This window comes from Betaproteobacteria bacterium (assembly GCA_016720065.1).
GTDB lineage: Bacteria > Pseudomonadota > Gammaproteobacteria > Burkholderiales > Rhodocyclaceae > SSSZ01.
Window position 1 is genome coordinate 870119 of record JADJXY010000002.1, and the last position, 461373, is coordinate 1331491.

381 protein-coding genes, 3 tRNA genes and 12 pseudogenes (1 of these 396 running past the window's edge) are annotated in these 461373 nt (G+C 65.8%); 157 read left to right on the forward strand and 239 right to left on the reverse strand.

Annotated elements, in window-relative coordinates:
- Window positions 1–429 carry the 5' portion of a ferredoxin--NADP reductase gene (locus tag IPM73_07330; GenBank protein ID MBK8917847.1) on the reverse strand. 348 nt of this gene lie to the left of the window's left edge, so the window shows 429 of its 777 coding nt (coding positions 1–429); the start codon lies at window positions 427–429; its stop codon lies off the left edge, out of view.
- Between the two features lie 99 nt (window positions 430–528).
- Here IPM73_07330 and IPM73_07335 point away from each other — a divergent pair, with 99 nt between their 5' ends.
- Entirely contained in the window at window positions 529–1455 is a 927-nt protein-coding gene (locus tag IPM73_07335) for a LysR family transcriptional regulator (GenBank protein ID MBK8917848.1), read from the forward strand.
- Between the two features lie 160 nt (window positions 1456–1615).
- Here the strand turns inward: IPM73_07335 and IPM73_07340 are convergent, their stop codons facing one another.
- The 18 genes and pseudogenes from IPM73_07340 to IPM73_07425 form a co-directional block, all read right to left on the reverse strand.
- Entirely contained in the window at window positions 1616–2026 is a 411-nt protein-coding gene (locus tag IPM73_07340; GenBank protein ID MBK8917849.1) for a DUF1311 domain-containing protein, read from the reverse strand.
- A gap of 202 nt (window positions 2027–2228) precedes the next feature.
- Window positions 2229–3752 carry an IS1182 family transposase gene (locus IPM73_07345; GenBank protein MBK8917850.1) on the reverse strand — a complete coding sequence of 508 codons (1524 nt, stop codon included), beginning with the start codon at window positions 3750–3752 and terminating at the stop codon, window positions 2229–2231.
- A 211-nt stretch (window positions 3753–3963) separates the two neighbouring features.
- Window positions 3964–4623, reverse strand: a complete 660-nt coding sequence (locus tag IPM73_07350) for a hypothetical protein (protein ID MBK8917851.1) — start codon at window positions 4621–4623, stop codon at window positions 3964–3966.
- A 202-nt stretch (window positions 4624–4825) separates the two neighbouring features.
- A pseudogene (locus tag IPM73_07355) lies at window positions 4826–6348 on the reverse strand (IS1182 family transposase).
- 175 nt (window positions 6349–6523) lie between these two features.
- Window positions 6524–6814 carry a hypothetical protein gene (locus IPM73_07360; protein MBK8917852.1) on the reverse strand — a complete coding sequence of 97 codons (291 nt, stop codon included), beginning with the start codon at window positions 6812–6814 and terminating at the stop codon, window positions 6524–6526.
- 76 nt (window positions 6815–6890) lie between these two features.
- Complete coding sequence (locus IPM73_07365; protein MBK8917853.1) at window positions 6891–7109, reverse strand: ribonuclease E inhibitor RraB; 219 nt, start codon at window positions 7107–7109, stop codon at window positions 6891–6893.
- Window positions 7096–8130 carry an IS630 family transposase gene (locus IPM73_07370; GenBank protein MBK8917854.1) on the reverse strand — a complete coding sequence of 345 codons (1035 nt, stop codon included), beginning with the start codon at window positions 8128–8130 and terminating at the stop codon, window positions 7096–7098. Before IPM73_07370 ends, IPM73_07365 begins: the two co-directional genes overlap by 14 nt.
- Entirely contained in the window at window positions 8099–8740 is a 642-nt protein-coding gene (locus tag IPM73_07375; GenBank protein ID MBK8917855.1) for a DUF695 domain-containing protein, read from the reverse strand. The genes IPM73_07370 and IPM73_07375 overlap by 32 nt, the downstream gene beginning before the upstream one ends.
- Window positions 8741–8815: 75 nt before the next feature.
- Window positions 8816–9436 (reverse strand): hypothetical protein, encoded by a 621-nt coding sequence (locus IPM73_07380; protein ID MBK8917856.1) that lies wholly within the window; start codon window positions 9434–9436, stop codon window positions 8816–8818.
- A 204-nt stretch (window positions 9437–9640) separates the two neighbouring features.
- Window positions 9641–11163, reverse strand: a pseudogene (locus IPM73_07385) (IS1182 family transposase).
- A 150-nt stretch (window positions 11164–11313) separates the two neighbouring features.
- Window positions 11314–12018 carry a hypothetical protein gene (locus IPM73_07390; protein ID MBK8917857.1) on the reverse strand — a complete coding sequence of 235 codons (705 nt, stop codon included), beginning with the start codon at window positions 12016–12018 and terminating at the stop codon, window positions 11314–11316.
- A 602-nt stretch (window positions 12019–12620) separates the two neighbouring features.
- Window positions 12621–14086: pseudogene (locus tag IPM73_07395) on the reverse strand (transposase).
- 149 nt (window positions 14087–14235) lie between these two features.
- On the reverse strand, window positions 14236–14940 hold the full coding sequence (locus tag IPM73_07400) for a hypothetical protein (GenBank protein MBK8917858.1): 705 nt from the start codon (window positions 14938–14940) through the stop codon (window positions 14236–14238).
- Window positions 14941–15485: 545 nt separating this feature from the next.
- Window positions 15486–17007, reverse strand: a pseudogene (locus tag IPM73_07405) (IS1182 family transposase).
- 149 nt (window positions 17008–17156) lie between these two features.
- Complete coding sequence (locus IPM73_07410; protein ID MBK8917859.1) at window positions 17157–17861, reverse strand: hypothetical protein; 705 nt, start codon at window positions 17859–17861, stop codon at window positions 17157–17159.
- A gap of 1500 nt (window positions 17862–19361) precedes the next feature.
- A pseudogene (locus IPM73_07415) lies at window positions 19362–19471 on the reverse strand (transposase).
- 812 nt (window positions 19472–20283) lie between these two features.
- The gene (locus tag IPM73_07420; protein ID MBK8917860.1) at window positions 20284–20553 is read right to left on the reverse strand and encodes a hypothetical protein; all 270 of its coding nucleotides are present in this window, start codon (window positions 20551–20553) and stop codon (window positions 20284–20286) included.
- 879 nt (window positions 20554–21432) lie between these two features.
- Window positions 21433–21828 (reverse strand): hypothetical protein, encoded by a 396-nt coding sequence (locus IPM73_07425; protein ID MBK8917861.1) that lies wholly within the window; start codon window positions 21826–21828, stop codon window positions 21433–21435.
- Between the two features lie 492 nt (window positions 21829–22320).
- Here IPM73_07425 and IPM73_07430 point away from each other — a divergent pair, with 492 nt between their 5' ends.
- Together IPM73_07430 and IPM73_07435 are read left to right on the forward strand one after the other, a co-directional pair.
- A complete protein-coding gene (locus tag IPM73_07430; GenBank protein ID MBK8917862.1) occupies window positions 22321–22614 on the forward strand; it encodes a hypothetical protein in 294 nt (97 codons plus the stop codon).
- A gap of 104 nt (window positions 22615–22718) precedes the next feature.
- Complete coding sequence (locus IPM73_07435; GenBank protein ID MBK8917863.1) at window positions 22719–23180, forward strand: phage integrase N-terminal SAM-like domain-containing protein; 462 nt, start codon at window positions 22719–22721, stop codon at window positions 23178–23180.
- A gap of 35 nt (window positions 23181–23215) precedes the next feature.
- On the opposite strand, the gene IPM73_07440 is transcribed toward IPM73_07435, so the two are convergent.
- From IPM73_07440 to IPM73_07480, 9 genes are all read right to left on the reverse strand, one after another.
- A complete protein-coding gene (locus IPM73_07440) occupies window positions 23216–23635 on the reverse strand; it encodes a putative toxin-antitoxin system toxin component, PIN family (GenBank protein MBK8917864.1) in 420 nt (139 codons plus the stop codon).
- Entirely contained in the window at window positions 23619–23888 is a 270-nt protein-coding gene (locus tag IPM73_07445; protein ID MBK8917865.1) for a hypothetical protein, read from the reverse strand. The genes IPM73_07440 and IPM73_07445 overlap by 17 nt, the downstream gene beginning before the upstream one ends.
- Window positions 23889–23907: 19 nt before the next feature.
- Window positions 23908–24288, reverse strand: coding sequence for a helix-turn-helix transcriptional regulator (locus IPM73_07450; protein MBK8917866.1), 381 nt, complete (start codon window positions 24286–24288; stop codon window positions 23908–23910).
- Between the two features lie 88 nt (window positions 24289–24376).
- The gene (locus tag IPM73_07455) at window positions 24377–26839 is read right to left on the reverse strand and encodes an FtsX-like permease family protein (GenBank protein MBK8917867.1); all 2463 of its coding nucleotides are present in this window, start codon (window positions 26837–26839) and stop codon (window positions 24377–24379) included.
- On the reverse strand, window positions 26836–28905 hold the full coding sequence (locus tag IPM73_07460; protein MBK8917868.1) for an EAL domain-containing protein: 2070 nt from the start codon (window positions 28903–28905) through the stop codon (window positions 26836–26838). The genes IPM73_07455 and IPM73_07460 overlap by 4 nt, the downstream gene beginning before the upstream one ends.
- A complete protein-coding gene (radA, locus tag IPM73_07465) occupies window positions 28905–30266 on the reverse strand; it encodes a DNA repair protein RadA (protein MBK8917869.1) in 1362 nt (453 codons plus the stop codon). The genes IPM73_07460 and radA overlap by 1 nt, the downstream gene beginning before the upstream one ends.
- Before the next feature lie 120 nt (window positions 30267–30386).
- A complete protein-coding gene (locus IPM73_07470) occupies window positions 30387–31097 on the reverse strand; it encodes a hypothetical protein (GenBank protein ID MBK8917870.1) in 711 nt (236 codons plus the stop codon).
- Complete coding sequence (alr, locus tag IPM73_07475) at window positions 31087–32172, reverse strand: alanine racemase (GenBank protein ID MBK8917871.1); 1086 nt, start codon at window positions 32170–32172, stop codon at window positions 31087–31089. Before alr ends, IPM73_07470 begins: the two co-directional genes overlap by 11 nt.
- Window positions 32169–33071: a LysR family transcriptional regulator gene (locus tag IPM73_07480; GenBank protein MBK8917872.1), complete on the reverse strand. Its 903-nt coding sequence runs from the start codon at window positions 33069–33071 to the stop codon at window positions 32169–32171. The genes alr and IPM73_07480 overlap by 4 nt, the downstream gene beginning before the upstream one ends.
- Window positions 33072–33216: 145 nt before the next feature.
- Here IPM73_07480 and IPM73_07485 point away from each other — a divergent pair, with 145 nt between their 5' ends.
- From IPM73_07485 to lplT, 3 genes are all read left to right on the forward strand, one after another.
- The gene (locus IPM73_07485) at window positions 33217–34320 is read left to right on the forward strand and encodes a two-component system response regulator (GenBank protein MBK8917873.1); all 1104 of its coding nucleotides are present in this window, start codon (window positions 33217–33219) and stop codon (window positions 34318–34320) included.
- Window positions 34298–39034 carry a PAS domain S-box protein gene (locus IPM73_07490; GenBank protein MBK8917874.1) on the forward strand — a complete coding sequence of 1579 codons (4737 nt, stop codon included), beginning with the start codon at window positions 34298–34300 and terminating at the stop codon, window positions 39032–39034. Before IPM73_07485 ends, IPM73_07490 begins: the two co-directional genes overlap by 23 nt.
- A gap of 69 nt (window positions 39035–39103) precedes the next feature.
- Window positions 39104–40369 carry a lysophospholipid transporter LplT gene (gene lplT / locus IPM73_07495; GenBank protein ID MBK8917875.1) on the forward strand — a complete coding sequence of 422 codons (1266 nt, stop codon included), beginning with the start codon at window positions 39104–39106 and terminating at the stop codon, window positions 40367–40369.
- Between the two features lie 9 nt (window positions 40370–40378).
- Here the strand turns inward: lplT and IPM73_07500 are convergent, their stop codons facing one another.
- From IPM73_07500 to IPM73_07520, 5 genes are all read right to left on the reverse strand, one after another.
- Complete coding sequence (locus IPM73_07500) at window positions 40379–41083, reverse strand: uracil-DNA glycosylase (GenBank protein MBK8917876.1); 705 nt, start codon at window positions 41081–41083, stop codon at window positions 40379–40381.
- Window positions 41084–41109: 26 nt separating this feature from the next.
- Window positions 41110–41547: a ribosomal protein S18-alanine N-acetyltransferase gene (rimI, locus tag IPM73_07505; protein ID MBK8917877.1), complete on the reverse strand. Its 438-nt coding sequence runs from the start codon at window positions 41545–41547 to the stop codon at window positions 41110–41112.
- Between the two features lie 26 nt (window positions 41548–41573).
- A complete protein-coding gene (gene tsaB, locus IPM73_07510; GenBank protein MBK8917878.1) occupies window positions 41574–42260 on the reverse strand; it encodes a tRNA (adenosine(37)-N6)-threonylcarbamoyltransferase complex dimerization subunit type 1 TsaB in 687 nt (228 codons plus the stop codon).
- 22 nt (window positions 42261–42282) lie between these two features.
- Window positions 42283–43134 (reverse strand): amino acid ABC transporter substrate-binding protein, encoded by an 852-nt coding sequence (locus tag IPM73_07515; protein ID MBK8917879.1) that lies wholly within the window; start codon window positions 43132–43134, stop codon window positions 42283–42285.
- A gap of 141 nt (window positions 43135–43275) precedes the next feature.
- Window positions 43276–43656, reverse strand: coding sequence for a hypothetical protein (locus tag IPM73_07520; GenBank protein ID MBK8917880.1), 381 nt, complete (start codon window positions 43654–43656; stop codon window positions 43276–43278).
- A gap of 187 nt (window positions 43657–43843) precedes the next feature.
- On the opposite strand from IPM73_07520, the gene ompR reads away from it, so the two are divergent.
- Both ompR and IPM73_07530 read left to right on the forward strand, forming a co-directional pair.
- Complete coding sequence (gene ompR, locus IPM73_07525; GenBank protein MBK8917881.1) at window positions 43844–44569, forward strand: two-component system response regulator OmpR; 726 nt, start codon at window positions 43844–43846, stop codon at window positions 44567–44569.
- Between the two features lie 19 nt (window positions 44570–44588).
- A complete protein-coding gene (locus IPM73_07530; protein MBK8917882.1) occupies window positions 44589–45911 on the forward strand; it encodes a HAMP domain-containing protein in 1323 nt (440 codons plus the stop codon).
- On the opposite strand, the gene thpR is transcribed toward IPM73_07530, so the two are convergent.
- Genes thpR through IPM73_07545 form a run of 3 tightly spaced genes read right to left on the reverse strand, consistent with a single transcriptional unit; the run spans window position 45877 to window position 47571 of the window.
- The gene (gene thpR / locus IPM73_07535; protein ID MBK8917883.1) at window positions 45877–46416 is read right to left on the reverse strand and encodes an RNA 2',3'-cyclic phosphodiesterase; all 540 of its coding nucleotides are present in this window, start codon (window positions 46414–46416) and stop codon (window positions 45877–45879) included. The two genes, IPM73_07530 and thpR, sit on opposite strands and share 35 nt — an antisense overlap.
- Window positions 46406–46888 (reverse strand): 2-C-methyl-D-erythritol 2,4-cyclodiphosphate synthase, encoded by a 483-nt coding sequence (locus IPM73_07540; GenBank protein MBK8917884.1) that lies wholly within the window; start codon window positions 46886–46888, stop codon window positions 46406–46408. The genes thpR and IPM73_07540 overlap by 11 nt, the downstream gene beginning before the upstream one ends.
- The gene (locus tag IPM73_07545; GenBank protein MBK8917885.1) at window positions 46885–47571 is read right to left on the reverse strand and encodes a 2-C-methyl-D-erythritol 4-phosphate cytidylyltransferase; all 687 of its coding nucleotides are present in this window, start codon (window positions 47569–47571) and stop codon (window positions 46885–46887) included. The genes IPM73_07540 and IPM73_07545 overlap by 4 nt, the downstream gene beginning before the upstream one ends.
- Window positions 47572–47636: 65 nt before the next feature.
- Here IPM73_07545 and amrB point away from each other — a divergent pair, with 65 nt between their 5' ends.
- The 4 genes from amrB to IPM73_07565 are packed head-to-tail and all read left to right on the forward strand — an operon-like array spanning window position 47637 to window position 50701.
- Window positions 47637–48449: an AmmeMemoRadiSam system protein B gene (gene amrB, locus IPM73_07550; GenBank protein MBK8917886.1), complete on the forward strand. Its 813-nt coding sequence runs from the start codon at window positions 47637–47639 to the stop codon at window positions 48447–48449.
- Entirely contained in the window at window positions 48430–48990 is a 561-nt protein-coding gene (gene amrA, locus IPM73_07555) for an AmmeMemoRadiSam system protein A (protein ID MBK8917887.1), read from the forward strand. Before amrB ends, amrA begins: the two co-directional genes overlap by 20 nt.
- Complete coding sequence (gene amrS / locus IPM73_07560) at window positions 48987–50084, forward strand: AmmeMemoRadiSam system radical SAM enzyme (GenBank protein MBK8917888.1); 1098 nt, start codon at window positions 48987–48989, stop codon at window positions 50082–50084. Before amrA ends, amrS begins: the two co-directional genes overlap by 4 nt.
- Window positions 50081–50701, forward strand: coding sequence for a hypothetical protein (locus IPM73_07565; GenBank protein MBK8917889.1), 621 nt, complete (start codon window positions 50081–50083; stop codon window positions 50699–50701). Before amrS ends, IPM73_07565 begins: the two co-directional genes overlap by 4 nt.
- On the opposite strand, the gene IPM73_07570 is transcribed toward IPM73_07565, so the two are convergent.
- Both IPM73_07570 and IPM73_07575 read right to left on the reverse strand, forming a co-directional pair.
- Window positions 50688–53390 carry a response regulator gene (locus IPM73_07570; GenBank protein ID MBK8917890.1) on the reverse strand — a complete coding sequence of 901 codons (2703 nt, stop codon included), beginning with the start codon at window positions 53388–53390 and terminating at the stop codon, window positions 50688–50690. The two genes, IPM73_07565 and IPM73_07570, sit on opposite strands and share 14 nt — an antisense overlap.
- Window positions 53387–54142 (reverse strand): transporter substrate-binding domain-containing protein, encoded by a 756-nt coding sequence (locus IPM73_07575; GenBank protein MBK8917891.1) that lies wholly within the window; start codon window positions 54140–54142, stop codon window positions 53387–53389. Before IPM73_07575 ends, IPM73_07570 begins: the two co-directional genes overlap by 4 nt.
- A 277-nt stretch (window positions 54143–54419) precedes the next feature.
- On the opposite strand from IPM73_07575, the gene mfd reads away from it, so the two are divergent.
- From mfd to IPM73_07600, 5 genes are all read left to right on the forward strand, one after another.
- Window positions 54420–57827 carry a transcription-repair coupling factor gene (mfd, locus tag IPM73_07580; protein ID MBK8917892.1) on the forward strand — a complete coding sequence of 1136 codons (3408 nt, stop codon included), beginning with the start codon at window positions 54420–54422 and terminating at the stop codon, window positions 57825–57827.
- Window positions 57828–57924: 97 nt separating this feature from the next.
- Window positions 57925–59037 (forward strand): glycosyltransferase family 4 protein, encoded by a 1113-nt coding sequence (locus tag IPM73_07585; GenBank protein MBK8917893.1) that lies wholly within the window; start codon window positions 57925–57927, stop codon window positions 59035–59037.
- Window positions 59034–59849 (forward strand): lipopolysaccharide core heptose(I) kinase RfaP, encoded by an 816-nt coding sequence (rfaP, locus tag IPM73_07590; GenBank protein ID MBK8917894.1) that lies wholly within the window; start codon window positions 59034–59036, stop codon window positions 59847–59849. Before IPM73_07585 ends, rfaP begins: the two co-directional genes overlap by 4 nt.
- A gap of 118 nt (window positions 59850–59967) precedes the next feature.
- Window positions 59968–60735 carry a heptose kinase gene (locus IPM73_07595; GenBank protein MBK8917895.1) on the forward strand — a complete coding sequence of 256 codons (768 nt, stop codon included), beginning with the start codon at window positions 59968–59970 and terminating at the stop codon, window positions 60733–60735.
- The gene (locus tag IPM73_07600) at window positions 60732–62099 is read left to right on the forward strand and encodes a hypothetical protein (GenBank protein MBK8917896.1); all 1368 of its coding nucleotides are present in this window, start codon (window positions 60732–60734) and stop codon (window positions 62097–62099) included. Before IPM73_07595 ends, IPM73_07600 begins: the two co-directional genes overlap by 4 nt.
- A gap of 28 nt (window positions 62100–62127) precedes the next feature.
- On the opposite strand, the gene msbA is transcribed toward IPM73_07600, so the two are convergent.
- Window positions 62128–63930 carry a lipid A export permease/ATP-binding protein MsbA gene (gene msbA, locus IPM73_07605; protein ID MBK8917897.1) on the reverse strand — a complete coding sequence of 601 codons (1803 nt, stop codon included), beginning with the start codon at window positions 63928–63930 and terminating at the stop codon, window positions 62128–62130.
- Between the two features lie 299 nt (window positions 63931–64229).
- Here msbA and IPM73_07610 point away from each other — a divergent pair.
- From IPM73_07610 to IPM73_07620, 3 genes and pseudogenes are all read left to right on the forward strand, one after another.
- Window positions 64230–64817: pseudogene (locus tag IPM73_07610) on the forward strand (toluene tolerance protein).
- Between the two features lie 92 nt (window positions 64818–64909).
- Window positions 64910–66091 carry an O-antigen ligase family protein gene (locus IPM73_07615; protein MBK8917898.1) on the forward strand — a complete coding sequence of 394 codons (1182 nt, stop codon included), beginning with the start codon at window positions 64910–64912 and terminating at the stop codon, window positions 66089–66091.
- Between the two features lie 112 nt (window positions 66092–66203).
- A complete protein-coding gene (locus tag IPM73_07620) occupies window positions 66204–66713 on the forward strand; it encodes a CatB-related O-acetyltransferase (GenBank protein MBK8917899.1) in 510 nt (169 codons plus the stop codon).
- Here the strand turns inward: IPM73_07620 and IPM73_07625 are convergent.
- The 8 genes from IPM73_07625 to IPM73_07660 all read right to left on the reverse strand — a co-directional run bounded on the left by IPM73_07625 (window position 66686) and on the right by IPM73_07660 (window position 75678).
- The gene (locus IPM73_07625) at window positions 66686–67561 is read right to left on the reverse strand and encodes a glycosyltransferase (GenBank protein MBK8917900.1); all 876 of its coding nucleotides are present in this window, start codon (window positions 67559–67561) and stop codon (window positions 66686–66688) included. The two genes, IPM73_07620 and IPM73_07625, sit on opposite strands and share 28 nt — an antisense overlap.
- A complete protein-coding gene (locus IPM73_07630; protein ID MBK8917901.1) occupies window positions 67558–68721 on the reverse strand; it encodes a glycosyltransferase in 1164 nt (387 codons plus the stop codon). The genes IPM73_07625 and IPM73_07630 overlap by 4 nt, the downstream gene beginning before the upstream one ends.
- On the reverse strand, window positions 68721–69773 hold the full coding sequence (locus IPM73_07635) for a glycosyltransferase family 1 protein (GenBank protein MBK8917902.1): 1053 nt from the start codon (window positions 69771–69773) through the stop codon (window positions 68721–68723). The genes IPM73_07630 and IPM73_07635 overlap by 1 nt, the downstream gene beginning before the upstream one ends.
- The gene (locus IPM73_07640) at window positions 69770–70837 is read right to left on the reverse strand and encodes a hypothetical protein (protein MBK8917903.1); all 1068 of its coding nucleotides are present in this window, start codon (window positions 70835–70837) and stop codon (window positions 69770–69772) included. Before IPM73_07640 ends, IPM73_07635 begins: the two co-directional genes overlap by 4 nt.
- Window positions 70831–71931, reverse strand: coding sequence for a glycosyltransferase (locus tag IPM73_07645; GenBank protein MBK8917904.1), 1101 nt, complete (start codon window positions 71929–71931; stop codon window positions 70831–70833). The genes IPM73_07640 and IPM73_07645 overlap by 7 nt, the downstream gene beginning before the upstream one ends.
- Before the next feature lie 103 nt (window positions 71932–72034).
- The gene (locus IPM73_07650; GenBank protein MBK8917905.1) at window positions 72035–73771 is read right to left on the reverse strand and encodes a carbamoyltransferase; all 1737 of its coding nucleotides are present in this window, start codon (window positions 73769–73771) and stop codon (window positions 72035–72037) included.
- Between the two features lie 326 nt (window positions 73772–74097).
- On the reverse strand, window positions 74098–74775 hold the full coding sequence (locus tag IPM73_07655) for a phosphotransferase (GenBank protein MBK8917906.1): 678 nt from the start codon (window positions 74773–74775) through the stop codon (window positions 74098–74100).
- 9 nt (window positions 74776–74784) lie between these two features.
- Complete coding sequence (locus tag IPM73_07660) at window positions 74785–75678, reverse strand: lysophospholipid acyltransferase family protein (protein ID MBK8917907.1); 894 nt, start codon at window positions 75676–75678, stop codon at window positions 74785–74787.
- Window positions 75679–75954: 276 nt separating this feature from the next.
- On the opposite strand from IPM73_07660, the gene IPM73_07665 reads away from it, so the two are divergent.
- Window positions 75955–77100, forward strand: a complete 1146-nt coding sequence (locus IPM73_07665; protein MBK8917908.1) for an aminotransferase class V-fold PLP-dependent enzyme — start codon at window positions 75955–75957, stop codon at window positions 77098–77100.
- A 19-nt stretch (window positions 77101–77119) separates the two neighbouring features.
- Here the strand turns inward: IPM73_07665 and IPM73_07670 are convergent, their stop codons facing one another.
- The gene (locus IPM73_07670) at window positions 77120–78358 is read right to left on the reverse strand and encodes an ABC transporter substrate-binding protein (protein ID MBK8917909.1); all 1239 of its coding nucleotides are present in this window, start codon (window positions 78356–78358) and stop codon (window positions 77120–77122) included.
- A 78-nt stretch (window positions 78359–78436) separates the two neighbouring features.
- Here IPM73_07670 and IPM73_07675 point away from each other — a divergent pair, with 78 nt between their 5' ends.
- From IPM73_07675 to IPM73_07685, 3 genes are read left to right on the forward strand one after another with little or no spacing between them, the layout of a single operon-like run.
- Complete coding sequence (locus IPM73_07675; GenBank protein ID MBK8917910.1) at window positions 78437–81064, forward strand: response regulator; 2628 nt, start codon at window positions 78437–78439, stop codon at window positions 81062–81064.
- Window positions 81065–81118: 54 nt separating this feature from the next.
- Window positions 81119–82195, forward strand: a complete 1077-nt coding sequence (locus tag IPM73_07680) for a 3-deoxy-7-phosphoheptulonate synthase (protein MBK8917911.1) — start codon at window positions 81119–81121, stop codon at window positions 82193–82195.
- Between the two features lie 4 nt (window positions 82196–82199).
- Window positions 82200–83429 carry a DUF1015 domain-containing protein gene (locus IPM73_07685; protein ID MBK8917912.1) on the forward strand — a complete coding sequence of 410 codons (1230 nt, stop codon included), beginning with the start codon at window positions 82200–82202 and terminating at the stop codon, window positions 83427–83429.
- A gap of 54 nt (window positions 83430–83483) precedes the next feature.
- On the opposite strand, the gene IPM73_07690 is transcribed toward IPM73_07685, so the two are convergent.
- The 11 genes from IPM73_07690 to cysE all read right to left on the reverse strand — a co-directional run bounded on the left by IPM73_07690 (window position 83484) and on the right by cysE (window position 91485).
- Complete coding sequence (locus IPM73_07690; protein ID MBK8917913.1) at window positions 83484–83879, reverse strand: DUF2237 domain-containing protein; 396 nt, start codon at window positions 83877–83879, stop codon at window positions 83484–83486.
- Complete coding sequence (iscX, locus tag IPM73_07695; GenBank protein MBK8917914.1) at window positions 83876–84070, reverse strand: Fe-S cluster assembly protein IscX; 195 nt, start codon at window positions 84068–84070, stop codon at window positions 83876–83878. The genes IPM73_07690 and iscX overlap by 4 nt, the downstream gene beginning before the upstream one ends.
- Complete coding sequence (gene fdx, locus IPM73_07700) at window positions 84067–84411, reverse strand: ISC system 2Fe-2S type ferredoxin (protein ID MBK8917915.1); 345 nt, start codon at window positions 84409–84411, stop codon at window positions 84067–84069. Before fdx ends, iscX begins: the two co-directional genes overlap by 4 nt.
- Window positions 84408–86288 carry a Fe-S protein assembly chaperone HscA gene (gene hscA, locus IPM73_07705; protein MBK8917916.1) on the reverse strand — a complete coding sequence of 627 codons (1881 nt, stop codon included), beginning with the start codon at window positions 86286–86288 and terminating at the stop codon, window positions 84408–84410. The genes fdx and hscA overlap by 4 nt, the downstream gene beginning before the upstream one ends.
- Window positions 86289–86290: 2 nt before the next feature.
- On the reverse strand, window positions 86291–86818 hold the full coding sequence (gene hscB, locus IPM73_07710) for a Fe-S protein assembly co-chaperone HscB (protein ID MBK8917917.1): 528 nt from the start codon (window positions 86816–86818) through the stop codon (window positions 86291–86293).
- Between the two features lie 98 nt (window positions 86819–86916).
- The gene (iscA, locus tag IPM73_07715; protein ID MBK8917918.1) at window positions 86917–87240 is read right to left on the reverse strand and encodes an iron-sulfur cluster assembly protein IscA; all 324 of its coding nucleotides are present in this window, start codon (window positions 87238–87240) and stop codon (window positions 86917–86919) included.
- A gap of 2 nt (window positions 87241–87242) precedes the next feature.
- A complete protein-coding gene (gene iscU, locus IPM73_07720; protein ID MBK8917919.1) occupies window positions 87243–87626 on the reverse strand; it encodes a Fe-S cluster assembly scaffold IscU in 384 nt (127 codons plus the stop codon).
- Window positions 87627–87636: 10 nt separating this feature from the next.
- Complete coding sequence (locus tag IPM73_07725; GenBank protein ID MBK8917920.1) at window positions 87637–88848, reverse strand: IscS subfamily cysteine desulfurase; 1212 nt, start codon at window positions 88846–88848, stop codon at window positions 87637–87639.
- Window positions 88849–88885: 37 nt separating this feature from the next.
- Window positions 88886–90043, reverse strand: coding sequence for a cysteine desulfurase (locus IPM73_07730; GenBank protein MBK8917921.1), 1158 nt, complete (start codon window positions 90041–90043; stop codon window positions 88886–88888).
- Between the two features lie 118 nt (window positions 90044–90161).
- Window positions 90162–90668 carry a Fe-S cluster assembly transcriptional regulator IscR gene (gene iscR, locus IPM73_07735; GenBank protein MBK8917922.1) on the reverse strand — a complete coding sequence of 169 codons (507 nt, stop codon included), beginning with the start codon at window positions 90666–90668 and terminating at the stop codon, window positions 90162–90164.
- Window positions 90669–90726: 58 nt separating this feature from the next.
- Window positions 90727–91485, reverse strand: coding sequence for a serine O-acetyltransferase (gene cysE / locus IPM73_07740; protein ID MBK8917923.1), 759 nt, complete (start codon window positions 91483–91485; stop codon window positions 90727–90729).
- Window positions 91486–91723: 238 nt separating this feature from the next.
- Between cysE and IPM73_07745 the strand changes: the two genes are divergently transcribed.
- Window positions 91724–92596, forward strand: coding sequence for an HDOD domain-containing protein (locus IPM73_07745; GenBank protein ID MBK8917924.1), 873 nt, complete (start codon window positions 91724–91726; stop codon window positions 92594–92596).
- Between the two features lie 5 nt (window positions 92597–92601).
- Here the strand turns inward: IPM73_07745 and IPM73_07750 are convergent, their stop codons facing one another.
- Window positions 92602–93354, reverse strand: a complete 753-nt coding sequence (locus tag IPM73_07750) for an RNA methyltransferase (protein MBK8917925.1) — start codon at window positions 93352–93354, stop codon at window positions 92602–92604.
- 89 nt (window positions 93355–93443) lie between these two features.
- Here IPM73_07750 and IPM73_07755 point away from each other — a divergent pair, with 89 nt between their 5' ends.
- Together IPM73_07755 and IPM73_07760 are read left to right on the forward strand one after the other, a co-directional pair.
- On the forward strand, window positions 93444–94256 hold the full coding sequence (locus IPM73_07755; GenBank protein MBK8917926.1) for an inositol monophosphatase: 813 nt from the start codon (window positions 93444–93446) through the stop codon (window positions 94254–94256).
- 4 nt (window positions 94257–94260) lie between these two features.
- The gene (locus IPM73_07760; GenBank protein MBK8917927.1) at window positions 94261–95382 is read left to right on the forward strand and encodes an acyltransferase; all 1122 of its coding nucleotides are present in this window, start codon (window positions 94261–94263) and stop codon (window positions 95380–95382) included.
- A gap of 157 nt (window positions 95383–95539) precedes the next feature.
- Here the strand turns inward: IPM73_07760 and IPM73_07765 are convergent.
- The 6 genes and pseudogenes from IPM73_07765 to guaB all read right to left on the reverse strand — a co-directional run bounded on the left by IPM73_07765 (window position 95540) and on the right by guaB (window position 102480).
- A pseudogene (locus tag IPM73_07765) lies at window positions 95540–96576 on the reverse strand (IS630 family transposase).
- A 99-nt stretch (window positions 96577–96675) separates the two neighbouring features.
- Window positions 96676–98238 (reverse strand): annotated as a pseudogene (locus IPM73_07770) (IS3 family transposase).
- A gap of 262 nt (window positions 98239–98500) precedes the next feature.
- The gene (locus tag IPM73_07775; GenBank protein MBK8917928.1) at window positions 98501–98809 is read right to left on the reverse strand and encodes a type II toxin-antitoxin system RelE/ParE family toxin; all 309 of its coding nucleotides are present in this window, start codon (window positions 98807–98809) and stop codon (window positions 98501–98503) included.
- A gap of 1 nt (window position 98810) precedes the next feature.
- A complete protein-coding gene (locus IPM73_07780) occupies window positions 98811–99095 on the reverse strand; it encodes a CopG family transcriptional regulator (GenBank protein ID MBK8917929.1) in 285 nt (94 codons plus the stop codon).
- Window positions 99096–99269: 174 nt separating this feature from the next.
- Window positions 99270–100835, reverse strand: coding sequence for a glutamine-hydrolyzing GMP synthase (guaA, locus tag IPM73_07785; protein MBK8917930.1), 1566 nt, complete (start codon window positions 100833–100835; stop codon window positions 99270–99272).
- Window positions 100836–101016: 181 nt separating this feature from the next.
- Window positions 101017–102480, reverse strand: a complete 1464-nt coding sequence (guaB, locus tag IPM73_07790) for an IMP dehydrogenase (protein MBK8917931.1) — start codon at window positions 102478–102480, stop codon at window positions 101017–101019.
- Window positions 102481–102542: 62 nt separating this feature from the next.
- On the opposite strand from guaB, the gene IPM73_07795 reads away from it, so the two are divergent.
- Window positions 102543–103007 carry a DUF4124 domain-containing protein gene (locus tag IPM73_07795; protein ID MBK8917932.1) on the forward strand — a complete coding sequence of 155 codons (465 nt, stop codon included), beginning with the start codon at window positions 102543–102545 and terminating at the stop codon, window positions 103005–103007.
- A gap of 43 nt (window positions 103008–103050) precedes the next feature.
- Here IPM73_07795 and IPM73_07800 read toward each other — a convergent pair whose 3' ends face one another.
- Both IPM73_07800 and IPM73_07805 read right to left on the reverse strand, forming a co-directional pair.
- A complete protein-coding gene (locus tag IPM73_07800) occupies window positions 103051–103377 on the reverse strand; it encodes an RnfH family protein (GenBank protein ID MBK8917933.1) in 327 nt (108 codons plus the stop codon).
- Window positions 103370–103813 carry a type II toxin-antitoxin system RatA family toxin gene (locus IPM73_07805; GenBank protein ID MBK8917934.1) on the reverse strand — a complete coding sequence of 148 codons (444 nt, stop codon included), beginning with the start codon at window positions 103811–103813 and terminating at the stop codon, window positions 103370–103372. Before IPM73_07805 ends, IPM73_07800 begins: the two co-directional genes overlap by 8 nt.
- Window positions 103814–103870: 57 nt before the next feature.
- Here IPM73_07805 and smpB point away from each other — a divergent pair, with 57 nt between their 5' ends.
- Together smpB and IPM73_07815 are read left to right on the forward strand one after the other, a co-directional pair.
- Entirely contained in the window at window positions 103871–104320 is a 450-nt protein-coding gene (smpB, locus tag IPM73_07810; GenBank protein MBK8917935.1) for an SsrA-binding protein SmpB, read from the forward strand.
- A gap of 169 nt (window positions 104321–104489) precedes the next feature.
- Window positions 104490–107396, forward strand: coding sequence for an EAL domain-containing protein (locus IPM73_07815; protein ID MBK8917936.1), 2907 nt, complete (start codon window positions 104490–104492; stop codon window positions 107394–107396).
- 44 nt (window positions 107397–107440) lie between these two features.
- Here IPM73_07815 and ppsA read toward each other — a convergent pair whose 3' ends face one another.
- Complete coding sequence (gene ppsA, locus IPM73_07820) at window positions 107441–109813, reverse strand: phosphoenolpyruvate synthase (protein ID MBK8917937.1); 2373 nt, start codon at window positions 109811–109813, stop codon at window positions 107441–107443.
- Window positions 109814–109824: 11 nt separating this feature from the next.
- On the reverse strand, window positions 109825–110643 hold the full coding sequence (locus tag IPM73_07825) for a GntR family transcriptional regulator (GenBank protein MBK8917938.1): 819 nt from the start codon (window positions 110641–110643) through the stop codon (window positions 109825–109827).
- A 187-nt stretch (window positions 110644–110830) separates the two neighbouring features.
- Here IPM73_07825 and IPM73_07830 point away from each other — a divergent pair, with 187 nt between their 5' ends.
- The 8 genes from IPM73_07830 (at window position 110831) to IPM73_07865 (ending at window position 122153) form a co-directional block, all read left to right on the forward strand.
- Window positions 110831–111619 (forward strand): (Fe-S)-binding protein, encoded by a 789-nt coding sequence (locus IPM73_07830; protein ID MBK8917939.1) that lies wholly within the window; start codon window positions 110831–110833, stop codon window positions 111617–111619.
- Entirely contained in the window at window positions 111616–112380 is a 765-nt protein-coding gene (locus IPM73_07835; GenBank protein MBK8917940.1) for a lactate utilization protein, read from the forward strand. The genes IPM73_07830 and IPM73_07835 overlap by 4 nt, the downstream gene beginning before the upstream one ends.
- Window positions 112380–113813 (forward strand): iron-sulfur cluster-binding protein, encoded by a 1434-nt coding sequence (locus IPM73_07840; protein ID MBK8917941.1) that lies wholly within the window; start codon window positions 112380–112382, stop codon window positions 113811–113813. Before IPM73_07835 ends, IPM73_07840 begins: the two co-directional genes overlap by 1 nt.
- Before the next feature lie 721 nt (window positions 113814–114534).
- Window positions 114535–117303 carry an FAD-binding oxidoreductase gene (locus tag IPM73_07845; GenBank protein ID MBK8917942.1) on the forward strand — a complete coding sequence of 923 codons (2769 nt, stop codon included), beginning with the start codon at window positions 114535–114537 and terminating at the stop codon, window positions 117301–117303.
- Between the two features lie 95 nt (window positions 117304–117398).
- The gene (locus IPM73_07850; GenBank protein MBK8917943.1) at window positions 117399–117845 is read left to right on the forward strand and encodes a universal stress protein; all 447 of its coding nucleotides are present in this window, start codon (window positions 117399–117401) and stop codon (window positions 117843–117845) included.
- Window positions 117845–120607, forward strand: a complete 2763-nt coding sequence (ppc, locus tag IPM73_07855) for a phosphoenolpyruvate carboxylase (GenBank protein ID MBK8917944.1) — start codon at window positions 117845–117847, stop codon at window positions 120605–120607. The genes IPM73_07850 and ppc overlap by 1 nt, the downstream gene beginning before the upstream one ends.
- Before the next feature lie 113 nt (window positions 120608–120720).
- Entirely contained in the window at window positions 120721–121344 is a 624-nt protein-coding gene (locus IPM73_07860) for an ankyrin repeat domain-containing protein (GenBank protein MBK8917945.1), read from the forward strand.
- Window positions 121341–122153 carry a kinase/pyrophosphorylase gene (locus IPM73_07865; GenBank protein MBK8917946.1) on the forward strand — a complete coding sequence of 271 codons (813 nt, stop codon included), beginning with the start codon at window positions 121341–121343 and terminating at the stop codon, window positions 122151–122153. Before IPM73_07860 ends, IPM73_07865 begins: the two co-directional genes overlap by 4 nt.
- Here the strand turns inward: IPM73_07865 and IPM73_07870 are convergent.
- The 18 genes from IPM73_07870 to rfbD form a co-directional block, all read right to left on the reverse strand.
- Window positions 122132–122902, reverse strand: coding sequence for an RNA methyltransferase (locus tag IPM73_07870; protein ID MBK8917947.1), 771 nt, complete (start codon window positions 122900–122902; stop codon window positions 122132–122134). The genes IPM73_07865 and IPM73_07870 overlap by 22 nt on opposite strands.
- Before the next feature lie 41 nt (window positions 122903–122943).
- Entirely contained in the window at window positions 122944–123402 is a 459-nt protein-coding gene (locus tag IPM73_07875) for a CopD family protein (protein ID MBK8917948.1), read from the reverse strand.
- Window positions 123399–123995 (reverse strand): ribonuclease HII, encoded by a 597-nt coding sequence (rnhB, locus tag IPM73_07880; protein MBK8917949.1) that lies wholly within the window; start codon window positions 123993–123995, stop codon window positions 123399–123401. Before rnhB ends, IPM73_07875 begins: the two co-directional genes overlap by 4 nt.
- Window positions 123983–125140 (reverse strand): lipid-A-disaccharide synthase, encoded by a 1158-nt coding sequence (gene lpxB / locus IPM73_07885; protein MBK8917950.1) that lies wholly within the window; start codon window positions 125138–125140, stop codon window positions 123983–123985. Before lpxB ends, rnhB begins: the two co-directional genes overlap by 13 nt.
- The gene (gene lpxA / locus IPM73_07890; protein ID MBK8917951.1) at window positions 125137–125907 is read right to left on the reverse strand and encodes an acyl-ACP--UDP-N-acetylglucosamine O-acyltransferase; all 771 of its coding nucleotides are present in this window, start codon (window positions 125905–125907) and stop codon (window positions 125137–125139) included. Before lpxA ends, lpxB begins: the two co-directional genes overlap by 4 nt.
- Entirely contained in the window at window positions 125904–126344 is a 441-nt protein-coding gene (fabZ, locus tag IPM73_07895) for a 3-hydroxyacyl-ACP dehydratase FabZ (protein ID MBK8917952.1), read from the reverse strand. The genes lpxA and fabZ overlap by 4 nt, the downstream gene beginning before the upstream one ends.
- 4 nt (window positions 126345–126348) lie before the next feature.
- Complete coding sequence (gene lpxD / locus IPM73_07900; GenBank protein MBK8917953.1) at window positions 126349–127392, reverse strand: UDP-3-O-(3-hydroxymyristoyl)glucosamine N-acyltransferase; 1044 nt, start codon at window positions 127390–127392, stop codon at window positions 126349–126351.
- Window positions 127392–127898: an OmpH family outer membrane protein gene (locus IPM73_07905; GenBank protein MBK8917954.1), complete on the reverse strand. Its 507-nt coding sequence runs from the start codon at window positions 127896–127898 to the stop codon at window positions 127392–127394. The genes lpxD and IPM73_07905 overlap by 1 nt, the downstream gene beginning before the upstream one ends.
- A 17-nt stretch (window positions 127899–127915) precedes the next feature.
- Window positions 127916–130201, reverse strand: a complete 2286-nt coding sequence (bamA, locus tag IPM73_07910) for an outer membrane protein assembly factor BamA (protein MBK8917955.1) — start codon at window positions 130199–130201, stop codon at window positions 127916–127918.
- Between the two features lie 2 nt (window positions 130202–130203).
- On the reverse strand, window positions 130204–131571 hold the full coding sequence (gene rseP / locus IPM73_07915; protein ID MBK8917956.1) for an RIP metalloprotease RseP: 1368 nt from the start codon (window positions 131569–131571) through the stop codon (window positions 130204–130206).
- Window positions 131568–132758: a 1-deoxy-D-xylulose-5-phosphate reductoisomerase gene (locus IPM73_07920; protein ID MBK8917957.1), complete on the reverse strand. Its 1191-nt coding sequence runs from the start codon at window positions 132756–132758 to the stop codon at window positions 131568–131570. Before IPM73_07920 ends, rseP begins: the two co-directional genes overlap by 4 nt.
- Window positions 132755–133573: a phosphatidate cytidylyltransferase gene (locus IPM73_07925; protein ID MBK8917958.1), complete on the reverse strand. Its 819-nt coding sequence runs from the start codon at window positions 133571–133573 to the stop codon at window positions 132755–132757. Before IPM73_07925 ends, IPM73_07920 begins: the two co-directional genes overlap by 4 nt.
- Window positions 133566–134345, reverse strand: a complete 780-nt coding sequence (uppS, locus tag IPM73_07930; GenBank protein ID MBK8917959.1) for a di-trans,poly-cis-decaprenylcistransferase — start codon at window positions 134343–134345, stop codon at window positions 133566–133568. The genes IPM73_07925 and uppS overlap by 8 nt, the downstream gene beginning before the upstream one ends.
- A gap of 15 nt (window positions 134346–134360) precedes the next feature.
- Complete coding sequence (gene frr / locus IPM73_07935; GenBank protein ID MBK8917960.1) at window positions 134361–134918, reverse strand: ribosome recycling factor; 558 nt, start codon at window positions 134916–134918, stop codon at window positions 134361–134363.
- Between the two features lie 11 nt (window positions 134919–134929).
- Complete coding sequence (locus IPM73_07940) at window positions 134930–135646, reverse strand: UMP kinase (GenBank protein MBK8917961.1); 717 nt, start codon at window positions 135644–135646, stop codon at window positions 134930–134932.
- 19 nt (window positions 135647–135665) lie between these two features.
- Complete coding sequence (locus tag IPM73_07945) at window positions 135666–136559, reverse strand: elongation factor Ts (GenBank protein ID MBK8917962.1); 894 nt, start codon at window positions 136557–136559, stop codon at window positions 135666–135668.
- An 88-nt stretch (window positions 136560–136647) separates the two neighbouring features.
- Window positions 136648–137397 carry a 30S ribosomal protein S2 gene (gene rpsB / locus IPM73_07950; GenBank protein ID MBK8917963.1) on the reverse strand — a complete coding sequence of 250 codons (750 nt, stop codon included), beginning with the start codon at window positions 137395–137397 and terminating at the stop codon, window positions 136648–136650.
- 208 nt (window positions 137398–137605) lie between these two features.
- Window positions 137606–138589 carry a dTDP-4-dehydrorhamnose reductase gene (gene rfbD / locus IPM73_07955; GenBank protein ID MBK8917964.1) on the reverse strand — a complete coding sequence of 328 codons (984 nt, stop codon included), beginning with the start codon at window positions 138587–138589 and terminating at the stop codon, window positions 137606–137608.
- Between the two features lie 47 nt (window positions 138590–138636).
- Here rfbD and map point away from each other — a divergent pair, with 47 nt between their 5' ends.
- The 3 genes from map to IPM73_07970 all read left to right on the forward strand — a co-directional run bounded on the left by map (window position 138637) and on the right by IPM73_07970 (window position 142709).
- Window positions 138637–139437, forward strand: a complete 801-nt coding sequence (gene map / locus IPM73_07960; GenBank protein MBK8917965.1) for a type I methionyl aminopeptidase — start codon at window positions 138637–138639, stop codon at window positions 139435–139437.
- Window positions 139434–141995, forward strand: a complete 2562-nt coding sequence (locus IPM73_07965) for a [protein-PII] uridylyltransferase (protein MBK8917966.1) — start codon at window positions 139434–139436, stop codon at window positions 141993–141995. The genes map and IPM73_07965 overlap by 4 nt, the downstream gene beginning before the upstream one ends.
- A gap of 99 nt (window positions 141996–142094) precedes the next feature.
- Complete coding sequence (locus IPM73_07970) at window positions 142095–142709, forward strand: DUF4124 domain-containing protein (protein MBK8917967.1); 615 nt, start codon at window positions 142095–142097, stop codon at window positions 142707–142709.
- 45 nt (window positions 142710–142754) lie between these two features.
- Here IPM73_07970 and IPM73_07975 read toward each other — a convergent pair whose 3' ends face one another.
- The 10 genes from IPM73_07975 to smc all read right to left on the reverse strand — a co-directional run bounded on the left by IPM73_07975 (window position 142755) and on the right by smc (window position 156271).
- Window positions 142755–143552, reverse strand: coding sequence for a type 1 glutamine amidotransferase (locus IPM73_07975; protein MBK8917968.1), 798 nt, complete (start codon window positions 143550–143552; stop codon window positions 142755–142757).
- Between the two features lie 37 nt (window positions 143553–143589).
- The gene (locus IPM73_07980; GenBank protein ID MBK8917969.1) at window positions 143590–144708 is read right to left on the reverse strand and encodes a glutamate--cysteine ligase; all 1119 of its coding nucleotides are present in this window, start codon (window positions 144706–144708) and stop codon (window positions 143590–143592) included.
- Window positions 144701–145939 carry a cation:proton antiporter gene (locus IPM73_07985; GenBank protein ID MBK8917970.1) on the reverse strand — a complete coding sequence of 413 codons (1239 nt, stop codon included), beginning with the start codon at window positions 145937–145939 and terminating at the stop codon, window positions 144701–144703. Before IPM73_07985 ends, IPM73_07980 begins: the two co-directional genes overlap by 8 nt.
- Window positions 145940–146218: 279 nt before the next feature.
- On the reverse strand, window positions 146219–146989 hold the full coding sequence (locus tag IPM73_07990) for an S-methyl-5'-thioinosine phosphorylase (protein MBK8917971.1): 771 nt from the start codon (window positions 146987–146989) through the stop codon (window positions 146219–146221).
- A gap of 36 nt (window positions 146990–147025) precedes the next feature.
- Window positions 147026–147730, reverse strand: coding sequence for a class I SAM-dependent methyltransferase (locus IPM73_07995; protein MBK8917972.1), 705 nt, complete (start codon window positions 147728–147730; stop codon window positions 147026–147028).
- Between the two features lie 3 nt (window positions 147731–147733).
- Window positions 147734–148279, reverse strand: a complete 546-nt coding sequence (locus IPM73_08000; GenBank protein ID MBK8917973.1) for a hypoxanthine-guanine phosphoribosyltransferase — start codon at window positions 148277–148279, stop codon at window positions 147734–147736.
- Complete coding sequence (gene galU, locus IPM73_08005) at window positions 148279–149151, reverse strand: UTP--glucose-1-phosphate uridylyltransferase GalU (protein ID MBK8917974.1); 873 nt, start codon at window positions 149149–149151, stop codon at window positions 148279–148281. Before galU ends, IPM73_08000 begins: the two co-directional genes overlap by 1 nt.
- Window positions 149152–149208: 57 nt before the next feature.
- Window positions 149209–151581, reverse strand: a complete 2373-nt coding sequence (ligA, locus tag IPM73_08010; GenBank protein MBK8917975.1) for an NAD-dependent DNA ligase LigA — start codon at window positions 151579–151581, stop codon at window positions 149209–149211.
- An 8-nt stretch (window positions 151582–151589) separates the two neighbouring features.
- Entirely contained in the window at window positions 151590–152759 is a 1170-nt protein-coding gene (locus IPM73_08015) for a cell division protein ZipA C-terminal FtsZ-binding domain-containing protein (GenBank protein MBK8917976.1), read from the reverse strand.
- Window positions 152759–156271, reverse strand: coding sequence for a chromosome segregation protein SMC (gene smc / locus IPM73_08020; protein MBK8917977.1), 3513 nt, complete (start codon window positions 156269–156271; stop codon window positions 152759–152761). The genes IPM73_08015 and smc overlap by 1 nt, the downstream gene beginning before the upstream one ends.
- A gap of 233 nt (window positions 156272–156504) precedes the next feature.
- Here smc and IPM73_08025 point away from each other — a divergent pair, with 233 nt between their 5' ends.
- The 3 genes from IPM73_08025 to IPM73_08035 are packed head-to-tail and all read left to right on the forward strand — an operon-like array spanning window position 156505 to window position 158425.
- The gene (locus tag IPM73_08025; protein MBK8917978.1) at window positions 156505–156972 is read left to right on the forward strand and encodes a nucleoside deaminase; all 468 of its coding nucleotides are present in this window, start codon (window positions 156505–156507) and stop codon (window positions 156970–156972) included.
- A 38-nt stretch (window positions 156973–157010) separates the two neighbouring features.
- Window positions 157011–157406 (forward strand): hypothetical protein, encoded by a 396-nt coding sequence (locus IPM73_08030; GenBank protein MBK8917979.1) that lies wholly within the window; start codon window positions 157011–157013, stop codon window positions 157404–157406.
- A gap of 23 nt (window positions 157407–157429) precedes the next feature.
- A complete protein-coding gene (locus IPM73_08035; GenBank protein MBK8917980.1) occupies window positions 157430–158425 on the forward strand; it encodes a CapA family protein in 996 nt (331 codons plus the stop codon).
- Here the strand turns inward: IPM73_08035 and IPM73_08040 are convergent.
- The 5 genes from IPM73_08040 to IPM73_08060 all read right to left on the reverse strand — a co-directional run bounded on the left by IPM73_08040 (window position 158419) and on the right by IPM73_08060 (window position 163697).
- On the reverse strand, window positions 158419–158832 hold the full coding sequence (locus IPM73_08040) for a hemerythrin domain-containing protein (protein MBK8917981.1): 414 nt from the start codon (window positions 158830–158832) through the stop codon (window positions 158419–158421). The two genes, IPM73_08035 and IPM73_08040, sit on opposite strands and share 7 nt — an antisense overlap.
- Before the next feature lie 86 nt (window positions 158833–158918).
- Window positions 158919–160139: an ABC transporter permease gene (locus tag IPM73_08045; protein MBK8917982.1), complete on the reverse strand. Its 1221-nt coding sequence runs from the start codon at window positions 160137–160139 to the stop codon at window positions 158919–158921.
- Window positions 160133–161044: an ABC transporter ATP-binding protein gene (locus tag IPM73_08050; protein MBK8917983.1), complete on the reverse strand. Its 912-nt coding sequence runs from the start codon at window positions 161042–161044 to the stop codon at window positions 160133–160135. The genes IPM73_08045 and IPM73_08050 overlap by 7 nt, the downstream gene beginning before the upstream one ends.
- Before the next feature lie 17 nt (window positions 161045–161061).
- A complete protein-coding gene (locus tag IPM73_08055; GenBank protein ID MBK8917984.1) occupies window positions 161062–162297 on the reverse strand; it encodes an efflux RND transporter periplasmic adaptor subunit in 1236 nt (411 codons plus the stop codon).
- Entirely contained in the window at window positions 162294–163697 is a 1404-nt protein-coding gene (locus IPM73_08060) for a TolC family protein (protein MBK8917985.1), read from the reverse strand. The genes IPM73_08055 and IPM73_08060 overlap by 4 nt, the downstream gene beginning before the upstream one ends.
- A gap of 1366 nt (window positions 163698–165063) precedes the next feature.
- Here IPM73_08060 and IPM73_08065 point away from each other — a divergent pair.
- The 7 genes from IPM73_08065 to IPM73_08095 all read left to right on the forward strand — a co-directional run bounded on the left by IPM73_08065 (window position 165064) and on the right by IPM73_08095 (window position 171441).
- Window positions 165064–166107, forward strand: a complete 1044-nt coding sequence (locus tag IPM73_08065) for a quinone-dependent dihydroorotate dehydrogenase (protein MBK8917986.1) — start codon at window positions 165064–165066, stop codon at window positions 166105–166107.
- A 74-nt stretch (window positions 166108–166181) separates the two neighbouring features.
- Window positions 166182–166766, forward strand: coding sequence for an electron transport complex subunit RsxA (gene rsxA / locus IPM73_08070; GenBank protein ID MBK8917987.1), 585 nt, complete (start codon window positions 166182–166184; stop codon window positions 166764–166766).
- A complete protein-coding gene (rsxB, locus tag IPM73_08075) occupies window positions 166763–167329 on the forward strand; it encodes an electron transport complex subunit RsxB (protein MBK8917988.1) in 567 nt (188 codons plus the stop codon). Before rsxA ends, rsxB begins: the two co-directional genes overlap by 4 nt.
- Window positions 167326–169077 carry an electron transport complex subunit RsxC gene (gene rsxC, locus IPM73_08080; protein MBK8917989.1) on the forward strand — a complete coding sequence of 584 codons (1752 nt, stop codon included), beginning with the start codon at window positions 167326–167328 and terminating at the stop codon, window positions 169075–169077. Before rsxB ends, rsxC begins: the two co-directional genes overlap by 4 nt.
- A complete protein-coding gene (locus IPM73_08085; protein MBK8917990.1) occupies window positions 169077–170096 on the forward strand; it encodes an RnfABCDGE type electron transport complex subunit D in 1020 nt (339 codons plus the stop codon). The genes rsxC and IPM73_08085 overlap by 1 nt, the downstream gene beginning before the upstream one ends.
- Before the next feature lie 29 nt (window positions 170097–170125).
- Window positions 170126–170761, forward strand: coding sequence for an electron transport complex subunit RsxG (rsxG, locus tag IPM73_08090; protein MBK8917991.1), 636 nt, complete (start codon window positions 170126–170128; stop codon window positions 170759–170761).
- A complete protein-coding gene (locus tag IPM73_08095; GenBank protein MBK8917992.1) occupies window positions 170758–171441 on the forward strand; it encodes an electron transport complex subunit E in 684 nt (227 codons plus the stop codon). Before rsxG ends, IPM73_08095 begins: the two co-directional genes overlap by 4 nt.
- A gap of 21 nt (window positions 171442–171462) precedes the next feature.
- Here IPM73_08095 and IPM73_08100 read toward each other — a convergent pair whose 3' ends face one another.
- On the reverse strand, window positions 171463–172551 hold the full coding sequence (locus tag IPM73_08100; protein ID MBK8917993.1) for a diguanylate cyclase: 1089 nt from the start codon (window positions 172549–172551) through the stop codon (window positions 171463–171465).
- Window positions 172502–172885 (reverse strand): PAS domain-containing protein, encoded by a 384-nt coding sequence (locus tag IPM73_08105; protein ID MBK8917994.1) that lies wholly within the window; start codon window positions 172883–172885, stop codon window positions 172502–172504. The genes IPM73_08100 and IPM73_08105 overlap by 50 nt, the downstream gene beginning before the upstream one ends.
- Window positions 172886–172966: 81 nt before the next feature.
- Between IPM73_08105 and nth the strand changes: the two genes are divergently transcribed.
- From nth to IPM73_08125, 4 genes are read left to right on the forward strand one after another with little or no spacing between them, the layout of a single operon-like run.
- Window positions 172967–173614 (forward strand): endonuclease III, encoded by a 648-nt coding sequence (gene nth, locus IPM73_08110; GenBank protein MBK8917995.1) that lies wholly within the window; start codon window positions 172967–172969, stop codon window positions 173612–173614.
- A complete protein-coding gene (locus IPM73_08115; protein ID MBK8917996.1) occupies window positions 173611–174636 on the forward strand; it encodes an FIST C-terminal domain-containing protein in 1026 nt (341 codons plus the stop codon). Before nth ends, IPM73_08115 begins: the two co-directional genes overlap by 4 nt.
- A complete protein-coding gene (locus tag IPM73_08120) occupies window positions 174629–175057 on the forward strand; it encodes a DUF1841 family protein (protein MBK8917997.1) in 429 nt (142 codons plus the stop codon). Before IPM73_08115 ends, IPM73_08120 begins: the two co-directional genes overlap by 8 nt.
- Before the next feature lie 34 nt (window positions 175058–175091).
- Window positions 175092–175730: a hypothetical protein gene (locus IPM73_08125; protein ID MBK8917998.1), complete on the forward strand. Its 639-nt coding sequence runs from the start codon at window positions 175092–175094 to the stop codon at window positions 175728–175730.
- Window positions 175731–175792: 62 nt separating this feature from the next.
- On the opposite strand, the pseudogene IPM73_08130 reads toward IPM73_08125, so the two are convergent.
- Window positions 175793–176565, reverse strand: a pseudogene (locus IPM73_08130) (FprA family A-type flavoprotein).
- 55 nt (window positions 176566–176620) lie between these two features.
- Window positions 176621–178441, reverse strand: coding sequence for a type II/IV secretion system protein (locus tag IPM73_08135; GenBank protein MBK8917999.1), 1821 nt, complete (start codon window positions 178439–178441; stop codon window positions 176621–176623).
- Between the two features lie 89 nt (window positions 178442–178530).
- Between IPM73_08135 and IPM73_08140 the strand changes: the two genes are divergently transcribed.
- Window positions 178531–178737: a hypothetical protein gene (locus tag IPM73_08140; GenBank protein MBK8918000.1), complete on the forward strand. Its 207-nt coding sequence runs from the start codon at window positions 178531–178533 to the stop codon at window positions 178735–178737.
- A gap of 97 nt (window positions 178738–178834) precedes the next feature.
- Complete coding sequence (locus IPM73_08145) at window positions 178835–179236, forward strand: hypothetical protein (protein MBK8918001.1); 402 nt, start codon at window positions 178835–178837, stop codon at window positions 179234–179236.
- Window positions 179237–179387: 151 nt separating this feature from the next.
- On the opposite strand, the gene htpG is transcribed toward IPM73_08145, so the two are convergent.
- The 3 genes from htpG to IPM73_08160 all read right to left on the reverse strand — a co-directional run bounded on the left by htpG (window position 179388) and on the right by IPM73_08160 (window position 182268).
- A complete protein-coding gene (htpG, locus tag IPM73_08150) occupies window positions 179388–181304 on the reverse strand; it encodes a molecular chaperone HtpG (GenBank protein MBK8918002.1) in 1917 nt (638 codons plus the stop codon).
- 81 nt (window positions 181305–181385) lie between these two features.
- Window positions 181386–181943, reverse strand: a complete 558-nt coding sequence (greB, locus tag IPM73_08155; protein ID MBK8918003.1) for a transcription elongation factor GreB — start codon at window positions 181941–181943, stop codon at window positions 181386–181388.
- A gap of 4 nt (window positions 181944–181947) precedes the next feature.
- Window positions 181948–182268, reverse strand: a complete 321-nt coding sequence (locus tag IPM73_08160) for a hypothetical protein (GenBank protein MBK8918004.1) — start codon at window positions 182266–182268, stop codon at window positions 181948–181950.
- A gap of 92 nt (window positions 182269–182360) precedes the next feature.
- Between IPM73_08160 and IPM73_08165 the strand changes: the two genes are divergently transcribed.
- Window positions 182361–182582, forward strand: a complete 222-nt coding sequence (locus tag IPM73_08165) for a YdcH family protein (protein ID MBK8918005.1) — start codon at window positions 182361–182363, stop codon at window positions 182580–182582.
- 181 nt (window positions 182583–182763) lie between these two features.
- On the opposite strand, the gene IPM73_08170 is transcribed toward IPM73_08165, so the two are convergent.
- Complete coding sequence (locus tag IPM73_08170; GenBank protein MBK8918006.1) at window positions 182764–183771, reverse strand: inorganic phosphate transporter; 1008 nt, start codon at window positions 183769–183771, stop codon at window positions 182764–182766.
- A 16-nt stretch (window positions 183772–183787) separates the two neighbouring features.
- A complete protein-coding gene (locus IPM73_08175) occupies window positions 183788–184426 on the reverse strand; it encodes a DUF47 domain-containing protein (protein MBK8918007.1) in 639 nt (212 codons plus the stop codon).
- 75 nt (window positions 184427–184501) lie between these two features.
- Between IPM73_08175 and IPM73_08180 the strand changes: the two genes are divergently transcribed.
- Window positions 184502–185014, forward strand: coding sequence for a hypothetical protein (locus tag IPM73_08180; protein MBK8918008.1), 513 nt, complete (start codon window positions 184502–184504; stop codon window positions 185012–185014).
- On the opposite strand, the gene IPM73_08185 is transcribed toward IPM73_08180, so the two are convergent.
- Together IPM73_08185 and IPM73_08190 are read right to left on the reverse strand one after the other, a co-directional pair.
- Window positions 184984–186765, reverse strand: coding sequence for a DUF3365 domain-containing protein (locus tag IPM73_08185; protein MBK8918009.1), 1782 nt, complete (start codon window positions 186763–186765; stop codon window positions 184984–184986). The genes IPM73_08180 and IPM73_08185 overlap by 31 nt on opposite strands.
- Before the next feature lie 190 nt (window positions 186766–186955).
- Window positions 186956–190039, reverse strand: coding sequence for an error-prone DNA polymerase (locus IPM73_08190; GenBank protein MBK8918010.1), 3084 nt, complete (start codon window positions 190037–190039; stop codon window positions 186956–186958).
- Window positions 190040–190179: 140 nt separating this feature from the next.
- On the opposite strand from IPM73_08190, the pseudogene IPM73_08195 reads away from it, so the two are divergent.
- Window positions 190180–193594, forward strand: a pseudogene (locus IPM73_08195) (class I SAM-dependent DNA methyltransferase).
- 61 nt (window positions 193595–193655) lie between these two features.
- A complete protein-coding gene (locus tag IPM73_08200) occupies window positions 193656–194480 on the forward strand; it encodes a hypothetical protein (protein ID MBK8918011.1) in 825 nt (274 codons plus the stop codon).
- Here the strand turns inward: IPM73_08200 and IPM73_08205 are convergent.
- From IPM73_08205 to lexA, 5 genes are all read right to left on the reverse strand, one after another.
- Window positions 194437–194916: a DUF488 domain-containing protein gene (locus tag IPM73_08205; GenBank protein MBK8918012.1), complete on the reverse strand. Its 480-nt coding sequence runs from the start codon at window positions 194914–194916 to the stop codon at window positions 194437–194439. The genes IPM73_08200 and IPM73_08205 overlap by 44 nt on opposite strands.
- A 181-nt stretch (window positions 194917–195097) precedes the next feature.
- A complete protein-coding gene (locus tag IPM73_08210; protein MBK8918013.1) occupies window positions 195098–195388 on the reverse strand; it encodes a helix-turn-helix domain-containing protein in 291 nt (96 codons plus the stop codon).
- A gap of 234 nt (window positions 195389–195622) precedes the next feature.
- Window positions 195623–197005 (reverse strand): DNA polymerase Y family protein, encoded by a 1383-nt coding sequence (locus IPM73_08215; GenBank protein MBK8918014.1) that lies wholly within the window; start codon window positions 197003–197005, stop codon window positions 195623–195625.
- Window positions 197006–197304: 299 nt separating this feature from the next.
- Window positions 197305–198093, reverse strand: a complete 789-nt coding sequence (gene imuA / locus IPM73_08220) for a translesion DNA synthesis-associated protein ImuA (protein MBK8918015.1) — start codon at window positions 198091–198093, stop codon at window positions 197305–197307.
- Window positions 198090–198698 (reverse strand): transcriptional repressor LexA, encoded by a 609-nt coding sequence (lexA, locus tag IPM73_08225; protein MBK8918016.1) that lies wholly within the window; start codon window positions 198696–198698, stop codon window positions 198090–198092. Before lexA ends, imuA begins: the two co-directional genes overlap by 4 nt.
- 179 nt (window positions 198699–198877) lie before the next feature.
- On the opposite strand from lexA, the gene IPM73_08230 reads away from it, so the two are divergent.
- From IPM73_08230 to IPM73_08255, 6 genes are all read left to right on the forward strand, one after another.
- Window positions 198878–200047: an HD domain-containing protein gene (locus tag IPM73_08230; GenBank protein MBK8918017.1), complete on the forward strand. Its 1170-nt coding sequence runs from the start codon at window positions 198878–198880 to the stop codon at window positions 200045–200047.
- A gap of 173 nt (window positions 200048–200220) precedes the next feature.
- On the forward strand, window positions 200221–201759 hold the full coding sequence (locus IPM73_08235) for a DUF4118 domain-containing protein (protein ID MBK8918018.1): 1539 nt from the start codon (window positions 200221–200223) through the stop codon (window positions 201757–201759).
- Window positions 201760–201782: 23 nt separating this feature from the next.
- Complete coding sequence (gene kdpE / locus IPM73_08240; GenBank protein MBK8918019.1) at window positions 201783–202448, forward strand: two-component system response regulator KdpE; 666 nt, start codon at window positions 201783–201785, stop codon at window positions 202446–202448.
- 13 nt (window positions 202449–202461) lie between these two features.
- Window positions 202462–204351, forward strand: coding sequence for a potassium transporter Kup (locus IPM73_08245; protein ID MBK8918020.1), 1890 nt, complete (start codon window positions 202462–202464; stop codon window positions 204349–204351).
- A 165-nt stretch (window positions 204352–204516) separates the two neighbouring features.
- Window positions 204517–207240, forward strand: coding sequence for a patatin-like phospholipase family protein (locus IPM73_08250; protein MBK8918021.1), 2724 nt, complete (start codon window positions 204517–204519; stop codon window positions 207238–207240).
- Between the two features lie 48 nt (window positions 207241–207288).
- Window positions 207289–208956, forward strand: coding sequence for an alpha/beta hydrolase (locus tag IPM73_08255; GenBank protein MBK8918022.1), 1668 nt, complete (start codon window positions 207289–207291; stop codon window positions 208954–208956).
- 20 nt (window positions 208957–208976) lie between these two features.
- On the opposite strand, the gene IPM73_08260 is transcribed toward IPM73_08255, so the two are convergent.
- The 5 genes from IPM73_08260 to IPM73_08280 all read right to left on the reverse strand — a co-directional run bounded on the left by IPM73_08260 (window position 208977) and on the right by IPM73_08280 (window position 212249).
- Window positions 208977–209480: a GNAT family N-acetyltransferase gene (locus tag IPM73_08260; GenBank protein ID MBK8918023.1), complete on the reverse strand. Its 504-nt coding sequence runs from the start codon at window positions 209478–209480 to the stop codon at window positions 208977–208979.
- Window positions 209477–209770 carry a DUF1778 domain-containing protein gene (locus IPM73_08265; GenBank protein ID MBK8918024.1) on the reverse strand — a complete coding sequence of 98 codons (294 nt, stop codon included), beginning with the start codon at window positions 209768–209770 and terminating at the stop codon, window positions 209477–209479. The genes IPM73_08260 and IPM73_08265 overlap by 4 nt, the downstream gene beginning before the upstream one ends.
- Window positions 209771–209849: 79 nt before the next feature.
- Window positions 209850–211196, reverse strand: a complete 1347-nt coding sequence (gene dgt, locus IPM73_08270) for a dNTP triphosphohydrolase (GenBank protein MBK8918025.1) — start codon at window positions 211194–211196, stop codon at window positions 209850–209852.
- 73 nt (window positions 211197–211269) lie between these two features.
- On the reverse strand, window positions 211270–211806 hold the full coding sequence (locus tag IPM73_08275; GenBank protein MBK8918026.1) for a hypothetical protein: 537 nt from the start codon (window positions 211804–211806) through the stop codon (window positions 211270–211272).
- 32 nt (window positions 211807–211838) lie between these two features.
- Complete coding sequence (locus tag IPM73_08280; protein MBK8918027.1) at window positions 211839–212249, reverse strand: acyl-CoA thioesterase; 411 nt, start codon at window positions 212247–212249, stop codon at window positions 211839–211841.
- Window positions 212250–212335: 86 nt separating this feature from the next.
- On the opposite strand from IPM73_08280, the gene IPM73_08285 reads away from it, so the two are divergent.
- Entirely contained in the window at window positions 212336–213976 is a 1641-nt protein-coding gene (locus IPM73_08285; GenBank protein ID MBK8918028.1) for an electron transfer flavoprotein-ubiquinone oxidoreductase, read from the forward strand.
- 117 nt (window positions 213977–214093) lie between these two features.
- Window positions 214094–214891, forward strand: coding sequence for an enoyl-ACP reductase FabI (gene fabI, locus IPM73_08290; GenBank protein ID MBK8918029.1), 798 nt, complete (start codon window positions 214094–214096; stop codon window positions 214889–214891).
- 111 nt (window positions 214892–215002) lie between these two features.
- Here fabI and IPM73_08295 read toward each other — a convergent pair whose 3' ends face one another.
- Window positions 215003–216886: a SurA N-terminal domain-containing protein gene (locus IPM73_08295; protein MBK8918030.1), complete on the reverse strand. Its 1884-nt coding sequence runs from the start codon at window positions 216884–216886 to the stop codon at window positions 215003–215005.
- A 123-nt stretch (window positions 216887–217009) separates the two neighbouring features.
- Window positions 217010–218131, reverse strand: coding sequence for an NAD(P)/FAD-dependent oxidoreductase (locus tag IPM73_08300; GenBank protein ID MBK8918031.1), 1122 nt, complete (start codon window positions 218129–218131; stop codon window positions 217010–217012).
- Window positions 218132–218219: 88 nt separating this feature from the next.
- Between IPM73_08300 and IPM73_08305 the strand changes: the two genes are divergently transcribed.
- Window positions 218220–219755 (forward strand): mechanosensitive ion channel, encoded by a 1536-nt coding sequence (locus IPM73_08305; protein MBK8918032.1) that lies wholly within the window; start codon window positions 218220–218222, stop codon window positions 219753–219755.
- Window positions 219756–219789: 34 nt separating this feature from the next.
- Here IPM73_08305 and IPM73_08310 read toward each other — a convergent pair whose 3' ends face one another.
- The 3 genes from IPM73_08310 to IPM73_08320 form a co-directional block, all read right to left on the reverse strand.
- The gene (locus IPM73_08310) at window positions 219790–220059 is read right to left on the reverse strand and encodes a hypothetical protein (GenBank protein MBK8918033.1); all 270 of its coding nucleotides are present in this window, start codon (window positions 220057–220059) and stop codon (window positions 219790–219792) included.
- A gap of 99 nt (window positions 220060–220158) precedes the next feature.
- Entirely contained in the window at window positions 220159–223233 is a 3075-nt protein-coding gene (locus IPM73_08315) for a CHAT domain-containing protein (GenBank protein ID MBK8918034.1), read from the reverse strand.
- A gap of 21 nt (window positions 223234–223254) precedes the next feature.
- Window positions 223255–223339 (reverse strand) — tRNA-Leu (locus tag IPM73_08320).
- Window positions 223340–223378: 39 nt separating this feature from the next.
- On the opposite strand from IPM73_08320, the gene hpnC reads away from it, so the two are divergent.
- The 6 genes from hpnC (at window position 223379) to IPM73_08350 (ending at window position 229743) form a co-directional block, all read left to right on the forward strand.
- Complete coding sequence (gene hpnC / locus IPM73_08325; protein MBK8918035.1) at window positions 223379–224188, forward strand: squalene synthase HpnC; 810 nt, start codon at window positions 223379–223381, stop codon at window positions 224186–224188.
- A gap of 2 nt (window positions 224189–224190) precedes the next feature.
- Complete coding sequence (gene hpnD / locus IPM73_08330) at window positions 224191–225024, forward strand: presqualene diphosphate synthase HpnD (protein ID MBK8918036.1); 834 nt, start codon at window positions 224191–224193, stop codon at window positions 225022–225024.
- A gap of 315 nt (window positions 225025–225339) precedes the next feature.
- On the forward strand, window positions 225340–226599 hold the full coding sequence (locus IPM73_08335; protein MBK8918037.1) for an FAD-dependent oxidoreductase: 1260 nt from the start codon (window positions 225340–225342) through the stop codon (window positions 226597–226599).
- A 150-nt stretch (window positions 226600–226749) separates the two neighbouring features.
- Window positions 226750–227541 carry a FecR domain-containing protein gene (locus IPM73_08340; protein ID MBK8918038.1) on the forward strand — a complete coding sequence of 264 codons (792 nt, stop codon included), beginning with the start codon at window positions 226750–226752 and terminating at the stop codon, window positions 227539–227541.
- A gap of 5 nt (window positions 227542–227546) precedes the next feature.
- Window positions 227547–228443, forward strand: a complete 897-nt coding sequence (locus IPM73_08345; protein ID MBK8918039.1) for a hypothetical protein — start codon at window positions 227547–227549, stop codon at window positions 228441–228443.
- 94 nt (window positions 228444–228537) lie between these two features.
- The gene (locus tag IPM73_08350; GenBank protein ID MBK8918040.1) at window positions 228538–229743 is read left to right on the forward strand and encodes an ABC transporter substrate-binding protein; all 1206 of its coding nucleotides are present in this window, start codon (window positions 228538–228540) and stop codon (window positions 229741–229743) included.
- 81 nt (window positions 229744–229824) lie between these two features.
- Here IPM73_08350 and IPM73_08355 read toward each other — a convergent pair whose 3' ends face one another.
- Window positions 229825–230481, reverse strand: coding sequence for an ATP-binding cassette domain-containing protein (locus IPM73_08355; GenBank protein MBK8918041.1), 657 nt, complete (start codon window positions 230479–230481; stop codon window positions 229825–229827).
- 13 nt (window positions 230482–230494) lie between these two features.
- Between IPM73_08355 and IPM73_08360 the strand changes: the two genes are divergently transcribed.
- Both IPM73_08360 and mnmH read left to right on the forward strand, forming a co-directional pair.
- A complete protein-coding gene (locus tag IPM73_08360) occupies window positions 230495–231094 on the forward strand; it encodes an arylesterase (GenBank protein MBK8918042.1) in 600 nt (199 codons plus the stop codon).
- Window positions 231091–232188: a tRNA 2-selenouridine(34) synthase MnmH gene (gene mnmH, locus IPM73_08365; protein ID MBK8918043.1), complete on the forward strand. Its 1098-nt coding sequence runs from the start codon at window positions 231091–231093 to the stop codon at window positions 232186–232188. Before IPM73_08360 ends, mnmH begins: the two co-directional genes overlap by 4 nt.
- Before the next feature lie 181 nt (window positions 232189–232369).
- On the opposite strand, the gene IPM73_08370 is transcribed toward mnmH, so the two are convergent.
- On the reverse strand, window positions 232370–232909 hold the full coding sequence (locus IPM73_08370) for a methyltransferase domain-containing protein (protein ID MBK8918044.1): 540 nt from the start codon (window positions 232907–232909) through the stop codon (window positions 232370–232372).
- Between the two features lie 150 nt (window positions 232910–233059).
- Here IPM73_08370 and IPM73_08375 point away from each other — a divergent pair, with 150 nt between their 5' ends.
- Both IPM73_08375 and IPM73_08380 read left to right on the forward strand, forming a co-directional pair.
- Entirely contained in the window at window positions 233060–235753 is a 2694-nt protein-coding gene (locus IPM73_08375) for a bifunctional acetate--CoA ligase family protein/GNAT family N-acetyltransferase (GenBank protein ID MBK8918045.1), read from the forward strand.
- Between the two features lie 29 nt (window positions 235754–235782).
- Entirely contained in the window at window positions 235783–235929 is a 147-nt protein-coding gene (locus IPM73_08380; GenBank protein MBK8918046.1) for a hypothetical protein, read from the forward strand.
- 105 nt (window positions 235930–236034) lie between these two features.
- Here IPM73_08380 and IPM73_08385 read toward each other — a convergent pair whose 3' ends face one another.
- The 3 genes from IPM73_08385 to IPM73_08395 form a co-directional block, all read right to left on the reverse strand.
- On the reverse strand, window positions 236035–238077 hold the full coding sequence (locus IPM73_08385; protein ID MBK8918047.1) for a hypothetical protein: 2043 nt from the start codon (window positions 238075–238077) through the stop codon (window positions 236035–236037).
- Window positions 238078–238599: 522 nt separating this feature from the next.
- The gene (locus IPM73_08390) at window positions 238600–240414 is read right to left on the reverse strand and encodes a hypothetical protein (protein MBK8918048.1); all 1815 of its coding nucleotides are present in this window, start codon (window positions 240412–240414) and stop codon (window positions 238600–238602) included.
- 22 nt (window positions 240415–240436) lie between these two features.
- Window positions 240437–241960 carry a DUF2235 domain-containing protein gene (locus tag IPM73_08395; protein ID MBK8918049.1) on the reverse strand — a complete coding sequence of 508 codons (1524 nt, stop codon included), beginning with the start codon at window positions 241958–241960 and terminating at the stop codon, window positions 240437–240439.
- Between the two features lie 612 nt (window positions 241961–242572).
- Here IPM73_08395 and IPM73_08400 point away from each other — a divergent pair.
- A pseudogene (locus IPM73_08400) lies at window positions 242573–243885 on the forward strand (IS1380 family transposase).
- Between the two features lie 470 nt (window positions 243886–244355).
- Here IPM73_08400 and IPM73_08405 read toward each other — a convergent pair.
- The 4 genes from IPM73_08405 to IPM73_08420 all read right to left on the reverse strand — a co-directional run bounded on the left by IPM73_08405 (window position 244356) and on the right by IPM73_08420 (window position 249401).
- Complete coding sequence (locus IPM73_08405; GenBank protein ID MBK8918050.1) at window positions 244356–245135, reverse strand: YdcF family protein; 780 nt, start codon at window positions 245133–245135, stop codon at window positions 244356–244358.
- 210 nt (window positions 245136–245345) lie between these two features.
- Window positions 245346–247238: a propionate--CoA ligase gene (locus IPM73_08410; protein ID MBK8918051.1), complete on the reverse strand. Its 1893-nt coding sequence runs from the start codon at window positions 247236–247238 to the stop codon at window positions 245346–245348.
- Entirely contained in the window at window positions 247235–248404 is a 1170-nt protein-coding gene (locus IPM73_08415) for a response regulator (protein MBK8918052.1), read from the reverse strand. Before IPM73_08415 ends, IPM73_08410 begins: the two co-directional genes overlap by 4 nt.
- Complete coding sequence (locus IPM73_08420; protein MBK8918053.1) at window positions 248397–249401, reverse strand: oxidoreductase; 1005 nt, start codon at window positions 249399–249401, stop codon at window positions 248397–248399. Before IPM73_08420 ends, IPM73_08415 begins: the two co-directional genes overlap by 8 nt.
- A gap of 114 nt (window positions 249402–249515) precedes the next feature.
- Here IPM73_08420 and IPM73_08425 point away from each other — a divergent pair, with 114 nt between their 5' ends.
- The 3 genes from IPM73_08425 (at window position 249516) to IPM73_08435 (ending at window position 252349) form a co-directional block, all read left to right on the forward strand.
- Window positions 249516–250031 (forward strand): C40 family peptidase, encoded by a 516-nt coding sequence (locus IPM73_08425; protein MBK8918054.1) that lies wholly within the window; start codon window positions 249516–249518, stop codon window positions 250029–250031.
- A gap of 290 nt (window positions 250032–250321) precedes the next feature.
- Complete coding sequence (locus tag IPM73_08430; GenBank protein ID MBK8918055.1) at window positions 250322–251227, forward strand: polysaccharide pyruvyl transferase family protein; 906 nt, start codon at window positions 250322–250324, stop codon at window positions 251225–251227.
- Between the two features lie 108 nt (window positions 251228–251335).
- Window positions 251336–252349 (forward strand): Fe(3+) ABC transporter substrate-binding protein, encoded by a 1014-nt coding sequence (locus IPM73_08435; protein MBK8918056.1) that lies wholly within the window; start codon window positions 251336–251338, stop codon window positions 252347–252349.
- A 43-nt stretch (window positions 252350–252392) separates the two neighbouring features.
- On the opposite strand, the gene IPM73_08440 is transcribed toward IPM73_08435, so the two are convergent.
- Window positions 252393–254030, reverse strand: coding sequence for an iron ABC transporter permease (locus IPM73_08440; protein MBK8918057.1), 1638 nt, complete (start codon window positions 254028–254030; stop codon window positions 252393–252395).
- Window positions 254031–254059: 29 nt separating this feature from the next.
- Between IPM73_08440 and IPM73_08445 the strand changes: the two genes are divergently transcribed.
- The 9 genes from IPM73_08445 (at window position 254060) to mnmC (ending at window position 265193) form a co-directional block, all read left to right on the forward strand.
- A complete protein-coding gene (locus IPM73_08445; protein MBK8918058.1) occupies window positions 254060–255133 on the forward strand; it encodes an ABC transporter ATP-binding protein in 1074 nt (357 codons plus the stop codon).
- Window positions 255130–255858 carry a leucyl/phenylalanyl-tRNA--protein transferase gene (locus tag IPM73_08450; GenBank protein ID MBK8918059.1) on the forward strand — a complete coding sequence of 243 codons (729 nt, stop codon included), beginning with the start codon at window positions 255130–255132 and terminating at the stop codon, window positions 255856–255858. The genes IPM73_08445 and IPM73_08450 overlap by 4 nt, the downstream gene beginning before the upstream one ends.
- A gap of 1 nt (window position 255859) precedes the next feature.
- The gene (locus IPM73_08455; protein MBK8918060.1) at window positions 255860–256606 is read left to right on the forward strand and encodes an arginyltransferase; all 747 of its coding nucleotides are present in this window, start codon (window positions 255860–255862) and stop codon (window positions 256604–256606) included.
- 94 nt (window positions 256607–256700) lie between these two features.
- Window positions 256701–257243 carry a hypothetical protein gene (locus IPM73_08460; protein ID MBK8918061.1) on the forward strand — a complete coding sequence of 181 codons (543 nt, stop codon included), beginning with the start codon at window positions 256701–256703 and terminating at the stop codon, window positions 257241–257243.
- Window positions 257244–257665: 422 nt separating this feature from the next.
- On the forward strand, window positions 257666–260125 hold the full coding sequence (locus IPM73_08465; protein MBK8918062.1) for an EAL domain-containing protein: 2460 nt from the start codon (window positions 257666–257668) through the stop codon (window positions 260123–260125).
- A 68-nt stretch (window positions 260126–260193) separates the two neighbouring features.
- A complete protein-coding gene (locus tag IPM73_08470) occupies window positions 260194–260682 on the forward strand; it encodes a hypothetical protein (GenBank protein ID MBK8918063.1) in 489 nt (162 codons plus the stop codon).
- A 297-nt stretch (window positions 260683–260979) separates the two neighbouring features.
- On the forward strand, window positions 260980–262482 hold the full coding sequence (gene lysS / locus IPM73_08475; protein ID MBK8918064.1) for a lysine--tRNA ligase: 1503 nt from the start codon (window positions 260980–260982) through the stop codon (window positions 262480–262482).
- A gap of 112 nt (window positions 262483–262594) precedes the next feature.
- A complete protein-coding gene (locus IPM73_08480) occupies window positions 262595–263086 on the forward strand; it encodes a hypothetical protein (GenBank protein MBK8918065.1) in 492 nt (163 codons plus the stop codon).
- A gap of 172 nt (window positions 263087–263258) precedes the next feature.
- On the forward strand, window positions 263259–265193 hold the full coding sequence (gene mnmC / locus IPM73_08485; GenBank protein MBK8918066.1) for a bifunctional tRNA (5-methylaminomethyl-2-thiouridine)(34)-methyltransferase MnmD/FAD-dependent 5-carboxymethylaminomethyl-2-thiouridine(34) oxidoreductase MnmC: 1935 nt from the start codon (window positions 263259–263261) through the stop codon (window positions 265191–265193).
- Here the strand turns inward: mnmC and IPM73_08490 are convergent.
- From IPM73_08490 to IPM73_08510, 5 genes are read right to left on the reverse strand one after another with little or no spacing between them, the layout of a single operon-like run.
- The gene (locus tag IPM73_08490) at window positions 265074–265619 is read right to left on the reverse strand and encodes a DoxX family protein (GenBank protein ID MBK8918067.1); all 546 of its coding nucleotides are present in this window, start codon (window positions 265617–265619) and stop codon (window positions 265074–265076) included. The genes mnmC and IPM73_08490 overlap by 120 nt on opposite strands.
- Window positions 265616–266362 (reverse strand): putative DNA-binding domain-containing protein, encoded by a 747-nt coding sequence (locus IPM73_08495; protein MBK8918068.1) that lies wholly within the window; start codon window positions 266360–266362, stop codon window positions 265616–265618. The genes IPM73_08490 and IPM73_08495 overlap by 4 nt, the downstream gene beginning before the upstream one ends.
- Window positions 266359–267204 carry a DUF692 domain-containing protein gene (locus IPM73_08500; GenBank protein MBK8918069.1) on the reverse strand — a complete coding sequence of 282 codons (846 nt, stop codon included), beginning with the start codon at window positions 267202–267204 and terminating at the stop codon, window positions 266359–266361. Before IPM73_08500 ends, IPM73_08495 begins: the two co-directional genes overlap by 4 nt.
- 55 nt (window positions 267205–267259) lie before the next feature.
- Window positions 267260–267565: a hypothetical protein gene (locus IPM73_08505; protein MBK8918070.1), complete on the reverse strand. Its 306-nt coding sequence runs from the start codon at window positions 267563–267565 to the stop codon at window positions 267260–267262.
- Window positions 267566–267597: 32 nt separating this feature from the next.
- Window positions 267598–267777, reverse strand: a complete 180-nt coding sequence (locus tag IPM73_08510; GenBank protein MBK8918071.1) for a zf-HC2 domain-containing protein — start codon at window positions 267775–267777, stop codon at window positions 267598–267600.
- Between the two features lie 119 nt (window positions 267778–267896).
- Here IPM73_08510 and IPM73_08515 point away from each other — a divergent pair, with 119 nt between their 5' ends.
- The 3 genes from IPM73_08515 to IPM73_08525 all read left to right on the forward strand — a co-directional run bounded on the left by IPM73_08515 (window position 267897) and on the right by IPM73_08525 (window position 270917).
- On the forward strand, window positions 267897–268469 hold the full coding sequence (locus tag IPM73_08515; GenBank protein MBK8918072.1) for a sigma-70 family RNA polymerase sigma factor: 573 nt from the start codon (window positions 267897–267899) through the stop codon (window positions 268467–268469).
- A gap of 249 nt (window positions 268470–268718) precedes the next feature.
- Window positions 268719–269498 carry a glycine zipper 2TM domain-containing protein gene (locus IPM73_08520; GenBank protein ID MBK8918073.1) on the forward strand — a complete coding sequence of 260 codons (780 nt, stop codon included), beginning with the start codon at window positions 268719–268721 and terminating at the stop codon, window positions 269496–269498.
- A 147-nt stretch (window positions 269499–269645) separates the two neighbouring features.
- Window positions 269646–270917, forward strand: a complete 1272-nt coding sequence (locus IPM73_08525; GenBank protein ID MBK8918074.1) for an aminotransferase class I/II-fold pyridoxal phosphate-dependent enzyme — start codon at window positions 269646–269648, stop codon at window positions 270915–270917.
- Window positions 270918–270932: 15 nt separating this feature from the next.
- On the opposite strand, the gene IPM73_08530 is transcribed toward IPM73_08525, so the two are convergent.
- Both IPM73_08530 and IPM73_08535 read right to left on the reverse strand, forming a co-directional pair.
- Window positions 270933–271265, reverse strand: a complete 333-nt coding sequence (locus IPM73_08530) for a 4a-hydroxytetrahydrobiopterin dehydratase (protein MBK8918075.1) — start codon at window positions 271263–271265, stop codon at window positions 270933–270935.
- 188 nt (window positions 271266–271453) lie between these two features.
- A tRNA-His gene (locus IPM73_08535) sits at window positions 271454–271529 on the reverse strand.
- Window positions 271530–271707: 178 nt separating this feature from the next.
- Here IPM73_08535 and IPM73_08540 point away from each other — a divergent pair.
- The 7 genes from IPM73_08540 to IPM73_08570 all read left to right on the forward strand — a co-directional run bounded on the left by IPM73_08540 (window position 271708) and on the right by IPM73_08570 (window position 278931).
- Complete coding sequence (locus tag IPM73_08540) at window positions 271708–273012, forward strand: trigger factor (protein MBK8918076.1); 1305 nt, start codon at window positions 271708–271710, stop codon at window positions 273010–273012.
- A 100-nt stretch (window positions 273013–273112) separates the two neighbouring features.
- The gene (clpP, locus tag IPM73_08545; GenBank protein ID MBK8918077.1) at window positions 273113–273688 is read left to right on the forward strand and encodes an ATP-dependent Clp endopeptidase proteolytic subunit ClpP; all 576 of its coding nucleotides are present in this window, start codon (window positions 273113–273115) and stop codon (window positions 273686–273688) included.
- 23 nt (window positions 273689–273711) lie between these two features.
- A complete protein-coding gene (gene clpX / locus IPM73_08550) occupies window positions 273712–274974 on the forward strand; it encodes an ATP-dependent Clp protease ATP-binding subunit ClpX (GenBank protein ID MBK8918078.1) in 1263 nt (420 codons plus the stop codon).
- Between the two features lie 87 nt (window positions 274975–275061).
- On the forward strand, window positions 275062–277470 hold the full coding sequence (lon, locus tag IPM73_08555; GenBank protein ID MBK8918079.1) for an endopeptidase La: 2409 nt from the start codon (window positions 275062–275064) through the stop codon (window positions 277468–277470).
- A gap of 166 nt (window positions 277471–277636) precedes the next feature.
- Window positions 277637–277909 carry an HU family DNA-binding protein gene (locus IPM73_08560; protein MBK8918080.1) on the forward strand — a complete coding sequence of 91 codons (273 nt, stop codon included), beginning with the start codon at window positions 277637–277639 and terminating at the stop codon, window positions 277907–277909.
- Between the two features lie 35 nt (window positions 277910–277944).
- Window positions 277945–278020: transfer RNA gene (locus tag IPM73_08565), tRNA-Val, on the forward strand.
- 59 nt (window positions 278021–278079) lie between these two features.
- Window positions 278080–278931, forward strand: a complete 852-nt coding sequence (locus IPM73_08570) for a tetratricopeptide repeat protein (protein MBK8918081.1) — start codon at window positions 278080–278082, stop codon at window positions 278929–278931.
- A 66-nt stretch (window positions 278932–278997) separates the two neighbouring features.
- Here the strand turns inward: IPM73_08570 and IPM73_08575 are convergent, their stop codons facing one another.
- From IPM73_08575 to IPM73_08615, 9 genes are all read right to left on the reverse strand, one after another.
- A complete protein-coding gene (locus tag IPM73_08575) occupies window positions 278998–280344 on the reverse strand; it encodes an HlyD family type I secretion periplasmic adaptor subunit (protein ID MBK8918082.1) in 1347 nt (448 codons plus the stop codon).
- Window positions 280337–282064 (reverse strand): type I secretion system permease/ATPase, encoded by a 1728-nt coding sequence (locus IPM73_08580; protein ID MBK8918083.1) that lies wholly within the window; start codon window positions 282062–282064, stop codon window positions 280337–280339. The genes IPM73_08575 and IPM73_08580 overlap by 8 nt, the downstream gene beginning before the upstream one ends.
- A gap of 61 nt (window positions 282065–282125) precedes the next feature.
- Window positions 282126–282677, reverse strand: coding sequence for a PEP-CTERM sorting domain-containing protein (locus tag IPM73_08585; protein MBK8918084.1), 552 nt, complete (start codon window positions 282675–282677; stop codon window positions 282126–282128).
- Between the two features lie 152 nt (window positions 282678–282829).
- Window positions 282830–283765 carry a PKD domain-containing protein gene (locus tag IPM73_08590; protein MBK8918085.1) on the reverse strand — a complete coding sequence of 312 codons (936 nt, stop codon included), beginning with the start codon at window positions 283763–283765 and terminating at the stop codon, window positions 282830–282832.
- 203 nt (window positions 283766–283968) lie between these two features.
- On the reverse strand, window positions 283969–284136 hold the full coding sequence (locus IPM73_08595) for a hypothetical protein (GenBank protein ID MBK8918086.1): 168 nt from the start codon (window positions 284134–284136) through the stop codon (window positions 283969–283971).
- On the reverse strand, window positions 284085–284927 hold the full coding sequence (locus tag IPM73_08600; GenBank protein ID MBK8918087.1) for a PKD domain-containing protein: 843 nt from the start codon (window positions 284925–284927) through the stop codon (window positions 284085–284087). The genes IPM73_08595 and IPM73_08600 overlap by 52 nt, the downstream gene beginning before the upstream one ends.
- 203 nt (window positions 284928–285130) lie before the next feature.
- A complete protein-coding gene (locus IPM73_08605; GenBank protein MBK8918088.1) occupies window positions 285131–287236 on the reverse strand; it encodes a PKD domain-containing protein in 2106 nt (701 codons plus the stop codon).
- A gap of 132 nt (window positions 287237–287368) precedes the next feature.
- On the reverse strand, window positions 287369–287860 hold the full coding sequence (locus IPM73_08610; GenBank protein MBK8918089.1) for a PKD domain-containing protein: 492 nt from the start codon (window positions 287858–287860) through the stop codon (window positions 287369–287371).
- Window positions 287861–288063: 203 nt separating this feature from the next.
- Entirely contained in the window at window positions 288064–304083 is a 16020-nt protein-coding gene (locus IPM73_08615; protein MBK8918090.1) for a hypothetical protein, read from the reverse strand.
- 246 nt (window positions 304084–304329) lie between these two features.
- Between IPM73_08615 and IPM73_08620 the strand changes: the two genes are divergently transcribed.
- Together IPM73_08620 and IPM73_08625 are read left to right on the forward strand one after the other, a co-directional pair.
- A complete protein-coding gene (locus IPM73_08620; protein ID MBK8918091.1) occupies window positions 304330–305811 on the forward strand; it encodes an NAD(P)H-hydrate dehydratase in 1482 nt (493 codons plus the stop codon).
- 25 nt (window positions 305812–305836) lie between these two features.
- On the forward strand, window positions 305837–306685 hold the full coding sequence (locus IPM73_08625; protein ID MBK8918092.1) for a DMT family transporter: 849 nt from the start codon (window positions 305837–305839) through the stop codon (window positions 306683–306685).
- Window positions 306686–306754: 69 nt separating this feature from the next.
- Here the strand turns inward: IPM73_08625 and IPM73_08630 are convergent, their stop codons facing one another.
- The gene (locus tag IPM73_08630) at window positions 306755–308227 is read right to left on the reverse strand and encodes an FMN-binding glutamate synthase family protein (protein MBK8918093.1); all 1473 of its coding nucleotides are present in this window, start codon (window positions 308225–308227) and stop codon (window positions 306755–306757) included.
- A gap of 228 nt (window positions 308228–308455) precedes the next feature.
- Here IPM73_08630 and IPM73_08635 point away from each other — a divergent pair, with 228 nt between their 5' ends.
- Window positions 308456–309319, forward strand: coding sequence for a carboxylating nicotinate-nucleotide diphosphorylase (locus IPM73_08635; protein ID MBK8918094.1), 864 nt, complete (start codon window positions 308456–308458; stop codon window positions 309317–309319).
- A gap of 133 nt (window positions 309320–309452) precedes the next feature.
- A complete protein-coding gene (locus IPM73_08640) occupies window positions 309453–309590 on the forward strand; it encodes a hypothetical protein (protein MBK8918095.1) in 138 nt (45 codons plus the stop codon).
- A 67-nt stretch (window positions 309591–309657) separates the two neighbouring features.
- On the opposite strand, the gene IPM73_08645 is transcribed toward IPM73_08640, so the two are convergent.
- The 4 genes from IPM73_08645 to IPM73_08660 all read right to left on the reverse strand — a co-directional run bounded on the left by IPM73_08645 (window position 309658) and on the right by IPM73_08660 (window position 313919).
- The gene (locus IPM73_08645) at window positions 309658–311085 is read right to left on the reverse strand and encodes a threonine synthase (protein ID MBK8918096.1); all 1428 of its coding nucleotides are present in this window, start codon (window positions 311083–311085) and stop codon (window positions 309658–309660) included.
- Window positions 311086–311120: 35 nt separating this feature from the next.
- Window positions 311121–312236: a hypothetical protein gene (locus tag IPM73_08650; protein ID MBK8918097.1), complete on the reverse strand. Its 1116-nt coding sequence runs from the start codon at window positions 312234–312236 to the stop codon at window positions 311121–311123.
- Window positions 312237–312421: 185 nt separating this feature from the next.
- The gene (locus IPM73_08655; GenBank protein MBK8918098.1) at window positions 312422–312691 is read right to left on the reverse strand and encodes a DUF2249 domain-containing protein; all 270 of its coding nucleotides are present in this window, start codon (window positions 312689–312691) and stop codon (window positions 312422–312424) included.
- A gap of 157 nt (window positions 312692–312848) precedes the next feature.
- Window positions 312849–313919, reverse strand: a complete 1071-nt coding sequence (locus IPM73_08660; GenBank protein MBK8918099.1) for a WG repeat-containing protein — start codon at window positions 313917–313919, stop codon at window positions 312849–312851.
- 111 nt (window positions 313920–314030) lie between these two features.
- Between IPM73_08660 and IPM73_08665 the strand changes: the two genes are divergently transcribed.
- Window positions 314031–314801, forward strand: coding sequence for an N-acetylmuramoyl-L-alanine amidase (locus IPM73_08665; protein MBK8918100.1), 771 nt, complete (start codon window positions 314031–314033; stop codon window positions 314799–314801).
- Window positions 314802–315534: 733 nt separating this feature from the next.
- Here the strand turns inward: IPM73_08665 and IPM73_08670 are convergent.
- The 11 genes from IPM73_08670 to IPM73_08720 form a co-directional block, all read right to left on the reverse strand.
- Window positions 315535–316401 carry a hypothetical protein gene (locus tag IPM73_08670; protein ID MBK8918101.1) on the reverse strand — a complete coding sequence of 289 codons (867 nt, stop codon included), beginning with the start codon at window positions 316399–316401 and terminating at the stop codon, window positions 315535–315537.
- A gap of 115 nt (window positions 316402–316516) precedes the next feature.
- Window positions 316517–316723, reverse strand: coding sequence for a hypothetical protein (locus IPM73_08675; protein ID MBK8918102.1), 207 nt, complete (start codon window positions 316721–316723; stop codon window positions 316517–316519).
- 390 nt (window positions 316724–317113) lie between these two features.
- Complete coding sequence (locus IPM73_08680) at window positions 317114–318487, reverse strand: NAD(P)(+) transhydrogenase (Re/Si-specific) subunit beta (GenBank protein ID MBK8918103.1); 1374 nt, start codon at window positions 318485–318487, stop codon at window positions 317114–317116.
- 104 nt (window positions 318488–318591) lie between these two features.
- On the reverse strand, window positions 318592–318873 hold the full coding sequence (locus tag IPM73_08685; protein ID MBK8918104.1) for an NAD(P) transhydrogenase subunit alpha: 282 nt from the start codon (window positions 318871–318873) through the stop codon (window positions 318592–318594).
- The gene (locus IPM73_08690) at window positions 318873–320000 is read right to left on the reverse strand and encodes an NAD(P) transhydrogenase subunit alpha (protein ID MBK8918105.1); all 1128 of its coding nucleotides are present in this window, start codon (window positions 319998–320000) and stop codon (window positions 318873–318875) included. Before IPM73_08690 ends, IPM73_08685 begins: the two co-directional genes overlap by 1 nt.
- 118 nt (window positions 320001–320118) lie before the next feature.
- Window positions 320119–321042, reverse strand: coding sequence for a cation transporter (locus tag IPM73_08695; GenBank protein MBK8918106.1), 924 nt, complete (start codon window positions 321040–321042; stop codon window positions 320119–320121).
- Between the two features lies 1 nt (window position 321043).
- Window positions 321044–322429, reverse strand: a complete 1386-nt coding sequence (locus IPM73_08700) for a sensor histidine kinase N-terminal domain-containing protein (protein ID MBK8918107.1) — start codon at window positions 322427–322429, stop codon at window positions 321044–321046.
- Between the two features lie 3 nt (window positions 322430–322432).
- Window positions 322433–323101 (reverse strand): winged helix-turn-helix domain-containing protein, encoded by a 669-nt coding sequence (locus IPM73_08705; GenBank protein MBK8918108.1) that lies wholly within the window; start codon window positions 323099–323101, stop codon window positions 322433–322435.
- Between the two features lie 14 nt (window positions 323102–323115).
- A complete protein-coding gene (locus IPM73_08710; GenBank protein MBK8918109.1) occupies window positions 323116–323859 on the reverse strand; it encodes a cytochrome b/b6 domain-containing protein in 744 nt (247 codons plus the stop codon).
- A gap of 9 nt (window positions 323860–323868) precedes the next feature.
- Window positions 323869–324348, reverse strand: coding sequence for a diheme cytochrome c (locus IPM73_08715; GenBank protein MBK8918110.1), 480 nt, complete (start codon window positions 324346–324348; stop codon window positions 323869–323871).
- Window positions 324349–324360: 12 nt separating this feature from the next.
- Window positions 324361–324768, reverse strand: coding sequence for a DUF1924 domain-containing protein (locus IPM73_08720; GenBank protein ID MBK8918111.1), 408 nt, complete (start codon window positions 324766–324768; stop codon window positions 324361–324363).
- Window positions 324769–325054: 286 nt separating this feature from the next.
- Between IPM73_08720 and IPM73_08725 the strand changes: the two genes are divergently transcribed.
- From IPM73_08725 to IPM73_08735, 3 genes are all read left to right on the forward strand, one after another.
- On the forward strand, window positions 325055–326479 hold the full coding sequence (locus IPM73_08725; protein MBK8918112.1) for a PAS domain S-box protein: 1425 nt from the start codon (window positions 325055–325057) through the stop codon (window positions 326477–326479).
- Window positions 326480–326657: 178 nt separating this feature from the next.
- A complete protein-coding gene (locus IPM73_08730) occupies window positions 326658–326978 on the forward strand; it encodes a hypothetical protein (protein MBK8918113.1) in 321 nt (106 codons plus the stop codon).
- Window positions 326979–327413: 435 nt separating this feature from the next.
- The gene (locus IPM73_08735) at window positions 327414–327860 is read left to right on the forward strand and encodes a YaiI/YqxD family protein (protein ID MBK8918114.1); all 447 of its coding nucleotides are present in this window, start codon (window positions 327414–327416) and stop codon (window positions 327858–327860) included.
- A 4-nt stretch (window positions 327861–327864) separates the two neighbouring features.
- Here IPM73_08735 and IPM73_08740 read toward each other — a convergent pair whose 3' ends face one another.
- Genes IPM73_08740 through IPM73_08755 form a run of 4 tightly spaced genes read right to left on the reverse strand, consistent with a single transcriptional unit; the run spans window position 327865 to window position 332916 of the window.
- Window positions 327865–328485 carry a hypothetical protein gene (locus IPM73_08740; GenBank protein MBK8918115.1) on the reverse strand — a complete coding sequence of 207 codons (621 nt, stop codon included), beginning with the start codon at window positions 328483–328485 and terminating at the stop codon, window positions 327865–327867.
- Window positions 328486–328522: 37 nt separating this feature from the next.
- Entirely contained in the window at window positions 328523–330304 is a 1782-nt protein-coding gene (locus tag IPM73_08745) for an acyl-CoA dehydrogenase (protein ID MBK8918116.1), read from the reverse strand.
- Window positions 330301–331248, reverse strand: a complete 948-nt coding sequence (locus tag IPM73_08750) for a nitronate monooxygenase (protein MBK8918117.1) — start codon at window positions 331246–331248, stop codon at window positions 330301–330303. The genes IPM73_08745 and IPM73_08750 overlap by 4 nt, the downstream gene beginning before the upstream one ends.
- A gap of 6 nt (window positions 331249–331254) precedes the next feature.
- A complete protein-coding gene (locus IPM73_08755; protein MBK8918118.1) occupies window positions 331255–332916 on the reverse strand; it encodes a long-chain-fatty-acid--CoA ligase in 1662 nt (553 codons plus the stop codon).
- 116 nt (window positions 332917–333032) lie between these two features.
- Between IPM73_08755 and IPM73_08760 the strand changes: the two genes are divergently transcribed.
- Both IPM73_08760 and IPM73_08765 read left to right on the forward strand, forming a co-directional pair.
- Window positions 333033–333323 (forward strand): nucleotidyltransferase family protein, encoded by a 291-nt coding sequence (locus tag IPM73_08760; protein MBK8918119.1) that lies wholly within the window; start codon window positions 333033–333035, stop codon window positions 333321–333323.
- A complete protein-coding gene (locus tag IPM73_08765) occupies window positions 333316–333669 on the forward strand; it encodes a DUF86 domain-containing protein (GenBank protein MBK8918120.1) in 354 nt (117 codons plus the stop codon). The genes IPM73_08760 and IPM73_08765 overlap by 8 nt, the downstream gene beginning before the upstream one ends.
- 51 nt (window positions 333670–333720) lie before the next feature.
- On the opposite strand, the gene IPM73_08770 is transcribed toward IPM73_08765, so the two are convergent.
- The 8 genes from IPM73_08770 to IPM73_08805 all read right to left on the reverse strand — a co-directional run bounded on the left by IPM73_08770 (window position 333721) and on the right by IPM73_08805 (window position 348129).
- Entirely contained in the window at window positions 333721–334920 is a 1200-nt protein-coding gene (locus IPM73_08770; protein MBK8918121.1) for an acetyl-CoA C-acyltransferase, read from the reverse strand.
- A gap of 63 nt (window positions 334921–334983) precedes the next feature.
- Window positions 334984–337377 carry a 3-hydroxyacyl-CoA dehydrogenase/enoyl-CoA hydratase family protein gene (locus IPM73_08775; GenBank protein MBK8918122.1) on the reverse strand — a complete coding sequence of 798 codons (2394 nt, stop codon included), beginning with the start codon at window positions 337375–337377 and terminating at the stop codon, window positions 334984–334986.
- Entirely contained in the window at window positions 337374–339302 is a 1929-nt protein-coding gene (locus IPM73_08780) for an enoyl-CoA hydratase/isomerase family protein (GenBank protein MBK8918123.1), read from the reverse strand. The genes IPM73_08775 and IPM73_08780 overlap by 4 nt, the downstream gene beginning before the upstream one ends.
- A complete protein-coding gene (locus IPM73_08785) occupies window positions 339302–340591 on the reverse strand; it encodes an acetyl-CoA C-acetyltransferase (protein MBK8918124.1) in 1290 nt (429 codons plus the stop codon). Before IPM73_08785 ends, IPM73_08780 begins: the two co-directional genes overlap by 1 nt.
- Before the next feature lie 3 nt (window positions 340592–340594).
- Entirely contained in the window at window positions 340595–342940 is a 2346-nt protein-coding gene (locus IPM73_08790) for an acyl-CoA dehydrogenase (GenBank protein MBK8918125.1), read from the reverse strand.
- Window positions 342937–343635 (reverse strand): TetR family transcriptional regulator, encoded by a 699-nt coding sequence (locus tag IPM73_08795; GenBank protein MBK8918126.1) that lies wholly within the window; start codon window positions 343633–343635, stop codon window positions 342937–342939. Before IPM73_08795 ends, IPM73_08790 begins: the two co-directional genes overlap by 4 nt.
- Before the next feature lie 124 nt (window positions 343636–343759).
- Entirely contained in the window at window positions 343760–345895 is a 2136-nt protein-coding gene (locus tag IPM73_08800) for an EAL domain-containing protein (protein ID MBK8918127.1), read from the reverse strand.
- A gap of 92 nt (window positions 345896–345987) precedes the next feature.
- Window positions 345988–348129, reverse strand: coding sequence for an HDOD domain-containing protein (locus tag IPM73_08805; protein ID MBK8918128.1), 2142 nt, complete (start codon window positions 348127–348129; stop codon window positions 345988–345990).
- 233 nt (window positions 348130–348362) lie between these two features.
- Between IPM73_08805 and IPM73_08810 the strand changes: the two genes are divergently transcribed.
- Window positions 348363–349385 carry an erythrose-4-phosphate dehydrogenase gene (locus IPM73_08810; GenBank protein MBK8918129.1) on the forward strand — a complete coding sequence of 341 codons (1023 nt, stop codon included), beginning with the start codon at window positions 348363–348365 and terminating at the stop codon, window positions 349383–349385.
- 23 nt (window positions 349386–349408) lie between these two features.
- On the opposite strand, the gene IPM73_08815 is transcribed toward IPM73_08810, so the two are convergent.
- Together IPM73_08815 and IPM73_08820 are read right to left on the reverse strand one after the other, a co-directional pair.
- The gene (locus tag IPM73_08815) at window positions 349409–350197 is read right to left on the reverse strand and encodes an alpha/beta hydrolase (protein ID MBK8918130.1); all 789 of its coding nucleotides are present in this window, start codon (window positions 350195–350197) and stop codon (window positions 349409–349411) included.
- A 121-nt stretch (window positions 350198–350318) separates the two neighbouring features.
- The gene (locus tag IPM73_08820) at window positions 350319–350717 is read right to left on the reverse strand and encodes a ProQ/FinO family protein (protein MBK8918131.1); all 399 of its coding nucleotides are present in this window, start codon (window positions 350715–350717) and stop codon (window positions 350319–350321) included.
- Window positions 350718–350860: 143 nt separating this feature from the next.
- On the opposite strand from IPM73_08820, the gene IPM73_08825 reads away from it, so the two are divergent.
- The 3 genes from IPM73_08825 to IPM73_08835 all read left to right on the forward strand — a co-directional run bounded on the left by IPM73_08825 (window position 350861) and on the right by IPM73_08835 (window position 354074).
- The gene (locus tag IPM73_08825; protein MBK8918132.1) at window positions 350861–351316 is read left to right on the forward strand and encodes a peroxiredoxin; all 456 of its coding nucleotides are present in this window, start codon (window positions 350861–350863) and stop codon (window positions 351314–351316) included.
- A 24-nt stretch (window positions 351317–351340) separates the two neighbouring features.
- The gene (locus tag IPM73_08830) at window positions 351341–352762 is read left to right on the forward strand and encodes a PhoH family protein (protein MBK8918133.1); all 1422 of its coding nucleotides are present in this window, start codon (window positions 351341–351343) and stop codon (window positions 352760–352762) included.
- A gap of 79 nt (window positions 352763–352841) precedes the next feature.
- Complete coding sequence (locus IPM73_08835; protein ID MBK8918134.1) at window positions 352842–354074, forward strand: transglutaminase domain-containing protein; 1233 nt, start codon at window positions 352842–352844, stop codon at window positions 354072–354074.
- A 14-nt stretch (window positions 354075–354088) separates the two neighbouring features.
- Here IPM73_08835 and dnaB read toward each other — a convergent pair whose 3' ends face one another.
- From dnaB to IPM73_08850, 3 genes are all read right to left on the reverse strand, one after another.
- Entirely contained in the window at window positions 354089–355519 is a 1431-nt protein-coding gene (dnaB, locus tag IPM73_08840) for a replicative DNA helicase (GenBank protein ID MBK8918135.1), read from the reverse strand.
- Window positions 355520–355640: 121 nt separating this feature from the next.
- Complete coding sequence (locus IPM73_08845; protein ID MBK8918136.1) at window positions 355641–355940, reverse strand: hypothetical protein; 300 nt, start codon at window positions 355938–355940, stop codon at window positions 355641–355643.
- Window positions 355941–355980: 40 nt separating this feature from the next.
- Window positions 355981–356499, reverse strand: a complete 519-nt coding sequence (locus IPM73_08850) for a YXWGXW repeat-containing protein (protein ID MBK8918137.1) — start codon at window positions 356497–356499, stop codon at window positions 355981–355983.
- 210 nt (window positions 356500–356709) lie between these two features.
- Between IPM73_08850 and IPM73_08855 the strand changes: the two genes are divergently transcribed.
- The 3 genes from IPM73_08855 to IPM73_08865 all read left to right on the forward strand — a co-directional run bounded on the left by IPM73_08855 (window position 356710) and on the right by IPM73_08865 (window position 361111).
- Window positions 356710–357390 (forward strand): carboxylesterase, encoded by a 681-nt coding sequence (locus IPM73_08855; GenBank protein MBK8918138.1) that lies wholly within the window; start codon window positions 356710–356712, stop codon window positions 357388–357390.
- Window positions 357391–357530: 140 nt separating this feature from the next.
- Window positions 357531–359183: a 2,3-bisphosphoglycerate-independent phosphoglycerate mutase gene (locus IPM73_08860; protein ID MBK8918139.1), complete on the forward strand. Its 1653-nt coding sequence runs from the start codon at window positions 357531–357533 to the stop codon at window positions 359181–359183.
- Between the two features lie 320 nt (window positions 359184–359503).
- On the forward strand, window positions 359504–361111 hold the full coding sequence (locus IPM73_08865) for a calcium-binding protein (GenBank protein ID MBK8918140.1): 1608 nt from the start codon (window positions 359504–359506) through the stop codon (window positions 361109–361111).
- A 79-nt stretch (window positions 361112–361190) separates the two neighbouring features.
- Here IPM73_08865 and IPM73_08870 read toward each other — a convergent pair whose 3' ends face one another.
- The 4 genes from IPM73_08870 to rpsF are packed head-to-tail and all read right to left on the reverse strand — an operon-like array spanning window position 361191 to window position 362632.
- Window positions 361191–361637, reverse strand: a complete 447-nt coding sequence (locus tag IPM73_08870; GenBank protein ID MBK8918141.1) for a 50S ribosomal protein L9 — start codon at window positions 361635–361637, stop codon at window positions 361191–361193.
- 18 nt (window positions 361638–361655) lie between these two features.
- Window positions 361656–361931: a 30S ribosomal protein S18 gene (gene rpsR / locus IPM73_08875; GenBank protein MBK8918142.1), complete on the reverse strand. Its 276-nt coding sequence runs from the start codon at window positions 361929–361931 to the stop codon at window positions 361656–361658.
- Window positions 361903–362232, reverse strand: coding sequence for a primosomal replication protein N (priB, locus tag IPM73_08880; protein ID MBK8918143.1), 330 nt, complete (start codon window positions 362230–362232; stop codon window positions 361903–361905). Before priB ends, rpsR begins: the two co-directional genes overlap by 29 nt.
- Before the next feature lie 22 nt (window positions 362233–362254).
- Entirely contained in the window at window positions 362255–362632 is a 378-nt protein-coding gene (rpsF, locus tag IPM73_08885) for a 30S ribosomal protein S6 (GenBank protein MBK8918144.1), read from the reverse strand.
- A 259-nt stretch (window positions 362633–362891) separates the two neighbouring features.
- Between rpsF and IPM73_08890 the strand changes: the two genes are divergently transcribed.
- Window positions 362892–364370, forward strand: coding sequence for a GGDEF domain-containing protein (locus tag IPM73_08890; protein MBK8918145.1), 1479 nt, complete (start codon window positions 362892–362894; stop codon window positions 364368–364370).
- Here the strand turns inward: IPM73_08890 and IPM73_08895 are convergent.
- The 11 genes from IPM73_08895 to ppx all read right to left on the reverse strand — a co-directional run bounded on the left by IPM73_08895 (window position 364348) and on the right by ppx (window position 377736).
- Window positions 364348–366123 (reverse strand): acyl-CoA dehydrogenase, encoded by a 1776-nt coding sequence (locus IPM73_08895; protein MBK8918146.1) that lies wholly within the window; start codon window positions 366121–366123, stop codon window positions 364348–364350. The two genes, IPM73_08890 and IPM73_08895, sit on opposite strands and share 23 nt — an antisense overlap.
- A 98-nt stretch (window positions 366124–366221) precedes the next feature.
- Window positions 366222–367943, reverse strand: coding sequence for a hypothetical protein (locus tag IPM73_08900; GenBank protein MBK8918147.1), 1722 nt, complete (start codon window positions 367941–367943; stop codon window positions 366222–366224).
- A 106-nt stretch (window positions 367944–368049) separates the two neighbouring features.
- Window positions 368050–368715 (reverse strand): energy-coupling factor ABC transporter permease, encoded by a 666-nt coding sequence (locus IPM73_08905; GenBank protein ID MBK8918148.1) that lies wholly within the window; start codon window positions 368713–368715, stop codon window positions 368050–368052.
- A gap of 6 nt (window positions 368716–368721) precedes the next feature.
- Window positions 368722–369657 carry an electron transfer flavoprotein subunit alpha/FixB family protein gene (locus IPM73_08910; protein MBK8918149.1) on the reverse strand — a complete coding sequence of 312 codons (936 nt, stop codon included), beginning with the start codon at window positions 369655–369657 and terminating at the stop codon, window positions 368722–368724.
- Window positions 369654–370418 (reverse strand): electron transfer flavoprotein subunit beta/FixA family protein, encoded by a 765-nt coding sequence (locus tag IPM73_08915; protein MBK8918150.1) that lies wholly within the window; start codon window positions 370416–370418, stop codon window positions 369654–369656. Before IPM73_08915 ends, IPM73_08910 begins: the two co-directional genes overlap by 4 nt.
- Before the next feature lie 141 nt (window positions 370419–370559).
- A complete protein-coding gene (locus IPM73_08920) occupies window positions 370560–372830 on the reverse strand; it encodes an FdhF/YdeP family oxidoreductase (GenBank protein ID MBK8918151.1) in 2271 nt (756 codons plus the stop codon).
- Window positions 372831–372835: 5 nt separating this feature from the next.
- Window positions 372836–373435: a membrane integrity-associated transporter subunit PqiC gene (locus IPM73_08925; GenBank protein ID MBK8918152.1), complete on the reverse strand. Its 600-nt coding sequence runs from the start codon at window positions 373433–373435 to the stop codon at window positions 372836–372838.
- On the reverse strand, window positions 373432–374361 hold the full coding sequence (locus tag IPM73_08930; protein ID MBK8918153.1) for an MCE family protein: 930 nt from the start codon (window positions 374359–374361) through the stop codon (window positions 373432–373434). The genes IPM73_08925 and IPM73_08930 overlap by 4 nt, the downstream gene beginning before the upstream one ends.
- Window positions 374361–375134: an ATP-binding cassette domain-containing protein gene (locus tag IPM73_08935; GenBank protein MBK8918154.1), complete on the reverse strand. Its 774-nt coding sequence runs from the start codon at window positions 375132–375134 to the stop codon at window positions 374361–374363. Before IPM73_08935 ends, IPM73_08930 begins: the two co-directional genes overlap by 1 nt.
- Complete coding sequence (locus IPM73_08940; GenBank protein MBK8918155.1) at window positions 375131–376237, reverse strand: ABC transporter permease; 1107 nt, start codon at window positions 376235–376237, stop codon at window positions 375131–375133. Before IPM73_08940 ends, IPM73_08935 begins: the two co-directional genes overlap by 4 nt.
- On the reverse strand, window positions 376234–377736 hold the full coding sequence (gene ppx, locus IPM73_08945) for an exopolyphosphatase (protein ID MBK8918156.1): 1503 nt from the start codon (window positions 377734–377736) through the stop codon (window positions 376234–376236). Before ppx ends, IPM73_08940 begins: the two co-directional genes overlap by 4 nt.
- A gap of 207 nt (window positions 377737–377943) precedes the next feature.
- Between ppx and ppk1 the strand changes: the two genes are divergently transcribed.
- Window positions 377944–380022, forward strand: coding sequence for a polyphosphate kinase 1 (ppk1, locus tag IPM73_08950; GenBank protein MBK8918157.1), 2079 nt, complete (start codon window positions 377944–377946; stop codon window positions 380020–380022).
- Window positions 380023–380025: 3 nt separating this feature from the next.
- Here the strand turns inward: ppk1 and IPM73_08955 are convergent, their stop codons facing one another.
- Window positions 380026–380817, reverse strand: coding sequence for a porin family protein (locus tag IPM73_08955; GenBank protein MBK8918158.1), 792 nt, complete (start codon window positions 380815–380817; stop codon window positions 380026–380028).
- 266 nt (window positions 380818–381083) lie between these two features.
- Entirely contained in the window at window positions 381084–383306 is a 2223-nt protein-coding gene (locus IPM73_08960; GenBank protein MBK8918159.1) for a bifunctional (p)ppGpp synthetase/guanosine-3',5'-bis(diphosphate) 3'-pyrophosphohydrolase, read from the reverse strand.
- A gap of 43 nt (window positions 383307–383349) precedes the next feature.
- Between IPM73_08960 and IPM73_08965 the strand changes: the two genes are divergently transcribed.
- Window positions 383350–384255 (forward strand): DMT family transporter, encoded by a 906-nt coding sequence (locus IPM73_08965; protein ID MBK8918160.1) that lies wholly within the window; start codon window positions 383350–383352, stop codon window positions 384253–384255.
- 3 nt (window positions 384256–384258) lie between these two features.
- A complete protein-coding gene (locus IPM73_08970) occupies window positions 384259–385032 on the forward strand; it encodes a zinc-dependent peptidase (GenBank protein MBK8918161.1) in 774 nt (257 codons plus the stop codon).
- A gap of 6 nt (window positions 385033–385038) precedes the next feature.
- Here IPM73_08970 and IPM73_08975 read toward each other — a convergent pair whose 3' ends face one another.
- The 8 genes and pseudogenes from IPM73_08975 to IPM73_09010 all read right to left on the reverse strand — a co-directional run bounded on the left by IPM73_08975 (window position 385039) and on the right by IPM73_09010 (window position 394027).
- The gene (locus tag IPM73_08975; GenBank protein ID MBK8918162.1) at window positions 385039–385260 is read right to left on the reverse strand and encodes a hypothetical protein; all 222 of its coding nucleotides are present in this window, start codon (window positions 385258–385260) and stop codon (window positions 385039–385041) included.
- Between the two features lie 12 nt (window positions 385261–385272).
- A complete protein-coding gene (locus tag IPM73_08980; protein ID MBK8918163.1) occupies window positions 385273–385923 on the reverse strand; it encodes a PEP-CTERM sorting domain-containing protein in 651 nt (216 codons plus the stop codon).
- 385 nt (window positions 385924–386308) lie between these two features.
- Window positions 386309–386497: pseudogene (locus IPM73_08985) on the reverse strand (hypothetical protein).
- 214 nt (window positions 386498–386711) lie between these two features.
- Complete coding sequence (locus tag IPM73_08990; protein MBK8918164.1) at window positions 386712–387605, reverse strand: alpha/beta hydrolase; 894 nt, start codon at window positions 387603–387605, stop codon at window positions 386712–386714.
- Window positions 387606–387633: 28 nt separating this feature from the next.
- On the reverse strand, window positions 387634–389982 hold the full coding sequence (locus IPM73_08995) for a DNA internalization-related competence protein ComEC/Rec2 (GenBank protein ID MBK8918165.1): 2349 nt from the start codon (window positions 389980–389982) through the stop codon (window positions 387634–387636).
- 52 nt (window positions 389983–390034) lie between these two features.
- Window positions 390035–392050, reverse strand: coding sequence for a methyl-accepting chemotaxis protein (locus IPM73_09000; GenBank protein ID MBK8918166.1), 2016 nt, complete (start codon window positions 392048–392050; stop codon window positions 390035–390037).
- 59 nt (window positions 392051–392109) lie between these two features.
- Complete coding sequence (locus tag IPM73_09005) at window positions 392110–392787, reverse strand: ATP-binding cassette domain-containing protein (GenBank protein MBK8918167.1); 678 nt, start codon at window positions 392785–392787, stop codon at window positions 392110–392112.
- Window positions 392780–394027, reverse strand: a complete 1248-nt coding sequence (locus tag IPM73_09010; protein ID MBK8918168.1) for a lipoprotein-releasing ABC transporter permease subunit — start codon at window positions 394025–394027, stop codon at window positions 392780–392782. The genes IPM73_09005 and IPM73_09010 overlap by 8 nt, the downstream gene beginning before the upstream one ends.
- Before the next feature lie 189 nt (window positions 394028–394216).
- On the opposite strand from IPM73_09010, the gene IPM73_09015 reads away from it, so the two are divergent.
- The 4 genes from IPM73_09015 (at window position 394217) to IPM73_09030 (ending at window position 398201) form a co-directional block, all read left to right on the forward strand.
- Window positions 394217–395239, forward strand: coding sequence for a hypothetical protein (locus IPM73_09015; GenBank protein MBK8918169.1), 1023 nt, complete (start codon window positions 394217–394219; stop codon window positions 395237–395239).
- Complete coding sequence (gene recJ / locus IPM73_09020; GenBank protein MBK8918170.1) at window positions 395236–396924, forward strand: single-stranded-DNA-specific exonuclease RecJ; 1689 nt, start codon at window positions 395236–395238, stop codon at window positions 396922–396924. Before IPM73_09015 ends, recJ begins: the two co-directional genes overlap by 4 nt.
- Window positions 396925–396996: 72 nt before the next feature.
- Window positions 396997–397758, forward strand: coding sequence for an ankyrin repeat domain-containing protein (locus IPM73_09025; GenBank protein ID MBK8918171.1), 762 nt, complete (start codon window positions 396997–396999; stop codon window positions 397756–397758).
- 89 nt (window positions 397759–397847) lie between these two features.
- Entirely contained in the window at window positions 397848–398201 is a 354-nt protein-coding gene (locus tag IPM73_09030; GenBank protein ID MBK8918172.1) for an EthD family reductase, read from the forward strand.
- A 51-nt stretch (window positions 398202–398252) separates the two neighbouring features.
- Here IPM73_09030 and IPM73_09035 read toward each other — a convergent pair whose 3' ends face one another.
- On the reverse strand, window positions 398253–399713 hold the full coding sequence (locus IPM73_09035) for an NAD-dependent succinate-semialdehyde dehydrogenase (protein MBK8918173.1): 1461 nt from the start codon (window positions 399711–399713) through the stop codon (window positions 398253–398255).
- A 121-nt stretch (window positions 399714–399834) separates the two neighbouring features.
- On the opposite strand from IPM73_09035, the gene prfB reads away from it, so the two are divergent.
- The 3 genes from prfB (at window position 399835) to IPM73_09050 (ending at window position 402601) form a co-directional block, all read left to right on the forward strand.
- A protein-coding gene (gene prfB / locus IPM73_09040) for a peptide chain release factor 2 (protein ID MBK8918174.1) occupies window positions 399835–400939 on the forward strand; the annotation gives its coding sequence in 2 pieces (ribosomal slippage) (window positions 399835–399915 and window positions 399917–400939; 1104 coding nt in all).
- Window positions 400940–400955: 16 nt separating this feature from the next.
- A complete protein-coding gene (locus IPM73_09045) occupies window positions 400956–402173 on the forward strand; it encodes a hypothetical protein (protein ID MBK8918175.1) in 1218 nt (405 codons plus the stop codon).
- Between the two features lie 77 nt (window positions 402174–402250).
- Window positions 402251–402601, forward strand: coding sequence for a cupin (locus IPM73_09050; protein ID MBK8918176.1), 351 nt, complete (start codon window positions 402251–402253; stop codon window positions 402599–402601).
- A gap of 34 nt (window positions 402602–402635) precedes the next feature.
- Here the strand turns inward: IPM73_09050 and IPM73_09055 are convergent, their stop codons facing one another.
- From IPM73_09055 to pqqA, 7 genes are all read right to left on the reverse strand, one after another.
- Window positions 402636–403439: a peptidylprolyl isomerase gene (locus tag IPM73_09055; GenBank protein ID MBK8918177.1), complete on the reverse strand. Its 804-nt coding sequence runs from the start codon at window positions 403437–403439 to the stop codon at window positions 402636–402638.
- Window positions 403394–404281 carry a dihydroorotate dehydrogenase gene (locus IPM73_09060; GenBank protein ID MBK8918178.1) on the reverse strand — a complete coding sequence of 296 codons (888 nt, stop codon included), beginning with the start codon at window positions 404279–404281 and terminating at the stop codon, window positions 403394–403396. The genes IPM73_09055 and IPM73_09060 overlap by 46 nt, the downstream gene beginning before the upstream one ends.
- The gene (gene serC, locus IPM73_09065) at window positions 404278–405342 is read right to left on the reverse strand and encodes a 3-phosphoserine/phosphohydroxythreonine transaminase (protein ID MBK8918179.1); all 1065 of its coding nucleotides are present in this window, start codon (window positions 405340–405342) and stop codon (window positions 404278–404280) included. The genes IPM73_09060 and serC overlap by 4 nt, the downstream gene beginning before the upstream one ends.
- On the reverse strand, window positions 405342–405848 hold the full coding sequence (locus IPM73_09070) for a urate hydroxylase PuuD (GenBank protein ID MBK8918180.1): 507 nt from the start codon (window positions 405846–405848) through the stop codon (window positions 405342–405344). Before IPM73_09070 ends, serC begins: the two co-directional genes overlap by 1 nt.
- A gap of 90 nt (window positions 405849–405938) precedes the next feature.
- Window positions 405939–407072, reverse strand: a complete 1134-nt coding sequence (gene pqqE / locus IPM73_09075) for a pyrroloquinoline quinone biosynthesis protein PqqE (GenBank protein MBK8918181.1) — start codon at window positions 407070–407072, stop codon at window positions 405939–405941.
- A complete protein-coding gene (gene pqqD / locus IPM73_09080; protein ID MBK8918182.1) occupies window positions 407041–407334 on the reverse strand; it encodes a pyrroloquinoline quinone biosynthesis peptide chaperone PqqD in 294 nt (97 codons plus the stop codon). Before pqqD ends, pqqE begins: the two co-directional genes overlap by 32 nt.
- A gap of 102 nt (window positions 407335–407436) precedes the next feature.
- Window positions 407437–407511, reverse strand: a complete 75-nt coding sequence (gene pqqA / locus IPM73_09085) for a pyrroloquinoline quinone precursor peptide PqqA (protein MBK8918183.1) — start codon at window positions 407509–407511, stop codon at window positions 407437–407439.
- Window positions 407512–407816: 305 nt separating this feature from the next.
- On the opposite strand from pqqA, the gene IPM73_09090 reads away from it, so the two are divergent.
- From IPM73_09090 to IPM73_09100, 3 genes are all read left to right on the forward strand, one after another.
- The gene (locus IPM73_09090) at window positions 407817–408305 is read left to right on the forward strand and encodes a hypothetical protein (GenBank protein MBK8918184.1); all 489 of its coding nucleotides are present in this window, start codon (window positions 407817–407819) and stop codon (window positions 408303–408305) included.
- Between the two features lie 99 nt (window positions 408306–408404).
- The gene (locus IPM73_09095) at window positions 408405–410891 is read left to right on the forward strand and encodes a hypothetical protein (protein MBK8918185.1); all 2487 of its coding nucleotides are present in this window, start codon (window positions 408405–408407) and stop codon (window positions 410889–410891) included.
- 474 nt (window positions 410892–411365) lie between these two features.
- On the forward strand, window positions 411366–413237 hold the full coding sequence (locus IPM73_09100; protein ID MBK8918186.1) for a hypothetical protein: 1872 nt from the start codon (window positions 411366–411368) through the stop codon (window positions 413235–413237).
- A 968-nt stretch (window positions 413238–414205) separates the two neighbouring features.
- Here the strand turns inward: IPM73_09100 and IPM73_09105 are convergent.
- Genes IPM73_09105 through IPM73_09120 form a run of 4 tightly spaced genes read right to left on the reverse strand, consistent with a single transcriptional unit; the run spans window position 414206 to window position 425204 of the window.
- Window positions 414206–415708, reverse strand: a complete 1503-nt coding sequence (locus IPM73_09105; GenBank protein MBK8918187.1) for an HlyD family type I secretion periplasmic adaptor subunit — start codon at window positions 415706–415708, stop codon at window positions 414206–414208.
- Window positions 415644–417824: a type I secretion system permease/ATPase gene (locus IPM73_09110; GenBank protein ID MBK8918188.1), complete on the reverse strand. Its 2181-nt coding sequence runs from the start codon at window positions 417822–417824 to the stop codon at window positions 415644–415646. The genes IPM73_09105 and IPM73_09110 overlap by 65 nt, the downstream gene beginning before the upstream one ends.
- A gap of 53 nt (window positions 417825–417877) precedes the next feature.
- Entirely contained in the window at window positions 417878–419758 is a 1881-nt protein-coding gene (locus IPM73_09115; protein ID MBK8918189.1) for a hypothetical protein, read from the reverse strand.
- A gap of 22 nt (window positions 419759–419780) precedes the next feature.
- The gene (locus IPM73_09120; protein ID MBK8918190.1) at window positions 419781–425204 is read right to left on the reverse strand and encodes a hypothetical protein; all 5424 of its coding nucleotides are present in this window, start codon (window positions 425202–425204) and stop codon (window positions 419781–419783) included.
- 167 nt (window positions 425205–425371) lie between these two features.
- Between IPM73_09120 and IPM73_09125 the strand changes: the two genes are divergently transcribed.
- Genes IPM73_09125 through IPM73_09135 form a run of 3 tightly spaced genes read left to right on the forward strand, consistent with a single transcriptional unit; the run spans window position 425372 to window position 427679 of the window.
- A complete protein-coding gene (locus IPM73_09125) occupies window positions 425372–425722 on the forward strand; it encodes an IS66 family insertion sequence element accessory protein TnpB (GenBank protein ID MBK8918191.1) in 351 nt (116 codons plus the stop codon).
- Window positions 425722–426093, forward strand: a complete 372-nt coding sequence (gene tnpB, locus IPM73_09130; protein MBK8918192.1) for an IS66 family insertion sequence element accessory protein TnpB — start codon at window positions 425722–425724, stop codon at window positions 426091–426093. Before IPM73_09125 ends, tnpB begins: the two co-directional genes overlap by 1 nt.
- Window positions 426090–427679 carry an IS66 family transposase gene (locus IPM73_09135; GenBank protein MBK8918193.1) on the forward strand — a complete coding sequence of 530 codons (1590 nt, stop codon included), beginning with the start codon at window positions 426090–426092 and terminating at the stop codon, window positions 427677–427679. The genes tnpB and IPM73_09135 overlap by 4 nt, the downstream gene beginning before the upstream one ends.
- A 24-nt stretch (window positions 427680–427703) precedes the next feature.
- Here the strand turns inward: IPM73_09135 and IPM73_09140 are convergent, their stop codons facing one another.
- Both IPM73_09140 and IPM73_09145 read right to left on the reverse strand, forming a co-directional pair.
- Complete coding sequence (locus tag IPM73_09140; protein MBK8918194.1) at window positions 427704–428468, reverse strand: hypothetical protein; 765 nt, start codon at window positions 428466–428468, stop codon at window positions 427704–427706.
- A gap of 36 nt (window positions 428469–428504) precedes the next feature.
- Window positions 428505–429398, reverse strand: a complete 894-nt coding sequence (locus tag IPM73_09145; GenBank protein MBK8918195.1) for a hypothetical protein — start codon at window positions 429396–429398, stop codon at window positions 428505–428507.
- Between the two features lie 735 nt (window positions 429399–430133).
- Between IPM73_09145 and IPM73_09150 the strand changes: the two genes are divergently transcribed.
- The 4 genes from IPM73_09150 (at window position 430134) to IPM73_09165 (ending at window position 434635) form a co-directional block, all read left to right on the forward strand.
- Window positions 430134–433448 carry a hypothetical protein gene (locus IPM73_09150; protein MBK8918196.1) on the forward strand — a complete coding sequence of 1105 codons (3315 nt, stop codon included), beginning with the start codon at window positions 430134–430136 and terminating at the stop codon, window positions 433446–433448.
- On the forward strand, window positions 433445–433849 hold the full coding sequence (locus tag IPM73_09155) for a hypothetical protein (protein ID MBK8918197.1): 405 nt from the start codon (window positions 433445–433447) through the stop codon (window positions 433847–433849). The genes IPM73_09150 and IPM73_09155 overlap by 4 nt, the downstream gene beginning before the upstream one ends.
- 176 nt (window positions 433850–434025) lie before the next feature.
- A complete protein-coding gene (locus IPM73_09160; protein MBK8918198.1) occupies window positions 434026–434337 on the forward strand; it encodes a type II toxin-antitoxin system RelE/ParE family toxin in 312 nt (103 codons plus the stop codon).
- The gene (locus tag IPM73_09165; GenBank protein ID MBK8918199.1) at window positions 434321–434635 is read left to right on the forward strand and encodes a helix-turn-helix domain-containing protein; all 315 of its coding nucleotides are present in this window, start codon (window positions 434321–434323) and stop codon (window positions 434633–434635) included. Before IPM73_09160 ends, IPM73_09165 begins: the two co-directional genes overlap by 17 nt.
- A gap of 335 nt (window positions 434636–434970) precedes the next feature.
- Here the strand turns inward: IPM73_09165 and IPM73_09170 are convergent, their stop codons facing one another.
- Complete coding sequence (locus tag IPM73_09170) at window positions 434971–435552, reverse strand: hydrolase (protein ID MBK8918200.1); 582 nt, start codon at window positions 435550–435552, stop codon at window positions 434971–434973.
- Window positions 435553–435612: 60 nt separating this feature from the next.
- Between IPM73_09170 and IPM73_09175 the strand changes: the two genes are divergently transcribed.
- Complete coding sequence (locus IPM73_09175) at window positions 435613–436617, forward strand: AAA family ATPase (GenBank protein ID MBK8918201.1); 1005 nt, start codon at window positions 435613–435615, stop codon at window positions 436615–436617.
- Between the two features lie 258 nt (window positions 436618–436875).
- On the opposite strand, the gene IPM73_09180 is transcribed toward IPM73_09175, so the two are convergent.
- From IPM73_09180 to IPM73_09190, 3 genes are read right to left on the reverse strand one after another with little or no spacing between them, the layout of a single operon-like run.
- The gene (locus IPM73_09180) at window positions 436876–437430 is read right to left on the reverse strand and encodes a DUF1318 domain-containing protein (GenBank protein ID MBK8918202.1); all 555 of its coding nucleotides are present in this window, start codon (window positions 437428–437430) and stop codon (window positions 436876–436878) included.
- Window positions 437431–437450: 20 nt separating this feature from the next.
- Window positions 437451–438761: a homoserine dehydrogenase gene (locus IPM73_09185; protein ID MBK8918203.1), complete on the reverse strand. Its 1311-nt coding sequence runs from the start codon at window positions 438759–438761 to the stop codon at window positions 437451–437453.
- Between the two features lie 51 nt (window positions 438762–438812).
- Window positions 438813–440063 carry a pyridoxal phosphate-dependent aminotransferase gene (locus IPM73_09190; protein MBK8918204.1) on the reverse strand — a complete coding sequence of 417 codons (1251 nt, stop codon included), beginning with the start codon at window positions 440061–440063 and terminating at the stop codon, window positions 438813–438815.
- A 242-nt stretch (window positions 440064–440305) separates the two neighbouring features.
- Here IPM73_09190 and IPM73_09195 point away from each other — a divergent pair, with 242 nt between their 5' ends.
- Window positions 440306–440677, forward strand: coding sequence for an Mth938-like domain-containing protein (locus IPM73_09195; GenBank protein MBK8918205.1), 372 nt, complete (start codon window positions 440306–440308; stop codon window positions 440675–440677).
- Between the two features lie 39 nt (window positions 440678–440716).
- On the opposite strand, the gene rfbC is transcribed toward IPM73_09195, so the two are convergent.
- The 5 genes from rfbC to IPM73_09220 form a co-directional block, all read right to left on the reverse strand.
- Window positions 440717–441274 carry a dTDP-4-dehydrorhamnose 3,5-epimerase gene (gene rfbC, locus IPM73_09200; GenBank protein ID MBK8918206.1) on the reverse strand — a complete coding sequence of 186 codons (558 nt, stop codon included), beginning with the start codon at window positions 441272–441274 and terminating at the stop codon, window positions 440717–440719.
- A 99-nt stretch (window positions 441275–441373) separates the two neighbouring features.
- Window positions 441374–442291: a glucose-1-phosphate thymidylyltransferase RfbA gene (gene rfbA / locus IPM73_09205; GenBank protein MBK8918207.1), complete on the reverse strand. Its 918-nt coding sequence runs from the start codon at window positions 442289–442291 to the stop codon at window positions 441374–441376.
- On the reverse strand, window positions 442255–443322 hold the full coding sequence (gene rfbB / locus IPM73_09210) for a dTDP-glucose 4,6-dehydratase (GenBank protein MBK8918208.1): 1068 nt from the start codon (window positions 443320–443322) through the stop codon (window positions 442255–442257). Before rfbB ends, rfbA begins: the two co-directional genes overlap by 37 nt.
- 183 nt (window positions 443323–443505) lie before the next feature.
- Window positions 443506–443841, reverse strand: a complete 336-nt coding sequence (locus IPM73_09215) for a hypothetical protein (GenBank protein MBK8918209.1) — start codon at window positions 443839–443841, stop codon at window positions 443506–443508.
- Entirely contained in the window at window positions 443838–444494 is a 657-nt protein-coding gene (locus IPM73_09220; protein ID MBK8918210.1) for a c-type cytochrome, read from the reverse strand. Before IPM73_09220 ends, IPM73_09215 begins: the two co-directional genes overlap by 4 nt.
- Window positions 444495–444553: 59 nt before the next feature.
- Here IPM73_09220 and IPM73_09225 point away from each other — a divergent pair, with 59 nt between their 5' ends.
- Together IPM73_09225 and IPM73_09230 are read left to right on the forward strand one after the other, a co-directional pair.
- Window positions 444554–445837 carry a HAMP domain-containing histidine kinase gene (locus IPM73_09225; GenBank protein MBK8918211.1) on the forward strand — a complete coding sequence of 428 codons (1284 nt, stop codon included), beginning with the start codon at window positions 444554–444556 and terminating at the stop codon, window positions 445835–445837.
- The gene (locus IPM73_09230) at window positions 445834–446367 is read left to right on the forward strand and encodes a response regulator transcription factor (protein MBK8918212.1); all 534 of its coding nucleotides are present in this window, start codon (window positions 445834–445836) and stop codon (window positions 446365–446367) included. The genes IPM73_09225 and IPM73_09230 overlap by 4 nt, the downstream gene beginning before the upstream one ends.
- A gap of 47 nt (window positions 446368–446414) precedes the next feature.
- Here the strand turns inward: IPM73_09230 and IPM73_09235 are convergent, their stop codons facing one another.
- From IPM73_09235 to IPM73_09245, 3 genes are read right to left on the reverse strand one after another with little or no spacing between them, the layout of a single operon-like run.
- Entirely contained in the window at window positions 446415–446882 is a 468-nt protein-coding gene (locus IPM73_09235) for a copper chaperone PCu(A)C (protein ID MBK8918213.1), read from the reverse strand.
- 31 nt (window positions 446883–446913) lie between these two features.
- Window positions 446914–447510, reverse strand: a complete 597-nt coding sequence (locus IPM73_09240; protein ID MBK8918214.1) for an SCO family protein — start codon at window positions 447508–447510, stop codon at window positions 446914–446916.
- Window positions 447511–447513: 3 nt separating this feature from the next.
- Window positions 447514–447969 (reverse strand): hypothetical protein, encoded by a 456-nt coding sequence (locus IPM73_09245; GenBank protein ID MBK8918215.1) that lies wholly within the window; start codon window positions 447967–447969, stop codon window positions 447514–447516.
- Between the two features lie 205 nt (window positions 447970–448174).
- On the opposite strand from IPM73_09245, the gene nosZ reads away from it, so the two are divergent.
- The 12 genes from nosZ to IPM73_09305 all read left to right on the forward strand — a co-directional run bounded on the left by nosZ (window position 448175) and on the right by IPM73_09305 (window position 461088).
- Complete coding sequence (gene nosZ / locus IPM73_09250) at window positions 448175–450466, forward strand: Sec-dependent nitrous-oxide reductase (protein MBK8918216.1); 2292 nt, start codon at window positions 448175–448177, stop codon at window positions 450464–450466.
- 84 nt (window positions 450467–450550) lie between these two features.
- On the forward strand, window positions 450551–450856 hold the full coding sequence (locus IPM73_09255; GenBank protein ID MBK8918217.1) for a c-type cytochrome: 306 nt from the start codon (window positions 450551–450553) through the stop codon (window positions 450854–450856).
- 108 nt (window positions 450857–450964) lie between these two features.
- A complete protein-coding gene (locus IPM73_09260) occupies window positions 450965–451699 on the forward strand; it encodes a c-type cytochrome (protein MBK8918218.1) in 735 nt (244 codons plus the stop codon).
- 99 nt (window positions 451700–451798) lie between these two features.
- Window positions 451799–452782, forward strand: a complete 984-nt coding sequence (locus IPM73_09265; protein ID MBK8918219.1) for a hypothetical protein — start codon at window positions 451799–451801, stop codon at window positions 452780–452782.
- 5 nt (window positions 452783–452787) lie between these two features.
- On the forward strand, window positions 452788–454128 hold the full coding sequence (gene nosD / locus IPM73_09270; GenBank protein ID MBK8918220.1) for a nitrous oxide reductase family maturation protein NosD: 1341 nt from the start codon (window positions 452788–452790) through the stop codon (window positions 454126–454128).
- Window positions 454125–454976, forward strand: coding sequence for a 4Fe-4S dicluster domain-containing protein (locus IPM73_09275; GenBank protein ID MBK8918221.1), 852 nt, complete (start codon window positions 454125–454127; stop codon window positions 454974–454976). Before nosD ends, IPM73_09275 begins: the two co-directional genes overlap by 4 nt.
- A 44-nt stretch (window positions 454977–455020) precedes the next feature.
- On the forward strand, window positions 455021–455959 hold the full coding sequence (locus IPM73_09280; protein ID MBK8918222.1) for a NapH/MauN family ferredoxin-type protein: 939 nt from the start codon (window positions 455021–455023) through the stop codon (window positions 455957–455959).
- A gap of 445 nt (window positions 455960–456404) precedes the next feature.
- On the forward strand, window positions 456405–458282 hold the full coding sequence (locus tag IPM73_09285; protein ID MBK8918223.1) for a sulfatase-like hydrolase/transferase: 1878 nt from the start codon (window positions 456405–456407) through the stop codon (window positions 458280–458282).
- A gap of 128 nt (window positions 458283–458410) precedes the next feature.
- Complete coding sequence (locus tag IPM73_09290) at window positions 458411–459265, forward strand: ABC transporter ATP-binding protein (GenBank protein ID MBK8918224.1); 855 nt, start codon at window positions 458411–458413, stop codon at window positions 459263–459265.
- Between the two features lie 11 nt (window positions 459266–459276).
- Window positions 459277–459765, forward strand: a complete 489-nt coding sequence (locus IPM73_09295; GenBank protein MBK8918225.1) for a nitrous oxide reductase accessory protein NosL — start codon at window positions 459277–459279, stop codon at window positions 459763–459765.
- 1 nt (window position 459766) lies between these two features.
- A complete protein-coding gene (locus tag IPM73_09300) occupies window positions 459767–460594 on the forward strand; it encodes an ABC transporter permease subunit (GenBank protein ID MBK8918226.1) in 828 nt (275 codons plus the stop codon).
- Window positions 460594–461088, forward strand: a complete 495-nt coding sequence (locus tag IPM73_09305; GenBank protein MBK8918227.1) for a TlpA family protein disulfide reductase — start codon at window positions 460594–460596, stop codon at window positions 461086–461088. The genes IPM73_09300 and IPM73_09305 overlap by 1 nt, the downstream gene beginning before the upstream one ends.
- Window positions 461089–461373: the final 285 nt, after the last annotated feature.

Sequence of the window (461373 nt, forward strand, 5' to 3'; positions counted from 1 at the left end):
GCCATGGACCAGGACGACGGTTTCGAAACGCTCGTAGATTTCCGGATCGCGGATCACGCTCAGGAAGGGCGCCAGACCGGTTCCCGTGGCAAAGAGAAAGAGACGGCGGCCGGGCAGGATATCCCGCAGCACCAGGGTTCCCGTCGGCCGCCGCCCCACCAGGATGGGGTCCCCCGGCTGCACGTTCTGCAGGTGGGTGGTGAAAGTGCCGTCGGGTACCTTGATACTGAAGAACTCCAGGTAGTCCGCGTAATTGGGGCTGGCCACGCTGTAGGCCCGCGTCACCGGCCGGCCGCCGACATCCAGCCCCAGCATGAGGAACTGGCCGTTCTCGAAGCGCAACCCGGGGGAACGGGTGGTGCGGAAACTGAACAGGCCGTCGTTCCAGTGATGGACGCCGAGGACTTCTTCGATGCCGTAGGGGGCCATGGCAGGCTCCAGGAGAGGATGGAAAACGCCCCCACTCTAGGACTTCGCAATCGATCGGACAATCGGATAATATCGATACAAATAATCCACAAAATCGATATGCACCATAGCTACCGTCAACTCGAAGTCTTCGTCGCCACCGCCCGGGAAGGCAGTCTCTCCCGCGCCGCCCAGGCCATCGCCCTCTCCCAGTCCGCCGCCAGCACCGCCCTGGGCGAACTGGAGCGGCAATTCGGCGCCCTGCTCTTCGACCGCATCGGCAAATCCCTGCGCCTCAATGCCCTGGGCACCCAACTTCTGCCCCGGGCGGTGGCCATCCTGGATCAGGCCGGGGAACTGGAAGACCTCCTGGCCGGCGGCGCCGGTTTCGGTCGCCTTCGGGTCGGCGCCACCCTGACCATCGGCAATTACCTCGCCGTGCTCGTGGTGGCGGAATTCCTGGCCCGCCACCCGGACAGCCGGGTCCATCTGGAAGTACGCAACACAGCCACCATCGTGCACGACGTCGCCAACCTGGACCTCGATCTGGGCCTCATCGAAGGCCAGTGCAATGATGGAGCGGTCCTCACCGAACCCTGGGTGGACGACGAACTGGTCGTCTTCGCCCGCCCCGACCATCCCCTCGCGGGCCAGGGCGCCATCCCCCTGGACGCGCTCCTGCGCCAACCCTGGATCCTGCGCGAAGCCGGCTCCGGCACCCGCCAGGCGGTGGAACAGGCCCTGCGGGAACGCTTTTCCGCCCTGACCGTGCGCATGGAACTGGAACACACAGAAGCCATCAAGCGCGCCGTGGAAGCCGGCCTGGGCGTCGGCTGCATCTCCCGCCTCGCCCTGCGCGACGCCTTCCGGCGCGGCAGCCTGGTCCCTCTGGAATGCCCGCAACTCGACCTCCGCAGAGGCTTCCACTTCGTGTGGCACCGCCAGAAACGGCAAAGCGCCGCGGCGAAGGAATTCGTCGCCCTGTGCCGCTCCCTCACCGCCGGCGCGGAGCGCAGCGATCAGATCGTGCTGCCGGCGGCGCCTTGATTGACACGTAAGCCTCCGGAAAGCCCAGCCCCCAGGGCAGGCCACCCCACCCATCTCCGGCCAGGGGAACAACAAGGTATTTCCAGGGAAACGATCCGGGCTTGTTCAACAACCGGTTCAGATCGTGGCTCGCTTCGCGATCACGATCTAACCTAATTCGTTAGGGGCAGTCATCCGTTGTGCACTTGAGATATACCTTAAAGTCATCAATGCGTCTCTTTGTATAGAACTCCATGCAACCAAATTGATGAAATGGCCATATAGAGCCGGATTCATTATCTAGGCCGGCTTCATATAGACAAACCTTATCTCTGAACGTGAGCCATGCGCGTTGAGCGTCGCGGAAGCGCTTCTTACTAGCGGGTGATTTGGCGCTTGCCAATTTTTCTTTGTATAGCTCGTTCATTTCAGCGTCCGCTTCGGCAAACTTGAAGCTGGCACAATGATTGACTTCAAGCATAGGGGCGCCGTTATCACAATCTCTGTTGATGTGGGTGTCATCGGCCCAAACCGTCGTGGTGCCGAACAGCGTCAAAGAAATTGCAACTAGCGTGGCATGGTGAGTACGCATGGTTTGCCCCTAACGAGGCTGTAGAAAAACCCATTTTTCCAACCCCTGCCCCGCATTGGCAGGATTTTTTGCAGGCGGGTGGCGGCCGGTTGGAATCCGGGGTGAAGCGGTGGAAATGCTGATCGCGAGCCAGCGGCGGGGGCCGGAAGGCGGTGCTTGGGAGATTGGGGAGAAGTCACGCGGGCCGTTCATCGGCTGATCCTCATCCGGCGTACCCATGGTGGGCCAGCTTTTCGATGTTGTGGACCACGCAGTAGAGCTTCCACTGTCCATCCACCTTGGCGCGCCCCCGCAGGGTAAAACGATCCATCCGCTTGTTGCCCCGCACGTTGCCGAACACCGGCTCCACGGTGGCGAAACGCCGGCCATAGCGGCGTCGGCCTTCCTCGCTGTCGATGGCCTGCTTCATCCGGTCGGTATGGCTCTCCGTGGCGCCGGGCGCCTTGCCCCGGAAGAAACAGACCTGTCGGACCAGGGTCTTCTCCGGGGTTCTCAGGCATCGCGCCCGCAGTTCGCAGGGCACACAGTCCCGCTGGGCGCCGGTGAACTTGGTGGCCAGGTGGCCGTTGTGGATGCAGTTCGACCCGTTCTGGTAAAGGGCCTTGCCCGCCGGGCAGAGGCAGGTGCCCGCCTCGGGGTCGTAGTCGAAATCGGCCGGCCGGAAGCGCTTGGCTGCTTTCGGCGGCTTGCCCTTGTCGTAGAGCGGATCAGGCTTGGCCCGGTGGCGGCCCTGGTCCTGAAAGCGCTCGTCCCGCTGGCGCATGCCGGCATCGGCGATGAGGGCCGGGACGGCGGCCTCGGCCAAGGCCTTCAGATTGGCCTCGCTGTGATAGCCGGCATCGGCGGTGATGAGCGTCTCCGGCGTACGCAGTGATCGGGTCGCCTCCACCACCGGCAGCAGCAATTCCTGCTCGGAACCGGTGCCGTGGGCCTGAGCATCGACGATGACCTGGGCCTGCGCATCCACCGCCGCCACCCCGGTATAACCCTGGATGACCCCCTTGCTGGTGGCCATCTTGGCGGACTCGTTGTCGGTTTGGTTGGAGAGCCGCACGGCGCCCTTGGCGCCGGTGCGATCCTTGGGGTGGGCAGTGAGCCATTCCCGGTTCTTCTTGGCCTCCGCCTGCAGCCGGGCCAGTTGCCGAGCCTCCCGGTCGGAAGGTCCGCCGTTGCCGCCGGCATCGGCCTCGCGGTGGCGATCCAGCATCTTCTTCGCCGCGGCCTCCATCTTCTCGGCCCGGCGCAGGAAATCCGCCCGGGTGCCGCTCCTCGTCTTGCTCGCGTTGCTGGGGAGCTTCACCCCATCGATGGCGAACATCTCCCGACCGATGAGTCCCTGGCGATCGCAGATGGTCAGCACCTGGGCGAAGAGTTGGCCGGCCAGGTCGCCCAGATTGGCGACGAAGGCGGCCAGGGTGGTGAAATGGGGTTGGGAATCACCGGATAGCGCCATGAACACGACGTTCTCCCGGCAGGCCGCTTCGATCCGACGGGAGCCGACGATGCCCCGGCTGTAGGCGAGCAGCACGACCTTGAGGAGTACCGCTGGCGCATAGGCGCTGGCGCCGACTTCGTCGTTGCAATAGCGGGCTTCCAGGGCCGAGAGGTCAAGCTCGTGATCCACCAGGTAGTTCAGGGCATGCTCGAAGGTGCCGGGAACGAGTTGCTGGTCGAAATCGACCGGCAACAGTTTCAGCCCCTTATGCACCGGCTTGAATCGCGCCATTCCCGCCTCCACGAAATGCATTCGACATTGTGTGATTTTGCCAGGACTGGCAGCGGTTTGGGGGTTTTTCTACAGCCTCAACGTTCGAGTTAACCGGCCCGCGGAGGCAAGCGCCGTAAGCCTGGTACGCGATGATGCACCATGTGCCGCGGACCAGGCTTACGGCGCTTGCCGTAGCGGGTCCGGTTGAACGAGGGGTTAGGCGTCGCTCTCACGCAAGCACGATGGACTGGCGGACCGAGTCGAACTCCGCCTGCGAGTCAATCCGATCAGCGGGGATGTCCAGCATATTGAACGAGTACAGCAGCGACTGTCCAAGTATCGAGAGCGTGCGGTGCCGGACAGGCCCGCTGTTTCCAAGGCGATCTTGGTACTGGAAGGTGAAGTAGTACTCCAACGCCTCACGGCCAGACACTCGTCCAATAGCAGGTTTGCCAAGCAGCCGGAAGTCTTTGACAAAGCCACTAACGCCCCGAATGAGTTCATGCGAAATTGACGCCAGAGTCTCGCTCGGCTCAAGCGGGTTCTCCTCCATGTATACCGTGATTGAACTGCCCAGCGACCGAAGAACAGAGGTCTGTGACACCACGACAGCAGGCAGTGGCCCCTGCTTCAGCAGTGTCAGAAGTTCTGGGTCTGCCGTGGCGTACTCGTACTCGTTGCGGATGTCGGCGAAGGTCTGGAGGTGTTCATACTTCCAACCGGCGGGTCTACGGAAGGCCAAGCCAACGCGGTGATTGACGTACAGGTCCCCGACAACAGCTACTGCAGCGAGCGGGGTCGTCGCGGCTAGTGTGACCGACCCGGCGAACGTCTGTAGAAAGCTACGTCGGCTTGGCGGATCTGCTTGATGGGAAGCGGAAGAGGGCATGTGCGACGCCTAACGAGGCTGTAGAAAAACCCATTTTTCCAACCCCTGCCCCGCATTGGCAGGATTTTTTGCAGGCGGGTGGCGGCCGGTTGGAATCCGGGGTGAAGCGGTGGAAATGCTGATCGCGAGCCAGCGGCGGGGGCCGGAAGGCGGTGCTTGGGAGATTGGGGAGAAGTCACGCGGGCCGTTCATCGGCTGATCCTCATCCGGCGTACCCATGGTGGGCCAGCTTTTCGATGTTGTGGACCACGCAGTAGAGCTTCCACTGTCCATCCACCTTGGCGCGCCCCCGCAGGGCAAAACGATCCATCCGCTTGTTGCCCCGCACGTTGCCGAACACCGGCTCCACGGTGGCGAAACGCCGGCCATAGCGGCGTCGGCCTTCCTCGCTGTCGATGGCCTGCTTCATCCGGTCGGTATGGCTCTCCGTGGCGCCGGGCGCCTTGCCCCGGAAGAAACAGACCTGTCGGACCAGGGTCTTCTCCGGGGTTCTCAGGCATCGCGCCCGCAGTTCGCAGGGCACACAGTCCCGCTGGGCGCCGAGAACTTGGTGGGCCAGGTGGCCGTTGTGGATGCAGTTCGACCCGTTCTGGTAAAGGGCCTTGCCCGCCGGGCAGAGGCAGGTGCCCGCCTCGGGGTCGTAGTCGAAATCGGCCGGCCGGAAGCGCTTGGCTGCTTTCGGCGGCTTGCCCTTGTCGTAGAGCGGATCAGGCTTGGCCCGGTGGCGGCCCTGGTCCTGAAAGCGCTCGTCCCGCTGGCGCATGCCGGCATCGGCGATGAGGGCCGGGACGGCGGCCTCGGCCAAGGCCTTCAGATTGGCCTCGCTGTGATAGCCGGCATCGGCGGTGATGAGCGTCTCCGGCGTACGCAGTGATCGGGTCGCCTCCACCACCGGCAGCAGCAATTCCTGCTCGGAACCGGTGCCGTGGGCCTGAGCATCGACGATGACCTGGGCCTGCGCATCCACCGCCGCCACCCCGGTATAACCCTGGATGACCCCTTGCTGGTGGCCATCTTGGCGGACTCGTTGTCGGTTTGGTTGGAGAGCCGCACGGCGCCCTTGGCGCCGGTGCGATCCTTGGGGTGGGCAGTGAGCCATTCCCGGTTCTTCTTGGCCTCCGCCTGCAGCCGGGCCAGTTGCCGAGCCTCCCGGTCGGAAGGTCCGCCGTTGCCGCCGGCATCGGCCTCGCGGTGGCGATCCAGCATCTTCTTCGCCGCGGCCTCCATCTTCTCGGCCCGGCGCAGGAAATCCGCCCGGGTGCCGCTCCTCGTCTTGCTCGCGTTGCTGGGGAGCTTCACCCCATCGATGGCGAACATCTCCCGACCGATGAGTCCCTGGCGATCGCAGATGGTCAGCACCTGGGCGAAGAGTTGGGCGGCCAGGTCGCCCAGATTGGCGACGAAGGCGGCCAGGGTGGTGAAATGGGGTTGGGAATCACCGGATAGCGCCATGAACACGACGTTCTCCCGGCAGGCCGCTTCGATCCGACGGGAGCCGACGATGCCCCGGCTGTAGGCGAGCAGCACGACCTTGAGGAGTACCGCTGGGGCATAGGCGCTGGCGCCCTGCTGGTCATTGCGGTAGCGGGCTTCCAGGGCCGAGAGGTCAAGCTCGTGATCCACCAGGTAGTTCAGGGCATGCTCGAAGGTGCCGGGAACGAGTTGCTGGTCGAAATCGACCGGCAACAGTTTCAGCCCCTTATGCACCGGCTTGAATCGCGCCATTCCCGCCTCCACGAAATGCATTCGACATTGTGTGATTTTGCCAGGACTGGCAGCGGTTTGGGGGTTTTTCTACAGCCTCAACGTCTGACGTGAGGGGCCGCCGGAGCGGCGAAGCCGCGGAGGGTACCGGCAAGCGCAGCTTGCCGGCGGTCCCTCTCGACGGATGGGTTGGGCCTCAATCGGCGCTCCAATTGCAGACTTGGACGTTGTCACTGTGGATTGACAAGGCGCGAACGACGCCGCCAAGAACGGCGTTGAACAGTCGACCTTCACCTTCGCCTGCGACAACCACATGTTGACAGTCGTCGTCTTCAGCGGGACGAAGACGGACAGTAACGGTTTCATGTTCCGACTGTAGGTCGACGCTGTAGCCGACACCACCACGAAACTCAGGATAACTTCCAAATTCCGCTGCCAAGTCGGTTGGCAGAGAGAAGTAAGAGTCGATGCGGATAGCGTGTTTCATGAGGCCCAACGTTGAAAATCACCGGACGCAGGCAAGCGCAGCTTGCCGGAGGTCCGGTGGATTGGAATGTTCGGCGTCATTGCTTGCACACTTGAGTTTCCCAACCGTCGTACTCTCCGCCATTCTCACGAGCGGCGCGGCTAAGCTGAAGCGTAGTTCTATTCATTGAGCGGTAGTCTGGCAGGCCAACGTGACTAAGTTTGGCGGTGAATGGGCCACCCTTCGCATCGGGTGTTTCATAGAGCTCAATGCTTTCGATACTAACCTTTGCATAAACAATGTCATTCAGCGGCATATTGGCACTCGGGCTGGCGAAAGAAGGATTTCACCAACCCGGGCAACTTCTGGATTCGGCGCAGGGCCCCGAGGGCCAACCGCTTCATCTCGTCTTTGGACTGCACCAGTTGCCGGGCGACCTGGCGTTTCACGTGTGCCCAGACCTGCTCGTCAGGATTGATCTGGGGCGAGTACGGCGGCAGGTAGAACAGCTTGAGCCTGCCGTTCTGGGCCTCGACGAAGGTCTTGATCAGTTTCGCCTTGTGGATCGGATGACCATCTACGATCAGGAACACCGGCTTTTCAGCCCCGATCAGCAGGCGCTTGAGGAATTCCCGGAAGACTTCGGCATTGACCGTGCCGTCGTGCAGCATGAAGCGGAATTCGCCTTGCGGACTGACGGCCGAGATCATGTTCAGGGAGAAGCGGCGCCCGGTCACTTCCACCACCGGGGTCTCGCCTACCGGCGCCCAGGTCGTCCCCGTGTGGTAGTCGGAACGGATGCCCGATTCATCGGCAAAGTAGATCGTCGCTCCGGCGGCCTTGGCTTCGGCACGGATCGCCGGGTAGATTTCCGCTTCCCAGGCCCGCACCAGGGTCGCATCCTGCTGCCATGCTTGGTAGAGCGGCTTCTGGGCCGAGAAGCCCAACAGCTTCATGATGCGGCTGACCGAGGCCAGCGAGAGCTTCTTGCCGAATTCGCGTTCGATCAGCGCGGCGATCAGCGACAGCGTCCACAGACCAAAGGCAAACTTGAATTGCAGCGGGGTATGGTCTTTCACCGCCTGGGCCAGCCAGCGCATTTCATCCGCGCTTACCTTCGGCGGGCGCCCCGGAATCGGCTTGGACAACAGCGCGTTCTGCCCACCGTTGGCAAAATCGGCCAGCCAGCGAAAGACACTGCGCACATTGACGCCGTAGGCGGCGGCAACGCTGTTCACGTCCTGCCCCTCACGGATGGCCTTGATCGCCTGTTGCCGCATCACCGGCAGGGCGGCTCGGCCGTGCTTACGACCGTCGGTAGTTCTTTTGCATTTCATTAGCATATTTTATCATGTTTGTGACAATGCTTTCTGAAAAGTTAGTAACATCCTTGACGCTAGCGATGAATGCAGCGCGTTGGGGTTCAGTTTTGAAGTAAGCCCAGTGCTCGATAGGACGTGGTGTTTGAAGAGAATCACCTTCCTTCACCAGTGCGTTCTGAACGCGTAAGTCCAGAACAACTTGCCAGTCGTCATCTGTCGGGAACAGGTCGTTCCAGTAATGCGACCGCTGGGGGTCTAGCTCGTGAAATAGCTCAATCCGATGACCATGAAGAGAACCAGCAGTCTTCGCCAGAGCCATGCAAGCTGGCGCGCTTAGCGACGTGTAGAAGCAAAAATACCTATAGCCATTCGTTGTGACGCGGCCAACCTGAAGTCCGTCGCTCGGCTGGAATTGGTCGGAAAGAAAGTCCTCGACTGCGTTCAAGTGTAAAAACTCATCTCCGTGCGGCAGGCCGCGATCATCTGGGGCGAGCAAGGCCACGTTGAAACGCGCAAAGAATTCGAATGACAACGATTCGAGATCAGCCCTCACGCCGTGGTCATAGGCAATGAAGGCCGAATGGTCTCCAATCGTGCAGGGGAACTGCTCCCAATGGTCGCTCATGATTTTGACGCCGAACGTGCTAGCTCAGCGGACGGCGGGCAGCGAAGCTGGCCGACGGTCCGCTGGAGCGGGATGTTATGCGGCACATAGCGCCTCCAGTTTTTTGATGATTTCGTCGTACTGGGACGTAACAAGTCCGATGGATGGGTGGTAGCGGAAACCGGAATGCTCGTGACTTGCGGCCCCAAGCGCACTTTTAGCATGGCTGCTGGCAGTTTCAGATTCTCCAGCAGCACCTGCGATCAGTGCTTGTGCGGCATGCCAACGGAAGTGATCTACGGGAAACATTAAGCGAGGCTCGTGGAGGTCAAGCAGTTCTTTCGCGCGCTCGTAGTGCTCCCGAATACAGCGAGTGGCTACAAGGTACGGAAGCTCGATGTACGCTTGTGTTAGGAGATTTGGGAACACAGATTCCCTTGCCAGGGATTCTTCGTAGGCAGCTATTGCTTCCTCAATACGCCCAAGCGTCAGGAATGCCGTGGCTCGATCAACATAAGCCTGAGCATGATCGAAATCGTCTTGCAACTCGAAATAGCGATCAAGTAGCTTCAGGGCGGCTTCTGGATGGGAGCGTGCAAGTGTGCAACTTTGGATACGGAGATACTGCTCCTTTCTTCGGGCGCGGCGGAGCCTATGATCGAAGGCTCGTTCGATGTCCTCGTTCCATGTCGTATTGCGAAACCAATCAGTGCTCATTGTCTTGTCGCATAACGAGGCTGTAGAAAAACCCATTTTTCCAACCCCTGCCCCGCATTGGCAGGATTTTTTGCAGGCGGGTGGCGGCCGGTTGGAATCCGGGGTGAAGCGGTGGAAATGCTGATCGCGAGCCAGCGGCGGGGGCCGGAAGGCGGTGCTTGGGAGATTGGGGAGAAGTCACGCGGGCCGTTCATCGGCTGATCCTCATCCGGCGTACCCATGGTGGGCCAGCTTTTCGATGTTGTGGACCACGCAGTAGAGCTTCCACTGTCCATCCACCTTGGCGCGCCCCCGCAGGGTAAAACGATCCATCCGCTTGTTGCCCCGCACGTTGCCGAACACCGGCTCCACGGTGGCGAAACGCCGGCCATAGCGGCGTCGGCCTTCCTCGCTGTCGATGGCCTGCTTCATCCGGTCGGTATGGCTCTCCGTGGCGCCGGGCGCCTTGCCCCGGAAGAAACAGACCTGTCGGACCAGGGTCTTCTCCGGGGTTCTCAGGCATCGCGCCCGCAGTTCGCAGGGCACACAGTCCCGCTGGGCGCCGAGAACTTGGTGGCCAGGTGGCCGTTGTGGATGCAGTTCGACCCGTTCTGGTAAAGGGCCTTGCCCGCCGGGCAGAGGCAGGTGCCCGCCTCGGGGTCGTAGTCGAAATCGGCCGGCCGGAAGCGCTTGGCTGCTTTCGGCGGCTTGCCCTTGTCGTAGAGCGGATCAGGCTTGGCCCGGTGGCGGCCCTGGTCCTGAAAGCGCTCGTCCCGCTGGCGCATGCCGGCATCGGCGATGAGGGCCGGGACGGCGGCCTCGGCCAAGGCCTTCAGATTGGCCTCGCTGTGATAGCCGGCATCGGCGGTGATGAGCGTCTCCGGCGTACGCAGTGATCGGGTCGCCTCCACCACCGGCAGCAGCAATTCCTGCTCGGAACCGGTGCCGTGGGCCTGAGCATCGACGATGACCTGGGCCTGCGCATCCACCGCCGCCACCCCGGTATAACCCTGGATGACCCCTTGCTGGTGGCCATCTTGGCGGACTCGTTGTCGGTTTGGTTGGAGAGCCGCACGGCGCCCTTGGCGCCGGTGCGATCCTTGGGGTGGGCAGTGAGCCATTCCCGGTTCTTCTTGGCCTCCGCCTGCAGCCGGGCCAGTTGCCGAGCCTCCCGGTCGGAAGGTCCGCCGTTGCCGCCGGCATCGGCCTCGCGGTGGCGATCCAGCATCTTCTTCGCCGCGGCCTCCATCTTCTCGGCCCGGCGCAGGAAATCCGCCCGGGTGCCGCTCCTCGTCTTGCTCGCGTTGCTGGGGAGCTTCACCCCATCGATGGCGAACATCTCCCGACCGATGAGTCCCTGGCGATCGCAGATGGTCAGCACCTGGGCGAAGAGTTGGGCGGCCAGGTCGCCCAGATTGGCGACGAAGGCGGCCAGGGTGGTGAAATGGGGTTGGGAATCACCGGATAGCGCCATGAACACGACGTTCTCCCCGGCAGGCCGCTTCGATCCGACGGGAGCCGACGATGCCCCGGCTGTAGGCGAGCAGCACGACCTTGAGGAGTACCGCTGGGGCATAGGCGCTGGCGCCCTGCTGGTCATTGCGGTAGCGGGCTTCCAGGGCCGAGAGGTCAAGCTCGTGATCCACCAGGTAGTTCAGGGCATGCTCGAAGGTGCCGGGAACGAGTTGCTGGTCGAAATCGACCGGCAACAGTTTCAGCCCCTTATGCACCGGCTTGAATCGCGCCATTCCCGCCTCCACGAAATGCATTCGACATTGTGTGATTTTGCCAGGACTGGCAGCGGTTTGGGGGTTTTTCTACAGCCTCAACGTTCAAGGTAACGGGCTGGCTGGAAGCGGGCGAAGCCCGCTGTAAGCCAGTCCCTGTTGACCGCAGTGTTAGGCCGTTTTTGGGACAATTGGGCCACCATAGCGATCTGCGAGCTGCTGACTGAACCGACCTACAAGCGCAAAAACAAGTTTTGCTGCCTCACTGATGTAGTCCGGTGAAACAACGATTGTGCTGTCTTCGATCTCCACTCCCGGTATCTTTGCGACGAGTGTTTTGATTTCCTTTTCTTTCCCGGCGGGAAGATCCATTAGGCGACCATTTCGGTGCGCAATGAAATTACGCAGTTCTTGGAGTTGACCGAGGCGTTCGCGCTCTTGTTCAGACCATGGCAATTGAATCCGAAGCACCCCTTCAAAATACTTCTCTATTTGGTTTCGGAAATTATTGGCTCGAACATCTCGGAATGCGAGGCCAATATTTTCACGCTTGCCGACGTAGATGGCGAAATCTGTGAGAAAGGACTCAAATAACCCCCAGATTGGCACAAGCGCACCAATACGAAAGAAGCGTGGAATTTGACGATCTACAGCTTCGTCAATCTCGGAAAGCCTTGCCCCATATTCATGATATTCGAGGCTGCATTTCTCGTTCTCAAGCCCGCGCTCGGCGCGTAGTCGGTATTGTGCTTGTGCATGCGATATCTGTTCTTCAAGGACATTTAAGTAACTTTCCAATGCCCACGATTCATACCCGAAGGATATGCCCGGAAAGCCGAGATCAAGGTTCAGAAGTTGCTCAATATCCAATGCCATAGTGGTTTTCTCAGAAACTCTTGCAAATGCGGTTACCCCAATTATCAACCCACGGATGTGTTCCTGCGGGGCAACCTTTTGACGTGTCGTAGTACTGCTTGTCTCCGTCAAAACTTTTGCAGATTCGATTGCCCCAACCGTCAACCCATGGATGGGTGCCAGCTGGACAGTTTTCCGTGCTGCCTTGAATGGTTGTGGTTTGCTCCGAATCAAATCGCTTGCATATCTGATTGCCCCATTGATCTACCCAGGGATGTGAGCCAGCAGGGCAGCCTGCTTCTGCTGCAAGTGATACAGCGAAAACAAAAAATCCAATGAAAATACGTGCTCGCATAACTGTGCTCCTTTCGGCCTAACGAGGCTGTAGAAAAACCCATTTTTCCAACCCCTGCCCCGCATTGGCAGGATTTTTTGCAGGCGGGTGGCGGCCGGTTGGAATCCGGGGTGAAGCGGTGGAAATGCTGATCGCGAGCCAGCGGCGGGGGCCGGAAGGCGGTGCTTGGGAGATTGGGGAGAAGTCACGCGGGCCGTTCATCGGCTGATCCTCATCCGGCGTACCCATGGTGGGCCAGCTTTTCGATGTTTAGGACCACGCACTAGAGCTACCACCGTCCCTCCACCCTGTCCCGCCCCCGCACTGTACAACGCTCCATCCGCTCGTTGCCCCGCACGTTGCCGAACACCGGCTCCACGGTGGCGAAACGCCGGCCATAGCGGCGCCGGCCTTCCTCGCTGTCGATGGCCTGCTTCATCCGGTCGGTATGGCTCTCCGTGGCGCCGGGCGCCTTGCCCCGGAAGAAACAGACCTGTCGGACCAGGGTCTTCTCCGGGGTTCTCAGGCATCGCGCCCGCAGTTCGCAGGGCACACAGTCCCGCTGGGCGCCGGTGAACTTGGTGGCCAGGTGGCCGTTGTGGATGCAGTTCGACCCGTTCTGGTAAAGGGCCTTGCCCGCCGGGCAGAGGCAGGTGCCCGCCTCGGGGTCGTAGTCGAAATCGGCCGGCCGGAAGCGCTTGGCTGCTTTCGGCGGCTTGCCCTTGTCGTAGAGCGGATCAGGCTTGGCCCGGTGGCGGCCCTGGTCCTGAAAGCGCTCGTCCCGCTGGCGCATGCCGGCATCGGCGATGAGGGCCGGGACGGCGGCCTCGGCCAAGGCCTTCAGATTGGCCTCGCTGTGATAGCCGGCATCGGCGGTGATGAGCGTCTCCGGCGTACGCAGTGATCGGGTCGCCTCCACCACCGGCAGCAGCAATTCCTGCTCGGAACCGGTGCCGTGGGCCTGAGCATCGACGATGACCTGGGCCTGCGCATCCACCGCCGCCACCCCGGTATAACCCTGGATGACCCCTTGCTGGTGGCCATCTTGGCGGACTCGTTGTCGGTTTGGTTGAGAGCCGCACGGCGCCCTTGGCGCCGGTGCGATCCTTGGGGTGGGCAGTGAGCCATTCCCGGTTCTTCTTGGCCTCCGCCTGCAGCCGGGCCAGTTGCCGAGCCTCCCGGTCGGAAGGTCCGCCGTTGCCGCCGGCATCGGCCTCGCGGTGGCGATCCAGCATCTTCTTCGCCGCGGCCTCCATCTTCTCGGCCCGGCGCAGGAAATCCGCCCGGGTGCCGCTCCTCGTCTTGCTCGCGTTGCTGGGGAGCTTCACCCCATCGATGGCGAACATCTCCCGACCGATGAGTCCCTGGCGATCGCAGATGGTCAGCACCTGGGCGAAGAGTTGGGCGGCCAGGTCGCCCAGATTGGCGACGAAGGCGGCCAGGGTGGTGAAATGGGGTTGGGAATCACCGGATAGCGCCATGAACACGACGTTCTCCCCGGCAGGCCGCTTCGATCCGACGGGAGCCGACGATGCCCCGGCTGTAGGCGAGCAGCACGACCTTGAGGAGTACCGCTGGGGCATAGGCGCTGGCGCCCTGCTGGTCATTGCGGTAGCGGGCTTCCAGGGCCGAGAGGTCAAGCTCGTGATCCACCAGGTAGTTCAGGGCATGCTCGAAGGTGCCGGGAACGAGTTGCTGGTCGAAATCGACCGGCAACAGTTTCAGCCCCTTATGCACCGGCTTGAATCGCGCCATTCCCGCCTCCACGAAATGCATTCGACATTGTGTGATTTTGCCAGGACTGGCAGCGGTTTGGGGTTTTTCTACAGCCTCAACGTTCAAGGTAACGGGCTGGCTGGAAGCGGGCGAAGCCCGCTGTAAGCCAGTCCCTGTTGACCGCAGTGTTAGGCCGTTTTTGGGACAATTGGGCCACCATAGCGATCTGCGAGCTGCTGACTGAACCGACCTACAAGCGCAAAAACAAGTTTTGCTGCCTCACTGATGTAGTCCGGTGAAACAACGATTGTGCTGTCTTCGATCTCCACTCCCGGTATCTTTGCGACGAGTGTTTTGATTTCCTTTTCTTTCCCGGCGGGAAGATCCATTAGGCGACCATTTCGGTGCGCAATGAAATTACGCAGTTCTTGGAGTTGACCGAGGCGTTCGCGCTCTTGTTCAGACCATGGCAATTGAATCCGAAGCACCCCTTCAAAATACTTCTCTATTTGGTTTCGGAAATTATTGGCTCGAACATCTCGGAATGCGAGGCCAATATTTTCACGCTTGCCGACGTAGATGGCGAAATCTGTGAGAAAGGACTCAAATAACCCCCAGATTGGCACAAGCGCACCAATACGAAAGAAGCGTGGAATTTGACGATCTACAGCTTCGTCAATCTCGGAAAGCCTTGCCCCATATTCATGATATTCGAGGCTGCATTTCTCGTTCTCAAGCCCGCGCTCGGCGCGTAGTCGGTATTGTGCTTGTGCATGCGATATCTGTTCTTCAAGGACATTTAAGTAACTTTCCAATGCCCACGATTCATACCCGAAGGATATGCCCGGAAAGCCGAGATCAAGGTTCAGAAGTTGCTCAATATCCAATGCCATAGTGGTTTTCTCAGAAACTCTTGCAAATGCGGTTACCCCAATTATCAACCCACGGATGTGTTCCTGCGGGGCAACCTTTTGACGTGTCGTAGTACTGCTTGTCTCCGTCAAAACTTTTGCAGATTCGATTGCCCCAACCGTCAACCCATGGATGGGTGCCAGCTGGACAGTTTTCCGTGCTGCCTTGAATGGTTGTGGTTTGCTCCGAATCAAATCGCTTGCATATCTGATTGCCCCATTGATCTACCCAGGGATGTGAGCCAGCAGGGCAGCCTGCTTCTGCTGCAAGTGATACAGCGAAAACAAAAAATCCAATGAAAATACGTGCTCGCATAACTGTGCTCCTTTCGGCCTAACGAGGCTGTAGAAAAACCCATTTTTCCAACCCCTGCCCCGCATTGGCAGGATTTTTTGCAGGCGGGTGGCGGCCGGTTGGAATCCGGGGTGAAGCGGTGGAAATGCTGATCGCGAGCCAGCGGCGGGGGCCGGAAGGCGGTGCTTGGGAGATTGGGGAGAAGTCACGCGGGCCGTTCATCGGCTGATCCTCATCCGGCGTACCCATGGTGGGCCAGCTTTTCGATGTTGTGGACCACGCAGTAGAGCTTCCACTGTCCATCCACCTTGGCGCGCCCCCGCAGGGTAAAACGATCCATCCGCTTGTTGCCCCGCACGTTGCCGAACACCGGCTCCACGGTGGCGAAACGCCGGCCATAGCGGCGCCGGCCTTCCTCGCTGTCGATGGCCTGCTTCATCCGGTCGGTATGGCTCTCCGTGGCGCCGGGCGCCTTGCCCCGGAAGAAACAGACCTGTCGGACCAGGGTCTTCTCCGGGGTTCTCAGGCATCGCGCCCGCAGTTCGCAGGGCACACAGTCCCGCTGGGCGCCGAGAACTTGGTGGCCAGGTGGCCGTTGTGGATGCAGTTCGACCCGTTCTGGTAAAGGGCCTTGCCCGCCGGGCAGAGGCAGGTGCCCGCCTCGGGGTCGTAGTCGAAATCGGCCGGCCGGAAGCGCTTGGCTGCTTTCGGCGGCTTGCCCTTGTCGTAGAGCGGATCAGGCTTGGCCCGGTGGCGGCCCTGGTCCTGAAAGCGCTCGTCCCGCTGGCGCATGCCGGCATCGGCGATGAGGGCCGGGACGGCGGCCTCGGCCAAGGCCTTCAGATTGGCCTCGCTGTGATAGCCGGCATCGGCGGTGATGAGCGTCTCCGGCGTACGCAGTGATCGGGTCGCCTCCACCACCGGCAGCAGCAATTCCTGCTCGGAACCGGTGCCGTGGGCCTGAGCATCGACGATGACCTGGGCCTGCGCATCCACCGCCGCCACCCCGGTATAACCCTGGATGACCCCTTGCTGGTGGCCATCTTGGCGGACTCGTTGTCGGTTTGGTTGGAGAGCCGCACGGCGCCCTTGGCGCCGGTGCGATCCTTGGGGTGGGCAGTGAGCCATTCCCGGTTCTTCTTGGCCTCCGCCTGCAGCCGGGCCAGTTGCCGAGCCTCCCGGTCGGAAGGTCCGCCGTTGCCGCCGGCATCGGCCTCGCGGTGGCGATCCAGCATCTTCTTCGCCGCGGCCTCCATCTTCTCGGCCCGGCGCAGGAAATCCGCCCGGGTGCCGCTCCTCGTCTTGCTCGCGTTGCTGGGGAGCTTCACCCCATCGATGGCGAACATCTCCCGACCGATGAGTCCCTGGCGATCGCAGATGGTCAGCACCTGGGCGAAGAGTTGGGCGGCCAGGTCGCCCAGATTGGCGACGAAGGCGGCCAGGGTGGTGAAATGGGGTTGGGAATCACCGGATAGCGCCATGAACACGACGTTCTCCCGGCAGGCCGCTTCGATCCGACGGGAGCCGACGATGCCCCGGCTGTAGGCGAGCAGCACGACCTTGAGGAGTACCGCTGGGGCATAGGCGCTGGCGCCCTGCTGGTCATTGCGGTAGCGGGCTTCCAGGGCCGAGAGGTCAAGCTCGTGATCCACCAGGTAGTTCAGGGCATGCTCGAAGGTGCCGGGAACGAGTTGCTGGTCGAAATCGACCGGCAACAGTTTCAGCCCCTTATGCACCGGCTTGAATCGCGCCATTCCCGCCTCCACGAAATGCATTCGACATTGTGTGATTTTGCCAGGACTGGCAGCGGTTTGGGGTTTTTCTACAGCCTCAACGTTCAAGGTAACGGGCTGGCTGGAAGCGGGCGAAGCCCGCTGTAAGCCAGTCCCTGTTGACCGCAGTGTTAGGCCGTTTTTGGGACAATTGGGCCACCATAGCGATCTGCGAGCTGCTGACTGAACCGACCTACAAGCGCAAAAACAAGTTTTGCTGCCTCACTGATGTAGTCCGGTGAAACAACGATTGTGCTGTCTTCGATCTCCACTCCCGGTATCTTTGCGACGAGTGTTTTGATTTCCTTTTCTTTCCCGGCGGGAAGATCCATTAGGCGACCATTTCGGTGCGCAATGAAATTACGCAGTTCTTGGAGTTGACCGAGGCGTTCGCGCTCTTGTTCAGACCATGGCAATTGAATCCGAAGCACCCCTTCAAAATACTTCTCTATTTGGTTTCGGAAATTATTGGCTCGAACATCTCGGAATGCGAGGCCAATATTTTCACGCTTGCCGACGTAGATGGCGAAATCTGTGAGAAAGGACTCAAATAACCCCCAGATTGGCACAAGCGCACCAATACGAAAGAAGCGTGGAATTTGACGATCTACAGCTTCGTCAATCTCGGAAAGCCTTGCCCCATATTCATGATATTCGAGGCTGCATTTCTCGTTCTCAAGCCCGCGCTCGGCGCGTAGTCGGTATTGTGCTTGTGCATGCGATATCTGTTCTTCAAGGACATTTAAGTAACTTTCCAATGCCCACGATTCATACCCGAAGGATATGCCCGGAAAGCCGAGATCAAGGTTCAGAAGTTGCTCAATATCCAATGCCATAGTGGTTTTCTCAGAAACTCTTGCAAATGCGGTTACCCCAATTATCAACCCACGGATGTGTTCCTGCGGGGCAACCTTTTGACGTGTCGTAGTACTGCTTGTCTCCGTCAAAACTTTTGCAGATTCGATTGCCCCAACCGTCAACCCATGGATGGGTGCCAGCTGGACAGTTTTCCGTGCTGCCTTGAATGGTTGTGGTTTGCTCCGAATCAAATCGCTTGCATATCTGATTGCCCCATTGATCTACCCAGGGATGTGAGCCAGCAGGGCAGCCTGCTTCTGCTGCAAGTGATACAGCGAAAACAAAAAATCCAATGAAAATACGTGCTCGCATAACTGTGCTCCTTTCGGCCTAACGTGGAGGTCACCGGCGCTGCGCGGCTTTATCGCGCAGCGTCCGGTGGACCGCAGGGTTGGGCGTCATTGGCACCGCTTTAGCGCGAGCACCGGAGGTTGCTAAGGTTGGGCAACACACAGGCAACTGGTGTTGATCTGAGCTCCGGTAGATTTTGCGTGGATATAGCTACAGCTTCTTTCGACATAATTGGGTGCGCTACCAATAAGGGCTGCGACGCAACGTGCAGAATAGCCACCCCATTGTGTTCCTCCACAGAACTCGTCGCATGATGCTGTGCCATTGTTACCAGTTTTCCAGCGAACCATAGCCATGTTACCGATCGCGCTCGAAGTAGTGGACGAAGTAGCGGCTAGTGCATCAATTTGACGACGCTGATCTTCAACTGTTTTAGAGAGGCTTGCCAGCGCACCCTTTGTTGCTTCAACGTCTCGGCCTACAGTCACAGCCATATTCTCAGGTAGCCGTTCGTCGCGCGGCCACACTAAGCTGTAATTGCCCTTTTGGGTGGCAACTGTAACTACTGCTTCGTCGTAAACGGCTGGGTTATTGGCTACTGCGCGAGGGGTGCGGGTGCACGTGAAACTTTGTGAGTTTTGAATTACGAGAGCGGTGTTTTCGTTGAATTGGCGCTTAGCTCCGGCCACGTTACCTGAACACGTTACTGGGCCGTCCAGCGAAACCCCGTTAATCTGAAGTTTGATATCAACACTCGATTTCAGAAAAAAATCGGCCTGCTTTCTATTGTTGATGCGATGGGTGATTGTGACTCCTTGAGCTTGAAGGCTCAGGCACGTAGTTACCGCGTCAAGAGACTTGCCTGCAATTCTTTCCTCATACAGATTCGAACGCTCTTGCAGAGATGCCGATGATGCGTAGGTACGGCAGAAATTGCTAATTTTTTCCTCGTTTGTCGTTGCGCCCGCCGTGAATTTGAAAGGAATCGACTTTACAACAGCCTCAAGCCCAACCGAACCAGAGGACTGTTTGACTGAGCCATTTGCTTCACAGTAACTGTCAAAGACTGAGTTCGTGTAGCTGACCGAACTGGAATGGATTGAGAATTCTTTCAGAGCTGATGCAATGTCCAGGCAGCGTAATTCCTGAGCGTTTCCGCACGTTGGAAGAAACACCGCAATAGCTGTCGTCTTGCTCTTCGCGTTGCTGGGGAGCTTCACCCCATCGATGGCGAACATCTCCCGACCGATGAGTCCCTGGCGATCGGGCAGACGGTCAGCACCCGGGCGAAGAGTGACGGCCATGTCGCCCAGATTGGCGGACGAAGGCGGGCCAGGGTGGCGAAATGGGGGTGGGAATCACCGATAGCGCCATGAACACGACGTCTCCCGGCAGGCGCTTGGGGGCGTCGACTCTGGCCGGCCGGGAGGCGACGATGCACGACCCGGTTGTAGGGAGAGTACGACCTTGGGGTCGCATAGGCGCTGGCGCCCTGCTGGTCCATTGCGGTAGCCGGGCTGCGAGCGAGAGACAGGTAACTCGTGTCCACCAGTAGTTCAGGGATGCTCGAAGGTGCCGAACGAGTTGCTGGTCGAAATGACCGGCAAGCCAGTCCCAGCCCTATGTACCGGCTTGAATCGCGCCATTCGCCTCACGAATGCGTTGACATTGTGGATTTGCAGGACTGGGCGGGCGGTTTGGGGTTACAGCCCAATTGTCTACGCCCGGGATAGGTTCATACGGGAAGCGGGCGAAGCCCGCGTTGTGTTTTGTGGTACTGAATTGTCCGCGTTGGGCCTTTTGGGACAAATTGGTTTGCCACCATAGCGATCAGTGCGAGTGGACTGAGTCGAACGATCCAGCGCAAAAACAAGTTTTGCTGCTCACTGATGTAGTCCGGTGAAACAACGATTGTGCTGTCTTCGACTCCACTCCCCGGCATGTCTGCGACGAGTGTTTTGATTTTCCCCCGGGAAGATCCATTAGGCGACCATTTTCGGTGCGGCAATTGAAATTACGCAGTTCTGAGTTGACCGAGGCGTGCGCGCCGGCCTTGCCCCTTCAGACCAGGCTGAATCGAACCACCCACTTCAAAATACTTCTCCGAAATTATTGGCTCGAAATATTGGAATGCGAGGCCAATATTTTCACGCTTGCCGACGTAGATGGCGAAATCTGTGAGAAAGGACTCAAATAACCCCAGATTGGCACAAGCGCACCAATACGAAAGAAGCGTGGAATTTGACGATCTACAGCTTCGTCAATCTCGGAAAGCCCTTGCCCATATTCATGATATTCGAGGCTGCATTGGTTCCAGCCCGCGCTCGGCGCGTAGTCGGTATTGTGCTTGTGCATGCGATATCTGTTCTTCAAGGACATTTAAGTAACTTTCCAATGCCCACGATTCATACCGAAGGATATGCCCGAAAGCCGAGATCAAGGTTCAGAAGTTGCTCAATATCCAATGCCATAGTGGTTTTCTCAGAAACTCTGCAAATGCGGTTACCCCAATTATCAACCCACGGATGGTTCCCGGGGCAACCTTTTTGTCGGTAGTACTGCTTGTCTCCGTCAAAACTTTTGCAGATTCGATTGCCCCCAGTTCACACCATGGATGGGTGCCAGCTGGACAGTTTTCCTGGTGCGCCTTGAATGGTTGTGGTTTGCTCCGAATCAAATCGCTTGCCCCATATCTGAATTGCCCCATTGATCTACCCAAGGGTGTGAGCCAGCAGGGCAGCCTGCTTCGGCTGCAAGTGAAACACCAGACAAAAACAAAGAAAATACGTGCTCGCATAACTGTGCTCCTTTCGGCTAACGTGGAGGTCACCGGAGCTGCGCGGCTTTATCGCGCAGCGTCCGGGGGGACCGCAGGGTTGGGCGTCATTGGCACCGCCTTAGCGCGAGCACCGGAGGTTGACGGCGGTGCGACACACAGGCAACTGGTGTTGATCTGAGCTCCGGTAGATTTTGCGTGGATATAGCTACAGCTTCTTTCGACATAATTGGGTGCGCTACCAATAAGGGCTGCGACGCAACGTGCAGAATAGCCACCCCATTGTGTTCCTCCACAGAACTCGTCGCATGATGCTGTGCCATTGTTACCAGTTTTCCAGCGAACCATAGCCATGTTACCGATCGCGCTGGAAGTAGTGGACGAAGTAGCGGCTAGTGCATCAATTTGACGACGCTGATCTTCAACTGTTTTAGAGAGGCTTGCCAGCGCACCCTTTGTTGCTTCAACGTCTCGGCCTACAGTCACAGCCATATTCTCAGGTAGCCGTTCGTCGGCGGCCACACTAAGCTGTAATTGCCCTTTTGGGTGGCAACTGTAACTACTGCTTCGTCGTAAACGGCTGGGTTATTGGCTACTGCGCGAGGGGGCGGGGAATGGAAACTTTGTGAGTTGACTTGAATTACGAGAGCGGTGTTTTCGTTGAATTGGCGCTTAGCTCCGGCCACGTTACCTGAACACGTTACTGGGCCGTCCAGCGAAACCCCGTTAATCTGAAGTTTGATATCAACACTCGATTTCAGAAAAAAATCGGCCTGCTTTCTATTGTTGATGCGATGGGTGATTGTGACTCCTTGAGCTTGAAGGCTCAGGCACGTAGTTACCGCGGCAAGAGACTTGCCCTGCAATTCTTTCCTCATACAGATTCGAACGCTCTTGCAGAGATGCCGATGATGCGTAGGTACGGCAGAAATTGCTAATTTTTTCCTCGTTTGTCGTTGCGCCCGCCGTGAATTTGAAAGGAATCGACTTTACAACAGCCTCAAGCCCAACCGAACCAGAGGACTGTTTGACTGAGCCATTTGCTCCAAAGTACCTGTCAAGACTGAGTTCGTGTAGCTGACCGAACTGGAATGGATTGAGAATTCTTTCAGAGCTGATGCAATGTCCAGGCAGCGTAATTCCTGAGCGTTTCCGCACGTTGGAAGAAACACCGCAATAGCTGTTGCTAGCATCATTGTTCCGTTCTTCATTTTCTTCTCCTTTAGATCTGAATGTGAATCAACGCGGCATGTGATTGTGACGCCCAACGCTTAGGTAACAAGCCGCCGCGACTGGTGGCTATTTGACGAACAACGCTCATTGCGGCGGTCTTGTTGACCGTTGAGTTGGGCTGGTTTTTGGAGACCGATATGGACGAAGGCGTTGCCTACAATAACTGGATGGAATGCGAGGCAGAGATAAAGCGCCTTACGATTGCGCTACGCATCAAAACCGAAGAGCACCAGTGCTGCGCAGAGGACTTAATTTCGTTGCGCAAGAGCGAACAAGATGGGTGGAAGGAGGCCGCGATTGCATGGGAGGTATGCGTCTCGATCCACGAAAAGTGGGCAAAGGGCAAAGATGCGCTGTACTCGACCCGACACGCTGACTTTGAAAAGCATGCTGACGATGCACGGCGGAAACTGCCGCCCAACGTGAAGTGAATAGCATATTTGCAGGGTTGTCCTTCCCCCGCGCTGCGTAACCTGGTCGAGACGTCACCGTCGAACCCCCTTGCATTCTGCCCCATGGGCACTATACTGGTGTTATGTACAGCATTAAATCGGCCCCCAAACCCGGCGATGCCTCTGCGCGCCAGCCTTTGCGCTCCGTGAAGCTTCTGGATCAGCTTCGCGAGCGCATCCGCTACAGGCACTACAGCATACGTACCGAAGATGCATATGTCTATTGGGTGCGTGCCTTCATCCGTTTTCATGGGCTTCGCCATCCACGGGATCTGGGCGGTGCGGAAGTCGGAGCGTTTCTTTCCTGGCTTGCCGCAGAGCGCAACGTGGCACCTTCGACTCACAAGCAGGCCCTGTCGGCGATTCTCTTCCTTTACCGTGAAGTTCTGGAAACCGATCTGCCCTGGCTGACGGACTTGGTCCGGCCCAAGGAACGGGTCAAGGTTCCCACTGTCCTGTCGCGTGTCGAACGGCATTGGGAACGGCATTGGGGACAGACCACGATAACCCGTAAAGCCCCGCCTGACCCGCCTTTCGGCGGATAGCGGCTAAGAGTAAATGGCTGCTTGCGGCCCTTCGTCTATCCGGCGATCTGCTGTGCCGCCTGAGCGGCGGTGATGATCGGGATGCCTTCGTGGCTTTCCATTGACAGCAGATCGGCGTCGCCCGACACGATCCAGTCGGCGCCGGCCGCGATTGCGGCGGCGATCACCTGATCGTCGTCGACATCTGTGGGCACCACGCGCGGCACCTGTTCCGGCTCGACGACTTCCACCGCCTCGACATAATCTGCCAGCACCTCGCGCACCGTCCTGCCGATGAGGGCCAGCCGCTTGGTCGCCGAAGGCCGCGTCAGCACGTCGGCCAGTTCATCGAGCAGCGCCGGGCTGGTGAAGAGCCTGGCATCGCCGCGGCTGCGGATTACATCGAGCAAGCGATGCGGCGTGCCGCGCCACAGCAGCGCCGACAACACCACATTGGTATCAAGAACGATCCGCACCCGACGCCTTCGCCTGTTCCCGTGCCCGCCGTTCCGCCCGCGCCGCCTTCACCTCGGCCTCGATTTCCTCTTCCGTCATCGGTGCCACGCCGGCCGCCTCCAGCGCCGGCGCGATGGCTAGAAGCCGATCCCATGCCGCGCGCTTCCTCGCCTTGCCGGCGAGGAATTCCACAAAGTCCTCCACCTCCGCCACCTGCTGCGGGGAGAGCATCCTCAGCTTCGAGATCAAAGCCTCTTCCACGGTCGCATTCATCGTTACACCTCCGTTGCCGTCAGCGCGCCAGCGCCTGCAAGTGCTTCTTGGTCAGGAAGGCATCGAGCAGCTTCTTGACCACGTTCTTGTCGTCGTCAGGCGGTTGCTCCACCTCCTGGAACTGCTTGAGCAACTTCCGATCCTCGAAGCGGGCCTTGGCCGCCTCATCGGCGGCGCCATCAAGCAGATAGTCGCTGGTCACGCCCAGGGCGTCGGCCAGGCGTTTCAAGGTATCGCCCGAGGGGTGCGAGGTGCCGCGCTCGAAGGGGCCGACGTGGGTGTAATGCAGCCCGGCCAACTGCCCCAGGTCGGTCTGCGACAGGTTCTTCTGCTTGCGCAGTTCCTTGAGCCGCTGCGCGAAGCCGTCCAGTATCTCGGTCATATCCCGCATCTCCGTCATGGAAAGGGGTTCGAATGTGACCATGTTGCCGAATTCGGCAGGGGAAGTCGACGCTTCAGCGCCCGCATCGACCGTTGCCATCCGGCTGTCACCCCCGCAGCGTCTCCAGGGGCGGGACGGCCAGCAGGCGGCCCAGGGCGGCCCAGCCGACGGCGGCGGCCAGCAGGCCGGTGGCCAGGGCGGTCAGGGGGAAGGTGAGGAGGGGGAAGTCCAGGCTCATGTCGAACACCCGGCGGGCGACGACCTGGCCCAGCAAGGCCGCGCCCGCGGCGGCGCAGAGGCCGGCCAGGGCTCCGGTGGCGGCGAGTTCGGCCAGCAGGGCTGCGGCGAGCTGGCGGCGCCGGGCACCCAGGGCGCGCAGCACGGCAAATTCCTGTCGCCGTTCGGCGAAGCCCGCCACCAGGGCGGCGTAGAGGACGGCCAGCCCGGCCCCGAGGGTCAGGGAGAAAATCAGTTCAACCGCGCTGGCCACCTGGCCGATGACGTCCCGGAACTGGCCGATCAGAACCCCCAGGTCGATGAGGGTCAGGTTGGGGAAGCGCGCCACCAGATCCCGGCCCAGGGCCAATTGCGGCGAAGGCAGGTGGAAACTGGTGATGTAGCTGGCGGGTTGATCTTCCAGGACTCCGGGGGGGGTGAGGACGAAGAAATTGACCCGCATCGAGTTCCAGTCGAGGCGGCGCAGCCCTACCACCTCCAGGTCGATGCTCTGCCCGGCGATGCGAAATTCAAGCCTGTCGCCCACCTTGATGCCCAGGGTGCGCGCCAGGTCCTCCTCCACCGAGGCGACGCGCTTTCCCGTGTCTTCCGGGGCGAACCAGCGGCCGGTGGTGACTTCGTTGCCCGGAGGCAGGGCCCCGCGCCAGGAAAGGTTGAACTCCCGCTCCACCAGGCGTTGCGCCCGGTCGTCGTCAGGGTAGTCGGTGGCAGCCACCGGCCGGCCGCCGAGGGTGGCGAGGCGCCCCCGCACCATGGGCGCCAGTTCGGCGTCGATGCCACCTTCCCGCAGGCGGGCGGCAAGGGCCTCGCGCTGCTCCGGCTGGATGTTGACGATAAAGCGGTTGGGCGCATCGGCGGGAGTCGCCCGCTGCCAGGCATCCAGAAGCTGGCCCCGGGTGGCCGACACCACCAGGAGAGCCATGGCTCCCAGGGCCAGGGCGACCACTTGCAGGGTGACCGGGCCGGGGCGGCGGCGGAGGCCTGTGGCCCCCTGGCGCCAGCCGTAGCGGCTTCCCGCTGGCCAGCGCCCGAGCAGGGCGATGGCGAGCCGGGCGGCCCCGGCGAAGACCGCTGCCGCGGCGGCGAAGCCCCCTGCCGCAAGAAGTCCCAGGCGCAGATCCCCGGCGATCCAGACGATGAGGACGGCCAGCGCGGCAAGCCCCAGGCCCCAGGCGGCCAGCCAGGAGGCCTCGGGGGGATCCAGGTCGCGGCGCAGAACCCGCAGAGTGGGCACCTTGCGCAGGCGGAGCAGCGGGGGGAGACCGAAGCCCAGCAGCAGTACCGCTGCCACGGCGGCGCCCTGGAAGGCAGGCAGCAGCGAGGGCAAGGGCAGACCGTCCCCCAGAAGGCTCGCCACCAGGGCGTGCAGGGCAAACTGGATGCCGTAGCCCAGGGCGCTGCCGAAGGCCGTGGCCAGGAGCGTGAGCAGCGCGAACTGGCCCAGGGTCAGGCGCAGCAGGGTGGCCTGGGTGGCCCCCAGGCATCGCAGGACGGCGCTGCCATCCACATGGCGCTCGCCGTAGCGGCGGGCGGCCAGCGCCACGGCAGCGGCGGCGAGGATGACCGTCGCCATGGCCGCGAGGCCGAGGAAGCGCCGCGCCCGGTCCAGGGTATTGCGGATTTCCGGGCGCGCGTTTTCGCTATCCTCGATTCTTTCTCCCCGCTCCAGGCGCGGCGTTGCCCAGGTTCTGAAGGCTGCCACGGCAGCGTCTTCGCCGGCCAGCAGCAGGCGGTAGGTGATGCGGGCGCCCGGTTGCTCCAGGCCGCTGGCGGGGAGATCGGCCAGGGACATGAGCAGGCGGGGGGCGAAGGCGAAGAAATTGGCGCCCCGGTCCGGCTCCTGGGCCAGGATTGCCGCTACCCGGAGGCGGATTTCCCCCACCTCGACCGTGTCGCCGGGGCCAACCCCCAGGGCGCCGGCCAGACGCTCATCGACCCAGACGCTGCCGGGAGCCGGGGGCGGAACGCCGCTCTGGCCGTCGCTGAGGCCGAGGCGCCCGCGCAGCGGGTAGGTCGCGCTCACGGCCTTGATTTCCGCCAGTTGCGGTCCCCCGGCCGCCCGCACCATGCTGGGGAAGACGCGGGTTTCGGCCAGAGCCAGGCCGCGCCGGGCCGCTTCCGCCGCCGGGGCCGGGGACCAGGGGTGGTCGGCCACCAGAAGCAGGTCGGCCCCCAGGAGACGGCGCGCTTCCCGCTCCAGGGCGAGGCGCACCCGGTCGCTGAGGAAGCCCACGGCGGTCACCGCAGCGACCGCCAGAACCGTCACGGCCAGAAGAAGGCGCAATTCCCCCGTGCGTAGTTCGCGCCGGAAAAGGCGCGCCGCCAGGCTCACGCCGCGCCCCAGCGGGCCTCGAATTCCCGGGCGTCGGCGGGTTTGCCGTGCAGGAAGCCCTGCAATTGGCGGCAACCATGATCGCGCAGGAAGGCGGCCTGCTCGGCCGTTTCGACCCCTTCGGCCACCACTTCCAGGCCCAGGTTGCGGGCGAGCGTCATGACCGTGGTGACGATGGCCTCGTCGCCGGTATTGCGGCCGATGCCGGCGATGAAGGAGCGGTCGATCTTGAGCTGCTGGATGGGCAGGCGCCGCAGGTAGCTGAGGGAGGAGTAGCCGGTGCCGAAGTCGTCGATGGCAAGGCAGATTCCCAGCTTGCGCAGACGCTCCAGGAGGCCGATGGCGTCGTCGACCTGCATGACCACGGATTCGGTGATTTCCAGCTTGAGGCGGTCGGGTTCCAGCCCGGTTTCCTCCAGGATGGCCATCAGGCTGGCGATGAATTCGGGTCTTTCCAGTTGTTTGACCGAGAGGTTCACCGAAACCTGGGGCAGGTCGAAGCCCTCCTCCCGCCAGGCCATGACCAGACGGCAGGTCTCCCGCAGCACCCAGTTACCCAGGCCCACGATGAGGCCGGTTTCTTCGGCCACGGCGATGAAGCGGGCAGGCGGCACTTCGCCCAGTTCCGGGCTGTGCCAGCGCACCAGGGCCTCGGCGCCGGTGAGGCTCCCGCTCTCGGAGTCGACCTGCTGCTGCAGGAAGACTTCGAGTTCTCCATTCTCCTGGGCCCGGCGCAGGAGGTTTTCGATGCGCACGCGCTCCTTGACGCGATCCGTCATGTCGGGCGAATAGAAGTGGAAATGCCCCCGACCGACGGATTTGGCCCGATACATGGCGGAATCGGCGTTGCGCATGAGGGCGCCGGGGTCGTCGCCGTCGTCGGGGAAAACGCTGATGCCCACCGAGGCGGAGAGGTAGAGCTCGTGGCCGGCCACCGCAAAAGGCTGCTCGAAGGCGGCGATGATCTCGGCGGCCAGCGCCGCGGCCGGGGCGTGGCCCGGGATGGCTTCCATGAGGCAGATGAATTCGTCGCCGCCCAGGCGGGCCAGCATGTCGATGAGGCGCACCCGGTCGGCCAGGCGGGTGGCCACGGCGACCAGCAGATCGTCACCTACCGTATGCCCGAGTGAGTCATTCACCTGCTTGAATTGATCGAGATCGATGAACAGGACCGCCAGGCGCTCGTTGCGCTCGAGGGCCTCCGCTGCGCTCTCGTGCAGACGCTCGATGAAGCGGCGACGATTGGGAAGCCCGGTGAGGGGATCGTGGTAGGCCAAGTAGTTGAGCTTGCTCTCGGCCTGGCGTCTTTCGGACACCTCGCCCTCCAGCATTTGATTGGCCCGCCGCAAGTCGGCCGTCCGTTGCTCCACCTGGATTTCCAGAGTTGCGCGGGCGGTCTCCAGCTTGGTGTCCTGGATGCGCAGAATCTGCTGCGCCCGACGTACCACCAGGAACTGGAGCAGATAAAGGAGGGCAAAGACCGCCACCACCCCCGCCGTCACCCACCACAGCGTTCGTCCGACCTCGGCGGTGAAGGGGCTGACGTCCTGGGCGATTTCCACCACGGCCTCCACGGCGCCTTCGGCATCCCGGAAGGGGACGTAGGTGGTGAGGATGTCCCTCCCCTGCCCGCCCGGCGCGGTGCCGGCCATCAGGGCGCTGTTTTCCTTGCCCCCCAGGGCTGCCTGAAAGCCTGATGCCAGAGCGGCGGCCGTCCCCACCTGCTCGGCGTCACTGGCGAAAACCGCGACCCCGAGGCGGTTGTGAACGCGCAGACTGACGACGCCGGTATCCTTGAGCAGCGCCTCCAGGCGGGGGCGCAGGGCTTCCCCGGCCGGTGCAGCCCGCAGGGCGGCGGAATCGCGACCGTAGGAATGGCGCACTTCTTCGGCGTAAGCGTCCCACAGGGCGTTGCGGAAGACCCGGGCGAAGGCCCCGTTGCGGTCCGCCGCCAGGGTCGTCATCTGGCGCTCCGACAGGTCGCGGTAGAGCGGGCCCAGGGCCCCCGCCGCCAGGACGATCAGGATGAAGCTGAGGGTGGAGAAGTAGCGGGAAAGGTTGAACATCACTCCACCAGTTCGGCAAGACGCGATACAGCGTCCTCGACCCGGGACACCGCCACCACCTCCAGCCCGGCGATGGCCTGCCGGGGCCGATTGGCTTCCGGCACCAGGGCCCGGGTGAACCCCAGCTTGGCCGCCTCCTTGAGGCGCTCCTGGCCCCGCGGCGCAGGTCGGATTTCCCCGGCCAGGCCAACTTCACCAAATACGACAAGTTTAGACGGCAAAGGCTTGTTTCTAAGAGAAGAAACGATCGCGAGAACCACGGCAAGATCGGCCGCTGGCTCGCTGATGCGCACCCCGCCGACGGCATTCACGAAGACATCCTGATCGTAGCAGGCCACCCCGGCGTGGCGGTGCAGGACAGCCAGCAGCATGGCCAGGCGCTGAGGCTCCAGGCCCACCGTGAGGCGACGGGGGTTGCCGTGGGCGCTATCCACCAGGGCCTGGATTTCCACCAGCAAGGGACGGGTGCCCTCCTGGGTCACCATGACGCAGGAGCCCGCCACGTCGTGGCCGTGGCGGGAGAGGAACAGGGCCGAGGGGTTGCTCACCCCCTTGAGGCCCCGGTCGGTCATGGCGAAGACGCCCAGTTCATTGACCGCCCCGAAGCGGTTCTTGCAGGAGCGCACCAGGCGGAAGCTCGAATGGGTGTCGCCCTCGAAGTACAGCACCGTATCGACGATGTGCTCCAGTACCCGGGGCCCCGCCAGGGAGCCCTCCTTGGTGACGTGACCCACCAGGATGACCGTGACGCCAAGTTGCTTGGCCACCCGGGTGAGTTGGGCCGCGCACTCGCGCACCTGGGCCACCGATCCGGGGGCGCTCGACAGGGCATCCGACCACAGGGTCTGGATCGAGTCGATGACCGCCACGCGGGGCTTTTCCGCCTTCAGGACGGCGAGGATGGCTTCCAGATTGATTTCGGCCAGCAGCGGCAAATTACCGGTCTCCAGGCCCAGGCGGCGGGCCCGCAGGGCCACTTGCTCACCGGATTCCTCGCCACTGACGTAGAGCACCGCTTCGCTGGCCGCCAGGGCCGCCAGGGCCTGCAGCAGGAGGGTGCTCTTGCCGATGCCCGGGTCGCCGCCGATGAGCACCACGCCCCCCGCCACCAAACCCCCGCCCAGAGCGCGGTCGAACTCGCCCACGCCCGTCGACAGGCGCTCGGTCTCCCGCGCCTCGATGGAGGACAGCACGCGCAGACGAGCCCCCGGCGCGATGGGCTGAAACCGCCCGGCGGCAGTTTCCTGGACCACCGACTCCACCAGGGTGTTCCACTCCCCGCAGCCGGGGCACTGGCCCTGCCACTTGGGGCTGCTGGCGCCACACTCGTTGCACAGGTAGAGGGATTTTGCCTTGGCCATGGGGTCAGCGCGTCGAAGGTGCCGCGTCAGCGTGAGCGTCTCGGTGATCTCCCGCGGGTGAGGGAGCGAAAGCCGGGAGGGGCGCGGGACCGTTCATCATGGGGGGCAATTTTATCCAGATCAACTAAGAAACGCTGCGAGCGCCTGAAATACGGTCACCGCCGTGGGATCGACAGCGCGCAGCAGGACAGCCAGCCCGAAAGCCGCGCCCACCAGCAGAAGCCAGAACAGCCAACTGGCCCGCAGGGCGCCCTCGACCCAGGAGGCCGCCCCGCCCCCTGCCGCCCGGGCCATGCCTACGGCAAGCACCGCTTCCACGCCGGCTTCGAGGAGCGCCGCCGAGGCGGCCCCCAGAAAACCGCCAATGATCCACCACAGCACCAGGGCGACCAGGCCGATGACCGCGGCGGCTACGGCAATGCCTACCGCCGGCAGGCAGCCCTCGGCGTCCACCGAGGCCAGTTCGGCGATGCCGGAAACGCCATCGCCCACCGTCTCCACCCGGTCGGCGAGGCGGGACGCGGCACCGGAATCCTTGCCGTCGGCGGGGGGTTCGACGTGCTGCGGGTCCAGCCGCACTTTCAGGGCATCGAGGCCGGTGGCCCGCAACCAGACCCCGACCAGACCCAGAAAGGCCCCGTAGGCCACGATGACCACCAGGGGCAGCCGCAGGCGCAGATCGCTCAGCCCAAGGCGCAGGAGCAGGTGACTCGCCAGTCCGCCCACCAGAAAGCATGCTGCCAGGACCAGGAAGGTCTGGGTGCGCAGCCAGCCGGCACCGCCCAGGCGTCGTTCGAGGTAGCGGCGCAGGGGCTGGCGACTATCGGCCACGCAGCATCTCCACCGGCACCCGGGCCGCCAGGGCGCAGTACAACTCGTAGGCAATGGTTCCGGCCGCGGCAGCCACGTCGTCGGCAGGGACTTCTCCGCCGGGGCCACGCCCCCAAAGGGTGACCGGGGAGCCCGGACCGGCCTGGGGCAGGTCCGAAAGATCGCAGGCCAGCATGTCCATGGATACCCGTCCCAGGGTTCGGGTCAGTCCGCCATGCACCGCAAGGGGCGTCCCCGTGCCGGCGTGGCGGGGATAGCCGTCGGCGTAGCCGCAGGCCACGACCCCCACCCGCAGGCGCCGGGGGGCGACGAAGCTGCCGCCGTAACCTACCGCCTCGCCCGCGGCGACGTCCTGCACCGCGATGATCTGCGAGCAGAGGCTCATCACCGGCCGCAGGCCGAGGCTCGCGGCGCTGACCTCGGCGAAGGGACTGGAGCCGTAAAGCATGATTCCCGGCCGCACCCAGCCCACGCGCGTTTCCGGGTAGCGCAGGAGTGCGGCGGAATTGGCCAGGCTGACGGGCCCCCGCCATTCGGGCAGCAGGGCCTTGAGGCGTGCCATCTGGGGGGCGACGCCCTCGGGGCCGTCGGCCGAGGCAAAGTGGGTCATCAGGGTGGTTCGGCCGGGGTCGAGTTCGTTCAGACGCTCCCGCAGCCAGGGGATTTCCGCGGCCGAGAAGCCCAGGCGGTTCATGCCTGTATTGATCTTCACGTAGAGCGGTGGCAAGGCTCCCCCGCCGTGCAGCAGCGCAAACTGGTCGCGGCAATGCACCACGCAAGCGAGGTCGAGTTCCTTGGCCAGGCGGGCATCCCGGGCGGAAAAAACGCCTTCCAGCAGAAGGATGGGCTGCCGCACACCGGCCTCGCGCAGCGCTGCGCCGGTCTCGGCCTCCAGGACGGCGTAGCCATCCGCGTCGCCCAGGGCATCCAATGCCCGCCACAGGCCGTGGCCGTAGGCGTCGGCCTTGAGCACGGCCCATGCCCCGGTTCCGGCGGCCAGCCGCCTTGCCAAGCGGTAATTGGCGGCCAGGGCCTCCCCATCGATGCTGGCGCGGATCGGGCGGGCCAGGTTCATAGCAGGGTTTCCTGCAGTCGCCGGCGCAGGAATTCCCCGCAGGTGGCGACCACGCGGGAACGATACTGCCCTTGCCGGTAAACCAGGCAGATGCCCTGCTCCAGTCGGGGTTTGAGGGGAAGGGACACCAGGCTCCCCGCGCCCACCTCCCGCTCGACCGCCTGGGCGAAGACGATGGCGTAGCCCAGGCCCGTTGCCGCGGCAGCCTTGAGGGCCTCGGTACTGCCCGCCTGCAGGACGACCTTCAGGGCGTCGGGCGCAGTGCCGGCTGCCGCCAGAAAGCCTTCCGCCGCCTGGCGACATCCGGAACCCGGCTCCCGCACGATGGCTTCGAAATCCTTGAGGGCCCGGCCGCTGACGCTCCGGCTGCGGGCCAAAGGGTGATCAGGGGTGCATACGAAGCGCAATTCGGCCTGGCCGCAGGATTCGCAATCCAGCCCCGGCAACGGCCCCGGCAGGGCGACGAGGCCCATGTCCCACTTTCCTGCGGCAACCCCTTCGGCCACGGCGGCCGAATTGACGATGTCCAGGTGCACCGTCACCTGCGGGTAGAGCGCGCTGAATTCGGCCAGCAGGGCTGGCAGAAGCTGGTCGCCGATGCCCGAAGGCGTCCCCAGGCGCAGCGCGCCGCGCATGTCGTCGGTCACTTCCGCCAGGCGGGTCTCCATCTCGCGGCTCAGGGCCAGGATGCGCTCGGCGTAATCGAAGGCGATGCGACCGGAGGGCGTCAGGTCGAGGACCCCCTTGCCCCGCTCCAGAAGGCGCGTGTTCAATTCCGCTTCCAGTTGCCGGATCTGGAAATGAACCGCCGACTGGCTCATGAACAGGGCTTGCGCTGCACGCAAGAAGCTGCGGTGCTGCGCCAGGGCGTAAAACACCTGCAAGCGCCGGTCGCCCATCCTGCCCCCCGAAAACCCAAAGGCGCTATTCAAACACGTTTGCCTCGGCCGCGAAACCGCCGTGGCAAGGGTGACAAAGGCCGTCGCGGGGCGCCATAATGCCGGCCAAGATCAATCCCCTGCACCCCGGGCAACCGAGGCTCCCATGGAAACGCGCCAGGCCACCATCCTGATCGTTGACGACACGCCGGAAAACCTGACGGTCCTTGGGGAGCTCCTGCAGCCAACCTATCGGGTACGCGCCGCCAACTCCGGGCGGCGGGCGCTGCAGATCGCCGCCGGCGACCCCACCCCGGACCTCATCCTGCTGGATGTGATGATGCCGGAAATGGACGGCTACGAAGTCCTGGCCCAATTACGCGCCAAACCGCGTACGCGCGACATCCCGGTGGTTTTCGTGACCGCCATGGACAGCACCGAAGCGGAAGAGCGCGGTCTCGACGGCGGCGCGGTGGACTACATCACCAAGCCCCTGCGTCCCGCCATCGTCCTCGCCCGGGTGCGCACCCAGCTCGAACTCAAGCTGGCCCGCGACTGGTTGCGGGACCAGAACACCTACCTGGAAGCGGAAGTCAGCCGCCGCATGAGCGAAAACCAGCTCATCCAGGAGGTCAGCATCCACGCCCTCGCCCGTTTGGCGGAAACCCGGGATCCCGAAACCGGCAATCACCTGCGCCGCACCCAGGAATACGTGCGCTGCCTGGCCCGGGAACTGCGCGCCGGCGGGCGCCACGCCGAGGCTCTGGGCGACCGGGCCATCGAAACCCTGGCGCGTTCGGCGCCCCTGCACGATATCGGCAAGGTGGGCATCCCCGATCACATCCTGTTGAAGCCGGGCAAGCTGACGCCCCAGGAGTGGGAGATCATGAAAACCCACGCCGCCCTGGGCTCCGAGGCCATTGCCCAGGCCGAGCGGGACGCCGCCGAGTCGGTCGAGTTCCTGGCCGTGGCCAAGGAAATTGCCCACTACCATCACGAAAAGTGGGACGGCAGCGGTTATCCCGAGGGCCTGCGCGGGGAAGCGATTCCCCTCTCCGCCCGCCTGATGGCCCTGGCGGACGTGTTCGACGCCCTCATCAGCCGGCGGGTCTACAAACCACCCATGCCCTACCAGGAGGCGCGCGAGATCATCGTGAGCGGCAGCGGAAGTCATTTCGACCCCGCCGTAGCGACTGCCTTCGAAGCGGCTTTCGAGCAATTCTGCGGCATTGCGGAGCGTTATCAGGATGACGGTCCGCCACCTGGCTGATCTGACCCTCGCCGACATCATGACCCCGGGCGCCATCGGGGTCGCGGCCGACTGCACCCTGGGCGAAGCGGCCCGCGCCATGAGCCGGGCGCGTATTTCCAGCCTGGTGATCCAGACCAACCGCCGCCCGGTGGGCATCCTGACTGAGCGCGATGTGCTGCGTCTCCTGGCCGACCACACCCAGGCCGATCTCACCGTTGCCAGCGTGATGAGCACCCCGGTGGTCGCGGTGGCCGCTTCCCTGGATTTTCGCAGGGCCTACGAGACCATGCGTCGCGATGGCGTCCGCCATCTGGTCGCGACCGACGTCCTGGGTGAAACCATCGGCATCGCCACCGAAACTGACTTCCGCACCCACCTGGGCCACGAGGTTTTCCGCCACAGTGCCGACCTGGGCGCCCTGATGGACCGCAACATGCCGGTGCTCCTCCCCCAGGCGCCGGTTTCCGAAGCGCTCACCCTGATGTTGCGGGAAGAGTGGGATTACGTCCTGGTCAGCGAGAACGGCGCCCCCATGGGCATCCTGACCGAACGCGACATGCCGCGCCTCCTGACGGTCGGCCGCGACCTGGACCACATGCCGGTGGCCGAGGCCATGACGGCCCCGGTCCATGCCGTCGGGCCCGGCGCCACGGTGATCAACGCCCTGGAAGCCATGGACGCCGGCAAGTTCCGCCACATGGCGGTGGTGGACGGGGCGGGCCGCGTGGTGGGCATGGTCAGCCAGCACCGGCTGCTCGAACGCCTGGGCATGGAAATCATCGAGGAGGCCTGGGAACAGCACGAGGTGCTGGAATCGGTCAAACACGACTTCGAGGACCGTCTCGCCCTGGTGCTCGAAAGCACGGGCATTGCCGTCTGGGAATACGACTTCGCCGCCGATCGCTTCACCTGGAGCCCGACCATGGCGGTGCTGCTGGGTTGCGACCATGCGCAATTGCCCGTATCCGCCCGGGATTTGCACGCCATCATCCACGGGGCCGACCGGGTGGCCTTCCTGGATACGGCGCGGCGCTGCTACCGCGAGGACCGTATTTTCGATGCCGAATGCCGCCTGTGCCGGCCCGACGGCAGCCACTTCTGGATCCGCTACCGCGCCCGGGTCGCCGCCCGCGACAAGGACGGCCGCCTGGCCCGTACCGTGGGCACCCTGGCCGACATCAGCGAGCGCAAGGCCGCCGAGGCGGCTCTTGTCGCCCGGGAACAGGTGTTTCGCGCCATCGTCAGTCAGGCCCGCGACGGCATCGTGCTCATCGACACGGGCAGCCTCGGATTCGTCGAATTCAACGATGCGGCCTGCCGCAGCCTGGGCTACAGCCGCGAGGAGTTTTCCCGCCTGCACCTGTGGAACGTGACCGCCGGGCTCTCCAGGGGCGAGGTTCAGGCCCGGGTGAAGGACATTCTCGCCGCCGGCGGCATGGATTTCGACCTGGATCACGTGCATTGGGACGGATCGATCCGCCATGTGCGCAGCAGCTACCGGGTGGTCGGCGTGGGCGGGCAGACCTTTCTCTCCGCCCTGTGGACCGACGTCACCGACCGCCGCGATGCCGAGGCTGCCCTGCGCGCCAGCGAGAAGCGTTTCCGCGCCCTGTTCGAAGGAATCGCCGGCATTGCGGTGCGGGGCTACGATGCGCTGGGGCGCGTGGTGCTCTGGAATCAGGCCTGCGAACGCCTCTACGGCTATTCGGTCACCGCGGCGGGAGCCCTGGGTTTCGGTGAATTCCTCTGGCCGCCCGAGCGTCGCGATGCCCTGGAGGCGGCCTTCCGCGCCTGGGTCGCCGGCGGCCCACCCCTGGAAGCGGGGGAGTATCCCCTGGTCCGCAGGGACGGCGCGCCGGTCACCGTTTTTTCCAGCCCGGTCCTGCAAAGGGGGGGCGAAGGGGCCCCGGAGGTCTACTTCATCGAGGTGGATCTGACGCCTCTGGAGGAAATCCAGTTCCAGTACCGTCTCCTCGCCGATTCGGGATCAGCGCTCATCTGGACCTCGGACGGCGCGGGCCGGGGCAATTATTTCAATCGACCCTGGCTGGAATTCCGGGGACGAAGCCTGGAGGAAGAGGTCGGCGATGGCTGGGTCGAGGGCCTCCACCCCGAAGACCGGACCGCCTGTGAGGAAGCCTACCGCCAGGCCATCGCGTCCCGGGAGGCCTTCGGCCTGGTCTTTCGCCTGCGCCGCCACGATGGCGAGTACCGCTGGATCATGGACGAGGGCAGGCCACGCTACGACCGGCGGGGGGAGTTTCTGGGTTTTATCGGGCACTGCATCGACATCACCGAAAGCAAGGAAACCAGCCTGGAACTCGAGCAGCACCGGCAGCACCTGGAAGACCTGGTGCGCCAACGCACCGGCGAGCTGGAGGCGGCGAACCTGCGGCTGCAGGCCAGCGACCATCGGCATCAGGCGCTCTACGGCATTTCGCGGCAGGCCGAGGGACTCGACGAACAGACCCTGGTGGGGCTCTGCCTGGCCGAGGCGGCCCGCCTCTTCGGCAGCCGCCTGGCCTGGCTGGTGACCTACGACGAGGATGGCACGATTCTCGCCGTCGAAGGGTATGACCGCGACCGGCGTTTCCATTGCGCCGACTGGATGAGTTGTCCCGACTGCGGTGCGCTGCAGGCCCTGGCCCGGTGTTGTTGCGAGGTGCGCAAGCCGCTGGCCTGCGATGTCCCGGGCATCGGGGATGCTTCCGCCGCCGTACCCCGCGGCAGCCAGATCGCGGCCCCTGTGGTGGAGTCCGACCGCGTGCGCGCGGTGTTCGGGGTTTCAGGCCGCGACCCCGCCTACAGCGATGCCGAATGCAGCGAACTGGGTGCAGTGGCCAACGACCTGTGGCGCATCGTGATGCGCCGCCGGGCCGAGATCGCCCTGGCCCGGACGAGCGACGCCGCCAAGGCCGCCAGCCGGGCCAAGACCGCCTTCCTGGCCAACATGAGCCACGAGATTCGCACCCCGATGAACGCCATCATCGGCCTTACGCATCTCCTCCTGCGTCAGATCGAGAGCCCCAAGCAGGCCGACCAGTTGAAGAAGATCGGCGATTCGGCCCAGCATCTGCTTTCCATCATCAACGACGTCCTCGACATCTCCAAGATCGAAGCCGGCAAGGTGGACCTCGACGTCGGTGACTTCTCCGCCGTCGGCATTTTCGACAACGCCATCTCCATGCTGACCGAGCGCAGCGCCCAGAAGGGTCTCGTTCTGACCAAGGACGTGGATTCCGCCGCCGCCGTGCTCCTGCGGGGTGACCCGACCCGCATCGGACAGATCGTCATCAATTACGCCGCCAATGCGATCAAATTCACCGAGAGCGGCACCATCACCCTGAGGGCGCGGGCGGTGGATGCCGATTCCGCCGTTGTCCGCCTGCGCCTGGAGGTCGAGGATACCGGCGTCGGCATCGATCCCGAGGCGCGGGAGCGCCTGTTCAACGAGTTCGAGCAGGCCGATTCATCCACCACCCGCCGCTACGGGGGAACGGGCCTGGGCCTCGCCATCTGCCGCCTGTTGGCCCAGTTGATGGGGGGCACTGTGGGCTGCGACAGCGTGCCCGGAGAGGGAAGCCTTTTCTGGTTCGAAGCGGCCTTTCCCCGAGCCCCCCTCGGGCATGGCGAGGAGCCTCCCCCGCCTCTGGCGAACACCGACCAGATCGAACGGGAACTGGCGGCCCGCGCAGCGGGATGCCCGCTCCTGCTGGCCGAGGATACCCCGGTCAGCCGCGAGGTCATGTTCGAACTCCTCGCCGGTCTGGGATTCCAGACCGATCTGGCCGAAGACGGCGAAGCCGCGCTGAGCCTGGCCGGCAAGAAGGACTATCGCATCATCCTGATGGACGTCCAGATGCCGAAATTGTCCGGTCTGGAAGCGACCCGAGCCATTCGCAACCTGCCGGGGTACGGCCAGGTTCCCATCGTCGCCCTCACCGCCAACGCCTTCGAGGCCGATCGCCAACTCTGCATCGCGGCCGGCATGAACGACCATATCCCCAAACCGGTGGACCCGGCCCTGCTCTACGCCACTTTGTCCCGCTGGTTGCCCGCCACACACCCTGTTTCCCCGCTCCCTGCGTCTCCGGTGAGTGCTGCGGAGCCCGATCCAGGCGGGATTCTGGAGAAATTGCGGGCCATTCCCGGCCTGGGCGCCGACATCGGGCTGCGCCGCCTGAGGGGCAAGGTGCGTACCTATGTGCGGGTGGTGGAGATGTTTGCCTCCGAGCACGCGGGCGACGCCGAGTCGATCCGCCAGTTGCTCGTCGAGGGTCGCGGTGCCGATGCCCGGAGACAGGCCCACTCCCTCAAAGGGGCCGCCGGAGCCGTCGGGGCGCCCCGCCTGATGGAACTGGCCGCCGCCCTCGAAAAAGCGTTGGCCGACGGACACGACGCCGCGGAACCTGCCCGGCTGGCGATGGGGATGGAACTGGGCCGGCTGGTCAGCGCGATTACGGCCCTGCCCTTCGATCAGACCCCGGTGGATCAACCTACGGACTGGGCGGGCGCACGCGGCACCCTGGATGCCCTGGAAACCCTGCTGGCCCAGGATGATATCCGTTCGGCCACGCTCTTCCGCGAGAGCGCGGCCAATCTGCGCGCCGCCCTGGGAAGCGACAGCGAAGTGCTGGACCGGCAGATCGCCGGTTATGACTTTCAGGCGGCCCTGCAAACGCTGCGCCGCCTGAGAGGCCATGACGAGCGCCTGAGGCCGGAAAAGGGCTGAAATCAAGCCTGCGGCGAAACCGTGTTATAACCCTCGCCGACAACGAAAACCAAGACCGAGACCGCTTCCGTGCCCTTCGGCTTCTACATCATCATGGCCGCGCAGTTTTTTTCTGCCCTGGCCGACAACGCCCTGCTCATCGTCGCCATCGCGGCCCTGCGGGACATGCACGCCCCGGCCGAATACGAACCACTCCTCAAGACCTTCTTCACCCTTTCCTACGTAGTGCTCGCCGCGTTTGTCGGCGCCTTTGCCGACTCGATGCCCAAGTGGCGGGTCATGTTCGTCAGCAACACGGTGAAGATCGTCGGCTGCGGCATGATGTTCTTCGCGGTTCATCCCCTCGCCGCCTACGCGGTGGTCGGCCTGGGGGCGGCGGCCTACTCGCCGGCCAAGTACGGCATCCTGACCGAATATCTGCCCGCGCGCCAACTGGTGGTCGCCAACGGCTGGATCGAAGGACTCACCGTCGGCGCCATCATTCTCGGCGTGGTCATCGGCGGAACCCTCATCAAGCCCGAGATCGCCAGCACCCTGCTTGCCCTCGACGTTCCCATCGTCAGTACCGGCATCGATACGGCGGGAGAGATGGCCATCACCATCATCGGCATACTCTACGTCCTCGCCGCCGTCTTCAATCTCTATGTGCCCGAGACTTCGGTGGACCACAAGCCCCTGAAGCGCAATCCCTGGTACCTGATCCACGAATTCAACCATTGCTTCTTGCTGCTCTGGCGGGACAAGCTGGGCCAGGTCTCCCTGGCGGTGACGACCCTGTTCTGGGGCGCCGGAGCGACACTTCAGTTCATCGTCATCAAATGGGCCGAGGTCTCCCTGCAGCTCGATCTGTCCAAATCCTCGATGCTCCAGGGGGTCGTGGCCGTGGGCGTCGCCGTGGGCGCGGCCTGTGCGGCGCGCTTCATCACCCTGCGCCGCTCCGTGAAGGTGATCCCCCTCGGCATCGCCATGGGCCTCATCGTCCTGGTCATGAATTTCGTCCGCGACATCGAACTGGCCATTCCGCTGCTCATCCTCATCGGGGGCCTGTCCGGCTTCTTCGTCGTGCCGATGAATGCGCTCTTGCAGCACCGGGGCCACATTCTGATGGGGGCGGGCCACTCCATCGCCGTGCAGAACTTCAACGAGAACCTCTCGATCCTGATGATGACCGGCCTGTATTACGCCATGATCCGGGCGAATCTCTCCATTTACGTGGTTCTGACGCTTTTCGGCATTTTCGTGTCGGCGGCCATGTATCTCGTGAAACGGTTGCACGAGGCGAACCAGCGGCGCTACGACGACGTCGCGCATCTGGACGATACCCGCGACCACTGAAGGCGCGGTTCAGAGAGGGAGCTGGCCCTCGGCGGCAGCTTCCCGCGCCACGCGGCGGGCAAGAAGCAAATCTTCCCAGGCCTTGGCCTTTTCCGGCAGGTTGCGGAGCAGATAGGCCGGGTGATAGGTGACGATCACGGGAATCCCCCGGTAATCGTGACTGCGCCCGCGCAGGGACGCCAGGGCGCGGTCGGCGCCCAGGAGGGTGCATGCCGCGGATCGGCCCAGGAGGACGATGATGCGGGGACGCAGGAGTTCGATCTGCCGTTCCAGGAAGGGCCGGCAGGCGTTCATTTCCTCGGCTTCCGGCGTGCGGTTGCCCGGGGGCCGGCATTTGACCGCGTTGGCAATATAGACCCCCTCGCCTCGCCGCAGGTCGATTCCGGCCAGCATGGCGTCGAGCAGTTTGCCCGCCTGCCCGACAAAGGGCTCGCCCTGGGCGTCTTCCTCGGCTCCGGGGCCTTCACCGATGAACAGCCAGTCCGCTTCCCGGTCCCCGACGCCGAGGACGGCCTGTTTGCGCTGGCGACATAGGACGCAGGCCTGGCAGGCGGCGACCTGGCGGTCCAGTTCGTCCCAATCCCCCGCTGCGGTCCCGGGCACCGGCGCTTGCCCGACCGTTCCGCTGGCCAGGCCGCTATCCAGGCGGCTGGGCGAAGGCCCGCCCTCCGCGGCTCCGGTGCTGCGCAAGCGCCAAAGCGGGGCGATGCCCATCTCGGCGAGGAGTGTGCGGCGATCGGTCACAATTCCCTTGCCATGACGATGGCGTCTTCCCGCCCTCCGGGTGCCGGGTAGTACGCCCGGCGCAGGCCCACGCGGGAAAAGCCGAAATGGCGATATAAATCGAGTGCCCTCCCATTCGATGGACGAACCTCGAGCAGAAAGCGCCGAGCGCCGGCGCTGCGGGCCGTCTCCATGGCACAACGCAACAGGCGGGAGCCTATGCCCTGACGCTGCTGACCGGCCGCGACGCCCAGATTGAGCAGATGCGCTTCGTCGATGACACTCATCACCACCGAGAATCCGACCAGGACGCCGCCCAGGCGCGCGACCCAGACGCTATGGCCGGCCTGGTGGGAATCGAGAAAATTGCCCCGGCTCCAGGGAAAGGCCTGCAGCCCCCCCTCCAGGGCCGTGATCGCGTCGATCTGGTCTTCCCGGAGCGGTTCCAGTTCCAGCGTGGGGGTCCAGGCGGCCGGAACGCTCACGCCCGCCCTCCTTCGGCCAACCGCTCCGCGGTGGTCCGGGCGACCTTGTCCCGCACGTAGAAGGGCGTGGCGTCGGCCGCGTCCAGGCCCCCTTCCCGCAGCCAACGCCCGGAGGCAAGCTGCGCCACCGCGGCGGCCGTAGGCATGGCCTCCGGCTGGCAGGAAATACCAGCCGCCCGCACCCTCGCCGCAAGTTCCGGGTAGGCGGAAAGCGCATTTCCGGCTGCCAGCCAGGGGCCTTCAGGCAGGTTCAGATCGGCGGGGGCCAGGACCCGGACCGCGTCGGCGGCGCATACGTCGCGCTCCCGGCGGAGAAAAGCGGCGCAATAGATCTCGCCCATGCGCGCGTCGAGCAAGGCCAGCACAGACCCACCGCCCGCGTTCCAGGCCAGGGCGTCCAGACTGCCGATGCCAATGAGCCGAAGCCCGGCGCCCGCTGCCAGCCCCTGGGCCACGCCACAGGCCACGCGCAGTCCGGTAAAGGCTCCGGGCCCCTGGCCAAAGGCGATGGCATCCAGATTGCCCAGAGCAAGCCCGCCCTCCGCCAGCAATGTGCCTACCAGGGGCAGCAGGGTTTCACTGTGGGGACGACCGTCGGGACAGCGCCGTTCCAGGACGGTGCCATCCAGGTAAAGGGCGCAGGAACCCGCTTCAGTCGAGGTTTCCAGGGCGAGGAATTTCATCGCCCGCCATTGTACAGGAGCCCTATTCCGGGAGCCCGAGCAGGAAGACCATCGAGTCGAGCAGGGGACCGGGTTTGGAAATGGCACCGAACCAGCGGTCGTAGGTGGCGAACAGTTCGCCGGTACGATAGATGCGTGCCAGTTCGGTATCCACCGCCAGGCGGAAATCGGCATCGTTGCGCCGCATCATGAGGGCGTAGGGCTCGTAGGAATACAACTCGCTGCCCAGTTCCCAGGCCTCCTGCTTGCCGGCCGCCAGGATGAGACCGGCGAGCAGGCCGCGGTCCGAGGCGTAGGCGTCGATCTTGCCTTCGTTGAGGAGACGCAGGCCGTCACCGTGATCCTTGACCGAAACCAATTCGGTGGCGAAGCGACCCTTCGCGATGGCTTTTTGCAGCGTCGCCTCCGTGGTGGTTCCCGTGGCGACGCCGGTGCGCCGGCCCTTGAGGTCGGCCAGGGCGAAGACTCCCGACCCCTTGGCCGTGATGTAGCTGCCGCCGTCGGCAAAGGTGAGCAGGCTGAAATCCACGTCCCGCCTCCGACTGAGATTGGCGGTGGTCGAACCGCACTCGAGGTCGATTTCCCCTTTACGCAGCCGAGCTACCCGGTTGGCGGGCTCCACGGCCACCCACTTGATATCCAGGCGGGGCAGGTTCAACTGGGCCTGGATGGCTTGGACCACCTTGGTGCACAGCTCGATCGAGTATCCGGTGGGCTTGCCATCGTCACCCACGTAGGAGAACGGCACCGACGCGGTGCGATAGCCCAGGGAAATGCTCTTCTTGGCCTTGATTCGACCCAGGGTATCGGCCGAAACGGCAGGTGCGGCAAGAGCGACAGCGGCGGCGACCGCCAGGAAACGCAGCGTGGACATGGTTTTCCCCCGTGGAGTCAGAAAGGCGCTACGGTGCCACAAGGAAGAAGAGGCGGCAATCCCGTTGTCGTGCGTTCGATTCGCTGCGACAAGGCCGGGGTGGTGAACGGCATGCCTTGAAGGCGGCTGCGCGGTAGTCGTTCAGTGCCAGCCCCCGCGCCGGCCGCGTCCTTCGCCGCGCGGCTCTTGCTGGCCGCGCATTTCTTCCCGCAGGCGATGGCGTTCCTCCTGGGAAATTGGGGTCGCGGGCATGGGCTGGCGGCGGCCATCCCAGTTGTCCGGGGGATTCTGCTGCCATTGCTCGCGCATCTGCTGGCGCATTTGCTGTCGCTGTTCCTGGGGCAGGCGGGCGAGTTCGAGGATCTGCGCCGGCGTCTCGGAAGCGCTCCGCTCCCGCAGCGCGAGGACGTGCATTTCCAGGCGAAGTCCGCGCGTGTCGTCCGGAACGTCGGCGCAAGCCTGGCCGGCAGCCGTAAGGCTTGCCACCAGTGTGGTACAGGCGAACGCGAACTTGTATTTCATCCTCGACTCCGAAACGGGCCGGATCGGACCGCTGAAGCATTTTCGCCCCGAAACGCCAATCAGGGGTTCTGCGGCGGTGCGCAAGGTGTAAGCACCTGTTGCCGCCGCGGAAGGGGTAAAAAGCTTGTTACCATTCAAGCCCATCGCCGCCGCTGCCTTTTTCAATGCCGCCATTATCCTTGCTGCCATGACCGAACGCCAACACCGCATTCTCGTCGTCGACGACGACATCCGCCTCCGGGATCTCCTGTCGCGCTACCTGGGAGAACAGGGCTTCGAAGTTCGCGCCGTCGCCGACGCACCCCAGATGGACCGCGCTCGCACCCGCGAACACTTCGATCTCATCGTGCTGGACCTCATGCTCCCCGGCGAAGATGGCCTGACCATCTGCCGCCGTCTGCGGGGAACGGGGGACACGACGGCCATCATCATGCTCACCGCCAAGGGCGAGGACATCGACCGTATCGTCGGCCTGGAAATGGGGGCCGACGACTATCTGCCCAAGCCTTTCAACCCGCGGGAATTGCTGGCCCGCATCCACGCCGTCCTGCGCCGGCGCGGCAGCACGCCCCCCGGGGCGCCAGAAGCCGAGGTGGAGTCGATTTCCTTCGGCCAGGTCGAGGTCGATATGGCGGCGCGGACCCTGAAGCGGGGGGGAGAGATCATCGCCCTTACCACCGGGGAATTTGCGGTACTCAAGGTGCTGTTGCAGCACCCGCGGGAGCCGTTGTCCCGGGACAAACTGATGACCCTGGCGCGGGGCCGCGAACAGGGGCCCTTCGACCGGGCCATCGACGTGCAGATTTCCCGCCTGCGCAAACTGGTCGAGGTGGATCCGGCGCAACCGCGCTATCTCCAGACGGTCTGGGGCTTTGGTTACGTCTTTGTGCCGGACGGCAAGAACCGCGAATGAATCGGGCCCAGCCGTGGCGATGAAACTCCCCCGTTCGCTGCTGGCGCGCACCTTCTTTCTCATTGCCACCCTGGTCCTTCTGACCACCGCCGCCTGGCTGACGCTTTTCGAAAGGGCGGAAGCGGAACCCCGGGCACGGGAGGCCGCCCAGCTCGCCGCCAGCACGGTCAATCTCATCCGGGCCGCCCTGCTCGCCTCGGCCCCCGAGCGACGCCCCGATCTCTTCGTCGAACTCATGACCCGTGAGGGCATCCGCCTGCTTCCCGTCGAACCAGGCGACGTCCTCGAACCCCTGCCCGACGACCGTTACATCGACCTGGTGCGGACCCGCACCCGCGCCCTGCTGGGGGATCACACCCGCATGTCCTTGGCGGTCAATGATGTCGCCGGATTTTGGGTCAGTTTCCGCCTGGATGATCAGGACGAAGACGAATACTGGCTCATCCTGCCCCAGGAACGCGCCCTGCGCACCTTCGGATGGCACTGGCTGGCCTGGGGCCTCCTCGCCCTGGGGCTCGCGCTCGCCGTCGCCTGGTTCATCGCTTCGCGCATCACCCGTCCCCTCAAGGCGCTGGGGGCGGCCGCGGCATCGGTCGGGCGCGGCCAGACGCCCGCGACGCTGCCGGAGACGGGAGCGGACGAACTGCGCCGTCTGGCGGCTGCCTTCAACCTCATGGCCGCCGACCTCGCGCGGCACGATCGCGACCGGGCCGAGGTTCTGGCCGGGATTTCCCACGACCTGCGCACCCCCCTCACCCGCCTGCGCCTGGAGGCGGAGCTGAGCATTGCCTCGGAAAGTGCCCGGGACGCGGTCGCGGCCGATATCGATCAGATGGAGGCAGTCATTGCCCAGTTCATGGACTACGCCCGCGGCGACGGGGGCGAGATCCCCGCCCCGGTCCGGGTCGACGCCCTGCTCGAAGACGTGGTCGGGCGGCAGCGGGCCCTGGGGCGCGATGTCGGCTGCCGCATCATCGACCCCCTGCCGCCCTGCCTGGGACGTCAGCGGGCCTTGGGCCGGGCAGTCACCAATCTCATCGACAACGCCTTCAAGTATGGCGCCATGCCGGTGGAGGTGAGCGCGGGAAGCGAAGGGGGCACGCTTTTCATCGACGTCTGCGACCGGGGTGTCGGCATTCCGCCGCAAGAAGCCGAGGGGCTCAAGCGCCCCTTCGCCCGCCGTGATACCGCCCGCAGCAACGTCACCGGCACCGGTCTGGGGCTGGCCATCGTGGACCGCACCGCCCGCCTGCATGGCGGACGGCTCGATCTGCTGCCCCGGGAAGGCGGAGGCCTGCGGGCAAGACTCAGTCTGGCCTGCGCAGAGGCCAGCGGCCGATGAGGTCGTAGGACGGGCCGCCGGGAAGCAGCCGGGAGCGCGCCAGAACGAAGTCCCCGCAGAACCAGGGTAGCCGCTCCAGGACAGGGAGCGCCGCGGGAGGGGGAAACTTGCGGGCCAGCGTCACATGGGGAAAGAAGCGGCGGTCGGCATCGGCGCTGCGGATGCCCGCCGAGCCCAGTTCGTGCCGCAGCCCCCTCACCAGTTGATCGAGTTCGGGCGGTGAGGTGCCGCCAGCCCACAAAATGCGGTTGTGCCGCCAGTAGCCAAAGTGGTCGAGGGTCCAGGAGAAGGCCTGCGCGTGCACCGTCGCCGCGGCCCGGCCTGCCGCTTCGATTGCGGCAGGGGAAAGCTCGCCCAGGAATTCCAAGGTGAGATGCAGGGTCTCCGGTCGGCTCGGTCGCCCCCCGGGAAGCGCCTTCAGGGCGGCGGCAAGCTCACCCCGGAGACCGGCATCGGGCCACAGCGCGAAAAAGCAGCGCTGCCCGCGAGGGCCTTCACCCGACATGCTCCACCAGGACCACGGCCTGAGCCTCGATGGCCTCGCCGCGGCCCAGGTAACCCAGGGTCTCGTTGGTCTTGCCCTTGACGTTGACGGCCTGCGCCGGCAGTTCCAGGTCGGCGGCGATGAGAGCGACCATGGCCGGGATGTGGCCGGCCAGGCGGGGCGCCTGGGCGATGACCGTGGCGTCGGCGTTGACCGGCCGCCATCCGGCAGCCAGAACACGGCGCCGCGCCTCGCGCAGCAAGTCCCGGCTGTCGGCCCCGTGAAAGCGGGGATCGGTATCCGGAAAATGGCGGCCGATGTCCCCCAGGCCGGCAGCACCCAGGAGCGCGTCGGTCAGCGCGTGGAGCAGCGCATCGGCGTCGGAATGGCCGAGCAGCCCCTTGTCGTGAGGAATCTCTACCCCGCCCAGAATGAGCTTGCGCCCCGGTACCAGGCGATGCACGTCATAACCCTGTCCGATACGGAAATTCATCGTCTTCCCCTGAGAATGGCCTCGGCGATGGCAAGATCGGCCGGGTAGGTCACCTTGAGATTGCTGCCCTCGCCGGGCACCAGACGGGGCCGCTCCCCCAGGGCTTCGATGGCCCCTGCTTCGTCGGTCACCGAAGCGGTCGCTGCCAGGGCTCGCCGCAGCAGCCCGTAACGGAACATCTGCGGCGTCTGTGCCTGCCACAGGCCCTCCCGGGGCTCGGTCGCCGCCACCCTCCCCTGGCCGTCGGCCCGCTTGAGGGTATCGGCGACGGGCACCGCGAGCAGGCCGCCGACGGGATCGTCGGCCAGGGTGGATACCAGCTGCGCCACGTCCGCGGGTCGCAGGCAGGGGCGCGCGGCGTCGTGGACCAGGATCCAGTCGTCGTCGTCGGCCACCGTGGCGGCGGCCCGGAGCCCATTGGCGACGCTTTCCGCCCGCGTCGCGCCCCCGGCGCGCAGGGTTTCCAGCTTGGGCCCCAGGGCGGACCAGTCCCGGTGGCCCCATCCCTCGTCGTCGGGAGCCAGGACCACCCAGACACGGTCTATGGCAGGGCTGGCGCACAGCGCCGCCAGACTGTGATGAATGAGGGGAAGGCCCAGTAGAGGCAGGTATTGCTTGGGCGTTTGGGCGCCGAAGCGGGAACCGCTTCCGGCGGCGGGGACGATTGCGAAATGACGAGCCATGGCTTAATTTTACTGGGAGAGGCCGCTTTCTGCGGCAAATCCGCATCCCATCACCGGAGTGGGCCATGGTCCCAGGCACGATTCGCCCCCCCGCCGTTGCCGGCGCTTTCTACCCTGCCGAGCCGAGCCGTCTGCGGGCCGAGGTGGAAGGCTTTCTCGCCTCGCCCCCGGTAAGCGGCCCTTGGCCCAAGGCGCTCATCGTCCCCCACGCGGGCTACGTCTATTCCGGCGCCGTGGCGGCGTCGGCCTACCGCCTTCTCCGCTCCGGGGGGCGGCGCATTCGGCGGGTCGTCCTCCTGGGACCGTGCCATCGCGTCGCGCTAGCCGGATTGGCGGTGCCTTCCACCACCTCCTTCGCCACGCCCCTGGGCGCGGTTTGCGTCGATCACGAAGCCCTGGCCGCGGTGGCCGACCTGCCCCAGGTCGTCGTCAGCGACGCCGCCCACCGGGCGGAGCACTCCCTGGAAGTCCAGTTGCCCTTCCTGCAGGCGGTCCTGGGCGACTTCAGTCTGGCCCCCTTCGCCGTGGGGTCCGCGTCGCCGCAGGCGGTGGCCGAAGTGCTGCAACGGCTCTGGGGTGGGCCGGAGACCCTCATCGTGGTGAGTTCCGACCTGTCCCACTATCACCCCTACCGGGAAGCCCGGGAGATCGACGGCGCGAGTTGCCGGCGCATCCTCGCCGGCGGCACCGATCTCGGACCTCAGGAAGCCTGCGGCGCCCATGCCCTGAACGGCTTGCTGCTCGCGGCCGGGTGCCACGGCCTCGGCATCTCGCTCCTGGACTGCCGCAATTCCGGGGATACCGCCGGCGACCGTGACCGCGTCGTGGGATACGCCGCCTTTGCCCTCCAGGCCGACCATGAAGCCCTGCCCGCCTGATTGCGGACCCCTGCTCCTGGCGCTCGCCCGGGGGGCCATCGCCACCCGTTTCGGGGAGCCGATGGCCCCCGTGGCGGACAGCCCTTTCCTGCGCGAGCCCGGGGCGAGCTTCGTCACCCTGACCCGCGAGGGCGCCCTGCGGGGGTGCATCGGCAGTCTCGAAGCCCACCGTCCCCTGGCGGAGGATGTGCGGGAAAATGCCCTGGCGGCGGCCTTTCGCGACCCGCGCTTCTCACCGCTGTCGTCCCGGGAATGGCCCTCCGTACGTATCGAGGTCTCGCTCCTGGGGCCGCGGGAGCCGCTGGCGGTGAGCAGTGAGCGCGAGGCCATCGCCGCGCTTGCACCCGGGGTCGATGGGGTCGTGCTCATGGCCGGACCCCAGCGGGCGACCTTTCTTCCCCAGGTGTGGGAGCAACTCCCCGACCCCGCCGAATTCCTGGCCCGCCTGCGCAGCAAGGCCGGGCTGGGCGCGGCAGCGTGGAACGCCGACTGGCGGCTGGAACGCTATCGCGTGCAGAAGTGGAAGGAGAGCGCAGGATGAGCGTCCCGGAAAGCACCCATCCGGCCCGCTGGTGGCACGTCCTGGACGATGGCCGCGTGCAGTGCGACCTGTGCCCGCGGGACTGCCGCCTGCACGAGGGGCAGCGCGGCGCGTGCTTCGTGCGGCGCATGGAGGGGGGCGCCATGGTCCTGACCACCTGGGGCCGCTCGTCCGGCTTTTGCATCGACCCGGTGGAGAAGAAGCCCCTCAATCACTTCCACCCGGGATCGGCCATCCTGTCCTTCGGGACCGCGGGCTGCAATCTGGCCTGTCGCTTCTGCCAGAACTGGGATATCTCCAAGACCCGCCAGACGGACCGCCTGGGCGAAACCGCCCTGCCCCAGGCCATTGCGGCGGCAGCCTGCCGCCATGGGGCAGCGAGCGTCGCCTACACCTACAACGACCCGGTGATCTTTGCCGAATATGCCCTGGACGTCGCCGCCGCGTGCAGGGAAGCCGGGATTCTCAACGTGGCCGTCACCGCCGGCTACGTCCATGCCGAACCGCGGCGGGAATTTTTTGCCGCCATGGATGCCGCCAATGTGGATCTCAAGGCCTTCGACGACGGCTTCTACCATCGCCTGTGCAGCGCCCATCTGGCGCCGGTTCTCGACACCCTCGTGCATATCCGTCACGGCACGCACTGCTGGTTGGAAATCACCACCCTGCTCATCCCCGGCCATAACGATTCGGATGGCGAAATCGCCGCCCTGGCGGCCTGGATTCAGCGCGAACTGGGCAGCGAGGTTCCCCTCCACTTCACCGCCTTTCACCCGGATTGGAAAATGAGCGATACCCCCGCCACGCCTCCCGCCACCCTCGCCCGGGCGCGCCGCATCGCCCTCGACCAGGGTCTGGCCTACGTCTACACCGGCAATGTCCATGACGAGGAAGGGGGCACGACCTCTTGTCCCTCCTGCCGCGCGCCCCTCATCGTGCGGGACTGGTACGCCATCCGACTGGACCGGGTGGGCATCGACGGCGCCTGCCCGGTCTGCGGCCACCTCATCCCGGGCCGCTTCGGGCGCGGTCTGGAAGCGGGTCACGGGGCCTTCGGTCCGCGCCGCATCCCGGTCAGGCTGTCGCCCTCATGAAGCGAGAATTCCGCCTTTCCCTCCCCCATGGCCATCTGGATGCGGCCCTGGAAATTCCCGAAGCGCCCCGGGGCGTGATCCTGTGGGCCTCCCTGCACGCTGCCTTCGGTCCCGGGTCGGTCGTCGCCGCTGCGACTGCCCTGGGCTTCGCTGGCGTTGCCCTGCGCCTTCTGACCACCCAGGAGGCCGGTTTCGCCGACAGCGCCCACAACACGCCGCTTCTCGCCGACCGCCTGTTGGCCGCCCTGGACTGGCTGGCCCGGGACGCCGATACCGCCGGGCTTCCCCTCGCGCTGCTGGCCGAAGCCGCCGTCACACCGGCGGCCATCCGCGTCGCCGCCAGCCGGGACCGTCAGGTGCAGTGCCTGGTCTGTCACGGCGGCCTGCCCGACGGCGCCGGTCGGCAGTATCTCGAATGGCTGCGCGCACCCCTGCTCATGCTGACGGATGCGTCGGATGAAGTGTCGGTATCGCGCTTCTCCAGGGTGCAAGCCTTGTTGGGAGGTCCGTCGGAACTGCGTGTGCTTCCGGCCGGACATGGGCCCGACGGGCAGGTTCTGGAATGGATGGCGCGCCACCTCGCCGTCTCGGCCGGGACGCCGGCTACAGGCCCTTGAGGCCGGCCAGAACCCGCTCCAGTTCCTCGGTGAGGGCCGTCAGTTCGGGCTCGCTCCCGGCCTTCAACTGGCTTTCCACCGTGGCGGCGCGGCGGCTCAGTTCCTCGGCCGCCACGTTGGCCGCGCTGCCCTTGAGGGTATGGGCGATGCGCACCGCCTCGTCGCGCCTGCCCGCTTCCAGCGCCGCCTTCAGTTGCCCCACCAGGGGCGCGGACTGATCGCGGAACAGGCCCAGCAGGCGCATCACCACTGCGGTCCTGCCCTGCAGGCGAGCCGAGAGTTGTGCGAGGTCGATGCCGGGAAAGCCCGTGGCATCCGGGACTGCCGTGGACGTCGCCTCCGGTGCCGCAGCCGCAGCCTCGGGCGAGGCCTCTTCAGGCTTGGTCCGACCCGGCACGAAGGATTGCAGGACCCGCAGGATATCGGCGGCTTCGAAGGGTTTGGTGACGACCTCGTCCATGCCGGCATCGAGACAGGCGCGCCGATCCCCGCTCGTCGCGTTGGCGGTCAGGGCGACGATGCGCACATCCTGCCAGGCCGGGTTCAGACGAATGCGGCGGGTGGCCTCCAGCCCATCCATCTCGGGCATCATCACGTCCATGAGAATCAGGCTGTAGCGCCGGGCGGTCAGACACTCCAGGGCCTCGCTGCCGTTTTCGGCCACATCGGCTGCGATGCCGACATCGGCCAGGATTTCCAGGGCGATCTGCTGATTGAAGCGATTGTCCTCGGCCAGGAGCACCCGAAAACCCGCCGGCAGGGCAAGATCGCCTTGCGCGGCCGCCGCGGCGGGTTCTTCCGACGCTGCAAGCCGGGCGCGATCTTCGGCGTCTGCCAGCCGGAAGGAAAGGCGGAACCAGAATACACTGCCCTCCCCGGGGACGCTGTCCACGCCGATCTGCCCCCCCATGAGGCTGACCAACTGGCGACAAATGGCCAAGCCCAGGCCCGTGCCGCCGTACTTGCGGCTGGTCGCTGCGTCGGCCTGACTGAAGGCTTGGAACAGGCGCGTCTGCTGCTCGGCATCGAGGCCGATGCCCGTATCCCGCACCCGGAACGTCAGCGTGGCGGCGTGCTCGTCGCGGTATTCGCAGCGACAGCCCAGGGTGACGCTGCCCCGCTCGGTGAATTTGAGGGCATTGCCCACCAGGTTGGTCAGGACCTGGGTGAGCCGCAGGGCATCCCCCACCAGGAAGCGCGGCGCCGCCGAGTCCAGCTCGACGCCGTAGTCGAGTGCCTTTTCCGCCGCCAGGGAGTGGGCGAATACGCCCACCTGGGCGACGACCCGGTCGAGACTGAAGGCCGTGTCCTCGAGTTGCAGACGGCCCGCTTCGATCTTGGAGAAGTCCAGAATGTCGTTGATGAGCCCGAGCAGAATGCGCGCCGAGTCGCGGATCTTCTGCACGTAGTCGGCCTGGCGCGCATCGAGCTGGGTTCTGAGCGCCCGGCTGGCCATGCCGATGATGGCGTTCATCGGCGTACGGATTTCGTGGCTCATGGTCGCCAGGAAACGTCCTTTGGCGGCGTTGGCCGCATCGGCTTCGGAACGTGCCTCCTCGAGTTCCCGGGTCCGCTCGGCAACCAGAGCCTCCAGGCGGTTCTTGTAGCTGTTCAGTTCGCTTTCCGCCCGCCGTCGTTCGGTGATGTCGGCCACGATCCAGGTCCGGACACCCATGGGCCGCGCGGGATCGTTGGCCCGCCCGGTGAGCGCCCCCCAGAAGGCCTCGCCATTGTGACGCCGCAGGTGGACCTCGCGGGAGAGACTGTGTCCGTCCTGCAGCGTGGTCGCCGCCTCGCTCCACACCCGCTGGAATTCTCCCGGGCCGGCGAACAGAGTTTCCACCGCCCGGCCGTGCATATCCCCCGCGGCGTAGCCAAAAATCTCTTCCAGCCGGCGATTGCACGATACCAGCACGCCTTCATGGGTGACCGCGATCCCCACCAGGGCGTTGTCCAGCACGGCGTTCATTTCCGCCACCAGATGGCGGGATGCGGCTTCCGCCTCCCGCCGCCGCTGCAGGGCGTCGCGGAAACGCAGCACCGCCCGGGCCATGCGGCCGAGTTCATCTTCGCGCTCTACACCGCGCACCTCGATGCGCAAATCGTCGCCCGCCAGCTTTTCCAGGGCCGCCAGCACGCTGTCGAAAGGGGTATTGGCCCCCCGGAAGGCGGCGAACACGCCAAAGACCAGGGCCCCGGTCAGCACCCCGTTGAGGACCAGGGCCTCGAGAATGAACTTGGTCAACGCGCTTTTCAGCCGGGCCCTGGACAGGACGATTTCCACCCGTCCGACGGTGAGGGTACGTTGCGGATCGGAAAAGATCACCAAGCGACTTGCCGCCACCGCATCCCCCGCGAGGGAAGCGCCGTCACCCACTCGGGTGACGACGGCCCCTTCGGCGTCGAGTACCCGCACCGCGGCCACGTCCGGAAGCCCTCCCAGGGCCCGTGCAGCGCTGCCGACGGCCACCGCATTGAGATCGAAGAGCGGTCGTGCCAGGGATTCCGCCACCACGACGGCAAGACGTTCCGCCTGCTCGCTCAGGCCGTCCTTTAGGCCCTCGTAGCGGAGGAATATGGCCAGGGTGGAAAAGGCACTGAAGACGAGCCAGACCGAGCCGACGGCCAGAACGGAAAAGCGGAAGCGCAAACTGCTGCGCCACAGCCGGGACAGACTCCCCAGCGTCATCGCCGGCCGCCGGGAGCGGATTTCATGGCGCCGTCTAGGCGTTCGGCAAGCTGGCGGCCCCCTCGATTACCCAGGGCCGCCCGGCTCAGTACCAGATACCCCGCCCGGTCGCTGACCACGGTATCCGGCAATACGGCGAGGGAACCCTCCGGATCGACGCGCGGCAGCAGGAGCGCGGCGGTACGCACTTCGAGCAGAGCCGTGCCGATGCGCCCAGCCTTGAGCTTGCGCAGGTTCTGTTCCATGGTTTCCGAATTCTGGTCCAGCGTAAGGCCGGCGGTTCCGGCCAGATCCTGAGCCAGAGCCCATCCCCGGGGAACCCCGACCGGCTGCGGCAGCGCTGCGACACCGTGGGCGGCCCGCCAGCCGGGCGCGTCACCCTGACGCACCACGGCCACGTAGGCCAGCGTTTCCAGGCGTGACTTGGGGTAGAGGGCGAAGGCCTCCCGCTCCCGGCGGTACGCCGCCGGGTAGGCCGCCGCGTAGTAGCCCTCGGAGAGATCCTTGAGGCAGCGCTCCCAGGCGACGACGTGGATCACCACGTCGTAACCCGCGGCGGAAAACAGCGCGCGGACCTTGTCCGCCAGGGTCCCCGCAACAGGGCCGCCCGGCTCCCCCGCAACCGTGAAGGGCGGCCAATCCGCCGCGCATACCCGCAAGCTGGCCTCACGCGCCGAAACCGGCCCACCGGCCAGCAGCGCCGCCCAGGCCACGGCCAGGAAACCGCGCGTAGCGAAAAAACTGCAAGTCATTTTTCTCCCCGATGGCGGCACGATACGGCCATTGCCGCCCCCTGTCGAGACTGACAAAAGGCGTAGCGCGCCTTTGTCGCGGGAAGGTTTTTCATCATCAAAATGCCAGTTCCGGGCAGGGCGACGGAGAAAACTCCCCGGCAGCACGCAGGACTGGTCGCATCCGCTCATGGTTCGACAAGCTCACCACGAACGAAGAACAGCCGCCAGCGGCTCGTCTGGTGCCCTCCTCCCATCCCCTGTAGGGCAAGCCGCCCGGCGGTATAATCCCCGCCCCATGCCTCACACCCCCCTGCTTCCCACCCTCCCGTCGCTCCCCAAACCCGGCCAGCGGCTCGATCTCCCTGCCCTCCCCGGCTCTGCCGATGCCCTGGCTCTGGCCCGTCTGGCCGGCAAGCAGCCCCTGGTGGTGGTTACCGCGAGCGCTGGCGATGCCCAGCGGCTGCTGGAGGAAATCCCCTGGTTCGCACCGGACCTGCGGGTGCGTCTGCTGCCGGACTGGGAGACCCTGCCCTACGACCATTTCTCTCCCCACCACGACCTGGTTTCCGAGCGCCTGGCCACCCTGTGGGCGACCCTGGGCGGCGCCATCGACGTGCTGCTGGTGCCGGCGACGACGGCGGTGGTGCGGCTGGCCCCGACGTCCTTCCTCGCCGCCTATACCTTTGCCTTCAAGAAGGGCGAGACGCTGGATGCCGAAAAATTCCGCGGCCAGGTGACTCTGGCCGGCTACACCCACGTCACCCAGGTGGTGTCGCCGGGGGAATACTCCATCCGTGGCGGGCTGATCGACCTCTTCCCCATGGGCTCGGCCTTGCCCTTCCGTCTCGACCTCTTCGACGACGAGATCGAGACCATCCGCACCTTCGACATCGACACCCAGCGCACCCTCTACCCGGTGCCGGAAATCTGCCTGCTGCCGGCCCGGGAATTCCCCCTGGACGACAAGGCGCGCACCGGCTTTCGCCAGCGCTTCCGCGAGGTGTTCGAGGGCGACCCCGCCAAGTCGGGCGTTTACAAGGACGTTTCCAGCGGTATTGCTTCTGCCGGCATCGAGTATTACCTGCCCCTCTTCTTCGAGGAGACGGCGACGCTGTTCGATTACCTGCCCAAGGACAGCGTGCTGGTTACCCACGGCGACGCTGCCGGGGCCATCACCGGCTTCTGGGCCGATACGCAGTCTCGCTACACCCTGCTCCAGGGCGACAAGTCGCGGCCGCTGCTGCCGCCGGCCGATCTCTTCCTCAGCGACGAAGCCTTTTTCACCCTGGCCAAACCTCTGCCCCGCCTGCACCTCGGCGGCGGTGGGGCGGGCGAAGCCAGCGCCGTCCCCAAGGTGGCGGTGGAGCGCCGGGCGGAAGACCCGCTCTCCGCACTGAGAGCCTTTGCCGGCGCCTTCGCCGGCCGCGTGCTGCTGCTGGCCGAATCCGCCGGGCGGCGGGAAACCCTGGGGGCCATGCTGGACGAGCACGGCGTGGTGCCGGCGGCCTGTGCGTCGCTCACCGACTTTCTCGATGGCGCCCAGCCTCTGGCCCTCACCGTCGGCCCGCTCCAGGCCGGCTTCGCCCTCCCTGGCCTCGCTTTCGTCACCGAAACCGAGCTCTTCGCCGGCGCCCCCCGCCGCACCCGCCGCGAGGCCCAGAAGAAGGCCAGTTTCGACAACTGGCTGAAGGATCTCACCGAACTCAAGGTGGGCGACCCGGTGGTGCACGAGAACCACGGCATCGGCCGTTACCAGGGCCTGGTGAGCCTGGACCTGGGCGAAGGGGCGACGGAATTCCTGGAGCTGCACTACGCCAACGCCGCCAAGCTCTTCGTGCCGGTGTCGCAGCTGCACGTGATTTCCCGCTATTCCGGCGCCGATCCGGAAGCGGCGCCGGTCCACACCCTGGGCTCCGGCCAGTGGGAAAAGGCCAAGAAGAAGGCCGCCCTCCAGGCCCGCGACACCGCCGCCGAGCTGCTCGCCCTCTACGCCGCCCGCGCCGCCCGCCAGGGTCACGCCTTCGCCTTCAAGGAACACGACTACGAGGCCTTCGCCGACGGTTTCGGCTTCGAAGAGACCGCCGATCAGGCCAGCGCCATCGCCGCCGTCATCGAGGATATGCGTGCCGGGAAGCCCATGGACCGCCTGGTGTGCGGCGACGTGGGCTTCGGCAAGACCGAGGTGGCCCTGCGCGCTGCCTTCTGTGCCGTGGCCGGGGGCAAGCAGGTGGCCGTGCTGTGCCCCACTACCCTCCTCTGCGAGCAGCATTACCAGACCTTCGTTGACCGCTTTGCCGATTGGCCGGTGAAGATCGCCGAGCTCTCGCGTTTCAAGACGGCCAAGGAATCGGCCCAGGCCCTGAAGGAACTGGCCGAGGGCAAAATCGACGTCATCATCGGCACCCACAAGCTGATCGGCAAGGATGTGGAATTCGCCCGTCTCGGTCTCGTCATCATCGACGAGGAGCACCGTTTCGGCGTGCGGCAGAAGGAGGCGCTGAAGTCGCTCCGCGCCGAGGTGGATGTGCTGACGCTGACCGCCACGCCCATCCCGCGCACCCTCGCCATGAGCATGGAAGGCCTGCGCGACTTCTCGGTCATCGCCACGGCGCCCCAGAAGCGGCTGGCCATCAAGACCTTCGTCAGCAACTTCTCCGACGGCATCATCCGCGAAGCCGTGCTGCGGGAGCTCAAGCGCGGCGGCCAGGTGTATTTCCTGCACAACGAGGTCGATACCATCGACAACATGCGGGAAAAGCTGGAAAAGCTGGTGCCCGAGGCGCGCATCGTCGTCGGCCACGGCCAGATGAACGAGCGCGAGCTGGAACGGGTGATGCGCGACTTCACCCAGCAGCGGGCCAATCTGCTGCTCTGCACCACCATCATCGAAACCGGCATCGACAATCCCCACGCCAATACCATCCTCATCAACCGCTCCGAGAAGTTCGGCCTCGCCCAGCTCCACCAGTTGCGCGGCCGTGTCGGCCGCTCCCACCACCAGGCCTACGCCTATCTGCTGGTGCAGGACGCCAAGGCCATGACCAAGCAGGCCCGCCAGCGCCTGGAAGCGATCCAGATGATGGAGGAGCTGGGCTCCGGCTTCTTCCTTGCCATGCACGACCTGGAAATCCGCGGTGCCGGCGAGGTGCTGGGGGAAAACCAGTCCGGCGAGATGCAGGAAGTGGGCTTCAACCTCTTCACCGACATGCTCAACCGGGCCGTGGCGGCGCTGAAGCAGGGCAAGGAGCCTGATCTGACCCAGCCCCTGGGCATCGCCACCGAGATCAACCTGCACGTCCCCGCCCTGCTGCCCAACGCTTACTGCCCGGACGTGCATGAACGCCTGACCCTCTACAAGCGCCTGGCCAACTGCGAAAGTGCCGAGGACATCGACGCTCTGCAGGAAGAACTCATCGACCGCTTCGGCGAACTGCCTGCCCAGGGGCAATCCCTGCTCGCCAGCCACCGGGTGCGCCTGATGGCGCGGCCCCTGGGCGTGCAGAAGCTGGACGCCACGGCGGACCAGATGGTCGTGCAGTTCGGCCCCAACCCGCCCATCGAGCCCATCACCATCATCAAGCTCATCCAGAAGAACCGGAACTTCCGGCTGGCGGGGCAGGATCGGCTGGTTTATGTGCGGCATTGCCCGACACTAGGGGATAAGGTGGGGGCGGCGAAGGAGATGTTCAGGCTGCTGGCCTGATCGCCACGGCCGAGGCTCGCCGAGGCCCCGCCGGCCCGCCAGCAACAAGGCTGCGGGATTGTCGTATCATCGGCCACCCCTTCCCCTTTGCCCGACGATGCAGCTTGCCTTCTGCCTGTTCAAGTACTTCCCGTTCGGGGGCCTGCAACGGGATTTCCTGCGCATTGCCCTGGCCTGTCAGGCCCGGGGAAACGCCATCCGGGTCTATACCCTGGAGTGGCGCGGTGAGCAGCCTCCGGGCTTCGAGGTGGTCGTGGTGCCGGTACGGGCCTTCAGCAACATCGCCCGCTACGAGAAATTCGTCGCCTGGGTGGGAGCCGATCTGCGGCGGCGGCCGGCGGACCGGGTGGTGGGCTTCAACAAGATGCCCGGCCTGGACGTCTATTACGCCGCCGATGCCTGCTACGCCGAAAAGGCCCGCACCCTGCGCAACCCGCTCTACCGCCTGGGGGCGCGCTATCGCCACTTCCACGCCTACGAGGAAGCCGTGTTCGCAGTCGCGGCGCGGACGCGCATCCTCATGATCGCCGCACCCCAGACCGCCATTTTTCAGCGTCACTACGGCACGCCGACCGAGCGCTTCCACCTGCTTCCCCCCGGCATCGCGCGGGACCGCCGCGCCCCGCCGGATGCCGCGCAGCGCCGGGCGGAATGCCGGGCGGAACTGGGTGTTGCGGACGAAGAACGGCTCGTGCTCCAGATCGGCTCCGGCTTCAAGACCAAGGGCCTCGACCGCAGCCTTCTCGCCCTGGCTCATTTGCCTCCGGCGCTGCGCGGACGGACCCGCCTCTTCGCCATCGGCGACGACGCGCCAGCGCCTTTCCTGCGCCAGGCCAAGGCCCTGGGCATCGCCGACCGTGTCTCCATCCTGAAGGGCCGGGGTGACATTCCTCGGGTGCTGCTGGCCGGGGATCTCCTCATTCACCCCGCCTACCAGGAAAACACCGGCACCGTGCTCCTGGAGGCGGTCGTCGCCGGACTGCCGGTCTTGACCACCGGGGTGTGCGGCTACGCCCCCTACATCGTCGAGGCCGGCGCGGGCTGTGTCCTCCCGGAACCTTACGCCCAGGCCGATGCCGACGCCGCCCTCCTCAGCATGCTGGAAGACGGCGAGGCCCGCCGTGCCTGGGCCCGCAACGGCCTTCGCTTCGCCGAGACGGCGGACATCTATGGCAATGCCGAGCACGCCGCGGACCTGATCCTCGCATGAACACCCTCAGCCTGCTGCCCCCCTTCGATGCCCTGTGGGCCGGCAAGGATCCCTTCGTCGAGGTCGAAGGCCTGCGGGGACAGGTGTTTCGGGAGCTGGCCGGCCGCCGGACCTTGCAGACCACCTGCGCCGGCGTTTCGGTCTTCGTCAAGATTCACCGGGGCGTAGGCTGGGGAGAAATCCTCAAGAACTGGCTCTACGGCCGCCGCCCCATCCTGGGCGCCGGCGACGAGTGGCAGGCCTTGCAGCGTCTGCGCGCTCGGGGGTTTCCCACCATGGAACCCCTGGCCTACGGCGAGCGGGGCTGCAACCCGGCCCGGCGCCACTCCTTCATCGTCACCCGGGAACTCGCGCCGACCGAAAGTCTGGAAGACCATACCCGCCCCTGGCGCGAGACGCCACCTCCCCTGCGCTGGAAGCGGTCCCTGATTCGCCGCGTGGCGGAAATGGCGGCGGCCCTGCACGGCGCCGGCGTCAATCACCGCGATTTCTACCTCTGCCACTTCCTCCTCCATCTGGACCCGGCCCCCAGTCCGGACAGTCTGCGCCTCTCGCTCATCGACCTGCACCGCGCCCAGTGCCGCGACCAGGTGCCCCGCCGCTGGCGCGACAAGGATCTGGCCAGCCTTTATTTTTCCGCCCTCGACATCGGCCTCACCCGCGGCGACCGCTGCCGCTTCCTGCGCAGCTACTTCGGGCGTCCCCTGCGCGACATCCTCGCGGCGGAGGCCCCCTTGCTCAGGCACCTGGAGCGGGAGGGGGAGCGCCTGCGGGTGCGCTATCAGCGCAAGTTTGCCCCGGAGAACCGATGATCCTGGAAGCCTCTGTCTATCCCTCGTCAGTGTCCGCAATGCCCTGTGCCCCGGACCTCCGTGCCCCCCGGAGTACTTCATCCCGCGGGTGGCATCGCGACGCATCGAGATTGCCAGGATGATCCGCTGGTGGTCCGATCCCTCCCTGGCCGGAACTCCGGCAGGGGATGCGCTGCACTCTCTGGACACCGTATTCGCGCTCCACGGCGAGCAACTGACCTGGTCCCCCCTGAGCTACGTCCATCGCCTCAGCCTGGACGGACGGGTGTGCTACGTGAAGCGCTACGTCGGCGACCGCGCCGATCCGCGTCGCAGTTGGTTCGGCCTGCGCACCCTGATCGCTCCCCTGCGGGTCGAGCAGGAGTGGAAGAATCTGCAGGCCTTCGCCAGTTGGGGCCTGCCCACGCCCCGCCTGCTGGCCTATGGCCTCGAGCGCCGCAATGGCCGCTTCGTGCGCGGCGCCCTGGTGACGGAGGAAATCCCCCATACCCAGGATCTGGGCTCCCTGGCGCTCACGGGGGATGCAAGGCTGAAGGACCGGGCCTGGGTGGCCGAGGTTTCGCGCCAGTTGGCCGCCGCCACGCGCACCCTGCATCGGGCCGGGTTCGCCCACAACGACCTCAAGTGGCGCAATGTCCTGGTCGATCGCCAGGAGCCGCCCCGGCTCCATTTCATCGACTGTCCCAACGGCGCTTTCTGGCGCGGCCCCTTCCTGCGTCACCGCATCATCAAGGACCTCGCCTGCCTGGACAAGGTGGCCAGAGAGCATCTGAGCCGCGCCCAGCGCCTCCGCTTTTACCTGGATTACCGCCAGCATGAATGCCTGACGCCGGCGGACAAGGAACAGGTGCGCAAGGTGCTCGCCTACTTCGAGGGCCGCGAGTGAGCGCCGCCGCGCCTTTGACCCCGGCCGAACTGAGCGCCGCGGGGCGCGACCTTCCGGCGCAATTGGCCGTCGAGCTAGGCGACGGCGCATCCCTGACTGTGGGGCCGGTCCTGCGCCTTTTGCCAGGCAAGCGTCTGGCAGGTCCCGCGCTGCTGGGCGACGGGCAAGTGTTTGCCAAACTCTATTTCTCGTCCGGCGCGGCCCGCCACGGTGTACGGGAGAAGCGCGGCATCCAGGCCCTGCTGGCGGCCGGCCTTCCCAGCCCGGCCTTGATCCATGCCGAACCCTGGTCTTGCGGGGGCTACGCCGTCGTCACCGCCCACCTGCCCGACGCGCTTCCCCTGGACGAGGGCGCTTGCGATGCGGACCTGCTGGCTACCTTCGCCCTCTTCGGTCGCCTGCATCGGGCGGGACTCATCCACCGGGACGCCCACCTGGGCAATGTGCTGAAATCGGGCGGCCAGTTCTGGCTCATCGACGGTGACGGCATCGTGCCCGCCGGGGAGAACGAGCGCCTGGACAATCTGGCCCTGCTGGCGGCCCAGATGCCGGCCCGCTGGCCGGACCTCGCCGAGAGGGCCCTGGCCGCCTACGGAAGCCCCGTTGCAACGGACGATCTGGCGCGGCGTATCGCCCGGGCCGAGGCGCGGCGCCTGTCCGCCTTTCTCGCCAAGACGGTGAGGGAATGCAGCGAATTTTGCGTCAGCCGAAATTGGGAAGGCGTCACCGTGGTCCGTCGCGACAGGGCGGCGCGGTTGGCCGGATTGCTCGCTGATCCCGACGCCGCCCTGGCCGGCGGCATCATGCTCAAGGACGGCGGCACCTGTACCGTGGTGCGCATCGACCTCGAGGGCCTGCCGGTGGCGGTGAAGCGTTACAACCTGAAGAATACGCGCCACGCCCTGTCCCGCGCCTGGCGTCCCAGCCGCGCCTGGCAGAGCTGGATCGAGGCCCAGCGCCTGTCCTACTACGGCATCCCGACGCCCCGGCCCCTGGCGGTGGTGGAAAGGCGCTTCGGGCCGCTGCGGGGCCGCGCCTACCTGGTCACGGTGGCATCGGAAGGCAGGAGCCTCCTGGATGCCTGGTCGGCAGACGTTCTTCCCCCGGAGGATGAAAGGACCGCCCTCCTCGCCCTGCTCGCCGCGCTGCGTCGCTTCCGTATCGGCCACGGCGATCTGAAGGCCAGCAATTTTCTCATCGCCGACGGTCGCGTCGAACTCATCGACCTCGACGCCACCTGCCAGCACCGGTCGGAGTGGCGCTACCGCCGCGCCTGGCAGCGGGACCGGGCCCGCCTCCTGGCCAACTGGCCGGCCGGCTCGCCGCTCCATACCTGGCTGGACGACGCGCTGCCGCGGGAGTAGCCGGGATTGCCCCTGCGGGGAGTACTGGCTAGAGGGCAGCCGGCGCCGGCTCCGATTCGCTGAACTGCAGGGCGTGCAGCCGGGCGTATTGCCCCCCCAGGGCCAGCAGTTCGGCGTGGGTGCCACGCTCGACGATCTCCCCCTGCTCGAGTACCAGGATGAGATCGGCTCGCTCGATGGTCGACAGGCGATGGGCGATGACCAGCGTGGTCCGGTTGCGGGAAGCGCTTTCCAGGGCGGCCTGGATGTGGCGCTCGGATTCCGTATCGAGGGCCGAGGTCGCCTCGTCCAGGATCAGGATGGGGGCGTCCTTCAGAATCGCACGGGCGATGGCCAGTCGCTGGCGTTGGCCGCCCGAGAGCAGCACCCCGTTCTCGCCCACCAGGGTGTCGTAGCCTTGCGGGAGCCGCGCGACGAACTCGTCCGCGTAGGCAGCCCGCGCTGCTGCGACGATGCGCTCCCGTGGTGTGCCTGCGAGGTCCCCATAGGCGATGTTGGCCGCCACCGTATCGTTGAACAAGGTCACCTGCTGGGTCACCAGGGCGATATGCCGGCGCAGATTGCGCAAGCGGTACTCCTCGACGTCGACACCGTCGATCAGGATCTGGCCTGCGCCGTGGTGATAAAAACGGGGAACCAGGTTGGCAAGGGTTGATTTGCCGCTTCCGGAACGGCCGACCAGGGCGACCATCTGACCCGGCTCGACCACCACATCGATGCCGCGCAGGACTTCGACCTCGGTGCCGGGATAGCGGAAGCTGAGGCCGCGCACCTCCAGGCGTCCCGCCACCCGATCGCGTTCCACGGTCCCTTGATCGACCTCGGGCGTCTGGTCGAGCTGCTCGAAAATGCTTTCGGCCCCGGCCAGGCCTTTCTGGATGGTGCCGCTGACTTCGGAAAGCTGGCGAATAGGCTTGGGGAGCATGCCCGCGGCGGTCAGATAGGCGACCAGATCACCGGCTGTCGAGTCGCCGCGCAGATAGAGCACCAGGAATAGAACCACCGCCATGGTGGAAAAAGTGACCAGTTGCAGGCTGGGGGTAAAAGTCGCCGAGGTCTTGACCATGCGCAACTGACGCGCGGTATTGTGGGCGCTGGCCACGCGGAATCGCTCCGATTCATAGGGTTCGCCGCCAAAACTGCGCACTACCCGGTAGCCCTGGATCATTTCCGATGCCACATGGGTCACATCGCCCATGGCCGCCTGAATTTTCTTGCTCTGCTTGCGGAACTTGCGGCTGGCATTGCTCACCATGAGGCCGATGATGGGCAGGGTCAGGACCATGACCAGGGTGAGCTTCCAGTTCAGCCAGATGAGGTACGAAAAGAGGAAAACGATGGTCAGCCCCTCCCGGATGATGACCTTGATGGCGTCCGTAGCCGCACCGGTGACCATGGTCACGTTGTAGGTAATGCGGGAGATGAGGTGTCCGGAATTGTGGTTGTCGAAATAGGCGTTGGGCAGGCACAGCAGGCTGTCGAACAGCGCCCTGCGCAGATCGTCGATCAGGCCGAGGGAAACCTTGGCGAGATAGTAGTTGCCCAGGAAGGAGCCCAGGCCCTGCCAGGCGCTGATGACGACCACCAGGAGCGGCACGGCGACCATCAACTCGGCCGAGCCAATGAGAGGGATGTTGCGTATCGTGGTCGCAGCGGGCAGCGTCAGTCCATCGACGAAGTACTTCATGATCCACGCCAACATCGGCTGCGACGAGGCGAAAATGAGATACCCGATGATGCTGACCCCAAAAGGGGCAAGAAACGGCTTGAGATAGGCGACGAGCCGCAGGTAAATTTTCAGGGAACTGGATTCAGTCGTGCTGGATGTCATGCCGGTATGAACTGGACAAAGAAGGCCTGTGTCGCTGCCCGCGCATTCTACGCCTTCCCCCGTCCATAGGCCGCGACAGGCGTACGGGACAACAAGGGAAAATCGCGTGCCTTGTGAGAGAATCCGGCGGTTTGAAACACAGCCCGCCGATTGGATTCCCTGCTTGCCCCGCTCGACCCGGTGATTGCCCTTACCTTCCCCTTCCTGCCCGTCGATGCCACCTGCTACGGTCGGCCGGGGGAGCAAAGCCATCCGGCGCCCCCGCCGAAACACTCCCCGTCTGGCGTTCCGGAGGTCGGTTGATTTCCCTTTCCGCCCCTCAGTACGGAGATCTCGCCCGGGGATGCGAGATCATCGAGGCCGACGGGTTCGGCCCCAAGGTGCTCCTGCGCCCGGACGGGACCATGCTCAAGCTTTTTCGCCGCAAGCGCATGCTGTCTTCGGCCCTGTTGTTCCCCTACGCCCGCCGCTTTGCGGACAACTGCCGCCGCCTCGCCGAGCTGGGTATCCCCAGTCCTACCGTCCTGGCCCTGTATCGGGTTGGCCCCATCGAACGTGACGTCGTCCATTACAGCCCTCTCCCGGGGAACACGGTGAGGCAGTTGATCCGTGAAGGCCTCGCCCCGGGACAGGAGGACGCGTTGCGGAGCGACCTGGGGCAGTTCGTTGCCCGTTTGCACGGCAGCGGTATTCTGTTCCGCTCGCTGCACCTGGGAAACGTGGTCCTCACGCCCACGGCTTGCCTGGGACTGATCGACGTCGGTGACATGGGCATCCGGCGCGGCCCCCTCCCTGAGCGCGCCATCCTGCGCAATTTCGACCACCTGGGCCGCTACCCGGACGAGTGGGCCTGGCTGCTGAGCAATTCGCTCTTCGCGCAGCGATACCTGGAATGCTCCCGACTCACCCTGCGCGCGCGCGAGGCGGCCAGCGCGTATTTGACTGCCGTTTCCCCGAGCAAAGCGCGACGAGAACCCTGATGAAAGCCTTCGCAGCCGCCATCCTGCCCCGAACCGAGCGTTTGATCTCAGACTGGATCGGACCCTTGAGTGTTTTTCTCGTCTGTACCGCGCTGCTGTGGCTTCCGGAGCGGGGCCTGTTTCCGAAACTAGTCTACCCGGCGGTCCTGAGTGCAATCATCCTCGTGGCCTGCCACCCCAAGGCGATGCTCGACTGGGCTCGCCAGCCGGTCGGTACGGTCCTCGCCGTGTTCGCCGGCTATTTCGCCCTCACCCTGGCGTGGACGGACAGCGACGAGGCACCTCAGGCACTCATCATGCGTCAGACACAGATCGTGCTCTGGTGCGCACTCGTTTTCCTGCTCGCCCGCGCCAACTTCGAGCGCTTGCGCGGGGCGTTGACGCTGGCGGCAGGACTGGCCTCCCTTGCGGCTGTCTATGAGGTCGGCCGCTTCCTGCTGGTGGGTGCCAGTGCACGGCTGGCGAGCGAGGGAGCCCTGGGCAACCCCCTGCTCATTTCGCATATCTACGGCTTTTTCGGGGCGCTGTGGCTGGGCTGGCTTCTGACCGACTCTGCGGGAAGCTCCCGTCTGTCCAGGATCACCGCACTCGTCCCCATCCTGCTGTTGCTCGTCTTCACGGGCTCCCGCACGCCCCTGCTGGCGACCCTGGTCACGGGTCTCTGGCTGGCAGTGGCCATCGGCGGGCGGCGCGCGGCCCTGCTTCTGATCGGGTTCATTGTCGGCGGTGGAGCGATCGTCGTCCTTTTCCAGGATCTGGTGCTCGCCCGGGGCCTGTCCTACCGTCCGGAAATCTGGGCCAACGCCCTGGCCCAGGGCCTGGAGAAACCGTGGTTCGGGCACGGGCTGGGGGCACCATTGACCATCCAGTTGCCAGATATCTCCTACGCTTTCCGTGACCCCCACAATATGACCCTTTCGGTGTTCTACCGCGGTGGTGTTGCGGGGGTCGGGCTGTGGGTCGCGCTCTACACCGTGGCTCTCGTCGGTGCCTTGCGGCACCGTCAGGACCGCTTCGTGGTCGTGGCTTCGGCTGCGGTGGTTTACGGACTGGTCGCTGGGATGACCGAAGGCGGCGCCCTGTTTCCCCGCCCCAAGGAGCACTGGTTCCTCATCTGGATTCCCCTGGCCATCCTGATCGCTGCCATTGACCGGAGCACGCGCCTTGTTCGGCTTCCTTGACTCCCTGCGGCGCCGTTTTGCACGGCACAAGAAGCCCCCCAAACTTTTGCGTGCCCAGGCGAAGTTCCGGGAACGCCATCCGCAATACGAATTCGGCCTCGGCAGCTACGGTATGCCGATCATTCACGATTGGGCCGAAGGCACGACTCTGCGCATCGGCGCCTTCACGTCCATTGCCGATCAGGTGCATATCTTTCTCGGCGGCCATCACCGTACCGACTGGGTATCCAGCTTTCCCTTTCCAGCATTCGTCGAAGAAGCGCGCTCGATCTCCGGCTACGGAGGCAGCCGCGGTGATGTCACCATCGGCAATGATGTCTGGCTGGCCACGGGCTGCGCGATTCTTTCCGGAGTCACCGTGGGCGACGGCGCAGTCGTGGCAGCCTATAGCGTGGTATCGCGCGATGTCGCCCCTTACGAGATCGTGGCCGGGAATCCGGCCCGCAACATCGGCTGGCGCTTCGACGCAGGCACCAGGGAGCGGTTGCTCCAGACACGCTGGTGGTCCTGGCCCGAGGCCGAACTGCGCCAGATCACCCCCTTGTTGTGCAGCGACCGAATCGGGGACTTTCTTGCCTATGCGGCCCAGCGCGATCAGCGGCGCTCCGGAGAAAACCAGTAACGCAGGAGACCCTTGAGGGTCCGCCGGTTCCAACGCCTCATGGGCAGGCGGGCCAGGAGGTCGGCAGCGAAAGCCTTATCGCGATTCGCAGCCTTGACGAACATGGAATTGACGAGCCTGTCGCATACCTTCCGGTACTCGGGGTGTTCGCGGTAATCCGCGTAAATGCGCAGGATCGCTTCGGTCATGAAACGGATGTTCCTGTAGCTGTTGGACGGGTGCTTGCGATAGCGGGCGAGTACCGCATTCAAGGCGTCCACGGCATATCCCGACCGCGCGATCTTGAGCTGGATATAGAGATCCTCCAGGCGAATACCTGGATCGAAACCGCCAACCGCCTCGAAGGCCTGGCGCCGGATGAGCAGAGTCGGCGCGGGAACGCAGGGTTTGCGCTCGAGAAAGATGTCGTCGAAGTTCAGCCTGCGGAAGGGAATATCCCGGCTCTGCTCGCGGTCGGGAAACAAAGTCCCGTCGCTGCGCATGAGTTCCATATTGCCGCCACAGATTCCGACTTCCGGGTGGACGGCCATGTAATCCATCTGAATGCGGAGGCGCTCGGGAAGCATGACATCGTCAGAACCGAAGGGCACGAGGAATTCCCCGCGCGCACGAGCGAAGGCTGCATTGAGGGTTGCGGTCAGCCCCCGGTTGTCCTGAACGAGAAAATCAAAGCCGTGTGCCGCCTGCAGGCGGCGGATACGTTCCGCACTGTCATCCGAGGAACCGTCGTCGATGACCAGGAGTTCGACCCGGGGGTAAGTCTGAGCAAGGATGCTGGTCAGACACTCCTCGATGTAGGGGCCGTGGTTGTAGCACGCGACCACTACCGTCACCAGGGGGAAGCTCATTCCTCTCTCCCCTGCACGGCCGAAGGCAGGTTTTCCTCCACCAGACGGCGGTAGCCTTGCTGGTAGGCCTCCAGGTCGAAGTGCCCGCGCAGGTAGGAATAGGCCTTGCGGCCCGCAGCCTGCCTGCCCGCAGCCGGCATTTCAAGATAGTGGCGCAGGCCCTCGCTCAACGCATCCACATTCCCCGCAGGCACCGCGATACCGCCAGCGCCCTCGACGATGGGCTTGAGCGCAGGAATGGCGGTGGCGACCACCGGTAATCCGGCGCACATGCCTTCGAGGAGTGCCCTGGGCAGTCCTTCGCTCAGAGATGGCATCACCCAGAGGTCGAAGGCTCTGGCATAACGAGCTGCCTGGCTTCGAAATCCGGGCAGGATCAATTTGTCCGCGATGCCGAGTTGTTCGGCCTCCTGCCTGAGTCCGTCCTCCTCCTTGCCGTCGCCGATGATCAACAGCCGCGCTGCGGGAAAGTCCCGATGGAGGCGCGCGAAGGCACGCAGCAGGAAGACATGGCCCTTGACGCGCACCAGGCGCCCAATCGAACCAATGACGAAATCGGCCCGGGCCAGCCCCAATTCGTCGCGCGCCACGTCGGGTGACAGAAAGGCCGCCTGCGTGGCGTCGATGTCCAGGGCGTTGTTGATGGGGCGGGTGTTCGCCGCCGTAAAGCCGCAATCGAGCCCGAGCAGATAGTCACTGACGGCCGAGGAGACGCCGACGAAGCGCCAACGGGGATCGATGAACCAGCGGGCCAGCCGCCGACGCCAGAATCCCTTGTACTCACCGATGCCGTGCGAAATGCCGATGCAAAGGGGAATACCCAGCCAGCGATTGCTTTGCATCACGAGACTGACCGGCTTGTAGCGATTGCAGATCACCGCATGAAACGCCCTTGACCGGCAATAATCCAGCAACTGGCGCCTGAGCCGAAGGCGCATTCCCTTGAGCGCGCTGTCGGGCAACTCGAAATAAACAACCTTGTCGGCAGCGCTTGGTGGATGGCGTGAATCCGGCGCCCCCTGAAAAAACAAGGAGGTCACCTCATAGCGATCCTTGGGGAAGCCTCGAATGATCTGCTCCACGAGATCGTTGGAATCGTGCGAACGATCATGGCACTCCGGCTGAATGATGAGGATGCGGATCCTGGGTGCGTCTGCCATCACTGCTCCATCAGGGGCAGCATCTGCCGGGCAAGACGGACCTTCCACGTATGATCGGCGAGAAAGCGCTGGTGTCCGCGTCTGGCAATGGCCTGCCGCTCTTCCTCGTGGCCGAGAAAGTATTCGACCTTCTCGGCCAGCTCCCTGCTCGAACGGTAGGTTGCGATTTCCTCCCCGGGACGGAACAGTGCGCAGATTTCGTCCGTATGTTCCGTCAGGAGGAAACATCCTGCCGCCACCGCTTCGAAGATACGCAGGTTGATGCCGGTCTCGGCACCGTAGAAGTCACTGCGGGTGATATTGAGAACGATTCTGGACTGGGTAAGCAGGCGGTGTAATTCCTCTCCCCAGACCGGACGGTCTTCGATACGTGCGCGCAGGGCCTCCGAAATGAGCGCATGGTTCCTCCGCCAGCGGTTGCCCCGCACGGTCAGCCGGTCACGAATGCCCTCAAGGAGCAATATCCGCCGCAAGTCGGCGGAGCCGACGAACAGGACGTCGATGGACACCCCCTGCCGGGCCACGCCGAGGGGCTGTGCGCCGAAGGGCACGATGTGGGCGTCGAGGCCACGGGTCTCCCGGAAAAGGCGCACCGCCACGGCGGAACAGGAAAGGATGCGGTGGTAGGCCGGCAATTCCTTCTCGATGAAATAAATGAACTCGCGCTTGCGCGCATAAAGGTTGCAGGAATCGGTATCGTAGAGAACGAGGTGGGCACCGGCCTGATCCGCCAGGACCCTCAGACGTGCGGGATCGAAAAATTTGTAGATGAATCCAACGACCAGAATGTGGGTTGGCCGCTCCTCGCGGATCAAGCTCTGCAAGTCTTCCTCGACCAGGCGAGGCGAACAATGGAACGCCTGCCCGCCCCTCGACCCCTTGATGAGCTTTGACCACGCCGAGCGAAGTCCGTGGAAAGCCCTGTGACGCCCTCGAAGACAGTCGAAGTGGATGCATGGCACGCCGAGGTCAACCAGGGTTTCGCACACTTCGCGGCCGAGGGGTATCCCGGCAATGCCGTCGAGGAGAAGGAGTTTTTCGACGGCACTCATGGCGGCGGCAGAGCAGAAACGATGTCGTTTTCGGAAATGAAAGGCCGCCAGATCGCCCCCCGCGGGCCGGGAAGCGTAAAGCGCGGGCAAACGACCTTCGCCGGCAGCCAGTCGGGACGCCAGTGAAAGCGCGCATTCCTCTTGCGGTAGATGGTGACTACCGGAACGCCCAGAAATGAGGCCAAATGCCCGTTCCCCGAGTCGTTTGCGATCACTGCTCCGGATTCGTAGAGGTAGGCGCCAAGTTCACCGATATCCTTGAAGCGAGGCATTTCAAACCGATTCCCGACGCGTGCACGCCACTCGTCGTACCTGGACGGTGCGACGACGATTTTCGGATCGTACCCAAGGCCGCACAGTCTCTGACACAGGCGAAGAAACGATTCAGGAGCCCATTCCTTCTTCTCCGGGCCGGCCGAATCAGGACTCACGACAATACGCCTGGGATACGCTCTCAGGACCAGCCCCGATGGCGGAGACAGAGGCACCGAGCGGCTCAGGTGCTCCAGACCCATCCGCCTCCGCATGTAGTCCAAGGTTATATCGACCACACTCTCGTCCCCCAGGGGGCGGTCCCGAATCGACCCTCCGCAATCGAGGAGTCCGCGCAGGGCAGCGAATCTGTCTTCGGGAAGTACCTGGCGCTTGGTCTCGGTGAGGTCGTAGCGCCAGTCGATGGGGGCCTTCTGGCACACCAGAAGCCATTGGCGCCGCATTTTATCGGTCACTTCGGGATTCATTGCGGTACGGACCTGGGGAGGCGGGCTCATGATGACCAGATCGAAGCCTTCCAACGCGTGGGGCAAGGAATCTGAATGCAGAGAGGGCCGCGTTTCGAGTTGTGGAACCCAGTGCCGCAACTGATGCCCGACATCGCCAAAATAGGTGACAGCAAAGCCGTTGCGGAGCAGATTCTCCGCCATCATGAGGTAGATCAGCCCGTCACCGAGAGAGTTGTAGGCAAGCAGCGCGATGCTTGCCTTTCCGCATCCGGCGCCCGGCAGACCCGCTCCGCCTCCCTCCAGGTAGGCGTATTCACCCGCAGCCGATGGGAGACTCAACACGACAATACCTCCCGTACCAGGGGCAAAGCGAAGAAACGCGTTCGCGCGGCGTGGTCTGAAAACTTTTCCTCCAGCGTGGGGCCATGGGTTCCCGCCACGGGCGCCGCGAAAAAACGAATCAACATTCCCGCAAGCGCGCGACTGTCCCCCAGGGGGAAAAGGCATGCGGGGTCGTCGACCACCTCGGGCGCGCCGCCGCAGGCCGTGGCCATTACCGGGACATCGGCGGCCATGGCCTCCAGCAGCACCATCCCGAAGGGCTCATGGTCGGAACTCAGCACAAACAGATCGAACGCCTTGAAGCAACGGCGGGCCTCCGGAATCTGGCCGAGAAAGCGGACCGACGGCGCGATGCCAAGGGCTTCTGCCTGCGCTTTGAGTTTCCCCTCCAATGGACCGCTGCCGGCAATGGCCAGCAGGGTTCCGGCGGGAAGTGCCGGCAGGGCGGCTGCGAAACCTGCAACGAGGGTCGCCTGATCCTTGTCCGGGTGCAGGCGCCCCACAGTGCCGATAACCGGGACCCCCTCGGGCAGGCCCAGTCGCAGCCGGGCCTCAGCCCTGGGAAGCAGCGCCCGGCGCGCTGCCTCGACATCCAGTCGATTGTGCAGGGTCTCGATGCGATCCTGCGGCCAGGCAGGCAGGCAGCGTCGAATGTCGTCGCGGACCGCATCCGACACGGCAAGCAACGCGAGACGCCGACGAAAGACATTGGCAAAACACCGCCGGGAGGCCCGCTTGTAGTCTCCAAATGCGTGGTGCACACCGATCACCGGGAGTCGCGTAGCCAGGCAGGCGACGTAGATCGGCTTGGCGCGGTGGGCAATGACCAAGGCAATGTCGCGACCGACGAGCAAACGGCGCAATGCACGGATCGCACCCAGCTTCAACCCGGCGACCTCCCTGGCCGAATACCCCAGGAACGCAACTTCGTCCGATTCCGCTCTGAGTACGACATCCTTGGACGGCGCACCGGTGAGGTATACCGTCAGAACCTTGTAGGGCGAACCGCGAAAGAGTGCGGCGTATTGCCGCGTCACGTCGGCAAAGGGGCCCGAATAGCCGTGGCAGAACTGGAGAATCCAGCGTCCGCTCATGACCACCGGTGGCCGGAAGTGCCTCCGGCATAAATACAGTGACCGCATGCTCCGTACGAAACCCTGATAACGCTCCACCGGCAGGGTCCGCGGCTCGGCAGCATCACGACTTCATCACCAGAACGTCCTCCATGATCAACACCCGCAGATCCGAGCCGAAGAACATGTTCAGCGCATCGGTGGGCGAGCAGATCATGGGTTCGCCGCGGCGGTTGAGGGAGGTGTTGAGGACCACGCCGTTGCCGGTGAGGCGTTCCAGTTCGACCATCAGGTCGTAGTAGCGCGGGTTGTATTCGCGCTTGAGCACCTGGGCGCGGGACGTGCCATCCTCGTGCACCACTTCCGGCACGCGGTTTTTCCATTCCTCGGCCACTTCGAAGGTGAAGGTCATGAAGGGCGCGGGATGGTCGCTGCCCAGCATTTGCGGTCCCACCCGATCGAGCATGCTGGGACAGAACGGACGCCAGCGCTCGCGGAACTTGATCTGCTCGTTGATGCGGTCAGCCACACCGGGAACGCTGGGACAGCCCACGATCGAACGCCCCCCCAGGGCCCGGGGACCGAATTCCATGCGGCCCTGGAACCAGGCTACCGGATCGCCGTCAGCCAGGAGTCGGGCGATGCGCCTGGGGACTTCCCGGTCGCCGTCGGCGATGCGCTCCCAACGGGGGGCCGACGGGTGGCGGACGCAGGCGGCAATGACATCCTCGTTGCTGAAGGCGGGTCCCAGGTAGACGTGCTCCATCGTCTCCACCGGAACGCCCCGCTGCACCGACACGTAGGCGGCGGCGCCGATGGCGGTCCCGGCATCACCGGAAGCCGGCTGGACGAAGAGTTCCTTCAACTCCGGCCGGGCAATGATTTTCTGGTTGAGCTTCACGTTGAGCGCGCCGCCCCCGGCGAAGGCCAGACGGCCCGTCTCGCGCAGAATGTCCCCCAGGTAGTGGTCCATCATCTTGAGCGACAGATCCTCGAAGAGCTTCTGCATGCTGGCCGCGTAATGGATGTAGGGATCGTCGGCGATGTCGCCATGCCGCATGGGGCCCAGCCAATCGATCAACTTGGGGGAAAAGTAATAGCCCTTGCCCTTTTCCTTGTAGCGCCGGAAGCCGATCACGTTGGCGTAATCGGTATTGACCACCAGTTCGCCGTTCTCGAAACTGGCCAGGCGTGAGAAGTCGTACTTGTCCGGATTGCCATAGGGCGCCATGCCCATGACCTTGTACTCACCGTCGAGCATCTCGAAACCAAGGTACTCGGTCAGGGCGCCGTAGAGCCCTCCCAGGGAGTCCGGATCGTAAAATTCCTTGATCTTGTGGATGCGGCCGTGCTCGCCGTAGCCAAAAAAGGTCGTCGCATACTCACCCTTGCCGTCTATACCCAGGATGGCGGTCTTTTCCCGGAAGCCGGAGCAGTGGTAAGCGCTGGCCGCGTGACTGAGGTGGTGTTCCACCGGGATGATTTCGGTCTGCTTGAGATCGAAACCCAGTTGTGTCAGGCACCACTCGATGCGCTTGCGATAGCGGGCATAGCGGCGGTTGCCGGCGAAGATCGCGTCCAGTGCGCGATCCGGCGCGTACCAGTAGCGGCGGGCATAGTGCCAGCGGGCCTTGTCCGAGAGCGGAATGGGCGCGTAAGGAATGGCCACCACGCCGACGTCCTTCGGCTTAAGGCCGGCGAATTCGAGGCAGAACTTGGCCGCTTCGTAGGGCATGCGGTTCTTGGCATGCTTGTCGCGGACGAAGCGCTCCTCTTCTGCCGCCGCGACCAGGCGACCATCGATGTAGAGGGCGGCTGACGGGTCGTGGGTCAGCGCACCGGAGAGTCCAAGAACCTTCAAGCTGGGAACCTCGGTTGGACGATCCCGATGGGGCGTCTGGGCAGCGGCCTGGCGCGAAGCGACGGCGCGACGGGCCGATGCCTGCAAGGAGGCGCAACAGAACAAACGGCCCCTCCGGATGCGCCAGCGGGCTGGGAGCAATGCCTTCCGACGGGCAAGCGATCCGGAGTGGCGCCGAGGTCGAAGGCACAGGATATTCCGGGGATCGACGAGTGGTCAGGCGAGGTTTCCAGGATCAATGCCAAAGTGGTTTCCTAACGAGGGGTTCGGGGAGCGCCGCCGGATTCCTGGCGGCGGCAGAGGCCGCAAGTATACTGTTTTCCCGCTCAGGCCGGCTGGCCGGACCCGCGCAGGGCAACGGCGTGGGCGGCCAGCAGGGCGCGCCAGTCCCCGTCGTCCCACAGGGCCTGATGCCGGGAGAGCTGGTCCAGGTCATGGGCAGCCGCCCGCCAGGGGAGCAAGGGACGGCGCAATTTCTCCAGATCGATGAGGGCGACTTCCGCCGCAGCACCCTGCCCCCGCACCATGATGTGTTTGTCGTAAAGGCAACTGTGCTGCAAACGGGCGCGATGCAGGGTGCCGATGACCGTCCCGACCTTCTGCGCTAGTGCGCGGCGATCTGTCGCGGCGTCGGTCTGAAGGGCATCGAGGGACACAAAGCCCTCCAGGGCCTCGGTCACCAGAATTCCCGCGTAACCCTCCGCAGTACGCCCGCTTCCCCGGAAAACAGGCTGAGGCACCCTTATGCCCAGGCCCGCCAGACGGACGATGTTGCGATACTCCCTCTCCGTTGTCGGCTCACCCCGGGGACTCGCCAGGGAGCGATGCAGGTGGTTGCATTGCTTTTTCACATAGTAGAGCCGCCCCGCCAGCGTCGCCCGCAGCATGCCGCTCCAGCCCCCGCGACGCCGATTGGGTTCCTCGACCCAGGCCCCCGGAACGGCCCACCACGCCTCGAAGGACTGCGGCAGGTCGGCGACCGGAGCGTCGATCGTGCTGGGCATGGCCTTTTCCTAGTAAATGCGGGGTTCGCCTTGCGGGCGGGTCTTGAAACGGCGGTGCACCCAGTAGTACTGGGCCGGCATGGTACGCACAGCGGCTTCGATCCAGGCGTTCATGCGCGCCGTGTCGGCGTCGGGATCCTCGCTGGGATAGTCGGCCCAGGCCTCCTCGAAACTGACTTCGTAGCCCTGACCTCCCGGGAGCAGACGGGTCAGACAGGGAACAATGGTAGCCCCGGCCAGACGTGCCAGGCGGGGCAACCCGCTCACCGTCGCCGCGGGAATGCCGAAGAACGGTGCGAACACGGCATCCCGGCGCCGCGCGTTCAGGTCGGGAAGATAGTAGAAAGGCCGGCCGGCTCGCATGGCCTTCACCGTGGCCCGCGTGCCGTCCTGCCGCGAAAGGAGCAACTGGTCCCCGAAGCGCCGGCGACCCCGGTAGAGAAGGCGGTCGAAGACGGGATTGCTCTGCGTCGCATACAGGCTGATGACGTCGAAACGTCGGCTCACCGCAATCCCGCCGGCGTCGAGTCCGAGAAAATGCGGCGCCAGGAGAATCACCGGCTTGCCGGCGTCGAGCAGTTCCCGCACCCGGTGCGCGTTGCTGGCGCGTACCAGGCGATCCAGACGTTCCGGACTGCCCCACCAGAAGAGACCCCGCTCGATCAAGCTGCGACCCAGGAGCTTGAAATGCTCGAGCACCAGAGCTTCGCGTGCCTCGGCACTCAATTCAGGGAAGCACAGCTCGATATTGGTTCTGGCCACGCGGCGGCGCTGCTTGCCAAAGCGATAGAGAATGCCACCCAGGGTCCTTCCCACCTGGGCAAGCACCCCCATAGGCAAGAAATGCAGCAGCCACAGGCATCCTGCCACGAGCCAGCTCAAGCCATTGCGCACCCTGCTCATTTCCTGTGGCCCGCTCCTGCCGCTCTGGTCGCTATGCTGCCCAGCGGAGCGCGGGTGGCTCCCTTGTCGAAAAGAAGCGGAGTTTACTACCGAAATCGAGCCGCGGCCCGACAGCAAGGCATGGGGGCAAGGCCTGCCGTGACATGCGCCCCTGGCGGCTTGGCCGGCTTCGGCGATCGCGGTGGTCCCGGCTGCGGTATCCTGCCCCCGAGGCCTGACCAAGCCCCGGACGTTTCCGGTAGGCACGCTGCGGCAGGCCCTTGTCGTGGAGCCGCGATGCCGGACCCGAAGCTCAAAACGCTCTTCCTTCTGGACCAGAAGATCCATTTCCTCAATCACGGATCCTTCGGGGCCGTCCCACGACCCGTCTTCGCCGCCTGGCGCCGCTGGCAACGCCGCCTGGAGCAGCAACCGGTGCGCTTCCTGAGCCGCGATCTGGAGGGGCTGTTGGCCGGGGTGCGCCAGGACCTCGCCCTGGAGTTCGGGGCCGAGCCCGAGGATATCCTCCTGGTTCCCAACGTCACCTATGGCGTCAATCTCGTCGCCCGCTCCCTGGCACTCGAACCCGGCGATGAAGTGCTGGCCAGCGACCAGGAGTACGGCGCCTGCGACCTCATCTGGGCCCGGGTATGCGCGGCTCGCGGCGCCCACTACTGCAGGCAGCCCCTGCCCTTCCCCGCCACCGCGGAGGGTGTCTTGGCGGATGCCCTGTGGTCCGGGGTGACGCCCAGGACGCGCCTCATTTTTCTCAGCCTCGTCACTTCGCCGACCGCCATTCGGCTACCGGTCGAGGAAATCTGCCGTCGCGCCCGAACCCGCGGCATCGCTGTCCTGGTCGACGGCGCTCATGGCCCGGGACAGATCCCCCTGAACCTGGATGGGCTGGGCGCCGACTACTTCACCGGCAATCTGCACAAGTGGGCCATGGCGCCTCGGGGCGCCGCCTTCCTGCACGTCCGGCGCGACAGACAGGAAGCGCTGCACCCTTTGATCGTCAGCTGGGGAGACGCAAACGGAAGTTCCGCCGGCCTTGCGGCCCGCCTGCAATGGGCCGGAACCGACGACCCGACCGCCCTGCTGGCGGTCCCGGCGGCCCTGGAATTCGCCTCCAGGAACGACTGGGCGACGGTGCGCAGGCAGTGCAGCCGCCTCCTGGCCGAGGTGCTGGATGAGGTTGCCCATTTCACCGGCCTGCCGGCCCTCCACCGCCCCGGCGCCGCATTCCCGCTTCAGATGGGAGCGGCCCTGCTGCCGCCGGACACCGACGCTGCGCTGCTCAAGAGGCGTCTCTACGACGAGTATCGGGTCGAGGTTCCCATCATCGAATGGTCGGGCCGGATCCTGCTGCGGGTTTCCATCCAGGGCTACAACGACAGCAAGGACGGGCAAGCCCTCGTCGCGGGGCTCAAAGCCTTGCTCTGACGCAATTTGCCCAGCCCGATCAGGGCCGCCGGCCGGCAACCAAAGGACACTCCCCGGCTTCTAGGGGCCGGAACGCGGCTTCGCCCGGGATGGTCTTGAGGATGCGCAGATAGTCCCAAGGCTCGGAAATGTCCGCCGGTTTTTTCACTTGCAGCAGATGAACGTCGTGCACCATGCGGCCGTCGGGACGCAGGACACCCTTGCGCACCACCGCATCCCGGATTGGGATTTCCCGCAGGCGGGCGACCACCGCACGACTTTCCGTCGTTCCCGCCGCCGCCACAGCCTTGAAATAGTGGGTCAAGGCCGAATAGACGCCAGCCTGCAGATCGGTGGGCATGGCACCGGTGCGTTCGTAGAAGCGGCGCGACCAGGCGCGGGATTCCTCATCCCGGTTCCAGTAAAAAGCGTGGGTGAGCCGCAGACCCTGGGCCAGGGGCGGCTGCATCACATGAACGTCGGTGAGGGTCGTGGCGACCGCCGCCAAGGTGATCTTGCCCCGGCTGACCCCGAGAAGATCGTAGGCCTGCCTCACCGAAGCGATGAGATCGTTGCCGGCATTCACCAGGCCGATGACGTCGGCGCCGGATTGGGCCGCCTGGCGCAGTTTGCCGAACAGGTTGGGCTCGCCGAAGGCATGGGTGACGCTCCCCAGAACCGTCCCGCCATTGCTCTGGATGATCGCCGTCAGGGACTGCTGCACATCGCGGCCGAACTGATTGTCGACCACGACCAGATACCAGCGCCGCGCTCCCAGGCGGGTCAGTTCCCCGCCAATGACCTGATTGAACGCGTAGCCGTCGTACATCCAGTGGATGGCGTTGGCCGCACAGGCCTTGCCGGTGATGGCAGGCGTCATGACCCCGTTGTAGAAGGTCAACAAATCGCGATCCCGAAGGGCATCCTGCACCGCCAGGGCGGTGGGCGAACCCACGACGTCGGCAATGACCTGTACCGTTCCCGCATCGGCCCATTCCCGGGCGATGCGGGCCGCTGTGGCGGGGTCATTGCCGTGGTCGGCAAAGACCACCCGGATCGGCCGCCCGAGGACCATACCCCCCGCATCCTCGATGGCCAGACGGGCTGCGGTCACGGACCCGGGCCCTGCCAGATGGAGATAGCTCCCCTTCAGGTCGAGCAAAAGGCCCACCGCGATGGACTCGTCCGCCGCCCGCGCCGAGCTTGCGCTCCCTTGCACGAGGGCCATCACCGCAAGGGCGAGAAGACAAAGACAACTGCGCAGAGATTTTCCGTTCATTGATCCGGTCGGTGGTGACGGGCCGTTTTTTATCTATTATGTGCGAACTTTGACATTGGGGTGTTTACAGCAGGGGCCATGGCTTCCGGCAGACCTTTTCCCATCTTCTTCCTGTGTGGCATCGCCGCCATCGGCTTGGCGCTCCTGGGGGCGTTCGTCCATTACAACGGAATCCACAACCAGTTCCTCGCGGCCAATTTCGACAGCGTGCATGGAGCCCGCACACTGCTCAAGGCCCAATCCTTCCTGAAGCAGGCTCAGGGCAAGCTGGAACGGGCCAATCAGCCGGGAAGCGACACCGAAGCCCTGCTGCACCAAGCCACCGATGCGCTCTTCCAGGCGGCCAGCTACGGCGCGGAAGGCAGCGACGATGCGCAACACCGCCGCTCGGAATTGACCAGTCGTACCCGCATCGTCCATAAGCAGGTCGAACAATTGCTCGTCTCCGGGTCAAGCCCTGCCGTCGCCGCAAGCCTGCCCGTCCTCATCGCCCAGGTGCGCAGTCTGGGCGAAGAGTTCGGCACGGCAGAACTCGAGCACTGGAGCACGCTGTCCTCCCTGAATGCCGAACTGGCCGTGCGCATGGAGCAGTTGCGCCTCTTCATCGCCGCAACCATCATCGCCTTCATGGCCATCATGTTTTTCCTGGCCCGTTCGCTCCAGCGCACCCGTCGCGCGGAGGCGGCCCTGCTGACGGCCAAGTCGGATACCGAAGCGATTCAGCAGACCACCCTGGACGCGGCCACAGTGGGCATCATCTACGTGGATATGGCCGATGCCGCGCAACCGCGGGTCGTGGCTGCCAATCGCCAGATGTCGGCCATGGCGCGTCTGTCCCAGGAACAGTTGATGGGCATGTCGCTTTCCCGGCTCTACGCGGACGTGGGAAGCTTTCAGACCGCAGCCTCGGAACTGCGGCGCATCCTGTCCACCGAAGACGTCGTGCGCGGCGAGCACCTGATGCGCCGGGCCGACGGCAGCGTCTTCTGGTGTGCCCTGTCGGCCAAGGCCATCGATCCGGCCAACCCTGCCCGGGGCATCGTCTGCCTGCTGGAAGACGTCAGCGAGAAGAAGCGCGCCGAGGAGGAGCTGGAAAACGCCAGGCTGGAAGCAGAAGGCGCCAACCGGGCCAAGAGTGAATTCCTGGCCAACATGAGCCACGAAATCCGCACGCCCTTCACCGGCGTTCTGGGCATGCTGGAACTCCTGCTGCAATCCCGCCTCCTGCCGGAACAGCGCCGCCATGCGGAACTCGCCCACCGCAGTACCAAAAACCTTCTGTCCATCGTGGACGACATCCTCGACCTGTCGCGCATCGAAAACGGCAAGCTAGAACTGCGTCCGGTCACGACGGAACTGCACGCCCTGGCCAAGAGCATCATCCAGTTCCACGAAATTCAGGGCCAGGCCAAGGGGCTGCGGGTCGAACTCGACATCGACCCGGCTCTGCCCGATTTCGTGGTTGTCGACGGCCTGCGCCTGCGGCAAGTTCTCGACAACCTGATGGGCAACGCCCTGAAGTTCACTTCCCAGGGGGGGGTCCGGCTGGCTGTGGTGGCGACGGAATCGGAACCCGACCGCTGCCGCGTTCGATTCACTATCTCCGATACCGGCATTGGCATCCCGGTGGCCCAACAGGCGCGCATTTTCGAAAAGTTCACCCAGGCCGACGGATCGACCGGCCGGGTCTATGGTGGCAGCGGCCTGGGCCTCGCCATCTCCCGTCAGTTGGTCGAACGCATGGGCGGCGAAATCGGTGTCAGCAGCGTCGAAGGCCAGGGCAGCCGCTTCTGGGTCGAACTCGACGTCCAGGTCGTTCCGCCTCCCCGCTACCGCGAGCCGGAACTCGGCACAACCCCCCCAGTACGTCTCCCCGAGGGCGTTACCGTACTTCTGGCAGACGACAGCGAGACCAACCGTGAGGTGCTCTCCGGGTTGCTCGAAGGATTCGGGGCACGGACGCTTCTCGCCGAAAACGGCGAAGAAGCTGTGCGCCTCGCCTCCCAGGCCAAACCTGACGTGATCCTCATGGACATCCAGATGCCGGGGCTGGATGGCTACGAAGCGACCCGCCTCATCCGTACGGGGGAAACTCCGGGACAGCGGGTACCGATCATCGCACTGACCGCCCACGCCATGGCCGGGGACCGGGAGAAATGCATTGCCGCGGGCATGGATGACTACCTCTCCAAACCCGTGGCCCACGAAGCCCTGGCCGCCTCCATAGCGCTGCAGTTGGCCTACGTTTCCCCCGCGGCGATTCTGGGCGACCCCCCCTCGGCGCGGTTCGCGCCAAGAGGCTACCGCGGAAACGTTCTTCTGGCCGAAGACGACGTATCTATCCGCACCGCCTGTCGGGGTCTGCTGGAACACCTTGGCTGTCGCGTCCTGGCGGTGGGCGATGGCGCCGAGGCCCTGGCCCTGTTCGGTTCCGAAGATCTCGATCTCATCCTCCTCGACTGCCGCATGCCCGGTCTGAGCGGCCAGGAAACCGCCCGCCTGTGGCGCCAGAGGGAACTGGAAGAGAAACGCATGCCGACGGCTATCATCGCCCTCACCGCCCTGGCCTCGGAGGAAGACAGAGCGCAGTGCCTTGCGGCGGGCATGAACGACACCCTGGCCAAACCCTTCAGTCAGGCGGCTCTCGAGCGCCTGCTCGACGCCTGGCTGGGCGCCGACGTCCCAACAGAAGGCAAGACAGGGTAAACTCGCGAGTTTCCGCGACTGGCCCGCCAGCGCCCCTCCGAACGAGAACACGCCATGACCACTCCCAATCTCGAAAACGTCAACGTCAGTGCCTTCGATGCCATGCCCAGCCCGGAGGAGTTGCACGCCCGCCTACCCTTGTCATCCGCGGCGGGAAAAACCGTCAATCACGGCCGCGACGTCCTGCGTCGCATCCTCGAGCGCAAGGATCACCGTCTTTTCGTCGTCGTCGGCCCCTGCTCGATCCACGATCCCAAGGCGGGCCTCGACTATGCACGCCGCCTGCGCGACCTGACCGCCGAGATCGGCGATACCCTCTACCCGGTGATGCGGGTCTATTTCGAGAAACCCCGCACCACGGTGGGGTGGAAGGGCTACATCAACGACCCTTACATGGATGATTCCTTCCGCGTCGACGTGGGCATGGAACGGGCCCGCGAATTTCTCCTGGCCGTCAATGAACTGGGCCTGCCCACCGGTACCGAGGCCCTGGACCCCATTTCGCCCCAGTACTACGGCGACCTGATTGCGTGGACCGCCATCGGCGCCCGCACCACCGAATCCCAGACCCACCGCGAAATGTCCTCCGGCCTGTCCACCCCTGTGGGCTTCAAGAACGGTACCAGTGGCGATCTCGCCGTGGCGGTCAATGCCATACTGTCCGCCTCCAAGCCCCATTCCTTCCTGGGCATCAACGGCCAGGGCCGCGTGGCCATCGTCCGCACCAGCGGCAATCGCCACGGCCACGTCGTGCTGCGCGGTGGTGACGCTCGCCCCAACTACGACACCGTATCCGTCTCCATGGCCGAGCAGGCCCTGGCCAAGGCCAAGCTGCCCGCCAACATCGTGGTGGATTGCTCCCACGCCAACAGCAGCAAAAAGCCGGAACTGCAACCCCTGGTCATGGCCGACGTGGTCAATCAGATTCGCCTGGGCAACAAGTCCCTGGTCGGCGTCATGATCGAATCCAACATCGAAGCAGGCAATCAGTCCATTCCCGCCGACCTGAGTCAGCTTCGCTACGGCTGTTCGGTGACCGACGCCTGTGTCGACTGGGTCACCACCGAGAAGATGTTGCGCGACGCGGCGATCATGCTGCGCGACGTACTACCCGAGCGTCTGCCCTCCTGACCCCATGGCGCTGATTCGCCCCTTTGCCGCCCTGCGGCCGGCCCCCGGTCGCGCAGCCGACGTGGCCGCCCCTCCCTACGACGTACTCTCCAGCGACGAGGCCCGCGAACGGGCCGCCGGCAAGCCCTACAGCTTCCTGCACATCTCCAAGGCAGAAATCGATCTGCCGCAGGAGACCGACCCCTACGCGCCGGCGGTCTATGCCCGATCCGCAGCCAACCTGGCAAGCCTCGTAGGCAAGGGCATCCTTCTGCGCGACTCGACACCCCGCTACTACGCCTACCGGCTCACCATGGGCAGCCATGTCCAGACCGGACTGGTCGCCGCCGCCTCGGTGGCCGACTACGACAGCAATCGCATTCGCCGCCACGAGTTCACCCGGCCTGACAAGGAAGACGACCGGGTGCGCCAGATCGAGGCCCTGAACGCCCAGACCGGGCCGGTGTTGCTCGCCTACCCGGAGTGCCCGGCGGCTGACGCCGTCATCGCCGCTGCCACGGTGGGCGAGCCTCTCGCCGACGTGACGGCGGATGGCGTGCGCCACACCACCTGGGCCATCGACGATGCGGCCGCCATTGCCACCCTCAGCGCCGCCATGGATGCCCTGCCCGGCCTCTACATCGCCGACGGACACCACCGCTCGGCGGCAGCGTCCCGCGTCGCCGCCGCCCGCCGCGAAGGTGGCGCATCGGCAGGTGCGGCCGAGGCTTTCCTGGCCGTCATGTTCCCCGCCCACGAAATGCGCATCATGGATTACAACCGGGTCGTGCGGGATCTCAACGGCCTCACGCCGGAAGCCTTCCTGGCCCGCGTGGGCAAGACCTTCGCCATCGAACCGGCCCCGGGCGCCTTCTCTCCCGAAGCACCGGGAATCTTCGCCCTCTATCTCGCCGGACGCTGGGTCCGCCTGCGCCTCGATCCGGCCCTCATCCCCGCCGGGGACCCGGTGGCGCGGCTCGACGTCAGCCTGCTGTCGGACCACCTGCTGGGCCCCATCCTGGGCATCGCGGACCTGCGCCGCGACAAGCGCATCGATTTCGTTGGCGGCATCCGGGGCTTGGGTGAGTTGGAACGCCGGGTCGACAGCGGCGAAATGGCCGTTGCCTTCGCCCTCCACCCGACGCGCATGGCCGACCTCATGGCCGTGGCCGACGCCGGCGAAGTGATGCCCCCTAAATCCACCTGGTTCGAGCCCAAGCTCGCGGACGGACTGCTGTCCCACGTCCTGGATTGACGGAAGGCTCGGTGGGGACACCCTCGGGCCCGTCCCCACCGGCGCCACGGCCCCCTACTGAAGGTCGTTGGCGTAGCGCCGCAGGTCATCCAGCGTGACGATCTCCAGGGCCGCCTGATTGGTGGCGGTCAGCACCACCCGGGGCGCCTTGCCGGCCCGCAAAGCCTCCTGCCAGCGGGCAGCGCACAGACACCAGCGATCCCCCGGATGCAGCCCGGGAAAACCGAATTCCGGGCGCGGCGTAGACAGATCGTTGCCCCGTTGCCGCGAAAATTCGAGGAAATCGGCGCTGGCGACAATGCATACCGTGTGGCTGCCCAGATCGTCCGGTCCCGTATTGCAACACCCGTCCCGGTAGAATCCGGTGCGAGGCCGCTCGCTGCAGGGCAGCAATGGGCCGCCCAGAACGTTGAGCTGGCTGCCGCTGCCGGGCCAATCACGGGGTTTCACGCGACCTCGTCGATCCAGGCCTGCTGGATTGCCTCGAGAATCTTCTCGCCACAATGCTTGGGGTCGTCGTCGAAGCCCGGCAGGGCCATGACCCAGTCCCGCAGATCGACGAAATTGACTTTCAGCGGGTCTCTATCCGGGTAGGCGTCCGCCAGCTCGATGGCGACGTCGTCGATATCGGTCCACTTCATTTGCGATGCCCCTCCTTTGCCATGTTGATGCTGTATTTGGGGATTTCCACCACCAGCGGTGTGTCGCCGACCAAAGCTTGGCAGCCCAGGCGGGAGTTGGGTTCCAGACCCCAGGCCTTGTCCAGGAGGTCTTCCTCGTCGTCCTCGGCCGGATCCAGGGAGTTGAACCCCTCGCGCACGATGACGTGGCAGGTGGTGCAGGCGCAGGACATTTCGCAGGCGTGCTCCAACTCGATGTCGTTCTCCAGCAAGTTCTGGCAAATGGATTTTCCGGCTTCGGCCTCGATCACGGCTCCGTCCGGACACAGTTCCAAGTGGGGTAGTACGACGATCTGGGTCATGCTTCCTCTCCGGTCTTGATGTCATCCACCTTGCGCCCGGCCAGCGCCCGCTTGATGCTTTGATCCATACGGCGGTGGGCAAATTCCTGGGTTTCGTAGCCCAGGTCGTCCATGGCCAGGTTGATGACGCGGCGGTTGTCGCCGGCCATGGTGGCGCGCAGCTTTTCCATCACTGCCGTAATCTTGCCGATCTCAGCCTCGGACAGGAGATGAGGATCCTCGGCCAGGGCAGCCTCGGTGGCTTCGATCAGGCGGCGAGCCTCGACCCGGGCCTCGGCGAGGGCGCGGTTGATGGCGTCGTCCTTGGCGTGGGCCATGGAGTCTTGCAGCATGGTGGCGATCTCGTCGTCGGACAGGCCGTAGGAGGGCTTGACCGTGACACTGGCTTCGACGCCGGTGGTCTGCTCCCGGGCGGAAACGGAAAGGAGCCCGTCGGCATCGACCTGGAAGGTGACGCGGATGCGCGCCGCCCCCGCCACCATGGGCGGGATGTCGCGCAGCTCGAAGCGGGCCAGCGAGCGGCAATCGGCCACCAGTTCCCGCTCGCCCTGCACCACGTGGATGGCCATGGCCGTCTGGCCATCTTTGAAGGTGGTGAATTCCTGGGCGCGGGCGGTGGGGATGGTGGAATTGCGGGGGATGACCTTCTCGGTCAGGCCGCCCATGGTCTCCAGGCCCAGAGAGAGCGGGATGACGTCGAGCAGCAGCCAGTCGTCCTGACCGGTCTTGTTGCCCACCAGCAGATTGGCCTGGGTGGCGGCGCCGATGGCCACCACCTTGTCCGGGTCCAGGTTGGTGAGCGGTTCCTGACGGAAGAAGTCGCCCACCGCCTTCTGCACCTGGGGCATGCGGGTGGCCCCGCCAACCATGACCACGCCCTTGATGTCCTCGGGCCTGAGCCCCGCGTCGCGCAGGGCCTTCTTGACAGCCTGCAGGGTCTTGGAAACGAGGGTCTGGGTGATTCCGGCGAAGGTGCCGACCTCGATGCGCAGGTCAACGATCTCGCCGGAGTTGAGCCGCACCGTGACGGGCGCCTCCGGTTGATTGGTGAGGAACTCCTTGGCCTCCCGACAGCGCATCATGAGGAGGCGGGAATCCTCGGCGGACAGCGGTTGCAGCTTGGCCTGCTCGATGGCCCAGCAGAAGAGGCGATGGTCAAAATCGTCGCCCCCCAGGGCCGAATCGCCGCCGGTGGCCATGACCTCGAAGACGCCCTTGGTGAGCTTCAAGATGGAAATATCGAAGGTCCCGCCACCCAGGTCGTAGACGGCGTAGACCCCCTCGGCGGCGTTGTCCAGGCCGTAGGCGATGGCGGCGGCCGTCGGCTCGTTGAGCAGGCGCAGGACATTGAGGCCGGCGAGCCGCGCCGCGTCCTTGGTGGCCTGGCGCTGGGCGTCGTCGAAATAGGCGGGTACGGTGATGACGGCGCCCACCAGCTCGCCGTCCAGGGCCGCCTCGGCCCGTGCCCGCAGGGTCTTGAGGATATCGGCGGAAACCTCCACCGGGCTCTTCACCCCGGCGACGGTCCTGACCTTGACCATGCCCGGCGCCTCGACGAAGTCGTAGGGCATGGATTCGACGTGGGCGATGTCCTTCAGGCCCCGGCCCATGAAGCGCTTCACCGAGACGATGGTGTTCTTGGGGTCTTTCGCCTGCTGCTTCTGGGCGTCGTAGCCGACTTCGGTGCTGCCGTCGGCGTGATAGCGGACGATGGACGGCAGCAGCGGACGCCCCTGCTCGTCGTTGAGCACCTTGGCAAGACCGCTCCGCACCGTGGCGACGAGGGAATTGGTGGTACCGAGGTCGATACCGATGGCGAGCTTGTGCTCGTGGGGCGCCGCCGACTCTCCGGGCTCGGCGATTTGAAACAGGGCCATGGCTATTCTTCCAGCGACGCCAGGGCGTCGTCGATTTCGTGCAACAGTTTTTCCAGGAACATCAGTCGGCGCACGGCTTCCGCCGCGCCGGCCAAGTCCGCTGCCTCGTCCAGGAGGCGGCCGAGTTCATCGTAGCGGCTGGCGATGTCCGCCCGCAGCCTGTGGTGCAGGCGTTCCAGTTCGTGGTGCTCCCGGGCGCCCCGCGCCTCGGCAACGGCCTCCCTCCACTCCATCTGCTCCATGAGGAACTCCGGGGCCATGGCGGTATTGCTCTCGGCCTGGACGTCGTGCCCAGCCAGATGCAGCAGGTACTTGGCGCGCTCCAGGGGCTTCTTCAGGGTCTGGTAGGCCTCGTTGGCCCGCGTCGCCCACTGCATGGAGAGGCGCCGCTCCGCATCGCCAGCGTGAGTGAAACGATCCGGATGCACCTGCCCTTGTACCGCACGATAGCGCAGGTCCAGGTCGGGCACGTCGATCCGGAAGAGCCTGGGGAGTTGGAACAACGAGAAAAAATCGGCGGTGAGATCCACCAGAAACCTCAAAATGTGATCGGTATTCCCGGCCGACCCGATTACGAACACCTCAAAGCAAAGGCGGGGCAATGAAGCAGCGGCGCGCCATCAACTCATCAAACGTTAAAGGACTCGCCACAGCCGCATTGATCCTTGACATTCGGGTTATTGAATTTGAATCCTTCATTCAGCCCTTCGCGGGCGTAGTCCAGCTCCATTCCGTCGAGATAGGGCAGGCTCTTGGGATCGACAAATACCTTGACTCCCTTGCTCTCGAAAACGAGATCGTCACCGGCACTCTCATCCACGAATTCAAGCTTGTATGCCATCCCGGAACAACCGCTGGTGCGCACCCCCAAGCGCAGGCCTATGCCCTTGCCCCGCTTGCTCAGGTAGTTGGCGACGTGCTTTGCCGCCTTGTCGCTCAAGGTGATGGCCATGCTCATTCTCCGTGCTTTTTCTTGTAATCGGCCACGGCCGCCTTGATGGCATCCTCGGCCAGGATGGAGCAGTGGATTTTTACCGGCGGCAGGGCCAGTTCCTCGGCAATTTCGGTGTTCTTGATCGTCAGGGCCTGATCGACGGTCTTGCCCTTCACCCACTCGGTGACCAGGGACGAGGAAGCAATGGCGGAACCGCAGCCATAGGTCTTGAACTTGGCGTCTTCGATGACGCCCTGCTTGTTGACCTTGATCTGCAGCTTCATGACGTCGCCGCAGGCGGGTGCCCCCACCATGCCGGTGCCGACGCCCTCGTCTTCCTTGGTGAAGGAACCGACGTTGCGGGGATTTTCGTAGTGATCGATGACTTTGACGCTGTAGCTCATGATGGTCTCCTTAATGCGCAGCCCACTGGACGGTCCTCAGGTCGATGCCTTCCTGGACCATTTCCCAGAGGGGAGAAAGTTCACGTAGTTTCCCAATTTTCGTATGTAACAATCTGATTGCATAGTCAATTTCCTCTTCAACCGTAAAGCGACCCAAGGTAAACCGGATCGAACTGTGGGCGAGTTCGTCATCGCGGCCAAGAGCCCGCAGAACGTAGGAGGGTTCCAGGCTGGCCGAGGTACAGGCGGACCCTGAAGACACCGCCAGGTCCTTGATGGCCATGATCATGGATTCACCTTCCACGTAGGCGAAGCTCATGTTGAGGTTGTGGGGCACGCGGTGCTCGGCGTCTCCGTTCAGATACACGGCGTCGATGTCGGAGAGCCCGGCAAGGAGCCTATCCCGCAGGGCACCAATACGCAGGTTCTCCGCGGCCATCTCTTCCCTGGCGATACGGAAGGCCTCGCCCATGCCGACGATCTGGTGGGTGGCCAGGGTACCGGAACGGAAGCCACGCTCGTGGCCTCCGCCGTGCATCTGCGGTTCCACGCGGATGCGGGGCTTTCTGCGCACGTACAGGGCGCCGATGCCCTTGGGACCGTAGGTCTTGTGGGCGGAGAAGCTCATCAAATCCACCTTCAGCCTAGCCAGGTCGATATCGACCTTGCCGGTGGCCTGGGCGGCATCCACGTGGAAAATGACGCCTTTCTCGCGGCAGATTTCGCCCAGCTGCTCGATGGGCTGGACGACACCGATTTCATTATTGACGAACATCACCGAGGCCAGCACGGTATCGGGGCGGATGGCAGCCTTGAAGGCTTCCAGATCCACCAGGCCATTTTCCTGGACGTCCAGGTAGGTGGCCGTGAAACCCTGGCGCTCCATCTCGCGCACCGTATCCAGCACCGCCTTGTGTTCGGTCTTCACCGTGATGATGTGCTTGCCCTTGGTTCCGGCGTAGAAATTGGCGGCGCCCTTGATGGCCAGGTTATTGGATTCCGTGGCACCCGAGGTCCACACGATCTCCTTGGGGTCGGCATTCACCAGGGCGGCGACCTGCTCGCGGGCGGTCTCTACCGCGGCCTCCACTTCCCAGCCATAGCTGTGGGAACGGGAAGCCGGATTGCCGAATTTCTCCACCAGGAAAGGAATCATCTTTTCCGCCACGCGCGGGTCCACCGGAGTGGTGGCTGAGTAATCCAGATAAATGGGCAGTTTCATCGTTTCTCTCGTCTCGTCGGAAATGTTTCTGGCGACCTCAGGCCGCCATGGCAGCAAGTCCCCGCAGGCTTCCGACCGTAGTCCCCAGGGTTGTCAGCAAGGCGTCAACTTCGGCTTCAGTATTGCGCGCCCCGAAACTCACCCTGACCGCCCCGCGGGCGAGATCGTCAGGCACCCCCATGGCGGCCAGCACAGGGGAAGGCTCTGGATTTGCGCTGGAGCACGCCGAACCGCTCGCCACCGCGAATCCGGCCCGGTCGAGTTTGCCGACCAGGGTCTCGCCGTCGACCCGGGCAAAGGCGAAAAAACAGGTATTGGGTAGACGCTCCGCCGTAGGCGCGAAAATCGTCGCACCCAAGGCCGTCAGCCCACGCTCCAGCCGATCACGCAGCCCACGCAAACGCGCCGATTCCGCCGCCAGGCGCGACACGACGCGCTCGCAGGCCAAACCAAAACCGACGATGGCAGCCACGTTCTCAGTTCCCGAGCGCAAATTCCCTTCCTGGCCGCCACCGGCAATCAGGGGCCGCAGTTCTGCGCGCTTGTCCATGACCAGGGCCGCGGCGCCCTTGGGGCCGCCGATCTTGTGCCCGGAAATGGTCAGGGCATGGACGCCGGTGCCATTGAGTGCGCGGAAATCGAGCGCCACCTTGCCAAACGCCTGGACCGCATCGCTGTGAAACCAGGCACCGCAAGATTGGGCCTCTCGGGCCAGGGTCGGGATGTCCTGGATGACGCCGGTCTCGTTATTGGCCAGCATCACGGAAATGAGGCGCGGCCGCAGTGCGAGGGCCTCGGCCCAGGCCGGCGGACTGAGATGGCCGTCGGCATTCACTGCGAGTTTCCGGATCGTCCACCCCTGGGGCGCCAACTGGGCCACCGGCCTGGCGACCGACGGATGCTCGGTTGCACCCACGGCAAGGAACCCCGGGCGCAGACTGGAGGCGGCCCCCTTCAGGAAAAGATTGTTGGCCTCGCTGCCCCCGCTGGTGAAGATGACTTCCGTCGGATGAGCCCCGACTGCCGCCGCCACGCGCTGACGCGCGTCATCCAGGGCTCGCCGGGCCTCCCGGCCATACTCGTGGCGACTGGAGGGGTTTCCCCAGGAATCCCGCAACCAGGGCAGCATGGCGGCCAGCACGCTCTCGTCGAGCGGAGTGGTCGCGTTGTGATCGAGGTAGGCAGGTCGAAACATGATCTTAACGTGGAAGACGCGCTGCGCTTCTGTCACCGCTCCTCACCCGCCGGGCGGGAAAGGAGGCGGCGGAGAGGGGGGCTGAATGGGCAGCGTCTCGCATGGATCTGGAGGACATTCAGGCCACGACCGCGAGTTTTTGGCGGGATGCGCGACTCCGGCCCTGGGTCGGTTCCCGGCGCTGGTCGGCCAGGACGGTCACCGCCGCCGGATTCTGCTTGTCTTTTTGGCGACTGACCAGGTCTTGCAGGGAAACGGAGGCCAGATAGTCGTACATTTTGGCATTCAGGGTGGCCCAGAGTTCGTGGGTCATGCAGCGGTGCTCGTCCTGGCAGTTCTCGCGCCCCCCGCACTGGGTCGCGTCCAGGGGCTCATCCACTGCGCGGATGATGTCCGCCACAGACACGTCAGCCAGGGAACGGGCGATGCAATAGCCGCCACCGGGGCCCCGTACGCTCTCGACGAGCCGGTGGCGGCGCAACTTGCCGAACAACTGCTCCAAGTACGACAAGGAAATCCCCTGACGCTCGCTCACGCCGGCAAGGGCCACAGGCCCGCCTTCCCCGCGCAGGGCCAGATCGATCATCGCGGTGACGGCGAAACGCCCTTTAGTCGTCAAGCGCATGCTTGCTCTCCTGAAAATAACCTAGTGTTCTTGTCAAGAATATCTGCCGGCTGCAGTATTAGTCAACCATTTTACTCAAGTATTTTGGGTCGAAGCTGTCGGCGGCCTGGACCTGCTCATCGCATTTGATTCCCGCTGCGTCCAGTTCCTTGAGCAGCATGGCGAGGCGACGGTCGGTCTCCGCAGCGTGATCCAGCAGACCATGGATCGCCTGCGCCAACGGGTCATCCTGATCCCGGGCCACGGCGTAGGCGGAAAAGCCCATTTTCTCGGCCTGGGCCGCTCGCTGCTGCGCGGCTTCAGAAGTATCGACGAGGCGCGCGGGATTACCGACGGCGGTGGCCCCCGGCGGAACAGCCTTGGTCACCACGGCATTGGAACCCACTTTGGCTCCGGCCCCGATCACGATGGGTCCGAGCACCTTGGCCCCCGCTCCCACCACCACGCCATCCTCCAGGGTGGGATGCCGCTTGCCCTTGTTCCAGGACGTACCCCCCAGGGTCACGCCGTGATAAAGGGTTACACCATCGCCGATGACTGCGGTTTCGCCGATGACGACCCCCATGCCGTGATCGATAAAGAAACGACGGCCAATGGTCGCCCCGGGATGGATTTCGATGCCGGTGAAAAAGCGTGAAAAATGGGCCACGAAGCGCCCGAGCCAGCGCAGGCGCCTCCGCCAGAGTCCATGGGCGATACGATGGAGAATCAGAGCATGGATACCGGGATAACAGGTGAGCACCTCCCAGGAGGACCGAGCCGCCGGGTCACGGTCGAAAACCGACCGGATGTCTTCACGCAATTGCCCAAGAAACATGACGCAAGAATCCCCCCAGCGTTGTCGTGGGCGAATTGTAAAATACTCGACTGAATTTGTCAGTTATTTTGCCGCAACCCACCGCACGGACTCTGCCGCAGCGCTTCCCCGATGACATTCGCGCCGCGATGGCTCAGAATCCGCACTGATCCTGCCAAAGTCCTTTTCCCGGGCTGCCCCCTGCGATTCGAACGTGCTGGGCATCCCGCGAATCCTTGCTCGCACTACAGGAAATGTCATGACGAATCTCTCCGCCGATAACGACAAGGTCGGCGACGCCCTCAACGCCCAGCGCTTCCAGATGCTCGAGGACATCGCCAAGGAATTGGCGGGCGACGTTGTCTTTCCCACCTATTTCGATGCCGCTTTCCGCTTGCGCAAAGCCTTGCAGGACACGGACCAGCCCCTGGCCAGGATCGTCGGGGTCATCGCCCTGGAACCGCTCATCGCCGCCCGGGTGATGAAGCTCGCCAACTCGGCCATGTACGGGGGCGGGTCGACGGTGCGTGACCTCGGGGCGGCCATTCAGCGCCTCGGACTCGAAACCGTGCGCACCACGGCCCTGGCCATCGCCATGGGGCAGATGCTGCGTTCCAAGGAGATGGCCCCCTTCGCCGAACTGACCCGCCTGCTGTGGGACCACACGCTGAAATCGGCCGCCGCCGCCCGTCTCCTCGCCAGGACCCAGACTCGCATCAATCCGGACGAGGCCCATCTCGCCGGACTGGTTCACGACCTGGGGGCTTTCTACATGCTCTATCGCGCCGCCCAGTATCCGGAATTGCGCGCACGTCCGGATACCGTCAAGTACCTGATCGTGCAGTGGCATGAAAGTATTGGGGTCAGCCTCTTGAATGCCCTCGGGATGCCCGAAGACATCGTCGAGGCCACCATCGACCACGACCAGCCACGCCAGGCCCTCAATGCGGTGCGCACGCTCCCGGAGATCGTCTACGTCGCCAATGTGCTCGCTGGCGCCCATTTCGAATGGTTGTACCAGGACATCGACCCGGAGGCCGGCGAGCCCGGCATCATCCGGCGCAATTTCGCCGCCCTGTTGCCCCAGATCGACGCCGATGCGGAGTCGATGCGCGCGGCACTGAACGCCTGAGCGCCCTACCTCCCGTGCCCGGTCCTCTGCTGGGTGGCCGCCAGGATGCCGCGCAAGATGTTGATTTCGTCCCTTTCCAGCCCGACTCTGCCGAACAGGCGCCGCAACTTGGGCAGCAGCCTGCCCGGGTGATCTGGATTGTAAAACCCGGTATCGGTCATCACCTGCTCCAGGTGGGCATATAAGCCTTCGATCTCGGCCAGGGTGGCCGGGGGCGAGACGAAGGGCGTTGCCTCGCGCGACTCTGGCGGACAACCCGCCCAGGCGGCCATGCGCAACTCGTAGGTCAGGATTTGCACCGCCGCTCCCAGGTTGAGCGAAGAAAACTCGGGATTGGCCGGAATGGTGACGGCTTCCTGGCAGCACAGCGCTTCCGCATTGTTCAGGCCATTGGTCTCGTTGCCGAAGACCAGGGCCACCTCCCCCTCCTCGGCCACGGCGAGGAGCCGGCTGGCGGCGTCCCGTACCCCCTGCGGGGCGGGCCCCAGATCCCGCGCCCGGGCCGTTAGCGCCACCGCATGGACCGTTCCGGCCAGGGCTTCAGGAAGGGAGGCATAGACCCGCGCCTCCCGCAGGAGGTCGACGGCCCCCGTGGCCCGGACATCGGCTTCCGGGTCTGGAAAAGAGCGGGGCGCAACGAGGTTCAGGCGCCGGAGCCCCATGGTTTTCATGGCGCGCGCGACGGCGCCGATGTTGCCCGGATGGCTGGGACGGCAGAGCACGACAGCAATGCGGGCCAGCAGATCGTCCGCTTTCATAGTACAATTAACGGGTTATAACAATCGGCGACACCCGTTACACCCGTTTCGACTCTGGTCCGCGGCGGGGTCGCCAGCTCTTTTCCAATATGCATCCCGCCCTCAACATCGCCATCAAGGCTGCGCGCCGCGCAGGTCAGATCATCAACCGCGCCTCCAATGACCTCGATCTGCTGAAGGTCTCCGCAAAACAGCCCAATGACTTCGTCACCGAGGTCGATCGAGCGGCCGAAGCGGCCATCATCGAAATCCTGTGCGAGGCTTATCCCAACTATGGGATTCTAGCAGAGGAGTCCGGCGAAACCGCCGGCAAAGGCGCCCGGGATGCGGAGTTCCAGTGGATCATCGATCCCCTGGACGGCACGACGAATTTCATCCACGGCCTGCCCCAGTATGCCATTTCCATTGCCCTTGCCCGGGCAGGAACGGTCGAGCAGGCTGTCGTCTTCGATCCCAATCGCAATGAACTCTTCACCGCCGGCAAGGGCGCCGGTGCTTTCCTGAACGACCGGCGCATCCGCGTTTCCCGGCGGGCCAAGCTCCAGGAAGCGCTGATCGGCACGGGATTCCCCTATCGCATGTTCGACCATGTCGATACGTACCTGGCCATCTTCAAGGAACTGACCCAGAAGACCGCCGGTTTGCGCCGACCCGGTGCCGCGTCGCTGGATCTTTGTTACGTCGCCTGCGGGCGCTATGACGGGTTCTGGGAGTTTGGTCTGTCGCCCTGGGACATGGCAGCAGGGGCGCTGGTCATTTCCGAAGCGGGCGGCTTGGTCAGCGACTTGAACGGCGATCCCGGGTTCCTGGAGAGCGGCAATATCGTCGCCGGAACCCCCAAGGTCTTCGCCCCCCTGCTGCAACTCATCGCCAGTCACAAGACCTCGCGTCTCAAAGCTTAAGCCTATGGCGACATCACCCGAATCCGCGCCAGCCTTCTCGACCCTGCCCACGGCTCGCCTCCCCCTGATCGACGCCCTCAAGGCGCTGGCCTCCCAGTTGGTCCTGCTGCACCATTTTTCGGCCTACGGCCCTTTGTCCCAAGCTTTCGAAGGCTTCGCACCGCAGTTGCAGGCCTGGCTTTACGACTATGGACGCATCGCCGTCCAGGTCTTCCTGGTGGTGGCAGGATTTCTCGCGGCGCGCAGTCTGGCGCCCGGATCCCGGCCAGTAGCGTTCAACCCGCTACAGGTCATCACCAAGCGCTATCTTCGTCTGGCGCCCCCCTTTGCGGCGGCCTTGGTCCTCGCAGTCGCCTGTTCCGCCCTGGCCCGCCTCTGGTTGGACGACGATGCCATCCCCGCCAGCCCCACGCTCTTGCAATTCCTGGCCCATTCCTTTCTGGTGCAAGGGATACTGGAATTCGACGCCCTGTCCGCCGGCGTCTGGTACGTGGCTATCGATTTCCAGTTGTTCGTCCTGTTCGCGCTCGTGCTCTGGAGCGGACGCAAGTTCGGCAGCGCGAAGCTGAACCTCGCGCCCTTCCTTGTCGCCCTCCTGGCCCTCGCCTCACTCCTCTACTTCAATCGGCTCGCTTCATGGGATGACTGGGGTATTTATTTCTTCGGTTCCTACGCCCTGGGGGCCGTTTCGTACTGGGCTTCGGACCGCTGCCGCCCGGCATTTCTGCTTGGAGTACTCTGGGCGGTCGGCATTTTTGCCCTCGCCCTGGATTTCCGCTTGCGCATCGCCGTGGCGCTGACTGTGGCCCTAGTTCTCGGTGCCAGCCGCAGACTCGGCCTTTTTCATCGCTGGCCGGATTTTCGCCTCATGGAATACCTCGGACGCATCTCGTTCTCGGTCTTCCTGGTCCACTTCCCCATCTACCTCCTGATGAACGCCTTCTACGAGCGCTTTGGCAATGACAGTCAGACCCTGGCCCTTTCGGCTATGGTCGCAGCCTGGTCATGCAGCATCTTTGCCGGGCAAATATTTCATCACTGTGTCGAGAGCCGACCGACGAGTTTCTGGGCCGCGCTCGTTTTCCAGGCCAGGGCAACGCTGGCAGTGCGCCTGGGATTTCGCTGAGCCGGCTTGCGGAATCACGCTTACTCCCACTCAATTATCAACGAGCCATTGAACCCCGCGTGAATACTGGGTTCCGCCCATATCACCCCCGCTGATACCGTCACTGATACCGTCAACAAAGGATGCTTATTGATCCGGCCAGCTTAAGTTTGAATTTTCAAGCGGCATATTTGACACGCGGATCTTGGAAGAAGCTTTTGACCCGCTCGGGTGATTGTTCGAGTTTGACCATGTGTTCGGTAGCGGCGAGTTTCAATTTGGCCTTGGTGCGCACCGGCACTTTCGTCCCGATGGCATGCTTGAGGTCGGCATTGAGACGCTCCTCAGGGTTCAGCTCCGGGCTATAGCTGGGCAGGTAGAACAGTTCGATCTTGTCCTGACGTTCAGCGGCCCATGCCTTGACCGGTTTGCTGTGATGGACCCGCAAATTGTCGAGAATCAAGAACACCTTCTTGCCGGCATCCTTGATCAGCGCGTCAAGGAATTCGATCAGCTTGTCGGAGTTGAACGCCTCGTCAATGATCATCCAACGTGTTTTGCCCTGATTGGTCACCGTCGCAATCATCGACAGCTTCTGCCGCGTACCGCCTACCGTGTAGGTGACCGGCGTCTTGCCTGCCGGTGCGTAGCAGCGACCGCGTACATCGGTATTGACCAAGGCAGTTTCATCGCCCCAGTGAATCTCGCCGCCTTCCGCCTTGGCACGCTTCTCTATTTCCGGGTATTGCTCATTGAGCCAGGCTTGCACGGCTTCCGGTCGTTGCTCGTAGGCCTTCTTGATCGGCTTCTGGGGGTGAAGCCCCAGCGCGACAGATAGTTGCCGACACCGCGTACCGATAGTTTGATGCCATATTCCCGTTCGATCAGTTGCATGACCGCAGCACGATTCCAAAGCGCAAATTCCATCTTCAGTTGCTCGGGGCGCTTGTCACAAATGATCTTTCGGATCGCCTCCTCTTGCTCCTCTGTCAGCGTCCGCCCTTGACCTGCGCGTTTGCCTCGCGTGGTCGGCTTGAGGGCAGCAAGGCCACCTTCTTCATACCGATCAATCGCAGACCGAACTGTCGGATACGAAAGCCCACTGAGCTCGACGATTTGCATTACGCCGTAGCCCTTGCGGTGCAGCCGCACCACTTGCTTACGCCGTTCGTGCAGTTGCTCAAGTGTCGAATATCTTGCGTCGTCTTTTTCCATTCGTCCAACATGGGGGCTGACCCATAAATTTCAAGCATTATTGTGCCGAGTCAATAGTATTCATACGGGCGGCGCGCGTCAAGATAGTTGTCGCCTGATTCATGCCGCCAAAGGCTGCTTATCTGTCGCTGGCGATGTTGTGTTGACCACCGAGTCGCGTTCCGGATTGAGCGTCACGGCGCCGATGGGGGCCCAGTCGCGCGTATGGCCCGACCAGCGGGCAGGGTTGCGTTCTCTCGCCTTGGTATACAACGCATGACGCGCCGCGAGAATCGCATGGTCTTCGCCGGCATGGCGCTGTGCCGGGCTGACGTAGCGGATGCCGCTGTGGCGATGATCGAAGTTGTACCAATGCACGAAGCCGGCGGCCCAGCGACGGGCGGCATCGAGATCGTCGAACCCCTTGGCCGGGAACTCGGGGCGGTACTTGGCGGTGCGGAACAGCGCCTCGGCATAGGCGTTGTCATCGGACACGCGCGGACGCGAGTACGAAGGCTTGATACCCAGCCAGTGCAGCATCGCCAACACGGTCGTGGCCTTGAGTGTGGCGCCGTTGTCGCCGTGCAGCACCGGCTTGGTATCGAGGGCCGCGATGCCCTCGGCCAGCGCCGTGCGCCGCACCAGATGCGCAGCATGGTCGGCGGCATCGGTCTCATGCACTTCCCAGCCGACGATCTTGCGGCTGTACAGATCGAGGATCAGGTACAGGTGAAACCAGCGGCCGACCACGGCAGCCGGCAGGTAGGTCATGTCCCAGCACCAGACCTGGCGCGGTGTCGTGGCGATGTGCGTAGTCGGCGGGCGCGTGGCCGCAGGCGCTCTGGCGCGACCACGGTGGGCGCTCTGCCCGTGCGCGCGCAAGACGCGGGCGAAGGTCGATTCGCTGGCGAGATAGACGCCTTCGTCGGCCAGCATGGGCACGATGCGCGCCGGCGGCACGTCGGCAAAGCGCGGCTCGTTGGCCACACGCAGCACCTCGGCGCGCTCGGCCGGGCTCAGGGCGTGCGCCGGTGCCGGACGCAGCGCTGCGGGCCTGCCGTCGCCCGCAGTGAGTCCGTCGTGGGCCTGCCAGCGCTGCAGGGTGCGCACGTCGATGCCGGCAATCTCGCAGGCGTGGCGCAAGCGGGCGCCGGCCTGGTGCGCCGTGTGGATGTCTCGGGCAAGTCGCTGGCGATCTTCGAGGCCGATCATTCGTCCTCTCCCTTGTTGAAGATCGCCGCGACTTTTTTTGACAGCACCAGCAGGGCTGCCGTCTCCGCCAAGGCTTTGTCCTTGCGCCGCAGCTCGCGCTCCAGCTCCTTGATGCGGCGCCGGTCCTGTTTGGTCTGCTGCGGGCTGGCACGGGCCTCTTCGGGCTCGGCCAGTGCCTGCGTGGCGCTTTGCCGCCAGGCTGCCAGCTCCTGCGGGTATAACACCATTGGCGCGGCACCAGGCGTTCTTGCCTGCTTCGTCCATCGCTGCCGTGGTCAGCACGGCATCGAAGCGGGCGGCCGCTGTCCAGGCCCGCTCGCGAGCGGGCCTGGACAGCGCCTCGCTGCGCCAGCGTTCCAGCGTCGAGACACCAACGCCGATCTCATGCGCCACGTCGTCCAATGTCGCGCTTTCCGGCGGCAACAACTTCGCCACCGCTCTGTCCTTGAATGCTTGTCCGTATCGAGCCAATTCGTTCTTCCATCATCGCCCCCAGTTTGTCGATTCTATCGGGGCGACAACTATTCTGACGCGGGGGGCGGGTTTCCAGGCGATTGCGGAAAAGCAAGCTTTCGCGGACGTTCACCGACGTTCGGAAAATCGACGAATTATCCATGCAACGAATGTTGCAGACATCCACCTCGTTTGTGACGGTATCGGCGGCAAATTGGTCAGTTTCTGATACCGTCAAATCACCCGAAAACTCTTGCGTTGACTGGTTCTCGGCAATTCCCTACCCCTCCTCCAATCGCTCGGCGTATCCCGCTTCGCGCTGGCTGCGAATCGCCAGCACAAAGACGATGTCCATTTCCGGCACATAACGATAGAGTGCGAGATAACCTCTGGTACGGCGACCAATGACAAGTTCCCGCTTGCCGTTCGCCACCGGACGACCGATCAGCGGGTTCTGCTCCAGGACATCCAAAGCAGCGATGATTTCTCCAATGCGCTGACCAGGATTCTCGATCTGATAGGTTGCCAGGTGGTCAAGGATGCGGTCGAAGTCCTCCGCAACCTCTGGGGCCAACTCGATCCTGGCCATTTCAGCGTGCCAGTTTTCGGGCTGCGGGACGCTTGGCAGATTTTCCGGCGACACGAGCTTCGAGATACTTGCGCATCTCGGTCCAGGGAATGGTTTTGCCAGAAGACACGATGTCGGCATAACGCTGTTCAGCCACCGCATCAAAGTCTGCTCTGAGTTCAGCCTGCTGCGTCTTTTCGGCAATGGCCTCCAGAATAAAGCCATGGGCTGTCGTCCCGGAGCGTTTCGCTGCGGTTGCTACCCGTGCTTTCAGATCTTCGGACAGGCGAATGGTCGTGGTGGTCATAACAGACACTCCGATTCAGAGATTGGAGCCTTATGGTAGCACTTATGTGCTACAACGGGCGATCAGCTTTTCTCCGCATTATTTGCGGAGATTGACAGCACTTATCTCCGCACGGTCACTAAACCTACGCTTACTCTGGCTTTGCGGGCAGGTGAAATACCACCTCGATCCCGGTCACTCCCACTCGATGGTCGCCGGCGGCTTGCCGGAAATGTCGTACACCACCCGGTTGATGCCCCGCACCTCGTTGATGATGCGGTTGGACACCTTCCCCAGCAGGCTGTGGGGCAATTCGGCCCAATGGGCGGTCATGAAGTCCTGGGTCTGCACGGCGCGCAGGGCCACGACGTACTCGTACGTGCGGCCGTCACCCATGACGCCGACGCTCTTCACCGGCAGGAAGACGGCGAAGGCCTGGCTGGTCTTGTCGTACCAGTCTGCCGCGCGCAGTTCGTCGATGAAGATGGCGTCGGCCCGACGCAGCAGGTCGGCGAAGTCCTTCCTGACCTCGCCCAGGATGCGCACGCCGAGGCCGGGACCAGGGAAGGGGTGGCGATAGACCATTTCGTGGGGCAGGCCGAGAGCGATGCCCAATTCACGGACTTCGTCCTTGAACAACTCGCGCAGGGGCTCCAGGAGCTTGAGATTTAAGGTTTCCGGCAGACCGCCGACGTTGTGGTGGCTCTTGATGGTGTGGGCCTTGCCGGTCTTGCTGCCGGCGGATTCGATCACGTCCGGGTAGATGGTGCCCTGGGCCAGCCATTTGGCATTGGGCAGCTTCTTCGCCTCGGCCTGGAAGACCTCGACGAACTCGCGGCCGATGATCTTGCGCTTCTGTTCCGGGTCTGAAACGCCTTTCAGGTGGCCCATGAACTGCTCGCTGGCGTCGACATGGATGACTTTGACACCGAGGTTGCGGGCGAAAGTCTGCATCACCTGCTCCGCTTCGTTCAGGCGCAGAAGGCCGTTATCGACGAAGACGCAGGTGAGTTGCTCGCCGATGGCCCGATGCAGGAGCGCCGCCACCACCGAGGAATCGACGCCCCCGGAGAGGCCGAGGATGACTTCCTCCTGGCCCACCTGGGTGCGTACCTTGGCTATGGCCTCGTTCACGTAGTCCGGCATGTTCCAGTCATGCCCACAGCCGCAGATCTCATGCACGAAGCGGGCGATCATATCCTTGCCCTTGAGGGTGTGAGTGACCTCGGGGTGGAACTGGACGGCGTAGAAACCGCGTGCCTCGTCGGCCATGGCCGCCACCGGGCATGACGCGTTGCCGGCGATGACTTTGAAGCCCGGCGGCAGTTCGGTGACCTTGTCGCCGTGGCTCATCCACACGTCGAGGAGGCCGTGCCCCTGGTCGTTGCTGCGGTCCTGGATGCCGTTGAAAAGGCGGGAATGACCCCGGGCCCGCACCTCGGCGTAGCCGAATTCCCGTTTGCCGGAGCTCTCCACCTTGCCACCCAACTGCTGGGCCATGGTCTGCATGCCGTAGCAGATGCCCAAAACCGGCACCCCCAACTCGAACACCACCTGGGGCGCCTTCCAGTCCAAGGCTTCGTAGACCGAATTCGGGCCGCCGGAAAGAATGATGCCTTGGGGTTTGAACTGGCGCACAAAGTCGCTTGACACATCGAAGGGATGCAACTCGCAATAAACTTGCTGCTCCCGAACCCGGCGGGCAATCAGTTGCGTCACCTGGGAACCAAAGTCGAGGATGAGAATTTTCTGATGGGACATGGTGCCGGACCCGCTACAGTGGCCAAAAGGAAAGGTGCCGGCGTGCCGGCACCTGTCAAAGATCAAATTTGCTCACGCCCAGTTTGTCGAAGTAGAGCATGAGTTGGGAAACCCCCAATGCGGCGCCCAAGGCCAAAACGATGAGCAGCGCCTTGAGCCATCCAGGCCATTTGGACATGTCTCAGTCCACGTGGTAGTTCGGGGCTTCCTTGGTGATCTGCACGTCGTGAACGTGAGATTCACGCACTCCGGCGGAAGTGATTTCTACGAAGCTCGCTTGCTCGTGCATCTGGGCGATGGAGGCGCAGCCCAGGTAGCCCATGGAAGAACGCAAGCCGCCCATGAGCTGGTGAATCACGGCAAGCACCGGACCCTTATAGGGAACACGGCCCTCGATCCCTTCAGGCACGAACTTGTCCACGTTGGAAGTGTTGTCCTGGAAGTAGCGGTCAGAGGAGCCAGCCTGCATGGCGCCCAGGGAGCCCATGCCGCGATAAGACTTGTAGGAACGGCCCTGGAAGAGCTCGACTTCGCCCGGCGCTTCTTCGGTCCCGGCGAAGAGGCCACCCAGCATGACCGTGTCGGCCCCCGCCGCGATGGCCTTGGCGATATCTCCGGAGTAGCGGATGCCCCCGTCGGCAATCATGGGCACGCCCGTGCCCTTCAGCGCATCCGAAACGTTCTGGATGGCCGTGATCTGCGGTACGCCCACGCCGGCAACGATGCGCGTAGTGCAGATGGAACCGGGGCCGATACCAACCTTGACGGCGTCGGCACCATGATCGACCAGCGCCCGGGCCGCCTCGGCCGTCGCGATGTTGCCGCCGATGACCTCGATATGGGGGAAATTCTTCTTGACCCATCTGACGCGATCGAGCACGCCCTGGGAATGGCCGTGGGCGGTATCCACCACGACCACGTCAATACCTGCTTCCGCCAGGGCCTCGACCCGCTCTTCGGTACCGGCACCGACGCCGACGGCAGCGCCGGCACGCAGGCGGCCGGCAGCGTCCTTGTTGGCCAGCGGGTGCTCGTGGGACTTGAGGATGTCCTTCACCGTAATCAGGCCGCGCAGACGGAAATCGTCGTCCACCACCAACACGCGCTCCAGCCGGTGATGGCGGATCAATTCCTTGGCGTCCTCGACGCTGGCGCCCTCCTTCACCGTCACCAGGCGCTTCCTGGGCGTCATGATGGCCTTCACCGGCTGATCCAGGTTGGTTTCGAAACGCAGGTCACGGTTGGTGACGATACCCACCACCTTGCCCGACTTGTCGATCACCGGCAGGCCGGAGAACTTGTGCTGCCGGGTGATTTCCATCACCTCGCGGACGGTGATGGTCGGAGGAATGGTGATGGGATCCTTGAGAATGCCGGATTCGAAGCGCTTGACCTTGGCCACTTCGGCCGCCTGGGCCTTGGCCGAGAGGTTCTTGTGGATGATGCCGATGCCGCCTTCCTGGGCCAGCGCGATGGCCAGACGGCCTTCGGTCACCGTATCCATGGCGGCAGAAAGCAGCGGGAGATTGATCTTGATATTGCGGGTCAGGCGCGTGGACAGGCTGACGTCGCGGGGGAGAATCTGGGAATGGGCGGGGACGAGCAGAACGTCGTCGAAAGTGAGCGCTTTTTGCAGAAGTCGCATGGCCTTTGTTCCAAGGTCACAAATGGATATTATACAGCATCGTCCTCCTGCCCAAACCGCCCATGAAAGCCCTTTCCTGCGTCATTCTCGGACTTACCGCCACCCTCGCCAACCCCGTCCAGGCGGAAACATGCCAATGGAAAGACAGCGCCGGCCGCACGGTCGTCTCCGACCAGCCTCCGCCCGGCAATGCACGTGACATCCGCTGCTCTTCGGGGGGCACGCCTTCGGTCAGCGCGGCACCCGCTTCGGCGCCAGCGCCCAGAAGCACGGCGGAAAAGGACATGGACTTCAAGAAGCGCCAGCAGGACGGCAAGGAAAAATCCGAGAAATCCGCACAAGAGGAGGCTGCCGCAGCGAACCGCAAGGAAAATTGCGAAAAGGCACAGCGCCAACTTGCAGTCATCGAATCCGGGCTGCGCATGTCCAGCGTGAATGCAGACGGAGAACGCAAGATTCTTGACGACGCCGAACGCCAGGCCGAACTCGAACGCACCCGCCGCGTCGTCTCCGAGAACTGCAAATAAGCTTCAGGACGCACCCCAGGGGTCCTGCGCCTCCCAGGCTGATTCAGCCCTCGGCCCCCTCGCTGTCCCCGGCCCCCTTCTTCATCACCTTGCCTTCGGCGGCGCGTTGTTTGCGGACCTCCTTGGGGTCAGCGATCAGCGGACGATAGATTTCGACCCGATCCCGATCGCGCAGGGGGGTGTCCGCCTTGCTCAGTTTGGCGAAGATGCCCAGCTTGTTCTTCTTCAAGTCGATTTCCGGGTACTTCGTCAGCAGTCCCGACTGCTCGATGGCGCCCTGGACCGTCGTGCCTTCGGGCACGCGAAGCTGCACCAGTTCCTGCTTGCCGGCCAGGGCGTAACACACCTGGACGGTCAGGGTTTCAGCCATGGGGCCTCCCATAAACCTGGTCTGCGCGACGCACGAAGGCATCGACGAAGGTGTTGGCGATGTGGCTGAACACCGGCCCGATGATTTTTTCGAACATCTTGCTGGAAAACTCGTAGTGAAGCCGGAACTCGATCTTGCACGCAGTTTCAGCCAGGGCCTTGAAGCGCCAACTCCCCTCCAGACGACGAAAGGGTCCGTCCACCAGACGGATTTCCATCGTGGACCCGGATTCCTTGGTGTTCTCGGTGGTAAATGAGGACCTCACGCTGTGGTAGTTGATATGCAGCGTCGCCACGGTGCGCAGTTCGTCACGAAACTTGAGCTCGGTACGCCCACACCAGGGCAGGAAGGCAGGGTAATCCTCGCAGCGGTCGACGAGATCGAACATTTCCCGGGCGGAATGCTCGATCAGCACCGTTTTCTCCACCACTGCCATGGAAGGCGGCCTCTCCGATTCCTGTAAAATGCTCGATTTTAATGGATCACCGTCGGCATGAGCATCACGGTCAACAAAAAAGCCTTTCACGACTATTTCGTCGAGGAGAAATACGAGGCCGGCCTTGCCCTGGAAGGTTGGGAGGTGAAATCCATACGCGATGGCCGGGTCAATATCAAGGAAGCCTACGTCGTCATCAAGAGCGGTGAAATCTTCATCGTCGGCATGCACCTGACGCCGCTCTCCACGGCTTCGACCCACATCCACCCCGACGCGACGCGGACGCGCAAGCTGCTCCTGCACAACCGCGAAATCATGAAACTCATCGGCAAGGTAGAACGGGCTGGCTACACCTTGATCCCCCTCGATCTGCACTTCACCCGGGGCCGCATCAAGGCTGAAATCGGTCTGGCCAAGGGCAAGAAGCAGTATGACAAGCGCGCCGACGCGCAAGAAAAGGACGCCAAACGGGAAGCGGCCCGCGCCATGAAGGAGCGGGCGCGATAACCCGCGCCAATACGCCTCCCGACCCGCCAAAGCGGCGGCGGTCGGCCTCTTCCGCCGTCCCAAGCCCGTAGCACCGCGTTCCGGCACCAAGATCAGGATTTCCCTGTACGTCCCCCACGGACTTCCGGTTTATGATGCCCGGCAACCATCCCGCCCCAGACACCACCCCATGTTCAGCCGATTGCGTCTTTCGACACGCATCCATCTGGCCGTCGCATTGCCGGCCATCGCGCTGTTCGTCGTGACGGCCGGCCACCTCGACGGCAAACGCCGCCAGGTCGAGGAACTGGGCAGAGTCAGAGCCATGGCGGACCTCGCCCAGGTCGGCGGGGCCTTGATCCATCGCCTCGCCGTGGAGCGTGGCACCACGGCGACTTTCCTGGGCAGCCGCGGGCGCCAGTTCCGCACCGAAATGGAAACGGCCCGCCGCAATACCGATCTGGCCCTGAACACCTGGAGCCACTTTGTCCGGGGCTCCCAGGACCGTGGAATCGACGATGGTCTGCGCCAGGACATCGAAAAGGCGATGGGTGCCCTGGGCCGGATCGACGAGCAGCGGCACCGCGCCTCGACCCAGGTCGTTGACCTTCAGGCCCCCTCCGCCTACTACACGGATACCAACGCCCTGCTCCTGCGCGCCCTGATGCGCTTTGGCCGCGTATCCACCGACGTGGACCTGGCCACCCTGGTTTCAGCCTACGTCGGCCTCATCCAGGCCAAGGAAAGTCTCGGTCAGCACCGGGCCGCCGGCGCTCTCGGCTTTTCCGCGGGCACCTTCGATTCCGCCCTCCTGCAACGTTTTCTCACGACTGTTGGCGCCCAGAACGCTTACCTCGCACAGTTCTCCGAGTATGCACCGCCGGACATGGCGGAGCACCTGCGCTCGCTCCGTGCCAGTCCGGCCATGCTGGAAGTCGAGCGCCTGCGTGCCGAAGTGGCGCGTACCGGGCCCGGACGCCCGGTGGCAGGCCCCGGCGGGGCCGACTGGTTCAATACGGTCACTCAATTGATCGACAATCTGGACGCCATCGCCCACACCGTCGAAGAAAGAATCGTCACGACCAGCGAACAGGCTTACCGTGACGCCCTCGCCGAGTTGCGCCTGACCGCCGCCCTCACCGTCCTCTTTCTCGCCTCCATCCTGGGAATCGGCTACGGCATCGCCCGCGGAATTCGCGACACGCTGACTGCTTCATCCCAGGCTCTGCAGTCCCTCGCCCAGGGCAATACCCGCGTCGAGTTTCGCGCCGTCGACTTTCCCGGCGAAACTCAGCCCATCTACCACGCCCTCGTCACCTTTCGCGAGAGCCTCATCGGCACGCAGCGGCTCACCGACGAACTGACCCAGGCGCGCGACGAACTCTCCCTCATCAATTCCCGCCTCGAGCAAAGGGTATCCGAGCGCACCGCCGAACTGCGGCTGGCCGCCAGCGTCTTCGAGAACACCGCGGAAGGCATCATGGTCACCGATACGCAGGGCACCATCATTTCGGTCAACCCTGCGTTTTCGAGCATCACCGGATACAGGGCGGACGAAGTCATGGGCCGCACACCGCGGCTGCTCAAGTCCGACCACCATCCGGCGGAGTTCTACGCCACCATGTGGGACGATTTGCATGCCAAGGGATACTGGGAGGGTCAAGTCTGGAATCGCCGCAAGGATGGCGAAGCCTTCCTGGAGTGGCAAACCATCAGTGTCGTTCCCGATCAAGCGGGCAAACCCTTGCGTTACGTCGCCGTCTTCAACGACGTGACCGAATTGCACCACAAGGACGAGCGCCTGCGCCACCAGGCCTATCACGACGCCCTGACCGGCCTGCCCAATCGCTCGCTTCTGCAGGACCGCCTGGGGCACGCCATGGATCTTGCTGCCCGTGACGGTGGTGCCGTGGCCGCCATGGTGCTCGACCTGGACAATTTCAAGCTCGTCAATGACAGCCTGGGCCACGACGTCGGCGACCAGCTCTTGCAGGAAATAGCCCGTCGGCTGGTGGCTTGTCTGCGCCAGAGCGACACTGTGGCGCGGACCGGCGGTGACGAATTCGTCGTCATCCTGGCCGACTTCACCGATGCTGCCGAGATTGCCCACACTGCGGAACGCATCAACCTGGCCCTCGCCCAGCCCCTTCGTCTTGCCGGGCAGGAAATCCATACCGGAGGCAGCGTCGGAATCGCCCTCTATCCGCAGGACGCGCAGGACCCTTCCACCCTCGTCAAGCATGCCGACATGGCCATGTACCAGGCCAAGGCCGACGGCCGCGGCACCTATCGCTTCTTCGACCCCGAGATGAATCGGCGCAGCGCAACACGCATGGCCATGGAAACCGCGCTACGCCGCTCCCTGCAGGCCGGGGATGGCTTCCACCTGGCGTTTCAACCGAAGATCGACCTGCAATCCGGACGCACCCTCGGCCTCGAAGCCCTCGTGCGCTGGACCCACCCCGAACTGGGCCCGCTTTCCCCCGCCGAATTCATTCCCATCGCCGAAGACTCAGGGCTCATTGTGGCCCTCGGCAACTGGGTCATCTCCGCAAGCTGCCGGCAGATGCGCCTGTGGCGCGAAGCCGGGTATGCGGTACCGGACGTGGCCATCAACCTCTCGCCCCGCCAGTTCGGCGACGCGCAACTGGTGGACACCATCCACCGCCATTTGGACGAAGCCGGAATTCCCGCCAGCAGCCTGGAACTTGAGGTGACGGAATCGACCGTGATGTCGGATCCGGAGAAGGCCATCGCCACGCTGGAGCGTATTCACGCCCTGGGGGCACACATTGCCGTGGACGACTTCGGCACTGGTTATTCGTCTCTCAGCTACCTGAAGCGGCTGCCCCTCGATACCCTGAAGATCGATCGCAGCTTCGTGCGCGACCTGTGCACCGATGCCGAAGACGCCGCCATCGCCCGGACCATCGTCGCCCTGGGCCAGACACTGGGCCTGGAAATCGTCGCCGAGGGTATCGAAACCGACGCCCAGCGCGACATGCTCCTGGCCATGGGCTGCACCGTCGGCCAGGGCTACCTCTTCGCCCGCCCGCAGTCCCCCGAGGAAGCGGCCCGCTTTCTGGCCGCCGCCTGAGCTTGGGCTCTCGCCCGCCCCCGCAAGGCGGGAGCGAGGAGATATCAACCCTTGTGCGTCGCCAGCCGCGTCCAGGTATCGACGACGGTGTCCGGGTTCAGCGAAATGCTGCTGATGCCCTGGTCCATCAACCACTCGGCCAGATCCGGGTGGTCGGATGGCCCCTGACCGCAGATGCCGATGTACTTGCCGGCCTTGTTGGCGGCGGAAATGGCCATGGCGAGCAGCATCTTGACGGCCGGATCACGCTCGTCGAAAAGGTTGGCGACGAGGCCGGAATCCCGATCCAGGCCCAGGGCGAGCTGGGTCAGGTCGTTGGAGCCGATGGAAAAGCCGTCGAAGATCTTGAGGAAATCCTCGGCCAGCAGGGCGTTGGAAGGGATTTCGCACATCATGATGAGCTTCAGGTCGTTCTCGCCCTGCTTCAAACCGTGCTCGGCCAGCAGGTCGACGACCGCCTGGCCCTCGCCCACGGTACGCACGAAGGGCACCATGAGCTGGACGTTGGTGAGGCCCATCTCTTCCCGCACGCGCTTCATGGCACGGCATTCCATCTCGAAGCAGTCGCGGAAGCTCTGGGCGATGTAGCGGGAGGCGCCACGGAAGCCGAGCATGGGGTTTTCTTCCTCGGGCTCGTAGAGGTCGCCGCCCAGGAGCTTGCGGTATTCGTTGGACTTGAAGTCGGAGAGGCGCACGATCACCGGGTTGGGCCAGAAAGCCGCGGCGATGGTGGAGACGCCTTCCACCAGCTTCTCGACGAAGAATTCCTTGGGTGAGGCGTAGCCACGGGCGCGACGCTTGATCTCCTCGCGCTTGGAGGCCGGCAGGCGCTCCACGTCGAGGATGGCCTTGGGGTGGATGCCGATGACGTTGTTGATGATGAACTCGACCCGCGCCAGGCCGACGCCGGCGTTGGGCAGCTGGGCAAATTCGAAGGCCAGTTCGGGGTTGCCAACGTTCATCATGACCTTGACCGGCACGTCGGGCATGGCGGAGATGTCGCGGCTGACCACTTCGAAGTCGAGCCGGCCGCGGTAGACGTGGCCGGTGTCGCCTTCGGTACAGGAAACGGTGACCAGGTCGCCGTCGTTCAGGGTTTCGGTGGCGTCGCCGCAGCCGACGATGGCCGGAATACCCAGCTCCCGGGCGATGATGGCGGCGTGGCAGGTGCGCCCGCCGCGATTGGTGACGATGGCGGAAGCGCGCTTCATCACCGGCTCCCAGTTGGGGTCGGTCATGTCGGCCACCAGCACGTCGCCGGGCTGCACTTTGTCCATTTCCTTGGGGTCATGGACGATGCGCACCGGGCCGATGCCAATCTTCTGGCCAATGGCGCGGCCGGAGGCGAGCACCTTGGAAAACTGTTTGAGCTTGAACTTCTCGATCTTGCCGGCGCCGGACTGGGACTGCACGGTTTCCGGGCGGGCCTGCAGGATGTAGAGCTTGCCGTCGAGGCCGTCCTTGCCCCATTCGATATCCATCGGGCGCTCGTAGTGCTTCTCGATGATCACCGCGTAGCGGGCCAGTTCCAGCACTTCGGCTTCGTTGATGGAGAACTGGTGGCGCAGGTTCTCGGCCACATCCTCGGTGATGGTGGATTTGCCGGCAACCTTTTCGGCGGCAAAGACCATCTTGATCATTTTGGAGCCCAGGTTGCGGCGCACCACGGCGGCCTTGCCGGCGGCCAGCATGGGCTTGTGCACGTAGAACTCGTCCGGATTCACGGCGCCCTGGACGACGGTTTCGCCCAGGCCGTAGCTGGAGGTGACGAAAACGGCGTCGCGGAAGCCGGATTCGGTGTCCAGGGTGAACATGACGCCGGCGGCGCCCGTGTCGGAACGCACCATGCGCTGGATGCCCGCGGAGAGGGCCACGTCGGCATGGACGAAACCCTTGTGAACGCGGTAGGAAATGGCACGGTCGTTGTACAGGGAGGCGAAGACCTCCTTGATGGCGTGCATGATGTTTTCCAGGCCGACGATGTTGAGGAAGGTCTCCTGCTGGCCGGCGAAGGAAGCGTCGGGCAAATCCTCGGCGGTGGCGGAGGAACGCACGGCGAAGGACATGTCGGCGTTGGATTCTGCCACCAGGCGCTGGTACTGCTCGGTGATGGCGATGGTCAGCTCCATGGGGAACGGGGTGTCGAGAATCCACTGGCGAATCTCGGCGCCGGTCCTGACCAGGGCGTTCACGTCTTCCACATCCAGGGCATCCAGGGTGGCGTTGATTTTCTTGTCGAGGCCGGACTGGGCGAGGAAGAGGCGATAGGCATGGGCCGTCGTCGCGAAGCCGCCGGGCACGCGCACGCCGGAATCGGCGAGCTGGCTGATCATTTCGCCCAGGGAGGCATTCTTGCCGCCGACCTTATCCACGTCGGTCATGCGCAGCTTTTCAAAGGGGATGACAAGGGCTTCCATGCGTGGTCCTTTCAGGATTGTTCAAGAGTGGGGTTGGGGTAATTGGGGTTGGCGTGCAGGTCATCGCCCAGGCCGACATTCCCCAGGCGCCGCTCGGCCGATTCGCGGCGGGCGGCGGTGCGCAGGGATTGGGCCAGGGTTTCCTGGACGAAGGAAATATGGGTTTCCGCCGCCGCCCGGGCCGCCGCCGGCCGCTGCTCGCGGATGGCCTTGTACAGGGCAGTGTGCTGGGAGTGCAGCAGATCGTTGGCCCCCGGCACCTTGCGCAGCTCGCCGAGGTTGAGATGGATGTTGTCGTGCAGCAGCCGGAACAGGGCCGAGGAAAGATGGCCCACCATGGCGTTGTGGCTGGCCTCGCAAATGGCCTGGTGGAAGCCGATGTCGGAGACCGAACGGCGGGCCAGATCGTCGCCGGCAAAGGCTTCCGTCAAATCTGCGAAGGCCTGGTCGAGGCGTAGCTGATCGGCTTCCGTCGCCCGCTCGGCGGCCCATTCGGCGGCCTGCCCTTCCAGCATGCGGCGGAAGTCCAGCAGGTCTTCCCGCAGGTTGGGGTGAGCCCCCAGCATTTCCCGCCAGGGGTCGATGAAGGTGGCTTCCAGGCGGTCGGTCACGTAGGTGCCGCCGCCCTGGCGACTATGCACCATGCCCTTGGACGCAAGCTTCTGGAACGCCTCGCGCAGGGAGGGGCGGGAGACCCCCAGTTCCACCGCCAGCTCCCGTTCCGGCGGGAGACGGTCCCCCGGCTTCAGGGATCCTTCGAGGATGCGGCGCTCCAGGGACGCGGCGATGGCGTCGGAGATACGGGGAACCTGCAGCTTGCTCTGGGGCATGGAAGATAGACGACGATTGGTAAGACCACGCAATTCTAAGCAATCGAGTCCTGAATCGCAAGGGCTGGGAAATCCCCTATTTATTTGACTAAGGTACGGATATATCGTACATTTTGCGTAAAGCGAACATTTGGTCGGACCATTTTACCATGCAATATTTCACGACCCGATTCAGACAGGAGACTCCATGAGCGGTTCCGCCTCCCCCCTGCCTCGTCCCAAGGACGTGTACTTCTTCGCCACCTGCGTGGTCGACCAGTTCTTTCCCGGCGCCGGGCTGGACGCCATCCGCCTCCTGGAACGGGAGGGCATTCGGGTCCATTTCCCCGCTGATCAGACTTGCTGCGGCCAACCCGCCTACACCAGCGGCTTCCATGACCAGGCGCGAGAAGTGGCCCGGGCTCAGCTCGATCTCTTTCCCGAGGCCTGGCCGGTGGTGGTGCCCTCCGGTTCCTGCGCCGGCATGATGAAGCACGCCTACCCCGGCCTCTTCGCCGCCGACCCGGCCTTGCGGGCCAAGGCGGACGATCTCTCCGGCCGCATCTTTGAATTGACCGAATTTCTGGTCAAGGTACTGGGGGTGCGCCTGGAGGACCGCGGCGCCCCGGCCACGGTGGTGCTGCATACGTCCTGCTCCGCCCGCCGCGAGATGGGCGTCCATCTCACCGGCCGCGCCCTCCTCGACCAGCTCGGCCAGGTCACCGTCGCCCAGCAGGCCCATGAGGCGGAGTGTTGCGGCTTCGGCGGCACTTTCTCGATCAAGCACCCGGAAATTTCCGGCGCCATGGTCAAGGACAAGGTGGACGCCCTCAAGGCCACCGGCGCCGAGCGCGTGGTCAGTGCCGATTGCGGCTGCCTGATGAACATCCTCGGCCATGCCGGCTGGCGGGATCAGCAGGAAGGCCGATCGCAGCCCACGCTGCCCGGCGAGCATATCGCCACCTTCCTCCTGCAACGCACGGAGAAAGCCCAATGAACGCCCGCGACCGCATCTTCGCCCGCCTCCAGGCCGCCAGTTCCTCCCTCCCCCTTCAAGGGGGAGGTCAGGAGGGGGATGGGGTTGTCACCGTTGCCTACCTCCATCCCCACCCCAACCCGTCCGGGGCTGCCTTTGCACAGGCAGCCCGTTCAGGCGGCGCAGAGCAATGCTCCGCGAAACCCCGCCCTCACCCCCTTGAAGGGGAGGGAGCGCGGGTCGAGCGCCTGGTGGCCAACCTCACCGCCGCCCGCGCGGAGGTCCATCGCGTGACCCCCGGCAACTGGGTGCAGAAGCTGTACGAAATCCTCTCCGCCAAAAAGCTCACCAACCTGCTGCTGGCCCCCGGCACCGCTCACGGGGCCCGGGCTGCCCAGAGCCTAGGCGAAGCGGGTATCGCCTGTCTGGCCTACGACCGCCCCATCGAGGCCTGGAAGTCCGAACTCTTCAACGACGTCCAGGCCAGCCTGACAGGCGCCCGCGGCGCCATTGCCGCAACCGGCTCCCTCATCCTGTGGCCGGACGCCCAGGAGCCGCGGCTGATGTCCCTGGTGCCGCCGGTGCATATCGTGCTGCTGGACGCCGCCACCATCCACGCCACCCTGATCGACGCCATGCGCACCGAGAACTGGGCCGCCGGCCTGCCCAGCAACGCGCTCCTCATCTCCAGCCCGTCCAAGACCGCCGACATCCAGCAAACCCTGGCCTACGGCGCCCACGGGCCCAAGGAACTGGTCGTGCTGCTCGAGGAGAACATCTGATGGGCGCCCAGGAAAAACCCCTGCATTTCATGCCCACCGAAGGCTTTCGGGAGCGCTCCAAGGCCGTCGTCGAGAACGAGTTCCTGCAGAAGAGCTTCCGCGCCGCCATGGATTTCCTCATGGCCAAGCGGGCCGCCCAGTTTCCCGACGACGACGAGCTGCAAAGCCTGCGCCGGCTGGGCGAGCGCATCCGCCAGAACAGCCTGGACAAGCTTCCCGCGCTGCTCGCCCAGCTCGAAACCCGGCTGACCGGGAACGGCATCCACGTCCATTGGGCCGAATCGGCAGATGAAGCCAACGCCATCATCCTGGGCATCTGCCAGAAGCACGGCGCCAAGCGCATGGTCAAGGGCAAATCCATGGTCAGCGAGGAGATCGAGTTCAACCACGCGGCCGAGGCCGTGGGCATCGAGGCCATCGAGACCGACATGGGCGAGTACATCCTCCAGCTCGCCGGGGAAAAGCCGTCCCACATCATCATGCCGGCCATCCACAAGACCAAGCAGCAGATCGCCAAACTGTTCGAGGAGCAGATCCCCGGCGTCGCCTACACGGAAGACGTGGATGCCCTCATCCAGATCGGCCGCAAGGTGCTGCGCCAGAAGTTCCTGGAAGCCGACATCGGTCTTTCCGGCGTCAACATGGCCGTCGCCGAGACCGGCACGCTGGTATTGGTGGAAAACGAGGGCAACGGCCGGCTATCCACCACCACGCCGCGGGTGCATGTGGCCATCACCGGCATCGAGAAGGTGGTGGAAAAGCTCGAGCACGTGCCGCCGCTCCTCTCGCTGCTCACCCGCTCCGCCACCGGCCAGAACATCACCACCTACGTGAACATGATTTCCCGGCCCCGCCAGCCGGGCGAACTGGACGGCCCCGAAGAAGTCCATCTGGTGCTGCTCGACAACGGCCGCACCCAGCCCTACGCCGATCCGGAACTGAGGAAGACCCTGCAATGCATCCGCTGCGGCGCCTGCATGAACCACTGCCCGGTCTATACCCACATCGGCGGCCACGCCTACGGCACCACCTATCCCGGCCCCATCGGCGAAATCATCTCGCCCCACCTGATGGGCCTGGAAGCCACCGCCGCCCTGCCCTCCGCCTCCAGCCTGTGCGGGGCCTGCGGGGAGGTCTGCCCCGTGCGGATTCCCATTCCCGACCTGCTCATCCGCCTGCGCACCGAGGTCAATTCGCAGCCTCGACCGGATGCGCTGCTGCGCGGGCAGGGGGCAGGCTATAGCCGGCTGCTGACGGCCATTTGGCGGGGATGGGCCTGGGTGTATGCGCGGCCGGGGATGTATCGGATGTATTCCTGGCTGGCCAGCCGGTTCAATGGGCTGACGCCGTCGCGGCAGGGGGCGTGGACCTCGGTGCGGGTGCCGCTGAAGCCGGCTTCGAGGCGGTTGAGGGATATGGTGGATCGGAAGTGAGGCCTTGTGCTTCGTCACAACCGCTGGGTTGCGCGCCTGACGCGTGTTGGCGTGCTGAAGCGCTGCTTTCCGCCTTGAGGGCGTGTAACTTTCTCTTGCTTCGCCAAGAGAAAGTCACCAAAGAGAAGGCGACCCCAAGGTCGACGCCGGGCGGAGCCCGGTCCCTTGCGCTACTCGGGCTCCCGGGCGGGTCGCTAAACTCGCCTGCGGCTCGGACAACGCGACCCGAAGGCCCCCGGAAGCCCTGCGTTGCTCAGCGTCTTCCATGGGGGGAGAGGCGTCCGGGCTCAAGGGCCGGGAAGCGTCCTTTGGCCGACTCCGCGTCGACGATGCGCTTGAAGCGGTACGGCCCTCCAGCCCGACCGCTTCTGGGCCCCTTGAGAGGAGCCGAGCAACGCAGGGGGCTTGGGGGATGTCGGCTCGCGTTGTCTGAGCCCCCAAAGGGGGCGAGTTTAGCGAGCCGCCCAAGCCCCCGAGTAGCGCAGGGTACCCCGCGCAGCGGGGCTCCGACCCAGGGGTGGCTTCTTCTTTGCCTACTTTCTTCTTGCCACTCAAGAAGAAAGTACGGCCGCGCCTCCAGCGCGGAAACCATGGGCTCAGAAACGCGGACAGACGCGGGCGTTGCGATGACCCCAACGCGTCCAGAAGAGCGGACAGACCAAGCAGCCGCGATGAACTTCATCGGTTCAGAAAAAAACACTGCAACTTGAAACCCCACCCCATGCCCTCCATCACCGACTCCCTCCGCCCCCTCCTCCCCCCCAAGCAACTCATCACCGACGAGCTCCGCCTCCTCGCCTACGGCACCGACGCCAGCTTCTACCGCCTCATCCCCGAGGTCATCGCCGTCGTCGAGAACGAGCAGGAAGTCCAGGCCGTCCTCCAAGCGGCCAAGGCCTGCAAGCGCCCCGTCACCTTCCGGGCCGCCGGCACCAGCCTTTCCGGCCAGGCCATCACCGACGGGGTGCTGGTGCTCATCGGCGAGGGGTTCGCCACCTGTGACATCGCCCCTGATGCTTGCACGGTAAACCTCGGTCCGGGCATCGTCGGCGGCGAGGTGAATCGGCGCCTGGCGCCCTTCGGCCGCAAGATCGGGCCTGACCCCGCCTCCATCAACGCCTGCAAGATCGGCGGCATCGCCGCCAACAACGCTTCCGGCATGTGCTGCGGCACGGCCCAGAACAGCTATCGCACCCTGGCCGGCCTGCGGGTGATCCTGGCCGACGGGGCCGTGCTGGATACGGAAGATGCCCTGAGCGTGGATGCCTTCAAGAAGAGCCACGCCGCGTTGCTGGGCGAACTGGAGCGCCTGGGCGCAGAAACCCGCAGCAATCCGCGGCTGGCGGCCCGCATCCGGCAGAAGTTCAAGATCAAGAACACCACCGGCTACAGCCTCAACGCCCTGGTGGATTTCGAGGATCCCATCACCATCCTGGCCCACCTGATGATCGGCTCGGAAGGCACCCTGGGCTTCATTTCCCGCATCAGCTACCGCACCGTCGTCGAGGAGGCCTGCAAGGCCAGTGCCCTGGTCTTCTTTCCCGACATCGAGGCGGCCTGCCAGGCGGTGATCCGGCTGAAGCCGCAGCCGGTGGCCGCTGTCGAGCTGCTCGACCGGCCGGCGCTGCACTCCGTGGAAAACAAGCCCGGCCTTCCCCCGGTGATCCGCGCCCTGGGCGAGGAGGCCGCCGCCCTGCTCATCGAGGTGCGCGCCGACGACGCCGCCACCCTGCACACGCGCATGGACAAGGCCCTCGGCGCCCTGGCCGGCATCCCCACCGTCGAGCCGCCGCAGTTCTCCACCGACCCGGCCACCTGCGACATGTACTGGAAGGTGAGGAAGGGCACCTTTCCCTCGGTCGGTGCCCTGCGCCGCACCGGCACGACGGTCATCATCGAGGACGTGGCCTTTCCCATCGAATCCCTGGCCTCCGCCACCCTCGACCTCCAGGCCCTGCTCAGGCACCACGGCTACCACGAGGCCATCATCTTCGGCCACGCCCTGGAGGGCAACCTGCACTTCGTCTTCACCCAGGATTTCGGCGACGCCGCCGAGGTGGAGCGCTACGCCCGCTTCATGGACGACGTCTGCCATCTGGTGGTGGATAAATACGACGGCTCGCTCAAGGCCGAGCATGGCACCGGCCGCAACATGGCGCCCTTCGTCGAACTGGAATGGGGCCGCGAGGCTACCGACCTGATGCGCCGCATCAAGGGCCTCTTCGACCCGGAGAACCGCCTCAACCCGGGCGTCATCCTCAACGACGACCCCGCCGCCCACCTCAAGCACTTGAAGCCCCTGCCCGCCGCCGAGGACATCGTGGACCGCTGCATCGAATGCGGCTTCTGCGAGCCCCTGTGCCCCTCCCACCGCCTCACCCTCAGCCCCCGCCAGCGCATCGTCAGCTGGCGCGAGCTGGCGCGCCGGGCCGCTGCCGGCGAAGCGGCAGGGGAAGCGGGCAAGGCCTTCGCCTACCAGGGCCTGGACACCTGCGCCGGCTGCGGCCTGTGCTCGACGGCCTGCCCGGTGGGTATCGACACCGGTGAACTCACCCGCCGCCTGCGGGGCCGCCGCTTGGGCAACGGCGCCCGCCGCCTGGGGGCCTGGGCCGGCGACCACTTCGGGGCGGTCGCCACGGTCTCCCGCGCCGGTCTGGCCCTCGGCCATGTCGCTGCCAACCTGGTCGGCGACGGGCCTCTGGCGGCGCTCTCCGGCGGTGCCTGGAAGCGGTCCATGCCCCGCCCCGGCCGGGCACCGGGCAAACCTGCCGGCAAGGGCGATCCGGTGGTGTATTTCCCCGCCTGCGGCGGCCGCATCTTCGGTCCCTCGGCAAAAGGCGAGGCCGGTTTGGCCGATACGATCATCCGCCTCCTGGAGCGTGCGGGCTACGCGCCGCGCCTGCCGCAAGACTACGACCGGCTCTGCTGCGGCCAGATGCTGGCCAGCAAGGGGCTGGCGGCAGAGGCCCAGGCCATGTCCGAGCGCCTGGAAGCCGCCCTCCTGGCCGCCAGCGACGGCGGGCGCCTGCCGGTGATCATGGACGCCAGCACCTGCAGTGCCCGCATGCAGCAGCATCTGGCCGGGCGGCTCAAGCTATATGACTTCCACGAATTTGCCCACGACGCGCTGCTGCCCCAGCTGATGCTGCAGAAACAGCCCGGGCCGGTGGCCCTGCACGTCAATTGCAGCGTCAAGAAGAACGGCGCCGACGGGAAACTCCGCAAGCTGCTGACCGCCTGCGTGGACGAGGTGGTGGAACCCGCCGGCGTCACCTGCTGCGGCTTCGGCGGCGACCGGGGCTTCACCGTGCCGGAACTCAATGCCCACGCCCTGCGCAAGATCCACGACGAGTTGCCTCCCGCCTGCGCCTGCGGCGTTTCCACCAACCGCACCTGCGAGATCGGCCTCACCGCCGAAACCGGCCGGACCTATCGCTCCATCGCCTACCTGCTGGAGGAATGCAGCCGCCCACCGGAAGGAGCCTGCTGAGCCCTTCGACTTCGCTCGGGACAGGTGTTTTCCCCAACAGGCGAGCGACCGAAGATTTGCTAACTTTCACCCCTCTAGACCATCAAGGAGAAGCCGTGTACAAGAAAGTCCTCATCGCCATCGACGACAGCGAAACCTCCCGCTGCGCCCTGGCCGAAGCCACCCACATCGCCAAGACCTACGGCGCTGCCCTGTGCATCGTCCACGTGGCCGACGAAACCCTGATGGGCATGCATCATCGCACCCTCAGCACCACCCTCAACCTGGAGCATGCCCGCCAGGCCATCGTGGACGCCGGCAAGAAGCTCCTCGACGAGGCCAGCGCCAAGCTTGCCGACATGCCCGCCGAGACGCGCCTGCTCGAAGCCAGCAACAAGCGCGTTTCGGAAATCATCGTCGATGCCGCCAAGGAATGGCAGGCCGATCTCATCGTCATCGGCACCCATGGCCGCCGTGGGCTGGAACGCTTTATCATCGGGTCGGTAGCCGAGCAACTGGTCCGCCTCTCCCCCGTGTCCACCCTCCTGGTCAGAAAGCACTGATGACGAACGCCCTCCACGAAGAAAACAAGGACGAACCCCTCCGCGCCGACATCCGCCTCCTCGGTCGCCTGCTGGGCGATACCGTGCGCGAGCAGGAGGGCGAGGCCGTGTTTGCCATCGTGGAGCAGGTCCGCCAGACGGCGGTGCGCTTCGCCCGGGATGGAGATCCCGCTGCCCGGGCCGAACTCGCCGCCCTCCTCGACCCCCTGCCCCGGGACACCACCCAGGCCGTGGTGCGGGCCTTCAGCTATTTCCTGCAACTGGCCAACATCGCCGAGGACCAGCACCACATCCGCCGCCGCCGGGCCCACGACCTGGCCGGATCGAAACCCCGGGAGGGCAGCCTGCCCTACGCCCTCGACCGTCTGGCCGAGGCCGGCGTCAGCCGTGAGACGGTGGCCGATTTCTGCGCCCATGCCCTTATTTCCCCGGTACTCACCGCCCATCCCACCGAGGTCCAGCGCCAGAGCACCCTGCAAAGCCAGCGGGAGATCGAGCACCTTCTCGACCAGCGGGACCGCCAGCGCCTGACGCCGGAAGAGCAGGCCGACAACGACGCCGGCCTGGCCGCCGCCGTGCTCACCCTGTGGCAGACCCGCATGCTGCGTTCGGTGCGCCTCAAGGTGATCGACGAGGTGAAGAACGGCATCGGTTATTTCACCAGCACCTTTTTCACCGAATTGCCCAATCTCTACATCCAGGTGGCCGACCAACTCGGCGCCCGCTACCCCGGCGAACGCTGGGCCCTGCCGCCCTTCTTCCGGGTCGGTAGCTGGATCGGTGGCGACCGGGACGGCAACCCCTTCGTCACCGCCGATATCCTGCGCGAGGCCCTGCGCCTGCAATCGGCCGCGACCCTCGACTTCTACCTGGGCGAAATCCACGAACTGGGCGGCGAACTGCCCATGTCCAGCCTGCTGGTCACGGTGACACCGGAACTCGCAGCCCTGGCCGAGGCCTCGCCGGACAAATCCCCCCAGCGGGCCGACGAGCCCTACCGCCGGGCCCTCACCGGCGTCTATGCCCGCCTGGCGGCCACCGCCCGCCAACTGGACCGTCTGGAGCCCCTGCGCCACGCCGTGGCCGAGGCGGCACCCTACCCGTCGGCAAGCGAACTGCGCACCGACTTGAAGCTCATCGCCGCCTCCCTCAACGCCAACGGCAGTGCGCGCCTCGCCGGGGGTCGGCTGCGGCGCCTGATCCGGGCCGTCCAGATTTTCGGCTTCCACCTGGCCCCCATCGATCTGCGCCAGAATTCCGACGTCCATGCCCGCAGCGTCGCCGAACTGCTGGCCGCCGCCGGCCGCTGCCCCGACTACGAGGCCCTGGACGAAGCCGCCCGCATCGCCCTGCTGACCCAGGAACTGGTCACGCCCCGCCCGCTCCATTCCCCCTACCTCGCCTATTCCGAAGAGACCCGGGGCGAACTGGCCATCTTCTTCGCCGCCCGAGAGCTGCGGGGACGCTACGGCGCCACCGCCCTGCCCAATTGCATCATCTCCAAGACCGACGGCGTCTCCGACCTGCTGGAAGTCGCCCTGCTGCTCAAGGAGTCCGGCCTCCTGCGGCCCGGCGCCGAGCCGCGCCTGGACATGAACATCATTCCCCTGTTCGAGACCATCGGCGACCTGCAGAAGGCCGCCGCCACCATGGACGGACTCTTCCGCCTGCCGGCCTACCGGGAACTGCTCGCCGCCCGCGGCTTCGAGCAGGAGGTCATGCTGGGCTACTCGGACAGCAACAAGGACGGTGGCTTTCTCACTTCCGGCTGGGAGCTGTACAAGGCCGAAATCGAGCTGACCCGGGTGTGCCGCGAGCACGGCGTGCGCCTGCGCCTCTTCCATGGCCGCGGCGGCTCCGTCGGCCGCGGCGGCGGCCCCAGCTACCAGGCCATCCTGGCCCAGCCCGCCGGCGCCGTTTCGGGCCAGATTCGCCTGACCGAACAGGGCGAGGTCATTTCCACCAAGTACGGCAACCCGGGCACCGGCCGCCGCAACCTGGAAGTGCTGCTGGCGGCCACCCTGGAAGCAAGCCTCACCGACCACGAAAACCGTGTCGAGCCGGCGGAAGCCTTTCATCCGGTCATGGACCGCCTGTCGGCCCTCGCCTTCGGCGCCTACCGCGGTCTGGTCTATGAAACCGAGGGCTTCACCCAGTACTTCCGCCAATCAACGGTGGTATCGGAAATCGCCCACCTGAACATCGGCAGCCGGCCTGCCTCCCGCAAGGCTTCCGACCGCATCGAAGACCTGCGGGCCATTCCCTGGGTCTTCAGCTGGGCCCAATGCCGCCTCATGCTCCCTGGCTGGTACGGCTTCGGCACGGCGGTGGACACCTGGCTGCAGGAGAACCCCGAGGGCCTCGCCACCCTGCGCCGCATGGCCCGCGCCTGGCCCTTCTTCAAAACGCTGCTCTCCAACATGGACATGGTACTGGCCAAGACCGACCTCGCCATCGCCTCCCGCTACGCGGAACTGGTGAGCGATAGCGACCTGAGGGCGCGGGTATTCGGCGCCATCCGGAACGAATGGGCCCTCACCCGCCGGCACCTGCTGGCCATCGCCGAGCAGGACGACTTCCTGGCCGACAATCCGCTCCTGAAGCGCTCCATCCAGCAGCGCTTCCCCTACATGGACCCCTTGAACCACCTGCAGGTCGAGCTCCTCAAGCGGCACCGGGCCGGCGACACCGACGAGCGGGTGGCGCGCGGCATCCACCTCACCATCAATGGCGTCGCCGCGGGCTTGCGCAACAGCGGCTGAGAGCGCTTCCCCGAGCTGCTCCGGCGCGGCGCCTGCCCAGGGGCGGTGAAGTCCCGTAAAATTCTGCTTCCTTTGAACCGCCCTCCCGGGCGGATACTCCCTCCGGAGGCAGCATGCGTATCAGATTTCGATTGCCAGTCGTCCTGGCCCCGCTGCTGGCAGCGGTGCTCACCGTCTCGGCCTGCAACAGTGGCTCGGACAGCGGCAAGGCAGGCAAACCCGCCGGCGAGCTTGCTGCCGCTCCGGCAACGCCCCAGTCCCCTTTGGCGGCAGCCGCCATTGAGGGAGAACTCGCCGCAGTGAAGAAACTGCTGGATGAAGGGGCCGATGCCAATGTCCAGGATGCCCTGGGCCGCACCCCCCTGCACATGGCGGCCTTTTATGGCCGGCAGCGGACCTCGCTCCTGCTCATCGCCCGCGGCGCCCAACTCGAGGCCCGCGACCGGGCAGGCATGACCCCGCTGCACGCCGCCATCCTGGCGGGTTATGCCCAGGAGGCCGAAATCCTCATCACCATGGGGGCCGACGTGAAGGCCAGCGCGGCGGGACGCACCAGCGCCCTCCACCTCGCGGCCGCCACCGGACAACCGGAAATGGCCCGCCTGCTCATAGAACATGGCGCTGATCCCCGCGCCCAGGATGGGACAGGGAGCACCCCCTTCGACCTCGCCACCCGCAATCAGCATCCGCTCACCGCCACCCAGCTCAAGGACGCCAAGCCGAGGAGCACGCCGTGACCGTGCGCCGGACCATCTTCTACGTCTCCGACGGCACCGGCCTCACGGCCGAGGCCTTGGGGCACAGCCTGCTCACCCAATTCGAGGATGTGGATTTCCGTCAGGTGCGCATTCCCTTCCTGGACGACAAGGCCAAGGCCCACGACGCCGTTCTGCGCATCAACGCCACCGGCGAGGAAGACGGCATGCGGCCCATCGTGTTCACCACCCTGGTGGACCAGGAGCTCGCGGCCATCGTCCATGAGGCCGATGCCTTCAGCCTCTCGTTCTTCGAGACCTTCCTCGCCCCGCTGGAGGCCGAACTGGGCGTCAAGTCGAGCCATACCGTCGGGCGCTCCCACGGTTCCGCCGACAGCTCGGATTACAAGAAACGCATCGAGGCGATCAATTACACCCTGGCCCACGACGACGGCATTACCGACCGCGATCTGGAGCAGGCCGACGTGGTCCTGGTGGCCGTATCCCGTTGCGGCAAGACGCCGACCTCCCTCTATCTCGCCATGCAGTTCGGCCTCAAGGCGGCCAATTTCCCTCTCATTCCGGAGGATTTCGATCGGGGCCGCCTGCCGGGCACCCTGGAGAAACACCGCCCCAAGCTTTTCGGCCTGACCATACAGCCCGAGCGTCTGGCCAGCATCCGCGAGGAACGGCGCCCCAACAGCCGCTATGCCTCACTGGCCAATTGCCGTCACGAAGTGAGCGAGGCGGAAAAGATGATGCGCCGGGAAGGCATCCGCTGGCTGGATTCGTCGAGCAAATCGATCGAGGAAATCGCCACCACGGTGCTTCAGGAACTGCGCCTGCGCTGAGTCTCGAAAAGGCAGATCGCCGCTGCCGCGCCAACATTGAGCGATTCGACCCCGGCGGCCATGGGAATGCGCACCCGGATGCCCGCCCGCTCCAGGAGCGCAGCGCGAACGCCCCGCCCCTCGGCCCCGAAGATCCAGGCCAGAGGAGCCTCCAGCGCTGCATCCCAGAGGGGAACGCTCTCGCCCAGGGAGGTCGCCGCGACGCCGCCGTGGTACCTCGCCAGAAAGGCCCCCAGGTCGGCATCCTCATGCACGGTGGCAGAAAAATGCGCCCCCTGGCCTGCCCGCAGTACCTTGGGCATCCAGGCGCCCGCGCACTCGGAGGACAGCAGCAGGTGGCGGAAGCCGGCCGCCACTGCGGTGCGGATCAAGGTGCCGACATTGCCGGGATCCTGCACCCCGTCCAGCAGGACACAGTCCTCATCCAGGGGTAGCGGGCCCGGCGCGCGCGGGATGGGGGCCAGTGCCAGCAGGCCGCTGGGGTTCTCCAGCGTACTCAGGCTGCGGAAAAGGCCGTCGGGCATCGAAGTTGCCCGCCGGCCGACCAGGTAGGCCGCGATTTCCGGAGCCTTCGCTCCCGTATCGCTCACCACCAGGGTTTCAACCGGGCCCAGGGCCTCCTCGTAGGCCGCGACCAGGTGAAAACCTTCCAGGAGCGTTCGCTCCTCCTTGCGGCATTCCCGCGCCGACTCCCCCAGGCGCCGCAGACGCCGAACCAGCGGATTGTCGCGGGATTCGATCCGGCTCAAGCCAAAACCCCCGGTTCAAGCGGTCATTGGGATGCTGGGATTCACAGCCAGCGACCCAGGGTCGCTGTCGCCACGGTGACGATACCCAGAATGAGATTGAAGCCCACCAGCTTGCGGATACGCCCCAGAGCCGCCCCTCCGGCCGGCCAGTCACTGCGCTCGACCGCTTCGTTCAGGGCCCCATAGGGGACGGTGACGACGCCGACGAAGACCGCCACCATGACCAGGCCCAGGGCGAACATGAGGTGCAGATGAAGGGGGGCGACGGCAAAACCCAGCCCCGCCAGCATGATGAAGCCGCTTCCCAGGATGAGGGCCACAGCCCCCCAGACGAAGCGGAAAAAACGCCCCAGAACCTTGCGCCACAGGGCAAGACGCAGCGGGGGCTCCAGGACCTCAACCGCCGCCGGCCGCAGGCAGACGTAGGCGAAAAACATGCCGCCCACCCAGACGACCACGCTGGCGAGATGCAGGAAAAGCCACAGGGGTTGCAGGTTCATGACCAGTTCTCCGAAAGGACCGCACGCACAGGAGCATAGCTCCGACGATGGATGGGACTCGCCCCATGGGCGCGCAGCGCGGCGAGGTGGGCGGCGGTGGGATAGCCCATGTGCCCGGCAAAGCCGTACTGAGGAAAGCGCTCGTGCAGGCGACGCATCTCGGCGTCGCGGCTGGTTTTGGCCAGGATGGACGCCGCCGCGATGGGCGCAATGCTGCCGTCCCCTTTGACGACGGCTTGGGCCGGACAGTTCAGTCTGGGAAGCACATTGCCGTCCACCAGGGCGGCCTGGGGCGTAATGTCCAGGCGCGCAACCGCCCGGGCCATGGCCACAAGCGTGGCTTGGAGAATATTGAGGGCGTCGATCTCTTCCACCGTGGCCCAGGCCACCGCCCAGGCCAGGGCCTCCCCCTTGATACGCTGGGCGAGCGCGTCCCGCCGTTTTTCGGAGAGCTTCTTGGAGTCGTCGAGTCCGGCAATGGGACGCGTCGGATCGAGAATCACCGCCGCCGCCACCACAGGCCCGGCCAGGGGCCCTCGCCCGGCCTCGTCGATGCCGCAGACGAGGCCGTCGGGATAGCTCAGCTCAGGCATTCCAGGATCGCATCGGCCGCCCGCGAGGCGGTGTCCTGCCGCAATTGCAGGTGGATTTCGGTAAAGACCGCCGCGAGTTCCTCGGCCCCCGCCTTGTCCTCGTAGAGTTTGACCAGAGCGGCGGCCAGATTTTCCGGCGTGGCGTCGTCCTGCAGGAGTTCCGGCACCACGAAACGTCCGGCCAGAATATTGGGCAATCCCACGTAGGGAAGATAGGCCATGCGGCGCATGAACCAGGCGGAAGCCCGGGACGCCTTGTAGGTGATGACCATGGGCCGCTTGACCAGAGCAGCTTCCAGAGTCGCCGTTCCGCTGGCCACCAGGGCCACATCGGCAGCGCCCAGGGCATCCTGGGCATGGCCGAAGAGGAGGCGGAAGGGGAGATCGGTCGCTTGCCCGGCGTAGAGCGCTTCTTCGAACAGCAAGCGGGTTTCCCGGGTGGCCAGGGGCACCAGGAAACGGGCCTGTGGGTAATGCCGCTCGTGCAACACTTTGGCCGTGGCGACGAAGGTGGCGGCCATGTACTGGAGTTCCGACTGCCGGGAGCCCGGCAGCAGGGCAAAGATGGGGGCTGCCAGCGGCAGGCCCAGGCGTTCGCGCACCAGGGCCTTGTCCGTGGTCAGGGGAATGGTGTCGGCCATGGGGTGGCCGACGTAGGCAACGGGAATGCCGGCCTTCTGGTAGAGGGGAGGCTCCATGGGGAACAGGGCCAGAACCTTATCCACTGCCCGGCCGATGGACTTGATGCGACCACCGCGCCACGCCCAGATCGACGGGCTGATGAAATGGATGGTGCGGATCCCGCGGCGCTTCAGACCCGCTTCGAGATCCAGGTTGAAGTCCGGCGCGTCGACCCCGATGAACAGGTCCGGCGGATCGGCAAGGAGACGCTTCTTGAGGGCCCGCCGGATACCGGCGATCTCCCGGTAATGTTTGAGCACTTCGAAATAGCCCCGCACGGCGAGCTTCTCCGCCGGCCACCAGGCCTCGAAGCCCTGCCCCTCCATGCGCGGCCCCCCGATGCCGAAGAACTTCGCCGCCGGCAGCCGCTGCCGCAAGGCGGCCAGCAGATGGCTGGCGAGCAGATCGCCGGAGGCCTCGCCCGCCACCAGGGCGATGCGGACCCCCCTTCCCCCTTCCCTCATCGGATGATGCCGCGCTTCGACAGTTCGAGAAATTCGACGAACAGCGCCACGTCGGGTTGCTGGGCCGCCTCCTGGGCGAGTTTGACCTTGGCCTCTTCGAGCATCAGGCCCGATTTGTAGAGGGTGCGATAGGCGCGCTTGAGCGCCGTGATGGCGTCGGCCGTGAATCCCCGCCGCTTGAGGCCCTCGGTATTGATGCCGTAGGGCTGGGCGGTGTTGCCGGCCGCCATCAGGTAGGGCGGGACGTCCTGCAGGATCACGGTGCCCACCGCGGTCATGACATGAGCCCCAACCCGGCAAAACTGGTGCACCCCGGTGTAGCCCCCCAGGATCGCCCAGTCGCCGATATGGACGTGGCCGGCCAGTTGGGCATTGTTGGCGAAGGTGGTGTGATGGCCGATCTGGCAGTCATGGGCGATGTGCACGTAGGCCATGATCCAGTTGTCGTTGCCGATGCGGGTGACCCCGGCGTCCTGGACCGTCCCCAGGTTGAAAGTGCAGAACTCGCGAATGGTATTGCGGTCGCCGATCTCCAGCCGGGTGTCCTCACCGGCGTATTTCTTGTCCTGGGGCACTTCGCCGAGCGAACAGAACTGGTAAATGCGGTTTCCGCGCCCGATGCGGGTGTGCCCCTTGATGACCACATGGGGGCCGATCTCGGTGTCGTCGCCGATTTCGACGTGGGGACCGATCAGACTGTAGGCGCCAATGCTCACATGGGCGCCGATGCGGGCCGCAGGGTCGACGATGGCGGTGGGGTGGATCATTGCTGGATATCCCGCTTGGCGCACATGAGTTTCGCTTCGGCGACGATTTGCCCGTCGACGCGGGCCTCGGCCTTGTACTTCCAGATCCCGCGCATCTGCCGCTCGATTTCGACATGCAGGTGCAACTGGTCCCCGGGCATGACCGGCTTCTTGAAGCGCGCCTCGTCGATGCCCACGAAATAGAAAACCGAATTGGGGTCCGGCTTCTCGCCCATGGTCTTGAAGGAAAGGATGCCGGCAGCCTGGGCCAGGGCTTCCATGATGAGCACCCCGGGCATCACCGGATGATGGGGAAAGTGCCCCTGAAAGAAGGGTTCATTGATGGTGACGTTCTTGTAGGCATGGATGGACTTGCCCACTTCCAGGTCGACAACCCGGTCGACGAGCAGGAAGGGATAGCGATGAGGCAGGTGCTCCAAAATTGCATGAATGTCCATTTAATCATCCCTCTGTGTTGGTTTTTGAAAGTGCTTTCTCAAGTTCTGAAACCCGGTCTGCCAAGGCGTCGAGGTGGCGGATCTGGGCGGCGTTGTGCAACCAGCGGTCGTGCTCTTCCAAGGGGTAAAGGGCAGTATATTTGCCCGGCCGGGTAATGCTCTTCATGACCATGGATCCCGGAGAAATCACGGTCCCTCCGACGATGTCCAGGTGACCGAGGATCATGGCCGCGCCCCCGACCATGCAGCCCTCACCCAGGCGCGTGCTGCCGGCAATCCCCACACAGCCGGCAATGACGGAGCGGGCACCGATCACGCAGTTGTGCCCGATCTGAATCTGATTGTCCAGCTTCACCCCGTCACCGATGACGGTATCGTCCAGGGCGCCCCGGTCGATGCTGGTATTGGCGCCGATTTCCACATCGTCACCGACGAGCACGCCGCCGATCTGGGGAATCTTGACCCACGCCCCGCCCTCCGGAGCAAACCCAAAGCCGTCGGCCCCCACGACCACCCCGGAATGGACGATTGCCCGCTGGCCGATGCGGCAGCCTGGATAGACGGTCACCCTGGGGTAAAAGACGCTGTCGTCCCCGATACGAACACCATCACCAATGGTGCAGCCCGGATGCAGGGTCACGCGCTCACCCAGAACGACATCGGCCCCTATGCTGACCTGGGCGCCGATGGAAGCACTGGCCGGAACGGGCGAGGCCGTTACGGCGCTGGGGTGCACGCCGGGGGGCGTCTTCACGGGCGGATGCAGCAGCGCCGCCACCCGTGCGTAATAGGCGTAGGGATTGGGCACAACGATGCGGGGGCCGGTGAAATCCGCAGCAGCGCCGCGCCCCAGGATGACCACGCCAGCCCGGGTGGTGCTCAACTGGCTGCGGTATTTGGGATTGGACAGGAAAGCGATGTCCTCCGGCCCGGCCGACGCCAGGGTAGCCACCCGCACAACGACGGTTTCGGCGTCCCCAAGCACATCGCCGCCCAGACGGGCGGCGATGTCGGCGAGTCGAAAACCCCGGGCGCCAGGGGTGGGCATCACTTGGCCTCGGACAGCGCCTTGATGACCTTCTCCGTAATATCCAGCCGGGGACTCACCCAGACCACATCCTGAAGAATGAGATCGTACTTCTCGGCCTCGGCGATCTGCTTGATGGCCTTGTTGGCCTTCTCGATGACCGCGGCGTTCTCCTCGTTCTGGCGCAGATTGAGATCCTCACGGAACTCGCGCTGCTTGCGCTGGAACTCCCGGGAGAGTTCGCCGAATTCCTTTTCCTTGGCACGCCGGTCAGCCTCGGTCATGGTGACGGAATTCTTTTCCAGGTTCTCCTGCATGCCCTGCAATTGCTTGGCCATACGCTGAAGATCCTGATCCCGCTTGGAGAATTCACCTTCCAGTTTCTTGGCCGCCTTGACCGCCGCCGGAGCATCGCGAAAGATGCGCTGGGTATTGACATAGCCGACCTTGAGCAATTCCGCCGCCTGAACCCCCCCGGCCGTCAGGGTGGCTACAAGGGTCGCAAGGACAAGGGCTTTGGCTTTCATCAGCAGGGTGCTCCTAGTTAAAAAGTGGTTCCCATCTGGAACTGGAATTTCTCGGTCTTGTCGCCGTCTTTCTCGTTCAGGGGACTGGCGATACTGAACTTCAGGGGCCCCAGCGGGGATACCCAGGCCGCCGAGATGCCGGTCGAGGTCCGAAGTTCGCCCATGTCGAATTTCTCCCCTTTGGCGAAGACATTGCCAGCGTCGAAGAATAGCCCAAGGCGCAGGGTCTTTTCCATACCCGGTACACCCCACAGCAGTTCTGCGCCGCCTGTCATCACGCGATTGCCCCCCAGGCGTTCGTTGGTGAATACGCCGTTGACCTTATCGCGCGGCCCCAGGCTGGAGGAGGCGTAACCCCGCACCGACCCGATACCGCCGGCGTAGAAATTCTTGTAGAACGGCACGTTCTGGCCGCCCAGGCCACCGGCGTAGCCGGCCTGCCCGTTGAGCATGAGGACGAAATCCTTGTTCAGGGGGAAGAAGTGCTGCAGGTTGTAGCTGGCGCGGTAGTAGGTCAGATCGCCGCCGGGAACCGCCACTTCAAGCGAAAGTCGCTGGGTCGTCCCCGTGGTGGGGTAGATATGGCTGTCCTTGCCGTCGCTGACCCAGCCGACACTGAGCGGAACGGAGACATTGGTGCCACCGAACTCCGCGACGAAGCGCTTGTAGCGCTCCGGACTATTGCTGAACACGTCGACCGAAGTGGAATCGATCCCCGCACCAAAGGTCAGCGATTCCTTTTCGGCGATCGGGAATCCGAAACGGATACCGCCGCCGAGAGACGAGGTCTTGTAGCGCCCCACGGTCAGGGAGGTGGGATTGACGTTGCGGTGGTAGATGTCCCAGCCCTGGCTGACCCCGTCCACCGTAAAGTACGGGTCGGTGTAGGACAGGGCAATGACCCGGTTGATCTTGCCGGTGTTCATTTGGGCGGTGACGTTCTTGCCACTGCCAAAAATGTTGTTCTGGCTGACGGAGGCGGAGAAAACCAATTTTTCCGTACTGGAAAATCCCGCACCCAGCATGAGGGTTCCGGTCGCCTTTTCCGTCACATTGAGATTGACGTCGAGCTGGTCTGCCGTACCGGGCACGGGCGGCGTCTCCACGGTGACCTCCTGGAAGACGCCCAGCTTGTCGACCCGCTGCTTGGACAGCGTCACCTTGGACGAATCGTACCAGCCGCCTTCCATCTGCCGCATCTCGCGGCGAATGACCTCGTCGCGGGTCTTGGTATTGCCGGTGATATTGATGCGCCGGACATAGACCCGCTTGCCCGGATCGATGAAAATGGTGAAGGCGACCTGATGCTTTTCCTTGTCCAGTTCCGGCGAGGCGTTGACGTTGGAGAAAGCGTAGCCCTCCCGCGCCAGGCGATCGCCGATGGCCTTGGTCGAGTCGTTGAGTTTTTCGCGCGAGAAGACGTCGCCGGGCCGCAGCGTCACCAGGGGCCGCAATTCGGACTCGCCCAGGGAAAAATCCCCTGCCAGCTTGACTGCGGAAACCTGATAGCGGTCCCCTTCCGAAATGTTGATGGTGATGTATACGTCCTGCTTGTCGGGCGAAATGGATACCTGGGTCGATTCGACACTGAATTCGAGATAGCCCCGGTTCATGTAGTAGGACTTGAGCTTTTCCAGGTCAGCCGCGAGTTTCTGGCGGGAGTATTGATCGTTCTTGCTGTACCAGGTCAGCCAGCCCGGCGTCGTCAGCTCAAACAGGCCTACCAGATCCTTCTCCTTGAAATCCTTGTTGCCGACGATGCTGATCTGCTTGATCTTGGCCGCCTGGCCTTCCTCGATATTGAAGTTGATGCCAACCCGGTTGCGCTCCAGCGGCGTGATGGTGGTCGTAATGACCGCCGCATACTTGCCGCGAGCCAGGTACTGGCGCTTGAGTTCCTGCTCGGACTTTTCGAGGAGCGAGCGATCGAAAATGCGCCCTTCCCCGATGCCGGTTTCCTTGAGCGCCTTGAGGATCTGGTCCTTCTCGAATTCCTTCATGCCCACGAAAGCGATCTGGGCGATGGCGGGCCGCTCCTGCAGGACGATGACCATGACGTCCTTTTCGACCTCGACGCGGACATCCTTGAAAAAACCGGTTGCGAAGAGCGCCTTGATGGCCTGGGCAGCCTTGTCGTCGGTCAAGGTATCGCCGACCTTGACCGGGAGATAACTGAAGACCGTCCCCGCTTCCGTACGCTGGATGCCCTCGATGCGAATATCCTTGACGACGAAGGGTTCGAACGCCCACGCAGGCAGAGCGAACAGGCTTGCCGTCAGGGTAGCCAGAAGGGATTTTTTCATCTTCAGCCAGAAAGCAGGCGGTTTATGTCGTTAAAAAAGGCGAAAGCCATCAAGGCCAACAACAGGGAAAGGCCGATCTGCTGGCCGATTTCCATGGCCCTCTCGGACAGGGGGCCGCGCCTGACGACTTCGATCATATGATACATCAAATGCCCCCCGTCCAGCACCGGAATGGGCAGTAGATTGAGGACTCCGAGGCTGATACTGACCAGAGCCATGAATTTGAGGTAATAGTCGAGTCCGAGGCGAGCCGATTGCCCCGCGTAGTCAGCAATCGTGACCGGACCGGAGAGGTTGCGCCAGGAAACTTCGCCGGTCAGCATCTTGCCCAGCATCACCAGACTGAACACCGATTTGTCCCAGGTTTCCTCCACCGCCTTTGCGCCGGCCTCGAGGAAGCCATAGCGGACCCGGGTCCGCAGTTCGCGGCGGGGTTCTCCGTCATCGGCCACCGCGACGCCCATGCGCCCGATGGTACGGCCCCGGTCTTCCACGCTGGCGGGCACGACCGATAGCTCGATTTCCTCGTCGTCCCGCAGTACGCGAAGACGCAAGGTCTTGCCCGCCGATTCACGCACCACGAGCACCACATCGGGCCAGGTGGCGATGGCCTCGCCGTCTATGGCGACGATGCGGTCGCCGACCCTCAATCCCCCCAGGGCGCCGGCGCTTCCCTCCAGCACCTTTCCCACCAGGGGGGGAATGCGCGGACGGTAGAAGCCAAGCCCCAGGCGTTCCACGGCGTCTCCCTGCCAACCCTGTTCCCGGGCTGCAGGCAGGGAAAGGCGTCGCACGCTGATGAAGCCGCCCTCGTCCATCACTTCGATGTCGACGGAATCGTGCTCGACCGCAGTTTGCAGCAGGAGCCAGCGGAAATCGGTCCAGGTGGCGACCGGCTCGCCACCGACCCGCCGAACCTGTTCACCGTTGATGAATCCGGCCATGGCCGCAGGGCTCCCTTTGGCCGGAGGACCAACGATGGGGAGCAGTTCGTTGCTGCCGGAGACGAAAACGACCCAGTACAGGACGATGGCGAGCAGAAAATTGGCCAGGGGTCCGGCAACGACGATGGCGCTGCGCCGGCCGACGCTCTGTCGATTGAAAGCTCTTCCAAGCTCTGCGGGGGCAACCTCGCCCTCCCGCTCATCGAGCATCTTGACGTAACCCCCCAGGGGGAAGGCACCCACGGTCCATTCGGTTGCGTCGGGCCCATAGCGCCGCGACCACAGCGGGCGCCCGAAGCCGACGGCGAAGCGCAGCACCTTGACCCCGCACAAGCGGGCGACCGCATAGTGGCCCAGTTCGTGGACCACGATGAGCACCCCCAGCACCACCACGAAGGCAGCAGCGTAAAACGGAAGCTCGCTCACGGAGCGGCGTGCCCTCGAACCGCCTGCTCGGCGAAGCGACGCGCCTGGGCATCGGCGTCCAGAACGTCGTCCAGACTGCCCTCTTTCCCGGCGGGAACGCCCTCCAGGGTGGCAGCAATGAGCTTGCCGATGCCCAGGAAGGGCAGGCGGCGTTCCAGAAACGCGGCGACCGCGACTTCGTTGGCGGCGTTCAGGATGGCCGGTGCCGTCCCGCCCCGCCGCAGCGCCTCGTAGGCCAGGGCAAGGCAGGGAAAGCGGGCGAAATCGGGGCGCTCGAAATCGAGCCGCGCGATGCGGAACAAATCCAGGGGCTCGACCCCGGAATCGACGCGCTCGGGATAGGCCAGGGCATGGGCGATGGGCGTGCGCATGTCCGGGTTGCCCAACTGGGCCAGGGTCGAACCATCCACGTAATCCACCAGGGAATGGATGACGCTCTGGGGATGGACGACGACCTCGATGCGTTGCGGCTGGCAATCGAAAAGCCAGCGGGCCTCGATGACTTCGAGACCCTTGTTCATCATGGTGGCCGAATCGACCGATATCTTGCGCCCCATGACCCAATTGGGATGGGCACAGGCGGCCTCCGGTGTGACTTCGGCCAGCGCTTCGACGGGGCTGGTACGAAACGGTCCGCCGGAAGCGGTCAAGAGGATGCGGCGCACGCCGCAGGGCGCGAGCCCCCGCGAAAAATCCACCGGCAGAGACTGGAAAATGGCGTTGTGTTCGCTATCGACGGGCAGAAGGACCGCTCCCCCGCGGCGCGCCTCGGCCATGAACAATTCGCCGGCCATGACCAGGGCTTCCTTGTTGGCCAGCAGTATCCTCTTGCCGGCCCGGGCCGCAGCCAGGGTGGGCGTCAGACCAGCCGCGCCGACGATGGCGGCCATGACCGTGGTGACCTCCGCATGGGTCGCCATGGCGACCAGGGCATCGACACCGTGCAGGACCTCGGTCTGCACCTTTGCCCCGGCCAGGCGCTGCTCCAGGTCGGCCGCCAGTGCGGCGTCGCGCAGGACGGCGTAGACAGGGCGAAATTCCAGGCATTGCTCGAAGAGCCGATCGACCTGACTGTGGGCGCAGAGGGCGAAGACCTCGTAGCGCTCGCGGTGCCGCCGCACGACATCGAGGGTGCTGACTCCGATGGACCCGGTGCAGCCCAGGAGGGTCAGCCGCTGCCTGCTCAACCCTTGACTCCGCCGTAAAGGAGCCAGAGACAGGCCACGGTGGGCAGCGTGGAGGTCAGGCTGTCGATGCGGTCCAGTACGCCGCCGTGTCCTGGCAGGATGGCGCTGCTGTCCTTGAGGCCGGCCTGGCGTTTCAAGAGGGATTCGTAGAGATCGCCCAGAATGCTTACTGCAGTGACCAGAAGGAGAACGCCCCCCCAGGCCAGGGGAGATCCCTCGCCGCCGAACAGGCCGTGACGCAAGGAAAAGCCATAAATCAGCACCGCCACCGCCGCGCCATAAGCGCCTTCCCAGGTCTTGCCTGGACTGACGCTCGGCGCGAGTTTGCGGCGCCCCCAGGTGCGACCTGCGAAATAGGCGGCGATATCGGCGATCCAGACCACGGCGAGAATGGCGAGCAAGACCGCTGGACCCAGGATGCGCAATTGAACCAGAGCGAGCCAGGTGGGGAAGATGACCAGAATCCCGACCGGAATGCCCACCCCCCTCCCCGGCCACTTGTAGCGCAGCCAGAGCGGTACGACGACCAGCCAGAACGCCAGCGCAAGCCCGTAGAGGGGCAGCACATCGGCGGTCCGCGTGACCTCGATCCACTCGGGCAATCCCAGGACCACGCCCACGGCCAGCCCGCCCATGGCGAGGCCATAGACGATGCGGCGGGGGCCATTCCAGCCGACGAGTCCGCCCCACTCCCAGGCAGCCACCGCCGCCACCAAGGCCATGAGCAGGGCCCAATGGGTTTGCGAAAGCAGGAAAAGCGCTGGAAGAAGAACGGCCAGGAGCACCAGGGCCGTGACGACGCGGGTCTTAAGCATGGGGTATCGATGGCGTGTCGGACGCAGGTGCGGCCAACTGCTCGCTGGTGCGCCCAAAACGCCGCTCCCGCGCACGGAAGGAAGCGATCGCCGCATCCAGCGCAGCGCCGTCGAACTCCGGCCAGAGCAGGTCGGTGAAATAGAGCTCGCTGTAGGCCAATTGCCAGAGCAGGAAGTTGCTGATTCTCTGCTCGCCGCCGGTGCGGATGAAAAGGTCAGGTTCTGGCGCAAAATTCATGGCCAGGTGGGACTCGAGATCGGCCTCGTTCCACGGCCCGTTTGCGTCCGACGACTGCCGGAGGCGATTGGCGGCCTGGAGGATGTCCCAGCGCCCGCCGTAATTGGCCGCCACGGTGAGCTGGAGGCGTTCATTGCCGGCTGTCCTGGCCTCTGCTTCCCGGATCAGATCCTGCAACCTTCCGTCGAACATGCTGATGTCGCCGATGATGCGCAGCCGGACCCCGTTGCGGTCGAGCTTGACCACTTCCTGCTGCAGGGCCTTGACGAATAATTGCATGAGGAGGCCAACCTCGTCCGGAGGGCGGCGCCAGTTTTCGGAGCTGAAGGCAAAGAGGGTCAGATACTCGACCCCGCGTTCGAGGCAGGCCTTGACCATGTCCCGCACGGTCTCGACGCCCTTCTTGTGGCCGGCAAAACGGGGCAGGAAGCGCTTCTTCGCCCAGCGGCCGTTGCCGTCCATGATGACGGCGATATGCCGAGGCACCGCCGGGGTGGCGGGAACTTCCCGTGTCGAACTGGAAAAGAGGGGCATGGAATGCAGGCCGGGTCAGACCTGCATCAACTCGGCCTCTTTCTGGGCCAGAATCTTGTCCACTTCGGCGACATACCGGTCGGTGAGCTTCTGGATGTCATCCTGGGCGCGACGCTCGTCGTCCTCGGGAATCTCGTGTTTCTTGAGGGCGTCCTTGAGATGGGTATTGGCATCCCGGCGCAGATTGCGAATGGCCACCTTGGCGTTCTCGCCTTCGTGGCGGACCACCTTGGTCAGGTCGCGCCGCCGTTCCTCGGTGAGCGCGGGCATGGGCACGCGGATGATGTCGCCCTGGGCGGCCGGGTTGAGACCGAGATCGCAATCGCGGATGGCCTTCTCGACCTTTTGCACCATGTTCTTTTCCCAGGGCTGCACCCCCAGGGTACGGGCATCGATGAGGGTGATATTGGCCACCTGATTCACGGGCACCGGCGAACCGTAGTAATCCACCTGGACGTGATCCAGGAGGCCAACGTGGGCACGTCCGGTGCGTACCTTGGCAAGGTCGGTCTTGAGGGCCTCCAGGGTACGCTGCATCTTGTGCTCGGCGGTTTTCTTCATTTCGGCAATCATCATGTTCTCCGTCAGCAATAGACCAGGGTGCCTTCGTCTTCGCCGCACACGACACGCTTCAGGGCGCCGGACTTGAAGATGGAAAACACATTGATGGGCAGTTTCTGATCGCGGCACAGGGCAAAGGCCGTGGCGTCCATGACCGCAAGGTTGCGCGAAATCGCTTCGTTGAAGCTGATCCGGTCATAGCGCGTCGCCGAGGCATCCTTCTTGGGGTCGGCGGTATAGATCCCGTCGACCTTGGTCGCCTTCAGAACGATTTCCGCGCCGATTTCCGATCCCCGCAGCGCCGCCGCGGTATCGGTGGTGAAGAAGGGATTGCCGGTACCGGCACCGAAGACGACGATCTTCCCCTCCTCCAGGTAGCGGATGGCCTTGCCGCGGATGTAGGGCTCGACCACCTGCTCGATATTGAGCGCCGACTGGACCCGGGAATTGAGTCCCGCCTGGCGGAAGGCGTCGGACAGCGCCATGGCATTCATCACCGTGGCCAGCATGCCCATATAGTCGGCAGTGGCGCGATCCATCCCGGTGGCCGTGCCGGCCATGCCGCGAAAGATGTTGCCGCCGCCGATGACGACGCCGATTTCGACCCCCAGGTCGGCCACTGCCTTGATCTCGCCGACAATGGCCGCGATGGTCTGCGGATTGATGCCATAGGCGTCGTCACCCATCAGGGCTTCGCCGGAGAGCTTCAGGAGAATGCGCTTGTAGCGGGGGCTTGTCATCGGCGTCGACCTCCGGATATCACTTCTGGGCAGCGGCGGCCTGGGCGGCCACTTCGGCGGCAAAGTCGGACACCTTCTTCTCGATGCCCTCGCCCACCACATAAAGGGTGAAACCGGCCACGGAAGCGCCCTTCTGCTTCAGCAGTTGTTCGATGGTCTGCTTGCCGTCCTCGGCCTTGACGAAGACCTGGGCCAGCAGCGTGACTTCCTTGAGGAATTTCTGCACCGTGCCCTCGGCGATCTTTTCCAGCATGGCTTCCGGCTTGTTGTCGGCACGGGCCTTCTCGATGGCGATACGGCGCTCGGTGTCCAGCAGTTCGGCAGAAACGCCCGAGGCGTCGAGGGCCCTGGGCTTGGCCGCGGCGATGTGCATGGCCAGATCCTTGGCCAGTTGATCGTCACCGCCGACCACATCGATCAGGACGCCGATCTTGGAGCCGCCATGGACGTAGGAGCTCAGCTTGCCCTTGGCTTCGTAGCGGACAAAGCGGCGAATGGACATGTTTTCGCCAATCTTGCCCACCAGCGCGGAGCGGGTCGACTCGACCGTGCCCTCGCCCATGGGCAGCGCGGAAAGCGCAGCGACATCGGCCGGGGCCCGGTTCGCCACCAGATCAGCGCAACCCTTGGAAAGGGCGATGAATTCGTCGTTCTTGGCCACGAAGTCGGTCTCGCTATTGACTTCGACCAGAGCGCCCAGCTTGCTGTCCCCGGACAGATAGATTCCGACCACGCCTTCTGCGGCGATGCGGGCGGCGGCCTTGGTCGCCTTGTTGCCGAGCTTGACGCGAAGGATTTCCTCCGCCTTGCCCATATCCCCGTCGGCTTCGGTGAGGGCCTTCTTGCATTCCATCATGGGTGCGTCGGTCTTGCCGCGCAGTTCAGCCACCATGCTTGCGGTAATTGCCGCCATTCGATTCTCCTAGATGCGTGAGGAGCAAGGTGGGAGGAGCAAGGCGTGAAGGACACCCCTCACCCCTCGCCCCTCACCCCTCACCGTATTACTGTGCCGACTCTTCCTCGACTTCGACGAACTCATCGTCGCCGCCGGCGGCAACGATTTCCTGGACCACCTGGCTGCGGCCTTCGAGGATGGCGTCGGCGACGCCGCGGGCGTAGAGGCGGATGGCGCGGGAAGAATCGTCGTTACCCGGGATGACGTAATGGACGCCTTCCGGGGAGTGATTGGTATCGACCACGCCGATGACCGGGATACCCAGCTTGCTGGCTTCGGTAACGGCGATCTTGTGGTAGCCGACGTCGACGATGAAGATGGCGTCGGGCAGGCCATTCATGTCCTTGATGCCACCGATGGACTTCTGCAGTTTTTCCAGTTCGCGGCGGAAGGTCAGGGCTTCCTTCTTGGGCATCTTTTCCAGATCGCCGGCCTCGACGGCCAGTTCCATGTCGCGCAGGCGCTTGATGGACGTCTTGACGGTCTTGAAATTGGTCAGCATGCCGCCCAGCCAGCGCTGGTCGACGTAGGGTGCCGCGGCACGCTGGGCTTCCTCGGCCATGATTTCGCGGGCCTGACGCTTGGTGCCGACGAAGAGGATGTTGCCCCGCTTGCCAGCCAGCTTCTTCACGAAAGCCATGGCTTCGTTGTACTTGCCCAGGGTCTGTTCCAGGTTGACGATGTGGATCTTGTTGCGGGCACCGAAGATGTAGGGCGCCATCTTGGGGCACCAGAAACGGGTCTGGTGGCCGAAGTGTACGCCGGCCTCCAGCATTTGACGCATGGTCACGGACATTTGTAACTCCTTTAAGGGTTGGACCGCCACCCGCCGCCAACGCCCGCCAGGCTTGACTCTCTGGCAGGCACCCTTAACCGGCGGGTGTGAGGGATGACGCCGGGCACCGCGCCCGTCGCCGTTTGATCGGACTTGCGCCCGAAAAAACTTTTGGATTGTACTACGGGGCCGCCCGGGAAAGAAGTCCCCAGGCGGATTCCGCCTGGAATCAGTAGCCGTTTTGCTTCAACGCCAGGAGCTGCAAGACCCTTTCCAGATAGGGCTGCCAGGAGGGCATGAGCAGGCCGAAATCTGCTTCGAGGCGCCCGCAATCGAGGCGCGAGTTGCGGGGGCGCCGGGCCGGCGTTGGATATTCGGCCGTGGTGATGGCGCGGATCGCCTCGGGTGCCAGCTTCAAGGCGAAGCCCTGGGCAGTGGCCAGGGTCACGATGCGCTGGGCGAAGGCGTGCCAGCTCACCGGGTCCGCCGCCGCCAGGTGGTAGAGGCGCGCTTCGCCGGGGGGCAGCAGATTTCCTCGCCTTACCGCAGCGACGGCCAGACCGCTCACCGTCGCAATGAGCGCCGCCGGCGTGGGGCTGCCGGTCTGGTCGGCGACCACGTTGAGCGCATCCCGCTCCCGCGCCAGACGCAGGATGGTCTTGACGAAATTCCCGCCCCGGGCGCCGAAGACCCAACTGGTTCGGAAAATGAGCGCCCGAGCGCCCGCCGCGGCGATGGCCTCCTCCCCCTCCCGCTTGGTCCGGCCGTAGACGCTGGCCGGGGCGGTGGGATCGTCCTCCCGGTAGGGGCCCTCCTTTTCCCCGTCGAACACGTAATCCGTCGAGTAATGCATCAGCAGCGCACCGCTGCGGGCGGCCTCGGCGGCCAGGAGGCCGGGCACCTCGGCATTGATGCGCCGGGCAAGATCGGGTTCGCTTTCCGCCTTATCCACCGCCGTATAGGCGGCGGCGTTGACGATGATCTGGGGCGCCACCCGGCGCACGGCGGCCCGCAGGGCATCGAGGTCGGTCAGGTCGCAATCGTCGCGGGCCAGGGCGGTCAGGGGGCCGTGGGGCGCCAGGGAGCGCTGCAACTGCCAGCCGACCTGGCCGTCGCGCCCGAAGAGAAGAATGGACATGGGACTATTCCGTAGCACAGAAGTGAGAGGCGGGAAGTATGCCGCCGCCGGCCGGCTTTGAGAAATGGGACGCATAATCTATCCTTCGCCCCTTCCCCAACGCCCCCCGCAGAGCCAATTACATGGGCATTCAGATCAAGACGCCGGAAGCCATCGAGAAAATGCGCGTCGCCGGGCGCCTGGCCGCCGAGGTGCTCGATTACATCGAACCCTTCGTCAAGGCCGGCATCACCACCGACGAACTCGACCGTCTGTGCCACAACTACATGGTGGACGTGCAGGGCTGCGTTCCGGCGCCCCTCAATTACGCCCCCGCCGGCTACAAGCCCTACCCCAAGTCCATCTGCACCTCGGTCAATCACCAGGTCTGCCACGGCGTCCCGGGGGACAAGGCCCTCAAGAACGGCGACATCGTCAATCTCGACATCACCACCATCAAGGACGGCTATCACGGCGATACCAGCCGCATGTTCGTGGTGGGCGAGGGGTCCATCCAGGCCCGCCGCCTGTGCGACATCACCTTCGAATGCCTCTGGCTGGGCATTGCCGCCGTGCGCCCCGGGGCCTTTCTGGGCGACATCGGCGCCGCCATCCAGAAGCATGCCGAGAAGAACGGCTACTCGGTGGTGCGGGAATTCTGCGGCCACGGCATAGGCGAACGCTTTCACGAGGAACCCCAGGTCCTGCACTACGGCAAGGCGGGAAGCGGCGTCCCGTTGAAGACCGGCATGATTTTCACCATCGAACCCATGATCAACGCCGGCAAGGCGGCGATCCGGGAACTGGCCGACGGCTGGACCATCGTCACCAAGGACCACAGCCTGTCGGCCCAATGGGAACACACCCTGGTGGTTACCGAAACGGGCTACGAAGTCCTGACGGTCTCCGCCGGAACCCGGCCCAAGCCAGACTGGATCAAATGAAGCTGCCCGATGTGGCCGCCCTGCGCGCCCAGGTCAAGGCGGATCAGGAAGCCCTGCGGGGCGAATACGCCGACCACGGCGATGCGCGGCGCCTGCTGGTTTCCCGCTGCGCCCGGGTGGACGACGTGCTCACCCGCCTGTGGAAGGAACTGCGCTTCCCGGCCAGCCTTTCCCTCGCTGCCGTTGGAGGTTACGGACGGGGAGAACTGTACCCCTCCTCCGACGTCGATCTGCTCATCCTCCTGCCCGCCGAACCGGATGCCGCCCTGCAGGCCCGGCTGGAAGCCCTGGTCGGCTGCTTCTGGGACATCGGGCTGGAAATCGGCCACAGCGTCCGCACCATCGAAGACTGCCTGTCCGAGGCGCAAAAGGAGATCACGGTCCAGACCGCCCTCCTCGAAGCCCGGCTCCTGGCCGGCAATACCCGCCTGTTCACACGTTTCGAGCGTGCCCTGCGCGAAGACCTCGATCCGCTGCACTTCTTCCAGGCCAAACGCCTGGAGCAGCAGGAACGCTACCTGCGCTTCGCCGAGACCCCCTACAGCCTGGAACCCAATTGCAAGGAATCTCCCGGCGGGCTGCGGGACCTCCAGGTGATTTTCTGGATTTCCCAGGCCAGCGGCTATGGCGCTGCCTGGTCGGACCTGGAACGCTGTGGCTTCCTGACCCGGGAAGAAATGCAGCACGCCGAACGCTGCGAGGACTACCTGCGCCATCTGCGCATCCGTCTCCACCTGCACCTGGGGCGGCGGGAGGACCGGCTGCTCTTCGACTACCAGAACGCCCTGGCGGCCCAGTTCGGCTTCGAGGCCACCGAAGCCCGGCGTGCCTCCGAACAGCTCATGCAGGAGTATTACCGCAACGCCAAGGCCATCACCGGCCTCAATACCATCCTGCTGCAGAACATCGGCGCCGCCCTCTATCCCCATCGCGACATGCCGCCGGAGATCCTGGACGACCACTTCCAGGCCGTGGGCGATCTCCTGGACGTACGCAGCGAATCGCTTTTCGAGCAAAAGCCCTCCGCCATCTTCGACGCCTTCCTGCTCATGCAGGAATTCTCCGACCTCAAGGGCATGACGGCCCGCACCCTGCGCGCCCTGTGGCGAGCCCGGGAACGCATCACGCCGGAATTCCGCGCCGATCCGGCCAACCGCGCCCTCTTCCTGCGCCTCTTCCAGAGCCCGCGGGGCCTGGTGCATGAATTCCGTCGCCTCAACCAGTTGGACATCCTGGGCGCCTACCTCCCGGCCTGGGGCCGCATCGTGGGCCAGATGCAGCACGACCTTTTCCACGTCTATACCGTGGACCAGCACATCCTCCAGGTCATGCGCAACCTGCGCCGCTTCACCATGGCGGAATTCGCCCACGAATATCCGCTCTGCTCGCGGGTCATCAGCGACTTCGACCGCCACTGGCTGCTCTACGTCGCCGCCATCTTCCACGACATCGCCAAGGGCCGCGGCGGCGACCATTCCGAACTGGGCATGGCGGACGCCCGGGAATTCTGCGCAGCCCACGCCCTGGACCCGGACGACAGCGAACTGGTCGTCTGGCTGGTAAAAAACCATCTCGTCATGTCCCAGGTGGCCCAAAAGGAAGACCTCACCGACCCGGACGTGATCTCCGCCTTCGCCGCCCGGGTCGGCGACTCCCGCCATCTGGCCGCCCTCTATCTCCTCACCCACGCCGACATCCGGGGCACCAGCCCCAAGGTCTGGAACAACTGGAAGGGCAAGTTGCTCGCCGACCTCTACTACCAGACCCTGCACCGCCTGGATCAGGACCACGCCCCGGCCCCCCACGGCATCATCGCCGACCGCCAGGCCGAGGCCATGCGCCTCTTGCGCTACTTTGCCCTGTCAGGAACGGTCCACGAGCGCCTGTGGAGCCAGCTCGACACCGTCTATTTTCTGCGTCACTCGGCGGAGGAAATCGCCTGGCACACCCGTTCGCTGCATTACCGCATCCACAACGACCAGCCGGTGGTGCGCGCCAAACCCAATTCGGAAGGCGACGGCCTGCAAGTCATGGTCTACACCCGCGACCAGCCTGACCTCTTCGTCCGCCTGGTCGGCTTCTTCGCCCGCAACGCCTACAACATCGTCGACGCCAAGGTGCACACCACCCGCCACGGCTACGCCCTGGACAGTTTCGTGGTCCTCGACGTGGCCGAGCGGGACAACGACCGCGAAATGGTCGCCTTCATCGAACACGAACTTGCCGAGCGCCTCATCCACCAGCCCCCCCCCGACACGCCCACCAGCGGGCGCCTGTCACGCCAGGTGAAACATTTCCCCATCGAACCGGAAGTCTCGATCCGCTCCGATGAAAAAGGCGCCTATTACGTCCTCAACCTGGTGGCGGCCGACCGCCCCGGCCTGCTCTACACCGTGGCGACCACCCTGGCCGAATTCGGCGCCAACCTGCACACCGCCAAGATCGCCACCCTGGGGGAGCGGGTCGAGGACGTCTTCCTGCTCAGCGGCGGCGATCTGGTGAGCAGCGGCAGCCGCATCCAGCTGGAAACCGAACTCATGGAACGCCTCAAAGTCTGACCGGCAAGCCTGCCGTCGTCAGCCGGCGACCGGGTTCGCTCGTTGAACCGGAAATGACTGGCGCGTGTTCCCTGCGCCCCCCCTGCCCCGGGAGTCCCCATGACCCGCTTCCGTTTCGTCTGCCTCGCCGCCGCCGCGCTGCTCCTCGCTCCCGCCGCCGGCGCCGACGCCTTCAAATGCCGCAGCCCGGACGGCCGCGTGGTGATCTCCAGCGAACCCTGCACCGCCGGCAGCCGCACCGAGACCGTCACCCCGGCGGAAAAAATCAGCCCCGAACAAAAGGCCGAAGCGGAAAAGCAATTGGCCCGGGAGCGCGAAGCCCTGGCAGAACGGGAACGCCTGCGGGACGACGACGCCCGGCGGGATCAGGACAGCCAGCGCCGCCTGGCCGAGGAAGAATCCGCCCGCCGCAGCCGCTGCCTGGAAAGCGCCCAGCGGGAACCCGACGCCACGCAACGTGCCAACCTCATCGCCGCCTGCCAGGGCACCGCCCCCGCGTCACCGGCGGTGGCCCCGCAACCCGTCTATGTGCCCGTAGTGCCGGTCCGGCCCCACAATCCCCGTGACGCCTGCCCGGGCGGGCGCTGCCCTCCTCCATCGCCGCCGCCCCCGGCCACACCGCCTCCCTCCCCCTCCGGTGGCCGCTACGCCCCCTCGGCCGACCCACCGCGCAAGAATTGCCAGCCGGTGGGCGGGACCATCCGCTGCGATTGAAGACGCTCTGTGGGGCCGGGGTGGCGGCCGCTCAGCACCCCGCGCTCAGCCCCCTCTCGCCCGCGCCTGCCGGGCCGCCGCCAGAAAGTCCAGCATGATGGGGCCGCTGTCGAGGAGATCCGGGCTGTCCCGGTGGAATTCCGGGTGCCATTGGAAACCCGCCACGTAGCCGGCCCCCTTCCAGCGGATGGCCTCGATGATGCCGTCGCCGGACTGCGCTTCCACCAGCAGATCGTTGCCCAGGCGGTCGATGGCCTGGTGGTGGATGCTGATGACCCGGCCGTGGAAGCGTCCGGGGTAGATTTCGGCCAGTCGCGTGTCGGGGATGAGGACGACCTCGTGCTGGTGGGCGTCGTAGAGCACCGGCTCCACATGGCGGGCGGCCTGCGGGCGCTGGGTGGCGATGTCCTGCACCAGGGTGCCGCCCAGGGCAACGTTGATGAGCTGATGGCCGCGGCAGATACCCAGCACCGGCTTGCCCTGGATGACGAATTCCCAGAACAGCTCGATCTCGTAGCGGTCGCGGACGCGGTCGCCGTGCCAATCGGCCCGTAGCGGCGCCATGCCGTAGCTCTCCGGCGCCATGTCGGCGCCGCCCTGGAGGATGAGGGCGTCCAGTTCCTGCACGTAGCTGCTGACCGAAATCGAGCGCCGCTGCACCCCGCCGCCGGCCTCGATGGTGGGCACCATAAAGGCCAGCGCCCCGTGGGCCATCACCCAATGGGCGATGGACTGCTCCAGGTATTGCAGGGTCTTGCCCGGGAAATTCAGCTCCCGCGGCGGTTCGTGCATGAGGCGGGCGGAAAGCCCGATGCGCAGGGGGCGGCCGTCGCCGGGTGTCATGTTCAGCGCCTGTAACGTGTCGGGGCGAACAGGGTGTTCACAGGCTCCCGGCCCAGCGCAGGCACTGCTGGCGCACCAGTTCCGGCAACAAGGGATCGGCGGCGTGGCGCTCCCGCAGCCAGCGGGCGTCGTTGCGCCGGGCCCGGGCGTCCGATGCCAGTTCGGCGATGGCGGCGTCGCAACCCAGTTCCACGGCATGGTGGCCGATACGGGCGATGAGCCGCGCCGCCTCGTCCCCCAGGGAAAGCTGCTCGCCGCTGGCCGGGTCCACCCAGACACCGTCCAGCCCGAAGCGGCAGGCCTGGAAGCGGTTGAAGGTATAGACCAGATAGTCGTCTTCCACCGGGCGGAAGGGCTTTTCGATCATCAGCCAGCGGGCCAGGGTCTGGATCAGCGCTGCCAACTGGGCGGCGCGGGTGATGCTGAGGGGCGTATCCATGACGCGGACCTCGATGGTGCCGAATTCCGGCTTGGGACGGATATCCCAGTAGAAATCCTTCATGCTCTCGACGACGCCGGTCCTGGCCATCTTGCCGAAGTATTCCTGGAACTCCGCCCAGGTCAGGGTGAAGGGCGCCCGGCCGGCCAGGGGAAAGGCGAAGATGGAATTGAGCCGCGCCGAATCGAAACCCGTGTCGGCATCCTGCACGTAGGGCGAGGAAGCCGACAAAGCGATCAGATGCGGCATGAAGCGCGACAGGCCGTGCAAAAGGAGCAACGCCTCGTCCGGCCCCGGACAGCCGATATGCACGTGCTGGCCGAAGACGGTGAATTGCTTGGCCAGGTAGCCATAGAGGTCGTTCAAGTGCTTGTAGCGGGCGCCTTCCGAAATGCGCCGCTCGCTCCAGTGCTGGAAGGGATGGGCACCGCCGCCGCAGAGGCCGATGTCGAGCTGCCGCGCCCCCCGCAGCAGGCCGTCGCGCAGGCCCGTCAGTTGCTCCAGGGCCTCGGCGTGATTGCGGCAGATGCCGGTGGCCACCTCGATCATGCTGTCGGTGATTTCCAGCTTCACGTCGCCGGCGAACTTCTGCTGTTCCAGCACCCGCAACAGGTCGTGGGCGGCGGGTACCAGGTCGTAGTCGTAGGTGCTGACGAGCTGGAGTTCCAGCTCGACCCCCAGGGTCAGGCAGCGGGAAGGGGCGAAGGGCTCAAGCATGCTGGCCTCCCGTTCCGTTGAATGTGGCTTCGCGGCAGGCCTTCAGCGCCCATTGCGTCAGCAGGGGGCCGACGATCTCCATCACCGTGATGGCGCCGGCCAGGGCCGAGGCCACCCGCGTGCCGAACTCCGGAAATGCCGCGTGCAGGCTGGCGGTGAGGAGAAAGGCGACTCCGGACATGGGCAGCAGCGCCACTCCCAGGGCGGCCGATTGGCGCAGGGATAGGCCGGAACGCCGCCCCAGCAGCACGGCGGCGCCAATCTTGGCCCCCGCCCGCAGTACCAGCAGCACCAAGGCGGCGACGCCCCCGGCTGCGATCAGGCGCCAGTCCACAGCCATGCCGTTCACCACGAAGAGCAGCACCACCAGCGCGCCACCGGCGGTGCCAAAATGGCGCGGCCACAGGCGCGGCCGGGCATCCCGGGTACGCAGGACGATCCCGGCCAAGAGGGGCACCAGCAGCGGCGAGGCGCCCAGCAAGTGGACCAGGGCCAAAGTGAGAAAGAGCAGCCCCAGCAGCAGCAGGGCACCGTTCTCGTCGCGCAGATCCAGCTTGCGCTGGGCGAGGCCGACGGCAAACGCCAGCACCAGGGCGAGAACGAAGGAGGTGGCGAAGGTGGCCAGGGGAAGCTGGGCGGCGTCCCATGGGTCACCCGTCTTCATGCCTTGCAGGACGCCCAGCAGGATATGGATCGTCACCACCGCATAGACCGTGCTCAGTGCCGAAAGCAGCAGCAGGCGCTCCGTAACCTGGCCCCGGGCGTTGAGTTCGGCGGTGACACGCATGATCACGGCAGGGGAGCTCACCATGCACACCGTCGCCACCGCCACGGAACTGCCCACACCGAGGCCGAGGGAGGCGCCTACGGCATAAACGGCGACGAAGGTGAGCCCAGCCTCGGCCAGGCTGGTCGCCACCAGCCAGGGATTGGCCAGGAGCCAGCGGGGGTTGATGCGGCTGCCCAGTTCGAAAAGCAGCACCGCCAGGGCGACTTCCATGGCCCGGTGAAAGACGCCCGACAGGCGCAGGCCGCTGGTATCGAAGCTGGCCGCGGAGGCAAAGAGCCCCACCAGGGTATAACCGACGATGCGCGGCCAGCGCAGATAACGGAAGACCGCCTCGCCCGCCAGGGGCGCCACCACCAGCAACAAGGCCACCCAGAAACTGTTGTCCAGGCGAAAGGGCCAGCCCGGAAGCAGCGAAAGAAGCGTCGCGAGATCGAAACTCATTCTGTCTCCTGAAAAAGACCACAGGCCGCGGGTGCGGCGGCGAGGAAAGGCAGAAAGACCGGCTCATGGGATCGAGCCGGAGGAACCTGGCGGAATGGTTTCGACCAGCTAGTGGGGGTTTGTTTGGGGCCGGTCGAAGGGCTGCCCGGGTCTGGTGCCCGGGGCGAGGAACATTATGGTCAAAAGCCCGCTGGACGGGCGTAACGGGATGTTACCGGGTCCCGCCGGGTCGGCCGTGCCACGGCCCCCTGCGGACAGGCCGGGAACTCTTCCGGCGACTTAAACCGACATGCCCAGAGGCAGCACGGCCTCCGGGTTGCCCACCAGGCGCTCGATCACCGAGCGGACCCGTCCCATGGCCTCCTGAAGCACATGCTCCAGGCTTTCGAAATGGATGCCGTGGGCACTGCTGCCGCGCCCGGCCGCGTGGTTGGCCACCACGTTGATGGCCGCGTAGGGCAGGCCGAGTTCCCTTGCCAGGACGGCCTCGGGCATACCCGTCATGCCCACCACGTGGGCGCCGTCCCGTTCCAGACGGTCGATTTCCGCCGCGGTTTCCAGGCGGGGGCCCTGGGTCGCCGCGTAAACCGCACCGTCCTTGATCTCCACTCCCACCGCAGCGGCCGCCGCGGCAATCCCCAAGCGCAGGATCTCGTCGTAGGGTTCGGTGAAATCGACATGGGTCACCGGCGACCCGACGCCGTCGAAGAAGGTCGCCTTGCGCCCCCAGGTGTAGTCGAGAATCTGGTGCGGCAGGACGATGTCCCCCGGACCGAGGTCGGCGCGGATCCCCCCCACTGAAGCCACCGAAATCACCCCCTTGGCCCCCTGCTCTTTCAGCGCCCAAAGGTTCGCCCGGTAATTGACGTTGTGGGGCGGAATGGTGTGCCCGTAGCCGTGGCGCGGCAGGAATAGCGCCGGCTGGCCGCCGATGCGTCCGAATACCAGGGCGCCGGAAGGCTCGCCATAGGGCGTGCGCACCACCTCGCGGTGGGAAACGTCCAGACTGGAAAGCGTCGTCAAGCCGCTTCCGCCGATGATTGCCAACATGGAAATTCCTTTCTGGTACTGGATGGCCTTCCCGAGCTACGCGCAGCGCGTGGCCAGGAGGGAGGCCAAAGTGGGGACCACGCTCTTCAGGGCTGGATGCGAACGCCGAATTTCGGCCAGATCGACCACGTTGCCCTCCAGCTTGCGATAGCGCGCGTTCTGCCGCTCGGCGGTGAAGGGAAGGTCGGCCAGGGTCTTGCCCAAGTGGTAGCGCACCAGGGTATCGCGGCCGATATCCTTGGCCTGCCAGGGAATCGCCGTCCGATCGACGAAATGCAGGGACTGAATGCTCGGCGAGGCCGCCGCCAACTCCGCCACCGCCCGATGGACCCTCTCCCGATAGGCCGCCACCGCCTGACCGGCATCGCTGGGCAGGGCGCCGGTGGTCTCGGCAGGCGCGCCCATCAACCAGCACACCACGGTATCGGGGGCAAATTCGCCCAGGGCGGCCTGCAAGGCGGCGTCCGGCGCCACCACATCCCCCACCAGTAAACGCACTGCGGCCTCCGGCGGGAGCTTGTCCCGGGCGCGCTCAAGGCACTCGGGCAGGCTATCCACCGCCAGTACCTGGAGGCCCCGCCGGGCCAGGGCGACGGTTCCGAAGCCCACCCCGCAGCCCACCTCGAGCACCCGCCGGCCGGGCACCAGGGACGCCATCCACTCGTAATCGCCGCGGCGAACATAGCCCTCGCCCTCGCTCTCCCAGTAGGCGAGAAAATCCGTCACCGTCGCACCGCTCATGCCCTACTCCCCTTTCACGGCGTAGATCGCCGGCAAATGCCGCCAGGCGCCCCGCACGTCCATGCCAAAGCCGAAGACGAAGCGGTCGGGCACCGGCAGGCCCACGAAATCCGCCTGCACCGGCTTGGCGTGGCCATTCTGCTTATCGACGAAGACCGCCGTCAGCACCTCGGCGGCCCCCTGGCCGCGCAGACTGTCCTTGACCGCCGCCAGGGTCACGCCTTCGTCGAGAATGTCATCCACCACCAGGACGGTGCGACCCTTGACCGAGGTCCACGGCGCGACGCGCCATGAGAGCTTGCCGCCCTGGGTGTCCGGGCCATAGCGGGTGACGTGCAGGTAGTCGAAATCAAGGGGGAAATCGAGTTGCGGCAGCATCTGGCCGGCGAACATCAGGCCGCCCGTCATGACGCACAGGATGAGGGGGTACTTGTCGGCCAGGGCCGCCTGCACCTCGCCCGCCACCCGCGTCACCGCCTCCCGCACCACCTCCGGCCCGTGGATGAGGTCGGCGGCGGCAAGAATGTCCTGGGCTTCGTGGCGCTCCATCAGGCGCCCTCCCTTCCCCGGAGGTAGGCCGTAAACGCCTCGCCCACTTCGGGGTGGCGCTGGCCGAAGACGACGGTGGCCTGGAGGTAGCCGAGCTTGGAGCCGCAGTCGTAGCGCGTGCCCGCGTAACGGTAGGCGAGCACCTGTTCTTCTTCGAGGAGCTTGGCGATGCCGTCGGTGAGCTGGATTTCGCCGCCTGAACCTTTGCCGATGCGCTCCAGATGGTGAAAGATGCGCGGTGTGAGGATGTAGCGCCCCACCACCCCCAGGGTGGAAGGCGCCACCTCGGGTTTGGGCTTTTCGACGATGGCCTCGATGCGCTCCAGCCGCTCGGCCACCGGCGCCGCCTTGACGATGCCGTAGCTCCCGGTCTCGGCCAGGGGCACGTCCTGCACGCCGATGACGGAGCAGCGATAGTAGTCGTAGGTATCGGTCATCTGGCGCAGCACCGGCGGCTCGCCGTCGAGGAGATCGTCGGCCAGCAGCACGGCGAAGGGCTCGTCGCCGATCACCGGCCGGGCGCACAGCACGGCATGCCCCAGGCCGAGAGGCTCCGCCTGGCGGATGTAGATGCAGTTGATGTCGCGGGGAATCATGCGGCGCACGAAGTCGAGCATTTCGTTCTTGCCCCGGCTGGCCAGCTCGGTCTCCAACTCGTAGGCCTTGTCGAAATGATCCTCGATGGCCCGCTTGGAACGGCCGGTGACGAAAATCATGTCGGTCACTCCGGCAGCCACGGCCTCCTCCACCGCGTACTGGATGAGCGGCTTGTCGACAATGGGCAGCATTTCCTTGGGACTGGCCTTGGTGGCAGGAAGGAAACGGGTTCCCAGGCCCGCCACGGGGAAAACGGCTTTCCTAACTTTTTTCATTAACATTCCGCTTCAAGCAATTGAATAATTGGGGTAACAATAAACAAAACACCCCGGTCAGTGGCTAGCGCCAAGCATAGCAAGCAATTCCGTCTCCGTAATGACGGGAATGCCAAGTTCCCTCGCCTTGTCGAGCTTGGACCCGGCCTCTTCGCCCGCCACGACATGATCCGTCTTGCGCGACACCGACCCGGCCACCTTGCCGCCCGCAGCTTCGATCCTATCCCGGGCCTGGTCCCGCGTCAGCGTGGGCAGGGTGCCGGTAAGAACCAGGGTCTTGCCCGCCAGGACCCCGGCCGCGGCGTCGGCATCGGGCAGCAGGGCAAGGAGTTCCTGCCGCAGGGCCGCCAGCCGGGGCAGCAGGTCCCGCTGGACTGGGTCGTCCAGCCAGAGGCGCAGTTCGCCGGCCACTTCCGGGGGCAGATCCAGCGCTGCGACGCCTTCGCCCCCCAATGCGGCGAGGTCTTCCCCCCGGGGCACCCGCTCGGCCAGTTGCCGCGCCCGCAGGGGGGTCAGGCGCGGGATATCCAGGGCGGCGTAGAGTTCGGCCCAGCCCAGGCGCTCCCGCAGGCCGGCCACGGGGGCGTGCTCGTCGACGGGGGTAACCCCCGCGGCGAGAAGCGCATCCAGGGCCTCGGTGTTGCGGGCTTCCGCGAAGAAGTCCGCGATGGCCGCCGCCACGGTAGCCCCGATGTCGGGCAAGGCGGCCAGGAGTGGCGCCGGCGCCCGGCGCACCCGGTCCAGACTGCCCAGCCAGTCGGCCAGGGTCTTGGCGGTGGATTCCCCCACATGGCGGATGCCCAGGGCGAAGAGCAGGCGCGCCAGGCGCGGCGCCTTGCTGGCGGCAATGGCCGCAAGAAGGTTTTCCGCCCAGCGGGTGGCCACCGGTCCGCCACGGGACGCTTCGGCCCCCCCCCCGCCATCGCGCTCGTCGGCGAGGCGCTTCATGGCCAGCAGATCGTCCAGGTCCAGGTGGTAGAGGTCGGCGATGCCGCGGATGAAGTCGAATTCCACCAGCCGCTCGACGTAGCGCTCCCCCAGACCGTCGATGTCCATCATGCGCCGCCCGGCGAAGTGCAGAATGGCCTGCACCCGCTGGGCGCGGCAGGCAAAGCCGCCGGAGCAGCGGGCCACGGCCTCCCCCGCTTCCCGCACCACGTGGGCACCGCACACCGGGCAGGCGGCGGGCATGGAGAAGGGCTGCACCCCGGGAGGGCGCCGCTCGGCCAGGACCGCCACCACTTCGGGAATCACGTCCCCCGCCCGGCGCACGACCACGGTGTCGCCGACGCCCACCCCGCCCTTTCTGGCGATCTCGTCCTCGTTGTGCAGGGTGGCGTTGGTGACCGTGACGCCGCCCACGAAGACCGGCTCCAGCCGGGCCACCGGGGTCAGTGCCCCCGTACGCCCCACCTGGACGTCGATACCGGTGACGCGGGTCAAGGCCTCCTCCGGCGGGTACTTGTGGGCCACCGCCCAGCGCGGCTCCCGGGATCGGAAACCCAGGACTTCCTGCAAATCCAGCCGATCGACCTTGTACACCACGCCGTCGATGTCGAAGGGCAGGTCCGGACGCAGGCGCCCCATGGCGGCGTGGAAGGCAGCCAGTTCCTGCGGACCCCGCGCCACGGCGCGATGCGCACAGACCGGCAGACCGAATGCGGCCAGCGCGTCCAGGAGGGCGCCATGGGTAGCGGGCAGGCTCCAGCCGGAGACGGCACCCAGGCCGTAGGCGAAAAAGCTCAGCGGACGACTCGCCGCCACGGCGGGATCGAGTTGCCGCACACTGCCGGCCGCCCCGTTGCGGGGATTGACCAGGGTTTTTTCGCCCCGCTGGGCGGCACCCTGGTTGTAGCGCTCCAGGTCGTCACGGCGCATATACACCTCGCCGCGCACTTCGAGCAGCGCTGGCGCCCGACCGGCCAGGCGCAGGGGGATCTGGCGCAGCGTACGCAGATTCTGCGTCACGTCCTCGCCGGTGGTCCCGTCGCCCCGGGTCGCCCCCTGCACCAGCACGCCGTTTTCGTAGCGCAGGCTCACGGCCAGGCCGTCGAACTTGAGTTCGGCCGAGTAGTCCAGGGGGGGATCGCCCTCCCCCAGCCCAAGTTCCCGCCGCACCCGGGCGTCGAACTGATAGGCACCCCGGGCCTCGGTATCGGTTTCGGTCTGGATCGACAGCATGGGGACGGCATGGACCACCGGGGCGAAGGCGGCCAGGGGCTTTCCCCCCACCCGCCGGGTGGGCGAATCGGCCACGGCAAGCTCGGGGAAGGCGGCTTCCAGCGCTTCCAGCTCCCCATACAGGCGGTCGTACTCCGCATCCGGCACCAGGGGCGCGTCGAGGACGTAGTAGGCGTGGGCGTAGCGTTCCAGTTCACGCCGCAAGGCGCTGGCCCTTTCGGCCTGGGCCACGGAGGCCATGCCCAGCATCGCCGAAATCAGGAAAACAGCCGCAGGGCCTGGCTTCCCCCGGCCGGCAGGCCGTAGGCCGCCATGGCCGCCTGGGGCTTGGCCACGAATTCGCGCCGGATGTGGTCGATCTGGGCCTCGCTCAGGGGCTGCCGGTTGTCGTCGACCACGATGCCGTGCAAGGTCTCGGCGAATCGGCGCGCCAATTCGACCATCTGGTAGAAAACGCGCTCGCCGTGGTCGACCCGCGGCACGTCGAGGACGAAGGTCAGGCCATGGGTGCTGAGGGAACGGATTTCCTCCGGCGAAAACAGGGTGCTCTCCAGATTCTGCAAGCGAAACTGCACCCGCCCTTCGTCGTCGTAACGGGTGAACAGGCCGTCTTCGCCCAGGGTCATGCCGGCGGCCTCGGCCAGGGCGCGAATCTTGGTGCCCGAGAAGGGAGCGCCCTGGGCCACCAGATTGACGCCGATTTCCAGATCCACTTCGGCGCAGAAGCGGTCCAGTTCGGCGGCCTGGACGAGGACGCGGCTGGGCGGCATGTCGGCGACAGCCATCAGATCATCGGCCAGGGCCTGCATGGCACCCGTGAATACCGCTAGGTCGCCGTCCCGCACGGGTCCGCGTCGATCCGCCATTTGCAGGCCGATGCGCAGGCGGCGGTAGCTCAGTCCACCGTCGGGAACGATGCGCTCCCACTCCCGGCTGCGCTCATTGAATCCGATCCAATGCACGGCTTTGGCGATGCGCTCCAGGGCAGCCCCTTGGGAAGCGACGATCTGATGGGCTGGAACCGCCTCGACCAGTTCGAGGGTGACGATGAATTCCAGCCGCGGATCGAGCAGGGCCAAGGGGACTTCCCCGGCCGGAATCTCGGCCACCTCGTCCACGTCTTCCAGGGGCTCGACCCGTACCTTGAGCGGCTCGCCGTCGCTCGGGACGTCCACGGTCACAGCCCCCGCCGGGGGCTCGCTCAGACGCGGTTCGACGCGCTGCGCCGGCCCCGCGAGCGCATCGGCCGCGGGTGCCGCCGGGGCGGCGGCCGGGGTCTCGCCCCCCAGGAGCACGTCCGCGTGCCGCGATTTCATCACCTGATCCGCCAGTTTCCTGGCCTTTCTGTCCTGCCACACGTTGTAGCCGAAGACGCCGGCCACCGCCGCCGCCCCCAGCCCGATCAAACCCATTTGAAGCTCGGTCATTACGCCGCATCCCTCATCTTCAAGGCTTCCTGTATATCCACTTCCACCACGCGGGAAACGCCGGATTCCTGCATGGTGACGCCGACCAGTTGCTCGGCCATCTCCATGGCGATTTTATTATGGGAGATGAATAGAAACTGGGTCTGGCCCGACATTTTCCTGACCATGGTGCAGAAACGCTCGGTATTGCTGTCGTCCAGAGGGGCATCCACCTCGTCCAGCAGGCAGAAGGGCGCCGGATTGAGCTGGAACATGGAAAACACCAGAGCAATGGCAGTGAGCGCCTTTTCGCCCCCGGACAACAGGTGGATGGTGGAATTTTTCTTGCCGGGGGGCTGAGCCACCACCTGCACGCCGGCATCGAGGATTTCCTCGCCGGTCATCACCAGTTCCGCCCGGCCGCCCCCGAAGAGCTCGGGAAAGAGGCGCCCGAAGTGGCCATTGACCGTATCGAAGGTCGAGCGCAGGAGTTCCCGGGTCTCGCGATCGATACGCCGGATGGCGTTTTCCAGGGTTTCCATGGCCTCGTCGAGATCCGCCGCCTGGGCATCGAGAAAGCCCTTGCGTTCACGGGCGGCGTCCAGTTCCTCCAGGGCCGCGAGATTGACCGCCCCCAGCTCGGCGATGGCGTTGTGCAGCCGGGTCAGCTCCCCTTGCAGGGCAGCCGGCCGGGAATTGGCGGCCAGTTCCGTCACTTCCGGCGGCAGGGCGGCCTCGTCGGCCCCCGCTTCCACAAGTTGGGCCGCGAACTGCTCGGCCGACAACGCCGCCGCCTGTTCCTTGAGCTTCAACTCGCCGATGCGGGTCCGCAGGGGCTCCAGGCCTACCTCGACCCGCTGGCGCTGCTCTTCCAGGGCGCGCAAGGCGCCGGTCACCAATTCCAGAGCGTCCCGCGCCGCCGCCAGGGCTTTTTCCCTTTCTTGCCGCGCCTCCAGGGCCTGTTGCAACTGGTCTTCCATGATGTCCGGCGGCTGGGCCTCCACCTGCTCGGCACATTGGGCACGGTCGGCCTCGATACGGTTCAGTTCCCGCTGGGCCTGGGCCTGCTGGGCGAAGATGTCGTTCAGCTTGCCTTCGCACTCGCGCAAGGAGAACTGGGCTTCACGCAGGGCACGGTCGAAATCGGCATTGCGCTCCCGTTCGGCCCGCACGGCCCTTTCGGCCTCGTCCAGGCGGCTGCGGGCACCGGCCACCAGGACCAGGATGCGACTCAGGCCCTCGCGCACTTCGGCGATCTTTTCGTCCGCCGCCATTTCCCGCTCGCGCTCGCCTTCTTCCTCTTCCGCCAGGTCGGCCAGTTGCTCGTCCAGCCTGTCCTTCTGCTCGCGGTAGCGCTCGACGGCCTGGGCCAGTTTGAGGGTCTCGACCTGGACGGCATGGACCCGCTGCTGCCGGTCGGCCACGTACTGGCGGGCCTCGGCGATGGCTTCGTGAGCATCCTCCAGTTCCGCTTCCACCGCCCCCAGGCGCTCTTGAGCCGCCCGGGCGGCAGCCTCGCCGTCAACCAGACCCCGCGCCAGGGCCTCGATTTCCCGCTGCCGTTCCAGGAGGCCGTGCTCGCCCTTGTCCGGGGCGAAGAAGGCCACGCTTGAGCGGCCCACCAGATCGCCCCCCGGCGTCACCAGAACCATGCCCGGGGAGAGTTCGGCCCGCCGCGCCAGGGCTTCGTCCAGGGAACCCACCGTGTGGACGCCGGCCAGCCAGTCTGCAAGGACTGCGGCGATGGCGGCATCGTCGCAGCGCAGGCGCTCGATGAGGCGATCCCCCCCCAGGGAGAGGCCCCCGGCCGCGGGCAGCATGACCGTCAGGCGGGCGTCCGGCCGATCGTGCAGCCATTCGGCCAACTTGCCGGGGTCGTCGCAGGCGATGGCGTTGAGCCTCTCCCGCAGCACGGCCTCGACGGCATCCTCCCAGCCGGCTTCCACATGGATGCGCTTCCACAGGGGCACCGCATCGTTCAGCCCGTGCCGACGCAGCCATTCCGGCAATTTGCCGGCTTCCCGCGCCCGGGCCTGCATCTGCTCCAGGGCCGACCGCCGCGCCTCGGCGGCGGCAAGCTCCCGGCTATGGACCTGGAGCGCTTCCTGGGCGGTCTTGCGACCAGCCTCCAGGGCGGGAATCGCCGCCTGGGCATCGCCCAGTCTTTCCTGTTCCGCCGCCAGTTCCTCCCGCAGGAGGGCCAGTTCCTCCTCGCGCTCGGCGAGGTCGAGGGGATCGGGCTGGGCCAGCTCGGCGGTTTCCTCCCGCAGACGGTCCCGGCGCTGGGCGATACTCTGCAAGGCCCGCTGGGCATGGGACTTGTGGGTGAGTTCCACTTCCAGGCGCTGCTCGCCGTTGGCGGTGCGCGTACGCAGGCGGTTGAGTTCCTCCTGGGCCTGGGCGTGATTCTCTTCCACCTGGGGCGCCAGGTGCATCTGCTGGCGCAGGCGCTCGTCCGCCTCCTCGACCCGCAGCCGGGTGATTTCCTGCATTTCCTCCCAGCGCTGTCGGTCGGCGGCGAGTTTTTCCGCCGTTTCGCCCCAGTGGGCGAGTTCGCCGTCCAACTGGGCGAGGCGGCTTTCCAGCATGCGGCGCGAATCGCGGCGATGACGGATCTCCGCCTCCAGGCGGGCGACCTCGGCGTTGGCGGCGTACATGTCGCTCTGGGCCGCATGCAGCGATTCACCCGCGGCGAAATGGGCTTCCCGGGTGGTCTCGGCCCGGGCTTCCGTCTCCCGCAGGGCGGCCATCTGGCCTTCCAGGTCGGCTGCCGCCCGCTCCACCTCCAGGGCGGCCCGCTGCCTTTCGCCTTCCGCATCCCGTTTGCGCAAGAGCCAAAGGGCCTTCTGGCGCACCGCATGCTGGTCGTTGAGGCTGTGGTAGCGCCGCGCCACTTCGGCCTGGGATTCCAGCTTCTCCATGCGGGAAGCGAGTTCCAGGCGGATATCCTCGACCCGGGCGAGGTTTTCCCGGGTGTCGTCGAGACGACCCTCGGTTTCCTTGCGCCGCTCCTTGTAGCGGGTCACTCCGGCGGCCTCTTCCAGGAAGACGCGCAGGTCGTCGGGCTTGGCCTCGATGATGCGGGAAATCATGCCCTGGCCGATGATGGCGTAAGCCCGCGGCCCCAGGCCGGTCCCCAGGAAGAGGTCGGTGATGTCCTTCCTGCGCACCTTCAGATTGTTGATGAAGTAATCGGACTGGCCATTGCGGGTCAGGACGCGCTTCACCGCCAGTTCCGCGTACTGGGACCACTGGCCCGCCGCCCGCCCCAGGGAGTTGTCGAAAATGAGCTCGACGGAGGCCCGGGAGACGGGCTTTCTTCCCGTCGTGCCATTGAAAATCACGTCCTGCATGGATTCGCCCCGCAGTTCCGAGGCCTTGGACTCCCCCAGCACCCAGCGCACGGCGTCCATGATGTTGGATTTGCCGCAGCCGTTGGGCCCGACCACCCCGACCAGTTGCCCTGGGACGGATACCGAGGTGGGATCGACGAAAGACTTGAAACCGGCGAGTTTGAGCTTGGTCAGGCGCATGGAGACGATTCGGGCTGGGGGGCGGAAGCATCCTGCTCCGGCCGGGGGACTTGTCGAGACCTGCCCGCAAGGGGCGGCCCCGGGCGGAAAAACGCAGGCGGCGGCCCGGTCTCGGAAGCGGTCCGTATAATACCATCCGGAATCCAGGCGCGGCCCGCGACGGCACCCACAGGATTCCGCAGCGCCCGCAGCGTGTAACAAACAGGATTAACAATATTACGTAATATGTTGTTATGGATGAATTTTATCTAAATCGCGCCCTGGCGCTCGCGGCGGCCTCCGTTCCGCGCGGCGAAGGGGGGCCCTTCGGCGCCGTGGTCGTACGCGAGGGTGAAATCATCGGCGAGGCCTGGAACCAGGTGGTCGCTTCCCGCGACCCCACCGCCCACGCCGAGGTTCTGGCCATTCGCGCCGCCTGCGCCCGCATCGACCATTTTCATCTGGACGGCTGCGTGCTCTACGCCTCCAGCGAGCCCTGCCCCCTGTGCCTGGCGGCGGCCTACTGGGCCCGCATCGCGCGCATCGTCTACGCCAACCCACGGGCCGCCGCGGCCGCCGCGGGGTTCTGCGACCACGATCTGTACGAGGAATTCCGCGCTCCGCCCGAGGCACGGCGCCTCCCCGTGCAGCACCTCGCCCTGCCCGACGCCGCAGCCCCCTTTGCCGCCTGGACCCGGTTGGCCCAAAGAAAGCTCTATTGACCGCCGCTCGCCGCCTTCCCCGGCCCTCGCGCCCCGTCCTGGCCGCCCTCGCCCCAGCGATCCTGCTGTGCGCCCCCCTGGCGGCCCAGACAGTGGACTGCCATATCGACTATGGCGGTGAACACCGCGTTCTCACTGCCCGGCCAACGGCGACCCCCTACGCCGGGGAGAGCGTTCCTATCGGTTCGTACTTCCTTCTGCGCCTAGTGGTCGAAGACCCGGCAGCCGCCCAGGCCGCCTTCAAGATGTACGTGTATGCCGTCCCCGACGAGGGCCCCGTCCTCCTGCACCAGGCCGTGCATCCCCTGCCCCTGGCCGGCGGCGCGTCAGCCCGCTACGGCTTCACCGGGCTCAACTTCGTCTATGAGCCCTTGCGGGACGGCGAACTCCAGTACTGGTGCGCCCTCGCCTCCCCGGCGGAGGCGGCACGGTGAGGCCCCCCATGCGCGCTCCGGCCATGGCGCTGATCGCCCTTCTGGGCGCCACGCTGCCTCCCGCCCAGGCCGAGCCCCTGCGCCTGACCTTCGTTGGCGACGTGATGCTGGCCGATGGCCCCGGCCGGGTGATCGCCCGCGGCGGGGATCCCCTGGAGGCTTTCGCGCCCATCCTGGCCGAGGCAGACTACGTCATCGGCAACCTTGAATGCGCCCTGGCGGCGGCGGGAACCCCCCGCCCCAACAAGATTTTCAGCTTCCGCGCCGAACCCGCGGCGATGGCCGTGCTCAAGGGCCGCTTCCACGCCCTGGGCGTCGCCAATAATCACTCCGGTGACTACGGGCAGGAGGCCTTCCTGGAAACCCTGCAACGCCTGCGGCAGGCGGGCATCACCCCCTTCGGCGGGGGGCGCAACCTGGCCGAAGCTCACGCCCCCCTATGGATCGAGGCCCGGGGCCTGCGCGTCGCCGTCCTGGCCTACAACGAATTCAAGCCGCGGGCCTTCGAGGCCGGCCCCGACTGGCCCGGCGTCGCCTGGAGCGAGGACAGCCAGGTGGTGGCCGACATCCGGGCCGCCCGGGCCGCCGGTGCCGATCTCGTCATCCCTTTCATGCACTGGGGCTGGGAACGCGAGCCCCAGCCCGGCGAGCGGCAACGCCAGCTCGCCCGCCTCATGATCGACGCCGGGGCCGACGCCGTGGTCGGCGGCCACCCCCATGTCACCCAGGGCGCCGAACACTACCGCGGAAAACCCATCGTCTACAGCCTGGGCAACTTCGTCTTCGATGGGTTCGAATCCGCCGAGGCCCGCCTGGGCTGGGTTTTGCACCTGAAACTGGAAAAATCCGGGGTCGTCGCCTGGGAGACCCGCGCGGCCCGCATCGACGCCGACGGCGTCCCTCACCCTGCCCCGGGATTGGCTACCCCCTGCGGTTGGGCCGGGGAAGACAGCGTGCGGGAATGCCTCAACCCGGAGCCTGCTGCGCCGCCGGCCCCAGTGGCGGCTACGGATCAGTAGGCCGCGATGGCCGCCAGGGTCTCCTCGTCCAGGCAGCCCCGGGCGGCGGGAAAAACCTGCTCCTCCTCGAAACGGACGTGGCTCAGGAGCAGGTCGGCAAAACTTTCCAGGAGGGGTGCACTCGGCACGGCGAGGGCTGCTGCGGCTTCCCGCATGAGTCGGTGCTCCACCAAGGCGCGGCTGGTCAGTCCGGCGTGGCCGGCTTCCTTCATGGCGGGCAGAAGGAGGGCTTCTTCCAGGCGGAAGTGGGCTTCCAGTTCCCCTTCCATCTGACCGACGACTCTATCGGCCACGGCGGCAATGCGCTCGGTGTCGCCCCTGGCAGTGGCCTGCTTGACGTCCAGGGCAAGCTTCACCGCATGATAGTGGGCCTGGGACAGGGCAACGAACTCTCGCAAGGTTTTCATGGCCGCCATGCTAAAGGCTTAGGCGCTGGCGCCCTTGACCGAGGTCAAGGCCTTGCCAATTGGCATTCTGGAATCCGGGAATACCCCTACTGGTAGCGCAGGGCCTCGATGGGATCCAGCCTTGCCGCCTTCCGCGCCGGATAGAATCCGAAAAACACGCCCACGCCCGCTGCCACGGCGAAGGCCACCAGCACGGCGCCGCCGGAGATGACGATGACCATGTCGGTGATGGCATTGACCAGGAGCGCGATGCCGACGCCGAGGACGAGCCCGATCAGGCATCCGGCGATGGAAATGATGATGGCTTCGAGGAGAAACTGGGTGAGGATGTCCCGCTCCCGGGCGCCGATGGCCATGCGGATACCGATTTCCCGGGTGCGTTCGGTGACCGACACCAGCATGATGTTCATGATGCCGATGCCGCCCACCAGCAGAGAAACCGAGGCAATGGCACCCAGCAGCAGGGACATGGTGCGGGTGGTCTCTGCGGCGGAATCGGCCACCGCAGCAAGGTTGCGCAGGTAAAAATCGTTCTCCATGCCGTCCCGCAGGCGGTGGCGCTGACGCAGGAGCCCCACCATGGCTTCTTCCACCTGGGGCATGGCCTCGGCACTGACGGCCTGCACCATGATCATGCGCACCGATCCCAGGAAGGGTGTGCCAAAGACCTTGCGCTGGGCCGTCGAAAGGGGAATCTGCAAGGTGTCGTCCTGGTCCTGGCCGTTGAGGTTCTGGCCCTTGCCGGCGAGGACGCCGATGACGGTGAAGGGGCTGCCCTGGATGCGGAAGGTCTTGCCGATCGGATCGTCGTCCCCGAAGAGGTTCTTGACCACCGTCTGGCCGACGATGGCCACCCGGGTGGACGAACGCACGTCGGAATCGCTGAAGGCATGGCCGGCGACCAGGTTCCAGGAACGGGCATCGAGGTAGGCCGGCGTCGTCCCCACCACGGTGGAATTCCAGTTGTTCGAGCCATAGACCAGTTGCCGCGTGCCCTGGTGCACCGGGGCGACGGTCTGCACGCCGTCCAGTTCGGCGATGGCCTCCGCATCGGCGATGTTCAGGGTCGGCGCGCCGGCCGAACCGCTGCGCACGCCGCTGCTGGTGAAGGAACCGGCCAGGACGACGAACAGGTTGCTGCCCATGGTGGCGATGGATTGCTGTACCGCGTACTGGGCGCCCTGGCCGATGGCCATCATGATGACCACGGCACCGACGCCGATCACCATGCCCAGCATGGTCAGCGCCGTGCGCAGGCGGTTGGCGCCCATGGAGCGCCAGGCCTCGAAGAGCATGGCCTTCAGCATGGGGAACCCGCTCCTCCTTCCTCCTCCCGGCTGTCCGGCGCAGAGCGATCCTCTGCGAAACCCCGGCTTCCCCCCCCTTGTAGGGGGAGGAGAGGAGTGCCCTCCCCTTCAAGCCTGTCCCGAGCGCTGTCGCGGGCGGGAGGGCCAGGGTGGCGATGGGGCACCCTGGCGTCGCTGACGATGAGGCCGTCGCGAAAGCGCACCTGGCGTCCGGCATGGTCGGCAACGTCCTGCTCGTGGGTCACCAGGACGATGCTGATGCCCTCTTCGTTCAGGGCGCTGAACAGCGCCATGATTTCCTCGCTGGTGTGGCTGTCCAGATTGCCCGTGGGTTCATCGGCCAGAATCAGCGGCGGCTGATTGACCAGGGCGCGGGCGATGGCCACCCGCTGCTGCTGGCCGCCGGAAATGCGGCTGGGGAGCGACTGGGCGTAGTCCCCGAGCCCCACCTTGGCGAGCATCTCCCGCGCCCGTGCTCGACGTGCCTCGGCATCGACTCCGGCGTAGACGAGGGGCAGGCCGACGTTGTCCTCCAGGCTCATGCGCGGCAGGAGATTGAAGCCTTGAAAAACGAAGCCGATGGTCCGGTTGCGCAAGCGGGCCAGCTCGTCCTTGTCCAGGTGGGCGACATTGCGGCCGGCGAGAAAATAGTCCCCCGCCGTCGGCGTATCGAGGCAGCCGAGGAGGTTCATGAAGGTGGACTTGCCCGAGCCGGACGGCCCCATGATGGCGACGAATTCGCCCGCGTCGAGGGTGAGGTCCACGCCCTTGAGGGCGGGGAAGGGGCCAGCGGCAGTGACATAGGACTTGCTCAGGCCGGCGACGCGAATGACCGCCCCCCGCGAGCGAGCGCCGCCGGCAGAATTTTCAGGGGGGGCTGGATTTTCCGGGGGCGAGCGGTCCATGGCGATCTCCGGGTGCCTCAGAAGAGCCGCATCCCCACGCTGCTGGAGGATTTGACGACCCCGTTGGCATCGCCTATCGCCACCCGGGCCCCGGGCTGCAGGTCGCCGCCGGTGACTTCGGTGTTGCGGTTGTCGGTAATGCCCAGCTGGACGGAAACCGGTTTCAACTGGCCGTTTTCAAGGACATGGACGGTAGCCGAACCGCTGTCCCGCTTCTTGCGGCCGGCCCCGCCGCCCTGGCCGCCCGAAGGCGGCCCCATCGGCGCCCCGACGCCAGGACCGGAAGGCTGCCCCTGCCGTGCAGCCGCCGACGCCTCGCGTTCCTCCGCCGGTTTGAAGCGCAAGGCAGCGTTGGGTACCAGCAGCACGTCGTCGCGCCGGCTGACCGCAATGCTGGTATAGGCCGTCATTCCCGGCAACAGCAGTTGCTCCGGGTTATCCACGGCCACGCGGACGTTGTACGTCACGACGTTCTGCTGATTGGTGGGATTGAGGCGAATCTGCTTCACCTCGCCCTGAAAACTCTTGTTGGGGAAGGCATCGACGGTGAAACGCACCTTCTGCCCCTCCCTGATGTTGCCGATGTCGGCTTCGGCAAAACTGGTGTCGATGGCCATCTTGGAAAGATCCTGGGCAATCTGGATCAGCGTAGGCGTCTGGAAACTGGCCGCCACCGTCTGGCCGATATCCACCAGCCGCGCCACCACGGTGCCGGCCACCGGCGAGGTGATGACCGTGTAGCCCAGGTTCACCCGGTCCCGGTCGGCTACCGCCCGGGCCTGGGCCAACTGGGCCCGGGAGGATTTGAGGGTCTGCAGGGCCTGGTCGTACTCCTGGCGGGAAACATACTCCTTTTCGAGCAGCGCCTTCATGCGCGCCTCGTTGGCCTTGGCCAGGTCGAAGGAAGCGGCGATATTGGCTACATTGGCCGCGCTCGACCGGGCCTGGGCTTCAAGCAGCGACTGGTCGAGTTCGAGCAATGGCTGGCCCTTTTCCACCTTCTGGTTGAAATCGACATGGAGCCGACGCACCGTTCCGGAAACCTGGGTGCCCACGTTGACCAGGATGAGCGGCGTCAGGATGCCGTTGGCGGACACCGTCTGCACCACCTCGCCTTTGACCGCCTCCTGAAACTTGTAGCGCTGCTCCGGCGCCTGGGCGGCCCTGTCGCGGAAATACCAGAATCCGCCACCGGCGAGGGCGGCGACCACACCAAGGACCAGAAGGCTCCTGCCCACGGGAAGTTTATTCATGGCTTTCCTTCGCCCGCCGCTTGCAGCAGGCGGTAATCGAGGGCGCCCATGGCCTGGGCCAGGGTCGCGCGGTTCACGTTCCAGTCCAGGGTCGCCTGGATGCGCTGCTGGCGGGCCGAGGCCAGAGCGCTCTGAGCGGTGAGCAGATCGAGAATGCTGCCCAGGCCCGCTTTGTAGCGTCCCAGCGCCACCTGGGCCGAGGCCTCGGCGCTGGCCACCAGGTCGGCGCTGGTCTTCAGGGTTTGGGTCGTGGTGGAGAGCCCCTGCCAGGCCTTCCAGACGTCGAGGGCCACCTGCTTTTCCAGCCGCTCCCGCTGGGCCTCCCGGACATCCACCTGGGCCTCCGCGGCGCGCACACGATAGGGGGTGGCGAAGCCGGAAAAAAGCGGCACATTGACCGTCACCCCGAGGCTACCGCCCTTCGTGCTGACGCCGCCGACCTCCTGCCAGGTGGGTCCAGCCCCCAGACTGACCGTGGGCAACCCGGCAGCCCGGACCGCGTCCACGCCGGCCCGGGCGGCAGCCACCTGGGCTTCGGCCGCCTTGAGGTCGGGGCGGCGCTGCCGCGCTTCACCGATCAATGCCGCCATGTCCCGCTCGAAGGCCGTATCCGGCACCAGGGCGGGGATGTCGGCCAGGGCGTAGGGCTGCTGGGCGTCGAAACCCATGACGCTGGCCAGGGTACCGTAGGCCGTTCGCAAGTCGCCCTCGGCCCGGATGCGGTTGAGGGTGGCCTGGGACCAGGCAGTCTGGGACTGCAGGCGGTCGGCCGGGGTAGCGACGCCGACCTTGTAGCGAGTGTCGGCGGCGTCGAAGGCTTCGCGGGCCACCCGCTCCGCCTCCTTGAGCGCCTCCACGGAAGCCCGCCCGGCCTGGACGCCGTAGTAGGACTGCAAGGCCGCCAGAAAAATGGCCTGCACCGTGGCGTCCTGGCTCGCCGCGGCAGCGGCCAGGAGTTGACGGGCATTCTCCACGGTAGCGGCGCGGGTGCCAAAATCGAAAAGCAGCCAGGAAAGCGTCAGGGCCGCCGTGCGGGAGTTGCTGCCGGTGCCCTCGCTCCATACCCGGGCGACGCTGCCCTTGCCATCGAGGCTGGGCAGCCAGGCGGAACGGGCGACCCCCAGGTTGGCCGCCTGCACCCGGGCGTTGGCCCAGGCTTCGCGGGTAAGGGAATTGTTGCAGAGGGCCAGATCGACCACATCGATCACCCCCAGCGGCTTGGCCGGCAGGGCCGTGCCGCAGGGCATGGCCGTCACGCGCCCACCCAGGGCCGGCGAGGGTTTGAGGGGCACCATCGCGTCGGTTCCCAGGGGATCGCCGAAATCCCGGTCGGCCGCAAGCAGTTCACCGCACAGGGCGGGAACAACGACCAGAACAAGGGAAAGGGGAATGAAACGCATGGCGAGCCGAAAGCGTGAAGTTCGCCAGTTTAGCGACACCTGACCGGCCGGTCATTGCGGAATGTGTGACGGGTTGTGGCGGCGCCAGGGCAGCCATGCAGGAGTTCATGGCATGCCGTTGCACGCTTGCACCACGTTTACGGGCACGATCTTTTCCCCAGAAGCAGTTGAGCTTGCTGAACCCTGGGGTTCCGCCTTGAGGGCGTGTGACTTTCTTTTGCTTCGCCAAAAGAAAGTCACCAAAGAAAAGGCGACCCCAGGGTCGACGCCGGGCTGCGCCCGGTCCCTTGCGCCACTCGGGCTTCCGGGCGCCCTGCGTTGCTCAGCGTCTTCCATGGGGGGAGAGGCGTCCGGGCTCAAGGGCCGGGAAGCGTCCTTTGGCCGACTCCGCGTCGACGATGCGCTTGAAGCGGTACGGCCCTCCAGCCCGACCGCTTCTGGGGCCCTTGAGAGGAGCCGAGCAACGCAGGGGGCTTGGGGGAAGTCGGCTCGCGTTGTCTGAGCCCCCGAGAGGGGGCGAGTTTAGCGAGCCGCCCAAGCCCCCGAGTAGCGCAGGGTACCCCGCGCAGCGGGGCTCCGACCCAGGGGTGGCTTCTTCTTTGCCTACTTTCTTCTTGCCACTCAAGAAGAAAGTACGGCCGCGCATCAGGCGCGGAAACCATGGGTTCAGAAAAGCGGTCAGGCCGGGGAGCCACCGAATAGCCCGGCTTCTCCGGAAGCAGTGAGGTTTGCTGAACCCTGGGGTTCCGCCCTGAGGGCGTGTGACTTTCTCTTGCTTCGCCAAGAGAAAGTCACCAAAGAGAAGGCGACCCCAAGGTCGACGCCGGGCGTTGCCCGGTCCCTTGCGCTACTCGGGCATCCGGGCGGGTCGCTAAACTCGCCCCCTGCGGGGGCTCAGACAACGCGACCCGAAGGCCCCCGGAAGCCCTGCGTTGCTCAGCGTCTTCCATGGGGGGAGAGGCGTCCGGTACCGGACGGGTGTGCGCCTTCTCTGGCCGCATAGGTCCGGAGCGTGGGCGAGACGCGGTCGAACCATTCAGCCCGGCCGCTTCTGGGCCCCTTGAGAGGAGCCGAGCAACGCGGGGCTCCGACCCAGGGGGTGGCTTTTTCTTTGGCTACTTTCTTTTTGCCACCAAAAAGAAAGTACGCCCGCGCATCAGGCGCGGAAACCATGGGTTCAGAAAAGCGGTCAGGCCGGGGAGCCGAGGCAAAACTGGCGGACTCAGAAGACCGGCTCGGCTGTGGAGCCACCGAATGAATTTCCCGGCTTCCCCGGGGACAGCATCCGCCCGAAAACACCGAGGGATCCGTCCTCCCCCCGGAAGAGCACAATTCCCCTTGCTGCAATGCGATAAAATCCGCCCCCATGCTCTATTCCGCCATTCGCAAATTCTTCTTCGCCCTCGATGCCGAAACTGCCCACGGCATCGGCATGCGCGGCGTTTCCTTCCTCGACGCCACCGGCCTTGCCGGCCTGCTGGCCAAACCGGTGACACCCTGCCCGGTAACGGTCATGGGACTCAGCTTTCCCAACCCGGTGGGGCTGGCCGCCGGCCTGGACAAGAACGGCGACCATATCGACGGCCTGGCCCGCCTGGGTTTCGGCTTCCTCGAAATCGGCACCATCACGCCGCGCCCCCAGGCCGGCAACCCGCGGCCACGCCTGTTCCGCATCCCGGCGGCCCAGGGCATCATCAACCGCATGGGCTTCAACAATGAGGGCGTCGAGCGTTTGCTGGAAAACGTGCGGGCGGCGAAATTCCCCAATAAGGGAGGCATCCTCGGCATCAACATCGGCAAGAACGCCACGACGCCGATCGAGAACGCCGCCGACGATTACCTCCTCTGCCTGGACAAGGTCTACGACGCCGCCAGCTATGTGACGGTCAATATCTCGTCCCCCAACACCAAGAACCTGCGCGAATTGCAGAAGGACGAGGCCCTGGACGACCTCCTCGCCCGCCTCAAGGCGCGCCAGGAGCAACTGGCCCAGAAGCACGGCAGGTACGTGCCCATGACCTTGAAGATCGCCCCCGATCTCGACGACGCGCAGATCACCGCCATTGCCGACGCCCTCAAGCGCCACCGCATGGACGGGGTCATCGCCACTAATACCACGCTTTCCCGCGAGGGGGTCGAAGGATTGCCCAACGCCGCCGAAAGCGGGGGCCTTTCCGGCGCGCCGGTGTTCCGCAAATCCACCGATGTCCTGAAGAAGCTGTCCGCCGCCTTGCAGGGCGAACTGCCCATCATCGGCGTGGGCGGCATCCTGAGCGGCGCGGACGCGGCAGAAAAAATCCGCGCCGGGGCAAGTCTGGTGCAGTTCTACAGCGGCTTCATCTACCGCGGTCCGGAACTGGTGGGCGAGGTGGCGGAAACCCTGGCGCGTGTGCTGAGGAAAAGAGCCTAAGCCCTTATCCCGCGCGCGGTTGTTTGGCCGCTGCCAAAGCCCGATAATACGGGCCTTCCCCTCTTCCCCATTTCATGAGCCATTACCTTTTCATCCTCGTCGGCGCGGTGCTGGTCAACAACGTCGTGCTGGTGAAGATTCTCGGCCTGTGCCCCTTCATGGGCGTTTCCAAGAAGCTGGAAACCGCCTATGGCATGGGGGCGGCCACCACCTTCGTGCTGACCATGGCCACGGGGGCCAGCTACATCATCGACCACTACCTGCTCATCCCCTTCGGGCTGGAGTACCTGCGCACCCTGTCCTTCATCGTCACCATCGCCGCCATCGTGCAGCTCACGGAAATGGTGATCGCCAAGACTTCCCCCACCCTGCAGCAGACCCTGGGCATCTACCTGCCCCTCATCACCACCAACTGTGCCGTGCTGGGGGTGCCGCTGCTCAACGTCGCCAACAAGTTCAACTTCGTCGAGTCGCTCCTCTTCGGCGCCGGTAGCGCCGTCGGCTTCTCCGTGGTGCTGGTGCTCTTCGCCGGTATCCGCGAGCGCATCGAGGGCGCCGACGTGCCGCGATACTTCCGCGGGGTCGCCATCGCCATGGTCACCGCCGGCCTCATGTCCCTGGCCTTCATGGGCTTCGCCGGCCTGGACAGGTACCAATGACGGAACTCCTCCTCGCCATCGCCGTCATGGCCCTGGGCGCCCTCGTCCTGGGCGCCGCCCTGGGCTATGCCTCGATCCGCTTCAAGGTGGAAGGCGACCCCCTGATCGAAAAGATCGAATCCGTCCTGCCCCAGACCCAGTGCGGCCAGTGCGGCTACCCCGGTTGCCGCCCCTACGCCGAGGCCATCGGCAAGGGCGAGGCGGAAATCAACCTGTGCCCCCCGGGCGGCCTGGAGGGCGTGCAGAAGCTGGCCGACCTCCTGGGCCGTGAGGTCAAGCCCCTGGAAGTCGAGGCGCGGCCGCCCCAGGTCGCCGTCATCGACGAAAACACCTGTATCGGCTGCACCCTGTGCATCCAGGCCTGCCCAGTGGATGCCATCGTCGGCGCCGCCAAGCAGATGCACACCATCGTCGCCCCCCTGTGCACCGGCTGCGAACTGTGCCTGCCGCCCTGCCCGGTGGAGTGCATCGCCATGGTGCCCATCGGCGAGACCCTCGACAACTGGAAGTGGAAATACCCGGTCATCGCCATCCAGCCGGTCGCAACCCGGAAGGCAGCCTGATGCTCGACCTCTTCAAGTTCAAGGGCGGGGTCAAACCGCCCAGCAACAAGACGCAGTCGGTGGGCAAGCCCATTGCCCTGGCGCCACTGCCGTCGCGGTTGATCGTTCCCCTGCACCAGAGCATCGGCGGCACGCCGCGGCCCCTGGTTCAGGTCGGTGACCGAGTCCTCAAGGGCCAGATGATCGGCGAGGCCGACGGCTGGATCTCGGCCGCCGTCCATGCCCCCACTTCCGGCACCGTGGTCGCGGTGGAAATGCACCCCCAGCCCCATCCCTCCGGCCTGACGGCGCTCTGCGTGGTCATCGAACCCGACGGCCAGGAAACATGGATCGAGCGCCAGCCCTTGGACTACCGTTCCCTGGCCCCGGAAGCCGTGCGCGAAAGACTGCAGCAGGCCGGCGTCGTCGGCCTGGGGGGCGCCGTCTTCCCCACCCACGGCAAACTCAGCGCGTCCAGGACCGTGCCCATGGAGGAGCTGGTCATCAACGGCGCCGAGTGCGAGCCCTACATCACCTGTGACGACCTGCTCATGCGCGAACGGGCCGAGGAGGTGGTGCGCGGCATCGGCCTCTTCCGCGACCTCCTGCAACCGAAGAAGGTGCTCATCGGCATCGAGGACAACAAACCCGAAGCGGTGGCCGCCCTAGCCGCCGCCGTCCGGGCGGCCGGCGAGGACTTCGCCGTTGTCGCCGTGCCCACCCGCTACCCGGCGGGGGGCGCCAAGCAGTTGATCCGCGTGCTCACCGGCAAGGAAGTTCCGGCCGCCAAGCGCTCCACCGATCTGGGCGTGCAGTGCTTCAACGTGGCCACCGCCTACACGGCCTGGCGGGCCATCGCCCACGGCGAGCCGCTGCTGTCCCGCCTCGTCACGCTCACCGGCAATGTGCATGAGCCCCGCAATTACGAGGTGCTGATCGGCACCCCCATGGACGAGTTGCTCGCCCTCGCCCAGCCCAACCCCGATACCGACGGCATCATCATGGGCGGCCCCATGATGGGCTTTCTGGTCCCCGACCGCCGGGCGCCGGTGGTCAAGGCCACCAATTGCCTGATCGCCCACTCGCCCCGCCTCTTCCCTCCTGCGCCACCGGAAATGCCCTGCATCCGCTGCGGCGAGTGCGCCCGAGCCTGCCCCCACGAATTGCAGCCCTTCGAGATGTACTGGTTCGCCCGCGCCAAGAACTTCGGCAAGACCCAGGAATACAACATCTTCGACTGCATCGAGTGCGGCTGCTGCTCCTACGTCTGCCCCTCGCGCATCCCCCTGGTGCAGTATTTCCGCTTTGCCAAGAGCGAGATCTGGGCGCGGGAGCGGGACAAGAACGCCGCCGACGGCGCCAAGGAGCGTTTCGAGTTCAAGCAGCTCCGCGACGAGCGGGAAAAGGCCGAGAAAGCCGAGAAGCTGGCCAAGGCCGCCGCCGCCCAGGCGGCCAAGAAGGCCGCCGAGGCAGCCGCAGCGGAGGCGGCTGCCGTCTCCGCGGAAGCCGCCCCCCTGGCGGCTGACACCGCTCCGGCCGGCGCTGCTCCCACGGGGACCACCGCATCCCCACCGGCAGCCCCTGCCCCGACCGACGCCGAGGCGGCCAAACGCGCCACCATCGAAGCCGCCATGGAACGGGCCCGGGCCCAGCGGGCGGCCGCCCAGCCCCGCAACACCGAAGCCCTGAGCCCGGCCCGGCAAGCGGAGATTTCCGCCATCGAGGCCCGCCGCGAAGCTGCCGCCCCCCCTGACGAGAACGCGCCCTGATGTTCAGCACGCCCCCCTATCTGCTCAAGGACGCCAGCGTCAGCCGGGTCATGACCCAGGTCTGCCTGGCCCTGCTTCCCGGCATCGCCGCCTATGCCTGGCTGGTGGGTCCGGCCATCCTCATTCAACTGGCCGTGGCCAGCCTCGCCGCCCTGCTGGCCGAAGCGCTCATGCTGCAAATCCGGGGGAAGCCCCTGGCGCCCTTCCTCGCCGACGGCTCGGCGGTGGTCACCGCCTGGCTCATCGCCCTCACCTTCCCGCCGCTCGCCCCCTGGTGGCTGGTGGCGACCGGCGTCTTCTTCGCCATCGTGGTCGCCAAGCACCTCTACGGCGGCCTGGGCCAGAACCCCTTCAACCCGGCCATGGTGGCCTTCGCCGTCTGCATCGTCTCCTTCCCGGCTCTCATGTCGCAATGGCCGAACCAGGGCCTGCACCTGACCCTGGTGCAGCAGGCGGACATCATCTTCGGCTTCGCCCCCCGGGTGGATGCCCTCACCAGCGCCACCCCCCTGGACGCCCTCAAGACGGCCCTGAAGCTGGGCGCCGAGAGCAGCGTGGACGTGCCCTCACTCCTCGCCAACCAGGACATTTACGGCAATTTCGCCGGCCGCGGCTGGGAGTGGGTTGCCCTGGGGTATTTCGCGGGCGGCCTGTGGCTGTGGCTGTGCGGCATCATCACCTGGCAGGTGCCGGTGGCCTTCCTCGCCGCCCTCGCCGCCATTTCCGGCGCCCTCTGGCTGTACGCGCCGCAATCCTTCGCCAACCCGCTCTTCCACCTCTTTTCCGGCGGCGCCATGCTGGGGGCCTTCTTTATCGCCACCGACCCGGTTTCCGGATCCACCACACCGCGCGGCAAGCTCATCTTCGGCGCCGGTGCCGGCCTTCTGGCTTACGTCATCCGCGTCTTCGGCGGCTACCCGGATGGCGTGGCCTTCGCGGTACTCATCATGAACATCTGCGTGCCGGTCATCGACCTGTTCACCCAGCCGCGCATCTTCGGCATGAAAGGCAAGTCGTGAGTCAGGCGCGGGCGTATTCAGCCACCGGCATGGCCCTGCGCACGGCGGTCATCCTGTTTCTCTTCGTCGTCCTGTTCACCGGGCTCCTCTCCGGCGCCTACCTGTGGACCAAGCCGGCCCTGGAGGCTTCCGCCATCGAGGAGAAAATGAGGCTGATCGACGAAGTCCTGCCGCGCACCGAATACGACAATCGCCTGCTGGAGGATGCCCTTGCCCTGCCGCCGACCCCGGCCCTGGGTATCGACGAAGCCAGCACCGTCTATCGCGCCCGGCGCGGCGGCCAGCCCGTCGCTCTGGTGTATGAGGCCGTGGCCCCCGACGGCTATTCCGGCAAGATTCGCCTCCTCGTCGCCCTGCGCGCCGACGGCACCGTGGCCGGCGTGCGCGTCACCCAGCACCGGGAAACCCCGGGCCTGGGCGATTACATCGAACCCAAGAAGGACAAGAACAAGACCCGCCCCTGGATCACCCAGTTCAACGGCCTGTCGCTGGCAAGCACCGAAGCCAGGGCGTGGAAGGTGAAGAAGGACGGCGGCCGCTTCGATTCCGTGGCCGGCGCCACGGTGACGCCCCGTGCCGTGGTGCGCGCGGTGGCCAAGGCCGTCCGTTTCGGGACGGAGAACCGCGAACGCCTGTTCGCTCAGGCTGATGGAGGCAAGCCATGATGACCCGCGACGAGTTCCGCAGCATCGCCCGCAACGGCGTCTGGAAGCAGAACACCAGTCTCATCCAGATCCTCGGCCTGTGCCCCCTGCTCGCCGTCACCACCAATGCTGTGAATGGCATCATGCTGTCCCTGGCCACCATCCTGGTCATGGCCCTGGCCAATGTGGCGGTGGCCAGCCTGCGCAATTTCATCCCCCACGAAATCCGCATCCCGGTCTTCATCCTCATCGTCGCCGCCCTGGTGACGGTGGTCGATCTGCTCTTCAACGCCAATCTGCACGAGCTTTACCTGGTGTTGGGCATCTTCATCCCCCTGATTGTCACCAACTGCATCGTGCTGGCCCGGGTGGAAGCCTTCGCGGCCAAGAATCCGCCCCTGCAATCGACCCTGGACGGCGTTTTCATGGGGGTCGGCATGTTGTGGACCCTGGCCGTCCTGGGCGGGCTGCGGGAACTGATCGGCAGTGGCACCCTGCTGGGGGGCATCGACCTGGTCTTCCCCGCGCTGCAACCCATCCAGGTGCTACCGGCGGAATACCCGGGGCTGCTCTTCATGTTGCTGCCCCCCGGGGCCTTCATCCTGCTGGGCTGCATGATCGCGTGGAAGAACTGGGTGGAAGATCGGGCCGCTCGCCGCGCAACCCTTGATGCGACAGCCTTCCCCGCATCGGCACCCTGACCCCGGAGCAACCAGGATCGATCAGCTCGGAATCGCCATGGTGACGACACAGTTCTTGCCACGGCGCTTGGCCTGGTAGGCGCCGTCGTCGGCGCGGCGGATGAAGCTCTCTACGCTCTCGCCCGCCACCAATTGGGTGACACCGATGCTCACGCTACACCGGATCATCCCGCCCGCAGCCGGGCGTATGGGCGTTTCGGCAAAACTGTGGCGCAGGCGCTCCGCCACCAGGGCCGCGGCCTCCAGCGTCGCCTCGGGCATGATCGCGGCGAATTCCTCGCCGCCATAGCGGTAGGCGCTGTCGGTGCGCCGCAGACAATGGCCGATGACCCCCGCGAGAACCTGGAGCACCAAGTCTCCCTGAAGGTGGCCGTAAGTGTCGTTCACCTGTTTGAAATTGTCGGCATCGAGGACGATGAGCGACAGGGGCCGACCGTAGCGCTGAGCGCGCTCCACTTCCTCGTGCAGGCGCTCGTAGAAATGGCGGGAATTGTAGAGCCCGGTGAGGGCGTCGGTGACGCTCAGGATGCGGTAACGCTCCTCGCTCTCCCGCAGGGCGATTTCGGTGCGGCGCCGCTCGGTGAAATCCTGCAGGGTTTCGATGGCGCCGACCACTTCGCCCCGGCTATTGCGCAGAGGCGCCGCCGTAAAGTAGAGCCAGCAGCCCCCCTCGCCGAAATTGGGGAAAAAGTCCTCCGCTTCGTAGGCGCCCTCGATCAGGGGTGAAGGCCGGTACTTGCCGCGGTAGAACTCCTGCACCGTTCCCTCGCTGGCCCGCTCCAGGACCAGGTCCGCCATCAGCGGCCGCTGGGTCGGATAAAAGGGGCGCCACTGGTCGCGCGTGCCCACCACGTCCCGTGCAGCCACGCCGGTAATCGCCTCGCAGGCGCGATTCCAGTGGGAAACGCGGTGCTCGCGGTCGATGACGAAAGTAGCCACCGAACTGCCCAGGACGATCTGGGCAAGCACCCCCTCGCTTTCCCGCACGGCCGCCTCGGCATCATGGCGGTCGCTGACGTCCTGCAGGGTCTCAATGGCACCGACGATACGCCCCTCGCCGTCACGCAGGGGGGCCGCGGTAAAGAACAGCCACTTGCCCGACTCGCCCATGGACGGAAAAAAAATCCTCCGCCTCGAAAGCGCCGTCGATCAGGGGAGCGCGGCGGAATTTCCCGTGGTAGTAGTGATCGACCGAATCCTCCAGGGCGCCGCTCACGATGAAATCGGCCAGAATGGGACGCGCACTGGTGTAGAAGGCCCGCCACTGCCCATCGGTACCCACCATGTCGGCCGCCTTGAGTCCGGTCAGGACTTCGATGGCCCGGTTCCAGTGGGTCACCCGGTGGGCGGCGTCGATGACGATGGTCGCCACGGGATTGCCCTCGACAATCTGGGTCAGACTGTCGAGGCCGAGGGAGGGCGGAATATCCAGGGGAGACGACACCGGGCTACGCTAAAGGTGATAATGACGGCCAATATGACGCAAAAGCCCGCTGCCTGACAAGCCCGGCGAATGGATTAACACATGCAGCCCCTCCTCGTCCGCCAACTCTATACCCGCCTGCGGGATGCCAACCCCGCCCCGCGCACCGAGCTGCACTACGACGGCCCCTTTCAACTTCTGGTCGCCGTCATGCTCTCGGCCCAGGCCACCGACGTCAGTGTCAACAAGGCGACGGCACGCCTCTTTCCCCTGGCCCCGACACCCGCCGCCCTGCTGGCCCTGGGCGAGGAGGGCCTGGCCGAGGCCATCCGCACCATCGGCCTTTACCGCAGCAAGGCCCGCCATGTCATCGCCACCTGCCGCATTTTGCTCGAACACCACGGCGGCGAAGTTCCCGCCCGGCGCGAGGCCCTGGAGGCCCTGCCCGGCGTGGGGCGCAAGACGGCCAATGTGGTGCTCAACACGGCCTTCGGCCAGCCGACCATCGCGGTGGACACCCACATCTTCCGCGTCGCCAATCGCACCGGCCTCGCCCCGGGCAAGACTCCGCTGGAAGTCGAAAAGCGGCTGCTGCGGACCACGCCGGCGGAGTTTCGCCAGGATGCCCACCACTGGCTGATCCTGCACGGGCGCTACGTCTGCAAGGCTCGCAAGCCGGAATGCGAACGCTGTCTCCTGGCCGACCTGTGCCCCGTGCCAGGCGGGAAAAAGAATTCCCTCGCCCGATGAAAGCCGGCTCCGGACTGGCCAGTGCACCCCTGGCGGCGCCAGCCCTGGCTGCCGACGCCGTGCGGCGTGCCATCGCGGCCGCCGGGGGAGAGCGGCCAAGCCGTGTGTTTCTCTTCCTTTCGGCCCATTTCGCCCGCCAGGCGCCCCGCGCCATCCAGGCCGCCGCGGGCGCCGCCGGGGGTCTCCAGGTATCCGGCATGCTGGCCGAAGGCGTCTTCACCGAGGCGGGCTGGCGCCTGGATCAGCCAGCGGTGGCGGCCCTCGTCCTGGGTCAGGCCGGTGCGGGCCCCCGCCCCTCCCTCGTCCAGCCGCAACTCGCCTTTTGTGGCGGCCCTGCATTTCCCCCACCAGGGGCCGACGCGGCTCCCCGCTGGGGTCTGACCTGCCGCGATGCCCTGGTCTGGCACGACGCCCGCCTCTGCGCGCCACCCTGCGCCGAGATCCAGATCCCAGGGCACGCCCTGCTCGGCGCCCTGTCCACCGGGCTGCACGCCTTGGGCGAGGCCCAGGAGGTCACCGCCGTGCGCGGCCACGATGTGCTGAACCTGGCGTCGGCCAGCGCCGCCGACAGCCTGCGCCGCGCCCTTCCTCCAGGCCTGCGGGACCGCAGCCCCCTCCCCGTTCATCTGGTGGCGGCCTGCGAAGACGGACTGCCCCCCATCCCCATCCTGACAGCCAACGGCGACGGTTCCCTCTGCCTCGCCCGCCCGCCGCGGGTCGGGGCGCGGCTGCAGTGGGCACTGCGCCAACCGCTGACGGCAGCCGCCGACATGGCCGCCAGCCTTGAGAGCCTGGCCGCCCGGTGTCAGAATCCTGCCTGCGCCCTGGTCTTTTCCTGCATCGGTCGCGGCCCCCTGTTCTACGACGGTGAAGACCGCGATCTGGCGGCCCTGCGCCGCCGCTTCCCGGGCCTTCCCCTGGCCGGAGCCTACGGCACCGGCCAGATCGTTCCCTGGAACGGCGGCGTTGCGGTGCTCCAGAACAGCGTCGCCACCGTCCTCTTCGAGCCCTGCCATGTTTAATCCTTCCCGCGATCAGGTACGCCATTTCTTCTGCGAAGTCTGGCGCAAGCATCGTGACCGCCTGCCCCTGGCCGGAGCGGAAATCGCCGCCGCCGACATCGTCGGCCGCCACCCCGAATATCACAGCCTGCTCTCCGACACCGACGGCGCCCTGAGCGCCGAGTGGACGCCGGAGGCCGGGGCCATGAACCCCTTCCTGCACCTCTCCCTGCACCTCGCCATTGTCGAACAGGTGAGCATCGACCAGCCCCCGGGCATTCGGGCTGCTTTTGAGGCCTTGCGCCTGCGCCTCGACCCCCACGCCGCCGAGCACGTCGTCCTCGAAGCCCTGGGCGAGACCGTCTGGCGCGCCCAGCGGGAAGGCCGCCCTCTGGATGCGGAAGCCTATCTCGACTCCCTGCGCCGGGCAGCCAGCGCATGAGACTCGGGCCGTCTTTCCCACTACACTGCTCCCCATGAAAAGACGCGATCTCATCAAGGCCCTGGGGGCAGTACCCCTCACCGGTGTCGCATCCGCCGCGGCCAACGGTGCCAAGCCGGGTGGACAGGGCCTCTACCGCGTATCCGGCAGCGTTCTGATCAACGGCAAGCCTGCCAAAGAAGGCAGCCCTGTGCGTCCCGGCGACACCGTGGTCACCGGCCCGGGCAGCGAAGCGGTCTTCGTCGTCGGACAGGACGCCTACCGCATGCGCGGCGAGTCCCGCGTCGCCCTGCTCGGCGACTCCGTGAAGAGCGGCCTGCGGGTGCTGACCGGCGGCCTGCTCTCGGTTTTCGGCCGCGGCGAGAAGCAGATATTCACCCCTTCGGCCACCATCGGCATCCGCGGTACGGGCTGCTACATCGAGGCGTCCCCCGAGCGGGACTATTTCTGTCTCTGCTACGGCACCGCCCAGGTGGTGCCCAGCGCGGCGCCCCAGCAGGCGGAAACCATCACCACGACCCACCACGACCATCCGCTCTACATCCTGCCCGACGGCCGCCGCAGCATGGTCCCGGCCGGCGTCGCCAACCACGGCGACGCCGAACTGGTGGAACTGGAATCCCTGGTGGGCCGTACGCCGCCCTTCCACGGCCTGGTGCCCTCGGCCTACTGAGCGCCCGTTTTCCCTGCGACCTCCCGACGGGATTGCAGGCAGGCGCTCTACCCCGCTGGATGTCAGGCAGGCAGGGTGTAGTTGTTTTGCCCCATGAGATCTACACCGCACTCCAGGCGTTCCACCCAGTCGATGAGCTGAGCGCACATCGCCTTGCCAACGAAGCGGCAACCGTGCTGAGGAACGATTTGCTCGATGTCGAGCTGGCGCACCATGGCTGCCCAGTAGCGGCAAATTTTTCCCGCCACGATGTAGCGCCGATGGAAGCCCTCCATATGCCGGACATGGGCGGCAAAATCCTTCACCGGCTCCGCCGCGGCACGGTGATCCACCAGAGAGGTGCCGAGGTCGCCGGAAAAGAGGATGCGCGCCACCGGATCGTAGAACTGGAAATTGCCTTCGGCGTGCAGGAAATGGGCCGGGAGGGCCAGCAGCTTGCACTGGCCCAGAAGGATGGCCATTCCTGGATCGGGAATGCCCACGATGCGGGCCGATACGTCACGCCCGGTGGTGAAATGGGGAACGAAGCGGGTCCACAGACTGGAAATCAACACCTTGCACTGGGACGCCACGAACCACTTGTTCACCGAGGCGATGATGTCGGGGTCGGGGTGCGAAGCCAGGATGTAGTCGAGATCCTTGGACGAGAAGTACTTCTGCATGTCCATGAGGAGCCCGGTATAGGTCATGTTGCCGCCCGGATCGATGAGGGCACCATGGCCGTTTCGACCACCAGGAACTGATTGCACTGCACCACCGGCCCGGCGGTGTCGTCGACGAGGTCATAAAAGGCGTGGACGATGTGGGAACCGTCGTTGTAGAGCTCCACGGCCATGGGACTTCTCCAGAAGGACTAATCCGGGGAGACTAGTCCCTGCCCTTGGCGGGCGTCAAGCTTCGTCCGCGGGCGGCGCAACCTTGACGATTTCGTCCAGGGACGTGAGGCCGGCGGCGACCTTCATGGCACCGGATATCCGCAGGGGCCGCATGCCCTCGCGGTAGGCCACGTCGCGCAGCTTGGCGAGCTCGGTCTGGGGCTTGATCAGTTTGCGGATTTCCGGCGACATCAGGAGGATTTCGTACAGCCCTACGCGGCCCATATAACCGGTCATGCGGCACTCCAGGCAGCCGACCGGCTGGTGCACGGTGGCCGGGTGATTCGACTTCCAGGGAGCGACCAGGGAATTCCAGGTGTCCCGCTGCTCGTCCCGGATCGGGTAGGGCTTCTTGCAGGCGGGGCAGAGGGTGCGCACCAGACGCTGGGCCATGACTCCGAGGACGGTGGAATTGATGAGGTAGGCCGGGACGCCCAGGTCGAGCAGCCGGGTGATCGCCGCCGCCGCATCGTTGGTGTGCAGGGTAGACAGGACCAGATGCCCGGTCAGCGCGGCCTGAATGGCCATTTCCGCCGTCTGGAGGTCACGGATTTCGCCGATCATGATGATGTCGGGATCCTGGCGCATGAGCGAGCGCACCCCATCGGCGAAACCCAGATCGATGGCCTGCTGGACCTGCATCTGGTTGAAGGCCGGCTCCACCATCTCGATGGGATCCTCGATGGTGCAGACATTGACTTCCGATGTCGCAAGCTGCTTGAGGGTGGTGTACAGCGTGGTCGTCTTGCCCGACCCGGTCGGCCCGGTGACCAGAATGATGCCGTTGGGCGCCCGGGTCATCTGATTCCAGCGCCCCAGATCCTCGGTGGAGAAACCCAGCTCGCGGAAATCCCGCACCAGGACATCCGGATCGAAGATGCGCATCACCAGCTTCTCGCCGAAGGCCGTGGGCAGCGTCGACAGGCGCAGTTCGACTTCCTGGCCGTCCGGCGTGCGGGTCTTGATGCGCCCGTCCTGGGGGCGGCGCTTCTCGATGACGTCCATGCGGCCAAGGAGCTTGATGCGACTGGTCATGGCGTTCATGACAGCCATGGGAATCTGGTACACCTGATGCAGGATGCCGTCGATGCGGAAGCGCACCAGGCCGACTTCCCGCCGCGGCTCGACATGGATGTCCGAAGCCCGCTGGTCGAAGGCATACTGCCATAGCCAGTCGACAATGTTGACGATGTGCTGGTCGTTGGCGTCGTAGGTCCGGTTGCCCTTGCCCAATTCGACCAGTTGTTCGAAGCTGGAAAGGCCTGAATTCCCATCGCCCTTCTGGTTGGCTTTCTTGACCGAGCGCGCCAGGCTGAAAAACTCCACCTGGTAGCGGGCGATGTCGAGGGGATTGGCGAGAACCCGGCGAATTTCCTTGCGCAGGATGGGCTTGAGTTCCGCCTCCCATTCCCGCAGAAAAGGTTCCGCCGTTGCCACCACCACTTCGCGGGTGGTGACCTGAACCGGCAGGATCGTGAAGCGGGTCGCGTAGGCTGCCGACATGACCTCGGCCACACCGGTGAAATCGATCTTCAGGGGATCGATGTGGTAGTACGCCAGCCCGAGCCGGCCTGCCAGCCATTCGGTCAGGTTTTCCAGGTTGAGGGGGCGGAGGGGCTGGGTGGCGCTGCGCCACTTCTGATCGGCGACCACGACCAGGGGATGGGCTTTGCCGCCCTGCAAACGGCGCTCGGCGCGCAAGGCATCGGCGTCTCCCTTGGCCACCAGCCCGTCCTCGACCAGAAATTCCAGAACCTCGGCGAGGGTGAGGCGGTGCTCGTGGGCATTGGGCAGGGGACTGGGGGCCGCAGTCCCCGGAGTGGCGGGCGCGTTCATCGGCGGACTATAACATGGCCTCCCGGCCCATGCAGACAATCCCCACGGCATGGCATAATGCTCGTTGGCCTCAACCCCATGGGTGATCCATGAGCAAAGTTCCTCCCCCAGAAACCCCTAAAAAGCCAGCCGGCAAGCGGGGCACCGACCGCCGCAGTGGCAAGAACGTCTCGGCACCGCCCTATTCCACCCGGGAGGGACTGGTGCTGGAAGACCGCCGCTCCCACCTGGAACGCCGCGCCTGCTGGGTCCGTTCCATTGCCATCGATATGGACGACACCCGCACGGAAGACTGAGAGTCTCTGGAAAATCCCGCTTACAACTGCCGGCGGCGCGCGGCAAAACCGCTTTCTAGAATGGGTGTGAACTTTCAACCCACCCAAGGGAGCCATCATGAAAACCACTCGCAAACTCTGCTGTACCGCCCTGCTGACCAGCCTCTTGCTCGGTTCCGCCCTCGCCCAGCCCGGCCCCGGAATGGGGGGAATGCAGGGGCCGGGAGCCTCCGGCCCACCGGCCGCTGCCAAGACCGCCCCCCGGGACTGTAGCCGCGCTCCGTCCCCGGAACGCTGCAAAGCCCGTCAGGAAGCCCGCACCCAGGCCCTGGAGGCTTGCAAGGACAAGGCCGGCCCTGAGCGCCACGCCTGCATGCAGGACCACAGGCCGGCGCCCGACTGCGCCAAGGCCCCCAACCCGCAGCGCTGCGAAACCATGCAGCAGGCCCGCGAGGCGTGCAAGGGCAAGGTCGGACCCGAACGCCGGCGGTGCATGGGTGGCGCTGCGCAGGCCAAATAGGCGCTGTGCCCCGAGCCTGTCGAAGGACGGTTGGGCACGGGCTTCGACGGGCCTGACCTGCGCTTTGTCGAAGGGCTCAGGAATGTTGCGGCAGTGCAAATAGGAAACGCCGCCGGATTGCCCGGCGGCGTTTCCATTTGCAGGTCGGGACTTACTTCCCGGCGATGGACAGCGCCAGCATCAGGTCGTTGATGCGCTTCACGAAGCCCGCCGGGTCGTCCAGTTGGCCGCCTTCGGCCAGGGTGGCCTGCTCCAGCAGCAGCTCGGCCCAGTCGGCGAAGCGGGATTCCTCGTACTTCAAACGCTGCACTGCCGGATGGTTGGGATTGATTTCCAGGATGGGCTTCACGTCCGGCGCCTTCTGGCCGGCGGCTTTCAGGAGCCGGGCCAGGTTGCCGGAGGGGTCGTGTTCGTCGGAAACGATGCAGGACGGCGAATCGGTGAGGCGGTGGGTGACGCGCACATCCTTCACCTTGTCGCCCAGGGCGCCCTTCACCTTGTCGATGAGTTCCTTGTACGCGTCGGCGGCCTTTTCGGCTTCCTGCTTCTCGGCCTCGTCCTCCAGCTTGCCCAGGTCCAGGCCGCCCTTGGCCACCGATTGCAGGGGCTTGCCGTCGAACTCGGTGAGGTGGCCGACCACCCATTCGTCCACGCGGTCGGAGAGCAACAGCACCTCGATGCCCTTCTTCCTGAAGATTTCCAGGTGCGGGCTGTTCTTGGCGGCGTTGAAGCTGTCGGCGGTGACGTAGTAGATCTTCTCCTGGCCTTCCTTCATGCGGCCGATATAGTCCTTGAGGGAAACGATCTGGGCCGGCGTGTCGCCGTTGGTGGAAGCGAAGCGCAGCAGGCCGGCGATCTTCTCCTTGTTGGCGTGGTCCTCGCCGACACCTTCCTTGAGCACGGCGCCGAAAGCTTCCCAGAACTTGGCGTACTTCTCCGCATCGTTCTCGGCCAGGTCTTCCAGCATGGACAACACCTTGCGCGTGCAGCCGTTGCGGATGCCGTCGATGTCCTTGCTCTGCTGCAGGATCTCGCGGGAGACGTTGAGGGGCAGGTCGGCGGAATCCACCACCCCGCGCACGAAGCGCAGGTAGAGGGGCATCAGTTGCTCGGCGTCGTCCATGATGAAGACGCGGCGCACGTAGAGCTTGATGCCGTGGCGGGCATTGCGGTCCCACAGGTCGAAGGGCGCGCGGGCGGGGATGTAGAGGAGCTGGGTGTATTCCTGCTTGCCTTCCACGCGGGCGTGGCTCCAGGTGAGCGGGTCCTCGAAGTCGTGGGCGACGTGCTTGTAGAACTCCTTGTACTGCTCCTCGCTGATGTCACTCTTGGCTCTCGCCCACAGGGCGTTGGCCTGGTTGACCGTCTCGTCCTCGTCGGTCTCGACCTGCTCGCCGTCCTTCCACTCCTCCTTCTTCATGAGGATGGGCAGGGTGATGTGGTCGGAGTACTTGCGCACGATGGACTTCAGCTTCCAGCCGCCGAGGAAGTCATCCTCGCCCTCGCGCAGGTGCAGGATGACGTCGGTGCCGCGGCCGGCCTTCTCCACCGCCTCGACGGTGTAGTCCCCCTCGCCGCCCGATTCCCACCGTACCGCCTGGTCGGCCGGGAGGCCGGCGCGGCGGGAAATCACCGTCACCTTGTCGGCGACGATGAAGGAAGAATAGAAACCGACGCCGAACTGGCCAATGAGGTGGGCGTCCTTGGCCTGGTCGCCGGTCAGCGCCGAGAAGAATTCCCGCGTGCCGGACTTGGCGATGGTGCCCAGGTGGGCGATGGCCTCCTCCCGGGAAAGGCCGATGCCGTTGTCGGAAATGGTGACGGTGCGGGCCGCCTTGTCGAAGGCGATGCGGATCTTGAGCTCGGAGTCGTCGCCGTAGAGGGCACTGTTGTTCAGGGCCTCGAAACGCAGCTTGTCACAGGCGTCGGAGGCGTTGGAGACGAGCTCCCGCAGAAAGATTTCCTTGTTGCTGTACAAGGAATGGATCATCAGATGCAGCAACTGCTTGACCTCGGCCTGGAAGCCGAGGGTTTCGCGATTCTGGGCCGCGGTGGCGGTTTCGGTCATGGTGGTGTCTCCCGTGGATGGCAAAGGGTGGAACGGGAGATGGGGGCGTCGCCGCAGATTTCAAGAGCCCCGCAGGGGGAGTCAATCCAGGGCCGCGTAACGCACTGCGACGATGTCGATTTCCCGCAGGCCGACGGGGCTTTGAAAGCGCACCGTTTCCCCTTCGCGCGCCTTGAGGATTGCTCGTGCCAGCGGCGAAATCCAGCTGATGCGCCCCCGGGAGGCGTCGGCTTCGTCGATGCCGACGATGGCATAGGTGTTCTCCGCCCCCTCCCTGTCGCACAGGGTTACCGTGGCACCGAAGAAAACCTGGTCCGTGGCGCTGCGCGCCAGGGGATCGACCACTTCGGCGACTTCGAGACGCTTGGTGAGAAAGCGGATGCGGCGGTCGATTTCCCGCAGGCGCCGCTTGCCGTAGATATAGTCGCCGTTTTCCGACCGGTCGCCGTTGGAGGCGGCCCAGGCCACCACCTCGACCACATGGGGCCGCTCGCGCTTGACCAGGTGTTCGAGTTCCGTCTTCAGGCGGGCGTGTCCGGCCGGCGTGATGTAATTGCGGGTACCGGCCGGAATCGGCGGCGCCTGCGGGGATTCGTCGTCGTCCTCAGCGGAGTCCTCGCGGACAAAAGCCTTGTTCAAGAAATCAGTATCCGATGGTGTAGGCCGCAACGTCGATGCGAATCAGTTCGCGCCCCAGCACCGCGGCCGTCTGGCGCACAAACTGCCCGGCCCAGGCCCCGTCCTGGCGGAAGCGGTCTGCCCCGGAGTCCCGGGCGACGCTGAGGATACGGTCGATGACGAGCACCTTGCCGGTCGGGGTGCTCACTTCGCACTCCAGCGCCGCGAACTCCCGATCCAGCCACTTGCGCGCTTCCTCGGAACTGCGCCCGGCGAGTTCCTGGCGATCGATGCGGTATTCGAACTCGGCGCCCTTGCCGAAACTGACAATGACCTGGGTCTGCATGTCACCTCCTGAATTTCCACTTGTCGGGTTATTCTAGGGCCTGTTTTCAATCCGGTCACGGCCGTGGGCCGTCTGCACTAACGGTGAGTTCGATGGCCAACATCCCCCCTTGCGAAGAAGAAATCGCCGACATTCAGGCGAAGCTCCATGAAATGCTGATGGAACACCGCGATCTCGACCTGGTGATCGCCCATCTGGAGTCGGACCCGCCGGCGGACGAACTCCTGATCCGCCGCATGAAAAAGCGCAAGCTGCTGCTCAAGGACCGCATCCTCCAGCTCGAAGCCCTGCTGGTCCCGGACATCCCGGCCTGACGGGCCGAGAAGGGAGGCGCCCCGGCCCGGGCTCATCTCCGGGTTTCGCCTCCCGGGGCCTGGCGGAAGAAACACCAGTAGGCCCCGCCGATGGCACCGGCGATTGCCAGTTCCCACAAAATGGGGAAATTCACCACCATCACCCCCAGGGCCGCCAGGAGCGCAAGGTAAGCGAGCAGCTTCAGAGCACCAGCGTCCCGACGTACCAGCCCATGGCCGCGATGGCGGCACTGCACGGAATGGTCAGCAGCCAGGCCCAGACGATGCCCCCCGCGACGCCCCAGCGCACCCGCTTGGCCCCGCGGGTGGAGCCCACGCCGGCGATGGCGCCGGTGATGGTATGGGTCGTCGACACCGGAATTCCCAGGCTCGTCGCCAGGAAGAGCGTAATCGCCCCGCCCGAATTGGCGCAGAAACCGCGCGCCTGATTCAGTTTGGTAATGCGGTTGCCCATGGTCTTGACGATGCGCCAGCCGCCGAACATCGTCCCGAAGCCCATGGCGGCGTAACAGGAGAACACCACCCAGTTGGGCACGGCCTCGCCGGTCTTGGTGATACCCGCCGCGATGAGCAGCATCCAGATGATCCCCACGGTCTTTTGGGCGTCGTTGCCGCCGTGGCCGAGGCTGTAGGCCGCCGCCGAAAGCAGCTGAAAGCGGCGGAAAGTCTTGTCCACCCTGCGCGGCGCGGTTCTGCGGCATAACCACGACACGATGACCATGAGCAGCCCGCCGATGACGAAGCCCAGGAACGGTGCCACGAAGATGAAGGCAACGATCTTCCAGATGCCGCTCATGATGAGCGCCTCCGGCCCCACCTTGGCCAGGGCCGCGCCCACCAGACCGCCGATGAGAGCGTGGGACGAGGAGGATGGAATGCCGTAGTACCAGGTGATGATGTTCCAGGCGATGGCGCCGATGAGGGCCCCGAAGATGATGTAGTGATCGACGACGGCCGGGTCTATGGTGCCCTTGCCTATGGTGGACGCCACCTTGAGCTGGAAGATGAAGAAGGCGATGAAATTGAATGCCGCCGCCCACAGCACCGCCTGGTGCGGCTTCAGGACACGGGTGGACACGATGGTGGCAATGGAATTGGCCGCATCGTGGAAGCCGTTCATGAAATCGAAGGCCAGGGCCGTGATGACGAGCACCACGACGATGCCGAAGCTGATCTGGAGCTGGTCCATGCCGCGCCTGACCGGGTCAGGAATTTTCGAGGACGATGCCCTCGATGGTATTGGCGACGTCCTCGCAGCGGTCCGTCACCGTCTCCAGCAGTTCGTAGATGGCTTTCAGCTTGATGATCTGGAGCACGTCGCTCTCCTCCCGGAAGAGCTTGGACATGGCCTCCCGCATGATGCGGTCGGCGTCGGACTCCAGATGGTCGATTTCGTGACAAATCTTGAGGATGGCGGCAGCGTTGTCCATGGAATGGAGCAGACCCACCGCCCCCTTCACCCGCTGACAGCACTCGAGGGAAATTTCCGCCAGTTGCCGCGCTTCCGGGGTGACCCGCTTGATGTCGTAGAGATTCATGGACTCCGCCACGTCCTGGGTCAGGTCCAGGATGTCGTCCATGCCGCTGATGAGCTGGTGGATTTCGTCCCGGTCGAAGGGCGTGATGAAGGAGGTATGCAGCGCCGCCATGGTTTCATGGGTGATGCGGTCGGCGGCGGTTTCGTGGGTATCGATGGCCTCGGCGAACTTGATCGCCTTCTCGGGCGAATCCACCAGAGCCCCGATCAGGCCCACCAGGGCCTCCCCCCCCAGGACGATCTGCGTTGCATGGGCGTTGAAAAAGTCGAAGTACTTGACTTCCTTGGGCATCAATCGTCCAAACATGACAGTCCTGTTTCGGTTTTGTGACGGCGCGCATTCTAGCATGGGGGTCACGCCGCCCCGTGCTTAAATGCGGGGATGAGTTCCCCTCTGTTCATCGACGATTCCGCCGTCTCGGCGGCCCTCGACGCCGCCGCCGACCACGCCCTGCAAGCGCTCCTGCCGCTCATCGCCGAACTCGGCGGTCCGCGGGGGAGCAAAGCCCGCGAGGCCGTTCGCGCCGCCCTGCTGGACAGCCTGCGGGGCCAGGACGGCGACCCCCCGCTGATCCATGGCGAAGACGCCTTCGGTCACCCCTTTCGCCTGGAAGACCTCCCCCTGCCGCGCGCCAGTGTCGGCTACGGCGTGCAACGCCTGGATACCGACTTCCTCCTCGACCGCCGCAGCGGCGACTTCCTGCCGGTGCGGGACCCGCGGCTCGACGCGGGCTTCTCCAGCTTCGCCGAAGCCCGCGGCGCGGCCCGGGCCTGGGTCGTGCGCCACGGCAATCTGCCGGAAGACCGTCCCCTGGCCATCGTCCCCGTCGGCTACGACGAGGCCTTGCAGCGCCCTATCCTCATCTATGGCGTGCTGCCCGCCTCGCCGGATTGAGTCCCTTCCCGAAACACCTGCAGCCGGGCGCCCGCCAGGGCAAAATCGCAGGCCAGCACGGCCTCGGCCACGGCATCGGCGCTGGAACCCAGGCTGCGCCGCAGCGCCGCCTCGTGGGTGCGCCAGTAGCGCACGGCGCCGGGATCGTCCTCCGCCAGAAGGGCGTCCAGGCCGGACAGATACGCATCGGAGGCTTCGGCCACCCCACGCTCCGCGGCGGCCCGCTCCTCTACCAGGGGCACCCGTAGCCAGAAACGGCTCCCCTCGCCGGGGGTGCTCTCCACGCCCACTTCACCCCCCAGCAGATGGGCCAGGCGGCGGCACAGCCCCAGGCCGACGCCGGTCCCGCCGAAACGCCGCGTACTCTGGCCTTCGACCTGATGGAAAGGCTGGAAGAGGCCCGCCAGGTCTTCGGCGGCGATGCCTATCCCCCGGTCCATCACGGCGAAGAGCAGCACGGCGCCCCCCTCCCCCCGTTCGACCTCCAGACGCAACCCCACGTCGCCCCGGCTGGAGAACTTGACCGCATTGCTGCAGAAGTGGCGCAGGATTTCGCCCAGGCGCCCAGAGTCACCCACGGCCCTCACGGGCACTCCCTCCCCCACCTCCACGGTACAGGCGTCGGCGCGGCCGGCGGCGATCAGGTCGGAACGCACCCGCGCCGCCTCGGTCTCCACCAGTTGCCGTGGCGAGAAGGGGGCATGTTCCGGCACCACACTGCCCGCCTCCAGGGCGGCGAGTTCCAGGATGCGGTCCAGCAGGCCGAGCAGATTCCCCGCCGCCCCGGTGATGTGCTCGACCATGGCCTGCTGCCGGCCGTCGGCGAGTTCCCGCTTGAGCAGGTACGCGAAGCCGGTGATGGCATTCATGGGCGTACGCAGCTCGTGCCCCATATTGGCGAGAAAGCTCGTCTTGGCGCGGCTGGCCGCCTCGGCACCGTCGCGCGCCACGGCCAGGGAACGATTGGCGTCGAGCAGATCACCCCGGGCCGCCTCCAGCAGATCGATGCTGTGGTCGAGATGGAGCCAGCGGCGGCGCAGGACTTCAAGCAGGCCAAACCCCGCCGCCGCCACCAGGAGAAAGATGAGGCCGTGGGTCAGCCAGTCCTGCCGCGCAATCTGATCAGCCGCCGCCTCGATCTTCGCATAGGGCTGGGTGACGCTGATGCCGCCGCGGATGTCCCCCTCGCGGTAGCCCTGCTTCTCGTGGCAGCGCAGGCAGGCGGGAGTGACCCGCAGGGGAGCCATGTAGCGCAGCAGCCGCGGCTCCCCGGGGGCACCCACCACCTCCCAGGTTTCCGGCACCCCCGCCTCGAAACGCAACAGGGCGGCGTCCTCCCAGGGGTCCGGCCGATTGGCGGGGCGAATGGGCTTGCGGCTGGTGATGTGGAAGACCACGCCCCCCTGCTTCTCGGCGAGTTCCCCCAGTTGCCGGGTCATGAAAGCCGGGTTCACGAGGGTGAGGGACTGGCCGTCGCCAGTGGTCACATCGCGGCGGGGATGCTCCAGATAGGGGTTGGGACGGGTTTCTCCGGTCACCGGCACATAGACCCCGCCATGGGCGGCGTTCCAGGAGCGCACCAGGACCACCATGCGGAACATGTTGCGCGCGCTTTCCAGGGCGAGGTCCAGGGAGTGCTCCCGGGTATCGGCCAGATGCGCCTGCAGGGAGAGGCCCACGGCCCCCGCCCACAGGGCCAGGAGCCCCAACCACCAGACCCGGCGGGCGATCCATTGCGGAATCCGCGTCATGCGTGCCTCCCTGGCGTGTGTTCCACGCTGTTTTGTCTACCATACCAGCCCGGCGGTCAAATTCCCGATTCCGTTCGCCCTGGGCAGCCCGCAGGGCGAGCGTGTCGAAGGGCCTGTCCTGAGCCCCGTCGAAGGGCCTGTCCTGAGCCCCGTCGAAGGATCCCGCACCTTCCTCGCGGTGCAGCGGGGATCAATGAAAATCCCGGCTCGCCGTCGGCAGCCGTCCCAACCAGGGGGTGAGATCCACCAGCCGCTTGGCCAGCAGATGGACGACGCCGGATTTCGCCTCCAGTTGGCCGTAGACCCCCAGCAGGCGGGCGCCGAGGAGTTCGCGGCGCTGCTTTTCCGCCAGTTCCGGGCGGACCACCACATTGGTGTAGCCGGTCTCGTCCTCCAGGGTGACGAAGACGATGCCGCTCGCCGTCCCCGGGCGCTGACGGCCGGTGACGATGCCGGCCACCCGGGCCAGCAGGCGGTCCGGGCCGGCCTGGATCTGGCCGGCGCTGAGAAAGCGACGCTCGGCCAGTTGGGCGCGCAAAAGGGCCAGGGGATGGCGGCGGAGCGTCAGGCCCAGGCTCCTGTAATCGGCCACCAGGTTCTCGCCCTCGTTGGGCGGCGGGAGGTCGGCCGCCGGCTCGGCCCGCAGCGGCACGCCGTCGAAGAGGTCGCCCTGCACCACCGCGGCGGCTGCCGCCCAGGCCGCCTGGCGACGGTGGCCGGCGAGGCTGGCCAGGGCATCGGCGGCAGCCAGGAGATCCAGGTCGCGGCGGGAGAGACCAGCCCGGGCGGCGAGGTCGCCCACGTCGGCAAAAGGCCGCGCCGCCCGGGCGGCGACCAGGCGCTCCGCCGCCGCCCGGGCAAAGCCGACGATCTCGCGCAGGCCCAGGCGCACCCCGCCGTCGGCCTCCAGGGTGCTGTCCCAGCCGCTGGCCGCCACGTCCACCGGCCCCACGGCCACCCGGTGGCGGCGGGCGTCCTGCACCAGTTGCGAGGGGGAATAGAAGCCCATGGGCTGGCTGTTGAGGAGCCCGCACAGAAAGGCCGCCGGCTCATGGCGCTTGAGCCAGGCCGAGGCATAGACCAGCAGGGCGAAGCTCGCCGCGTGGGATTCTGGAAAGCCGTATTCGCCGAAGCCCTGGATCTGGGCGATGATGCGCCGGGCGAAGCGCTCGGGAAGGCCGTTGGCGGCCATGCCGGCCAGGAGCTTCTCTTCGAAGGGCTCCAGCCCGCCCTTGCGCTTCCAGGCAGCCATGGCGCGGCGCAACTGGTCGGCCTCGCCGGGGGTGAAGTTGGCCGCCACCACGGCCAGTTGCATGACCTGCTCCTGAAAGATGGGCACGCCCAGGGTGCGCTCCAGCACCGCATCCACCGCCGGCGACACCGCCTCCACCGCCTCCTCCCCGCTGCGCCGCTTGAGGTAGGGATGCACCATGCCCCCCTGGATGGGGCCGGGCCGCACCAGGGAGACTTCGATCACCAGGTCGTAGAAACTGCGCGGCTTCAAGCGCGGCAGCATGGCCATCTGGGCGCGGGATTCCACCTGGAAGACGCCCATGCTGTCGGCCTTGCCCAGCATGGCGTAGACCGCCGGGTCTTCCGCCGGGATGTCGGCCAGGCCGAAGGGTTCGCCCCGCCGCGCGGCGACCAGGCCCAGGGTGCGGCGGAGGGCCGAGAGCATGCCCAGGGCCAGGATATCCACCTTCATGAGGCCCAGGGCGTCCAGGTCGTCCTTGTCCCACTGGATGACGCTGCGCTCGGCCATGGCGGCGTTCTCCACCGGCACCAGGCGGGAGAGCGGCCCGCGGGAGATGACGAAGCCGCCCACGTGCTGGGTCAGGTGGCGGGGAAAGCCGCGCAGGGCCGCGGCGATCTCCAGCCACTTGGCCACCCGGGGCGCTTGGGGGTCCAGGCCCTGCTCGGCGAAGCGTTGCGGCAGTTGCTCTCTTTTGTCCCACCAGGCCAGCGAAGCCGTCAGGGCGTCGATCTGGGCGATACCGAAGCCCAGGGCGCGGCCGGCGTCCCGCAGGGCGCCCTTGCTGCGGTAGGTGATCAGCGCCGCCGCCAGGGCCGCCCGCTCCCGCCCGTAGCGGCCGTAGATGTACTGGATGACCTCCTCCCGCCGCTCGTGCTCGAAATCCACGTCGATATCCGGCGGCTCCCCCCGCTCCCGGGAGATGAAGCGCTCGAAAAGCAGTTGCGAGCGGGCCGGATCCACCTCGGTGACACCCAGGGCGTAGCACACCGCCGAATTGGCCGCCGACCCCCGTCCCTGGCACAGAATGCCCTGGCCCCGGGCAAAGCGGACGATGTCGTACACAGTCAGGAAATAGGCCTCGTAGGCCATCTCGGCGATGAGGGCCAACTCGTACTCGACGCGCTCCCCCACCGCCGCCGGCACCCCGGCCGGGTAGCGCCGGGCCAGCCCCCGCTCCGTCTCGGCCCGCAGCCAGGAGGCGGGCGTTTCCCCGGCGGGGACGATCTCTTCCGGGTACTCGTAGCGCAGTTCGTCCAGGGAAAAGCTGCAACGCCCGGCGATGGTCAGGGTCTCGGCCAGCAGTTCCGGCGGATAAAGCCGGGAAAGCCGCAGCCGGGTGCGCAGATGCCGCTCGCCGTTGGGAAAGAGGGCGTAACCCGCCTCGAACACCGTGGTCTTGAGCCGCAGCGCCGTCAGCACATCCTGTACCGGCCGCCGGGCGCGCAAGTGCATATGCACGTCCCCCGCCGCCACCCGGGGCAGGCCGCAAGCCTCACCCAGGGCCTGCAAGGCGTCCAGCTTCGCCCCGTCGTCCGGCCCGGCGTGGAGTTCGACGGCGATCCAGGCCCGGCCGGGAAAGCGCTCCGCCAGCCAGCGGCCGTCCTCCACCGCGGCTTGCGCCGGTGGTACCCAGAGGGCCAGGCAGTCGGGCACGGCGCCGCTGGGGGCGAGGCTGTCCAGGTCGCCCCGAACGAGGTGGTAACTGCCCTTCTCCGCCCGCCGCCGGCCCAGAGTAATGAGGGCCGAAAGGTTGCCGTAGCCCGCCCGGTTGCAGGCCAGCAGCACCAGCTTCAAACCATCGGCCAGGACGAACTCGCTGCCCACGATGAACTTCAGCCCCGCCGCCCGGGCCGCCCGATGGCCGCGCACCACGCCCGCCAGGGAACACTCGTCGCTCAGCGCCAGGGCGCTGTACCCCTGCTCCACGGCTCGTGCCACCAGTTCCTCCGGGTGCGAGGCCCCGCGCAGGAAGCTGAAATTGGAAAGGCAGTGCAATTCGGCGTAGGCAGGCAGCGGCATGGACCCTCGTCCCCGGCGGCCAGTACCGCCGATAACTGTTCATGCGTACAGTTATAGCCAGGAAAGCTCCCTGCGGCAAGCGAAACCCTCCCACGCCCTCTTTCCGTGCCGGGCCACAGCCGCGCTACAATCCCGCCATCATGCAAATCGACACCTTCCTTGCCCGCTGGCGGGCGGCCGGCGGCTCCGAGCGCGCCAACTACCAGCTCTTCATCGCCGACCTCTGCGCCCTGCTGGAAGTCGACAGCCCCCAGCCCGCCAACGAAGACACCCGCGACAACCCCTACGTCTTCGAGCGCCGCGTCATCTTCCATCACGGTGACGGCAGCACCAGCAACGGCTTCATCGACTGCTACAAGCGCGGCAGCTTCATCGGCGAAGCCAAGAAAATCCGCGCCGGCGCCGAAACCCGGCAGTTCGACGACGCCCTGCTGCGCGCCCGCGGCCAGGCCGAAAACTACGCCCGCCACCTGCCCGCCGACGAAGGCCGGCCGCCCTTCCTGGTCGTCCTCGATGTCGGCAACGTCATCGAGCTCTACGCCGAATTCACCTGCACCGGCGGCAGCTACACGCCCTTCCCCGACCCGCGCAGCCACCGCATCCGGCTCGACGACCTCGCCCGGCCGGAAATCCGCGCCCGCCTCAAAGCCGTCTGGCACGACCCGCACAGCCTCGACCCGGCCCGCCGCACCGCCCGCGCCACGCGCGAAATCGCCGTCCGCCTCGCCCGCGTCGCCCAGTCGCTCGAAGGCAAATACCAGCCCGAGCGCGTCGCCGCCTTCCTCTCGCGCTGCCTGTTCTCGATGTTCGCCGAAGACGTCGGCCTGCTGCCCAAAGTCGACAACGAAGGCGCCTTCACCGGCCTGCTCAAGACGCTGCAACACGCGCCGCAGCAATTCGTCCCGCTCGTCGCCGAGTTGTGGAAAGCCATGGACGAAGGCCAGTTCTCCGTCGCCATCCGCGCCCAGCTGCCGCGCTTCAACGGCAAGCTCTTCAAGCAGCCCGAAGTCCTGCCGCTCGACCGCGACCAGATCGAACTCCTGCTCGAAGCCGCCAAGGCCGACTGGGCCGAAGTCGAGCCTGCCATCTTCGGCACCCTGCTCGAAAGCGCCCTCAACCCGCTCGAACGCCACGACCTCGGCGCCCACTACACCCCGCGCGCCTACGTCGACCGCCTCGTCCTGCCCACCGTCATCGAGCCGCTGCGCGCCAACTGGCACGACACCCAGGCCGCCGCCCTGCTGCTCGCCAACGAAGGCAAGCTCAAGGACGCCGCCGACCTCGTCCGCGCCTGGCACCACAAGCTGTGCACCACCCGCGTCCTCGACCCCGCCTGCGGCTCCGGCAACTTCCTCTACGTCACGCTCGAACACATGAAGCGGCTCGAAGGCGAAGTCCTCGACACCCTCGCCCAGCTTGGCGACACGCAACAACGCCTCGAAGTCGAAGGCCTCACCGTCGACCCGCACCAGTTCCTCGGCCTCGAAATCAACCCGCGCGCCGCCGCCATCGCCGAAATGGTCCTCTGGATCGGCTACCTGCAATGGCACTTCCGCACCCAGGGCAGCGGCCTGCCGCCCAGCCCCATCCTGCGCGACTTCAAGAACATCGAATGCCGCGACGCCGTGCTCACCGCCGACGCCATCGCCTTCGCCACCGACGAAACCGGCAAGCCGCTCACCCGCTGGGACGGCCGCACGACCAAACCCCACCCCGTCACCGGCGAACTCGTGCCCGACGAAGCCGCCCAAATCCCGCGCGAGCGCTACACCAACCCGCGCCCCGCCACCTGGCCGCAGGCCGACTACATCGTCGGCAATCCGCCCTTCATCGGCGCCGCCGCCATGCGCCAGGCCCTCGGCGACGGCTACACCGAAGCCCTGCGCGCCGCCTGGCCGGCCGTCCCCGAATCCGCCGATTTCGTCATGTTCTGGTGGCACCACGCCGCCGACCTGACGCGCCGCGGCGAAGTCCAGCGCTTCGGCTTCATCACCACCAACAGCCTCAAGCAAACCTTCAACCGCCGCGTCCTCGAACACCACCTCAACGCCCAGCCGCCGCTGGCGCTCGCCTGGGCCATCCCCGACCACCCGTGGGTCGACGCCGCCAGCGGCGCCGCCGTGCGCATCGCGATGACCGTCGGCCAGCCCGGCGACGCGCCGGGAACGCTGCAAACCGTCGTTGCCGAAGGCGGCGCCGAGGGCGATGCCGTGCACATCGAACTCGCCGAGAAAACCGGCCGCATCCACGCCGACCTCAGCATCGGCGCCGATGTCGTCGGCGCCAAGGCGCTGCGGGCGAACGAAGGCCTAAGCCAGCCGCGGCCTAATGCTGTTCGGGGCCGGCTTCATCGTCACCCCCGACGAAGCGGCCAAACTGCAACCCTGCGACCGCATCCGCCCCTACCGCAACGGCCGCGACCTGACCGACAAGCCGCGTGGCGTCTTGGTCATCGACCTCTACGGCCTGACCGCCGACGAAGCGCGCAGCCGCTACCCGGCGGCCTACCAATGGCTGCTCGAACGCGTCAAACCGGAACGCGACCAAAACCGCGATCCCAAGCTGCGCGAAAACTGGTGGCTGCACCGCCGCCTGCGCGAAGACCTCCGCGCATCACTCGCCGGCCAGCCCCGCTACATCGCCACCGTCGAAACCGCCAAGCACCGCACCTTCCAGTTCCTCGACGCCGCCATCGCGCCGGACAACAAGCTCGTCTGCATCGCGCTGGCCAACGCCTACGCCCTCGGCGTGCTCTCGTCGCAAGTCCATGTCGTCTGGGCACTGGCTGCCGGCGGCCGTCTAGGCATGGGCAACGACCCGCGCTACAACAAAACCCGCTGCTTCGATCCATTCCCCTTCCCCGCCGCCAGCCCCGAGCAGCAAACCCGCATCGCCGCCCTCGCCGAACAACTCGACACCCACCGCAAGCGCCAGCAGTCCGCCCACCCCGACCTGACGCTGACGGGGATGTACAACGTGCTGGCCAAACTGCGCAGCGGCGAACCGCTCACCGCCAAGGACAAAACCATCCACGAGCAAGGCCTCGTCGCCGTCCTCCACCAGCTCCACGACGAACTCGACACCGCCGTCCTCGCCGCCTACGGCTGGTCCGACCTCGCCCCCACAGCCACCGACGCCCTGCTCGACCGCCTCGTCGCCCTCAACGCCGAACGCAGCCTTGAAGAAGCCACCGGCCACATCCGCTGGCTCCGCCCCGACTTCCAGAATCCGACGGCAACCCATCCCCCTCCCAACCTCCCCCTTGAAGGGGGAGGAGAAGGGCACCCTCCCCTTCAAGGGGAGGGTTGGGGTGGGGTTGGGGTCTCCACCCCCGCCAGAACCCCCCCCGCCAACGGCAAACGCCCCTGGCCCCCCAGCCTGCCCGAACAGGTCCGTGCCGTGGCCGACGCCCTCACCCCTACCCCGCAGGACGAACACACCCTGGCCGCCCGCTTTACCGGCAAAGGCCCGTGGAAAAAACGTCTCCCAGAAATCCTCTCCATGCTCGCCGCCCTCGGCCGCGCCAAGCAGTCGGGCGGCGGCTGGGTGGAGTGAGATCGAAGCCATGCATTTATTCTAGAATCACCCGTTTCAATTAGACCATTCGGGGGAGCCAATGCATGCCGAACGAAGACGTGTTCTGATTCTCTGCAAGACTTACCCCTCACCCAGCTCGACGTATGTCGAAACTTCCTGTGTCGCTGGGATGGATGGCTCGGGAAAGCTGATTCGACTCTTCCCCGTTCCCTTCCGTCTCGTCAGCGACGATCAACAATTCAAGAAATGGCAATGGATAGAAGCCCGCGTCCGCAAGGCCAAGGAGGATAACCGTCCCGAAAGCCACCGCATTTCGGTGGATACGATTGAAGTTCTCGGCGAACCGCTACCGACGCGCAACGAATGGGCGGAACGGCGACATACGATCTCTCCGGTACCCGTCTTCGAAACCTTCCCCGACCTGGATGCCGCCCGTGAGAACGACGGGGTCACTTTGGGCTTGCTCCGCCCCAAACGCATTGTTGACTTGCTGATCACGAAAGCCGATTCGACCGACTGGTCCGACGAGGAAAAAGCAAAACTGATGCAGGCCCAAACCCAAGGGTCGCTGTTCGATCAGGATGCGGAGTTGAAGTCGCTCAAACTGCTGAAAAAGCTACCCTTCGATTTTCACTACGTTTACGAGTGCGAATCGGATGGCGGGGTGACAACGCACAAGCACAAACTGGTCGACTGGGAGGCCGGCGCCTTGTTCTGGAATGTGTATCGCAGGCCGAACTGGCAAGCGCTATTTCGGCAAAAATACCTTGAAGAGTTCTCGACCAAAGACCTGATCTTCCTGATGGGAACGATTCACCGCTTCCCGAAGCAATGGCTGATCGTCGGGGTGATCTACCCGCCTAAGCCGCTAGCCGTACAGGCTGGTCAGGGAACACTGTTTTAGCGGTAATGTGCTGCACCTGCGGCCCCCCGGCACGCATCGTCGCTCGTGCAACATAGGTGCGGTGGCAAAAATTGAAGTCCGCCTCGAAACAGATCAGGCAAACCGTCGAACTCCGCGCAAATTTCGACAATTGCTGGACAGTTGCTTCCTGGGTTGCCAGATAGGCTTGGAAATCACGGGTATACGCCTGCCAGTCCCCATCTTCCCGGTAGCGGTTGCGAATCGGCTTCGGGCACCCCAAAGCTGGCGCATGAAAGTATCCGATTCCAGCACCTTTCAGGTGACTGCCCAAGGCAGTCTTGGAAAAACCTCTCTTGCGGGAAAGCGGCAATTCCCGAACGTCGACGATGGCAGTTATCCCCACCGTTTTCAGGCGAGCAATGAATGATGCGATATCAAGGCCTTCGTAACCGAAGGTGTAAAGATATGCGGACATGTAGCTTTGCAAATGGGAAGAATTAGGCTCGCAGTTTAATTTCTCCCGGCCCTTTATCCAATGTCCATCGTCCCTTTCCCGGTTCCGGAAAAAGTCCGACACCCTGCTAGCGCCGACGCGGCCGGGATGTTGTCGAAAACCGTTCCCGCTTGAAGTCGTGCAGAACGGCGAGTTTCGAGAATCAGGCGTGCAGCGTCTTGAGCGCCACATCCGGCGCAGCAAGCACGATCTTGAGCAAGGCGGCAGCGGGGCCGGTCGGGTTGCGGCGATGCTGCTCCCAGTTTTGCAGCGTCTTGATGCTGACCCGCATCAACTGGGCGAATTCACTTTGTGACAGCCCGATTTGCTCACGTACCGCCTTCACGTCCGGCGCCGTTACCTTGATCCGGCGCGAGGCGGGCGCTTCCCCGCGAGCAATCGCCTTGGCTTCTTTCAGGCTTTGCACCAGGTCATCAAACAATGCTTGTTCCATCTCATTGTCGGGGTTTCGATGAATTCCATGCCTTGCGTTATATACGCCAATGGCGGATAACGCAACGGCCATGACGACCCCTTGGCGTGGGACTTACTCCGTTTTCTGGGACGACCCCGGTCAGGACGACCACCCGCTGTGGGGATTGGTGGCCATGGTGGGCGAACGCCTCCGCGCGGTCGAGGCACGGGAGCATTCCGGATCGCGGCCCCGCTGTACCGTCCCCGTGGGCGCTCACCCGAACACCCCCTGCAGAAACCACCCTTCCCGGTCCCGGTAGACCCAGAGCCACTGGCCCCGGGGGTTGCGGGCGACGAAGTAGTCGCGGCGCACATCTCCGGCGGCGGCGGGCTCGCCGCCATCCCACCAGCCGCTTTCCAGCCTTTCCGGGCGCCCCTTCAGGGTGAGGGGGCCGTGCCAGCAGGGGCGGCCGGCGCCTTCGCGGAGTCTTTCGGGGCGAGGCAGGAGCCAGAGCGGCCGCGCCCCGGCAGGGGGCGCGACGGGCCGTGAAGCCTCCCCCGGCGGCCGCTCCCGGCCGGCGCATTCGGGGCGGTAGTCGGGTACGGCCGCCAGGCTATGCACGGCCTCGTCCCCCAGGCGGGCCTGGAGGCGTTCCAGGCAGGCCAGAACGCCCTCCCCGTCCGGCGGCCGCTCGAAGAGGCTGGCGCTTTCGCCGGGCCGGGGGATCCAGTCGTCGGCTTCCAGGGCCAGGGCTTCCACCGGGGCGGAGAGGTGCAGCCGGTCGAGCCGTTCCCGCAGGAGACGATGGAGGCGGCCTTCGTCGGCGCTGGGCTCGGCAGGGCGCAGTTCGAGGGTGCTGAGGCCGCCGCCGTCGTGGAAGAGATCGAGCCGGCATCTGCGCGCCAGCCGCTGGCGGCCGTCCAGCCAGCCCGCCAGGGCGGCGAGGAGGCGGCGGCCGGCGAAGGCCAGGGCCGGGGCCTCCTCGACCCGGGCTGGCAATTCCAGGCGGCGGACGAAGTGTTCGGGGAAGACGAAGGCCGGCCGCGGGTCGGGTAATTCCCCCCAGGCCCGCAGCAGTTCATCCACCGCAGGGCTGCCGATGCGGCGACGCAGGCCGGCGGCCGGCAGCCGGCGCAGATCGCCCAGGGTGGCGGCGCCGAAGGCGGTGAGCCGCTGCCCCACTTCCGCCGGCCAGGCGGGGACGGTGCAGGGCAAGGTGGCCAGGGCGGCGGCGCAGGTGGCCTCGTCGGCGCGCAGGGCGGCCAGCCCGCCCCAGGCCAGCCAGGTGGCCGCCAGGGGTGTGGGCGCCACCGCCCAGGCCGGGGTGTAGCCCTGCGCCCGGCTACCGGCGAGGGCCGCGGCCACCAGGGCTTCGGCACCGGCAAAAAGCCGCAGGCAGCCGCCGATTTCCAGCAGCAGGGTGGCGGGCGGCGCCAGGCTGATCTGGGGGGTGAAGCGACCGGCCCAGCAGGCCAGGGTTTCCAGGGCCGCCGCTTCGCGGGGCAGGTCCCGCTCGCGGACGCTCAGGCCGGGGGCGAGGCCCAGGGCGGTGGACAGGCGCTGGCCGGCCCGCACACCGGCAGCAAGGGCGGCCAGGTCGGCGGCCAGGATGCGGCCGCGGGCGACGATGGCGACCGGGGCCGGCGTGCCGGACATCGGCTCCCCCGTGGCCGAAGGGGACGGGCAGGCCGCCGCCTCAGGCGACGACCCGGGGGCCAGCGCTTCGAGGGGCAGGAAGGGGAAGTGGAGTGCGAACCAGAGCACGGTTCTGCCTCCCGAGCCGGGGCAGGTCTAGTAGTCAGTCAGATAGGTTTGCGTCGATGCCGAGGCGTGCATCCGCGCCCCGATCGCGCGAAGCGAACCGCAGCCATAGCCGAAGCTATGGCGAGGATGAGCAACAAAGCGAGCGGGGATGCGGGGCGGGCCGAACATAGCTGAACCTGTCTGACTGACTACTAGTAGTCAGTCAGATAGGTTTGCGTCGATGCCGAGGCGTGCATCCGCGCCCCGATCGCGCGAAGCGAACCGCAGCCATAGCCGAAGCTATGGCGAGGATGAGCGACAAAGCGAGCGGGGATACGGGGCGGGCCGAACATAGCTGAACCTGTCTGACTGACTACTAGGGTGAGCACCGGGCCGGCGGGGTGGCCCCGGCGCTTGACGATGCGCACCGCCAGCCCGCCGGCGCCCGGCCCCAGGGCAAGCCGCAGGGGGGCCGGTGACGGAACCGCGGCGACGGCAGCCGGCCGCCACAGGATGGCCAGGGCGGGCCTGCCCCGGGCGGCCACCTGGAGGCGGCGCAGGGTGCGGGGGTCGGGATCCCGCGCCGGCCAGGCCAGGACGCCGGCGAATCCGCCGCACAGGAGCAGTTGCTCGCAGCACCAGGCGGCTTCCTGCCCGGCCCGCACGACGACCAGACGTTCCAGGGCCAGGCCGGCGGCGGCCCAGGCCGGGGCGTGGGGCCGCCAGGGCGGCGCCACCAGGGCGACCCATCCTCCCGCGGCCGAAAGAGCCGCCAGGGCGGGCAGGAGCAGGCTGAGTTCGCCGCCCCCCGGGAGGTCGCAGAGCAATTCGGTCAGGTCGCCCCGGGGCCAGCCGCCGCCGGGCAACTGGGCATCCAGGGCCGGGTGGCCGGTGGCGACGCCGTCCTGGGCCGGCAGGGCCAGGGTGCCGCCCCGCCAGACGTCACCCCTCGCCAGGACGTCCCCCAGCCCCGCCGCGGCGGCGTGGGGGAGCGCAGTCATGACAGGCTGACGATGTTGCCGCGGATGAGGCCGACGGCAACGCCCTCGATGGCGAAATCGACCCGGCCGGGATCGACGACGATGGGCTCGAAATCGGGGTTCTCGGCGATCAGCTCGACGAAGCCGTTGCGGCGCTTGAGGCGCTTGACGGTGACGTCGTCGGCGACCCGGGCGACGACGATCTGGCCGTCCCGGACATCCTGGGTGCGATGCACGGCGAGCAGGTCGCCGTCCAGGATGCCGGCGTCGATCATGGAGAGGCCGCGCACCTTGAGGAGGAAGTCGGCCCGGGGGGAGAAGAGATGGGCGTCGAGGGCGTAGCGGCCGTGAATGTTTTCCACCGCCAGGATGGGAGAGCCGGCGGCCACCAGGCCCACCAGGGGCAGGCCGAGCTGCTCCACCAGGCGGATGCCCCGGGCCGAGCCGGGTTCGAGGACGATGGCGCCCTTGCGGGCCAGGGCCCGCAGGTGATCCTCCGCCGCGTTGGGGGAGGCGAAGCCGAAGGCCTGGGCGATTTCCGCCCGGGTGGGGGGGGCGCCGCGGGATTCCAGGCTGTCGCGGATGAAAGCGAGAATTTCCTGCTGCCGTGGGGTAAGTTTTTCCATGAGTTTGGCCTCCTCAACCAATGTCTGTATTTTTATACAGTTTTTCCGTCGAGGCAAGAGCAAACCGGCTCCCGGGATTTACCCGGAAAAATTCCAGGAATCCAGAAGTTATTTCAACGTACTGCCTCCGAATCCCTTAGAATCCCCCAAAAAGTCTTAATCATTCTGGAGGAAGCGATATGTTGCGGGCGGGTTCATCGAGCGAAGGATCGGCCGTGGAAGATTGGTTCGAGCATCGCAATCCCCTGGACATCCTGGGCAGCGCCAGCCCCTTCCAGGACAAGCTGATCTTCCTGCATGAGCACCTGCGCCGCCAGGTTCCCGAGGTCGCCCGCATCGCCATCGTCCTGCACGATGCCGACACCGACTTCCTCGCCACTTTCGCCCACTCCAGCCTGGGGGACGACCCCCTCTCCCACTATCAGTCCCGCCTCGCCGACAGCACGACGCTCACGGAAATCGTCGCCCGCCGCCGGCCCCGGGTGGTGAACGACATCGATCTCCTGGGCGGCGAACGCCCTCACGCCGAGCGCATCCGGCAGCAGGGCTACGGTTCCAGCTACACCCTGCCGGTGTTCCGGCACGATCACTTCGTCGGCTTCCTGTTTTTCAACGCCTACGTGCGCAACCTCTTCGACGAACGGGTGCTGGCCTATCTCGACACCGTCGCCCATCTGCTGGCCCTCACCCTGGTGGACCACCTGTCCGCCTCCCGCGCCCTGGTGGCCAGCGTGCGCGGCGCTTCCACCCTGGCCCAGCACCGGGATTTCGAGACCGGCGCCCACCTGGACCGCATGGCCCACTACAGCCGCCTCATCGCCCGGGCCCTGGCTCCCAAATACGCCCTGGACGACGCCACCGTCGAGCACATCTTCCTCTTTTCGCCCCTGCACGACATCGGCAAGATCGCCGTGCCGGACAGCATCCTGTTCAAGCCCGGCCGCCTGACCCCGGAAGAGTTCGACGTGATGAAGAAGCACCCGGAGCAGGGCGCGGCGATGATCGACGCCCTGCTCGAACACTTCGGCCTGACCTCCATGCCCCAGGCCGGCCTGCTGCGCAACATCGCCCTGCACCACCACGAGACGGTGAACGGCAAGGGCTACCCCCATGGCCTGGCGGGCGATGCCATCCCCCTGGAAGCCCGCATCGCCGCCGTGGCGGACATCTTCGACGCCCTGACCAGCAAGCGCCCCTACAAGGACGCCTGGAGCAACGCGCAGGCTTTCGAGACCCTGGAGAAGATGGCCGGCGACAGCCTGGACCGGGATTGCGTCGCCGCCCTGGTGGCGGGCCACGAGGAAATCGAACGCATCCAGGCGCGCTTCAAGGAAGACGCCGAGGGCTGAGCGCCTGTGAAAATTGACAGGCTCTGGGCGCCCGTGAAGATCTTGTTCGCCGGCCCTGGTTCTGCCCCGCGCATTCTTTACAGCTTTTTTATTTTCGCGCTGCAACAATTTCCGGAAAATTGATGCCCCAGGACGTAACCTGAGGCCGTCAGCACCCCTTCCGGAGAGATGGCATGTCCGCTGGCAGGCCCTTTGCCGCCACACCCCGTCCGCCCTGGCAGCGTTTTGCCCTGGCCGTCGCCGCCATCGCGGCGGTGACCGCGGCCGCGATGCCGCTCCTCGGTCACCTGGACCTGGCCAATATCGTCATGCTCTTCCTCCTCGCCGTCCTCGGCGTGGCGCTGCGCCTCGGGCGCGGTCCGGCGCTCCTGGCGGCGTTTCTGGCCGTGGGGGCCTTCGATTTTTTCTTCGTTCCCCCGCGCTTCTCGATGACCGTCCATGACGGTCAGTACCTCATCACCTTCGCCGTCATGCTCGCCGCCGCGCTCCTCACCGCGGAACTGGCTGCCGGACTGGCCCGCCAGGCCGATGAAGCCGCCCGCCGCGAGGCCCTGACCCGGGCCCTGTACGAAATGGCCCGGGAGTTGGCCGGGGCCCCCACCCTCGACGAGGTGACGGCGATCACGCGCCGTTTCGTCGCCGCCGCCATCGGGGCCCGGGTCGTCCTGCTGCTGCCGGACCGGGATCAGACCCTGCGCCCCCACCCGGACGATCCGGAATTGGCCATCGAGCCCCATCTCGCCCGCCTGGCTTCCACCTCCACCAACCCGGTCGAATGCCACGGTCTGGCGGCGGACGGCTATGCCAGCGCGTACTTCCCCCTGCGCGGTCCGAGCGGGATGCGCGGCGTGGCGGCGGTGGCCCCGGGCAGGGGGGAATCCGGCGGCCTGCGCCCCCACCAGGCACTGCTGGCCACCATGGCGTCGCTGGTCGCCATCGCCCTGGAGCGCGTCCATTACGTCGAAGCGGCCCAGGCCTCCCGCATCGACGCGGCCGGCGAGCGTCTGCGCAGTTCGGTTCTCTCGGCGCTTTCCCACGATCTGCGCACCCCCCTGACGGCCCTGGTGGGGATGGCCGATGCCCTGGCCCAGCCCCGTCCCGGTCTCCCGCCGGAAACCGTGGAAACCGCCGCCGCCCTGCGTGACCAGGCCCGCCGGATGGCCGGACTGGTCGCCAATCTGCTCGACATGGCCCGGCTCCAGTCCGGCAGGGTCAGCCTCAAGAAGGAGTGGCAGTCCCTGGAGGAAATCGTCGGCGCCGCCATCCATCTCCTGGGGCCGGCCCTCGCCGACCATCCGGTGCGCACGGCCCTCGCTCCCGACCTGCCCCTGGTGGAATTCGACGCGGTGCTGATCGAGCGCGTCCTGGGCAACCTGCTGGAGAATGCGGCCAAGTATTCCCCGCCAGGAACGCCCATCGACGTTTCCGCGAGCCTCGAAGGCGCTTGCGTAAGCGTCAGTGTCAGCGACCGGGGCAGCGGTTTCCCGGCCGACTGCCCCGACCTTTTTGCTTCCTTCGTGCGGGGCCGGAGCGAATCCCCTCAGCCGGGTGTCGGTCTGGGGCTGTCGATCTGCCGTGCCATCGTCGAAGCCCATGGGGGGACGATCCGCATCGGCGAGGCAGAGGGCGGCGGGGCCCGGGTCAGCTTCACTCTGCCCGCCGGAATCCCGCCCAGCGTGGAAGAAGAAGCCTTGCCGGAGGGAACGCCGTGAACGAACTCGCGCCCCGTATCGTGATGGTCGAAGACGAGAGCCAGATCCGGCGTTTCGTCCGCAAGGCCCTGGAAGACGAAGGCTGCCAGGTCTTCGAGGCGGCAAGCTGTGGCCAGGGGCTGATCGAGGCCGGCACGCGCAAGCCCGATCTCATCATCCTCGACCTGGGACTGCCCGACCGCAGCGGCCTCGATTTCATCACCGACCTGCGCGGATGGTCGACGGTGCCTATCCTCGTGCTGTCCGCCCGCTCCAACGAGGAAGACAAGATCGACGCCCTGGACCGCGGCGCCGACGATTATCTGACCAAGCCCTTCGGCATCGGCGAACTGATGGCCCGCACCCGCGCCCTGCTGCGTCGCCAGGCCCAGGCCGGGGAAGCCGCTTCGCCGCTCTTCCAGTTCGGATCGGTGACCGTCGATCAATCGCGCCGTATCGTGACCCGCGCCGGCGCTCCGGTACGGCTCACCCCCATCGAATACCGGCTGCTCTGCGTCCTGCTGGCCAATGCGGGCAAGGTCATCACCCAGCGTCATCTGCTACGCGACGTGTGGGGTCCGGCCTACGTGGACAGCACCCATTACCTGCGCATCTACGTCGGCCATCTGCGCCAGAAGCTCGAAGACGACCCCGCCCAGCCCCGCCACTTCGTCACCGAGACGGGTGTCGGCTACCGCTTCCAACCCTGAGCCCGAATCCGCCATGACGCTCCCCACCCCCGCCCCCACCACCAGCCGCCTTTCCGCCCTCACCCTCGCCGCCCTGGGCGTGGTGTATGGCGACATCGGCACCAGCCCCCTGTACGCCATCAAGGAAGTGTTCGGCAGCGCCCACCATCCGGTGCCCATCACCCCGGAAAACGTCCTCGGCATCCTCTCGCTCTTCCTGTGGTCGCTCCTGGTGGTGGTGACCCTCAAGTACGTGGCCTTCATCATGCGCGCCGACAACAAGGGTGAAGGGGGCATCATGGCCCTGATGACCCTGGCCCTGCGCAGCGGCGACCCCGCTTCCCGGCGCCAGAAGATCCTGATCGCCCTGGGCCTGTTCGGCGCCGCGCTCTTCTACGGCGACGGCGCCATCACCCCCGCCATTTCCGTTCTTTCCGCCGTGGAAGGTCTGGAGGTGATCACCCCGGCCTTCACGCCCTACGTCCTGCCCATCACCCTGGCGATCCTGGCCGGCCTCTTTGCCCTCCAGCGCCATGGGACGGCCCGGGTAGGCGCCTATTTCGGCCCGGTGATGGTCGTCTGGTTCGCCGTCCTGGCGGTACTGGGCCTGATCCAGATCGCCGCCCACCCCGGAGTCCTGGCCGCCATCAACCCGCTCCACGGCGCTGCCTTCCTGGCCGCCCATCCCAGCCTGGGCTTCTTTTCCCTGGGCGCCGTCGTCCTGTGCATCACCGGTGCCGAAGCGCTCTATGCGGACATGGGCCACTTCGGCGCCCGACCCATTCAACTGGCCTGGGTCGGCTATGTGCTTCCCGCCCTCACCCTCAATTACTTCGGCCAGGGGGCGCTGCTGCTTGCCGACCCGGAGGCCGTGGCCAATCCCTTCTACCTGCTGGCGCCGGAGTGGGCCCGCTACCCCCTCGTCCTGCTTGCCGGTATCGCCACGGTCATCGCCTCCCAGGCGGTCATCTCGGGAGCCTTCTCGATCACCCGCCAGGCCATGCAGCTGGGCTATAGTCCGCGCCTGGAAGTGCAGCACACCTCCGAGCAGGAAATCGGCCAGATCTACCTGCCCGCCATGAACTGGCTGCTCTTCGCTGCCGTGGTCGGCCTGGTGGTGGGCTTCCGCTCCTCGTCCAATCTGGCGGCGGCCTACGGCATCGCCGTCACCGGCACCATGTTCATCACCAACCTGCTGGCCATCGCCGTCGCCGTACGCCTGTGGCGCTGGAGTCCGCTGCGCGCTGTCCTGGGTGCCCTGCCCTTCATCCTCATCGACCTCGGATTCTTCCTCGCCAATTCGGTCAAGATTCCCGACGGAGGATGGTTCCCCATCGTCTTCGGGCTGGTGATCTTCGTCCTGCTGACCACCTGGAAGCGGGGCCGCGAACTCCTCAACCACCGCCTCGCCAGCGACGCCTTGCCCCTCGAACCCTTCGTCTCCGGCCTGGCGTCCGAGGACATTCCCCGCATCCCCGGCAACGCGGTCTTCCTCACCCCGGACCCGGAGCGCGTCCCCCACGCCCTGCTGCACAGCCTGAAGCACTACAAATGCCTGCACGAGCGGGTGGTCATCCTGGCCGTGCGGGTCTTCGAGGTGCCGCGCGTTCCGGAAATCGACCGCGTCGAGATTCGCGACCTGGGGCAAGGCTTCTGGCAGGTGGTGATCCAGTACGGTTTCATGGACGAACCGGACATTCCCGCCGCGCTGGCCGCTTGCAGCCCGGCGGGGCTCGCCCTGGAAAGCCTGGAAACCTCCTACTTCCTGGGCCGCGAAACCCTGATCCCCAGGCTGGGATCGGAGATGGCCTACTGGCGGGAGCTGATCTTCGTCGCCCTCTTCCGCAATGCCGGCAGCGCCACCGCCTTCTTCCGCATCCCGTCCAACCGGGTGGTGGAACTGGGGGCGCAGGTGGTGCTGTAGGGGCTGAACCTCCCGCCATCCCCGGCTGCCGCCCGCCCCGCCCCGCCGATGGCGGGCGCAAGTGAGGCACGCGGGCAGGGGCGGAGCGTCGCCCGCACAGGGAGGCCCCGCCCCGAACTTCGGCAAGACTAAATTCCCTCTGGGCTTGAAGGGACGGCACAGACGATGTCATCATGGTATGACGATATCGGAACGGAGGGTGCCATGGCCGCAGATCCCTGGAATGTCGAATGCGAGCAGGCCCCCCTGCGCAAACCCCGCCAGGGCAAGCCGCCGGCGGCGCTGTTCGGGCTGGCCTTTTCCGGCGGCGGCATCCGCAGCGCCACCTTCAACCTGGGTTTCATCCAGAGTCTGGTCAGGCACCGGCTCCTGGGCCGGGTCGATTACCTCTCCACCGTTTCCGGCGGGGGCTACATCGGCGGCTGGCTCTCGGCCCTGCTGCGCCGCAGCGGCCAGAGCGCGGAAACGCTGCAACCCGGCCATCTGGAAGGCCCCATCGCCCACCTGCGCCGCTACAGCAACTACCTCACCCCCCGCTACGGTGTCTTCAGCACCGACACCCTGGCCGCCGTCGCCAATCTGGCGCGCAACCTGATCCTCAACCAGGCGCTGCTGATCTTCTGCCTGGCCACCCTGCTCCTGCTCCCCCTGCTCGCCGAAGTGGCGGCCGGCTGGGCCAGGGGAGTCGATCCGCTGGTTCTGCCAGTAAGCACCCTGGCGCTTCTTCTGGCGGGTTCGACCGCCGTGTCCCGCGGCCTGCAGGGGATCGACACCCGAGAGCACCGTCCGCGGCGCACCCGCTGTGCCTACTTCGCCGTCGCCTGCGGGCTTGGAGCCTCCCTGCTCATTGCGGCAGCCCTGGGCCGGCCGGGCCTGGGCAGCCTTCCCCCGATCAAGTTGCTGGGCCTTCTGGCCGGCCTCTATTTTTTCGCCTGGACCCTGGGCTGGGTGCTGGCCCTGCTCCTGCCCACCGCGGCGCGGGAAAAACGCCAGACCTCTTCCCGCGGCGTCGCCTGGTTCCTCGCCGCCCCTCTCCTGGCCGGTTTCGCCTTCGCCGCCCTGGCCGTCGCTTACGGGCGCTTCGCCCAGGGGACGGGGCCTTCCCTGCCCTTCGCCCTGGCCCTGGGCGGCCCCATCCTCCTCATCCTGATCTGCGTCGGCAGCGCGGTGCACATCGGCATGGGCAAACGCTGGTTCCGCGAGTCGATGCGCGAGTGGCTGGGGCGGGCCGGCGGCCTCTGCCTCGCGGCCGCCGCGGCCTGGGCGCTGCTCTTCGCCGCAGCCTTCTACGGCCCGGCCATCCTGGCCTACCTGAAGGACTGGACCCTCACCGGCGGCGTCGCCTGGGCCACCGCCTCCGGCGCCGGCATCTGGCTCGCCCGGGGCGACAAGACCAGCGGCGACCCGGAAGCCTCGGGCAAAAAGCTCTCCTGGCGCGAGATCGTCGCCCAGGCGGCACCCTACGTCTTCATCGTCGGCCTCCTCTTCCTCCTGGCCGGCGCCACCCACAAGGGCCTCACCCTGGCCGCCGGCCTGGGAAACGAGACCTCCTCGACCGCCTGCCCCGCCCCGCCGGAGCGCCCGGACGCCATTTCCCTCAGCGCCGGCGGCAATGAGTGGCAGCGCTTCCAGTATCACGTGCGCCGCATCGAAAGCGAGCGCTGCCGCGTGGCGGCGCTGCCACTGAGCGTCGGCAATTGCCTGGTTTCCATCCCGGGGTGGCTGTTCATTCTGGCCTTCGCCGCACTGGCCGGCCTTGCGGCCCTGTTCGCCTGGCGCGTGGACATCAACATGTTTTCCATGCACCAGTTTTACCGCAACCGCCTGGCGCGCTGCTACCTGGGGGCTTCCAACCCCGACCGCCGCCCCGACCCCTTCACCGATTTCGACCTGCGGGACGACCTGCCTCTCACGGCCCTGGCCGAACAACGCCCTGTCCATCTGCTCAACTGCGCGCTCAACCTCACCCGCGTCGACGCCCTGCAGTGGCAGGAGCGCCTGGCGGCACCCTTCGTCTTTTCGCCCGCCCACTGCGGCTATCGCTTCAAGGGCGATGGTCAGGAGGTGATCCGCGCCCGGGCGACGGCGGATTATCTCAACGGCCGCGGCTGGCGCAGCGCCAAGCGCCAGGGCCCCTACCTGGGCAACGCCATCGCCGCCTCGGGTGCTGCCGCCAATCCCAATCAGGGCTACCACACCGCCCCGGCGCTGGCCTTCATCATGACCTTCTTCAACGTCCGCCTGGGCCGCTGGGTGCCCGACCCCGGCGGTGAAGACCCCAACGCGGAAAGCCCCCGCTTCGGCCTGCGCTACCTGCTGCAGGAACTCTTTGCCCAGACCGACGAGAAGACCCCCTTCGTCAATCTTTCCGACGGCGGCCATTTCGAAAACCTGGGCCTCTACGAACTGGTGCGCCGACGCTGCCGCCTGATCGTGGTCTGCGATGCGGGCTGCGACCCGGAACCCTTCGCCTTCGAAGATCTCGGCAATGCCGTGCGCAAGTGCCGCTGCGATTTCGGCGCCGAAATCCGCATCGACCTCGCCCCCCTCGTCGCCCCCACCGGAGACCGTCGCCGCTTCACCGTCGGCCGCATCGATTACGCCGACGGCCACCGTGGCGTACTGGTCTACGTCAAGCCCGTCGTCACCGGGCAGGAACCCGCCGACTTGCGCCACTACCATGCCGCCCACCCGCGCTTCCCCCACCAGACCACCGCCGACCAGTGGTTCGACGAATCCCAGTTCGAGAGCTATCGCAAGCTGGGCGAATTGAGCGGCGATACCCTCTTCGGCGGCCATCCCTGGAATCTGGACCCTCAGATGCCTGTGGATCAGTGGATCGAGGAAGTGGCGCAGCGGCTGGAGCGGGCCGCGGCGCCGGCCGGGTAGGCGGTTCAGCTGCATTCCCCACAACGCGCTTTCGCCAAAGAGATTGCCATGAGCATTTTCTCCCTTTCGTCTGGCCCCCTGCCCAGGCAGTTCATCGACCTCCTCGCCTGTTCGATGCTGGGACTCCTCGCCGGATGCGCCTCGGTCGATGGACTCGACAAACCTTTGCGCCACGGCGAGATGGCGCTCGAGACCCGCGGCGACCGGCTGGACTGGAATTACCACAGTCTCCTCGAATACGCCGCCTACGCCAAAGAGCCTGGGGCCTTCGGCCGCCAGTCCGGAACTTCTGGAAATCAGTCCCTCGCGTGTGCCTCCCCCGTGGCCTCGCCGCCGTCCGAATGCCGCATACACGGTCATGGACTGCTCTTCCCCGGCTACGTCATCGCCCTGGAAAAGTCACCCCGCAAGCGCATCGGGCTCGACCTGCCGCGTGCCTTTGCCTGCGACTGCGCTTCGCTCAGTCGTTACTTCGCCGAATCCAGACTCGTTGCGCCTCCCTGCAACGAACCGCCTGCTCCATCGCCCTGCTTCCTCCAGCGCCGCCTCGATGACGGCGAACGCCTGTTCGTCTCCCATGTGGTTCGTTTCGCCGCCACCGAAGGCCCCAGCGCCCGCATCGTGGGACAGCCGATCTACGACGCCTACCGCAGCGTTGCTCCGCCCACTGGCCCCGGAGAAAAGCCCCTCCCCCTCGAAGCCAAGCTCTTCGAGGCCGGGATCAGCGGCGGGCTGGCGGCTTTTGAAGCCCAGCTCAAGCGCGACATCACCCTCCAGTCGCCCACCCACGTCCTGATCTACGTGATGGGCTGGAATACCGGAGAAATCGAGGCCCTGGAAAGTTTCAACAACCTCTCGGGCTTTCTCGCCGATGCAGCCGAACGAAGCCCCGAGGGGAAGCCATTCAAGCCGCTGGTAATCGGGGTGACCTGGCCGTCTGCCTGGAGTTTCGGGACTTCTCCGACCGACGATCTGCTGCGCGGCATCAGCTTCGCCAACAAGAAAAATGATGCCGATGAAGTGGGTGCCGTGTGGCTCAGCCGCCTGCTGCACGACATCCTCCCCCGGGTACGGGGCCAGGGCGCTGGCCCGCAGGTCGTCGCCTTTGGCCATAGTTTTGGCGCGCGCGCACTGAGCCGCGGCGTCCATAGCTGCTCCCTCGTGCGCAGCGACGACTGCTCCCGGCACGCCGTGGATCTCGCCGTGGGTTATCTGCCTGCCGAAGGGCGCAGCCGTTACGCCGAGGATCAGTATTCGAGCTTTGCCGAAGGATGGTCGGTACCCCCGCTCCCTCCGCACCACGAAGGAATTCCCTATACCGATTACAGCGGCTCTCTGGCAACCGCCATCCCCCAGGCGGCCTTCTGGTCCGGCTACGATACCGCCACCGCCCATTTCGCCTTAATGGGCAGCTACAGCGCCATCGAAAACACGCGCCTGCCCGCAGGTCGCAAGGCCTTCCAGCACTTGCCCGATTTGCTTCCAATCCGGATCGATCCCGATACGCGCCACCTCGTCTCCCCCCCTTCCCTGGAGCAAGTCAGGAAGGAACTCAGGAGCGCTCGTCTACAGCCCGGGAAAGTGCTGCTCATCGACGGTAGCGGTTTCATTCAGCACAGTGCGCCCCTCCACGGAGGCGCTGCTCACAGCGATATCTACAGCCGCGAAGTCGGTGAAGCAAGCTGGGAACTGATACGCCGCTATCCACTGCGCTGAAGCGACGAAACGCGCTCACCTCAAGACCCATCCACCCAACGCCTGGCATCCTTGAGCAGCAGGAGCAATTGCCGCTCACGGAGAGGAGACACGACGAATCCGAAGCGGGCGTAGAAGCGCGACGCTTGCTCGTCGATGGGATGGGTCAGCATCGCCCGCAGGCCCGCCTGCTCGGCAATGAGAAGAGTGCGGCGGATCGCATCCTGGAGCATGCCAAAACCGATGCCGCGCCCCTGATCCGGAGCGGAAACCGCCAAGCGCGCCAGGATGACCACCGGCACCGGGTACTGCCCCATCCCTTTGCGCATGCGTTCGGGCACTTCCAGAGTATCGACCTGGCCGACGGTCAGGCTGAAGTAGCCGGCGACGCGATCATCGTCGGCGACGACGAAGGTCTTGGCCGAGCCGCTGCCCTGGGCTTGCCGGGCGTGGCGCAATAACCAATCGTTCAGGGCAGGCTTGCCGCAGTCAAAGCTTTCGAGTCGATGCCGGACCCCCAGGGGTTCCGGTCGCCCCAGGCTCACCCGGCATCCCAGGGAGCTTTGCGGGAGAACAGCTCGCCCAAGCCCTCGTTGGTCTGCTCGGGGCGCTCCAGCAACGCCATCAGGGCTTGATATTGATTGCCGGAAACCATGAACAGGCGCTGATCCAGCAGGGTCTGCTCAGCGGCCAGGCAAGCGCTGTCCAGGATGAAATCGGTCAGGGATTTGTGCGCCACTTCGGCTGCGCGGCGCAGTACGGCTTCCTGTTCGGGTGTGGCGCGCAGCCCCAGACGGGCGGACCGAACGGCAGGTGAAGGGGCAATGGTCGTCATGGCGGCGCCTCATTTCTTGGCTCAAGTGCTGCAATGTTAGTACAACAGACGCCAATCCTCCAGCGCACCCCCGTCCGGATCAATCGCTCGGCAGGTCGATCCCCTTCAGCTTGCGATAAAGATCGACCGCGTAGGAATCGGTCATTCCGGCGACGAAATCAGCCACCTGGAGGAGGCGGATGTAGGGATCGGGGTCCGGTTCGCCACCATGGGCGAGGAACTGCTCGGGCAGCAGGCGAAGCAGCATGCGCTCCCGGGTGGTCTCCCTTTCCGCGCCGGCGCCGGCCTCGACCGCCCGGGTGAAGAGTTCCAGCAGCCCTCCCAGGACCTGGAAGCCGGCGGTTTCGATTTCCAGGGCCGGGCGGGCGACGTAGATGGTTTCCTTGGCCAGCTTGAGCACCGCCTGGAGCGGCACGGCCAGGGGCGAGCGGGAGAGGAGTTCGTCGTCGAAGCGCCCTTCCAGGATGGCGCCCTCGTTCTCCAGGAAAACCGCCGCGGCGCTTTCCAGCAGCCGGCCGATGGCCTTGGCCCGCAGGTATTCGAGGCGCTCCTTGGGGTCGTGCAGGCGGTCCATGCGGCCGCCGGAGACGCTGTCGCCGGCCAGGTCGCCCAGCAGGAGTTCGGCGTCGCGGTAGGGCACGAAGCCCAGGCGGGCGGCGTCTTCGAGGTCGACGATGAGGTAGCAGGTATCGTCGGCCACTTCCACCAGGCTGGCCAGGGGATGGCGGCGCCAGGCGAGGCCGGGGATGCGGGGCACCAGCCCGGTGGCGGCGGCCACCTGGCGAAAGGATTCGGCGTCCTGCTGGAAGTAGCCGAATTTCTTGCCGCTCTTGCCATCCAGATCTTCCCCCACCCAGGAGGGGCGCGGGTACTTGGTGAAGGCGCCGAGCACGGCGGCGGTCAGTTGCAGCCCCGGGTTGGCGGGGGACTGGAGCCGGGTGACGATGCGAAAGCCCTGGGCGTTGCCCTCGTACTTTTCGAAATCGGCCCGCTGGGCGGGGGTGAAGGGGTGGCGTTCGAGCAGCCCGGAGCCGCGGAACCACTCGCGGATGGCGTCCTCCCCGGCGTGGCCGAAGGGCGGATTGCCGATGTCGTGGGCCAGGCAGGCGGCGGCAACGATGGCGCCGAAATCCGCCGCCTCGACATGCTCCAGTCCGTGGCGGGCGATGATTTCCCGGCCCACCAGAGCCCCCAGGGAACGCCCGACGCAACTGGCTTCCAGACTATGGGTGAGGCGGGTGCGCACGTAGTCGGAACGGGAGAGGGGAAAGACCTGGGTCTTGTCCTTCAGGCGACGGAAAGCCGAGGTGAAGACGATGCGGTCGTGGTCCTGCTGGTAGGCGGTGCGCTCCCGGGCGCTGGGCGCCGCCCCGGCCCCGGGCCGCTCGGCGGAAAGGAGGCGCTCCCAGACCTTGCGCTTACCCATGGTTGGTTTTTGGTGCAGGTTTTGGGCGCACGGGGGCGCGATGGGCGGGCGTCGGCACGATGGTCGCGGTCTTTCAGTAGGCAATAGCAGGCAGCAATTGGTCGAATTCCCGGGCGGCTTCATCGAAGGCGGCGATCGGCACGACCATCTGGAGCAGAAAGAAGGCCTGCGGTCCCTCCAGGAGCACGACCCTGCTGCGGGCGGCCTGGCCCGCCGGGGCGATGCGGCCTTCGTAGGACTGCTGCGTCCGCCCGCCGGTGGACACGGCGAGGATGGGGCCCAGCTCGCCCCCAGCCTCGACGAAGGCCTCCCGGCTGGTGCGCAGGATGCTGTCGGCGCTCACCGCCGCATCGCCCTTGCGCACGCCGGTGATGCGCAGCGTGGGCCGCAGGCCCGCCACCGCCCGGCGCAGTTGCAATTCGACCACCGGGCCGCCCTCGTCGGCGGCGATGCCGCCTTCCCGGTCGAAGATTTCCCAGCGCCCGGCGGGGGCGGCGATCTCCAGCCGGCCGTAGCGCTCGGCCACGTAGCGGTCGCCGTCCAGGCTGCCCGCCGCGGCGGGGCCGAAGCACAGCAAAAGGGCGGCCGGGAGGGCCCGGATCATTTTCATGTCAATCTCCCAGGGGGTGCAGGGGGCGAAGTTTACTCCGCTTCCAGGGCGGCCCGCAGGGGCACCGGCAAGGGCGCGCTGCGGCCGGTGCGATGGTCCATCCACACCACTTTGGCGGCCCCCTCGGCGAAGAGGGCAGAGCTGCCGCTGGGCCGCATCTCGACCCGGGTCTGCACGCTGGAGCGCCCCGGCGGGGCGGTATAGGTCAGCACCTCGACCGATCCGGGATAGGTGAGCGGAATGAGAAAGGTGCAACTCGCGTTGATGATCACCGGCCCCTCGCCGGCCGGATCGAGGCCGTAGCCCATCGCTTCCAGCCATTCGATGCGGGCGATTTCCATGTAGCGGAAATAGACGGTGTTATTGACGTGGCCGTAGGCGTCCATGTCGCCCCAGCGGATGGGAATGGTGCTGCGATGGATGAGTTTGCGGGCGCTGTGCATGACAGGAGGAAACCGGCGGGCTTGTCCCCGCGATGGCCGTACTGTACGGTATCGTCCCGGGAGCGACAATCGGACTGGAGGACACGATGGCGCGGGAAGCCATGGAATTCGACGTCGTCGTGGTGGGCGGCGGCCCCTCCGGGCTGGCGACCGCGCTGCGCCTCAAGCAACGGGCCACGGCGATAGGCCGCGACATCTCCGTCTGTCTGATCGAAAAGGGGGCCGAAATCGGCGCCCACATCCTCTCCGGCGCGGTGTTCGACCCCCGTGCCCTCGACGAACTCCTGCCGGATTGGGCCAGCCGCGGCGCCCCGGTGGCCACCCCGGTGGTGGAAGACCGCTTCTATTTCCTCGGGGAATCCTCCGCCTGGCGCGTTCCCGGCTGGCTGCTGCCCGAATGCTTCCATAACGCGGGCAACCACGTCATCTCCCTCGGCAATCTGTGCCGCTGGCTGGCGGGCGAGGCCGAAGCCCTGGGGGTCGACATCTACCCGGGCTTCGCCGCCGCCGAAGTGCTGTTCGACGCAGAGGGCCGGGTCATCGGCGTCGCCACCGGCGACATGGGGCTGCGCCGCGATGGCACCCCGGGGTCCGCCCACCAGCCCGGGATGGAGCTTCTCGCCCGCTACACGGTCTTCGCCGAAGGCTGCCGTGGCCACTTGGGCAAGGGCCTGGAGGCCCGTTTCGGCCTGCGCCAGGGGGTCGATCCCCAGGTCTATGGCCTGGGCCTCAAGGAACTGTGGGAAATCCCGGCCGAGCGCCATGTGCCGGGCCTGGTCCTGCACACCGCCGGCTGGCCCCTGCAGCCGGACACCTACGGCGGCGGTTTCCTGTACCACCAGGCCGACCGCCAGGTGGCGGTGGGCTTCGTCGTCGGTCTGGGCTACACCAATCCCTATCTGTCGCCTTACGAAGAGTTCCAGCGCTTCAAGACCCACCCTCAAATCCGGGAATACCTGGCCGGCGGAAGGCGCCTGGCCTACGGCGCCCGCGCCCTGGCAGCGGGGGGGCTCCAGTCCCTGCCCCGTCTCGTCTTCCCCGGGGGGCTTCTGGTGGGCGACGACGCCGGCTTTCTCAACGCCGCCCGCATCAAGGGCTGCCACGCGGCGCTCAAGTCCGGCATGCTGGCCGCCGACGCCCTCGCCGATGCCCTGGCCGCAGGGCGCTGCCACGATGAACTGGAGGCCTACCCCGAAGCCTTCCGCCAGAGCTGGCTGCACGAGGAACTGCATCGAGCGCGCAATTTCAAGCCCCTGCTGGCCCGGGGGCTCAAGTGGGGCTCCCTGCTCTTCGGCATCGACCAGAAAGTCTTCGCCGGCCGCGCCCCCTGGACCCTGCACCATCACCAGGCCGACCACGCCCGGACCCTGCCCGCCGCAGCCTGCGCGCCGATTGCCTACCCCAGGCCGGACGGCGTCGTCAGCTTCGATCGCCTGTCCTCGGTCTTCCTCTCCGGCACCCACCAAGAGGACGATCAGCCCTGCCACTTGCAGCTCAAGGATCCCGAACTGCCGGTACGCCTCAATCTCGCCCGCTACGACGCCCCGGAGCAGCGCTACTGCCCGGCCGGGGTCTACGAGATCGTCGAGGCTCCCGAAGGGCCGCGCCTGCACATCAACGCCCAGAACTGCCTGCACTGCAAGACCTGCGACATCAAGGATCCCGCCCAGAATATCGAATGGGTCGCGCCCCAGGGCGGCGAAGGACCGGCCTACCCCAATTTCTGATCCAGGCCGGGCGCCGCGCCCGCCCGGCCCCGGCCGCCCGTCTCTGCGGCAGTGCAACAGACGGGCCGACAAATTCCGATATAATCCGGCCGGCTAACCCCCTAGGGAGAACATCACATGGCCTTTCTCGCCGACAAAAAGATTCTCATCACCGGCCTCATCTCCAAGCATTCCATCGCCTATGGCATCGCCAAGGCCTGCCACCGGGAAGGTGCCGAGCTCGCCTTCACCTTCCAGAACGAACGTTTCGAGGAGCGGGTACGCAAATTCGCCAACGAATGCGGCAGCGACCTGGTCTTCCCCTGCGACGTGGCGAGCGATGAACAGATCGACAAACTCTTCGCCGACCTCGCCACCCGCTGGGACGGCCTCGACGGTCTGGTCCACTCGATCGCCTACGCCCCTGCCGAGGCCATCGAAGGTGACTTCCTGGAGGGCATCACGCGGGACGCCTTCCGCATCGCCCACGAAATCTCATCCTACAGCTACCCCGCCCTGGCCAAGGCCGCCCGGCCCATGATGAAGGGCCGCCGCGCTTCGCTGCTCGCGCTGTCCTACCTGGGTGCCGAGCGCACCATGCCCAACTACAACACCATGGGTCTCGCCAAGGCCAGCCTGGAAGCCGCCACCCGCTATCTGGCCTTCTGCCTCGGGCCGGAAGGCATCCGCGCCAACGCCATTTCCGCCGGCCCCATCAAAACCCTGGCGGCTTCGGGCATCGGCAATTTCGGCAAGCTGCTCTCCTATAACGCCCACCACGCCCCTCTGCGCCGCAACGTGACCATCGAGGAAGTGGGCAACGCCGCCGCTTTCCTGCTCTCCGACCTGGCGAGCGGCATCACGGCGGAAATCCTCTACGTCGATGGCGGCATGCACTCCACCGCCCTGGGCAATCCGGAGCCGCTGCCGGGCTGATCGGTCGCCTGCGGCGTGGAACAACTCCGCGCCCCGTGAGAAAAAAACGCCGGCCTGCAGGCCGGCGTTTTCGTGTGCGATGGGGCGGCGTAGCACCGCCCCACGGAAGGCTTACTTGTCCTTCGCCTCCAGGGCGGCGTGGTTGATTTCGACCTTGTAGCGGGAACGCAGACCGGCGAGGTAGGCCTTGACCTCCTCCTGCAGGACCAGGGTGGTGTACTGGCGCAGCATCGACTGGCGGCGGGCCTCATCCAGCTTTTCACCCGGCAGGACCTTGACCACCTTGAACAGGGCGTAGCCCAGGTCGGGCAGTTCGACGCCGGCGTAACCCGGGAGCTTGGCGGCATCCACCTTGAGGATGGCAGGAACCGCCTGGGGAGGCACCCGCAGGGCGTCCAGGCGGGAGAGGGTCTTGGCCGCCCCCCAGGCCAGCTTGTCTTCTCCGCGCCGCAGTTCGGCGAGGCGCGCCTCGCCTTCCTTCACGGCCATGGCCTGGGCCTCGCGGCGGCGCAGGACGGTCTCGACGGCGCCCTTCACTTCGTCGAAGGCGCGCAGGGCAGCGGGTTTGTGTTCGGCCACCCGCGCGGCCACCAGGGTATTGGGGGCGACCTCGATGGCCTCGGTGTTGCGGCGGTTTTTCACCGCATCTTCGGAGAACACCGCGGCAAGGAGCTTTTCGTTGGCGAAGTGCCCATTGGCGGGATTGGCCTGACGGGTCAACCAGGCGGTCTTGCGCACCTCCAGCTTGTACTTTTCCGCCACGGCGGCGAGGCTGTCGGACTGCTCGTAAACCATGTTGGTGAAGGCCTCGGCGGCCTCGGCAAATTTGCGGGCGGCGGCGGTACGCTTCAATTCGGCTTCGATCTCGCCCTTGACCTCGGCGTAGGGCTTTTCCTTGGCGCCGTGGATGCCGGTGAGCTTGATGATGTGGTAGCCGAACTCGGATTCGACCACGCCGGAAATTTCGCCTTCCTTGAGACTGAAGGCCGCTTCCTCGAAGGGCTTGACCATGGCGCCCCGGGCAAAGAAGCCCAGATCGCCCCCCTTGGCCGCGGAGCCCGGGTCCGCGGAGTGCTTCTTGGCCAGATCGGCGAAGGCCGCGGGCTGGGCGCGGACTTCCTTCAGCACGGCGTCGGCCTTCGACTTGGCCTTGGCCTTGTCGGAATTTTCCAGGCCGATGAGGATGTGGGCCGCGCGCCGCTCCTCGCCCGTACCGTAGCGGCTCTTGTGGCCTTCGTACCAGGCCTTCACTTCCGCTTCGGGGACGCTGACCTGGGCGCTCACCGTTTCCAGGGACAGGACCACGAATTCGGCCTGAGCCTGCTCGGCCACTTCGAATTGCTTGGGATTGGCGTCGTAATACTTGCGCGCCGCATCGTCTTCCAGTTTGGCCTTGCCCACCCAGTCGTCCACCGCGTAGCGGAACTCCTGCACTTCGCGCTTTTCCGCTTGCATGGCGAGCACCTTATCGGTGACCGTCCGGGAGAGGATGCCGGTCTGGCCGATGGAACCGGCGAGTTGCTGCAAGGTGAGATCCTGCCGCACGCGGGCTTCGAAGCCCCCCATGGTCAAGCCCTGGGCCTTGACCGCCTGCTCGTAGCGCTCCAGGGAAAACTTGCCGTCCACCTGGAGGGCAGGAATATTGGCGATGGCCCGGCTGACCGCCGCGTCGCTGGCCATCATGCGCTTCTTGGACGCCTCCAGCAGGATGAGTTGCTGATCGATCATGTCGTCGATGACCGCCTTGCGGGCCTCCGGGTTGTCGAAGAGCTTGGGATCGAAGCTGCCGGTCTGGTTGCGGATGCGCTCCTCCTGCTCCCGCAAGGCCTGCTGAAAATGCTGCGGCGTGATTTTCACTTCGCCGATCCTGGCCACCACACCGTCGTCCGCCACGTCGCGCACGTAGGCATCGACGCCCCAGAGCGCGAAGGGCAAGGTGATGAGGGCGAGGAAGATCTGGACGATTCTCTTGTTATTGCGGACTGCGTCGAACATGATTCCGGGATTCCGTAGAGAGGCTGCGAGGGAAACCTCGCGGGCCAGAGCCCGGGTCAGCCGCCCGGGCGCAAAAAAGGTGGCTGATTTTACAGCAGAAAGCCCCCGCGGACCACGGCGCCATCAGCCCCCGCGCGGAACCTGCCCGAGCAGGCCGACAGCATGATCGGCCAAGGCAAGGCAGGCCGTGAGCCCCGGCGATTCGATGCCGAAGAGATTGACCAGCCCGGCAACCCCATGCTCCCGCGGCCCCTGCACCAGAAAATCCGCCGCCGGTTCCCCTGGACCCGCAATTTTGGGGCGCACGCCGCAGAAGGCCGGCACCAGGGCATCGTCGGGCAGCCCGGGCCAATACTGCCGCACGGCCCCGTAAAAGTCTGCCCCACGGCGGGGATCGACCGTGCTGTCCGGCTTTTCGACCCATTCCACATCGGGCCCGAAGCGCCCCTGCCCTGCAAGATCCAGGGTGAGATGCACCCCCAGCCCGCCGGGCTCCGGCACCGGGTAGATGAGCCGGGAAAAGGGCACGCGCCCGCGGCAGGAAAAGTAATTTCCCTTGGCGTAGCAGGCTACGGGAATCCACTCGGCGGGAAATCCCCGCAGCGAGGCGGCCAGGGCGGGCGCCTCCAGCCCCGCCGCATTGACCACCCGGCGGGCCCTGATACGGACCGGCTCCCTGCCGCCCACCTCCAGGACGATGCCCTCCGCCTCCACCGCCCCGCCGAGTATCGGGCTTCCCGGCACGAAGCTCGCTCCCGCCGCCTGCACGTCGGCCAGGAGCGCCTGCATGAGGGCATGGCTATCCACGATTCCGGTGTGCGGGGACAAGAGCGCCGCCGTGCAGGCCAGCGCGGGTTCCAGCCTCTGCGCCTCGCGCCCCGAAAGCAGGGCCAGTCCGGCGACACCGTTGGCCTGCCCCTGCCGGAGAAGGGATTCCAGCCCCGCCTCCTGCTCCGCCGCCGTGGCGACGATGAGCTTGCTGCACAGGCGGTGCGCCACGCCGCGGTCGGCACAATAGCGCCGCAGCCGGCGGCTGCCCTCGACGCACAGGCGGGCCTTGAGGCTGCCGCCCGGGTAGTACAGGCCGGCGTGGATTACCTCGCTGTTGCGGGAGCTGGTTTCCCTGCCGAAGCTCCCGTGCCGCTCCAGCACCAGAACGTCGCCGCCCAAGGGGCCGGCCAGGGCGCGAGCGCAGGCCAGGCCCACCACCCCGGCACCGATCACGACCGCTTCAACCGTTTCCATCGCACACGCTCCCTCCGGGCTGCCGATTCTAACCGCGGGGCTGCCCGCGCTTGCGGTTAGAATGCCCGAAAACCCTTGCACTACGGCCATGGACAACCCTCTCCTTCCGACCCTGGCAGCCTTCTACACCGGGGACGAGACCCTCCACCTCTTTTTTGCCACCCTGGTCCTCGGCCTGGTACTCCTGCCTGCCGGCGGCGACGGCCGCACCGTGGTGCGGCAGACCCTGGTCTTTTCCGTCCTCTGTCTCCTCGGCAACCTGGGCGCCGCTCTCCTCGCCGCCTCGGGGGCAGCGCGGCCCGCCGCGGTCCTGCACGGCATTCTGCTGCTCGGCCTGGGCATCGGCGTCATCCGCCTGGTGGGCCTGCTCGTCTTCCGTGTGCTCCTGCCGCGCCTGCACATCGCGCCGCCGCGCATCCTGGAAGACATCGTGGTCATCATCGGCTACGTGGCCTGGGGTCTGATCCGCCTTTCCCAGTCCGGCGTCGAGTTGTCGTCCATCGTCACCACCTCGGCGGTCATCACGGCGGTGATCGCCTTTTCCATGCAGGACACCCTGGGCAACATCCTGGGGGGGCTCGCCCTGCAACTGGACAGCTCCATCCAGATCGGCGACTGGGTGAAGATCGACGACGTTTCCGGCCAGGTGACCGACATCCGCTGGCGCTATACCGCCATCCGCACCCGCAACGGGGAAACCGTCGTCGTCCCCAACAGCCTCCTCATGAAGGGCAAGGTGTGGGTCATCGGCGACCGGGAACAGGGTACCCGGCTCTGGCGGCGCACCCTCCACTTCAACGTGGGCTACGTCGCCCAACCCGCCCGGGTGGTGGCCACCGTCGAACTGGCGGTGCGGGAAGCCAACATCCCCAATGTGTCGCGGGAGCGGCCGGTGAGTTGCGTGCTGATGGAATTCGGGCCTGGCTACGGTCACTACGCCCTGCGCTACTGGATGGACGACCCGGCCCCCGACGACCCCACCGACTCCGCCGTCCGTTCCCACATTTACGCGGCCCTGCGCCGCTCCGGCTGGCGCCTCGCCCTGCCCGAGGAAATGCGCTATCTGGTGAAGGACAACGCCGCCCTGCGCAGCGCCACCAAGTCGCGGGAATTGCAGCACCGCATCGATGCCCTGCGCTCGGTCAGTCTCTTCGCCCAATTGACCGACGAGGAATGCGGGCGGGTCGCCGAACACCTGGTCTATGCCCCCTTCGCCGCGGGTGACGTGCTCACCCGCCAGGGGGCCATCGCGCACTGGCTGTACATCATCCTGGCGGGAGAAGCCGAAGTCGTGCGGCGCAACGGCGACGGCGAAGAGCACGCCCTGGCGCGGCTCAAACCCGGCGACTTCTTCGGCGAAATGGGCCTGCTCACCGGCGAACCCCGTACCGCGTCGGTGCACGCCGTCACGGACGTGGAATGCTATCGCCTGGACAAGACCGGCCTGGCGGAAATCATGGCCGACCGGCCGGCCATCGCCGAAGAGCTTTCCGCCGTCCTGGCCGCCCGCTCGCAGCAGAACGAAGCGGCATCGACCGGCGGCGATCCCCGCCGCAAGGCGCCACCAGCCGGCCTGGGCGGCGCCATCGTCGGGCGCATCCGCAGTTTCTTCAATCTGGAGTAAGGCGGGCAGCGTTGCGCCGCCGCAAGCAAGCGGATCAGAGAACCCGGGGTTGCGGGAAGCGGCGCGAAAAGTCCCGGTAAAGGCGCTCGAGCCGGCGCACCCGATCCCGACTGCACCCGTATTCGGCCCGTTCGATGGCCTCGCGGAACAGATTGTGCAGCCTGAACACGCCGCGAGGCGTTCGTATCAACTCGTGAGCCATTTCCGCCGCCACGACTTCCGGAATGTGTTCGAGTTCCGAAATGGCCTCCACCTGGCCCCGCTCGATTTCGGAAAAATCGATGATCTCCTGCAAGGTCACCATAGCGCACTCCTCGCCGACGCTGAATGGCTCTCTGAGTGTTTTGCCCGGGGCAAAAATCCATTGAAGTTTGCTATGGCCGGCGGCGCAGCCATAGGGTAATCAGGAGCCGCCGTCACCGATCAGGGCGTAGGGCGCCCAGTACAGCGGATGGCCGTAGGATCCGCCGCCGGGGGCGGAATCGGCCATGGTCTCGAGCATGGCGCGGCGCAGGGCCTCCGCCCGGGAAATGCCGGGCTGGGCGGCCTGGGCGTTGAAGATGGACACCACCAGCCGGCGCGCCGAGACGGATTCGACCGGCCAATGGGTGGCCAGCAGCGCCCGCCCGCCGGCATAGAAGAAGGCACGCCCCAGGCCGCTCAGGGCCTCGGCGCCCTCGCCCTCTCCAGCCGCCGTGTTGCAGGCCGAGAGGATGACCCAGTCGGCGTCGAGCCGCAGCCCCAGAATATCGTCCAGGGTGAGCAATCCGTGGCCGCCGTCCCGCGGATTGGCGAGCGCCAGGGCCGGCTGGTCCACGCGAGGCAACTCGCCGGGCAGCAGCCCGTGGGTGGCGAAGGCGATCACCCGCCGGCGGGAGAGATCGGCCCCGAGGACATTGCTGCGGCTGGCCGCCGGGCCTAGGAAGACGTCCTTGCCCGGGTCGGCCCCCAGGCTGCGGGCCAGGGCAAGGATTTCGTCTCGCGTGTCGGGCAGGGGCGCGAGTTGGGCGTACTGCGGCCAGACCGCCTCCTCGCCCCGCAGGGCGCGCTCCCGCAGGACGGGGGGCAGGGCCACGGCGCGTAGCCGACGCGAAGTCGCCCCGGGCTTGGCAACACCGTCGCCGGCAAAATCCGGGTCGCCGAAGCCGGCAAAGGCACGGCGCCCCGCGGCCGCGGGCGCCATGCGACGCAGGGTGATGAGCGATGCCGCCGAAGGGAGCTGGCTGGTGGCCACCTGGCGGGCGAGCCAGGGCCAGGCCGCGTAGTCGGGTTTTCCGCCGGCGCCGGGAGGAGGCGGCTCGCCGCTGAGCAGCAGGGCGATGGGCAGGCGCGCCAGCCCTCCTCCGGCCACCACGATCAGGTGCTCCGCGCCCTGCCAACCCTCCTTCACCGGCAGGAGGAGTTCGCGGTAAAGGCGATGGGCGAGCTGCCCGTCGAAGGCCGGCAGCCGGTCGAGGTCACCCTCCGGGGGATCGAGGGCCTGGCGCAGGCTGCGCACGCTGCGCTCCAGGTCACGGCGGCCCCGCTCGACCACGGCGAAGACCGGCTTCCCTCCCGCCGGGATGGCCCACACGAAGCTGCGCTCCTCGCTGGCCAGGACACTGAGCAGCGCTTCCCCGGAACGCAGGGCGGCCCGCACCTGGACCAGGGTGGCGGGCCGCGGCACGATGAGGTCGGCGTAATCCGGAAAACGCTGGGCCAGGGTGTCACGCAGGCTGCGATGGCGGTCGTCCAGGACCGCCACGCGGGTCTGCATGTCGGCGACGATCCCCGGGACGAGTTGGTCCGCCGGCCGGGAAAGCAGGTCGGCCAGGATTTTGTACAGGGCGTCCCGCTCCTGGCGCACGTCCTGTTCTTCCCGCACCAGCGCCGCGAGTTCCGGCTTGCCCGCCGCCGCGCGAGCGGCGCTGGCGGCCATGGCCTGCTGCACGCTCTGGCCGCGCAGCACGTCGGCGGCCAGAAAAGCCTCGGCGACGGCATCGATGCCCGCCGCGCCTTCCAGGGGCGTGCCCCGGATGCGGGACAAGAGGCCGAGGTAGGCATCGACCACATAACTCAGGCGGGCGAAGCGCCCCCCGGAACGGTCCGTGGTTTCCGCAACCTTGGGCAGGAGGACGGCCAGGGCATCGCGAAAGGCCGCGAGTGCCGCTTCGTTCTGTCCCGCCACCGCCAGGGCCACCCCGTGAAACCCCAGGGCCTCGGCCGCGTCGAAGGCGCCGGGGCCCATCTGCTGGCGCTTCCTTTTGGCCAGCAGCGCGCTTTCCGACACCGCTTCGTCCAGGCGCTTTTCCGCGATCAGGGCGCGAATCCAGCCCAGGGTGGGGGCGCCCAGGGTATCGGCCAATTGGGGATCTTCGGCCAGGGCCGCGCGCAGGGCTTCGAACTGTGCCAGGGCCTCGGGCCAGCGGCGCTGCACGACCAGGGCACTGGCGCGCAGGCGCCGCCACTGCACGGCCGGCAGCGCCGTCGCCGGCACCCCCAGCCGCTCCAGGTTGGCCAGCACGCGCTCGGCAAGTCTCAGCGCCTCGCCGGTGCGGCGCTGCTCCAGGAGAACGCGGGCCAGGGGCATCATCATCTGGTTGGTGTGCAGGCTCTCGGGACCGAAGCGCTCCAGGCTGCGCAGGAGCAGGCGCCGGGCATGGACCTCGGCCTCATGGACCCGCCCTTCTTCCAGAAGCGCATGGGCCAGCCAGGACTCCTGGCGGTTGCGGTGTTGCTCGACGGTGACCTGGGGCGTGGTCGTGGTGCCGCTGGCCTGCATGGCCAGATTGTCCTGCACCGCCTTCTCGCGCAGTTCCAGGGCCCGGCGGAAGCGGGCCTCGGCTTCGGCGTAGCGCCCTTCGGAAAAAAAAGTACGGCCCAGGGCGTCCTCGACAAAGGCACTCCAGGTGTTCTGGTACCAGACCCAGTTGCGGGAGCCCTTGAGCCGGGTCAGCAGACCTTCCGCGTCGCGCACGTGGCGGCGAGCCGTGGCGAAATCCCCCAGACGCCGGTAGGGTTCGGAGAGTAGGGCGTGCATGGCCAGGCGAAAACCCGCCACACCCTCCGGAGTCACCTCCAGGGCGCGCGTCGTGGCGGCCAGGCCGTTGCGGAAATTGCCTCCGCCATACTCCGCCCCGCCCAACTCCGCCCAGGCGCGGTGGGGTTCCCGGCCACCCCCCAGCTCGATGCAGCGGCGCAGTTCGCGCAGTTCGGCCCCCACCAGCCCCAGTTCCCGGGCGGCCCGGGCGCGTTTCAAGTGGAATTCGGCCAGGTCGGTGCCGGCGAGTTCGGCCGGGGGAGCCGTTTCCAGAACGCGGCGCGCCTCGTCGAGACGGCGGGAATCGACCGGGTGCTTATCCAGGAGAGCGAGAATGTCGCCGATGCTGCGGGCTTCGGCGGGCGCGGGCGCAGCGGGCGCGGACCCTGCGAATACAAGACCCAGGACCAGAATTGCGACCCGTCCCAAGCTCCTGCCGACTCCGACGACCTTATCCATTTGGCCTCCCCCGCCGCCCGCTGGTGCCCAGGAAGGGAATCGAACCCCCACGCCTTGCGGCGCCAGAACCTAAATCTGGTGCGTCTACCAATTTCGCCACCTGGGCAGGCCGGCGGATTCTAACATCGCTATACTTGCCGCCGCCATGCCGGTCGACCACTACGAAAACTTCCCCGTCGCCTCATTTCTCGTGCCTCTGGCGCTGCGCAAGCCTATCGAGGTGATCTACCGTTTCGCCCGCAGCGCCGACGACATCGCCGACGAGGGCGAGGCCTCCGACGCCGCCCGCCTGGCCGGCCTCGCCGCCTACCAGGCCGAACTGGACCGCATCGCGGCGGGGCTACGGCCCACCACGCCCCTTTTCGAGGAGGTGGCCGCCATCGTGGAAGCCCACCGACTGCCGCTGCAGCTCTTCCGCGACCTGCTGGACGCCTTTGCCCAGGACGTGGTGAAGAAGCGCTACGCCGACTTTCCGGAACTGCTCGATTACTGCCGCCGCTCGGCCAACCCGGTGGGCCGGCTGGTGCTGCATCTGTTCGGACGCATCGAGCCGGAGCATCTGGAGCAGTCCGATTGCATCTGTACGGCGCTCCAGCTCATCAACTTCTGGCAGGACGTGGCGGTGGATTGGGACAAGGGCCGGGTCTATCTGCCCCAGGAGGACTTGCGCCGCTTCGGCGTCGCCGAGGCTCAGATCGCCGCCGGCGCGTGCGCGGGCACCCTGGCCGCCCTGCTCGAATTCCAGATCGAGCGCAGCCGCGCCCTGCTGCTGCGCGGCGCGCCCCTGGTGCGCGCCCTGCCGGGCCGCCTGGGTTGGGAAATCCGTCTCACCGTCCAGGGCGGCCTGCGCATCCTGGAACGCCTCGCCCGGGTGCGCGGCGACGCCTGGCGCCACCGCCCCACCCTCGGACCTTCGGACTGGCTGGTCATGGCCGGCCGCTCCCTTACAATGTGACCATGGATTTCCACCGCTATTGCCAGGAGAAGTGCGCCGCCAGCGGCTCCTCCTTCTATTACAGCTTCCTGTTCCTTCCCGCCGAGCGCCGCCGCGCCATCATGGCCCTCTACGCCTTCTGCCGCGAAGTGGACGACGTGGTGGATGAATGCCATGACCCGGCCATCGCCGCCACCAAGCTCGTCTGGTGGCGCCAGGAAGTGGGGCGCGTCGCCGAGGGCAAGGCCCAGCACCCGGTGGGTCTGGCCTTGCAGGACGTGGGGCGCAGCTTCAGCCTGCCGACGGAGCAATTGCTCGAAATCATCGACGGCATGGAAATGGACCTCACCCAATCCCGCTACCTGGATTTCAAGGGCCTTTCCCTCTACTGCTACCGCGTCGCCAGCGTGGTCGGCCTGCTGGCCGCCGAAATCTTCGGCTATCGCGACCGCCAGACCCTCAAGTACGCCCACGATCTGGGCATGGCCTTCCAGCTCACCAACATCGTGCGCGACATCGGCGAAGACGCCCGCCGGGGACGCATCTACATCCCCATGGACGAGTTGAAGCAATTCAACGTCCCGGCGGCGGACATCCTCAATTCCCGCTACTCGGACAACTTCTCCGCCCTCATGGCCTTCCAGGTCGAGCGCGCCCAGCGTTACTACGAGCAGGCCTTCGCCCAATTGCCTGCCACCGACCGCAAGGCGCAGCGGCCGGGCCTGGTCATGGCCGCCATCTACCGCACGCTGCTCGCCGAAATCACCGCCGAGAACTATCAGGTGCTGCACCAGCGCATCGCCCTGACCCCGGTGCGCAAGCTCTGGATCGCCTGGAAGACCTGGATCTTCGCGTGAGGAACGCGCAGCACGCCCAAGGCACTGCCGGGGTCCCTTCAAACCGGTCCGGAACGCTGGCGCAGGCGGGAGGATCGGGGTGGGAACGGGGTTCTGCTCAATGACCCACACCCACCCGCCCGCACCGCGCCCCCAGGTCCGCACGCGGACACGAGCCCCAAGCCCGCGCCGAGCCTGTGAAATTTTTGGGCGCGCCCGAGCGGCGTGCCCAGGGGGGCACGATCAAGGCGCAATGCACAGCCATAGCTCGGACTATGGCGAGCACTGGCAACGCCGAGCGGGCGCAGTTGGGCATGACGAGCGGGGGTGAATGAAATTTTCACAGGCTCTCAGTTGAGGGTCGCCGTCGTCGGCGCCGGCTGGGCGGGGCTTGCCGCCGCCGTGGATCTCGTCACTGCCGGCGCCTCCGTCACCCTCTTCGAAGCCGGGCGCCAGCCCGGTGGCCGCGCCCGCCGCGCCGCCACCCGCGACGGCCCGCCCCTGGACAATGGACAACACCTCTTCCTGGGCGCCTACCGCGAATGCCTCGCCCTGATGCGCCGGGTGGGGGCCGAACCCGAAGTCCTCTTCGACCGGCGCCCCTTGCGGGTCAGCGACAACGCGGGCTTTTCCCTCGCCCTTCCCCGCCTGCCGGCGCCCCTCAACCTCGCCTGGGGACTCCTCGCCGCCCGGGGCGTCACGGCCCGGGAGAAACTGGCCACCGCCCTGTGGATGCAGGGCCTGAAGGCGCGCCAGTTCGTTCTCGCCGCCGACACCACCGTGGCGGATTGGCTGGACGCCGCCGGGCAGACCGGCGTCCTGCGCCGCCGCCTTTGGGAGCCGCTCTGTCTCGCCGCCCTGAACACCCCGGCCGAACGGGCCTCGGCCCAGGTTTTCGCCCATGTCCTGCGCGACAGTCTGGGCAGCCCACGGCGCGCCGACACCGACCTGCTCCTGCCCCGGGTTCCTCTCAGCGCGGTGTTCCCGGACCCGGCCGTCGCCTGGCTGGCGGCCCGGGGCGCCGAACTGCGCTTCGGACGGCGGGTGCGTGTTCTCGAGCCGGACGACGACCAGGTGCGCGTCGACGGGGAAGCCTTTGCCGGCGCCGTCGTCGCCGTCGCCCCGCAGCACCTGGCGGCCCTGCTGCCGCCGGCATCCCCACTGCCGGCCCTGGCCTTCGAACCCATCGCCACGGTCTATCTCGGCTACGACCCCGCCGTCGCCCTGCCTTTTCCCCTCATGGCCCTGGCCGGCGGCATCGGTCAGTGGGTGGTGGATCGCGGGAACGGCGTCCTGGCAGCTATCCTGAGCGGCCACGGTCCCTGGGAAGATTTGCCCGACGCCGATCTGGCTGCCGAGATGCACCGCGAAATCGGCCTTCCCGAACCGCCGGCCTGGCACCGCACCCTGCGCGAACAACGCGCCACCTTCTCCTGCCGCCCGGGGCTCGCCCGGCTGCCTTGCCTCACCGCCCATCGCTCCGTCGTCCTGGCCGGAGACCACACCTGGGCCGAGTATCCTGCCACCCTGGAGGGCGCCGTACGCAGCGGGCGGGGAGCGGCGGCGGCCTTGGACCATGCGCTTCGTGCCGCATGAGATGGCCACAAGCCATGACCCTTTCCCCCTGCCCCTCACCCGCGACGCGGGAGAGGGAGTATTGGCGCAGCGCTGGAGGTGGCGCAGGGCAGCCCCGATCCGGGCGAATCGGATAACATATCGCCCCAGGCCCTTGCCCCGGAGTTCCGCTTGAAAGCCCTCCTTTCCTTCCTCTTTGCCGCTTGCGCCCTGGCCAACCCTGCCTCGGGCGGCGAAGTCTTCGCCACCGTCGATGCCCTGCACGGCGAAGCCCATGTCATCGACGCCGCCGGCGCCACCACGGCGCTCACCGTCGGCAGCACGGTGTACGAAGGGCAGACGGTGGTCACCCGCGCCCAGTCGGAACTTCACCTGGCCACCGCCGACGAGGGCTTCCTCGCCCTGCGTCCCAATACCACCCTCAAGGTGGACGCCTACCGTGCCGGCAAGGGAGACGACGATCGCATGCACCTCTCTCTGGTATCCGGTGCCCTGCGGTCCATCACCGGCTGGCTGGCCAAGTTCCGCCGTGACGCCTACCGTCTCAGGACGCCCACGGCCACCATAGGCATCCGCGGCACCGACCACGAAGTCCTTGAACTGGACACGGCTTCAGGCAGCCACGAGGCCGGCGTCTATAACCGGGTATACGAAGGCGCCACGGTGATTCTCTCGGACCACGGCGAGATCGAGGTCGAAGCCGGCCGGGTCGGCTTCCTGCCGCGGGATCGGCGGGCAGCGGGCCGCCTTCTGCAGGAGATTCCCGACCTCTTCCAGGACCGCCCGCTCAAGATCGAGCAGCGCATCGCCCAGCGCAAGGAAGCCCTGGCCGACGCCATGGAGCGGGTGCGGGAAAAGCGCGCCCGGGCCCGGGATGCCGCCGGGGACGACGACAACGCCCGCGACGGGCGGCCCCGCGTGAATCACCGCATGATCCGCAAATTCAAGCACCGCAACGACTGAAACCCATGCACGCCTCCCTTTCCTCCCGCTGGGCGCCCCTCGTCGCCCTGGCCCTGCTCGCTGGCGCCGCCCGCGCCGAAATCAGCACCGAAGCACGACTCGGTACCGGACCCGAGCGTTACCGTTCCTACCAGTTGGGGGCCTCGGCCGATCTGCCGCTGCTCCCGGTCAATATCGACGTCAAGCGCTTCGTCGCCTACAGCCAGGGGACGCAGATCGCCGACGAGAAGTCCGCCGGTCTCAACTGGACCCCCACGGACTGGCTCCTGGCCAGCGCGCACCATCGCGACACCCAGGGCGACATTCTCAACACCCGTGGCGAGGATTACGCCCTTTCGGTCAACATCGCCCCTCTGTGGAAGGGCACCCTCGGCACCCATATCGATCTGGGTTACGGCACCCTGGACTACCGGGCCGCCATCGGCCGCCCCCTGGTGCGCCGCGCCCTCAACCGGCGCCTGCCGCAACTGGACCGGGAAAGCGTGGGCATCGCCCAGGATCTGGGCGAAACCTGGGGCCTGTCCTTCAACGTCGAGCGCTACCGCTACGACAAGGATCCGGTGGACGTCGCCCGCGGCATCCTGCGCCGGGTGCGCCGCCCCAACAATACGGTCTTCGAACTGGTCAGTTTTCCTGACCGCGCGGCCGGCCTGGGGCTGCACTGGCAACCCGACGAGCGCTGGTCGGTGGATCTCTCCCGCCAGCGCACCATCACCGTCCTGGACCAGAAGCAGGAAAGCACCCGCCTCGACCTGAACTACCGCCCGATCAAGCGCTTCGAGATCGGCGCCTCCGCCACCCACTCCCGTTCGACAGCCTTGCTGCGGCCCAACGGAACGACGGAAATCGAGGCGAACTCGGGCAACTACTACGAATTGGGCGGCCGCCTCTTCTTCGACTGACGGATACGCCCCCTCCTGCAGCGTCTAGCCAAGGGGTTCCGTTCGGCATAAAATGGGCCAAGAATACCAATCGTCATAACCAGGGAGTACAGCCATGGCATCAAGCAAGCTCTGGGGGGCGCTATGCCTCCTTGCCACCGTCACCACCGGCACCTGGGGTGCCGACCCGGTGCGCATCGCCGTCACCGGCCCCTACAGCGGGCCGTCGGCCCCCATGGGCCAGTCCATGCTGGCGGGGGTGAAGCTCGCGGCGGATGAAATCAATCTGGGGGGCGGCCTGTTCGGACGCCCCCTCGAACTGGTCATCAAGGACGACAAGGGCGATCCCGAGACCGCCAAGCAGGTGTCCACCGAGGCGGTGCGCCAGGACAAAGTGGTCGCCGCCGTAGGCTTCATCAACACCGGCGTCGCCCTCGCCGCTCAGAAGATCTACCAGGACGCCCGCGTCCCGGTCATCAACAACGTGGCCACCGGAGTGAAGGTCACCCGCCAGTTCATTGCGCCGGAGCACAAGGAAAACTATATCTTCCGCAATTCCGCCGCCGACGGCATCCAGGCCGCCGCCGTGGTGCGCGACGCGGTAGACAGGCGCAAGTTCCAGAAGCTCGCCATCTTCCACGATTCGACCCCCTACGGGGAGTTCGGCAAGGACCAGCTGATCGCCGAGCTGGCTCGCCACCAGATCAAGCCAGTCTTCGTCGGGCGCTTCGCCCCGGGGACGGCGGACATGAGCAGCCTCCTGAAGGAAGCCCGTGGCGCCGGCGCCCAGGCCCTGCTCACCTACGCCCTGGGGCCTGATCTCGCCGCCATCGCCAACGAGCGCGCTCGCCTGGCCTGGCCGGTACCCATGATCGGCAGCTGGACCCTGTCCCTGCCCAATTTCCTCGAAGCCGCCGGCAAGAACGCCGAGGGGGCCCGCATGCCCCAGACCTTCATCGAGGAAGCCAACAATTCCCGCCGCACCGGCTTCATTTCCGCCTACCACGCCGCCAACAAGACCAAGCGCATTCCCTCGGCCGTCTCCGCCGCCCAGGGCTACGATTCGCTCTATCTGCTGGTTTCCGCCATGTTCCAGGCGGCGGACACCGACGGCGCCAAGGTGCGGGCCGCCCTGGAGAATCTGGCCAAGCCGGTGTACGGCGTGGTCACGGTGTACGACCGCCCCTTCACCGCAGACGACCACGAGGCCATTTCCGACAACATGGTCTTCATGGGCGAAGTGAAAAACGGCCGCATCGTCTACGCCTACTCGGACGAGGAACGCCGCAGCCTGGTGACCCAGAAGAAGGAACGCCGCTGATCGGCAGCGGGGCCCGGGCGGTCAGAGTCTGAGAATTCTTCCGGCGCGCCGCTCGGGGGCGCCAGAAATTTTCACCGGCTCTCAGACAAGACGGCCGCCGGCCAGCCGCAGACGGCGGTCGCAGCGGGAGGCGATGGCCTCGTCGTGGGTGACCAGGATGAGGGTGGTGCCCTGGCGAGCGTTCAAGTCGAACATCAGATCGATGATCTGCGCGCCGGTGGCGGCGTCGAGATTGCCGGTGGGCTCGTCGGCCAGCACCAGGCGTGGCCCCGGGGCAAAGGCCCGGGCCAGGGCGACCCGCTGCTGCTCGCCGCCACTCAGGTGGCGTGGCGCGTGCCCTTCCCGCTCGGCCAACCCCACGCGAGCGAGCCATTCTCGGGCGATCGCCGTAGCCCCGGGTGTCCCGGCCAGTTCCAGGGGAACCATGACGTTCTCCAGGGCCGTCAGGGAGGGCAGGAGCTGGAAGGACTGGAAGACGAAGCCCAGGAGCCGACCCCGCAGCAGCGCCCGGGCGTCCTCGTCCAGGGCGCCCAGCTTGGTCCCGTCGAGGACGACGCTGCCGGCGCTGGGCAGGTCGAGGCCGGCCAGCAAGCCCAGCAGGGTCGACTTGCCGGAACCGGAGGCGCCGACCACGGCGACGCTTTCGCCGGCCATGACGGTGAAGGAAATATCCTGCAAAATCGCGAGGGGCCGCCCCCCGCCATCCACCGTCCGGCCCAGGCCGGCCGCTTCCACCATGATCCGATCCACCATGCGCCGCTTTCTGCTCCTGATGTCCTTGTTACTTTCCACCGCCGCTTCGGCCGCCGGGACCATCCTGGTCTTCGGCGATTCCCTCTCGGCCGGCTACGGCATCCGCGCCGACGCGGCCTGGCCGTCGCTCCTGGCTGGACGCCTGGGCGAAAAGCGCCTCGATTATAGCGTCGCCAACCTCAGCATCTCGGGAGAAACCACGGCCGGCGGGCGCTCCCGCCTGGAAGCCGCCCTGGGCCGGCACCGCCCGGCGGTGGTCGTCATCGCCCTGGGGGCCAACGACGGCTTGCGCGGCCTTCCGGTCAGCGAGATGAAGGACAATCTCGCCGCCATGATCGACATGAGCCGCCGCACCGGCGCGCGCATCCTGCTCGTCGGCATGCGCATGCCCCCCAACTACGGCGCCTACGCCCGGGAATTTCAGGCCGCCTACCGGGACGTGGCCTCCGCGGCGAAACTTCCCCTGGTGGAGTTCCTCCTCGCCGGCATCGCCGGCGACGCCCGCTGGTTCCAGGCCGACATGCTGCACCCCACGGCCGAGGCCCAGCCCCGCCTGCTGGACAACGTGTGGCCCGCCCTGGCCCCGCTGCTCAAATGAGTTCCCCGTCCGGCGGTCAGGCACGGGCAGGGCTTGCCACCCTTGCCGAAGTCCCGCATTGCGACGAAATCATCGACGTCCGTTCCCCCGCCGAGTATGCGGAAGATCACATCCCCGGCGCGGTGAACTGCCCCGTGCTGGACGACGCCCAGCGGGCCGAGGTCGGCACCCTGTACAAGCAGGTCTCGCCCTTCGCGGCGAAAAAACTGGGGGCAGCCCTCATCGCCCGCAATATCGGCGAGCATCTTCTCGCCCGCTTCCAGGATCGCCCCAAGCACTGGAAACCCCTGGTCTACTGCTGGCGCGGCGGCATGCGCAGCGGCGCCCTGGTGACCGTCCTGCGCTCGGTGGGCTGGAACGCCAGCCAGCTCGACGGGGGGTACAAGGGCTACCGCCGCGCCGTGATCGAACGCCTGGAAACCCTGCCACAATGCCTGACGTTCCGCGTCCTGTGCGGCCCCACCGGCAGCGCCAAGACCCGTACCCTGCAAGCCCTGGGCACCCTGGGCGAGCAGATTGTCGACCTGGAAGGTCTGGCCCGCCACAAGGGCTCGGTCCTCGGCGTCCTGCCAGGCCAGCCCCAACCCAACCAGAAGTGGTTCGAAAGCGGCTTGCTCGCGGTTCTCGCTGCCCTGGACCCGGCACGCCCCGTCTATGTGGAAGCCGAGAGCCGCAAGATCGGCCGCCTGCAGGTTCCGGAAAGCCTGCTCCAGGCCATTCGCCGCGGAAGCTGCGTCTGCATCGAGGCCACGCCCGCCGCCCGGGTCGATTTCCTGCTGCGGGACTACGATTACTTCACCCTCGATCCCGCCTGGCTCAAGAGCCGCCTGGCCGCGCTCCAGGGTGTGCAAAGCAACGAGACCCTGGCCCGCTGGGCCGGCCTGGCCGAAGGCGGCCACTGGCCTGCCCTGGTGGCCGCCCTGCTGGACGAACATTACGACCCCCTCTACCACCGCTCCCAGGGCGTCAACTTCGCGGGCTTTACCGACCCGCAGCGCTTCCCGAGCGACGATCTTTCCGACGCGGGGATTGCCCGGCTGGCGGCGCAGATCGCTCGATCCGCGGCAACGCAGGAAGTCCCTTCCGCCGCCTGAGCAGGGAGGGGCGCCCGTGCAGCGCGGGCGCGGGGCAAGCTTCTCCCCCTCGGCCCCCTCTGCGCGAGAGCCCCCCCACCGCGCGGGCGCGGGGCAAGCCCGATGGCGCCTACTTTGGCCTGGGAGGCGTGGCCCACCACCGCGCGGGCGCGGGGCGAGCCCGGGGGATTGGAACGACCCTTCAGCCCGGCCGACGTGCGCAGAGGGCCTGACGCATGGCGGGCTTGGGGACGGCACTGTAGCCCTCTTCGTAGGCCAGGACGGTAAGGCCATGGCGCGCCGCCAGCCGCAGCAATTCCTGCGAGGCCAGGAGAAAATCCGGGCGCGAGGGTTTGCCGTAGCGTTCGTTGCCCACCATGAAGGTTTCGTAAATGAGGATCGCTCCCGGCGCCAGCAAAGCGACCAGATCGTCCAGCCGGGGACGCCACAGGTAGTTGCTCACCAGCACGCCGCTATAGCTCGCGCCACCCAAGGGCCAGGTTTCACCCTCCAGGTCGGCGATACGGGGCGTGACGCCCGCGACGTCGGCGAGACCCGCCAGGGCCGCGGCGTCGCGGTCCAGGGCCAGAACCTGGTGGCCCGCCGCCGCCAGAAATCGGGCGTGGCGGCCGCTGCCACAGGCGAGGTCGACGACACTTGCTCCCGGTTCCAGGGAGGCGGCGTGGCGAACGACCCAGGGGGAAGGCGGCGCGGCGGCGCCAAGATCGCTGTGTTCGCTCATTTCGGGCTCCGGCGGCGGGCCGGCGCATCTCGCGCCAGGGACCACCCCATCAGGGTTCACGAAGATTTCATCTAAGATTGAGGCTGTGGCCATAGTATCATTTGTGCGCCGCACCATTACATGGATCAAATTTTCGCCGCGGGGCCCATCATGCTGGAACAGCACTATCTCACGACGCTTTTCGAGCCCAAATCGGTGGCCGTCATCGGCGCTTCCGAGCGCGAAAACGCCGTCGGCCACGTCATCCTCAAGAACATCCTGGCTTCGGGCTACAAGGGCCGGCTCTACGCCATCAATCCCAAGTACGAGCGGGTTCTCGGCCAGGAATGCTTCAAGTCCATCGAGGAAATCGGCGCCCGGGTCGATATGGCGGTCATCGCCACCAAACCCCAGACCGTGCCCCGCATCATCGAGCAATGCGGCAACAGCGGCGTGCGCAACGCCATCGTCATTTCGTCGGGCTTTGCCGAATCGGGCCACGTGGGCGCAGCCATCGAGCGCAAGATGCTCGAAGTGGCCCGTTCCTACAACGTGCGCATCCTGGGCCCCAATTGCCTCGGCATCATCCGGCCGGAACTCGGCCTCAACGCCACCTTCGCCCGGGTCACGGCCAAAGGGGGCAACATGGCCCTGGTGTCCCAGTCCGGCGCCATGTGTTCCGCCGTCCTCGACTGGGCAAAATCCAACGACGTGGGCTTTTCCTCGGTCATTTCCCTGGGCAGTATCGCCGACGTGGATTTCGGCGAAATCCTCGACTATCTCATCTACGACAACCGCACCCACTACATTCTCATGTACGTGGAGGGCATCCGCAACGCACGCCGCTTCATGAGCGCCCTGCGTTCCGCCGCCCGCATCAAGCCCATCATTCTGCTGAAGGCCGGCCGCCACGAGGCGGGCTCCATGGCGGCGCAGACCCATTCCGGCATGGCGGCCGTGGCCGACGCCGTCTTCCAGGCCGCCGTGCGCCGTTCCGGCGTGGTGCGGGTGGCCAGCGTCGCCCACCTGTTCTACGCCGCCAAAGCCCTGGCGTCCAAATTCCGCCCCCAGGGCACCCGGCTGGCCATCGTCACCAACGGCGGCGGTCCCGGCGCCATGGCCGCCGACCGGGCCGGCGACCTGGGCATTCCCCTGACCCGCCTGTCCGACGCGACCATGGATGCCCTCAACAAGTGCCTGCCCACCCACTGGTCCCACAGCAACCCCGTGGACCTCCTGGGTGACGCCACGCCTGACCGCTACCGGGATGCCATCCTGGCCGTGGCCAAGGACGAAGGCGTGGACAGCATCCTGGTCATGCTCTCCCCCCAGGCCATGACCGAGCCCCTGGAAGTGGCCAAGACCGTGGTGGCGGTGAGCGAAGAATCCTCCAAGTCTCTGATCTGCTGCTGGATGGGCGAGGAACAGGTGCTCGCCGGGCGCCGCCTGCTCACCGAGTCAGGCGTCCCGGCTTTCCGCATGCCGGAAACGGCCATCGATCTCTTTCACCACATCTCCACCTACTACAGCAACCAGAAGCTGCTGCTGCAAACGCCGGAGCCCACCCGCCAGCACGGCCGGCCCGAATGCGAAGGCGCCAAGATGCTCATCGAAGCCCTGCTGGCCGAACGGCGCAAGGTGCTCTCGGAAATGGAATCCAAGGCGATCCTGCGCGCCTTCCGCGTGCCGGTGGCCCAGACCATGGTGGCCCGCACCGCCACCGAGGCCCTGCTGCTGGCCGAACAACTCGGCTTCCCGGTGGCCATGAAGGTCGACTCCCCCGACCTGCCCCACAAGTCCGACGCCGGTGGCGTGCGCCTCAATATCAACAACGCCCCGGCGGTGCGCAACGCCTATCACGACATCATCGAGACGGTGCAGAAGCGCCATCCCAATGCCCGCATCAACGGCGTTTCCATCGAGCCCTTCCTGGCCCGCCCCAACGGCCGCGAACTCATGGTGGGCGTGCTGCGCGACCCGATCTTCGGCCCGGTCATCACCTTCGGCGCCGGGGGCTTCGATGTCGAGGTCTTCCACGACCGCTCGGTAGCCTTGCCGCCCCTGAACAAATTCCTGGCCCAGGACCTCATCCGCTCGACCCGGGCGTCCAAACTCCTGGGCGAATTCCATAATATGCCGCCGGTGGACATGGCGGCCCTGGAGGAAGTCCTGCTTTGCATTTCCGAAATGGTCTGCGAACTGCCGTGGATCGTGGAAATGGACCTCAACCCGCTCATCGTCGATGAGAACGGCGCCATCGCCGCCGACGCCCGCATCGTCATCGACCACGCCCTGGCCCCGGCGGGAGACCGCTACGCCCACATGGCGATCTACCCCTACCCGGTCCATCTCATCCAGGAGTGGCAACTCAACGACGGCACCACGGTCAATATCCGCCCCATCCGCCCCGAGGACGCCGACATGGAACAGGAATTCGTCAAATCCATGTCCGACGAATCCCGCTACTACCGCTTCATGGACACCATCCGTGAGCTGACCCAGACCATGCTGGTGCGCTTCACCCAGATCGACTACGACCGGGAAATGGCCCTGGTGGCCACCATTACCGACGACACCGGCAAGGAGACCCAGATCGGCGTCTCCCGCTACGTCCTCAACCCGGACGGCGAATCGGTCGAATTCGCCCTGGCCGTCGGCGACGCCTGGCAGAAGTGCGGCGTCGGCCGCAAGCTGATGACCGCCCTCATCGACTGCGCCCGCCAGAAGGGCTACCGCGCCGTCGTCGGCGACGTCCTGGCCTCCAACAGCAAGATGTTCAAGCTCATGGCCAGCCTGGGCTTCACCATCCATCCCCATCCCGACGATACCGCCGTGAAGCGGGTGGTCAAGCCGCTGACGGGCTGATTTCCGGGCGAGGCAACGCACAAGCGGGCTTGCCGGAAATCACCGCCACGGGGCCCATGGCAGCGCCGGTCATCGACGAATCCGGCGAAGACGGCCTCCACCCGGCAATGCTCCTCGAAACCTTGGAAGCCGAGGCGTCAGCGGCGGAAGGTTTGCATAGTCTCCTTGCGGCCTGAACCTATTGTGGAGTCAATTCCCGCCCCCGAGCGGTAACCCGTTTTCTACCGCAGCGGCAGCGTGCTACACGCAGGGTCAACAAAATTGCAATACCGGGCCGCCAATCAACCCAACCCGAAAACCTCCCGCATCAAGGCCACGTCGCGCAAAGTCCGGCTGAGGTAGGGCGCGTCCTTTTCCGGTAGAGGAACCCGGACATCGTCCTTGATCTCTTCCACATACCATCCATCCAGGGTGACCGGAATCAAGGCTGTGACGGGCTTCAGATCGCAATTCAAGGCCCGTGTCGCCAAGGCTTCGGCAACGGCCAGCCAGCCCATGACAGCGTCGCCGATCCTCGACTTCCCGGCGGCCCTGTCGATGTGGGCGAAGGCGCCGGCCAGCGCCCCCAGCAAGTGGCGGCAGAAATCCTTGTCCTGCTTCAGGTGTTCATGTAAAACGTCGGGGGATTCGCCCTGATTGCCCTCCAGGCCGTCGAGGAACATGGTCAGGACCGCGGTGACCGTGCGCGCCAGTTCTTCGCTGCCGGCGCGTGGCGCCGAGCGGACATCCTCTTCGTAGATCTGCTTGTAGGAGTTCCCGACGCGATACTGATCCTCCTTGTTCATCAGGGGGTGAAGGACGTCGACTACGGTTCTCAGGCCGGAAGGAAGGTCCGGGCTGCCGACCCGCTTGTTGTTGGACCACTCGTTCAGGGCGCCGAAGAGATTGACCAGGCAATCGCCGGCGCTCATCTCGTCTACGCTGTGCCGTAGGCTCTTCCCTTTCATGAGCGCCCACCAGAGTCCAAAGCCGTTGGTCAGGATGCGCAGGGGCAGCGACGCCTCGGTGCCCTCGCTCTTGCCGATGCGGATGACCTGGACGCCGAGATTGAACAGGGAGGCGGGGACATTGCGGATATCCCGATCGCGGCTGAAGCGGCTGCGCATGACGGCTGACAACATGGTGAGCACCGACGAGCGATACCAGCCGGGTTCTAGCTTTCCTGCGATCGAACCGCCGACCTGGCCCTCGTCGAAAAGATCGCACAGCCAATACCAGGCCACCGGAATGTTGGTCATGAACATCAGGGCCTGGACCGCGGGGCCGGCAAGCTTTTCATCGATGCGCAGCCCCATCGAAGTGATCGGTTCCAGAACCTCGGCGCTCTTCGGGGAGGACTCTTCGATCAGGTGGGCGATGGTGGCGAGGGCGTGCAGGGCATTCAGGTGCTTGCCGAAGTTCTTGGGCAGGGTTTCGGTTCGGCTCGCGACGCGAGAAAGCTCAGGCAGCCAGCCCGCCAGATTATTGGCGAGCTGTTGGAGAACCCGGGCGGCCGCCGGTTCGAGACTTCCTCCCTCGACCACGTGCCGCAGGGCGTCGAGTCCCAGCCTGGCGGCGTGGCGCAGGCACTGGCGGTCTTCGGCCTGGGCATACCAGGTGACCAGGTTCACCCGGGTGGTGAAGAGGCTGTCCGCCGGGCTGTCGTGGTCCTGGTCGAGCAGCGCAACCAACCGACTGACGAAGCCGATGAACCCGGGATTGGCGGGCGGCGTGGAACCGTTGCGGAACACTGCCTCGCCGGCGAACAGGTGGACCACCAGATCGACGAGCTGCATGGGGCTCAGTCCCGCCCGCTCGAAGCGCTCCACCGTCCTCGCCAGCGGGCCGGTGGCAAGCGCCAGTGCCAGTTCCGGGTTGTTCTCGGACTGCCGGAGCACCATGCTGGCGCCCAGTATGGCCTCCTCGTAGCCGCCGATGAATTCCGGGGGCAGATCGAAAGACTTCGGTACGACATCGACGCTGGCCGCCCGCTCGCGAATCAACTCGGTGGCCTTGTCGAGGTTGGTCGTGGCGGGGAAATTCTCCCGCAACTCCCGCTCCAGTTGCCGCAATCCGCCGATGCCATGGGTTCTGGCGACGGTGTCGGCAAACGCGCTCAACTTGTCCAGGTCGATTTCGCCGGGACTTTCCTCAGGTTCGTCGGGTACCGGGGGCGGAGTGGGACTTGCTGCGGCGGCCGCAGGGTCGGGCTCGGCGGATAGTTTGGGGGGCGAATCGACCCGCTCTAGGGACAGAGTGGCTGTCCCGTCGTCGACGCTGAGGTCGAGTGGGTTTTCGTCTGATGAATCCTCGGTAGGTTCAGGTGTGGGCGTGGCGGCATCCAATGGTCCACCTTTTTTGACACTGACTTCGCCCGACGAAGGCCGGAGTAAATAGCTTCCGGCGTCGGCAACCATTTTGAATTGACGTGGCGAAGTCTGGCTCGTGTCGGCTACTCCCTGTTGGAGATTTGCCGGCAAGGTGGGCCAAGGCGCTAGATCGGCGTCCTCTTTCGGCTGAACGGCCCAGGAAACGGTGAACGCCGGCTGCGTGGCGGCCCAGTCCGCAAAATGTCTTGCAAACGTAGATATCTCATCGTCGGTTAGCAGCAACCAATCTGGAGCTTTGTCGGGCTCTTTGGATTTGCGGGCACCTGTGAATGCAGCGGTAATCCAATTTGCCCATAATCCTGCAATCTCCTCTGGGGTCTTGGTATGGAGCGCTGGCGAGTCGGACCCCTTGTTGTCGAAACTCGCCCTAGTGGTGTTGAGCGTTTTTGTGATCTTGACATCTTCCTTGGTGAGAACCGCAACATTTTCGGTCGCCACCGGCGCCACCTTCGCCAATTTGTCAGCCATTTCTTCTCCTTAACCCTTCTTGTGGGCGAGGCGCTGTGATTCTCGCCATGCCACGCAGATCGTAGCCGCGACCACCAGTTTTTCGCAGATGAAGGGCAGTTCGCTAGTACTCCATCGGTATCCCGGCGCCCCAGTCCCAAGCATGGAAACGAGGCGCCCTTCCACGTGCCGGATAGCCGGAGGCGACAAGCGACTACCAGGTTCATCGTCGACTGAAATACTCTTCGCTAACAGATCCAGACCTCGAACGAAATTGCACACGTCCTGGTTCCGGGCCGATGGCGTCTCTCTCGTGGACTCGGGAACGGAACTTATCAACTCCTGGCGGAGAGAATTCAAGAGATCTGCAGTTTTCAGCTCATTGGCAAGCTCCTTCCTCAGCGATCTGAAGACGGTCTCAAAGATAAGCATTTTCGGAAGGTCGCTCGGAGCCAGTGTGGGCACGTGCTCCTTGAGGCTCAGGTATTTTTCTTCGTTCTGATGTTGGATACGAACCCGCTCGTCCTCGTGCAGTGAAGCATAGGTCTGGAGTATCGCGGCTTCGCGGGAGCGGCGGTGCTGAGCGAAAAGGGTGATGTTGGAGGGATCGACCTTAGTCTTGGCGTTGCTGTCAGTGCCTGCAGGCGCGTCCTTACTTACGGTCGCAGGTGCGCTGCCGGTGCCATCATCGCTTGATCGCAAGACTTCGTTGACTGGCTGGCTGTGTTGGGAGTCCAAGGACACCAGGAAGGTCTGGTGCAGGTCCGGCGAGTAATCGTTCAGGGGATTGAAGACCTTGTGGCTCAACTGGACGTCCACGTAGGGCAACAGGATCGCCAGACCCTTGAGCCCCAGGGCGCGGCGGGTCATGACGATGGCGGCCTGGGCGACCGCCGGAGTGGAGCGGTCGATTTCGTCCAGACAGATGACGATGCGCAGTCCGCTGCGTACCGCGCAGGCGACCACCTTCTCGAATTCCCGTTGTGCCAGCATGGGGAGCGCCTGGGTCGGGTCGATGGTGGCCTCCATCACGCTGTTCTTGAACTGGAGTCCCCGGGGCAGATAGCGGCGCAGGTCGTCCCCCAGCTTGTGGATGACGAAGCGGTTGGAATAGGCGGAGAAGCAGCGCTTGAGAATTTTGTGGTCGGCCAGGATGGTGTCGACCAGCGCCAGGTGGAGGTCGCAGGCGGTCTGCTCCCGCCAGACATGGGCATACACCGAGGCGATATCGGGATTCGCCTGCAATCGGGCTTGCAATTCAGCCATCAGGAAACTCTTGCCCGATCCCCAGCCGCCCTGAATGGCATAGAGCGGACCCGGCTGATCCAGGCCGAAGCTCTGGAGTCGTTCGGCCATTCTGGCAACGAAGGGTTCCTGACTGCCTAGAAGGAAGCGCTTCTTCGCTTCCTTGGGCGTGGGTCCGTTGGCCATTTCGCCGAGGTGCCAGTATTCCTTCCAGAGCCGGTAGCGCAGGCACCACCACAGGAACCACCAGCCGCCGAGAAGCAACGCGAACCAGCAGACGATCTTTCTGAGCAAGGGAGGCAGGGTGCTGGATCCCGCAGTGGTCTCCGCGGCGGAATCCTGAGTTTTGGAAGTCGCGGACTTTTCGGCGCCTCGTGAGCTTTCCACTGCTTTGGACCCCTCCGCGATGCCGGTGGCCTTGCCCGAATCGGAAGCCAGGGGGGCTGCCGCGGCAGGTTCCTTCTTTGGGGCCGGGTCATCAGGGAAATACGATGCCCCGAGGCTGATGAGGATCACGGCCCCCACCAGTTTCCAGAATGCGGGGCTCGGTCGGTTGAAGCATCCGCCTTGCTGAAACAGATAATTCCAGAAACAAGTCATTTCGGTCCTCCCGCGGTGCCTGTCACGCCACCCGCGTGACTTCCAGGGCGACCTTGCCCCGGTTGTTGTCGTAGAACTTCCAGGCATCGTTGGCAAAGCAGTAGAGATAGCCAGAGCTCTTGGGCACTATGGTCGTCCCCTTGCCTATCCTCACGATTTCGCCGCTATCCGGCGTGCCTTGCCCGTCGATGCTCGCCCGGCTGGCCACCATGCCGACCAGTTCGAACCAGTCGGCCTCCTCGACACGCTTGGTCCCCCACCAGTCGGCGTTCTTCTTGCCGGTGAGCTTGTGATATACCGCCTCCGCTTCGCCAAGCAGGGAGCCGAAGTTCTGGATCAGCTTGCCGAAATGGAAGTCGGCGGCGTGGGCGCCTTGCGGTGGGCACTCGATGGCGCTGTCGATCCAGATCCCCGTAGCCCGGAATTCATAGCGGGCGCCGGCTTCCAGGTAGATACCTGTGGAATTCCAGTGGGGGCGGGCAAAAACGTCAATGCGGGCAGTTCCACCCACTTCGAGAGGCAGGGTCGGCCAGTAGGGTGCCTGGGCGAGGGGCGGGTTGCTGTGGCGCTCCAGGACTTCCGGAGCGAGTTCGCTATTGGCCGGAGTTGCCGTAACCCGGGGCGTTCCCCGCGGCTGGGTCCGCATGTGCTTCCACAGGCCGGTCACCGAGTCGTGCAGAACGCCGCGGGGATCGGGGCGAATCTGCGCGGCCGTGGTCGGATTGATGCGTAGCCCTTGTGCCGCAGCTTCGTCCAGCATCCAGCGCAGGGCGCAATCGGAGAGGCCGCTGTCGGCATGACCACCGCCGACATCGCAGTGGGTTCCGGGGAACCAGATTTGCCGGAAGCTGTGGCTGGCCGGGCGATCCTCAGGCGCATCCCACAGGGTTGGCGCGAAACTGGCGCGCCATTCGTCCATGGCGACGGCGTGCCGGGCATGGAGGACATTGTTCGACAGGCGGGTATCGTGGAAGCGATAATTTACGGGATTGTCGATCAGTTGGTCGAGAAGCACCATGTCATCAGGAACCCCCAGGGCGCCGACGGTATCCCAGACGCCGACGAAGTGGATGACGGGTTTCTGGTCCACAAACTTGAAGTTTTGCGGCCACATCTTGGCTGGTTCCGCCGAGCGATAGCCCGCCAGGTAGACCTGATCGATGCGCCCCCAAATATCTTTAGGGGATAGACCACTTAGGTCGAGTAGATTGCCGCGTGAAACGAACCCCGCCAGACTTCGAACCGTATAAGCGCCGCGGCTGAAGCCGAACAGGAAGATGCGGTCGTCAGGCTGATAGTTGCGACACAACCATTCATAAGCGCTCTTGATGTTCCGGCTCAGTCCGGCACCTAGACCGCCACCAAGCACCTTGTTCGCCAAGCCGCCTTCGGCACCAACCCCGGGATGGTAGTACCTGAGTTGCACGTCATCTTGTAGTGCAAGGTTGTAGAGTTTGACGACGTTGGTCGGGCTGGGGAGATTGTTTTCGGTCTGCTCGGGTGTATTCCAAGTGCCATCGCAAAATACGCAGAGGTTCCGTGCCATTGTTTTCTCCTGGGTGAAATTCCGATTCAAGGGCCTGCTAAGAACATCAGCGCCCAAAGCCTGCAGCCTGTGTGCTAATCGCGATCGGTGGAGAGCCGAATTCCAAGAAGAAGGTAGCGACTATGCGGCGATCTCCAGGGGGTGTGGCAACGCCGGAAGCTTCCGTCGCAGATGCCTCTGGACCCTACTTGTCCGGCACGTGATTCGCTCGACCCGCCGGTAAAGCGCGCGCCTTGTGTGACTTCATCCCCCGATTAGAGTCGCGGCCAGACCGCGCCTTCACACCACAACTCAAGCAGATTTATTGCGCTCAGAGTGGCGTCTCCCCGCCCATGCTAGTAGGTTGGCATTTATATCATCGGTATTTCTACTTGTCGATAGATTACGCCCAGGGTATATCAGGATTCCGTTTGCCTAATTGAACACACTCGCAATTCCGGTCCTTGAGTCCGGACGCCCTTCGCCCCCAAGGAAGACACTGAGCAATGCCGGGCTCCTGAGGACATTCGGGTCCCGTTGCCTTAGCCCGAATATTTCACCGTGAGGTCGGCGGGACCGCCGGAAAGGCGCTCTAATACAGGTATCGAAGCCGTATTGAGAGGAGTTCCGCCGATGCCGAATTGTACCGCTGGGTTGAAGGGATTTGGTCGCGTCGGTCGCTGCGTGATCGAAGCGAATTTTGAAGGGGGCGCCTTGAGTTCGGACGGGGGTTTGCTCCTTCTGCGTCAGGTGGATGAACGCACGGGTCTGTCGAAAGCGGTCGCCCAGGCGCTGCACGACCCCCGCAATCAGGAACTGATCGTGCACGAGATGCGCGACCTGGTTGCCCAGCGGCTATACGCACTGTGCTGCGGCTACGAAGACCTCAACGACCACGCGGCGCTGCGCAGCGATCCGCTCATGCAGACCGCGGTGGGACGTAGCCGGGACCTGGGCAGCAGTCCTACCCTGTGCCGACTGGAGAAGCGGGCCACGCGCCAGGATGTCATCGCCCTGAACCGGGTTCTGGTCGACCAGTTCATCGCCAGCCAACCCCGGGCACCGCAAGAATTCATCCTCGACATCGACGCCTCTGACATTCCCCTGCACGGCGATCAGGAACAGAGGAGTTCCACGCCTACTACGACAGCCACTGCTACCTGCCCCTCTACGTCTTCTGCGGCAAGGCCATGCTGGCCTGCGTGCTGCGCCGCAGCCGGATCGATGGCGCCCGGCATGCGGCGGCCGTCATCAAGCTCCTGGTCACTCGGCTCCGCCAGGCCTGGCCGACGGTGCGGATCATCGTCCGGGGCGACTCGGGCTTCTGTCGCCAGCGCTTGATTCGCTGGTGCGAGCGCCGGGAGGTCGGCTACGTGATCGGCTTGGCCCGCAACGCCCGTCTGCATCGCCAAGTCGAAGGGTGGGAGCGACTGATGGAAGAGGCCTACGCCCAAAGCGGCAGCAAACAACGCTGGATCCGGGAATTCAGCTATGCCGCCGACAGTTGGGATCGTCCTCGGCGGGTGATCACCCGCCTCGAATTCGGTCGCCAGGGCAACAATCCGCGCTTCATCGTGACCAATCTTGAAGGAGAAGCGGCCGACCTCTACGACGGTCTCTACTGTCAGCGGGGTGAGGCTGAGAATCGGATCAAGGAGGCGCAACTGGATTTGTTCGGCACCCGGGCCAGTTGCCACAGGTTCCTCGCCAATTGGTTGCGGATGATGTTCTCGGCGCTGGCTTATACCCTGATGCAGCGCTTGCGCGAGTTGGCCCTGGCGGATACCGAACTGGCCAACGCTACCGCTGCAACCATTCGCGTCCGCTTGCTCAAGATCGGTGCTGCCGTTGTGCGCAATACCCGGCGTATTCGTGTCCTGCTGGCCTCCCACCATCCGCTGCGCGATATCTTCCGCATCGCCGCCAACGCCTTGGCTTCTCCGTAGCAACGTTTGTGTGCGTCCCCGACACGCTATGCTTCGGGGGTTGGGGGAGGCACGCCCTCAGTCAGTCCAATTGCTTGGTATTTGGGCAAATCGGGCCAGAAGTGCGGACGGTAACCCGGTGCGTCCAGGAAAATCTCGTCCGAAACGGGTCGGTGAAATTTCCGGGTTAGCCCCCTTGGGGGGCGACTTTAGAGACCCGCCCGAAGGCCCGAGTAGCGCAAAGGCCTGGGCGAAGCCCAGCGCCGACCTTGGGGTCGTTTTCTCTTTGGTGACTTTTTGCAGAAATCAGGCCTTCCAGGCCAGACTTTCTTGCCGAGCAATAAAGCGCAGCTTCCGCCCGGCGAAAAAATCACACTCCTTCACGGGGAAGCCCAAGGTTCAGAAAACCCTGTCGCCCCGAGGAATCCGGACAACTCAACCCGAACCCCAGGATTGCGGATACCCCTGCCCTCAAGCGGACGACGCCGCCTTCAGCCCCGCAGTCGATACCAGAGCAGCCCGATCCACTCGTGCAGAGCCAGGCCGTTGGTCTTCACCGCGTCGTAGCGCGGCAGGAAATCCAGGATGCTGGGGGGAAGGCGGTTGCTGAAATAGCTGGTGGGTGCCGGCGTGACCTGGAATCCTGCCGCTTCGAAGGAGGCGACCGCCCGGGGCATGTGAAAGGCGTGCGTGACCAGGGCGATGCGCTTCCTGCCCTGGGGCAACAGGATGCGCGCGGTGAAGAGCGCGTTCTCCCGCGTATTGGCGGACTCACCCTCCAGCCAGGTCGGGGTGAAGGCGAAATCCCGTTGCAGGGCATTGCGCATGGCGTCGGCCTCTGACAGCCCTTCCCCATCCGGTTTCCCCCCGGAAACCAGCAGGGGCTTGCCGGAGGTCCGGGCCACCACGGCACCGTAGCGCACCCGATCGAGGGTCAATTGGCGGATTTCGTCCTGGCCGTCGAATTCGGGCGCCTGGCGGTAGCGGCCGCCCCCCAGAACGACCACGGCATCGACATCCAGCCCGGCCAGGGCGCTCTGCGGAAGGACCGGGTGGCGGTACTCCAGCCCGGCCATGAGGTATTTTCCGGTCACGGGAAGGGAGCACACGACCAGGCTGAGCAGACCCAGCACGAGCACGCCCCCTCCCAGTCGCGGCCAGCGACGCCGCATGACCAGCCCCAGGACGAGCGGCAGGATGCCGTTCAGGGGCGGCAGCAGGAAGGCAGCAATGAAATTGGTGATCAACCAGGCCATGGTCAGCGAGCGCACAAAAAACCCGCGCCGCAGCGCGGGTGCTCATGGTGCCATAGGAATTTCTCAGAGCCTGTGAATTTTTCGGGCGCGCCCGAGCGGCGTGCCGAGCTGTGCACGATCAAGGCGCAAAGCACAGCCATAGCTCGAGCTATGGCGAGCATTTGCAACGCCGAGCGGGCGCAGCTCGGCATGACGAGCGGGGATGAATGAAATTTTCACAGGCTCTCAGCCCGCCAGCAGCTTCCTGATGTTTTCCAGGGTGGAAGGATCGTCGATGGTGGTCAGGTCGCCCGGGTCGCGGCCTTCCGCCAGGGCCTGGAGCGATCGACGCAGCATCTTGCCGGAGCGGGTCTTGGGCAGGCCGCTGACGAAATGCACCCGAGCGGGCCGGGCGATGGCCCCCAGGATGCCGTCCACCGTACCCATCACTTCCTTTTCCAGAGCGGCGGTGAGTTCCGGCGTGGCGATCTTCGCGGCGTCCTTGACCACGGCGAAGGCCATGGGCATCTGGCCCTTCAACTTGTCCTCGACGCCGACCACGGCCACTTCGGCGATGGCGGCGTGGGCCTGGATGGCCTCCTCGATCTCCCGGGTACCCAGGCGGTGGCCGGCGACGTTGATGACGTCGTCGGTACGGCCCAGGATGGTGAAATAGCCGTCCCCATCCTTGATCGCCCAGTCGAAGGAGGAATAGACCAGGGGCTCCTTGAACAGGCTGAAGTAGGTGCTGACGAAGCGCTCGTCCTGGCCCCAGACGGTGGACAGGCAGCCCGGCGGCAAGGGCGGCACCACGGCGGCGATACCCTTTTCGTTGGCGTCGCATTCGGAACCGTCCTCGCGGAAGATTTTCAGGTTGTAGCCATAGACCGGGAAGCTGGGGGAGCCGAACTTGATCGGCGTCTTTTCCACGCCATGGATAGCGGAGAGCATGGGCCAACCGGTTTCCGTCTGCCAGTAGTTGTCGATCACCGGCTTGTTCAGCTCACCCTGGAACCACTCGTGGGTCGGCTGGTCCAGCGGTTCGCCGGCCATGAAGATGTGCTTGAGGGAGGACAGGTCGTACTTGTGCATGTAGGCCGGATCCTGCTTCTTCAGCACACGGGCTGCAGTCGGCGCGGAGAACATGACGTTGACCTTGTATTTCTCGACGATCTGCCACCAGATGCCGGGGTCCGGACGCAGGGGCGTGCCTTCGTACATCACGGTGGCCATGCCGGCGATGAGGGGCCCGTAGATGATGTAGGAGTGGCCCACCACCCAGCCGATGTCGGAGGTGGAGAAATAGGTCTCGCCCTCGTAGCCGCAGTAGATGTGCTTCATCGAAGCGGCCAGCGCCACGGCGTAGCCGCCGGTGTCGCGCTGCACGCCCTTGGGCTTTCCGGTGGTACCGGAGGTGTAGAGGATGTAGGAGGGTTCCGAGGATTCCATCCACTCGCAAGGCACCTGGGCATCCATGAACTGGGCGCGCAGGGCGGCGTAATCGACGTCGCGGCCTGCGACGGTGTTGAAGCCCTTGTCGAGGCCGCGATCCACCATCAGCACCTTGGCCGGCTTGTGCTCGGCCAGCTTGATGGCCTCGTCCAGCAGATTCTTGTAGGGCACCGCCTTGCCGCCCCGCATGCCGGCGTCGGACGAGACGATGAGTACGGGCTTGGCGTCGTCGATGCGGGTGGCCAGGGAACCGGAGGCGAAGCCGCCGAAGACCACGGAATGGATGGCACCGATGCGGGCCGAAGCCAGGATGGCAAAGGTGGCCTGAGCGATCATCGGCATATAGATGAGGATACGATCGCCCTTCCTGACCCCCAGGCTCTTGTAGATGGCCGCCATGCGCTCGATTTCACGCTGCAATTCGGCGAAGGAATAGATTTTTTCCTCGTCGGTTTCAGTGGAAACGTAGATCAGAGCCCGGGCATCGGGTCGCTTGGCCGCGTGGCGGTCCACCGCGTTGTGGCACAGGTTGGTCTTGCCGCCGACGAACCATTTGGCAAAAGGCGGCCGCGAATAATCGCAGACCTGGGTGAAGGGCTCCTGCCAATCGATCAACTGCGCCTGCTCACTCCAGAAGGCGTCCGGTTGTTCGACGGAACGGCGGTGAAATTCCTTGTAGGTACTCATGGGTTTCCCTCTCGTTGATCCTGCACGCTGGTCACGATCTCCGGCCCGGACTTTTCTTCTGCTCGCGTCCGTTGGCCCAAACGACGTTCGATATCCGCCAGGGGCAGATTCAAACCGAATTCCTTGTCCATCAGCCGGATCAGCGGCAGAACCTGCAGACCGAGATGGACGAGATGGGGCAGAACGGTCTCGAACCGCTCCGCAGCCAGAAGTTCCAGGGCATGCTGCAACCCCAGGCGGCGGGCGCCGCCACCCTTGGAACCGGCGACGATGCGGTTGCCACCGGCCGCCATGGCCTCCTCCATGCGTTGGCCTGCCAGTTCCAGGAGGGCAACGGCGGAAACCGCAGCATCGTCGGGAACGCTGGCCACGCCGATGCTGACCGTCAGGATGACCCGTTGCCCGTGGGCCGCCACGTGGGCCACCTCGATGGCTTCCCGCACCCGGTTGGCGAAGGACGCGCACAGGATGGGGGAAGTCCCCGGCGAAACGATGGCGTACTGGCCCGCCGCGAAGTGCCCCAGGGCATCTTCCCGGCGCAACTTGGCCGCCAGCAATTTGGCAAAGCGGGTTCCCACCTGCTCCGCGCCCACCGTCCCAAGCCGCTCGCACACACTGGGAAAGGCGTCGAAACCCAGCACCATGACGCTCACCTCGCTGTCGCGCCGGGCGGCCTGGGCCATGGCTTGCGCCGTCTGGATTTCCAGGTACTTGCGGGTAAACAGCCCGGAAGTGGGGTCCTGCACCATCTGATCGCGGCCGTCGCCCAGACTTTGGCGGATGCGCGTCAGTTCCAGCAGATGGTCGAGGCGAGTGAGCACTTCTGCGGCGCCGCTCCCCTTGCTGATGAAATCGGAAACCCCCATGCCCTTGGCCTTCTGCCGCTCATCCTCGGTCTCCTCGCCGGAAACCAGGATAAAGGGCAGTTCCTGCAAGCGGCGCAATTTCGAGGTGCGCACCTTCTCCAGCAACTGGTAGCCGTCCAGCTTGGGCATCTGCAAATCGGAAATGACTGCCTGGATCGAATGATCGAGAACCAGCGTCTGCCAGGCGGCTTCGCCGTCTCCCTCCTCCCGCACCTCGTAGTGGCCCTGCAGGCTGCGCACCAGGGAGGCCCGCACCAGGCGGGAATCGTCCACCACCAGAACCCGGGGCAGATCAGCCATGGGCCTCACCCCCGATTTCGACGACGACGCGACCCTTGGCCCGACCGGCGATGAATTCAGGGAAGACCTGCGGCAGATCGGCGAAGGCGACCATGCGGCTCATCCCGGCGAGATGACGCGGCTTCATGTCCGACGCCAGACGCAGCCAGACCCCGTGGCGATAAGGTTCACCGACATAACCGGAATCGATGCCCAGAAGACTCACGCCCCGCAGGATGAAGGGCGCCACCGTCATATTCAGATTCATCCCCGCAGCGAGGCCAATACTGGCGATGGTCCCGCCGGGTTCCATACTGCTGGCAATCCAGGCCAGATAATCGCCCCCCAGATTATCCACCGCCCCAGCCCAGCGGGCCCGCTCCAGGGGACGCACGCGACTGAGGTCGACACTGGAGCGCAGAAGGATCTCGCTGGCACCCAAATCCTTGAGATAGTCGGCTTCACTTTCCTTGCCGGTCAGGGCGCTTACGCGGTAGCCCCGGGCAGCCAGCATGTCGATGGCCAGGCTGCCGACCCCGCCGGTGGCACCAGTGACCAGTACAGGCCCCTTTTGCGGCGTGAGCCCGTTTTCCTCCATGCGCACCAGACCCAGGGCGGCGGTAAAGCCGGCAGTGCCCAGGGCCATGGCCTCGTAGAGCGAAAGCCCTGCAGGCAGGGGGACCACCCAGTCCGCCGGAACCCGGGCAAATTGGGCGTAGCCGCCGTGACGGGCTACCCCCAGGTCGTAGCTGGTGGCGATGACCCGGTCGCCGGGCGCAAAACGCGGGTCGGCGCTCTTTTCCACCGTCCCCGCCATGTCGATACCGCCCACACAGGGGAAGCGGCGGATGATGCGTCCGGCACCAGTGGCCGCAAGGGCATCCTTGTAGTTGACGCTCGAATAGGCGACCCGCAGGGTGACTTCCCCAGGATCGAGGGCGTCCTCGTCCAGGTCGACAAAGCCCGCGACGGTCTTCCCGTCCCTGTCCTCGATTAGCAGGGCTTTGAATGGATTCATCTTCGTCTCCTTGGACCGTTAATTGTATTCATAATTACGAATTCCAGCCAGGACCCAAAGTGGTCTGACCACGAGCCTTTACGCTGTGGAGTTTTTCACATACACTCCGGCCCCATGCGTAAAACTTTCGCCCGCCCGTTCGCCCGCCTGCTGCTTGCCGCCGCCTTCCTCGGCGCCTCCGTCGCGGGCCAGGCCGCAGAGCAGAAGCCCATCGACGAAGGCCCTTCCCTGCTGGAACGTTACACCAACGCCGCCCAGGATGTCATCCTGCACGGCCTCAAGCTGGTAGGCGTCAACTACCGTCTGGGGGGCAACGACGAAAGCAGCGGCCTCGATTGCAGCGGCTTCGTCCGCCTGGTCTTCAAGGAAACCCTCGGCACCCTGCTTCCCCGTACCGCCAAGGAAATGAGCGAAGTTGGCGAGCACGTCGACGCCTCCGAGCTCAAACCCGGGGATCTGGTGTTCTTCAACACCATGAAGCGCGCCTTCTCCCATGTCGGCATCTATCTCGGCGACAACCACTTCCTGCACGCCCCCAAGCCTGGGGCCGAAGTCCGCGTCGAGAGCATGCAGAGCAGCTACTGGGTCAAGCGCTTCAACGGCGCCCGGCGCATCCTCGATCAGGAGTAAGCGCGGTGGTGCGCCTTCGCAGCGCGCCTTGCCGGATGTTCGCTTTCAGTCGTTCCCCCGAGGCTGAGCGCAACTCTGGTATTCCGCCCCTGGCGTGACATCGTGGCGCAGCGACCCGCCAACCGGCCGTCTTCCACCGGGTCTGACAAACGGCCCACCCCCTCCTCGATCATCATCCGGGTACGTGGCCACAGGGCATCCCGCGCTGTGTTTCATCCAGCGCCACAGGAACGCGAGAACTCGCCTCGGCCTCCACGCACATCGTTGCGCGGACTCAACCCTGAGAGCGTATGAAGCTCTACTACTATCGTGACCCAGTAGGTAATTTCGGGGACGACCTCAACCCCTGGATCTGGACCACCTTACTGCCCGATTTCCTCGACGACGATGACACGGATCTGTTTCTGGGGATTGGAACGGTCATCAATTCCGCCGTCCCTTCTGCTCCCCGCAAGCTGGTCTTCGGCGCCGGGTTAGGCTATGTCGGCATGCCTGCAATCGACGCGCGCTGGCATTTTCGTTTTGTCCGAGGTCCCTTGACCGCCCACCTGCTTGGGCTCGAATCACGCTTGGCGATTACCGATCCGGCTGTCCTTGTGGCGTCGCTCCTCGCAACGCCGGAACCGGAAAAGCGCTACCCCGTCAGCTACATGCCCCATCACGTCAGCACCCGAATGGCGGACTGGCAACGCCTGTGTGCGTCGGCCGGCGTTACCTACCTGGATCCCGCAGCCAATGTTCATGAGACGCTGCTTCGCATCCGTCAGTCACGGGTCGTGCTCTGCGAGGCCATGCACGGCGCCATTGTCGCCGATGCCCTTCGGGTCCCTTGGATTCCCGTCAACGCGTATGACCATATTCTTGAGTTCAAGTGGCGAGACTGGTGTCAGACGGTCAAGTTGGACTATCGGCCACAGCATCTGCCCCGGGTATTCGACGCTGAGCGCCTGCATTCCTTGGGAGAGCGGCAGCGCAACCGCGTCAAGAGGCTCCTCCGAGCTGCAGGAATTTGGTCGCCGAACTGGCGTCGCCCTCCGCCAGTCCGGAATCTTGCCAGTGCCGAAGGCCCCGCGGTCGAGGCCCTGGCAGATCTGGCGCGGCGAGCGCCACCGCTCTTGAGTGAAACACGGGTACATAGCAGCAATCTCATCCGGGTTCATGAGGAAATCGAGCGTCTGCGGCGGGATTTTGGGTAGGTTCGGCTGGATTCTTATATAGCTATTCATAAGCATTCTCATTTACATCCTCATTTACTCTCGGTAGACTGCGGCCCGCCCATATTCCTTTTCCGCAGGAGTCCTTCCATGAAGTCCCGCCTCACCCTCGCCGCCCTTTTCCTGACCTTCGCCGTTGGCGCCCAGGCCGAAGAGAAGGTGCTCAATCTTTACTCCGCCCGTCACTACCAGACCGACGAAGCACTTTACGAGCATTTCACCAAGCAGACCGGCATCAAGATCAACCGCATCGAGGGCAAAGAAGACGAACTTCTGGAGCGCATCCGGAACGAAGGCGCCAACAGCCCCGCCGACATCCTGCTCACCGTCGATGCCGCGCGGCTCGCCAAGGCCCATGAACTGGGCCTCTTTGCTCCCGTGACTTCGAAACTTCTCGACGCCCGCATCCCTGCCCACCTGCGCACCGAAGACTGGTTCTCCTTTTCCACCCGCGCCCGGGTCATCGTGTATAACAAGACGGGTGTCAAGGCCGAGCAGGTCGCCAATTACGACGATCTCGCCAACCCGGCGCTCAAGGGCAAGGTCTGCTCCCGCTCCGGCTCCCACCCCTACAACCTGTCCCTGATGGCCTCCATCATCGCCAATCAGGGCGAGGCCAAGGCCGAGGAATGGGCCCGGGGCGTCGTCGCCAACTTCGCCCGCACCCCCAAGGGCGGCGATACGGATCAGATCAAGGCGGTCGCCGCCGGAGAGTGCCAGGTGGCCATTTCCAACACCTACTATGTGGCCCGTCTGCTGCGCTCCGCCAAACCGGAAGAGCAAAAGCTCATGGAAAAAGTCGGCGTCGTGTGGCCCAACCAGGGCAGCAGCGGCACCCACATCAACGTCTCCGGCGCCGGCGTGCTGAAAACCGCGCCCCACAAGGACGCGGCGGTCAAGTTCCTGGAGTATCTGGCCTCCGACGACGCCCAGCGCTACTTCGCCGACGGTAACAACGAATGGCCGGCGGTGGACAGCGTCAAGGTCGCCAATCCGGCCCTCGACGCCCTGGGCAAGTTCAAGGCCGACAAGTTGCCGGTGAAGAACCTGGCCATGTACCAGGCCAAGGCCCAGATGATTTTCGACCGGGCGGGCTTCAAGTAAGCCCCGGCATCCCGGCAAAGCGCCCCGCCTCGGCGGGGCGCTTTTACTTGCGGGAACGGGAAATCTGCCGCGACAGGGCGATCAGGGGAAGCAGCCCGACGGCAACGATGGCCAGGGCGGCGGTGGAGGCTTCCGCCAGTCGTTCGTCGGATGCCAACGTATAGGCCTGGGTAGCCAGGGTATCGAAATTGAAGGGGCGCATGACCAGGGTGGCGGGCAATTCCTTCATCACATCGACGAAGACCAGCAGCCCGGCGGTGAACAGGCTGCCACGCAGGATGGGCACATGGACCCGGCGCAGGGTTTCGCCCTGTCCTGCCCCCAGGCTGCGGGAGGCGTCGTCCATGGCCGGGGTGATCTTGGCCAGGCTCGCTTCCACCGTTTGCAGGGCAACGGCCATGAAGCGCACCAGATAGGCATAGACCAGGGCCGCAATGCCGCCGGTGAGCAGCAGGCCGGGATTCTCGCCGAACCAGGCCTGCCACTGGCCGGCCAGCCAGTTGTCGAGGCGGGTGACGGGGATCAGCACCCCCACCGCGATGACCGCCCCGGGGACCGCGTAACCCATGCCCACCAGGCGATTGAGTCCAACCGACAGGAGAGACTTCGACAAGCGGGCGCTGTAGGCAAGCAGCAGGGACAGGCTCACCGCCACCCAGGCGGTGACGCCGGCGAGGACGAAGCTGTTACGGGCCAGCACCAGGAAGCGCGCGCCGAACTGGGCATCGCCCTCGGTGAGCGCCATCCTGAGGAGAAGCGCCGCCGGCAGCAGAAAGCCGAGGCAGAAAGGCAGGAGGCAGACGAAAAAGGCCAGGAAGGCCGCGCCCCCGCGCAGCCGGGCACCGTGATGGGGACGCTGGCGCCCGGTGGTGTTGTGGTAGCGGGCCCGCCCCCGCGAAAAGCGTTCCAGCAGGACCAGAAGCAGGACGAAGCCCAAAAGCATGGCGGCCAATTGCGCCGAAGCCACCCGGTCGCCGAGGGAGAACCAGGCGCGGTAAATACCGGTGGTGAAGGTATTGACGGCAAAATAGGCCACCGTTCCGTAATCGGCCAGGGTTTCCATCAGGGCCAGGGCGACGCCCGCCGCCACCGCCGGCCGCGCCAGGGGAAGCGAAACGGTAAAGAAGGCCCGCCACGGACCCAGGCCCAGGGTACGGGCCGCCTCCAGCATGCCCCCCGCCCGCTCGATGAAGGCGTTGCGCGCCAGCAGATAGACATAGGGATAAAGCACGCAGACGAACATCAACATGGCCCCGGGAAGGGTGCGGATGTCGGGGAACCAGTAGTCGCCATGCTGCCAGCCGAAGCTGTCGCGCAGCAGAGTCTGCACGGGCCCGACGAATTGCAGGAAATCGGTATACACGTAGGCCATGACGTAGGCCGGCACCGCCAGGGGCAGGACCAGGGCCCAGGCGAAAAACCGCTGACCGGGAAATTCGTGCATGGCCGTGAGCCAGGCGGTGGCCACCCCCACCGCGGCGACGCCCAGCCCCACACCCAGGCAGAGCAGGAGCGAGTTGCGCACGTAATCCCCCAGGACCGTCCCGGCAAGATGCGCCCAGGTGGCGCCGGTTCCCCCGGCAAAGAGGTTGAGGGCCACGCTGGCCACCGGCACGGCGGCCAGGACTGCGATGACGACGGCCGCCAGGGTCAGGAAGGGGAAGGGACGGGAAGCGGTCATGAAAAGGAATGCGAATTATAATCGCTGCCATGTCCCAACTCGAACTTACCCAGGTCGTCCAGCGCTACGGAAGCCATACCGTCGTCGCTGGCATCGACTTCCGTCTGGAGTCGGGCACCATCGCCTGTCTTCTGGGCCCTTCAGGCTGTGGCAAGACCACCCTGCTGCGCTGTATCGCCGGCTTCGAGGATATCGCGGGGGGTGAAATCCGCCTGCATGGCGAGCCGGTCAGCCGCCCCGGCAGCCGGGTGCCTCCGGAACGCCGCGAGGTGGGCATGGTATTCCAGGACTACGCCCTGTTTCCCCACCTTCCCGTCGCCGCCAACGTGGCTTTCGGCCTTGCCGGAGCCCCCGAGGCGGAGCGCCGCAGGCGGGTCGAGCAACTTCTCGCCACCGTGGGCCTCGCCGGTCAAGGGCAAAAATTCCCTCACGAGCTGTCCGGCGGGCAGCAGCAACGGGTGGCCCTGGCCCGCGCCCTGGCGCCGCGTCCCCAGTTGTTGCTCCTCGACGAGCCTTTCTCCAACCTGGACGTGGATTTGCGCGAGCGCCTGTCCATCGAAGTGCGCGACATCCTCAAAAGCGAAGGCATGACCGCCATCCTGGTCACCCACGACCAGCACGAGGCCTTTGCCATGGCCGACGAGGTCGGCGTCATGCACGAGGGCCGCATCCAGCAGTGGGATTCACCCTACAACCTTTACCACCGACCGGCCAACCGCTTCGTCGCCGATTTCGTCGGTCAGGGGGTGTTCATCCGCGGCAACGTACTCGATTCCCGGCGGGTGGAGGTGGAACTCGGCATCCTCGAATCCGGCGTGCCGGTGGAATGCAGCCAGGGCTGCGGCGCCTGCGGCCGCGGCTGCGGCGTCGAAGTCCTGCTGCGCCCCGACGACGTGGTGCACGACGACAAAAGCCCGCAACAAGCCGAAGTCCTGCACAAGGCCTTCCGCGGCGCCGACATCCTCTACACCCTGCGTCTTGACAGCGGCACCGAGGTTCTTTCCCTGGTGCCCTCCCACCACAATCATGCCCTGGGAGAAAAGATCGGCATCCGCCTGGACGCCGACCACGTCATCGCCTTCAAGACCACGGCGCGGGGATGATCCCCTACCTCGGCCCCCTCGACCCCTTTCCCCCGGTCGAGGCGGCCCCGCCGGACCTAGGAGGGCTGCTCGCCCTGGGAGGCGATCTCTCCCCTGCCCGTCTGCTCGATGCCTACTGCCGCGGCATCTTTCCCTGGGGCACCCTGGAGGGCCATCCCCTGTGGTACAGCCCCGATCCGCGCATGGTGCTGTTCCCCGAAGAGCTGCGCGTCAGCCGCTCCCTCCTGAAGACCCTGCGCAGCGGGCGCTACGCCCTCCGCTTCGATACGGATTTCGCCGCCGTCATCACAGCCTGCGCCCAGACCGCCCGCCCAGGCCAGGCCGGAACGTGGATCGGTCCCGAGATGATCGATGCCTATTCAAGATTGCATGAACTCGGCTGGGCCCATTCGGTCGAAGCGTACTGCGAAGGCGGTCTGATGGGTGGCTTGTACGGCCTGGCGATCGGGGGAATGTTCTACGGCGAATCAATGTTCTCCAGGCGTAGCGATGCTTCCAAGGCCGCTTTCGCATTTCTTGTCCATGCCCTGAAGGACCGCGGCATCGCCCTCATCGACTGCCAGATGCACACCGACCACCTCGCTTCCCTCGGTGCCCGACTTATTCCCCGCCGCGAATTCCTGCGCCGCCTCGGCGTCCTGATCGCCGCCCCAGGCCACCGTGGTCCCTGGGAAACCCCGGCCGATCCCTGGGTCCGCAGTTCCTCACCACCCGGCGGGCGATGATATGGCATTCCTCAACGACTCGGCCCTGCCGCTCTCGCTGCTCCAGTTCTACGCCACCTCACCCTACCCGTGCAGCTATCTGCCGGACCGGCAGGCCCGCTCCCAGGTCGCCACCCCCACCCACCTGATCGACAGTGATGTATATGGCGAACTCGTCCGTCTCGGCTTTCGCCGCAGCGGCATCTTCACCTACCGTCCCTGGTGCGACCATTGCCGGGCCTGCATCCCGGTGCGCCTGCGCATCGCCGATTTCGCCCCGGACCGCGCCCAGCGCCGCGCCCTGAAGCGCCATGCCGGCCTCGGCGTGCGGGAATTGCCCCTGGCCTTCCTCGACGAGCATTACGCCCTCTACACCCGCTACCAGAACGCCCGCCACGCCGGAGGCGGCATGGACGAGGACAGCCACGAGCAATACGCCCATTTCCTGCTGCAAAGTCGCGTCGATACCCGCCTGCTCGAATTTTCAGACCCCACGGCACCGCGCATGGTGAGCGTCATCGACGTCTTGAAGGACGGACTTTCCTCGGTTTACACCTTCTACGACCCCGATATACCCGGTGCCAGTTTCGGCACGTACAACATCGCCTGGCAAGCCAGCCGCTGCGCCGCCCTGGGTCTGCCCTACCTCTACCTCGGCTACTGGATCGCGGCGAGCCGCAAGATGGCCTACAAGGCACGCTTCCGTCCCCTGGAGGGGTTCATCGACGGGCAATGGCAGTCCATGGACCCATTCCCTAAACTCCGTTGATACGCTTTCCCCGCAGTTCTGCTACCCCCACGACGGAGTACAATCCATAGGGCATGAGACTGCGTTCACTCTTTCCCTTTCAGGAAATCCGTCCATGAAGCCCCTGTCCGTTACGCTTACACTGCTCGCGTGCCTTGCCCTCCCTGGTGGCGCCCTGGCCGTAGACGCCTGCGCCCTTATTGCCACGCAAGAGGCAGCAACCATCGCCGGGGCACCCCTGCCCGAAAACTACCGCATGGGCGCACGACCCGGCGCTACTGCTGCCCAAGCCCAGGCATCGGTGTGCGGCTGGTTCCCACAGCACTACCTCTACGGTGTGGAGGAAGATCCCCCGGAAAGCGGAGTTCTGCTTACCCTGCGCAACATGCAGTCACCCGCCGAGGCCCGTGCCTTGTTTGAGCGGACCAACACGATGGCCGGCAAGCTGAACACCCCAGGCGGCCCCGGGGCTGTCGTCCCTGTGACAGGCATAGGAGATACGGCCAATCTCGTTCGCCAGCCACTGAACGGAAAATACGTCCTGACCCTGAAATTCCTCAAGGGTGCCACGATTGCCTATGTCCAGGTCTGGACCCGGGACGCTTCTGCCGGCGAAGCTTTGATCAAGGCGGCCAAGCAGATGGCAAGCAAGCTGTAACCCCCCGAGCGGCCACGGGCAAAGCCTCCGCGGCGTTTCACGTCAGAACCCGTTAATTTTTCGGGGCGCGCCCGAGCTGCCCGCACAGGGGTGCATATTCAAAGTGGGACGCGCAGCCATGGCTCGCGCTATGGCGAGCATTGGCAACGCCGAGCGGGCGCCGACGGTCATGACGTTAGCAATGGCGAGGGGAGCTTTTCACTGGCTCGCAGGGCGGGCCGCGGGCTCTCGTCATTGACTTCGATGCCCTCCTCATGTTGTCCTTGGAACGGATTCGCCGATATAGCCAGCACCAGACATGCTTCAGCCCCTCCTGAGAATGAACACATCAGTCCCGCTTGCACTCTTCACCCGCTCGTCGTGCAGAGCGCAACCGCGGCAATAGCGGCGGGAACGCGGCCCATGCTGTCGGAAATCACGTCTTGAGCCTACGCACCCGCATCCTTCTCCTGGTCCTGGCCGCTTCGTTGCTGCCCATGCTCACGGTGGGCTGGATAGTGTTCAAGTACCGGGCCGAGACCCTGGCCCTGGTGCAGGCCGACCTCGGTCACCGGGCCCGGACCGTCGCGGACGAACTTGAGGGGAGGGTCGCGGCAACCGGTCAGTTGCTTTTCGGCCTCGGGCGTGTTCCCCTGCTGGAGGAAAGCGACCCGGCGCGCTGCTCCGCCTTTCTGGCCGACGTTCTGAGGGAGCGACCCCAATATACCGGGCTCCTGACCATCCGCCCTGACGGGAAGCTGCACTGCGATTCCCTGCGGACCGGCCGCAAGCTCGATCTGCGCGACCGCGACTACTTCCGCCGCGCCCTCACCTCCAAGGGCCCGGTCACCGAACTGGTCATCGGTCGCCTGACCGGCAAGGGCGTCCTGCAGGTCGCCTACCCGGTGCGTGAAGCCGAGGGCAGCCTGAAGTACATCCTTCTGGCCTCCCTGGACATGGACATCTTCGGTCAGGACATCGCTCGCACCCTGCCTTACGGTGCCATGCATCTCCAGGTATGGAATCACGACGCTTCGGTGATTCTCGACTACGGCAACGACCCGGCCGGTCGCCTGGCCGTCGACGAGGGGGCTCGCCGCCTGATGCTTTCCCCCGCCGAAGGCGCCACCCGCCTTCTCGCCCAAGACGGCGCCAGACTCTGGGCCAAGGCCTTGTTGTCGCGCTATGCGGATTCCGGTGTCGGCGTCGCCCTGGTAGCCCCGGAAGCCTCGCTCAGCGCCCGGGCTGTGCGGCAGTCCCGCGAATCCGCATTCATTCTGATCCTCCTGGGAATCGCTTTTTTTGCCGTGGCGATCGCCTTTGCCGAAGTGGCGGTCCGCCGGCAGACGGCCCGCCTCATGGCTGCCATCTCCCGCCTGGACGGGGGCGACTACCGCCCCCAGATCGGGGCGCCTTATCCACGGGGAGAAATCGGTCAGGTCATGCAGGCCCTCGACCGCCTGGCCGACTCCCTCGCCCAGCAACGCCTGGAAATCGCCCGCAATACCGAAGCCCTGGAACACCAGGCCCGCGTCGACGCGCTGACCCAGCTGGCCAACCGCCACCAGCTTGCCGAGCGCCTGGCGCAGACCCTGGCCCAGGCGCGGCGTTCCACTCGCATTGCCGCAGTCATGCTCCTCGACCTGGACCGCTTCAAGACCATCAATGACAGCCTGGGCCACAGCCAGGGAGACCGCCTGCTGCAGGCAGTCGCCGAGCGCCTCAAGGGCTGCGTGCGTGAAGACGATACCGTCGCCCGCCTGGGCGGCGACGAATTCGTCGTCGTCCTGGCCGACATGGCCGAGGTGGACGACATCGTCCCGGTGGCCCGAAAAATCCTCGACGCCCTGGCGGTTCCCGTCGATATTGGGGCCCAGGCCCTCTCCGTGGGGTCCAGCCTGGGAATCGCCGTCTTCCCCCGGGACGGCGATTCGGCCGCAGCCCTGTTGCAGTATGCCGACACTGCCATGTACGAGGCCAAGGCCCAGGGCGGCAACGCCATGGCTTTCTTCTCGCCGGAGATGAAGGCCGCCATCACGGCGCGGCTGGAAATCGAAGCCGGCCTGCGCCGTGCCCTGGATCAGAAGGAACTCCGCGTTCATTACCAACCCATCGTCGATGCCGCCACCGGCCGCGTCGTCGCGGCAGAGGCCCTGGTGCGCTGGCAGCATCCCCGGGAAGGCCTGGTCTCGCCCCTGAGTTTCATTCCGGTCGCGGAAGAAACCGGTCTCATCCTGCCCCTGGGGGCCTGGGTCATGGCCGAAGCCTGCCACCAGGCGCGAGCCTGGCAGGATCTCCGCCTCGGCGACATCCCCGTCTCGGTCAATCTCTCCGCCCGCCAGTTCAGCGTTCCCCATCTCGAAGACACGGTGCTCAAGGCACTCGAGGACTCGGGGCTTCCTCCGCGACTGCTGCAACTGGAAATCACCGAAAGCAGCCTCCTGGAGCAGTTCGCCTACGCCCAAGCTGCGGTCACCAGTCTGGTCCAACGGGGCGTGAGCTTCGCCATCGATGATTTCGGAACCGGCTACGCCTCTCTCAGCCAATTGAAGCGTTTTCCCATTGCCCAACTGAAGATCGACCGCAGCTTCGTCCAGGGCATCGGTTCCGGCAGCAGCGACGATGTCCTGGTCGAAGCCGTGCTCACCCTGGCCGCCCGACTTGGCCTGAAGACCGTCGCCGAGGGCGTGGAAAGCGCCGCACAGCAGAAATTCCTCTCCTGGGCCGGCTGCGAACGCTTGCAGGGCTTCCTCTTCGCCGCTCCGCTACCGCCGGAGGATTTCATTGCCTTCGTTCGTCGTTGCAACAGTCCGTTCCATGGCGGCGCGCAGGACCAGCCGCAAGCCCATGGGGACGCTGCCCTGGAAGCCCCTCTCTCACCCCTCGATGGAGACCCGCGATGATCCGCCGCACCAGACTTCTCACGACCCCTCTGCTCCTCACCGCATCCCTTCTCGCCTCCGCAGGCGCCTTGGCGGCCAACGCCTGTACCCTGTTGGCCTCCCAGGATGCTGCTGCCCTCGCGGGCGCCCCCCTGCCCGAAAACTTCAAGGCCGAAACCGCACCCACCGCCCAAAACGGGCGCGATCACACCACCGTCTGTGGCTGGTTTCCCAAAGGGTACGACCTGCGCAGCGCCGAGGCACCGCCTGAGGCCGGGGTCCAACTCACCGTCCACGCCCTCGGCTCAGCGGCTGACGCAAAGTCGTTTCACACCAACGCTGCCGAAATGACGCGCGAGATGGCCAAGTCCGGCCCCCTTGCCGCAAAGATCAGTACCCCGGCCGGGATAGGTGAAAACGCCATACTCGACATCAAGACCCTCGGCGGCAATACCCAGGTGGCCACGTTGAAATTCGTGAAAGGCGCCAACGCCCTGCAAATCCAGGCCTGGACCAAAGGCCCCGGCGCTGGCGACGTCGCCACCAAAGCGGCAAAACAGGTTGCTGGCAAGCTGTAGGCTCAATTTTCCTGCTCCCCCGGCCAAAGGACCGGGGGAGCGGATGCTCTCGTTCTCCGTACCCGACCGGGCGATGCGCCCTGATGTCGAGCCCCTGCCTAATCCCCTGTGGCCCAGGAGCGAGCCCGTCCGCCCTCGGCAGCGCGGATGCGAGTGCCCCGGAGCCGGCGCAGACAGGAGGTGCGCCACGGCCCCCGCCTCCAGCCCCAGTGGTGACACGCGATAGCCCATGTGCCACAATCGCCGCCCCGGCGGCCCTGGCCCTTCCTGCGCATTATTTCGCCCACTGACTCCATCATGACCGACAAGACCTCCGCCTCCGCCCCCCAGGACGAAAACCACATCATCGCCGAGCGCCGTGCCAAGCTCGCCGAGTGGCGCCAGACCGGCAAGGCCTTCCCCAACGATTTCCAGAGGGAGAACACCGCGGCCAAGTTGCTGGAGGCCTACGGCGAGAAAGTCGCCGAGGAACTGGAAGGCCTGCCCGTCGAGGTCAAGGTGGCCGGCCGCATGATGCTGAAGCGCGTCATGGGCAAGGCTTCCTTCGCCACCCTGCAGGACGTTTCCGGCCGCATCCAGATCTACGTGGCCCGGGACAAGGTGGGCGAAGAATCCTACTCCGCCTTCAAGACCTGGGACCTGGGCGACATCATCGGCGTCGTCGGCACCCTGATGAAGACCAAGACCGGCGAGCTGACCATCCAGGCGGCTGAAATCCGCCTGCTGACCAAGTCCCTGCGTCCCCTGCCGGACAAGTTCCACGGCCTGTCCGACGTGGAGATGAAGTACCGCCAGCGTTACGTCGACCTGATCATGAACGAGGAAACCCGCTTCACCTTCCTCGCCCGTAGCCGCATCGTCGCCTCCATCCGCAACTACATGAGCGGCCACGGCTTCCTGGAGGTCGAGACACCCATGATGCACCCCATCCCCGGCGGCGCCTCGGCCAAGCCCTTCGTCACCCACCACAACGCCCTGGACATGCAGCAGTTCCTGCGCATCGCCCCCGAGCTGTACCTGAAGCGCCTGGTGGTGGGCGGCTTCGAGAAGGTCTTCGAGATCAACCGGAACTTCCGCAACGAAGGCCTCAGCCCGCGCCACAATCCCGAATTCACCATGATGGAGTTCTACGAGGCCTACGCTGACTACAAGAGCCTCATGGACTTCACCGAGGGCCTCTTGCGCCACGCCGCCCGCGAGGCCCTGGGCAAGGAAGTATTCGACTACCAGGGCCGCGTGCTGGACCTCTCCAAGCCCTTCCATCGCCTGACCATCTGCCAGGCCATCCAGAAGGAACACCCGGAATTCAGCGACGCCCAGTTGGCCGACGCCGAGTTCCTCAAGACCAAGATCAAGGCCTTCGGCGAGCCGGTCAAGCCGGGCGGCCTGGGCAGCCTGCAACTGCAGATGTTCGAAGCCTGCGCCGAGGCCCAGACCTGGGAGCCCACCTTCATCATCGACTACCCGGTGGAAGTCAGCCCCCTGGCCCGCGCCTCCGACAGCAACCCGGAAATCACCGAGCGCTTCGAGCTCTTCATCGTCGGCCGCGAGATCGCCAACGGCTTTTCCGAGCTCAACGACGCCGAGGACCAGGCCGCCCGCTTCGCCGCCCAGGCCCAGGCCAAGGACGCCGGCGACGAGGAGGCCATGTACTACGACGCCGACTTCATCCGCGCCCTGGAATACGGCCTGCCCCCCACCGGCGGCTGCGGCATCGGCATCGACCGCCTCGTCATGCTGCTCACCGACGCCCCGGCCATCCGCGACGTCATTCTCTTTCCGCAGATGCGTCCGGAGTAATTCCCGCCGCAGCCCAGCCATGGCCATGTCCACTTCGGATCGCCGCGCGGCTTGCGCTGTTTTCCGTCTTTCTGTGCACCGCGGCTGACTGGCGACAGGAATCGACCAGGCCATGCAGATCGCGCAAATCCAGGCCGCCGCCGATCCCATCCAGGACCGGCTGCTGTTGCGCATCGCCACCAACACCCAGGAGGAAGTGCGGGTCTTCGTCACCCGCCGCCTGTTGCGGGATCTATGGCCCCTTCTGATGGCTGTCCTGGCCGACCATCTCGGCCGTCCGGCCCCGACCTCGGGCAGCGCACCGGCTGGCGCGTTTGGTGAGCCATATCGCCTGGAAAATCCCAGCCTGCCCCTGGGGGCCCAGCCTCTTCTGCCCGGCGAAGCCAAGGTGGAGCCCCACGGACCGGGCCGCTGCCTGCTGACACTCAAGGAACCCCGGGAGCGCTGCTTCGCCCTCGCCCTGGACGCCGACCTTCTTCACGCCCTGTGCGCCATGTTGCGGGCCGGCGCCGAGCAGGCACGATGGGATCTGGATTTGCCCTACGGCAGCCCGGCACCGGCCGGCGCGGAGGCGGCGCCGAAGGGTAAGCAGTTCCTCCACTGATGCCAGCAACACCATGGGGCGCGATCCCCCTCCAACCGTTCGCCCTGAGCCCTTCGACATTGCTCAGGACGGGCCTGGCGCAGGGCGGTTTGCCACGGGCTTCGACAAGCTCAGCCCGAACGGAGGGTGAGGAAGCCGTAAGCCGGCGAAGCGCCCTGCGGGCCACCCCCTGATGTGGCTCGAACCCGCCCGCCTCGAATTCGGCCCCGAGGGCACGCCGTTTTCCGCCGCCTACGGCGACATCTATCACTCCGTCCAGGGCGGCCCGGAACAAGCCCGCCATGTATTTATAGGCGGAAACGGCCTGCCGGCCCGCTGGCGTGGGCGGGAGCGCTACGTCATTCTGGAGACCGGCTTCGGCCTGGGGCTCAACTTTCTCGCCACCTGGGCGGCCTGGCAGGCGGACCCGCAGCGTTGCCGCCGCCTGCACTTCGTTTCTGTCGAGAAGCACCCCTTCTCTGCCACCGACCTGCGCACCGCCCAGGCCGCCTGGCCCGAATTCGCCCCCCTGGCGGAGGAACTGCGCGAGCGCTGGCCCCCCCTGGTTCCCGGCGTCCATCGCCTCAACCTGGCCGGCGGGCAGGTGATCCTGACAGTGGTGTTCGGCGACGCTGTCGAGGTCTTGCGCAAGATCGACGCCGCCGTGGATGCCTTCTACCTGGACGGTTTCTCGCCGGCCCGGAACCCGGAACTGTGGTCCCCCCCGCTCTGCCGATCCCTGGCCCGGCTGGCCGCCCCCGGCGCCACCCTGGCCACCTGGTCGGTGGCCGGTGGCGTGCGTGAGGCCCTGACCGCCGCTGAATTCGATCTGGAAAAGCGCCCCGGCTTCGCCGGCAAGCGACAGATGCTGGTGGGCCGCTACCGCTCGCGCAAGCCCGACACCCGCCAGTTGCCACCAGATCGCCGCGCCATCGTGCTGGGGGCAGGCGTCGCCGGCAGCACCGCTGCCCATCGCCTGGCTGCCCGGGGCTGGCAGGTTACCGTCCTCGACCGCCGCGCCGCTCCCGGCCTGGGCGCCTCCGGCAATCTGGCAGGCGTCCTGCGGCCCCTGCCCAGCGTTGACGACAATCGCCTCGCCCGCCTCACTCGGGCCGGGTACCTGGCCACCCGAGCGCTGCTGCGCGACCTGGGCCATACCGTGCGCTGGAACCCCTGCGGCGTCCTGCATCTCGCCCGGGATGCCGCCCACGAGGACGTGCAGCGGCGCACCGTCGCCACCTTGCTGCCCCCGGAGGAGTTCCTTCAATTCATCGACCGGGATGCGGCCGCCCGGCGCCTGGGCTGGCCGGTGAATACGGGGGGATGGTGGTTTCCCGCGGGGGGCTGGGTGCAGCCGGCCTCCTTGTGCCTTGCCGCCCTGGGGGCTTTCCCCGAGCGGATCGCAGCGCACTTCGGTCAGGCCGTCACCCGGCTGGAGCGCGGCACCGACGCGTGGCTGGCCCGGGACGCCGAGGGCCACATCCTGGCGGCGGCGCCTCATCTGATCGTCGCGGCCGGCGCCGAAGCCCGGCAACTGGCCCCGTTTTCCCGCCTGCCCCAGCGCCGCGCCCGGGGTCAGGTCAGCCATCTCCCCCGGGGGGCGACGCCGCCCCTGGATGTGGTCCTGTGCAGCCTGGGCTACGCCACGCCGGCGGTGGATGGATTCCACCTGGCAGGCGCTTCGTTCACGCTGGAGGATGAAGAAACCGCCGAGCGAATCACGGACCACCGGGACAATCTGGCCCGCCTGGAATTGATGCTGCCCGGCTTCACCCGGGGCCTCGCAGCCGAATCTCTTGGCGGCCGGGTGGGTTTCCGTCCCGCCTCCCCGGACCGCCTGCCCCTGGTGGGCGCGGTGCCCGACTTTTCCGCCCCACGGACGGCCACCCGTCTGGTGGATTTGGCCCGGCTGCCCGGCCTTTGGTGCCTGCAGGGCTACGGTGCCCGGGGCATCGTGTGGTCCGGGCTGATGGCCGAATTGCTGGCCAGCCGCCTGGACGGCGACCCGCTACCCCTGGGCGGCGACCTGGCCGATGCCGTGGACCCGGGCCGTTTTGCCCTCGCCCGCGGCAAAACGGCGCCGCACCCAGTAGTCGAAGCTGAGGCGTCCCGGCCCGGCAAAGATTAGGGGAAGCAGCATGCCCAGAAAGAGCACCGGCAGTTTGAAATTGCCGAAGCCCTTGTCGGTGAAGCCGTAGCCCTGGTACAGCTCACCCAGGGTGCCCCACGAATCAGGCCAGTGCACACTGGCGATGGCAACGAGTGTGAGGACAAAGAGCGAAACCGAGAAGAAGCGGGTGGCGATGCCCAGCACGAGCGCCACACCGCCGACCAGCTCGAACCAGGTGGACATCTGCCAACTGATTTCCGGGGGCACTAGGCTGAAGGGGAAAGGAAAACGCTCCTGAATGTCGGCAAACCAGTTATCGCCGTGGAATTTCTCCAGACCGGATTCGAAGAAATCCCAGCCCAGCAGGATGCGCAGACTGAGAAGGCCGATCCAGAGACCGACGAGGTCGAGGGTTTCGAGACCCTTGGGAATGAGGGTTTTCATGGTTTGACTCCGAGGATGACCCCCAGGCGGCGAAGGTCTTCGAGGACGCTGCCGCCCTGGGTAACGAGAAATTCAGGATCAGGATGGGCGATTTCGGCCGCCACGGCCAGACAGGCAGCGCGCCCGGTCATGCCTTCGCCCAGAAGGGCGAGCAGGCGAGCCGTCACAGGATTGCTGGCGGCAAAAGCGACCTTGTCGGCAGCATCGCGGAAAACGATGAGATAGGTGGCTTCCGGCTTGCGGGGACGGTAGGCCGGGCCGATGCGATTGACCGGCCAGGCGTAGGCGAGATTCAACAGGGCCGGATTGACCACCGGCGTGCCGCTCAGAAGATCGCCCTCGCGCACATGGGGCGGCGTGGGGGCGTCGGAAATATCGAGGGCCAGTTCCACCCATTCGTAATGGGCGAGTTCACCGAACCAACGCGGCAGGGGCCGGCGCATCACGCCTTCCTGAAGGTAACGCAGGAATTCCCGCGGAATCTCCCGGAACCAGGGCGTGGGGCTGCGCCAATCCCGGAAGAAGGCCCGGTTGAGGCGCCGCCAGCGCGCTTCGCCCAGAATGGCCCGGCATACGGGGAAGCAGGCATCCAGAAAGCCGGTGATGTTGTTGAACAGGAGTTCCTCGTAGACGGCCATGCGCCGGGCCGGCACGCCGACGGGGCGGCCCGTGCGCCGCGGGTCCCGGATGCGCCGCCCAAAGGCGATCTGGAATTTCTGGAAAGGCAGGAGCTCGGCGGTCATGCGGCGCTCCGACGGCCTTCGACATGGCGCTCGAGAATGTCCGCGATCACCTCCACCTCCCGCACCAGATCCCCCAGATCGGGAATGTTGAAATCCCGCTCCAGGCAGGTGGGCACGGGGCCGGTGCGGCGGTAGGCTTCTTCCAGCAGATGCCACACCGGGTCGATCACTGCGGCGCCATGGGTGTCCACCAGGAGCCCGTCCGGCTCGGTGTAGTGGCCGGCCACGTGGATGTAGCAGGTCTTCTCCAGGGGCAGCGCGGTCATGAATTGCAGCGGGTCGAAGCCGAAATTGCGGCTATTGACGTAAATGTTGTTCACATCGAGATGCAGCAGGCAGTCGGCTTCCGCCACGATGGCCGAGATGAATTCGGTCTCGCGCATCTCCGCCCCCGGGGGGGCGACGTAGTAGGAGGCGTTCTCGATGCCGATCTTCATCTCCAGGATGTCCTGGGCGCGGCGGATGCGCTGCGCCACCCAGCGGACGGCATCACCGGTGAAAGGAATGGGGAGCAGGTCGTAGAGCTGCCCATCGTCGGAACACCAGGAAAGGTGCTCGGTGTACAGGGCCATGCCGTGTTCGGCCATGAAGGCCTTGATGCGGCGGAGCAGCGCTTCGTCCAGGGGCGTGGGACCGCCCAGGGAAAGGGAAAGGCCGTGGCAGACGAAGGGATGGCGCTCGGTGAAGTGGCGCAGATCCTTCGCCGACCGGCCGCCCATGCCGGCCCAGTTTTCCGGGGCCAGTTCGAAGAAGCGGAGCGCCGCGGGGACGCCGGCCTTGAGGGGCTCGATGAGTTCGCGGCGAAAGCCGAGTCCGGCGCCGGTGGGAGGGGTGCGGGGCATGGGGAGAAGGCTGAAGGGGAAGGACGGGGCGCGCCGGGCGCGCCCCGGAGGGGAATTACTTCTTCTTGTCGGCGCCGCACTTGGCTTCGCCGCACTTGCCGTCCTTCTTCTTGTCGCCGCCGCAGCTGCCGTCCTTTTTCTTGTCGGCGCCACACTTGGCGTCCTTCTTCTTGTCGGCGCCGCACTTGGCTTCGCCGCATTTGCCGTCCTTGGCCTTGTCGTCGGCGGCAGCGAGTTGATAGCCGGAATCGAGCTTGGTGAGGCTGAAGGGGTTGTCTGCCGCGTGGGCGATGGGGGCCAAGGTGGCGGTGGCAAGGAAAGCGGAACCGATGGCAAGCGTGATAGCGGATTTGGATTTCATGATTTTCTCCATTGAGATTGAGGTGAGTGATGTCACTCCGGACCGGCACGCCACGCCTTGGCGGCGTCGCGCAGGAACTGGAACTGCTTTTCGGCACGCCGGCAGCCCCCGCAGATGATCTGATGCATCCGCAGGCGGATGGATTCGGCCAAAGTCAGCGGCCTTTCCATTCCCTGGGACGCCAGCCGCGTCGCTTCCTTACAACTGAGCATGCTTTTCTCCAATTCTTGCCGGCGCCGAAATCGACACCTGGACAGTAGTCGCCACCTTCAAGAAACCCTTACAATCAATTTCGATCATCATTGCACGAAGCCCACCGGGAGCAAACACCATGGCCGAAGCCGACCTCAACGACCCGCAGTTCGTCGCCAAACTGCGGCGCGACATGGTGCGCTTTGCGGAGCTTCAATTGCGCGACCGTGCCGCCGCCGAGGATGCTACCCAGGAGGCCCTGGCCGCCGCCTACCAGCAACTCGATCGCTTCGAATCCCGTTCATCCCTACGCACCTGGGTACTGTCGATTCTGAAGAACAAAATCGTGGACACCCTGCGCCTGCGGGCAAGGCAGGTGGATGTTTCATCCCCCGACGACGACGCCGATATCAATTCCTGGTTCGACGATCATGGCCACTGGACCGAGGACACCCAGCCGGCCAAATGGGGAAATCCGGAGCAATCCCTGACCAACAGCCGCTTCTGGACGGTGTTCGAGGCCTGTCTGGAGCGCCTTCCCGAAGCACCGGCGCGGGTGTTCATGATGCGCGAGGTGGTGGGCTTCGACACCGACGAAATCTGCAAGACCCTCTCCATCACCAGCAACAACTGCTGGGTCCTTCTTCACCGCGCTCGCCTCGCCCTGCGCGCCTGCCTGGGCGAAGGCTGGTTCCCCGGCGCCGCACACTGAGCGCTTTCGGCCCGGACGACGCACAAGCTCTCCCCCCCATTGCGAGAGAAGGCTCGGGGGAAAAGGATTGGGTCCGAGGCACCGCTGCACGCTGTACGGGCTCGGTCCGTGCCCCTCGCCCTCCAGCCCTGCGCCTGAGCCGCTTTCTCACGGGCCGCGACAAGGTGTAAGTCTTCGTTTCCTCAGTCTCCCCACGCCCGGGCACCGCGTTATTGGCGGTACGTACCCCGAACGCCAAGGAGGCGAAGCATGGAAACCCTGAGCAGATCCACCCATCCCCTGATTCTCGTCGCCGCCGTTTCGGTCAGCCTGGCCAGTCTGGCGGCCGCGGCGCACTTCACCGGGATCATTCCTGCCCGTACCGCAGACCCCCTCCCCCTTGCGGCCGTGCCGAACGCCATCGCGGTTCCTGCCGCCCCGACCAGCATTCCCGCACCGGCTGCCGCCAGCGTTCCCGCCCCCCTTCCTGCCGCGCCGGCACCGATTGCCGTCCAGCCCGCCCCGGCCAAGGTCGCGGCCAAGCCCCGCGTCCAGCGTGCCGTCGCCCAGACGCGGGAAGTTGCGCGCGCAGAGGACGATGACACCTGGAGCGGCAGTACCCGCCGTGTCGCCCACCACGAGGATGCCGGAATCGATGTCATTCCCGCCCGCCCGGCGCCGGTAACGTCTCAAGCCGAAACCCCCGTGCAAGCCGCGCCCCTCTGCCGCGACTGCGGCACGGTGGAAGCCGTGCAGGAAATCGAAGCCAAGGGCGAAGGCAGCGGCTTGGGCGCCATTGCCGGCGGCGTCATTGGCGGCCTCCTGGGCAACCAGATCGGCGGCGGCCGCGGACGCAACCTGGCCACCATCGCCGGCGCGGTGGGCGGCGCCTACGCCGGCCACCAGGTGGAAAAGAACGTGCGCAGTGAAAAGCAAACCCAGGTCACGGTCCGCTTCGACGACGGCAGCGTGCGCTCCTTCACCCAGAACGGATCCTGGCGCAACGGCGACCGGGTTCGCCTGAGCAACGGCAGCCTCGCCTCACTTTAAGACCCCCCGGGGCCGCATGACACGGCCCCCCCTTCGATCCCGGCCGCCAGAACCCCAGGTCGGGATCACCGCCCCGGCTCCCGCCCGGGGCGTTTTTTTTGTCGCGCTGCTACACTCCGGCCTTGCAAAAAACACAGGGGAGACACCATGAAACTGGAAACCTTGGCCGTCCACGCCGGCTATTCGCCCGACCCCACCACCAAGGCGGTGGCGGTACCCATCTACCAGACCACGTCCTACGCCTTCGACAGCACCCAGCACGGGGCGGACCTCTTCGACCTCAAGGTGCAGGGCAACATCTACACCCGCATCATGAACCCCACCCAGGATGTGCTGGAAAAACGCATCGCCGCCCTGGAAGGCGGTATTGCGGGACTGGCCCTGGCCTCTGGCCAGGCAGCCATCACCTACGCCATCCAGACCATCGCCGAGGCCGGCGACAACATCGTCTCCGCATCTACCCTGTATGGCGGCACCTACAACCTCTTCGCCCATACTTTTCCCCAGTACGGTATCGAGGTGCGCTTCGCCGACTATCGCCATCCCGACGCCTTCGAGGCCCTCATCGACGGCCGCACCAAGGCCATCTACTGCGAATCCGTGGGCAACCCCCTGGGCAACATCACCGACTTCGAAAAGCTGGCCACCATCGCCCACCGCCACGGCGTGCCGCTGATCGTGGACAACACCGTGCCCTCCCCCTACCTGTGCCGGCCCATCGAGCATGGTGCCGACATCGTGGTTCATTCGCTGACCAAGTACATCGGCGGCCACGGCAATTCCATCGGCGGGATCATCGTCGATAGCGGCAAATTCCCCTGGGCGGACCACCAGCAAAAGTTCAAGCGCCTGAACGAGCCGGACGTGTCCTACCACGGCGTGGTCTATACGGAAGCCCTGGGTCCGGCCGCCTTCATTGGCCGCGCCCGGGTGGTTCCCCTGCGCAACATGGGCGCCGCCATCAGCCCCTTCAACGCCTTTCTCATCCTGCAAGGCGTAGAGACCCTGGCCCTGCGCATGGACCGCATCTGCGACAACAGCCTGGCCGTGGCCCGCTTCCTGCAGGGCCACACCAAGGTCAATTGGGTCAATTACGCCGGCCTCACGGACCACGCCGACCACGTTCTGGCGAAGCAATACATGGGGGGCAAGGCCTCCGGCATCCTGACTTTCGGAGTCCACGGCGGCGTCGCGGGAGGCGGACGCTTCCAGGACGCGCTCCAGCTCGTCACCCGTTTGGTGAATATCGGCGATTGCAAGTCCCTGGCCTGCCACCCGGCCTCGACCACCCACCGCCAACTCGCCCCGGCCGAACTGGCCAAGGCCGGCGTCTCCGAAGACATGATCCGCCTCTCGGTCGGCATCGAGCACATCGACGACATTCTTGCGGACCTGGATCAGGCCCTGCAAAAGGCCTGATAGCCCCCGTCACCTTCAGAGCAGTGAGTCGGTCTTTGCCGCCATGATGAAATCATTGAGGTGCAGGCCGCCGATCTTGTGGGTCCACCAGGCTACCGTCACCCAGCCCCACCCGAGGGCCAGATCAGGGTGGTGACCCTGGCTTTCGGCCAGGGCTCCCACCCGGTCGACGAAGGCCAGGGCAGACCGGAAATCGGGGAAGGTGTAGCGGCGTTCAAGGCGCCGGCCCTCGTCCAGGAGGCTCCAGCCGGGGACACCGGCAAGCTGAAGGGCAGCCTCGTCCGGGCCCATGGGGTCAATTCCGCCCCGACAGGGTGTACACGTGAGATCGCACAAACTTTCCGCCATAGTCCCTCCTGCAATGGAAAGGTGAGAACGCCCAGTCACGGGCTCTCGTGGGACAGACGCCGATCAGGACCGTTCCACCTTCCTGCAAGCCAGCCAGCGGCGTTGGGATCGAGGCCCAACAAAAACCCCGGAAGCCTTCCGGCGCCGGGGTTTCGAGTGCTGCATGGTGCATGCGTACCACGTGTTCTTGGGGCGACATACCGGGATCGAACCGGTGACACCTGGAATCACAATCCAGTGCTCTACCAACTGAGCTAATGCCGCCGCCGTATCACCCTTGCGGGTGAAGAGGCGCGCATTCTACGGGAGGCCAGGACTATTGTCCAGGCCGGTTTGGCAGGCACGCTCGGCCTCTGGACACTTCCCCGCCTCCTCCCCCGGTAGGCGGCCGTGCTATCATTCGCAGCTTTACTTTTTAGCCCTGTAGCGACAAGGATTTCTCATGGAAGCCACTCCCGCCCAAGTCAACGAACTCGAACGCCGTATCGATCTTTCCATCGCCATTGCCGAAGTCGAGAAGGATCTCGACGATCGCCTCAAGCGCATGGGCCGCAACGTCAAGATGGCGGGGTTCCGTCCGGGCAAGGTTCCCTTCAGCCTCGTCAAGCAGCAGTATGGCGCCCAGACCCGCCACGAGGTGCTTTCCGAAGTCCTCGACCGCGCCTTCGGCGAAGCGGTGACGGGCCAGAAACTGCGTGTCGCCGGCTATCCCCGCATCGAGCCCAAGACCAGCGAAAGCACGACTCATCTCGAATTTTCCGCCATCTTCGAGGTTTACCCCGATTTCACCCCGGGTGATGTCAGCGTCTGCGACATCGAGCGCCCAAGCCTGGAAGTCGGCGCGTCCGAAGTGGACAAGACCCTGGATATCCTGCGCAAGCAGCGCGTCAGCTACGCCGAGACCGACCGGGCTGCGGCCCCTGAAGACCGCGTAGTCATCGATTTCCTGGGCAAGAAGGATGGCGTCCCCTTCGACGGCGGCCAGGCGACCGATTACGGCTTCATCCTCGGTCAGGGCCAGATGCTGCCGGATTTCGAGAAAGCCGTGCAAGGATTGAAGGCAGGCGACACCAAGACCTTCGACCTGACCTTCCCGGCGGATTACTTCTCCAAGGATCTGGCTGGCCAGACCGTGCAGTTCGACATCACGGTCAAATCCGTGCTGGCCCCTGAACTGCCCGAAGTCGACACGGACTTTGCCGTCTCCATGGGCATCGCCGATGGCGATGTCGACAAGATGCGTGCCGAAATCGAGACCAACCTGAAGCGCGAGGTCAAGCGCCGCGTGGAAGGCAAAATCAAAGACCAGGTCATGGATGCCCTGCTCAAGGTCAATCCCATCGCCGTGCCCAATGCCCTCGTCGAGATGGAGGTGCAGCGACTGGTCCAGGCGGCCCGCCAGGACATGGAACAGCGCGGCATGAAAATGAAAGATTTCCCCATCAAGCCCGAGTGGTTTGCCGACCAGGCCAAGCGCCGCGTCTCTCTGGGCCTGATTCTTGCTGAAGTGGTCAAGGCCGAGCAGCTCCACGCCAAGCCCGAGCAGGTCAAGGCGCTGGTCGAGGAAACGGCGCAGAGCTACGAGCATCCCGAGGAAGTGGTGCGCTGGTATTACGCCCAGCCGCAGCGCCTCGGCGATGTCGAAGGCGTGGCCATCGAGAACAACGTGGTGGCCTGGGTTCTGAGCAAGGCCAAGGTTGCCGACAAGCCGGTGGCCTTCGACGAGCTCATGGCCCAGAAGAACTGAGTCACAAAACCGACAAACGTCCGAAACACGACAGAGGAAGCGCGCCATGAACATCGACCACGCAAGCGGTTGGGATCCCCAGGGCCTGGGCCTCGTGCCCATGGTGATCGAACAGAGCGGTCGGGGCGAGCGCGCCTACGACATCTACTCCCGCCTGCTGCGGGAGCGGGTGGTTTTCCTGGTGGGGCCGGTCAATGACACCACCGCCAACCTGGTGGTCGCTCAACTGCTCTTCCTGGAAGCGGAGAATCCGGACAAGGACATCTACTTCTACATCAACTCGCCGGGAGGTTCGGTGACGGCCGGTCTGTCGATCTACGACACGATGCAGTTCATCAAACCCGACGTATCGACCCTGTGCATCGGCCAGGCGGCGTCCATGGGAGCTTTCCTGCTGACCGCCGGCGCCAAGGGCAAGCGTTTCGCCCTGCCCAACTCGCGCATCATGATCCACCAACCCCTGGGCGGCTTCCAGGGGCAGGCGTCGGATATTGCCATCCACGCCAGGGAAATCCTCTCCATCCGCGACAAGCTCAATCGCATCATGGCAGAGCATACCGGCCAGCCCGTCGAGCGTATCGAGAAGGACACCGATCGCGATAATTTCCTTTCGGCTGCGGAAGCGGCAGAATACGGACTGATCGACAAGGTTCTGTCCCGTCGCGACGCGGCCTGACGGATTCACAGCAAGGGGAAACCATGTCCAAAGGCGGCCAGGAAAAACTGCTTTACTGCTCCTTCTGCGGCAAGAGCCAGCACGAAGTGAAGAAACTCATCGCCGGACCGTCGGTGTTCATTTGCGACGAGTGCATCTCGCTCTGCAATGACATCATCCGCGACGAACTCCCCGAAGATTCAGGCAAGACAGCCGGGTCCGACCTGCCGACCCCGCGGGAAATCTGTTCCATCCTGGACCAGTACGTGATTGGTCAGGAAGTGGCCAAGCGCATCCTTTCGGTGGCGGTCTATAACCACTACAAGCGCCTGCGTCATTCCGCCAAGACCGCTGACGATGTCGAACTCGCCAAGAGCAACATCCTGCTGGTGGGCCCCACCGGCTCCGGCAAGACGCTCCTGGCCCAGACCCTCGCCCGGCTGCTCAACGTTCCCTTCGTCATGGCCGACGCCACGACCCTCACCGAAGCCGGTTATGTCGGGGAAGACGTCGAGAACATCATCCAGAAACTCTTGCAAAAGTGCGACTACGACATCGAAAAGGCACAGCAGGGGATCGTCTACATCGATGAAATCGACAAGATTTCACGCAAGTCCGACAACCCCTCGATCACCCGCGACGTTTCGGGCGAAGGCGTGCAGCAGGCCCTCCTGAAGCTCATCGAGGGCACCGTGGCGTCGATTCCCCCCCAGGGCGGTCGCAAACACCCGAATCAGGATTTCGTCCAGGTGGATACCACCAATATCCTGTTCATCTGCGGGGGCGCATTCGACGGTCTGGAAAAAATCATCCGCAACCGTTCCGAAAAGGGCGGCATCGGTTTCGCCGCCGTGGTGAAGAGCAAGGACGACCAGAAGGCCGTGGGTGAGATTCTGCGCAGCGTCGAACCCGAGGATCTCATCAAGTTCGGCCTCATTCCCGAACTGATCGGCCGCCTGCCCGTGGTCGCGACCCTGCAGGAACTGGAAGAAGCGGCCCTGGTGCAAATCCTGATCGAGCCCAAGAACGCCCTCATCAAGCAATACCAGAAGCTCTTCGGCATGGAAGGCGTCGAACTCGAAGTGCGGCCCTCCGCGCTATCGGCCATCGCCCGCAAGGCCCTCGAGCGCAAGACCGGAGCCCGCGGCCTGCGCTCCATCCTGGAGCAGGTGCTGCTCGACACCATGTACGAACTCCCCGGCATGGACAATGTCACAAAGGTGGTGATCGACGAGAACACCATCACCGGTGACAACCGTCCCCTGTTGATTTACGCCGAGCAACCCAAGGTTTCCGGCTCCAACTGAGTATCGCCGGCCGCAACCCGCGGCCGCTTGTAATCCGGCCATTCGTCCCCACCTGTCGGGGACGAACTCCCTCCATAAGGCATACCCATGTCCACCCCAGAATCGCTTCCGGAATCCGTCGATCTCCCGCTCCTGCCCCTGCGGGACGTGGTGGTCTTCCCCCACATGGTCATCCCCCTCTTCGTCGGCCGCCCCAAGTCCATCAAGGCCCTCGAAGTGGCCATGGAGTCCGGCCGCAGCATTCTGCTGGTGGCCCAGAAATCTGCCGCCAAGGACGAGCCCGACGCTGAAGACCTGTATCGCATCGGTTGCATGGCGAACATTCTGCAGATGCTCAAGCTGCCGGACGGGACGGTCAAGGTTCTGGTCGAGGGCACCCAGCGCGCCCAGGTGGAAGCCATCGATCCCCAGCCCACCCTTTTCATGGCCACCGCCACCGCCCTCGCCCCGGCCGGGGTCGAGGATCACGAAATCGAGGCCATGCGCCGTGCGGTGATCGCCCAGTTCGATCAATTCGTCAAACTCAACAAGAAGATTCCTCCGGAAGTCCTCTCGTCCATCTCGGGCATCGAGGACGCCGGCCGCCTGGCCGACACCATCGCCGCCCACCTGCCCCTCAAGCTGGAGCAAAAGCAGGAAATTCTGGAGATGGGCAATGTGCGCGAGCGGATCGACCGCCTCTTGTCGCAACTCGAGACCGAGATCGACATCCTCCAGGTCGAAAAGCGTATCCGTGGCCGCGTCAAGCGTCAGATGGAAAAGAGCCAGCGCGAGTACTACCTCAACGAGCAGGTCAAGGCGATCCAGAAGGAGTTGGGCGAGGGTGAGGAAGGGGCCGACCTCGATGAACTGGACAAGAAGATCAAGGCCGCCGGCATGAGCAAGGAGGGTCTTGCCAAGGCCCAGGGCGAACTGAAGAAGCTCCGCCTCATGTCGCCCATGTCGGCCGAAGCCACGGTCGTGCGCAATTACATCGAAACCCTCATCGGGCTGCCGTGGCGCAAGAAGACCCGCGTCAGCAAGGAACTGCGCGAAGCCGAAAAGGTTCTCGACACCGACCACTACGGCTTGGAAAAGGTCAAGGAACGCATCGTCGAATACCTTGCCGTGCAGCAGCGTGTCGAGAAGGTCAAGGCTCCCATCCTGTGCCTCGTGGGGCCTCCGGGCGTGGGCAAGACCTCCCTCGGCCAGTCCATCGCCAAGGCAACCAACCGCAAATTCGTGCGCATGGCCCTGGGCGGCGTGCGCGACGAGGCCGAAATCCGCGGTCACCGCCGCACCTACATCGGATCGATGCCCGGCAAGATCCTGCAAAGCCTGAGCAAGGTCGGCGTACGCAATCCCCTCTTCCTCCTGGACGAAGTGGACAAGCTGGGGCAGGACTTCCGCGGCGACCCCTCCTCCGCCCTGCTGGAAGTGCTCGACCCGGAACAGAACCACACCTTCCAGGACCACTACGTCGAGGTCGATTTCGATCTCTCCGACGTCATGTTCGTGGCCACGGCCAATACCCTCAACATCCCTGCGCCGCTCCTCGACCGCATGGAAGTGATCCGTCTTTCCGGCTATACGGAAGACGAAAAGGTCAATATCGCCCTGCGCTACCTGCTGCCCAAGCAGTTGAAGAACAATGGCGTCAAGAAGACCGAACTCACCGTCGCCGATTCGGCCCTGCGCGACATCGTGCGCTATTACACCCGGGAAGCCGGCGTGCGGGCGCTGGAGCGCGAAATCTCCAAAATCTGCCGCAAGGTCGTCAAGACCCTGCTGCTCAAGAAGCGCAGCAGCAAGATGGTGGTCAACGCCCGCAACCTGGACAAATTCCTCGGCGTGCGCCGCTACACCTTCGGCATGGCGGAAAAACAGAATCAGGTGGGACAGGTCACCGGTCTCGCCTGGACGGAAGTCGGCGGCGAACTGCTCACCATCGAATGCGTCGCCATCCCCGGCAAGGGCAACATCCTGCGCACCGGCTCCCTGGGCGACGTCATGAAGGAATCCGTCGAAGCTGCGCGCTCCGTCGTGCGAGCCCGCTCCCAGCGCCTCGGCATCACCGATGACATTTTTGAAAAGCGCGACATCCACATCCATGTCCCGGAAGGCGCCACGCCCAAGGACGGCCCCTCGGCGGGCATCGCCATGACCACCGCCCTGGTATCCTCCTTCACCGGCATTCCCGTGCGCTGCGATGTGTGCATGACCGGAGAAATCACTCTGCGGGGTGAGGTGCTGGCCATTGGCGGACTCAAGGAAAAACTTCTGGCCGCGGTCCGCGGTGGGCTCAAGACCGCCCTGATTCCTGAGGAAAACGTCAAGGATCTGACCGAAATCCCGGACAACATCAAGAACCGCATCGAAATCGTCCCGGTCAAGTGGATCGATCAGGTACTGGAGCGCGCCCTGGAAAGGCTTCCCGCCGCCCTGCCGGATGCGATTTCCCCCGCAGTAGTCGCGGGTACCGAAACGGCGTCGGCTTCGACCGTCGTGACCCATTGAATACCTTCTGACCGGCCGGGAGGCTTGCGAATATCATCCAAATGCCCAGCGCCCGGAGAGGCGAAATCGGCGAAAAACCGCTTGACACAAGGATTTCAGGGAAGATATAAACTTCGCGGTTAAGGTTTTTTTGCTTTTTCATCCACACCACTAAAGGGGACACTCCATGAACAAATCCGAACTCATCGACCAGATCGCGACGGCCTCCGAGATTTCCAAGGCCGCCGCCGGTCGCGCCCTCGATGCCGCCGTTGATGCCATCAAAGCCGAGCTCAAGAAGGGGGGCACGGTCACCCTGGTCGGTTTCGGCACTTTCTCCACGAGCAAGCGCGCTGCCCGTACCGGCCGCAACCCGCGTACCGGCGCCACCCTCAAGATCAAGGCCGCCAAGGTGCCCAAGTTCAAGCCTGGCAAGGGCCTCAAGGACGCTGTAAACTGAGCGCCCTTCGCCCGGACGCCGCATCGTCCGGGCCTGGGTGCTTAGCTCAGTTGGTAGAGCGCTAGCCTTACAAGCTGGATGTCGGGGGTTCGAGCCCCTCAGCACCCACCATTCCGGGGGTTTGCGTGCAAGCGCAGACCCCTTTTTCATTCCCTCACGGCGCAGCCACCATGTCATCCCACTGCTTTGACGTCACCCTGGAAGATTTTGAGGCCAAGGCCTTTCACCCTTCCATCGAAACCCCCGTCCTGGTTGATTTCTGGGCCCCCTGGTGCGGTCCCTGCAAGACCCTGACCCCGCTTCTGGAGAAGCTCGCAGCGGAGTACGCAGGACGCTTCCTGCTGGCCAAGGTCAATTCCGACGAAAACCCCGAGCTCGCCCACCACTTCGGAGTTCGTAGCATTCCCACCGTCAAGGTTCTTTTCGGCGGGCAACTGGTGGATGAGTTCTCCGGTGCCCTCTCCGAGGGCGAACTGCGCGCCTTCCTGGATCGCCTGCTCCCGCCTGCCAAGGCGAGTCTGCGCGACGAAGCCGCTGCCCTGGTGGCCGAGGGCCGGCGCGAGGAGGCCCTTGCCCTCCTGGTCCAGGCCTCCCGGGAAACTCCGGAAGACGAAGGCGTACGCCTGGATGCGGCCGACCTGCTGCTGCAATTGGGACGCAACGACGAGGCCGCCCAAGTCCTCGCCGCGGAATATCTGCGGGAAGCCGATCGTGCCCAGGCCCTGCGTTCCCGCCTCGCCCTCGCCCAGGGCGGAGCGGATACGGCAGCGCTGGAAACAGAAGTCGCCGCAGCACCGGACAACCACGCTCGCCGCCTCGAACTCTCCCGTGCCTACGCGGCTGCGGGGCGCTATCGGGAAGCCTGCGAAGCGGCTCTGGAAGTGGTGCGCCGTGACCGCTTCTTCGACGAGGGCGCAGGACGCAAGGCCCTGCTGCAACTCTTCCAGGCCCTGGGCTCTGAGGAGCGCTACGACGATCTGGTGAGGGAATATCGCCGGGCGCTCTCCACAGCGCTCAATTGAGGTCGGCCAGGCTGGCGCCGCACCGCCGGGGCATCTGCTGGCCGGATGGTCCCGGGCGGACTCGACTCAGCGCTCGCGCCAGGCCATGTTGAAGGAATCGACGAGGGGATCGAGCAGATACCCCATGAAGGTCCGCTCACCGGTAACGATGAACAAATCTGCCTGCATCCCGGGTTGGACTCTCTGGTCGCCAAGTCGCGCAAGCTCAGATTCGGGCACGGTAGCCTTGACGACGAAGTAGCTCAAGTCTGATTTGGGATCCACCGTTGCGTCCGCGGAGACGTAAGTCAGTGCTCCAGAAAGCTCGGGCGTGGTGCGCGAATTGAAAGCATGAATTTTCACGCCGACTTGCTGCCCCACGGCGATGCGGTCGATATCGGCGGGCAACACTTTGCCCTCGAGAACCAACTGGTCGGCACTCGGAACGACCTCCATCACCACTTCACCCGGGCCGATGACGCCCCCGGAGGTATGGACCTTTAGTTCCGTCACAGTGCCATCCACCGGCGAGCGAATCTCGGTTTGCTCCAGGGTGTAGCGGGTCGCACTCACCCGCTCGATGAGTTCGAAGTTTTCCGCCTGCACTTTTTTGAACTCGGCCACCACCTCCTCGTGGAAAGCCTTCTTGACCTGAAACTTCTTCAATTCCTTTTCGCTGATCTGGGTTCTGGCGGAGGCAATCTTGGATGCCAATTCACTGTGCTCGCCCTGGAGTACGGCAATCTCCCGCTCGACCGCGCGGATTTTTGGCTTCTCCATCATGCCTTTGCCGGCAAGTTCGGCCATGGCTGCCAAATCGTGCCGCAGACTGGCGAGCTGCTCGTCCTTGGCGCGCTGCTGGGAGGACAGGCCCGAGATCTCGCTCCCCAGCGCGGCAATCTGGCGATCGAGAATACTCAACTCTCCCAGCCGCGAAGTTCTGCGCGCCTCAAACTGGGACTGCTGGGAGCGCAGGATTTCGGCGACCTGAGCATCATCCTTTCGCGCAAGCAACTCGGGTGGAAAGACAATGGCGGACCGCTCATCCCTCTCCGCCTCCAGGCGCGCGGCGGTCGCCAGCGCAACATCCCTGCCCCCCCGCACGACTCCGAAGGCTGCGCCGGCCTTGGTTTCGTCGAGCCGGATGAGCACGTCGCCAGCCTTGACCTGAGTCCCATCCTTGACTCGGATGTCCTTGACCACCCCGCCTTCGGGATGCTGAATCTTCTTGCGGCTGCTATCGACCTTGACGACGCCCTGCGCGATCACCGCCGAAGACAGCGGCGCCAGCAGGGACCAGATGAAGAAAATCCCAAAACTGACGGCAAGAATGAGATTCCCCAAGCGGACCCAGCGCGTCTCGTCGGCCTTGGCTGCCGCCTCGCCAACGATCAAGGACTGCTCTTCGAGACGAAGCCCCGATACCTCAGCCATGCAGACCTCCGGATGATTCCGCGTTTCCGCCCTCAGGTCTGGTCACGACGCGACGGGTGATGACCGGCATGATTTCCGAGGTGGCGCCAAAATTGGCTATCTGGCCACTCATCAATACCAGGAGGTTGTCGGTTCCCCCCAGAAGCGCAGGCCTGTGCGCAATGACCAGGACCGTCGAGCCAAGTTGGCGCAACTGGTCCATCGCCTGACGCACTGCGGCTTCTCCTTCCGCATCCAGATTGGAGGTCGGCTCATCGAGGACCACCAGGGAAGGACGTCCGTAGAAGGCTCTCGCCAAGCCGATCCGTTGTCGCTGTCCGCCGGAAAGATTCGCCCCGCCAGGCCCAATCTGGGAATCGTAGCCCTGCGGTAGATCGAGAATGGTCTGATGGGCCCCCGCGAGTTGGGCCGCCTCGACCACCTGGCGTGAGTCGACTTCCCCGAAACGGGCGATGTTCTGGGCCACGGTTCCAGGGAAAAGCTCGATATCCTGGGGTAGGAACCCGACATGGGGCCCCACTTCCTCGCGCCGCCAGTCGGCGAACAAAACGCCATCGAGGCGCACCGCACCCGCCTGCGCGCGCCAAATCCCGACCGCAAGCCGGGCAAGGGTAGACTTTCCCGCCCCGCTCGGGCCGGTAATGCCGAGGCAGGTTCCGGCGTCGAGGGCAAAGTTCAGGTTGCGTACGGTGGCCCGGCCGCTCTCCGGTGGACCGGCGGTGACGGCGTCGAAGCGCAGAGCCCCCTTGGGCGTCGGAAGCGGCATGGGCGCCACGCCCGCGACATCGTTGCCAAACTGCTTGTACAGCCGCTGATAGGCCTCCCGGGCCATCAAGAAACTCTTCCAACCCCCAATCGAGGCCTCTACCGGGGCAAGCCCCCGCCCCATGATGATCGACGACGCAATCATCACACCGCCGGTGGCGTCCTGGCGTATGACCAGCCATGCGCCTACGCCGAGGATGGCGATTTGTAGAAATATCCGGACGGCCTTGGCAATGGCCGCCACGTTGCCCCCTCGGTCGCTGGCCTGCCCCTGGAGCCCAATACCGAGATCGTGGTGTTTCTGCCATACCCCCTTCAATCCACCGAGCATTCCCATCGCGGCCACGGCCTCCGCATTGCGCGCCGAAACCTCTGCAAACTGGGTCGCTCCGGACATGTGCTTGCCGGCCTCGGCCAGGGGAGCCTTGGTGTAACGTTCGTTCCACACCCCGAGCGCCAGCAGAATCATCCCGCCCAGCAGGGCGACATGCCCGAGCCAGGGATGCAGGACGTATACCAGGGCGATGAAGATGGGGGACCAAGGAGCGTCGAGCAGGCTCAGCGCATGGGGACCGGTCAGGAACCCGCGCAGATTGTCGAGATCACGCAACATCTGCCCGCTCCGCCCGCCCAGCAAAGTTGCGGAAAACACCTTGGTGGAGAGTTGGGCGTCAAAGCGGGCGCCCATGCGCACCAGCAACCTGGAACGCACGATTTCCAGCAGGGCCAGGACCGCCATACATCCCGCCGCCAGCAGAGAAAGGTAAAACAGCGTATGACCACTGCGGGATGCCAGCACTCGGTCGTACACCTGGAGCATGTAGATCGACGACACAAGCATCAGCAGATTGATGAAAAAGCTGAAGAAAGCGACTCGACCCAGGGTGACCCGCGCGATGTCCATGGCCGCCGCCAGACTGGACCCGGGCCTGGGTTTTTCGAATCCGAATGTCATTCACGCTCCTTCAAGGCAAAAAAGCCGGCAGCGCCGGCTTTTGAACTCACCCACCCGGACTTCAGCGGATCCTCTTGCGGGCTATCGCGCCCGCCACGAGAGCCAGCCCCAGCAAACCCAGGACTCCCGGCTCGGGAACCGGCTGGCCAGCGCGGGTCCCTTCCAGTCTGAACGCCGTCAGGCCAGCGGTCGCCCCCCCGACGGCATCCTGCCAAGCCCATTGCACATCGAAGCTATCATTGACGATTTCCAGCGTGGTATCGCTGCCCGTGAGCACCACGTCCGTGATATCGAGCGTGTAGCGATAGAGTTCCTGCGCATTGCCGACGTCCGTGGAACTCAGGACTCCCGTGAGGATGTTCCCGCCCAAGGCAACCGTGAAGGCATTCCCGCCAGCCGGCGCATCGAAATGGAAACCCCACCAGGTGATCGAATCGAGTGTCGCGCCCGCCAGGGAGCCGAAGCTCTGGCTATAGGAGCCCGTCGAAGCATCAGCCTGCACCCCGCCCAAGGAGGCAGAAGGCGCGCGCTCGAACAGCACGGCCGCCTGGGACAAGCCGCTGAGGGCAAGCAAGCCGACGGCGCACAGGATTTTTTTGACATTGACCGACATGACCGCTCCAGAGTTTTTTGGTATCGGCTTCCTTAAAGCAAAACCGATACCAGGAAAAACACTTCATTGCATTCATCGACTTAGCTCAATGCATGGCAGGCGACCGTAAAGAATTCCGACACCCTGGGGGCAAACATCGCCCCCAGGGATGGTCAAATGAGATTCTGATCCTGCTGCGGAACCCCCACGGCGACGAAATTGAATTCGATGGAATCGACGAGGAAATCGGAGCCATGCCGGCCTCCGACTGCATCCGTCGTCGGCCCGGTCGCGAAGCTTCCATTGGCGTTGGCGTAGCCGCCGAAGACAAAATCACTTCCGTCATAGACCCCGGCGTTGAGCTCGACCGCGACGAAATGATCCTGTCCGGTCAGCGTGACCTGCTTGCTGCCAGCAGCGGAACTGGCGTGGAAGACCGCCTCCCCGACGACGGCGCCGTTTGCATCGAGAAGCCTCAGGCGTCCGGCTTCGGCAAAGAGGCTGCCATCGTCCTGGATGAAGAAGCGCGACAGATTGACCGTCACGGCGTCGGCTTCGCCATCCAGATTGAAGCGCAGGCCTTCGTTTCCGTCGATTTCCTGGCGCACTGAACTGGTCGCCAGGGACTGGCCGCTGACCCCCAGGTCACCCGCGTAGATATCGCCCCCACTGAGCAGTTGGGGACTGAGACCACTGAATCTCACGGGCGTCCAGTCCTCCACGACGCTGGTGGAATTCGCCTTGTGAAGCACGGTCACGTCGGCGTGATTCCAGGCTGCCGCCCACTGACCCCCTGTTCCGGTCTGACGATCCGGAGCCTGTCCGATACGCACGAGATAGGGATCGATCTCGACGTTGTGGCTGCCGGCGTTGGCGTGGCTTCCATCATCGTCGGTCAGCCCCACCTGAACGGCGTAGTGGCCCGTCGCACCGTAGACGTGATTCACATTCCCGCCTGCCAGAACCGTCTGCGTGTTGCCGTCGCCCCAGTCGATCTGATAGCTGATGACGGCATCCGTACCGGGATCGGTGATCGCGCCGAGATTGAGCACGTAGTTCTGGCCCACCAGGCCCGAAGAAGCGCCCCCCACGGCGAGCGTCGGGGCCACGTTGTTCACCGTGACGCCCTGGGTCTGGTTGGTGCTGCCGCCGTCGCCGTCGTTGGCGGTGACGCTGATGGTGCGCGGGGTGGCGTTGGTCGCGCCGTCCTGGTCGTCGGCATAGACGTGGCCGACGTTCCCGGACAGGGCCGCCAGTTGGGCCGCCGTCAGGGTCTGGACGGCACTGCCGTCGCCCCAGTCGATGTCGTAGCTCAGGGGTCGGCCGCTCCTCCGGCGTCGCTGCCTTCGATGTGCAGAACGTAGCTGGCGCCTTCGTTGGTGTTGGCGTTGCCGCTGAGGATCAGGCTGGGCGCCGCGTTGTTCACCGTCAGGGCCTTGCTGCCCAGGGTGAAGGTGCCGTCTTCGTCCGTGGCTTGCACGACGATGTTGCGCGCCGTGCCCCCATTGCCGCCGTCGGCGTAGGTGTGGGTGAAGCTCCTGCCGCCGCCGCCCATTGGGCCGGCGTGAGTGCCTGGGTGCTGCCGTCGCCCCAGTCGATGCTGTAGCCCGTCCGGGTGTCCGTTCCAGGTTCGACCACCGACCCAACGTTCAGCGTGTACACACTGCCTTCGCTCACGTTGTCGGCGCCCGTCACCGCAGCCGTCGGGGCCACGTTGTTGACCTGGACCTGGAAGCTGTCGCTGGCGGTTTCGCCGGCGACGTCGGTCAGGCTGACGGTCACCGTCCGGGTGGCGTCGCCGTCACCGTAGACGTGGTTGAGGTCGAGGTTCTTGACCAGGGTGCTGCCATTGACCACCGTGCCGTCACCGTAGTCGATGCTGTAGGTCCAGCCGGCGGCGCCGCTGTCTTCGCCGTCGCTGAAGCTGAGGTTGCGGCTGAAGGTGGCGCCTTCGTCCAGCGCCGCGTTGGCGCCGGCTTCCAGACTGAGGGCGGCGGTGGCGGCATTGACCGCGACAGCCACCGTGGTGGGGTTGGCGAAGGTGCCGTCTTCGTCGCTGAGGCTGACGCCGATGGTGTAGTTGCCGGTGCTGCCGTAGGTGTGGCTGACGTTGCCGCCGCTGTTGACGGTCTGGCTGTTGCCGTCGCCCCAGTCGATGAGGTAGCTGCTCACGGTGTCGGTGCCCGGATCGGTCACCGCCCCCAGGTTGAGGGTGTAGCTCTGCCCCACTTCGACTGCGGCCGCACCGCTGAGGGCAACGGTCGGGGCCACGTTGTTCACCGTGACGCCCTGGGTCTGGTTGGTGCTGCCACCGTCGCCGTCGTTGGCGGTGACGCTGATGGTGCGCGGGGTGGCGTTGGTCGCGCCGTCCTGGTCGTCGGCATAGACGTGGCCGACGTTCCCGGACAGGGCCGCCAGTTGGGCCGCCGTCAGGGTCTGGACGGCACTGCCGTCGCCCCAGTCGATGTCGTAGCTCAGGGGTCGGCCGCTCCTCCGGCGTCGCTGCCTTCGATGTGCAGAACGTAGCTGGCGCCTTCGTTGGTGTTGGCGTTGCCGCTGAGGATCAGGCTGGGCGCCGCGTTGTTCACCGTCAGGGCCTTGCTGCCCAGGGTGAAGGTGCCGTCTTCGTCCGTGGCTTGCACGACGATGTTGCGCGCCGTGCCCCCATTGCCGCCGTCGGCGTAGGTGTGGGTGAAGCTCCCTGCCGCCGCCGCCCATTGGGCCACCGTGAGCGCCTGGGTGCTGCCGTCGCCCCAGTCGATGCTGTAGCCCGTCCGGGTGTCCGCTCCTGGTTCGACGACCGCGCCCACGTTCAGCGTGTAAACACTGCCTTCGCTCACGCTGTCGGCGCCCGTCACCGCAGCCGTCGGGGCCACGTTGTTGACCTGGACCTGGAAGCTGTCGCTGGCGGTTTCGCCGGCGACGTCGGTCAGGCTGACGGTCACCGTCCGGGTGGCGTCGCCGTCACCGTAGACGTGGTTGAGGTCGAGGTTCTTGACCAGGGTGCTGCCATTGACCACCGTGCCGTCACCGTAGTCGATGCTGTAGGTCCAGCCGGCGGCGCCGTTGTCTTCGCCGTCGCTGAAGCTGAGGTTGCGGCTGAAGGTGGCGCCTTCGTCCAGCGCCGCGTTGGCGCCGGCTTCCAGACTGAGGGTGGCGGTGGCGGCATTGACCGCGACAGCCACCGTGGTGGGGTTGGCGAAGGTGCCGTCTTCGTCGCTGAGGCTGACGCCGATGGTGTAGTTGCCGGTGCTGCCGTAGGTGTGGCTGACGTTGCCGCCGCTGTTGACGGTCTGGCTGTTGCCGTCGCCCCAGTCAATGAGGTAGCTGCTCACGGTGTCGGTGCCCGGATCGGTCACCGCCCCCAGGTTGAGGGTGTAGCTCTGCCCCACTTCGACTGCGGCCGCACCGCTGAGGGCAACGGTCGGGGCCACGTTGTTCACCGTGACGCCCTGGGTCTGGTTGGTGCTGCCGCCGTCGCCGTCGTTGGCGGTGACGCTGATGGTGCGCGGGGTGGCGTTGGTCGCGCCGTCCTGGTCGTCGGCATAGACGTGGCCGACGTTCCCGGACAGGGCCGCCAGTTGGGCCGCCGTCAGGGTCTGGACGGCACTGCCGTCGCCCCAGTCGATGTCGTAGCTCAGGGGGTCGGCCGCTCCTCCGGCGTCGCTGCCTTCGATGTGCAGAACGTAGCTGGCGCCTTCGTTGGTGTTGGCGTTGCCGCTGAGGATCAGGCTGGGCGCCGCGTTGTTCACCGTCAGGGCCTTGCTGCCCAGGGTGAAGGTGCCGTCTTCGTCCGTGGCTTGCACGACGATGTTGCGCGCCGTGCCCCCATTGCCGCCGTCGGCGTAGGTGTGGGTGAAGCTCCCTGCCGCCGCCGCCCATTGGGCCGGCGTGAGTGCCTGGGTGCTGCCGTCGCCCCAGTCGATGCTGTAGCCCGTCCGGGTGTCCGTTCCAGGTTCGACCACCGACCCAACGTTCAGCGTGTAAACACTGCCTTCGCTCACGCTGTCGGCGCCCGTCACGCTGGCCGTGGGGGCCACGTTGTTCACCGTGACGCCCTGGGTCTGGTTGGTGCTGCCGCCGTCGCCGTCGTTGGCGGTGACGCTGATGGTGCGCGGGGTGGCGTTGGTCGCGCCGTCCTGGTCGTCGGCATAGACGTGGCCGACGTTCCCGGACAGGGCCGCCAGTTGGGCCGCCGTCAGGGTCTGGACGGCACTGCCGTCGCCCCAGTCGATGTCGTAGCTCAGGGGGTCGGCCGCTCCTCCGGCGTCGCTGCCTTCGATGTGCAGAACGTAGCTGGCGCCTTCGTTGGTGTTGGCGTTGCCGCTGAGGATCAGGCTGGGCGCCGCGTTGTTCACCGTCAGGGCCTTGCTGCCCAGGGTGAAGGTGCCGTCTTCGTCCGTGGCTTGCACGACGATGTTGCGCGCCGTGCCCCCATTGCCGCCGTCGGCGTAGGTGTGGGTGAAGCTCCCTGCCGCCGCCGCCCATTGGGCCACCGTGAGCGCCTGGGTGCTGCCGTCGCCCCAGTCGATGCTGTAGCCCGTCCGGGTGTCCGCTCCTGGTTCGACGACCGCGCCCAACGTTCAGCGTGTAAACACTGCCTTCGCTCACGCTGTCGGCGCCCGTCACCGCAGCCGTCGGGGCCACGTTGTTGACCTGGACCTGGAAGCTGTCGCTGGCGGTTTCGCCGGCGACGTCGGTCAGGCTGACGGTCACCGTCCGGGTGGCGTCGCCGTCACCAGGACGTGGTTGAGGTCGAGGTTCTTGACCAGGGTGCTGCCATTGACCACCGTGCCGTCACCGTAGTCGATGCTGTAGGTCCAGCCGGCGGCGCCGTTGTCTTCGCCGTCGCTGAAGCTGAGGTTGCGGCTGAAGGTGGCGCCTTCGTCCAGCGCCGCGTTGGCGCCGGCTTCCAGACTGAGGGTGGCGGTGGCGGCATTGACCGCGACAGCCACCGTGGTGGGGTTGGCGAAGGTGCCGTCTTCGTCGCTGAGGCTGACGCCGATGGTGTAGTTGCCGGTGCTGCCGTAGGTGTGGCTGACGTTGCCGCCGCTGTTGACGGTCTGGCTGTTGCCGTCGCCCCAGTCAATGAGGTAGCTGCTCACGGTGTCGGTGCCCGGATCGGTCACCGCCCCCAGGTTGAGGGTGTAGCTCTGCCCCACTTCGACTGCGGCCGCACCGCTGAGGGCAACGGTCGGGGCCACGTTGTTCACCGTGACGCCCTGGGTCTGGTTGGTGCTGCCGCCGTCGCCGTCGTTGGCGGTGACGCTGATGGTGCGCGGGGTGGCGTTGGTCGCGCCGTCCTGGTCGTCGGCATAGACGTGGCCGACGTTCCCGGACAGGGCCGCCAGTTGGGCCGCCGTCAGGGTCTGGACGGCACTGCCGTCGCCCCAGTCGATGTCGTAGCTCAGGGGTCGGCCGCTCCTCCGGCGTCGCTGCCTTCGATGTGCAGAACGTAGCTGGCGCCTTCGTTGGTGTTGGCGTTGCCGCTGAGGATCAGGCTGGGCGCCGCGTTGTTCACCGTCAGGGCCTTGCTGCCCAGGGTGAAGGTGCCGTCTTCGTCCGTGGCTTGCACGACGATGTTGCGCGCCGTGCCCCCATTGCCGCCGTCGGCGTAGGTGTGGGTGAAGCTCCCTGCCGCCGCCGCCCATTGGGCCACCGTGAGCGCCTGGGTGCTGCCGTCGCCCCAGTCGATGCTGTAGCCCGTCCGGGTGTCCGCTCCTGGTTCGACGACCGCGCCCACGTTCAGCGTGTAAACACTGCCTTCGCTCACGCTGTCGGCGCCCGTCACCGCAGCCGTCGGGGCCACGTTGTTGACCGTGATCGCCTTGGTGTTGGACCAGGTGCCGTCCTCGTCCGTAGCCTGTACGGAAATGGTGAAATTGGCCGCGCCGTCAGCAAAACTGTGGGTGACATTGCCGCTCTGGGACGCAAGCTGGGCGGCACTGACGACCGTATTGGCCGAACCGTCGCCCCAGTTGATGGTGTAGCTGGATAGGGTGTCGGCCCCAGGATCGCTGTGACCGATATTGAGGGTGTAAACGCTGCCCTCCGGTGTCGTGGCATTCCCGGTCAGGTTGAGGGTAGGCGCGACGTTGTTGACCGTCACGTTGAGCGAACCCGCGTTGGCATGGGCGCCCTCTTCGTCCGTCACCACCACGCTGATGGTGCGATTGGCGCTTCCATCGGCATAGACGTGGTTGTAGTTGCCCAGGCTAGTGACCACTTCGGCGTTGCCGTCGCCCCAATCGATGGTGTAGCTGCTGGCGGTGTCCTGACCCGGGTCGGTGACGGCCCCCAGAGTCAGGGTATAGGTCGAGCCCTCATTGACCGTTGCGTTACCCGAAAGCGCGATGCTGGGGGCAACGTCATTCACCGTGACGGCCTTGGTGTTGGACCAGGTGCCGTCTTCGTCCGTCGCCTGGACGGTGATGGTGCGATTGGCGTTGCCGTCGAGGTAGGTGTGGGTCACGTTGCCGCTCTGGGCTGCAAGCTGCGCTGCCGTCAGCACAGTGGCTGCGCTGCCGTCGCCCCAATCGACACTGTAACTGGTGACGGTATCCGCCCCCGGATCACTGCGCCCGATGTTCAGGGTATACAGGCTGCCCTCCGGCGTGGTGGCATTCCCACCCAGGTTCAGGGTCGGAGCCACATTATTGACCGTGACGGCGAAGCTGTCGCTTCCCTGCTGGGCGCCATCGTCGTCGAGGGTGACGGAAACCGTGTAATTGGCGTTGCCGTCGGCGTAGGTGTGACCCACATCGAGCGAACTGGCGTTGAAGGTACGCCCGCTGGAGGTCGAGCCATCGCCCCAATCCACGGTGTAGAGCCTGCCCGCCGTGCCGGCGTCGGTGGGATCGGTGAAATTGATCGTCTGGACGAAGAAGCTGCCCTCGTTCACCGTACGGTCCGCACCGGCATCGACGGTGAGCACCTCGGCGGGCGCACTGACGGTGATCGCCTTGGTTTCGACGGTATTGAAGGTGCCATCCTCATCGACCAGGCTGACTCCGATGGTCTTTGGGCCCACGCCGGTATAGCTGTGGGTGACCTGCCTGTTGCCTGGCAGGCTGCCCGCCAGAATGGTCTGGATACCGGAGCCATCGCCCCAGTCGATGCGGTATTCGCTCACCGTATCGGTACCGGGGTCGAAGACATTGCCGAGGGTCAGCGTATAGACCTGATTCTGCTCGACACTGGTGTTGCCCGACAGGCCGAGGTCCGGCGCCACATTGCTCACCGTCATCTGGAAGCTGCCGTTTTCGACGCTGTTGGCTTGCCCCTGGCTGTCGTTGGCGGTGACGGACACCGTATAGACGCCGTTGTCGGCATAGGTGTGGCCGATATTGAGCAGGCTCTGGCTGGTGTTGTAGACCGAGTTGGCCGAGCCGTCGCCCCAATTCACCGTGACCTGGACAGTGTCCGGATCCGGGTTGCCGAGGGTCAGGGCATGGGTGAAGAAACTGCCTTCCGAAGCGGTACCGTCGGCCCCCACACCGAGGCCCGGCGCATCATTGACGTTGGCCAGGTTGATGTTGGTATGGACCGGCGTCGAGGCGAAGGAAACCCCGTCGCTCCCCGTCCAGGCGAACTGGTCCAGCCCGAAGAAGTTCAGATTGCCCTGATAGGTCAGCTTGTTGGCCTGCAGGTCGGCCAGGCTGATTTCCTGTCCCGGCACGATGGCCACGCCATCCAGCTTGACCGTGCCGCTGGCCGGCAAGGTGGTGATCTTGATGGCAGCGAGGTTCTGGCCTTCCGGATCGTTGAAGCCGGAAATGAACAGGGCGGCGGTCAGGACCAGTGAGGCATCTTCCTGGCCATTGACCGACACGTCACTCAATACCGGCGCGGTATTGCTGTAGCGCTGCAAGTGGATTTCTTGCGTGTTGTTGCCGCCGTCGGGCAGGCCGTCCCCGTTGCCGTCGCCGGAAGAGACGTGGGAACTGTAGGCCACGACGAAACCACCGTCGGCCATGCTGGCGACGGTCGGTTGATTCTGCGTGCTGTAGGTGTAGCTATTGACCCGGGTCTGTCCGTCGAGCTGACGTCCGGCGGAGTCGTACTGCTGCATGAACACTCCGGAACCGCTGCCGTCGGAACCGCTATCGTCGGTCCAGGTCACCACCCAGCCGCCGTTTTCCAGGGCAGTGACGGCCGAATCGTGCTGGTTGCTGGAAGTCGTCGTATTGACCCGGAACTCGGTGCCAACCGGGGCTCCCGCCGCATCGTAGCGCTGGGCGAAGACACCGTAACCGCTCAAGTCCTGACTCGTCGAGGTCCAGGTGACGATATAGCCGCCGTCCTTGAGCGCCGCCACGTCCGGATTGAACTGGTCGCTGCTGATGGTGGTATTGACCTTGAACTCGCTGCCCAGGGCCCCGCCGCTGGCGTTGAAATGCTGGGCGTACACCCCGGCGGAACTTCCATCCTGACCGTCCGAGCGCCAGGTCACCACGAAGCTGCCGTCACCCAGCACGGCGATGGCCGGCTCGTACTGGTAGGTCGGACTGGCGGTTGGCGTGTTGGCCTTGATCTGGCCGGTGGTCGCCACGCCGGCGGCGGTGTATTCGCGAATGTAGATATCGCCGTAGCTGCCGGTACCCGACGCGTCGAAGTTGTCGTTGTACCAGGTCACGGCGAAGCCACCGTTGTTCAGCGCTGCCACGTCGGGCTGGTACTGGCCGCCAGGGGTGCTTTCGTTGACCCGGAACTCGCCCCCCTGGGCGACACCGCTGGCGTTGTAACGCTGGGCATAGACGCCGGCGCTGGAACCGTCCTGGTTGTCGGAGCGCCAGACGACGACGAAGCCGCCGCCGGTCAAACCCACCACCTGGGGTTCGTACTGCGTCCCGGTGACAAAGGTATTGACCTTGAATTCCGACCCGACGGCATTGTTGTCGGCATCGTAGCGCTGCCCGTAGACCCCGTAGCTGCTGGTATCGGCCCCGCCCTGATCGGTCCACACCACCACGTAACCACCGTCGGAAAGATGGGCGATCGAGGGTTCCACCTGATTGCCGGCGACGGTGGTGTTGACCGTGCGCTCCAGCCCGGTGGCGACCGCGCCATCCACCGAGGGCGTCACGTTGAGGGTGATGAAATGGGCGTCACTGGCCCCACCGTCGCCGTCGGTCAGGCGCACGGATACCGTACGGCTGGTGAAGGGGTTGCTGGCCGTATTCTGGTAGGTGAGGTTTTCGATCACCGACTCGACGCCCTCCACCGTGGCGTTGGCATTGAAGACCACCACCAGCTTGCCGTGGTTGGCGCCATTGGCGGTGATGGTGCCGATCTGGACGCCGCTGTAAAACACGTTCAGGCCGGAGACGCTGACCTGGGTGGGCCCGTTGCCCTCGCTGCGGATGCCCAACTGATCCTGGTTTTCCAGGCCCTGGAAGCCGAGCTGGTCCTGGCCGCCGTAGCCGCTGATGTAGTCCACCTCCAGCCGTCCGCCGTCGAAATTGGCGGAATCCGGATCGAACAGGCCAATCCCCGCGTCGATGACCTGGGGCGTGAGGTTCACATCGTTCTCGACGAAGGTGACGCTGCTCGCCAGATCGACGATGAGGGGAGCCGTCTGGCGGGAGAAATCGGCCGGGTTGCCAAAGAGCCGCTGGAAGATGCCATAGGTGTTGGCGCTGGCGTCATCCTGATAGTCCTGCCAACTGATGACGAAATTACCGTTGTTCAGCCCCAGGACCACCGGCTCTACAGCCCAGTTGTTGTCCTGGACGTCGACGCGGATCTCGCCATCCACCGCCACGCCGGCGGCGTTGTACTGCTGGGCGTAGATCTGGCTGCCGTTGCTCCAGGCGACGACGAAGCCGCCATTGGCGAGGGCCGTCACCGAAGGTTGCTGCTCGCTGCTGGCGGTGGTGGTATTGACCCGGAACTCGCTGCCCAGGGGTGTGCCGTCGTTGGCGTAGCGCTGGGCGAAGACGCCCGTGCTGCTTCCACCATCCTGGAAGTAGGAAGTCCAGCTCACCACGAAGCCGCCCCCGGTCAGCGCCGCGATGCTCGGCTCGTACTGGTGGTTTTCCGTGAAGGTATTGATGCGGAACTCGCTGCCCAGGGTCGTACCGTTGGCCGCGAAGCGCTGCCCGAATACCCCGGCATTGCTGCCATCCTGGCTGTCCGAGCGCCAGGTGACGACGAAGCTGCCGTCGTTCAGCAGGGCAATGGAAGGCTCGTACTGGGCACTGCTCTCGAAACCCGTGCTGCTGTTGGCCCGGGTTTCCGCCCCCTGGGGCGAACCGTTGTTGTCGAAACGCTGGAAGAAGACGTCTGCGCTGCGACCGTCCTTGGAGCCGTCGGAATACCAGGCGACGATGAAACCGCCGCCCGGGACGCTGACCATGGTCGGTTGATACTGGTTGCTGGTCGTCGTGGTATTGACGATGAAGTCATTGCCCACCTGCAGGCCGTTGGCGTCGTAACGCTGGCCGAAGAGCCCGTAACCACTGCCGTCGCGCCCATCCTGGTCGCTCCAGACCACCACGAAGCCCCCGCCAGCGAGGCTGGAGACCACCGGCGTGACCTGATCATTGGGGGTGTAGTCATTGACCTGGAACTGGTTGCCGACCGCCACCCCCTGCGCGTTGTAGCGCTGTCCGTAGATGCCAAAACCCCAACCGTCCTGGCCAGCGGACTGCCACACGGTCACGTAGCCGCCGTCGGCGAGACGCGCCATGGCCGGAGCGTACTGCTGGTCCGGGGTGTAGGTATTGACCACTTCCTCCTCATACAAGGCTTGGGCACCGTCGTATTCGGGCGTGACGTTGATCTCCACCACGCTGGGCACGCTGGCCCCGCCCGCCCCGTCGCTGACCTGAATGCTCACCGTGCGGGAGGGCACCGGATTGGAATAGGTGTTGGCATAGGTCAGGTTCTCGATCACCGCTTCGATCGCCACGGCCGTGGCATTGGCGTTGAAGGTGATGATGAGGTCGTGGCCATTGCTGCCATCGGAGGTGATGCTGCCGATGGCCGTTCCGCCGTAGCTGACAGTGCTGCCGGAAATCCCCACCTGCCCCGCTCCGCTCCCCTGGTGGCGGATGGCAAAAACGTCCTGCAGTTCAGGATTCTGCGGCAACTGGGCCTGCTCGATGCTGCCGTAGCCGGAGATGACGCTGACCACCAGTTGTCCGCCGTTGAAGTTGGCGGAATCGCTGTCACTGAGCCGCACCGCGCTGTCGATCAGTTGCGGCGTGGCATTGACCAGGTTTTCGCCGAAGGTGACGCTGGACACCACGTCCACCAGTTCCGGCGCCGCCGAGCGGGTGATGGAACCCGCCGTACCCATGATCTGGCTGAAAATGCCGTAGGTACTGGCGGTGTTGCTTTCCTGGTTGTACCCCGCCCAGGTGACCACGAAGTTGCTGCCAGAGAGCCCGGCGATGTCGGCGTAGTACTGGGTGCTGGCGATGGTGCTATTCACCAGGGTCGGGCCGTCGATCTTGGTGCCGGCGGCGTCGAATTGCTGGACGAAGATGTCCTGGGCGCTGCCACCCGCACCACCATTCACGTCCCAGGCCACCACGAAGCCGCCGCTGTCCAGCGCCGTCACCCGGGCGAAGTTGTTGGAGGCCGCCGTATCGACGGTGCTGACCTGGAATTCGCCCCCGGCCTTGGCCCCGGCCGCATTGAAGCGCTGGCCGTGGATGTGGTTGTCCGCCGACCACCATACCGCCACGTAGCCGCCTCCGCTCAAGGCCGCCACGTCGTGGCCCGACTGCTGACCGCTCACCGTGGCGGTGGCCACCTGCTCGACCGCCGCAACGCTGCCGTCGGCATTGAAGAGCTTGGCAAACACGCCGTAGCCGTCGCCGTCGTTGCCGCTGGCATCGCCGTAAAGGGCGACGAACTGCCCTCCCCCCAGGGCCGCCAGCCGCGGGTTGTACTGGGTGCCGGTGGTCGTGCTGTTGAGGGTGAATTCCGCCGTCAAGAGGTTGCCGCTGGCGTCGTAGCGCTTGGCCAGCACGTCGTAGACGTAGCTCGACGAGGCGTTGCTGTAGTCGCTGCGGTAGGCGACGACGAAGCTGCCGTCCGAGAGCCCCACCACAGCCGGCTCGTATTGGTTGCTGGTGGCGCTGGTATTGGCCAGGAACTGCCCCCCGACCTTGGCCCCGCTGGCGTTGTAGATCTGCGCATAGACGCCGTAGCTGGAACCGTCGAGTCCGCTCTGGTCGGTCCACACCACCACGTAGCCGCCGTTGGCCAGGGAAGTGACTTCCGGCTCGGCCTGAGCCCCCAGGGTATTACTGTTGACCTGGAACTCGGCCCCCACCGCAGCGCCCTTGGCGTCGTAGCGCTGACCGTAGATGCCGTAGCTGGCTCCATCCTGGGCGTTGGAGCGCCATACCACCACGTAGCCGCCGTCGTTGGCCCCCTGCAGGCCGGCCACCACCGGAACGTGCTGCTCGTCCGCCTCGTAGGTGTTCACCTGCCGCTCACCAAACAGCTTTACCGCACCGTCCACTTCCGGCGTGACGTTGATCTGCACGGTGCGCGGCGCGCTGGCGCCGCCGGCGCCGTCGCTCACCTGAATGCTGATGAGGCGGGTGCTCGCGGGGTCGGTCGAGGGATTGGCGTAGGTCAGGTGTTCGATGACCGCCTCGACGGCCTGAGCCGTCGCGTTGGCGTTGAGATTGACCACCAGATTGGCGCCGTTGGCACCATTGCTGGCGATGGTGCCGATCACCGTGCCGCCGTAGCTGACGTTGCTGCCCGACACCCCCACCTGCCCAGCGCCATTGCCTTCGTTTTGGATGGCGATCTGATCCTGGTTGAAGGGATGATCCGCCTGGTTCTGGCCCGCCGGGATGCTGGCCACCACCAGTTGCCCGCCGTTGAAGCTGGCGGAATCGGTATCGGTGAGCTTGACCGCACTGTCGATCAGTTGCGGCGTGGCATTGACCAGGTTTTCGCCGAAGGTGACGCTGGACACCACGTCCACCAGTTCCGGCGCCGCCGAACGGGTGATGGAACCCGCCGTGCCCATGATCTGGCTGAAGATGCCGTAGGTGTTGGCGGTGTTGCTTTCCTGGTTGTACCCCGCCCAGGTGACCACGAAGTTGCTGCCAGAGAGCCCGGCGATGTCGGCGTAGTACTGGGTGCTGGCGATGGTGCTATTCACCAGGGTCGGGCCGTCGATCTTGGTGCCGGCGGCGTCGAATTGCTGGACGAAGATGTCCTGGGCGCTGCCACCCGCACCACCATTCACGTCCCAGGCCACCACGAAGCCGCCGCTGTCCAGCGCCGTCACCCGGGCGAAGTTGTTGGAGGCCGCCGTATCGACGGTGCTGACCTGGAATTCGCCCCCGGCCTTGGCCCCGGCCGCATTGAAGCGCTGGCCGTGGATGTGGTTGTCCGCCGACCACCATACCGCCACGTAGCCGCCTCCGCTCAAGGCCGCCACGTCGTGGCCCGACTGCTGACCGCTCACCGTGGCGGTGGCCACCTGCTCGACCGCCGCAACGCTGCCGTCGGCATTGAAGAGCTTGGCAAACACGCCGTAGCTGCTGCCGTCGTTGCCGCTGGCGTCGCCGTAGAGGGCGACGAACTGTCCTCCCCCCAGGGCGGCCAAGCGCGGGTTGTACTGGGTGCCGCTGGTGGTGCTGTTGAGGGTGAATTCCGCCGTCAACGGGTTGCCGCTGGCGTCAAACCGCCGGGCCAGCGCATTGTCCCCGCTGAGATAGGTGGCATCCTTGTAGTCGCTGCGGTAGGCGACGACGAAGCTGCCGTCCGAGAGTCCGACCACCGACGGTTCGTACTGGGTGCTCGTGGTCGTCGTGCTCGCCAGGAACTGCCCCCCGACCTTGGCCCCGCTGGCGTTGTAGATCTGCGCATAGACGCCGTAGCTGGAACCGTCCAGACCGCTCTGGTCGGTCCACACCACCACGTAGCCGCCGTTGGCCAGGGAGGTGACTTCCGGTTCGACCTGAGCCCCCAGGGTATTGCTGTTGACCTGGAACTCGGCCCCCACCGCAGCGCCCTTGGCGTCGTAGCGCTGACCGTAGATGCCGTAGCTGTCGCCATCCTGGGTGTAGGAGCGCCACACCACCACGTAGGAACCGTCGTTGGCCCCCTGCAGGCCCGCCACCACCGGGACATGCTGCTCGTTCGCCTCAAAGGTGTTCACCTGCCGCTCGCCGAAGAGTTTCACCGCACCGTCTATTTCCGGCGTGACGTTGATGACCACCTGGCTGGCGGTACTGGCGGTGCTGGCACTGTCGCGCACGACGATGGAAATCGTGCGGCTGGCGTTGGGGCCGTCCGACGTGGTCTGGTAGCTGAGATTCTCGATGACCCGCTCGATGGCCTGATCGGTGGCGTTGGCGTTGAAATTGATCACCAACTGGTCACCGTTGGCACCGGTATCAGCGGCATTGATGGTGCCGATGACCGTGCCGCCGACGCTTACATTGCTGCCCGAAACACCCACCTGACCGGCCGCGTTGCCCTCGTGGCGAATGGAAAGTTGATCCTCGGCCCGGCCGGTGCTGGAAACATAGGAGACCGTGAGGCTGCCGCCGTTGAAGCTGTTGGCGCCGCTGTAGACCAGCTGCACGGCGGAATCGAGCACGACGCCCGCCTGGGCCTGGGTTTCGCCCAGGGTGACCAAGGGGGCCACGTCCTGGAGGTCCACGGTCGTCGGCGTGACGGTCGCCTGGATACGGACCAGCACGTCGGAGGACTGACTGGCGCCGCCGTCGCCGTCGAAGAGGCGGAAGCCGATATAGCGGTCGGTCTGGCTGGCGCCCGGCACCGTATTCACGTAGGTGATGTTTTCCACCAGGGCCCGGGTGGCTGCGGCGTCGGCGCTGGCATTGAGGCTCACCACCAGGTTGGTGCCGGCAGTACCCCCGCTGAAAGTCCCGATAGTGACCCCGCCGTAGCTGACATCGCTGCCGGAAACGCCGATCTGGCCGGCGCCGGTTCCCTGGTTGCGCACGGCGACGGTTTCATTGGCGTGGCTGACCGCCGTGCCGTCGAGGAATTCGACGATCAGGCTGCCCCCGGCGAAGTTGGCCGAATCGCTGTCGCTGACCGCCACGTCCGTGTCGATGACCTGGGGATTCCCGGCGTAGTAGGGCGAGGCCAGGGTATAGGAGAAGTTGCGCTGGACGAGCAGGTCCCCGAGCACCGGGCTGGCCTGGCGCGGCATCTCGGCGCCGTTGCCAAAAATCTGCTGCACGACGTCGTAGGTGTTGTTGCCGCCGCTGGCCGAAGTGGCGTAATCGACATAGGCCACCGCGTAGTTGCCGTTGCCGAGGTCGGTGATGACCGGCTGGTATTCGGTGCTGTTGCTGGCGGATTCGAGCTTGCGTTGCCCGTCCACGGCGTTTCCGGCGGCGTCGTATTCGCGGATGTAGACGTCCGACGACGTCCCCGTGCCGCTGAGGTCGTAGTTGTCGTTATACCAGGTCACCACGAAGCCGCCCGTGGACAAGCCGGTGACATCGGGCTGGTACTGGCCCCCGTTGGTGGTTTCGTTGACCAGGAATTCGCCACCCACCTTGGTGCCGGCGCTGTCGAAACGCTGGCCGTAGACGCCGGCGCTGGAACCGTCCTGATTGTCGGAGCGCCACACCACCACGAAGCCGTTGTCGGACAACATCGCCACCGTGGCTTCGTACTGGGCCCCGGCGGTCTCCGTGTTGACCAGGGTCTCGGCCCCGAGCTTGTTGCCCGCCGTATCGTGGCGCTGGGCATAGACCCCGTAGCTGTTGCCGTCGGCGCCGCCCTGATCGACCCACACCACGACATGGCTGCCGTCGGCGCGCGCCGCGACATCGGAGTCGGCCTGGGTGCTGCTCACGGTCGTGTTGACCCGGCCCTCCGGCCCCACCTTGACGCCGAGGTTATTGAAGCGCTGGGTATAGACGTCGTAGCCACTGCCGCCCACATTGCCGTTCGAGGTCCAACTCACCACGTAGCCGCCGCCATAGGACGCGACGCTGGGCTGGTACTGGGTGCCGGCGGTGAAGGTATTGACCAGAGCCTCGCCCCCCAGGGCGACACCAGCGGCATCGTAGCGCTGGGAATAGACCCCGTAGCTATTGCCGTCGAGACCATTGGTATCGGTCCACACCACGACAAAGCCGCCATCGGACAATCCGGCGACCGTGGGTTCGTTCTGGGATCCCGTGGTGCTGGTATTGACCCGGAATTCAGGCCCCACGGCAACGCCCGAGGCGGTGAAGCGCTGGGCGTAGACGCCGTCGCTGGCACCGTCCTGGCTTGGGGAAACCCAGGTCACCACGTAGCCCCCGCCGCTCAGGGTGGCGATGGCCGGCGCATCCTCATGACTCGGCGTGTAGGTATTGACCTGTTCCTCACCGTAGGCCGTCGGGGTACCGTCCAGATCCTGGGTGATGTTGATGGTGAGCGAATTGGTGTTGCTGCTGCCGCCGTCGCCGTCGGAGACCCGCAGGCCCAGGGTGCGGCTGGGGTTGGGGCTGGAGTCGGGGTTGGCATAGCCCAGGCGCTGGATGAGGGCTTCCACCGCTTCCACCGTCGCGGCGTTGCTGGTGAAGCTGATGACCAGGTTGGCGCCGTTGACGCCGCCGCTGATCGTGCCGATGGCGGTGCCGCCATAGCTCACCGTGCTGCCGGAAACACCGATCTGCCCGGCGCCGGTGCCCTGGTGGACCACGCCCAGCTGGTCTTCGGCACCGCCGTTCTGGGTGTAGTAGAGATCGAGCCGGCCCCCGTTGAAGTTGCCGGAATCCGGGTCGCTCAGACCGACCGCCGCATCGATCACTTGCAGGCCGCCATTGACCGCGTTTTCAGCGAAGGTGACGGTGCCGATGAAGTCGGCCAGCGTCGGGCTGGCCGAGCGGGCGAGTTCCGTGGTGTCGCCGAAGAGTTGCTGGTAGATGCCGTAGGTGTTGGGGGATTCGGCTTCGTGGTTGAGGCCGCTCCAGATCACCGAGAAGTTGCCCTGCCCCAGATCCACCACAGACGGTTCGAATTCAGTACTGGAGGTGTTGCTGTTGACCTTGCGCTCGCCGTCCACCGCCACGCCGGCGTTGGTGTATTCCCGGATGTAGACGTCGCTGGTGCTGCCGGCGCCGCTGATGTCGTAGTTGTCGTTGTACCAGCTCACGACGAAGCCGCCCGAGGACAGGGCGGTGACGTCGGAGATGTACTGGCTGCCGTTGGTTTGCTCGTTGACCTGGAATTCGCCGCCCAGTTTGTTGCCGCTGGCGTCGAAGCGCTGGGCCATCACCGCCCAGCCGCTGGGGTCGTTGCTGTCCGAGGGCCAGACGACGACGAAAGTGCCGTCGGAGAGCGCAGCGACGGTGGGGACGTAATCTCCGTTGGGGGTTTGGCTCTGGTTGCCGCTGGTCGTCGTGTTGACCAGGAAGCTGCTGCCGAAGGTGTTGGCCACCGGGTTGTAGATGCGGCCATAGACGCCGTAGCCGCTGCCGTCGTTGCCGCTGCTGTCGGTCCACACGACCACCACGCTGCCGTTGCCCAGGGTGGCGGCGTCGGGTACGTACTGGGCACCGCTCTGGGCGGTGCCGCCCGCCACCACGGTGCTGACCAGGGTTTCCGGGCCGATCTTGGTGCCGGTGTTGTCGAAGCGTTGCAGGTAGATGTCGCTGCCGTTGGACCACACGCCGGTAAAACCGCTGGCGTAGGCGGCGACGTTGTCGTGGTACTGGGTGCCGCTGGTGGCGGTGTGAATCTGGAATTGCGCGCCCTGGGCCACGCCGGACGCGTTGTAGCGCTGACCGTAGACGCCGTAGCCGCTGCCGTCGTTACCCACATCCTGCCAGGTAATGACGTAGTCGCCCGTGGTCAGCCCGGTGATCTGGGGCCAGTCCTGGGCGCCTCCGGTCAGACTGTTGACCCGGAATTCGGCACCGATGGCTTCGCCATTGTTGGCGTAGCGTTGCGCATAGACGCCATCCCCGGAGCCATCCTGGCCCGTGGACACCCAGGTCACCACATAGCTGCCGTCGGTGAGCTTCGCCGCCGACGGCCATTGCTGATAGTTGGGCGTGTAGGTATTGACCTGCTCCTCACCGTAGGCCGTCGGGGTACCGTCCAGATCCTGGGTGATGTTGATGGTGAGCGAATTGGTATTGCTGCTGCCGCCGTCGCCGTCGGAGACCCGCAGGCCCAGGGTGCGGCTGGGGTTGGGGCTGGAGTCGGGGTTGGCATAGCCCAGGCGCTGGATGAGGGCTTCCACCGCTTCCACCGTCGCGGCGTTGCTGGTGAAGTTGATGACCAGGTTGGCGCCGTTGACGCCGCCGCTGATCGTGCCGATGGCAGCGCCGCCATAGCTCACCGTGCTGCCGGAAACACCGATCTGCCCGGCGCCGGTGCCCTGGTGGACCACGCCCAGCTGGTCTTCGACCGCTCCGTTCTGGGTGTAGTAGAGATCGAGCCGGCCGCCGTTGAAGTTGCCGGAATCCGGGTCGCTCAGACCGACCGCCGCATCGATCACTTGCAGGCCGCCATTGACCGCGTTTTCAGCGAAGGTGACGGTGCCGATGAAGTCGGCCAGCGTCGGGCTGGCCGAGCGGGCGAGTTCCGTGGTGTCGCCGAAGAGTTGCTGGTAGATGCCGTAGGTGTTGGGGGATTCGGCTTCGTGGTTGAGGCCGCTCCAGATCACCGAGAAGTTGCCCTGCCCCAGATCCACCACAGACGGTTCGAATTCAGTACTGGAGGTATTGGTATTGACCTTGCGCTCGCCGTCCACCGCCACGCCGGCGTTGGTGTATTCCCGGATGTAGACGTCGCTGGTGCTGCCGGCGCCGCTGATGTCGTAGTTGTCGTTGTACCAGCTCACGACGAAGCCGCCCGAGGACAGGGCGGTGACGTCGGAGATGTACTGACTGCCCGGGGTTCGTTCGTTGACCTGGAATTCGCTGCCCAGTTTGTTGCCGCTGGCGTCGAAGCGCTGGGCCATCACCGCCCAGCCGCTGGGGTCGTTGCTGTCCGAGGGCCAGACGACGACGAAAGTGCCGTCGGAAAGGGCCGCCACGGTGGGGGCGTAGTCACCATTGCCACCGTTGCTCTGGCCGCCGCTGGTCGTGGTATTGACCAGGAAGCTGCTGCCGAAAGTGTTGGCCACCGGGTTGTAGATGCGGCCATAGACCCCGTTGACGCTGCCGTCGTTGCTGCCACTGTCGCTCCACACGATCACCACGCTGCCGTTGCCCAGGGTGGCGGCGTCGGGTACGTACTGGGCACCGCTCTGGGCGGTGCCGCCCGCCACCACGGTGCTGACCAGGGTTTCGGGCCCGATCTTGACGCCGGTGTTGTCGAAGCGTTGCAGGTAGATGTCGCTGCCGTTGGACCACACGCCGGTAAAGCCGCTGGCGTAGGCGGCGACGTTGTCGTTGTACTGGGTGCCGCTGGTGGCGGTGTGAATCTGGAATTGCACGCCCTGGGCCACGCCGGACGCGTTGTAGCGCTGACCGTAGACGCCGTAGCCGCTGCCGTCGTTACCCACATCCTGCCAGGTAATGACGTAGTCGCCCGTGGTCAGCCCGGTGATCTGGGGCCAGTCCTGGGCGCCTCCGGTCAGACTGTTGACCCGGAATTCGGGGCCCAGGGCCTCGCCATTGTTGGCGTAGCGCTGCGCATAGACGCCGTCCCCGGAACCGTCCTGACCCGTGGACACCCAGGTCACCACGTAGCTGCCGTCCGTCAGCTTCGCCGCCGACGGCCATTGCTGCTGATTGGGCGTATAGGTATTGACCTGCTCCTCACCGTAGGCCGTCGGCGTGCCGTCGACTTCGCGCGTCACGTTGATGGTGACCACCCCCGGCTCGCTGGCACCACCGTCGCCGTCATAGACGCGCAGCGCAACGGTCCGGCTGGCCTGAGGACTGCCCGAACTGTTGGCGTAGGTGAGGTTCTGGATCAGTTGCTCCACGGCGTCGACCGTGGCGCTGGCGTTCAGAGTGACGACCAGGGCAGCGCCGTTGCTGCCCCCGCTGATCGTACCGATGACCTGGGCGCCGCTTCCGTCGTTGAAGGTCACGTTGCTGCCTGAAACGCCGATCTGCCCCGCGCCGCCGCCCTGGTTGCGGACGCCGAGCTGGTCTTCGGCGCTGCCGTACTGGATGAACGCCAGTTCGACGCGGCCCCCGGCAAAATCGGTCGAATCCGGGTCGATGAAGCTGACGGCGGCGTCGATGACCTGCGGCGTGGCATTGACCAGGTTTTCCCCGAAGGTGACGGTGCCGGCAAAGTCCGCCAGGTAAGGATCGCCTTGACGGGGAAGTTCGGCGGCGGTCCCGAAGAGTTGCTGGTAAACACCGCCGCTGCTGCCGTCCTGACCTTCGGACCGCCAGACGACGACAAGATTGTCGCTGCCCAGGTGGGCGATGGCGGGTTCGTTCTGGACACCGGTCGGAAAGGTATTGACCTTTTGCTGCCCCGTCGTCGCGACACCGCTGGCGTCATACTCCCGAACGTACACGTCCGCGGTCGTCCCGCTGCCCGACACGTCGTAGTTGTCGTTGTACCAGGTGACGGCGAAGCCGCCGTTGGCCAGGGCGGTCACGTCGGGCTGATATTGCCCCCCATTGGTGGACTCGTTGACCCGGAATTCCCCTCCCACCACAGCACCGCCCGCGTCATAGCGCTGGCCGTAGACGCCGGCACTGCTGCCATCCTGGCTATCGGAGCGCCAGACCACCACGAAACCGCCACCGACCAGCGTCGTCACGGAAGGCTCGTACTGGGCACCGCTCACAAAGGTATTGACCTTGAACTGGCTGCCGGCGGCGACGCCGGCGCTATCGTAGCGCTGGGCGTAAACCCCGTAGCTCGAACCGTCGGTCCCGCTCTGGTCGGTCCACACCACGACGAAGCTGCCATCGGCGTTGGCGGCGATGTCCGGGTCGTTCTGGTTGCTGCCGGTCGTGGTATTCACGCGGAACTCGGGGCCAAGGGCGGCACCGGCGTTGCTGTAACGCTGCGCATAGACGCCGTAGCCGCTGCCATCCTGGCCATTGGAATACCAGGTGACCACGAAACCGCCGGTGTAGGCCGCCACGCTGGGCGTCCCCTGATCGGCACTGATGTAGCTGTTGACGCGGAATTCGCTGCCCTGAGCCACGCCGCTGGCGTTGTAGCGTTGGGCATAGACCCCGTAGCTGGAGCCGTCCGTGCCGGACTGATCGGTCCAGGTCACCAGAAAACCGCCGTCGGAAAGGCCCACGACGCTCGAATCGAGCTGATGGCCGGCCGTGGTGGAATTGACCCGGAATTCCGGGCCGGTCGGAATCCCCAAGGCCGTATAGCGCTGGGCATAGATGCCGTAGCTTCCCGCTGCATCCTGAGTCAGAGAGGTCCACACGACGACGTAGCCGCCGCCGGTGAGTGCCGCGACAGCGGGGTCACTCTGGTCGCTGTCGGTATAGGTGTTGACCTGATCTTCGCTGTAAATTTTGGCCATGCTGGTCTCCTCTCAGGGTTCTGGATGCCCGTGGCGGGCAATCGGGCACGACGAATGCAATAAGCAGACCACTGACGTAGAATCAACGACCTCACGCCGGGGGGTCAAAATATTCCCCAGAGTGTGTAAAATTTCTCGACACCGCAAGGGGCTGCCGCTCTACTACTTTGGTCATAACCCGGCTCCCGCAGCGCTACCCCGGCCATTCCTCATGTCATTACGCAGCACTCAATATAACCCCATGTCATGACACTCCTCCTGCGCAGCGCCGTTCTCCGTGATCTGGAATCCGCCCATGCCGATCAGCCGCTCATGGCCCGGGCCGGGGCCACGGCGGCGGAGTGGGCCACGACGCTGGCGGTGGAAGCTTCCCGCCCCATCCTCGTCCTGGCCGGCCCCGGCAACAACGGAGGCGATGCCTTCGTCGCGGCGCTTCGGCTGAGGCAGCAGGGGGCCGCGGTGCGGGTCGTCTTCGTCGCCGACCCGCAGACACTGCCGACGGACGCCCGGGCAGCCCACGCGGACTTCCTCGCCGCGGGAGGGACGACCGTCGCGACCATTCCGGACGGCGAGCGCTGGGGGCTCATCATCGACGGCCTGTTCGGCATCGGTCTGGCCCGCTCCCCCGAATCCCCTTACGCCGAGTGGATTCCGACCGCCAACGCCCTGGCCGGCCGCGACGCCTGCCCCCTCCTGGCCCTCGACTGCCCCTCGGGTCTCAACGCCGATACCGGCCGGGCCCACCACCCGACGATCCGGGCCACCCACACCCTGAGCTTCATCGCCGACAAGCCCGGCCTCCACACCGCCGATGGCCCCGACCAGTGCGGCCTGATCCGCATCGCCTCCCTGGGCCTCGACCTCACCGTCGCGACCCCGCCCGCCGGGCGTCTGGTCACCCCCGCGCTCTTTGCCGAGGCCCTGGTGGGCCGCCTGCACAATACCCACAAGGGAAGCTTCGGCAGCGCCGGCATCGTCGGCGGCGCCCACTCCATGCTGGGGGCCTCCCTGCTGGCCGGGCGGGCGGCACTGCGCCTGGGGGCCGGCCGCGTCTATGTCGGCCTGGTGGATCCGGAGGCCCCTTCCTTCGACCCGGCTTGCCCGGAACTCATGCTGCGTCGGCCGGAGGGAGTCCTGGAGGCCGGTCTCACGGCCCTGGCCTGTGGTCCCGGCCTGGGCAACAGCCTCACCGCCATCAGCCTGCTGGAGCGCGCCCTCGGCCTCGACCTGCCCGTCATTCTCGATGCCGACGCCCTCAATCTCATCGCCTTCGAATCGGCGCTGCAAAGCGCCGTGGCCCAGCGCACGGCCCCCACCCTCCTCACCCCGCACCCCCTGGAGGCGGCGCGCCTCATGGACTGTGAACCGGAAGAGGTACAGGCCGACCGCATCGGCATCGCCACCGAACTGGCCTGGCGTTTCGACGCCCAGGTGGCCCTCAAGGGGTGCGGGACCGTCATCGCTTCCCCCAAGGGCCAATGGTGGATCAACGCCACCGGCAACCCGGGCCTCGCCTCGGCGGGCACCGGCGACGTGCTCACCGGCTTCACCCTCGCCCTCCTGGCCCAGGGCTGGACGCCGGAAAACGCCCTCCTGGCCGCGGTACACCTGCACGGCGCCGCAGCCGACGCCCTGGTGGAAAGCGGTTCCGGTCCCGTGGGCCTCACCGCGAGCGAACTGGTGGATCCGGGCCGGCGCCTCCTGAACCGCTGGCTGCGCGGTGGCTGAACAGCATCCCCTGCGGGGAATCCTGCTGCTCTTCTGCTCCCTCTTCTTCTTCGCCGCCCTCGACGCCACGGCGAAGTATCTGGCGCAGTCCTACAGCGTCCCCCTCCTGGTCTGGGCACGCTACTGCGTCCATTTCCTGCTCATGGCCGTCATCCTCGGCCCGCGCCTGGGCCGCAGCCTGATACGCACCGGGAATCCGCGTCTGGTCATCCTGCGGGGCCTGTTCCTGGTCGGCTGCACGGCCTTCGGCGTCGCTGCCCTGGCCCGCATGCCCCTGGCGGAAACCACCGCCATCGCCTTCACCGCCCCCCTGCTGGTGGCCCTGCTGGCCGGTCCTCTGCTGGGGGAACGGCTCACACCGCTGCGCTGGGGGGTCGTGTTCATCGGTTTCGCCGGCGTCCTGCTCATCGCCCGGCCGGAAGGGGGCGTCACCCCCAGCGGTGCAGGGCTCGCCCTGGGCGCATCAGCCTGCTTCGCCGCCTACCAGATCCTCACCCGCCGTCTGGCCGCCAGTGAATCCACCCTGACCCTGCTGTTCTACACCGCGCTGTCGGGGAGCGTGGTCACCAGTCTTGCTCTGCCCTTCTTCCACGCCGATCTGGTCGTCCCTCCCCCGGGCGATGCGCTGCTGATCTGCGCCCTGGGCGTCCTGGGCGGCAGCGGCCACTTCCTCCTCACCTGGGCCTTCCGCCACGCCCCGGCCTCCCTCCTGTCGCCCTTCACCTATCTGCAACTGGTCTGGGCCACCCTGCTGGGCGCCGCGGTCTTCGGCCACTGGCCCGACGCCCTCGCTTTCCTGGGCATGGCCATCATCGTCGCCGGCGGGGTCGTGCTGGCCATCAGGACAGCGCCCGCAAACCCCGAGAGCCGGTGAAAATCTCACTCACCGCCGCTCGTCATGCCCAACTGCGTCCGCGGGGCGCGCGGTCATTTGCGCAGGGACTCAATCCCGCGACGGCGGATAGGGATAGAGCCGGTTGAGGGCTTCGCTGTGGCCGCTGACCTGCATGATGCGCACGTGCTCGCGGCGGAATTCCCGGGCGTGATGCAAGCCGCAGGAGTGGGCGATCATGTCGATTTCTCGATTCATGTTGCGGCAGTAGGCTGCCACGCGCTCCGCCTTGTCTTCCACCACCAGGCCGCGCTGCAGCTTGGGGTCGTGGGTCGTCACCCCGGTGGGGCAGGTGTTCTGGTGGCAGCGCAGGGCCTGGATGCAGCCCAGGGAGAACATGAAGCCGCGGGCCGTATTGACGAAGTCGGCGCCACAGGCCAGCGCCCAGGCCGCCTTGGCCGGGGTGACCAGCTTGCCCGAGGCGATGACCCGCATGCGCCCCCGCAGTCCCGTTTCGATGAGGCTGTCCACCACCCGGGGCAAGGCCTCCAGGATGGACAGCGCCATGTGGTCCGCCAGGGCCTGGGGCGCCGCGCCGGAACCGCCCTCGCCGCCGTCCACCGTGAGAAAGTCCGGCGCCGCCTGCAAGCCGCGCCGATGCACGGCCTCTGCCAGTTCGTGCATGAAATTCCAGCCCCCGATGGCGGTCTTGATGCCGACCGGCTTGCCGGTGATTTCCCGCACCCATTCGACCATGTCGAGCAACTGGTCCATGTTGCCGGTTTCCGGGTGGCGGTTGGGGGAGAGGGAATCGCGCCCCATGGGGATGCCCCGGATGCGCGCGATTTCCTCGGTGACCTTGGCCGCCGGCAGAACGCCGCCCTTGCCCGGCTTGGCCCCCTGGGAAAGCTTGATCTCGAAGGCGCCGACGGCGTCCAGGGCCGCAATTTCCCGCAGCTTCGCCGCATCGAGGTGCCCGTTGGCGTCGCGCACGCCGTACTTGGCCGTGCCGATCTGGAAAATGATGTCGCAACCGCCTTCCAGGTGGTAGGGCGACAAGCCACCCTCGCCGGTGTCGACCCAGCAGCCGGCCAAGGCAGCACCGCGGGAGAGCGCCTGCACGGCGGGGCGCGAGATGGCCCCGAAACTCATGCCGCTCACATTGACCACCGAGCGGCCCACCATGGGCTTATGCACATGGCCGTCGCCTATGGCCAGCGGCGGGGTAGGCAGATGGTCTGCCTCCAGAACCGGAAAGGGCGCATTCACGAAGAGCAGCGCCCCCGGGGCATGGATGTCGTAGGTGGAGCCGAAGCCGACAATGCCGCCCTCGTCCTTCGCCATGCGATAGACCCAGGCCCGGGTGGCCCGGTTGAAGGGCATTTCCTCTCTGTCACCGAGGAAGAAATACTGGCGGAAGTACTCGCCCAGGTGCTCGAAGAAAAAGCGCAAGTGGCCGATGATGGGGTAATTGCGCAGAACCGAGTGGCGCTTCTGGGTGATGTCCCGCACGTACCAATAGGTCAATAGCAGCGCCAGCACCAGGGCGACGAAGACGCCCAGCCCGACGTGGAATACGCTCATCATCCCGGTCACCTCCCTGGTGGTCTGCTTCGCCGCCGACCCGATGCAAACCGGATCCTGCGCCCCCGACGTCCCTGCTCACCTTCGCGCTGGCTTGGGCAATCGTTGCCGCCTGCCATGCGAGCTACTTGGACTCAGCCCCATTCGGCGCGGCTGGCCCTGCCCGTGGCCAAGGAGCGCGCCGACCGCGGTAAAATGCGGCCTTCGCGATCGCCATTTGAGAATACCATGTCCGTCGAGTTCCCCTACCCGCTGGCGCCCGAAATCGCCCGTAACGTGGACGAAGCCCTGGCCGAAGACATCGGAGCCGGCGACCTCACCGCCGAACTCGTCCCCTACGGGCGCCGCGTGCGGGCCACCGTGGTGGCCCGGGAGGCGGGGGTGCTCTGCGGTTCCGCCTGGTTCGAGCTGTGCATCCTCAAGCTGGACCCCCAGGCGGAAGTCTATTGGGGCGCCGAAGACGGCGACCGCATCGCCGCCGGCAAGATCCTGTGCGAAATCGTCGCCGACGCCCGGGCCCTGCTTTCCGCCGAGCGCAGCGCCCTCAATTTCCTGCAACTTCTGTCCGGTGTCGCCAGCAAGGCACGCAGCTACGCGGACGCCATCGCCGGAACCCGGGCCCAGGTGGTGGATACGCGCAAAACCCTGCCGGGCCTGCGCATCGCCCAGAAGTACGCGGTACGCTGCGGCGGCGGCGGCAACCACCGGCTGGCCCTCTGGGATGCCATTCTCATCAAGGAAAACCACATCCTCGCCGCCGGCGGCATCGCCGAAGCCCTCGAAGAAGCGCGGCTTGCCGCCGAACGGGCGGCAGAGCGCTGCAAATTCGTGCAGATCGAAGTGGAAAATCTGGAAGAACTCGAAACCGCCCTGGGCGCCGGTGCGACCATGATCCTCCTGGACAATTTCGACCTTGACGGCCTGCGCGAAGCCGCCCGGCGCAATGCCGGCCGCGCCATCCTGGAAGCCTCCGGCAACGTCACCCTGGAGACCATCCGCGCCGTGGCGGAAACGGGAGTGGACCGCATATCGGTAGGCGGCCTGACCAAGGATGTCCGGGCCCTCGATCTCTCCATGCGCTTCATCGCCTGAATCACTGCGCGGCCATGGTCCGAGGGGAGCGCCTGCGACGACACCGCCGGGGATGACCCGCACCGGGGCTAGCCTTTATAATCACGCAAAATGCAGAGCGGAAGCGCGTCTTCCGCCCAACAGGGGAATCTCGATGCTTTTCGCGCTGTTCTACATCTTAGCCATCACCGTTCTGGTCCTTCATTTCACCGGCTTTCTCGCCCGGCGCAACCTGGAATGGCTGGTTCTGGTCCTCGCCGTCGCCGTGTTTCCCGCAGTCATCTATCTTTGAATCCCGCCGACCTCGACGAAAAAGGCAGCCCGAAGGCTGCCATTTTCTTGCCCCGAAAGCAGGCGGCTCAGACTCTTTCGGCGATGTAGCGCTTTACGGTCTCGACATCGGGGGCCATCACCACCACCCGCTGGGGCAGATTTTCTATACCGGCCAGATCCGCCGGGCGAACCGGCTCCCGGCCCAGGGCTTCGCGGATGGTTTCCTCGAACTTGGCCGGTTGGGCGGTTTCCAGCACCACCATGGGGACTCCGGGCAGGCGGTGCTCCAGGGCCACCTTGAGGCCATCGGCGGTATGGGTGTCGAGCATGACCCCATAGGTCTCCTGAGTGAAACGGATGGTCCGGAGGCGGTCGGCGTGGGTGCTGCGGCCGGAAACGAAGGCGAACTGCGGCATCCTGGCCCAGTGGGCCGTCCCTGAGAGATCGAAGGCCTCGCCCTTATCCACCTTGGCCCACAACTCGCGCACCACGGCCGGGTCGCGGCCCACCAGGTCGAAGACGAAGCGCTCGAAATTGGAAGCCTTGGAAATATCCATGGAAGGGCTGGAGGTGATGCTGGTCTCGGCGGAATTGCGCGGGCGATAGACCCCGGTGCGGAAGAATTCGTCCAACACGTCGTTTTCGTTGGTGGCCAGCACCAGACGGGCGATGGGCAGGCCCATGCAGCGGGCGATGTGGCCGGCGCAAATATTGCCGAAATTGCCCGAGGGCACGGCGAAGGCGACCTGCTGGTCATTGGACTCGGTCGCCAGGAAGTAGCCCTGGAAGTAATAGACGATCTGCGCCGCCACCCGGGCCCAGTTGATGGAATTGACCGCACCGATCTTGTACCGGGCCTTGAAGGCGGCATCGTTGGAGACGGCCTTCACGATGTCCTGGGCGTCGTCGAACATGCCGGTGACGGCGATGTTGAAGATGTTCGCGTCTTGCAGCGAGTACATCTGGGCCCGCTGGAAGGCGCTCATCTTGCCCTCCGGCGAGAGCATGAAGACCTTGACGTTGTGCTTGCCGCGCATGGCGTACTCGGCCGCCGATCCGGTATCGCCGGAGGTGGCGCCGAGGATGTTGATCGCTTCGCCCCGCTGGTCGAGCACGTACTCGAACAGATTTCCCAGGAGCTGCATGGCCATGTCCTTGAAGGCCAGGGTGGGACCGTTGGACAATTCCTGGGTGTAGAGCCCCTCGGCCAGACGGGTCAGGGGCGTGATCTGCCCCGCATTGCCGCCATTGCGGGTGTGGCAATAGACTGCGGCGGTGTAGGTCTTGGCGACGATGGCCTGCAGGTCGGCGGCGGGAATGTCGTCGATGAAGCGGCTCAGGATCTCGAAGGCCAGGTCGGCGTAGGAAAGCTTTCTCCAGGCATCCAGTTCGGCCCGACTCACCTGGGGAACCGTCTCCGGCAGGTAAAGGCCGCCGTCCGGCGCGAGACCGCCGAGGAGGATGTCGCAAAAAGCCTGGGGCGCGGCCTGGCCGCGGGTCGAGATATAGCGCATGGGGAAGAACCGGAAAAAGGCGTGAGGGGCGGATTTTACCGCGCCGCAGCCGGCCCGGGCAGCACTGCGGCCAGGAGAAAAAGCCCCAGGCCGGTCGCAGCCAGGCTGGCGCCGGCCTGGACCCAACCTGCGGCCAGCGCCATGCCCGCCCCAAGAAAGGCCAGGGCCCGCAGGCGGCCGAAGCGTGCCAGGGCCCGCGCCAGGGCGGCCCGCGCCGGGCTGGCCGGGCCGGGATGGCGCCAGACGGGCAGAAGCTGTGACAGGGCCCCGGTGACCAGGGGCAGCAGGAAACCCGCCCCCCAGGCGGCAATGGCGGGACGCCCGGCGATCACGCCCATGCCGTGGGCCGTCCCCAGGGCCAGCCCCCCCAGGAGCCCGAGTACGGCGACCACGAGGGAAGATGCCGCCCCCCCGCCCGCCAGGGCAGGCAGCCCGAAGCGCGCCAGCCAGTGACCGAGCAGGCCGAGGACGACGGCGAAGAGCACGGCTGCCCCCACGGCAGCGAGGGGCCAGGCCAGCGCCGCGCCTGCAGCCACCGCCAGCACGGCACCCAGGACCGGCCACAGCCGGCGGCGCAGCCAGGTCGCGGCCGCGGGGTCAGGACGGCCCAGGGCTGTCGGCAGCAGGACCGGCAGGGTGCCCAGGGCGGCAAGTCCCACCAGACCGAGGACATTGAGGTGCACATGCCAGAGCCGCAACTCGGCCGTCGCCAGGCCGCTGACGATGAAGGGTACGGCGGCCAGCGCCGCGCTCCCGCAACCCAGGGCGGCGGCATACCAGCGCCAGCCCGGATGCGGCGCGCCCAGACAGCGCCGCGCCCGCTCAATCGCCCAGAACAGCAGGCCCAGGGCGAGGGCCACATCGACCAGGACAGCCGGATGGAGCACCCAGCGCGGCAAGAGGCCTTCGAGAGCTGCGACGACGCCCAGGCCGGAGACCTGCGCCAGGGCAGGAAGCGCGGCGACCCTCCGGGACGGCTCGCCGGAGCGGGTCAGGACGGGGACAAAGTGGGCGATGGCCGCGAGGATCAGCGGAAACACCCCCACGGCAAACGCCAGGTGCGCCAGGGCCACCGGGCTGCCCCGCCCGGCCAGGCTCAGCAACAGGCTGGCGGCCAGGGCGGCACAGGTCACGCTCGCGATGGCGATCAAGCCGGAATCCTTGCCTGACCGGCGGGAACCCATGGAGCCTTCGGCATCCCTTCCCTGAACGCCTTCTCCGGGCTCTTGTGGAGCCGATCGCCAGGCACCCGCCTAAGGCGTGCCGGTTCCGTTCTCCCCGCACGAGTGGCCTGCCGAAGCGCTCCCAAGATCGCGACTGAGGATTCGGGGATCAATCAGGCTGCGACGGCGAAGTCGATGACGATGGCCCCCGGCTCCCGCTGCCGGTAGGTGACGTTGACCCGCTCCCCGTAGCGCTGCTGCAACTGAGCCAGCAACGGCAGGGGATCGTGGTCGTTGCAGAAACGCATGGTTTCTCCCGGCTGCAGGGCATCCAGGGCACCGAAGATGGCGGCGTGGCGGAAACGCTTGGCGATTCCCCGGGCGTCGAAGGGGTAAAGCGCCTCGGGAGTGGTGTGGTTGCAGACGTGGATAGCGTGTTGCATGGGAACTCCAAAAATCGCCCCGCCACCGGGGCCAGGAGGCGCATTGTGCCGCCCGGGTGGGGACGTTTCCTTGATCCGCGTCGCGATACCCCCTCGCCTACTGGGTCTTTTTCTCTCCAGCCAGGAATCCTGCCGTGCGGTAAATATCTTCCGAAGATCAGGGGTGGTCCTGCCACACGACGATGCCGCGGCGATCGATCCACAGGCTGCGGCCGCCCTCGGTGACCGCGGCCAGACCGTTCCAGAACGGGCGGGCATACGCGTAGCGGGGGGTGATGGCCCACTTGCCCGCCCGGTCCACATAACCCCAGAGTTTGCCATCCTTGGCCGCCGCCAGCCCATCCCCGAAGGCCGAGACCCGGTCCCAGGCGACTTCCAGTACGGTCTTGCCCGATTTGTCGATGAAGCGGCGCGTCTCGCCTTCTCGCACCAGGGCCAGGCCGTCAGAGAAATCTTCGGCGCCGTCGAAGCGCGCCGGGATTACCGTGCGACCGCTCCGGTCGATGAAGCCATACTTGCCCTCCACCCAGACCCGGGCCATGCCCTCGCGGAAGTCGCTGGCATTGGCAAAAATCGGCGCGACCACCACCGTGCCCGCAAGGTCCATGTAGCCCTGCTTGCGGGCGGACCAGATCCGGATCATGCCCTCCGCAGGCTGGCCGATGAAATCGACCCCTTCCGGCGTGATGTCGCGGCCCCGGGCGTCGAAGGCCCGCTGGCCCCGTTCCGTTTCCACCCGCCCCACGCCATCGCGCGCCGGCAGGGCCTTGAGGTGGCGGGCTTCGACCACCAGCCGGCCGCTCCGGTCGGCATAGCCATAGCGCAATTCGCCCCATTCGTTGGCGACACCCACCCGGGCGAGCCCCCCGGAAAAGGCGTCTGCCGCCTGGAAGCCGGGGGCGATGACCACGGTGCCACGGGCATCGACGTAGCCCCACAGCCGCTTGCCGGCCTCGTCCTTCAGGAGTGCGGGGGCCAGGCCCTCGGCGTAGGGTTCGGTGAGTTCCTCCTGGGGCGGGACGGCAAGACTGCCCTCATGGTTGTAATAGGCGGTGCGCGTCCCCTTGCGCACCCGGATCAGGGGGTCGCCGACGGCGGGCGCCTCGCGGAATTCCGGGGGAACGATCACCTTGCCGGAGCGGTCGATGAGGCCCATGGCATCGCCCTGGCGGATTTGAAACAGAGCCGGTTCGCCGCCGGTGGCCAGGGCTGCAATAGCCCACGCCACCCCCGCGAAACCCATATGAAGTCGCCCTCGATGCATGTTCCCCCCGCTCCCGCTTTTGGGTCATCATACCGCCCTCCCCTGTCCCTGTCGTCCCGCCCCGTGTCAGCCTCCTTGCCTGCGCCATTGCCCGGCTTCCGCCTCCGCTCCGGCCGCATCCTTCCGGTCTTCCTCGCCGCCTTCGCCCTGGCCGGCTGCACCACCCTGCCCCCGGGCGGCCCGGGAAGCCGGATCGATGTCCCCTCCCCCAACGCCGATGCTCGCCGCCCCAACTTCGTCATCCTCCACCACACCGGCAGCGCCAATGTCGAGCGGGCCCTCGCCACCCTCACCGATCCCGAACGCAAGGTCAGCGCCCATTACCTCATCGGCCGCGACGGGACCGTCTATCGCCTGGTCGATGAAGCCCGCAGGGCGTGGCATGCGGGAGCCTCCTCCTGGGGCGGGCAGACCGATCTCAACTCGGCCTCCATCGGCATCGAACTGGACAATGCCGGCGACGAGCCCTTCCCCGCCGTCCAGATCGAAGCGCTCAAGGTTCTGCTGGGCGAGGTGCTTCCCCGCCACCGCATCCCCGCCGCCAACGTCCTGGGCCACGGCGACGTGGCGCCCGGACGCAAGGCGGATCCCAGCCGCCATTTCCCCTGGCGCGAACTGGCCCTGGCCGGCTACGGCCTGTGGTGTGAGCCGGAGTCGGAAAATTCCTCTCCGCCGGTCCTGGACGGCATTCTGGCCCTGCGTGCCCTGGGCTACGAGACAACAGACCCGCTCGCCGCGGTGACCGCTTTTCGCCGCCACCATCTGGGCGACGAAGGCGACGTCCTGGGTGAAGACGGCCTGCGCCGTGTCGACTGCCTGTTGCGCCAGCCCCGGGCGGAGCCCTGATGCGGAACGCCGCCTGTTGATCGATCGCGTTGCCCTGGGGGAATTCCCGCCCCTCGCTGGAGAGGGAGGGGCTACAGAAGCGCTCAGATTCTCCAGTAGCAGCGGGGACTACTGAACCGTGGGGTTCCGCCTTGAGGGCGTGTGACTTTCTCTTGCTTCGCCAAGAGAAAGTCACCAAAGAGAAGGCGACCCCAGGGTCGACGCCGGGCGTTGCCCGGTCCCGGGGCGCCCCGGGGCCCGGGGGGGGGGCCCCCCCCCCCCGGCGGCCCCCACAACCCGGCGAACCCGAGGCCCCCGGAAGCCCTGCGTTGCTCAGCGTCTTCCATGGGGGGAAGGGCGTCCGGGAACGGACTGATGTGCGCCTTCTCTGGCAACCTCAGTCCGGAGCGTGGGTGAAATGCGACTGACAACTGTTTCAGCCCGGTCGCTTCTGGGCCCTTGAGAGGAACCGAGCAACGCAGGGGGCTTGGGAGCCTTCGGCTCGCGTTGTCTGAGCCCCCGAGAGGGGGCGAGTTTAGCGAGCCGCCCAAGCCCCCGAGTAGCGCAGGGGACCCCGCAACGCGGGGCTCCGACCCAGGGGTGGCTTTTTCTTTGGCTACTTTCTTTTTGCCACCAAAAAGAAAGTACGCCCGCGCCTCCAGCGCGGAAACCATGGGTTCAGAAAAGCGGCTAGGCCGGGGAGCGCCGGATGGACGCAACCCGGGGGCTCAGGAACCCCTGCCTACCCTCGATTTCACCAAGCCGCCCGCCCCCGCAACTGGGGCGGCGAGAAGGGCGCCACCGGGCTCTCCACTGCTGCTTCCTCGGGCTTCGCGGCGACTGCCTCGCGCCGGGCGGCTGCCTCACGATGCTGATGCTCGATGCGCGTATAGGCCTCGGCAAACGGCTCCCGGGTCTCCAGCGCAGTCAGGAGGTCCGCAAGTCCATCGGCGCCCACCACCTCGAACCAGCGTGCCACTTCGCGGCGGGCGGTGCCGTAGGTCATCTGCATGTGCTCGCCGTTGGGCCCGGTACGGGCGACCCAATCGTTCATGGCCGCGATTTCGCTCAGGGCCGGGGCACGGCTGCCGTCGATGGTGGCCTCGTGCCAGGCCTCGTCGTTGAATTCCCGCGCCATGCTGGTCAGCACGGCAAGCCCTTCGTCGAACCATTGCGGCAAGAGATGCAGAACCCGTTGCAGGCCCCCGACCCGGCTGGCCAGTTCCACGTGGGCCAATTCGTGGGCAACGATGGCCAGACGCCGACCCCGCGGCGAGACGAGGACGTTGGCACCATCGGAGAAGCCGAGGCCGACGCCTCCCAGGTCGCAATAGCAGTCGTCGCTGCCGCAGAAGATGATATTGGGGCTGGCCGAGACGCCGCCGTAAAAGAGGGAGACTCGCCGCCGCGCTCCTTCGACCAGGCGCTTCAAGCCTGCCACCTCCGCCGCCGGAAGCGCCGGATCGACGTAGACCCCTGCTCCCAGGGGACGCAAGCCTGCCGATTCGGGGTTGTCCAGCGGGCCCGCCCGAACGCCGCCGCTGACGAGGAGGATCAGCAAGCCGGCCAGTCCGAGGCGGAACGGGGTGCGACACACGATGGGGATGTTCGAAAAGCTCACGTTCTGAAGCATAGGCGAAGCGACCTCGACGCGCAAAAGACCCGGTATCCGGCCCGGAGGGGAGCCCAGAGCAGGCAGCGCATCGTGCCCTCGTCTCTGGCAGGAGCCGCGCCCTTCAGACGAGGACGATTTCGGATGCCGGCACGGTGACACAGAGGCTGCCGCCGTAGCAGATGAGTTGCATGCCCCGATTGACAGCGCTGACGAGGAATCGGTTTTCCAGGATTTCGCCGGAGCGGGCGGCCTTTTCGGCGAGTTTTCTGAAGGTGGTCTGACGCAGGGCGACCATACGCCCGACGTAGTGCTGGAGCCTGTTTTTCATTTTCGCTGCTTTCTTCGCTGGCCGGATGGAACCGGAATTTCTGCTGGGCCGAGTAGTCAGTCGGATAGGTTCAGCTATGTTCGGCACACCCCGCATCCCCGCTCGCTTTGTCGCTCATCCTCGCCATAGCTTCGGCTATGGCTGCGGTTCGCTCCGCGCGACCGGGGCGCGGATGCGCGCCTCGGCATCGACGCAAACCTTTCTGACTGACTACTAGTTCTGTATAGCCCGGCGCAGCGCATTCTCCAGGGCGAAGATGACGGCTCCGTGAAAAAGTTGCCGCCCCGCGGCAAGCCTCGCCCAGGGGCCGTGCGAAAGCGGCTTGCGCGGCAGGTGTTCCCGCCCGCCGCCCTGGCTGTACGGCTGACCCGATCGCACCACCTGAACGGGTCAGCCCAGAGCCTTCAACTGCTGGATCACCTCGGCGATGGCGGGCTGGGCGTCGCCGTAGAGCATGCGGCAGTTGTCGGTATAGAACAGGGCGTTCTCGACCCCCGAGTAGCCGGTTCCCTTGCCCCGCTTCACCACGATGACGTTCTGGGCCTGGTCGGCGTTGAGGATGGGCATGCCGTAGATGGGGCTGGACTTGTCTGTACGAGCCACCGGATTGACCACATCGTTGGCGCCGATGACCAGGGCGACATCGGCCTGGGCGAATTCGCCGTTGATTTCTTCCAGGTCGAAGATACGGTCGTAGGGTACGCCAGCCTCGGCGAGCAGGACGTTCATGTGTCCGGGCATGCGCCCCGCCACCGGGTGGATGGCGAATTTGACCTCGACGCCCGCTTCTTCCAGGAGCACCGCCATTTCCCACACTTTGTGCTGGGCGTGGGCCACCGCCATGCCGTAGCCGGGCACGACGATGACGCGGGAGGCGTAGCGCATGAGGGCCGCCGCATCGACCGCCCCCACCTCCTTCAGGGTGCCGCTCACCGCTTCCCCCCCACCCACAGCGGCCGCCAGGGGGGTAAAGAGGATATTGGACAGAGGCCGGTTCATGGCCTTGGCCATGAGCTGGGTGAGCAACGTCCCCGCCGCGCCGACGACGATGCCGGCGATGATGAGGGCCGGATTGCCCAGGACATAGCCTTCGAAGCCGACGGCGAGCCCGGTGAAGGCGTTGAACAGGGAAATCACCACCGGCATGTCGGCCCCGCCGATGGGCAGGGTAACCACCAGGCCCAAGAGCAGGGCCGCGGCAAAGAAGGCCAGCAGAAGCTCCGGCCGGCCGGTTCCGAGCAGGACCACGGCGAGCGCCAGGCCCGCAGTGACGGCGGCGAGCGCGAGGTTGAGGGCATTCTGGGCCGGCAGCCGCAGGGCCTTCTTCATCACCCCTTGCAGCTTGGCCCAGGCGATACACGAACCGGTGAAGGAAACGGCGCCGATGAGGGCGCCGATGACCGCCAGGGATGTCGCCAGGAGCCCGTGGCTCGTCCCGCGGGCGAATTCGACGGCGGCGATGGCGGCGGCCGCACCGCCTCCCATACCGTTGTAGATGGCCACCATCTGGGGCATGTCGGTCATCTTCACCCGGCGGCCGGAGGTCCAGGCGATGCTGCCCCCCAGGGCCAGGGCGGCGAGCATCAGCCCCAGGTTGCCAAGGCCGGGGATGAGGAAGGTGCCGGCGATGGCGAGCACCATGCCGTAGCCCGCCAGAACGATACCCCGCCGTGCCTTGGCCGGAGAGCCCATGCCCTGGAGCCCGAGGATGAAGAGAACGGCGCCACCGAACCAGGCGCCCTGCACGTAAAGAGGAAGGCTCACAGGCGTCCCTCCTGCCGGGCGGGCCCGGAAAGACCTGCCAAGGATGACGCCGGGCGTGCGCGCCGGAGGACATTCAACGCCTCGGGGTGTTGGGCTTGCGACATTCAGCCCTCCTTCTTCTTGAACATGGCCAGCATGCGCTCGGTCACCACGTAGCCGCCGGCAGCGTTGGCGGCTCCCAGGGCCACGGCGAAGAAGCCGATGGCCTGCTCCAGGGGCGTCTCGGCGAAGCCCAGGGCGACCATGGCCCCCACCACGACCACGCCGTGTATGAAATTGGACCCCGACATGAGGGGGGTATGCAAAATGACCGGCACCTTGGCGATGATTTCGTAGCCGGTGAAGGCGGCGAGCATGAAGATGTAGAGAACGGCTGTGCCTTCCATCACGAGACTCCCAGAAGATTGCGCACCCCGGCGTGGACCGTGGTGCCGTCGCGGCAGAGCAGGCTGCCCGCCAGGATTTCGTCGGACCAGTCGAAGGCCAGCGCGCCGTCCTTGATCCAGGGCGACAGGAAATTCCACAGATTCTTGGCGTAAAGCTCGGATGCGTGGGTAGGCATGCGGGAGGGCAGATTGAGGGGACCGTGGATATTCACATCGTTGGCGACGACGTGCTCGCCGGGCTGGGTCAGTTCGCAATTGCCCCCCGATTCCGCGGCCATATCGACGATGATGGCGCCGTACTTCATGCGCCCGACCATGTCGCGGGTGATGATGAGGGGCGCCCGCTTGCCGGGAATGGCGGCCGTCGTGATGACCACATCGGCGGCGGCCACGGCCTTGGCCAGTTTTTCGGCCTGCTGGGCTTTTTCCTCGCCGGTGAGTTCCCGCGCATAGCCGCCCGCACCGTCGGCGGAAACCCCGGTATCCACGAACTTGGCCCCCAGGGATTCGATCTGCTCCCGGGCGGCGGCCCGTACGTCGTAGCCTTCGACCATGGCCCCCAGGCGCTTGCAGGTCGCAATGGCCTGCAAGCCCGCCACACCGGCGCCGATGACCAGCACCCGGGCCGGCCGGATGGTGCCCGCGGCGGTGGTGAGCATGGGGAAGAACTTGGTGCAGCGCGCCGCGGCGATGAGGCCGCACTGGTAGCCGGAACAGGCTCCCTGGCTGGAAAGCGCATCCATGCTCTGGGCGCGGGAAATGCGCGGCAGGAGTTCGAGGGCAAAGGCCGTGATGCGCCGGGCGTTGAGCGCTGCGAGGCGATCCCGGTCGGCGTAGGGCGCCAGGAGACCGATGAGCACGGCGCCTTCCGGCATGGAGGCGATTTCCTCGGCACTGGGAGGCGTCACCCGCAGGATGAGGTCGGCACCGGTGTAGGCCTGGACGATGCCGGGAACGGCGACGACGCCGGCGTATTCAGAATCCAGCAGGTGGCTCTCGATGCCGGCGCTCTGCTCCATGCGGATGACGGCCCCCAGGGCAGCAAATTTCTTCGCCGTTTCCGGCACCAGGGCGACGCGCCGCTCTCCCGGCAGGCGCTCCCGGACCACCGCGACGGTCAGCGGCATGACTTTCTCCTTGGGCTTGGTGTTGCGAGTTTTCTTGTATGGGTGGCGAGGAAGGCTGGACCCCCATACCACCAAGGGGAGTGTAGCCGGGAAAGCCGCCCGGCGGGCGGGGAGACGATCAGGGGATTCCCCCCGGGCCCTGAGGGCGATCCAGACCCCGGTCCAGGTGCGAAGCAGGGTCTTCCAGGGGCTCCAGATGGGTGGTGACGTGGGCGCCGGGGACCGCATCGCGAATGGCGCCTTCGATGCGTTCCAGCCAATCATGCCCGCGCTGCACGGTCCATTCGCCCGGCACCAGGACATGGACGCTGACGAAAGCGCGGCTTCCGGCCTGGCGGGTACGCAGGGCGTGGAAGTCCAGGCCCTGGTGGCGATACGCCTCCAGGACGCCGGCGATCCTGTCCCGCTGCTCCGGGGGCACGGCGGCGTCCATGAGTCCGTCGGCCGAGCGGTGCAGGAGCCGCCAGCCGGTGCCCAGGATGTTGCCCGCCACCGCCAGGGCGATGACGGGATCCAGCCAGTGCCAACCGGTCGCCCCCGCCAGGCCGACGCCCACAATGACTCCGGCCGAAGTCCACACATCGGTCATGAGATGGTGGGCATCGGCCTCCAGGGTGATGGAGCGGTGCTGGCGGCCGACGGAGAGCAACACCCGAGCGGTCAGAAGATTGATGAGCGAGGCCACGGCCGACAGGGTCAGACCGACACCCACCGCTTCCAGGGGTCGCGGGTGGATGAGGCGATCGGCCGCCGAATAGGCGATGGCCAAGGCCGCCACCAGGATCAGCAGCCCCTCGAAGGCGCTGGAAAAATACTCCGCCTTGCCGTGGCCGAAGGCATGATTGTCATCTGCCGGCTGCTCCGCCAGGGTGAGCATGGCCAGGGCCATGCCGGCACCGGCCAGATTGACCAGGGATTCAGCCGCGTCGGAAAGCAGGCCCACCGAACCGGTCAGCCACCACGCGACGGCCTTCAGGCCGATGGTCGCCAAGGCGGCGGCGATCGACATCAGGGCATAGCGCTTCAGGGAGGGACGGGTCATGTCATCGACTTCCTCTTTCCCGGCCAAGGGGCAGGGCGAGCTCCACGGTCAGGCCCCTTTCCTGGTCGGCGTCGTTGTTGCGGAACACGACGTGGCCGCCGTGCAACTCTGCGATGCGCATCACGATGGACAGCCCGAGACCGCTGCCGGCGCCCCTGCGCAAGCTTTCTGGACTGCGCCAGAAACGCTGCCCGAGTCGCGGCAGTTCGTCCTCGGGAACACCCGGTCCGTGGTCCCTGACCGACAGCCGCAGCCCATCGCCCTCCCGGCGCACCGTCACTCGCACCAGATCCCCGGCGGCGCTGTGGCCCACGGCGTTATCCACCAGATTGCGCACCAGCATGGCCAGCCATACCGGGTTTCCATGCACGGGCGCCGCTGCGTCGGCCTCCAGCTCGATGCTCACCTCGCTGTCCAGGGCCGCCGGAACCCGCTCCGCAACGACCTCCCTGGCCACGGCGGCGAGATCGGCGGGGACGAAATCCTCCGGCCGCGCATTCTCGACCCGGGCCAGCACCAGCATTTGCTCCACCGCGTGAGCCATCCGGTCACACCCCGCAATCAATTGATCGAGGGCGCGCTGGCGGCTGGCGTCGTCCCCTGCGGCCCGGGCCACCTGGGCCTGGGCCCTGAGGCCGGCCAGAGGCGTGCGCAATTCGTGGGCCGCATCGGCGGTGAATCGCCGTTCGCGCTCGAAGGTCGTCGCCACGCGGGCGAAGAGAATATTGAGGCGCTCGACCAGGGGCAGCACCTCGGCGGGCAGTTCCTGGTCTGGGAGCGGCGTGAGCTTGTCCGGCGCGCGGCCTTCCACCGCCCCGGCCAGGGCATCCAAGGGGCGTACGCCCTGCTGCACGGCCCACCAGATCAGGAGCGCCAGCAAGGGCAGCGCCACCAGGAGGGGGCGCAGGAGTCCCGCCGCCATCGCCCGGGTCACGTCCTCCCTTGCCGACACGCGCTCCCCCACCTGCACGAGCACCTGGCGCCGCTCGTTCCAGGCTGAGTACACCCGCCAGCGCTCTCCGGCCACCTGACTGTCGGACAAACCCTCCTCCACGGCGCTGAGGGGAAGCTGCGGCGCGTTGGCCGAATGCAAGGTCAGCCGCCGGCCTGCCCAGACCTGAAAGGCCACTCGGCGCCCGTAGCGATGCAGGCTGGGGGCATGGCTTTCTTCGAAGACCTCGTCGGCATGGTCGTCATCGTGTTCGATGCGCAGGTCGGTCTGGGCGACGAGCAGGGACGCCGCCTGCACCAGATGCGCGTCGAAGAGTTCTTCGGCCTCCTGGCGGGCCTCCATCCAGGTGACGGCCGCCGCCCCCAGCCAGAGCAGGCCCACCAGCAGGCAGGCGCGCAGGGCGATGCGGAACTTGAGGGAGGTGCGTCGCGCCATGCCTTAGCGCTTGCGCACCAGGTAACCGACGCCGCGGATATTACGGATCAGTTCCTTGCCCAGTTTGCGACGCAAATGGTGGATATAGACCTCGACCGTATTGCTGCCCGTCTCGTCGTTCCAGGTGTAGAGGCGCTCTTCGAGTTGGCTGCGGGACAGCACCCGGCCGGCGTTGAGCATGAGGGCATGCAACAAGGCAAACTCCTTGGCGGACAGTTCGACCCCTGCGCCATCGACGCAAACCGTGTGGGCTGCCGGGTCGAGTCGAACCCCGCACGCTTCGAGCACCGGCGCCGACTGGCCTTCGGAGCGTCGGACGAGAGCCCGCAGGCGGGCACCGAGTTCCCCCATGTCGAAGGGTTTGAGGCAGTAGTCGTCGGCACCGCTGTCCAGGCCCAGGATGCGATCCTCCACCGCGTCCCGGGCGGTGAGGATGAGCACCGGCAGGCGGCATCCGCGGGCGCGCAGTCCCCGCAGGACGCTCAGCCCATCCCGGCGGGGCAAGCCAAGATCGAGCACCAGGGCGTCGAAATTGGCCGCCAGATCCCCAGCCAGGGCGTTCTCCGCCGCCACTCCGTCACTGACCCAATCCGCGGCGAAGCCCGCCTGGGTCATGCCCACCTGCAAGGCATCCCCCAGGAGCGGGTCGTCCTCGACGATCAGCAGACGCATCTCCGCCGCACCTTTCAATCCTGCCCGGAATGATGTCGCGATTCGACACGAACGCCAGTTGCGGCACCCGCGAGGCCATCCGCGGACCCCAGCAGCCGATCACCGCCCCAATAAGCGAGGACGGCAAGCAGGAGCAGGACGCCGATGGCCCGGTGCCCGGTGGCGATGCCCTGCCCCGCGGCGCCCCGCTTCTTGCCGGTCAGCATGGCCTTGGCCAGATTTTCGCGATGCAGCGCGCTGCTCAACCCCACTCCCAGGATATGGACGACGACCACGGCCAGCATGGTGCCGGAAACCGCTTCATGAAATTCTTCGAGCCATTCTCCGCCCATCTCCTGATACGTGGCAAACCCGCTCGCCACGGTCGCCAGACCAAGGGCCAGGAGGAGGAAGATGGCCAGCGCTCCGGCGGGATTGTGCCCAAGGTAGTGCTTGGGTTTCCCGGCCAGGAGTGACTTGAGGTAAGCCGCCAGCCGGGCCGGCGAGAACAGGAAGGACGAGAAGCGGGCGTAGCGGGTGCCGATGAGGCCCCACACCAGACGGAATCCGATCAATCCCGCCACCGTGGTGCCCAACATGACATGAAGGTCACGCAGGCGCTCGGATTCCGACGTGAGATAGGCTCCGGCGAAAGACAGCGCCATCAGCCAGTGGAATACCCGGGTCGGAATATCCCAGACCCGAACGCTCACCGCGGGGGGATTTTCGGTCTGCGCGGGGGCGTGCCCCACGGCGGCGTTGAAGGAAGTCGTATTCATGATGTCTCCTCAGGATTGGCGGGGAAGACGAATTTCGCCTTCCCGGTAGCTGCCATCGGCCGCGCCTCTGTGGCAGGCGCCGCAGTTGGCAGGGCTTTTCACCGCCGGCGATCGCCAGACCGCGGCACTCAGCCCGTCGTGGCCGTCCCGGTGCTCGCGCAGGAACCACGCGCTTTGGGTAATGCGGGGCGATGAGGCAGGGGTTTCGCGGGTGTCCGGCTGCCCGGCGTTGGCCGCCAGATAGGCGGCGATCTGCGCCGATTTCCCGGACTCCAGGCTGGCGTCGCTCCCGAAGTGCTTGTCCAGGCCGGACATGAGCAAGCGCCAGGAACGCGCGGAAAGCATCTGCGGCGGATAGGGGACGTGGCAGCTTCCACATTCCTCACGGTATTCCTTGCTCAGGGGAAGGCTGCGTCGCTCGTCGCCGCTGGCGACGGGCGCAGCGAACATCGGCAGCAAGGCGCACAGATGGAAGAAAGTCGCTTTCATGGATTTTCCTCATCAGGGCCTGACGGCGACGAGGTAAGCCAGGACGTCGCTCTTCTCGCGGGGACTGCAGGCGCGCCCCAGGACATCGTTGCAATTGCGCTTGAACCACTTCTCCACCTTCTCCGCCCGGGTAAAGCGGGCCGTGTTGGCCGCGGGCGCCAGGGGATCGATGGCCTTGGCCGTCGTGGCGTGCTTGCCTGGCCCCGCCGGGTTGTCGGTATGGCAGGTGGAGCAACTCCAGTCCTTGACCCCGACCTGGCGGAAGAACTGCTCTCCGCGCCGGGGCGACGCGGCGTAGGCGGGTTCGGCTTGCCGCGCCTCGGCCTCGTAGCGGTTCAAAAATTCGCCGGGGGTCTCCGCCATGGCGATGGGCGTCAGGGGAAGGCTTGCAGTCAGAAACAGAAACAGAGGGAATTTCATCGCGTCCTCCAGAGGGTGGGTACGGACGCCAGCATAGGGAGCGGAACTTAAAGCCCAGTGAATTCCATTGTCCTGAATCGGCCTGATTGGAACCCAGCCCCACCAGCGGCGCCCAATGCCCTTCGCCCACGCGCCGTGCTTGCGCGCCCCCCATTGCGTGACATCCAGATCGGGGATTTCGCGCGTTCGCGTTCCGCCAACTTCGCGATGTCTTGATTTTGCGCAAGGTTTTCTATGAGGAAAGGCATAATTTTCAGGCGTCGATAGCGTTTCGGGAACCCAGCCCATGGATCTATCCACGCAAGGCCGCCTGTGCGAAAAAGCGCCCGCAGGAAGCGCTGGCTCCGTCGACTTCAGCGACTGGGCGGTGTTGTGGGCCAACGAGGAGATGCATCGACTGTTCGGGTACGCGGCGACCGAACTCATCGACCGACCCAGCCGCGCGCTCTTTGCCGACCAGGCCAGTTTCGAGCGCTTCTGGCAGGACGTCCTGCACCAGATCGGCACGCGAAACTACTTCAAGGGGCCGGTCATGCACCGGCGCAAGGACGGCGGTCTCGAACGCTTCGAAGTCGGCGTCACGCCGGTCGAGGGCGTGGCCAACGCTTACCTGGCATCCTTCGACCTCGCACGGCCGGCGCAGGAAAGACGCCGCAATCTGGCTGACCAGTTGCAAGTTCTCGCCGCCATCAGCGATGGGGTCGTCGTCTACTCCGACGCAGGCCGGATCGTGTACACCAATGGCGCTGCCGACGCCCTGTTCGGTTACGGAGCCAATGAACTGCTCGGTCAAGAGGTCTCCCACCTGAACGGCGATGACTCGCCCGAGGCGGAAGAGCGCGCCCGGGCCGTGCGCTGCGCCCTGGGCGACCAGGGGATCTGGCAGGGCGACAGCGTCGCTCGACGCCGGGACGGGAGCCGTTTCTGGATCAATTCCACCATTTCCGGCCACAGTTTCCCGGGGTTGGAGCGCCTGTGGATCGCCGTGGTACGCGACATCACGTCGCGCAAGGCCCTGGAAGACGAGCTCAAGCGCAGCAAGGAACAATTGGAACTGGCGATGCGGGGTTCATCGTCCGGCATGTGGTCGGTGGACATGCTGGGGGGCGACATGGTGTGCGATGGCCGGGTATTCGAAATCTTCGGTCTCGATCCCGCCGGGGCGACCATGAGCCGGGAACGCTGGGTCAGCGCCATCCACCCGGACGACCTGAATTTCGCCACTGCGGTCTTCCGCCAGCACCTCAAGGGCGAAACGCCGATCTTCCAGATCGAACACCGCGTGCGCCACACGGAAGGTCACTGGGTCTGGATTCTGACCAGCGGCAAGGTCATGGAGCGCACCGAGTCAGGCTGGGCAACGCGCGTCATCGGTACTTGCCAGGACATCAGCCTCCAGAAGCGCCTGAGCCAGGAAACGGAAAATCTCCTGATCCGCCTGCAGTCGGTCATCAAGTCCGTCAGCCTCGCCACGCCGGCGGGGCCGCACGCCATCCCCGGCACGTCCGCCGCCGGCAGCCTTACGCGGAGGGAGATGACCGTGCTCACCCTGATCGCCGAAGGCCTCACCTCGACCCAGATCGCCGAGCGCATGCACCTGTCCCCGGGCACCATAGGGTCCCATCGGCGCAATCTGATGGCCAAGCTCGACCTGCACAGCACCGCCGAAGTGACCCGCTTTGCCATGGAACACGGGCTGCTCGCGCGTTAGCCGCAGCCTGCGCGCACGCGCCCTCCTCGAAGACATCCTCTCTCCAGGCTCGAGAGGGGACCTTGCGCACCGTGAAATTGCCCTGAAGAGGAGAGAAAATTACCGCATCCATGCGATGCCGGCGGTCTGGTCACCTCCCTACAATACGCGGTCCTGACCCCGCAGCCCTGAATTCAAAATGAGTCATCATAACGATGCCGCCTGCAGCCTGGAGCGACACCTGGTCGAATCTTCAGCGCAGTCCGACGGAAAAGCACAGTTCGCCGCAACCTTTCTCGCGATCCTGGATTATTTCTCCAAGCCGGCCGGCGGCCTGCGCTGGCCCGATAACCACGAAATCAAGGTCCTCTCAGAGCTCTACGAGCCCGGTACCATCGACCTTGCGAACCTGCGCAACACCTGCACCTCCTGCTCTCCCAACGCGCCCTGCATGGTGGCCCGCGCCCTGGAACTGTGCTCCCATGTCCGGGGTGAGGGGCCTTCCCGGCTGAGCATCTGACACGACCGGCCGCCGCTCTCGAAGCGAAGGTCTGCCCGTCGGTCCACAAGCTCGGAGGGGTCTTGGGCCTGTTCTCAGCCTGGTTGAGAGCAGGCCCAAGACGTCGGCTCGCCTGGGCCCCGAGGGCGGAACCCCAGGGTTCAGCAATCCCAACTGCTTCCGGAGAAGGCGGGCCATACGGTGGCTCCCCGGCCTGACCGCTTTTAGCGACCCGCCCGGGAGCCCGAGTAGCGCAAGGGACCGGGCAACGCCCGGCGTCGACCCTGGGGGCGCCTTCTCTTTGGTGACTTTCTCTTGGCGAGACAAGCGAAAGTCACACGCCCTCAAGGCGGAACCCCCAGGTTCAGCAATCCCATCTGCCCCAGGGAGCAACCGGACACGCCAAGATTCCCGCTGCCGGTGCTATCGTGGAGACCCTTCAAGAAAGCCATCCCCATGAAAATCTGGGTCGACGCCGACGCCTGCCCCGTCGTCATCAAGGAAATCCTCTACCGCGCCGCCCAGCGCACCCAGATCTCCCTCACCCTGGTGGCCAACCAGATGCTGCGCGTGCCTCCGTCACCGTGGATCAAGGCCCTGCAGGTGCCCGGGGGCTTCGATGTGGCGGATCAGCGCATCGTCGCAGAGGCCCAGGCGGGCGATCTGGTCATCAGCGCCGACATCCCCCTTGCCGCCCAGGTCATCGCCAAGGGCGCCAGCGTCATCGATCCCCGCGGCGAATTGCTGACCGAAGCTAACATCCAGGAGCGCCTCACCATGCGCAATTTCATGGACACCCTGCGCAGCAGCGGTGTCGAAACCGGCGGCCCGGCGGCGCTCTCCAGCGCAGATCGCCAGGCCTTCGCCAACCGGTTGGATCGCTGGCTGACCAAGCGGGGATAGCCTCTCAGGACGGATCCACCATCTCCCCCACCCGATGCAGGGCCGCCAGGACCACCCGGGTGGCCAGAATGTAGGCGCCATACTTGACCAGCTTGCCGGCAAACAGCGCGGCGCCTATGGCGAGCGGGTTGAGGTCTCCCAGGGCGGAAACCAGCAGGGCGGGCATCTGAGGAAGCGGCAGGGCGGCGATGGCGGCCAGGGCCAGAGGACCGTGCTGCTCGATCCAGTAGGCCGATCGCTCCCAGAATTCATGGGCACGCGCCCCGGGGAAAACACTATCCACGAGACCCAGCCCCAGGGTTTCGACCAGCAGGGCCGTGACCATGCCCCCCAGGGCCGCGCCCACGCAGGCAGCGAGATAGCTTGAGCGCCAACGCTCCGGTGCAAAGACGACGGCAGCGATGATGACCGGTCCATAGGGATAGAGTCCGGTGGCTGCAGAAACGGCGGCCAGGAGGGCGACGGCCAGCGGGTAGGCTCGGGAGTGCCGCGCCCGGTAGAGCATCTTTCCCAGGCGGGAGGCTTCGCCCTCCTGGCGACCGTGGCGGTGAAAATGGGCCACCAGGGCCGCGATGCCGCTGGCTTCGGCGGCGCGGTGCACCCAGCGGGCCAGGGGTCCGTTCATCCTCGAATGATCCCGCGCACCCATGCCCGCCGGGGCGTCAATCCCCGTCCGGCAGGCCGGCCTTCAGGCCCGCGGCGCCGGCCCTGACCGTGACCAGCCAGGCGCCCGCCTGGGGCAGGACATGCTCGCCGTAGAAGCGGGCTCCGGCGATGCGGGCGCGCAGCGGGCCAGCCTCTCCCGCCCCGGCAGCCAGCCGGGCCGCAGCCGCCAGGGCGCCGCGGGCCAGCTGCCAGCCCCCGGCGACGGTCACTGCAAGATTGAGGTAGGGCACCGCGGCGGCGAGGCTTCCTGCTCCGTCATCCTTGGTACCGGCCAGCAGGTGTTCGCTGGCGGCGGTCCAGGCGGCGAGGCCTTCCTGCAAGCGCAGGGCCAGGACCTGCAGGTCGCCCTGCTGCGCCGCCTCCAATTCCCCGACCGTCGCGGCGATGCGTGCAAACAGCCCGCGGGCGGTGGCACCGCCATCGCGCAGCAGTTTCCTGAACACCAGATCGTTGGCCTGGATGCCGGTGGTGCCTTCGTAGAGGGGGGTGATGCGCGCATCACGATAAAACTGGGCGACACCGGTTTCTTCCATGTAGCCGGTGCCGCCATGGACCTGGATGGCCAGGGAGGCGACCTCGACCCCGGTTTCCGTGCCGCCGGCCTTGACCATGGGCGTGAGGAATTCCGCCAGGGCCAGGGCTTCGGCACGCTGCCCGGGTTCGGGATGGGCGCGGGCCCGGTCCATGAGGCCGTAGGCGAGGTAGCACAGGGCCCGCATGGCCTGCACCCGGGTCTGCATGAGGAGAAGCATGCGCCTCACGTCCGGGTGGCGATCCAGGGGCACCGGCCCTTCGCCGGTGAGGGCATCGCGGCCCTGCAGCCGTTGCCGGGCGTAGGCCCGGGCGGCCTGCCAGGCCCGTTCCCCGAGGGCAACCCCCTGCAGACCGACGCCCAGGCGGGCCTCGTTCATCATCACGAACATGGTTTCCAGGCCCCGGTGCGCTTCGCCCACCAGGCTGCCCAGGGCGCCTTCCCCGTCGCCGTAGGCCATGACGCAGGTGGGGCTGGCGTGGATTCCCAGTTTGTGTTCCAGGGAGAGGCAGCGCAGGTCGTTCTTCCGCCCGTCGGGGAGCACCTTGGGGACGAGGAAGAGGGAAATGCCCTTCACCCCCGGCGGCGCGTCCGGCAGGCGAGCGAGGACCAAATGCACGATATTGTCGGCGAGGTCGTGCTCGCCGTAGGTGATGAATATCTTTTGCCCGAAGAGGCGGTAGCGGCCGGCACCATCGGGCTCGGCGCGGCAGCGGATGAGGGCCAGATCCGAACCAGCCTGGGGTTCGGTGAGATTCATGGTACCGGCCCAGGCGCCGCTGACCATTTTTTCCACATAGGCGGCCTTGAGCGCCGCGTCCGCCCCCAGCAGCAGGGCGTCCACCGCCCCGGTGGTGAGCAGGGGCGCCAGGGAGAAGGCCAGGTTGGCCGAACAGAGCATTTCCTTCACCGCCACGGCCAGGCTGGCCGGCAAGCCCTGGCCACCGTACTCCGGCGGGCAGGCGATGCCGTTCCAGCCGCCGGCGCAGAAGGCGCGGTAGGCTTCCCGCCAGCCCGGCGGCGTCGTGACCCGGCCCGCCTCCAGGCGGCAGCCTTCCCGGTCGCCGACGTGATTCAGGGGCAGCAGGACTTCCTCAGCGAAGCGGGCCGCCTCGGTCAGGACCGCCTCGGCCAGGTCGGGCGTGACCTCGGCCCAAGCGGGGCACTGGGCGCCGAGTTCGGCAAAGCCCGCCAGTTCGTCCATGACGAAGCGCATTTCGGCCAGCGGAGCGCGGTAGGCGGTCATGGCGACAGGCGGTTCAGGGCTACCCGGGCGGCAGCGTATTCGCGGGCCAGACGCGCGACCAGGTCGGCGGTGGGGGGAAGATCGTCGATGGCGCCCACCCCCTGGCCCGCGCCCCAGATGTCCTTCCAGACCTTGGCGGTGGTCGCGGCGGCGAGATCGAGCGGCGGGCTCTCCGCGGAGGGCAGATGCTCCGGATCGAAGCCGGCGGCGACGATGCTGGCCCGCAGATAATTGCCCGCCACCCCAGAAAAATAGGGCGTATAGACGATGTCCGCCGCCGTGGAATCGACCAGACAGGCCTTGTAGGCGTCGCTCGCCCGGGCCTCCCGGGTAGCGATGAAGCGGGTGCCGATATAGGCGAAATCAGCCCCCAGAGCCAGGGCCGCCAGGATGCCGCGGCCGGTGGCGATGGCGCCGGAAAGAGCGATGGGCCCGTCGTAGAAGCGGCGCACCTCCGCCATCAGGGCGAAGGGACTCAGGGTGCCGCCGTGGCCTCCGGCGCCGGCGCAGACCAGGATCAGCCCATCGACGCCGGCTTCCAGGGCCTTCTCCGCATGGCGCACGCTGATGACGTCGTGGAAGACCAGGCCCCCGTAGCCGTGCACTGCCGGCACCACTTCCCCCGGCGCCCGCAGGCTGGTGATGACCAGGGGAACCCGGTGCCGCACACAGACTTCCAGATCGTGCTCAAGACGGGGATTGCTGCGATGGACGATCTGATTCACCGCGTAGGCTGCGGCCCCCGGGCAGGCGGCGAGTTCGGCCTCGATGCGCTCGATCCAGCGTTCCAACTCCCCGGGCGGCCGGGCGTTGAGGGCGGGAAAGGCGCCGATGACCCCGGCCTTGCACTGGGCGATGACCAGTTCCGGCGTCGAGACGATGAACAGGGGCGCCCCGATCACCGGCAGGGCCAGGCCCCGGCGCAGGGATTCGGGGACGGCCATCGAGGTCTAAGCACCTTCCTTGAGGGCCCGGCGCAGAATCTTGCCGACATTGGTGCGCGGCAGGTCGTCGCGGAATTCCACCTGGCGCGGCACCTTGTAGCCGGTGAGTTCCTGGCGGCAGTGTTCGATGAGGGCCTCGGCGGTGAGGGCGGGATCCTTTTTTACCACGAAGATCTTCACCGCCTCGCCGGAACGATCATCGGCAACGCCAATGGCCGCCACGTCCCGCACGCCCGGGTGGCGGGCCACCGCCTCCTCGACCTCGTTGGGATAGACGTTGAATCCCGACACCAGGATCATGTCTTTCTTGCGATCGACCAGGAAGACGAATCCGCCGGCATCGACATAGCCCATGTCGCCGGTGCGCAGGAATCCGTCGGGGGTCATCACCTGGGCCGTTTCTTCCGGCCGCTGCCAGTACCCTTTCATCACCTGGGGCCCGCGGATGCAGATTTCGCCCACCTGGCCCCGCTCCACCTCGTGGCCGGCGTCGTCGCGGATCGATACCTCGGTCGAAGGAATGGGCAGGCCGATGGAACCGTTGAAACCATCGAGATCGAGCGGGTTGATGGTGGCCGCCGGCGAGGTCTCGGTGAGGCCGTAGGCCTGGAGCAGCGGGCCGCCGGTGATGGCTTTCCAGCGATCCGCCACCGCGCCCTGCACCGCCATGCCGCCCCCCAGGGTGATGCGCATGGGGGAAAAATCGAGCTTGGCGAAATCGGGATCGTTGAGCAGGGCGTTGAACAGGGTATTGACCCCGGTGGCCACCGAAACCGGATAGCGCCGCCATTCCTTGATGAAGCCCGGGATGTCCCGCGGGTTGGCGATGAGCAGATTGCGCGCCCCGACCATGATGAAGGTGAGGCAGTTCGCCGTGAGGGCGAAGATATGATAGAGAGGAAGCGCCGTGACGATGCATTCCTGGCCGTCGCGGATCACCGGCCTGATCCAGGCGTGGGCTTGCAGGACGTTGGCGGTGATGTTGCCGTGGGACAGCATGGCCCCCTTGGAAACCCCGGTCGTCCCCCCGGTGTATTGCAGAAAGGCCAGATCGTCGTGGCCCAGGGCCACCGGCTTCTGCCCCGCCCGGCGGCCCTCGGCCAGCGCCGCCACAAAATTCACCGCTCCGGGCAGGGACCAGGCGGGAACCAGCTTCTTCACATGGCGCACCACCAGATTCACCAGCAGCCCCTTGGGGAAGCCCAGCATCTCGCCCATGGGGGTCACGACGACGTGGCGCACGGCGGTGCGCGCGATGACCTGTTCCAGGGTATGGGCGAAATTCTCGACGATGACGATGGCCGTCGCCCCGGAATCCTTCAACTGGTGCTCCAGTTCCCGCGGCGTGTATAAGGGATTGCAATTGACCACCACGCACCCTGCCCGCAGGGCCCCCACCAGGGCCACCGGGTACTGGAGCAGATTGGGCATCATCAGCGCCACCCGGTCGCCCTTGCCCAGGCCCCGGCCCTGGAGCCAGCCGGCAAACTCCCGCGAACGGGCGTCGAGATCGGCGTAGGAAAGCTCCCGCCCCATGCTGATGAAGGCCGTCAGGTCGGCGTACTTGCGACAGGCCTCCTCGACCAGGGCCACCAGGGAGGGGCAATGATCGGTGGAAATGTCGGCGGGAATGCCCGCCGGGTAACTCTTGAGCCAGATCTTGTCCATGCCGTCCCCACCTTGTTCTTATGATTCAGACAGGAAGTTAATCCCATCCTCGGCGCCGGGCAAGCCGGGCGCGCGCTACGGGGAACGCGTGGCATGATTCGAGGCAGGAGGAGAACATGGACAAGACGACCGCACTTCAGATCCTCATCCAGAGCAAGCCGGTTCTCGCGGAACGCTTTGGCGTGAGAGAACTCGCCCTGTTCGGATCGACGGCCGGCGACCGTGCCGGCACGGCGAGCGATATCGACGTCCTCGTCACCTTCGACGGTCCAGCAAGTTCGGCCCGCTACTTCGGCGTCCAGTTCTATCTGGAGGATATTCTGGGCTGCCCCGTCGATCTGGTCACCGACAAGGCCCTGCGTCCTGAATTGCGACCTTTCGTTGAGCGCGAGGCGATCCGTGTCTGATTCTCCGGCACGGGAGTGGCAGTTCTATATCGACGACATGCTGGAAACTGCGCGCAAGGTACTGCTTTACACCGACGACCTCGACCAGGCGAAGTTCGTTTCCAGTGGACTCAACGATGACGCCTCCGTGCGCAATCTCGAAATCATGGACGAGCCGGAAAGCCATGTTCCGGAGGAGGTCCGCCGCCATCACCGTCACATCCCCTGGCGCCAGATCGTGGCCACCCGCAATCGCCTGATCCACGGCGACCTGGGAATCGACAACGACACGCTCTGGAGCATCGTTCGCGATGACATTCCGCTCCTGGCCGGATCGCTGGCAGGACTGAAGGCAGGCCTGAGGTAGAAAGGAAGTCCCTCAATCCCCTGGCAAACGCATCGCGAGGGTTTCGGGCGGCTACAGCCGCTCGAACACCCCCGCCGCCCCCATCCCCGTGCCGATGCACATCGTGACCATGCCGTAGCGGCCGCCGCTGCGCTTCAAGCCGTGTACCAGGGTGGCGGTGCGGATGGCGCCGGTGGCGCCCAGGGGGTGCCCCAGGGCAATGGCGCCCCCCAGGGGATTGACCCGGGCCGGGTCCAGGCCCAGCTCGCCGATGACGGCGAGGGCCTGGGCGGCGAAGGCTTCGTTGAGTTCGATCCAGTCCAGGTCGGCGAGGCGGATGCCGGCCCGGGCCAGCGCCGGCGGCACCGCCGCCACCGGACCGATGCCCATGATCTCCGGCGCCACGCCGGCAACGGCGTACGCCGCAAAGCGGGCCAGGGGATCGACCTTCAGTTCCTTGAGCAGGCGCCCTGAAACGAGGAGCACCGCCGCAGCGCCGTCGGACATCTGGGACGAATTGCCGGCGGTGACCGAACCCCGGGCGTGGAAGGCCGGCTTCAGTCGGGCCAGGGATTCCGGGGTGCAGTCGGCGCGGGGGCCCTCGTCGCGGTCGGCGGTGGCGGTCGTGAGCCGGATTTCCCCGCTGGCCAGATCCGGCTGGCGGTGGACCAGTTCCGCCGGCGTCGTCTCGGCCCGGAAGTGCCCGGCGGCGATCGCCGCGACGGCCCGGCGGTGGGATTCGACGGCGAAGGCGTCCTGGGCCTCCCGGCCGATGTTCCAGCGGTGGGCCAGCTTTTCAGCGGTGAGCCCCATGCCGTAGGCGATGGCGCGGTTCTCGTCATGGGCGAAGACGGCGGGGTTGATGGCGGTCTTGTTGCCGGTGATCTGCGGCATGGCGCTCATGGATTCGGTGCCCGCCGCAATGACCGCGTCGGCCTCCCCCAGGCGGATGCGGGCCGCCGCATCCGCCACCGCCTGGAGGCCGGAAGCACAGAAGCGGTTGATGGTCATGCCCGGCACGCTGTGGGGCAGCCCGGCCAGCAGGAGCCCGATGCGGGCGACGTTCATGCCCTGCTCCGCCTCGGGCATGGCGCAACCGACGATCACGTCGGCCACCCGGGCCGGGTCCAGCGTCGGCACCTGGGCCAGCAGTGCCCGCAGCGCCTGGGCCAGCAGATCGTCCGGCCGGGTGCTGGCGTAAAGCCCGTTCTTCTTGCCCACCGGCAGCCGGGTCGCGGCAAGGATGTAGGCGTCCTGGAGCGTGTGCGTCATGGCAATTCCTTTTTGTGGGAGGGGGAAGGAGGAAGGGCTTCGCCCCTCCCTCCTCACCCCTCACTAATTCCTGAGCGGTTTCCCGGTGTCGACCATGTGCTGGATGCGGGCCTGGCTTTCCGGGGTCTTGAGGAGTTCCATGAAGAGACGGCGCTCCACGGTGAGCAGCCATTCCTCGTCCACCCGGCTCCCCGTATCCACCTCGCCGCCGCACAGGGCCACTGCCGCGGCCCGGGCGACGCGGGCGTCGTGGGGCGAAATCTGCCCCCCCTCCAGCATGTTGAGGAGCACCATCTCGAAGGTGGCGATGCCGCCGCGCCCCGCCACCGGAACGTCCCGCCCGGGCATCGGGGGAGTGTAGCCGGCCCGGGCGAGGGCCCGCGCTTCGCCCAGGGCGACGAAGAGCAGTTCCCGGGCGTTGAAGACCACGGGGTCGGCTTCCCGGGCGAAGCCCAGTTCGATCGCCTCCCGGCCGCTGCCCGCCACCTTGGCCATGGCGATGGTGGTGAAGACGTTCTGCAGGAAGGGGAAGACTTCCCCGGGGGTCGCGGTCTGGCGCGCCAGGGCCGCGGCGCGCAGGGCGAATTCCTTGCTGCCGCCACCGGCGGGGATGACGCCCACGCCGGCCTCCACCAGGCCCACGTAGCTTTCCAGGGCCAGCACCCGCCGGGCGGCGTGCATGAGGAATTCGCAGCCTCCCCCCAGGGCGAGGCCCTGCACAGCGGCCACCACCGGCACCTGGGCGAATTTGATGGCCTGGGAGGTCCGCTGGAATTTCTCCACTCCGGCTTCCAGGAGGGCGAATTCCCCCGCGGCCACGGACTGGGCCACCTGTTTGAGGTTGGCCCCCACGGCAAAGGGCGCCTCGTGCCAGAGCACCAGGCCGTCGAGATCCCGCTCCGCCAGGGCAATGGCGCTCTGGACGCCGGCGATGACTTCGGCCCCCAGGGTATGCATGTGGGTCTTCACCGACAGGATGCCGATGCCGGCATCCTGCTGCGGCAGCCGCCAGAGACGGACACCGGGGTTCTCGTAAAGCGTCTCGCCTGCTTCTTCAGGGGTCGGCAGCCCTTCGCCGACCAGCGCTTCCGGGAACACCTGCCGGCCATAGACCGGCAAGGTCGAGCGGGCCACCGCGGCCCGCCGGCGGGGGGACCAGGAGCCGCCGGGGCCATGGACGCCGCTGCGGCCGTCGAAGACCCAGGCCGGCAACGGGGTGCTGCCCAGGGCGCGGCCGCCGGCGACGTCGTCCGCCACCGCCCGGGCCACCTCCAGCCAGCCGGCGGCCTGCCAGATCTCGAAGACCCCCTGGCTCCAGCCGAAGCCCCAGCGCAGGGCGAGGTCCACGTCGCGGGCGTTGTCGGCGAAGTGCTCCAGTTGCACCGCCGCGTAGTGGAAAACGTCACGGAAGATGGCCCACAGGAAGCGCGCCTGGGGATGGGGGCTCTGGCGCAGACCGGCGAAGCGCGCCGCCGGGTCGGGGAGCGCCAGGAGGGCCGCCACCTCGTCGGCCACGGCGCCGGCCGAGGGGCGATGGGCGCCGCTTTGCGGGTCGAGGACGGTGATCTCGCGGCCCGCCTTGCGGTAGATGCCGCCCCCACTCTTCTGGCCCAGGGAGCCGGCGGCGATGAGGGCCTCCAGCCAGGCCGGCACCCGGAAGTGCTCGTGCCAGGGGTCGTCGGGCAGGGTGGCGCCCATGGTGCGGATGGCGTGGCCCACCACGTCCAGGCCCACCACGTCGGCGGTGCGGTAGGTGGCGCTCTTGGGCCGGCCGATGGCCGGTCCGGTGAGGGCATCGACCGTATCGAATCCCAGACCGCTGGCGGCGGTATGGTGCATCACCGCCAGCATGGAAAAGACGCCGATGCGGTTGGCGACGAAATTGGGCGTATCGAGGCCACGCACCACCCCCTTGCCCAGGCGACTCACCAGCCAGCTTTCCAGGGCGTCCAGGGTGGAGGTGTCGGTCTCGCTGGCGGGAACGATTTCCACCAGCGCCATGTAGCGCGGGGGGTTGAAGAAGTGGATGCCGCAGAAGGCCCTTCGGGCCGCCTCGGGCAGCGCCTGGGCCAGGGCCTCGATGGACAGGCCCGAGGTATTGGAGGCCACGACGGCCCCGGGGGCCAGGTGAGGGGCGATGCGGCCATAGAGCTCGCGCTTCCAGTCGAGGCGTTCGGCGATGGCCTCGATGACCAGATCACATCCTTGCAGCCGGGGAAGGTCGTCGTCGTACTGGGCCGGCTCGATCAGGCCCAGGCGATCCCGGGCCGCCAGGGGCGCCGGTTGCAGGGTCTTGAGGCCGGCCAGGGCCTTGCGGGGGATGCGCTGGCGATCCTCCGGCGGACCCGGCAGGTCGTAGAGGAGCACCGGCACGCCGGCGTTGGCGAGGTGGGCGGCAATCTGCGCCCCCATGACCCCGGCGCCGAGGACGGCGGCTTTCCTGACCGTGAGTTTCATCTTTCCTTGCTCCTTTGCTGCTCCAGGTTGAGCGGTCCCCCCGTGTAGGGCGCGAAGCCCGTCCCGAAGATGACTCCGGCGTCGGCCAGATCGGCATCGGCCACCACGCCCTCGCGTACCAGTTGCCCCGTCCGCGCGATGAGGGGCTCCAGCAGGCGCTCGGCAATGCCGGCCGGCGCTCTTCCCGGGCGTCCCTTGCTCGCCCCGTCCGCCGTCCAGGCATAGAAGCCGCGCCCGCTCTTCTTGCCCAGATCCCCCCGGGCGACGCGCTCGGCGAGGCCCCGGGGCGCCTCGCCCGCGACGAGCTGCCGCCCGGCAGCCAGAACGATGTCCAGGCCGACCGTATCGGCCAGTTCCACCGGCCCCAGGGGCATGCCGAAGGCGACCAGGGCCGCGTCCAGGGCGGCGGGATCGACGCCCTCATCGACGGCGAGCAGCGCCTCCCTCAGATAGGGCGCCAGAACGGCGTTGACGAGAAAGCCGGGGGCGCTGGCCACCGGCAAGGGCAATTTGTCGATCTGGCGCACGAAGGCACAGGCGGCGGACACCGCCTCCTGGTCGGTCCCCGAAGCCCGCACCACCTCCACCAGGGGCATCTGCGCCACCGGATTGAAGAAATGGATGCCCACCAGGCGCCGGGGCCGGGCGAGATCAGGGCAAATGGCCTCCAGGCGCAGGCTGGAGGTATTGGTCGCCAGGAGCGCGCCCGGCTTGAGGCGGGCTTCCAGCCGGGCCAGCAGCGCCCGCTTGACGGCGGCGTCCTCGAACACCGCTTCGATGACGACGTCGGCCAGGGCCACGCCCGCGCCCGTCGGATCCGGCACCAGGCGGTCCCGGGCATCGCGCCGGGCCAGGGGATCGCGCAGCCTGCGGGCAAAGAGCGCCTCCGCCCGGGCGAGAGCCGGGGCGATGCGCTCCAGGCCCCGGTCTTCCAGGCTCACCGTGAGGCCGCTCAGGGCGCACCAGGCGGCGATGTCGCCCCCCATGACGCCTGCCCCCACCACATGCACCCGCCGGGCCCGGAAGGAAGAATCCTTGCCGAAGGCCTTGAGGCGCTCCTGCAGGCCATACACCCGCAGCAGGTTGTGGGCGGTGGGCGAAGCGACGATGCGCTCGACGATGGCGGGAGCGGCCAGGGGATTGCCCCCGTGACGCTGCCACAGTTCGAGGATGGCGTAGGGCGCCGGATAGTGTTCGGGCCGCGCCTTCTGCGCCAACTGGCGACGGGCGCCGGCCGCCGCCAGGGCCTTCAGCGGGCCGTTGAGCAGCCGCTGTCCCAGGGCCAGTGGCCGCGGGCCGCGGCTTGAGAGCAACCCCTGCCGCACAGCGGCCTCCTGTACCCGGGGAGCGACGCATTCGTCCGCCAGGCCGATCTGCCGCGCCCGCCGGGCGTCCACACTGCGGCCGCTGAGCATGAGGTCCAGGGCCACGGCGGGCCCGACGCGCCTCGGCAGCCGGGCCATGCCGCCCCAGCCGGGGAAGATGCCCAGCAGGACTTCCGGCAGCCCCAGGCGAGTGGCGGGCTCGTCCACAACCAGGAGGGTGCGGCAGGCCAGGGCGAGTTCCAGCCCGCCCCCCAGGCAGTGACCCCGTACCAGCGCGAGCGTCGGATAGGGCACGCCAGCCAGCCGCTCGAAGAGCCGCCAGCCCCGCTCGACCAGGGTGAGCGCCTGGGAAGCGGAATCCAGCCCGGCGAACTCGTCGATATCGGCCCCGGCGACGAAGCCTGCCTCCTTGCCGGAGCGGATGACCAGGCCGGCCGGGACTTCCCGTTCGCAGTGGTCGAGGATGAGGCCCAGTTCCTCCAGCACTTCCCGTGACAGGGCGTTGGTCGCGGCGCCGGCCCGGTCCAGGATGGCGCTGGCGAGGCCCTCCCCGTCCCGCTCGAAGCGCCAGTGTCGCAGGGGGGTATTCATGGTCGGCATCAGAGCGTCTCGACCAGGGCGGCGCCGCCCATGCCGCCTCCGATGCACAGGGTGGCGACGCCCCGGCGGCCGCCCCGGCGGCGCAGGACGTGCAGCAGGTGGAGGACGATGCGCGCCCCGGAGGCCCCCACCGGATGACCCAGGGCGATGGCGCCACCATCGACGTTGAGCACCTGTTCGTCCGGGGCGCCAAAAGCCCGCTCCAGTCCGAGTTCCTCACGGCACCAGGGTTCCGAACACCAGGCCGCGAGACAGGCGAGCACCTGGGCGGCGAAGGCCTCGTTGATCTCCCAGGCATCGACCTCGGCCAGGGTGAGGTCGTTGTCGATCAGGAGCGGCGTCGCCGCGCAGACCGGTCCAAAGCCCATGGAGTCCGGTTCTAGCCCCGCCCAGCGGACATCGACCAGGCGACCCAGGGGGTCCAGCTTCCAGCGCTCGACGGCAGCTTGTGAAGCCAGCAGCAGCCAGGCGGCGCCGTCGCTGACCTGGGAGCTGTTGGCGGCGGTGATGCGACCGTGGGGCCGGTCGAAGAAAGGCCCCGGGCGCGCCATGCCGGCCGCGCTGGCATCCTCCCGCACCCCGTCGTCCTCGCCGTAAATCCGGCCTGCCGCATCCACCAGGGGAACGATTTCGGCGAAGTGGCCTGCCGCCCGCCCAGCCAAGGCCCGCTGGTGGCTGCGCAGGGCGTAGTCGTCCATGGCCTGACGACTGATGGCGAAGCGGGCCGCCAGGTTTTCCGCCGTCTGCCCCATGAGAAGGCCGACCATGGGATCGGTGAGGCCCTTGAGCAAACCCACCACCGGCGCGAACAGGGCCGCCGGCCGCAGTTTCAGGAAATGGGCGAGCCTGGCCGTCGGGGACTTGAGACCCTGCAGGGCGGCGAACCAGCGCACCATGGTGTCGCCATAGAGCAGCGGCGCCCGGGAGAGGGCGTCGACCCCGCCGGCGAGAACCAGATCGGCCCGCCCAGCGACGATATTGGCGGCGGCCGAATCGATGGCCTGCAGGCCCGAAGCGCAATTGCGCATGACCGTCCAGCCCGGCACCCGGGGTCCGCAACCCAGGCGCAGGGCCACCAGGCGGCCGATATTGGTCTCGTCCGGCGAGGGGGCGGCACAGCCCAGGATCACTTCATCGAGGTGGGCGGGCAGGAAGGGCTGTCGCAGCAGCAGCGCCCTCCCCGCCTGGACGGCGAGGTCCGCAGCGGCAAAGGGCCCAGGCCCGCCCCGGGCCTTGAGGAAGGGCGTGCGGGCACCATCGACCAGATAGACGGGTGCGGGGTAGGCCATGCCTCAGGCGGCCTCCCGCCGCCCCGGGTTGCCCGCGGCCGCGCGCCCCAGGTCGAAGGGGAAGTCGTCCACCCGCACGACCTGATCGCGCAGGGCGTTGCGCCGCCGCAGGATTTCGTATTCCGCTGCGTCGATGATCCCGGCGGCGAAGGCCGCCTGGGCGATGTCGCGCACGTTGGCCTGGGGATCGCCGGCGAAGCGACCCTGCCTTTCGGCATCGCGCACGCGGGCTTCGATGGGCTCCGCGGCGAGAGTGGCGGCCAGGGCCTGCTCGATGGCGCCCACGGGCTCCTCGTCTCCGGGGGGAAGGTAAGTTTCGGCCGTCAGGCGATCCCGGGTGGCCGAGGGTTCGATCAATAAGCGCGCCGCCTGATGCCCCAGTTCGTCGGAGGGCACCACGTAGGGGTGGCCCCAGGGGAAGATGCTGCGATGCAGGAAGCGGCCGATGAAGCGGTTGGGAAAATTGGCGATTACCCCGTCGAAGGCCTGCTGCGCCTTGTACATCGTATCCCACAGGGCCCAGTGGAGCAGCGGCGCGTCGGCCTGGGGCCGCCCGTCGTCCTCGTAGCGCTTGAGGGCGGCGGACATGAGGTACATCTCGGACAGGATGTCCCCCAGGCGGGCCGAGAGTTTTTCCCGCCGCTTGACGCTGCCGCCCAGGACGAGGAGCGAGATGTCGGAAAGAAAGGAAAAAGCCGCGGAAAAGCGCGTGAGCTGCTGGTAATAACGGCGGGCCTCGGGAGCGACCGCGGCACCCACGGCGACGAAGTGCGATCCGGTGAGCCCCAGCCAGAGCGCCCGGACGCCGTGCCGCACGGTGTAGGCGGCGTGGCTCCACAAAGCCCGGTCGAAATCGGCCAGCCCCCGCCGGGGGTCCGGATTCTGGGCGGCCTCCATTTCGGCCAGCAGGTAGGGATGGCAGCGCAGCGCCCCCTGGCCGAAGATGATGAGGCTGCGGGTGAGGATGTTGGCCCCTTCGACAGTGATGCTGATGGGCATCTGCTGATAGGCACGGCCGAGGAAATTGGACGGCCCCAGGCAGATGCCCTTGCCGCCCACCACGTCCATGCCGTCGTTGACCACCTGGCGCGCCCGTTCGGTGACGTGGTACTTGGCGATGGCCGAAACCACCGAGGGCTTTTCCCCCAGATCCACCGCCCCGGCGGTCATGCGCCGGGTGGCGTCCATGAGATAAGTGTAGGCGCCCATGCGGGTCAGGGCCTCCTCGACCCCCTCGAAGCGCCCGACAGCGGTCTTGAACTGGCTGCGTACCCGGGCATAGCCCCCCACGGCCCGTACCGTGGCCTGGGCCATGCCGGTATTGGACGAGGGCAGCGAGATCGAGCGCCCCGCCGCCAGACACTCCATGAGCATGCGCCAGCCCTGCCCGGCCATCTTCGGCCCGCCGATGATGAAATCCAGGGGCATGAAGACATCGCGACCCCGGGTCGGTCCGTTCATGAACATGGCGTTGAGGGGGAAGTGGCGACGACCAATGTCCACTCCCGGGGTGTCCCGCGGGACCAGGGCGCAGGTGATGCCCAGATCCGTGTCGCCCCCCAGCAGCCCGTCGGGGTCGAAGAGCCGGAAGGCGAGGCCCAGCAGGGTGCACACCGGCGCCAGGGTGATGTAGCGCTTGTCCCAGGTGACGCGCATGCCCAGAACCTCGCGTCCTTCCCAGGGGCCGCGGCAGACGATGGCGTAGTCGGGGATGGCGGCGGCGTCGGAACCCGCCCAGGGACTGGTGAGGGCGAAGGCTGGAATCTCCTGGCCCCGCGCGAGCCGCGGCAGGTAGTGTTCCTTCTGTGCCTCGGTGCCGTAGTGCAACAGCAGTTCGGCGGGGCCTAGGGAATTGGGCACCATGACCGACACCGCCAGAGCCGAGGAACGGGTGGACAGGCGGGTCACGACCTGGGAATGGGCGAAGGCGGAAAATTCCAGGCCACCGTAGCGCCGCGGAATGATCATGCCGAGAAAGCCCTTGTCCTTGAGGTACTGCCAGGCCTGCGGCGACAAATCCTGGCGCTCGTGGGTGACATTCCAGTCCTCGACCAGACGGCAGGCTTCATTGACCTCCCGGTCGAGGAAAGCCTGCTCGGCGGCGCTGAGGACAGGCCGCGGGTAGGCCAGGAGTTTTCCCCAGTCCGGATTGCCGCGAAAGAGTTCTCCTTCCCACCACACCGTGCCAGCTTGCAGGGCGTCGCGCTCGGTGTCGGACATCTGGGGCAGCACCTTGCGGTAGGTGGCGAAGAGACCCCGGGTCAGCAGGGTCCGGCGCAGGGGCGGCAGACCAAGCACCAGGGCGAGGCTGGCGGCAAGAAGTGTCAGGACGGTGAGCAGGGCGTTCATGACGAAGCTCCAGTGGCGTGCGGCAGGACGGAATCATCGCCCCCCGGCAGGGGTGCCCGCAGCCCGCCGAGCAGAAAGGACATGAGGCGCGGCAGCAGGCGGGTGGCGCCCTCGTCGGCATGGCTGTCCAGGTGCCAGTCGGTGACCAGGCGCAGGGTGTCGGTGCCGGCGATGGCGTAAGAGGTGGCCCCCAGCATGAAATGGAAGCGCCAGACGATCTCGGCCCGCGGTACGTCCGGCAAGGCCCGGAACAGGGCCGTCGTGAAACGCCCCATCACGACCGAATACTCGTTGGCCAGGAAGGCACGGATGAATTCCGAGGGTTCGGTGAGGGTGCGGCCGAGGAGGCGCAGAAAGACCCGCCCGCCGTGGGCCTCGTCGTCGGCCATGCGCAGCAGGGTGCCGAAGAAGGCATCGACGATCTGGGAAGGCTTCAGGGGGGCGGTGCCGGCGGCCGACTCCATGGCGTCGAGCACCCGCAGGCGCTCGTCGTTCAACCAGTCGAGGCGGCGCCGGAAGACCTCCCGCAGCAGCCCTTCCTTGGATCCGAAGTGGTAATTGACCGCGGCCAGATTGACACCCGCCCCGGCGGTGATCTGCCGCATGGACGTCCCTTCGTAGCCCTGGGCCATGAACAGGCCCTCGGCGGTGTCGAGAATGCGTTCGCGGGTGTCGCTGCTGCGGATTTCGGGCATGGATGCAGGCTCCACGACGGGTTCAGCGTGTCGGCAGCCGAGTCCGGCCACCGGATTCAAACGTTTGTTTGAATGCTAGTCCGGCCCTGCGCCAGGCGCAAGCATGACCTAACCCGAAAAGGAGTCAGTGCGCGGTGACGAGGCTCTCGTTGAGGAGCCGGGTAAAGTCGTCCCGCGTCATGGGGCGCCCGAAGAGGAAGCCCTGCATTTCCCGCGCGCCCACGCTCTTGAGGAAATTGGCCTGCAGGCTCGTCTCGACGCCTTCGGCCACCACGTGCAAGCCCAGGCCGGAGGCGATGGCAACGATGGCCCTGATGATGGTCGAATCTTCCTTGCCCTGCTCGATCTCGCGCACGAAGCACTGGTCGATCTTGATGGTATCGACGGGGAGATTACGCAGGTAGCTGAGGGAGGAATACTGGGTGCCGAAGTCGTCGATGGCGATGCGGATGCCCCGCTCGGCCAGGGCGGCGAGCCGGGCCGAGATGGTCTGCTGGTCCGAGATGAAGACGTTTTCGGTCAGCTCGATCTCGAACGCCCGATGGGAGACGCCGTGGCGGTCGAGAATGCCGACCAGGCGTTCGCCAAACTCCTCGTCGTCGAGCACCGCCGGCGAGATATTCACCGCCATGCGCGGCAGTTCCAGCCCCGTGGCCTGCCAGACCTTCAGGTCGCGGCAGGCCCGCTCGATCACCCAGTCGGTGAGGTTGGCCATGAGACCGATTTCCTCGACCACGGGCAGGAAGCCCCCCGCCGCCACCAGGCCTCGCTCGGGGTGGTGCCAGCGAATGAGCGCCTCGCAGCCGATCACCCGCCGGCTGTCGGAATCGACCTGGGGCTGGTAATAAAGATCGAACTGGTCGTGGTCGATGGCACGGCGGATTTCGTTTTCCAGGGCAAAACGGCGGCTGGAGAGTTCGCCCATGTCCGGCAGGAAGTAGCCAAAGCCGTTCTTGCCCTGGGACTTGACGTGGTACATGGCGATGTCCGCGTGGCGCACCAGGGTTTCGATATCCTCGCCGTCCCGCGGGAAAAGGGCGATGCCGATACTGGCCGTCAGGAAGACTTCCGCCCCGCCGATGAGGAAGGGTTCCGCCATGTCGGCCACCAGCTTGTGGGCGACGACTCCGGCGTCTTCCGGCGCATTGAGGCCGGTGAGCAGGACGATGAATTCGTCGCCTCCCAGCCGCGCTAGGGTGTCCATCTCCCGCAGGCTGCCCTGGAGGCGGCCGGAGACCAGCTTCAGCAGTTCGTCGCCCTTCAGGTGGCCGAAGGTGTCGTTGGCCAGCTTGAAGCGATCCAGATCGATGAAGAGCACCGCCACCTTGCTGCCACCCCGCCGCGCCTGCACCATGGCCAGCCCCAGGCGGTCGCAGAAGAGCGCCCGGTTGGGCAGCCCGGTGAGGATATCGTGGTAGGCGAGGTGGGCCAGACGATCCTCGGCGGACTTGCGCGCCGTGACGTCGCGGGCAATGCCGTACACCAGGCTGCTGAAGCCCCCGGCCAACGCGCCCCGGGGCGCTTCGAAACGGGCGGGAACCAGAACGGCGTCGAAGTGGCGCTCTTCCGATCCATCGGTATTGCGAAAGATGCGGAACTCCACATTGCGTTGGCCGGAATCGGCCCGCTCCAAGCTGTAGCGCAGCTTGTCGACGTCCTGGGGCACGATGACTGACAGGATCGACTGTCCCTGGAGTTCCCGCGGCGCATAGCCCGTGAGTTCGACGGAACGGTCGTTCACGTAGGTAAAGCGGAATTCCTCGTCGAGGGTGAAGATCAGGTCGGGGGACGCTTCCACCAGGAAGCGGTGCTGGGTCTCGGACTGCTCGAGCTGGCGGGCGATCTCCCGGTTGGTCCGTTCCAGGTGGCGGCGCTGCAACACCCGGCGCACGGCATGGAGGAGCACTTCGACTTCGTAGGGTTTGCGCAGGTAGTCGCTCGCCCCCAGACGCAATGCACCGATGGCGGACTCGACCATGGAATCGCCGCTGATGACGATCACCGCCGCCTCGAGCCGGGCGCTGCGGATCATGCCCAGCAGATCGAGGCCGTCGATGTCCCCCAGATGCAGGTCGAGCAGGATGAGATCGATGCCACCCGCCATCAGGGCCGCCAAGGCCTCCTGGCCACTCTCGCAGCCCTGGACCCCGTAACCGGCGTGGCGCAGGATGGCGCACAGGCTGTCCCGCAGGAGCGGCTCGTCGTCAACGACGAGGAGCTTCACCCCTTCCGGAGAGAAGCCGCTCACCTCATCGCCCACCGCAGGCCCTTCAGAACCCAACAAGTCGCCCCCCAACCCCGAACGGAACGCAGATGCTGCGGAGGATTGTAACCGCTAAACGGCGGCGTCTATTACTTTCCGGAGAAGGGAAGAAGAATCTGGAAACGGGTGCCCTGGGCGCTGGAGCGGCAGTTGATGAGGCCGCGCAGATCCCGCACCAGTTGCCCGACGATGGCCAGCCCGATGCCCTGGTGCTGCCCCCCCTTGGTGCTGGTGACCTGCTGGTAGAGGCGGGCGAGGATTTCCTTGGGGATTCCTGGACCGTTGTCCTCGATGGCGATTTCGGCGTGGGACGCGCCCGATCCCGACCCCCAGGGCGCCGTGGTCACGCGCACGATCCCCCCGTTCGGCATGGCCTCGATGGAATTCTTCAACAGGTTGAGGAGCAATTGCTTGACGCCATCCCCGTCGCTGGCGATGTCGGGAAGCTCGGCCGAGAGGTCGAGCCGGATGTCGATCCCCGGCCCCACGGCCAGGGAACTGCGACACAGGGAAACGATCTCGCCGATGACCTTGTTGAGATTCAGAGATGCCGCCCCACCGGATTTCGGCTTCTCCCGGCCCTGGCGCACCGAGTGGAGAATCTTGCCGATGCGGTCGATCTCGCCCCGCACCACGCCCAGTTCCGGCGGTGAGAAGGCCTTGTCGGCGCATTCGGCCTCCAGGACATGCAGATAATTGCGGATGATCGACAGGGGATTGCTGATTTCATGCACCAGGCTGTTGAGCCGCAACTCGATACCCTTGTCGCCCCCCGGGGCGCGCTGCCCGCCCTTGGCATCTTCCAGAGCCTCTGCCGCGCCGCGGCCAAAATGGGCAAGGCAGGCCAGCCTGCCCTCCAGGGCTTCGCGCTCCGCACTGCCATTGATCCTCGCCACCAGGATTCCCACCGCCCGGTGCCGAGTCGTCAGAGGAAGGACGAGAACCCCCTCGCCCCCAACCAGGCGCAGGATCTGCTCATCGATGATTTCACCCCCCCGTTGTCCAGCCAGGAGGAACGAAGGCCCCGCCGACAGGGCTGAGGCCAGCCGGGACCCGGAGTTGCGGGCAAAGGCCAACTGGGCAAGACGGTTCCCCTTGAGCCCCAGCGGACGGGCTTCGAAGCGCTCGCCAACGGCTTCGAACCACAGGGCCGGATCGACGTCGAAAAGCAGCTTGATGGCCCGGGCCAGGCCCTGAACGGCCGCTTCCGCGCCAGCGGCTGGCCCTTGGGCGGCCAGGGTCTGGTCCACCAGGAGCACGTCCTGGATGCGGGAGGCAAGCAGTGCCACTTCGTCGGCCTCGGAAACAGCCGGGCGGGGCACAACCGCAGGAACGTCGGCCGGACCCGGAAGCTGGATGCCCAGTTGCTCCGCCACCGAGACGAGCTCGATCTCGACCGCTTCGAGCAGGCCGCCCAGATCGGAAACCGCCGCCCCGGTCAGGGCGACCAGCGCGTTCTCTTCCTCGCCGGGCTCCCCGCTCCGCAGGACGGCCAGACGGTTGGCCGCCAGCACGATGCGCACCAGAGGATGCGCCGTAGCGACCCGCGCCGCGGACTCGTGGTGGTACAGCACGCTGTCGCCCAGGAAGGAGTCGAGTTCCCACTTCTCCACCAGCCAGGCTCCCACCTCGGCGTGAGTCAGCGCGAAGACCTCGGTCTCCCGGGCGCACAGCGCCTGGTTGTCCTCGTACTCATAGAAAATGCGGGTATAGGTCTCCGGGTCCGAAGCCAGAATGGCCAACTGGCCGACGTCATGCAGCAGGCCGCCCAGATAGGCCTCTTCCGGACTGGCGTCGTCGCTGCCGCGCCGGGCGAGTTCCCGGGCGATGAGAGCGGTACGCAGGGAATGTCCCCAGAAGCGCTTCAGGTCCACGTCCCGCCCGGAAGTGAAACGATTGAAGACCTGCATCACCGACTCGTTGATGACGACCGTCTTGATGGCATTCATGCCCAGGAGCGACAGGCACTGCTCCAGGGTACTGGGGCGCCCCCGCCCGTGGTAGGCGGAAGACGAGGCCAGGGCGAAGACCCGGGCCGCCATGGCTGCATCCTTGCCCACCACGCCCGCCAGATCGACGAGGGAGACGTCCTCCTTGTGGCAGAGATCGAGGAGGCGCAACAGAACCTGGGGCATGGACGGCAGGCGCGCCATGGCGAGCTTGCCGCGGAAATCCCGCGGCCCAGCGCCTGCCGCTGCGACCATGGTGCCTGCTGCCCCGCCACTCATCATGCTATCCCGCCCCGCCCCCGCAAAAACCCCTGGCAGAAATCCTCAACCGCCCGGAAATGCCCAGAATATCATAGGCCCGGGGGGATCGTACCCGCCGCTGGAGCAGCGCTGAGCACGACCGTGAATTTTGCCGCGACCGGCTCAAATCGGGGCTTTCTCCTCGTCGCCGCAACGGGAGGGTTGAAGCCCTCCGGCGTGCTAAGCTGCGCGCCTTCGTTTTCCAGCCTCCTGCCATGAGCCTGCGTCTCGCCATCAACGGCTACGGCCGCATCGGCCGCTGCTTCCTGCGCGCCCTGCACGCTTCGCCCTGCCGTCGCGACATGATCGTCGTCGCCATCAACGAGCCCGCCGATCTCGAAAGCATGGCCTACCTGACCCGCTTCGACTCGACCCACGGCCGCTTCGCCGCTCAGGTGGACCTTGCGCCCGACACCCTGCTCATCGACGGCCAGCCCATTGCGGTGAGCCACGGCCCAAGGCCGCAGGACGTGGATTGGAAGGCCCTGGGCATCGATCTCCTGGTCGAGGCTTCGGGCCGCTATGCTCACCGCGGCGAACTGGAGGCCTTCATCGCCGCCGGATGCCCCCGCCTGCTCCTTTCCCAACCGGCCCACAGCGCCGAGGATGTGGATCGCACCGTCGTCTACGGTTTCAATGAAGCCGGACTGAGCGGGCGCGAACGCATCGTTTCCGCCGCATCCTGCACCACCAATGCCGTCGTGCCGCTGCTTGCCCTGCTGGACGAGACTTTCGGCATCGAGCAGGGCCTCCTCACCACCCTGCACTCGGTCATGAACGACCAGCCCCTGGTCGACGGCTACCACCACGCGGATTTGCGCCGTACCCGTTCGGCCATGCAGTCCATGATCCCGGTGGCCACGGGACTGGCCCGGGGCGTCGAACGGCTGCTGCCCCATCTGTGCGGCCGCATCGATGCCAAGGCGATCCGCATCCCGGTACCCAACGTTTCCGCTATCGAGTTGGTGGCCCGTCTGGGCCGGCCCGCGGACCTCGCCACGGTCAATGCCTGCCTGCGGCAGGCCGCTGCGGGTTCCGGCGGGCGCATTGGCTGGACCGAGGAACCCCACGCCTCGACGGACTTCATCCACAGCCCCGAATCGGCCATCGTCGACGGCAGCCAGACCCGCCTGTGCGGCGATCGCCTGCTCAATGTGTTCATCTGGTTCGACAACGAGTGGGGATTCGCCAACCGCATGGTCGACATTGCCGCCTACTGGGGGCGCCGCCTGCCCTGACGCGCATCCTGGCAGTCGAATTCCTATCCGCGCTCCGCGACCTGGAAGAAATTTTCGATTGCGGCGGCCACACGCTCCGGCTGGTCGTGGTGCAGATTGTGGCCGCAATCGGCGATGTCCTCCCGAACCAGACGCGAGAAACACGCCAGGCGCCGGGCGAGCTCGGCTCCATCTTCGGCAAAACGCTGCGCCACGTAACCCTGCTCGGCGACGAGAAGGCGGACCGGCGCGCTGATGGCACGCCAGCACGCCATGGCGTCCGCGACCTGATAGGGAACCGGCGCCGGGTGCCGATGCCAGGGGTCGCAGGCCGGGACGATTCTTCCCTCGGGCGTCGCGCGCCCGCACTCCCGGGCCAGGAATTGGGCCCGCGCCACGCTCAGGCGGGGGTTGGAGAAACGCAGGCGCCGTGCGAGTTCCGCGCAATCCCCATAGCTCCGCAGGGCTGGCGGATCGTCCAGGGTTTCCAGCCAATGGCGGAGCCGCGTCGGCGCCTCGTCCGCACCGGCCTGGGGCAGGCCGAGAAAATCGAGCATGACCAGACCACGAACCCGCTCGGGCCGCGCGCCTGCGTAGGCCGCAGCGATGCTTGCCCCCATGCTGTGTCCCACCAGCCGTGCGGGGGAGTCCGGCGAAAAATGGCGCAGCAGAATCTCGAGGTCGGCAAAGTAATCGGCGAACCAGTAGGGTCGCCCCAGCCAGGTGCTGGCCCCGTAACCCCGCCAGTCCGGAGCGACGACGTGCCACTCGCCCTCCAGGGCCTCGACCACGAACTGGAAGGTGGGCGAGGAATCCATCCAGCCGTGCAGCATGAAAATGAGCGGCGCCCCGGGCGGCCCCCAATGGCGGACGTTGTAATGGATCGCCCCGACCGGGATGCGCTCGCTGCGGGAAACGCACTGATCAGGCTGCACGGGGATCCCGCCAAGGCTCTCAGTTGCGGCTGAACTTGCGCGCCAGTTCCTCCAGCTTTTCCTGCCGCCGGGCAGCTTCGGCCTCGTTCTTGCGGCGATCGGCAGCCTTCTTGAAGCGTTCCCGCAGTTCGGTCTCGGCCTGCTCCCGCTGTTCGGCGCTGACTTCCCCCGCCGGCGCCCCGTCCAGATCGAAGCGCTGCTCTGCCTTGGCGATGGCCTTGAGATAGGCGGTGGACGTGGTGTGCAGGCGCAGGGCGGTGCGCAGGGCGGGCGCCTCGAAATCGGGATGCCGCTCGCGCAAGACCTTGTGAATCCCGATGGCCAGGGGCAGGGTGTCGCGGAAGACGGCGTAATCGGCCCGCAGGGCATCGAGGAGCACATTGCGGCGAGGGCCGGACTTCTTTTCGGTGGCGGTCATGGGCAAGACGGGGACAGGAAGGCAAGCCGCGAGTTTAGCGGAATTCTCTCCGCGCCGAACTTCGGGCGGGCGGTCGGCCCGCTTGACCCTGCGCCGATCTTTTCCCCACAATGCAAGCGCCCATGACAACGCAAAGCCCCCCGATGCTCGCTCAAGCCCTGCCCGATTTCTCCCTCGCCGCCACCGGAGGCGGCACGTTTACCCCGGCAGCCCAGGCCGGCAAGGTCATCGTTCTCTACTTCTACCCCAAGGACAGCACGCCGGGTTGCACCACCGAAGCGCAGCAGTTCCGCGACCTGCACGAGCGCTTCGTCGCGGCCGGTGCAGTGGTTTTCGGCATTTCCCGCGACAGCCTCAAATCCCACGAGAACTTCAAGGCCAAACAGGAGCTTCCCTTCGAACTCCTGTGCGACAAGGACGAAACGGCCTCGACCCTGTTCGGGGTCATCAAGATGAAAACCCTGTACGGCAAGGCGGTACGGGGCATCGAGCGCAGTACCTTCGTTGCCGACCGCATGGGCGTGCTGCGCCGGGAATGGCGGGGGGTGAAGGTTCCCGGCCATGCCCAGGAAGTGCTCGATTTCGTGCAGACCCTCTGACCCTTTCCCAGGAAAGATTCCCCGATGCCGCGCCAGCCCGCCGCCAAGAAAGCCGCCCCCAGCAAGATTTTCGTCCTCGACACCAATGTGCTCATGCACGACCCGAGCTGCCTCTTCCGCTTCGAGGAGCACGACGTGTTCATCCCCATGATGACCCTGGAGGAACTGGACAATCACAAGAAGGGCATGTCGGAAATCGCCCGCAATGCCCGCCAGGTTTCGCGCATCCTGGACGACCTGCTGGCCAAGGGCGAGGACGCCATCGAGCACGGCATCCCCCTCTTTGAACCATCGAGCAAGCTGGCTTCGGGAAACCTCTTCCTGCAGACCGAGGCCATCAGTTCCGAGTTACCCCCCGCCCTGCCCACCTCCAAGGTGGACAACCAGATCCTGGCGGTGGTCATCCACCTCCAGCGCAAGCACCCCAAGCGTTCGGTCATCCTGGTGTCCAAGGACATCAACATGCGCATCAAGGCCCGCTCCCTGGGCCTGCCGGCGGAGGACTATTTCAACGACAAGGTGCTGGAGGATACCGACATCCTCTACACCGGCACCCGGGCGCTGCCCGAGAATTTCTGGGACAAGCACGGCCAGGGCATGGAATCCGGCAAGCGGGACAGCAAGACCTATTACCGCATCAAGGGGCCCCTGTGTCCCAGCCTGCTCATCAATGAATTCGTCTGGCTGGAAGCGGACGGCTTTTCCGCCATCGTCAAGGAGACGGGGGGCAAGACCGCCGTCCTGGAGACCCTGGTCGATTACACCCACCCCAAGAACGCGGTGTGGGGGATCACGGCCCGCAACCGGGAGCAGAATTTCGCCATGAACCTGCTCATGAATCCGGACATCGATTTCGTCACCCTCCTCGGCCAGGCGGGAACGGGCAAGACCCTGCTGACCCTGGCCGCGGGCCTCACCCAGGTGCTGGAAAACAAGCTGTACACCGAAATCATCATGACCCGCGTCACCGTGCCGGTGGGCGAGGACATCGGCTTCCTGCCGGGTACCGAGGAAGAGAAGATGGCGCCCTGGATGGGTGCCCTGGAAGACAACCTCGACGTCCTCAACCACAGCGAGGACGAGGGCGGGCCCTACGGCGGCGAATGGGGACGGGCGGCGACCCGCGATCTGATCCGTTCCCGCATCAAGGTCAAGTCCCTCAATTTCATGCGCGGCCGCACTTTCATCAAGAAATACCTCATCATCGACGAGGCGCAGAACCTCACGCCCAAACAGATGAAAACCCTGGTCACCCGGGCCGGACCGGGAACCAAGGTCATCTGTCTGGGCAATATCGCCCAGATCGACACCCCCTACCTGACCGAGGGCAGCTCCGGCCTCACCTATGTGGTGGACCGTTTCAAAGGCTGGCCCCATTCCGGCCACATCACCCTGCAGCGCGGCGAACGGTCCCGTTTGGCCGACCACGCTGCCGAAGTGCTATAATCCGCCTCATTCGTCGGGGGCCGTGTCTAAGGACACGGCCTTTTCGTTTCAGCCCCAGCTCGCTTTACGGAGTATGCCCTTGAAACGTCGCCATTTTCTGGCTGCCGCCGTCGCCTCCCTGGTCGGAACCGAAACCCTGGCGGCCAAAAAGAAGCCCACTGCGCCTGCCTCGCGCTCCGCCAAACCGGCCCGCAAGGCTGCGGCGCGCAAGCCTGCGCCCACCCCTGCAAAGCCGCCCGCCCCGGTCGTTCATACGGCGGACGAACCGATCATCGAGCATCCTCCGCAGGGCTCCTCGGCCAGCCGCCTGCCGCCGGTCAAGGCCCCCGAGCCTCCAGAGGAGTGGAGAACCTACGAAGTCACCACCACGGTGCAATTGAAGCGCGCCCTGGGGCCGACACGCCTGTGGCTCCCCTTGCCGCTCAATCAGGACATGCTCTTTCAGCGCACCCTGGGCCACGCCTGGAAGGGCAACCCGGAATCGGCGAGCCTGCGCCGCCTGCCGGACGGTGACCTTGAAGTGTTCTATTGCGAATGGAACAGCGGCGTCGAGCCGCACATCCGCCTGACCACCACGGTCACCACCGCCGACCGCCATTTCGACGTCACCAAGCGCACCGTCGCCCCCGAGCGTGAGGACATTCTGCGCCGCAACCTGCAAGCGTCGCGCCTGATTCCCAATGACGACGAAGCTCATCGCCTGGGTGAGCGCATCGTCGGCCGCATCAAGGATCCGGTGGCCCAGGTGAAGGCGCTCTACGACTGGGTGATCGAGAACAGCATCTACGACCCCGCCCTGCCCGGCGTCGGGGGTGGCGACATCCGCCGCCAACTCGATGCCCGGCTATACGGTGGACGTTCCGCCGACATCAACGGCCTGCTGGTTGCCCTGTGCCGCGGCATCGGCATCCCGGCCCGTTGCGTCTATGGGCTGCGCGTCGGCCCGTCAAGGCTGTTCCGCAGCCTCGGCCTCAGCGATGACCGGGCAACCACGGCCCAGCACGTGCGGGCCGAGTTCTACGTGCCCGGCTACGGCTGGATTCCGGTGGACCCCAGCGACGTGCGGCGGGTCATCGCCCTGGAAGGCATCTCGGACCGGGACAGCAAGCTCGCCGCCTTGCGCAAGATTCTCTTCGGCGTATGGGAGATGAACTGGATCGCCTTCAACGTGGGCAGCGACGTTCCGCTTCCCGGCAGCCGGGGCAGAATTCCCTTCCTGGTGCACCCGCAACTGGAAGACGCTGACGGCAGCCACGACGGCCGCCTGCCCGACAAGGTTCCCTACACCATCAGCGCCCGCCGCGTGGATTGAGCGACTGCGTTCAATCAGTAAGCCCCGCCGCCCCCCTGGGCGAGATTCTCGAAGCGCGTGTATTCGCCCAGGAAGGCGAGGCGCACCGTGCCCGTGGGGCCGTTACGCTGCTTGCCGATGATGACTTCGGCAATGCCCTTGTCCGGGGTTTCGGGCTTGTAGTACTCCTCCCGGTACATCATCAGGATCACGTCGGCGTCCTGCTCGATGGCGCCCGACTCCCGCAGGTCGGACATCATGGGGCGCTTGTCGTTGCGCTCCTCGACCTTACGGGAAAGCTGCGAGAGGGCGACGATGGGCACCTGGAGTTCCTTGGCCAGGGACTTGATCGAGCGGGAGATTTCCGACACTTCGGTGGCCCGGTTTTCCCCCTGGCGATTGGTGCTCATGAGCTGGATGTAGTCGATGACCAGCAGACCCAGTTTGCCGCCGTATTGGCGCGCCAGACGCCGGGCCCGGGCGCGCAGGTTGCCCGGAGTGAGGCCCCCGGTTTCGTCGATGTAGATGGGCGCCTCGTGCAGCTTGCCCAGGGCGAAGGAGAGCCGCGCCCATTCATCGTCGTTGAGCCGCCCGGTGCGCACCCGGTGCGAATCGAGACGGCCGATGGACGCCAGCATGCGCATGGCGAGCTGGGTACCCCCCATTTCCATCGAAAACACCCCCACCGGCAAACCGGAATCCACCGCCACGTTTTCCGCGATATTGAGGGCAAAGGCCGTTTTACCCATCGAGGGCCGGCCGGCGACGATGATGAGGTCGCCAGGCTGGAAGCCTGAGGTTTTCTGGTCCAGATCGGCGAAACCCGTGGGAACGCCGGTGATGTCGGAGGGGTTTTCCCGGTCGTGCAACTCCTGGATGCGCTCGACCACCTGGGTGAGCAGGGGGTTGATGTGCACGAAGCCGTCGCTGTGGCCTGCCCCCGCTTCGGCGATGGCAAAGATACGGGCTTCGGCTTCGTCCAGGATGGATTCCGCATCACGCCCCAGGGGATTCAGGGCATGGGCGGCGATCTCATCGGCGGTGGCTGCCAGTTGCCGCAGGACGGCCCGCTCGCGCACGATTTCGGCATAGCGCCTGATATTCGCCGCCGACGGCGTATTGGCGGCGAGTTCCCCCAGATAGGCGAGGCCCCCGGTGCGTTCCCCCTCCCCCAGGCCGTCCAGGGCTTCGGCCACCGTGACCACGTCGGCGGGCTTTCCGTTTTCCAGCAGAAGCCGGATCTGGCGGAAGATGCGCCGGTGCTCGTCGCGGTAGAAGTCCGTATCGGCGACCAGATCGCCCATGCGATCCCAGGCCTGGTTATCGAGCAGGAGACCGCCGAGAACGGACTGCTCCGCCTCGATCGAGTGGGGAGGCACCCGCAACTGGGCAACGGCGGAGTCGGCAGGATTCGAGGCAGGGGAGCGGGAATTCATGGCCGGAGTGTACCAGCGCGGCCCCAACATGGGTCGGAGGGAGCCCGGATCATGGCGGGCGGACGCCATCCCGGACGGCTCCCACTGACGCTTGCGCGTCACTCCCGCGGGGCTTGCTCGGCCCGGCCCCCAGGCAAGGCCGTGGGACTGACTACTGGCCCACGGCGTCTACAAAAGCGCGTCGGGCCTGCTCGAAGGCCTTGGCATGGCCCTCGGAAATCCAGGGCGTGCAGGTCTGGCAGAAGGTCTCGAAGGCCAGGAGTATGGCGGCACGATCGAGAGGGGGCAGTCCCGAAGGCACGGTGACGCCCGGATCGAGGGGCTTGAGCACCGCGTGGCGCGGGATGAGGCGCTGGCCGCCCGGGCCGTTGGCCAACATGGGAGCGGTCTTGACCCATTCCGCGCCCTGGTACTCGAAGCGCGCGCCGACGGGAAGCTGGTGGATTCGCATGGTGTCTCCGCAGCAAGTTCTACGGCTGCCAAGGATACCTTCAGCGCCGCCCCCCATGGTGGCGTTCCCAGCGCCCCCGCTGTTCATGCCAGCGATCGCCGTGGCGTTCCCAGCGGTGGGGCGCCCAGTGGTATCCCGGCCGATGCGCCTCCCAATGGCCGGGAACCCAGTCATGGCGATGGCCGGTCCAGGCCCAATAGCCTCCGATCCAGATATGTCCAAACGCGGGAGGCGGTCCCGCGTACTCAACCCGGGGTGCAGGCGGCGCGACGACGATGGGCTGATCGTAATAGGGCCGCGGCGGTGGCGCGACGACACAGCCCGTCAGGAGAGCCACAAGGGCCAGGGGAGCAATTCGGAACCAGGGGGTCATGGCTTTTCTTTCGAGGACGACATGACCGAATAACGCAGCCCCAAGTCTCCCGCAGGACAGTGGAAACAGTCTCTTACGAAAACCGGCCGCGCCGGAAAAGGCCCCCACCGCGTGCAACGCAAGGACGCGTGGCCCTCCCGGAATGAACGTTCGGGATCGGGGCCATGCGGGCCATGAGCGAGACATCCCGGCCGGAAGCCCTGTCGTCCGGAGGCGCGAGCGCGGCCCGCGAGGCCGCCGGGCGACGCCGAAATCCGCCGGCGACGCTCTCATGCATGGTTAACCCCCATGCAGTCGGCGTGACAAGGGCAACACAACCATGTCATGGTGCTGCCCTGTGCCGTCGATCGGATGGCCGCTTGCTGCACTGCTCCCCCGCCACCGAACGTAGGCCCCATGAACATCCTCCTCCCAGCCATCGAGATCGAAACAGCACCCAAGCCGGAATTCGCCGTCATCTGGCTGCATGGTCTGGGCGCGGACGGCAGCGATTTCGCCCCGGCCATCCCCTTTCTTCGACTGCCGGCAGACCTGGCGGTGCGCTTCATCTTTCCCCATGCGCAGGAAATCCGCGTCACCTGCAACGGCGGCTACATCATGCCGGCCTGGTACGACATCATCGAAGCCAACGGCATTGAGCGCGAGGTGGACGAGGTCGGCATCGTCAGCTCCCGCAGCGACATCCGCCGCCTGATCGACCGTGAGAACCAGCGCGGTATTCCCTGTGGGAACATCGTACTGGCAGGATTTTCCCAGGGCGGCGCCATGGCCTATACGGTCGGCCTGACTCACCCGCAGCCCCTGGCCGGCGTCGTCGCCCTCTCGGCTTACATTCCCGCACCTTCTCTTCTCACCGGAGCCGAGTGCGAGCCCAGTCGTGCCACGCCGCTGTTCGCCGGCCATGGCGCCGAAGACGACATCGTTCCCCTGGCCCTCGGCGCCCAGGCGCGGGATGTGCTGCACGCACGCGGCTACGACCTGAGCTGGCATCTCTACCCCATGGACCACACGGTTTCCGAAGACGAACTGGCGGATGTCGGCGCCTGGCTGGCCGAGCGCTTCCGGCGCACGGCGTGACCTCCCCCGGCAGTCTCGCTTGAGCGCCTGCCGCGACGGGAATTCCCTGCCCGGCGCCGGCTGAGGGCTGCGGGGAAGCGTTAAAATGAGCGCCTTTTTGCGCCTTCACGACGCTCCAGCCCCCAGTCAGGAAACCCCCCATGCTGCATAAACTCCCCACCTTTGCCGGCGTGCCCGGTCCCGTCGTCATCATCGTCCTGGACGGCTACGGCATTTCCAGGAACGACGTGGGCAGCGCCATCGCCGCCGCCAAAAAGCCGACCCTCGACGCCCTCTTCGCCAAGCACCCCCACATCCGCCTGAAGGCCCACGGTACGGCGGTGGGCATGCCCTCAGACGACGACATGGGCAATTCCGAAGTCGGCCACAACGCCATCGGCGCCGGCCAGGTCTATGCCCAGGGCGCGGCGCTGGTGTCGGATGCCATCGCCTCCGGGGCCATCTGGCAGGGCGAGGCCTGGCAGCAGATCGTTGCCGGCGCCAAGGCCGGAGCAAACGGAAAAGCGGGCACGATCCACTTCATCGGCCTCTTCTCCGACGGCAACGTCCATAGCCACATCGACCACCTCAAGGCCATGGTCGTCCAGGCCAAGGCGGAGGGCCTCAAGACCGTGCGCATCCACGCCCTGCTCGACGGCCGCGACGTGCCGGAAACCAGCGCCCTGGAGTACGTGGTGCCCTTCGAGGCCTTCCTCGCAGACATTTCCAGCGACGGTTTCGACGCCCGCATCGCCTCCGGCGGCGGTCGCCAGAACATCACCATGGACCGCTACGACGCCAACTGGCCCATGGTGGCCAAGGGCTGGAAGACCCACGTGCTGGGCGAAGGGCCGCAGTTCGCCAATGCCAGCGAGGCGGTCAACGCCCTGCGCGGGCAGAATCCCGGCACCATCGACCAGGATCTGCCGCCCTTCGTCATCGCCGCGGGTGGTCAGCCGGTGGGTACCATCGAAGACGGCGATGCGGTGGTCTTCTACAACTTCCGCGGCGACCGCGCCATCGAAATCACCCGTGCCTTCGAGGAAGCGGCCTTCGCCAAGTTCGACCGGGTCCGCGCTCCCAGGGTGACCTACGCCGGCATGCTCCAGTACGACGGCGATCTCAAGCTGCCCAAGCGCTTCCTGGTCGCCCCGCCGGCCATCAAGAACACCATGGGCGAATGGTTCAGCAAGGGCGGCATCGCCCAGTTCGCCTGCTCCGAGACCCAGAAATTCGGCCACGTCACCTACTTCTGGAACGGTAACCGCTCCGGCAAGTTCGCCGGCGAGACCTACCAGGAAGTGCCCAGCGACGTCGTGCCCTTCGAGCAGCGCCCCTGGATGAAGGCCGCCGAGATCGCCGACGCCATGATCGCCGCCCTGCAGAGCGGCCAGTACAAGACCCTGCGTTGCAATTTCGCCAACGGCGACATGGTGGGCCACACCGGCAATTTCGAAGCCGCCCGCATGGCCATCGAAGCGGTGGACCTGTCCCTCGCCCGCCTGCTCCAGGCGGTGGACGCTGCCGGTGGCGTGGCGCTGATCACCGCCGACCACGGCAACGCCGACGAAATGTTCGAACTGGACAAGAAAACCGGCCAGCCCGCCACCAACAAAGATGGCTCCTTCAAGGCCAAGACCGCCCACACCCTGAACCCCGTGCCCCTGCTGCTGGTGGATAACGTCACGGGCGGCAAACTGGGCCTCAAACAGACCAAGGACGCCGGCCTCTCCAATATCGCGGCCACGGTGGCGAACCTCCTGGGCCTGGAAAAACACGCCGCCTGGGACGAGAGTCTGCTGAACCTCCGCTGATCGGCCCTGCGGGGGAGCCCCAGGGTGATCCGGGGCAAATCCCCCACTTCGGGAGATTTGCCCCAGGCCAAGCCCGACCTTGATCTCCCGCAAGAGCCAAAAGTGCCACGAAATCAGCGTATCCCGGCACTCGCGTCGCCCTGGCACCCTTGGCACCGTTCTTGCGCTGGTGACAGCACCCGGACTTCTCCCGGCATTTTTCATACCCTAGACAGAACGCGAGACAAGGCAGAAACCCAGACCGGTAAAATTGCGGACTCCACCCTCCCGCAATGCCCCGTTCCCGTTTCCTCCCCCCGCCCGCAACTCGGAGCCAAACAATGATCACCCTTACTCAAAACACCCTCGGCGCCGGCTGGGAAGACTTCGTCGATCACATCGACGCCTTTTCGGTCAGCGAAGCCACGGCAACCACGGTCACCCTGACCCTGGTCAGCACCGAGGACGACACGCCCAACCCGAACGGTGGCCGTCTCGTCCTGCAGGGGACCTTCTCCGGCACTCCCCCGGTTGGTGTAGTCACCGGACTGGAGGCGTATCTCGCAGGCGCAACGACGCCCGCCTTCACTTTTTCGGGCCTCGATCTGACCTATGCAGCCTTCGTCGGCTTCCTTGGCCTCGGAGATCTCGACGACTACCTGGTGGGCGACGACTTGGGTGATGACGAAAACGAGCACCCCGGAGGTGACGACCATGGCGCCCACGACGAGTTGGGCGATGATCACCGCGGCGACAACCGTCGGCATGGTAACGGCAACGACGAATTCCACGGCCGGGGCGGCAACGATGACCTGTCCGGTGGCGGCGGCAACGATGATCTTTTCGGTGACGACGGCAATGATCGTCTGCGCGGTGATTCCGGCGAGGATCGGCTGTTTGGAGGTCGCGGGCGCGACCGCCTGTCCGGTGGAGCGGACGACGACCTGCTTTCCGGCGGCGACGACAGTGACACCCTTTCCGGCGAAGACGGAGACGATATCCTGTCCGGTGGAAGCGGTGACGACGCCCTCAGTGGGGGCAAGGGCGACGATCTTCTCAACGGCGGGTCTGGCAAGGATTCTGTCTCTGGCGGCAACGGAACTGACATGCTGCTCGGTGGAGACGGCGACGATTCCCTGAGCGGAGACCGTGATGACGACGTGCTGTTCGGTGACTCCGGCAAGGATGCTCTAAGCGGCGGTTCTGGAAACGACACGCTGAATGGCGGGACCGGTGACGACACGCTCAAGGGCGGCGCCGGGGATGATGCCCTGAATGGGGGCGACGACAATGACACCCTCCATGGCGACAGCGGCAACGATACCCTGGCGGGCGGCGCCGGTAATGATCGCCTCAAGGGCGACGGGGGCAATGACAGTCTCGAGGGCGGCGAAGGCAACGACGACCTTGCCGGCGGCGGCGGAGACGATACCCTGGCGGGCGGCGCCGGCGACGACAACCTCAAGGGAGACGGGGGCAACGACACCCTCACGGGCGATGCGGGCAATGACACCCTGCGTGGCGGCGGTGGGAGTGACAGCATGAGCGGTGGTACAGACAACGACACGCTTCTCGGCGAAGGCGGCAACGACGTGTTGCTTGGCGGGGCGGGCGACGACGTCCTCAAGGGTGGAGGCGGCGATGACGTGCTCCGGGGCGGCGCCGGCAATGATCAGCTTTGGGGAGAAGGTGGCAACGACGACTTCATCCTCGATAGCCTGGACGGTGTCGATCAGATCTTTCGATTTGCCACGGGCAAGGACGATCTGGTTCTGGATGCCTCGGTTTTCACCGGCGGAGCCGGCACGCTGAACTACACCGTCGATGCGCCGAGCGGGATCGGCCACCTGTACTACGACGGCGACGGAGCAGGCGGTGCGGATGCTGTCGAAATTGCCGCTTTCATGGGTGGGCGTTTCAACCTCGACAACGACGTTTCCTTCGTTTGACGCCCAACCGGCTGCGGCCGGGCACACTTGAAAAAAAGGCCTCGCAATTTGCGAGGCCTTTTTGCTGAGGCAGAGAGCCTTACTCGGCGACCACGGCAACCGTGATGCTGGCCAGCACGTCGGTGTGCAGGGCCACTTCCACCGGAAACTCGCCGATGGCCTTGAAGGGGCCTTCGGGCAGGCGGATGGCCGCTTTGTCCACATCGAAACCGGCAGCCTTCAGGCCTTCGGCGATATCGATATTGCCGACGGAACCGAACAGGCGGCCGTCCATGCCGGCCTTGCGGGCCACGCTGACGGTGACGCCGGCAAGCTTCTCGGCGACGCCCTGGGCGGCGGCCAACTTCTCGGCAGCCACTTTCTCGAGTTCAACGCGGCGCGCTTCGAACTCAGCCTTGGCAGCCGGGGTGGCACGCTTGGCCATGCGGCGGGGAATGAGGAAATTGCGGGCGTAGCCGTCCTTGACCTTGACGATGTCCCCCAGGTTACCCAGGTTGACCACCTTTTCGAGCAGAATGATTTGCATGTCTCGTCTCCGCGGAAATTACAGGTGGTTGTCGGTGTAGGGCAGCAGGGCCAGGAAGCGGGCGCGCTTGATGGCGGTGCCCAACTGGCGCTGATAGCCGGCCTTGGTGCCGGTCAGGCGAGCCGGCATGATCTTGGCGTTTTCCTGGATGTATTCCTTCAGCACATCCACATCCTTGTAGTCGATCTCGACCACTTTCTCCGCCGTGAAGCGGCAGAACTTGCGGCGCTTGAAGAGACCGCCGCCGCGCTTCTTTTTCTTGTCGTCATCCTTCTTCTTGAAGAATCGTGCCATTTTCGTTTCCTTCCAAAATTTCGATCGTATTCACATGGAGCACGGGAGTCTTGCCGTTGCGGCTCCGGGCTGCCAGAAATCCGGTCACGCGGACCGTCCCGCCGAGGGGTACCGCCTGGAGCCAGCGGGCAGGATCGCCCAGGGCCACGACGGCAATTTCACAGGCCACCTGCCGCAGCGCGCCGGCTTCTTCCTGCTGCGAGGCGTGTTCCACGACACCTTCGCTGACGGGAATTCCGGCGGGGGTATAACGCAGCGCCTTGCGCTCGCGCAACCGGCCGGAGAGTTCGACGCGATTCAGCCTGCCTTCCCGTACCTGAACCTCAGGCCGCCGCCGCTTCGGCGGGAGCCGCTTCGCCGCCGCCCAGCAGGGACTTGGACTTCTCTTCCTTCATCATGGGAGAGGGCGCCGTGACAGCAGCCTTCATCTTGACGGTGAGGTGGCGCAGCACGGCGTCGTTGAACTTGAACGAGTGCTCCAGTTCGCCCAGGGTCTCGCCGTCGCACTCGATGTTCATGAGCACAAAGTGGGCCTTGTGGATCTTCTGGATGGGGTAGGCCAACTGCCGGCGGCCCCAGTCTTCCAGACGGTGAATCGATCCTCCGCGGGTGGTGACGATGGCGCGGTAGCGCTCGACCATGCCGGGCACTTGCTCGCTCTGGTCCGGATGGACGATAAAGACGATTTCGTAATGGCGCATGCAAACTCCTTTTGGCTGAAGCCCCCCGCCATGCGTTTGCGGTGGAGCAAGGTTGAAAAGCCGGCGATTATAGCTTGGATTCAATACCCTGCTCAAGGCGATCGCCGCTTGGCCGCACGCCGACCATGCCCGTCCGGGAAAGCCCCGGGGAAGTCGAGGACCGTCGAGCTTGACCTGGCCATGTGGCGTCCGGACAATCTGCGGGCCTCCGGGGAATGGCCTCCTGTCATTCCCGCCACTCCCCTGCCCCCCGATCCCCTTGAGCGCCCTTTTCGGCCCCCTTTCCTTCCGCCCACGCCTCGTCCTGGCCTTTACTCTCGCGGCCATGCTGCTCACGGCCGGGGTGGTCGGCTACGAAGCCCATGATCGCCTGCAACGTGCGCTGCGCCACGGGGAAGAGCGGGTACGCCTCAATAACCGGATTTTCGGCGCCTTCATGCAAAGCGCCTTCGACAAGTACTTTCTCGTCGCTCTGCACCTGGCCGACGAGCTGAAATCGGGCAGCCCGGCGAGTGACGAAGAATTGCGCCGCCTGGCGGGTCTGGACTGCGCCATCATGGACATCCTGCTGCTCGACGGCGCCGGAGTGATCCGCCACTGGTCGGGCCGGGGCAAGCCCCCCTCCGTCACTGATCGCGAGTACTACGCCGCCGTGACGAGCCCCGGTGCGCCGACCCGGCACATCAGCCATCCCGCCAAGTCCCGCGTCCATGACGGCCGCTGGTTCATCGGCCTCAGTCAGGCCGTGCGGGACGAAGGGGGCAAGTTGCTGGGTGTGGCGGTGGTACTCATCGACCTGGGCGCCCTGGCCGAGGACATCCGAGGCATTCTGCGCAGCGAGACCCAGGCGGCCGCCCTGATTCTCCTCGATGGCACCACCCTGGTCCGCGTACCGGGCGAAGGCAATTTCGGCGAGATCATCCCCATCATCGCCCAGCAAAAGGGCAATATTCCCGCAGAAGCCAACGCCCGGGCCCCTTCCCCCCTCGACGGAACGCCGCGCTTCATCCACTTGCGGCGTCTGGAGCGCTATCCGGTCATCGCGTCCTCGTCCATGGCGGAAACCGAGATTCTTGCCGACTGGGAGGCGTCGCTCTTCGGGTCGGTGGCCATGGGCCTTGTCGTGGCGACGCTCCTGGGCCTTGGGGGCTTGGTCATCTGGCGCCTCGCCTCGTCCAGCCAGAAGCAGATGGGACGCCTGCGGGAACTGAGCCGGGAATTGCGCACCCTGGCCACCACCGACCCCCTGACCCGCATCGCCAACCGCCGCCATTTCGACGAACTGGCCAAGGTCGAAATCGAGCGCGCCCGACGCCACGGCGGCGCCCTATCCCTGGCCGTCATCGACATCGATCACTTCAAGCGCATCAACGACGCCCATGGCCATCCGGTCGGCGACGTCGCCCTGACCGGCCTGGTCGGCCTGATCGCCGCCTCCCTGCGCGATACCGATCTGCTCGCCCGCCTGGGGGGCGAGGAATTCGCCCTCATCCTGCCGCACACCGCCCTTGCCGGGGCCGAGGAATTCTCCGAGCGCATCCGGCATCTGGTGGAGACCACTCCTCTCGCCGTCCCCGGGGCCGACGCGCTGCGCATCACGGTCTCCATCGGCGTGGCACAGTGGCACCCGGAAGAAGCGGATTTCGACGCCGTGATGCGCCGCGCCGACCAGGCGCTCTACGAAGCCAAATCCGCCGGTCGCAACCGGGTCGAAGTCAGAAACACTGGTCCGGCATAGCCAGCGTCCCGGCCGCCCCCTCGCAGATGACGGCTGCCATGCCCGGCGCCTGAGTCAGGAAGTGGTCGGCGTAGAAGCGGGCCGTGGCTAGCTTGGCGCTCCAGAAAGCCGCCGTGTCGCCCGCCGCCTGTCGCTCCCGGGCGATGGCCGCGGCCCGCACCATCTGCCAGCCGCCTGCCGTGGAACCCAGCAACAGCAGGAAAGGGACCGACCCGGCCAGGGTGGCGGCCACATTGCGGTTTCCCTCGGCCAGGAGCCAGACCCCCGCCCGTTCGAGGGCCTCTACGGCCGCAATCAGCCTTTGGCCGACCGGATCGTTCCCCGCGGCAAGGGCGTCCCGCCGCATGCTCGCGACCAGGGCCGCCAGGGCCGCGCCACCATCGCGCAGCACCTTGCGCCCGACCAGATCGTTGGCCTGGATGGCAGTCGTCCCCTCGTAGATGGCTGTGATGCGGGCATCGCGCAGATGCTGCGCTGCGCCGGTTTCCTCGATGTAGCCGGCCCCGCCGTGCACCTGGATCCCCTGGGAGGCAATGTCGACGGCGCTCTCGGTGCACCAACCCTTGACCACCGGCACCAGGAGTTCGGCAAAGGCGCGGGCCTCGGCGCGGATCGCGTCATCGGGGTGACGATCGGCTTCGTCCAGGGCTGCGGCCACCCCGTAAGCCAAGGCGCGCATGGCCTCGATGCGCGAGCGCATCGCCAGGAGCAGGCGGCGTACATCCGGGTGGCGCAGAATGGGCACCCGCCCCCCCTGCCGCTGCCCGGCCTCCACGCCCTGCACGCGCTCCCGGGCGTAGGCCGCCGCCCGCTGATAGGCACGCTCGGCGTCACCCAAGCCTTCCAGACCCACGTTGAAGCGGGCGGCGTTCATCATGATGAACATCAATTCCAGACCCCGGTTCGCTTCCCCCACCAGGGAACCTAGGGCTCCACCCGCCTCGCCGAAGGCGAGCACCGCCGTCGGGCTGCCGTGGATGCCCAGCTTGTGTTCGAGGGAAAGACAGCGCACGTCGTTGCGTGCCCCCGGTCGGCCATCCGGTCCCGGCAGGAATTTAGGTACCAGGAAGAGCGAAATCCCCTTGACCCCCTCCGGCGCCCCGGCGATGCGGGCCAGAACCAGATGGACGATGTTCTCGGCCAGGTCGTGCTCACCGTAGGTGATGAATATCTTCTGCCCGAACACGCGATAGCTGCCGTCCCCGACCTGCTCGGCCCGGGTGCGGATGGCGGCGAGGTCCGACCCTGCGGCGGGCTCGGTGAGGTTCATGGTCCCCGTCCACTCCCCCGCCACCAGGCGGGGCAGGTACAGGGCACGCTGGGCCTCGGTGCCTGCCAGCAGCAGGGCCTCGATGGCCCCCTGGGTCAGCATGGGGCAGAGGGAAAAGGCGTGATTGGCGCCTTTCCACATCTCTCCCACGGCAGCGGCCAGGAGGCGCGGCAGACCCTGTCCGCCGAACTCCTGCGGTGCCGCCAGTCCGTTCCAGCCCGCCTCGACAAAGCTGCGATAGGCCTCCCGGAACCCCGGCGCCGTGGTCACCTCGCCCTGCCGCAATTGGGCGCCGTGCAGGTCGCCGACGCGATTCAGCGGGGAAAGCACTTCGCCGGCAAAGCGGGCCGCCTCGTCGAGCACCGCGTCCACCACGTCCGAATCGGCTTCTTCGTAGCCCGGCAAGGCGGCGATGCGATCCAGGCCGGCCAGTTCGCGCAGAACGAAGCGCATGTCTTCCAGAGGGGCACGGTACTCGCTCATGGCGTCTCCTTGGCGATTCGGTCAACAGCCCACGCCCGCGCCGCGGGGAGGACCGGGGGAAATGGGCAGGGAGTCCGCCCTGTCGGTCGAAGGGATCGTCATCCCTGCCCGTTGGCCTCTTCCTTCTCCAGACGCTCCCGGGTCTCGCGGAGTTCCACCAGGAAAAGGATTTCCTCCACCACCGGCAGGGCAAAGCCACTGCGTTGCCCGCCCCGGTTGTCCCGCAGCAACCACTGCAGATATTCGCCGCACTGGGGCGTTTTCCAGGCTGCGACGAGGGCTTCGACCACGTGGGGAAGCTCTTCGAGGGAGAGCGGGCGGCGCGGCGCATCCGGCAGGGCGGCGTCCAGATCGAAGTCGATGGAGAGGGGCCGTGCGTCCCCCTCCCAGTTCAGCACCGCCACGTTGAAATTCTGATTGAGGCTGGTCGCCACCCGCTCGAACTCCTCCCGCATATTGGCCAGGCGATAAACCTCGAGCAGCTTGATCCAGGGTTGCAGGGCCTCCTTGGGGCTCTGGTCGATGTACTCCTGCAGGGCCTGGGCCGCGCCCTTGACGCGCCCGAAGGAGAGCATGATCTCGGCCAGTTCCATGACCGGATTGACTTCGAAGTGCTCATGCACCGAGGCGGCAGAAATCGAAAAAGCGGAATCCAGACTGCGCGGGCGGGGCGGCTCCGCTGCTGCCGTGGGGGCCTGGCTCGCTTCGACCTCCTCGAGGGGGAGGTCGACGGCAAAGGGCATCCCCATGGCGGAAGGTTCCACCGCGAGATCGACCCCGCCTGGCTCGTCCCGCTCGTCCTCGCGGGGCGGATCCATAAGGGGCTCCGGGATGGTGAGCGGATCAGCCGCGACCACGGCCATGCGCCGGCTCCGCTGCCGCCAGACCAACCAGCCCGCCAGGCCTGCCGCGGCCCCGAGCAGCAGGCCCCAGAACATGCCCTCACCTGAAGCGGCAGACACGGGCGCGGCCGCCGCAGGCCTTGCCTGCGGCGCCGCCGGAGTCTGCGGCAGCGGCGCGGGAAGCGCAGCCGCGCTGGGCGCGGACAGTCCCGTGGGAGCGAGAGGCGGAGGAACGGCCTGAACGGCCTGACCCACCTCGATACGCTCGGCAAGTTGGCCCGCCTTCTGCTGCAACTCTCCGAGGCTGCTCTCCAGCTTGCGCAACTTCTCCGCCGCGGCCAATTGGCTCAGGGCCTGCTCGTGCAGGGCCGCCAGGGCACGGAACTCCAGGCGCAGCAATTCCCGCTCGGCGTCCCGGCGCGGATCCTCCGCCACCGGCCCGCTCAGGGAGGTGGACAGGCGCAGGGAAGGCTCGCCTTCGCCATCGCCGCCGGACAGGATGAGTCGGTCCTTGAGGGGCGTACTGCGCGGCGGGCGGACGGGCCTGGCCGGGGCGAGCCGCTCGGGAGCCGCCTCCTGGCTCGCCCGCGGGCGGGGGGGCCGGGGACGGGGCTCCCGCACCGGTTCGGGAGCGGGGTCCGCAGCGATACGCAGCGAAGGCGCGACGACAGGCTCCTCGGCCGGCTCCCCCGGCGTCGGCAGCAGGGTGTACTCCCGCCGCAGATCGTGGCCGCAACCCACCAGGATGCCGATGCGCAGGACCGGCTCCCGCAGCGGGCGATGGGAACGGATTTCGAGCAGCGACGGATTGCCCCGGCGCAGGGTCAACTCCGCCTGCCGCAGCCAGGGCAGGGAATCGTCGTCTCCCGGACGCAGGCGGAAACAGGCGGATTCGGGCACTTCGGCGGGAGAACCGCGCAATTCGACGCTTGCCACCAGATTTTCGCCCAGGACGGAGCGGGTACGCAGATCCCCCAAACCCAGGGCCCAAGCCCCGGAAGCCCCTAGCGTGAGGGCCAGAGCGCTCGCGCGGAGGACGAAAGCTGGCAAGGAGTCCCGGTTAGGCAAGGTGGTGGGCTTGGAATTATTTGCCGGCAAGATACCGTGAATCGTCGAAAGTCGCCACCCAACCAGGAAAATAGACCACCAGCAGGGTCATGGCCATGCCCGACAGCCAGGCCTCGGAGAAACCCAGGAGCATGAAATAGGGCAGATACTCGTCCAGAAGATAAGCGGCGGGATAAGCCCCGGCGAGGGTCAACAAAAGACAGGCGCCGACCCCGACACCCAGGACCATGAGCGCCGACCCGAAGAAGCCATTGACGAAGATGTAAATGAAAAAATGGCGGGGAAGGAAACGGTCCACCAGACGGAACAGACGGTAGGCGAGGAAGACGCTCCAGCCGGCCATCACCAGGGCATTCAGCCCGTAGCTCGCCCACCCTGCGCCTTCGTTCAGGGTCACCCCGGCCAGCACCAGGCACAGCGCGATGAAGGCCAGCCAGGGCCCGAAACTGAGGGTGAGGACCGTCGCCCCCAGCAGATGGAGGGAAAGCCCCGGCTTGATGCCTGCCTTGATGCTCCAGATGAGCACCAGGGCGACGATCAGGCCCAGCCAGAGGTTGAGGCGGGCAGAATCCCCCAGCACCCGCCAGGGCGCCCGCAGGACCGCCCGGCCCAGCAGGGGCAGCCAGACGAGCCACCCTCCCCAGTACCAGGCGTCGGCGAGCAGGGTGTCGGGGAGATTCATGGCATTTCAGGAGATCGCCTCAAGGAACTGGGGCACCGCCTCGAACAGATCCGCCACCAGGCCATAGTCGGCCACCTGGAAAATGGGCGCCTCGGGATCCTTGTTGATGGCGACGATCACGCGGGAATCCTTCATCCCGGCCAGGTGCTGGATGGCGCCTGAAATGCCGATGGCGATGTAGAGCCGCGGCGCGACGATGCGGCCGGTCTGTCCCACCTGGTAGTCGTTGGGGACGAAGCCGGCATCCACCGCAGCGCGGGAAGCCCCCAGGGCCGCATTGAGGCGATCCGCCAGGGGTTCCAGAAGGCGATGGTAGTTTTCACCGCTGCCCAGGCCGCGCCCGCCGGAAACGACGATGGCCGCCGCGCCCAGGTCCGGCCGCGTCGAAGCCGCACTTTCGCGGCCCACGAGGCGTGCCCCCCCCACCGTCTGCGGCGGGGTGATCGCCTCGACGGGGGCCGATGCGGGGCCCTCATCCCCGGGCTCGAAGGCCGTGGGGCGCACCGTCAGCACCTTGACGCCGTCGGCGCTGCGCACCGTGGCCAGGGCGTTGCCGGCGTAGATGGGACGCACGAAGGTATCGGGCGTTTCGATGGCCACCACGTCGGAAATCTGCGCCACGTCGAGCAGGGCGGCGACGCGGGGCATGAGATTCTTGCCGAAGGTCGACGCCGGGGCCAGCAGATGGCCATAGCCCGATGCGTGGGCCAGGATCAGGGCGGCGAGGGTCTCGGCGCCGGCGCTGGCCAGGGAGGGTGCATCGGCCAGCAGAACCCGCCCCACTCCCGCCAGGGCCGCAGCCTGGACCGCGACGCCGGAACAGTCGCAGCCAGCGACCAGCACATGGACTTCGCCCCCCAGCCGACACGCCGCCGACACGGTGTTGCGGGTGGCCGGTGCCAGGGACTTGTGATCGTGTTCGGCGATGACCAGGACGTTCATGGCAGCACCTTCGCTTCATGACGCAGCTTGTGGACGAGTTCCGCCACGTTGGCCACCTTCACCCCGGCCTGGCGCGGTGCCGGTTCTGCCACCCGCAGCAGTGCGAGGCGCGGCGCGATATCGACGCCGAGATCGGCGACAGGGAGGATGTCCAGCGGCTTTTTCTTGGCCTTCATGATATTGGGCAGGGTCGCGTAGCGGGGTTCGTTGAGGCGCAGATCCGTGGTCACCACGGCCGGCAGGTCGACTTCCAGGGTTTCGAGACCGCCATCCACCTCCCGGGTCACCCGGGCAGTGCTCCCCTCCACCACCAGCCGGGAGGCGAAGGTCGCCTGGGGCCAGCCGGCCAGGGCAGCGAGCATCTGCCCGGTCTGGTTGGCGTCGTCGTCGATGGCCTGCTTGCCGCAGATGACCAGGCCGGGATTCTCCCGGTCGCAGACGGCCTTGAGGAGCTTGGCCACCGCCAGGGGTTGCAAACCGGCGGCACCGGCCTCGCCGCAATCGACCAGGATGGCCCGGTCGGCTCCCAGGGCCATGGCGGAACGCAGGGTCTCCTGGGCCGCGGAACTGCCGCAACTCACCGCCACCACCTCGCTGGCCACCCCGGCCTCCCGCAGACGGATCGCTTCCTCGACGGCAATTTCGTCAAAGGGATTCATGCTCATTTTGACGTTGGCCAGATCGACGTCGCTGCCATCGGCCTTCACCCGGACCCGGACGTTGTAATCCACCACCCGCTTCACCGCCACCAGGACTTTCAAGGCCCTCTCCCTCGCGTCGAAAACTGCATTTTGCCCCAAGCGGGCGGCTCACCGCCCTCCGCTCCACTACCCTTGCCGCCCGCCCTGTGCCGCTTGAAGGACATTCCCCGCAAAAACAAGGGCTTCTTCACCAAACCTCTGCTACCCCGCCGCGGCAGGCCGCACCAGCACCGGAATCTCCTTGTAGGCGGGCGTGGCGGTGATGCGGGAGGCCAGGGAAAGCGCCATGAGCGGGGTCGCTTCCGGAAAGTAGGCGGCGACACAGCCTTCGGGAATGTCGTAGGCCACGGCGCGAAAGCCGTGCAACTGCCGCGGCACACCGTCCTCGGCGAGGCCTTCGATGGCGATGGCCGCACCGTCCGCGATACCGCGCCCGGCCAGATCCCGCGCGTTCATAAACAGAACACGCCGCCCGCCAAAGATGCCGCGGTAGCGATCGTCCTGGCCATAGACCGTGGTGTTGAACTGATCGTGGGAGCGCACCGTCATCAGGGCGAGAACCTGGGGGCCGACCCGACGCCGGGCGCGATGGACGGGGCCTTCGGCCATGGCATGGACGCGGAATTCGGCCCGGCCGCTGGCCGTATTCCACTGCCGTCGGGCAGCCGCGTTGGGCAGCCAGAAACCCCCCGGCTGCCCGACCCGCGCGTCGTAGTCGGCAAAGCCATCGAAGACGCCCGCCAGGCAAGCCTCGATACGGCCACGGATGGCACCGTAGTCGGCGGCCATCTTCCCCCAGGGCGCGGCGCCTGGCAGGAGCGCCTCGCCCAGGGCGCAGACCAGGGCCGGCTCGCCGCGCATGGCCGGAGAAAGCGGTTCCTGGATGCCGCGGCTGGCGTGGGTCATGCTCATGCTGTCTTCCACCGTCACCACTTCGTCCCGGTCCCGGTCGGTACGCCCCAGGGCCGGCAGGATGAGTCCCAGGCGTCCCGGGTGGAGGTGGGTGCGATTGAGTTTGGTCGCCACATGGACGGTCAGCTCGCAGTTTTCCAGGGCTGCGCGCACCCGCGGTCCGTCGGGGATCGCCACTCCGAAATTGCCCCCCAGGGCCAGGAAGCCACGCAGCGTGCCGTCCAGCAGCCCCTGGGCCACGCCCACCGCGTCCAGCCCCGGCGCCCGCTGCACCGGCACACCGAACACCGCCTCCAACTGGTCGAGGAATCGCGCCGGCACCTTGCCGGTGGCGCCCATGGTCCGGTTGCCCTGCACGTTGGAGTGCCCGCGCACCGGCACCGCACCGGCCCCCGGCCGCCCGACGTTGCCCTTCAGGAGAAGCAGGTTGACGATGGTCTGGACCGTGGCCACTGCGTGCTCGTGGTGGGTGATGCCCATGCACCAGGTGCACAGGGTGGCCCGCGACGCGGCGTAGAGATCGGTGATTTCTTCGATTTCGGCGCGGGTGAGGCCGCTCTCCACCAGGATGGCGTCCCAGGACTCCGCTGCCAGATCGTCGCGCAGGGCCTCGAAGCCCTGCGTGTGGGCGGCGATGAACTCCTGGTCCAGGAGGGCCTCGCCCCGCGCCAGGAGGGACTTCATCACCCCCTTCAGGGCGGCGAGGTCGCCGCCGATCTTCACCCGATACACCTTGCGCGCCACCCGCGCGCCCCGCCCCAGAAGGCCCCCCAGTTCCTTGGGGTCGGCAAAGTCACGGAACCCCAGCTCGTCCAGGGGATTCAAGGCGATCACCGTCGCCCCCCGGGCGGCGGCCCGGTGCAGAGCGGCCATCATGCGGGGATGGTTGCTGGCCGGGTTCTGGCCGATGACCACGATGAGCTCGGCCGCCTCGAAGTCGTCCAGGGTGCAGGTGCCCTTGCCCACCCCCAGCATGTCCTTCATGGCATAACCCGAAGGCTCGTGGCACAGATTGGAACTGTCCGGCAGATGCGCGCTGCCGTAGGCCCGGGCCAGGAACTGCCACAGGAACGCCGCTTCGTTGGACGAGCGCCCCGAAGTGTAGAAGGCCACCGCCCCGGGGTTCAGGGCGGCCAGACCCGTGGCGGCCAGGCGACACGCTTCGTCCCAGGGGATGGGTCGGTAGGTGTCGCTGGCGGCGTCGTAGCGCAGGGGCTGGGTGAGCCGGCCGACGTTTTCCAGTTCCCGGTCCGGCCAGACCCGCAGTTCGGCCAGGGGATGGTGGGCGAAAAACCCGGCATCGGCCACCCGGCGCGTCATCTCCCAGGCGATGGCCTTCTGGCCCTGCTCACAGCTATCGACGCCCCGCCCATCGTTGCGGTCCGGAAAGGCGCAGCCGGGACAGTCAAAGCCGCCGGCCCGATTGGCGGCCCGGAAGCTCTCCACCACCTTGAGGGGAATCCCCTGGCGGGCGAAGGCCGTCAGGGCGCTTGCCACCGCGTGCCGCCCGCCGGCGGGATGCCCGAATTCCCGGTGGACCGGATCGTCCTTGTCGTCCATGGCGCCTACTCCTCGCAGGCTTTGAGCCTTCCCGCGGCGGCAAGGTTCGCGCGCCAGACCGCGGCCCGGGAGGTGAGTTCATCGACCGCCCCGGTCAGGGCAGCCACCCCTCCCGCTGCGTCGGGGGAAGGCGAGGCCTTGGCGACGGCAAAGGCCTCTTCGGCCAGGAGCGCCCTCCCCCGGTCGAGTATCTGGAGTCTGGCCCGCAATTCCCCCCGCGCTTCCCGGGGACCGGAAAACACCTGGGCGAATTCGTCCAGTTCGACGCGCAGCAGACAGCGCACCCGGGCCTGCCCCAGGGCCGCCAGACCGAGACCCTCGCCCAGGCGCTGGCGCACCAGGCCGGCCGGGGGCGCCGCCCAGCGGGCGCGGCTGTAGTCATTGCGGCGGGCGGGCTCGGCGTAGGCCAGGCGATAGGCAATGCCTTCGCCGTCCAGCCACGCGGGCGCCCGCACGTCGAGGGCCAGGACGGGCCGGCCGGCAGACGCCGGAGCCGGGGCCGGCCCGAGATCGTAGACCGCGGGAGGCGCATCGGCACCCCGCCTGCCGTTGGTGATGCAGGCCGCCGTCAGTACGCAGGCCAGGAGCCCCAGGACGATTCTCATGGCTGTCTCCCGGCCGGCGGCGTGAAGCCCGGCTCGCCGGGGCCCGGCGGCTGCGGCGGAGCGCCGAAAACGAGAGCCTGGGGAGAATCCTCGATCAGGCGAAGCACTCGCGAGAGCTGGCGGCTGGTGGCCGATACATCGGCAGAAAGTTCGTGCAGGCGGGGGACCACCCCAGCCGCGCCGTTACCGGCCGGATCGCCGATGGCGCTGTCGAGTTTCTCGCTCGTGACCGCCAGGTGTTTCACCAACTCCCGCGTTTCGGCCAAAAGGGGCGCCGCCTGGTCGGCGGTGGCGGAAAGCTTCTTCAGGTTCTCGTCGCTGAGCAGCGCGCGCACCTGGACCAGGGTGCCGTTGAGGTTGTCCAGGGTGGGCTTCATCTGGCCGGAAAGGCCCTCGGCATTGGCCAGCAGGGAGGCGATGCGGGCGCGGTTGCCTTCGTTCAGAAGCGCGCTGGCGCTCTCCAGGAAGTGCCGCGCCTGGCGCAGGGTCTCGGCCCCCGAATCGCCCAGTTCGTCCAGCAGCGAGGGTTTCATGGCAATGCGCGGCGGCGGATCCTCGTCATCCAGGGGCGTGGTGTCCTTGCCCGTTTCTTCCAGCAGCACGTGAGCCAGGCCGGTGATGCCCTGGTAGCCCAGTTTGGCGATGGTTCCCCGGGTGACCGGCACCTCGCGGGAGATGCTGATGGAGATAAGGATGTTGCGCACATCCTCCGGGTCCAGATTGATGGCCTTGACCTTGCCCACCTGGATGCCGCGGTAGCGCACCTGCCCCTGGGGATTGAGGCCGGTGACGTTCTGCCGCGTGACCACCACGTAGTCGCGGGTCAGCTCCTTCTTGCCGCCGAACCAGAACAGGGCGCCGATGCCGGCGAGGCCGAAGAAAATGACGAAGATACCGGCCAGGAAAGCGTGGGATTTGTTTTCCATCAGGATGTCGCCTTCTGCATGGCCGCGAGCCCGCGCTCGCAGCAGAAAAAGTTGCGGATGAAAGGATGATCCACCGCCATCACCTCGGGCAAGGGGCCACAGGCGACGATGCGCTGGTCGGCCAGCACGGCGACCCGGCTCGACAGGCCGGCCAGGGTATCGAGGTCGTGGGTCACCATGACCACGGTGAAACCCAGTTCCCGCTGCAATTCGCGGATGAGGCGGACGAAATTCTCACTGCGGTCGGGGTCCAGGCCGGCGGTGGGCTCATCGAGCAGGAGGAGTTCCGGTTCCAGGGCCAGGGCCCGGGCCAGGGCCACCCGTTTGACCATGCCGCCGGACAACTCGGCGGGCATGAGGCGCCCATGGCGTGGCTCCAGTTCGACCATGCCCAACTTGAGGTGCACCAACTGGCGAATCCAGTCCTCGTCCAGGCAGTGCAGTTCGCGCAGGGGGAAGGCGACGTTGTCGTATACCGAAAGGGCGGAGAAGAGCGCGCCATGCTGGAAGAGCATGCCCAGGCGGCGGCGCACCGCCCGCTGCCCCACCGGGTCGCTGCTGGCCAGATCGAAGCCGAAGAGGCTGACGCGGCCCTGGGCTGGCCTGAGGAGCCCGAGCATCTCCCGCAGCAGCGTGGTCTTGCCGCTGCCCGACCCCCCCACCAACCCGACCACCTGACCGGCCTCGATGACCAGATCCAGATCGCGGTGGATCACCGCCTCCTTGTAGCGGGTCCAGATGCCGGCGAGTTCGATGGCGGGGATCGCGCTCATAGCTGCGGCAGCCCCAGGTTGCGGGTAAAGATGGCGAAGATGGCGTCGATGATGATGACGGCGGTGATGGCCGAAACGACGGCCGTCGTGGTGTGGCCGGACAGGCTTTCCGTATTGGGCCGCACCTTGAGCCCGAAGTGGCAAGCCACCAGGGCGATGGAAAAGCCGAACACCGCCCCTTTGACCAGACCGATGACGAGGTTGGCGACCGGGACCGCCCGGGGCAGGGTCTCGATGAAATAAGCGGGGGACAGATCGAGTTGCAGCAGGGCCGCCACCATGCCCCCCGCCAGGGCCACGGCCGAGGTCCACAGGACGAGGAGCGGCATGGCCACGGTGAGGGCCGCCACCTTGGGCAGGATGATGCGCACGGTGCGCGAGATGCCCATGGTGGCCAGGGCGTCGATTTCCTCCGTGACGCGCATGACCCCGATCTGGGCCGTCATGGCGGAACCGGAACGGCCGGCCACCAACACCGCCACCAGCACCGGCCCCAGCTCGCGAATGATGGAAATACCCAGGATATTGACGATGAAGAGATCGGCGCCGAAGGTCTTCAGTTGCAGGGCCGAGAGGTAGCTGATGGTGATGCCGATGAGGAATCCCACCAGGGCCGATACCGGCAGCGCCAGGGCGCCGGCCTTGTAGAGATTGGCGGAAAACTCCTTCCAGGGCAGTTCGTCGCGGTGCCGGGCGAGATGCAGGGCATCGAGAATGAGTTGGCCGAAGAGCGCGACCAGTCCGTAGGTCTGGCGCACGCCGCGCAGGGCAAAGTGGCCCGTCGCCGCCACCGGCGAAATTGCCGGGGGTGGGGGGGGTGGCCCTTCGTCGGCCACCGCGGCCACCCGATCCAGAATGCGCCGCTGCGCGTCGCTCAGGATCACTTGGGCGGGATAGGCGCCCCCCCAGGTCTGCCAGAGCAGGGTCGCCGCGGCGGAGTCCAGCCGTGCAACGGCCTCGAAATCCCAGACGCAGCCCGCCGCGACCGCCCCCCGCAGTTCCTCGCGCAGGGTATCGAGATGGGGAATCAGGACGGCCAGGGTCCAGGTTCCGGCCAGGATGACCCGGTTTTCCTCGCGCCGCAGGCTAGGGGGCGTCGTCATCCGCCTTTCTTCCCCTTGCCGCGCTCCAGGACGAATTCGCGCCCGATCTGGCGCCAGATGGCGCTTTCCTCATCCAGGGCCGCCGCCGTCCAGGGATTGCCGGCCAGCCAGTCGGCCGGCAGCTCCAGCACGTAACCGCGCCCGTTGCCCCGCACCCGCCACTCCGGCAGGGCACGATCGTCGCGGGTGCGATGGAGGAGCACGGCAAGGCGCAGACAAAAGACGGAATCCCAGCTTTCCGGACGGCCGGGCAAGGCCACCAGCTTCTCCAGCTTGCCCCGGTGCCCCAGGACGAGGGCCGCCAGACGCGCCTGGTCCTTCCTGGAAAATCCCGGCATGTCCGCGTGGTTGAGCACGTAGGCGCCGTGCTTGTGATAGGCGTTGTGGGCCACCGAAATGCCGATCTCGTGCAGGGCGGCGGCCCAGCCCAGGGAGGCGACCTCGCCGTCTTCGACCCCCTCGGGGCGAATCTGCGCCCAGGCGGCCAGGGCCGTCTCCTGCACCCGCTCGGCCTGATCGGCCTCCACCTGATAGCGGCGCATGAACTGACGCACCGTGGCATCGCGCATGTCGTGATGATGGAAGCGGCCCAGGAGGTCATAGAGCACCCCCAGGCGCAGGGCCCCGTCCGAGTAGGTCATGTGCTCGATGCCCAGTTCCTCGAACACCGCCCCCATGATGGCCACGCCGCCCGGCAGGACGGGCAGGCGATCGGAGCGCACCCCGGGCAGGTCGAGGGCCTCGGCCGAACCGGCCTTCACCAGCAGAGCGGCGAAACGCTCCAGCCCCACCCGGGAAATGCCCGGTTCGCCGTCGGGATTGAGCCCATTCAGTTCCAGCACGTCGGCGATGGCCCGGGCGGTTCCCGAAGAACCCACCGCCTCCTTCCAGCCCAGGCGCTGGTAGTCGTGGGCGATGAGTTCGATTTCCTTGGCCGCCGCCACCTGGGCCTCCCGCAGGCGCTTCTTGTCCATGCGCCCGTCAGGAAAGTAGCGCAGGGTGTAACTCACGCAGCCCATGTACAGCGATTCCATCAACTGGGGCTCGTGGCGCTTGCCGACGATGAACTCGGTGGAGCCGCCGCCGATATCGACCACCAGGCGCTTGTGGCTCGCGCTGGGCAGGGCATGGGAAGCCCCCAGGTAGATCAGGCGCGCCTCCTCCCGGCCGGCGATGATTTCGATGGGAAACCCCAGGGCCTCTTCAGCCAGGGGAAGGAACTCGGCCGCATTCTTGGCCACCCGCAGGGCATTGGTGGCCACCGCCCGCACCGCACCTTCGTCCAGCCCCCCAAGGCGCTCGCCGAAGCGGCGCAGAGCGTCCAGCCCCCGGGCCTGGGAAGCGGCGTCGAGACGCTTGTCGGCATTGAGTCCGGAAGCGAGCCGCACCGGCTCCTTGAGGGAATCCAGGGGATATATCTGGTCATCCACCACCCGCCCGACCTGCAGGCGAAAACTATTGGAGCCGAGATCGACCGCGGCGACGGTTTCGTAGGACATGGGCAGAGACCAAGGGGAAGTCGCCGAATTCTAGCCGGTAAACCCCCCCTGCCGCCCGCCCTTGCGCCCGCCCGTCATGCGTCTGCAACATTTCGGCAATACAATCCTGTGATTGGACCGTGAAAAGTAAACGGTGACCTGTGGCGAAGCGTCCGCGCGGAGCCAACACCCCTCACCCCTCACCCCTCTCGCCCCTCCCTTCCCACCATGCACCGCGCCGCCGTTCCTCCTTTCCCGACCGCCGACTACCTCAACCGCGAACTGGGCATTCTGGCCTTTAATCGCCGCGTGCTTGCCCAGGCGCGGGATGAGCGGGTGCCGCTCCTGGAGCGCTTGCGCTTCCTGTGCATCGTCTCCAGCAATCTGGACGAATTCTTTGAAATCCGGGTGGCGGGCCTGAAGGAGCAGATACGCGGCCTTTCGCCGGTGGTGACCACCGACGGCGCCACGGCCCAGGAGGCCTTCCGCCGGGTCAGCCGCGAGGCCCGCGCCATCGTCGCCGAGCAATACGACGAACTGAACGAGATCGTCCTGCCCCGCCTGGCCGAGCAGGGCATCCGCTTCCTGCGCCGGGCGTCCTGGAGCGAGACGCAGCGGCAATGGATCCGGGAGTACTTCCGGCGGGAGATGATGCCGGTCCTGACCCCCATCGGCCTGGACCCCTCCCACCCCTTCCCGCGGGTGCTCAACAAGAGCCTCAATTTCGCCGTGGAACTCGACGGCAAGGACGCCTTCGGCCGCAGCTCCGGCGCCGCCATCGTGCAGGCACCCCGGGTGTTGCCCCGGGTCATCCGCCTGCCGGAAGACCTGGCGGGCTGCGAGTACGGCTTCGTCTTCCTCTCCTCGATCCTGCACGAATTCGTCGGCGAACTGTTCTCGGGCATGAACGTCCTGGGCTGCTACCAGTTCCGCGTCACCCGCAATTCCGACCTGTTCGTCGATGAGGAAGAAGTCACCAACCTGCGCACCAAGCTCCAGGGTGAGCTGCCCCAGCGCCACTTCGGCGACGCGGTGCGTCTTGAGGTCGCCGACAACTGTTCGCCGACCATGACCCGCTTCCTGCTGCGCGAATTCGGCCTGGACGACATCGATCTTTACCGCCCCCATGGCCCGGTCAATCTGGTGCGCCTCATGCAGGTGCCCGACTGGGTCGACCGGCCGGACCTCAAATTCCCGCCCTACCTGCCCGGCCTGCCGCGGCAACTGGAAAAGGGCCTCAGCATCTTCACCGCCATCGCGCGGGGCGACATCCTCCTGCATCACCCCTACCAGTCCTTCGCGCCGGTCATCGATCTCCTGCAACAGGCGGCGGCAGACCCCGACGTGGTGGCCATCAAGATGACCGTGTACCGCACCGGCACCGATTCGGTCCTCATGCAGTCCCTCATCCGCGCCGCCCAGAATGGCAAGGAAGTCACCGTGGTGGTCGAACTCATGGCCCGCTTCGACGAGGAGGCCAATATCGGCTGGGCCACCCGCCTGGAAGAGGTCGGCGCCCACGTGGTCTATGGCGTGGTGGGCTACAAGGTGCATGCCAAGGCCCTCCTCATCGTGCGCCGCGAAGCCGGAACCCTGCGCCGCTACGCCCACCTGGGCACCGGCAACTACCACCCGCGCACCGCCCGCCTCTACTCCGATTTCGGGCTCCTCACCGCCGACGAGGAGATCACCCACGACGTGAGCGAAGTCTTCAAGCAGCTCACCGGCCTGGGTCAGGCCCGTACCCTCAAGCACCTCTGGCAAGCCCCCTTCACCCTCCAGCCCAATGTCGTCGCCGCCATCGGCGCCGAGGCGGAACGGGCCCGGGCCGGCGGCAAGGGCCGTATCGTGGCCAAGATGAATTCCCTCCTGGAGCCGGAAACCATCCACGCCCTCTACGAAGCCTCCCGGGCCGGGGTCGAGATCGACCTCCTGGTGCGCGGCGTCTGCGCCTTGCGGCCAGGGGTCAAGGGGCTATCGGAAAACATCCGCGTGCGCTCGGTGGTCGGCCGTTTCCTGGAGCACCACCGGGTGTTCTACTTCCACGACGAAGGCCGCGAACAGGTCTACCTGTCCAGCGCCGACTGGATGGAGCGCAACTTCTTCCGCCGTATCGAACTCGCCTTCCCCATCCGCGACCCCAAGCTCAAAAAGCGTGTCATCAACGAGGGCTTGAAGTTCTACCTGGCGGACAACCAGAACGCCTGGGACATGAACGGCAGCGGTCACTACACCCGGCGCACCGCCGCCCGGGCCAAGCCGCGCAGCGCCCAGGCGGAACTGATGCTTACCCTGGGCAAGGGCTGAAGTTCAGAAATCCCGCCGCAGGGCCAGGGTGACTTCGTCGGCGCGCAGGCGGCCCGTGGCGGAACCGGTGCCGACGCCGGGAGCATTGAAATTCCCGATCAGATCCTGGCCGGCGGACTTCTTGAACTTGCCCAGGTCCATGTAGCGATAGCCCACTTCCAGGACCAGGTTTTCACGCAGGAAGATATTGACCCCGGCGGAGAACTGCCAAGCAAAGGCGTTGCGCTTGCCGCCGGGAAGCGTGCCGGAGCTGCTCGGGTCGGACCAGCGCAGGGGGTCCATTTCGTTGCGGCTGCGTCCCACGCCTGCACCGGCAAAGGGCTGCACCATGCCGAAAACGCGGGGAAAGTCGTAATAGAGGCCGGCGAGCAGCGCGTCGGACGTGACCGGGGGATCGAAGTAGGTGCCTTCGGGGTCATGCCCGCGCAGATCGTAACCCCGCCGCCGGCTGTAGGAGACATCGGCCCGGAAGCCATTGCCGAAGCGGTAGCCGACCCCCACGCCCACCGCGGTCGCGCTGCCCAGGCGATCCAGGGAAGCGCCACAGACCCCGGGGTAATTGACGGCGATGAAGCAGTCCGGGCTCACCGCCCGGTCGTCTCGGAAATCGGCGCTACGGGCCATGGAGTGGGCCACTTCGACCCGGGCGTACAGCCCGGGAGTACTTCCCCCCGGCAACGGCGAAGACGCCGGCTCCTCGACCCGGGTCGCCGTGGGCGGCGGCAGGGGTGTGCGCACTTCCTGGGGGCTGCGCTCCGGCGCCTGGGCCGTGGCCTCCGGCGCCGCCTGGGTCATGGCGCTGCTGCGCGAAGGCGGCGAAGAACAAGCCGCCAGAAATGCCACCGGAACAAACACCATCAAAGCGCGCGTCAAAATGTGCGGATTCATGTCTTCCCCCTGACCGGACGGGCCCGCGCAACGGGCCCACAACCCCCACTCCGGCCGCCCCAACGAAGGGCAATACCCGGAGTCCCCGCGGGGATATTAGGCCCGCCTGCAGCCAGGCGCAAGGGGAGGAAACCGGCGACGGGGTTCCGCCATTCCGGTGTCGGAGCCGACCCTCAAACCCGCCGAGCGGCGACTACGCCTTCGACTTCGTGGATCAGCGCCAGGGTGCGCTGGATCTGTTGCAGATTGCCGATTTCCACCGTGAAGCCCATGTGGGCCTTGCCCTGTTTGGACTGGGTATTCACCCCGATGACGTTGATCTTCTCGCGGGTGAAGACTTCCGAAATATCGCGCAGCAGCCCCTGGCGGTCGTGGGCGTCCACGATCAGGTCGGCGGCGAAGACGCCGGTGGTTTCGCCGCCCCAGTCGGTCTCGATGACCCGCTCCGGGTGCAGGGCGGCGAGATTGGCGAAATTGCCGCAGTCGGCACGGTGGATGGACACCCCCTTGCCGCGGGTGACGAAGCCCTGGATGGGGTCCGGCGGGGCTGGTTTGCAGCAGCGGGCGAGTTGGGTGAGAAGCTTGTCCACGCCGACGATGAGGATGCCCTGGTTGCCATCGACCGGCTTGCGGGGCCGGGTCTGGACGGCGTCTGGGGGGAGTTTCTCGGCTTCGAAGTCGCCCCCCCGGGCCACGGACTGAAACTGGCGCAGGTTCATTTCGCCCCGGGCGGCGGCAATGTAGAGGTCGTCGGCCTGGGTGTGGCCGAGCTTGTGGGCCAGTTCGTCGATATTGGCGCCGGTGAGCCCCAGGCGCTGCAATTCCTTGCCGACGATGCCGCGCCCCTCGGCCAGGGTTTCTTCCAGGGCCAGGTTGGAGAACCACTGCCGCACCTTGACCCGGGCGCTCTTGGTCTGGATGTAGCCCTGGGCGGGGTTGAGCCAGTCCCGCGAGGGACCGCCGTGTTTGGCGGTGACAATCTCGACCCGCTGGCCCGTTTCCAGGGGCGTATTGAGGGGCACCAGTTGGCCGTTCACCTTGGCGCCGCGGCAGCGGTGGCCCAGGTCGGTATGGACGCGGTAGGCAAAATCCACCGGGGTCGCCCCGGCCGGCAGGTCGACAACCTTGCCCTGGGGGGTGATGACGTAGAGCGTCTCGTCCAGGGCGGCCTGCTTGTAGTGGTTCACCCAGTCCGAGCTGTCGGCGACTTCGTCCTTCCATGTGAGGAGCTGACGCAGCCAGGCGATCTTTTCGTCGTAGGCCTCCTCGCTGCCGTGGCGCGACCCTTCCTTGTAGCGCCAGTGGGCGGCAACGCCCAGTTCGGCGTGCTTGTGCATGTCCCAGGTGCGGATCTGCACCTCCAGGCTGCGCCCGTCGGGGCAGCGCACGGCAGTGTGCAGCGAACGATAGTAGTTGCCCTTGGGGTTGGAAATGTAGTCGTCGAATTCCTTGGGGATGGGCGTCCAGATGTTGTGCACGATGCCCAGCACCGTATAGCAGTCCTTGATGTCGTCGACGATGACGCGCAGGGCCCGCACGTCGTACACCTCGGAAAAATCGACGCCCTTTTTGCGCATCTTGTTCCAGATGCTGAAGATGTGCTTGGGGCGCCCGTAGATTTCGGCCTTTTCGATGCCCACCGCCCGGAGTTCCTCGCGCAGGCGGGTGATGGCGTCGGCGATGAACTGCTCCCGCTCGGTGCGTTTTTCATCCAGCAGCCGGGCGACCTGCTTGTAGGTGTCCGGGTGCATGAAACGGAAGGAGAGATCTTCTAGTTCCCACTTCAGTTCCCACACGCCCAGGCGGTTGGCCAGCGGCGAATAGAGCTCGAGGGTCTCCCGCGCCACCTGGACGCGCAGCTCGTCGGGGTGGGAGGCGTAGTAGCGCAGGGTCTGGGTGCGGCTGGCCAGGCGCAGAAGCACCACCCGGATATCCTCGACCATGGCCAGGAGCATCTTGCGCAGCACCTCGATCTGGGCCTTCATCTCCTGGGGATTGACCTCGCCCGCTTCGATATTGGCAGCGACGAAGCCCCGGGCGATGGGGCGCAGGCGATTCAGGCGGGATATCCCATTGACCAGATGGGCCACCGACTTGCCGAAACGCTCGCCGATCTTCTCGACGCCATGCTCCTGGTGGGCGGGAATGGCGAAGAGCAGGGCCGCCACCCGGGAATCGCCGTCGAGTCTCAAGCCGGTGATGATGAGGGCCATGCCCAGGGCGTGGGACCAGATGCGCTCCCCGCTGCCCAGGGAAGTCTCGCCGTAGACCTCCCAGGCGTATTCGACGGCCTCCTTGAGGCGCCGGGCTTCTTCTTCCCCCAGGCCTTCGGAAAGGGTGTGGAGGAACTGCTGGAAATCGCTCTGGCTGGCGACGGAATGGAGCACGGAGACCATGGCCGGAATTATAGCGCCGGGGCGCTGGGGCATAATCTCCGCCATGGCCGCAGCAACCGCCTCCTCCCCCGGACGCTTCTACCTCAACCCCTACCTGCTCCTGACGCTCACCGTCCTGTTCTGGTCGGGCAACATGGTCCTGGGCCGGGGCATGCGCGAGGACGTGCCGCCCTTCGCCCTGGCCTTCTGGCGCTGGGCCATCGCCTTTGGCCTGACCCTGCCCTTCGCCTGGCCCCATCGCCGGCAGTGGCCGCTGCTGCTCTCGGGCTGGAAGGCCGTCGCCCTGCTGGGCGTGCTGGGCGTCGGTGGCTACAACACCTTTGCCTACCTCGCGCTCCAGTCGACGACGGCCACCAACGCGGTACTGCTCAATTCCTTCATCCCGGTGGCCACCATCGCCATTTCCTGGGCCTTCCTGGGCAAGAGCCTGAGGGCTGTCGAAGGGCTGGGCGTCCTCATCTCCCTGATCGGCGCCGTCACCATCGTCGCCCGCGGCGACCCCGCGGTGCTGGCCGGGCTGGCGCTCAACCGGGGCGACGTCTGGATGCTCGTCGCCGTCCTCACCTGGGCCATCTATACCGTGGGCCTGGCCTGGCGCCCCACCGGGGTCGATCCCATGCTCATGCTGGCCGCCCTGACCGCCGTTGGCCTCCTGGTCCTCGCCCCGATCTACGCCTGGGAAATGGCGGGCGGCCGAAGCATCCACCTTCACCCGGGCAGCCTCCTGTCCCTGGCCTACGTCGGCATCTTCCCCGGCTTCCTGGGCTATGTGTTCTACAACCGGGGCGTCGCCCAGGTGGGCGCCAACCGGGCCAGCCTGTTCATCCATCTGATGCCTGTCTTCGGCACCGCGCTCTCGGCCCTCTTCCTAGGGGAGATCCCCCAGGCCTACCACTACGCCGGCATCGCCCTCATCTTCACCGGCATCTGGCTCACCACCCGGCACTGAAAGATGGGACTCCTCGACCTCTTCCGCCGCCCCGCCCCCGCGCCCATCCCCGACGCCCTGTGGGACGCAACTGTCGCAGCCCTGCCCTTCATCGCCGCCCTGGAGCCGGAGGAACTCGGCCGGCTGCGGGAACTTACCGCCGCCTTCCTGGCGGAAAAGGAATTCACCCCCGCCGGCGGCCTGGTGGTGGACGACGGGGTCTGCCTGGCCATCGCCATGCAGGCCTGCCTACCCATCCTGGAACTCGGATTGGGGGCCTACCGGGGCTGGGTGGGCATCGTCGTCTATCCCGACGAGTTCGTCATTCCCCGCCTCACTCAGGACGAGGACGGCGTGGTGCACGAGTACGACGAAACGGCTTCCGGCGAGGCCTGGGCCGGCGGCCCGGTCATCGTCTCGTGGCGGGACGCCCAGATGGCGGGCGACGGCTACAACGTGGTGATCCACGAATTCGCCCACAAGCTGGACATGGAAAACGGCGAGGCCGACGGCGTGCCCCCGCTTCCCCCCGGCGTCTCCCGCGAGCAGTGGGAAAACGTTCTGCACGCGGCCTACGAGCACTTCTGCCAGCGCGTCGATGGCGGCGAGAAAACCTGGATCGACCCCTACGGCGCCGAACACCCCTGCGAATTCTTCGCCGTGGTGAGCGAAGCCTTTTTCGAAATGCCGGACGTGGTGGCCGAGGAGTACCCGGCCTTCTACGACCTGCTGCGCCGCTTCTACCGCCAGGACCCCCACGTCCGGCTACAGCGCTGGGTCGCCGCAGGCCGCGACTGAGCGCGGTTAAAGCTGTTTTGCTGAGCGAGTCTTCCTGGGATCGCCGCGGCGTGCGCCGGCAACTGAGAGCCGACGCCATACCGCCGATCTGCTGTTCTGCAACGACATCTCGACATCTTCCGCCACAAACTGCCGCGCAAGATCGAAACCGACGCAGGCCTCGTTGCCTTCATCGAGGATCGCCATCGACGACGACAGATCCCCAAGGATTTCGCCTACCGAAAACAAGCCACTATCCTTTCAGCATCGGCTTGCAACGGATTCTGACAAAGTGGAATTGACGTTGCGCCGAGAAAGGCGGATGCCGACCATGCCGACCGCGAGAAGCGCGAGGTTTCCCGGTTCGGGGACCGTGTAGCGGATATCGAAGCTCACGTTGCTTGTGATTTCGAACTCCGTCGAGAATGGGTAGTGCTGCCCAAAGAGATCGATCTGAGAATCGCAGAACGTACGGTTTTCAGAATCCACGACGCAATTGACCGCGGTGATGACCTGTGTCGGAAACATGTTCTGCGTGAACAAAGGGTCTCCCTCCAACTGTCCGCCACGAATAAATATGTGCATGTCATCTATCCCCCCGGGTACGCCGACGTGGAACGATGCGGTGCTGCCCGACAGGTTGCTTATGCTGTGTTCATCCAGGTCGGTAATGTCGTTATCGAATACTCCGGTCGCTGGCACGCGAAGGGTGACACTGAGTATTGGAACTGCGGCCGCGTCGCGGGGCACGGAGGCACCAACGGCGACGAGGAAAAGCGCACCGATGACCATCGACAGACGCGACGCAAGCGCCCTGGTTGCAACGGGGTCACGTTGGACGGGAGGGAAAATCGGTTCAGAGATCCTTAACAGTGGCTCAGCGTTTGGAATTTGAGCGATGGCGATACACATGATTCCTCCTGGGGATATGAAAGAGTAACAAGCCTTGCATGAGAGGCTCTCGCACAAGAGGCCATTGCCTTACGTTGACGTTTTGAGCACTTAGCACGCAAGAACAGACTCTTGACAAAAATACGCGACGGACCCTTGAGTTCATTCTGAGCCTGGATGCGCGCAATATCTGTTCGCTGTCGCACATAGAAACAAGAAGCGATTTGTTGACATTGTTGTTTAACTGTGTTGAATAATGCCGATTGGGTGACCGCCGCAACTGCCGCCGATGATGCTCTCGTAGACCAGATCGTCTGGGTCAACCTGGTGTGACCGTGCGAGCGCGAAAAACGGACTGGCGCAATGCCGCAGCAGTCGGCGCACGGGAAGATAGTTGTCGCCTCATTCATGCCGCCAAGACCTGTTTATCTGTCGCCGGCAACGCCATGTCGATCACCGAGTCACGTTCCGGGTTGAGCGTCACGGCGCCGATTGGCGCCCAGTTCCGCGTATGGCGCGACCAGCGTGCCGGGTTGCGTTCCCGAGCCTCGGCGTACAGCGCGTGACGCGCCGCGAGAGTCGCATGGTCTTCGCCAGCATCGCTCTGCGCCGTCCGAACGGGCTGGCCGTGCAATGCCAGCCCTGGACGGACCCGGGGGGGATGGGGTTCCTTCGACGCTGCGCAGACCCCACGCCCCGGCCTCCCCTTCTTCGACAAAGCTCAGGACAGGCTCGAAGGGGGAGGAGCCCAGCGTGACCTGCGCCGTGCTCAAAATACGTTCCGTCAAGAACGCAGCACTACAGCGCCTTCAACCCAGCAGGAAGTCCCGCACCACGGCGATCTGGCTGTCGTCCATGAACATGGGAGCGTGGCCCACGCCGGCGATTTCGGCCAGCTTCGCCCGGGGGCCGCGTTCGGCCATCTGCTGCCAGGTTTCCCGGCGCAGGAGGTCGGATTCCGCCCCGCGCACGGCCAGGGTCGGGCAGCGCACGGCTTCGTAGAGGGGCCAGAGATCGATATCGACCGCGGCGAAAGCCATGCGGAAGGCCTCGCCGATGGCCGGATCGTAGCGGAAGCCCCAGCGCCCGTCGGCGCGACAACTGACGCTGGTTTCGGTCAGGTGGCGCCACTGGGCGTCGCTGAGGGGGCCGAAGGGCGCGCTCACCTGCCGCACGTAGGCCAGGGCCTCGTCGAAGGTGGCCCAGGTGGGGTCGGCGCCCACGTACTGACCGATGCGGCGCAGGGATTCGCCGGTGATGACCGGCCCCACGTCGTTGAGCACCATGCGGGTGATGGGGGTATCCGGCATGCCGGCCAGGGCCATGCCGATCAGCCCGCCCATGGAGGTGCCCACCCAATGCACTTCCTCGGCGTCCAGCCGGGCAATCAGCGTCACCATGTCGGCCACGTACTGGGGAATGGCGTAGCCGGCCGCATCCTTCAGGCGGCCACTGCGGCCCCGCCCCACCACGTCGGGACAGACCACCCGGTAGTGAGGCATGAGGGCCCGGGCCAGGTCGTCGAAATCCCGCCCGTTACGCGTGAGGCCATGGACGCAGACCAGCACCCGGGGATTGCCCGGATCGCCCCACTGGCGATAGGCCATGCGGTGCAGGCCGGTGGGACTCGCGCAGCGCACCTCGCGATCGACCCAGGCCGGCGGGCGGCAGAAACAGCGCTTGAAACAGTCGAACCAGCTCATGACACCTCCTTGGGGAAGAAGCATAGCATCAGCGGCCATGCCAGTAGCGCGGGCGTTCCTCGCGCCAGGCCCGCGCCTGCACGCCTTCCCCGGTCAGAAAAAATTCGAGCGCGCCGTCCCGGTCGGTGCGCCACAGGGTCATGCCCGCTGCCGCGTAGCGGGCCAGAACCTCCTCCTTGGGATGGCCGAAGCGGTTGCGGTACCCCACCGGCACCACGGCATGGCGCGCACCCGTGGCGGCGACGAAGGCGGGGGTCGAGGAGGTACGGCTGCCGTGGTGGGGCACCAGGACCACATCGGCAGCAAGCTCAGCACGATGGCGGCGCAGCAGGGCCTCCTCGTCGCGGGCCTCGATGTCCGAGGTGAGCAACATCGCCCGCCCCTCGGCCTCCACGCGCAGGGTGCACGACAGATGGTTGGCCTTGCCCCCGGCCCGGTAGTCCGCCGCGCTGGGGTGCAGAATGCTGAAGCGCACCCCGTCCCACTCCCAGCGCTGCCCATCCTGGCAGGGGATGCTCCCGGCCTCGCCGGTGGAACTCCAGAAGCTATCCACCGGCAGTGCCGCCCGCAGCGATGCGCTGCCCCCGGCGTGGTCGCTGTCGCGATGGGTCACCACCAGCCCGTCCAGGCGATCCACTCCCAGGGCACGCAGATAGGGCACCACGACGCGCTGGCCGGCGTCGGACTCGGCGCTGTAGAGGGGGCCCGGATCGTAGACCAGGGTGTGCTCCCGGGTGCGCACCACAGCGGCCAGGCCCTGGCCCACGTCGAGCACCGTCACCCAGGCCTCACCCGCGGCCGGCCGTGGCGGTGGCCAGAGAAAGAGCGGCAGCAGCAGACCCAGCCCGGCCCAGCGGCCGGGCACTCCGGCCGGGAGGAGCAGCAGGCCGACCCCAAACCCGGCCAGGACGGCCACCGGCAGCGGCGGCGCCGCACTCTGCCAGACCGGCATTGCGGCCGCCACGGCGAGCCCCTCCATGAGCCAGGCCAGGGGCAGGTGGGCCAGATGCAGCAAGCCGTCCCAGGGCACCACCGCCGCGGCCAGGGCCAGGGGCGTGACCACGAAACTCACCACCGGGATGGCCAGTGCATTGGCCAGGGGCGAGACGAGGGAAAACTGCCCGAAGACCAGGAGCAGCACGGGCAGCGAGGCCAGGGTCGCCGCCCCCTGGACGAGACCCCAGGCGCGCAGGCGCAGCCCCAGCCCCGGGCGCGCATCGCCATCGGGATCGCCGTCCCCCGCTCCGGCCCCGCGCCGGTCCGCGGCCACGAAGAGCAGGGCCGCCACGGCCCCGAAGGACAACCAGAACCCGACCGCCAGAACGGCCCAGGGATCCACCAGCAACACGGCCAGCAGTGCCAGACCCAGCACCCGGCCGGGGGAGACCCAGCGCCCAGACCCCAGGGCCAGCGCCGCCACCGCCAGCATGTAGAGGGTGCGCTGGGCGGGAACGCCGAAGCCGGCCAGGGCGGTATAGAGGAAGGCCGCCACCACCCCGGCGGCCAGGGCGACGCGCTGGGCCGCGAATCGGTTGGCCAGGCGCGGCACGCGCCGCCACAAGGCGCCGCAGGCCCAGCCCAGCAGGGCCGCCACCAGGGTCACGTGCAGGCCCGAGATGGACATCAGGTGGGTGGTTCCCGTGCGGTTGAAGACATTCCACAAGTCCCCCTGGATGGCCCGCTGGTCGCCCACCGCCAGGGCCGCCAGAATGCCGCCGTAGGGGTGGGTCTCGGGGGGAAGCACGGCGAGAAAACGGTCCCGCACCCCTTGGCGCAGGCGCTCGACACCGTAGCCGAAGCCGGGGACGAAGGCCTCCAGGAGAAAGTTGGCCTCCCGCGGGCGCACATAACCCGTGGCCCGCACGCCGTTTTCCAGCAGCCAGGCCTCGTAATCAAAACCTCCCGCATTGGCGTTGCCATGGGGCCGGCGCAGGCGCAGGACCAGGTGCCAGCGCTCCCCGGCCCGGAGGGAAGGCAGCGCCGCGGAAGCCTCCGGGTCGGCACCGCGATACCAGGACAGCATCACCCGGCGGGGAACGACCGCCCCCGCCGTCTCCACCCTTTCCACATCGAAAGCGAATCGCTCACCGCGGGAAAAGCCCTGGGGCAGCGCGGCCACCACGCCGATCACCGCCACGTCGCGCCCCTCCCAGGCCTCGGGCAGGGCGTCGGCCAGACGGCCTTCGGCCCGCCAGGCGGCCCAGCCGAACCCCAGAATCAGGGCGGCGGCAAACACTGCCGTCAGGCGCCAGGCCCCGCGCAGGGGCAGGCAAAACAGGAGACCGGCCAGCAGGCCCACCGACCCCCAGGCGGGAACTTGGGGCTGAAACTGGAGGGTGATGACCCCCAGGGCGAAGCCGAGGGCCGCGCAGCCCAGGGGAAAAACCGCCCTGGGCGGGGCGGCGGGGCGGGTCACGCCCTCCACGGGATCAAGTCTTGAAGCGGGTGACTTCCTGGCTCAGATTCTCGGCCAGACGACGCAATTCCTGGGCGGTGCCGGAATTGGCGGCGGCGGCGGCATTGTTCTCCTCCGCCATCTGGGCGATCTTCTCGACGTTCTGGGCGATTTCCGTGCTGGCGGCGGCCTGCTCGCGCAGGGCGCCGGTAATTTCGCCCACGGCACCGACCACCTGCCGTGAACAGGCCTGGGCTTCCTCGATGGTGCTGCCGGCGCGACTGGCCTGCTCGACGCCCACCGCCACCGAGGCGACACCCTGCTTCATGGTGGTCACGGCGGTCTCGGTCCCGGTCTGGATCGAGACGATCATGTCGGTGATTTCCTGGGTGGATTTGGCCGTGCGCTCGGCCAGTTTCCTCACTTCATCGGCCACCACGGCAAAGCCCCGGCCGGACTCCCCGGCCCGGGCCGCTTCGATGGCGGCGTTCAGCGCCAGCAGATTGGTCTGATCGGCAATGTCCTTGATGGCGCCGACGATGGCGGAAATCTGGTTGGACTTCTGCCCCAGGGCCTCCACCGCGGCGGCGCTCTCGTTGACCGTCGCCGCGATGCGCTGGATTTCGCTCACGATGCCGCACACCATCTCGCCACCCCGGGCCGCCACCCGGTCCGATTCGCGGGAGTGGTTCTGGGCGTCTTCCGCATTGCGGGCGATGTGGTCCACGCCCACGGTCATTTCCTCCACCGAGGCCGCCATGCTGGAGGCGGCATCGCTCTGGTGGCCGGCACTGTCGGCGATCTGCCGGCTCGAGGTGGCGAGTTGCTCGGTGGCGATGCGCAATTGCTGCACGCCGCTCTGGATATTGCCCAGGAGCTTGCGGAAGGCCCCGGCCATGTCGTTGAAGTGATCCGCCGCGGCGTGCAGTTCGTCATGGCCGTCCAGGTCGAATCGGGCGGTCAGATCCCCCTCGGCAAGCCGTTTGGCCCCGCGGGAAAAGACCTCCACACTGTTGAGCACCGAGTAATACATGCCCGCCGCGAAAAAGGCGGCCAGCGCCAGGCCGATCAGGGCACCCAGCACGTAGGCCGCCCGCTGGCGCTCGGCGTCACCCTGCCGCTCGGCCAGCATCTTTTCGAATTGCGGAATCAGGGTCTCGAACATCACCTGATAGCCGTGGTCGATGACCGTGGTGGCCTGCTTGAAATAGTCGTCGGGGGCGGTCTGAAAGCGTTCGGACAGGACATCCTCCCGCACCAGGGCGAGCAGGGCATCGACTTCCGCCGTCAATTGCTTGGCCGCCGGCTCCAGGACCGGACGGGTGGCGGGCACCTTGTCCATCACCTTGCCCAGGTTGATGTTCTGGGCGCGCAGGGTCTGGTTGAGTTGGCCCAGGGTCGCCGCCATGGCCACCTTGAGTTCCGGGGCGAGTTCCTTCTTGCTCAACACGCCGGTGCCCCGGGCCCGGGTGACCCCCAGGGGTTCCAGCAGGGCCGGCATCTTCTGCACCACCGTATCCATCATGTAATAGGTATCCATGACCGGGTCCAGGGTCAGTTCGGTGGCGTCGGCCACGGTGACCATGAAGAGCAGTACCCGGTCGATGAGGGCCGAATGGCGCTTGACGTTGTCGCCGGCCGGCCAGCTCAGGCCCTGGGTGCGGATGGCCTCCCACTCATCCCGTACCGCCTTCCAGTCGGCGTGGGCGCGCAATTCCGGCGACAGGGCGGCTTCGGTGGCGGCGAGGAAGTCGACGACCTCCTTTTCCTTGGCCGCGCGCTTGTCCTTCATGGCCTCGTTGCCGTTCAGCACGCCGGACGACAGACCCCGATGCTGCTGCATGGACTGCGTCAGGCGGTTCATGGGCTTCAGCATGCCCAGGCCGGCAATCTCGCTCTTTGCCGTCGCAATGTCCCGTCTGAGCTGGGTTTCGAGGGTGTAGAGGAAGACCGCCAGGATGACGACGACGATCGATCCAATGAGCAGAAACTTGGCCGGGTAGCGCAGCCGGTTGAGCACCGCCACCGAAGGCCTGAAAAGCGCTTGCATGAATGTCTCCTCCGTTATTGTTGCTTTTTATTCACGGGTTCCATGCCCCGCGCCGAAATCTAACCTGCAATACATCCATCATTCAAGCTCAAGCTTCGAGCGGCCCGCGCCGCCAGCAGCGGATCGTGGGTTACCAGCACCAGGGCCGCCCCGCGCTGGGCGACTTCGGCGACCAGCAGATCGAAAACCGCCCCCGCGGTGCCCCGATCCAGGTTCCCCGTCGGTTCGTCGGCCAGCAGGCAGGCGGGCCGGGTGACCAGGGCGCGGGCGATGGCCGCCCGCTGCCGCTCGCCGCCGGAAAGCTCCCCCGGGCGGTGCGCCAGGCGGTGGCCCAGGCCCACCGCCTCGAGCAGTTCGGCGGCCCGCTGCCGGGCTTCGTCCCGCGGGGTGCGCCGGATGAGAAGCGGCATGGCGACGTTTTCCACGGCGCTGAATTCCGGCAGCAGGTGGTGGAACTGATAGACGAAGCCCAGGTGGCGGTTGCGCCAGTCGCCCCGCTCCGATTCCCCCAGGGAGGAAAAATCCCGTCCCAGGAGGCTCACCGCTCCGGCGCTGGGCGCGTCCAGCCCCCCCAGGAGGTGGAGCAAGGTGCTCTTGCCCGATCCGGAAGCGCCCACCACGGCCAGGGTCTCACCGGCCCGGATGTCCAGGTCGATGCCCCGCAGGACGGGCACTTCCAGGGAGCCGCTCTTGAATGTCTTTTCCAGTCCCCGGGCGGAGAGCACGACCTCACTCATAGCGCAGCGCCTCCGCCGGATTGACCCGCGAGGCCCGCCAGCTCGGGTAGAGCGTGGCCCCGAGCGCGAGGACGAAGGCGATGGCCGTGACGCCCCCCACGTCCTTCCACTGCAGTTCCGAAGGCAATTGCGAGATGTAATAGACATCCTTGGACAGGAAGTGAATCCCCAAAAGGCGCTCCAGCGCCGGCACCACCACGTCGATATTGAGGGCCAGCGCCACCCCGCCGGCAACGCCCAGGCCCAGCCCCACCACGCCTACCAGCGCCCCCTGGACGACAAATATGGCCAGGATCGATCCGGGCCGCGCCCCCAGGGTGCGCAGAATGGCGATATCCGCTTCCTTGTCTGTCACCGCCATAACCAAAGTGGATACTAGGTTGAAAGCCGCGACGGCCACAATCAGGGAAAGGATGATAAACATCATCGTTTTCTCGATTTGCACCGCCCGGAAGAAATTGGCGTGGCTCTTGGTCCAGTCGTAGAGATAGGCGTCGGCGGAAATCATGGGGGCGATTTCCCGCGTCACCCGCGGGGCGGCGAACAGGTCGTCGATCCTGAGGCGCACGCCGGTCACGCGGTCCTCCAGGCGATAGAGTTTCTGGGCGTCTTCCAGGTGGATGAGGGCGAGGCCGTTGTCGTATTCGTACATGCCCACCTCGAAAATGCCCACCACGGTGAAGGTCTTGAGGCGGGGCACGATCCCGGCCGGGGTGACGCTACCCTGGGGCGCGATCAAGGTCACCTTGTCGCCGGTGAATACGCCGATGCCCCGCGCCAGGTCCGCGCCCAGGATGACGCCGAATTCGCCCGGGCGCAGATCCTCCAGGCGGCCGCTCTTCATGGCACCGGCAAAGTCCGCCACGCCCTCCTCCAGTTGCGGCACGATGCCCCGCACCACTGAACCGCGCACTCCGTTATCCACGGCGAACATGGCCTGGGACTGGACGAAGGGCGCGCTGGCCCGCACCTCCGGGTGGCGCGCCGCCTGGCTCGCCACTTCGGCCCAATGGGCGAGTTCCCCGGAAACGCCGGTGATCTGGATATGGGAGGCCACGCCGAGGATGCGGGTGCGCAATTCAGTCTGGAAGCCGTTCATCACCGACAGCACGACGATGAGCGCCGCCACGCCCAGGCCGATGCCGGCCATGGAAATGAGCGAAATGAAGGAAATGAAGTGATTGCGTCGCTTGGCGCGGGTGTAGCGCAAACCGATGAGCAGTTCGTAGGGCAAAGCCATAAAACGCCAGGATTCCGGGAAACGGGGCAGAAGTGCGAAGCCCGCTGCGAGCGGGCGTAGCGGCATACGGGGGACGGCAAAGGCGCCATGGTACACTGATCCCGCCTCCCCCCGTATCGCCCATTGGTAGGGCATTCCGTACCGCTTTCCCCCGCTTCTCCGCCTCGCTTCTCCGCCCCGCTTCCCCCGATGCATCTGACCCTTCTCGTCCCCGAACTGCTCTGGCCGGAACCCGCCGACCAGGCCGCCTGGGAAGGCCTCGCCCTGCCCGGCCTGGCCTGGCTTCTGGGCCGCGCCTCCTGCGAACGCAAGCCCGCCCTGCCCTACGAACACGCCCTGGCGGCGGCCTGGGGCCGCACCGCCGACGCGCCCCTGGCCGCCCTGCGCCTCCTGGGGGAGGAGGCCCCTGGCGCCCTGACCCCCGCAGACGCCTGCTGGCTGTGCGCCGACCCGGTGCATCTGCGCTTTCACCACGAGCGCGTCGTCCTGGCCGACGCCGGAGCCTTCGAGCTTGCCGCGCAGGAAGCGGAGGAACTCGTCGCCGCCCTCAATCGCGAATTCGCGGACCTGGGCAGCTTCCATGCCCTCACGCCCCGCCGCTGGTTCCTCCGCCTGGCCCGGCCCGTCGCCTTCACCGCCCCGCCGCTGTCCGCCGTGGCCGGCCGCCGTCTGGACCGGGGCCAGGCGGCTTCTCCCCTGCAATCGACCCTGAACGAAATCCAGATGGTCCTGCACGGCCATCCGGTCAATGAAGCCCGCGCCGCCCGCGGGCTGCCGGCGGTGAACGGCCTCTGGTTCTGGGGGCCTGGCGCCCTGGGAAGCGCCCCGCCCCCCCCTTTCGCCAGCCTCCACACCGACGACCCGCTGGCGCGGGGCCTGGCCCGCAGCACCACCGCCCAGGACCGGCCTCTGCCCGCCGGGCTGGACGCCCTGCTCGCAGGCGGCCCGGGGGACCGGGTCCTGGCCGTCCTGGACTCCCCCCTGCCCGCCGTGCTCTACGAGGATGCCGCCCGCTGGCGCAACGCCCTCGCCGACCTCGACGCCGCCTGGTTCGCCCCCGCGGCCCGGGCTCTGGGACGCCTTGAATCCCTCACCCTCCTGGCGCCCACCGTCTACGGCGCCCTCGCCTGGCGCCTGGAACCGGGCGCCCGCTGGCGCTTCTGGCGCCGCCCCGCCGACCTCGCCGCTCTGGCCCGGAGCCTTGCCGCATGACCCGCCTCGTATCCCGTACCGTCCCACCCCGCTCCGCCTGGCAGCTCGAACAGCAGGGCCTGCATCCCCTGCTGGCCCGCCTCTACGCCGCCCGGGGCGTCGCCGACCGCAGCGAACTCGACTACGACCTCAAGCACCTGCTTCCTCCCCAGACCCTCACCCGGGCCGACGAAGCCGCCATCCTCCTGGCCGACGCCATCGAGGCCGACGCCCGCATCCTCATCGTCGCCGACTACGACTGCGACGGCGCCACGGCCTGCGCCATCGGCCTGCGCGCCCTCAAGGCCTTCGGCGCCCGTGTGGAATACCTGGTGCCGGATCGCTTCAAGCTGGGCTATGGCCTCTCGCCGGAAATCGTCGATCTCGCCTCCCAACGCCAGCCCGACCTCATCGTCACCGTCGATAACGGCATCGCCAGCCTGGAAGGCGTCGCCCGGGCACAGGAACTGGGCATCGCCGTGCTGGTCACCGACCATCACCTGCCCGGCGAGACCCTGCCCGCGGCGGACTGCATCGTCAATCCCAACCAGCCGGGCTGCGGCTTCGCGTCCAAATCCCTGGCCGGTTGCGGCGTCATGTTCTACGTCATGCTCGCCCTGCGGGCCGAGATGCGCCGCCGCGGCGCCTTCGACGACCAGCCGGAACCCAACCTGGGCGGCCTCCTCGACCTGGTCGCCCTGGGCACCGTCGCCGACGTGGTGCGCCTGGATCGCAACAACCGCATCCTGGTCAGCCAGGGCCTCGCCCGCATGCGCCAGGGCCAGGTCAAGGCCGGGCTCGCCGCCCTCTTCGCCGCCTGCGGCCGCGACCCCCGGGCCGCCACCGCCTTCGACCTGGGCTTCGTCCTGGGCCCCCGTCTCAACGCCGCCGGCCGCCTGGCCGACATGGGCCTGGGCATCGAGTGCCTCATTACCGACGACCCGGCGCGAGCCCTGGCCATCGCCCAGAAACTCGACGGCCTCAACCGCGAGCGGCGCGAAATCGAGGCCGACATGCAGGCCCAGGCCCTGGAACTCCTCGACCGCCTGGGCGACGCCGGCGACGCGCCGGGCATGGCCCTCTTCGACCCCGACTGGCACGAAGGCGTGGTCGGCATCCTCGCCGCCCGGCTCAAGGACCGCCTGCATCGGCCGGTGTTCGCCTTCGCCCGGGGCGAGAGGGGCCTCCTCAAGGGTTCCGGCCGCTCCATCCCCGGCCTGCACCTGCGCGACGCCCTGGACCTGGTGGCCAAGCGCGCCCCCGGCCTGCTGCTGCGCTTCGGCGGTCACGCCATGGCCGCCGGGGCGACCCTGCGGGAGGAGGATTTCCCCCGCTTCGCCCAACTCTTCGCCCGTATCGCCGCCGAACTCCTCGACCCCGCCGACCTCACCCGCACCCTGGAAACCGACGGCGGCCTGGAACCGGCCTACATCTCCCTGGAAATCGCCCGGCTCCTGGAGCGGGAAGTCTGGGGCCAGGGCTTCCCGGCGCCCCTCTTCCTGGACGAGTTCGAAGTCGAGCAGCAAAAGATTCTCAAGGAAAAGCATTTGAAGCTGCGTCTGCGCAAGGGAAGCTCCCGCATCGACGCCATCCAGTTCAATTTCGCCGCCCAGCCGGGCCCCCGCGCCCGCATCGCCTTCCGCCTGGCGGTCAATGAGTACATGGGGGTGCAGACTCCCCAGCTCACGGTGGAATATCTCGAATAGGCGAGCGACTCCCGCGGGCCGCGCCACTCCATATCCCGGTTAACGTTTCCCCGGCCGAAGCTCATAATTCCCATGCTCGTTCCGCCCCACGCCGCCCCCGTCCCAACCATGCGCCCCACCGATCAGCTCATCGCCGCCCTGCGGGCCGGCGACCCCGCCGCCGTCAATGCCGCCCTCGAAGCCGGGGCCGACCCCAACCTGGCCGACAATATCGGCATCCCCGGCCTGCCCCTGCGTATCGCCGCCTACAACGGCCACCTGGACATCATCCGCAGCCTGGTTTCCCGCGGTGCCGAGGTCAACCTGCCACGCAGCGACAACCGGGCCGAAAGCCTGCTGGCCGTCGCCCGCCGCGGCGGCAAGAAGGATGCCGTCCGCCTGCTGGTGGAACTGGGGACCGAAATTCCCGCCGGCCTGGACATCGGCCTCACTCTGGCCGAAAAACTCGCGGCCCAGGGCATCGCTAACCGGGCTGGCCGTGAGGCCGCCCGCGCCGCTTCCGCTGCACCGCCTTCCGAGGGGGCGCCGCGGCCTGCCGCCGCCGACCCCGCCCAGCCCCCTGCCGCCCCGGCGCCCCTTTCCGCCCCCCCCTCGCCGGCGCACCCCGCGCGCGCGCCTTTCGCGCCGGAAGTGCCGGAATGGATGGCCAAGGCCGGCGCCGAAATCGAGGAAATCGACCTGCAGGGCTGCTACGGCGTCGACACCAACGCCCTCAACGCCGACATCATGCGCATGGCCAACCGGGACGCGCCCCCCGAAGTGTCCAAGGAACCCGAGGTCGAGGCACCGCCGCTCGATTTCGGCATCAAACGACTCTGGAAGAAGAAGGAATAGCGGTCGCGCCCCTGGCCCGGGGCTTGTGCGCCCTCCGCCTGCGGCAGCGCGATCCGTTTTCGTAGCCCAACCCACAAGGAAGCATCGCCATGATCAAGGTATCCGTGCTCTACCCCAACGCCCCGGGCAGCCACTTCGACCTGGAGTATTACTGCAACAGCCACATGCCCATGGTGCGCGACAAGCTGGGGGCGGCCTGCAAGGGCATCGCCGTCGATGCCGGCGTTGCGGGTGAAGGCGGCGGAGCGCCCTTCGCCGCCGTATGCCATCTGTTCTTCGACACCGTGGAGGCCTTCCAGGCTGCCTTCGGCCCCCACGAAGGCCCCATCATGGCCGACATCCCCAACTACACCGACGTGGCCCCCCAGGTCCAGATCAGCCAGGTGATCATCAACGCCACCCGCAGCAACACCGGCGAGCTGCACCTGCACCGGGCCGACTGAGCGCCTATTACCGCTCCCCGGCCGATGGGGCCGGGGACGCGGCCGAGCGGGTCAGAAACCCAGCCCCCCCAGGCAGACGTACTTCATCTCCAGGTATTCGTCGATGCCGTAGCGGGAACCCTCGCGGCCGATGCCGGATTCCTTCACCCCGCCGAAGGGCGCCACCTCGTTGGACAGGATGCCCTCGTTGACCCCCACCATGCCGTATTCCAGGCGCTCCGCCACCCGCCAGACGCGGCCCAGGTCACGGGCGTAGAAGTAGGCGGCCAGCCCGTAACGGGTGGCGTTGGCCAGTTCCACCGCCTCGTCCTCGCTCCCGAAGCGGAAGAGCGGCGCCACCGGCCCGAAGATTTCCTCGTTGGCCAGAGCCATGGCCGGCGTGACGCCGGTGAGCACGGTGGGGGCGAAAAAGTGGCCCCCCCGGGCATGACGGCTCCCGCCCACCAGGGCCTGCGCGCCCCGGGCCAGGGCATCGGCCACCAGACGTTCCACCTTATCCACCGCGGCGGCGTTGATGAGCGGCCCCACCTGGGTTTGCGGCGCAAAACCGTCGCCGACCGACAGCGCCGCGACCGCTTGTGCCAGACGGGCGGCAAAGGCATCGTGAATGCCCTCCTGCACCAGGATGCGGTTGGCGCAGACGCAGGTCTGGCCGGCGTTGCGGTATTTGGACAGCAAGGCCCCCCGCACGGCGGCGTCGAGGTCGGCGTCGTCGAAGACGATGAAGGGCGCGTTGCCCCCCAGTTCCAGGGAAAGGCGCTTGACCGTCCCGGCACACTGGGCCATGAGGCGCTTGCCCACCGCGGTGGAACCGGTGAAGGACAGCTTGCGCACCACAGGGCTGGCGGTCAGCGTCTCGCCCACCGCGGCCGGGCGCGCCGTGGTCACCACGTTGAGGACACCGGGGGGAATCCCCGCCCGGGCCGCCAGTTCGGCCAGGGCCAGGGCGCTCAGCGGCGTCGCCTCGGCCGGCTTGACCACCGAGGTGCAGCCCGCGGCCAGGGCCGGCGCCACCTTGCGGGTCATCATGGCGAGGGGAAAATTCCACGGCGTGATGGCCGCCGTCACCCCCACCGGCTGCTTCAGCACCAGGAGACGCCGCTCCGTCGCCGGCGAGGGAATCAGGTCGCCATAGACGCGCTTGCCCTCCTCGGCGAACCATTCGACGAAGGAAGCGCCGTAGGCCACCTCGCCCCGGGCCTCGGCCAGGGGCTTGCCCTGCTCCAGGGTCATCAGGGCGGCCAGATCCTCCGTGTGGGCGAGGATCAGATCGTGCCAGCGGCGCAGCACCGCCGCCCTGTCCTTGGCCGTGCGCCGCGCCCAGGCCGGCAGGGCCGCGGCGGCGGCGGCGATGGCGGCCTCCGTCTCCCGCACGCCCAGGTCAGCGACGCGGGCGATTTCAAGGCCGTCGGCCGGATTGTCGACGGCGAAGCTCGCGCCGTCGTCGGCCTCGACCCAGCGGCCGTCGAGGTAGGCCCTGGTCTTCCAGAGGGAGGGATCGTTCAGCTTCACGGTGTCTCGGGGGATGGCTTCCAGCCAGCACTTTAGCGCAGGAGCCCGGAGCGTCAATCGCCCGGGATGCCGACCGCCCCGGCTATAATTGCCGCTTTGCAACATTTGCGGAACGAACTCCATGGAAGCAGAACGCCAGAACAGCATCTCCTACGCCCTCGACGACCTGGCGCAGCGCGCCGCCGATCTGCGGAGGTATCTTTGACTACGATCACAAGCGCGAACGCCTGACCCTCCTCAACCAGGAACTGGAAGACCCCAAAATCTGGGACGACGCCCAGCGCGCCCAGGACCTGGGGCGGGAAAAGAAATCCCTGGAAAACATCGTGCTGGTGCTGGAAGAAGTCCAGGCCGGCATCGACGATGGCCGTGAACTCTTCGCCCTGGGCAAGGAGGAAGGCGACGACGACACCCTGCTCTCGGTGGAAGCCGACAACGCGGGCCTGGAAGAAAAAATCGCCGCCCTGGAATTCCGCCGCATGTTCAACAACCCCCAGGATCCCAACCCCTGCTTCCTGGAAATTCAGGCCGGCGCCGGCGGTACCGAGGCCCAGGACTGGGCTTCCATGCTGCTGCGCATGTACGTCAAGTACGGCGAAAAAAAAGGCTTCGGCGTGGAGGTCATGGAGGAGTCCGAAGGCGACGTGGCCGGCATCAAGAGCGCCACGGTCAAATTCACCGGTGATTACTGCTACGGCACCCTGCGTACCGAAACCGGCATCCACCGCCTGGTGCGCAAGAGCCCCTTCGACTCCAACGCCCGCCGCCACACCAGCTTCACCTCGGTCTTCGTGTATCCGGAAGTCGATGACTCCATCGAGATCGACATCAACCCGGCCGACGTGCGCACCGACACCTTCCGCGCCTCCGGCGCCGGCGGCCAGCACATCAACAAGACCGACTCGGCGGTGCGCCTGACCCACATCCCCACCAACATCGTCGTCCAGTGCCAGAACGACCGCTCCCAGCACAGGAACCGCGACGAAGCCTGGAAGATGCTGCGGGCCCGCCTCTATGAGCACGCCTTGCGCAAGCAGCAGGCCGAGCAGCAGAAGCTGGAAGACGCCAAGTCCGACATCGGCTGGGGCCACCAGATCCGCTCCTACGTGCTGGACCAGTCCCGCATCAAGGATCTGCGCACCAATTACGAAGTGGGCAACACCCAGGCCGTCCTCGACGGCGACCTCGACGCCTTCATCGAGGCCAGTCTGAAGCAGGGCGTCTGAGCAGCAGCCCCATCCCATGAAACGCCTCGCCCTCCTGCTCCTCGGCCTGCTGGTCGGCGTCGGCGTCCTGCTGGCCCTGGCCCTGGAGGGCGAACCCCTGGTCCTGCGGGGCGAAGCCCTCAATCCCCGCGCGGTCGGGCAGGCCATGGATCTCTTCAAGGCCAACGATCCTCGCCACTTCCGCCGCGGCGAAACCCGCGAAGTGGCCCTGCCGGCGACCCTGCTCGACGAGGCGGCCAATTTCCTCGCCGGGCGCTACCTGAAGGGGCGCGGCGCCCTTTCCCTCACCGACACAGCGGTGGAACTGCGCTTCACCCGTGCCCTTCCCGCCGGGCGCTACCTCAACCTGCGCCTCGCCCTGGCCCTGGGGGAGGGAGAGCCGCGGCTGAGCAGCGTTTCCGTCGGCCAGCTTCCCCTGCCCGCCGGACTGGCGGAGCAAGGCCTCACCGCCCTGCTCGCCCGCTTCAACCGCGATGCACAGTGGCACAGCGCCAAGGGCGCCGTGCGCGCCCTGGCCCGCGACGCCGGGGCCAATGCCCTGGTGGTGCGCTACGTCTGGGAACCGGACCTCCTGCGCCAGGCCCGCAGCGTGGCCCTGGATCCCGCCGAGGTGGCCCGCCTGGAGACGGCCCAGAAGGCCCTCGCCGCCCTGGTGGACCACCGCGCTGCGGGCAGCCCCGTCCCCCTGGCCGAAATTCTCAAGCCCCTCCTGGCCGACGCCCGGGATCGCCCCGGCCGCAAGGCGGCGCTCCTCGTCCTGGCGGTGTATCTGTACGACAAGGATCTCGCCGCCCTGGTCCCGCAAGCCAAGGCCTGGCCCCAGCCGCGCCGGGTGAATCTGGTGCTGGCCCGCCGCCACGACAGCGCCCAGCACTTCGGCGTCTCGGCCGCCGTGGCTGCCTGGGCGGGGGAGCCGGCCGCCGACGCCGTCGGCCTTTACAAGGAACTGGAAGACGCCCGCCGGGGCAGCGGCTTCTCCTTCGCCGACCTGGCCGCCGACCGGGCCGGAACCCGCTTCGGCGAAGCCGTGGCCAGCGCTTCCCCGCGCCTGGAGGCCGCCCTGGCCGGGCCGTTCGGCGAGGCGGATTTCATGCCCTCCCTGGCCGACCTGCCCGAATTCCTGCACCAGCCCGAATTCAGCCGCCGCTTCGGCGGCCCGGGCAGCCCGGCCTATCGCCGCCTGGCGGACGAAATCGAGCGCCGCATCGCGGCGCTCCCCCTGCACGGCGCGTAGTCGCCTCATCCGCGCATCGCGCCATGCCCAGCGCCCCCACCCAAGGCCCCATCCGGTCCGACCCGGCCCCAGACGCCCTGGCCAGCGCACCGGGTGCAGGCAACCTCCTGACCGACCTTCCGGCCCCCGGCGGCGAGGAGCACTTCGCCCCCCTCTTCGCCCGCCCCGGCCTGAAGGTCGAGCGCATCGTGTCCACCGGCCAGGCGAGCCCGCCGGGTTTTTGGTACGACCAGGCCTGGGACGAGTGGGTAGTGCTCCTGCAAGGCGCCGCCCGGCTGCGCTTCGCCGACGAGGCCGCAGCGCGGCCCCTGGGTCCGGGGGATTTCATCGCCATCGCCGCTCGCCGCCGCCACCGGATCGAATGGACCGATCCCCACCAGGCCACCGTCTGGCTGGCGATCCACGCCCAAGCGCCGGACGGGACGTAAAGGTCGCGGCCTTGCCAGGAGGCCTGCCTAGGGGCTACTCGAGGGGCAGCCCGGGCCCCGGAGGGGCCGGCGAGGTGTCGCCGAAATCGACTCCGCTGATCTGCGCCGAGGCAATCAGCCCTGCCACGTACTCCCGCTGGGCCAGGGTGTCCCGCCGATCGGCGAGGTGTTCGCGGATGCGATCGGCGACGATTTCGAAGGGCAGTACCCGCCCCCGCACGCAATGGTCCACCTGGATCAGATGAAGCCCGAAGCGGGTTTCCACCGGGTTGGGCAGGAGCCCGGCGCGGCCGAAGGCCACCAGGGCGGACCAGAATTCCGGCACCACGGAGCCGGCGGACAGTTGCCCCAGCTGCCCACCCACCTCGGCGCTGGTGCAGGCCGAAACCTGGCGAGCGGCGGCTTCGAAACCCTCGGGATGATCCTTGAGCCGCAGCAGCAGGTCGGCGGCCTGCCGCGCCCGCTCCTTGGCGCCCTCGTCCCCCGCCCGGGTATCGAACAGGATGTGGCGCACCTGGAACAGGTCGCCGCTGGAAAAACGGTCCGGGTTGCCCTCGTAATAGCGGCGGACCTCCTCTTGCGAGACGGTCTCCCGGGGAATCTCGGCGGCGAGTAGACGCTCGATGGCCGCCGCCTCGTCCTCGGCCTCGATGCCCGCCACCACGGCCCGCTGGCGCAGGAGTACCTGGACGGCCAGCGCCCGGGCCGCCGCGTCGCGGGGCTTGGGGGAATCGGCGAAATCCGGGGTGGCGGCGGCGATGGCGTCCTCCGGGATGGTTTCCCCGTTGACGATCACGGGGCGGGGCTTGCGGCTATAGAGCTTGACGACTTGATCCATGATGACCGGGCGCGGAGCAGCGCATGAGCTGAGGGGTCTGGCAGGATAGCACCGCAGCGCCAGGCCCGGTTGATCTCGCCGATGAGGGCCGGCCCGCGCTGCACCAGGCCGCGGTGGATCTGGACCAGGTCCGCCCCCGCCGCCCGCCGCGCCAGGGCCTCCCGGGCCGATGCGATCCCGCCGACGCTGACCAGGGCGATGCCCGGCCCGAAGTGGCGGCGCAGGGCGCCCAGGACGCCCAGCGGATCGGCGCTGCCCTCGGCGGCAACCAGGATGCCCCGGGCGCCGGCGGCCACCCACCGGGCGGCGGCTTCCACCGGGTCCGGCCAGCCGGAACCCAGCTTGACCAGGAGCGGCCGCCGGCCGGCCTCGGCTGCGGCGACCGCCGCGACGACGGCGGCGAAACGGGCCGCCGAGGGGCAGTCCCGCCCGGGGTTGAGACAGAGGGTGTCGGCCCCGGCGCCATGCGCGCGCCTGGCCTGGAGAAAGGCGAGCTCGGCGCTGGGCCAGGGGACCGCCTGGGGCTTGCCCAGACTGACGCCGCGGCGCGCCCCTCCGGTTTGCGCCCGCTGCGGCGGGACCCGCCGGGCCTGCCCGGCGAAGACCGTGCCCGCCTCGACCGCGCCCAGACCCAGGGCCCCGGCGCCGTCGAACAGGCGGCCGTGGCGGTCGAATCCTGCCGCCAGACCTACCGGGCCGGGATAGACGAGCCCCAGGACAGGCACGGGGGGACCGGGCGCGGCAGTGTCCCCGGCGGCCAGGAGGTCGAGGAGGCGCCAGCGGGTACGCAGGGCAAGACGTGAAAGGCGCGCGGCCGGAAGAAGCGCGCCGGCCGCCATCAAGCTGCCAGTCCGATGGCGGCATAGGCGCCGAGGAAACCCACCAGGGCCGCCACGGCGTCGTCGGAGAGGCCGTTGTACAGGCTCACCCGCACCCCGCCCACGTCGGGATGCCCCTTCAGGTCGTGCAGCCCCTCGGCCTGGGCGGCGGCCAGGAAGGCCGCAGTGGCGGCCTCGTCGGCCAGACGGAAACAGGGATTGATGCGGGAGCGAAGGTCCGGGGGAACCCAGGCGCGATAGGCCGGGTTCTCGTCCACCGCCCAGTACACCGCCGTACTGCGCCGCCGGGCCGCCGCCGCCATGGCGGCGACGCCCCCCTGGGCCTCGATCCAGCCCAGCATGGCGTGCAGCACGAAAATGGCGAAGACGGGCGGTGTATTGACCCGGGAATCAGCGGCGGCCTGCACGCCGTAGTCGAGCACCCTCGGCGTGGTCGGCGCGGCGCGGCCCAGGAGGTCTTCGCGCAGGATCACCACCGTGAGGCCGGGAACGCCGATGCTCTTCTGGGTGCCGGCGTAGGCCAGGGCGACGCGGTCGAAATCGATGGGCCGGGTGAGGAAGTCGGAGGTCATGTCCACCGCCAGGGGTACGGGCAGGGCCGGGACCTCGGCCCACTGCACGCCGTCGGCGGTTTCGTTGCTGGTCAGGTGGCAGTAGGCCGGGGCCTCTTCCCCCAGCCAGCCGTCGTAAGCGGCAAGACCGGCCACGGGCAGGGTGAGCACCGGACCGTGGCGGGCGGCCTCGTCCCGGGCGCGGCGGGACCAGTGGCCGGTATCCAGATAGACCGCCCGCCCCCCGGCGAGAAGATTGAAGGGCAAGGCGGCGAACTGGGCCGTGGCACCCCCGGAGAGGAAGAGGACGCGAAAGCCCTGCGGCACCGCCAGCAGGCGTCGCAGGGCAATCTCGGTCTCCCGCTGCAGGGCCTTGAAGCGCTCGCAAACGAAGGACAGCCCCAGGATGGACCCGCTGCCCTGCCAGTCCAGGCACGCCTCGGCGACCGTGGCCGCCACGGCGGCCGGCAAGGGCCCCGCCGCGGCGCTGAAGCTGTAGCGGGGCCCGGCCATCAGTGGAAGATGAAGAGGCCGTGGGCCCCCGCCGCCATGAAGAACAGGAGCGGAATGGACAGCATGGTATTGACCCGGGCGGAGAGGAAGGTGCGCCGGGAGGCCTTGAGGCGCACGTCCAGCGGCGCCGCGACGAAACCCAGGACGCGCTTCTGGTTGGGCCAGAGGACGAACCACAGGTTGAGCACCATGATGACGCCGATCCACATGCCGAGGCCGATGGGAGCGAGATCGCCCTTGAGCATCACCGCCCCTTCCAGCCAGCCCCGCTGCCAGAGCATGAAGAGGCCGCTGCCCAGGGTGACCAGTGAAGCGTAGCGGAAGGTGCCGTGTTCCCGTTGCAGGAGGGCCTGCTGGCGGGGACTGTCCGGGTCGCTCAGATCGTCCGGGGAGAGGGGCACGTAGGTCGAACGGGTCACCGCCGTGGCGTAGTTGTGGCCGATCCAGACCAGGGCGCCGAGAAAATGCAGCACCCGGGCCAGGAGGTCGAGGAGAGCGGCGTCCATCAGCCCCCCTGGGTCAGACGCAGGACCAGTGTCAGCACCACGGTGAGCGCCACCCCCAGGAGGACGGCGTTCAGGGACGAGTCGAGAAGTCTAGACACAGCGGGCCGCCTTCTCGGTGCGCATGATGAGGGGCCGCGTTTCCCGCTCCGGCGCGTGGGCCTTGGCCACCGCCTCGCCGATGAGGTGATGGTGGGGCGACTTGGCACAGGCCGGGTCGGTGTTGCAGGCGTCGCCGGTGAGCAGGAAGGCCTGGCAGCGGCAGCCGCCGAAGTCCTTTTCCTTTTCGTGGCAGGAGTTGCAGGGTTCCTTCATCCAACCCTGGCCGCGGAATTTCTGGAAGGTGGGCGATTCGTCCCACAGCCAGGCCAGGGAGTGCTCGCGCACGGTGGGGAATTCCAGGCCCTCGATGAGGCGGGCTTCCTGACAGGGCAGCGCGGCGCCGTCCGGGGCCACGGTGAGGTGGATGGCTCCCCAGCCGTTCATGCAGGCCTTGGGGCGCTCCTCGTAGTAGTCGGGGATGACGAAGTAGATGGTCATCTTGTCCCCCAGGCGCTCCCGGGCGGCCTGGACGGTCTTTTCGGCGCGCTCGATCTGCTCCCGGGTGGGCAGCAGTTCGTCGCGATTGACCATGGCCCAGTTGTAATACTGGATATTGGCGAATTCCACGTACTCGACGCCGATATCCTCGGCCATGGCCAGGATTTCCGCCGTCTGGTCCACGTTCTGGCGGAAGACGGGCACGTTGAGCACCATGGGGAAGCCATAACGCTTCATCATCTTGGCCACTTCGATCTTCAGGTCGAAGGCCCGCGCCCCCACCAGGCGGTCGGTGAGGTCCCGGTCGCTGGACTGGATGGAAAGCTGAATCTGGTTGAGGCCGGCAGCCTTCAAGGCCGCGAGGCGGGTTTCATTGACCCCCACGCCGGAGGTGATGAGATTGGTGTAGTAGCCCAGGCGGCTCGCTTCTCCCACCAGTTCTTCGAGATCGTCCCGCAGCATGGGTTCGCCGCCGGTGAAGCCCAGTTGCAGGGCGCCCAGTTGGCGGCCTTCCTTCAGCACGCGCTTCCACTCCTCGGTGGACAGCTCGTTGCTGCCACAGGCGTCAAAATTGACCGGGTTGCTGCACCAGGGGCACTTCAGGGGGCAGCGATAGGTGAGTTCGAGCACCAGCCAGAGCGGCTTGCCCTGGCCGTCAAGCCTGACGACGGATCCATCCTTTGGCACGGAAAACCTCCAGAAACTTGTAGACGCCCTCGGCCACGCGCAGGTCGTCGCCGGGGTAGGTGTGTTGCAGGTCGCCGACCATTTCGGCGACGGTACGCTGACCGTCGCAGCGCTTGATGATCTCGCCGGCGGTCTCGTTGAGCTTGACGATACCCTCCGGGTAGAGGAGGACGTAGGCCTGCTGCGTCTCCTCCCAGCGGAAGAGGTACATCGGGTTGAGGGCGAAGCGGTCTTCGGCCGCGGGAACTGCGGGGTCGGTCATGAATCCGATCTCCAGGAATCAAAAAGCCCGGTGGCCCCGACCCACCGCGCCGAACATACGGAACGGAGGGCTTGGCGGAGCCGGGGCCGTGCTTACATCGCCTTAGCGAACGTAAACGTAGGCGGTGACTTCGAAGCCCAGACGAATGTCGCAAAAGGCGGGATCAATCCACTGCATGTCGTACTCCTTGATGTGTAAAGGTTGTAAACGGGGCAACGCGGCGCAGGCCACGACCCCGCAGCCATGGTGCGCCGGGGCTCCGGGGGCGCCCTCCCCCGCGCCTTGAGCCGGGGCTGGCGAGTTTCTGCATTCCCGCCTGGCGAAATTCATGATTTTTCGCTTGGCGGCCGCCATCGCCCACTTGCTTGACGCCGATCAAGGACGCGCAGGGCATTTTTCCGAGCCGTCCGCTGGCGCTGCCTATAATGGCGCCCTCGCCCTCCTTCCTTCGGCCTACACCCTTGCGCCAGCCTTCATCGTCCTTGTGTCGCTCCCGTCTGGCCGGCTTCCCGGGGGGGCTCGCCAGCCTCGCGGTGCTGCTCTACGGCCTCATGATCTTCCATCAGCGTTCCCTGGAGCCCCCGGTCCTGGCGCTGCAGTTCGTCTACAGCCGGGCCGACTTCGCGGAAATCCTGGGGCGCTGGGGCGCGGGGGCCGCGTTGCTGCCGGCCAACCTGCTCATCGATCTGGCCTTCGTGCTGGCCTATGGCCTCTTCGGCCACCGTCTGGCCACCCGCACCCCCCTGGCCACGGCCCTGCCCGCCCCCCTGCGCCCCGGCTTTGCGGCGCTTCTCCCCGCGGCGGCCGGGTTCGACGCCCTGGAGAATGGGCTGGAGTTTTACCTGGCCGCGCACCTGGAGCGCGCCGCCGACGCCCTCTTCCTCGTGGCCGGCCTGGTTTCCGGAGGCAAGTGGGCGCTGATCGCGCTCTTCGTCGCCCTGGCGGTCGGCGCCCTGCTGCGCCCCCGCTGAAGACCTGCCCCGGCGCCTATGCCGTGGCTATAATCGCCCTTCCGCCCTTCCGCCCTTCCGCCCTTCCGCCTTTCCTCTCCCCGCGCCCCCGGAGCCTCCATGCTGCGCCCTGCCCTCGCCGCCCTCCTGATCGCCCTTCCTCTCTTCGCCCACGCCGCCGCCGTGCGCCAGTTTTCTCCCCAGGGCCAGATCGACCAGCAGGTGCGGGCCACCGCCCGCTTCACCGACGACATGGTGCCCCTGGGCCAGCCCGACGCCCCGGCACCCTTTGACGTGGATTGCGGCGGCGTGGCGGGCAAGGGCCGCTGGAGCGATACCAAGTCCTGGACCTATCTGCTCGACCGGCCCCTGAAGCCCGGCGAGCGTTGCGACTTCCGCCTGAAGCCCGGCCTCAAGGCCGGCAACGGCGATGGCGTGCGCGGCGAACCCGGCTACGCCTTCTTCGCCCCCGGCCCCTGGCCCCGCTCGCTCATGCCGCGGCCCGGGGACCGCATCGAGGAGGATCAGGTCTTCCTCGTCGAAGCCAGTGGCGCCCTGAAGCGCGAATCGGTGGAAAAGTACGTCTGGTGCGAAGCCGACGGCGTCGGCAATCGCATCCCCGTGCGCCTCCTGAGCGACCAGGCGCGGGATGCTGCCCTGGCCACCGTGCACCGCTCCGCCAACCCCGGCAGCCTGGGGCTGGCCTGCACCACGGCGCTGCCCGCCGGCGCCCGCATGAAGCTGGTCTGGGGCAAGGGCGTCGAAGCCGAAAGCGGCGCCAAGGCCACCCGGGAGGAAAGTTTCCTCTACACCGTGCGGGAGCCTTTCAAGGCCAGCTTCTCCTGCGAGCGGGAGCGGGCCAATCAGCCCTGCTCCCCGCTTTCCGACCTGCGCCTGGAATTTTCGTCCCAGCTCGAGCGCAAGGTGCTGGACAAGATTCGCCTGGTGACGCCGGAGGGCCCCCGCACGCCCGCCGCCGACGACCAGGGTGGCGGCCAGAACACCGGCAGCGGCGTTGTTTTCCCGAAGCCCTTCCCCCAGAACGCCGAACTGCGCCTGGAAATCCCCGCCGACGTGAAGGACGAGGCCGGGCGGCCCCTGAGCAATGCCGGCAGCTTCCCCCTCAAGATCAAGACCGGCACCCTGCCGCCCCTGGCCAAGTTTCCCGGCAATTTCGGCATCCTGGAACTGAAGGAAGGCGGCATCCTGCCCGTCACCCTGCGCAACGTGGAGACGGCCCTGCCCACCCGCAACCTGCAACTGCCCGCCCATCGCTTCGCCGACCAGCGCCTGACCGACGACGCCGACGTGCTGGGCGCCATGCGCGCCCTGGCCAAGTTCGAGCAGCAGACCAAGACGACCAAGAGCGGGAGCGGCAAGGACGCCGTCGAGACCTTCGACCCTTACTACGCCCGGGAACTGCCCTTCCTCAAGGACCGCCGCGGCGTGGTGAGCCGCGACCTGCCCAAGCCCAGCGCCAGCCAGGAATTCGAAGTGATGGGCATCCCCCTGGAAAAGCCCGGCTACCACATCGTTGAAATCGAGAGCCGGCTCCTCGGCGCCGCCCTGCTGGCCAGTCCCAAGCCCATGTACGTGCGGGCCGCCGTGCTGGTGACCAACCTGGGCGTGCATTTGAAGACCGGCCGCGACAACGGCCTCGTCTGGGTCACCACCCTGGATAGCGGCAAGCCGGTGGCCGGGGCCGAAGTCCGCGTTTCCCGCTGCGATGGCACCGAGCTGTGGCGGGGCCGTACCGACGACCAGGGCCGCGCCCTCATCGAGCGGGGCCTGCGCGACGAGCGGGGCTGCGAGAGCGACTTCTTCCTCTTCGCCAGCGCCCGCCTGGGGGACGACTACAGCTTCGTCCGCTCCGACTGGCAGGAGGGCATCGAGCCCTGGCGCTTCGGCGTCGAAACCTGGGGCGAGGCGACGCCGCGCAAGATCCACAGCATTCTCGACCGCCCCCTGTTCCGGGCCGGCGAAACCGTTTCGCTGAAGCACATCGCCCGGGACCGCAACAGCCGCGGTTTCGCCACCCCGGACGCCAAGGGCTTGCCCACGGAAATGCTCATCCAGCACGACGGCAGCGGCGACGAATTCCGCCAGCCCCTCGCCTGGGACGCCCGCGGCACGGCGACCAGCACCTGGAAAATCCCCGCGGCCGCCAAGCGGGGCCGCTACATCGTCATGCTCATCGGCGGCGACCGCAACCGGGAGGAAAGCGGCGAATTCCGCGTTTCCGATTTCCGCCTGCCAGTCTTCGCCGGCAGCATCCAGGGCGTGCCGCCCCGTCAGGTGGCGCCCAAGGACGTGCCCCTGGCCCTCGGCCTCTCCTTCCTCAACGGCGGCGCCGCCAAGGGGGTGGAAACCGAGGTTTCCGCCACCCTGCGGCCACGCTGGCCGGAGTTCAAGGGCTTTGAGGCCTTCCGCTTCCAGGTGGATTTCGACCAGGAGGGCCTCGGCGCCTTCGCGGTGGATAGCGGCCGGGAGAGCGAACAGCTCATCTCCGACAAGGTGCCCGTCACCCTCGACAAGGCGGGGGCCGGCAAGCTTTCCGTCACCCTGCCCGAGCGGGTCAAGGGGCCGAGCGAGGTCACGCGGAAATGACCTTCCCCGACCCCAATGGCGAAATCCAGACCATCCACGGCACCGTCGAACTGTGGCCGGCCGCCGTGACCGCCGGCATCCGGGTCAAGGACTGGGTGGCGGCCAAGAGCCAGGGCGGCGTGGAAGTCGCCGTCCTCGACACGGCGACCAAGAAACCCCGGCCCGACGTGGCGGTGAAAATCATCGCCAAGCGCCGCATCGACTATTCCCACAGGAAGCGCGTCGTCGGCGGCTTCTACGCCTACGAGCACCATACCGAATTCGCCGACCTCGGCGAGCTGTGCGCCGGTCGCACCGACTCCCGCGGCCTCCTGCTGTGCGAACCCAAGGTCGAGGTCGCCGGCAACGTCTATCTCCTGGCCGAAGCCAGGGACGCCCAGGGCAACGTCGCCCGGGCCGGCACCAGCTACTGGGTGGCCGGGAGTGGTGGCAACTTCGGGGACACCTGGTTCCACCGCCGGCAACCAGGACCGCATGGACGTCATCCCCGAAAAGCGCAGCTACGCCCCGGGCGAGAAGGCGCGGCTCCAGGTACGCCTGCCCTTCCGCGAAGCCACCGCCCTGGTCTCCGTCGAGGCCGACGGCGTCATCGACACCTTCGTGCAGCCGCTCAGCCGCTACAAGCCGTACATCGACCTGCCGGTGAAGGCGGAATGGGGCCCCAACGTCTTCGTCTCGGTACTGGCCGTGCGCGGGCGGGTGCAGCCGGTGAAGTGGACTTCCTTCTTCGACTGGGGCTGGCGCGAGCCCATGGCCTGGTTCAAGGAATGGTGGAACCCTACACTGCCCACGGCCATGGTCGATCTGGCCAAGCCCGCCTACAAGGTGGGCCTTGCCGCCCTCGATGTGGGCATCGACGGCTTCCGCCTCAAGGTCGATGTCGCCCCGGAAAAGGCCGATTACCGCCCCCGGGATACGGCCAAGGTGCGCGTCAAGGTCACCCAGCCCGACGGCAAGCCGGTGCCGGCGGGCACCGAGGTGGCCCTGGCCGCGGTGGACCAGGCCCTGCTGGAACTGCGTCCCAACGAGAGCTGGAAGCTCTTGGAAGCCATGCTGCCACGGCGCGGCTACGAAGTGCAGACCGCCACCGCCCAATCCCAGGTCATCGGCAAGCGCCACTTCGGCAAGAAGGCCGTGCCCCCGGGCGGCGGCGGCGGCCGCGCCCCGGCCCGCGAATTGTTCGACACCCTGCTCCTGTGGAACCCCCGCGTGGTGCTGGACGGCAGCGGCAGCGCCACGGTGACCGTGCCCATCAACGACTCCCTCAGCGAATTCAAGGTGGTGGCCGTGGCCGCCGCCGGCACCAGCCTCTTCGGTACCGGCAGCGGCAGTTTCCGCACCAGGCAGGATCTGCAGATGATCTCCGGCCTGCCGCCCCTGGTGCGGGAGAAAGACCGCTTCGCCGCCCTGCTGACGCTGCGCAACGGCACCGCCAAGCCCATGACCGTGCACCCTCAGCGCCAAGGCGGGCGGCAAGACCCTGGAAGCCAAGGACGTCAAGCTCGAAGCCGAGGGCGCCGCCGAAGTCGCCTGGAACGCCGAAGCCCCCGACAACGCCACCGCCCTCGACTGGGAGTTCGAAGCCGACGACAGCGCCAGCGGCGCCAAGGACCGCCTGAAGATCACCCAACAGGTCGCGCCTGCCGTGCCGGTGACGGTGCAGCAGGCCAGCTTCGCCCGCATCGAAGGCAAGCTCGAATTGCCGGCGGTCCTGGCCGCCAACGCCCTGCCCGGCCGCGGCGGCATCGAAGTCGGCCTCTCCCCGCGCATTTCCACGCCGCCGCCCGGGTTGAAGCGCTTCTTCGAGGAATACCCCTTCGTCTGCCTGGAGCAGAAAACCTCCGTCGCCATCGGCCTCAGAGACGAGAAGCGCTGGCAGCAGGTGGTCGAAGCTCTGCCCACCTACCTGGACGGCAACGGGCTGGCCCGCTATTTTCCCGGCGACCTGCCCGGCAGCCCCAGCCTCACCGCCTACCTGCTGGACGTCAGCCAGGCCGCCGGCTTTGCAATCCCGCCGGACATCGCCGGGCGCATGGAGAAAGGCCTGCTGGCCTTCGCCGAGGGTCGCATCAAACCCGAGCACTGGGCGCCCACCAACGACCTGACGGCAAGGAAACTCAGCGCCCTGGAAGCCCTCACGCGCCGCGGCCACAAGCCCCTGGGCGTCATCACCAGCCTCGACCTGGAGCAGCCCATGCGCCTGCCCACGGCCGCCCTCATCGACTGGGTTCTGGTCGCCAGGCGCCTCACCGAACTGCCCGACCGCGCCCCGCGTCTGGCCGCCGCCGAGCAGGAAATCCGCAATCGCCTGAGCTACCAGGGCGGGCGCCTGGCCTTCACCACTGAGGCCAGCGACTATTGGTGGTGGCTCATGGTCAGCGGCGACACCAACGTCTTCCGCCTCATCGAGGCCGTCATCGACGAACCGGGCTGGAAGGACGACCTGCCGGCCCTCGTCCAGGGCGCCATGCTGCGCCAGGTGCGCGGGCGCTGGGTGACCACCACTGCCAACGTCTGGGCCACCATCGCGCTGGAGGCCTTCGGCAAGAAGTTCGAGAAGGAAACCGTCGCCGGCGCTACCCGCGCCGCCCTCGGCAAGGGCACTCCGGTCAGCCACGCCTGGTCGGCCGGCGATACCGCCACCCTCACCCTGCCCTGGCCCGCCAAGCCCGCTGCCGACGACAAGCTGGCGATCTCCCACGAAGGCAGCGGCAAGCCCTGGGCCAGCGTCCAGGTGCTGGCCGCCGTTCCCGTCACTGCCCCCCGCACCCTGGGCTACCGCATCAAGCGGGAAGTGACGCCGGTGACCCAGAAGGTGGCCGGCAAGACCAGCCGTGGCGACGTCCTGCGGGTTCGCCTCAGCGTGGAAGCCGACCAGGACATGGCCTGGGTGGTGGTCAACGACCCCATCCCCGCCGGCGCCCGCATCCTGGGCGACGGCGACGGCCGCGACTCCCACATCGAGAGCCGCAACGACGGCACCCGCGGCAACGCCTGGCCGGCCTACGTCGAACGCACTTTCAGCGCCTACCGCGCGTACTACGCCCGCGTGCCCAAGGGTAACTTCTCGGTGGAATACACGGTGCGCCTCAACAACGCCGGCGACTTCGCCCTGCCCGCGACAAGGGTGGAAGCGATGTATGCACCAGAGGTTTTCGGGGAGGTGCCGGGGGGGCGGATCACCGTGGAGAAGGAATGAGGATGATGCACACTGTATTTATCCCGCTGGGGGTTTCTGTGTGGTCAGCGGTGGATAGGCGTTTCCATCGGTGGGCAGCGGTTGCCAGGGGTAGCAATTTTCCCAGGGTGCGATCTCATCTCTCTCGAAGACTCTCGTCCTTGTATTGCAATAGCGGGCTAAGAAAATATTCGATCACTCTTCGGTGTGCGGTTTTCACCTCCACCGTTACCGCCATCCCCGGCGAAAGGTTGACCGTCTTGTTCTCCACCGGGATCGTCGCCCGCGCCAGATTCACGCGCGCCTGGAAGATGAGCCCTCGCTTCTCGTCATTGAAGGCATCGCTGGACACGCTCACCACCTTGGCGTCTATCGTGCCGTACTTGGTGAAGGGGAAGGTCTCCACCTTGACCACCGCCTCCTGTCCCGGATTCACGAAACCGATGTCCTTGTTCTCGACGTAGGCCTCGACTTCGATCGGGTTGCCCTTGGGCACCACCATCATCAGTTGCTGCGCTGGCGTCACGACACCACCGACCGTGTGCACCGCCAGTTGCTGCACCGTGCCATCCACGGGGGCGGTCAGGGTCATAAGTTTGCCGCGCGATTCCGCCTTGATCAGTTCCTGCCCGTAGGTCGTCGCCTTCTGCTCGGCTTCGTTCAGGCTGTCCAGCGCCATCCGCTTGGTTTCGGCGATCAGCGCCGTGCGTTGGCCTCTCCCCTCCAGCAGGGCCGCCGTCAGTTCCTTGATGCGGCTACGCTGAGTTGCTAAATCCGCTTCCTGTTCGATGCGGATCTGCTCTTTCTCCAGGTAGCCGTGCCTGGAGATGAAGTTCTTCTCGACCAAGCCCTTGAAGTCCTGGGCGCGCTGGCGGGCGATGTGTGCAGTCTGTTCGAGCTTCCTCACGATCTCTTGGGTGGAGCGCAGTTCCGCCTCCCGCTTGGCGATATCGGCGTCGATGCGGGCGAGTTTCGCCTGATATTCGCCATACTGTCCGTCCAGCATTCGCTGATCCTGAGCCAGCCGATTCGCGTCGACATCCGATAGAGGGCCGACGAGGGGCGCCTTGCCGAAGGAAATCGATGCCAGCAGCGCCTTGGCCCGCGCCGCCTGTAGGCGGGCCGTGATCACCTCGTTGGCGACGCGCGTGGTATCGGCGGTGGTGTTCGTCGTATCGAGTTCGATCAGCACCTCGCCGGCCTTGACCACCTGGCCGTCGCTCACCCTGATGGCCTTGACGGTGGCAGTTGCGATCGGCTGGATCACTTTGGTGCGATCGTTGGGCACGATCCTGCCGTGGGCAACAGCGACCACATCCATGTGGCCGAAGACCGCCCACAACAAGGCGATGAAGGCGAAGGCCATCAGCAGCCACATGGCAATGCGCGGTGCCGGCGAGACTGGCGTCTCCTGAAGCTCCAAGGCCGCCGGCAGAAATTGGGCCTCATGTGGCAGCCGCGGCCGGGAATCGAGGTTCTCCCGCTCGCGCCAGGTGTGACGGAAGACGGCGCCGTAGCGTTTCAAAAGGTCGAGGAGGGCCTGCAAGCGCAGCGTGAGGGCTTGGCTGATTCCGCTACCCCATCTGCAGGCGATGCAGGCGCGAGTAATACCCGGCCTCCTGGGCCAGCAACTCGGCATGCGTGCCCTGTTCCACGATCCGCCCCCGGTCCAGGACGATGATGCGGTTGGCGTCCCGGACGGCGCTGAGTCGGTGGGCTATGATGAGCACCGTCCGCCCCTGGCAGATCGCCTTCATATTTGTCTGGATGATGCGCTCAGACTCATAGTCGAGCGCACTGGTCGCCTCATCGAAAATGAGGATGCGGGGGTTAGTGATCAGTGCTCGGGAGATGGCGATGCGCTGACGCTGGCCGCCGGAGAGCGTCGCCCCGTGCTCGCCCACAACCGTATCGTAGCCTTCGGGCAATTCGAGAATGAAGTCATGCGCACCGGCCAACTTCGCCGCGCCAATCACCGCCTCCATCGGCAGCCCCGGATCGGCCAGGGCGATGTTCTCGCGGATCGTGCGGTTGAAGAGCATGTTTTCCTGGAGGACCACGCCGATCTGGCGCCGCAGACTGGAACTGTTAGCCATGGCCAGATCGACGCCATCGACCAGCACCCGGCCACGCTCGGGGAGATAAAGACGCTGGGCCAGCTTGGTCAGGGTGCTCTTGCCCGAACCGGAGCGGCCGACGATGCCGATTACCTCGCCGGGCCGGACGACCAGGCTGATGCTGCGTAGCACTTCCGGGCCGTCCGGCCGGTAGCGGAAAACCACCTGATCGAATTCGATGCGCCCGGTGATCGGCGGCAGTGTGCTGCGGTTGGCGTTGGCCACTTCGGTGCGGGCGTTGAGAATGTCGCCCAGGCGCTGCACCGAGATGCCGGTCTGCTGAAAATCCGTCCAGAGTTGGGCAAGACGCATGACCGGGGTGGCGACGCGTCCGGCTAGCATGTTGAAGGCAATGAGCTGTCCAACGGTCAGGTCGCCATTGATGACCAGGCGCGCCCCCAGCCACATGGTGGCCACCGTCACCAGCTTGCCGATAAGCGATACACCCTCGTGCGCTACTGTTCCCAAGGCCGTGGTGCGGAAGCCCGCCGCCACGTAGGCCGCCATCTGGTTGTCCCAGCGGCGGGTCATCTGCGGCTCGACGGCCATTGCCTTGAGGGTGTCGATGCCGTTGATGGTCTCCACCAGGAAGGCCTGGTTCTCAGCGCCCCGGTTGAATTTTTCGTGCAGGCGGGCACGCAGCAGGGGGGTGATCAGGATGGACAGCATCAGGTAGCAAGGCAGCGACAGCACCACGATCAGGGTCAGCCAGCCGCTGTAGTAGAGCATCACGGCAATGAACACCACCGAGAAGAAGAGGTCCAGCACCAGGGTAATGGCGTTGCCGGTGAGGAACTGGCGGATGTTCTCCAGTTCCCTTACGCGCGCCACGGTGTCACCTACCCGGCGGGCCTGGAAGTAGGCCAGCGGCAGGTTCAGGAGGTGACGGAACAGCCGGGCACCGAGTTCCACGTCAATGCGGCTGGTGGTATGGGCGAAGACGTAGGTTCTCAACCCGGAAAGGGCTACCTCGAAGATCATGACCACCAGCAGTCCAAAGGCGATCACATCGAGCGTGGTGAAGCCGCGATGGACCAGCACCTTGTCCATGACCACCTGGAAAAAGAGCGGGGTGACCAAGGCGAAGAGTTGCAGGACGAAGGAGACCAACAAGACCTCGCCAAGCAGCTTGCGGTATTTGACGACGGCCGGGATGAACCAGGTGAAGTCGAACTTGGCGAGCTCGCCGGCCAGCGATGCGCGGGACGTAAACAGAATCAACTGCCCGGCCCAACGCTCGGCGAAATCTTCCACACTCAGGACTTGCGGCCGTTCGACACGGGGATTCTGGATCAGCACCTGGTCGCCTTCAACGCGGGCCAGGACAAAGAATCGCCCCTCCTTGTCGACGGCAAGGGCTGGCAAGGGAGTGCGCTCCAGACGTACGTAGTCCGTCTGGACAACCTTGGCCTTGAGCCCCAAGCGTTTGGAAGCCAGCAGAACTTGGGTAATGTCGAACGGGCGACCGTCGACCTGGAATTCATGGGCGAGTTGGTCCGGATCGGCGGCGATGTTATGAAAGCGCGCCAGCATGACAAGGCCTATCAGGCCCGTATCCGGCTGAGGCGTGGTTCTCGGGTTCGACCCCGGATTCTCCTCGTCGGTGATAAGCGTCAGGGGTGGCGTTTGGTCAGTCATGAAAGCAACCCCCCCACCCGAAGGCGAGGGAGTCCGAATATAGCGCTTGCAGGTTACTGCCAATTGGCAGCGATCACCGGCGCCAAGGCATCCTGGTAGTTCTGTGGCAGGGTCGTCTGACCAGCGGCCGGCGGAGCGAAAGCGGCCATGGCCTGCACGAGGACTTCGACCTGAGTATCAAGCAGTACCTTTCCATCCCCGACTGTCAATTGCTCAACGTGGTAGGTCGAACTGGTATACCAGTTCTCGATCGTCAGCTTGTCGGTAGTGCCGATCACACTAACTTCCAGGTTGTTCCCGGTATGGCGCAGCCAGATCTGATCCGTGGAAATTCCATTCAGAAACTGAACCACGTCAGTGTTTCCAACCGTTGCGTCATTTTCACTCGCCGTGTCGTTACCATAGCCGCGACCAATAACATAGGTGTCGTCACCCGTTCCGCCCATCAAGGTATCTGACCCAGCCTTTCCGTCCAAGGTGTCATTGCCAACTCCACCATTGAGAACGCTGGCCGCAGCATTGCCGATGAGCACGTTGTCCAGAGCATTGCCCGTAAGGTTGTAGGCCACGGCGTTGATCAGCGTGCCATTCTCAAGGTTGGCCCCCAGAACGTAGCCGCCCCCCGCCGTCGCAATGCTAACCTTCACCAGGTCGGTACCTTCTTCCGCCACCTCGGTCACGGTGTCCGTCAGAACATCGATGGTGTAGGTGTCGTCGCCGAGACCGCCTTGCAGAATGTCGTTGCCGGCACCACCGTCTAGGGTGTCGTTACCCGTGCCACCCACCAGGGTGTTGGCTGCGGCGTTGCCTATCAGGATGTTGTCCAGCGCATTGCCTGTCAGGTTGTAGGCCACCGTGTTGGTCAGCGTGCCATTCTCAAGGTTGGCTCCCAGAGCGTAGCTGCCCCCCGCCGTGGCGAGGCCCACCTGGATCAGGTCGATGCCTTCCTCGACGTTCTCGATGACGCTGTCGCCCGCATTGTCCAGGACGTAGGTGTCGTTGCCCGCGCCGCCCACCAGCGTATCCGCACCCGCGCCACCGTTGAGGACGTTGGCCGCGGCATTGCCGGTGAGCACGTTGTTCAGGGCATTGCCCGTAAGGTTGAGCAGTACGCTCCCCGTGCCAACAGCATCGAGATTGTCGACTTCGGCACCCAGCGTGACGGTCGCCACCGTGGACAGCACGGTCCCACCACGCAGAACCAAAGTATCTACGCCACCACCCGCTACTTCGGTCACGGTGTCCTGCAGCCCATTGGTCGCCGTCAGGTCAACCACGTAAGCGTCGTTGCCCGCTCCACCCACCAAAGTGTCAACCCCGGCACCACCATCCAGCGCGTTGTTGCCTGTGTTGCCGGTGATCGTGTTGTTGAGCGCGTTCCCTATACCGACAAGGTCCACACCTCCGGTCAAGGTGAGGTTCTCAACATTGCTGCCTAGCGTGTAGTTGACACTTGATTGCACCACATCGATTTCGGTGCCTACCGTCGAGCTCTCAATGACGACGTCGCCGTCATTGTCGACGACATAGGTGTCGTTGCCCGCACTACCCACCAGGGTATCCGCACCCGCGCCACCATTGAGAACGTTGGCCGCAGCATTGCCGATGAGCACGTTGTCCAGAGCATTGCCCGTAAGGTTGTAGGCCACGGCGTTGATCAGCGTGCCATTCTCAAGGTTGGCCCCCAGAACGTAGCCGCCCCCCGCCGTCGCAATGCTAACCTTCACCAGGTCGGTACCTTCTTCCGCCACCTCGGTCACGGTGTCCGTCAGAACATCGATGGTGTAGGTGTCGTCGCCGAGACCGCCTTGCAGAATGTCGTTGCCGGCACCACCGTCTAGGGTGTCGTTACCCGTGCCACCCACCAGGGTGTTGGCTGCGGCGTTGCCTATCAGGATGTTGTCCAGCGCATTGCCTGTCAGGTTGTAGGCCACCGTGTTGGTCAGCGTGCCATTCTCAAGGTTGGCTCCCAGAGCGTAGCTGCCCCCCCGCCGTGGCGAGGCCCACCTGGATCAGGTCGATGCCTTCCTCGACGTTCTCGATGACGCTGTCGCCCGCATTGTCCAGGACGTAGGTGTCGTTGCCCGCGCCGCCCACCAGCGTATCCGCACCCGCGCCACCGTTGAGGACGTTGGCCGCGGCATTGCCGGTGAGCACGTTGTTCAGGGCATTGCCCGTAAGGTTGAGCAGTACGCTCCCCGTGCCAACAGCATCGAGATTGTCGACTTCGGCACCCAGCGTGACGGTCGCCACCGTGGACAGCACGGTCCCACCACGCAGAACCAAAGTATCTACGCCACCACCCGCTACTTCGGTCACGGTGTCCTGCAGCCCATTGGTCGCCGTCAGGTCAACCACGTAAGCGTCGTTGCCCGCTCCACCCACCAAAGTGTCAACCCCGGCACCACCATCCAATGTGTCGTTGCCCACGCCCCCGTTGAGGGTATTGGCTGCTGCATTGCCATTCAACGTGTTGTCGAGACTGTTGCCAGTTAGGTTAAGCAATGCCTGGACTGTGTGACTCGCATCGAGATTGTCGACGTCGGCACCCAGCGTGACGGTCGCCACCGTGGCCAGCACGGTCCCACCACGCAGAATCAAGGTATCTACGCCACCACCCGCCGCTTCCGTCACGGTGTCCTGCAGCGCATTGGTCGCTGTCAGGTCAACAAGATACGTGTCGTTGCCAGAACCGCCCACCAGTACGTCTACCCCTGTGCCCCCGTCCAGCGTATCGTTGCCAACGCTACCTGAAAGTGAGTCGGCGCCAACCGTTCCAACTAAAACTGCCCCAGCCGCATCCAGCACCGTAGTGTCCCACACCGTGCCGTTGTCGAATTCGACACGCTCGACCTTGTAGCCGCTGGCAGCGAAGTAGTTCGCCACCGTCAGCTTGTCCGTCGTGCCGTTGATCGTGATCACCAGGTCATTGGTCACGCTGCTGCCGCTGATGCTTCGGCTCAGGGTCACTTCCGAAGGAAGCTTGCCGATCACCTTGATGGTGTCGAGGTTGCCCGCCGTGGTGTCGTAGTCGTTGATAACGTCCTGGCCCGCACCCGCGCAGAACAGGTAGGTGTCGTTGCCGGTGTTGTTACCAGCGCCCGGCCCATAGACGGTGGTGGCGGCCGCGTTGCGCAGGTCGATCACGTCGTTGCCCGCCGTGCCGTACAGGGCGCCAGCCGCCGTCGGCAGGATCTGCGCCGCGTCCAATACCGTAGTGTCCCACACCGTGCCGTTGTCGAATTCGACACGCTCGACCTTGTAGCCGCTGGCAGCGAAGTAGTTCGCCACCGTCAGCTTGTCCGTCGTGCCGTTGATCGTGATCACCAGGTCATTGGTCACGCTGCTGCCGCTGATGCTTCGGCTCAGGGTCACTTCCGAAGGAAGCTTGCCGATCACCTTGATGGTGTCGAGGTTGCCCGCCGTGGTGTCGTAGTCGTTGATAACGTCCTGGCCCGCACCCGCGCAGAACAGGTAGGTGTCGTTGCCGGTGTTGTTACCAGCGCCCGGCCCATAGACGGTGGTGGCGGCCGCGTTGCGCAGGTCGATCACGTCGTTGCCCGCCGTGCCGTACAGGGCGCCAGCCGCCGTCGGCAGGATCTGCGCCGCGTCCAATACCGTAGTGTCCCACACCGTGCCGTTGTCGAATTCGACACGCTCGACCTTGTAGCCGCTGGCAGCGAAGTAGTTCGCCACCGTCAGCTTGTCCGTCGTGCCGTTGATCGTGATCACCAGGTCATTGGTCACGCTGCTGCCGCTGATGCTTCGGCTCAGGGTCACTTCCGAAGGAAGCTTGCCGATCACCTTGATGGTGTCGAGGTTGCCCGCCGTGGTGTCGTAGTCGTTGATAACGTCCTGGCCCGCACCCGCGCAGAACAGGTAGGTGTCGTTGCCGGTGTTGTTACCAGCGCCCGGCCCATAGACGGTGGTGGCGGCCGCGTTGCGCAGGTCGATCACGTCGTTGCCCGCCGTGCCGTACAGGGCGCCAGCCGCCGTCGGCAGGATCTGCGCCGCGTCCAATACCGTAGTGTCCCACACCGTGCCGTTGTCGAATTCGACACGCTCGACCTTGTAGCCGCTGGCAGCGAAGTAGTTCGCCACCGTCAGCTTGTCCGTCGTGCCGTTGATCGTGATCACCAGGTCATTGGTCACGCTGCTGCCGCTGATGCTTCGGCTCAGGGTCACTTCCGAAGGAAGCTTGCCGATCACCTTGATGGTGTCGAGGTTGCCCGCCGTGGTGTCGTAGTCAATAACAGTGTCACTTCCCGACCCGACGCTGAAAATGTAAGCATCGTCACCAAGCCCAGAGTAGCCGCTGTAACCATAGAGCACATCATTTCCAGCGCCGCCGTCGATGACATCATTGCCTGCCGTGCCGTACAGATCATCGGCGCCATCAGTACCAGCGACAACAGCCCGTGCCTGGACATCATCGGCAATCCACGTCGTGCCATTGGCGAACGTAATCTGTTCAATCCTTGTGGCAGCAGAGTCATACCAATTCTGAATTGTGATGCGATCGGATGTTCCGCTGATCGCCAGGGTCAGATCTCGCCCCTGAGAAATAACTTTGATGTCATCAGGCAGGTTGTCGGGGCCAAACCGGATAGTATCGATGTTGCCCGCCTGCCAGTCGTAGTCGTAGACCTTATCTTGGCCATCGCCGCGCTGGAAGATATACACATCGTTGCCAGCCCCTCCGCTAAGAACGTCGTTTCCGACGCCCCCCGCTAGCACATCCGCACCGGCACCACCGTAGATTTCGTCATTTCCTTGAAGACCATTGCTTACGTCTGCACCATCGGTGCCGAAAATGTAATCGTATTGATCCGTCGGTGTGGCTGACAGGTTGACGAGTGCGGCAGAATCCCACACGGTCCCATCTGAAAACTCGACTTTTTCGATGCGGCTCGCCGAACCAGAGAACCAGCCCGACACCACGAGCTTGTCCGATGTTCCCTGGATACTGAACGTAAGATTGTTCCAGGCGTCACGAGTCACCCTGACATCGCCGGGTAACACATCTGCATCGAAACACACCTTGTCTTCCGTCCCGTCAGTCTCGTAGATCGTATCCTGCCCCCCACCGCGACCAAAGAGGTAGATATCACTTCCGCTGCCACCGTAGAGGGAATCGTTTCCGCCACCACCGCTGAGTGTATCGTTTCCGGTACCGCCCTCGATTCGGTCGTTTCCATCGCCTCCGAAAAGCACGTCGTCACCAGCGTCGCCGTAAATCTGGTCATCACCGCCGCCGCCAGAGATAGTGTCCACTGTGCTGGTACCAACGAGGTAATCCGCCCCTTCCGTCGGTGTCGAAGCCTTCGCGTTCAAGTCGTCCAACGTCCATACCGTCCCATTGAAGAACTCGACTCTTTCTATCTGTCCGTTGGTTGTAACAAACCAATCTCTCAGGGTAATGCGGTCGGAAGTACCCTGAATCTCGAGATAGAGATTCCGCTCGTCTCGCTTGACCGAGACTTCGCTAGGCGCAATATCGTCGACATACCGAATGGTGTCCGTGTTCCCAGCCGTGCTGTCGTTGTCGAACACCGTGTCCTGTCCGTGGCCACGGCCAAACAGATAGGTGTCGTTCCCCGCACCGCCTTCCAGATTATCATTACCTCCATCCCCGCTGATGACATCGTCACCCGAATTGGCATAGATGATATCGTTCCCGCCGAGGCCGCTAATCGAGTCCGACGCCACGCCACCATAAAATACGTCGGCAAATTCTGTAGCCGGTCTTGCAGTAATTCGCGATTCGAGATCCGCTGGATTCCAAATGGTACCATCCGTAAACTCCACGCGCTCTATTCTCCGGTCTGCGGCGTTCCCGAACCAGTCCCATATAGCAATTCTGTCTTGCGTACCATCTATATTCAAATATAGGCTGTTTGCATCTCGAGTTATTACTACCTCAGAGGGAGAGATATCGCCAAGGAATCGAATTACATCAGTATTTCCAAGTGTCCAGTCGAATTCATAAACATTGTCTTGTCCGAATCCACGCTCAAACAGGTAAATGTCATTGCCTGTGCCGCCATAAATGGCGTCATTTCCAATTCCACCATTCAAAACATCGTCACCATCGAATCCTTCTAACCAGTCGTTTCCGCCTAACCCCTCCAAAATGTCGTTCTTGGATGTGCCGTTAAGTTTGTCATTTCCGCCAGTGGCTACAAGCCCCGACCATAAGCTATCGATAATAGTAGTAACGTCTGACCCAACCCCCTCGAAGGATTGACGGAATTCAGAAGTATTTAATTTATCGAGAAACCCAAGCCCCCTTAGAACCCGCGCAGTCTCGGAAAGCTCTTCTTTACCAGATATTCTATCTTGGGAGATTAAATTATTCAGATACACGGCCACTTCAGATAGGTCGCCAACAAAACTTGCGTTTTCAGCATCCCAGTGATAGCTGATTAGTTCCAGAACTGGCTTAAGCTCCGTTTGAGCGGTGAGGCTTGTATAGTAAGACTCAAAAATATTCTGGTAGGCCGCAAGGATGTTTCGAGATGCGTCTTGGTACGGATTTGGCGAGTCATGTGCCAACTGAATAAACGGCTCACCAATAAATGCCTCGACTGCATACAATTTCCGGGCATCGCCAATGAAGGGCCCACGACTATCTGGGGAATAAGCATCCGCGCCAGACCACTTGAAAAGTATGCTTTCAAGAAGCGCTTCACGCTGCTGAATGGAGGTTGCCGACGAGAACTGAGACACCAGCGATTTCAATTCGCCGCTCGCGTCGGAGGCCATCGCTTGATGTAGATCTCGAACTAATCCATAGCCTGACAGATAGGGTAGCACCGAGACGTCATCCGGGACTGCGACAGTCTCGGTAGCTATCGAATACGTACGATCAACCTTGAACCATACGTCTTCGGCGTTTGCGGTGGTGCCATCCGCTCGAGTGTAGCTGCCAAGCTGCCGGTGATCGTTGCCGTTTTGATCGAGATTACTGCTATTCAAGTACGACGTTGTAATCGACTGCACGCCAACAGCACTCAGGTCGAGCAACTCATCTGGGGCGCTGATACCGTTGCCGTCAACGTCCTTCCAAACACGCAAACTGGTGAATGAGCTATCGGCGGCATCAACTTTACCGTCACGATTCGAATCGAGTTCCGACAGCGCCGCAAAGCCATTTGCGGCTAATGATCCGTTGGTCAGTTTCGTGCGACTGCCAAACAACTCGCTGCCATCATTGATGAAGCCATCTCCATCCCGATCCCAAACGAGCAGGCCATCATCTTTGCCGACCCAGCCCGTTTGTTCAGCAAACCCATCGCCTTCGTGATCGAAGTGCGCGCCGTCTCTCACGCCTGTCGTTTCCACTCCATCGCGATCCAGATCAAGAATGATCGGTGACATTAAGTACTTGGCATTTTGATAGCTGTCTATTGCCGGTTGCAATTCCCCATCCCACTTACGCGCCTCTAAGAAACCCCGAAACAGGTCTTGGTTAATACCGTCTCCAGTTGCCAAATCAAGCGCAAAGTAACCGGTAACCCTACGGCGTTCTTCCGTTCGCGCGCGCGATGACGAGAATTGCTCCCTGGACAAATCACCGACGGGAGCAAGAGCGATGGCAAGACGAAAGCAGGGCAAAGGGTCACGGCGCCCCCCACACGAGTGGGGGAACCTTGTTGGCGAAATTCGACGACAGCGGCCTGGGCGTTGCCGCCTTCTGCCGACGGGAAGCGATCAGTGCGGCGAGCCTGTACCGCTGGCGCCGCCTGCTCGGCGAGGGTGGCGAAGTCGTCGGCCGGGAGACGGCGCCGACATTCGTCGATCTCGGTACGCTGAATTCGGTGGCGACACCCCGGCCACGGATCGATCTCAAGCTCGACCTCGGCGACGGCCTGATCCTGCATCTGGTACGCCACTGATGTTCTTCCCCGAAGGCCAAGTCCGGGTACATGTCTATGGCTGCCCGGTCGACATGCGCAAATCCTACGATGGTCTCTACGCCCTGACGCGCCAGGAACTCGGCCAGGACCCCCTGAATGGCCGGCTGTTCGTCTTCATCAACCGCCGCGCGACCCAGATGAAGGTGCTCTACTGGGACCGCACCGGCTTCTGCGTGTGGGCGAAGCGGCTCGAACAAGGACGATTCCTCTCCGACTGGCGCCGCGTTACCACCCGGGAAATGGACTGGACCGGACTCAAGCTCCTGCTCGAAGGCATCGAGGCGAAAGTCGTCAAGAAGCGCTACCGGCGGCCTTCTGGCGCCGATGCCTGCGGTATAATCAGGGGATGAGTTCGACGCCCACAAGCCGTGTGCCCAGCCTCGCCGAGGCCGCCACCTTCAGCCCGCACCAGGTCGTCGATCTGGTTGGTTCGCTGAGCCGGGAAGTCGACACCCTCAAGCATCAACTCGATTGGTTCAAGCGCCAGGTCTTCGGCCAGAAGAGCGAACGCCGCCTCATCGACGGGGCCCACGGCCAGATGAGTCTGGGCGAGGCCCTCGACGCGGCGCCGACGCCTTCGCCCCCGCCGCCCGAGCGCCCCGTCGCCGCCCATACCCGGCGAATGGCGGCGAAGAAACCCGACACCGGCGACGACAGCGTGCCCTTCTTCGACGAGACCAGGGTGCCGGTCGAAGTCATCGAACTGGCCGCGCCGGAAGCCGCGGGACTCGCTCCGGAAGACTTCGAGGTCATCGGCCACAAGGAGAGCTTCCGGCTCGCCCAGCGTCCGGGCAGCTATGTGGTGCTCAAGTACCGGCGGCCGGTCATCAAGCTCAAGGCGAGCCAGGCCATCGTCTGCCCGGGCGCGCCGGCCGGCGTCCTCGACGGCAGCCGCGCCGATGTGAGTTTCCTCGCCGGCCTCCTGCTCGACAAGTTCGCCTATCACCTGCCGTTCTACCGCCAGCACCAGCGTCTTGGCGACGCCGGCATCACCGTCAGCCGGCCGTGGCTGACCCAGATCGGGCAGCAGGCCATCGCGCTGCTCGAACCGATCTACGATGCGCAATTCGCCTCGATCCGCGCCTCCCGTGTCAAGGCCATGGACGAGACGCCGATCAAGGCCGGCCGCGCCGGACCCGGCAAGCTCAAGCCCGCGTACTTCTGGCCGGTCTATGGCCAGCTCGACGAAGTGTGCTTCCCGTTCTATGAGAGTCGCCGCATCGAGCACGTCGAAGAGGCGCTCGGCCTGACGCCGGTCGAGCGCGGCGTCCTGCTCAGCGACGGCTATACCGCGTACGCGCACTACACCAACAAGACCGGGCTCACCCACGCCCAATGCTGGGCCCACACCCGGCGCAAGCTGTTCGAGGCGCAGGGCGCCGAACCGGAAGCGGCGGCGCGCGGACTGGACTTCATCAGCGGCCTCTACGCGGTGGAAGCCCACATCCGAGACCAGAAGCTCAATGCGGCGAAGAAGCTCGACTATCGCCTGATGCACGCCAAGCCGATTGTCGACCAGTTCTTCGCCTGGGTGAACCAGCAGTTCGAGGCCCAGGGCCTGTTGCCGAGCAACCCGCTGACCAAGGCCCTGGCCTATGCCCGGGAGCGACGATTCGGGCTGGAGGTCTATCTGACCGACCCGGACGTGCCGATCGACACCAACCACCTGGAGCGCGCCCTACGGGCCATTCCGATGGGTCGGAAAAATTGGATGTTCTGTTGGACCGAGCTCGGGGCCAGACACGTCGGCATCATGCAAAGTCTGATCGTGACCTGCCGCCTGCACCAGATCGATCCCTACGACTATCTGGTCGATGTGCTCCAGCGTGTCGGCCAGCATCCGGCCAGTCAGGTCCACGAACTCACGCCACGGCTGTGGAAGCAGCGCTTCGCCGAAAATCCCCTCCGTTCCCCTTTGCATAGCCTTCAGGCGTAGGAAAGAACGCCCGGTAGTTACCGGTTACAGCGCAAACGACCAGCCATAGAATAGGCTCCCAACGATGGAAGCGCTCGCTTTAGCCAGCGCCGCAATCGAAGGGCTGTTTGTTGCATCGAAGACTCTGTCACCAAATGTGCTTGCAACTTTGTCAAATTGAAGCCCCAATGCACCAACGACGTCAGCATATGTCTCCAGGTTATCGAGCCGCAGCAACCAGCTCCGCGCCTTGTCCGCATTCTCGGGAGATGTGATCGCGGTATTGATGCTCATTGAGACGTACGTCCCGACCGACAAGGAGGCCTCAGCCACAGGGTCGCCGGCCGCGTTGAGTACTTGCTGCCAATATGCCTGCCTTGCAGCGCTATCCACAATGATTTCGAAGGGCGTATTCAGCGTCCACGCATCGGCACTAAGATGATGATTTTGGAACACATCGCTGTGAAAACTCCATGCTTCGTCTGCGGTAATATCCCGAGACACCGTATCAGTGGTCGAATTATCCAATTGCTGTTGCAGCGCCCTCAGGTATCCATTGGCCATGTCACCCCGGATAGAGTTCACCTCAGCCTCGGAAAGGGTATGTCCCTGCGCTTGTGCCGTGTTTTCCATGAACTCCAAAGCAATCAACCCCGCCGGGGAATCGCCCCTCGCCACACCGTTTGCCAATCGGGCGTACTGATAGCCTTGAGCGGCGAGGTAGTCATACATGCCGGACACCCGTCCCTGATCCAACAGGCTACGCGCGTAATCCAAATTATTCTGGGTCAACACATTCGGGGTGGCCATTGCGGCATCTCCTCTGAGCGGATCGGACTTTCTTGGTTATGAGGCAGGAATCTGGAAGGAAAGTAAGAGTGATTTCACTTGAGCTTCAATTTGCCGCCACTGTGGCAACCAGTTGGCCGTGTATGTAACGACCACATCAGATTTAAGTTCGTGGAGTTCAAAACTGTGCCGGCACAGGTGAACTGCGCGAGGATCCGGCAAGGCGCCGTGGCCACATTCGATTAGGGAGTTGACCCGATGATCTCTGTCACCTTCCCAGTAAAGCGCTTTGTTCCATATCCTCGACTTTTCTGCGCCAGGCCCAATTGGAATTGCTGGATTCAGACCTGATTGAACATCCGGCATGATGACTTCATAGTGGATGCCTTTCGGAATGCCATATCGCTCTGGATGATTTAGATAGCCGTTAAGTATTCGTGCAAGCCCGTTATCCACCTGTGGCGTGGCCGCTAATTTCTGTGTATCGGCACTAGAAGATGGTTTGAAATTTCGCGCTACCAAGGCCACACGGAACCAGTCGTGAGCGCCGGGCTCGCGCAAACTCGCCAGATAGCTTTTTTCATTGTCCGGCAATCGCGGCTTGAACTCCGGCCATTGCACATAGACGGCGAAGTTGCTGATCTGGCTGTCGAACGTACGCACCGGCTGCTCCTGGCCAGGTGTCCATACGCTCTCACCGTCGTATTCCACAGGGAAGAATAAATAGTGCTCAGGGATATTCAGGCGAACCCCGTGAATACTTCCAGTCCTAGATGGAACTTCTTGTGTGTAAGGACCAACCGGTACCTTGTGTCGGGACTCAAGCCGTGCAGCCAGTAAATTCCAACCAGCGGAAATTACGGCCAAAAGTCCTGCAAGCACGAGGGTGAGCAAGCCTACCATTAAGAGCCCACGCCTGCGCTTTACATATGATTTTGGAATTGCTTTCATCTCGTTGACCTCAATAAACCGTGGACATGGATCGGCAGTAGTGAACCCGGCCCCTGAGCCGGGGTTTCAGAGCTTAGCCGTCATAATTGCTTGAGTCCCACCATGTTCATCCGCACATTTTCATCCCAGTCAGCCCGCTTGCGCTTGAAGCGCGGGCTGCACTTGTCCGGGAAGCGGATGAGGCTGCCAAACAACTCGCTGCCACCATTGATGAAGCCTTCTCCATCCCTACCCCAAACGAGAATCCATGCGCGACCAGATGAGCAAAACGCTCGCTTTAGCAACTTGCCTGTCCCATATCCAGCCCATTAATTAAGGACATATGATTAATGCCGTCGACATCCGTCGCCTGCCAAATATTGTTCTAGACACGTTCCGATTGGCAAGAAAAGTTGCGGCATCCTAGTCGATCTGCTATTCCACGACAATATATGCCAAAAGGCGTATGTCCTGCGGGAATGTGGATACCCTCCTATGAGCGCCTGGGTTTACAGGCAAGCTCATGCTGCGAATGTGGTCAGTACGCCCGATGCCGTGGCGTCGCTCCAGGAGACACAGGAGACACTCCGCAAGCGGCGCGCCTCTGGTCCAAAGGGGTCAGAGATATCCGCTTGGTAATCGATAACCGCAGGCCCGTTCTTCCCTTTGTCAGGGCGATGAGGAGAATGGGTTCCGAGAGCAATCACCTCTGGGAGCAAGAGTGATGTCGGCAAAATTACGGAGCGAGAGTGCACGGTGGAGCCGGCAGGCCAGCCCCTCAGCTGGGACGCCCGGGGCACCGCCACCAGCACCTGGAAGATCCCCGCCGCCGCCAAGCGGGGCCGCTACATCGTCATGCTCATCGGCGGCGACCGCAACCGGGAGGAGAGCGGCGAATTCCGCGTTTCCGATTTCCGCCTGCCGGTCTTCGCCGGCAGCATCCAAGGCGTGCCGCCCCGGCAGGTGGCGCCGAAGGAAGTACCCCTGGCCCTCGGCCTCTCCTTCCTCAACGGCGGCGGCGCCAAGGGGGTGGAAACCGAGGTTTCCGCCACCCTGCGGCCACGCTGGCCGGAGTTCAAGGGCTTTGAGGCCTTCCGCTTCCAGGTGGATTTCGACCAGGAGGGCCTCGGCGCCTTCGCGGTGGATAGCGGCCGGGAGAGCGAACAGCTCATCTCCGACAAGGTGCCCGTCACCCTCGACAAGGCGGGGGCCGGCAAGCTTTCCGTCACCCTGCCCGAGCGGGTCAAGGGGCCGAGCGAGGTCTACGCGGAAATGACCTTCCCCGACCCCAATGGCGAAATCCAGACCATCCACGGCACCGTCGAACTGTGGCCGGCCGCCGTGACCGCCGGCATCCGGGTCAAGGACTGGGTGGCGGCCAAGAGCCAGGGCGGCGTGGAAGTCGCCGTCCTCGACACGGCGACCAAGAAACCCCGGCCCGACGTGGCGGTGAAAATCCTCGCCAAGCGCCGCATCGACTATTCCCACAGGAAGCGCGTCGTCGGCGGCTTCTACGCCTACGAGCACCATACCGAATTCGCCGACCTCGGCGAGCTGTGCGCCGGTCGCACCGACTCCCGCGGCCTCCTGCTGTGCGAACCCAAGGTCGAGGTCGCCGGCAACGTCTATCTCCTGGCCGAAGCCAGGGACGCCCAGGGCAACGTCGCCCGGGCCGGCACCAGCTACTGGGTGGCCGGGAGTGGTGGCAACTTCGGGGACACCTGGTTCACCGCCGGCAACCAGGACCGCATGGACGTCATCCCCGAAAAGCGCAGCTACGCCCCGGGCGAGAAGGCGCGGCTCCAGGTACGCCTGCCCTTCCGCGAAGCCACCGCCCTGGTCTCCGTCGAGGCCGACGGCGTCATCGACACCTTCGTGCAGCCGCTCAGCCGCTACAAGCCGTACATCGACCTGCCGGTGAAGGCGGAATGGGGCCCCAACGTCTTCGTCTCGGTACTGGCCGTGCGCGGGCGGGTGCAGCCGGTGAAGTGGACTTCCTTCTTCGACTGGGGCTGGCGCGAGCCCATGGCCTGGTTCAAGGAATGGTGGAACCCTACACTGCCCACGGCCATGGTCGATCTGGCCAAGCCCGCCTACAAGGTGGGCCTTGCCGCCCTCGATGTGGGCATCGACGGCTTCCGCCTCAAGGTCGATGTCGCCCCGGAAAAGGCCGATTACCGCCCCCGGGATACGGCCAAGGTGCGCGTCAAGGTCACCCAGCCCGACGGCAAGCCGGTGCCGGCGGGCACCGAGGTGGCCCTGGCCGCGGTGGACCAGGCCCTGCTGGAACTGCGTCCCAACGAGAGCTGGAAGCTCTTGGAAGCCATGCTGCCACGGCGCGGCTACGAAGTGCAGACCGCCACCGCCCAATCCCAGGTCATCGGCAAGCGCCACTTCGGCAAGAAGGCCGTGCCCCCGGGCGGCGGCGGCGGCCGCGCCCCGGCCCGCGAATTGTTCGACACCCTGCTCCTGTGGAACCCCCGCGTGGTGCTGGACGGCAGCGGCAGCGCCACGGTGACCGTGCCCATCAACGACTCCCTCAGCGAATTCAAGGTGGTGGCCGTGGCCGCCGCCGGCACCAGCCTCTTCGGTACCGGCAGCGGCAGTTTCCGCACCAGGCAGGATCTGCAGATGATCTCCGGCCTGCCGCCCCTGGTGCGGGAGAAAGACCGCTTCGCCGCCCTGCTGACGCTGCGCAACGGCACCGCCAAGCCCATGACCGTGCACCTCAGCGCCAAGGCGGGCGGCAAGACCCTGGAAGCCAAGGACGTCAAGCTCGAAGCCGAGGGCGCCGCCGAAGTCGCCTGGAACGCCGAAGCCCCCGACAACGCCACCGCCCTCGACTGGGAGTTCGAAGCCGACGACAGCGCCAGCGGCGCCAAGGACCGCCTGAAGATCACCCAACAGGTCGCGCCTGCCGTCCCGGTGACGGTGCAGCAGGCCAGCTTCGCCCGCATCGAAGGCAAGCTCGAATTGCCGGCGGTCCTGGCCGCCAACGCCCTGCCCGGCCGCGGCGGCATCGAAGTCGGCCTCTCCCCGCGCATTTCCACGCCGCCGCCCGGGTTGAAGCGCTTCTTCGAGGAATACCCCTTCGTCTGCCTGGAGCAGAAAACCTCCGTCGCCATCGGCCTCAGAGACGAGAAGCGCTGGCAGCAGGTGGTCGAAGCTCTGCCCACCTACCTGGACGGCAACGGGCTGGCCCGCTATTTCCCCGGCGACCTGCCCGGCAGCCCCAGCCTCACCGCCTACCTGCTGGACGTGAGCCAGGCCGCCGGCTTTGCAATCCCGCCGGACATCGCCGGGCGCATGGAGAAAGGCCTGCTGGCCTTCGCCGAGGGTCGCATCAAACCCGAGCACTGGGCGCCCACCAACGACCTGACGGCAAGGAAACTCAGCGCCCTGGAAGCCCTCACGCGCCGCGGCCACAAGCCCCTGGGCGTCATCACCAGCCTCGACCTGGAGCAGCCCATGCGCCTGCCCACGGCCGCCCTCATCGACTGGGTTCTGGTCGCCAGGCGCCTCACCGAACTGCCCGACCGCGCCCCGCGTCTGGCCGCCGCCGAGCAGGAAATCCGCAATCGCCTGAGCTACCAGGGCGGGCGCCTGGCCTTCACCACTGAGGCCAGCGACTATTGGTGGTGGCTCATGGTCAGCGGCGACAGCAACGCCTTCCGGCTCATCGAGGCCGTCATCGACGAACCGGGCTGGAAGGACGACCTGCCGGCCCTCGTCCAGGGCGCCATGCTGCGCCAGGTGCGCGGGCGCTGGGTGACCACCACTGCCAACGTCTGGGCCACCATCGCGCTGGAGGCCTTCGGCAAGAAGTTCGAGAAGGAAACCGTCGCCGGCGCTACCCGCGCCGCCCTCGGCAAGGGCACTCCGGTCAGCCACGCCTGGTCGGCCGGCGATACCGCCACCCTCACCCTGCCCTGGCCCGCCAAGCCCGCTGCCGACGACAAGCTGGCGATCTCCCACGAAGGCAGCGGCAAGCCCTGGGCCAGCGTCCAGGTGCTGGCCGCCGTTCCCGTCACTGCCCCCGCACCCTGGGCTACCGCATCAAGCGGGAAGTGACGCCGGTGACCCGGAAGGTGGCCGGCAAGACCAGCCGTGGCGACGTCCTGCGGGTTCGCCTCAGCGTGGAAGCCGACCAGGACATGGCCTGGGTGGTGGTCAACGACCCCATCCCCGCCGGCGCCCGCATCCTGGGCGACGGCGACGGCCGCGACTCCCACATCGAGAGCCGCAACGACGGCACCCGCGGCAACGCCTGGCCGGCCTACGTCGAACGCACTTTCAGCGCCTACCGCGCGTACTACGCCCGCGTGCCCAAGGGTAACTTCTCGGTGGAATACACGGTGCGCCTCAACAACGCCGGCGACTTCGCCCTGCCCGCGACAAGGGTGGAAGCGATGTATGCACCAGAGGTTTTCGGGGAGGTGCCGGGGGGGCGGATCACGGTGGAGAAGGAATGAGGATGATGCTTGCTGTATTTTTGCCGCCGGGGATTTCTGGGTGGTCGGCGGCGGATAGGCGAGTCCGTCGGTGGGCAGGGGGTGCCGGGGGTAGAAACTTCACGATGATGTCCATTTCGTTCGGCCTCTTGAACTATGGGCTGGACGTCTATGCGCCTTAGGCGTATAGCGACACAATGCATACCTTAGTCGAAACGTTGCTGTTCCAGCGGCAGTGGCCGCTCTACTGGACCGAAGAGGAACGCGGCGCGTTCGCTGCGTATATCGCGGAACACCCCACCGCCGGAAATGTCGTGCCCGAGTCCGGTGGTATCCGTAAGGTACGTTGGGGAAGAGCAGGCTCGGGCAAGTCGGGCGGTGTGCAGGTGATCTGCTTCACTCGCAACGCAGAAGGTGAAGTGGTCTTGCTCACGCTGTATGCGAAGTCGAAAACCGATAACCTCACCGGCCCCAAGTTAAAGGAGATTCGCCGTGTCCTCGAAGAGTAAGCCCCTTACGAAGTCCGAGTTGGCAGCCCATGAAGCCAAACGCGACCTTGCTGCCGACCTGTTGCAGTCAGTGCGCGAAATGAAGGCTGGTCAAGTTCATGTTGTTTCATCGCCTGTCATTGAGGCGCGAAGGAAAACTGGCCTATCTCAGTCCCAATTTGCAGCGCTCATTGGCGTATCTGTTCGCACCTTGCAAGGTTGGGAGCAAGGCCGCAAACAACCGAGCGGTGCTGCTCGAACTTTGCTGGCTATCGCGAGCACAAATCCCAAGGCAGTATTGGCTGTTGCGGGTAGGTAGCGTGCGCCAGAGGCCGAAGTCGTTCCAGGGGACGCGCCGCGATGAAGCTACGTCGCGCCCGTGAACTTCGACGTTAAGCGTCGGATGAGGCAATCAAATGCAGTTTGAAGACAACGGCAACGGCGGCACTGAAGCCACCCCCAGGGTCCAACAATCCCAATTGCTCCAGAGGAAAAGGCCACGTCACTCCCGAGTCTGCGTTTCTGAACCCACCCGTTCCCCCTGGAAACACGGCCATCCCCGCTCAGGTGGCAAGTAGCGAGGGGCCACACCCCCCAAGGTTCCGAAACCCCTCCCCTCTCCCACCAGGAGTGAACATCGCACTACCGCGTGGTTCAAGTCAGGCGCTTGATGCGTCCGATCACGGTGCGAAAGGCCGGATGGTCGGCGTGGCCCAGCCATTCGAAGAGGACCATTTCCGTCGTCACCACCCCCACTCCCGCCTGGCGCAGGCGATCGAGCCCGATGCACCTGTCCTCCGGATGACGGGATCCCACGGCGTCCGCGGCCACCCGGCAGTCGTAGCCCTCGGCCATGAGGCCCAGGGCGCTTTGCAGGACGCAGACATGGGCTTCCATCCCCGCCACGATGATCTGGCTGCGGCCAGACCGCCCGAGGGCCTCGGGCAATGCCGCCTCGTCCATGCCCGAAAAATGGCGCTTCCCCACCACCTGGGAGGGCGTCACCGTTTCCCGCAGCAGTGGCAATGTCTCGCCCAGGACTTCAGGGCAGTGCTCGGTGGCCAGGACCGGAACACCCAGTTCCCTTGCCGATTCTGCCAGGGCGAGGCAGCGGGCGACGATGCCTTCGTGACCGTCGATGCGCGGCGCGAGCCGCAGTTGCACGTCGATGAGGAGGAGCAAGGAGCGCTCCGCCTGCAGGATGCCTTCTTCACAGCGCAGGTCCTTGTCTGTCATGGTCATCGTCTCCGGCCCCGGGTTACACTGGCCTGCCAGCATACACCCACGCCCGAGGCCATGAATCACGCGACCGCCGTCCCCACCCCCAGCGCCATCGTCCGCCACCTGGACGCCTACGTCATCGGGCAGGAGGAAGCCAAGAAGACGGTTGCCGTCGCGGTCTATGCCCACTACCGCAAGATCGACCTCGCCCGCCGTAGCGGCAGTGCCCTGAGCAAGAGCAATCTGCTGCTGGTGGGCCCCTCGGGAACCGGCAAGACTCTGCTGTGCGAAACCCTGGCCGGCTGCCTGGGCGTGCCCTTCGTGACCGCCAGTGCCACCTCCCTGGCCCAGACCCGCTACGTGAACGACGAAATCGAGGCCATGCTGCGCCGCTTGGCGGACAAGGCGGGGGGCGACGACGGCCTGGCCGGGCGAGGCATCGTCTTCATCGACGAAATCGACAAGCTGCGGGCCCCCGCCGGCGAATCCCGCGGCACTTCGGGGGAAAATGTCCAGCACGCCTTGCTCAAGATCATGGAAGGGACGCCGGTCAAGCTTGAGACCGGCCGCTTCGTGGATACCACCGACATTCTTTTCATCTGCGGCGGGGCCTTCGTCGGCCTGGAGCACATCATGGCCCAGGGCCGCAGCCTGGGCTATATCGGTGCCAGCGGCGCCGACGACGAGGCGGTTCTGGAACGCCTGAACCGGCGCATCAAACCCACCGATCTGTTCGAATTCGGCCTCATCCCGGAATTCACCGGCCGCCTGCCGGTGGTGGCGCGCTTCGATGCGCTGGGGCGCGACCGGCTGGTACGCATCATGACCGAACCCACCAACGCCATCTACCGCCAGTACGTCGAAATCCTGCGCGACCAGGGCGTCGAACTGACTGTGGCGCCGCCGGTCTTCGAGCAGATCGCCGACATCGCCCTCGAATACAAGACCGGTGCCCGGGGCCTGCGCGGCGTCTTCGAGGAAATGATGGCCCCCGTGCTCTACGCCGTGCCGGACCACGCGGAAATCCGGCGCGTCAACATCGAATCACTCTTCGCGCCCCCGCGTTTTTTTCGCAATTGACACCGGAGGCGCCCGGCGGGAGAGGCCTAGTGGTCAGTCAGATAGGTTTGCGTCGATGCCGAGGCGCGCATCCGCGCCCCGATCGCGCGAAGCGAACCGCAGCCATAGCCGAAGCCATGGCGAGGATGAGCGACGAGCGGGGATGCGGGGCGTGCCGAACATAGCTGAACCTATCTGACTGACTACTAGTGCGAACGAATCCGGCGGAGTTTCCTCAAGCGCGCACAGAACGGCCTCCTGCGTGCGCCCCGCAAACAATCAGGGTTTGGCGCCGCCTTGGCGCCAGACGCCGGATTCCTGCAGAACCCACCAGTCGGGCGACCCCTGCTCCACCCATTCCTTGCCGAAGCTGAAAGAGGCATAGGGCAGCCAGGCGGCCAGGCTGTCGCCGCCGTGGCCGACTTCCTTGGCGGCCCGGTTGTAGAGGAAGGCGCGGAAGCGATTTTCGTCCCACAGCACCTTCTGGACCTCGGCGGCCCGGGAGCCCTCCCGCAGGGCAACGAAGCCGGAGGCGGTGTTGCCGATGACGCCCTGGTCGAGCCAGGGCTTGAGGCGGGGATGATGGTCCCGCACCTGCCGGATGGCGGTGCTGGTATCACCGCCGGAGTAGAGCAGCTTGTCGATTTCGCCGTCCGGCGCCTGGGCGTACACCAGGGCCACCACCTGCCTGGCTTCGATGAGGGTACCGGCGGCGGCGGTCTGGACATTGACGTTGTGTATCCGCGTGCTTTCGCAGCCCGCCAGAGCGGCCAGGGCCAGGGCGATTGCCAGGCGCCGACGCCCCGGACGCAATGCCAACAAGATGGTACTCACTCCCGGGGTTCCCATGGCGCCTACTGCAACTCTTCCAGGCGGATGCGCTTGACCTTGCCCTTTTGTGCCGGCAGGGCCTCGATCTTGGCGATGGCGGCGTCGGCAGCGCTTTCCTTGCACACGTGGGTGAGGATGATGATGTCGGTCTCCCCCTCGCCCTCCTCCGGCTCCCGCTGCAGCATGGCGTCGATGGAGATGGCCTGATCGGCCAGGATGCGGGTGACGTCGGCCAGCACGCCAGGCTTGTCTTCCACGCGCAGGCGCAGGTAGTAGCCGGTCTCCACCTCGCTCATGGGCAGGATGGGCAGGCTGGACATGGCATCCGGCTGGAAGGCCAGGTGCGGCACGCGGTGCTCGGGGTCGGCGGTAGCCAGACGGGTGACATCGACAATATCGGCGATGACGGCCGATGCGGTCGGCTCGGCACCGGCGCCCTTGCCGTAGTAGAGGGTGGCGCCGACGGCGTCGCCCTTGACCAGGACGGCGTTCATGGCGCCCTCGACATTGGCGATGAGGCGCTTGGCCGGCACCAGGGTGGGATGCACGCGCAGCTCGACACCATTGGGGCGACGCTTGGCGATGCCCAGGAGCTTGATGCGGTAGCCCAGCTGCTCGGCGTACTTGATGTCGGCGGCCTCCAGCTTGGTGATGCCTTCCACGTAGGCCTTGTCGAACTGCACCGGGATGCCGAAGGCGATGGAGGCCAGGATGGTGGCCTTGTGGGCGGCATCCACGCCCTCGATGTCGAAGGTGGGGTCGGCCTCGGCGTAGCCCAGGCGCTGGGCTTCGGCCAGCACGTCGGCGAAGGACAGGCCCTTGTCCCGCATCTCGGAGAGAATGAAGTTGGTGGTGCCGTTGATGATGCCGGCGGCCCATTCGATGCGGTTGGCGGTGAGGCCTTCGCGCAGGGCCTTGATGATGGGGATGCCCCCGGCCACGGCGGCCTCGAAGGCCACCATGACGCCCTTGTTCTGGGCGGCGGTGAAAATCTCGGTGCCATGCACGGCGAGCAGCGCCTTGTTGGCGGTGACCACGTGCTTGCCCTTGGCGATGGCCTGCATGACCACTTCCTTGGCCACGCCGTAGCCGCCGATCAGCTCGACGACGATATCGACTTCCGGGTCGTTCACCACCGCGAAGGCGTCGTCGGTCACGGCGCATGCGCCGCCGGTGACCTGCCGGGCCAGCGCCACATTCTTGTCGGCCACCACGGTAATGCGAATCGGGCGACCAGCGCGACGGGTGATTTCTTCCGCATTGCGATTGAGGACGGTCCAGGTGCCACCGCCGACGGTGCCGATGCCGATAAGGCCAACATTGATGGGTTTCATGTGCGTTGAGAAGGGTGAAGAGTGAAGGGAGAAGGGTGAAGTCCGGGGGTGCTACGCTTTTGCTACGGTGCGGGTATCGGTGCCATGGCGCTTGCGATAACCTTCCAGGAAGCGGGCGACGCGGCCGATGGCCTCCCGCAGATCGTCTTCGTGGGGCAGGAAGACCAGGCGGAAGTGGTCCGGATGCGGCCAGTTGAAGCCGGAGCCCTGCACCAGCAGCACCTTTTCCTCCTGCAGCAGCTCCTGGATGAAGGCCTGGTCGTGCTTGATCGGGTAGATCTTGGGGTCCAGCCTGGGAAACATGTACAGCGTGGCCTTGGGCTTGACGCAGGAAACACCGGGAATGGCCGTGATCAGCTCGTGGGCGAGGTCCCGCTGGCGGCGCATGCGGCCGCCTTCGGCCACCAGGTCATCGATGCTCTGGTAGCCGCCCAAGGCGGTCTGGATGCCGTGCTGGCCCGGCGCATTGGCGCACAGGCGCATGGAGGCCAGCATGTCCAGGCCCTCGATGTAATCCCTGGCGTGGCGCTTGTCGCCGGAAACCACCAGCCAGCCGGCGCGGTAGCCGCAGGAGCGGTAATTCTTGGAGAGGCCGTTGAAGGAAATCATCAGCACGTCCTCGGCCAGCGACGCGATGGCCGTGTGCTTGGCCCCCTCGTACAGCACCTTGTCGTACACCTCGTCGGCGTAAATGATCAGGTGGTGCTGGCGGGCGATATCGATGATCTCGTGCAGCAGGTCATCCGGATACAGTGCCCCGGTGGGGTTGTTGGGGTTGATGATGACGATGGCCCGGGTGTGGGCGTTGATCTTGCTGCGGATGTCGTCGAGGTCCGGCAGCCAGCCCTTGGACTCGTCGCAGAGATAATGCCTGGGCGTCCCGCCGGAAAGGCTGATGGCCGCCGTCCACAGCGGATAGTCCGGCGCCGGCACCAGCACCTCGTCACCGGCGTCGAGCAGGGCGTTCATGGCCATCACGATCAGCTCGGAAACCCCGTTGCCGACGTAGATATCGTCCAGGGTCACCCCCTTGATGCCCTTCTGCTGGGTGTAATGCATGATCGCCTTACGGGCGGCGAAGATGCCCTTGGAATCGGTATAGCCGGCCGCGTTGGGCAGGTTGCGGATGATGTCCTGCTGGATTTCCTCGGGCGCGTCGAAGCCGAAGGCGGCCAGGTTGCCGATGTTCAGCTTGATGATCTTGTGGCCTTCCTCCTCCATCTGCTTGGCCTTCTGCAGCACGGGGCCGCGGATGTCATAGCAGACGTTGGCGAGTTTGGCGGATTTCTTGACGTGTTTCATGCAAATGTCCCAAGGGGGAATGTGAAGCGCAAGCGGTTGTGGCGTAGCGACCCTGACCCCTCGCAGCGCCGCAGAGAGCACGGCAAGCCCTGCAGGGCGGCACCACCAAGCCGGGAGCAGGCCAGGAGCAAGGGCTCGGAGCTTCCTGGGGCAAAGGTATAATCCTACTGTAAGCCATGGTGCACCGCAATTTCGGGCGTTCCGCCCGGAGCGGCGCCCCCGCACTCCGAGATTGCCAACCGATGAAGCTCCACCTCTCCAACACCGCCGGCCTCAACATCTTCACCGCCTACGGCGACGGCTACGTCGCCATCAACACCCAGCGCCACGAAGGCAACCTCATCGTCCTGCCGCAATCCTTGTTCACCGACTGGACCACCGCCACGCCCGCAAGCCTGAGCGAGGCCGACATGGCCAAGCTCCTCGGCCTGGGCACCGAAATCGTCCTGTTGGGAACCGGCAGGCAACTGCGCTTCCCCCCGGGCGCCCTGCTGCGCCCCTTCGCTCCGGCCGGCATCGGGCTGGAAGTGATGGATTTGCAGGCCGCCTGCCGCACCTACAACATCCTGGCAGCGGAAGGCCGCAAGGTGGCGGCGGCGCTGGTATTCGACTGAATCGCCGCCCGCCCCGCAAAGGGCGTGTGCCCCCCACCCTCAGGCGAACAGATCGCTGAGCGGAACGTCCTCGAGACGCGGCGCGGCCTTGTCCTTGCCGGAAAGCAGGGGCTCGTCGATCAGAGGCCAGGCAACGCCGACCTGGGGATCGTTCCAGACGACGGCACGCTCGTCGGCGGGCGAATAGGTGTCGGTGGTCTTGTAGAGGAAATCGGCGCTGTCCGAAAGGACCACGAAGCCGTGCGCGAACCCGGGCGGAATCCAGAGCTGGCGCTTGTTGTCGGCGGACAGGGTCTCACCCACCCAACGGCCGAAGCTGGGCGAACTGCGGCGCAGATCCACCGCCACATCGAAGACCTCACCCGCCACGACGCGCACGAGTTTGCCCTGGGCCCGCGGCGGCAACTGGTAGTGCAGACCCCGCAGCACCCCTCGAGCGGAGCGCGAGTGGTTGTCCTGGACGAATTCGAGATCCAGACCGGTCATCTCCCGGAAACGGGCGAGATTGAAGCTTTCGAAGAAGAAACCGCGATCATCGCCGAACACCTTGGGTTCGATGAGCACGACTTCCGGAATGGCGAGGGGACGAGCTTGCATGGTTTACCGTATGAGACATGGAGCCTCCCTGCGCCTTCCTCGCCCGCATCGCGGGAGAGGGGCCGGGGGAGAGGGATGGGCGGGGTACCGCCGGCCGGGTCAGGTCTTCACGCCGTCCCGCAACAGGGCGAGCAGATATTGCCCGTAACCGTTCTTGGCGAGGGCATTGCCCATCTCGGCCAGGCTGTCGTCACTGATCCAGCCCCGGCGCCAGGCGATTTCCTCAGGACAGGCCACTTTGAGGCCCTGGCGTTTTTCCAGGGTGGCAATGAACTGCGAAGCATCGAGCATCGATTCATGGGTGCCGGTGTCGAGCCAGGCGTAGCCACGCCCCATGATTTCCACCGAGAGCCCGCCCTGCTCCAGATAGAGGCGGTTCAGATCGGTGATTTCCAGTTCCCCGCGAGGCGAGGGCTTGAGGGCCTTGGCCAGGGAAACGACGCGGGTATCGTAGAAATAGAGCCCGGTGACGGCGTAATTGGACTTGGGCGCCCTGGGTTTTTCTTCCAGGCTGATGGCCCGGCCCCCGCCGTCGAATTCGACCACGCCGTAGCGTTCGGGGTCATGGACATGGTAGGCGAACACGGTGGCGCCATGGTCGCGGGCTACTGCGTTTTCCAGCAGCAGATGGAAGTCGTGCCCGAAGAAGATGTTGTCGCCCAGGACGAGGGCGCTGGGATCGTCGCCGATGAACTTCTCGCCGATGATGAAGGCCTGGGCGAGACCATCCGGCGAGGGTTGTATGGCGTAGCTCAGATTGATGCCCCAGCGGCTGCCGTCCCCCAGGAGTTGCTCGAAGCGCGGCGTGTCCTGGGGCGTGGAGATGATGAGGATGTCCCGGATTCCCGCCAGCATGAGGGTGCTGAGCGGGTAGTAGATCATCGGCTTGTCGAAGATCGGCAGCAGTTGCTTGGAGACCGCCAGGGTGGCGGGATGCAGCCGGGTGCCGGCACCGCCGGCGAGGATGATGCCCTTGCGTGTCACGCCTTGCCCTCCTGATAGTGCAGCTTGGTCCATTCCAGGTAGGCGCCGCTGGTCACGTCGCTCACCCAATCCGGGTTGTCCAGGTACCAGCGCACGGTCTTGCGAATGCCGGTTTCGAAGGTCTCGGCCGGTTTCCAGCCCAGTTCGCGCTCCAGCTTGCGGGCGTCAATGGCGTAACGCCGGTCGTGGCCGGGTCGGTCCTTGACGAAGGTGATCTGGCTGCGATAGCTGGCGCCGTCCGCCCGGGGACGCAGTTCATCCAGGATGTCGCACAGGGTGTGGACCACATCCAGATTGGGTTTCTCGTTCCAGCCGCCGACGTTGTAGGTCTCGCCCAGCCGCCCGGCCTCCAGCACGCAGCGGATGGCGCTGCAATGGTCCTTGACGTACAACCAGTCGCGCACCTGCTGGCCGTCGCCGTAGATGGGCAGGGGCTTTCCCGCCAAGGCATTGTGCAGCACCAGGGGAATGAGCTTCTCGGGGAAGTGGTAGGGACCGTAGTTGTTGGAACAATTGGTGGTCAGGACCGGCAGACCGTAGGTGTGGCAATAGGCCCGCACCAGGTGGTCGGAAGCCGCCTTGGACGCGGAATAGGGGCTGTTGGGTTCGTAGCGGTTGTTCTCGGCAAAGGGAGGATCGTCCTTGCCCAGGGAGCCATAGACCTCGTCGGTGGACACGTGCAGGAAGCGGAAGGCAGTCTTCTCCGCCTCCAGCAGCCCGCCCCAGTGGGCGCGCACCGCCTCCAGCAGCCGGAAGCTGCCGACGATATTGGTCTGGATGAAATCCTCCGGGCCGTGGATCGAGCGGTCCACGTGGGATTCCGCCGCAAAATTGACCACCGCCCGCGGCCTGTGCTCGGCGAGGAGCGCCGCCACGAGGTCGAAGTCACCGATGTCGCCCCGCACGAAGCGGTGGCGCACGTCCCCCTGCAGGGATTGCAGATTGGCGAGATTGCCGGCGTAGGTGAGCTTGTCGAGGTTGAGGACGGGCTCGTCACTCCCCTCGAGCCAGTCGAGTACAAAGTTGGAGCCGATGAATCCGGCGCCCCCGGTAACCAATATCATGCGAAGCCTCCTGAGATTGCGGCGCACCCCGGACCGCTTTCCGGCCGGCATGGCGCGAACGACTTGGCATTTTATCCGTTCGCGCGGGCTTCTCCGCATTGCCCCGCAGCAAAACGACGAAAATACCGGCCCGGGAAGTCTGGAAAGCTCCCCACCGCTCCATGGCACGCAGCGGCTGGAACGTCAGGGACGTTCGGATTCCCCGCTCTGCATCATTTCGTTGCAGGTGGCGCGGCTGAAGGCCTCGGCCTTCTTGGGGCTGTCGATCTGGGGTTCCTCGTAAATGCGGCGGACGATGGCATTGGTCACCCGAGGCCCCGGACTACCATCCTCGGCGAACAGTTTCATCGGGCGGCCCCTCTCCCGATCACCGAAGGCGACCATGGCGAAATCCCTCACCCTTTGGCAGAAGCGGATGCGTTCGGCGTCCGGCAGACTGTCGTCCACCGCACCCGCATGACCATGGGCGCTGACGCTCTGCGCTGCCACGGCGAGGAGGAGGGCGAGCAGACCCTTCATTCGCTCGGCCCCTGCAGTGTGGTGAGATAGGCGAGCACGTCCTGGATGTCCTTTTCCTTCAAGGTGTTGAGAACACCGCCCTTGCCTTCCTCGTCGTGGGGACGCTCGCCCTTCACGTAGGCATCGACCTGGCGCTTGAGGTAATTGGTGTATTGCCCCACCAGCATGGGAAATTTGCCGCGCCCCAGACCGGTCTTGGCATGGCAGGTGACACAGAGCTTCTGATAGACGGCGGCGCCGTTGTCGATGTCGCCTTCGGAGCGGGGAATAATCATCACCTTGTCCACCATCTGCAAGCGGGTCAGGGCGTCTTCGTCCCCCTTGAAGGTGGGCATCCGGGTCGGCAATTCGATAGCGGCCAGGTATTCCGCCACGTCGCGAATATCCTCGTCCGGCAATTCCCTTTCCTGGGTGTAGGGGAACATGGGGATGTTCACCCGGGTACGGGAACGAAAGCTCTTCAATTGATCCATGATGTAGCCGGCCCGCTGGCCCGCGATGCGCGGATACTCGCCCTTCTTGCCGCCTTGGCCGAACTCCCCGTGACAGGCCGCGCAGGTGCCGTTGATTTCCCTGCCTTTCTCGAGGTCCGCCGCGACCAGCGACCCGGTGGCCAGCACAAGGAGCAAGGGAAGAAAACGGAGGGCAGACATCGGCGAGCCTCGAAGGAAATCGATGCGGCGAATTGTCGCACGGGGGTTACGGGGAAAAATTGACGCATATCACCGATAATCCGGCCATGGTCGCCCCCCTCTCCCCCGACGCCGACACGCTCTCCGCCAGCCTGCGCCGCCTGTGTGCGGCCCGTTGGCTGGTGCTCGGCGTCATGGCCGTCCTGGTGGGGCTGACCGAACCCCTCCTGGGCGTTGCGCTGCCCCTGCTCCCCATGCTGCTCCTGATCGCCATCGCAGCGGCGCAGAACGGGCTCACCCTGGCCCGCCTTGGCCGCGGCGCTTGCGTCACGGCCAGCGAGTTCGCCCTGCAGCTCTGGCTGGATCTCGGCACCCTGGGCGCGCTCGTCTTCTTCAGCGGCGGCGCCACCAACCCCCTGGTTTCCCTGCTGCTGCCGCCGGTCGCCATCGCCGCCCTTGCCCTGCCGACCGCCTGGGTACTCGCCACCGGAGCCCTGGCCATCGCGCTCTATTCCCTGCTTATGGGAATCTACCTGCCCCTGCCCCTGGCCGACGGAGAAAGGGCGACCCGTCTGCACCTGGGGGGCATGTGGATCACCTTTGCCGTTTCGTCGGGGATGATCGCCTGGTTCGTGGTGCGCCTGAGCGCCCTGATCCGCCAGCGCGACGCCGCCCTTGGCGCCGCGCGGGAAGCAGCCCTACGCGACGAGCGGCTGGTCGCCCTGGGCACCCTCGCCGCCGGCGCGGCCCACGAGCTGGGCACACCCCTGGCCACCATGGCCGTCGTGACAGGGGAACTGGCCCGGGACCCCAAGCTGCCCGATGCCCTGCGCGATGACGTGACTCTCCTACGCCAGCAGATCGGCGTCTGCAAGGACATCATCACCGGGCTGTCGCGGCGTGCCGGCGCGGAAAGGCTGGATGCCGCCGCCCCGCGGCCGGTCGATCACTGGCTCGCCGGCATCATCGCCCGCTGGGAGGAATTGCGCCCCGACGCCCGCCACGTGCTCACCGCCAGCGGCCTCCGCCCTCCCCCCGCCATCGTCGCCGACCCCACCCTGGTCCAGGCGGTGATCAACCTCCTCAACAATGCGGCCACCGCCTCGCAGCAAGCGGTCGAAATCCTTGCCAAATGGGACGCCGAGAGGTTCGCCCTGGATGTGCGTGACCGCGGCCCCGGCTTCCCGCCGCAGGTGCTCGCACAAGGAGGCCATCAGGCCTTCCCCGGCCACGCCGGCGGCAGCGGCATCGGGCTCCTGCTGGCCCGCTCCGCCGTCGAGCGGCGGGGCGGAACCCTCGAGCTGAGCAATGACCCGGCCGGCGGGGCCATCGCCCACCTGGAACTTCCCCTGGCCCCGCCATGAATAACTCCATCCTCGTCATCGACGACGACGCCACCTTCAACAGCGTACTCGTCCGGGCCATGCAGCGTCGCGATCTCGGCGCCCGCGGCGCCACCACGCCGGAGGATGCCCTGGCCCAGGCCACGTCCGCGCCGCCAGAGCGGGTGGTCCTCGACCTCAACCTGGGCGGCAGTTCCGGCCTGGCCCTCATTCCGCAACTTCTTGCCCTCAACCCGGACTGCCGCATCGTGGTCCTGACCGGCTACGCCAGCATCGCCACAGCGGTGGACGCCATCAAGCTGGGGGCTGTGCAGTATCTGGCCAAGCCGGTGGAGCTGGAGGCGATCCTGGCGGCTTTTGCCGATGCCGAAGGGCCGGATACCGATTGCATTCCCTCCGACGAGCCCCTCTCGGTAGACCGACTGGAATGGGAGCACATCCAGCGCGTCCTGCACGAGAACGACGGCAACATTTCGGCCACGGCCCGCGCCCTGAAGATGCACCGGCGCACCTTGCAGCGCAAACTGGCCAAACGCCCCGTAAAACACTGACGCCCCGAAGGCAGCGGGGCCTGCCCCGCCCCTTTCGCGTCGGGCGATCAGTGATGGTGGCCGTGGTGATGCTCCTGGGCGGCTGCTCCAGGACGCACGACCTTGGCTTCGACGGTCTTGCTGCTGCCATCTTCGAAACCCAGGGTGAGCGGCACGCTGGCCCCTTCCTTGAGGGGCGCCTTGAGGTCGATGAGCATCACGTGCAGACCTCCAGGCTCCAGGCGAGCCTCACCCTTGGCGGGGATCTCGATGGCCTTGACCTGGCGCATGCGCATCACGCCGCCATCGTTGATGTGGTTGTGCAGTTCGGTGACCTTGGCGACGCCGTTGTCGACCTTGACCAGACGAGCCACCTTGCCGCCGGAATTTCTGAGGGCCATGAATGCGGCCGTCGCGGGCGCCCCCGGCGGTGCCATGCGGACGTAGGGGCCTTCGACCGAAACCTCGTCGGCCGAGCCGGCCCAGGCAGGGATGGCAGCGGCCAGGGCGGCCAACAGGCAAATATTCTTGAACATGACGTCTTCCTCTCGATCGGGATGGTGAAAATCAGGGCTTCAACAGGCGGCGGATTTCCGCGACGATCTGGTCGGGACCGGCGCCATGGGGCAAGCGCCCGGCGGGGTGGCCCTCCGGCGCGATCAGGTGCAATTCGGAACTGTGATCCACGGCGTAGCCGCCGCCGGCCGCCTCCGGTTGGCGGGCGTAATAGACGCCATAGCGGGTTGCCATCTCGGCGATCTCGGCTTCGGTGCCGGTAACGCCAAGGATGGCCGGATGGAAGAAGGCTGCGTACTCCTTGAGGTGACCCACCGTATCCCTGGCCGGGTCGACGGAAACGAATAGCACGCTGACCCGCGCCAATTCCTCGCGGCTGAGCCGTTCCAAGGCATCGGACACGGCCGCCAAGGCCGTGGGGCAGATATCGGGACAGTAGGTATAGCCGAAATAGATGAGGACAACCTTCCCGCGCTGGGCGGCGAGGGTCACTGGCCCGTCCGCGGAAGCCAGGGTGAAATCGCCTCCCGCCGGCTCCGGCGCCCGCGGCAACGCCCTGGGGGCCTGCTCCGGGTGCCAGAACAGCGCCAGGCCGACGACCGCTGCGAGAAGCAGCGCGGCAATGATTTGCAGGATGCGCAGGGGCACCCTCTACCTCGGCTGGGATCCAAAACGGAACGGTACGGCGATGCGCTCCCGCTCCGTTTCAAGCAGGACGGTGGCCTGCCAGTCCATGGTCCCCGTCACGCATACCGGCAGGGTCGCCTGGCCGGAAAAGTGCCCTTCTTCCCCTGCGATCAGGCGGGGTCGGTTGAGCCCCATGTTCATGGACACCCCGGCAAAATCGACCTCGGCGGCAGAGACTCTGCGGCCCTGAACGGCCACCTCGAGCCGCAGGGGTTTGACCATGGGAATGGGCCGCGGAACGAGGGAAAGCTCCACCCGCCCCCCACCGGGAAGCTCCGCAGAACAGGGCTTGCGGTGCAGATCGCAGGCGGGGTCCGGGGTCGCCGTGACGTCCGCCTTGGGCAACAGAAGCGGCGAGAGCTTGTAGCCGACCACGACGATCAGGGCCATGAGGAGCAGGCCAATCGCGTCGATCAGCATCTTCTTGTTCAAGACGAAACTCGCGCCAGTAGGGGAAATGGGAAGCGATTCTGCGGCAAGGACGCCGCGAAAACTTAATACGCGTCAATTTTTTCACAGCCTCTGCGGCATACAGTGTGCGGCAAATTGTCGCAGTGGGCCGTCAACGCTGCGCCGATGGAGGGAAGAAAGTCTACAAACCCTTGATTACATGGGAGATATCGAGATGAGAAAATTTGCAGTGAAATCCACCGCGCTGCTCGTCGCAGCCGGCCTGGGATTCGGCGCCGCCTCCGCGTGGTCCGCCGAGTCGCTGCAGGACGTGATGAAGCGTCGCAACCTGAGTCAGCAGGATCTGCTGGCCGCGGCCAAGACCTACGTTCCGACCGGCAAGCGCGACGAGTTCGTGGTCTTCAGTTCCGGCGGCCAGTCGGGCCAGGTCATCGTGTATGGCATTCCGTCCATGCGCATCCTGAAGTACCTCGCCGTCTTCACTCCGGAACCCTGGCAGGGCTATGGCTACGACGAGAACTCCAAGGCCGTTCTCGCTCAAGGCGCCATCGACGGCAAGCAGATCACCTGGGGCGATACGCACCATCCCGCCATCTCCGAAACCGACGGCAAGTACGACGGCCAGTTCCTGTTCATCAACGACAAGGCCAATCCCCGCCTCGCCGTCATCGACCTGCGTGACTTCGAAACCAAGCAGATCGTGGTCAACCCGATCTACAAGTCCGAGCACGGCGGCGCCTTCGTCACCCCGAACAGTGACTACGTGATCGAAGCCGCCCAGTACCCCGCCCCGCTGGAGAACAAGAAGTTCTACCCGCTGGAGGATATGAACGAGAAGTACCGCGGCGGCGTGACCTACTGGAAGTTCGACCGCAAGGAAGGCCGGATTGATCCGAAGCAGTCCTTCTCCCTCGAGTTGCCCCCCTACTGGCAGGATCTGTCCGACGCCGGCAAGGGCCCCTCTGACGGCTGGTCCTTCACCAACTCCTTCTGTTCCGAGCGCTACGTCGGCGGCATCGAAAAGGGCCGTCCCCCGTACGAAGCCGGTTGCTCCGCCAAGGACACCGATTACCTGCACGTGATCAACTGGAAGAAGGCCGCCGAACTGGTCGCCGCCGGCAAGGCCAAGACCATCAACGGCCACAAGGTGCTGCCCCTGGAGGTGACCACCAAGGAAGGCGTGCTCTTCCTGGTTCCCGAGCCCAAGTCGCCCCACGGCGTGGACGTGACTCCGGACGGCAAGTTCATCATTGTCTCCGGCAAGCTGGACACCCACACCTCGGTGTATAGCTTCGAGAAGCTCCAGGCCGCCATCAAGGCCAGCAAGTTCGAGTCCAAGGATCCGTACGGCGTGCCCGTCATCGGCCTCCAGGACGCCCTCGACAAGCAGGTGCAACTCGGCCTCGGCCCCCTGCACACCCAGTACGACTCCAAGCCCTGTATCGCCTACACCTCCCTGTACGTCGATAGTCAGGTCGCCAAGTGGAACTACTGCGAAGGCAAGGTGGTGGACAAGATCTCCGTCCATTACAACATCGGTCACCTGATGGCCATGGAAGGCGACTCCGCCGATCCCAAGGGCCGCTACCTGGTTGCGCTGAACAAGCTGGCCATCGACCGCTTCGTGCCCGTCGGCCCGCTGCACCCGCAGAACCACCAGCTCATCGACATTTCGAACGACAAGATGCAACTGTTGTACGACATGCCGCTGCCGCTGGGCGAGCCGCACTACGCCGTCTCCATTTCCGCCGACAAGCTGAAGCCGGGCGTCCGCTACAAGGTGGGCACCGACTCCCGCACCGACAAGCCGCACCCGGGCGCCGTCCGGGCCGGCGAGGAAAAGACGGTCAAGAAGGGCAACAAGATCGAGGTCTTCGGTACCCTGATCCGTTCGCACATCACGCCTGAAACCATCGAGGCGGACGTGGGCGACGAGGTCACCATCCACCTGACCAACCTCGAGCGGGCCCAGGACGAGACCCACGGCTTCACCGTCTCCACCTACAACGTCCATGGCTCGATCGAACCGGGCAAGACCATCACCGTCAAGTTCAAGGCCGACAAGGAAGGCGTGTATCCGTACTACTGCACGGAATTCTGTTCCGCCCTGCACCTTGAAATGATGGGCTACCTGCTGGTCAAGCCGAAGGGCTGGAAGCCGACCAAGACCGAAATGGCCAAGCAGGGCTATACCGAAGGGGACTACAAGACCACGCTGAAGAAGGTTGCCGATACGCAAGCCGTCATCGACTCCGTCGTCGGTTACATCACCAGCGTGAACTTCAAGGACTTCCCGGACGTGGTCGCCATGGTCGAGGACGCCACCGATCAGTTGAACAAGATCAAGGGCGCCAAGGAGAAGCACGAGGCCGCTGCCGCCAAGAAGGATTGGGAACAGGCCAACCTCTGGGCCGAGCAAGTCTGGCAATACCAGGTCAAGGCGGCCGACCTCGGCCTGCGCGCCAAGACCTACCTGGAGCAGAACGGCGCCAAGAAGGTCAAGTGAGCCGTACGACTTGATCTGACTTAAGGCAATCATCGGGGAGCGGAGTCAATCTGCTCCCCGTTTTACATTCCGGAGGAAAAAACCATGAAATATGTAATGACTTTCGCTGCCGCCCTGCTGGCCACCGGTCCCGTATTGGCCGCCGACGGCGCCGCCCTGTACAAGGAAAAGACCTGCACCGCCTGCCACGGTGCCGACGGCAAGAAAACCCTGATGCCCGACTATCCCAAGATTGCCGGCCAGAATGCCAAGTACATCGAGCGCCAGATGCTCGACATCAAGAGCGGTGCCCGGGCCAACGGCAACAGCGCCGCCATGAAGGGGGTCATGGAAATCGTGACCGAAGCCGATATCAAGGCCCTGGCCGCCTACATTGCCAACATGAAATGATTGGAGCATGGGGGATGGACGATAGTCCTCTCCCATGACGCAAATCAAGGACCGCTGATATAGCGCGGCGGGACAATCCGCTGCCCACACCGAATAAGGATCATTGTCATGAAAGCACCCCTGCTCCTCGTTTCCCTGCTCTGCGCCGGCCTTGCCTTTGCCGGGCCCCCGGCTCCCAAGCAAGAGGGTATTGAAGGCAAGGACTACAAGTGGAACGCCCAGGGCGGTGAAAAGTCTGACGCCCTGACCAAGAAGGGCGACAAGAAGGCCGGCCAGGAAGCCTACGAAGTCTGCGGCGCCTGCCACCTGCCCTCCGGCGCCGGCCGTCCCGACGGCACCTTCCCGCAGCTCGCCGGCCAGCACACCACGGTGCTGATCAAGCAGATGGCCGACATCCGCGCCGGCCTGCGCGATAATCCGACCATGTATCCCTTCGCCGCCACCCTGGTGGACCCGCAGGAGCTGGCCGATGTGGCCGCCTACATCGAGGGCCTGTGCATCCCCGTGGAACACGGCAAGTACGAGGGTGCCGACGCCGCCATCAAGGTCAGCCAGGGCAAGGAACTCTACGAGAAGCAGTGCCTGGAGTGCCACGGCAAGAACGGCGAAGGCAACAAGGAGAAGTTCTACCCGGTCATCGCGGGCCAGCACTACAAGTACCTGCTGCGCCAGATGACCGAAATCCGTGACGGTCACCGCCGCAATGCCAACCCGGACATGGTCAAGGTCATCAAGCCCTACACCAACGACCAACTGGTGGCCATTTCTGCCTACCAGTCCAGCCTGACCATGCCGGGCTCCATGTGCAAGGCCAAGGCCGGCGCCCCGGCCAAGAAGAAGTAAAATCCACCGAACGAAAGGCCGGCCTGGCGGGGCCGGCCGCCTGCCACGAACGGCGCCGCAGAGCGCCGTCGCCCGTTCGCAGTCACCCAGAGAACCGAAATGTCTGATTCAAAGAAGCAGAACACCCTGGTCGGGGGCCTCGCCCTCGTCGCCCTCGTCGCCCTGGTCGCCGCCTATTTCGCCCCCATCTGGTGGGTCTCCCTCACCGCCCCCAATTACCCCAAGGACGCCTTTCCCGACGGCATCCGCATCCACTTCCATTTCGACGGCGTCTATAACGGCTGCACCGTCGCCGGCAAGGGCAGCCGCATGGCCAACGAGATCATCGAGAAGGATCTCGGCCACGACGACGAACGCTACAACCCCATCACCGACGCCAAGAAGGACGTCAACAAGGGGGCCGAGGGTCTCGACTGCGTTCACGAGATGAACACCATCAACCACTACGTGGGCATGTTCCCCATCGCCACCGGCGCCCCGGTGGAAAAGCCCCTGGCCAAATTCTTCTTCGGTTTCTTCGCTGTGATGATCCTGGCCTTCGCCCTGCCGCGCAAGAAACCCCGTGTCGCCCTACTGGCAGCCGGATTCACCGCCGTTGCCGCCTGGATGATCGTGGACCAGTACGTCCTCGGCCATCTCGAGTCCCATGTCCAGGCCTACATGAACGAGGCCGGAGCCTTCTTCAAGGAACCGGAAAAAATCAAGATTTGGGGCGACAACGTGCGCAGCATTTCCCACCTCGTGATTGCAGGCATCCTCGTCGCCATGATCGTCGTGCTTGCGGGTGTCGCCAAGTTCCGCCCCTTCCAATTGCTCCTGGCCCTGGTGCCCGCCCTGCTGCCGGTATTCTTCGTCATCACCTATTCCGCCTGGCTGTGGTTCTTCGGCCACAACCTCCATCCCTGGGGCGCCTTCACGGTGAAGCCCTTCATGCCCACCGTGTTCGGCGAGGGCAAGGTGGCCCAGTTCTCCACTTACTCCTACCCCTACTGGGGCTACGGGCTGCTGGTCCTGATCTTCGCCTGCCTCATGCTTGCACTGCTCATTCGCCGCAAGCAGTTGCGCGAAGGCACTGCCGAGTAGGCACCATGGGCCGCTTCCCGCGCGCCTTTCTCGCCCTCCTGGGGTTTGCGGTCGGGCTCGGCGCGGTGGGGCTGGCGACCTCCCAATCCCTGGAAGGCATGGGCAAGCCCAATCTGGCGGCCAACTGGGGATCGTCCAGCGAGAAGGCTCGCCGCCCGGCCGCCCCGCACCGAACCGACATCCCCTGGCTGCAGATCCTGGTGGACCAGGCGCCAGCGGGTTCAGTCCTCAAGCTCCCCCCGGGCACCTACGCCGGACCGGTGCTGGTGGATAAGCCGCTCACCTTGGACGGCGGTGGACAGGTCACGGTGGACGGGGGCGGCAAGGGCACGGTCTTCGTCATCGACGCCGAGGGCGTCACCCTCAGGAACCTGCGCCTGACCGCCTCCGGCGACTCCCACGACAGCGACGACACCTGTCTCAACGTGCGGGGCAAGCATCACCTGATCGAGCAGGTGCGCATCGACGATTGCCTCTTCGGCATCGACCTCAAGCAGGCGGACTACAACACCATCCGCGAAAACCACATCCGCTCCAAGGCCAAGGAACTCGGCGTGCGGGGTGACGGCCTGCGCCTGTGGTACAGCCATCACAACCTGATCGAAAAGAACGAAGTGGTCGACTCCCGCGACATGGTGGCCTGGTATTCCAACCACAACATCTACCGCGGCAATATCGGCAAGCGCAGCCGCTATTCCATCCACTTCATGTTCGCCAAGGACAGTGTGGTCGAAGGCAATTCCTTCTACGACAACGCGGTCGGCATCTATCTCATGTACACCGAGCGGATTCATATCCGCAACAACCTCATCTCCCACGCCACCGGAGCCGCCGGCATGGCCCTCGGCTTCAAGGAATCGAGCGATTCCGACGTGGAAAACAACGAAGTCATCTACTGCGCCGTCGGCGTCGGCTCCGACCTTTCTCCCTTCGAACCCGACACCACCATCCGCTTCAAGGGCAACCGTTTTGCCTTCAACGGGGTCGCCGTACGCTTCACCAGCGAGCTGGGGGGCAATGTCCTGCACGACAACGTCTTCGAGGGCAACCTGACCGACGTGGTGCAGATGGGCCGCGACGTGGCGGGCAAGAATGAATGGAAGGGCAATTACTTCGCCGACTACCAGGGCTTCGACCGCAACGGCGACGGCATCGGCGATACCCCCTACGAGTTGTACGCCTACGCCGACCAGATCTGGATCGAGACGCCGCCGGCGCAGTTCTTCAAGACCGCGCCGGTCCTCGAACTCCTCGACTTCCTCGAACGCCTGGCCCCCTTTTCCTCCCCGGAGCTGCAACTGCGGGATACGGCGCCGCGTTTCGTCAAGCCCGGGAGGCCCTCATGAGCGACCAACGTCCGCCGGCCCCGCCGCCAAGCCCGCCCCTGTCCAAGGCCAAGCGCCAGACCAATCGCCGGCGCTTCATCCGTACCGCCCTGCTCACCGGCGGTGTCCTGGGCGCCGCGCTTTCCGGCTTTCTGCCCCAGATATACGCCCTGAAGAAGCGCCTGCGTCCCCCCGGTGCCCTGGACGAAAGGGACTTCCTGGCCAGTTGCATCAAGTGTGGCCAATGCGTCCAGGTCTGTCCGGTGCAGGCCATCAAGCTTGCCGACCTGGTGGACGGCATGGGCGTAGGGGTGCCCTACATCGAAGCTCGCGAACAGGCCTGCGATTTTTCCTGCGACGCGGTGCAGTGCATTCTGGCCTGCCCCACCGGATCGCTCACCTACATCAAGCCCGATTTCCTGCCCGTCCGCGCGGGAGCCGCCCTAGCCGCCAAACCCATACTCCTGGCCAAGGAAAAAGACGCCGAGCCGACCCTCAACTTGAAGGAGCGCATCGGCGTCGCCCGCCTCACGCGCCCCGAAGCCTGCCTTGCCGTCCAGGGCAAGGGCTTCAAGGGACAGTCCCGCGGCGCTGACTTCCAGGGGCGCATGCGGCACATGGCGGTGGACCGCTGGAAGCCGATCAAGGTCGCCGACCATCCCTACGACGTGGCGGAATGCGACCTATGCGCCCGGGAGTGCCCCGTCAAGGGTGCCATCTCCATCGAGACTGTCTTCGCCCCCGACGGTCGCAAACGCAAGTCCCCCGTCGTCCATGAACCCTGCGTCGGCTGCGGCGTGTGCGAAATGATCTGCCCGGTGGAACCCACCTGCATCACCATCGAAGCCCGCGAGGTCTGGAAAGCATGAGCGACGACGTCCTGAAGAAGCGCTTCTTCCAGCAAATCAAGGTCATGTTCGGCTGGGAACCGGGCAAGCCGACCCAGATCAGCGACGCGGCCAAGCAGGTCCATGAACTCAAGCGCCTGACCAACAAGCAGGACCTCCTGGCAGTCAAGGCCCACATGCGCGCCCACGAGGTCAAATCCACCAAATGGCGCAATCGCCGCTGGGCGACCCTGATTTTCGCCAACCTGCTCTTCGTGCTTTCCTACTGGCTCGACATCCAGGTGCTGGAAGGCTCCCTTACCGCCTCGCGCTTCGTCGGCTTCCACCTCATCGACCTCAATTCCGCCCTGCAGGTGATGCTGGCCCACAAGCACATCATCACCAACTTGCTCATCGGCACCGGCACCGTGCTCCTCCTGTGGATCCTGTTCGGCGGACGGACCTTCTGCTCCTGGATATGCCCCTACCATCTGGTGGCCGAATGGGCCGAGAAAATCCACCTCAAACTGGCGGAAAAGAGGCTGGTCAGCGACCAGAGCATAGACCGCCGCCTGCGCACCGTCTTCTGGATCCTCTTCGCCCTCCTGGCCCTGGCCACCGGCTACACCGTCTTCGAGGCCATCTCCCCCACCGGCATCCTCTCCCGTGCCCTGATCTATGGCCCCGGCCTGGCGTTGCTCTGGGTACTGGCCCTGCTCGTCTTCGAGATCTTTTTCTCCCGCCGCGCGTGGTGCCGCTACGCCTGTCCCATCGGGCTCACCTATGGGGTGGTGGGCATCCTTTCGCCCCTGCGCGTCCGCTACACCCTGGAAGGCTGCTTTCACGAAGGCGACTGCCGCAAGGTCTGTCTGGTGCCCCATGTGCTGGATACCGTGATCAAGGGCCGCGCCGTCGCCCCGCAAGTGCCCATCGGGCCTGACTGCACCCGTTGCGGCCTGTGCGTGGACGCCTGCCCGACGGGCTCCCTCAAGTTCGAGGTCAAGGGGCTCTCCAAGCTCCTGTGAGCTACGGGGGGAGAACGGAGCGGGAAGCGGACGGCAGCGTGACCCGGGTCAGTCGCGAGACATGGTCCTCCAGGGTTCCCCCAGGGAACTTCTCTCCGCACCGACGGTGTGGCGTCTGCTGCTGAGCGTCGGCATCCTGCTTGCCAATCTCACCCTTGCCAACACCTCGCCGTCTTCGTGCTTTGGGCTGCCTATCGCTCTCCGCTCGCTCAGCACGTAGGCCATTGACCGATCCACAGTTCGTCCCGACGCCAACAGGCTGCTGACCGGGTTTCGCGGGCTTGCCGCCGAGCCCTCGGCTTTCAGGATCGGCGCCGGAACGGCCATGGCACCCTCTATTCCTCGCGGCTACCGCGCTTTCACGCTGGATTAAGCGCGCCTTAATCGCCGGGCACGTAGAATGGCGCCCTCCGTCCCCGCCGCTTACCCCTCAGGAGTCTCTTTCATGTCCCAACCCGCCCGGGCTGTCAGCCTGCGCACATACTTCGCCCTTGCCTACGGGGCGATCTTTATTGCCCTGGCGTGCTTCTGGCCCTTTGTCGAAGTCGCCGACGGCATGGGGTGGGTCTTCATCTTGGCAGCCACCGCAGGCTACGCCGGCTTTTACCTCCTCCCTGCGATCCTGGTTTGCCTGCTCCTCGAGCGCTTGCTACCGGCACGCGCCCAGGCTCCGCGCTGGCGCAATGCCGTCCTGCAGACGGCGGCCACCGTCATCACCGCAGCGGTATTGCTGATCCTGTACGCCGACTATCGCCTCTATGAGCTGTACCAGTTCCATATCAACAAGTTCGTCATCAATCTCGTCTCCACCCCGGGCGGAATCGCCGCCCTGGGCGCCACGTCGGCCACCGAGCGCAGCGTGGCGATCCAGGTGGCCCTGCTGCTGGCGGCAAGTGCGGGACTCCTGGCCCTGGCGCGCAAACTTCCCGGCTTCAGGGATCATCTGACCCGACGGCGACTGGCTGTTGCGTTTTCTGCGCTGACCTTGATCTTCATCGGTCAGGAACTCGCCTTTGCCCACGGAAAATACGCCGGGGACGACAAGCTGCTGGAAGTAGCCGATGCGACGCCTTTCCGAATTCCACTCAAGCTCAGTTCGCTGTTCAAGGCACTGGGCATCAAGCACACCGCCCGATCCGAACTGCGTCTGGCCGGCGGCACGGTGCGCTACCCGGTGGCCCCCCTCCAGCAGGACAAGGCCGCCCCGTCTCCCAATGTCATCATGCTGGTGGCGGAGTCCTTCCGCTGGGATCTGCTCGATCCCGAAATCACCCCCAATCTCTGGCGCTTCTCCCAAGGGGCTACGCGCTTTGAGCGGCATTACAGCGGCGGCAACCGGACCCGCATGGGCCTGTTCTCGCTCTTCTACGGCATTTACGCCCCCTATTGGTACAGCTTCGAGAAGCAAAGGGTTGCCCCGGTTCTCATGGACACGCTGCGCAGCCGGAACTACCAGTTCGCCATTCACACCAGCCAGAGCTTCGATTACCCGGAGTTGCGTCACACGACCTTCACCCAGGTTCCCGAGGAGTATTTGCAGGAAATCAAGACGGGCGAGCCGTGGCAACGCGACATCCAGAACATCAGCGACATCATCGCCAAGATCGAGAAGCGCGACACCAAGCGTCCCTTCTACAGCTTCATGTTCTTCGAATCGACCCACGCGCCCTACAGTTTCCCGGCCCAGGACGCACTGCGCCGCGAATACGTGACCGAATTGGATTACATCAAGCTCAACCTGCGGGAGAACATCGGCGGCATGCACGCCCGCTACGTCAACGCCGCGCACCACATCGACCGGGAAGTCGCACGCCTGCTCGCTGCGCTCAAGGAACAAGGCATGCTGGACAACACCATCGTGCTCTTCACCGGCGACCACGGCGAGGAGTTCCTGGAGAAGGGCCACTGGGGCCACGGCCACGGCACCACCTTCACCGAGGAGCAAATCCGCGTGCCGTTCATCTTGTCCATCCCGGGCCAGGCCCCGGCCGTCGTCTCCCATCGGACGTCCCATCTGCAGGTGGCGCCTACCCTGATGCGCGCCCTCGGGGTCACCAATCCCCCCTCGGACTACAGCTCTGCGGTGCCCCTGGACCAGACGCTGCCTTACTTCGTCCTCGGTGAATACGACCTCATGGGAGTCATGGACGAAGAGTACAAGATCAGTTTCCCCTACACCGGCAGTTTCCTCTTTCGTTACACGGTGCAGGACATGAACGATCACCCGGTTGCCGTCGACGAGCGGAAACGGGCCCTGGCCAAGCGTGACGCACTGCTCAAGGCGGTGGCCGCCGAAAGCCGGCGCTTCGTGGGCGGCGGCTGAGTCCGCCCATCCGGACCGTGGCGGGCTGGTGCGACGGTCCGCAAGGGCGCTTCAAACCATGCACTGAAGCATTCGGATTTTGATGGATGTTCAACGCCCGGCTTTCGCCGCCCCCTATAATCCGGGCCATGATTCGTCTCCAGAATGTCGCCAAAACCTTCCGCCGGGCCCGGGTCCTCGACGGCATCAGCCTCGACATCGGCCTCGGTGAGCGGGTGGCCCTCATCGGTTCCAACGGGGCCGGCAAGACCACCCTGATTCGTTGCCTCCTGGGGGAATACACCCACGACGGCGAGGTTTCCATTGCCGATCGGGATCCGCGCAGCCATCGCACCACGGTTCTGGGAAACATCGGCTTCGTGCCCCAGTTGCCGCCGCCCCTCAAGATGCCCGTGGGACAGTTGATCGAATTCTCCGCCTCCCTGTGCGGCACCGATCCCCGGCGCATCCACGCCATCGCCAAACGCCTGGGGCTGGACGTGGAGGCGGTCCTCGGCCGCCAGTTCGTCCGTCTTTCCGGCGGCATGAAGCAGAAGTTGCTCATCGCCATCGCCCTGGGCCGGGACGCCAAGGTGCTCATCATGGACGAACCCGCCGCCAACCTGGATCCGGAAGCGCGCAAGATCTTCTTCGAGCTGCTGGCCGAGCGCCAGGACGACACCACCATGATCATTTCCAGCCACCGCCTGAACGAGGTGTCGACTCTGGTGAACCGGGTCATCGAGCTGGACATGGGCAAGGTCGTTCTCGACGACCGGGTGGCGGACGACGTCTCCCTGGCCGGCGTGCTGACCTGCCGCATCGTCGTCAAGCGCGCCGAACCGGCCTTCGCCAAGGCCTTGGGTGCGTGGAATTTCGCCGACCGGGGCGGCGGCCTGGTCTGGGAGGGCACCGTCTCCGGGCCGGACCGCCTGCGCTTTCACGGCATGGTTTCCCGTTACGTCGCGCTCATCAGCGACATTTCCCTCGCCGAAACCGCTTGACGTCACGCCCCATGGTCGATCGCACCCGCCGTCTCCTGCTCCGCCGAAGCGCGGCAGGCGCACTGGTGGCTCCGCTTGCCGGCTTCCTCGCCGCCTGCGGCGGCAAATCCGGCTGGCCGGAGGGCATGGTCGAGATCAAGTGGGACCGCGATGTCTGTGCCCGCTGCAGCATGGTCATTTCCGACCGGCGCTTCGCGGCCCAGATACGCGGCGGCCCGCACAACGAGGCCTTCAAGTTCGACGACGTCGGCTGCCTCGCCTTCTGGCTGCGGGACAAAGCCAGGGAACTGCCCTGGCTGGCGGAAGCAGCGACCCGCCTGTGGGTCGCCGACCACGGCAGCAAGCCCGAGGCCCTGGCCTGGCTGGACGCCCGCCAGGCGCACTACCTGGGCGGCAAGCACTCTCCCATGGGCTACGGCTACGCGGCCTATTCGCTGCCCCAGGCGGGCAGCCTCGATTTCGACGCCCTGCGCGAGCAGGTCGTCCTGAAGGGCAAATGACATGAAACAACTCTGGCTCACCGCCCGGCTCGACTTGGTCGAGTCCCTGCGCGCCCGCTGGTTCCAGATCTACACGCTGGTCTTCGGCGGTATCGTCGCCCTGCTCTTCGTCTTCGGCCTCACCGAATCCCGGGTGCTCGGCTTCATCGGGCTCTCCCGCCTGCTGGTCACCTACATCCAGCTCACCATGGCCATCCTGCCCATCTTCGTCCTCATCACCACGGTGCGCTCGGTGGCCGGGGACCGGGAAGCGGGCGTCTTCGAATACCTGCTCTCCCTGCCGGTCTCCCTGGGGGCCTGGTTCTGGGGCAAGATCCTCGGCCGCTACGTCGCCGTCTTCGCGCCGGTCTTCCTCGCCATGCTGGCCGCCGTCGCCTGGGCCACCCTGCGGGAGATCGAAGTGCCCTGGGGCATGTTCGGCTACTACACCGCCCTCCTCGCCGCCATGGCCGCGTGTTTCCTCGGTATCGGCATGCTGCTCTCTTCTCTCGCCCGCAGCACCGACATGGCCCAGGGCGCGGCCTTCCTGGTCTGGCTGGTGTTCCTGCTCTTCCTCGACCTCATCCTCCTGGGGGTGATGATCCAGGGCAAGGTGAGCCCCGATGTGGCCGTCCTGGTGGCCCTGGCCAACCCGCTGCAGGTCTTCCGCACCGCCGCGCTGGCCCTCTTCGACCCCCAGCTCATCGTCCTCGGCCCCTCGGCCTACATCATCCTCGACAACTTCGGCGTGGCCGGCTACAAGGTCTTCGCCCTGGCCTACCCCACCCTGCTGGGACTGGCCTCGGCCGCCCTGGGTTATTTCATCTTCCGCCGCGGCGACCTGCCCTGATGCGCGTTCTCCTCCTGCTGTTCTGGCTCGTGCCCAGCCTCGCCCTCGCGGCGGACGAAGCCCTGCCCCCCACCGCGCCCCTCTTCGCGGCCACCCTGTGGGATACCGAAGACAAGCCCGTGGCCCTGGAGCGCTACCGCGGCCGGCCCCTCATCGTCAATTTCTGGGCGCGCTGGTGCGGTCCCTGCCGCCAGGAAATCCCGGAACTCGTCCACCTGCGGGCCGCCTACCGGGGACGCATCGAGGTTCTCGGCATCGGCCTGGAAGACAAGGCGGAAGCGGTCAAGGAATTCGCCAAGGCCTACGACATGGATTACCCGGTCTTCCTGGCCAAGGACAAGGCCCTGCCCCTGATGCAGGCCCTGGGCAACACCCGGGGCGCCCTGCCTTACACCGTCGTCATCGACGCCGAGGGCCGCATGCTGTCGAAGAAACTCGGCGTCCTCAAAAAGCCCGACCTGGACGCCGCCGCGGCCGCCCTGCTGGCGAAATAGCCCCTCTTGTACCGCTTACCGGGGAGTCGGCGGGCCTTCCTGGAAGTCAGTCACACCGGAGGTGGGGATGTCGAGGCGCGCATCCACGCCCTGACCCCACGAGCCGAGCGTCCCTGACCCTACGGGACTGACTGTTTCAGCCGGAGCCCAAGCTACCCCCCGGAGAGGAGCCCCCCAGGCTCCCGAGGTGCGCCGGGAAGACCCCGCAGGGTGCCCCCGATCCAGGAGCGGCTTCAGGCTATTTTTCCCGGCCACCGAGAGGAAACCCAGGGCCTGTTCACAATC

Bases quoted from the DNA above. Each gene is read 5' to 3' on its own strand.
- IPM73_07335 (MBK8917848.1), top strand. From the start codon at position 529: ATGCACCATAGCTACCGTCAACTCGAAGTCTTCGTCGCCACCGCCCGG.
- IPM73_07340 (MBK8917849.1), bottom strand. From the start codon at position 2,026: ATGCGTACTCACCATGCCACGCTAGTTGCAATTTCTTTGACGCTGTTC.
- IPM73_07345 (MBK8917850.1), bottom strand. From the start codon at position 3,752: ATGGCGCGATTCAAGCCGGTGCATAAGGGGCTGAAACTGTTGCCGGTC.
- IPM73_07350 (MBK8917851.1), bottom strand. From the start codon at position 4,623: ATGCCCTCTTCCGCTTCCCATCAAGCAGATCCGCCAAGCCGACGTAGC.
- IPM73_07360 (MBK8917852.1), bottom strand. From the start codon at position 6,814: ATGAAACACGCTATCCGCATCGACTCTTACTTCTCTCTGCCAACCGAC.
- IPM73_07365 (MBK8917853.1), bottom strand. From the start codon at position 7,109: ATGCCGCTGAATGACATTGTTTATGCAAAGGTTAGTATCGAAAGCATT.
- IPM73_07370 (MBK8917854.1), bottom strand. From the start codon at position 8,130: ATGAAATGCAAAAGAACTACCGACGGTCGTAAGCACGGCCGAGCCGCC.
- IPM73_07375 (MBK8917855.1), bottom strand. From the start codon at position 8,740: ATGAGCGACCATTGGGAGCAGTTCCCCTGCACGATTGGAGACCATTCG.
- IPM73_07380 (MBK8917856.1), bottom strand. From the start codon at position 9,436: ATGAGCACTGATTGGTTTCGCAATACGACATGGAACGAGGACATCGAA.
- IPM73_07390 (MBK8917857.1), bottom strand. From the start codon at position 12,018: ATGGCATTGGATATTGAGCAACTTCTGAACCTTGATCTCGGCTTTCCG.
- IPM73_07400 (MBK8917858.1), bottom strand. From the start codon at position 14,940: ATGGCATTGGATATTGAGCAACTTCTGAACCTTGATCTCGGCTTTCCG.
- IPM73_07410 (MBK8917859.1), bottom strand. From the start codon at position 17,861: ATGGCATTGGATATTGAGCAACTTCTGAACCTTGATCTCGGCTTTCCG.
- IPM73_07420 (MBK8917860.1), bottom strand. From the start codon at position 20,553: ATGTCCTTGAAGAACAGATATCGCATGCACAAGCACAATACCGACTAC.
- IPM73_07425 (MBK8917861.1), bottom strand. From the start codon at position 21,828: ATGAGGAAAGAATTGCAGGGCAAGTCTCTTGCCGCGGTAACTACGTGC.
- IPM73_07430 (MBK8917862.1), top strand. From the start codon at position 22,321: ATGGACGAAGGCGTTGCCTACAATAACTGGATGGAATGCGAGGCAGAG.
- IPM73_07435 (MBK8917863.1), top strand. From the start codon at position 22,719: ATGTACAGCATTAAATCGGCCCCCAAACCCGGCGATGCCTCTGCGCGC.
- IPM73_07445 (MBK8917865.1), bottom strand. From the start codon at position 23,888: ATGAATGCGACCGTGGAAGAGGCTTTGATCTCGAAGCTGAGGATGCTC.
- IPM73_07450 (MBK8917866.1), bottom strand. From the start codon at position 24,288: ATGACGGAGATGCGGGATATGACCGAGATACTGGACGGCTTCGCGCAG.
- IPM73_07460 (MBK8917868.1), bottom strand. From the start codon at position 28,905: ATGTTCAACCTTTCCCGCTACTTCTCCACCCTCAGCTTCATCCTGATC.
- radA (MBK8917869.1), bottom strand. From the start codon at position 30,266: ATGGCCAAGGCAAAATCCCTCTACCTGTGCAACGAGTGTGGCGCCAGC.
- alr (MBK8917871.1), bottom strand. From the start codon at position 32,172: ATGAACCTGGCCCGCCCGATCCGCGCCAGCATCGATGGGGAGGCCCTG.
- IPM73_07480 (MBK8917872.1), bottom strand. From the start codon at position 33,071: ATGGGCGACCGGCGCTTGCAGGTGTTTTACGCCCTGGCGCAGCACCGC.
- IPM73_07485 (MBK8917873.1), top strand. From the start codon at position 33,217: ATGGAAACGCGCCAGGCCACCATCCTGATCGTTGACGACACGCCGGAA.
- IPM73_07490 (MBK8917874.1), top strand. From the start codon at position 34,298: ATGACGGTCCGCCACCTGGCTGATCTGACCCTCGCCGACATCATGACC.
- IPM73_07500 (MBK8917876.1), bottom strand. From the start codon at position 41,083: ATGGGCATCGCCCCGCTTTGGCGCTTGCGCAGCACCGGAGCCGCGGAG.
- tsaB (MBK8917878.1), bottom strand. From the start codon at position 42,260: ATGAAATTCCTCGCCCTGGAAACCTCGACTGAAGCGGGTTCCTGCGCC.
- IPM73_07515 (MBK8917879.1), bottom strand. From the start codon at position 43,134: ATGTCCACGCTGCGTTTCCTGGCGGTCGCCGCCGCTGTCGCTCTTGCC.
- IPM73_07520 (MBK8917880.1), bottom strand. From the start codon at position 43,656: ATGAAATACAAGTTCGCGTTCGCCTGTACCACACTGGTGGCAAGCCTT.
- ompR (MBK8917881.1), top strand. From the start codon at position 43,844: ATGACCGAACGCCAACACCGCATTCTCGTCGTCGACGACGACATCCGC.
- IPM73_07530 (MBK8917882.1), top strand. From the start codon at position 44,589: ATGAAACTCCCCCGTTCGCTGCTGGCGCGCACCTTCTTTCTCATTGCC.
- thpR (MBK8917883.1), bottom strand. From the start codon at position 46,416: ATGTCGGGTGAAGGCCCTCGCGGGCAGCGCTGCTTTTTCGCGCTGTGG.
- IPM73_07540 (MBK8917884.1), bottom strand. From the start codon at position 46,888: ATGAATTTCCGTATCGGACAGGGTTATGACGTGCATCGCCTGGTACCG.
- IPM73_07545 (MBK8917885.1), bottom strand. From the start codon at position 47,571: ATGGCTCGTCATTTCGCAATCGTCCCCGCCGCCGGAAGCGGTTCCCGC.
- amrB (MBK8917886.1), top strand. From the start codon at position 47,637: ATGGTCCCAGGCACGATTCGCCCCCCCGCCGTTGCCGGCGCTTTCTAC.
- amrA (MBK8917887.1), top strand. From the start codon at position 48,430: ATGAAGCCCTGCCCGCCTGATTGCGGACCCCTGCTCCTGGCGCTCGCC.
- amrS (MBK8917888.1), top strand. From the start codon at position 48,987: ATGAGCGTCCCGGAAAGCACCCATCCGGCCCGCTGGTGGCACGTCCTG.
- IPM73_07565 (MBK8917889.1), top strand. From the start codon at position 50,081: ATGAAGCGAGAATTCCGCCTTTCCCTCCCCCATGGCCATCTGGATGCG.
- IPM73_07570 (MBK8917890.1), bottom strand. From the start codon at position 53,390: ATGACGCTGGGGAGTCTGTCCCGGCTGTGGCGCAGCAGTTTGCGCTTC.
- IPM73_07575 (MBK8917891.1), bottom strand. From the start codon at position 54,142: ATGACTTGCAGTTTTTTCGCTACGCGCGGTTTCCTGGCCGTGGCCTGG.
- mfd (MBK8917892.1), top strand. From the start codon at position 54,420: ATGCCTCACACCCCCCTGCTTCCCACCCTCCCGTCGCTCCCCAAACCC.
- IPM73_07585 (MBK8917893.1), top strand. From the start codon at position 57,925: ATGCAGCTTGCCTTCTGCCTGTTCAAGTACTTCCCGTTCGGGGGCCTG.
- rfaP (MBK8917894.1), top strand. From the start codon at position 59,034: ATGAACACCCTCAGCCTGCTGCCCCCCTTCGATGCCCTGTGGGCCGGC.
- IPM73_07595 (MBK8917895.1), top strand. From the start codon at position 59,968: ATGATCCGCTGGTGGTCCGATCCCTCCCTGGCCGGAACTCCGGCAGGG.
- msbA (MBK8917897.1), bottom strand. From the start codon at position 63,930: ATGACATCCAGCACGACTGAATCCAGTTCCCTGAAAATTTACCTGCGG.
- IPM73_07615 (MBK8917898.1), top strand. From the start codon at position 64,910: ATGAAAGCCTTCGCAGCCGCCATCCTGCCCCGAACCGAGCGTTTGATC.
- IPM73_07620 (MBK8917899.1), top strand. From the start codon at position 66,204: ATGCCGATCATTCACGATTGGGCCGAAGGCACGACTCTGCGCATCGGC.
- IPM73_07625 (MBK8917900.1), bottom strand. From the start codon at position 67,561: ATGAGCTTCCCCCTGGTGACGGTAGTGGTCGCGTGCTACAACCACGGC.
- IPM73_07630 (MBK8917901.1), bottom strand. From the start codon at position 68,721: ATGGCAGACGCACCCAGGATCCGCATCCTCATCATTCAGCCGGAGTGC.
- IPM73_07635 (MBK8917902.1), bottom strand. From the start codon at position 69,773: ATGAGTGCCGTCGAAAAACTCCTTCTCCTCGACGGCATTGCCGGGATA.
- IPM73_07645 (MBK8917904.1), bottom strand. From the start codon at position 71,931: ATGAGCGGACGCTGGATTCTCCAGTTCTGCCACGGCTATTCGGGCCCC.
- IPM73_07655 (MBK8917906.1), bottom strand. From the start codon at position 74,775: ATGCCCAGCACGATCGACGCTCCGGTCGCCGACCTGCCGCAGTCCTTC.
- IPM73_07660 (MBK8917907.1), bottom strand. From the start codon at position 75,678: ATGAGCAGGGTGCGCAATGGCTTGAGCTGGCTCGTGGCAGGATGCCTG.
- IPM73_07665 (MBK8917908.1), top strand. From the start codon at position 75,955: ATGCCGGACCCGAAGCTCAAAACGCTCTTCCTTCTGGACCAGAAGATC.
- IPM73_07670 (MBK8917909.1), bottom strand. From the start codon at position 78,358: ATGAACGGAAAATCTCTGCGCAGTTGTCTTTGTCTTCTCGCCCTTGCG.
- IPM73_07675 (MBK8917910.1), top strand. From the start codon at position 78,437: ATGGCTTCCGGCAGACCTTTTCCCATCTTCTTCCTGTGTGGCATCGCC.
- IPM73_07680 (MBK8917911.1), top strand. From the start codon at position 81,119: ATGACCACTCCCAATCTCGAAAACGTCAACGTCAGTGCCTTCGATGCC.
- IPM73_07685 (MBK8917912.1), top strand. From the start codon at position 82,200: ATGGCGCTGATTCGCCCCTTTGCCGCCCTGCGGCCGGCCCCCGGTCGC.
- iscX (MBK8917914.1), bottom strand. From the start codon at position 84,070: ATGAAGTGGACCGATATCGACGACGTCGCCATCGAGCTGGCGGACGCC.
- fdx (MBK8917915.1), bottom strand. From the start codon at position 84,411: ATGACCCAGATCGTCGTACTACCCCACTTGGAACTGTGTCCGGACGGA.
- hscA (MBK8917916.1), bottom strand. From the start codon at position 86,288: ATGGCCCTGTTTCAAATCGCCGAGCCCGGAGAGTCGGCGGCGCCCCAC.
- iscA (MBK8917918.1), bottom strand. From the start codon at position 87,240: ATGGCCATCACCTTGAGCGACAAGGCGGCAAAGCACGTCGCCAACTAC.
- iscU (MBK8917919.1), bottom strand. From the start codon at position 87,626: ATGAGCTACAGCGTCAAAGTCATCGATCACTACGAAAATCCCCGCAAC.
- IPM73_07725 (MBK8917920.1), bottom strand. From the start codon at position 88,848: ATGAAACTGCCCATTTATCTGGATTACTCAGCCACCACTCCGGTGGAC.
- IPM73_07730 (MBK8917921.1), bottom strand. From the start codon at position 90,043: ATGTTTCGACCTGCCTACCTCGATCACAACGCGACCACTCCGCTCGAC.
- iscR (MBK8917922.1), bottom strand. From the start codon at position 90,668: ATGCGCTTGACGACTAAAGGGCGTTTCGCCGTCACCGCGATGATCGAT.
- cysE (MBK8917923.1), bottom strand. From the start codon at position 91,485: ATGTTTCTTGGGCAATTGCGTGAAGACATCCGGTCGGTTTTCGACCGT.
- IPM73_07745 (MBK8917924.1), top strand. From the start codon at position 91,724: ATGACGAATCTCTCCGCCGATAACGACAAGGTCGGCGACGCCCTCAAC.
- IPM73_07750 (MBK8917925.1), bottom strand. From the start codon at position 93,354: ATGAAAGCGGACGATCTGCTGGCCCGCATTGCTGTCGTGCTCTGCCGT.
- IPM73_07755 (MBK8917926.1), top strand. From the start codon at position 93,444: ATGCATCCCGCCCTCAACATCGCCATCAAGGCTGCGCGCCGCGCAGGT.
- IPM73_07760 (MBK8917927.1), top strand. From the start codon at position 94,261: ATGGCGACATCACCCGAATCCGCGCCAGCCTTCTCGACCCTGCCCACG.
- IPM73_07775 (MBK8917928.1), bottom strand. From the start codon at position 98,809: ATGGCCAGGATCGAGTTGGCCCCAGAGGTTGCGGAGGACTTCGACCGC.
- IPM73_07780 (MBK8917929.1), bottom strand. From the start codon at position 99,095: ATGACCACCACGACCATTCGCCTGTCCGAAGATCTGAAAGCACGGGTA.
- guaA (MBK8917930.1), bottom strand. From the start codon at position 100,835: ATGTCCCATCAGAAAATTCTCATCCTCGACTTTGGTTCCCAGGTGACG.
- guaB (MBK8917931.1), bottom strand. From the start codon at position 102,480: ATGCGACTTCTGCAAAAAGCGCTCACTTTCGACGACGTTCTGCTCGTC.
- IPM73_07795 (MBK8917932.1), top strand. From the start codon at position 102,543: ATGAAAGCCCTTTCCTGCGTCATTCTCGGACTTACCGCCACCCTCGCC.
- IPM73_07800 (MBK8917933.1), bottom strand. From the start codon at position 103,377: ATGGCTGAAACCCTGACCGTCCAGGTGTGTTACGCCCTGGCCGGCAAG.
- IPM73_07805 (MBK8917934.1), bottom strand. From the start codon at position 103,813: ATGGCAGTGGTGGAGAAAACGGTGCTGATCGAGCATTCCGCCCGGGAA.
- smpB (MBK8917935.1), top strand. From the start codon at position 103,871: ATGAGCATCACGGTCAACAAAAAAGCCTTTCACGACTATTTCGTCGAG.
- IPM73_07815 (MBK8917936.1), top strand. From the start codon at position 104,490: ATGTTCAGCCGATTGCGTCTTTCGACACGCATCCATCTGGCCGTCGCA.
- ppsA (MBK8917937.1), bottom strand. From the start codon at position 109,813: ATGGAAGCCCTTGTCATCCCCTTTGAAAAGCTGCGCATGACCGACGTG.
- IPM73_07825 (MBK8917938.1), bottom strand. From the start codon at position 110,643: ATGCCCCAGAGCAAGCTGCAGGTTCCCCGTATCTCCGACGCCATCGCC.
- IPM73_07830 (MBK8917939.1), top strand. From the start codon at position 110,831: ATGAGCGGTTCCGCCTCCCCCCTGCCTCGTCCCAAGGACGTGTACTTC.
- IPM73_07835 (MBK8917940.1), top strand. From the start codon at position 111,616: ATGAACGCCCGCGACCGCATCTTCGCCCGCCTCCAGGCCGCCAGTTCC.
- IPM73_07840 (MBK8917941.1), top strand. From the start codon at position 112,380: ATGGGCGCCCAGGAAAAACCCCTGCATTTCATGCCCACCGAAGGCTTT.
- IPM73_07845 (MBK8917942.1), top strand. From the start codon at position 114,535: ATGCCCTCCATCACCGACTCCCTCCGCCCCCTCCTCCCCCCCAAGCAA.
- ppc (MBK8917944.1), top strand. From the start codon at position 117,845: ATGACGAACGCCCTCCACGAAGAAAACAAGGACGAACCCCTCCGCGCC.
- IPM73_07860 (MBK8917945.1), top strand. From the start codon at position 120,721: ATGCGTATCAGATTTCGATTGCCAGTCGTCCTGGCCCCGCTGCTGGCA.
- IPM73_07875 (MBK8917948.1), bottom strand. From the start codon at position 123,402: ATGAACCTGCAACCCCTGTGGCTTTTCCTGCATCTCGCCAGCGTGGTC.
- rnhB (MBK8917949.1), bottom strand. From the start codon at position 123,995: ATGCCTGAGCTGAGCTATCCCGACGGCCTCGTCTGCGGCATCGACGAG.
- lpxB (MBK8917950.1), bottom strand. From the start codon at position 125,140: ATGAGGGAAGGGGGAAGGGGGGTCCGCATCGCCCTGGTGGCGGGCGAG.
- lpxA (MBK8917951.1), bottom strand. From the start codon at position 125,907: ATGATCCACCCCACCGCCATCGTCGACCCTGCGGCCCGCATCGGCGCC.
- fabZ (MBK8917952.1), bottom strand. From the start codon at position 126,344: ATGGACATTCATGCAATTTTGGAGCACCTGCCTCATCGCTATCCCTTC.
- lpxD (MBK8917953.1), bottom strand. From the start codon at position 127,392: ATGCCCACCCCTGGCGCCCGGGGTTTTCGACTCGCCGACATCGCCGCC.
- IPM73_07905 (MBK8917954.1), bottom strand. From the start codon at position 127,898: ATGAAAGCCAAAGCCCTTGTCCTTGCGACCCTTGTAGCCACCCTGACG.
- bamA (MBK8917955.1), bottom strand. From the start codon at position 130,201: ATGAAAAAATCCCTTCTGGCTACCCTGACGGCAAGCCTGTTCGCTCTG.
- IPM73_07925 (MBK8917958.1), bottom strand. From the start codon at position 133,573: ATGCTTAAGACCCGCGTCGTCACGGCCCTGGTGCTCCTGGCCGTTCTT.
- uppS (MBK8917959.1), bottom strand. From the start codon at position 134,345: ATGCCCCTCTTTTCCAGTTCGACACGGGAAGTTCCCGCCACCCCGGCG.
- frr (MBK8917960.1), bottom strand. From the start codon at position 134,918: ATGATTGCCGAAATGAAGAAAACCGCCGAGCACAAGATGCAGCGTACC.
- IPM73_07940 (MBK8917961.1), bottom strand. From the start codon at position 135,646: ATGACAAGCCCCCGCTACAAGCGCATTCTCCTGAAGCTCTCCGGCGAA.
- IPM73_07945 (MBK8917962.1), bottom strand. From the start codon at position 136,559: ATGGCGGCAATTACCGCAAGCATGGTGGCTGAACTGCGCGGCAAGACC.
- rpsB (MBK8917963.1), bottom strand. From the start codon at position 137,397: ATGTCCGTGACCATGCGTCAAATGCTGGAGGCCGGCGTACACTTCGGC.
- rfbD (MBK8917964.1), bottom strand. From the start codon at position 138,589: ATGCGTCCCATTTCTCAAAGCCGGCCGGCGGCGGCATACTTCCCGCCT.
- map (MBK8917965.1), top strand. From the start codon at position 138,637: ATGGGCATTCAGATCAAGACGCCGGAAGCCATCGAGAAAATGCGCGTC.
- IPM73_07965 (MBK8917966.1), top strand. From the start codon at position 139,434: ATGAAGCTGCCCGATGTGGCCGCCCTGCGCGCCCAGGTCAAGGCGGAT.
- IPM73_07970 (MBK8917967.1), top strand. From the start codon at position 142,095: ATGACCCGCTTCCGTTTCGTCTGCCTCGCCGCCGCCGCGCTGCTCCTC.
- IPM73_07975 (MBK8917968.1), bottom strand. From the start codon at position 143,552: ATGACACCCGGCGACGGCCGCCCCCTGCGCATCGGGCTTTCCGCCCGC.
- IPM73_07980 (MBK8917969.1), bottom strand. From the start codon at position 144,708: ATGCTTGAGCCCTTCGCCCCTTCCCGCTGCCTGACCCTGGGGGTCGAG.
- IPM73_07985 (MBK8917970.1), bottom strand. From the start codon at position 145,939: ATGAGTTTCGATCTCGCGACGCTTCTTTCGCTGCTTCCGGGCTGGCCC.
- IPM73_07990 (MBK8917971.1), bottom strand. From the start codon at position 146,989: ATGTTGGCAATCATCGGCGGAAGCGGCTTGACGACGCTTTCCAGTCTG.
- IPM73_07995 (MBK8917972.1), bottom strand. From the start codon at position 147,730: ATGAGCGGTGCGACGGTGACGGATTTTCTCGCCTACTGGGAGAGCGAG.
- IPM73_08000 (MBK8917973.1), bottom strand. From the start codon at position 148,279: ATGGAGCGCCACGAAGCCCAGGACATTCTTGCCGCCGCCGACCTCATC.
- galU (MBK8917974.1), bottom strand. From the start codon at position 149,151: ATGAAAAAAGTTAGGAAAGCCGTTTTCCCCGTGGCGGGCCTGGGAACC.
- ligA (MBK8917975.1), bottom strand. From the start codon at position 151,581: ATGCTGGGCATGGCCTCCGTGGCCCAGGCCGAAAGGGCCAGCGCCTTG.
- IPM73_08015 (MBK8917976.1), bottom strand. From the start codon at position 152,759: ATGACCGAGCTTCAAATGGGTTTGATCGGGCTGGGGGCGGCGGCGGTG.
- smc (MBK8917977.1), bottom strand. From the start codon at position 156,271: ATGCGCCTGACCAAGCTCAAACTCGCCGGTTTCAAGTCTTTCGTCGAT.
- IPM73_08025 (MBK8917978.1), top strand. From the start codon at position 156,505: ATGGATGAATTTTATCTAAATCGCGCCCTGGCGCTCGCGGCGGCCTCC.
- IPM73_08035 (MBK8917980.1), top strand. From the start codon at position 157,430: ATGGCGCTGATCGCCCTTCTGGGCGCCACGCTGCCTCCCGCCCAGGCC.
- IPM73_08040 (MBK8917981.1), bottom strand. From the start codon at position 158,832: ATGAAAACCTTGCGAGAGTTCGTTGCCCTGTCCCAGGCCCACTATCAT.
- IPM73_08045 (MBK8917982.1), bottom strand. From the start codon at position 160,139: ATGCTGAAGGCCATGCTCTTCGAGGCCTGGCGCTCCATGGGCGCCAAC.
- IPM73_08050 (MBK8917983.1), bottom strand. From the start codon at position 161,044: ATGGACCGCTCGCCCCCGGAAAATCCAGCCCCCCCTGAAAATTCTGCC.
- IPM73_08055 (MBK8917984.1), bottom strand. From the start codon at position 162,297: ATGAATAAACTTCCCGTGGGCAGGAGCCTTCTGGTCCTTGGTGTGGTC.
- IPM73_08060 (MBK8917985.1), bottom strand. From the start codon at position 163,697: ATGCGTTTCATTCCCCTTTCCCTTGTTCTGGTCGTTGTTCCCGCCCTG.
- IPM73_08065 (MBK8917986.1), top strand. From the start codon at position 165,064: ATGCTCTATTCCGCCATTCGCAAATTCTTCTTCGCCCTCGATGCCGAA.
- rsxA (MBK8917987.1), top strand. From the start codon at position 166,182: ATGAGCCATTACCTTTTCATCCTCGTCGGCGCGGTGCTGGTCAACAAC.
- rsxB (MBK8917988.1), top strand. From the start codon at position 166,763: ATGACGGAACTCCTCCTCGCCATCGCCGTCATGGCCCTGGGCGCCCTC.
- IPM73_08085 (MBK8917990.1), top strand. From the start codon at position 169,077: ATGTTCAGCACGCCCCCCTATCTGCTCAAGGACGCCAGCGTCAGCCGG.
- rsxG (MBK8917991.1), top strand. From the start codon at position 170,126: ATGGCCCTGCGCACGGCGGTCATCCTGTTTCTCTTCGTCGTCCTGTTC.
- IPM73_08095 (MBK8917992.1), top strand. From the start codon at position 170,758: ATGATGACCCGCGACGAGTTCCGCAGCATCGCCCGCAACGGCGTCTGG.
- IPM73_08100 (MBK8917993.1), bottom strand. From the start codon at position 172,551: ATGGGCGAGTCGGGCAAGTGGCTGTTCTTTACCGCGGCCCCCCTGCGT.
- nth (MBK8917995.1), top strand. From the start codon at position 172,967: ATGCAGCCCCTCCTCGTCCGCCAACTCTATACCCGCCTGCGGGATGCC.
- IPM73_08115 (MBK8917996.1), top strand. From the start codon at position 173,611: ATGAAAGCCGGCTCCGGACTGGCCAGTGCACCCCTGGCGGCGCCAGCC.
- IPM73_08120 (MBK8917997.1), top strand. From the start codon at position 174,629: ATGTTTAATCCTTCCCGCGATCAGGTACGCCATTTCTTCTGCGAAGTC.
- IPM73_08125 (MBK8917998.1), top strand. From the start codon at position 175,092: ATGAAAAGACGCGATCTCATCAAGGCCCTGGGGGCAGTACCCCTCACC.
- IPM73_08135 (MBK8917999.1), bottom strand. From the start codon at position 178,441: ATGAACGCGCCCGCCACTCCGGGGACTGCGGCCCCCAGTCCCCTGCCC.
- IPM73_08140 (MBK8918000.1), top strand. From the start codon at position 178,531: ATGAGCAAAGTTCCTCCCCCAGAAACCCCTAAAAAGCCAGCCGGCAAG.
- IPM73_08145 (MBK8918001.1), top strand. From the start codon at position 178,835: ATGAAAACCACTCGCAAACTCTGCTGTACCGCCCTGCTGACCAGCCTC.
- htpG (MBK8918002.1), bottom strand. From the start codon at position 181,304: ATGACCGAAACCGCCACCGCGGCCCAGAATCGCGAAACCCTCGGCTTC.
- IPM73_08160 (MBK8918004.1), bottom strand. From the start codon at position 182,268: ATGCAGACCCAGGTCATTGTCAGTTTCGGCAAGGGCGCCGAGTTCGAA.
- IPM73_08165 (MBK8918005.1), top strand. From the start codon at position 182,361: ATGGCCAACATCCCCCCTTGCGAAGAAGAAATCGCCGACATTCAGGCG.
- IPM73_08170 (MBK8918006.1), bottom strand. From the start codon at position 183,771: ATGGACCAGCTCCAGATCAGCTTCGGCATCGTCGTGGTGCTCGTCATC.
- IPM73_08175 (MBK8918007.1), bottom strand. From the start codon at position 184,426: ATGTTTGGACGATTGATGCCCAAGGAAGTCAAGTACTTCGACTTTTTC.
- IPM73_08180 (MBK8918008.1), top strand. From the start codon at position 184,502: ATGAGTTCCCCTCTGTTCATCGACGATTCCGCCGTCTCGGCGGCCCTC.
- IPM73_08185 (MBK8918009.1), bottom strand. From the start codon at position 186,765: ATGACGCGGATTCCGCAATGGATCGCCCGCCGGGTCTGGTGGTTGGGG.
- IPM73_08190 (MBK8918010.1), bottom strand. From the start codon at position 190,039: ATGCCGCTGCCTGCCTACGCCGAATTGCACTGCCTTTCCAATTTCAGC.
- IPM73_08200 (MBK8918011.1), top strand. From the start codon at position 193,656: ATGCATGCCGAACGAAGACGTGTTCTGATTCTCTGCAAGACTTACCCC.
- IPM73_08205 (MBK8918012.1), bottom strand. From the start codon at position 194,916: ATGTCCGCATATCTTTACACCTTCGGTTACGAAGGCCTTGATATCGCA.
- IPM73_08210 (MBK8918013.1), bottom strand. From the start codon at position 195,388: ATGGAACAAGCATTGTTTGATGACCTGGTGCAAAGCCTGAAAGAAGCC.
- IPM73_08215 (MBK8918014.1), bottom strand. From the start codon at position 197,005: ATGTCCGGCACGCCGGCCCCGGTCGCCATCGTCGCCCGCGGCCGCATC.
- imuA (MBK8918015.1), bottom strand. From the start codon at position 198,093: ATGACTGCGCTCCCCCACGCCGCCGCGGCGGGGCTGGGGGACGTCCTG.
- lexA (MBK8918016.1), bottom strand. From the start codon at position 198,698: ATGGAAAAACTTACCCCACGGCAGCAGGAAATTCTCGCTTTCATCCGC.
- IPM73_08230 (MBK8918017.1), top strand. From the start codon at position 198,878: ATGTTGCGGGCGGGTTCATCGAGCGAAGGATCGGCCGTGGAAGATTGG.
- IPM73_08235 (MBK8918018.1), top strand. From the start codon at position 200,221: ATGTCCGCTGGCAGGCCCTTTGCCGCCACACCCCGTCCGCCCTGGCAG.
- kdpE (MBK8918019.1), top strand. From the start codon at position 201,783: ATGGTCGAAGACGAGAGCCAGATCCGGCGTTTCGTCCGCAAGGCCCTG.
- IPM73_08245 (MBK8918020.1), top strand. From the start codon at position 202,462: ATGACGCTCCCCACCCCCGCCCCCACCACCAGCCGCCTTTCCGCCCTC.
- IPM73_08250 (MBK8918021.1), top strand. From the start codon at position 204,517: ATGTCATCATGGTATGACGATATCGGAACGGAGGGTGCCATGGCCGCA.
- IPM73_08255 (MBK8918022.1), top strand. From the start codon at position 207,289: ATGAGCATTTTCTCCCTTTCGTCTGGCCCCCTGCCCAGGCAGTTCATC.
- IPM73_08265 (MBK8918024.1), bottom strand. From the start codon at position 209,770: ATGACGACCATTGCCCCTTCACCTGCCGTTCGGTCCGCCCGTCTGGGG.
- dgt (MBK8918025.1), bottom strand. From the start codon at position 211,196: ATGGGTAAGCGCAAGGTCTGGGAGCGCCTCCTTTCCGCCGAGCGGCCC.
- IPM73_08275 (MBK8918026.1), bottom strand. From the start codon at position 211,806: ATGAAAATGATCCGGGCCCTCCCGGCCGCCCTTTTGCTGTGCTTCGGC.
- IPM73_08280 (MBK8918027.1), bottom strand. From the start codon at position 212,249: ATGCACAGCGCCCGCAAACTCATCCATCGCAGCACCATTCCCATCCGC.
- IPM73_08285 (MBK8918028.1), top strand. From the start codon at position 212,336: ATGGCGCGGGAAGCCATGGAATTCGACGTCGTCGTGGTGGGCGGCGGC.
- fabI (MBK8918029.1), top strand. From the start codon at position 214,094: ATGGCCTTTCTCGCCGACAAAAAGATTCTCATCACCGGCCTCATCTCC.
- IPM73_08295 (MBK8918030.1), bottom strand. From the start codon at position 216,886: ATGTTCGACGCAGTCCGCAATAACAAGAGAATCGTCCAGATCTTCCTC.
- IPM73_08300 (MBK8918031.1), bottom strand. From the start codon at position 218,131: ATGGAAACGGTTGAAGCGGTCGTGATCGGTGCCGGGGTGGTGGGCCTG.
- IPM73_08305 (MBK8918032.1), top strand. From the start codon at position 218,220: ATGGACAACCCTCTCCTTCCGACCCTGGCAGCCTTCTACACCGGGGAC.
- IPM73_08310 (MBK8918033.1), bottom strand. From the start codon at position 220,059: ATGGTGACCTTGCAGGAGATCATCGATTTTTCCGAAATCGAGCGGGGC.
- IPM73_08315 (MBK8918034.1), bottom strand. From the start codon at position 223,233: ATGGATAAGGTCGTCGGAGTCGGCAGGAGCTTGGGACGGGTCGCAATT.
- hpnC (MBK8918035.1), top strand. From the start codon at position 223,379: ATGCCGGTCGACCACTACGAAAACTTCCCCGTCGCCTCATTTCTCGTG.
- hpnD (MBK8918036.1), top strand. From the start codon at position 224,191: ATGGATTTCCACCGCTATTGCCAGGAGAAGTGCGCCGCCAGCGGCTCC.
- IPM73_08345 (MBK8918039.1), top strand. From the start codon at position 227,547: ATGCACGCCTCCCTTTCCTCCCGCTGGGCGCCCCTCGTCGCCCTGGCC.
- IPM73_08350 (MBK8918040.1), top strand. From the start codon at position 228,538: ATGGCATCAAGCAAGCTCTGGGGGGCGCTATGCCTCCTTGCCACCGTC.
- IPM73_08355 (MBK8918041.1), bottom strand. From the start codon at position 230,481: ATGGTGGAAGCGGCCGGCCTGGGCCGGACGGTGGATGGCGGGGGGCGG.
- IPM73_08360 (MBK8918042.1), top strand. From the start codon at position 230,495: ATGCGCCGCTTTCTGCTCCTGATGTCCTTGTTACTTTCCACCGCCGCT.
- mnmH (MBK8918043.1), top strand. From the start codon at position 231,091: ATGAGTTCCCCGTCCGGCGGTCAGGCACGGGCAGGGCTTGCCACCCTT.
- IPM73_08370 (MBK8918044.1), bottom strand. From the start codon at position 232,909: ATGAGCGAACACAGCGATCTTGGCGCCGCCGCGCCGCCTTCCCCCTGG.
- IPM73_08375 (MBK8918045.1), top strand. From the start codon at position 233,060: ATGCTGGAACAGCACTATCTCACGACGCTTTTCGAGCCCAAATCGGTG.
- IPM73_08390 (MBK8918048.1), bottom strand. From the start codon at position 240,414: ATGACTTGTTTCTGGAATTATCTGTTTCAGCAAGGCGGATGCTTCAAC.
- IPM73_08395 (MBK8918049.1), bottom strand. From the start codon at position 241,960: ATGGCACGGAACCTCTGCGTATTTTGCGATGGCACTTGGAATACACCC.
- IPM73_08410 (MBK8918051.1), bottom strand. From the start codon at position 247,238: ATGAGTACCTACAAGGAATTTCACCGCCGTTCCGTCGAACAACCGGAC.
- IPM73_08415 (MBK8918052.1), bottom strand. From the start codon at position 248,404: ATGGCTGATCTGCCCCGGGTTCTGGTGGTGGACGATTCCCGCCTGGTG.
- IPM73_08420 (MBK8918053.1), bottom strand. From the start codon at position 249,401: ATGAATCCATTCAAAGCCCTGCTAATCGAGGACAGGGACGGGAAGACC.
- IPM73_08425 (MBK8918054.1), top strand. From the start codon at position 249,516: ATGCGTAAAACTTTCGCCCGCCCGTTCGCCCGCCTGCTGCTTGCCGCC.
- IPM73_08430 (MBK8918055.1), top strand. From the start codon at position 250,322: ATGAAGCTCTACTACTATCGTGACCCAGTAGGTAATTTCGGGGACGAC.
- IPM73_08435 (MBK8918056.1), top strand. From the start codon at position 251,336: ATGAAGTCCCGCCTCACCCTCGCCGCCCTTTTCCTGACCTTCGCCGTT.
- IPM73_08440 (MBK8918057.1), bottom strand. From the start codon at position 254,030: ATGACCGCTTCCCGTCCCTTCCCCTTCCTGACCCTGGCGGCCGTCGTC.
- IPM73_08445 (MBK8918058.1), top strand. From the start codon at position 254,060: ATGTCCCAACTCGAACTTACCCAGGTCGTCCAGCGCTACGGAAGCCAT.
- IPM73_08450 (MBK8918059.1), top strand. From the start codon at position 255,130: ATGATCCCCTACCTCGGCCCCCTCGACCCCTTTCCCCCGGTCGAGGCG.
- IPM73_08455 (MBK8918060.1), top strand. From the start codon at position 255,860: ATGGCATTCCTCAACGACTCGGCCCTGCCGCTCTCGCTGCTCCAGTTC.
- IPM73_08460 (MBK8918061.1), top strand. From the start codon at position 256,701: ATGAAGCCCCTGTCCGTTACGCTTACACTGCTCGCGTGCCTTGCCCTC.
- lysS (MBK8918064.1), top strand. From the start codon at position 260,980: ATGACCGACAAGACCTCCGCCTCCGCCCCCCAGGACGAAAACCACATC.
- IPM73_08480 (MBK8918065.1), top strand. From the start codon at position 262,595: ATGCAGATCGCGCAAATCCAGGCCGCCGCCGATCCCATCCAGGACCGG.
- mnmC (MBK8918066.1), top strand. From the start codon at position 263,259: ATGTGGCTCGAACCCGCCCGCCTCGAATTCGGCCCCGAGGGCACGCCG.
- IPM73_08490 (MBK8918067.1), bottom strand. From the start codon at position 265,619: ATGAAAACCCTCATTCCCAAGGGTCTCGAAACCCTCGACCTCGTCGGT.
- IPM73_08495 (MBK8918068.1), bottom strand. From the start codon at position 266,362: ATGACCGCCGAGCTCCTGCCTTTCCAGAAATTCCAGATCGCCTTTGGG.
- IPM73_08500 (MBK8918069.1), bottom strand. From the start codon at position 267,204: ATGCCCCGCACCCCTCCCACCGGCGCCGGACTCGGCTTTCGCCGCGAA.
- IPM73_08505 (MBK8918070.1), bottom strand. From the start codon at position 267,565: ATGAAATCCAAATCCGCTATCACGCTTGCCATCGGTTCCGCTTTCCTT.
- IPM73_08510 (MBK8918071.1), bottom strand. From the start codon at position 267,777: ATGCTCAGTTGTAAGGAAGCGACGCGGCTGGCGTCCCAGGGAATGGAA.
- IPM73_08515 (MBK8918072.1), top strand. From the start codon at position 267,897: ATGGCCGAAGCCGACCTCAACGACCCGCAGTTCGTCGCCAAACTGCGG.
- IPM73_08520 (MBK8918073.1), top strand. From the start codon at position 268,719: ATGGAAACCCTGAGCAGATCCACCCATCCCCTGATTCTCGTCGCCGCC.
- IPM73_08525 (MBK8918074.1), top strand. From the start codon at position 269,646: ATGAAACTGGAAACCTTGGCCGTCCACGCCGGCTATTCGCCCGACCCC.
- IPM73_08530 (MBK8918075.1), bottom strand. From the start codon at position 271,265: ATGGCGGAAAGTTTGTGCGATCTCACGTGTACACCCTGTCGGGGCGGA.
- IPM73_08540 (MBK8918076.1), top strand. From the start codon at position 271,708: ATGGAAGCCACTCCCGCCCAAGTCAACGAACTCGAACGCCGTATCGAT.
- clpP (MBK8918077.1), top strand. From the start codon at position 273,113: ATGGTGATCGAACAGAGCGGTCGGGGCGAGCGCGCCTACGACATCTAC.
- clpX (MBK8918078.1), top strand. From the start codon at position 273,712: ATGTCCAAAGGCGGCCAGGAAAAACTGCTTTACTGCTCCTTCTGCGGC.
- lon (MBK8918079.1), top strand. From the start codon at position 275,062: ATGTCCACCCCAGAATCGCTTCCGGAATCCGTCGATCTCCCGCTCCTG.
- IPM73_08560 (MBK8918080.1), top strand. From the start codon at position 277,637: ATGAACAAATCCGAACTCATCGACCAGATCGCGACGGCCTCCGAGATT.
- IPM73_08570 (MBK8918081.1), top strand. From the start codon at position 278,080: ATGTCATCCCACTGCTTTGACGTCACCCTGGAAGATTTTGAGGCCAAG.
- IPM73_08575 (MBK8918082.1), bottom strand. From the start codon at position 280,344: ATGGCTGAGGTATCGGGGCTTCGTCTCGAAGAGCAGTCCTTGATCGTT.
- IPM73_08580 (MBK8918083.1), bottom strand. From the start codon at position 282,064: ATGACATTCGGATTCGAAAAACCCAGGCCCGGGTCCAGTCTGGCGGCG.
- IPM73_08585 (MBK8918084.1), bottom strand. From the start codon at position 282,677: ATGTCGGTCAATGTCAAAAAAATCCTGTGCGCCGTCGGCTTGCTTGCC.
- IPM73_08615 (MBK8918090.1), bottom strand. From the start codon at position 304,083: ATGGCCAAAATTTACAGCGAAGATCAGGTCAACACCTATACCGACAGC.
- IPM73_08620 (MBK8918091.1), top strand. From the start codon at position 304,330: ATGACACTCCTCCTGCGCAGCGCCGTTCTCCGTGATCTGGAATCCGCC.
- IPM73_08630 (MBK8918093.1), bottom strand. From the start codon at position 308,227: ATGAGCGTATTCCACGTCGGGCTGGGCGTCTTCGTCGCCCTGGTGCTG.
- IPM73_08635 (MBK8918094.1), top strand. From the start codon at position 308,456: ATGTCCGTCGAGTTCCCCTACCCGCTGGCGCCCGAAATCGCCCGTAAC.
- IPM73_08640 (MBK8918095.1), top strand. From the start codon at position 309,453: ATGCTTTTCGCGCTGTTCTACATCTTAGCCATCACCGTTCTGGTCCTT.
- IPM73_08645 (MBK8918096.1), bottom strand. From the start codon at position 311,085: ATGCGCTATATCTCGACCCGCGGCCAGGCCGCGCCCCAGGCTTTTTGC.
- IPM73_08655 (MBK8918098.1), bottom strand. From the start codon at position 312,691: ATGCAACACGCTATCCACGTCTGCAACCACACCACTCCCGAGGCGCTT.
- IPM73_08675 (MBK8918102.1), bottom strand. From the start codon at position 316,723: ATGAAAAACAGGCTCCAGCACTACGTCGGGCGTATGGTCGCCCTGCGT.
- IPM73_08685 (MBK8918104.1), bottom strand. From the start codon at position 318,873: ATGGAAGGCACAGCCGTTCTCTACATCTTCATGCTCGCCGCCTTCACC.
- IPM73_08690 (MBK8918105.1), bottom strand. From the start codon at position 320,000: ATGCCGCTGACCGTCGCGGTGGTCCGGGAGCGCCTGCCGGGAGAGCGG.
- IPM73_08695 (MBK8918106.1), bottom strand. From the start codon at position 321,042: ATGACCCGTCCCTCCCTGAAGCGCTATGCCCTGATGTCGATCGCCGCC.
- IPM73_08700 (MBK8918107.1), bottom strand. From the start codon at position 322,429: ATGGCGCGACGCACCTCCCTCAAGTTCCGCATCGCCCTGCGCGCCTGC.
- IPM73_08705 (MBK8918108.1), bottom strand. From the start codon at position 323,101: ATGCGTCTGCTGATCGTCGAGGACGACCCGCTCCTGGGGGATGCCTTG.
- IPM73_08710 (MBK8918109.1), bottom strand. From the start codon at position 323,859: ATGAATACGACTTCCTTCAACGCCGCCGTGGGGCACGCCCCCGCGCAG.
- IPM73_08715 (MBK8918110.1), bottom strand. From the start codon at position 324,348: ATGAAAGCGACTTTCTTCCATCTGTGCGCCTTGCTGCCGATGTTCGCT.
- IPM73_08720 (MBK8918111.1), bottom strand. From the start codon at position 324,768: ATGAAATTCCCTCTGTTTCTGTTTCTGACTGCAAGCCTTCCCCTGACG.
- IPM73_08725 (MBK8918112.1), top strand. From the start codon at position 325,055: ATGGATCTATCCACGCAAGGCCGCCTGTGCGAAAAAGCGCCCGCAGGA.
- IPM73_08730 (MBK8918113.1), top strand. From the start codon at position 326,658: ATGAGTCATCATAACGATGCCGCCTGCAGCCTGGAGCGACACCTGGTC.
- IPM73_08735 (MBK8918114.1), top strand. From the start codon at position 327,414: ATGAAAATCTGGGTCGACGCCGACGCCTGCCCCGTCGTCATCAAGGAA.
- IPM73_08740 (MBK8918115.1), bottom strand. From the start codon at position 328,485: ATGAACGGACCCCTGGCCCGCTGGGTGCACCGCGCCGCCGAAGCCAGC.
- IPM73_08745 (MBK8918116.1), bottom strand. From the start codon at position 330,304: ATGACCGCCTACCGCGCTCCGCTGGCCGAAATGCGCTTCGTCATGGAC.
- IPM73_08750 (MBK8918117.1), bottom strand. From the start codon at position 331,248: ATGGCCGTCCCCGAATCCCTGCGCCGGGGCCTGGCCCTGCCGGTGATC.
- IPM73_08755 (MBK8918118.1), bottom strand. From the start codon at position 332,916: ATGGACAAGATCTGGCTCAAGAGTTACCCGGCGGGCATTCCCGCCGAC.
- IPM73_08760 (MBK8918119.1), top strand. From the start codon at position 333,033: ATGGACAAGACGACCGCACTTCAGATCCTCATCCAGAGCAAGCCGGTT.
- IPM73_08770 (MBK8918121.1), bottom strand. From the start codon at position 334,920: ATGACGCACACGCTCCAGGACGCCTACATCCTTGCCGCGACCCGGCTG.
- IPM73_08775 (MBK8918122.1), bottom strand. From the start codon at position 337,377: ATGAAACTCACGGTCAGGAAAGCCGCCGTCCTCGGCGCCGGGGTCATG.
- IPM73_08780 (MBK8918123.1), bottom strand. From the start codon at position 339,302: ATGCCGACCATGAATACCCCCCTGCGACACTGGCGCTTCGAGCGGGAC.
- IPM73_08785 (MBK8918124.1), bottom strand. From the start codon at position 340,591: ATGGCCTACCCCGCACCCGTCTATCTGGTCGATGGTGCCCGCACGCCC.
- IPM73_08790 (MBK8918125.1), bottom strand. From the start codon at position 342,940: ATGAACGCCCTGCTCACCGTCCTGACACTTCTTGCCGCCAGCCTCGCC.
- IPM73_08795 (MBK8918126.1), bottom strand. From the start codon at position 343,635: ATGCCCGAAATCCGCAGCAGCGACACCCGCGAACGCATTCTCGACACC.
- IPM73_08805 (MBK8918128.1), bottom strand. From the start codon at position 348,129: ATGATGAGTGGCGGGGCAGCAGGCACCATGGTCGCAGCGGCAGGCGCT.
- IPM73_08810 (MBK8918129.1), top strand. From the start codon at position 348,363: ATGAGCCTGCGTCTCGCCATCAACGGCTACGGCCGCATCGGCCGCTGC.
- IPM73_08815 (MBK8918130.1), bottom strand. From the start codon at position 350,197: ATGCTGCACGGCTGGATGGATTCCTCGCCCACCTTCCAGTTCGTGGTC.
- IPM73_08820 (MBK8918131.1), bottom strand. From the start codon at position 350,717: ATGACCGCCACCGAAAAGAAGTCCGGCCCTCGCCGCAATGTGCTCCTC.
- IPM73_08825 (MBK8918132.1), top strand. From the start codon at position 350,861: ATGCTCGCTCAAGCCCTGCCCGATTTCTCCCTCGCCGCCACCGGAGGC.
- IPM73_08830 (MBK8918133.1), top strand. From the start codon at position 351,341: ATGCCGCGCCAGCCCGCCGCCAAGAAAGCCGCCCCCAGCAAGATTTTC.
- dnaB (MBK8918135.1), bottom strand. From the start codon at position 355,519: ATGTTGGGGCCGCGCTGGTACACTCCGGCCATGAATTCCCGCTCCCCT.
- IPM73_08845 (MBK8918136.1), bottom strand. From the start codon at position 355,940: ATGCGAATCCACCAGCTTCCCGTCGGCGCGCGCTTCGAGTACCAGGGC.
- IPM73_08850 (MBK8918137.1), bottom strand. From the start codon at position 356,499: ATGTCTCGCTCATGGCCCGCATGGCCCCGATCCCGAACGTTCATTCCG.
- IPM73_08855 (MBK8918138.1), top strand. From the start codon at position 356,710: ATGAACATCCTCCTCCCAGCCATCGAGATCGAAACAGCACCCAAGCCG.
- IPM73_08860 (MBK8918139.1), top strand. From the start codon at position 357,531: ATGCTGCATAAACTCCCCACCTTTGCCGGCGTGCCCGGTCCCGTCGTC.
- IPM73_08865 (MBK8918140.1), top strand. From the start codon at position 359,504: ATGATCACCCTTACTCAAAACACCCTCGGCGCCGGCTGGGAAGACTTC.
- IPM73_08870 (MBK8918141.1), bottom strand. From the start codon at position 361,637: ATGCAAATCATTCTGCTCGAAAAGGTGGTCAACCTGGGTAACCTGGGG.
- rpsR (MBK8918142.1), bottom strand. From the start codon at position 361,931: ATGGCACGATTCTTCAAGAAGAAGGATGACGACAAGAAAAAGAAGCGC.
- rpsF (MBK8918144.1), bottom strand. From the start codon at position 362,632: ATGCGCCATTACGAAATCGTCTTTATCGTCCATCCGGACCAGAGCGAG.
- IPM73_08895 (MBK8918146.1), bottom strand. From the start codon at position 366,123: ATGAGCGAGTACCGTGCCCCTCTGGAAGACATGCGCTTCGTTCTGCGC.
- IPM73_08905 (MBK8918148.1), bottom strand. From the start codon at position 368,715: ATGAATCTCCCCGACACCCTGCTCGCCGACGCCTGGTACTGGGGAGGG.
- IPM73_08910 (MBK8918149.1), bottom strand. From the start codon at position 369,657: ATGAACGTCCTGGTCATCGCCGAACACGATCACAAGTCCCTGGCACCG.
- IPM73_08920 (MBK8918151.1), bottom strand. From the start codon at position 372,830: ATGGACGACAAGGACGATCCGGTCCACCGGGAATTCGGGCATCCCGCC.
- IPM73_08925 (MBK8918152.1), bottom strand. From the start codon at position 373,435: ATGAGAATCGTCCTGGGGCTCCTGGCCTGCGTACTGACGGCGGCCTGC.
- IPM73_08930 (MBK8918153.1), bottom strand. From the start codon at position 374,361: ATGGAAAACAAATCCCACGCTTTCCTGGCCGGTATCTTCGTCATTTTC.
- IPM73_08935 (MBK8918154.1), bottom strand. From the start codon at position 375,134: ATGAGCGCGATCCCCGCCATCGAACTCGCCGGCATCTGGACCCGCTAC.
- IPM73_08940 (MBK8918155.1), bottom strand. From the start codon at position 376,237: ATGACGACGCCCCCTAGCCTGCGGCGCGAGGAAAACCGGGTCATCCTG.
- ppx (MBK8918156.1), bottom strand. From the start codon at position 377,736: ATGTCCTACGAAACCGTCGCCGCGGTCGATCTCGGCTCCAATAGTTTT.
- ppk1 (MBK8918157.1), top strand. From the start codon at position 377,944: ATGCACCGCGCCGCCGTTCCTCCTTTCCCGACCGCCGACTACCTCAAC.
- IPM73_08955 (MBK8918158.1), bottom strand. From the start codon at position 380,817: ATGACCCAGGCGGCGCCGGAGGCCACGGCCCAGGCGCCGGAGCGCAGC.
- IPM73_08960 (MBK8918159.1), bottom strand. From the start codon at position 383,306: ATGGTCTCCGTGCTCCATTCCGTCGCCAGCCAGAGCGATTTCCAGCAG.
- IPM73_08965 (MBK8918160.1), top strand. From the start codon at position 383,350: ATGGCCGCAGCAACCGCCTCCTCCCCCGGACGCTTCTACCTCAACCCC.
- IPM73_08970 (MBK8918161.1), top strand. From the start codon at position 384,259: ATGGGACTCCTCGACCTCTTCCGCCGCCCCGCCCCCGCGCCCATCCCC.
- IPM73_08980 (MBK8918163.1), bottom strand. From the start codon at position 385,923: ATGTGTATCGCCATCGCTCAAATTCCAAACGCTGAGCCACTGTTAAGG.
- IPM73_08990 (MBK8918164.1), bottom strand. From the start codon at position 387,605: ATGAGCTGGTTCGACTGTTTCAAGCGCTGTTTCTGCCGCCCGCCGGCC.
- IPM73_09000 (MBK8918166.1), bottom strand. From the start codon at position 392,050: ATGCAAGCGCTTTTCAGGCCTTCGGTGGCGGTGCTCAACCGGCTGCGC.
- IPM73_09005 (MBK8918167.1), bottom strand. From the start codon at position 392,787: ATGAGTGAGGTCGTGCTCTCCGCCCGGGGACTGGAAAAGACATTCAAG.
- IPM73_09010 (MBK8918168.1), bottom strand. From the start codon at position 394,027: ATGGCTTTGCCCTACGAACTGCTCATCGGTTTGCGCTACACCCGCGCC.
- IPM73_09015 (MBK8918169.1), top strand. From the start codon at position 394,217: ATGCATCTGACCCTTCTCGTCCCCGAACTGCTCTGGCCGGAACCCGCC.
- recJ (MBK8918170.1), top strand. From the start codon at position 395,236: ATGACCCGCCTCGTATCCCGTACCGTCCCACCCCGCTCCGCCTGGCAG.
- IPM73_09025 (MBK8918171.1), top strand. From the start codon at position 396,997: ATGCTCGTTCCGCCCCACGCCGCCCCCGTCCCAACCATGCGCCCCACC.
- IPM73_09030 (MBK8918172.1), top strand. From the start codon at position 397,848: ATGATCAAGGTATCCGTGCTCTACCCCAACGCCCCGGGCAGCCACTTC.
- IPM73_09045 (MBK8918175.1), top strand. From the start codon at position 400,956: ATGAAACGCCTCGCCCTCCTGCTCCTCGGCCTGCTGGTCGGCGTCGGC.
- IPM73_09055 (MBK8918177.1), bottom strand. From the start codon at position 403,439: ATGGATCAAGTCGTCAAGCTCTATAGCCGCAAGCCCCGCCCCGTGATC.
- serC (MBK8918179.1), bottom strand. From the start codon at position 405,342: ATGGCCGGGCCCCGCTACAGCTTCAGCGCCGCGGCGGGGCCCTTGCCG.
- IPM73_09070 (MBK8918180.1), bottom strand. From the start codon at position 405,848: ATGGACGCCGCTCTCCTCGACCTCCTGGCCCGGGTGCTGCATTTTCTC.
- pqqD (MBK8918182.1), bottom strand. From the start codon at position 407,334: ATGACCGACCCCGCAGTTCCCGCGGCCGAAGACCGCTTCGCCCTCAAC.
- IPM73_09095 (MBK8918185.1), top strand. From the start codon at position 408,405: ATGCTGCGCCCTGCCCTCGCCGCCCTCCTGATCGCCCTTCCTCTCTTC.
- IPM73_09100 (MBK8918186.1), top strand. From the start codon at position 411,366: ATGGACGTCATCCCCGAAAAGCGCAGCTACGCCCCGGGCGAGAAGGCG.
- IPM73_09105 (MBK8918187.1), bottom strand. From the start codon at position 415,708: ATGCCGAGTTGCTGGCCCAGGAGGCCGGGTATTACTCGCGCCTGCATC.
- IPM73_09110 (MBK8918188.1), bottom strand. From the start codon at position 417,824: ATGACTGACCAAACGCCACCCCTGACGCTTATCACCGACGAGGAGAAT.
- IPM73_09120 (MBK8918190.1), bottom strand. From the start codon at position 425,204: ATGTCACCGATCATTCTTGATCTGGATCGCGATGGAGTGGAAACGACA.
- IPM73_09125 (MBK8918191.1), top strand. From the start codon at position 425,372: ATGACGAGAATTGCTCCCTGGACAAATCACCGACGGGAGCAAGAGCGA.
- tnpB (MBK8918192.1), top strand. From the start codon at position 425,722: ATGTTCTTCCCCGAAGGCCAAGTCCGGGTACATGTCTATGGCTGCCCG.
- IPM73_09135 (MBK8918193.1), top strand. From the start codon at position 426,090: ATGAGTTCGACGCCCACAAGCCGTGTGCCCAGCCTCGCCGAGGCCGCC.
- IPM73_09140 (MBK8918194.1), bottom strand. From the start codon at position 428,468: ATGGCCACCCCGAATGTGTTGACCCAGAATAATTTGGATTACGCGCGT.
- IPM73_09145 (MBK8918195.1), bottom strand. From the start codon at position 429,398: ATGAAAGCAATTCCAAAATCATATGTAAAGCGCAGGCGTGGGCTCTTA.
- IPM73_09160 (MBK8918198.1), top strand. From the start codon at position 434,026: ATGCATACCTTAGTCGAAACGTTGCTGTTCCAGCGGCAGTGGCCGCTC.
- IPM73_09170 (MBK8918200.1), bottom strand. From the start codon at position 435,552: ATGACAGACAAGGACCTGCGCTGTGAAGAAGGCATCCTGCAGGCGGAG.
- IPM73_09175 (MBK8918201.1), top strand. From the start codon at position 435,613: ATGAATCACGCGACCGCCGTCCCCACCCCCAGCGCCATCGTCCGCCAC.
- IPM73_09185 (MBK8918203.1), bottom strand. From the start codon at position 438,761: ATGAAACCCATCAATGTTGGCCTTATCGGCATCGGCACCGTCGGCGGT.
- IPM73_09190 (MBK8918204.1), bottom strand. From the start codon at position 440,063: ATGAAACACGTCAAGAAATCCGCCAAACTCGCCAACGTCTGCTATGAC.
- IPM73_09195 (MBK8918205.1), top strand. From the start codon at position 440,306: ATGAAGCTCCACCTCTCCAACACCGCCGGCCTCAACATCTTCACCGCC.
- rfbC (MBK8918206.1), bottom strand. From the start codon at position 441,274: ATGCAAGCTCGTCCCCTCGCCATTCCGGAAGTCGTGCTCATCGAACCC.
- rfbA (MBK8918207.1), bottom strand. From the start codon at position 442,291: ATGGACCAAGCTGCACTATCAGGAGGGCAAGGCGTGACACGCAAGGGC.
- rfbB (MBK8918208.1), bottom strand. From the start codon at position 443,322: ATGATATTGGTTACCGGGGGCGCCGGATTCATCGGCTCCAACTTTGTA.
- IPM73_09215 (MBK8918209.1), bottom strand. From the start codon at position 443,841: ATGAAGGGTCTGCTCGCCCTCCTCCTCGCCGTGGCAGCGCAGAGCGTC.
- IPM73_09220 (MBK8918210.1), bottom strand. From the start codon at position 444,494: ATGTCTGCCCTCCGTTTTCTTCCCTTGCTCCTTGTGCTGGCCACCGGG.
- IPM73_09230 (MBK8918212.1), top strand. From the start codon at position 445,834: ATGAATAACTCCATCCTCGTCATCGACGACGACGCCACCTTCAACAGC.
- IPM73_09235 (MBK8918213.1), bottom strand. From the start codon at position 446,882: ATGTTCAAGAATATTTGCCTGTTGGCCGCCCTGGCCGCTGCCATCCCT.
- IPM73_09245 (MBK8918215.1), bottom strand. From the start codon at position 447,969: ATGCTGATCGACGCGATTGGCCTGCTCCTCATGGCCCTGATCGTCGTG.
- nosZ (MBK8918216.1), top strand. From the start codon at position 448,175: ATGAGAAAATTTGCAGTGAAATCCACCGCGCTGCTCGTCGCAGCCGGC.
- IPM73_09255 (MBK8918217.1), top strand. From the start codon at position 450,551: ATGAAATATGTAATGACTTTCGCTGCCGCCCTGCTGGCCACCGGTCCC.
- IPM73_09260 (MBK8918218.1), top strand. From the start codon at position 450,965: ATGAAAGCACCCCTGCTCCTCGTTTCCCTGCTCTGCGCCGGCCTTGCC.
- IPM73_09265 (MBK8918219.1), top strand. From the start codon at position 451,799: ATGTCTGATTCAAAGAAGCAGAACACCCTGGTCGGGGGCCTCGCCCTC.
- nosD (MBK8918220.1), top strand. From the start codon at position 452,788: ATGGGCCGCTTCCCGCGCGCCTTTCTCGCCCTCCTGGGGTTTGCGGTC.
- IPM73_09275 (MBK8918221.1), top strand. From the start codon at position 454,125: ATGAGCGACCAACGTCCGCCGGCCCCGCCGCCAAGCCCGCCCCTGTCC.
- IPM73_09280 (MBK8918222.1), top strand. From the start codon at position 455,021: ATGTTCGGCTGGGAACCGGGCAAGCCGACCCAGATCAGCGACGCGGCC.
- IPM73_09285 (MBK8918223.1), top strand. From the start codon at position 456,405: ATGTCCCAACCCGCCCGGGCTGTCAGCCTGCGCACATACTTCGCCCTT.
- IPM73_09290 (MBK8918224.1), top strand. From the start codon at position 458,411: ATGATTCGTCTCCAGAATGTCGCCAAAACCTTCCGCCGGGCCCGGGTC.
- IPM73_09295 (MBK8918225.1), top strand. From the start codon at position 459,277: ATGGTCGATCGCACCCGCCGTCTCCTGCTCCGCCGAAGCGCGGCAGGC.
- IPM73_09300 (MBK8918226.1), top strand. From the start codon at position 459,767: ATGAAACAACTCTGGCTCACCGCCCGGCTCGACTTGGTCGAGTCCCTG.
- IPM73_09305 (MBK8918227.1), top strand. From the start codon at position 460,594: ATGCGCGTTCTCCTCCTGCTGTTCTGGCTCGTGCCCAGCCTCGCCCTC.